Below are 461373 nucleotides of genomic sequence, written 5' to 3'. Positions count from 1 at the left end.
ACAGGGTCCGTCTGGCCAGCAAGCGCCAGCATCTCACGCTCACCGCCCAGGTCCGCCTGGTCGCGGTGCTCGCGCTGTTCGGGCTGGGCGTCGGCGCGATCCTCCTGCGGCTCACCTTTATCGGCGTGTTCGGCGAGCAGGCCCAGGCCGCGACGCGCGGCGCGCTGGTCGATCCGGGGCGGGGCGATATCGTCGATCGCAATGGGGTGCCGCTGGCGCGCACGATCGATGGCTATGCCATCCGGGTGGTGCCGTCGAAGCTGATCGGCGACCGCAAGGTGCTCGCTGCCAAGCTGGCGGAAATCTTCCCCGACACATCGGAACAGCGCTTCCTCAAGCTGCTCAGCCGGACCAAGCCCACCTATCTGCGCCACCGCGCGATTCCCGAAGAGGTCAATCGCGTCCATGCGCTGGGCGAGGTCGGCATCGAGTTTCCGCGCGAGAAGGAGCGCTTCTATCCGCAGCTGCAACTCGCGGCGCACGTGCTCGGCTATGTCCATCCCGATGGTCATGGCGTCTCGGGCATGGAGCGCGCGATGGACGAGGAGCTGCTCGATCCGCGCAAGCGTCTGACGCCGTCGGCATTGTCGATCGATATCCGTGTCCAGGCGGCGCTGGAGGATGAGCTGGGCAAGGGCATGAAGGCCTATGATGCCAAGGCCGCAGCCGGGATCGTGCTCGATGTCGAGACGGGCGAAGTGATGGCGATGACCTCGCTGCCCAGCTTCAACCCCAACCAGTTCAACGCCAACAGCGTGGCGTTCGAGGCCAACCAGGTCACCTATCGCTTCTTCGAGCTGGGTTCGACCTTCAAGCCGCTGACCGTCGCGGCGGCGATCGATGCAGGCACGGTGACCAGCATGGCCCGCCGCTATGATGCCAGCCGGCCGCTCCGGGTCGCAGGTTTCCAGATCCGCGATTCCCACTCGTCGGGCCGCTGGCTCAACGTGCCCGAAACCCTGGTGCACAGCTCCAATATCGTCACCGCCCAGATTGCCGACGAACTGGGTCCGGAACGGCTGCAAGCAGTGATGCGCAAGCTGCATTTCGATCGCCAGGCCGATATCAACCTGCGCGAGCGCGCCAAGCCGCTCTGGCCGTCGCAATGGGGACGGCTGACCAACATGACCGTCAGCTATGGCCATGGCATCGCGGTGACGCCGCTGCATCTTGCCTCGGCTTATGCGGCGATGGTCAATGGCGGGCTATACCGCCCGGCGACGCTGCTCAAGCTCAATCCCGCAGATGTGCCGCGCGGCGAGCGCGTGTTCAAGGCCTCGACCAGCGCGCGGATGAACCAGCTGCTCCGCATGATCGTGCGCGACGGTACGGGGCGCAAGGCCGAGGCTCCCGGCTTCCGCGTCGGCGGCAAGACCGGCTCGGCCGAAAAGCCGGGCGCAGGCGGCTACAAGCGCAGCTCGGTGGTCGCGACCTTCGCTGCCGCCTTCCCGATGGACAAGCCGCGTTATGTCGTGATCGTGATGATCGACGAGCCTTCGGGGAACTCGGCCTCGTCGTTCCAGCGCACCGCAGGCTGGACCGCCGCACCGGTGGTGGCCAAGCTGGTTCCGCGGATCGGCCCGATGCTGGGTGTCATCCCCGATGACCGGCGCGATGTCGACGTGTCCGAACTGATGCCGCTGCTGTGGAAGGCACCGGGCAAGAAATCGGACGATCCGGTATAGGCAATTATACACAGGCGCCGCGATGCAGGGGGTTGCATCTGATGCGGCGAAACATAGAGGAGGCGGGGATTTTCAGGGTCGGTAAAAGGGACGTGCAATGAAATTGGGTGAACTGGCTTCGGGTCTTTCCGGCGACGATGCGGCGCGGATTGTGACCGGATTTGCCATCGATCACCGCAAGGTCGCGCCCGGCACCGTGTTCGGTGCCTTTGCCGGTGCCCGTTTCAACGGCGAGGATTTCATCGCCGATGCCGTCGCCGCAGGCGCGATCGCCATCGTCGCAGCGCCCGGTGCGAAGGTCGAGGGCGCAGTGCATATCGCCGATGCCAACCCGCGCCGCGCCTTTGCCCAGATCGCCGCGCGCTTCTTCACCCCCGTGCCCGCGCATGTCGCCGCTGTCACCGGCACCAACGGCAAGACCTCGACCGCCGAGATGACCCGGCAGCTCTGGCGCATGGCCGGGCACAATGCCGCCTCGATCGGGACGCTCGGCGTCACCACCTCGGTCGATCAGGCGTCCACCGGGCTCACTACGCCCGACATCGTCACCTTTCTCGGCAACATGTCGGGCCTGGCGCGCGAGGGCGTGACCCATGCGATCTTCGAGGCCTCGAGCCACGGCCTGTCGCAGTTCCGCACCGAAGGACTGCCGGTCCAGGTGGGTGCCTTCACCAATCTCAGCCGCGATCATCTCGACTATCACGGCACGATGGAGGCCTATTTCGCGGCCAAGATGCGGTTGATCGACGAGGTCGTGTCCGAGGACGGCCATTTCGTCGTCTGGGCCGATGACGAATGGTCGGCACGCGTGATCGATCGCGTCAACGCGCGCGGGCTCAAGCTGATGACGGTGGGCGAGGGCGGCGAGGCGATCAAGCTCGTAAGCCGCACCCCGACCCAGCTCGGCCAGCAACTGGTGCTCGAGCATGATGGCAAGCAGGTGAAGGTCAACCTGCCGCTGATCGGTGCCTACCAGGCCGCCAATGCGCTGGTGTCCGCCGGGATCGTCATCGCATCGGGTGGCACGCCCGCGCAGGTGTTCGACCATATGGCGCGCCTGCAGCCGGTGCGCGGACGGCTCGAGCGTGCGGTCATCACACGCGAAGGCGCGCCGGTCTATGTCGACTATGCGCACACGCCCGACGGTCTGGTCGCCGCGATTGCGGCGCTGCGCCCGCATGTATCGGGCAGGCTGATCACACTGTTCGGCGCGGGCGGCGACCGCGATACGGGCAAGCGCCCCGAAATGGGCAAGGCGGCAGCCGAGCTGTCCGATGTCGTCATCGTCACCGACGACAATCCGCGCTCCGAGGACCCCGCCAGCATCCGCGCCGCGATCATGGCCGCAGCGCCCGGTGCGACCGAGATCGGCGGACGGCGTGAGGCGATTGCCGCTGCCATCGCCATGGCGGGCAAGGACGATATCGTGCTGCTCGCCGGGAAAGGCCATGAGCAAGGTCAGATCGTCGGGGACCGCGTGCTGCCGTTCGACGACGTCCAGGTTGCGCGGGAGTGCGCTGCGTGAGCCTCTGGACGTCCTCCGAGCTCGCGAAGGCAACTGGCGGCACCGCCTCGGCGGAGTTCGAGGTGACCGGCGTCGCGTTCGATTCCCGCGAAATCCAGCCGGGCGACCTCTTCATCGCGATGCGCGGCGAGGCGACCGACGGGCATCTGTTCATCGACCGCGCGATGGCGGCAGGCGCGGCGGGCGTGATCTGCGAGCAGCCGGTCGATCACCCGCATGTGCTGGTGGCGGATAGCGCCGTCGCGCTCACCGCGCTCGGCCATGCCGCGCGCGCGCGGACCGGCGCGACGGTCATCGGCGTGACCGGATCGGCGGGCAAGACCAGCACCAAGGAGGCGCTGTTCCACGCGCTCGACCGGATGGCACCGGGCGCAGTGCATCGCTCGGTCAAGAGCTACAACAACCATGTCGGCGTGCCCTTGAGCCTGGCACGCATGCCGCGCGACGCCCGGTTCGGCGTGTTCGAGATGGGCATGAACCATGCGGGCGAGCTGGCCGAACTGACCCGCATCGTCCGCCCGCATATCGCGATGATCACGACGATCGCGCCTGCCCATATCGGCAATTTCAGCAATGGCGAGGAAGGTATTGCCGATGCCAAGGCCGAGATCTTCCAGGGTCTTGAGCCCGCCGGTACCGCGATCGTGCCGCACAACAACCGCCATTATCCGCGCCTCTATGCCGCCGCGCAGACATGCGCGCATGTCATCCGCCGCTTCGGCAGCCAACCGGACAGCGAAACCCGGCTGATCGACGCGATCCGCGCGCCCGAGGGCGGTTCGCTGGTCACCGCCGAGATCGGCGAGGCGCGGCTGTGCTTCCGCGTCTCCGCGCCGGGCGAGCATTGGGTGATGAACGCGTTGGCGGTGATGACCGCAGTCGATGCAGCGGGCGGCGACCTGGCCGTGGCGGGACTTGCGCTGGCCGATCTGCCCGGCATGTCGGGCCGCGGTGAGCGGGTGCAGGTTGCGACGCCCGATGGCGGCAAGGCGCTGCTGATCGACGAGGCCTATAATGCCAACCCCGCCTCGATGGCGGCGACGCTGGCGCTGCTGGGGCAGGAACATGCCGCACGCCGCATCGCCGTGCTGGGCGCGATGAAGGAACTGGGCGAGAGCTCGGACAGCTATCATGCCGGGCTTGCCGCGCCGGTGATGGCCGCGAAGGTCGATCATGTCATTCTGGTCGGCGACGAAATGGCACCCTTGGCCGACGCGCTTGCCAATTCGCTTGAGTGGCAGGGCACAATCGCGCATGTGCCCGCCGCCGATGCGGCGCTGGCGGCGCTGCAGGCCATATTGGGCGATGGCGATGCCCTGCTCGTCAAGGGGTCCAATTCCGTGGGATTGTCCGCACTGGTGCGCGCGCTGGCAGCTACGCCGGCCGCATCCGCCGTGTCGCGGGAGGGGGTTTGATGCTATATCTGCTGGCACAATATCTGGATTTTGAAGGGCCGCTCAACCTCATCCGCTATCTGAGCTTCCGCTCGGGCGCGGCGATCGTCACCGCGCTGTTCATCGGTCTGATCATCGGCCCGCGCTTCATCCTGATGCTGCGCATGCGCCAGGGCAAGGGCCAGCCGATCCGCCTCGATGGCCCGCAGACGCACCTTGCTAAGCGCGGCACCCCGACCATGGGCGGTCTGATGATCCTGATCTCGCTCACCATCTCGGTGCTGCTGTGGATGGACCTGACCAATGTCTTCGTCTGGGCCTGTCTGTGCGTGACGCTGGGCTTCGGGCTGATCGGATTCCTCGACGATTTCGACAAGGTGCGCAAGGCGAGCCACAAGGGCGTGTCGGGCAAGGTGCGGCTGCTGGGCGAGTTCCTGATCGCCGGCGTCGCCAGCTGGGTGATCCTGGGGCAGACCGGCACATTGCTCTATGTGCCGTTCATAAACTATCCGCCGTTCGACCTGGGGCTGTTCTACATCCCGTTCGCTGCCTTCACCATCGTTGCGTTCGGCAATGCGGTTAACCTGACCGACGGGCTCGACGGCCTTGCCACCTTCCCGGTGGTGATCGCCAGCCTCGCCTTCCTGCTGATCGTCTACATGGTCGGCAATGCCAAGTTCGCGGCCTATCTCGGCATTCCGCACGTTCCGGGTGCGGGGGATCTGGCCATCTATTGCGGCTGCATTATCGGCGCGTGCCTCGCATTTTTGTGGTTCAACGCGCCGCCGGCGGCGGTGTTCATGGGCGATACCGGATCGCTGGCGCTCGGCGGCGCGCTCGGCGCCATCGCGGTCGCCGCGCATCACGAGATCGTGCTTGGCATTGTCGGCGGGCTGTTCGTGGTCGAGGCGATGTCGGTGATCATTCAGGTGTTCTTCTTCAAGCGGACCGGCAAGCGCGTGTTTCGCATGGCGCCGATCCATCACCATTTCGAACAGCTCGGCTGGGCGGAATCGACCGTGGTTATCCGCTTCTGGATCATCTCGCTGGTGCTTGCACTGGCCGGTCTTGCGACGTTGAAAATCCGGTGATCACCTCCCCCGCCTTTGCCGCGAAACGCTATTGCATCCTGGGCCTGGCACGCTCGGGCCTGGCGACGCTCGACGCGCTGATGGCCTCGGGCGCGGAGTGCACCGTGTGGGACAATCGCGACGAAGCGCGCGAGACGGCGGTGTCGAACCACCCGGAGGTCCGGATCGGCGACCCGATGGAGATCGATCTGGCCGGGTTCGACGGGCTGATCGTTTCGCCGGGCGTGCCGCTCAACCGTCACCCGGTTGCGGACCGCGCGCGCGCCGCCGGCGTCCCGATCATCGGCGATATCGAGCTGTTCGCGCTCGCCCGCGCCAGCCTGCCGCCGCACCGCGTCGTCGGCATCACCGGCACCAATGGCAAGTCGACCACCACCGCACTGATCCACCACATCATCCGCGAGGCGGGCGTGCCGACGATCATGGGCGGCAATATCGGCCTGCCCATATTGTCGCAGCCGCCGCTTCCCGAAGGCGGGGTCTATGTGCTCGAACTGTCGAGCTATCAGATCGACCTGACCTTCAGCCTCGATTGCGACGTCGCGGTGCTGCTCAACATCACGCCCGATCATCTCGATCGCTATGACGGCTTTGCCGGCTATTGCGCCGCCAAGGCGCGGCTGTTTGCGATGCAGCACGATCCCGCGCATGTCGCGGTGATCGCGACCGATGACGAGCCGACCCGGACGATCGCCGCGACGCTGACCGCCCCGCGCGAAGTCCACGCCGCCGATGTCTCGGCCGAAGATCAGCGCGCCTGGCCCGCATTGCAGGGCCCGCACAATGCGCAGAATGTCGCGGTCGCGCTCGCCACTGTCGATGCGCTGGGGCTCGACCAGGCGCGCAGCCGCGCCTCGCTCGCCACCTATTCCAGCCTGCCGCACCGCATGGAGCGCACCGCCGAGCACCGCGGCGTCCTCTATGTCAACGACAGCAAGGCGACCAATCCGGCCTCGACCGCGCCTGCGCTGGGGGCCTATCCGCGCATCCACTGGATCGTCGGCGGGCTGCCCAAGGGCGACAGCCTCGACGAATGTGCGCCGCATTTCGACCATGTCGTGCACGCCTATACCATCGGCGAGGCCGGGCCGGTGTTCGCGGATCAGCTCGAAAAGGTGATGCCCGTGACGCGCGCGGAACTGCTCGCCAACGCTGTGCGCAGCGCGATGGACAACGCAAAAGCGGGTGAGGTGGTGCTGCTCTCGCCTGCCTGTGCCTCTTTCGACCAGTTTCGCAATTTCGAGGCGCGCGGCGACTGCTTCCGCAAGATCGTCGACGCGCTGATCGCAGAGGATGCGAACCAGCAGGAGGATGCCGAGCGATGAGTGATCTGGCTGCCACCGCCCCCGCCACTGGCCTTTCGGGCAAGCGCGCGTACAAGCTGCCGCGCAATCTCGGGCGCAGGCTGGGCCGCAGCGACCGGTCGCAGCTGGCGATCTGGTTCTGGGAACTCGATCGCGTGCTGCTGGCGATGATCATGATGCTGATCGCGATCGGCCTGATCGCGGTGCAGGCGGCCTCGCCCGCGACGGCACGGCGCCTTTCGACCGCGACCGAGACGCTCAGCCCGCTCTACTTCTTCTATCGCCAGCTCGGTTGGGTCATCGTCAGCCTGGGCTTCATGTTCGTGGTCTCTATGCTGCCCAAGCGCGAGGCGCGCCGCCTGGCGATCATCATGGCCTGCATCTTCTTCGTTCTGCTCGCTCTGGTGCCGATCTTCGGCAACGCGGTGAACGGATCGAAGCGCTGGATCGGCTATGGCATCGGCATCCAGCCGTCCGAATTCCTGAAGCCCGCTTATGCCGTGACCATGGGCTGGATCATTTCGCTGCGCGTCAAGGATCCCAGCCTGCCGGTGCTGAAACTTACCGCCGCGATCACCGCATGCATCGCGGTGCTGCTGATGCGCCAGCCCGACTTGGGCCAGACGATCATGTTCATCGGCATCTGGTTCACGCTGATGCTGCTCGCAGGGCTGCCGATGCAGGTGGTCGGCCTCGGCGTCGGTGCGGGCGCGGTCGGCATGACGCTCGCCTATTTCTTCTACCCCGTGGCGACGCAGCGCATCAACGGCTGGCTGTTCGGCGCGGGCGAATATGACCATGTGATGTTCGCGCACAAGACGCTGACCGGCGGCGGGCTGATCGGCACCGGGCCGGGCCTGGGCGTGCACAAGTTCAACCTGCCCGAGGCGCATACCGATTATATCTTCTCGGTCATCGGCGAGGAATTCGGCCTGCTTGCCTGTGCGGCGATCGCTCTGGTCTATTTCGCGATCATCGTGCGCATCTGCATGCGGCTGCTCGACGAGCGCGACCTGTTCACCATCCTGGCGGTGACGGGCCTGACCGCGCAGCTCGGCGGGCAGGCGTTCATCAATATTGCCGTGAACCTGCAGCTCTTCCCGTCCAAGGGCATGACGCTGCCGTTCATCAGCTATGGCGGCTCGTCGATGATCGCGCTCGGCATCGGCGCGGGCTTGCTGCTGTCGCTCACCCGGCGTAACCCGTTCGAGGACCGCAGCCTGCTCGGATCGGACTGGAAGAACTGATGACCATCTCACGCCATTATGTGCTCGCCGCCGGCGGCACCGGCGGACACCTGATTCCGGCCTATGCGCTCGCGCGCGAACTGCAGCAGCGCGGCCACCATATCGCGCTCGTGACTGACGAGCGCGGCGCGAAGATTCCGGGTATTTTCGAAGGCGACCAGGTGCACATCCTGCCGCCCGGACGCATTGCGGGCGGGCCGATCGGCTGGCTCCGCGGCATGAAGGGCATCTGGGCAGGCCGGGCGATGGCGCTCAACCTGTTCGAGAATTTCCAGCCGAGCGCGGTGATCGGCTTTGGCGGCTACCCGGCGCTGCCGACGCTGCTCGCGGCGCAGAAGGCGCGCATCCCCACGATCATTCACGAACAGAATGCGGTGCTGGGGCGGGTCAACCGCTTCATGGCGGGCAGGGTCAATGCGATCGCCACCGCGTACAAGCAGGTCGATAGGCTCAATCCGAAGCTCAAGGACCGCGTCCATCTGGTCGGCAATCCGGTGCGCGATGAGGTGCTCAGCTTGCGCGGCGAGAACTATCCGCCGCTGCTGGAAGATGGCGTGTTCCGCGTGCTCGTCACCGGCGGCAGCCAGGGCGCGCGGGTACTGTCCGAAGTGGTGCCCGATGGCCTGGCGATGCTGCCAGTCAACCTGCGCCGCCGCCTGCAGGTGGTGCAGCAGTGCCGCGAGGAGGATATCGAGGGCGTGCGTGCCAAATATGCCGAGCACGGCATTCCGGCGGAACTCGCGACCTATATGAACGACCTGCCCGAGAAGCTCGGCTGGTCGCACCTGTTCATCGGCCGTGCGGGTGCCTCCACCATCGCCGAGCTGACCGTGGCGGGCCGCCCCGCCATCCTGGTGCCGCTACCCATCGCCACCGACGACCACCAGACCGCCAATGCGCGCGAGATGGTCAAGGCCGGCGGCGCGCGCTCGATCCGGCAGGACAATTTCACGCCCAAGGAACTCGCCAAGCAAATCCAGAAGATGGCGCTCGATCCGCATGCGCTCGAGAATGCGGCGCTCGCCGCGCACAAATGCGGTTACCCCAATGCGGTGCGCGATCTGGCCGATCTCGTCGAGAGCTTCGGCGCCGCGCCGCTGGCAGACATTATTCGCGTGGCCCCCGCCGCCAAGGGCCAGGCCCTGGGCGGCGAGGCCCTGGCCCGCGAAGCTGAAGGACATGAAGCATGAAGGGCGTCGGAATCGACATCGGTACCATCCATTTCATCGGCATCGGCGGCATCGGCATGTCGGGCATTGCCGAGGTGATGCACAATCTGGGCTACAAGGTGCAGGGTTCGGACATAGCCGAAAGCTATGTCGTCGAAGGCCTGCGCAAGCGCGGCATTCCGGTGATGATCGGCCACAAGGCGGAAAATCTGGGCGATGCCGCCGTGGTCGTCACCTCGACCGCGATCAAGCGCGGCAATCCGGAGGTCGATCTGGCGCTCGAGAACCGCGTCCCCGTCGTCCGCCGCGCCGAGATGCTGGCTGAGCTCATGCGCCTCAAATCCACTGTCGCGGTGGCCGGCACGCACGGCAAGACCACGACCACCTCGATGATCGCGGCGATGCTCGATGCAGGCGGCATCGATCCCACCGTCATCAACGGGGGCATCATCAACAATTACGGGTCGAACGCGCGACTCGGCGACAGCGAATGGATGGTGGTCGAGGCCGACGAAAGCGACGGCAGCTTCCTCAGGCTCGACGGCACGATCGCGGTTGTCACCAATATCGATCCCGAGCATCTCGACCATTATGGCAGCTTCGACCGGGTCAAGGACGCGTTCGTCGAGTTCGTGCAGAACGTGCCCTTCTATGGTGCGGCGATCCTGTGCCTCGACCATCCCGAGGTCCAGGCGATCCTGCCGCGCGTCAAGGACCGGCGCGTCGTGACCTACGGCTTTTCCGCCCAGGCCGATGTGCGCGGCGACAATGTCGTCTCGATCCCCGGCGGCAACCGCTTCGACGTGACGGTGCGCGAGCGCGACGGCTCCACCCGCCAGATCATGGGCATCGAGCTGCCGATGCCCGGCCGCCACAATGTGCAGAACGCCATCGCCGCGATCGCGGTCGGGCTGCAGATGGGCATGGCGGATGCCGACATCGTCACCGGCTTTGCCAAGTTCGGCGGGGTCAAGCGCCGCTTCACCAAGGTGGGTGAGGTTGATGGCGTGACGATCATCGACGATTACGGCCATCACCCGGTGGAAATCCGCGCGGTGCTGGCAGCGGCGCGCGAGGGCGTCAAGAACCGCATTATCGCGGTGGTCCAGCCGCACCGCTATTCCCGCCTCGGTGACCTGATGGACGAGTTCCAGCAGGCGTTCAACGACGCCGACATCGTCTATGTCGCGCCGGTCTATGCCGCGGGCGAGGAGCCGGTCGAGGGCGTCAATGCCGAGGCGTTGGCCAGCGGCCTCAAGCAGCGCGGCCACCGCCAGGCGCGCACGATCACCGGACCCGACGAGCTCGCCGAGCTGCTGGCGGCCGATGCGCAGGACGGCGACATGGTCATCTGCCTGGGTGCGGGTGACATCACCAAATGGGCGGCAGGGCTTGCCGATGCGATTACGCAGCGGAGGCAGTCTGCGTGAGCCCGTCCACGCCTCTCTCCTCTACCAGTCCACCGTTTGTCCCGAGCGAAGTCGAGGGACGTAATCCCGATGGGTTGCGTAAGGTCCCTCGACTGCGCTCGGGACAAACGGGTGGGGGTGTGCCTGGCGACCAAGCAACGGGGGTGGGCGTTAGAGGGAAGCTGACACCCGATGCTCCCCTAGCACCGCTCGTGTGGTTCAAGACCGGTGGCGCGGCAGAATGGCTGTTCGAGCCGAAGGACGCGGAGGATCTCGCGCAGTTCCTGAGCGATCTCGACCCCCAGGTCCCCGTCATGGCACTCGGCCTCGGTTCCAACCTCATCGTACGTGATGGCGGCGTTCCCGGCGTCGTCGTGCGGCTCGGCAAGGCCTTCGCCAAGGTCGAGCGGATCGATGACGTGACGCTGGCTTGCGGGGCAGGGGCATCGGGCATTCTCGTGTCCTCGACCGCGCGCGACACCGGTATCGGGGGCCTGGAATTCCTGCGCTCGATCCCCGGCACGGTCGGCGGCTTCGTGCGGATGAACGGCGGCGCCTATGGCCGCGAGGTCAAGGATATTCTCATCGACTGCGAGGTCGTGCTGCGCGATGGCACGCGCCAGATACTGCCGCTGGCCGACCTGCATTACACCTATCGCCATTCCGAGCTGCCCGAAGGCGCGATCGTCATCGCCGCGACCTTTCGAGGTCATCCCGATGCGCCCGAGGCGATCCAGGCCGAGATGGACCGCATCGCCGCTTCGCGCGAGGCGAGCCAGCCGCTGCGCAGCAAGACCGGCGGATCGACCTTCAAGAACCCCGAAGGCCACAAGGCCTGGGCGCTGGTCGATGCGGCAGGCTGTCGCGGCCTGATGCTCGGCGGCGCGCAGGTCAGCGAAAAGCACACCAATTTCCTGATCAACACCGGCGCAGCCACCAGCGCCGAGATCGAGGCGCTGGGCGAGGAAGTCCGCGCCCGCGTCCTCGCCCAGTCGGGCGTCGCGCTGGAATGGGAAATCCAGCGGATAGGCAATAGTGAGCCCTCTCCCCTTCAGGGGAGAGGGTTGGGAGAGGGGCATGGCGCAAATGGTTGATCAGTCCCCTCTCCCTTCACCGCTTCGCGGCTCTTCCCTCTCCCCTAAAGGGGAGAGGGCGAGATTGCATATCGCCGTGCTGATGGGCGGCTGGTCGGCCGAGCGCGAGGTCTCGCTGATGAGCGGCGAGGGCGTCGCCACAGCGCTGGAATCGCGCGGGCATCAGGTGACGCGGGTCGATATGGATCGGAATGTCGCTGCTGTGCTGGCGGGAATCCGTCCCGATATCGTGTTCAATGCGCTGCACGGTACGCCGGGCGAGGATGGCAGCGTGCAGGGCATGCTCGACCTGATGCAGATCCCCTACACGCATTCGGGTATGGCGACCTCGGTGATCGCGATCGACAAGGTGCTGACCAAACAGGCACTGGTGCCGCACGGCATCCCGATGCCCGGCGGGCATATCGTGCGCAGCGAAAGCCTGTATTCGGGCGACCCGCTGCCGCGTCCCTATGTGCTCAAGCCCGTCAACGAAGGCTCGTCGGTCGGCGTCGCCATCGTCAAGGCCGACAGCAATTATGGCGACCCGATTGCCCGCGACGCGATCGGACCCTGGCAGGAATTCGACGAGCTGCTCGCGGAGCCGTTCATCAAGGGCCGCGAGCTGACCACTGCCGTGCTGGGCGACCGCGCGCTCGGGGTCACCGAGCTGCAGACCAAGTCGGGCTTCTACGATTACGACGCCAAGTACACCGACGGGCTGACGCTGCACATCTGCCCCGCCGAAATTCCGGCGGAGATTGCCGAGCGCTGCCTGGAGCTGGCGCTCAAGGCGCACAACATCCTCGGCTGCAAGGGCGCGTCGCGTTCGGACTTCCGCTGGGATGACGAAAAGGGGCTCGATGGGTTGTACCTGCTGGAGGTCAACACCCAGCCGGGCATGACCCCGCTCAGCCTCGTGCCGGAACAGGCGGCGGCGATCGGCATCAGCTATGCCGATCTGGTCGAGATCATCGTTGAACAGGCATTGGGGGGCACCCGGCATGGCGACACGGATTAAGCGCGGCACATCGGCGAAAAGGGGCGCAACGCGCGCCAAGCCGCGCACGGCGCAGCGATCGCGGGCCAACGCGTTCCTCGCCCGGCTGCCCTTTACCGAAGAGCAGATGCAGAAGGCCGCGACCATCGGCATTCTGGGGATTCTCGCGCTGGGCGGCGTCATCACCGCGCAGTTCATGGGGCTGCCCGGCATGGTGCAGGAAGAAATGGCGCTCGCCGCCGGACGCGCCGGGTTCGAGGTCAAGAAGGTCGAGGTCCGCAACGTCGACAAGATGAACGAGCTCAAGGTCTACGAGATCGTGCTCGCGCAGAAGGACCGGTCGATGCCGCAGGTCGACCTCGAGGAACTGCGCCGCGAGCTGACGCGGTTCAGCTGGATCGCCGATGCGCGCATCTCCCGCCAGCTGCCCGATACGCTGATCGTCGACATCGTCGAGCGGGAGCCGCTTGCGGTGTGGGAAGATCGCGGGCGTGTGATGCTGGTCGATGCCGAGGGTGTCGCGCTCGAGCCGAGCCCCGGCCAGATCGATCCCAAGATGCTGCGCATCGTCGGCAAGCGCGCCAATACGCGGATCAAGGATCTCACCAAGCTGCTCGACGCCGCGCCCGCGCTAACCCCGCAGGTGAAGGAGGCTGAATGGGTCGGCAACCGGCGCTGGAATCTGACCTTCCATACCGGCGAGGTGCTCGCGCTGCCCGAGGGCGAGGACCTGTCGCAGGCCGCGCTGATCAACTTTGCGCGGATGGACGGGGTCAACCGGCTGCTCGGCAAGGGCGTGACCTATTTCGACCTGCGCGATCCCGAGCGCGCCTATCTGCGCCGTCCGCGCAGCCCCGCCAAGCCCGAAGGCGATGCGCTGGCATCGGCAGCGGACCAATGAGCGGCGGAAAGGGGCGTAAGGGCGGCGCGGCCGTCCCCCGGATCGAGAAGACCTATGGCGCGCTCGATATCGGCTCGTCCAAGGTCTGCGCGATGATCATCGGGCGCACCGACGCGGGCGAGCTGCTGGTGCTGGGCACCGGCCAGCGCGCGAGCGAGGGCGTCAAGCGCGGCTATATCACCGACATGGCGGCGACCGAACTGGCGGTGCGCGAGGCGGTCGAGCAGGCCGAGCGGATCGCGGGGCTCAATATCGACCATGTCCATGTCGGCTGCACCTCGGGCGGGCTGACCAGCACCATCGCGCGGGTCGAGATCGATCTGGGCGGCGGGCGCATCGACGAGGATGATGTCGACCATCTGCTGGCTGCGGGCCGCGAGACGATCCAGCCGGGCGGACGCATGGTGCTGCACGCGCAGCCCGCGCTCTACACGCTCGATGGCGCCACCGGGGTCAAGAAGCCCATCGGCCTCCATGCCGAGCGGCTGGGCGTCGACATCCACGTGATCTTCGCCGATGGCGCGCCGGTGCGCAATATCGACCAGACCGTGGCGGCCGCCTATCTCGGTGTCAGCGGCATCGTCGCTGCGCCGATCGCGGCAGGCACCGCTGTGCTTGGCGAGGAAGAGCGTGAGCTGGGCGTCGCGCTGGTCGAGATGGGTGCGGCGGTGACCAATATCTCGCTCTATGCCGGCGGCATGCTGGTCGGGCTGTTCACCATTCCGTTCGGTGGCGCGGACATTACCGATGCCATCGCCTCGGCCTTCGGACTGCGCCGCGCCGAGGCCGAGCGGATCAAGTGCTTCCATGGGGCCGCGACATCCTCGCCGCGCGACAATCATGACATGATCGACCTGCGCTTGCCCGAAGAGGACAGCAAGCTGGTCGGCGCAGGGGGACGCACCGACGACAAGCATTCGATCAGCCGCGCGCAGCTCGTCTCGGTGATCCGCCAGCCGCTCGACTATCTGATCGGCGAGATCACCAAGGGGCTGAAGGAGCTCGGCTTTACCGGTGCGCAGGGCCAGCGCATCGTGCTCACCGGCGGCTGTGCCGAACTGCGCGGCCTGGCCGATCACATGCAGGTGGCGCTGGGCCGCACCGTACGGATCGGTCGCCCGACCGGCATCGCGGGCCTTCCCGATGCGCATGCTGGCCCGGCCTTCTCGACCTTGGCGGGGCTGGCGCTGTTCGCAGCGGACGAACCGGTCGATATTCGCAGCGTTGCCTCGAGCTATCAGCAGGTTCACCGCCATTCGGGCGCGGCGGTTCTGCAGCGTTTGTGGCGCGCTCTGGTCGGAAATTTCTGACGATGCGGCGCGTTTCGTCGCTTGCCATGCAGGAAGTGGTGGAAAAACCCGATTTTTTGGGTGAATTCGCGAATCAATCTGTGCAATGTGGTTTTTGGTATTTGCTTCAGAATAATGAAGCAGGGGAGAATTAAGGCATGAGCATCACCATCGGACCGCCGACCGTCGACGAACTGCGCCCGCGCATTGCGGTGATCGGGATCGGCGGGGCTGGCGGCAACGCCATCGCCAACATGATCGCGGCCAGCGTCGAAGGCGTCGATTTCATCGTCGCCAATACCGACGCGCAAGCGCTGAACAGCTCGACCGCCGAGCAGCGCATCCAGCTCGGACCCGATGTCACCCAGGGTCTGGGCGCCGGATCGCGGCCCGAAGTCGGTCGTGCGGCAGCGGAAGAGACCGTCGGTGATATCGAGGCGATCCTGGAAGGCACGCACATGTGCTTCATCGCAGCAGGCATGGGCGGCGGCACCGGTACCGGTGCAGCGCCCGTGATCGCCAAGGCTGCGCGCGATCGCGGCATCCTGACCGTCGGCGTCGTCACCAAGCCGTTCACCTTCGAAGGCACGCGCCGCATGCGCGCCGCCGAAGCTGGCATTGCCGAGCTGCAGAAGAATGTCGACACGCTGATCGTCATTCCCAACCAGAACCTGTTCCTGGTTGCCAACCCGAACACCACGTTCAAGGAAGCGTTCCAGCTGGCGGACGAAGTGCTGCAGCAGGGCGTCCGCTCGATCACCGACCTGATCGTCAATCCGGGCCTGATCAACCTCGACTTTGCCGATATCCGTTCGGTGATGCGCGAGATGGGCAAGGCGATGATGGGCACCGGCGAGGCCGAGGGCGATGGCCGCGCACTGGAAGCGGCCGAGCGCGCGATCGCCAACCCGCTGCTCGATGGCGTGTCGATGAAGGGCGCCAAGGGCGTCATCGTCTCGATCACCGGCGGCGACGACATGCGCCTGATGGAAGTCGACGAGGCCGCCAACCATATCAAGGAACTGGTCGATCCCGATGCCAACATCATCTGGGGCAGCGCGTTCAACCCCGATCTGGAAGGCAAGATCCGCGTGTCGGTGGTCGCCACCGGCATCGATGGCGATGCGATGCAGCAGGGGCAGGAAGAAGCGCGTCCGTTCTCGCTGAACCAGGCGGCACCGCGCGCCTTCGCTGCGCCGACGCCCGCACCCAGCTTCGCCGCGGCCCCGCGCCCGGCACCCGCTCCGGCGCCCGCGCCGGTAGCAGCGGCCGAGCCCGAAGCGCTCGACCTGGGGGTTGCGGCGCAGTCGCTCGACGACGATGCGGGGGGCGACGAGCTGCTGCTCGATCCCGCCAGCGCCCAGATCCCGCAGGAGCCCGCGCCGTTCGTTGCGCCGCCCGCGCAGACTGCCGATCCGGTTGCGAAGGCCCCGCGCGTCGCCACCGGCGGTGGCACCCTGTTCGAACGGATGTCGAGCCTGTCGCGCGGCGGTGCGCGCAGCGAGGACGAGGGTGATGACGACGGTGCCGATGCACCGCCGCTCAACATCCCGCGCTTTCTCGGTCGCCAGAACAACCAGTAATCCCGCTGCCCGCCGCGTGCCTGTGCACCCGGCGGGCAGTTGGTTCCCGCAAGCCACCGAATACCGCACACGCCCTGCCGTGCTGCCGGGTGCGCTACGCTTGCAATCGCTTCTGCAAAGGGCGACTGACGGGGCGATATGGCTTTGACCCCGTTTTTGCGTCACCGCAAACTTCGCTTCGCTACCCTGCTTTGCGCGGTTGCCAGCGTTTCGCTCAGCCCTGCCCAGGCGCAGGAAGAGGGGCCCGATGCGCCCGAGACCGGCTATAGCTCGCTCGACGTCACGCAGCCGCGGGGCACGCGCGAGCTGCAGAATGCGTTGCAGCGGCTGGCGCTCTATCCCGGCGACATCGATGCGCTGATCGATGCGGGCAATGCCGCCCTGCTGCTGCAGGACCCGCAGGCGGCGATCGGCTTCTTCGCGCGTGCGGACGAGATGTCGCCTGGCAATGGCCGGGTGAAGGCCGGGCTGGGCTCGGCGCTGCTGCTCAACGAGAATCCGTACGAAGCGCTGCGTCTGTTTGACGAGGCGAAGAAGCTGGGCGTGCCCGAAACCGTCTATGCCGCAGACCGGGGGCTCGCCTATGATCTGGTCGGCAATTCCAACGCCGCGCAGGACGATTATGAGCTGGCGCTGCGCCGCGGTGCCGATGACGAGACGATCCGCCGCTACGCCCTGTCGTTGGGCATTTCCGGCGACCGGGCGGCTGCCGAAGCCCAGCTGGATCCGCTGCTGCGCAAGCGCGACGCCGCGGCCTGGCGCACGCGCGCCTTCGTGCTCGCCGTGTCCGGTGATGCGGAAGGGGCGATAGCGATTGCCGATGCCACCATGCCCAAGCGCATGGCCGCGTCGATCGAGCCCTTTTTCCGCTTCATGGGCAGGCTCACCCCGGCACAACAGGCCGCAGCGGCGCATTTCGGGCACTTCCCGGCGGCGGCGGCCGTCGGCAAGGACGATCCGCGCAACCGGCAATATGCATCGCTTGGGACGCCGCGCGTCCGTTCGGGGCGCGCCGATGCGGGACTGATCCCGGCAGGCGAGCCTCTCGGGCCGGCGCCCGAGACCAAGAGCCGGCGGGTCGCCAAGGTCGACAAGTCGCAGCGTCGTATCCCGGGCAAGCTTTCGAAGAAGGAGCGCGAGGCGATCGCGCTCGCCCAGGCGCAGGCCGCCGCGCAGCCGGTGCCCGTCCAGACCCGCGCCCCGGGTCCCGTGCCGCCGCCCGATCTGCTGATGCCCGGACGCGGTAGCTCAACAGCGCCGTCGCAGCAGACCGTCCAGACGATCCAGAATGTGCAGACCGCGCGCGCGACCGTCCAGCCGTTGCCCGGATCACGCGCGACCGTTCAGCCCCTGCCCGACAGCAGTGCAGCGTCACGCAATGCAGTGGCGGCCCCGGCCAACGCGGCACGTGGCGGCGGCGATCGTCCTGCCCTGGCGACCAACGTCCAATCCGGCGTGCAGCCCGGCGTACAGCCTGACCGACCGGCGGATAACCAGCTCGCGCTCGCGACCTCGGTCAGGGTCACCGACCTCAAGGAACTGCCCGCGCCATCATCCGCGCGCGATCGGGCAGCGCAGGGCCCCCTGATCGGCCCTGACGACAAGGTGGTCGTGCTCTCAGGCATGACCGAATTGCCCCGGCCCGGCTTCACTTCAGTCGCCAATCCGACTGCGGCAACGACGAGCGCGACGCCGCCCCCTCCGCCTGCGACCAGCGCGCCAGGCTCGGCAGCGCCGACGGGTCTTGCAGGCTCTGCGGTGACTTCGACCAATGCCGTTGCGCCGGGGCAGGCGCCTTTGACCTTGTCCAGTTCCAGTCCAGCGGCGGCCAGTGCCGCGACGGCCAGCGCTGCGGCTTCCCCGGCGACCGTGCAGCCGCTGCCATCTGAACCGGAGCCTGCCCGCGTCAGCCTGGCGTCGGTCATTGCCAGCATTCAGGTCCCGGCAGCCGAGCTCGCGCCAGCGGATTATGCGGTCGATGTTACCAAGCTGCCACCGGCACCCAAAAAGCCCGACGAGAAGGAACTTGCCGCCAAAAAGGCGGAAGAGGACAAGAAGCTCGCCGACAAGCAGGCTGCAGACAAGAAGGCCGCAGAAGACAAGAAGCTAGCGGACAAGAAGCTGGCGGACAAGAAGGCAGCGGACAAGCTGGCGGCCGAGAAAAAGGCTGCGGCTGCGAAGAAGGCCGAGCCCAAGCATCCCAAGCGCTATTGGGTGCAGGTGGCAGGCGGGGCCAACCGCGCCGATCTTTCCAAGGAATGGAAGCGGCTGACCACGACCTCGCCCGCCCTGTTCAAGGGCAAGCAGGGCTGGTGGACTCCGCTCAACGCCACCAACCGGCTGCTGACCGGGCCGTTCAAGAGCGCCGACGAGGCACAGGCGTTCGTCAACACGCTGGCCAAGAACAAGCTGTCGGGCTTCACCTTCACCAGCCCGGCGGGGCAGGAAGTGACCGCGCTGGGCAAATAGGCGCCAGGGTTACATCACCGCGTCGCTGATCAGCCGGTGGACGTTGGTGTTCGCCTTCAGCCGGGCGCCGAGCAGGAACACGCCGCCGATCTTGCGCTGGATGAACAGCGTTTCGACCGGGGGAACCTGCCAGAAGGTGCGCTCCTTGGCGAAGGCCATGCCCTCGTCGCGCAGTTCGCTCGTCATCTCGTTGGATGAGAAGTCGAACGGTCCGTCGATGCGTAGCGGCTCGAACGCCGTGTCGAACATGCCCAGCACCGCCACCTTGTGGCTTTCGGGCGCATCGGGATGCAGCATGCCCAGCGTCAGCCCGCCCTCGCGCATCAGGGCGGTATCGCGCTGCATCCCGCCACGCAGAAGCGTGCGATAGGCATTGGCGACCCGGTCGGTCACCACCCGCGTCGCGCCGAAATCGAGCAGCACCAACTTGCCGCTTGCCGGATCGAAGCGATAATTCGCGAAATTTGGATCGGTCTGCATCAGCCGGAAGTCGAACAGCTCGCGCAGCAGCAATCCGACCAGCCGGAGCACGATGCCGTCGCGCGTCGCCTGGTCCATGCTCGCGGTGTCCTCGATCGCGATGCTCTCGACATAATCCATCGCCAGGATGTCGGTGGTGGTGAGGTCGGCATGCAATGCGGGGACGCGGAAGTCCGCATGTCCTGCGAGCAGCTCGCCGAAGCGCGCCAGATGCGCCGCCTCGTGCGCATAGTCGGCCTCTTCGTGCAGCTGCGCCTTGGCATCGGCCAGCATCGGGTCGATGTCGAGCTCGGGCGGCAGCAGGCCGGTGAGCTTGATCAGCGCAGCGACATTGTCGACATCGCTGTCGATGCTCTGCCGCACGCCGGGATATTGCACCTTGATCGCCAGATCGCGCCCGTCGAGCGTCTTCGCGCGGTGCACCTGGCCGATCGAGGCGGCGGCGACGGGCCTGAAATCGAAGCTGGCAAAGCGCTTTTCCCAACCGCGGCCCCAGTTCTGGTTGAGCACGTTGCGCAGCTGGCCCTGCGGCATGTGCTGGGCATCGGCGCGCAGCCGGGCGAGAATGTCCGAAAGCTCGGGCGGCAGAAAGTCGCCGGTGTCCATCGACATCAGCTGGCCCAGCTTCATCGCCGCACCGCGCATCGTCGCCAGCCGATCGGCGATCTTGCGCGCATTGGCAGGGGTCAGCAGTAGGTCGCCGATCGAGGGGCGGCGGCCCTGCGCGAGCTGCTTGGTGCCGTCAACGAGCATCGATCCGGCGACCCCGCCGACCATGGTGCCGAAACTGGCAAAGCGGGAGAGGCGGCCGCTGGGGACGGCCTGGCCGGAAGATCGCGTTCTGGGGGGGAGCATCGGGGTGTGTCGGCCTGTCAGCTTGGCGCGACCGGGATAGGCACGCGCCTCGCCCGCTATGTAGGTGCGCCCCGGCCTAGCTGCAACTCGCCCCGCCGAGCACGCAGAAGCGTGCACAATGCGGATGGTTGAGCGATACAGCGCGCGATGCCTCGGCCAGCGTCGCGCCCATGTCGAAACCGGGATCATGGGGCAGCAGCGTGCAGGCCGCGACGGTCGGCGCATGTGCGCCCTTGTGCTTCACCACCATGCGGCTGGTCGCGCACATCATCATATCGGGGCTCTTGCCCAATATGTCCCAGCAGCCGGTGCTGATCTCGGCAATGTCGGCTGCCGCGTCCATTTCCGGAAACATCACGAACTGCTGCGGATTGCCGGTGTCGATGGCAAGGCCGAGGCGTTCGAACAGCGCCGCAAAGCCTGCGCGCGCCTCGGTTTCGCTTTCGTGCGCCAGATGCCGTCCGGCGATCGCGATCCTGAAGCCGTGCTGCGCCAGCCATTGCAGGCCGGACAAGGCCTTGTCCCAGCTGCTCACGCCGCGTTCGGCCTCGTGCACGGCCTGGCTGTGGTGGTCCAGGCTGACGCGGATGGTGAGCAGGTCGCCATGCCGCGCCTTGAGCTCGAGCAGCGCCGCCTCGTGCCGCCGCATCGGGCGCATCGCGTTCGACAGGACCAGCGTCTCGAACCCGCGTGCCAGGCAGAGCTCCAGGATCGCGATGATGTCCGGGTTCATGAACGGCTCGCCCCCGGTCAGCCCGATCTCACGCGTGGGCAAGGCGGACGAAGCGATCTCGTCGAGATAGGTCGTTACCTCGGCCAGCGAGAGATAGACCAGCGCATCGTTGCGTGGCGAGCTTTCGATATAGCAGCTGAGGCACGCGAGGTTGCACAGCGTGCCGGTGTTGAACCATAGCGTTTCGAGCGATGTCATCGCGACGCTTGCGCGCGGCTCGCCCTTGGCGGTGATCAGCGGATCGCGGAACTTGGCCGGGTTGAGCGGCGGGGCATTGTCGATCGCGAACGGGCTGGCGGCGGTGCTCATGCTGCTGACTATATCGCTGCGTCGCCGATCGCCGCCAAGCGAAAAGCGTCAGGCCTCGGCGTGTTTCGCCAGTCTGGATGCCAGCGGAGCCGATAGAACGAGCTGCAACTGGTGATAGATCAGCGCGGGCAGGATAACGATGCCCGCCTGGGGCCCTGCAAACAGGATCGCGGCGAGCGGCGCGCCGGTGGCGATGCTCTTGTGCGATCCGGCGAAAAGCAGGCTGATGCGGTCGGCGCGCGGCAGGCCGAGCAGCCCGCCCAGCCCCCAGGCGGCGAGCATCGAGAGCACCAGCATCAGCAGGATGATGGCGCACAGCACCGCCAATACGCTCCAGCCGAGCGTCTGCATCTTGCCGCCCGCGACCGCCGAGCTGAAGGCGACATAGACCGCGATCGCGATCGAACTGCGGTCGAGCAGGGTGAGCAGAGACTTGTTGCGCTGAGCCCAGGCCCCGAGCCAGGCCTGAACGATCTGACCCAGAGCAAAGGGCAGCAGCAGGATCGAGAGGATCTTTATCACGGTATCGCTGCTGATCGCAGCGCCCCCGTCCGCGCCGATCAGCAGCGCCACGAGCAGCGGGGTCATGACGATGCCGGCGAGATTGAGCAGTGCCGATGCCATGACCGACGCCGCAATATTGCCCCCCGCGAGTGACGAATAGCTGATTGCCGACTGGACGGTCGAGGGCAGGATGCCGAGGAATAGCAGCCCGATCACCAGCCCGTGCGGCAGCAACCCTCCCGGCGCCTGCGATGCCGCCAGACCCAGCAGCGGCATGAACGCAAAGGTGAACGCGAAGATCAGGCCCTGCAGCCGCCAGTTCTTCATCGCGACGATCACCTCGGCGCGTGGCAGGCGCAGGCCGTGGAGGAAGAACAGCAGGAAGATCGCGACCGAGACGCCATAGCCTGCATAGACCGCCGCCTGGCCGGTCACGGGTAGCACGGCGGCGACCGCGACGGTCAGCAGCAGCATCAGCACGAACCGGTCGGGAATGAGGCGCGTAAGAATCGACATGCCGTTTCCCCCTGCTATGTTTTGTTCGGTTGCGCAACGATCGGAACAATGCAGCGCCGAATTCTGGGGGAGGGGGCATGGACTGGCAGGCGATCACCGCGCGCATCGAGGCTGCGGTCACCCCGCATATCGGCACCGGCAAGGTCGCCGACTATATCCCTGCGCTCGCGCGGATCGATCCGACCAAGTTCGGCATGGCGATCGTGCTGGGGGACGGGACCATGGTCACGCTGGGCGACAGCCATGAGCCGTTCTCGATCCAGTCGATTTCCAAGGTGTTCACCCTCTCGCTTGCGCTCAAGCATTATGGCGAAAATGTCTGGGACCGGGTTGGGCGCGAGCCCTCGGGCAGCGCGTTCAATTCGATTGTGCAGCTGGAAAATGAAAAGGGCATCCCGCGCAATCCGCTGATCAATGCCGGCGCGATTGTCGTCACCGACATGCTGGTGGCGCGCAGCGGTGCGCAAGCGTTCGAGGCGGAGCTGCTCGGGCGCTTCCACCGGCTGTCGGGCGATGACAGCATCGCGGTGGACGAGGAGGTGGCGGAATCGGAATCCGCGACCGGATCGCGCAACCGCGCGCTCGCGCATTTCATGGCCGCGTTCGGCAACATGGCCAATCCGGTCGAGCAAAGCCTGGGCGCCTATTTCCGCCAGTGCGCGGTGCGGATGAGCTGCCGCCAGCTGGCGCGTGCCGCCCTGTTCCTGGCGTTCGACGGCTGCGACCCGATCAACCGCGAGCAGCTCGTCACCCGCGAGAATTGCCGCCGGATCAACGCGGTGATGATGAGCTGCGGCCATTACGACAATAGCGGCGACTTCGCCTATCGCATCGGCCTGCCCGGCAAGAGCGGTGTCGGCGGCGGCATCCTGTGCATCGCGCCGGGCCATGGCGCCATCGCGGTGTGGTCCCCCGGCCTCAACGCCTCGGGCACCTCGATGGTCGGCGCGATCGCGCTCGAGGAACTGGTCGAGGCGACCGGGTGGAGCGTGTTCGTTTGAAGGGTCAGTGAAGTTCTTGGCCCACTGGCTCTCCCCAATCAACTATGTCCGGAAACGTATCGGGGGTCATCTCCTTGATCATCTGATCGAGGTCATATTGGGGTGCTTTGTCCGCTGGATTGAGCTCAGAATTCTCGAGTTCCTTGCACATCATTTTTACTCCGGTCGATCTGGTCGGAAGGCATAAAATATGCACAGATTTGAAATAATTCATCCATATAGTTGGAGCATGAATGCTGTCACAACACATCCACGACAGATCGCAATTGCCTCATGGGATCAAAGCCGGAGCCAAATGATCGCGGCATTTGCACAATGCGAATTCGCGGTTACCGAAACATTGCGTTTGCTGTCGGAAGTTCACAATGGGGCTGCCACGATAAAGATCAAGCCGACCCTGAAGGGGCGGCTTGCTCAGTTGCATGAATTGCTGGGGTGCGACGGAAGCTACGCCAGGCAGGGGCGAGCAATACTTGAGCCGCTACAGGCCATCCAGGAGAAAATCGAGCTCAGGAACCTACTCTGCCATGGCTGTGTCAATCTCTACACAAATGATTCGGGGGCTTGGATCGCCCGAATCAAGATGATGGCCGTAGCAAGAGGAACTTCTCTTCTGAAGGAGGAGCTTCTGACGGAGGAGGGGACTTCCGACTTGCTCAAGCAATTGATGGTACAGTCCAAAACCCTGCTCCATCGGCTAGGTCAGTTCCAGAATAATCTGGCCTCCAAAGCATAGACTACCCCATCCGCACCGGAGGCGCAGGCGTCTGGCTGAACCTTGGCGCGGGGGCGGGCTGCAGGATGCCGTCCACCTCGATGAACGTGCCGCGCTCCTTGTTGTGCGGGTGTTCGGGCGCTTCCTTGAGGCTCAGCACCGGGGCGAAGCAAATGTCGGTATGCTCCATGATCGCGCACCATTCGTCGCGCGTCTTCGAAAGGAACAGCGCGGTGAGTTTTTCCTTGAGGGGGCCCCATTGGCGCGGGTCCATCTGCAGGTCGAAGGCGGGATCGGAAAGGCCTGCCTTCTCGCGCAGCAGCGCGTAGAATTGCGGTTCGATCGACCCGATCGAGATGAACTTGCCGTCGGCGCATTCATAGGTGTCATAGAAATGCGCGCCGGTGTCGAGCAGGTTGACCCCGCGCTCATCGCGCCACTGGCCGTTGGCGAGGAAGGTATAGGTCATGGCGGAAAGCACCGCCGCGCCATCGGTCATCGCGCAATCGATGACCTGGCCCTTGCCGGTGCTGCGCGCGGACAGGATGCCGGCGACCATGCCGAACGCCATGAACATGCCGCCGCCGCCGAAATCGCCCACGGCGTTGACCGGGGGAGTCGGCTTCTCGCCCGCGCGGCCATAGCTGTGCAGCGCGCCCGACAGCGCGATATAGTTGATGTCGTGCCCGGCAAGCGGCGCGTAGGGACCGGTCTGGCCCCATCCGGTCATGCGGCCATAAACCAGCTTCGGATTGTCGGCGAGCAGGACGTCGGGGCCGAGGCCCAACCGCTCCATCACACCGGGACGGAAGCCCTCGATCAGCCCGTCGGCTGCGCGGACGAGTTCGCGGACCCGGGCAATGCCATCGGCTGACTTGAGATCGACCCCGATCACCTCGCGGTTGCGGTTCAGAATATCGCGATTGCCGGAATCGCCGACGGGAGCGCGACCAGTCGCACGCTCGACACGAATGACCCGCGCACCATGATCGGCCAGCATCATCGCCGCAAACGGGCCAGGGCCGATTCCCGCCAGTTCGATGATCGTCACGCCTGCCAGTGCACCCGCCATATCTCTCCACCTTGTTTAACTGATCGATTAAGAGGCGCACGCTAGCGTCGACGGCGTCCAATGCAAGCCCGATTTCGAGGTCAGGCCGCGGGCTGGCACGCCTGTCGATCGCCGCGATGCAAAATGCAGGGTGAGGGTATTGCGGAACAGTGACCTTCCCGTGACGGAAGGTCGATGTTGCATTGCAACAAATAAAAAGGTCAGGATTTCCGCCATTCTTGCCGCACTGCAAAAGTTTAATCAGGGAATTAAAACGAATTGCATTCCGGCAGCCATTGTGACAGCTTTCACTTCGCACCCAACATCACCTGCAGAGTGAGGGGGGCAAAAGCACAACCAACAGGTTGCTTGTGGGAGAAGAGGATGCGCACTTTGTGGAAGCCCGTTCTGGGCTTGCTTTGCACTGTCTCAATGACATCGATGGCTCAGGCGCAGGATGCGCAGCAGGATGATCAGGCGCCCGAGCGCGATGTCATCATCGTGACTGCGACGCTGCGCGCGGCCGATGTGCAGGACATTCCGCTGGCGGTCACGGCGGTCAGTCCGGCCCAGCTCGACCGGCAGAACGTGCAGGACATCAAGTCGCTGACCTCGATCTCGCCCAGCTTCAACGTCCAGTCATCGCAGACCGAAAGCCAGGGCACCTCGATCCGCATCCGTGGCGTCGGCACCACCGGCAACAACACGGGCCTTGAAAGCTCGGTCGGCGTGTTCATCGATGGCGTCTACCAGTCGCGCCCCGGCATTGCGCTGGGCGATCTGCTCGATCTGGAGCGGCTCGAAATCCTGCGCGGCCCGCAAGGCACATTGTTCGGGCGCAATACCTCGGCCGGTGCGCTCAACATCACCACCCAGCGCCCCGACCTGACCGAGGTCAAGGCGTTCGGCAACTTCACCTATGGCAATTACGACTTCTTCAACGTGCAGGCCGGTGTCAGTGTGCCGCTGGTCACCGACCAGCTGGGTCTGCGCATCTCGGGCGCTTATCGTAAGCGTGACGGCTATCTGAAAAGTGCCACCGTGCCGGGTGCGGAGAGCGGCAATCGTGACCGCTATATCGTGCGCGCCCAGCTGCTCTGGGAGCCTTCGCCCGATGTCAGCGTCCGCCTTATCGGCGATTATGCCAAGGCCGACGAGAACTGTTGCGACGCGGTTATCGTGCGTGAGACCGAACTGGTTCCGTTCTTCGCCTTTCACGGCCTGCCCAATAGCGGTGTCGTTGCCTCGGGGCCGCAGGCGCTCAAGCAACTGCGTACCAACAGCCAGCAGTTCAACAACGATACCGAGCAATATGGCTTTTCGGGCGAGCTGAAATGGGACATCGGCCCCGTGCAGATGACCTATATTGGATCGTACCGCCATTTCGAGGCGTCTTCCGACCAGGAATCGGATTTCGTCGGTCTCAACGTCTTCACCTCTGGCAATGGTGCGGCATCAGCGCCGACCACGCCCAGCAATGGCGGCCCGATCAAGACGATGACCCACGAACTGCGCTTCCAGGGCAGCGCGTTCGACGATGCGCTCGATTTCCTGGTCGGTGCCTATTATTCGGACGAGAAGATCAACGAGATCCAGACGCTGACGCTGGGCCCGGATTACCAGCGGGCAGTGAGCGCCGGCAACTTCGCCAACCTTGCCGGGGTCAATCCGCTGTTCGCGCTGACCGCGCTGGGCAATGGCGGCGTGCCGGTCAATGCGGCGGGCAATTTCGCGATAAACCAGTTCCGACAGGACGCCGAGAGCTTCTCGATCTTCACGCATAACGTGATCAACTTCACCGACAATCTCAGCCTGACGCTCGGCGCACGCTATGTCGACGAAAAGAAGCGGGGCAGCTTCGATCAGTTGGCCGCCAATTCGCCTGCCTGCCAGGCGATCGTCAACGGCGTGATCACAGGAGCGATCCCCGCAGCGCTTCGCGCCGGTGCGTTGGGCCTGACCTGCTTCCCGTTCGCGACGTCGGTCGGCATCACCGTGCCGGGCACGGGCGGGACCGTGCTTGCCAGTTCGATCCCCGGCTTGCCGCTGCCGCGTGAATATAATCTCGTCTTCAAGGATGACGAGCTGACCTATACCGCGCAGCTCGCCTATAACAGCAACAACGGCTTCCTGGCCTATGCGGGATTCAGCCATGGCTTCAAGTCGGGCGGTTTCAACCTCGACCCGGCAGCGGCCGCCCTGGGTGCCGATCCGCGCTTCAATTCGGAAAAGGTCGATGCCTATGAAGCGGGTATCAAGACCGAGTTCGCCAATGGCCGCATCCGCGCGAACCTTGCCGTATTCCACATGGACATGAAGGACTTCCAGGTCCTCGAGTTCACCGGTGTCCAGTTCCAGACGTTCAACGTCGGCGCGGCCAAGTCGACCGGTGTCGAGCTGGAAATGTTCGGCCAGTTCGAATCGGGCATCTCGGTCAATGCTGCGGTTACCTATGCGGATGCCCGCTATCCGCGCAATTGCGCTGCGGGCGTGGTCGGCACGGCGCAGACGCTGGCGACGATCCGCAGCCTTTGCGGTGCGGACCTCACCAACGCGCCCAAGTTCACCGGCGTGTTCGGCATCACCTATGACAAGGAGATCACCGATTCCGGATGGAAGATGCTGGCCAATTTCAACATCAACTATTCGGACGACCGCCGCACCAGCACCTCGCCGCTGGACAGCAATGGCCTGCCGATCCCGCTCGACATCCAGGAAAGCTATTTCAAGATGAACGCGCGGCTTGGCTTCACCACGCCGGACGACCGCTTCTCGTTCGAACTGTGGGGCACCAACCTCAACAACGAGATCACGCGCGGCATCACCGCCAACACCCCGCTGCGCGGTGGTGCGGGCACGCGTTCGCGTATCGGTTTCGTCGAGGAACCGCGCATGTACGGCATCACCGTGCGCGCGAAATACTGACGCAAGGGATTGATGGGGGACACCGCCTGATCGGACACCATCGGGCGGTGAACATCAGTGACCTGGGGCGGCACCGGCTACGGTTGCCGCCCCTTTTTTCATGTCGATCGGGGGCCAGTGGCCGGCCCGGTCACTGCTTGGAAAAGGCATCGGCGATCGAGCATGCCGCCGGGCCGAGAATGACGACGAACAGCGTCGGCAGGATGAAAAGGATCAGCGGCACGGTCATGATCGCGGGCAGGCGTGCGGCCTTTTCCTCGGCGCGCATCATGCGCTCGTTGCGGAATTCGGCCGAGAGCACGCGCAGCGCGGAGGCAAGCGGCGTGCCGTATTTCTCGGTCTGGATCATCGTCGTCACCACCCCGCGCACCGATTCCAGCGCAACGCGATACGCCAGGTTTTCAAAGGCCTGGCGGCGTTCGGTCAGGAACGCGAGTTCGATCGCGGTCAGCGCGAATTCGTCGCCCAGCTCGGGATAGGCGCGGCCCAGTTCCTTGGCGACCCGGTTGAAGGCGGCATCGACGGTGAGACCCGCCTCGGCGCAGATCACCAGCAGGTCGAGCGCGTCGGGCAGGCCCTTGCGGATGGCATCGGTGCGCTTGGTGATCATGTTCTGCACGAACAGGTCCGGCGCCTTGTAGCTGCCGATCAGGATGGCAGCAAACAAGCCGAATTTCTTGATCGGCGACCAGTCGGGCACCAGCACGTCCAGGCCGTAGATCAGCAGCGCGGCGAGGCCGCCCAGCGCGATCGGCAGCACCATGCGACCGAAGATGATCGACACCGCCACGTCCTTGGAACGGATGCCGGCCTGGGCCAGCTTCTGCTGCGCGGCCTTGAGCTGTTCGTCCTGCAGCACCCGCAGGGATTGCAGTGTGCTGCGCATCTTGTCGGTGGTGTCGTTCTTGTGAACGATCTTGGCGCGCTTCTTGGCGGTGGAGGCGGTGATTCCCGCCTTGAGCTGCTCGCGCCGCTCGTTCAGCGCCTTGACCCGCTTGGCCATGGGATCGCGCACCGTGGTCGCGGCATAGATCGCGATCAGCACCGCGAGCGTCGCCACCGCAGCGAGCAAGGTCGCCACGAAGATCACGTCGATTCCCATCAGGGTAGGATTGGCTGCTTCCTGCATCGTTCCTTGCCCCCGATCAGATTTCGAAGCTGACCATCTTGGCCATGATGAACACGCCGATGCCCATCCACACCAGGCCGCCGATGCCGGCGATCATCAGCCGTTCCTCGACGAAGAAGCCGGCCAGATATTCGGGGTTCACCCACCAGATCATCATGAACACCAGGAAGGGCAGCGAACCCACGATATAGGCCGATGCCTTGGATTCCGAGGACAGCGCCCGGATCTTGAGCTTCATCTGCGCGCGCGAGCGAAGTACGGCGCCGAGGTTCGAGAGCGTTTCGGCAAGGTTGCCGCCGGTCTCGCGCTGGATCGCGAGGGTGATGCAGAAGAAGTTGAATTCAGGCGTCTGCAGCCGGTTGGCGCTTTCCTGCAACGCGTCTTCCATCGATCGGCCGATCTTGATCCGCTCGGTCACCAGCTTGAATTCCTCGCCCACCGGGCCGGGAATTTCCTTGGCCACCACGGTGAGCGTCTCGGTCACCGGTAGGCCCGAGCGCAGGCCGCGCACTAGCAGGTCGATCGCGTCGGGAAAGCGTGCGGTAAACTGGTTGAGGCGCCGCTTGATGAAATGGCCGACCACCATGTGCGGCAATCCGAAGCCCAGCGCCGAGCCGATGAACAGGCTCATCATCAGCTGCCCTGTGCGGAAATAGACCGCCATCGCGACAAGCAGGCCCAGGCCGGCCACGACCTGCCCGAACTGGACCACGGACCAGTTCTTGCCGGTCATCGCCAGGCGACGCGCGAGCATCTGCACCTTAGTAAGCTCTTCGCCGGTCTGGTTGAAGCGCGGTTTGCGGTTGGCGATGGCCTTGCGCATCTGCGCCTCGACCTTCGCGCTGGCATTTTCGCTGTAGCGCTCGCGCACCGTCAGGATGCGGCGCTGCAGCTCCTTGCGCTCCGACGGCCCGGAAAACGCCATGACGAGCAGACCGAAGACGCTCGCAATGCCCGCCGCCAACAGCAATGTCTGCACCATTTCCATGCGCTCTTCACCCGCGATTTCGGGCCGCCGCTGGCCAACATGGCGCGGCGGTACCGGTTACTTCTTGGCGGCCTTTGCAGCCTTGCCCGGCTTGGCCGGAAGCAGCGACTTGAAATCACCAAACTTGCCGAGCAGCGACTTCTTGGCGCCGCCGGTGTCTTTTTCCGCTGCGGCCTCTTCCTCGGCCAGGCCGAGGCAGCGGTCGGTCAGCGCCTTCATCACCGCGCCAGCCTTGGTCGACTTGCCCGCCTCGCAGAAAGGCTGACCGAGCTTCGCAGCCTGGGCGGCGGTCTTGGGATCGGCGGGGATGAGGAAATCGATCTTGCGCTCGATGGTGGTCTCGAAATCGGCCCGGCTGATCTCCAGCGCGGCCGGTTGCACCTTGTTCGCCACCACTATCACCCGCGCAGCGGGTGCGTTCGACTTGAGCCAGGCAAGCAGCCGGATCGCGTCGCGCGCCGAGGCGAGCGTCAGTTCGGTCACGAGCACCGCCATGTTGGTCTCGGCGACGAGATGCGGATAGTCGATCAGCATCTGGCGGGGAAGGTCGACAACGGTGTTCTCGAACGCGTGGCGGAACTCTTCCTGCAACTGGAAGAAGGCGGTGCCGTCCGTGATCAGTGGTGAGCTGATCGGCGCTTCGGCCGACAGGATCGACAGCTTGTCGTTAGCCTTGATCATCGCACGTTCGATGAACAGGCCGTCGATGCGGCTGGGATTGTCGATAGCATCGGTAAGACCGCGACCCGGCTCCAGGTCCATGGTTAGCGCGCCGGTGCCGAAATGCAGGTCGAGGTCGAGCAGCGCGGTCATGCGACCGGCATTCTTGCTGAGCTGCCATGCGAGCGACGTGGCCACGGTCGATGCGCCGACGCCGCCGCGCGTGCCGATGACCATGATGCCGACATGCGCGCGCTCGATCGCCGCTTCGCCCGCCTTGGGTGCGTTCAGCATCGCCTGCGCCTGCAGGATGGTATCGCGGATCTGATCCGGCCCCACGGGCTTGAGCAGATAGTCGTGCAGGCCGCTCGCGATCAGGTCGCGATACAGCCGCACGTCGTTGACCTGGCCCATGGCGATCACCACGGTGCCGGGCTCGCAGACCTCGGCCAGCGCGTTGATGTCATTGAGCGGATCGCCCGATTCCGAAAGATCGACCAGCAGGATGTTGGGGCTTGCGGTGATCGACAGCGACTGGACTGCATTGCGCAGGCCGCCCTTGCTGCACTTTTCCGGCGGCCAGCCCATGTTGATCGCCATCGCGCGCACGATGTCGAGCGTCGCCTCGTCGCAGACAAAGGCCGCGAACTGGTCGCGATTGGCCGTCATGCCCGGTTTCCAGGGTGCGTTCACTGCTGCGATCCTCCCTGCTGGGTCGCGCCCTGCTTCAGGCCCTGAGCGCCGGTGGGCGGGGTCTCGCGATATTGCTTGATGGCGGTGTCCGAACGCTGGGTCGAGGTGGTCAGAGCTCCCGGCTCGCCCCGCACCAGATCTTCCTTGTTCGCGACCATCGCCGCGACATTCGCGTTGAAGGCACAACCGAAATTGCTGCTGGTCGCGTTGCGATAGTTCATCTCGAGCTTGGTCTTCCAGTCGGGACAGCCCGGCACCTCGGCAGTGCTGCGCGTCACCACGACCCGAACCGCACCGGGCGCGATCTCGCCGGTGGTGACCGGTGCCACGTCGTTGACCAGCAAGCCATGGCGCGAAGCTGCGGCCTCGATCGCGGACTTGACCACGACATTGCGGCCGGCCGGATCGTCGATCGAAACGCGGTCGCCATAGCCCAGGTCCATTGCCTGGAACCATTCGGCCAGTCGGCGCTGTTCCTGCGCCGGCAGCGATCCACCCGCCGCATTCAGGTCGAGCGTGTAGTTGCTCCGCGATACGACGGCCTGGTGGACGCTATCCAGGCCGCGGTTGCTGGCCATGTTGCCGCAACCCGACAAGGTCAGGATGGCCGCTGCTGTGATAGCTGCATGATAAGCGCGCATTGCTAATCTCCTCAAAGCGGGTTCTGGCCTCAATCGAACGAAAAACCGGGGGCCGCAGCGAGACCGGCAGACTTGTCACCCTGTTTCGCCTTGCCCTGTCTGGCCTCGCGCTGCGGCTTGGACGCAGATTGGGGCAGTGCGCGCGGCTGATCGGGCAGCGCGCCGAAATCCGGCCCGCCCGTGCCTTCTGTCGGTGCAACGCTCGGCTTGGGACGCTCGGCGCCAGAGAGGCCATCCGCATTCTGATGGTTGATCAGGCGCTGCAGATCGTCGGGAGAGCGATAGCCGTCGGTGGGCAGCTTGATGTCGTTGGCGTTGACCGGCTTCACCAGATACGGCGTCACGACGATCACCAGTTCTGTCTCGCCCTTGCGGAAATTGGACGATTTGAACAGATTGCCCAACACGGGCACGTCGCCGAGACCCGGGGCCTTGTCGACCAGATTCTGCGAGTTGTTGCTGAGCAGGCCGGCGATCATGAAGCTTTCCCCCGATCCCAGTTCCACCGTGGTTTCGGCGCGGCGAACCGTCAGCGCGGGCACCTGGAAACCGTTCAGCGTCACCGATCCGGCGGACGACAGTTCGGACACTTCGGGCCGCACGCGGATCGAGATCCGGCCATTGGCCAGTACCGTTGGCGTATAGGCCAGGCTGACACCGAAATTCTTGTATTCGATCGTCGTGGTGCCGAGGCCCTGGTTGATCGGGATCGGAAATTCGCCGCCCGCCAGGAAGTCAGCGGTTTCGCCCGACAGCGCGGTCAGGTTGGGCTGCGACAGCGTGGTCACGAGCCCGACCTGCTCGGCAAGGTCGAACGCGCTGGCGATATCGACGCCGAACAGACGTCCTGCAGCCTGAATAGCGGTCTTGCCGTCGAGCACGTTGTTGAAGGTGGTGGTGGTCCCCCCGGTGACGAACTGGCCGGTCGACGGGTTGAACGGCAGGCTGAGCGAGCCCGCTGGCAGGCCAAACTGGGCCGAGGCATCGATGCGCGGCAATGTGCTGACGTCAATCGTGTTGCCGATCGCCGCAAAATTGCGCGATGCGCGGCTGACGCCGAACTGGAAGCCTCCGGTCAGGTCGCGCGTCAGCAGGTTCGCGCCGATTTCCTTGACCAGCGATCGGCTGACTTCGGCAATGCGCACCTGCAGGTTGACCTGCATCGGGGTGGCGGTGGAGAGGCGGCTTATGACCTTCACGTTGTCGCCGACAAAGGCTTGGACAAGGCGCGCGGCCTCGGCGCTGTCCTCGGGCGCACCCACCGTTCCAGTGAGCAGCACCACGCCGTTGAGCGTGCTGACGCGCACCTTGGCGTCGGGCATGGCCAGCATCAGCATCTGGTCGACCGAATCGATGTTCGACCCGACGCGCACGGTGGCCGAATAGACCACCTGGCCCGCCGCGTTGCTGGCGTAAAGCGTGGTCTCGCCGCCGGCCTTGCCGAAGACATAAAGCTGCCGCGCCGACTTGACCTGCACATCGGCGACGGTGTTATCGGCCACGAACAGATCGGCCATGGTGCCGGGCAGCTGGATGAGCTGGCCGCGACCGATGGAGAGCACCAGCGTTTCGGTGGGACGCTGCACGGCGGACTGCGCCAGGGCAGCACCCCCGATGGCCGGAACCAGTCCGGTCAGCGATGCGGTGGCAGCGACGGCGCTACCCAACAGGGCGCCCTTGATGAACTTGGAAAAACGCATGGTCATTTCCCTCCGACCGGAACTTCGGTCACTGTATTGCCGCGAGCTACGCGTACGACGGGGCCACGCGGGACAGGCGGTGCAGCGGGTTCTGCGACCTGCATGGGGCCTGCACTGGGTGCGCTGGGTCCGTTCTGGCGGTTGGCAGAACCCGAGACGGGGACCGACCGACGCTGGAAGCGCGATACATCGCCGCCGGTGACAAAGGTGACGTCGGTATCGACCGGACGCGTGGCCAAAGCCTTGAGCAGCTTGTCCTCGGTCTTGCGATCGGCACCGGCGGGCAGGTTGATGTCGCCTGCGGCCATCGAGCGTTCGAGTTCGGCCTCGTTATCGGCGATCGAACGCAGCGACAGGCTGAGCGTGCCGATCGTCTGCGCGACCGCGATCTTCTCGGCCAGCTTGGGCGTGGCCTCCACGGTCACGGTGGTGAAGGCGATGACCTCGCGCTTGCCCTCGGCGTCTTCTGCCGACACGCGCTGGTCGGTGGCGAGCACGCGCAGGTTGCGGATGATGGTTTCAGAGGCGTTGAGTGCGGGGCCGCTGTCGCCGCTGATCGACTGGGTCAGCACCAGATCGACCCGGTCGCCCGGAAAGACGAAGCCGGCAACGCCCGTGCGGGCGGAAACGGGGACGGTGACCGCGCGCATGCCGGGGCCGAGCGCTGCGGCGAGGAAGCCGCGATCGCCCGGCTTGACCAGCGAACCCTGGGTCACCGGCTGCCCTGCGGTCACGGCGTTGCGCACCACGGTGCCCAGCAGCGAATCGATCTTGGAATCGGCTTCGAGGAAATAGGCGTTGCTCACCAGTTCGCTTGGCCAGGGCTGAAAGGCCACGCTATCGGGGGTGATGATCGTGCCGACCGGCAGCGAACGCTTGGCGACCAGCACGCGCGGACCCGTGGGAACCGCCTGTTGCGGCGCCGCCGTAACGGAAGGCGCGGCCGATCCGGTGAACAGGCTTCTGGCCAGAAAGGCTGTGCAGAGCGCGATCACCAGCGCGCCCACAAGCAGGATTACTTTGCGTCTATCCATGGCGTTTGCTGCCCCCAAAACCCTTCAGAATGTTCATATTTTCAGGCAAAATGGTTAAAAAACCGTTCGCCAACGGGCCAAAGCGCCGCAACGGCTATGGCAACGCCATAGGGAACCTCCGGCTGACCCGGCTTTCGCTTCCATTTGTGGTCCGCCAGAACGATCAATGTGAGCGCCGCACCGATCAGCGACATGATGATCGTGATCCGCGCCATTTCGACCCAGGGAAACCACAAGGCGATGGCGCCGAGCAGCTTTACGTCGCCGCCGCCCATGGCGCCGATCGCGAACATCAGCGCGAAGAACACGAACACCCCCGCGCCCAGCGCCAGTTGCAGCGCCATGTCGGGCCAAAACGACAGCCCGCAGGCCCACCAGAAAACCGGCGCGGCGAGCGCAATCCCTGCGTTCAGCCAGTCCTCTATCTCGCGCCGCAGGATGTCGGTATACGCCGCGTGCAACAGCGCGATTGCCAAGCCTGCCAGCAGACCGTAGACGAGAGGACCGTTTTCCATGGGGTCTGGCGTATAGCGGGCATGACTTACCAAAAAGTAACCATTGACCGGCGCGCGATCCCGGCGGGCGCGGTGGAAAGCCGCTGGAACGCTGCCGATGGCTGGCCGCTGCGTCGCATCGACTGGATGGCCGATGGCCCGGTGCGCGGGTCGATCCTGTTCATGCCGGGGCGCGGCGACATTTACGAAAAATATCTCGAGACCCTCGCGCACTGGCAGGCGCAGGGCTGGAACGTCACCGCCGCGGACTGGCGCGGGCAGGGCGGCAGCGGCCGGATGAGCGATCATCAATATGTCGGCCATATCAATGACTTCAGCCAGTGGATCGACGATATTGCCGGCTTCTGGGCGGACTGGGTGGTCTCGCGCCCCGGCCCCTATGTCGTGGTTGGCCACTCGATGGGCGGACATCTGATCGCACGTGCGATCCAGGAAAAGCGGATTACCCCGGATGCGGCGGTGCTCAGTGCGCCGATGCTGGGCCTCAAGGGTCTCGGCCTGCCGCTCTCGGTCGGGCATATGGTGACGAAGCTGATGCGCGGCCTTGGCAAGCCCGAGCGCCCGGCCTGGAAGGTCAGCGAAAAGCCCGCATCGCCGCTCGCGATCCGCCAGACGCTGCTGACTCACGATGATGCGCGCTATCAGGACGAACTGTGGTGGTGGGCCGAGCGGCCCGAGCTGGTGATGGGCCCGGCGAGCTGGCACTGGGTCGAGCGCGCCTATGAGTCGATCATCCGGCTCAATGCGCCCGGCGCCTGGGAAAAGGTGAAGGTGCCCATGCTGCTGATCGGTACCAGCGCCGACCAGTTGGTCGACAACAAGGCGACGATTGCGGCGGCTGCGCGCATCCCCGGGGCCGAACTGCTCGCCTTCGGGCGCGAGGCGCGGCACGAGGTGCTGCGCGAGGTCGATCCGATCCGCGACCGCATTCTCGCGACCATCGACGATTTCCTCGCGCGCAAGGCCCCTGCCGCGCACAGCGAAAAGGCCGGGGCCGCCGCCTGATGGCCGATTACGACGTCGTCATCATCGGCGCCGGGATTGCCGGGGCGAGCCTTGCCGCCGAGGTCGCGCCGCATGCGCGCGTGCTGGTCGCAGAGGCCGAGGAGCGGCCCGGCTATCATTCGACCGGGCGGTCGGCGGCCTTCTGGGCGGAAAGCTATGGCGGACCCAAGGTCCAGCCGCTGACCACCGCTTCGGGCCCATGGCTGCATTCGCCGCCGGGAGGCTATGGCGACCGCAGCTTCCTCGCCCCGCGCGGCGCGCTGACGCTGGCGCGGGCGGGCGAGGAGCCGCTGCTCGACGCCTTCGAGGCCGAGTTTGCGGGCACCGGCGTGCGGATGGAGCGCTGGGGGCGTGACCGGATCGCGGCGCTGCTGCCGGGTCTGGCCGAGGACATCGTGGCCGCCGTGTACGAGCCAGATTGCCAGGATATCGATGTCGGCGGCCTGCACCAGGCGTTCCTCTCGGTCGCGCGGCGCGGCGGGGCGCAGATCGCGCTCAAGGCACCGCTTGAGCATGCCGAGTATCGCGGCGGGCAATGGCATCTGGTGCTGGGCGGGCAGGCGGTCACCGCGACCCGGCTCGCCAATGCGGCAGGGGCCTGGGCCGATCCGGTGGCGACCCGCTGCGGCGTGCGGCCGCTCGGCGTGCAGCCCTATCGCCGCACCGTCGTGCAGCTGCGCACCCGCCCCGCGCCGGTCGCGCACCTGCCGCTGACCTTGGGGGTCCGGGGCGACTATTATTTCAAGCCCGAAGCGGGGAAGCTGTGGCTCAGCCCGCATGACGAGACGCCCGAGGATCCCGGCGATACCGCGCCCGACGAGATGGACATGGCGATCGCGATCGATCGCTTCACCCAGGTGGTCGACTGGACGATCGAGGCGGTCGAGCATCGCTGGGCGGGGCAGCGCAGCTTCGCGCCCGACCGGCTGCCCGTGATCGGCTATGCGGCCGACAATCCGGCGTTTTTCTGGTTTGCAGGGCAGGGCGGGTTCGGCATCCAGACCGCGCCCGCCGCCGCGCGGCTCGCCGCCACGGTGCTGCTCGGCCTCACCCCCGATGCGATGCTCAGCGGCGTGGCTGGACAAATGTATAATCCCGCCCGTTTCGGCTGACTGTGCTGGCCGCGGCGCACGCGATTTTATATCCTCGGCCCCATCCATTCAAGAGGGAGTCGAGTCGATGGCGCACCATTTCGAGATCTACAAGGACAAGGCCGGCGAATTCCGCGTGCGGTTCAAGTACAATTCCGAAGTGATGTTCTCGACCGAAGGCTATGCCAGCAAGGCATCGGCCAAGAACGCGATCGAATCGATGAAGAAGAACGGCCCCGAGGCGCCGATCGTCGATACCACGACCGAGGGCTGATACGCGGGCGATAGGTCCTTCGCGGACATCGCGCAGGATTTATCGGCCTGTGTTTACTTTCGGATAATCCCGGCTGGTCTAGGCCCCGGCTATGGCGACTGTCCTTGCGGGCAGCGATCGCTGTGTTGAAGGGGGAGTTGGAAGATGACGGGATTGGCAGCCACGCGGGCGGGCCTGATGGTACTGCTGATGGGCATGGCGTGCACCAGCGGCGCGATGGCGCAATCGGCGATCGGCGACGATCCGATCTGCACCGACCGGCCGACCAAGGCGAACAACGCGTGCAGCGTGCCCAAGGGCATGGTGCAGATCGAGGCCGAGGCGATCAACTGGTCGCGGCTCAATGCCGGCGGCGCGCGCAGCGACGTGTTCGCCTATGCCAGCCCCACGATCAAGCTGGGCGTGAGCGACAGCAGCGACGTGCAGCTCACCCTGACCCCGCTGGTCGAGGTCCGCAACCGCTTTGCCGGGCGCACCGCCAGCCAGACCGGCTTCGGCGACATCTTCCTGCGCTACAAGCAGCGGATCACGCCCAAGGATGCGCGGTTCGAGCTCGCCCTCATCCCGTATGTCAAGGCGCCGACCGCGAAGACCGGTATCGGCAATGGCGAATGGGAGGCGGGCGTCAGCGTGCCGATCCAATATGCGCTGAGCGATCGCTGGTCGCTGACCGTGAACCCGCAGCTCAGCCTGCTCGCGGGTGCAGCGGACCCCGACGAGCGCCATCTGGAGCTGCAGACCGTGCTCAACCTGGGCTATCAGCTGTCCGAACGCACGAGCGTCGCCGCCGAAGTGTGGACCTCGCAGAACTGGGATCCCTCGGGCACCGTCCGCCAATATTCCGCCGACCTCGCGATTGCGCATCTGCTCGGCGATAACCTGCAACTCGACGGCGGAGTGAATTTCGGGCTCAACCAGGCGACGCCCGATGTGCAGGTCTATGCGGGAGTGTCGGCGCGGTTTTGAGGGGAGCCGTACTAAATATGTTGCCCCTTGAGTCTCGCGAAACTTCCATGACCTGCTTGCGGTCAAACTTGTGCTGGCATATTCTGAGCTAGAGGCTGCCTTGCGGTAAACTGCAGTCGACGGCTATATTAAACCTATGACGATCGAGGGCACTAATCTAAATTCCGACATCGCGCCCGGTTGGTATGTGCGCTTAACTGGTGATCATTCCGACTTGGAAGAGTGGCATTACACTCTGAAACCTCCATTTGATCCCTTCATATTGCGTGAACCGGACGGTACATATCTCCTCATGAGTGCAGAACTTAGTGACGCAAACGGGGCGTCAGAAGTTCACGAACGGGCAAAAGCGCTGATCGATCGTCTTAACGGTGCCCTTACACTGGCTCACGAAACTGAGCCGCTAAAAACCGGTGGCGTGGTTAGAGTGGATGAGCGTGGAAATAGGCATGTGAATGTTTTTGCAGAGGCCGTGGGAGAAATCGCTATCGTTTCCAAAGCGCTGGGGGTTGGCGTAACGATAGGGCCTGATGGGCAACCGCTCCCCCAACCGCCGGAGCAGGAATCAGACGTCCAGCAATGGAATAGGCTAGCTGCACAGTACGACCTCCTTGCTGATCTGCTTAAGCAGCGCGGTAAAGCTTCAGACTGGTACGAAATGTACAAAACAATCGAGCTTGCTGAGCGACTGGTAGGTGGAGAGCACAATCTTAGGGGTCTACTAGGAGATTCAGCCAAAAAATATAAAGATCTTAAGAGAACTGCCAATTATTATCGCCACGCGCCGGGTGATCGGCCAGAGAGGCTGATAAAAATTGGTGAAGGAAGGTCTTTGCTTAACTTTATTGTCCGGTGCTCTATTGTAAATTTTTCAAATAATATCAAAACCTGTAGTTAGATTCACTGCAAAGGGGCAAAATCTCTGATATTCCATTCATGAAAAGCTGTGTTCCTTGCAACGCTAATTCCGCGTAACGTGATCGGACCGGAAACGAAATTCGTCAATTACCCCCAACCCCCAATCCCCGCTCTCAACACCCCGCGCACCCGCTCCACGCACGCCTCCGGCACCGCGCCCTCCTTGCGCACCAGCAGCCCCAGCGTCCGCACATGCGCGAAATCCTCCATCGGCACGCGCGCAACGCCCGGCGCGGTGAAGCAGTCGGGCATCACGGTCACGCCCACGCCAGCCGCGACGAGCGCCAGGATGCGGTCGTCGCTTCTTGAGCGGGCGGCGAAGAAGGGGCGGACGCCGCGGGCGGTGAAGTGCTGGCTGGTCGCGGCGAGCAGCTCGCAATGGCGGCGGACGAGCATCACATTGTCGGCGAGTTCCTGCGCGGCGATGCTCTGCCGCTGGGCGAGCGGATGCGCGGCGGGCAGGGCGAGGGCATAGCCTTCGCTCGCCACCGGCTCGAACTGCTCGCGATGGCGGCCCTGCGGCTCCATCGTCACCGCCAGGTCGATCCGCGCCGCGTCCAATCGGTCGATCAGCTCGCTCGCGCGGCCCTCGACGAACTCGGTGCGGATGCCGTCCAGCTCGGCCAGTGCCTCGGCCATCGCCGCGACGATCGCGGTCGGCAGCGTCGAGAGCACGCCCAGCCGCACGATCGCGTCGGGCCGGTGCTGCTTCATCGCCTCTTCGGCCAGGTTGAACTGTGCCTCGATCCGCCGCGCATGCTCGGCAAATTGCGCGCCGGTGGGGGTGAGGTCGACCCGGCGGTTGGAGCGGTGGAACAGCCGCTGGCCCACGCTTTCCTCCAGCCGCGCGATGCCGACCGAAAGCGTCGGTTGGGTGACGTTGCAGCTTTCCGCCGCACGGGTGAAATTGCCATGTTCGACCACGGCGAGGAAATAGCGCAGCAGATAGCGTTCGATCATAGACAGCGTCTAGGATAAACCCCTTTCAATATCAATTTTCATTGGTTGACTTGTACGGCTAGAACCGGTGCGATCAGAGCTCCAGGAGAGGATGCCGCCATGTCCATGATGCCCGATTTCGACTTCGCGCTGGGCGAAGCCGCCGAGATGATCCGCGACACCACGCGGCGTTTCGCCGCCGACAGGATCGCGCCGATCGCCGCGAAGATCGATGCCGAGGACTGGTTCCCGCTCGATCTGTGGCCGCAAATGGGCGAGCTCGGCCTGCACGGCATCACCGTGGACGAGGCCGATGGCGGCCTGGGCCTCGGTTATCTCGAGCATGTCATCGCGATGGAAGAGGTGAGCCGCGCGAGCGCCTCGCTGGGCCTGTCCTACGGTGCGCATTCGAACCTCTGCGTCAACCAGCTGCGCCGCTGGGGCAATCCGGAGCAGAAGGCGAAATATCTGCCCGGGCTGATCTCGGGCGAGCATGTCGGGTCGCTGGCGATGTCCGAAGTCGGCGCAGGATCGGACGTCGTGTCGATGAAGCTCAAGGCCGATGCGGTCGCGGGCGGCTACCGGCTCAACGGCACCAAGTTCTGGATCACCAATTCGGCCTATGCCGAGACGCTGATCGTTTACGCGAAAACCGGAGAGGGATCGGGCGGGATCACCGCCTTCATCATCGAAAAGGGCATGCCGGGTTTCAGCATCGGCCAGAAGATCCAGAAGATGGGGATGCGCGGGAGTCCTACGGCGGAACTGGTGTTCAACGATTGCTTCGTTCCCCAAGAGAACGTCATGGGTCCGCTCAACGGGGGCGTCGGCGTGCTGATGAGCGGGCTGGATTACGAGCGCGCGGTTCTGGCCGCAGGTCCGCTTGGCATCATGCAGGCGTGCCTCGACGTGGTGCTTCCTTACGTGCGCGAGCGCAAGCAGTTCGGCCAGCCCATCGGCGCGTTCCAGATGGTGCAGGCCAAGGTCGCCGACATGTATGTCGCGCTCAACAGCGCGCGCGCCTATGTCTATGCGGTGGCGCGCGCCTGCGATGCGGGCAAGACGACGCGCTTCGATGCTGCGGGTGCGATTTTGCTCGCCAGCGAGAATGCGGTGAAATGCTCGCTCGAGGCGATCCAGGCGCTGGGCGGGGCGGGCTATACAACCGACTGGCCGGTCGAGCGTTTCCTGCGCGATGCCAAGCTGTACGATATCGGCGCGGGCACGAACGAAATCCGCCGCTTCCTGATCGCGCGCGAACTGATCGGAGCGCGGTGATGCAATATTGCGCGGCCATCTGCTCTGTCCGTCACCCTGAACTTGTTTCAGGGTCCATTTCTCCCCACGCGGCTTCGGCTCATCGGGCACGATGGATGCTGAAACAAGTTCAGCATGACGGAGGTTTGTGATGACCGCGCCCGTTCTGGACACGAAAATCGACACCAATTCGGAAAGCTACCGCGCCACCTTTGCGCACAACAGCGCGCTGCGCGACGAGCTCTGGGCGAAAGTCGCCGAGGCCGCGCTCGGCGGCAATGCCAAGTCGCGCGAGCGGCACACGGCGCGCGGCAAGCTGCTGCCCCGCGATCGCGTCGAGCGGCTGCTCGATCCGGGCTCGCCCTTTCTCGAGATCGGCCAGCTCGCCGCCTGCGATCAATATGACGGTGAAATCCCCGGCGCGGGCATGATCGCCGGGATCGGCCGCGTCTCGGGCCGCCAATGCATGATCGTGTGCAACGACGCCACGGTGAAGGGCGGCACCTATTATCCGATGACGGTGAAGAAGCACCTGCGCGCGCAGGAGATTGCCGAGGCGAACCGGCTGCCTTGCATCTATCTCGTCGATAGCGGCGGCGCGAACCTGCCGCACCAGGCCGAGGTCTTCCCCGATCGCGAGCATTTCGGCCGCATCTTCTTCAACCAGGCGAACATGTCCGCCAAGGGCATTCCGCAGATCGCCTGCGTGATGGGCAGCTGCACCGCGGGCGGCGCGTACGTCCCCGCGATGTCGGACGAGACAGTGATCGTGCGGAACCAGGGCACGATCTTCCTCGCAGGTCCCCCGCTGGTCAAGGCCGCGACGGGCGAGGAAATCAGCGCCGAGGACCTGGGCGGCGGCGACCTGCACGGCCGCAAGTCGGGTGTGGTCGATCATGTCGCCGAGAATGACGAGCACGCGCTGACCATCGTGCGCGACATCGTCTCGCATCTGGGGCCGATCCCGAAGCCGAACATTGATCTTCGCGATCCGCGCCCGCCGAAATTCGACGCGGAAGAGCTGTACGGCATCATCCCCTCGGATGTCCGCGCGCCCTATGATGTCCATGAGGTGATCGCACGGCTGGTCGATGGCAGCGAGTTCCACGAGTTCAAGGCGCTCTATGGCAGCTCGCTGGTCTGCGGTTTCGCGCATATCTGGGGCATGCCGGTGGCGATCCTGGCGAACAACGGCGTGCTGTTCAGCGAGAGCGCGGTCAAGGGCGCGCATTTCATCGAACTCGCCTGCCAGCGGCGCATTCCGCTGCTTTTCCTGCAGAATATCAGCGGCTTCATGGTCGGCGGCAAGTACGAGGCGGAAGGCATAGCCAAGCATGGCGCGAAGCTGGTGACCGCGGTCGCGACCGCGAGCGTGCCCAAGGTCACCGTGCTGATCGGCGGCAGCTTCGGCGCGGGCAATTACGGCATGTGCGGCCGCGCCTATTCGCCCCGCTTCCTGTTCACCTGGCCCAATGCGCGCATCAGCGTGATGGGCGGTGAGCAGGCCGCATCCGTGCTCGCGACCGTCCACCGCGACGCCGACAACTGGACGCCAGACCAGGCCGAGGCGTTCAAGGCCCCGATCCGCCAGAAATACGAGGACGAAGGCAATCCCTATTACGCGACCTCGCGGCTGTGGGACGACGGCATCATCGACCCCGCACAGACGAGGGACGTGCTGGGCCTCGCGTTCGCCGCGTGCCTCAACGCCCCGGTCGAGGAGGCCCCCCGGTTCGGGGTGTTCCGGATGTGAGGGGGGTGGGTCGATACCCAAAATCCTCCCCGAGCTTGCTCGGGGAAGGGGACCGCCCGCGCAGCGGGTGGTGGAGGGGACGCGCATACCCCCGTCACCCTGAACTTGTTTCAGGGTCCATTGCGCCTGCCGCGCGGCGGAAGGGGATCAAAGCCAAATCCCACCGCCAGGTCTGCCCAATGCGGGTTGTCGCTCTCGATCAGGTTGATCTTCCACTGGCGATGCCAGCGCTTGAGTTGTTTCTCCCGCTCGATTGCGCCTTCCATGGTGTCGAACAGTTCGAAACGGACAAGACGGTGGACATGGTAACGCGATGTGAAGCCCTTGAGCTCGCCTGTCCGGTGCTGGTGCAACCGACCGACCAGGTTCGACGTGACACCGATGTACAGCGTGCCATAGGCGTCGCTGGCCAGAATGTAGACGCACGGTTGCCGGTCCATCAGGCCCTTAAAAATGCCGCACCATGGACCCTGAAACAAGTTCAGGGTGACGGAAGAGGTCATGCCCCATGCTGAAATCCCTCCTTATCGCCAATCGGGGCGAAATCGCCTGTCGGATCATCCGCACCGCGCGCGCCATGGGCATTCGCACCGTCGCGGTCTATTCGGACGCCGACGCCAGGGCGCTGCATGTGCGCCAGGCGGACGAGGCGGTGCATATCGGGCCGTCGCCCGCGCGCGAGAGCTATCTCGTCGGCGAGAAGATCATCGCGGCGGCGAAGCAGACCGGGGCGGAGGCGATCCATCCGGGTTACGGTTTCCTGTCGGAAAATGCCGAGTTCGCTCAGGCCGTGATCGATGCCGGGCTGATCTGGGTCGGGCCGAAGCCGGATTCGATCCGCGCCATGGGCCTCAAGGACGCGGCGAAGAAGCTGATGGATGCAGCGGGCGTCCCCACCACGCCGGGCTATCTGGGCGAGGACCAGTCGCCGGAGCGGCTGGCGGCAGAGGCCGAGCGCATCGGCTATCCGGTGCTGATCAAGGCGGTCGCAGGCGGCGGCGGCAAGGGGATGCGCAAGGTCGATGACGCGTCCGGTTTCGCCGACGCGCTCCTTTCGTGCAAGCGCGAGGCGGCGGCGAGCTTCGGCAATGATGTCGTGCTGCTCGAGAAATGGATCGAAAGCCCGCGCCATATCGAGGTACAGGTGTTCGGCGACTCTCACGGCAATGTCGTCCATCTGTTCGAGCGCGATTGCTCGCTGCAGCGCCGCCACCAGAAGGTGATCGAGGAAGCCCCCGCGCCGGGCATGGACGCGGCAACGCGCGAGGCGGTGTGCGGCGCGGCGGTGCGCGCGGCCAAGGCGGTGGACTATCAGGGCGCCGGCACGATCGAGTTCATCGCCGATGGCTCCGAGGGCCTGCGCGCCGACCGCATCTGGTTCATGGAGATGAACACGCGGTTGCAGGTCGAGCATCCGGTGACCGAGGAGATTACCGGGGTCGACCTGGTCGAATGGCAGCTGCGCGTGGCCAGCGGCGAGCCGATTCCGCTCCAGCAGGAAGAGCTCAGCATCAACGGCTGGGCGATGGAAGCGCGGTTGTATGCGGAGGACCCGGCGAAGGGCTTCTTGCCGAGTATTGGGCGGCTTGAAAAGTTTGACCTGGCACCAGATCACGCGCGCCTTGAAACAGGCTATGATGCTGGCGATGTCGTTTCCCCGTTTTACGATCCCATGCTCGCAAAGATTGTGGTGCACGCCGATAATCGAGAAGAGGCAGCTGATATGCTGGCGAACTCCTGCGGTCTCGTGTTGGTTTGGCCAGTAAAGACGAACAGCACATTTCTTTCTCGGGCATCAAGCCATTCGCAGTTTGTGGATGCCAATATCGATACAGGATTCATCGAGCGCTACCTCGATTCATTGATTGCGGATAACGGACCAGACAGAAAGACACGGCAGATAGGTGCGCGGGAGCTGTTCAAGCGTCTCCTTTATCCCGGCCTCGACCGCTTGGCGATGCGGAATGTCAAAATCCGGAGTGATCTTGATGGCTTTCGGTTGAATGCTTCACCCGTTAAGGAACTGCGGGTCAAGGTTAATGGAACTGTAGAAACTATCGCACTAGGTACGTCCGGCCATACTGCCTGGAACATTTGCTACCTGGATGATGGTGCTGTCCTCGTTTCGGATGATGATGGCACTTTACATCACTTTGCGGCGGATCGCACGACCGTGGGTGCGGGCGGCGCTACCTCCTCGGGCTCCATCCTCTCCCCCATGCCGGGCAAGGTGATCGCGGTGGATGTGGCGGCGGGGCAGGCGGTGACCAAAGGGCAGAAGCTGCTGACGCTCGAGGCGATGAAGATGGAGCATTCGCTCGTCGCGCCGTTCGATGGCGTGGTGGCGGAACTCAACGCCAGCGAGGGCGCACAGGTGCAGGTCGAGGCGCTGCTGGTGCGGATCGAGGCGGCGGAGGCGTAAATGGCAGGCAAATATTTCGACGAATGGCAGATCGGCGACCGGATCGAGCATGAGATCCGGCGCACGGTGACCGAGACCGACAATCTGCTGTTCAGCACGATGACGCACAATCCGCAGCCGCTGCATCTCGATATCGAAGTAGCGAAGGCGAGCGAGTTCGGGCAGATCCTCGTCAACGGCACCTTCACCTTCGCGCTGATGGTCGGGCTGTCGGTGGGCGATACGACGCTCGGCACCTTGGTGGCGAACCTGGGCTATGACAAGCTTGTCATGCCCAAGCCCGTGTTCATCGGCGATACCATGCGCGCGACCAGTGAGGTGACCGAGCTCAAGGAATCGAAGTCGCGGCCCAATGCCGGGATCGTCACCTTCACGCACGAGCTGATCAACCAGCGCGACGAGGTGGTGTGCCGTTGCCTGAGGTCGGCTTTGATCAAGAAGAAGGACGCCTGATCCCGTCATTCCCGCGAACGCGGGAATCCCGCTTTTTCATCGACCGCTGCGCACGAGCGGGACCCCCGCCTGCGCGGGGGTGACAATAAGGGCTGGGAAATCAAGAACCTGCCGCGTTTCCTATGCTGATCGCTTGACCTGCCGCACGGCCCAAAGTCTAATGCTGCCCAGTCCAATCCGACAGTCCAGTCCGGCAGTCCAAGGGGTCACCATGCGCGCATCCGTCCTTCTCGCTTCCTTGCTGCTCGGAACTGCAAGCGTCCCCGCGATGGCGCAGGACGCCACGCAGACGCCTGCCGCCGCCAAGCCCGCGCCCGGCCCGATGGATGCGAAGCTGCGCGCGCTCTACGACGCCGAATGGGACTGGCGGCAGAAGGAACTGGCCCAGATCAAGGAAAATGGCCGCTGGGTCGATGGCGACCGGCTGACCAGCGAGACTGCCGCCGATCAGGCGCGCAGGCTGGCTTATTGGCAGGATGTGCTGAAGCAGCTCGATGCGATCCCGATGGATCAGCTGTCGCCCGAGGAGCAGGTCAATGCTGCCGTGTTCCGCCAGTCGGTCTGGGAAAATGCCAAGGGATTGGAATACAGGACCTATGAAGCGCCGTTCAACAGCGACACCTTCTTCTGGGGTGGGCTGAACCCGCGCCAGGGCTTCGGCAACGCGACGGGCTACAAGCGCTATCTCGGGCGGATGCGCGATGTTCCGCGCTACTTCGACGAGAATATCGTCAACATGCGCGCAGGACTGGCCCGGGGCTATACCGTGCCGCGTGTCGGCATCGAGGGGCGCGACACGACGATCGAAGCCTATACCGTGCCGGGCGAGGCCAACCCGTTCTACGATGCCTTCCGCGTGATGCCGCAGAACATCCCGCCCGCCGAGCAGGCCGCGCTGCGCGCCGAGGCGCTGAAGGCCATCGAGACGGCGGTGGTGCCCGCGTACACCAAGCTGCTCGGCTTCATGCGGACCGAGTACATGCCCAAGGCGCGCACCACCATCGCTGCCTATGCGCTGCCCGATGGCAAGGCCTTCTATCAGGACATGATCAAGGTCTTCACCACGCTCGACCTGACGCCCGAGGAGATTCACGAGATCGGGCTGAAGGAAGTCGCGCGGATCGACGCGGACATGCAGAAGACGATGCGCGAGACCGGTTTCAAGGGCACGTTCCCCGAATTCCTGCAGTTCTTGCGCACCGATCCCCAATTCTATGCCAGGACCCCGCGCGAGCTGCTGGGCGCGGCGGCCTATACGGTCAAGAAGATGGACGGCAAGCTGAAGGAAACCTTCAACTTCCTGCCGCGCTACCGCTTCACCGTGCTGCCGGTGCCCGATGTGATCGCGCCGATCTACACTTCGGGGCGCGGCGGGCTCGATGCCTGCCTGTTCAACACCTATGACCTGCCGCAGCGGCCCTTGTACAACATCCCCGCGCTGGCGCTGCACGAGTGCAATCCAGGGCACAGCTTCCAGGCGGCGGTAGCGCTCGAAGCGCCGAACCGGCCCGAATTCCGCCGCCAGACCTATTTCTCGGGCTATGGCGAGGGCTGGGGCCTGTACACCGAATGGCTGGGATCGAAGATCGGCATCTACGAAACACCCTATGAGGAGTTCGGCCGGCAGACCTTCGAGATGTGGCGCGCGGCGCGGCTGGTGATCGATACCGGGGTGCATACCAAGGGCTGGACCCGGCAGCAGGCCATCGACTATCTCGCCAGCCATACTGCGCTCGCGCCGCGCGATGTCGAGACCGAGGTCGATCGCTATATCTCCTGGCCCGCCCAGGCGCTGGCCTACAAGCTGGGCGAACTGGCGCTGCGCAAGATGCGCGCCAAGGCGGAAGCCGAGCTGGGCGCGGCCTTCGACCAGCGCCCGTTCCACGACACCTATCTGATGCTCGGCTCGGTGCCGCTGCCGGTGATGGAAGCCAAGATGGAGGAGTTCATCGCCACCGAAAAGGCGAAACTCGCCAAGGCGGGGAAGTGAGCCTCTTCATCCGTCATTATCCCGTCACCCCCGCGAAGGCGGGGGTCCCGCTTCCTGCTCAAAGCTTCGCGCAGAAGCGGGATTCCCGCGTTCGCGGGAATGACGGGGGAGGGCGATCTGGGCTGTTTGCTATTCTGGCCCTCTGCCTTGCTGTGGCGCCCGCGCAAGCTGAGGCGCCGCCGCCCGAAGCGGAGATCCGCATGGTCATTGCCGACATGGAAGCCGCATGGAATCGCGGTGATTTCCAGGGCTATATGCGCGGCTTTCTCAATCCCGGCGTGGTGTTCGTCTCGCGCGGGCAGTTCCAGCGCGACTGGCAGGGGACGCTCGACCATTATGTCCGCGATTATGGCGGATCGCCGGAAAAGCGCGGGACGCTGCATTTCTACGACATCAAGGTGGAGATGCTGGCCCCGGACGCCGCGCAGCTGATCAGCCGCTATCATCTCGATCGGGCGGAGAGCCCGCAATATGGCATCAACACCCGGCTGATGCGCAAGGTTGGGGCGCGCTGGGTGATCGCGCTCAACCATGTCTCGTCGAGCGAGACGCCCGATCCGAACGACCCGGTCGAAGCGCACCGCCCATAAAAATCCTCCCCGCGCCAGGCACGGGGAGGATTTCGTGGTCCTTGCGAAAGCTTACGCCTTGCGGGTGCCGCTCATCGCCATGGTGCCGAACGCACCAGCCTTGATCTGGCCGGTGATGGTGTCGCCGTCGACGGTGGCGGTGCCCTCGAGCTTCATCGGCATCGGCACCTTCATGTCCATCGTCCAGGTCAGCGTGTTGCCGTCGACCTTGCCGTCGGTGATGTCGAGCGAGCCCATCTGGCCGGCATTCGATCCGGTCCAGCTGTCGCCATCGACATTGACGGTCAGCACCGACTTCTGGTCGCCCATCGGCGACTTGGTCACGCAATCATATTGTCCAGCAACTGACATGGTAATCGTCCTCTCTAGTGTGGTGGGTTGAAGGTTGGCTTATTTGTCTCCGGCGGCAGGTGCCGCACGGCGAACCTCGACGGGCATGCCCAGTTCCTTGAGCTGCGGCTCGACCTTGGCGGCATCGCCCACGATCACCCAGGTCAGCGTCTTGGGGTTGAGCGCGGTGCGCATCGCCCCGTTGAGCTTCTCGGCGTCCATGCTGCGATACTGCGCGGCCAGGCTTTCGGCATAGTTGGTCGGGCGGCCATAGAGCGCGTCCGACTGCATCTGCGACAGCACCGCGGCCGAGCGCTCATAGGTGCCCGCCAGCTCCAGGCTGTTGCCCTTGACCGTGCGGTCGAGCTCTTCCGGCGTCACGCCCTTCGAGCCGATGAAATCGTTCATCTGCTGGATGATCGCCGCGACCGAGGGGCCGGTCTGGTTAGTCTGGACAGGTGCGAACGCGAGGAACGGCACGTCGTTCTTGGGCCGCTGGATCAGCGTGCGGGTGCCATAGGACCAGCCCTTGGTCTCGCGCAGGTCCATGTTGATGCGCGAGAGGAAATCGCCGCCGAGGATGTCGTTCGCGGTTTCCAGCGCCAGCAGGTTGTCGGTACCCTTGGCCTTCAGCACCTGGCCCGCCAGGATCAGCGACTGCGGCGAATTGGGACGGTCGATCAGGATAATGCGGCCCTGGCCCGCCGGGATCGCCGCGCTGAAATCCTTCTGCATCAGCGCCATGCGGTTCGACGGCCATTTGCCGAAGCGCGCCTCGAGCATCGGCATGATGTCCTTGAGGCTGGTATCGCCGACCACGAAGATCGACGCGCGCTCGGGCCGCATCCACTGCGAATGATAGGCGGCGAGCTGGTCGCGGGTCAGCTTGGCGACCACGGCCGGATCGCCGGTGCCGGTCAGCGGCACGCCATAGGGGTGCGCCGGTCCGTAGAGCAGCGGCGGCAGGTTGCGCAGCGCGATGCCCTGGGGCTGGGTGAATTCGGCCTGGATGCGGGTGAGCTGCTGCACGCGCACACGCTCAAGCTCCTTGGCGTCGAAGGCAGGTGTGCGAATGACATCGGCGAGCAGGTCGAGCGACGGGCCCAGGTTCGCCTTCATCGCGCTCATCGAGACGATGGTGCGATCGAGATCGGACGAGGCGCTTATATTGGTGCCCAGCCGCTCCTGCGCTTCGGCTAGCTGCACCGAATTGAGCTTCTGCGTGCCTTCCTGCAGCAGCGCGATCATCAGGCTGTTGGTGCCCAGCGCGTCCTTGGGATCGCTGGCATAGCCTGCATCGAAGCTCACCGCGACGCGCACGACGGGCACGGCGGTCCGCTTGGCGAAGCGCACCTTGATGCCGTTCGACAGCGTCGCTTCCTCGACATCGGGGAAATCGAGATCGGGCACCGCGCCGGCTTCGGGGAAGGTCGAGCGATCGACCGCGGCTAGCGGCTGCTTGCTCGCTGCGCCCGCCGCCATCGCGTCTTCGGCCATGCTCGAATAGAACGCTGGGGCATTGAGAACGCCCGTGCGCATCGCCGGGCCGCTGCCGGTCACCTGGCCCGTGCCGCCCGCGACCTCCTGATAGGCGTCGCGCTCACCGGGCAGCACGTGCAGCTTCGCGACCGGGCGCGTCAGCCATTTCTGCATCGCGGCAGTCACCTTGGCCGGAGTCATCGCGGCCAGCATGTCGAGCTGCTTCTTGTAGAAGGCCGGATCGTCCGAATAGAGCGCGCCCTCGGCCAGCGTCACCGCCTTGCCGGTAAAGCCGCCGACCTGTTCAAGGCCATTGATCCGCTGCGCCGCTTCGCGCGTCGCGACGCGCTGCACCTCGTCGGCGGTCGGGCCCTTGGCAATGAAATCGGCCATGATCGCGTCGAGCCGCTTCGACACTGCATCGACATCCGCGCCCGGCTTCACATCGACATAGACCTCGAACACGCTGCCGTGCACGAAGGGCTGGGCCGATGCGGTGACGGCGACCGCGGTCTGCTCGTCGCGCACCAGGATGTTGTCGAGCCGCGAGCTGGCAAGACCGCCGAGCACGGTCGCAGCAACGTCGAGCGCGGCATAATCGGGATCGTTCAGGCCCGGCACGGTCCAGAAACGATAGAGGCGCGCAGTCGGCACCTTGTCCTTCATCTCCGCGACCTTCTCCTTGTCGAGCGTCGGCAGCGGCGGGTTCAGCTTGGCAACTTCGGGGCCCTTGGCGATGTCGCCGAAATATTTCTCCACCAGCGGCTTGGCTTCGGAGACGTCGATGTCGCCGGCAAGCACCAGGATCGCGTTGTTCGGGCCGTAATGGTCGGTGAACCACTTCTTCATGTCGTCGAGCGAGGCGGCCTGCAGGTCCTCCATCGATCCGATGGTCGAGTGGCCATAGGGATGCTCAGGGGGCGTGAGCATCTCGATCTGCTTGTATTCGACCAGGCCGTAAGGCTGGTTGTCGCCCTGGCGCTTCTCGTTCTGCACCACGCCGATCTGGTTGGTCAGCTTTTCCTGGGTGATGCCGTTGAGCAGATGGCCCATGCGGTCGCTTTCCAGGAACAGCGCACCTTCCAGCCCGGCCTTGGGCACGGTCTGGAAATAATTGGTGCGATCGAACCAAGTGGTGCCGTTGAAATCGGTGGCGCCGAGTTTCTTCAGATATTCGAAATAGTCGCCCTGCGCGTTTTCCGATCCGTTGAACATGATGTGCTCGAACAGATGCGCATAGCCGGTCTTGCCCTTGGGCTCGTGCTTGGAGCCGACATCATACCAGATCGACACCGCAACGATCGGGGCCTTGCGGTCCTCGTGCACGATGACGGTCAGGCCATTGGCGAGCGTGAACTGCTGATAGGGGATGTTCACCGTCTTGACGAGATCGGCGACGGGGGCTGCCTGCTGCGCCTGGGCGGGGGAAAGCGCCACGGCGAGCGCCAGTGAGGATACGGCGATCAGCGAGCGGATGGGCTTGAGCATGGATATGGAGCCTCTCTTGGGAGCAAGTTTGTCTGTTCTGTCGGGTGTCACCGGCTGATGCAGGAGCGCCGGTGCCGCCTTCGGGTTGCTGATCGAAACCATAAGCCTTGGCGAACCGGTTTCAAGCGCAATCACGGGCGATAGCGCCGCTTGGCATGCGGCATCAGGGCTTGCCGGGTGAAATAGACGGGCTTCGTCTGGTGTTCGACGAACAGCTTGGCCTGGTCGGCATAATGCGGGCTGTCGGGCCGGGTTGTCGCCGCGCCGAAGGGCTGGATCGAGCGCGAGCTGACATTCCCGTCCTTGTCCCATTCGACGAACTGGATGAAGCTGTCGCCGTGGCGCACGGCAAAGCGGCCGTCCTCCTCGTCGACATCCCAGAGCGTCGCCGCGCGCAGCGTGTCCGATCCGCCGTCCATCGGCAGGTCGACCTTGCCCTGGCGCAGCCGCAGCACAGTGCCGAGCTTGGGGTCGAGCGTCCTGAAATATTTCTCGAGATGATCGATCGCCGCGACCAGCTCCTCGCGCGGATCGGGCAAAGGCAGGCGGCGATAGCTCTGTCGCATCGCCGGACGCATCAGCATCAGCGCCAGGGCATCGCCCTTGCCCTTGCCGTCCATCTGCCAGTCCCAGGCGCGCAGCAGCGCCTGCGCTTGCGGAATGCGCTTGTCGCCATCGGGCTTGACCGCCAGCAGCGCGTTGATCCAGCCGGTGGCATAATCCGACTTGTCATAGCCGACATCATATTTGATCCGCGCCAGCGTCGCCGCATCGATCTGCCCCGCCGCCTCGAACAGCTTGATCGCCTGGCGTGCGCGGTTGGTCATGTCGTCCTCGATGCCCATCAGCGCCGAGAAGCTGGCGCGATCGAGCTCGTCGCCCGGCCCTGCCGCGACGAACGGCGTGTTGTTGGCGTTCATGATGTACCCGGAGGCCGGATTGACCAGCAACGGCACCCGGTCCCAGGGCAGGTGCGTCTTCCAGATGAGGTCGCTGCGGTCGCCCGGCAGCACGCCGCGCCAGTTCGCCCCCGGCTTGCGCGCAGGGAACAGCGCGTTGTACGCCATGGCAATATTGCCCTTGGCATCGGCATATATGAAATTGGTCGCGGGCACGCCCTGGATCGCCATCGCCTTCTGCCATTCGGCAAAATCGCGCGCCTTGTTGATGCGGAAATATTGCTCGAGCATCTTCAACTCGTCGATCCCGGCATAGCGGATCGCGAACGCGCCCTTGTCGTTCAGGATCACCGGGCCGTGCACCGAGCGATAGACGGTCTGCGGCACGGGCAGCGTGAACGGCCCCATCTTCACCTTCAGCCAGACGCGCTGCGATTCGAGGTCACGCCACTGGCCGTCGAGCCGGTACTGCGTCCTGTCGTCGTTCAGCTCCAGCTTGTAGACGTCGATCAGGTCGGGCCGGTTGACCGTGTTGGTCCAGCCCAGATACTTATTATGGCCCAGAAACGGATAGGGCGATCCGGGGAAGGTCGCGCCGGCAAAGTCCCAGCCCTCTTCCGAATGCACCACCAGCTCGTACCAGGCGACGCCGCCGCGCCAGGGCTGGTGCGAGTTCGAGATCAGCCGCGTGACATTGTCGGTCGACCGCGCCGGGGCGACGGCAAAGGCGTTCGATCCGTTCATGTCGGGCTCGGGTCCGATCGGGGTGACGCGCGCGACTTCCTTGCCGGAGAGCTTCGGCCCGCCCTCGATCGGCAGGTCCTTGCCCTCGACCAGCGCGCCGAGCACCGAATCGAGCCCGAAGAAGAAGGGCGAGCGCAGCACGAAGCCGGCGGCGATGTCACGACCTTCGAGCGGGAACAGGCCGGACAGGCGCACCTCTTCGGGGTGCTTGTCGGCATAATGGTTGAGGCCCGCGGCATAGGCATCGAGCAGCGCGCGGATGTCGGCGGGCAGCGTATCGTACTTGCGATCGACGGTGCCGCGAATGTCGAGCAGATGCGCGGCGAAATCGACCTTGGCGCCGTCCTGACCGGTCATCGCGCCGGTGCGCGCGCGGGTCATCGCGGCGACTTCCTGGATGGTCGAGAAATCGTCCTCGCTATGCGCATAGGCGACGCCATAGGCGACATCGGCATCGGTCTTGCCGAAGATATGCGGCACGCCGAAATCGTCGCGGACGATCTCGACGTCATATTTGCGCGACGCCGGGGCCTTGCCCGATTCGGCGACCAGCGGTTCCCACACCGCAAGGGCGATGGCGGTTACGACGACTAGGACGAGAAGGCTGAGCGCCAGACGTTTGAAGACACGCATGGCGCGCACCTTATCAACCAATCAGCGCACGTCTACTGACAATGATGTAGATAGTGCGCGGGTTACCGCCTCAACCCGACTCCGCCGCAATCGCCTGCTCTATCAGGCGGCGCGAGCGGACGCCGCCCGCGTCGATATTGAGCAGCAGCAGGCGGCGGTCGGGATAGAGGTCGAGATTCTTCTGCTGGCGCTCGAGCATCTCCATGTCCTCGGCGAAGATCTTGCCCTGGCCGTCGCGGATGGTGGTGGTCAGCTCAGCATCGTCGACCGCGAAGCGGCGGGCCATGCCCCAGAAATACCAGTGCGAGCCTTCGGTCTCGGGCGTCATGAAATCGACCACCACCGAATAGGCCTTGCGCTCGAGCGGGGCCTCGTAGCCGCCTTCGCCGACCGGGGCGACGCCGACCTCGATCTCGACGCTGCTCGGCAGGTGGAAATGGCAGAGCTGCCAGCGATCGACCGGGCCGCTATCGGGCAGGCCCGCGCCGCGCAGTGCCATCGCCCAGAACGGCGGCGGGTCGATCGCGTCCATGAAGCGGCTGGTCACCACCTCGTCGCCGACCAGCCGGGTCTTGACCGGGGCCTCGTCGATCTCTTTCTGCCCGATGCTGGTCGAATGGACATAGGTCTCGTGCGTCAGGTCCATCAGGTTATCGATCATCAGCCGGTAATCGCACTGGATGTGGTACAGGCCGCCGCCATAGGCCCAGCCTTCGTCCTCGGCCCATTCGAGGTGCCTGAGCTTGGCGGGATCGGCCGCATCGGCATCGCCCGGCCAGACCCAGATGAAGCCATAGCGCTCGATCACCGGAAAGGTGCGGATCGGGGGGAAACCGCCGACGCGCTGGCCGGGCATGCCCTCGGTCTTGCCATGGCAGCCCATTGCCAGGCCATGATAGCCGCAGACCAGCGCGCCATCGCGGACGAAACCGAGAGAAAGCGGCGCGCCGCGATGCGGGCAGAAATCCTCGAGCGCCGCGACCTTGCCTTCGCGCCCGCGAAAGAACACCATCGGCTCGCCGCAGATCTTGCGGCCGAGCGGCTTGCCTTCGATCTCGTCGGGCGTGCAGGCGACATACCATGCGTTGCGCGGCCACGGCGCGGCGGTGTGCGCGGCGCTGCGCTCTTCCAGATCGGGGGCGGTGGCCATCGGTGCCTCTCCTGAGATAAATCGTTATTGGATCCAATAATGCAGTTTGAGGAGCGTTGCAAGGCGGATGCGGGGGCTTGTCGGTGCGGGCGCACAGGCTAAACAGGGCGGCATGACTGCCCCGATGAAGCCCGGCCAGCGCGTGCTCTTTGCCCTGCGCAAGATGATCGTTTCCGGCGAGATTCCCGACGGCGCGCGCATCGCCGAAATCGCGACGGCCGAGCGTTTCGGCGTCTCGCGCATGCCGGTTCGCACCGCGCTGCGCACGCTGGAGCAGGAAGGGCTGGTGGCGAAGCTCGGGCGGCGCGGTTATGCGGCGCGCGGGGTGACGCCTGGCCAGATCGACGATGCGATCGAGGTGCGCGGCGTGCTCGAAGGACTGGCGGTGCGGCTGATCGCATCACGCCCGATTCCCTCCGGCTTTGCGCGCAGGCTGAAGGCGGTGCTGGCCGAGGGCGATGCGCTGTTCGCGGGCGACAGCTTTGCCCCCGAGGATATCGACCGCTTCTACAGCTACAATCTGGCGTTTCACGACCTGCTGCTCGACGCGAGCGGCAACAGCGCGATCGGGGTGGCCTTGTCGCGCAACAACCACCTGCCGCTGGCCTCGGCTGCTGCGCTGGCGCTCGACTGGGACGATCTCGCCAATGCACACACGAACCTCAAGGCCGCGCACGAGGAGCATCTCGCAGTCGCCGACGCGATCCTCTCGGGCCGCGCCGACGAGGCCGAACAGCGCATGCGCCAGCACGCGCGGGCCGCGCTCAACCCCGGGCTGATGCCGTTGGTGGGGACGGTTTGAGGGGGTGGCAGCGTTGATGCGCGCACACGAAGCTCCCCTCCCTGGAAGGGAGGGGAACGCGTAAAAATCGGACGCTCGTTTCTCCCCCGACCTCGTAGCCCGTCATTCCCGCGAACGCGGGATTCCCGCTCCTGTCCTGACGATGACGATTGAAGCGGGACCCCCGCGTTCGCGGGGGTGACGACCATTCGGGCGCTGAAGATCAACTCGCGATTCGAAAGTCGCCCTCGCGCTGCTCCTGCGCGCCGACGCGCCGGTCGAGCAGGTCGCCGAAGCTCAGTGGCTGAGCGATCAGGCTGGGGTGCGGCGAATAGCCGTCGTGCCAGCGCTTCGCCGAGATGGCCTCGCGCGCCAGGCTCATGCTGAACAGCCGCCGGGGCTCGGCCGAGCGGTTGTCGGGCCCGGCGTGCAGCATGTCGCTCTGGTAGAGGATCACCGTGCCCTTGCGCGGCGCGGTGGAGACAAGCCGGAACTCGCGGTCACGTTCGGCGCGCTGGCGGACCAGCTTCAGCAAGCGGCCAGGTCCGAGCATGCGCAGGCTGAACTGCGAATTCTTGCCGAGCACGAACCGCAGCAGATTGGGCTGGTGCTCGTCCCAGATGCGCGAGAACACTCGGTCGCCAAACTCGCCCGGCGCGAGCGGCGCGTCATTGTCGCGGCGCATGGCCCACAGCTTGGCCAGATTGTGCTTCAGGATGCGCCAGTTGCAGCCGATGCGGAACAGCTCCATCCGCTCCAGCGCGCTATCGCCATGCTTCGGCGCGGCACCATCGAACAGCTGCGTGCCGGGGACGAAAACCGTCCCGCCCTGCTGCTCGGACACGTCCTCCACCGCCGCGAACAGGCTGATCACGCCGCTGGGATCGCGATGGATATACTGGTGCGAGGAGCCGCGATAGCTGGTCAGCGTGGTGGCCTCGAGCAGCGGATGCGCACGGTCGCAATAATGTGCGAGCACTGCTTCGAGCCGCTGCGCGAGCGTCGCGACGAAATCGGTCACCGGCGGCGTTGCGGGCAGCGAGCAGAAATCGCGGCGCACATAGCGATTGTCGGTCTCGCTGGCAAAGGCGCAGCGCTGGCGGTTCGGATCATCGATGGTCTGACGGATCAGCTCCAGCCCGGTTTCGGCTTCCGCGTCGGACAGCAGACCGGTGAGCATGACCAGCCCATGCGCCTCCATCCGCGCTAGCGCTGCGGCGGCGCAGGCCGCCGTGAGCCTGCCCTGCGCGTCGAGTTCCGCAGGCAGCTCGAAGGCGGATGTATCGTTGGAGGTCTCCAAATTCTTCATGTCCAACTGTCCTGCATTATCTCGACATCGCCGGTTCAACTGCCGCGTCTTTGCGGTCCTGCGCGGCTGTATTGCCGAGCCATTGCTTGTCTTTTCTCTTGCCGCAGAAATTTCTACACTGGGTTAACCAGAGCAAACCGACATTCCGCTGTTCGAGCAAATGGCGAGCACGCGCCACGGATTTGCCAGCAGTCAGAGGATCGCTTTTTGAAGCAGATCATGCAATTGATGGCGATAGCGTGCAGCCTTGTTGCGGCTGTCAGTATTGCAATCGGTGCTATGGCCCAGGACATTTTGCCAGCATTGGATCAGGCCGCACGCGAGGCAATGGCGCAAACGGGGGCCAAAGGCCTCGCCATTGCCGTGATCGATAACGGTCAAGTGAGCGCCGTTCGCGCTTACGGAGTGCGCAATGCCAGGGGCGAACCGCTAGTGCCGGACACCGTGATGTACGGAGCCTCGCTTACCAAGGCCGTGTTCGGCTATCTGGTGATCCAGCTCGCAGCAGAAGGCCGGATCGATCTGGACCGACCGATTGCGGAATTGTTGCCTGATCCCCTGCCTAGCTACGGAAATGTCGATGCCTATGGCCATTGGGGCGATCTGGCATCGGATGAACGCTGGCGCTCGATCACCCCGCGCATGGCGCTGAACCACTCCACCGGCTTTGCCAATTTCGCCTTTCTCGAACCGGACGGTCGCTTGCGCATCCATTTCGATCCCGGCACTCGTTATGCCTATTCGGGCGAGGGGATCATGCTCCTGCAGTTCGGCCTGGAGCGGGGGCTGGGGATCGACGTCGAGCAGGAGCTGCAGCGCCGCTTTTTCGGCCCGTTGGGTATGACCCGCACAAGCCTGAAATGGCAGACAGCATTTGCCGACAATCTTGCCGATGGCTGGGATGCTGACGGCAAGGTCGAGCCGCATGACGAACGCAGCCGCGTCCGTGCCGCAGGTTCGATGGACACGACAATAGCCGATATGGCGCGGATGGCGGCCCATATGGTGCGCGGGGATGGCCTGCCTCCAGAAAGGCAGGCAATCTATCCGGAGGCAACGCTACCGATCACCACCCGCCAGCAGTTCCCTACCCTGCTGCCCGACGCATCCGAAAACGATCGCCCGCAGGCCAGGGCCGGGTTGGGCGTGATCGGCTTTACGGGGCCTCAGGGGCCGGGCTGGTACAAGGGCGGGCATAACGACACGACCGCTAACACTCTGGTCTGCCTGCAGGCGAGCCGTCGGTGCGTGCTGATCCTCTCGAACGATGTCCGCGCCGAAAGGGCCTTTCCAAAGCTGGTGCGCAGCGTGCTCGGAGAAACAGGCGTGCCCTATCGCTGGGAATATCCTGACTTGATGAACGAATGATCGCCGGAGGCACCGAAGGCGTTGATACCGCGCCTTTGCCGGCGTCATTCATTCCAAAGCACCGCGTTCATTGCCTAGGCACCGCGGCTGCGCATCGAAAATCGCAGTCGTGAATCAAATGGGATCCGATGCCCGTTCGGGGCGATGGAAGGCAACACGCTGCCGATACGGGGACTTCTCGCAATATCCCGGCTCCCGGTGCAAAGTCATGCGAAAGGCCCGAATGTAAAAAAGTTTTAACATCCATGCGGCAATGTCAAAAGGTTCTTACATTTTTAGGGCGAACATCCATGCCAAGCACATATTCCGCGAAACAGGCGTCCCGATCGGTCAGGATGGTGGCCATCACCCTTGCGATTGTGCTTGCCGCGCTGGCGGCCAAGGCGGGCTTGCGCGCGTGGGGTATCGATGATGGCGGCTGGGTGGCGCTGGGCTTCATGCTGGTCGGCTTCGCTGCGGTCTTCGCGCTTGCCTTGCCGTTCTGGAAGGGGCTCGACGATTTCCAGCGTCAGGGGCATGCGGTCAGCGTCTATTGGGGCAATCTGGCGGGGCTTGCGGTGACCGCGTGCATCATTGCGGCGGTCGGACTGGCCAGAAGCGAATTCATGCTGGGTGTGGCGACCCTGGCCACCATCCAGCTCGGCTGTTCGCTTCTCCTCTATGCCAACTGGCGGCTGAAGGGTCGGGGCTTCGGTTTCCGCACCGACGAATGAAGAACGCGTTGCGCGACTATCGCAAGGCACGCGGCCTCAGCCAGCTCGAACTGGCGGATGCGGTCGAGGTGACTCGGCAATCGATCATTGCGATGGAGGCGGAGAAATATGATCCGTCGCTTCCGATGGCCTATCGCCTGGCTGCGTTTTTCGACGTGCCGGTCGAGCAATTGTTCTTCAATTCGTGGAAAGCGAGCTAGGACGCGCGGACCGAGACCGTCAGAGGCTGAAAACGTGTCTCGTTGACGCGAGCGCTAACTCCCATCACTCTCCCACAGGCCGGGCCATCCATTCCAGCAGCGCGGCATTCACCGCATCGGGCGCTTCCATCGGCGCCATATGGCCCGCGCCTTCGAACACCACCATCGCCGCGCCGGCAATCGCCTCGGCGATGGGAACGTGCTGCTCGGGCGGGCTCCACTGGTCGAGTTCGCCGACGCCGACCAGTGCCGGGCAGGTGATCTGCGATAGCAGCGGCGCGGCGTCCGGGCGGTTGATCAGCGCGGTGATCTGCTGGCGGTGGATCGCGGGTGTCATGCGCTCGACCATCGCATAGAGCGTCGTGCGCAGCGCCGGGTCGGTATCGAGCAGGCCGGGGCGCACCATCGGCGGGAGCCACGCATCGGCGAGCGCGGTCATGCCTTGCCCTGCGCTGATGTCGAGCATCGCCTGGCGCTTGGACAACTCCTCTGGCGGCGCAGGGTGCACGCCGGTGTCGAGCAGGCCGATCCGCGCAACGCGCTCCGGCGCGAGGCGGAAGACCTCGAGCGTCACGCGCCCGCCCATCGAATGGCCGATGATCGAGAAGCGCTCTGGCGCGCTGTCCAGGATGTGCGCGGCCATGCCCTGCAGCGAATCGTGCCGGGTGAGGTCGGGAACGATGACCTCGTGCAGCGGCGACAAGGCGGCGATCTGGTGCGTCCAGACATCGGCATCGCACAGCAGGCCGGGGACAAGGATGACGGTTTCGCGCGTGGTCATAAGCTCAGCCCATTATATCGGGCAGGGGCTTTCCGTCCACGATCCTGGGCGCCGCCTCGATCAGCACGAAGACGATGCGGCAATTCTCGCTCGCCGACGGGTTGCGCCAGAGATGGATGGTGCCGCGCTGGACGATGATGTCGCCCGCGCGCGCGGTCGTCACCGCACCGTCGTCCAGCTCCAGCTCGACCGCGCCCGACAGCACGATGCCATAGTCGATGCTGCTCGACCTGTGGAAGGGCGAGACCCCGCCGGGCAGCATGTCGACGATGCGGATCACCGATCCCTGGTGCAGCGTCAGCCCGGCATCGCGGCTGCGCCCGTCGGTATCGTCGTTATTGTCCGCAGGCACGCTGGCCGTCGTCCAGATCAGGCTGAACGCGGCATCGCCAGAGGGGATCGGGGTCACTGGCAGCAGGTCGTCGGCGGTGAACACCGCGCGCCCGGCTTCGTCATGGCCGGTGACGATGCGGCGGACGGGGGGAGAGCCGGTCATCCCTTCACCACTTTCTGATCGATCGCGCCGAACAGCAGCCCGCCGTCGCGCAGTCGCGCTTCCATGCGGACGGTATCGCCGAAATGCATGAAGCCGGTGCGCGGCTTGCCTTCGTCGAGCATCTCGATGCCCCGCCGTTCGGCGATGCAGGACGAACCGATCTCGCGGAAATTGCTGTTCGATACGGTGCCCGATCCGATGATCGTGCCCGCGCAGAGCGAGCGCGTGCTGGCGGCATGCGCGACGAGTTCGTGAAAGCCGAATTCCATCGCGCCGCCTTCGGCATTGCCGAAACGTTCCCCGTTCCAGTCGACGGCAAGCGGCAGATGGACGCGACCCTCGCGCCAGGCATCGCCAAGCACCTCGGGCGTGACGGCAAAGGGCGCGACCGAACAGGCGGGCTTGGCGTGGATCCATCCGAAGCCGGTCTTCATCTCCACCGGCGCCAATGCTCGCAGCGACCAGTCGTTGATCTGCACCAGCAGCTTGATATGGCCGAGCGCCTGTTCGGGCGTCACGCCCATCGGCACGAAATCGGTGATGACGCCGAATTCGCCCTCGAAATCTATGCCATCCTCCTCGCGCGGAAGCGGCACATCGGCGGTGGCGCTGAGGAACTGGTGCGACAGGCCCTGGTACATCAGCGGGCGGCCCGCCGGCGGCGGCTCGGTGCCGAACAGCGTCTCCATCAGCTCGCCATGGCTGCGATAGGCCGAGCCGTCGAGCCATTGCCAGGCGCGGGGCAGGGGCGCAGCGAAGGCGAGGCCATCGGTGCTTTCGCCTTCGCCCGAATCGAGCCTAGCGCCGAGCGCGCGCAGCGCCGGTTCGGACGTTTCCCAGCTTTCGATCGCGGCCTGAAGCGTCGCGATCGCGGCGGGCAGATGGCGGCTGCCATCGGCGCTGACGACGACCAGCGCGCCATCGGGCGTGCCGTTCTCGATGGTGGCGAGTTTCATATTGGCGTCCTTTCGTGGATTACAGATCGGCGAGCGCATGGGCGACCAGATTGGCCAGGGTGCCATCGTGTGTCAGGCCCAGCGCGTCGGCGGCGGGGGTGGAGAGGGGCGGCTGCGCGCCGAATGCAGCTTCGATCGCCGGATCGGGCGCATAAGCCGCGAGCGCGGCATCGGCCCCGGTCTGGCGCGCCACCTCGGCGACCAATTCGCCCATGCGGATGTGCAGCGCGGGCAGGTTCAGCCGAGCCGTCGCGGGGTCCTCGGTCAAATCGAGCGCGGTGACGAGCTGCGCCACCAGCGCCCGGCGCGAGAGCAGCCAGCAGGTCGCATCGGCGGAGACGGGCAGCGTGATAGGCTCGCGCGCTTTCAGCGCATGGAACAGGTTGCTCAGGAACGCCGATTTCATCCCCGAAGGTGCGAGCGGGCGCGCGATGATGCCGGGCAGGCGCAGCGAAAGGCCACGCACCGCACCGCGCCGGGTGAGCGTGGCGATCCACTCCTCGATCATCGCCTTGTGCGCGCCATAGCGGAGCATAGGGCGCGCCGGGGTCAGGTCATCGACATGCGGCGGCAACGGGTCGCCGAACACCGCGATGCTGCTGGCGAAGAGCAGGCGCGGGGTGTTGCCATGCGCGGTGGCGGCGTCGATCAGCGCCATCGGAGCTGCGACGTTGATGCGCGCGGCGAGCGCCGGATCGGCTTCCGCGGCGCCGCCGGGAATGGTGGCGAGGTGGATGATCGCCGCGAGCGGTTCGGCTGTGAGCGCGGCGACCAGCGCGGGGTCGTCGATCTCGCCCGGCAGCGCGGTCACGCTCGGCAGATCGGCGAAATCCAGCCCGGTGCGGTCGGTCGCGATGACCGGACGCGTGCCCGCCAGCGCGCGCACCAGTGCCTGGCCGACAAAGCCGCCCGCACCGGTGATCAGGATGCGCTCAGCTGCCATCAGTGATCGAGGTGCCGCCATCGACGGCGATCTGCTGGCCGGTAATGAAACGCCCGGCATCCGAGGCGAGGAACAGCGCGGTTGCGGCAATATCCTCGACCTCGCCGACACGGCGCAGCGGGGTCATCTGCAGCCGCCGCTCCATGAATTCGGCATTGGCGATCAGGGGTTCGGACAGCGGCGTGCGGATCAGCCCGGGCGCGATCGCGTTGACGCGCACGCCCTTGGGCCCCCATTGCACCGCGAGGTTGCGCGCGAGCTGCGCGACGCCGGCCTTGGCGAGCGCATAGGCGTTGATGCTGCCATTGCCGCGCAGCGCCGACAGGCTCGACATCAGGATGACGCTGCCTGTGCCGCCCCCGGCCATATGCGGCAGCGCCAGGCCGGTCAGCGCGACCATCGAGCGCAGGTTGATCGCCATCACCCGGTCGAAATCGTCGAGCGACCAGCTGCCTGCCTCGCCGGTGATCCCGGCATTGCACACGAGGATGTCGATGCCGCCGAAGACCGAGCGCGTCCCTTCGACCAGTCTGGCCAGCGCATCGCTGTCGGTCACGTCGCAGGCAATGCCGCGCACGCGATAGCCCTGGCCCGCCAGCACGGTCTGCGTCTCGGCGACATCGCGCGCATCCTCGCTCGACACGACCACATTCGCGCCCATCTCGGCGAAGAGCTGCGCGATGCCGAGGCCGATGCCGCGCGTCGATCCGGTGACGATGGCCGTGCGGCCCGCAAGATCGAACGCGCTGCCTTGCATTGGTCAGTCTTCGATGATCGCCACCGCGCGCGTCCATCCGGCAGAGGCGCCGCGGATCTTGTGCGGGAAGCAGCTCACCGTGAAGCCGTGCGAGGGCAGGGCTTCGAGATTGTGCAGCTTTTCGAGGTGGCAATAGCCGATGTCGCGTCCGGCCTTGTGGCCCTCCCAGATCAGCGAGGTGTCGCCGGTCTCCGCGACCTTCTTGGCGGTATGGCTGAACGGCGCGTCCCAGCTCCAGGCATCGGTGCCGGTGACGCGGATGCCGCGTTCGAGCAGGTACATCGTTGCCTCATAGCCCATGCCGCAGCCGATATTGACATATTCGGGATTGCCGACCGCGCCGCCGGCTGCGGTGTTGACCAGCACGATCTCGAACGGCTGCAGCTCATGGCCGATGCGCTTCAGTTCGGCCTCGACATCGGCGGCGGTGGCGACATAGCCGTCCGGGAAATGCCGGAAATCGAGCTTCACGCCGGGGTTGAAGCACCATTCGAGCGGCACCTCGTCGATGGTGATCGCGCGCTGGCCGCCGTCCATCGTCGGGTGAAAATGCCAGGGCGCGTCGAGATGCGTGCCGTTATGCGTGGTCAGCGTGACCCATTCGGCCGCAGCAAAGCCCGCGCCATCGGGGGTCTGTTCCTGCGTCACGCCGGGGAAGAAATGACCCAGTTCGGCCACGGTATCGGCATGCTGCTGATAGGTGATCTTGGGCCGCATGAACGGCGGATCGGTGATGACGTCGTTTTCCAGATAGATCGACAGATCGACGAAGGTGCGGGCCATGATTATCCTCTCGGCAATATTGCGCGTAATGCGATGGGCGTGATGATCAGGCCCAGAAGCCCACCATAGACGATTTTCAGGGCGAGAGCGCTGCCCCATGGCAAGGTCGCGATGCCGCCCAGCCATAGCAAGCCTGTGACTGCCGCCGCCAGCGCCAGCGATGCGACAGCCAGCAAGACCGCCCGCGCCACGATGGCTTTGGCAACGGGAGGTGCGCCTGCCAGAATGCCCGAGACAATTTTCGCGCGTGTCTGCAGGGCTGGCATCAACGCGGCCATGAAGCCCGCTGCAAGGGTCTGCGGGATGAAATCCAGCGCCAGATTGTCCGGCGCGAACACCGCGATCAGGGGCTTCTTCCCGAAGACGAGAAAGAAGAAAGCCGCGCTGATCGCCATCGAGATGACGACCGAAATCAGCGTGCTTGTCCTGATATGCGCGGTTGTGAGCGTCATCCATCGACCCAGTTATAGGCCAGCGGCACTTCGCGAAAGGCGAAGCGGTCGATATGGCGTTCGAGCGCGCCCTTCAGCCCGTCGCGCTGGCCCTCGGCGCTGGCGTTGATCGTGCAGACGAGCGTGCCTTCTTCGGCATCGAGCGTGACCAAGGCGTCGGCGGGCCAGTCCGCCCCGCGCGCATCCTTCGCGAAGGTGATCTCCCCGTGCGTCTTGTCGAAGCTCACAGGCAGATTGTGTTCCCAGTGCTTGCAGACCTGTTGCAGATATTTGCTGGCACTGGCCGTCGGGATGCGGGCGGTGGCGACGAAGCTCATGAAACGGCCTTTCCGGTAACGTCGCCGCCCAGCGTGTCGGCAAACCAGTCGGCGATATAGTCGCAGCCATAGGACATGTTGTCAGCCCCCACATGCTCGACCCCCCCTTCGCGCGGCGTGAAGATCTTGAGTTCGCGCTGCGGGCTGTTGGTCAGCTGCTCGTAGCTCTGGTGCGCATAGTCGACGCTGATCTGGCGATCCTGCGCGCCATGGGTGACCAGGAAAGGCACCTTGATCCGCTCCATCACGCCATCAAGCGTCATGTCCTTCGACTTCTCGTGGAAATCGTCCATGTCCTTCGCGCCGAACACCCAGAGCACGTGTGCCCAGTAATGCGGGACCGGGTTCTCGCCTTCTCGGCGCAGGCGCTTCTGCTGCACTTCGGCCCAGTTGTGGTTCGCACCCCAGACCGCGCCGCTGGCAAAGCGCGGCTCGAACGCGACCGCGCGCGGTGCGAAATGACCACCGAGCGAGATGCCGGTCATGCCGATGCGCTTGGGATCGACATCGGGCTGCTTCTCGAGCCAGTCGACCGCAGGCGAGGCCCATTTTTCCGAATGCGGCGTCGCGGGCAGATTGCTGATGCGCAGCGCCTCGCCAGTGCCCGGCTGGTCGACGCACAGGGTAGAAATGCCCCGTGCTGCCAGCGCCTGGGGCAGGTTCGACCAGTAGAGCAGTTCCTTCGAGCTATCGAGGCCGTTGCAATAAACCACAACCGGCTTGGGACCATCGCCCGGCGCGCGGACATAGAGCGCGGGATATTCGCTGCCCTCATAGGGGATCATCACGCGCTCGACCGGGTGGTTGCCCAGCTTCATCGCCCTGGCAAAGGTGTCCTGCGCCAGCGCGAAGGTCGCGACGCGCGCGGGGTTGCCATGGCCCTGCATGCGCTCACCGACCAGCAGGTAGAGCGCGGCGCGCTCCAGCTTCTTGGAGGCAGAGAGGGTGCGGCCGCGCGCCTCGTCCTCGGCGGCAAGCTCGATCAGCTTTTCGCCCATCGCCACCCATTGCTGCAGGAATTCGCCGGTGCCGGCATCCTCGCCATTGGCCGCCGCATCGCGGATCGGCTTGCACATGTCGATGATTTCGCCGATCTTGCCGCCGCTTTCCAGCGCGATCGAGACCGACAGGTTCCAGACATAATTGGGGAAATATTCGAACAGGGCCATGGGGATCAGACTCCGGCAGGCTGGAAAAGGCCTGCGTCGGGCGCAGGATGCGGCATGGTCTGCGGTCCGCCGACGCCGATGCCCCACTGGTCCATGACCATCGGGGCAGGGGTATGCACCTTGGCTTCCCAAGTGGCGTCGTCGACTTCCTCGAGATCGGCAGTATATTCGACCGCAAAGCCTGCGGGCGTGGTAAAATAGCTGAAGGTGTTGTTGCCTGCGGTATGACGGCCGGGGCCCCAGCGGATATCGGTGCCCTGCTGCTTCAGGCGGTGGATGCCGCGCATCATGTCGTCGACGCCCAGCATGTCATAGGCGACATGGTTGAGACAGGCGGGGCCAGGTAGCAGCGCGATGCGGTGGTGCCACTGGTTGCAGCGCAGGAAGCACATGAAATCGCCCAGCCAATCGCTGACCTTGAAGCCCAGCACGTCGGTGAAGAAGCGGACCATTTCCTTGTGGTCGGGCGAGTGCAGCACGATATGGCTGATCTTCTGCGGAATGCCTTCCCAGCGGGTCAGTTCGCGCGCGGTACCGCGCGCGACGTCGCTCGAGATCTCGAACGGCAGGCCGTCCTTGCTGAAGAAGCGGAAGCCATAGCCGCCGCCCAGCGTGTCGAGCTCCTTGGGCGCGAACACGATCTGGCAGCCATAATCGGCGACCTTGGCGTGCAGCGCATCGACATCGGCGCGGCTGTCTGCGGCGAGGGTGATGATGTCGATCCGCTGCGTGTCGGATGCGCGAAGGCGCACGACATAGAGCTCGTCATTGCCCTCAGCGGCAAAGTGCAGCATCCCGTCCTTCTCGCCTGCTTCCTTGAGGCCCCAGACGTCGCGATAGAAGGCGGCCTCGGCGGCCAGATCGGTCACGGCATAGCCGACATGGCGAATTTCGCTGACACGTGCCATAATTCTAACTCCTTGATTTGACTGAAAAGGGGCGAGCGTCAGATCGGCTCTGCCACCTTCATGAACATTTCCTGCGTGGCCTTGGCATTGTCCACGAGCGGCCCCTTGCCGATCTGGCCGAAGCAGATCGCGCGCGAGGATTCGACGATATAGCGGCAGCGCTCGAAGCGGCGGTCGCGATAGGCGGTAAGCGCTGCATCGAGGGTGTCGGCCTTGACCAGCTCGTCCGCCAGCACCAGTGCGTCCTCGATCGCCATGCCGGCGCCCTGGCCGAGATGCGGCGTGGTGGCATGCACCGCATCGCCGAGCAGCACGACCCGGCCCTTGTGCCAGGCGCCTTCCAGGAACATCCATTCGAGCGGCTTGTAGACCACCTCGTCATCCTCGGTGATCTGGCCGACCAGCGCCTGGATGGCGGGCGAAGGCACGCCGGCGATTTTGGAGCGCATCGTGCTCGCCAGATCTTCCTTGGCGTACCAGGGATTGCCCGGCTCGGGCGTGGTGACATACATGTACATCAGCTCGTCCGAGAGAGGGACGAGGCCGATGCCGGTCTGGCCTTCATAGGCCTGCAGGCCGATGACATCGGGGGTCCGCTTGAAGTTGTAGCGCCACACCGACTGGCCGGTGAATTCGGGCTTGGGCGCATCGGGGAAGATCATCCCGCGCGTCTGCGAATAGAGCCCGTCCGCCCCTACCACCAGATCGAAGATGCCGCTCGACCCGTCGCTGAAGGTGACCGCAACACCCTCGCCATCGTCGACCAGCGTGCTGATGGTGATGCCCAGCCGGATGTCCGCGCCCGCTTCCTTGGCGCGGTCGCCCAGCACCTTGTGCAGCGCCCGCCTGCCGATGCCGACATTGCCCGGATAGCCTTCGACCAGGCGCGGCGTCGGGATGTCCGCAACGCACACGCCGGTCGGGATATAGACCTGGACGCGATCGAAACCGAAACCTGCGTTGATATAATCGTCGATCAGGCCCAGCTCGGTCATCGCGCGGACGACATTGCCCTGCTGGATGATGCCGACGCCATAGACTGACCAGTCGGGATCGCGCTCGATCACCTCAACTTCAAAACCCTTGCGGCACAATGCGATGGCGGAGGTCAGTCCGCCGATCCCGCCGCCCACGATCAAGATTCGCATGTCCTTCATGCCGATATGCCTCTCCCCGCCCGGCATTGCGACGCCGGGCCTGTTCATCCCGGCCTAGATAAGGGGAGAGCTGTAAATCTGTAAATCTTATTGTATTTATGCCTAGGTATCAGTTCTGCAAATGGATTGTGTCAATCGAGCTTGCTGTCGCGGCGCAGCTCCCCGCGCAGCCAGGCCAGCCCTTCATCGGCGCTGCGGGCATGGTTGAACTGCATCATCTCGCGCATCGCCGGAAACTCGAAGGGAATGGGTGCGATCGCCAGCGGAAACATCCGTGCCATCACGCGCGCCAGCCGTTCGTGCATCAAAGCGAGCCGATTGGTCTCGATGATCAGCCAGGGCACGACCGTGAACGACGAGGCGGTCATCTCCATCCGGCGGAAATGCCCAAGCTTCTCCATGATGCTGTCGGCAAAGGCGCTGGTACGCTGGTTGCCCATCTGGATGCCGACATGGCCTGCGCGCAGCACATCCTCCAGCGTCACCTCGCCGGCAAAGACGGGATTGTTCTTCCATCCGACAATCACATGGCGCTCCTCGAACAGCAGTTCGGCGGGCTGGCCGGGGTTGATGAACTCCTCGGGCGTGATCAGCAGGTCGAATGCTCCCTGCGCGATCAGATCCGCGCTGCCGTCAGAGGGCAGCACCGCTTCCAGCCTTATGCCCGGTGCGACATGCGCCAGGCGACGCGACAGCGGCGCGATGACCGCAGCGGTGATATAGTCCGACGCGATCAGCCGGAACACGCGTTGCGACGTGGCAGGGTCGAAACTGGTCGAGGTGGTGATCAGCGCATCGATGCGGCGCAGCGTGTCCTGCACCATCGGTACCAGCGATTCGGCATAGGGGGTGGGGAACATGCGCTTGCCCTGCAGCACCAGCAGATCGTCGCCGAAATAGTCGCGCAGCCGCCCCAATGCCGCGCTCATCGCGGGCTGGCTGAGATTGAGCTGCTCGGCGGCGCGCGAGACGCTGCGCGTGTCCATCAGCACGCTGAAGGCGACGAGCAGGTTGAGATCGAGACCCTTGAAGCGCATGCGATTAACCTATCAGTGTGATTGTTGGATTATCATTAAAACAAAAGATTTCACCTATGGCTAGCATTTCTCGTAAACACGTTCCCGATACAGCGGGTGCCCGTGCAGGCATCACGCGCTTTTGGGGAGATTGATGATGAAGGCATTTCTGCTGGCCACCACCGTGCTCGCGGCTCTGAGCGTTCCCGCCACCGCCATCGCACAGGATGCCACCGCTTCCGAGCAAGCCGAAGCCACCGAAGACCAGGGTCTGGGCGAGATCGTCGTGACTGCGCAACGCCGCGAGGAAAGCCTGCAGCGCGCCGCCGTCGCCGTGACGGCCGTGGGCGGCGAGGATCTAGTCAATGCCGGGATCACCGAAACCGCCAATCTCGGCCGTCTGGTCCCCTCGCTGGTCGTCCAGCCGACCGGCGGCACCACCAGCTTCTTTCTGCGCGGCGTTGGCACCAATTCGCAGAACTCGTTCGCTGAAAACGCGGTCGCGTTCAACTTCAACGGCATCTATGTCGGCCGCCCGACCGCGCCGGCAGGCGTGTTCTACGATCTCGAGCGTGTCGAGGTGGTCAAGGGTCCGCAGGGCACGCTCTATGGGCGCAACGCCACCGGCGGCGCGATCAACGTCATTCCGAAAAAGCCCGTGCTGGGCACGTTCGGCGGCGAGGGATTCTTCGAATATGGCAATTACGACAGCAAGAAGTCGGTCGTCGCGCTGAACATTCCGATCGGCGACACGGTCGCGCTGCGCCTCGCGGGCCAGGTGGTCGATCGCGATGGCTATATCTCGGACGGCTATGACGATGACAAGGGCGAGGCCTTCCGCGCGTCGCTGCTGATCGAACCGTCGGATCGCTGGTCGATGCTGCTGGTCGCGGATTACTACAATCAGGGCGGCAAGGGCGCGGGCGCGGTGCTGCTGCCCGAGGCTCGCTACACGGTCCCCGCGCTGGAAGACCGCGTGAGCATCTCCGATCCGCGGGCACGGGCCGCCATCCGCCAGCTCGCATCGGGCATCTTCGCGCCACCGTTCTGCGGAGGCCCGGGCAATTTCGTCAACAGCGGCTGCGTCGCGCTGCCCGGCACCGACGGGTTCCTGGACAACGAGTTCATCGGCGTGAGCGCCACGATCACCGGCGATATGGGCTTCGGCACGCTGACCTTCATTCCGGCCTATCGCCGATCGGATGTGAACGTTCTGACCTATCTGCCGGGCTTTGCAGGAACGATTCGCGACGTTGCCGAGCAGAGCTCGCTTGAGGTCCGGCTCGCGTCTAACGAGGACCAGCGGCTGCGCTATGTCGTCGGCCTGTTCTATTTCGGCGAAAACCAGGAAACCGAGAATTTCTTCCGCCAGGGCAATATCTCGACCACGCGCTTCACCCCGCGTCTGAGCACCGAAAGCGTTGCCGCTTTCGGCCAGCTGACCTTCGACATCACCGATACGCTGCGTCTCGTCGCCGGTGGCCGTTATACGAAGGAAGACAAGAAGCAGCTGACCTCGGTCGCCTCGGGCGGTCTGCCCGGCCCGATCAATCCGCCGCTCAGCGCGCCGTTCACCGGCGACCTGTCGTTCGAGAAATTCACCTGGAAGGCGGGTCTCGAATGGGATGCCGGTCCGCAGTCGCTGGTCTATGCAAACGCTGCGACCGGCTTCAAGTCGGGCGGCTTCTTCGTCGCCCAGCCGCCGAACAACACCTTCGCGCCCGAAAACCTCACCGCGTTCACGGTGGGTGCCAAGAACCGCTTCTTCGACAACAAGCTGCAGCTGAACATCGAGGCCTTCTACTGGGACTACAAGGACCAGCAGATCACCTTTGTCGGCGGCGTGCGGACCGCTGGCGGCATCTTTGCGCAGGGTTCGACCACGGTGAACGCGGGCAAGTCGCGCATCTATGGTGCCGAGCTGGAGGCCCGGTTCGCGCCGAGCCGCAACGACCTGTTCAGCCTCAACGTGCAGTATCTTAACGGCAAATATGACCGCCTGACCACGGCGAACTTCTCACCCACCGGAGCGCCGGTGACCACGGGATGCACCACGCTGGGCAGCCGTCTTGCCAATCCGGGCGTCAACACCGCGCGCTTCTTCGACATCGACTGTTCGGGCCGCCCGACGGTCAACTCGCCGAAATGGGCGCTGAACCTGGGCTATGAGCGCACGTTCGAGCTGACCGGCGACCTTAATCTCATCCTCGGCGCGCGCGGCAATATCGAGAGCAGCCGCTTCATGAACTCGAATTTCCGTCCGGAAGAACGCCAGGGCAGCTTTGCCATGGCCGATGCCTATGCGACGCTGGAAGATCGCGGTGGCTGGAACATCACCGCGTTCATCAACAACATCACCGACGAGGAAGTGCTGGCGCGTGCGGGCACCCGCCCGATCCTCGACTTCCCGGTGGCGACGCTGCGTCCGCCGCGGACCTATGGCGTGCGCGTAGGGTTCAACTTCTGATGCGCGGCTGGGCGGTCGCACCGGTGCTAGCGGTTCTTCTGGCCGCAGCACCGGTCGCGGCCCAGCCCGTGCCGGGCGCGGACGGTTTCATCACCCTCGGCACGATGGGCGGCCCGGTGCCTTCGCCGGACCGGTCGCAGCCCGCCAACGCGCTGGTGCATCAGGGCAAGGTCTATCTGGTCGATGCGGGCGACGGCACGGTCCAGCAGCTGGCGCGTGCCGGCATCCTGTTGCCCAGGGTGCGCGCGGTGTTTCTCAGCCATCTGCATGCCGATCACACCGGCGGGCTTTCCGCCGTGCTCGCACTGCGCAACCAGACCAACCAGCGCGATCCCATCACCGTTTATGGTCCTCCGGGCACGCGCGAACTTGTCGCCGGCATGGTCGCCTCGATGCAGCCCGCCGCGCGCGTCGGCTATGGCATTCCCGGCCAGCCCTGGGCACCGCCTGCTGACACGGTGCGGGTGATCGAGCTGACCGATGGCGAGCGGATGGCGGTCGACGGATTCTCGGTCACCGCCGCGCAGAATTCGCATTACGATTTCGCGCCGGGAAGCCTTGAGGACCGCAACTACAAATCGTTCAGTTTCCGCTTCGATCTGGGATCGCGCTCGATCGTCTATACCGGCGATACCGGGCCCAGCGCGGCGGTGGAGAAACTCGCCAAAGGCGCCGACCTGCTGGTCAGCGAGATGATCGATATGGGCGGCACCATGGCCAATGTCGCGCGCAATTCGCCCGACATGCCACCCCAGGCGAAGCAGCAGCTCGAGCAGCACCTGTCCACGCACCATCTGACGCCCGATGCCGTGGGCCAGCTGGCATCGCGGGCAGGGGTGAAGGCGCTGGTGATCACGCATTTTGCCGCAGGCACGCCCGATCCGGAGCGGACCAAGGGCTATATTGCCGAGATCAGAAAGCGCTTCACCGGTCCGGTAACGCTCGCCAACGATCTCGACCGCTTCTGACCCGGCCTCAGTCGGCCCAGTAGAGCCGCATCGGATTGGCGACGAGCAGCTTGTGCTGCAGCTCTGCCGTGGGCGCGATTTCGGGGATGGTGTCGACCAGATGCCCGTCATCGGGCAGCACCTTTTCCATGTTCGGGTGTGGCCAGTCGGTGCCCCAGAGCACGCGGTCGGGATAGGCCTCGACCAGTGGGCGTACCGAACGGACGAAATCGGCATAAGGCGGACCTGCGGCGTCGAGCCGGTCGGCGCAGGTGACCTTGGTCCAGATGTCGTCGCGGCTGTCCAGCAGGCGGCGGAACGCGGTCATGTCCGCGCCGTCCGGCCCCTGGGTGACATCGGGACGGCCCATATGGTCGATCACGATCGGCACCGGGATCGCGGCGAGAAAGGGCTGCAATTCCTCGAGAATGTCCGCCTCGAAATAGACCACGACATGCCATCCGAGCCGCTCGATCCGCCGCGCGACATCGAGGAACTTGTCCTTGGGCGCATCGTCGACCAGCCGCTTGAGGAAGTTGAACCGCACCCCGCGAATCCCGCCTGCGTGGAGCGCATCGAGCTCCGCGTCCGAGATCGCCGGATCGACCACCGCGACCCCGCGCGCCAGACCGTTCGACCGGGCGATGCCGTTCAATGTCGCGCTGTTGTCCGTCCCGTGGCAGCTCGCCTGGACGATGACATTGCGGGCAAAGCCCAGATGACCGCGCAAGGCGAACAATGCGTCGGGTCCGGCATCCTGCGGCAGATACTTGGCCTTGGGGCTGAACGGGAACTCCGCCTGCGGCCCGAAGACATGGCAATGCGCATCGACCGCGCCCGGCGGCGGGGTGAAGCGCGGCTTGCTCGGCGCAAGGTTCCAGCTGCGGATGCGGCCATCGGCGTCGGTGGTGCTCATGCGAAAACCTCTCCATCCATCAGCTTGCGCGCGGTGCGCAGCATGCCCGCCTCGATCGGCTGGCCATTCTCGTCGACGGTGACGACGCATTCGGTGACGCCGGTCGGGTGCTCGACGCCCAGCGTCTTGGTCAGTCCATCGGGGACAGCAGCCACCTTGGCCGCGGGCGATCCCTCAATCAGGCAGGCGGTCGCCACACTGACCGCGCCGAGCACCCCGATCGAGGCATGGACACGGTGCGGGATCAGCGAGCGTACCGCGATCGCACCGCCTTCGCGCGGGGCAGCGACGAGCATCATCTTGGGCACCGATTTGGCCGATACATCGCCGAGATTCATCAGCGGCCCGGCCTTGAGGCGGATCGCCTCGACCTTTGTCTTCATCGCATCATCGGCATCGAGCGTGTCGCGGTCCTCATAGCCGGTGATGCCCATATCCTCGGCGGCGATGACGACGCAGGGCATGCCGTTGTCGATCATCGTCACCGCGACGCCATCGATCTCGTCGACGCCGTTTCCGGTGGGCAGCAGCGCGCCGCAGGACGAGCCAGCGGTATCGCGAAAGGCGAGCGGAATGGGCGCGGCGGTGCCGGGCACGCCGCTGATCACGGCATCGCCGTCATAGCGCACCGTGCCGCCGGGGGTGGCGACGCTGGCGACGGCGACCTGGCCGGTATTCTCCATGAAGATGGCGACGCGGGTGACATCGCCGCTCGGCTCGACCAGCCCGCGCTCGATCGCGAAGGGGCCGACACCGGCCAGGATATTGCCACAATTCTGCGCATCGGTGACGATCGCCTGGTCGACGAACACTTGCAGGAACAGATAATCGACATCGACGCCGGGGCGATCCGATCTGCGCACCACCGCGACCTTGCTGGTCAGCGGGTCCGCACCGCCCATGCCGTCGATCTGGCGGGGATCGGGCGATCCCATGACGCGCAGCAGAAACGCATCGCGCTCCGCCGTGTCGGCGGGCAGGTCGTCCTTGAGGAAATAGCCCCCCTTGGACGTGCCCCCGCGCATCCACATGCAGCGAATGCCGCTCATGAGCCCGTTCCTTTCAGGGGAGCGCGTTCGTTGCCGCCCATTCCGGGCGGAAAACCGGTTCCTACTTTTCCTGAATGGGCGGGCTCACACATATTTCAGGCCCATTTCGGCGAGGCGCGGCCGCATGTTGTAGATGTCGAGCCCCAGCTCGCCTGCTGCCAGCCGCTGGCGCTTGGCTTCCTCGGCGGCCTCGCGCTCCTGCGCCTTTTCCAGCACCGCCGCGGCATCGGCGCGCTTGACCACGCACACGCCGTCGTCATCGGCGACGATCACATCGCCCGGATCGATCGCGGCACCGGCGCAGACGATCGGCACGTTGACGCTGCCCAGCGTGTTCTTGACCGTGCCTTGCGCGAACACCGCCTTGGACCAGACCGGAAAGCCCATCTGCGTCAGGTCGCGCACGTCGCGCACGCCGGCATCGATCACCAGCCCGCGGCAGCCGCGCGCCATCGCACTCGTCGCCAGCAGGTCGCCGAAATAGCCGTCGACGCACGGGCTGGTTGGCGCGAGCACCAGGATGTCGCCGGGCTGCAACTGCTCGATCGCGACATGGATCATCCAGTTGTCGCCCGGCGGCGCCGAGATGGTCACCGCATTGCCCGCGATCCGTGCGCCGGAATAGATGGGCCGCATATGGTGCGCCAGCAGGCCGATCCGGCCCTGCGCCTCGTGCACGGTCGCGACGCCTGCGCTCCCAAGCCCATCCACCACCGCAAGATCGGTGCGTTCGATATTCTGGACAACAATTCCCATGGCGATGCTCCTTGTGCTGCTGCCGTGGCCCCGCGCGCCTGTCTCATGCCAATCCAGATTGTGGACGGGTAATAAGTTTTTGCTATGTGTTGCATTCATGATCCGGCCCTTCGACCTCAACCTCCGCCATCTGCGCGCGCTGGTCAGCGTCGTTGCGCTGCGCAGCCTCAACCGTGCGGCCGAGGCGGCGGGGCTGTCGCAACCGGCGCTGACCCAGGGCATGGCCAAGCTCGAGCGGCAACTGGGCGTGCTGCTGTTTGACCGCCATTCGGGCGGGGTCGAGCCGACATTGGCAGGCGAGGCGCTTTCCGAACGCGTCGAGCGGGCGTTCGTGCATCTGGCCGCTGCGGTCCGGCGGCAGGGCAGGGCGGGAACGCGCGGCTTTTCGCGCCCCGAGCAGCTGATGACTGCGACGCAGCTTCAGGCGTTCCTGCATTTTGCCGATGCGCAGGGCTTTGCCGGCGCCGCGCTGGCGAGCGGGCTTTCGCAACCCGGCATCCACCGTGCGGTGCGCGAGCTCGAGCAGATCAGCGGGCAGGTGCTGGCCGAGCGGCGCGGACGCGGCATGGCGCTGACCCCGGCAGGCCGGGCGATGGCGCGCGGCGTTCGCCTCGCCTCGGGCGAGCTTGCCGCGGGAATCGCTGAAGCGCTGGGCGAGGCGCATCCGGCCACCCGCATCGCCATCGGCGCGATGCCGCTCAGCCGCGCGCTCGTCGTGCCGCGCGCGATCGCGCGTTTTCTGGATGATTGCCCTGGCACGGTCGTCGATGTGATCGAGGGCTCTTGGCGCGAGCTGATCGATCCGCTGCTCGATGGCGTCATCGATGTGACCATCGGCGCGCTCCGCGACACGCCCCCGTCCGATGTCGAACAGGTGCCGCTGTTCACCGACCGGCTCGCAGTGTTCGCGCGCAAGGGCCATCCGCTCGCCGGGCGGCGGGTCGAGCTGGCAGAATTGCAGGCGCAGTCCTGGGTGGTCGGGCCGCAGGGCACGCCTTTGCGCGCGCACTGGCAGGCGCTGTTCGCGGGCGATCCGCCGCCGGTGCCGGTCGAATGCGGATCGGTGATGGTGATCCGCGGGCTCATCATGCAGAGCGACCTGCTGACGCTGCTCTCGCCCGACCAGATTTCGGTGGAGCTCGAGCTGCAGATGCTGGTGCGGATCGATGTCGATCTGCCCGGCAGCGTGCGCACCATCGGCCTCACCACGCGGCGCGGCTGGCGACCGACCCAGGCCCAGCAGCGGCTGGTGGACCTCATCCATCTCGCCTCAAGCGAAACCAGACTTCACTAAAATCAATAAGCCGGGGTGCAATTGGATTGGTGGTGCGGGCGCGCCATCGCCTAGGCCGCTGGCATGACGCTGGACGCAACCTTTATCGGCTTTGGCGAAGCGGGCAGGGCCTTTGCCTGGCCCGGCGCGCGCGCCTTCGATCGCAAGACCGACCTGCTGGCCGAACGCGGCGCGATGCTCGCCGCCTATGCCGAGGCGGGGGTGCATGGCGAGGAGGATGTCGCCACCGCGCTCGCCAAGGCAGAGATCGTGCTGTGCCTGGTCACGGCAGACCAGGCCGTGGTGGCGGCGCGCGATTATGCGCCGATGCTGCGCCCCGGCGCGCTCTGGCTCGACATGAATAGCGTCGCGCCCGCCAGCAAGGCCGAGGCCGCGACGACGATCGAGGCGGCGGGCGGCCGCTATGCGGATGTCGCGGTGATGGCTCCCGTGCTGCCGCAGCGCCGCAACGTGCCGCTGCTGGTTTCCGGCCCGCATGCCGCCGACGCTGCCGAGGCGCTGCAGGCGCTGGGTTTTGCGCATGTCTCCATCGCCGGAGACGCGACCGGCCAGGCGAGCGCGATCAAGATGGTCCGCTCGGTGATGGTCAAGGGGCTCGAGGCGCTCTCTGCGGAATGTGCGCTCGCGGCGGCGCAGGCGGGCGTGCTCGATGCCGTCACCGCCTCGCTCGACGCCAGCTGGAAGCCGCAAAGCTGGGCAGAGCGGTTCGATTACAATCTCGACCGGATGATGGCGCACGGGCTGCGCCGCGCCGCCGAGATGGAAGAGGTTGCCGCGACGCTGGCGGACCTCGGCGTCGACCCCGTCATGACGCGCGGCACGATCCAGCGCCAGCGCGACATCGGCACGCTGCGCATCGCTCCGCCCGATGGCCTGCAGGCCAAGCTCGCCGCCCTCGACATTCCTCAGCTCAAGAGAAGCGCATGACCCTGATCATCGATTGCCACGGCCATTACACGGTCCTGCCCAAGGCGCATGACGCCTGGCGCGAGGAGCAGAAGGCCGCGTTCAAGGCGGGGACGGTCTGTCCGCCCTATCCCGAGATTTCCGACGATGAGATCCGCGAGACGATCGAGGCGAACCAGCTGCGCCTGATCAGGGAGCGCGGTGCGGACCTGACGATCTTCTCGCCGCGCGCCTCGGCCATGGCGCCGCATGTCGGTGACGAGGCGGTGGCGCGCGAATGGGCGCGGCGCTGCAACGACCTGATCGCGCGCGTCGTCGGCCTGTTCCCCGAAACCTTTGTCGGCGTGTGCATGCTGCCGCAAAGCCCCAAGGCGGACATGGCAGGCTCGATCGAGGAGCTCGAACGCTGCGTCACCGAACTCGGCTTTATCGGTTGCAACCTCAATCCCGATCCCGGCGGCGGCCATTTCCAGCATCCGCCGCTGACCGACCGCTACTGGTACCCGTTTTACGAGAAGATGGTCGAGCTGGACGTTCCGGCGATGATCCACGTTTCGGGCAGCTGCAACCCTGCGATGCACGCCACCGGCGGCTATTACATTGCGGCGGACACCATCGCGTTCATGCAGCTGCTGGAGGGCGACCTGTTCGCCGATTTCCCGACCCTGCGCTTCATCATCCCGCATGGCGGCGGCGCGGTGCCCTATCACTGGGGGCGCTATCGGGGGCTGGCCGACATGCTCAAGAAGCCCGCGCTCGACACGCATCTGATGAACAACATCTTCTTCGATACCTGCGTCTACCACCAGCCGGGCATCGATCTGCTCGCCGATGTGATCGACAATAAGAACATCCTGTTCGGCAGCGAGATGGTCGGCGCGGTGCGCGGCATCGACCCCACCACGGGCCATTATTTCGACGATACCAAGCGCTATGTCGACGCGCTGGAGATCAGCGATGCCGAGCGGCACATGATCTTCGAGGGCAATGCCCGCCGCGTCTTCCCCCGGCTCGATGCCCTGCTCAAGGAGCGTGGACTGTGACCCATACCGACATCCACGCCTATCTCGCCGAGTTCGAGGACATTCCCGGCACCCGCGTGTTCACGGCCAAGCGCGCGCGGCAGGGCTATCACCTCAACCAGTTCGCGATGAGCCTGATGAAGCCCGAGAACCGCGAGCGCTTCAAGGCCGACGAGCGCGCCTATCTGGACGAATGGGCGATCAGCGAGGAGGCCAAGCTCGCGGTGCTGGCGCGCGATTACAATGCGCTGCTCGACATGGGCGGGAACATCTATTTCCTGTCCAAGCTGTTTTCCACCGACGGTATCGCCTTTGCCGAGGCGGTCAGCACCATGACCGACATGAGCTGGCCCGAATATCGCCAGATGATGCTCGACGGCGGCCGCTCACCCGAAGGCGTTCGTTCGATCAGGGAGGGACGATAGATGGCCCGGATAACCGCAGGTGTGGGCAGCAGCCATGTGCCGCTGCTCGGCGTGGCGCACGACCAGGGCAAGGAGCGCGACGATTATTTCGGCCCGATCTTCGCCGGGTACGACTGGACCCGCGAATGGGAGAAGCAGGAAAAGCCTGATGTTGTGATCCTGGTCTATAACGACCATGCATCCGCCTTCGACATGAAGTTCATCCCGACCTTCGCGATCGGCTGCGGCGAGCGCTATGCGCCGGCGGACGAAGGCTGGGGTCCGCGCAAGGTGCCCGATGTCATCGGCCATCCCGATCTCGCCTGGCATATTGCACAGAGCCTGATCCTCGACGAATTCGACATGACGATCATCAACGAGATGGATGTCGACCACGGCCTGACCGTGCCGTTGAGCATGATGTTCGGCACGTGTGAGCAATGGCCGACCACGGTCATTCCGCTCGCGGTCAATGTCGTCACCTATCCACCGCCATCGGGCAACCGCTGCTGGGCGCTGGGCGAGGCGATCGCGCGCGCGGTCGAAAGCTTTCCGCAAGACCTCAACGTGCAGATCTGGGGCACCGGCGGGATGAGCCACCAGCTTCAGGGTGCGCGCGCGGGCCTGATCAATCCCGAATGGGACAACCGCTTTCTCGACCTGCTGGAGGCGAACGATGATGCCGTCCGCCATATCCCGCATATCGAATATCTGCGCGAAACCGGATCGGAGGGCATCGAGATGGTGATGTGGCTGATCATGCGCGGTGCGCTGGGCCAGCGCGTGAAGACGCTGCACCGCCATTATCACGTGCCCTGCAGCAACACCGCCATCGGCCATATCGTATTGGCCCCAGATTAGGGATTTCTCAATGTCTGTAATTGACGCTTCTTCATGGGCAAGTCCCCATTGTGCCGAAAGGCGAGGAGAGCGTCATGTCACAGCATATCGTGTTGACAGCTGTACTAAAGGAACTGGACCGTCTGGCTCTTGAGCTCAGGTCTATTGTCGAAAACCAGCCGGAGGACTGGAAGAAGAGCTACGCATCATATCGTCGGCAGCTCGGTTTATGCATAACCGAGATGGTTAATTTGGCAAACCATGATCTTGGATTGAACAGGCGGGATGCCCGGGTGCTCAAGGCCACGGTCGAGGTTTGCCGGGCCAAGCTCGCCAGACATCAGGAACTGCACCCGATCGAAACTCTGGTGCTCGACGGTCCCGATTTCATGGCGTCCTTTGACCGGGTTCACGACTGTTTCATCGAATTCAAGACGGTGATGCAGGACCTGATCGAACGATATGAGGTGGATTGGAAAATTGCCGTTTGAGGTGCTCGATCAGGGCACCGCATTGATGAACAGGAGTGTCTCATGCGTATTGCCCTTGCCGGCGCCGGAGCGTTCGGCGAAAAGCATCTGGATGGTTTGAAGCTGATCGATGGGGTCGAGATCGTCTCGATCGTCAGCCGCCGCCTCGAACAGGCCGAGGCAGTGGCGCAGAAATATGGCGCAATCCACGCCACGACCGAGCTCGACGAGGCGCTGGCGCGCGACGATGTCGATGCGGTGATTCTCTGCACCCCGACGCAGATGCATGCCGCTCAGGCGATCGCGTGCATGAATGCAGGCAAGCACGTGCAGGTCGAGATCCCGCTGGCAGACAGCTGGGCGGACAGCCAGGCGGTGCTCGAAAAGCAGAAGGAAACCGGCCTGGTCTGCATGGTCGGCCATACCCGGCGGTTCAATCCCAGCCATCAATATGTCCACAACCGCATCAAGGCGGGCGAGTTCAACGTCCAGCAGATGGACGTGCAGACCTATTTCTTCCGCCGCAAGAACATGAATGCCAAGGGCGAGCCGCGCAGCTGGACCGACCATCTGCTGTGGCACCATGCCGCGCACACGGTCGATCTGTTCGCCTATCAGGCAGGCCGCATCGTCAAGGCGAATGTGCTCGAAGGCCCGCATCATCCCGAGCTCGGCATCGCGATGGACATGTCGATCCAGCTCAAGAGCGAGAGCGGCGCGATCTGCACCCTGTCGTTGAGCTTCAACAATGACGGCCCGCTCGGCACCTTCTTCCGTTATATCGGCGACAGCGCGACCTATATCGCGCGCTATGATGACCTCGTGAACGGCAAGGAAGAGCCGATCGACGTCAGCCAGGTGGATGTCTCGATGAACGGCATCGAACTGCAGGACCGTGAATTCATCGCCGCCATCCGCGAAGGCCGCGAGCCAAACAGCTCGGTCGCACAGGTGCTCGATTGCTACCGCGTGCTGGGCGAACTCGAACAGCAGTTGCTGGCATGACCGCGCGCCGCACCCAGGTCGCGATCATCGGATCGGGCCCCGCCGGGCTGCTGCTCGGCCATCTGCTCAAGGCGGAAGGCATCGATTGCGTGTTGCTCGAACGCGCGAGCCGCGATCATGTCCAGAGCCGCATCCGCGCAGGGGTGCTCGAGACGGTGACCACCGACCTCATGCACCGGCTGGGGCTGGACGAACGGATGAACCGCGAGGCCATGGTCGAGGACGGCTTCAACCTCGCCGATGGGGACCAGATGGTCCGCATCGACATCAAGGCGCTGACCGGAAAGACCGTCGTCGTCTACGGCCAGACCGAGCTGACCCGCGACCTGATCGCCGCCGCGCCGCAGCGCGAGCTCGAGATCGTGTTCGAGGCGGCCGATCTTGCGCTGCACGGGGTCGACAGCGCGCATCCCAAGGTGACCTACACCAAGGATGGCGTGCCGGCGACGCTCGAGTGCGATTTCATCGCGGGTTGCGACGGCTTTCACGGCCCGTCGCGCCGCGCGATCCCGCAGCATCTGGCGCGCGAATACATGCACGAATATCCGTTCGGCTGGCTGGGCATCCTCGCCGATGTGCCGCCCTGCCATGACGAGCTGATCTATGCCAACGGCCCGCGCGGATTTGCGCTCGCCTCGATGCGCTCGCCGACGCGCAGCCGCTATTACATCCAGGTGCCACTGACCGAGAAGATCGAGGACTGGCCCGAGGACCGGCTGTGGGACGAGCTGGAGCTGCGCTTCAACACTATCTCGCAGCATGGCGTGACGCGCGGCCCGGCGCTGGAAATGTCGATCGCGCCGCTGCGCTCTTATGTGTTCGAGACGATGCATTATGGCCGCCTGTTCCTCGCGGGCGACGCGGCGCATATCGTGCCGCCCACCGGCGCCAAGGGGCTGAACCTGGCCGCGTCCGACGTGCTCTATCTTTCCGATGCGCTGATCGCGCATTACCGGCGCAAGGACGAAAACGCGCTGCTGGGCTATTGCGACCGGGCGCTGGCGCGCATCTGGAAGTCGGAGCGATTCAGCTGGTCGCTGACCAAGCTGATGCACAGCTTTCCCGACCAGAACGCGTTCGAACGGCAGATGCAGGTGGCGGAGATGGATTACCTCTCCCGGTCACCCGCGATGCAGACCGCGATTGCCGAAAATTATGTCGGGCTGCCCGTCTGATGGGTTGATAGCCCCATTTTGCCTGTTCCCCGCGCCCGGTCAGCCCTGCTGGCCGGGCGTTTTGCCATGTTCCCGTAACGGCAACAGTAACTTGCATTGACGAACCTTTATCATAGGTCTAGTATTGCAAGTGACCGGCGACAAGCGCTGGCATTGAGGGGAGGAACTGATTGATGCTGAAGCACAATCTTGTTGCGCGTTGCCGATTCAACCGTTTTTCGATGACCGCGATCGGCCTGGCGCTGATGGCAGCGGTCGCCACGCCCGCCAGCGCGCAGGATGCAGGCGAGCAGGATTCCCAAGGGCCGCAGATTGCCGATATCGTCGTGACCGCGCAGCGGCGCGATTCGACGGTGCAGGATACCTCGGCGGCCATCTCGGCGTTCAGCGCGGAATCGATCGAGACCGCCCGCATCCTCAGCTTCGAGGATCTGGCCGGGCAGGCGACATCGCTCAGCTTCACCGCGCTGTCGCCGATCGACCAGGAATTCAACATCCGCGGCATCACCAACACCCGGCTCGACAGCCCTTCGGCGGACCAGTCGATCGGCATCTTCGTCGATGACGTCTATGTCGGCCGCTCGGGCCTGTTCAACTTCGACATGTACGATATCGAGCGGGTCGAGGTGGTGCGTGGGCCGCAGGGCGTGCTGCTCGGCCGCAACGTCGTCGGCGGCGCGATCAGCATCTACAGCGCGCGGCCCGAGGCGGATACTGGCGGATCGCTCGCCGTGTCCTATGGCAATTACAACGAGAAGCTGGCGCGCGGACACATTACCGGCACGATCAGCGGTCCGCTGACCGGACGCTTGAGCTTCCAGTATCGCAACCGCGATGGCTTCAACCAGGATCTGCTGCACGATGTCGACCTGGACGATGTCGACAGCATCCAGTTCCGCGGTCAGCTGATGGTCGAGCCCGACGACAGCGATTTCACCGCGCGGCTGGTGTTCGATTACACCAAGGACAATTCCAACGGCTTCCATTCGGTCGCGATCGATGGCCCTGCGGCAGGTTCGGGCCCGTGGAGCGCGGCGCGCGCTGCCATCGGCACCATCCGGGGCCGCCCGCTCAAGCTGCGCGAGGGCCTGCCCGAATGGCCGCGCTACAAGGGCGACACTGCCGATACGCCGCAGCAGCTCAACCGCGAGGCGTGGGGCTTGTCGCTGCGCATGGACCAGGGGCTGGGCGGCTTCGGCACATTGTCGTCGATCACCGGCTATCGCAAGGGCGAGGCGTTCAACGTCTATGATCAGACCGGCATCGGCCCCGATAACGGCTTCGGTGTCATCTCGCCGACGCTGTTCACCTTCCCGGTGAACGAGGACGAGGACATCCGCCAGTTCAGCCAGGAACTGCGCGTGGTCTCCGAAGAACAGTCCGATCGCGGCTTCGACTGGATTTTCGGTGCCTATTACCAGCATGACAAGGTGCGCAAGCTCGACCGCTTCTGGGCCGAGGTGCCGCTGACCGTGCTGACCACGCTGTCGGGCGAAAGCCGCTGGGACAACCGCGCGACGAACGAGAGCTACGCTTTCTTCGGGCAGCTTGGCTATCGCTTCTCGCCGAAGCTGCGCATCGTTGCGGGTATCCGCTACTCGCGCGACCGCAAGGGCGGCATCGTGACCGGCACGGCGACCGAAGGCGGCGACAAGTTCAACCCGAACGATCAGGTCGCGCTGACCCCGCTCGCCGGCACCTTCCGCGAGGGCCAGAGCTTCACCGCGCGCTATTCGGACAGCTGGAGCGAGATCACGCCGCAGGCGACCATCGAGTTCAAGCCCAATGACGACATGCTGTTCTACGGCACCTTCTCGACCGGCTACAAGGGCGGCGGCTTCGAGGACGATCCGGCCAATGCGGCAGCAGCGGTTTCCAGCTATGACCCCGAAACGGTGACCAGCTTCGAACTTGGCGGCAAGCTCGACCTGTTCGATCGCAGGCTGCGGCTCAACGTCGCGGTGTTCGACATGAAGTACAAGAACCTGCAGGTCACCCAGACCTCTGCAGCGTGCCTGTGCAACATCACCGACAATGCAGCGGACGCCAAGATCCAGGGTATCGAGGCCGAAGCAACCGTGGCGGTGGCGACGGGCCTGACACTGTCGGGCGGGCTGACGCTGCTCGATACCAAGTACATCGCCTTCATCGATTCGCTCGGCAACGACAATTCGGGCAACTTCCTGCAGCGCACGCCCAAGGCGCAGTGGAATGTCGCGGCGGATTTCGTGACCGATATCGGCGACTGGTCGGATTCGCTGCGCTTCAACGTCAATTACAGCCACCAGGCGCGGTTGTTCTGGGCACCCGACAATCTGCAGCGCGAAGGCGGCTATGGCCAGCTGGGCAGCCGCGTGTCGTTCACCCCGGGCAATGGCAACATCACCTTCTCGCTCTGGGGTCGCAACCTCACCAACACGCTCTATCGCACCAACATCATTGCGTTCTTCGGCGATGAAGTCAGCCGTCTGGGCGCCCCCCGCCAATACGGCGCAGAGGTCTCGGTCAAGTTCTGAAAGCCTGATCGAGGCAAAGAAAAGGGCAGCCGGTGCGGTCCGGCTGCCCTTTTTGTTGTGCTGGGATGAATCCGTTCAGAAGCGGCTGTAGCTCAGGTCGCCCTTGCCCTTCTCGCCGATATGCATGCGCGGGTCCTCGGGCTTGAACATGCCCAGACACCAGCCCTCCGCCATCGGCATGTCGCGGTTCCAGTCGAGCGTGATCTTGCGGTGCGCGATGCGCCATTCGCCGTCGCGCTTCTCGAACCGGTCGACGATGCGCCCGCCGGTCAGCGTGTCCCATTTCTCGCCCGCCTTGCTGAAGCGTGCGAAGGTGAGGACATAGCATTCGGCGTAAGCGAGGCTGTCGCTCTCGAATTCGACATGCAGGTTGCACAAGTAATGTCCCATCACGTCGCCGCCCTGCATCCGCTCGATCGCGCCGTCGATATAGGCGCGCGCCGGGCCCGAATAGGTGCTGCCATGCTCCTCGATGCTGTCGTCGAAATAGCAGCTGTGCAGCATGTCGGCATCGGCGCGATCGACCCCGCGCGCATAGCGGGCAAGGCAGTCGGCAATGTCCTGCTTGGCGAGCATCGTCTCCAGCGTGTTGGCATATTTCATGTCAGCGCCTCCCGTCGTGCAGCGCCTTGGCCATCGAGCGCTTCAATGTGTACGGATCGCGCGCCAGGAAGGCGCGGACGGATTCGGCATGCGGGTCGGTATCGAGCTCGTCGACCTTGCGCGCGGCGGCCATCAGGCCGGCCTTGCCGATGTCGCGCGGGCTCGACTTGGCCTGCCAGGTGACATGCTCGGCCATGCGGGTGTCGACCGAGCCTACGATCAGCGCGGCAACATGCGTGCCCTGCGGTTCCAGCTCGGCGCGCAGGCAGTCGCTTGCGGCGCGCGCGGCAAACTTGCTGGGGCTGTAGCCGCCCATGTTGGGCACCGCGCAGATGCCGCCCGCCGACAGTACGTTGACAATGGCACCGCCGCCATTGGCCTTGAGGATCGGCGCAAACGCGCGGACCATCGCCAGCATCCCGAAATAGTTGGTGTCCATCTCATTGCGCGCGAAGCTCATGTCCTCGGCCTCGAGCAGCGTCTGGCGGTGGAAGGCCCCGGCATTGTTGACGACCAGATCGACATCGGTGCAGCGCGCGGCCGCCGCTGCGACCTCGTCATGCTTGGTGACGTCGAGCTGGATCGGCAGGGCGCGGGTATCCCCGGTGCTGCGCGCGGCTTCCTCGGCATCGGCCAGCTGGCGCGAGGCGAGATAGACCCGCGCCGCGCCTTGGGCGAGCAGTTCCTCCACAAAGCCGAAGCCGATACCGCGATTGGCCCCGGTGACGATGGCGGTGCATCCCTCGATCTTCATGCTGCGATCTCCTCGCCGCTGCGCTGGCGCGCCCATGCGCCGTAGAGAATGTCGTCGGGCTTTTTCGCGCCGCGCACCGCCTTGCCCATATCCGGGATGATCATGCCGCGACCCCAGGTCTCGTTGATCGGCATTTCATGGTTCCATTCCCAGGCGAGGCGGCGATGCGCGATCTTCCATGCGCCGTCGCGTCGCTCGAACCGGTCGACGCAGCGCGCCATGGTCAGGCTGTCGAACGATCCGCTCTCCGCCTCGCGGCGCGAGAAGGTGAGGAAGTAGCATTCGGTGACCGCCAGATCGGCGTCGAGAAACTCGACCGAAATGTTGGTGCACAGGTGCGACATCAGCGGCGCGGTGGGCAGGATCTTCGCCATCAGCGCGACATAGTCGGAGGCGGGGCCGACATAGACCCCGCCATGATCCTCGATCGCATCGGGATGATAGGCGGCGCGGATCAGGTCGACATCGGCGCGGTCGGCCCCGCGCGCATAGCCGATCAATATGTCCTCTATCTCCTGCCGGTCGAGCAGTTGTTCCACGGTCAATCGCATCCTCATCCTCCGATATGGCTTGTGTCTATGGTTGCATAAAGATCGGCAAAGGCGCTTTCGGCGCCCGGAAATTCGCGTGCGCCGTCCATTGAGGCGATCGGGTCGAGATGCTCGGCGACCCAGGCGCTGCTGTCATCGGGGGCGGATGCGCCGCGCCCCTCGACCATCCGCGCGCGGCGATAGCGGCGGCCACCGGCGAGGAAGATCTGGCCGTTGACGCTGCACGCCTCGCTCGCGAGATAGGCGGCCATTCCTGCCGCATAAGCCGGGTCGAGCCGCGGATCGCCCGCGACGCCATCCTGCGCGGTCATCGGGGTGGACGCATAGGGGCACAGCACGTTCACCCTGACCGCCGTGCGCTTCAGTTCGTCGGCCAGCGTCAGCGCCATGGCGTTCAATGCGCCCTTGGATGCAGCATAGGGGATGCGCCCGCGCACGCCGTGCAGCCCGGCCGACGACGAGACGAACACCATCCGCCCGGCGGGGCTCTGCAGCAGATGCGGCAGCGCGGCCTGGGCGAGCGCGACCTGGGCGAGGAAATTGGTGTTCAGCACCTCGCCAAGCGCCGTCATGTCCATATCGGGCAGCTTGGCCGCCGGGCCGATAATCCCGGCATTGAACACGATGGCATCGATCCGCCCGAACGCCTCGAGCGCGGCCTTGACGAGCGCCTGGGCCGCGCCGGGGGCGGCAATGTCCTGATAGTTCGCGGTGGCCCTTCCGCCATTCGCCCGGATCGCGTCCGCGACCGCTCCGGCGCTGTCAGGCTGGCCCTTGCGCAGCCGGTTGTTGACCAGCACCGCCGTGCCTTCGGATGCCAATGCCTTGGCAAAGGCGGCGCCCAGGCCCTTGCCCGCACCCGTGACGATGACCGCGCGCTCGACGCTGGAATCCATGGCTTTCTCTCTCCCGCTGAGAAGAGGCTAACCAGTTTGGTATGATAATGAAAGTGATAATTGCGGGTGCGGCCAGGGTTGTCGTGGCTCACCCCATCGCGGCGCGCTTTCGTCATTCCCGCGAACGCGGGAATCCCGCTTCCTTCACCCTATCCGAAATAGCGGGACCCCCGCCTTCGCGGGGGTGACGGTGAATTGCGTCATGCCAGAGCAGCGGTGTCAGGCCGAAACCGGCTGCCTCTCGTCCTCCGCCCCGGCCACCTCGATGAGGCGGAAGTCGACATCATGCGCCTCGAGCGGCTGGCGGCAGTGTGAGCAGACCACCTGGGGTTCGAGCCTATGGCCGCAATTGCGGTGGGTGAGCAGCACCGGGGGGCCGTTGGGCGAGCAGAAATACTTGTCGCCCCACATCATCAGCATCAGCAGCGCGGGATAGTAATCGACGCCCTTGCGGCGGAGGCGATACTCGAAGCGTGGCGGGCTCTCGATATATTGCTCCTGCCGGATCACCCCGATCGAGGTCAGCCAGGCCAGCCGTTCGGCGAGGATGTTGGTGGCGATCGCGGTGTCGCGGCGGATGTCGTCGAACCGGTTGATGTTGGTGAAGATCGACCGCATGATCAGGCTCGCCCAGCGGTCGCCCATGATCCGCGCGGCCTCGTCGAACAGCGTGGCCGCGCTTTCGGTGGTCTCGCGCTGCTGGCGGCGGCGCGAATAGACCGGCTCCATCATGCCAACGCCGGGGCCGGGTTCCCATTCCATCTGCGTCGCATCGATCGTCTGGTTGCACGCCTTGCATGCAGGCTCGGGCTCGAACACATGGCCGCAGCTCTTGTGCGTCAGCTCGACCTTCAACTTCGTGCGGCCTGCGCCCCAGCGCTGTTCCCAGCGCAGCAGCATCAGCGAAGTCCAGTAGAGATCGCGGCCCTTTTGCGTCAGCACATATTCGTGCCGGTTGCCGCCGTCGCTGCTGGGGCATTTCTCGATCATGCCATTGGCGATCAGCCGCTTGAGCCGGTCGCTGAGCAGGGCTTTCAGCAGTCCGGTGCGCTTGCGCAGCGCATCGAAGCGCCGGGTGCCCAGCCAGATCGCCTCGATCACCAGCACCGTGGGCGCATCGCCCACCACTTCCAGCGCCCGCCAGATCGAGCAGGTACGAATGAGTTGTGGTTCAACAGTCACGCCCGCCACAATAAGCACGCCGGAGCGATACGTCGAGCCTTTCGCTCCGGCATGCCCTTGTTATTCAATGCGCCGCGGCAGGTTTGTGAAATTCTTCGCCGATGCCCATTTCGCGCAGCAGCTCGGCGCGGTCGTAATATTCGCGCCAGACCTTCACATGATCGCCCTCGACCTCGAGAATGCCGACCACGGGCACCTTGCCGTGATGGCCCTTGTACACGAACTCGTCGGTGCGCTCGATCACGACGACATCGCCGATGCGGCCGATATTGTGAATGTGCAGCGTGATGCTCTCGATGCCCGCACCCAGCGCGTTGATCCGCTCGGCGATCGCGGGGCGACCGTTGACCGGCTCGATCATCATCGAATGCAGCACGCCATCCTCGGCGAACAGATCGCCCACCAGCTTCCAGTCGCGGCGGTTCCAGGCGTCGATCATCTTTTCGACTACGGCAATCTTGGGGTCGGTCATTGAGCTCTCCTGTTTGGGGGCGGCGGGTGCCGGGGCGGTCTCGGCCAGCGCCGCGCCCGGCAGCATCAGGCCAGCGGCAACAGTCAGCGCCATCGCGGCGGAACGAAATCGATTCATGGCATCCTCCGGTTGATGCGGCCGGTGATCCCGGCCTGCACGCACGGTGTATCGCAAAGAGACTTGCGTAACCAGACCATTCTGCTATCCGAAGCAACAGGATCGAAAAAGCCAGGGAAGAGGCGAGGACATGGCCATGACAATCGAGCGGCTGCCCGCAATCCGCAGCACGCTTCAGCCGAGCAACCACCCCTATCTGACCGGTGCATGGACCCCGCAATATGAAGAGGTCAACGCTTATGACCTCGAGGTGATCGAGGGCGCGATCCCGGAGGATCTCGACGGCATTTATCTGCGCAATACCGAGAACCAGATTCACCAGCCGCTGGGCAGATATCACCCGTTCGATGGCGACGGCATGATCCACCAGATCGATTTCCGCCGCGGCAAGGCGCATTATCGCAACCGTTTCGTCCGCTCGCGCTGCTTCCAGGCGGAGCAGGAGGCGGGCGGATCGCTCTGGGGCGGCCTGCAGGACAAGCCCAGCCTGTCGCGCCGCCCCGGTTTCGGCGCGCATGGCAGCCTGAAGGACAGCGCCTCGACCGACATCATCGTCCATGCGGGCCAGGCGATCGCCACCTTCTACCAGTGCGGCGAAGGCTATGTGATGGACCCCGAAACGCTCGAGCAGCTGGGACCCGCGCCGTGGGTGCCGATCGACGGCATCTCGGCGCATCCCAAGGTCGACGACCGCACCGGCGAGCTCTTGTTCTTCAATTATTCCAAGCATGCGCCCTACATGCATTACGGCGTGGTCGATGCCGAAGGGCGGCTGAAGAATTACAGCCCGGTGCCGTTGCCAGGGCCGCGCCTGCCGCACGACATGGCGTTCAGCGAGAACTGGGCGATCCTCAACGATTTCCCGGTCTTCTGGGACGAGGGGCTGCTCGAGCACAACATTCATGCGGTGCGGCTGCACGATCTGCCCTCGCGCTTCGCGCTGGTGAACCGCAACGATCCATCAGACATCCGCTGGTTCGATGCCGCGCCGACCTATGTGCTGCACTGGCTGAACGCCTGGGAAGAGGGCGACGAGGTGGTGCTCGACGGCTATTTCCAGAACAATCCCACGCCCGATCCGCTGCCGCACGATGGCGGGCTGGGCGCGATGATGGCGCATATCGACGAGAACAGCTTCCGCCCCACGCTGCACCGCTGGCGCTTCAACCTTCGCACCGGCGAGACGCGCGAGCAGTCGCTGGGCGATCAGCTGGTCGAATTCGGCATGATCAACCAGCGCTATCTGGCGCAGCCCTATCGCTATGCCTATTCGACCACGACCAAGCCCGGCTGGTTCCTGTTCAACGGTTTCGTCAAGCACGACCTGGAAACGGGTGAATCGACCACGATAACGCTGCCCGAGGGGCGCTATGCTTCCGAAGCGCCCTTCGCCCCGCGCGTCGGCGCCGAGGACGAGGATGACGGCTATCTGGTGAGCTTCGTGATCGACGAGAACCAGGGCACGTCCGAGTGCATCATCATCGACTGCAAGCGCTTTGCCGATGGCCCCATCTGTCGCATCGCGCTGCCGCACAAGATCAGCAGCGGCACGCACTCGCACTGGGTCGAGCGCGAAGTGCTGGAACGCGACAAGGCCGCGCGGCGCGAACGGCTGATGGCGGCGGCGGCCTAACCCCCTAGCGCCGCCAGAACCGCCGCGCGCAGATCGGCGCGCACCACCTTGTTCATCGCATTGCGCGGCAGCGCGGGCAGCACCACCATCCGCTCGGGCCGCTTGAACACGGCAACCCCGGCCGCTGCCAGATGCGCGCCGAGCGCAGCGATATCGGGCGGGGTCACGCCCTCGTCGACGACCACCGCGACCGCAATCCTCTCGCCAAGGTCGTTGTCGGGAATACCCACGCTCGCCGCCTCGCGCACGTTCGGCAGGCTGACCAGCAGCTCGTCGATCTCCGCCGGCGAGATATTCACCCCGCCGCGCACGATGATCTCCTTCGATCGCCCGACAAAGCGGTAGAAGCGCGAGAGCGTACCGGTGCCCGCGATCTCGAACAGGTCGCCAGTGCGGAACCATTCGCCGTCGAAGCTCGCGGCATTGAGCTCGGGCGAGCGCCAATAGCCCGAGATGACCGTGCCCCCGGCGATATGCATCTCGCCGGGCTGGCCGGGTTCGGTGATGATCGTGCCCGTATCGGGATCGACCAGTCGGGTGCGAAGGACGGCGTGGACCGGGCTGTCCCATTCCACCCCCTCTGCGCCGAAGCGAGGGAAATAATGCGCGCGCTCGGCGCGGTCGGGCACGTCGCCGGGGGAGGACATCAAAGCCATGCCCTCGTTCGAGCCGAAGATGTTGCAGATCTCGATGCCATGGCTGTCGGCCCAGCCCTCGATCAGCCAAGGGGTGAGCGGGGCCGATCCGCTGCCGATCGCGCGCAGCGACGAAAGGTCCACCGAGGCGGTGATCTGCGGCTGCTTGAGCAAGGCGGTGAGCACCGCCGGCGGGGCGATGGTATAGGTCACGCGCTCCGCCGCAATCTGCTTCAGGAACACAGCCAGGTCGAACGGATGGTGAAGCACCATCGTGCCGCGCACCTCAATCCAGGGCAGCATCAGCCCGCCGATCGAGGCGATATTGACCAGCGGGAAGGGGTTGAGCAGCACATCGCCCGGCTGCATGCCGGTGCCCCAGACCACCACCTTGGCGTTGAGCAGCCAGTGGTTGTGATCGCGCGGCACGCCCTTGGGCCGCGCCTCGGTGCCCGAGGTCCAGCAGATGGTCAGCACTTCGCCCCCCGCGACCGGTTGCGTGGCGCACCAGTCGGCGACGCGGGCCGGATCTGCACTGGCGGCCAGGGCCTTGAGGTCGGTGCCGTGCGCCGCTGCGCCCATGGTCAGCAGCATCATCCCGGGGCGTTGGGCGATCAGCCCCGCCGCCATCGCCGCATAATCGTGACCATGGAATGCGGGCACGGTGACGAAGGCGCGGGCATCGGTGAGCGACAGGATATGGCCGAGCTCATGCTCGCGATACTGCATCACGATCGGGCTGATGATCAGCCCCAGCCGCGCGACCGCGAGGAACAGGATCACCGCATCGACGGTGTTTGGCAACTGCGCGCCAATCACGTCGTCGCGCTTCAGCCCGAGGGCGATCAGCGCGGCGGCCATGGCATCGACCCGGGCGTCGAGTTCGGTCCAGCTCAGCCGCTCGGGCGCGCATCCATCGAGCGTCTCGCGGTTGAGCGGATCGACCAGCGCGAGCGCATCGCCGCGTTCGGTCACCGCCTGGCGGAACAGCGCATCGACGCTTTTCCCCTCCCACCAGCCGCGTGCCTCAAAGTCCGCAATCCTCTCGGCCGGGGTCAGAAACATCGCTCTCTCCTGTCTGTGCTTTACAACTTTCATAAAGATACCTAAGCCCAAGGCAAGCCAGAGCTGCGGCGCGGAGTGCGATTATTCGGCTTCCAGAAGAGACGGCAGAAGGGGAGGGCGGGCATGACCTGCAGTGTCATTCAATGGGCCACCGGCGCGATGGGACGCACGGCGCTGCGCCGGATCATCGACGATCCCGCGCTCACGCTGGCAGGCGTGCATGTCTATTCCGAAGCCAAGGCGGGCAAGGACGCGGGCGAGATCGCGCGGCGACCGCTGACCGGGGTGCTGGCGACGCACGACCTGACACAGACGCTGGCGACCAAGGCCGATGTCGTGATCCACACCCCGCGCATCACCTTGCCCTATGACGCGCTGGTCCCCGATGTCGAGGCGCTGCTGCGATCGGGCAAGAATGTCATTTCGACCGCCGGTTTTCACTGGCCCGCCGCGCAGGGGCCGGACTATGCCGAGCGGCTGCATCGCGCCGCGATCGAGGGCGGGGCGACGCTGGCAGGCGTGGGGGTCAGCCCCGGCATGATCGTCGAGCGGATCGCGCTCGCGGCCACCGCGATGTCGGTCGAGATCGAGCATATCCGGGTCAGCGAGACCGTTGACGCCTCGGCCATGGCGAGCGCGGCCTTCGTCTTCGAGCTGATGGGGCTGGGCAGCGATCCTGCGGTGCGTGACATCCGCACCGGGCCGCTGGCAGAGCTGTATCGCGCGCTGTTCTCCGAAGTGCTGGTATTTGCCGGGTACCAGATGGGTACATCGGTTGAGCGAATCGAACCAGATCACCAGCTCACGCTCGCCCCGGCGGATATCGTCATTCCGGCGGGGACCATCCCCAAGGGCACGGTTGCCGCGACCGAATGGCGCTGGACCGCGCATTATGCGTGCGGCGCGCGCTTCACCCTGTCGATCCTGTGGACCGCCGATCCGGGCTTGCACGAAGGCGGGCGCGGGCATTGGGACGTGCGGATCGAGGGGCGGCCCAATATCCATCTGACCATGGACATTACCGAATCCGATCCCAACGCTCCGCCGTCGCGCGCGCTCACCGATGCGACGGTGGCGGTGGCGATCAACGCCATCCCCGCCGTGATCGCCGCGCCGCCCGGCCTGTTCGCCTTTCAGCCGCCCAGCGCGTGGAGGGCTTGCCCATGAGCGAGCCCTATCTCCACATTGCATTGCGCACCCCTCGCGGCAAGGCGCGGCCCGATGGCGGGCTCGCCGGGGAAACGCCGCACGGGCTCGTCGCGCATCTGGTCGATGCGATGGAGGCGCGGGGGCACGATCCGCGCGGGCGCGCCGAGCGGATGACGCTGGGCTGTGTCGGCCAGGTCGGCGCGCAGGGCGGGCATATCGCGCTGATAGCCAAGCTCAAGGCCGAGTTGCCTGATGGCGTCGCGGTGCACACGCTCAACAATTTCTGCGCCTCGGGCCTGTCGGCGGTGGGTGCGGCGGCGGCGGCGGTCGCCTCGGGCCAGGCGCAATGGGCGCTCGGCGGCGGGGTCGAGATGCTGTCGAAGGTCGCCTTCATGGCCGACAAGGCCGATTATTATACCGCGACCGACATGCCGCCCGACCGGCGCTATATCCAGGTCGCGCTCGCCGCCGATCTGCTCGCAGAGAAGGAGGGGATCACCCGCGATGAGCTCGATCAGGTCGCTTTGGTATCGCAGGCGCGTGCTGCTGCGGCCGAGGATAGGCCGGCCCTCATCGCCTCGCGCATCGCCGTGGCCGGGCTCGACCGCGAGGAGGCGGTGCGGCCGATGACGCTCGATCGGCTGCAATCCCTGCCGCCTGCCTTTCCGCCGCTGGCCGAGGCCTATCGCAGCCTGCTCCGCGACCGTCAGATCGACCATCGTCACACCGTCGCGCATGCGCCGCCGATGACCGACGGCGCGGCGCTGGCGCTGATTGGCCCGCGCGAGGGCGCGATCGCGCGGATCGTCGCGCATCAGGAGGTCGGCGGCGATCCCTGGGATTCGCTGACCGCCGGTTTTGCCGCGATGGACAAGGCGCTGGCCAAAGCGGGCCTAACGCTCGCGGACATGGACCGGATCGAGTTCATGGAGGCCTTCGCGGTCACCCACGCCAAGTTCCTGCGCGACCGCGCGCCCGATCCGGACCGGGTCAATGTCAGCGGCGGGCATGTCGCCAAGGGGCATCCCATGGGGGCGACCGGCGGCGTGCTGCTCTCGACCCTGATCGACGCGCTGACCGACTCGGGTGGCACGCTCGGCCTGGTCGTCGCGACCGGGGCGCAGGGCGTGGGCGTCGCAACCATAGTGGAGCGCATCTGAATGCTGATCGACAAACTGCGCCTGCCGGTGGTGGCCGCGCCGATGTTTCTGGTGTCCGGCCCCGAGATGGTGATCGCGGCGGCACGATCCGGCATTGTCGGGGCCTTTCCCACTCCCAATTGCCGCACGGCGGCGGACCTCGATGCCTGGATGACGCGCATCGCCGCAGAAACGGAAGGTTCGCCGGGTCTATGGGCGGCGAACCTCGTCACGCACAGCAGCAACCAGCGGCTCGCCGATGACCTCGCGCTGATCGCCAAGCACAAGCCGCCGATCGTGATTACGGCGCTCGGTAGTCCGGCCCCGGCGGTGGAAACGGTGCACGGCTATGGCGGCATCGTGCTGGCGGACGTGATTTCGGTGGCATTGGGGCGCAAGGCGGCGGCGGCGGGTGCGGACGGGCTGGTCTGCGTGTCGGCCGGGGCGGGCGGGCATACCGGCTTTCTCTCGCCCTTTGCCTTTATCACCGCTTTGCGCGCCGAGTTCGGCGGCATTATCTGCGTCGGCGGCGGGATAGCCGATGGCGCGGCGCTGGCGGGCGCGATCGCCGCTGGGGCGGACCTGGTCTATATGGGCACGCGCTTCCTCGCGGCGGAGGAGAGCATGGCGGTGCCCGGCTACAAGCAGATGGTGGTCGATAGCCATATCGAGGATCTGGTGGTCAGCCCGGCGATCACCGGCACGCCCGCGTCCTGGCTTATCCCCTCGCTGGTCGCCTGCGGCTATGATCCGAAGGACCTCGGCAAGCCCGCCACGCGCGATTATGGCGGTGACCCGCACGCCAAGTGGAAGGACCTGTGGGCGGCGGGTCAGGGGGTTGGCGCGGTGCGCAGCGTCGAGCCGGTGAGCGCGATTGTGAACGAGATCGAGGCAGGCTTTCGCGCCGCCGCCGAGCGGCTGGGCCAGCGCGCCGGAGCGCGCTGACCGAAACCCGGATCAGCCGCGCTTGGGCGGCATCGGGATGAAGCCCGAGGTGCGCGCGACATATTCGGCATAGCCCTCGCGCGTCTTGGCCAGGCGCTTTTCGACCGTTGGCGCGCCCGACCATTTCATCAGCGTCCAAGTGAGCAGCATCGGGCCGATAATCGCGGCCAGACCCGTCGCGGTCTCGGCCGCGATCAGCCACAGGCCCCACCAGGTGGTGGCATCGCCGAAATAATTGGGGTGGCGGGTATAGCGCCACAGGCCGCTGGTCATCAGCTTGCCCTGATTTTCGGGCTTTGCCTTGAACGCGACCAGTTGCGCATCGCCGATGGTCTCGAACGCGATGCCAAACAGCGCGATTCCCGCGCCGATATAACCCAGGGTGCCGACCGGCGGCGCGGCATCGATCTGGCCCAGCTGCACCGGCAGGCAGACGACGAACAGCAGCGGTGCTTGCGTCGCGAACACCAGCTGGCCCGAGGCGCGCGCGAAGCTCCAGCCCTTGTGCTGCTGCGCCTTGCCAAGCAGCGCCGAATAGCGCCGGTCCGGCCCATGGCTGCGCCAGCGCCAGAGCATGAATGTCCCCAGCCGCGCCGCCCACAGGCCGCAGATCGCCAGCAGCATCAGCATCCGCGTGGGATCGCCCTCGGCCTGTACATAGGTCGACGCTGCCATCACCAGCATCCCCCAGGCCCAGAAGCTGTCCACCGGGGTGACATCGCGCGTCCCCAGACAGATCAGCCAGAGCGCGACAAAGCATGCGCTGAGCACAGCCGCATTGATCGCTAGAATCGTCAGCATCCCGTTTTCTCCCGATTATGTATTGTATTCCAGCGCCCTAGCCGGTGATCGCGACACCTTCGTCCGGCGGATCGGCAAAGGCGCGCTCCACCCACTCGCGCCGTCCGTCGAGCACCGCGCGGCGGTTGATCGTGCCCTTGTCCGACAGCTCGTGTGCCGCCGGGTTGGGCGGGGTATCGTACAGCGCGACCCGGCGGATCACCGCGCCGCCGCGCGCCTCGCGATTATAGCCGCGCACCGCCTCGGCCACCGCTTCGAGCGTCGCACCGGGCTTCGGCCAGGCGAGCATCGCAAGATACGGCCTGCCGTCATCGGCCAGCACCAGATCGGCGATCAGCCCGTCACAGGCCTTGAGCAACTTCTCGCGCACGGCGCCGCCATAAACCCAGTTGCCATTGGCGAGCTTGAACTCCTCGGCCAGCCGCCCGGCAAAGGCGAGGCCCTGGCCGTAGTCACTCTCGTCATGGAACACCGCGACATCGCCGGTGCGGTAGAAGCCCTCGTCGTCGAACGCAGCGGCGGTCTTCTCGGGCTCGTCAAGATAGCCCTTCATCACATTGGGCCCGGCGAGCCGCACCTCGTAGCGCCCGTCGCACGGCACCAGCTTCAATGACAGGCCCGGCGCGGGCAGACCGATGCCGACGCGCGTTGCGGGGAAATGGATCGCCATGCAGCCTGAGACCGTCTCGGTCATGCCATAGCCGGTGGTCATGTGGATGCGGTGGCCGGTCTCGGCGATCGCCAGTTCCTGCAGTCGGTCGTACACCGGCTGGGGTAGGCCTGCGCCGCCATAGAGCATCAGCCGCATCTTGGCGAAGAAGCGCGCGCGCAGCTCGGCATCGTGCTCCATCGCCTCGACCAGCATCGCATAGCCGGTGGGGACGTTATTGAAATAGGCGACCGAAATCTCGCGCAGGTTGGCGATGGTCTGGTCGAACAGGCCGGGCAGCGGCTTGCCCGCGTCGATGTGCAGCGTGCCGCCCTCGAGCAGGCAGGTGCGCATCACCGAGGCACCGGCGGCATGGTGCCAGGGCAGCCAGTCGAGCATCACATCGTCCCAGCCTGCGGCCTTGCCGATCATGTCCAGCCCCTGCGCCCCGCACGCGGCGAGCGCGGTCAGGCTGTGCGGCACGATCTTGGGCAGGCCGGTCGAGCCCGAGGTCAGCATGTAGATCGCCGGGGCATCGGGATTGACGGCGGCGACGGCCGCATCGGCAACCGTGCCAGGATCGGTCGCGATGACATCGGCATAGGAAATGGCACCGGCGAAGGGCGCAGGATCGCTGCTGACGATGCGCGCGCCCGGCGCGACGGCAGCGAGCGCGGCGGCGATGGCGGCGTGCGGTTCGGCGAGGATCACCTCCGGCTGTGTCCGCGCGACGACATGGCGCAGCCGCGCATGATCGCCGCCCGCCAGCCCATAGGCGATGCTCACCGGCACGATGATCATGCCTGCCGCCCAGGCGGCAAAGGTCATCACCGCGACCGGAAGGCTGTTCTCGGCGATGATCAGCAGCCGCGTGCCGCGCGGGAAATTCTCGGCGAGCCAGCGCGTCGCGCCATCCATGTCGCGCTTGATCTGCGTGTAGCTGCGAAAGGCCCATGGCCCGTCCGCCCCGCGCCAGCCGATCGCCGGGGCATCGCCCTTGAGCGCCGCGCGCTCGGCAAAGGCGCGCGGGATGTTGGCGTCGAACGCGCGCAAGGGTACGCGGCTTTTCAGGATGATCGTGCCATCGGCGCGCCGTTCGACATCGAGGTCCACGGGCATGAACTCCGCCTCGCGAAAGGGCGCGTCGGCCAGCATCGTCATGGTCATGCCGCCGGCCGGTCAATCAGTTCCTTGACCTGGGCCGAATAAGGCTTGCCCGCCTTGATAGCATCGACCGTGGCGCGATCGAGATAATCGCGCCAGCCGATGATCTTGTCGCCCTGGTATTCGATGATCCCCGCATAGGGCGCGGCGACGCGGACGCCGTCGGTCGTCACATATTCGTCGACGCCCTCGACGAACAGCCGGTCGGCGGTCTCGGCATGCGCGAAGATGCGCCAGTTGACCTCGGCAATCGTCGATCCGAAGCGTTCGATGAAGGCGCGCGCCTCGGCCTTGCCGCGTGCGGGCGGGGCGATCGCGGCGGCATAATGCCAGACGACATCGTCGTGCAGCATGCCAAGCACGGCCTCGGCATCCTTGCGCGTCCAGGCGGCGATCAGTTTCTTGAACTGCTGGAAACGGGTGTCGCTCATGCTGCCTGCTCCACGATGAAGCTGACCGTGGTGGTCGTCGATCCGCCGATATTGAGCGTCTGCACGCGGCGCGCGCCCTCGACCTGATTGTCCGCCGCCTGGCCGGTGACTTGGCGGTGCGCATCGAGCAGCATGCGCACGCCCGTCGCGCCCACCGGATGGCCGAGCCCGATCAGCCCGCCCGAAGGATTGATCGGCAGCCTGCCGCCGATCTCGATATCGCCCGCTTCGACCGCCTTCCACGCCTCGCCCGGCGCGGTGAGGCCGAGATGGTCGATCGCCATATATTCGGTCATCGCGAAGCAATCGTGCGTCTCGACCGCATCGATCGCCTCCACTCCCGACACGCCTGCGCGGGCACGGGCATCGTCGATCGCGCGCTTGACCTGGGGGAAGACGTAAGCGCTGTCGCCCGCCATCCGGCGCTTGTCGCGATAGCCAAGCGCCGCCGACCGGTGCCCCCAGCCGGCGATGCGCGACAGCGACTCCATCGGGATGCCGCGCTTTGCCGCATATTCGCGGGCGCGCTTTTCGGAGGCGAGGAAGACGACGGCCGCGCCATCGGTCACCTGGCCGCAGTCGTTCTTGCGCGTGCGGCCCTCGACGACCGGATTGGCCTCGTCATCCTCGGTAAAGCTCTTGGGGCCGAACTGCCATTGCCGCGTCTGCGCGGCGGGGTTGCGACGGCCATTGGCGAAATTGATCTCGGCAATGCGGCCGAGATGATCATAGTTGAGGCCGTACAGCGCATCATATTCCTCGGCCAGGTCGGAAAAGGCGCGCGGCCAGAGGAACTGCGCATCGGCGAACTCGCGGCCCTGATAGGCGGCTGCGCCCAGATTTTCGGCCGCCTTCTGCCCGGGCACGTTGCGCATCATCTCGATGCCGACCACGCAGGCAAGGTCATAGCGCCCCGCCTCGATCTCGGCCGCGGCGGCGAGCACCGACACGCTGCCCGAGGCGCAGGCCGCTTCGTGGCGCGAGGTGGGCAGGCCGTCGAGCGCCGGGTCGACATAGGCGAAAAACCCGCCGAGCAGGCCTTGCCCGGCAAACAGGTCACCAACGAAATTGCCGACATGGCCGCTCTCGATCTCGTCGGCATCGAGCCGCGCCGCATCGAGTCCCTGGCGGACCGTCTCGACGAACCCGTCGCCTATCGAAAGCCCCTCGCGCGCCCAGTTGCGCGCAAAATCGCTCTGGTATCCGCCCAGCACATAAACCATCACGCCTCTCCTGCTTTGATGGTATGCTTATACAAGCTTAACCCATCGCGCAACTGGGGACGTGGTAATTCCCGCCACGCTGATCGGTGCTTGCCGCCGCCCTCCAGTCGATTATGCTTGCAGCTATGCTATCTGGCCTGTCCGCCATTGCCCTATTGCTCATGACGAGCGACGCTGGCGTGCAGCGGCGCTCCCTCGACGGCGAATGGCGCAAGATAACCGAAGCTGGCCGGGCCTGCGAGGTTAAGGTCATCCGCCAGCGCTTGCCCAAAGGCCTGGCAGCCTTGCAGGCAGAGCCAGCCTATCGCTTAGCCCGCAGGACGCCAGCAGAGAGGCGGCAGTGTTTCTACCGCCAACTCGGCATGAGCGACATCGAACAGTCGCTTCGAGAGGAACAGTTCCGGGGACGTTAGTCGCAGTGCGCGATTTGGCCGTTCCCTTCTCGCCAATCAGCTCTCGTCGTCATGCTCCTCGTCGCCCGGATAGGGCTTGGTCTTGAGCAGTCCGGCCAGATGCGCTGTGTTGGCGGCGAGCATGCGCGCGGTTTCGAACGTCGCTTCCGGGGTCTCGTCGAGGTCCTGGAAATCCGTGCTGCCCATCGCCTCGCCCACCCAGTAGCAGGCGGCCCCGGCGGGGATGGTGAAGCCGACATCGTTCAGCGCCTGGAACAGATCGGCAGAGATGCGGTGCGCGCCGTCCTCGTTGCCGACAATCGCCGCGACCGCGAGCTTGGAGAAGCTCGGCATCCGGCCCGTCTCGTCGGTCTCGTCCAGAAACGCGTCCATGCGTTCGAGCACGCGCTTGGCGATGCTCGACATCTGGCCCATCCAGATCGGCGTGCCGAAGATCAGGATGTCGGCGGCGAGGATCCGCTTGCGAAGATCGGGCCATTCGTCGCCTTCGCCCTCGTCCGAGCTGACGCCGGGCAGCACGTTGTAATCGGCGATGCGGATCGTCTCGGTCAGCTCGACCTCATGCTTGGAGAGCTGCGACGCGATCAGCTCGATCATCGCATCGGTCGACGAGCTCTCCTTGCCCGAGCGCTTGAGGGTACAGTTGATCGCGACGGCTTTGAGGGTCATGGGGGCTTCATCCTTATGCGGGGGTTCGAGGGGCTTACGAACCGGCCCGCATGAGGTTGCGCCCGTTCAAGTCAGAAGCGGTTGACCAGATTTTCGCAATATTCCTGTCGGCCCGATTTCGGCTCGGGCGCGCTGTTGGCGCTGACGGCACGGTCGGCAATGGCGGCCAGCGTGGTGCCCTCGGCATGGATCATCTGGCCCAGCTCGCCCTGCCATCCGGCATAGCGCTCGGCACGGAAGGCCTCGAGCCGCCCGTCCTCGATGATCGCGGCGGCGCGTAGCAGCGAGCGGGCGATGGTATCGACCCCGCCGATATGGCCGTGGAACAGGTCCGCCGCGTCGATCGACTGGCGGCGCACCTTGGCGTCGAAATTGAAGCCGCCATTGCCCAGGCCGCCGGCGCGTAGCACCTCGAGCATCGCCAGCGTCAGTTCCTCGACCGAATTGGGGAACTGGTCGGTATCCCAGCCATTTTGCGGGTCGCCGCGATTGGCGTCGATCGAGCCCAGGATGCCGAGCGCGCGCGCCATGGCGATTTCGTGCTCGAAGGTATGGCCGGACAGGGTGGCGTGGTTGGCCTCGATATTGACCTTGACCTCGTTCTCCAGCCCGAAGCGCTTGAGGAACGCATAGACGGTCTGCGTGTCGAAATCATATTGGTGCTTGGTCGGCTCGTGCGGCTTGGGTTCGATCAGGATCGTGCCGGTAAAGCCGATGCGGTGCTTGTGATCGACCACGAGGCTGAGGAACCGGCCGAAATTCTCCTGCTCGGTGCCGATCTCGGTGTTGAGGATCGAATCATAGCCCTCGCGCCCGCCCCAGAGCACGTAGTTCGCGCCGCCCAGCCGATGCGTCGCCTCGAGCGCATCGCGCACTTGGGATGCTGCCCAGGCATAGACTTCCGGGTCGGGGTTGGTCGCCGCGCCCGCCATGTAGCGCGGGTGGCTGAACAGGTTGGCGGTGCCCCAGAGCAGCTTGCGACCATGCTGCGCCTGCAACGCCTCGAGATGATCGACGGCCTCGGCAAAGCTGCTGCGGAAATCGCCGATATTCTCGGCATCGGCCATCACGTCGACATCGTGGAAGCAGTAGAAGGGCAGGTCGAGCTTCTCGACAAAGGCGAGCGCTGCCTCGCGCTTGGCGGCGGCGTTTGTCGCATCCATCGGCCCTTGCAGCCAGGGGCGGTTGAAGGTGCCCGCGCCGAACACGTCGCTGCCCGGCCAGCAGAAGGTGTGCCACATGCACACGGCGAAGCGCAGATGGTCCTCCATCCTTTTGCCCATCACCACCCGGTCCTTGTCGTACCAGCGATAGGCGAGGTCATTGGCGCTATCGGGTCCCTCGTAACGGACGGTATCGAAGGCGGCGAAATATTCGGCGGACATGGGGATTTCCTCTCAGATCGTTCTTATGGCGGAATAGGCGGCGCGGAACCGGGCCAGCTTGGGCGCCAGCCGCTCGGCAAGCTCGGGATCGGGCGCGATGCTCTCGCGCACCGGTGGGCGGGTGCAGATGCTGGCAGGATCGGCCCCGGTCGCGGCAATCTGCGCCAGCCGCGCCGCGCCCAGGGCCGGGCCGACCTCGCCGCCGTCGAGATAATCGAGACGGACATCGAGCGCAGATGCAATGATACGGCCCCACCAGGCTGATCGCGCGCCGCCGCCGATCACCGACAGGCTCTCGATCCGCGTTCCGGCGGCCTGAAGCGCGGCCAGGCCATCGGCATGCGCGAAGGCGACGCCCTCCAGCACCGCCGCCGCCATGCGCCCCGGGCTGCTGTCGTGACCAAGGCCCAGGAACGCGCCGCGCACATGCGGGTCGTTGTGCGGGGTGCGCTCGCCCGAAAGGTAGGGCAGGAACAGCTCGTTGCCCTGGTCTGCGCCTTCCGCTTCTGCTGCGGCGAGCAGATCGGGCACGGTGAGGTGCATCATCGCCGCCGCCCAGTCGAGGCAGACAGCGGCGGACAGGTGCACGCTCATCTGGTGCCACAGGCCCGGCAGGCAGTGGCAGAAGGCATGGACCGCGCCGCCGGGATTGGCGCGCAGGCGATCGGTGGCGACGAAGATCACGCCCGAGGTGCCGAGCGAGAGTAGCGCATCGCCATCGCGCACTACTCCGACGCCGACCGCGCCTGCGGCATTGTCGCCCGCGCCGCCTGCCACCGGCACGCTCGCCATGCCCCAGCGCGCGGCGACATCGGGCCGGAGCTTTCCGCCAATTTCGCTGCCCTCGACCAGGCTGGGCATGTGCGATCGGTCGAGCCCAGTCGCGCCAAGCAGCTCATCCGACCAGTCGCGTTTCGCCACATCGAGCCAGAGCGTGCCCGCGCTGTCGGACATGTCGCTGATTTTTTCGCCGGTCATCAGCAACCGGACATAGTCCTTGGGCAGCAGCACGCTGCGCGTCGCGGCGAAGATGTCCGGCTCGTGTGCGCGCACCCAGGCGAGCTTGGGTGCGGTGAAGCCGGGCATTGCGATATTGCCCGCAATGGCGCGCAGATCGGGAACGGCGGCTTCCAGCGCCGCACATTCGGCATGGCTGCGGCCATCGTTCCACAGGATCGCGGGGCGCAGCGGGCGATCGTCCGCGCCCAGCAGAGTCGCGCCGTGCATCTGGCCTGCAAGGCCCACCGCCTCCACCCGCGCGCGCAGGTCGGCGGGCAGCGCGAGCACTGCCGCCTGGGTGGCATTCCACCAGGCCGCCGGGTCTTGTTCGGACCAGAGCGGGTGCGGGCGCTGCACGGTGAGGGCAGAGCTGGCCTGGGCGATGACATGACCCTTCGCGCCCAGCAATACCGCCTTGACCCCTGAAGTGCCGATGTCGATGCCAAGAAACACGTTGTTTATCCTCTCCGATCTTCATGATAGCGCTACCACAAGATGAAAGACAAGCGGTCATTTCGCCTCACGTCCGGCAGGCCGGATGCACGCCGCTGCGCCTTGTCGCCACGCGCCAACCGCCCTAGGCATGCAGCATGAACAACGGCATCCAGGAAGAACCAAGGGGCAGGCGCGCAAGGCGGCGGGGCGGGCCAGGCCCCACGCTTGCCGATGTCGCGCGGCTGGCGGGCGTCTCGCCTATGACCGTATCGCGCGTCGTCAATGACAGTGCACGGATCACTCAAGCCAGCCGTGACAAGGTCGAACAAGCTATCCGCGATCTGGGCTATGTACCGAATCAGGCGGCGCGCTCGTTGGCCGGGGCGAGGCAGCATCGCCTTGCGCTGGTTTACGAAAATCCCAGCGCAGCCTTTCTCAGCGAATTGCTGCTTGGCTGTTTGGAGCAGGCGGGCGAGTGCGATGCGGTCCTGTTGCTCGAGTCGTTTCGTGCCGACGAAGAGGTGACCGATCTCGTCGCCCGGCTGCAGCGCCATCGGGTCGAGGGCGTCCTTCTGCCCGCGCCGCTTTGCGACGACTCGACGCTGGTCGACGGACTTGCAGCGGGTCATCTGGCCGTGGCTCGAATTGCCGCTACTCAGGCCATGGCTGGTGCGCTGAGTGTTGGCATGGATGACGAAGCAGCCGCAAGGGACATGACAAGCCATCTGCTGGCGCTCGGTCACCGCCGGATCGGGTTCATTGCCGGATCGGACCGCTTTCCGATGAGTGCACGGCGGCGGGCCGGGTTTTGCCGTGCCCTGCAGCAGGCCAACCTCGCAGCCGATCCGGCGATGATCGCGACGGGCGACTATACGTTCCGCTCGGGCATGGAGGCCGCTCAGGCGCTGCTGGCATCCGCAAATCCTCCCAGCGCTATCTTCGCCAGCAATGACGACATGGCGGCAGGCGCAATGGCTACCGCCCATCGCCTCGGGCTCGAAGTGCCGCGCGCATTGTCGATTTGCGGCTTCGATGATACCGCCATGGCCCGCGCCGTCTGGCCTGAACTCACCACCGTCCGGCAGCCGGTTTCGAACATGGCGCGCGAGGCCACGATCCTTCTCGTGCGTTATCTTGCAAGCCCTGCGGAATTCGCTTCCCACGACCTACCAGACCTGCGGCTGGGGCACGAGATCGTGGTGCGGGCATCGACCACCCGCCATGTGACTTGACTTCCCCCTCCCGGGCATCATGGTAGCGCTCACAAAGACAATGTGGGAAGGGGAAGCGGGGCATGGAAACCCATCAACGCGCACGATCATCGGTCCTCCTTATCGTGGCTGTGGCCACGATAGGCGGGTTCATGTTCGGCTATGATTCGGGCGCAATCAACGGCACGCAGGATGGCCTTCGCGCCGCTTTTGGTCTGAGCGATACGGAACTTGGCCTGACCGTCAGCGCCTTGCTTCCCGGCTGCGCACTGGGTGCTTTCCTGGCAGGCAGATTTGCCGACCTGTGGGGGCGGCGGCGGGTCATGATGATCGCCGCGATCCTCTTTGTCCTTACGGCCTTGCTGTCGGGAATGGCATGGTCCGCTCCGGTGCTTGCACTCGCGCGATTCCTTGCCGGGGGAGCGGTTGGCGCGGCCAGCGTCCTGTCGCCAGCCTATATCAGCGAAGTGACGCCTGCGCCGGTGCGCGGGCGATTGGCCAGCATCCAGCAAGTCATGATCATCTCCGGCCTGACCGGAGCGTTCCTGTGCAACTATGCACTGGCCGCGGCGGCCGGTTCGTCGCTCGATCTCATTGGCGGCCATGCTGCGTGGCGCTGGATGTTCTGGGTGCAGGCCGCACCGGGCCTGCTGTTCCTCGTCAGCCTGGCCTTCATCCCGGAAAGTCCCCGCTATCTGGTGGCACGACGCCGGCTGGAAGAAGCCGAAGCGGTGCTGACCAAGCTCTTCGGCGCAGCCGAGGCGCGGGCCAAGGTGGATGAAATCGCGGGCTCGCTCGACATGGATCATACCCCCAGCCTCGATGATCTCAAGCAGCCTGGTGGCGGATGGCGGCCGATCATCTGGGTCGGCATAGGTCTGGCCGTGTTCCAGCAGCTCGTCGGGATCAACGTGGTCTTCTATTACGGTGCCGTGCTGTGGCAGGCGGTCGGTTTCAGCGAAGCCGATGCGCTGAAGATCAATATCCTTACGGGCGCTGTGTCGATCTTGGCCTGCCTTGTCTCCATCGGACTTGTTGATAGGATTGGAAGGCGGCCGTTACTGCTCGTCGGATCGGGGGGAATGGCAGCCACGCTCGGTATTCTTGCCTGGTGCTTTGCCCAGGCGCACATGGAAGGCGGCAATGTCGTGCTGCCGGCGGGCGTGGGGCTGACCGCACTGGTTTCAGCCAATGTCTATGTTGCCTTTTTCAACCTCAGCTGGGGGCCGGTCATGTGGGTGATGCTGGGGGAAATGTTTCCCAATCAGATCCGCGGTTCGGCGCTGGCGGTCGCAGGTGCGGCCCAATGGCTTGCCAATTTCGCGGTAAGCTCCAGCTTTCCATGGCTGGCGCATAGCGTTGGCTTGCCAGCTACCTATGGTGCCTATGCCGCGTGCGCGCTGGTGTCGCTGGTCTTCGTTGCTGCAACGGTTCGCGAAACCAAGGGTCTCGAGCTGGAGCAGATGCCAGGATAGGGGGCAGCGGACGCTGCCCCATGGCACTTATCCGCGTGCGTCTTCCAGGATCAGTTCGGACGCGCGCTGGGCCAGTGCGATCGCCGGGCCATTGGTGTTGCCCGAGACCGGGGTCGGCATGATCGAGCAATCGACCACGCGCAGACCTTGCAGGCCGTGTACGCGGCAGCGCGCATCGACGACCGAATTGGCCGCGTCGGTGCCCATCGAGCAGGTGCCGGTGCCGTGCAGGCCGCATTCGGTCATCTTGCGCACCTCGGGGATCAGCGCGTCCTCGTCCTGGATCGCGGCGCCGGGCATGCGCTCATCGCCGATATAGGGCGCGAGTGCAGGCATGCTGGCAAGCCTGCGGAACAAGTGGAACAGCTCGAGCGCCTTGTGCTGGTCATAGGGATCGGACCACATGTTCGGGTCGACCACCGGCGCGTCGCGATGGCTGGGCGAGGTGAGCGTGACCGTGCCGCGGCTCTTCGGACGCAGGTGGTAGCCCGAGAAGGTGAGGCCGGGCCGGTCGGTGAGCGGGCTGCCCGGGCGCTCGGCCATCTCGTTGATCGTGCGCATCGCAAAGGGTGCGGCGGCGACCTGGAACTCGGGCCAGTCGTCGAGCCCTTCGGTCGAGATCAGCCCGGTGATCGGCATGCCGACGCGCGCCAGCGGGCCGGTGCGGGTGAGGAAATAGCGGATCGCGTTGCGATAAAGCCGCCAGCCGAGGAACTCGCGGTTGTTGCCGGGATTGTTGTGCAGGTCGAACGACACGCCCATCTTCTGGTGGTCGGCGAAATTCTGGCCCACCGCCGCCAGTTCGTGCGCGACCGCAATGCCCAGCCGCTGCAATTCCGCGCCGGGGCCGATCCCTGACAGCTGGAGCAGTTGCGGCGAGCCATAGACGCCCGCGCTGACGATGACCTCTCCCGCCTGGTGCGTCTCTTCCACGCCCTCGCGCTCGGTCACGACGCCGGTGACGCGCCCCTCGGCGATGGTCAGCCGCTTGACCGCGACCGGGTGGATCACGGTGAGGTTGGGGCGGTGGCGGATCGGTTCGACAAACGCCTCATAGGTCGACTGGCGCTGGCCGGCGCGGTCGACGGTATATTGCGATCGGCCCGCACCGGTGATGCAGGGCGTGGTGATGTCATCCACCCAGGGCATGCCGCCTTGCGCAAAGGCACCGGCCAGCGCGTCGAATACCGGACCCTTGTAGTCCGAAGGGGTGATCTGCTGCTCGCCGTCATGGCCGCGGCCCGGATGCGCGCCAGGAGCGCGATAATTCTCGACCGTGCGGATGCAGCGCGCCATCTCGTCCCAGCCCCAGCCGGTCAGGCCCATCGCCGCCCAGCCGTCATAATCGCCGGGCATGCCGGGCAGATACCAGGTGCCGTTGATCGCCGAGGAGCCACCCAGGCCCCGGCCATAGGCGTGCATTTCCTGCCGCCGCCCCGGCTGCTGCGCGACCGGATAGGCGCGGAAATAGGCGGGATTGCCCATGATCTTGACGAAGCCGCCCGCCATCAGGATGAACGGATGGTCGTTGCGCCCGCCATCCTCGATCAGGAGCACCTGATGACGCGGATCGGCGCTGAGCCGGTTGGCGAGCACGCAACCCGACGAGCCAGCGCCCACGATGATATAGTCGAACCGGGCCAAGCCCCTCTCCCCTGGCAGCGCTGCTGAAAACGAGCGCAAAATCTAGAACTGTTGTTCTGATTTTTTCAACACCAGCCTTGACCCGCTGTCAAGCGACAATTAGAAACATCATTCTAATTAAGCGAGGAGAGAGTGATGCTTCCGGTTGAACGTATCATCGGAGAAGAGGGGCTGAGTGCGACGCCCGAAGGGCTGCGCCTGGCCATGCGCCTGCCGTGGTACAGGTCGCTGCCGTTTTCCATTGTCGAGATCGATTCGGTGCACATCGACGGTGCGCCAGTGGACCTCTCCGATGCCAAGGTCGAGTTCGACGGTTCGGTATGGCCGCTCAAGGAACTGGGCGAGCAGACCAATGCCTTCTGGTTCGTGCGCGACAGCGCCTTCCTGCACATCCCCGATCAGGGCATCGCGCCCGGCACCGAGCATGAGGTGGCACTGAGCATGTTCATTAGCCCGCCCTACATCCCCGGAATGAAGCGCGCCAACACCCAGACGCAGACGCTGCGCGTCGCCTGAAGGACATCGTCATGACCACCACTGCCACCAGCACCGGCCCGCAGACCGGCGTCACGCTCTATTCGTTCACCAATGCCTGGCTCAACCGCAAGTTCGAGCTCGATGGCCTGCTCAAGGAAGTCGCCCGGCGCGGCATGGGGCCGAATATCGAGATCATCGGCTTTCAGAATTTCCGCGAATTCCCCGATGTGTCGGACGAGTTCGCCGAACAGTTCAAGCAGATGATGGCCGAAGCCGGGCTCAACGCCACCTCATGCGCGATCAATTCGGACCGTTTCCTGCGTCCGGGCGCGCAGCCGATCGACGATGCGACCCTGGTCGAATATCACAAGCGCCAGCTGCGCTCGGCCAAGAAGATGGGCTTTAGCCTGGTGCGCTATCAGTTCGCGCTGCCGGTCGAGCTGCTGCCTGAGATCGCGCCTTATGCCGAAGAGCTCGACATCCGCATGGGTGTGGAAGTGCACGCGCCGATGTGGGCAGGTCACCCCGCCGTCCAGGCCTATGGCGAGATGTACGACAAGCTGAACACGCCCTATCTCGGCTGGATTCCCGATTTTGGCGGGACGGCGAGCCGAATTCCCGAATCGATGCTCAATGCCGCTCGCGCAAAGGGCGCGAAGGAAAGCCTACTCGACAAGCTGAAAGAGGTCTGGGTCGAGCCGGGCATGAGCCATGAAAAGGCCGGTCGCCTGCGCGAATGGGCGCTGAAGGAAGGGCATGAGCCCGATCATATCCAGGCCGCCAGCCTCGCCTTCTTCATCCTGTCGAACCACGATCCCAAGAGCTGGGCGGCGCTGGTCGACCGCACCATCCATATCCATGGCAAGTTCTACGGCATGGGCGATGACGGCCGCGAGGAAGCGATCGACTATGAAACCATCCTGCCGCTGTTCCGCGACGGCGGCTTTACCGGCACGCTGGTGAGCGAATGGGAAGGCCATGCCTATCTGCCCGATGACGGCTTCGAGCAGGTCGAAAAGCACCAGGCGATGTGCCGCCGGATATTCGCCGGGCACTGATCGCGAAGGAATCACGAAAAAGGGGGCGCGGGCCATGCGGTCCGCGCCCCTTTTTTGTGCCATTCGCTCAGAACATCGGGTGCGGATTGGCGGACGTGGTGGGCATGGGTTGCAATATGTCCCAATGCTCGACGATCTTGCCGTCCTTCAGCCGGTAGATGTCGGCCACCGCCGCGCCCGGCGTGGCAGGATCGCCGCGGCCGAACAGATGGATCGCCGCCAGATCGCCATCGACCAGGATGCGCTTCACCTCGAAGCGCGCCTCGGGCCGGGAAAACATCGGCGTCAGCGCCCTGATCGCCGCCTCCCGGCCATCGGATATCCCCGGATTGTGCTGGATGTAATCCGGCGCGACATGCTTTTCGAACGCCTGGCGCACGTCGCGCTCGGTATAGAAGAGCCGCGCAAAATCCTCGACGATTGCGCGGTTCGCCTCGGTCGGGCTGGCCGGTGGCGCGGTCGTGCAGGCGGATGTCAGCGCGGCGGCCATGACGAGGATCAGGGCCTTGTTGCGCATCATGCCGCTCCTTCCGCCGGGGCCGTGCGCAGGGCATCCACCTTGTCGCGATTGATCCTGAACGTGCTGACCAGCCACGCCATCGCGCCGCCCGCCAGCGTCACCAGCGCCAGCACGAACCAGGCGAGCGCATCGACCTTGTCCTGCGGCATCGCCTCGACGGGCAGGCCGACCGGAAAGTCGATCACGCCCAGGAAAGATCCCGCCAGCAGCGCCACCGCGCCGCTGCCCAGCTGCAGGCCGATGAACATGAAGCTGGCGACCAGCCCCTGGGCCGGGCGGCCGGTATCATAGGTGTGTTCGTCGCCGATTTCATAGGTGATGACGTTGAACGGCACGACATACAGGCCATAGGCGAGGCCGCCCAGAAACCTCAGGGCGGCGATCAGCGCACCGATCGCCGCCGTCCCCGCTGCCGGGGCGAACCCGCCAAGCGGTAGCAGCACCGCGAGCGCCTGCACCGCGAAAAAGCCGCACAGCCCGATGACCATCGCCTGACGGGTCGAGAAGATCCTGAGGAACAGCGGTGCCAGCAGCATGGCCAGCATCGATCCGAAGGTGGCCGCCATCAGCAGGCGCGGGGTCCAGCTGGGGTCGAGCTGCCAGAAATAGGTGGCAAGGTGGAGCGTGAGCTGGTTGATCACCGAGTTCACGAACAGCACCAGGAATGCGACCAGCAGCAGCTTGCCGATATTGGGCGTGATGCGCACCGCGCGCACCAGGCGCAGCAGCACCGCGATCGGCCCGGTGCCTGCGTCGCTGTCGGGGGTGAAGCTCTCCTGCGCCTCGATCTGCCGGGCGCGGCGATAGGTGCCCAGCGCGCCGAGCAGCATCAGCGTGCCGCCCAGGATCGCGACGAACAGTCCGAATCCGGGATAGGGCGCAGGGTTGAGCTGCGCCTTGGGAAAGGCGGGGGAGGCGACGAAGAACACCTCGAACGCCACCGCCGGGACGGTGAGGATGACGAGCTGGTTGCCGATATTGCGCAGCACCGCGACCAGCCGCCGCTCCACCGTGTCGGTGGTCAGCTCTCCCCCCAGCGCATAGGCGGGCACCGTCCAGAACGAGATGCCGCAGCGCGCGAGAAGCCCCCAGCCGAGCAGCCAGGCGAGTATCTGCACCTGCGCCATGCCTGCAGGCGGTGCGAACACCATGGCGATGCCAATGCTGAACGGCAGGATCGCGGCGAACATCAGGCTGTGGCGGCGACCCAGCCGCGTTCCGGTTAAGCGGTCGGAAAACGCCCCGATCCAGGGATCGACCAATGTGTCAAAGACGATGATCACCGCGATCGCAATGCCGATCAGCCAGCCCGAAAGCCCCACGACCTGCGCATAGAAGAACAGCACGAACGCGTCCCAGGCGAAGGATTTCACCAGCTCCGGCATGGCGCAGACCATCCAGGCAAGGCGCTGTGGCCAGGTCAGCCGCTGCGCGATTGGGGGGGCGGATTCCATGGCCTCATCTCCTGATTCCGGCGCAGCTCTCCCGCCGCGTCATTATTAGAATCAGAACTCTAATTAAGCCTTGGCGATTGTCAATCCGCGCGCAGATAGGCCAGGCACATGCGTGCCAGCTCGCGCTTCATCAGGTTCCAGTCATAGGCATGGGCGGACTCGCCGGTCGATCCCAGGCTCAGCTGGCGGGCCAGCGTGGCGAAGATCACGTGATAACCCGACTGCGCCTTGACCTCATGGTCCCTGGCATCCTCGCCGCCGAACTCCGCAGCATGCGCCAGCATGGCCTGGGTCGCATCGGTTTCCGCGCGCAGCGCATATTGCTTGCCAGGGGCCGCGACCAGGGGATCATGTTCGGCGCGCATCATCGTGAGGCGCAGCAACGGGGCGTGCTTGCGCAGCACCTCGGCATAGCCTTCGACATATTCGAAGACAAAGCTGGCCAGATCCGCGCATTCGGCGCTCAGCCGCTGGACCATGGCTGCTTCCTCGGCGGACTGCTCCTCGAGCGCCTCGGCGATGACTCCGCGTACCAGATTGTCCTTGCTCTCGAAGCGCAGATAGATCGAGCCGATCGACACCTGGCCGCGCTCGCTGACTTCCTGCAGGGTGAATTCCTCGCTGCCACGCTCGAGCATCAGCTCGCGTGCGGCTTCCAGCATGCGCTTGAGCGATGCCAGCGAGCGGCCCTGTTGCGGCTTGCGGCTGACATCGGCGACCGCAAAGCCGTTCGCAGCCTCCTTCTTCTTCTTCTTCACGCTGCCGGGCATGGCGCGGCTCCTTGCGTGCAGAAAGGGGAGGGCAGGGGCAGGTTTGGCATCAAGTTTTCCGTCATCGCACCTTTACGTGGCAGCCGACATGCGGCGAAGATTAACTTTGTGCAACCGCGAAATGCGAGTCAAGGTTCCGAAGCCAGCATGCCGTTCACGTCAAGCCAGCGGTGAAAACCGTAAATCCAGTCGGTGCTGGTGGTTCCGGCGCGCCCGAGGCCGAAGCCGTGACCGCCATTTTGCAGGAAATGGAACTCCACCGGCGCGCCCGACTTGCGCCACGTGTCGATCAGCGCAAAGCCATCGCGGGCGAACAGCGGATCGTCCGCCGCGATCAGCGCGAACATCGGCGGTGCCTTGGCGGGCATCGGCACGGCCGCCTGCCGTCCATAGATCGGCGCGATAAAGGCAGGGCGTGCATCGGGCGCATCGGCGGACATGACCGACAGCGTCAGAAAGGCTCCGGCCGAAAAACCCATCATGCCGGTGCGCCTGGCGTCAATCCGATATTCGCTTGCATGCATCAGCACATGGCGCAGCGCCGCCTGTCCGTCGGCCAGCGCTTGTTGAGGGGTATCGGCGGGCGGGCGGAAACTGGCCTGGCCCCTGCCGGTTCGCACCGCCACCAGTTCGCGGCGGAAGGTCGCAGGGTCGGCCGGCGTTGGCAGCACGCGATATTTCAGCACGAATGCCGCGATGCCGTGATCGGCGAGCCAGCGGGCAACGCGAAAGCCTTCATCCTCGATCGCCAGACCCAGAAAACCGCCTCCGGGCGCCACGATCACCGCCGCACCGGTCGCGGATTGCGGATCGGGCAGGAAAGGGGTGAGCGTGGCCTGGCTGGTATTGCGCACCTGCAGCGCGCCATCCTGGCGGAACCATTCTTCCTGCGGCTGCCCGGGCCCAGTGCCGAGCACGATTTCACCCGGATAGTCGGCGCGCGCCGCTTCACTGAACTGGAAGGCAGGAACGTTCTGCGCCTGCACGGGCAGGGCGAGCGCCAGCGCCGTTGCGGAGACGAACGCGCGAATCATCATGCCCTGGCCACTTGCGGACGCGCAGCAAGGCTGGTGACAATCGCCAGCACCGCGCCGCCCAGCGCGACACAGCCGGCGATCAGGAAAGCGCCCTGCATCGATCCGGCGCTCGCATCGATCATGTGAACCATCCGTGGCGACTGCGACTGGCCCAGGAAAAAGGCGGCGGTCCAGATGCCCATTCCGGTGCCGCGATGGTGATAGTCGAACTTGGTCTGCGTCCAGTTGATCAGCGAAGGCACCGCCATGCCCGCGGCGGTCTGCTGCACGATCAGCGCAGCGGCCATGATCGCGGGCGTATGCGCAAGGCCCATGCCGGCCAGGCCCAGCCCCATCAGCGACAGGAACGTGCCCAGCTGCACTGCGTGGCTCCGATCCGACAGCAGCTTGAACAGGGCCGCGCCCGCCAGGATGAAGAATTGCGGGATGAAGATGATGGCCGCGTAATTCTGCGGCTCGGTCACGCCCACCTCGCGGAAGATCAGCGCGCCGTTGATGATGAACACGTAATAGAGCATCGAGCAGAACAGCGTCACCGTAGCGACCTGGACCAGGCTGATCAGCGGGAAGGGGGTTTTCGGCCCGTCGGGCGCAGCGGCGATGGTGACGCCCTTGTCCGCGGCCTTTTTGGGTTCGAACAGCCAGACGAACATCGCTGCCCAGATGGGGAAGGCGACGAGATAGACCAGGAACACGCCGTTCCACTGCACGGTCGTGGCGAAGCCGACGATCAGCGCGACGAACCCGGCGAGGAAGGGGCCGAGCAGCCCTTGCAGGAACAGCCAGTTCTTGCGGCCCTTGTCGTCCCAGTAATCGCCGATCAGCGTGTTCACCACGGTCAGGATGCCCGCTTCCGACACTCCGAGCAGCAGCCGCGAATAATAGATATGGTCAAGATCATTGAGGAACAGCGGGGCTGAGCCGAACACGCCGTAGAGCGCGGTGCACAAGAGCAGCAGCGAACGACGTCCGTAGCGGTCGACCAGCAGCCCCGCGAACGGCGCGATCAGCGCCATCGCCAGGCCCGGTGCGCCGATCATCGCGGGCACCTTGGCGCGCGCATCGGGATCATTGGCGAAATGCTGGATCATTGCAGGGACCGCAGGCCCCATGGCGACGATCGCGATGATCGGCAGGAAGGCCGCCAGCACCACGATGATGCCCTGCGGCTTGAGGGTGAGGTCCCGGTAAAAATTGGCCAATGCCTGCACTGCTCTCTCCTGCCGGCGATCCGGCTAGTTATTAGAATATGTATTCGAGTTTATGGCGCGTCGCTGCTCCGGTCAAGCCTCAGCTTTGCCCGCCACAGCCTTGCACACAACCTGCCTTGACGAGCGCGATCAGAGCAAACTAGAATATGTATTCGAAAATAAAAGGTAGGAGCGGATCGACGATGCGGCGTTTGCGAATGGGGCTTATCGGCGGCGGGCCGGGATCGTTCATTGGCCCAATTCACCGGATCGCAGCGGAAATGGACCGCGAGATCGAGCTGGTGGCAGGCTGCTTTTCCAGCGATCCAGGCAGCAGCCGCGAGGCGGGCGAGAGCTATCGCATCGACCCAGCACGCGCCTATCCCTCGCTCGACGCGATGTTCGCTGCCGAAAAGGCGCGCGACGACGGGATCGATTTCGTCAGCATCGTCAGCCCGAATCACCATCACCTGCCCGCGGCGCGCGCCGCGCTGGCGGCCGGCTTCCCCGTCATCAGCGACAAGCCTGCCACCTCGACTTTGTCAGAGGCGCAGGAATTGACCGCGCTAGTGGCATCTGCCGGGCTGCATTATGCGCTCACCCATACCTATACCGGCTATCCGCTGGTGCGCGAGGCACGGGCCAGGGTCGCGGCGGGGGCGCTTGGCACGATCCGCAAGCTGGTGGTCGAATATCCGCAAGGCTGGCTCGCGGGCGAGGCGGTGGGCAAGCAGGCCGAGTGGCGCACCGATCCCGCACGCTCGGGTCCCGGCGGCTGTATCGGCGATATCGGCACGCATGCCTTCCAGTTGGCCGAGTTCATCACCGGGCTCAAAGTGGTCGAACTTCTCGCTGATCTGGCGGCAGTCGTGCCGGGCCGACCGGTCGATGACGATTGCACCGTCCTGCTGCGCTACGACAACGGCGCGCGCGGCGTGCTGCTCGCCAGCCAGATCGAGGTGGGCGAGATGAACGGGCTTCGCATCCGCGTCTATGGCGACAAGGGCGGCCTCGTCTGGCGGCAGGAAGTGCCCAATACGCTGACCCTGCACAGCCTGGATGGCCGCACCGAGGTCGTCCATGCCGGTGGTCCGCAGCTCGGCCCCGATGCCGCCAGCCGCACGCGCACGCCGACCGGCCATCCCGAGGGCTATCTGGAGGCCTTTGCCAATATCTATCGCGATTTCGCCGCCGTGCTGCGCGGAGAATCCGCGCCGCTGCTGCCGGGCATCGAGGATGCGCTGCGCGGCATGACCTTTGTCGACACTGCCGTCCGCGCCAGCCGGGACGTTTCCGGCTGGGTGCCGCTCACCGTTTGAAAGGACATTCTCCATGAAGACCATCAAGGGCCCGGCGATCTTCCTCGCCCAGTTCGCGGGCGACGCCGCGCCGTTCAACAGCCTGGAAAGCGTCGCCGACTGGGTCGCGGGGCTGGGCTATGAGGGCATCCAGATCCCCAGTTGGGACGAGCGCCTGTTCGACCTGACGCTGGCTGCCGAAAGCCAGACCTATTGCGACGAGATCAGGGGCATGCTCGCCGACAAGGGGCTCGAGATTACCGAGCTGTCGACGCATCTGCAGGGCCAGCTGGTCGCGGTTCACCCGGCGTTCGACGCGCAGTTCGACGGCTTTGCCCCGGCATCGGTCCATGGCAACCCCAAGGCGCGGCAGGAATGGGCGGTGCAACAGGTGAAGAACGCCGCGATCGCCAGCCGCAAGCTGGGTCTGAACGCGCACGCGACCTTTTCCGGCGCGCTCGCCTGGCCCTATTTCTACCCCTGGCCTGCACGGCCTGCGGGCCTGGTCGAGGATGCTTTCGACGAGCTCGCCCGCCGCTGGAAGCCGATCCTCGACGTGTTCGACGAGAATGGTGTCGATGCGGCGTATGAAATCCATCCGGGCGAGGACCTGCACGACGGCGTGACCTTCGAGATGTTCCTGGAGCGCGTCGGCAACCATCCGCGCGCCAACATCCTCTACGATCCCAGCCATTTCGTGCTGCAGCAGCTCGATTACCTGGCCTATATCGACATCTATCACGAGCGCATCAAATGCTTCCACGTGAAGGATGCGGAGTTCCGTCCCAATGGCCGCAGCGGCGTCTATGGCGGCTATCAGTCCTGGGTCGACCGGCCCGGACGCTTCCGCAGCCTGGGCGACGGCCAGGTCGATTTCCCCGCGATCTTCAGCAAGATGGCGGCCAATGACTTTGCCGGCTGGGCGGTGCTCGAATGGGAATGCGCGCTCAAGCATCCCGAACAGGGTGCCGCCGAGGGCGCGCCGTTCATCGCAAAGCACATCATCCGCGTCACCGAACACGCGTTCGACGATTTCGCGGCAGGCGGCGCCGACCGCGCGCTCAACAAGCGGCTGATGGGGATCGACTGAGAGAGGCGCCCTCTGGACAGAAAAAGGCCTCCGGGATCGGACGATTCCGGAGGCCTTTGCGTGTCGTCAGCAGGCGATCAGGCGGCGAGCGCCAGGTCCTTGCTTGCCGTCATCGTCGGGACGAAGGGCAGGTACGAGATGCGCTTGCGCACCGCGACGGTCACCTTGTGGTCGCCGGGCGCTAGCTCTGCGCCCAGCACGCTGATCAGCGCCTTCTCGCCGAAATTCCAGCGATTGTCGTAGCAGGTTTCCATCTCGTCGAGCGTGTAGGTCGTGTCGCGCACGGTGAAGCGCACGGCCTCGCGCGGATAGGTGGTGCCGTCGACGGTGACGGCGATGTCCTCCACCATCGAGAGGCCGAGGCCCCGGTAATAGGGCAGGCGGGCTTCGAGAGCGAAGCCACCTTCGACAGCCTTGAGGCTGCCTGCGACGATCATCTTGTGGTCCATCATGGCTTTGGGTCTCCTCAGGCGGCCAGCGGGGTCTTCAGGGCGGGGGTTTCGGTCTCGCCCAGCAGGCGGGCCAGCATCACCTGCTGGCGGCGGACCTGTTCGACCGAATTGGGCTCTTCCACGTCCTCGATCCAGCGATTGCCTTCATATTCGGAGCAGATATAGCCCTTGTAGCCGCCCTGCTTGAGCACCTTGACGATCTCGTCATAGGGGATCGAGGGTTCGACATAATCCTCGGTCATCTCGTAGAACTTGCCATGGATGTTGTGGATGCGGTGCATGTAGTCGAGCATGCGCTTGGGCTCGAACGCGGCATTGTGGCGCAGCGTTTCGGCCATCGCGATCGCAGGACCCGTGCCGCCCATCTCGCGCACGTCGAGAATGACATATTCGGACAGCACGCGGTCCTCATAGGCCTTCTCGATATAGTCGGCGATGTTCTTGGGCACGCCCAGGCGCATGAACTTTTCCTTCCACACGTTCGGGAACTTGAACACGAACATGCCCATGTCGGGGAGGAAGCCCAGCGCGTCCGAACCCGACTTCTCGAAGGCCTCGGCATGGCGGATGATCCAGGGATGGTCGAAATGCAGCGGCGCGTGCACCTCGATCAGGATCTTGATGCCCTTTTCCTCGGCATAGGGTGCAGCGGCGACCAGCACCTCGGGCGTGATCGAGACCAGCGCGCGGATGAACTTGACGCCGAGCATGGCACCGAAGTCGATATCCTTCTTCACACTCGCCACCTGCTCGTCGAACGGCATCGGGCGGCCCTTGTAGCGCTTGTAGTCGAGCATGAAATCGTGGCTGACGCCGACGCCGCCGTAACGCTTCATGCTTTCGTGCCAGGCGGCGACATCGGCCTCGTTCACGCCGCATTCGGGCCAGCCCCAGAAGGACTGCTCGCCGATCACCTCGATGCCGTTGGCACCTAGTTCGCACGAGATGCGGATGCAGTCGTCGCGGGTCAGCGTGCCGTCAAAGGTGTCGTTCTGGTAGGAATAGAGGCTGACGCCTCTCTTGATGTCATAGGTCATTTCAAGTCCTCTCCACTGGGATCGCACGGGTCGAATCGGGAGAGTGCAGGGCCGCGCTGCGGCGGTTTGCCATGACCCTCTCCCTCGGGCCTGAGCCCTAATTAGAATTCATATTCGTATAAATCCGCGGCGAGGTCAACCCCCTTGATATGGCGGTTTTCCGGGCGATTCAGTGGATTGACAGAATTAGAATTATGATATCTATTTTAGCAAAAGAGACGATAACCGGGAGAGTCGAGTGCCTGTGCGGAGCCTGCTGACTGTGCTTGCGATTCTGATCGCAACGCTGCTCGCGGCGTTCTTCGCCTTTGTCGGCTATCACAAGGCTTTCGCTCCGCTGGCCGAACTGGCGCAGCACCGGGTGTGGACCCTGGCGCTGCCCGAATGGGCCGGTCGGGCGGTGGGATGGAGCGAGCTGCTGCTCGCTGCGGTCCTGCTCGGCTTTGCACTGCCCCGTTTGCGGCTCTGGGCCGCAGGCGCGGCGTTGCTGCTGATCATCAACCAGTGCGTGGCGGCCGCCGTTCACTGGTCGAGCGGCGAGGGCGATGCCCTGCCGCAAAACGCCGTTCTCGTCTTGCTGCTGGGTCTGGTCGGCCTGGTTGCGTGGCTTCAACAAAAACCAATGGGAGAGACATCATGACCATCCGCAAATTCCTGGCCGGCGCTGCAGCGGCCGCGCTCGCAACCGGTGCCCTTGCCGTTCCTACGGCCGCGGGCGCGCAGTCGGCCGATCAGCGCGTCGCCGCGCTCGAGAAGGAACTGGCCACGCTGCGCCAGACCACAACCGTGGCGCAGGATCGCGCCAAGGTGGAAAACCTGTTCTCGCGCTACATGTACCTGCACAACGCCTTTCGCGACACCGACATCATCCCGCTCTGGGCCAAGAAGGGCACGCCCGACGTACGTGCGCAATATTCGAACGTCGGCGTCTATACCGACTGGGACAAGATCATGTCCTATCACCAGGGTCGTCCTTCGCCGCGCGGCAAGCTGATCATGCACTTCGTCACCACCCCGGTGATCGAGGTCGCAGGCGACGGCCAGACCGCCAAGGGCCTGTGGATCGTCAACGGCATCGAATCGGGGCTGGTCGAGCCCGAGAATGCCAAGAACATGCCCGCCTGGATGTTCGAGAAGGAGCTGGTCAACGGCAAGAAGGTGTGGATGCACAATGTGTATCTGAAATACGGCGTCGATTTCATCAAGCAGGACGGCGAGTGGAAGATCTGGCACTTCCACTGCTTCGAGGTCGCCCGCGCGCCCTACAGCATGGGATGGATTCCCTTTGCCGCCGTCGCGCAGGATGACGCGTTCAACGTCGATCTGATGTATGTGGGCGAAGACGGCAAGCCGGTGTTCATGCCGCCGGTCGATGGCCCCGCCACGGTGATGAGCAACACCTATCGCACCGACAGCTCGCAGCGGCTCGAGGCACGTCCGCCCGAACCCTATCGCACCTTCAGCGAAACCTTCGCGTACTGATCCCCTGTCCAGGAAAGACCGAATTCATGGCCTTCGAACTCAGCGTAAACCTGGAATACATGTTCCACGAGGCCGGCGAGCGGCTGGAAGACCGCATGGCCGCCGCTGCCAAGGCGGGCTACCGCAAGGTGGAAATCTTCACCACCGGCAACCGCGACGTGCCCAGCCTCAAGGCCGCGCTGGCCGAGACGGGGTGCGAGTTGCTCGCCACCGTTACCGATCCGCGCATCGCGCTGGTGATGGCCGATCAGCACGACCGCTTCCGCGAGATGTTCGCGCAGGCGGCGGCCGAGGCGGCGGAACTGGGCGCGACCAATATCGTCGTCCCCTCCGGCATTGCCGTGCCCTACATGAAGCGCCCGCCGCAGCTCGACATCGTCGCCGGAGCAATCGGCAGCGTCGTCGAGACGGCGCAGGCGCATGGGCTGACCATCCTGCTCGAGCCGGTGAATACCCGGGTCGATCATCCCGGCGTGCTGTTCGGCATGACCGAGGATGCCGTGGCGGTGATCGAGAAGATCGGCAGCCCGCACATCAAGCTGCTCTACGACGTGTACCACTCGATCACCGAGCGCGAGGACCCGTTCGAGGTGCTGCCCAAGGTGGCGCATCTGGTCGGCCATATCCAGATCGCCGATGCGCCCGGACGCGGCGAGCCGGGTTCGGGCCAGATCGACTGGTCGGCGATCCTCAAGCTGATCGAGAGCGTCGGCTATACCGGTGCGCTGGGCCTCGAACTGACCCCCAGCACCAGCGATACCGCCGTAGCGCTGTCGCATATCCGCGCGCTCGCCGCCTGACGGCCAGCCGCTCCAACGAGCTTCCCACTTGGGGTGCCCCGGCCACGGGCACCCCTTTTTTTTAGTAGTCCTTCGCCTCGTCGAGCACCGGCAGCGTCACCTTGCCGGTCGCCGCCCATTCGGTGCCGCGCAGGATCAGCGTCTGCAGCGGATGGAAATGCAGGCTGACCTCGTCATGCCCGATCGTGATCGAGAAGACGCGGCCTTTGCCGTAATCCTGCACCCAGAGCTGCGGATGATCGGCATCGATACCCTTCATCGCCTTGAGTTTTTCCGGCGTATAGGCGGCGGCGGGATATTTGGGGCCAGTGATCTTGGGGTCATAGGCAGATGCCGCATCGTGCGCGGTGCCGAGCACGTGGATCTTCGCGTCCGGCGCGAACGACATGTTCGTGTACATGTCGTCGTTATAGGTCCAGATATACTCGCGAATGCCCTGGGTGATCGGGTGGCCGCGATCGATCAGCTTCACTGTGAACGCCCCCGGCGGCGCACGGCGGCTGGTGCCGGGTTCCATCACCGCGCCGATCAGCTTCTTGTATTCGGGAATCTCGCGTCCCCAGGTGAAGCTGGAATGATAGGCGACCAGCCCGCCACCCTCGCGGACATAGGCATAGAGCGCCTCGAAGGCTTCAGGCGACCAGATCTGCTGGACGGGATCGGCATAGTTCCAGCGGCTCGAATAGTTGAGCAGCACGACATCGTAGGCCTTGAGCATTGCGAGCGTGCCATGGTCGAAATCCTCGACCACGCGCACGTCGAACCGGCCGCTGTCGGTCATCAGCGCACGCAGCATGTTGTTCACGCCGGTCCAGTCATGCTCGTAGCTGTTGCGGCCCGAGATGATGAGCACCTTGAGCCGCTTTTCCGCCGGATTGACCGGGATTTTCACGCGCTGCACGGTTTCGGGCGGGCGATAGGGCACGGTGACGATCACCTGGGCTTCGGCGGCACCGGCGGTGACGATCAGAGCGGCGGCGAACAGGGACTTGCGCATCAGGCGGCTCCATCGAGGGCGAGCTGGGCACCTTGCGCCTTGCGCGGCTGCGCGCCCGGCCATGCCAGCACGATGCCGATCTGCACGAGCAGCAGGGTTATGATCCCGCCATAATAGCTCCAGCGGATCGCTGCGCGCGCACCATCGGTGACTGCGGCGGGATCATAATCGACCCCGGCCAGGATGAAGGCGATGCCCGCCGTGCCGAGCGCCATGCCGACCTTGGTGGCAAGGCTCACGCCCGCGGACAGCAAGCCCTCGCGACGCACGCCGAATTGTGCCTCGTGATAATCCACCGTCTCGGCGATCATCGCGAAGGCGGCGGTGGTGGTGACCGACGTGGCAAGGCATGCGGTGACGTAAATGGCAAGAAACACCGTCGGCTGGCCTTCGACCAGCGGCAGGATGGCGAACAGCAGGGCGGCGATGCCCAGCATCGCTACGCACCCGTTGCGGATGCCGGTGCGGGCGAGGATCGTGGGGGCGACGAACGCCGAGAGCAGCAGCATGCCCGCCACCGCGGGCAGCATCACGCCGATCATCCAGGGCGCCTGCATCACATCGATCGCGAAATAGGCGGTAATCGCCATCATCCCGCCAAAACGGACGAAATAGACCAGGCAGAACAGGAAGGAGACCAGCCAGGCCCGATTGCGCAGCATCTTGCCGATCTCCGGCAGGATGGGGAAGCGCGCCGAAGCATCGTCCACCACCCGCTCCTGGCAGTTGCGGAACAGGGCGAGGATGCAGATCATCGACAGCACGCTGAAGATCGCGGCGGCGGCGAGATAGCCGCCGGGCTGCTTTTCCCCGCCATAGGCCGCGAGGATCGGCTGCACCGCTGCTGTGCCGAGAACGACGCCCACCGAGGTGCCGATCGAACGCATGCCACCCAGCTTCAGACGGTCGCTGCGGTCGCTGCTCATCATCGGCAGCAACGCGCTATAGGGGATGGAGCCGAAGCTCATCACGATGCCGAGCAGCTTGAACGTGATGAAGGCATAGGCGAGTTGCGCGGTCTGGCTCCAGCCGGCGGGCACGGCGAAGGTCGCGACAAACAGCAGGGCATAGGGCAGCGCGGTGAACAGGAAATAGGGGCGGGTGCGTCCCCACCGGCTCCGCGTCCGGTCGACGGCAATGCCGACACCCATGTCGATCACCGCGTCCATCAATCGCGCCACGAGGAAGATCGTGCCGACGGCCGCAGCGGGCAGGCCCACGACATTGACATAATAGAGCAGCAGGAAGCCGCTCGCCATGTTGTAGGGCAGGCTGTAGCCCATATCGCCGAAGCCATAGCTCAGCTTTTCGGAAAACTGCAAACGTGTCCCGGACATGGTCTCTCTCCCATGTTGCGGCACCGATCAGCCTTGAGGCCTGGATCGCCTGGCAGCTCCGACTGGCTGCTATTTATTAGAATGGTGATTCGTATAAAGCTGCGCGACAGGGCTTGGCAACGCATTTTTTGCATAGGCTGTTGCGCGAATATCAAACGCGCCGACAGGTTTCGGCTGCAACCATGGGGCGCGAAATGGCGGTTTTCTGTTGGTTAGGGCACAGGGCATTCATGAAATGGATTGTCTGGGATAATTTCAATCGATTGGGCTAAAGCTTGACACAACGAAGCCGATATATAAAATCATCATTCTAGTTTTAGTCGTTCTAATCACGCCGTCATAAGCGGGCACATCCGCAGGCGGGCCTTTGAGGGGAGGATTGCCGAGATGCACTCACACGCCATTCGTGCTGCGCTGTTGCTGGGGGTCGGCGCAATTGCGCTTGCAGCGCCTGTTCATGCGCAGGACGCTACCGAAGTCGATGCCGACAAGGAAATCGTCGTTACCGCGCAGAACCGCGTCCAGAACGTCCAGGACGTGCCGATCGCCATTCAGGTGGTCAGCGGCGAAGATGTCGAAAAGGCCGGGATCAGCGATCTGACCGGCATCCAGCGCCTCGCTCCGGCGGTGCAGATCACCAACGACACCAATCTGACGCGCGTCACGCTGCGCGGTATCGGCACCAACGACAATGCCGAGACGCAGGACGCCTCGATCGTCGTCAATATCGACGGCGAATATATCAACCGTCCGACCGTGATGAACGCATCGCTGTTCGATCTGGAACGCGTCGAGGTGCTGCGCGGGCCGCAGGGCACGCTGCAGGGACGCAATGCCACCGGCGGCGCGGTCAACTTCATCACCCGCAAGCCCGGCGATGATTTCGGCTTCAACTTGGCCGCCTCCTACGGCAATTTCGATCACGTGCTGGTCCAGGGCGGCGTCGATCTGCCGATCGGCGATATCGGCGGCATCCGCTTCTCGGGCAGCTATTCCAAGCGCGACGGCTTTTTCAGCCATCCCAATGTCAATGTCCGCACCGGCAATGACAACAGCCGCGCGGGCCGTGTCAGCCTCCACCTGAACCCGATCGATCCGCTGACGCTCGATCTCGCGTTCGAGGTCAGCGCGGTCGACAACATCATCGCCGGCAACGCCTTCGTGAACTATAACAACGGCCTCGGCTCCAATCCCGCTCTGGTTCCCGGACCGGGCTGCAACCAGAATGGCTGGACGAGGATCGGTGCCGATCCGCGCTTCGTGGTCTGCATTCCGCAGAACACCAACGGTCTGGCGACGATCGACCGCAAGAACTATGTCACCTCTGCCCGCGCACCGAGCCGCAACGAGCAGGATTCCAAGGTGGTGCGCGGCAAGATCGCCTATGATTTCGAAGCGGCGACACTGACCTATACCGGCGGTTATCGTCGCACTGTCGAAGCGTTCGACGCGGCGCTGACCCCGGCCTTCCTGTTCAAGAACTTCGCCAACAACGTCGAAACCCAGAGCCACGAGCTTCGGCTGAACGGCGGCAGCCCGGGCAGCTTCGAATGGCAGTTCGGCGGTTTCTATTTCAAGGAAGACCTTTTCATCGAGCGCGGCCTGTTCAACGGCCCGCCGTTCCTGCCCACCTTCCTGACCGGCCCCAATGGCGCATTCATCAACTATTTCCGCCGCGACGTCAGCAGCCGCAGCTATTCGGCATTCGGCCAGGTCGATATTCCGATCACCGACGAACTGTCGGTGACTGCAGGCGCGCGCTATACCGACGACAGCCGCACTGGCATCTTCCCGTTCTATCCGGGTGGCCTGGGCAACCCCAGTTCGCCGCTGTTCAACACCGGCATCCGCCGCATCACCGCCGCGCCGCAGCGCACCGACATCCTGCGCGCCAAGGCAGACAAGCTGACCTGGCTTGTCGGCGTCAACTACAAGCCGGACAGCGATACGCTGGTCTATGCCAAGGTCTCGACCGGCTTCAAGGCGGGCGGTTTCGACACGATCGGTCAGTATGCGCCCGAAACCAACACCGCCTATGAGGCGGGCATCAAGCGCAGCTTCGGCCCCAGCACGATCAACTTCTCGGGCTTCTACTACGACTACAAGGACCTGCAGGCAGCGGTGCTGCTCGACAACACCATCGGTGGCCAGGTGTTCAACGCCGGTGGCGCGACCATCTGGGGTCTCGAACTCGATGCGTCGATCAAGGTGTTCGATTCTGGGCGCTTTACCGCGAGCATCAACTATCTGAGCTCGAAATATGACGACTTCCTGGCGTCCTATGCCGTGTTCTGCGCCTCGGAAACGCACCCGACGCTTGGCTGTCTGACCGGCCTTGGCGATCTCGACAGCGACATCACCTCGAACCCGGTGGTCCAGCCCAACCTGGCGGGCAATCGCACCCCGCTGGCGCCGAAATGGGTGGTCGCGGCAGGCTATGAACATGTGTTCGATCTGGGCAGTGCGGGCACGCTGACTCCCAGCGTCTTCACCCGCTTCAAGTCGGCCTATTTCATGGATGTGTTCAACTTCCGCGATTCGCGCCAGAGCGGCTTCTTCCAGACTGATGCCACCCTCGAATGGCGCGACGAGACCGGCAAGTTCGGCATCCAGCTGTTCGCCCGCAATCTCGAGGACAACCAGCCGCTGACCTATGCCGCGTTCACGGCCGCTGGCAATGACGACATCTACAACTGGCAGTTCAGCGCGCCGCGCACATATGGCGTGCGCATGCTGCTCGACTTCTGATCTGCACCAGGGGACCCGGGGGCGTATGTGGTCGCCCCCGGAAGGGTGCAGATGACGAGAGGGGGCGGGTCCGGTGAGGCGGGACCCGCCCCCTTTTGCATTCAGCCGGGCGCGGCGACGAAAGCGGCCCCTGCGCCATAGAAGCGCACCAGACCGTCGCGATCCTCGGGCGCGGATACCATCACGCACAGCTGCACGCCGAAGCGTAGCGGCAACGGCGCGGGCAGCACGAATTCGCTCAACTGCCGATTGTTCTCCGGGCAATAGGGGCGGAACTCCGGCGCAGGTTCGAACGGCACCGGCACGGAGGGCGGAACCGTGAGGCGCGGGACCAGCTCGATCCGGTCCATCCCGCCATGCTGCACCGTCGCCCAGTCGAGCAGGGCGCCATCGCCGGTTTCCCAGAGCAGGCTCAGCGAATGCAGTGCAACCCGATGGCCGCCCAGCTCGACCGGGGTCGGCAGCGGCCAGTGGAACCACACTGCCTTGCCCGCGCGGACGCGAAAGCTGGCAAAGAAGCCGCGATAGAAGCCATGCCCCTCGGACCAGTCCGCGCCATCGACCGGGCCGAGAAACTCGGGCCCGCGTTCCTGCGGCACCACGGCGGCAGATGGCACCCAGTGCCGCGCGAGGATCGTCATCGCCTCAACCCCAGGACGGGTTCTTGCCGGGCAGCCACTTGATCGAGCAGCCCGCGCTCGGCACCTGATGCTCGGGCGCAGGCCGGCCCGCCAGCAGCGCATCGACCGCCGCGCGCATGTCCTGCCCGGTGACCGGAACGTCGGTCCGCTGCGGCGGCGCCCCCGGTACCGGCGGGTGCGGCAATTTGGGTCGGCTTGCGCAGAACTGGCCGGTATAGAAGAGCGCTCGGTCGGGTCCGTAGAGGAAGAAATCGGGGGTGCAGATGGCGTTATAGGCCAGAGCCACGTCCTGGCTCTCGTCATGCAGATAGGGGAAGGGCAGATCGTGGTCCTTCGCGAAGCGCTGCATGTGCGGGTAACCGTCTTCGGGAAATTCCTCGGGCGAGTTCGACGAGATCGCCACCACCTGCAGCCCCCTGGATGCATATTCGCGCGCGAAATCGATCAGGCCGGGCAGCACGTGCAGCACCACCGGGCAATGGTTGCAGATGAAGGCGACGAGCAGCGCCGGGGCCTCGAACTCCTCCAGCGTGCGAATACGCCCATCGGTATCGGGCAGCGCAAATGGGGCGGCTTGCTGACCGTAATCGAGCTGGCGGGACCATCTCAGCATCGTCTCTCTCCTCTAGAAATAGAATTTGTATTCTGATACGTGATTTTCTAAAGTGGGACAAGACGCACAGGCGCACGGGAGAGGCGGGTTATCATGGATCAAGATCAGCCCAAGGGCTGGAGCCGCAGACGGTTTCTGGGCGGCGCGGCGATATTGGCGGCGGTGGTCGGCGTGCCGCTGGCAGCGATCCGGCTCGACCTGTTCAACACACAAGAAGCGCCGAGCGAACGCCAGCGCGACCTGATGCGCACCGTCAGCCAGATCGTGATCCCGAAGACCGATACGCCGGGCGCGGGCGATGTCGGCGCGGGCGATTTCGTTCTGCTCGGCCTCGCGCACGGGCTGGAAAAATCGCGCACGCCGCTGCCCGAGGATGCGCCCGAAGCGCTGACCCGCCATGCCCGCAAGGACGGCTCGGTCGACCAGGCCGCCTGGCTCGAGGCCGAGCTCGACGCGCGCGCCAAGGGCGATTTCCTCAAGGCCGCGCCCGATGCGCAGGCCAGGCTGCTCGCCGCGCTCGATGCCGAAGCCTATGCCGAAGGTGTCCGCGAACACCCGTGGCGCACGGTCAAGGCGCTGATCCTGATCGGTTACTATACCAGCGAGTCCGGCGGATCGCAGGAGCTGCAATTCAATCTGGTGCCCGGCACCTATGACCCCGACGTGCCTGTGACGCCGCAGACCCGCGCCTTTTCGAGCGACTGGACTGCGGTCGATTTCGGCTGAGCGGGGAGGGAAAGACCATGGATTTCGATGCAATCGTTGTGGGCTCCGGCATTACCGGGGGCCTTGCCGCCAAGGAGCTGACCGAAGCGGGCCTGAAGGTGCTGATGATCGAGCGCGGGCGCAATATCCGGCATCAGCAGGATTACACGACCGAGATGAAGACGCCTTGGGAGATGCCGTTCCGTGGGATCGGCGACCAGGAGATGTACGCGCGCGAGCATGCGGTGCAGATGCTCAACCGGCATTTCACCGAATATACCCAGAACCATTTCGTCAACGATGCGCAGAATCCCTACACCAAGACCGAAGGCACCGATTTCAACTGGTTCCGCTCGTACCAGCTGGGCGGTCGCTCGCTGACCTGGGGGCGCCAGTCCTATCGCTGGTCGGATTATGATTTCGAGGCGAACAAGCGCGACGGGCACGGCACCGACTGGCCGATCCGCTATGCCGATCTCGCGCCGTGGTACGACAAGGTCGAGGAATTCATCGGCGTTTCCGGCGCGAAGGAGGGGCTGAAGCAACTGCCCGATGGCCGCTTCCAGCCGCCAATGGCGCTCAACCCGGTCGAGCAGCATGTGCGCGAGGTGATGCAGGCCAACTGGCCCGAGCGCCGCCTGACCATCGGCCGCACCGCCAACCTGACCGAAGGCAAGGGCGAGCGTGGGCAGTGCCAGAACCGCTCGATCTGCGCGCGCGGCTGCTCCTATGGGGCCTATTTCTCGACCCAGTCGAGCACCTTGCCCGCTGCCATGGCGACCGGGCGGCTCACCGTCATCACCGATGCGGTGGTGGAAAAGCTCGATTACGATTCCGCGACCCGCCGGATCACCGGCGTGCGCTATCTCGACCGCAACACGAAGGAGCGCAAGACCGCGACCGCGCGGATGGTGTTCCTCAATGCCGGCGCGTTCAACTCCGTGCACGTTCTGCTCAATTCGGCGAGCGAGGCGATGCCCAATGGCCTTGCCAACAGCAGCGGCGTGCTGGGCACGCACATCATGGACCATGCCAACACCCTTTCGGCGATCGCGCTGATGCCGGGCTTCGAGAACCGCACCAGCACCGGCAACCGTCCCACCGGCGTGGTCGTCGCGCGCTATCGCAACATGGACACAATGGACGGCGAGGGGCACACGCGCGGCTATTCGTTCCAGGGCGGCGCGCTGCAGAGTACCTGGACCGCAGGCAAGCGCGATCCGGGCATCGGCACAGAGTACAAGCAGAAGCTGCAGAAGCCGGGCATGTGGCGGATGGTGCTGGTCGCCTTTGCCGATTGCGTACCGCGCGCGAGCAACCGACTGACGCTCGATCCCAAGGCGGTCGATGCCGATGGCATTCCGCAGCTCAACATCGCCTTTGCGTTCGGCAAGGAGGAGCGCGCCGCGCTCGCCCAGGCCAAGGCCGACGCAGGCGAAATGCTGACCAGGGCAGGCGGCCAAGTGATCATGGGCTTCGACCAGCCGGGCGCGGGCGGCACCGCGATCCACGAAATGGGCGGCGCGCGCATGGGCCATGATCCCGCGACATCGGTGCTCAACAAGTGGAGCCAGTCGCATGACATCGCGAACCTGTTCGTCACCGATGGCGCGCAGATGAGCTCGTCGGCCTGCCAGAACCCCTCGCTCACCTATATGGCGCTGACCGCACGTGCCGCAGATGCCGCCGCTTCGATGCTGCGCGAAGGCAAGATCTGACCGTGAACGAACCCGTTCCCCTGACGAAGCGCCAGCAGAACCTGGCGCTGGTGACATTGATCGTTGCGGTGGTGCTTGAGATTGTCGACCTGACGATCGTCAACACCGCGCTGCCCGCGATCACCTCGGGCCTGAATGCCTCGGCTGAGGCGATCCAGTGGACGATCGCCGGCTATGCGCTCAGCTTCGCGCTGCTGCTGATGGCGGGGGGCAGGTTGGGCGACAGCCTGGGTTACCGACGCGTCTTCCTCTGGGGCGTCGCCGGGTTCACGCTCGCCTCGGTCGCCTGCGGGCTCGCGCAGACGCCCGAGCAGCTGGTGCTGTCGCGGCTGGCGCAGGGCGCGTGCGGCGCGATCATGTCGCCCCAGGCGCTGGCGCTGATGCAGGTCCTGTTCACGCCGCTCGAGCGCGTGTCGAAACTGGCGCTGTTCGGGCTGGTCGGCGGGCTGGCCGCGATTGCCGGGCCGATCCTGGGCGGGCTGCTGATCCAGCTCGACCTGTTTGGCCTCGGCTGGCGGCTGATCTTCCTGATCAACCTTCCGATCGGGCTGTTCGCGCTGGCATCCGGCTGGTTCTTCCTTCCCGATCGCAAGTCCTCGCACCCCGCCGGTTTCGATCTGCTCGGCGTGCTGGTGTTCGGGATGGCCGTCTTCTGCCTGCTCTGGCCGCTGACGCGCGCGGAGAATGGCTGGGGCGTGGCAGAAATCGGCGCACTGCTGCTGGTGGCACCGCTGCTGTTCGTGGTGTGGCGGCATGTCTCGGCGCGGGTGCGGGCGCGGCAGCCTGCCCTGTTCGATCCCTCGCTGCTGTCGATCCTGCCCTTCCGGCTGGGCCTGGGCATTTCGGTCGCCTTTGCCGCCGCCAATGCGGGGTTCCTGCTGATCTTCGCCTTCGCGCTGCAGAGCGAGCGCGGCGAGAGCCCGCTAACCACCGGGCTGCTGCACATGCCCTATGGCCTGGGCGCGATGATCGGCATCGCGGTGCTGGGGCGCAACTTCCTGCCGCGCTATGGCAAATGGGTGCTGGTACTGGGCGGATTGACGCTGATGGTCGCGGGCGCAGGCGTGCTGCTGGGCATCGGCTGGCTGGGCCTGTCCAAGGCCGCGCTCGCGCCGCTGCTCATTGTCTCGGGCCTCGGCATGGGCTCGCTCTCGGGCAGCATCGCGCCGGTCTCGGTGGCGCAGGTCGATCGCGACCATGCGGGCGCGGCCAGCGGGATGATGAAGACCGCGCAGCAGGTCGGCGGGGCGCTGGGTATCGCGCTGGCGGGCAGCGTGTATTTCGTCTGGGGCCAGGGGGCGGGCGTGCCGCCCTCGACTGCGGCGATCGCGGTGATTGCCAGCCTGCTGGCGATCACCGTGGTGTTCGCGGCGAGGCTGCCGGGCAATCTCTTCGCGGCGAAACCTGCTTCCGCCGCGCACTGACGCGCCGTCAGGGCTGGAAGGTCAGCGACCCGCGCCGTTCGAGGAAGCGCCAGCCCCGTTCGGTGGCGACGAAACGGTCGTGGAACGACCCGACCAGTGGCGCACCGCTGCCGGTGAACAGCAGGATCGCGCTTTCCCCCCTAGCATGCTCCGCGTCCTCGACGTCGATCACCACATTGCTGCAGAAATGCCGCGTGGTGCGCGGCGGGCGCGCCCTGAACGCGGCGAGAATAGCCTCGTGCCCGCGAATCTCGGCCTCGGGCGCGGTGGGGCGCGTCATCATCCCGTCGGGATGATAGAGCGCGACCACATCCTCCCAGCGATGCGCATCGTTGAGATTGGCGTAGAGCGCGATCAGCCTTGCGCATTCCCATTCGATCGCCTGGCGTTCCACAGGGCTCATAGCCGCGCCGCCGCGATGTCAGCGCCCTCGCGCATGGCCTTCAGCTTCTTCGCCGTGACCAGCGGGTCGATCTTGCCATAGCCTGCGAAGGTGCCGAAGCCGCAATCGGTGCTGGCGATCACCCGGTCCGCGCCGACGATCCCGACGAAGCGCTCGAGCCGCTGCGCGATCAGCTCGGGATGCTCGACATAGTTCGAACAGGTATCGATGACGCCGGGGGCCAGCACCTTGTCCTGGGGGATGGCGGCATCGCGCCACACCGTCCATTCATGCTCGTGCCGGGGGTTGGCGCCTTCGAACAGCACTGTGCCGGGCCGCGCCGAGAGCACGATGTCGATCACCCGCTCGAGCGGGATGTCGTGGTCGTGCGGGCCTTCATAATTGCCCCAGCAGATGTGCATCCGCATCCGTTCGGGCGGGATGTTGGCAGTCGCGGCATTGAGCGCCTCGACATTGGCGGCTGCGACCTTGAGGAATTCCGCCTCGCTCAGGTCCTGATAGCCAGTATGGCGCGACATCGCCAGATCGGGGCAGTCGAGCTGAAGGTCGAACCCGGCAGCCACGATCGTCTCGTATTCCTCGCGCATCGCATCGGCCAGATCGGCAAGATAGGTCTCGTGGCTTGGATAGTGGCGGTTGACCTGGAACGCGGTGATCAGGCCGGGCGAGGCGGCATTCATGAACCCGCGCGCGCCCTGCCCATAGGCGTCCATTGCGGCGCGGAAGCGGCGGATGTCGTCGTGCAGGGGCTCGAGCGTCACCAGCTTCACCGGGCCGATGCACGAAGCGCGGACGAATTCCTGGCTGCCCATGATCGCCGACAGCTTCTTCGCCAGGCCTGGCACTTCGGCGAGGTCGGCGGCGGGCTTGCGGTCGATATGGCCGCCAAAGCCCGACAGCCGCTCGATCATGTAGGTGGAATAGCCGACCTTGCCCATCTCGCCGTCGCTGACGATGTCGACGCCGCAGTCGCGCTGGAAGGCGACCGAGCGGTTCACCGCATCGGACACTGCACGGTCGAATTCCACTGCATCATAGGGCTTTCCCGCATCGCGCGCGAGCAGCAGCTCGGTGAGCTCTGGTCCGCGCGGCATCGACCCCACATGCGTTGTTGCGATAACGGCCATGCATTTCCTCCCCTGAACATTCGCGCCCCTTGCCAGGGGCTGTGCGGAGAGATGCTTGGCACAGCTTCGAGAGGCTTCCAAGCATTAATGGATCCAATAATCGGGGTGCACGCGCATGGGGGTGCCGGCTTGCGACCTCAGGGCGAAGCGGGCCTGAGCCGTCAGCCGTCGCCGAGATTGTCGTAGAGCCGGTTCAGCAGCCCGATCAGCTGGCCGAAATCTTCGGCGGAAAGGTCGCGGATCACCTTGTGATAGATCGGCGAGGTCGCCTTGCGTGCCAGCGCGAGCTTTTCCTCGCCCTCGGTTGTCAGCGACACTTCGGTTACCCGCGCATCGCGCGCGCTCGGTGCGGAATGGACAAGCCCCGCAGCCGCCATGCGCTGGACGATCCGGGTCATGGTGGAAAGCGGAATGACCGCCGCCTCGGCGATGCTGCGCACGCCACGCGGCGTTTCCTCGCCCAGGATCATCAGGACCCGCCAACTCGGGATGTCGAGCTCGATCTCGCGCAGGATGGCCTCGATGGCGGCGTTGTAGCGGCTGGCAAGGCGGTTGATCAGATAGAAGGGATAGGACGTCACCTGAAAGGCCGGGGTCCCCGGATCGCCCAAGAGTCGTTTGTCCACCAGTCCGTTCCTCTGTTTTTGCCTGCCTTAACGCTGCTGGAAATGGGGCACAACGTGCATTTGCAACATTTTAGTTGCATGTGCACGCAAGTCTGGCACATTCTTTCAGCCATTGCCTGTTCGGGGAGAGAATCATGCCGGGAACCACGCTTGCCCAATTTGCTGCCGCCATTGCCAGCGGAGCGATCGAGACGATCGATCTGACGCAGCCGCTGTCGGAGGAAACCCCGGTGCTGGTGCTGCCGCCGCCCTTCGGCCAGACCGCCGCGTTCAGCCGCGAGGAGATTTCCTGCTATGACGAGCGCGGCGTCGCCTGGCACTGGAACAACTTCACCACCGGCGAGCATACCGGCACGCATTTCGACGCGCCGGTGCACTGGGTCACCGGCAAGGATCTGGCCGACAACACCGTCGACACCATCCCGCCGCAGCGCTTTGTCGGCCCGGCGGTGGTGATCGATGCCTCCGCCCAGGCGGCTGCCGACAGCGATTTTGTGCTCACCGCCGATTTCATCCGCGCCTGGGAAGCGGTGCATGGCGAGATCCCCGCCGGGTGCTGGGTGCTTTTCCGCACCGACTGGTCGAAGCGCACCGGAGATGCCTATACCAACCGGGGCGAGGATGGCGCGCACACGCCCGGTCCCGATCCCGATGCCATGCGCTATCTGATCGACGAGCGCCGCATCCTGGGCTTTGGCGTCGAGACCATCGGCACCGATGCCGGGCAGGCGCATCTGATGGATCCGGCCTATCCCGCGCACACGCTGCTGCACGGCGCGGGGCTCTATGGGCTGCAGTGCCTCGAAAATCTCGACAAGCTGCCGCCGACCGGTGCGTTCATCGTCGCCGCTCCGCTCAAGATCGCGCGGGGATCGGGCAGCCCGTTGCGCGTGCTGGCCTTTGTCGAGCGCTGAGCCATGGCGGAGCGGTCGTTCAAGAAGGAGGTCGAGAAGCTTCGCCTTGGCGCGGGCGAGCATTTCGAAGGCGAGGGGATACTCGCCGTCACCAAGGCGCTGCTCCAGGCCGGAGTTGCCTATGTCGGCGGCTATCAGGGATCGCCGATCAGCCATCTGATGGACGTGTTCGCTGATGCCGATCCGCTGCTCAAGGAGCTGGGCGTCCATTTCGAATCGAGCGCCAACGAGGCTGCGGCGGGCGCGATGCTCGCGGCGTCGGTCAACTATCCGCTGCGCGGCGCGGTGGCGTGGAAATCGGTGGTCGGCACCAATGTCGCCTCGGACGCGCTGTCCAACCTTGCCTCGGGCGGGGTCACCGGCGGCGCGCTCATCATCATCGGCGAGGATTATGGCGAGGGTTCCTCGATCATGCAGGAGCGCACCCATGCCTTTGCGATGAAATCACAGATGTGGCTGCTCGATCCGCGCCCCAATCTGGCGACCATGGTCGACATGGTCGAGAAAGGCTTCGAGCTGTCCGAAGCCTCGAACACCCCGGTGATGCTCGAGATGCGCGTGCGCAGCTGCCACATGACTGGCAGCTTCGTCGCCAAGGAGAACCGGCGCCCGGCGATGACCGTGGGCGATGCGGCCGAACGCCCCACGCGCGATCTTGACCGGATCGTGCTGCCGCCCGCAATCTTCCTGCACGAGATCGAGAAGGTGGAACGGCGCTGGCCCGCCGCACAGGCTTTCATCCGCGATAATCGGCTCAACGAGTGGTTCGGCCCCGAGCGCGACGAGATCGGCATCATCGTGCAGGGCGGTTTGTTCAACACGCTCAACCGCGCGCTCGAACTGGCCGGCCTGTCCGATACCTGGGGTGGCACGAAGCTGCCGGTCTATTGCCTCAACGCCGTCTATCCGCTGATCGTCGACGAGGTCACGCAATTCTGCGCTGGCAAGAAGGCCGTGCTGGTGCTCGAGGAAGGCCAGCCCGAATTCATCGAGCACGAGCTGAGCTCGATCCTGCGCCGCGCCGATCTCAACACGCGCATCGTCGGCAAGGAGGTGATGCCGCGCGCGGGCGAATATTCGGGTCAGGTGATCGGCGAGGGGCTGGCGCTTTTTCTGGAGCAGTGGGCGCCCGATCGCGCACCGACGCGCGCCCAGTCCATGCCTGCCGAGCCTGAGCTTGCCGCCAATGTTCCGGCGCGGCCCGCCGGCTTCTGCACCGGATGCCCCGAACGCCCGATCTTCTCGGCGATGAAGCTGGTGCAGCGCGAGCTGGGCCAGTTGCACGTTTCCGCCGATATCGGCTGCCACCTGTTCTCGATCCTGCCGCCCTTCCATATCGGCAACACCACCATGGGCTATGGTCTCGGCACCGCAGGGGCCTCGGCTTTCAAGCCCAATGGCAGCGGCAAGCGCGCTGTCGCCATGATGGGCGATGGTGGTTTCTGGCACAATGGCCTGACCTCGGGCATCGGCAATGCGGTGTTCAACCAGGACGATACCGTCACCATCGTCGTCGACAACGGCTATTCGGCCGCGACAGGCGGTCAGGACATCCTCTCCTCGCGCGCCGACAACGATATCCGCACGACCAAGCATCCGATCGAGAAGGCGGTGCGCGGCATGGGCGTGCGCTGGGCGCGGACGCTGACCCGCACCTATGACGTCGCCCGGATGCGCGACACGCTGCGCGAGGCGCTGACCACGCCGGAAAAGGGGCCCAAGGTCATCGTCGCCCAGTCCGAATGCATGCTCAACAAGCAGCGCCGCATCAAGCCGCAGCTCGCCAGGGCGGCGAGCGAGGGCAAGCGCGTGGTGCGCGAACGCTTCGGAGTCGATGCCGATACCTGTACCGGCGATCATGCCTGCATCCGGCTTTCGGGCTGCCCCTCGCTCAGCATCCGTCCCAACCCCGATCCGCTGCGCCAGCACCCGGTCACGCATATCGACAACAGCTGTGTCGGCTGCGGCAATTGCGGCGAGGTGGCGCATGCGGCCGTGCTCTGCCCCTCGTTCTGGAAGGCGACGGTGGTGACCAATCCGGGCTGGTGGGAGCGGAAGGCGGCCAAGCTGCGCGGCTGGATCATCGCGAAAATGCAGCGCCGTCACGAACGCGCGCTGGCAGCAAGGGCGTTCTGATGGACATTTTCAACCAGGGCCGCGACCGGATCACCATCGCCATTCTCGCGCTGGGGGGCGAGGGCGGCGGCGTGCTTGCCGAATGGGTGCAGGTGGTCGCGCGCGCGAACGGCTATGTCGCGCAGGGCACCTCGGTCCCCGGCGTGGCGCAGCGCACCGGATCGACCGTCTATTATATCGAGCTGGTCCGCACCGGATCGCAGGGCGACAACCGCCCCGATCCGGTGCTGGCGATGATGCCGGTGCCGGGCGATGTCGACATCGTCATCGCGTCCGAACTGATGGAGGCGGGGCGCGCCATCCTGCGCGGCTTCGTGAGCCAGGATCGCACGACGCTGATCGGATCGACCCACCGCGTCTATGCGATTTCGGAAAAGTCGGCGCTTGGCGACGGTACCGGTGCCAATGCCCGCATTCTCGATGCGGCAGAGCGGCGCGCGGCGCGGTTCATCGGCTTCGACATGGCGGCGGCGGCGCAGGGCGCGGGCAGCGTCATCAGCTCGGTCATGTTCGGCGCGCTCGCGGGAAGCGGCGCGCTGCCTTTCTCGCGCGAGGCATTCGAAGAGGCGGTGCGCCACGGCGGCAAGGCGGTTGCCGCCAATCTCAAGGGCTTTGCCTCGGGCTTCGAGGCGGCGGAAAAGGGTGTCGCAGCGTCGTCCGAGGTCCAGCAGGACCGGAAGCCCACCACCGCGGCGGGCCGCGCGCTGCACGAACGTCTGTGCCGCACGCTGCCGCAAGCGGCGCATGCGCTCGCCACCGAGGGCGTCGCGCGGCTGATGGACTATCAGGACGCGGCCTATGCCGAACTCTATCTCGACCGGGTCGAGCGGTTCGCTGCGCTGGACCCGGCGCTCGCGGCCCCCGCGGCACGCCACCTCGCGCTGTGGATGGCCTTCGAGGACCCGATCCGCGTCGCCGATCTCAAGATCCGCGCTGCGCGCAGCAGCCGCATTGCGCAGGAGGTGCGCGTCAGCGAGGGACAATTGCTGCGCGTCACCGAGTACATGCATCCGAGGTTGCAGGAGGTGTGCGAAACGCTGCCGCGCGGTCTGGGCGCGCGCATCCTGAACAGCCCCGGCCTGCGTCGCCGACTGGAGCCGTTCTTCGCACGCGGACGCCATGTCGAGACGACCGGTCTGCGCTGGTTCCTCACCTTGCGCGGCCTCGCCGCAATGCGTCCGATGCGCCGGAAAAGCCTGCGCTATGCGGTGGAGCAGGCGCGGATCGAACGCTGGCTCGCGCTGGCCGAACGTGCCGCTGCGACCGATATCGCTGCCGGTGCCGAAATCCTGGCCTGCCAGGCGCTGGTCAAGGGCTATTCGGATACGTTCGAGCGCGGAATCGCCAATCTGGAAGCGGTGCTCGCGACGGCGGAGCGGCATCTGCTAGGGCGGCCCGACGCTGCAATGCAGATCGCCGCGCTGCGCGAGGCTGCGCTCAAGGATGAAGAGGGCAAGGCGCTGGGCTGCGCGATTGCCGAGGTTGCGCCCGCGCGCCTTGCATCCTGAGGCGCGCGGCGGGGATCCTGGCTATTCGATGCCGAAACTGGTGTCGATGATCCGCGCCGCAAGCGGGTCGCCGCTGCTATCGGTTTCCTCCGCGATCACCGCCTCGACCGGCGCGGACAGGCAATAGACCATCTCGCTTCCCGCGAGCTTGCGTTCCGCCGCTCCCCCGACCATGCGCGGCACGATCTGCAGCAGCAGCTTGGTGCCGAACCCCTCGGGATTGGGCGGCGCGTCGCTGACCGCCACCGGCAGGCCGCGCTCGTGCCAGACAAAGGTGAAGCGTCCGCCTTCGACATTCCAGCGCACGGCGACCTCGGCCTGATCCGAGGCGCCCAGCCCGTATTTCTGCGTGTTCGTCGCCAGTTCGTAGAGCGCCAGGCTCAGCTGCTGCGCCGCGACGGGATCGATCGACAGCGCCGGACCCGATATCGCGATGCGCGAGCCATAAGTGCTCTTGAGAACCTCCATCCCGGTTTCGACCAGTTGCTCGAGCTCGGCCGATGACTTGTCGCTGCGCGCGATCGCACGGGTGGTATCGGCAAGCGCACGCACGCGCCCCAGAAACGCGTCGAGAAACTCCTGGGTCCGCTCGGTACCGCGCGCCGATTGCGTCGCCAGCGAATGCACCACCGCGAGCAGGTTGCCGCTGCGATGCACAGCCTCGCGCGCCTGCACCGCCAGCGCGGCGGTCGCCTTTTCGAGTTCGCGCGTCCGCTCCTGCACCTGCCGGTCGAGCGAGGCGAGCGTCGCCTTGTGCGCGGCGATCTCGTCACTCAGCGTCTGGTTCACTGCCGCCAGCGATGCGGGAGAGGGCAGGCGGATGATGTCCGGGATCAGCCGGAACAGCACCACCGCCGTGGTCATCGAGACGATGCCGGTGGCCAGCTTCACCCAGCCGGTCCACGGATAGATCGGAATCCACAGCGTGACGATGCCGAGCGCGTGGGTGAGTCCGCACAACAGGATGAAAGACGCGAACAGCGCCACCAGCCCGCCATGCGGTACCTCGGTGCGCTGGCGCAGCACGCGCAGCAGCGCGATCGGGATGGCGGTATAGGACAGGAAGATCAGCAGGTCCGATCCCGCCCAGAGCAGCACCAGCCATGGCTCCCACAACAGGCACATGCCGTGCGGCATATAGCCACCATAATCCATGGTGTGATCCATCCGGCCCGCTCCTTGGTACGTCCATTCAGGCGATAGGCAGCCGCTCACTGCCCGCACCATCCTGTGATGCATAGGAGAACATTTGGCCACGGGACAGAAAATCCGGGGGCAGAAAATCCGGTGCACATTTTCGCTGTCAAGGAGGGCGATAGCCGACCCGTTATGTGTGGCCTAGTCGGATCGAGATCAAATATAGTCGGTGTGCTATGTTGACGGTGCGACCGAATACATCTTCATTTTGAGGGCTTCTTCAAGTCCTCCTCAACGCTGGCTGTTCAAACAACAGACGAATGATGCAAAGCGGGCCCGGCAAGGTGTGTTACACCGCGAGATCGTCGGGACAAATCCGGCGAAATTGTAAAATCATGGACTAATGCCGCGCTTGGCGCAGCCAAAGCGCAAGACCAGCCTTTCATCATATTGCGATATACCGATATTTTGGTAACGATATCGCAACTCAGGTTAAATTCGGCTCGCGCGACTCGGCGTGTCCGGTGTGTCGGGGGGCATCATGGCAAAACGCCTCTTGGCGCGCGAATATGAGCAAGTAGCTGATTTTCTTGCCGATCGTCATCCGGGCAAGACATCTTCCCTCCATAGTTCGCGTCACCATTCCGATCCTGCCACCCATCACGGACTCGCGGGGCCCTGACCGCTGAATTCCTTCGCTCGATGATGAAAACCGGGTCGCAACTGGTTGCCAATCCGAACTTGGGGGGAATTTATGCAGTCGATCCGGAACCGCGGCGCAGACCGCGCGGAGCGTCGTGAGCGGGCTGTCCCGCAGCGGCTCGGGCTGTTCAGCACGACGGCACTGATCCCCGCGATCGCCGCGCTGGCGGGCGGCGCTCTGACGCTCGCCCCTGGGCAGGCGCAGGCACAGACTGTGGCGGCCTCCGGTGTGGTCACCAACGGCTTCGGCGAGAACTCGCTCTGCCTCGACGCTGCACTCGACCTTTGTCAAATCGATCTGGGCGAGGTCAACGACGCCCCGCCGCCGGTACTCGCCGATCTTGCCACGGGCTCGGCCGGCCGATCGCTGCTGATCGGTGGCGGCGACAATGGTTCGCAGTTCTTCACTGTCACTTCCGACGGTTATGAATTCAACAACGATTTCAACACCCAGAATCCGTTGGTTCTGAGCTTCCCGGTCACCATCGTCCGGGCGATTGGCAGTTCGTCTTTCCACCAGCAATCGATCAGTGAGACCGGCGGCTCACGCGTGTTGCGCAAGACCGGGTCGGAAACGCTTTTCCTTCTGGGCTTTGATAACACCTATTCCGGTGGGACCATCGTTTCCGAGGGCTTTCTCGGCTGGGACCGGGATCGCGCTTTCGGGATTGCCGGGACCGGCGTGACAATCGACAACGGCGCCGGCGTGAATTGGACTGGCAGCTTTGCTACCACGCGCGCGTTCACGCTCACCGGCGGCAGTGCAACCATCAGGGCCCAGAGCGGCGTGACGGGCACAGTGAACGGCACGATCTCGGGCCCGGGGGGCCTGACGGTCGGCGGTCCAGGCCTTGTCGCCCCCGGCACGATCGTGCTGGGGAGCAATAACACCTATCAAGGTGGCACTTCGATCGTCGGTGGTACGCTGATCGTAACCAACAACAACTCTCTGGGCACTTTGGCCAGCGGCACGACCGTTTCGGCCGGTGCCACCCTCGCGGTGCAGGGCGGGCTGACGGGGCTAAACGAAGGCATTGCCCTGAGCGGTACCGGGATGGGCGGCGCGGGCGCGCTGCGCAATCTGAGCGGCAACAACGTGCTGACCGGTGGTGTGACTGTAGCGGGCGCAGCGCTGATCACATCCGATGCCGGACTGCTCGATCTTGCAGGGCCCTTGCAGTCATCGGGGGCCTTCGGCCTGACTTTTGGCGGTGCCGGTTCGGTTTCGTTGCGGGGCCAGATCGTGGGCAGCATTTCCGGGCTGACCAAGACCGGCACCGGTACGCTGATCCTGGGCTCGGGCTTCAACCCCTCGGCCTATAACGCCGGCCTCGATCTGGCGCAGGGCACGGTTTCGGTGCGCACCAATCTGGGCGCTGGCTTCGGCACGATCCGCACCACCGGATCGGTCATCGATTATGCCCAGGACGTCAACATGGCGGCGCCGATCGAACTTAACAGCAATACCACCCAGTTGCAGGTGACGACCGGGACCGCCACCCAATCGGGCATCATTTCGGAAATCAATGGCGCGCGTCCGATCGAGAAGATCGGTGCTGGCACGCTGATCCTTACCAACACCAACACCTATGCCGGTGGAACGATCATCAACGGTGGGGCCTTGCAGATCGGCAATGGCGGCACGACCGGCACCCTGGGGTCGGGCACGGTCACGATCAACGGCGCGCAGCTGATATTCAACCGGTCAGACGACATCACGGTCGCCAATGACATCACCAGTTCGGGCACGCTGATCAAAAGGGGCGGCGGCACGGTCACTCTTACCGGCGCCAAGGGCTATTCGAACACCTTCGTGGAAGCGGGCACGCTCGCGCTGCGCGGCACCTCCCCCCTTTCCGGCGGCGGCGTGCTCCAGCTCACGGGCGGCACGCTGGACATGGGCGTGGATGGCGTGCTTTCGAATGCCACCCATTCCGGCGGAACGCTGGCCTTGAACGGCAGGACCCTGATCCTGACGACCGGCAACTACAACGCCTCGGGCGGTTCGCTGACCGGCGGCGGAACCATCCAGTTCGCAGGCAACAGCCGCGGCCTGCTCATCACCGGCGCGACCTCGATCGACGCCGGAACGACGATCCTGTCGAGCGGCTTCAACAACAGGCTCGAGATCGGCAGTCTGGGGGCCGATTATACGCTGGCCGCGGCCATCACCGGATCGGGTGCGGCCAACAATCTGGGCAGCATGTCGGTCATCCTGGGCAATACGGGTTTCCGCACGACGCTGTCCGGCAACAGCAGCTATGCGGCGGGCACTTCGCTCAACAGTGGTACGCTGGTCGTGGCCAGCGATACGGCGCTCGGCACCGGCGCGCTGACCATGGCGGCCAATACCGTGCTGGAATCCGGCGGTACCGGCAACCGGACGCTCGCCAATGCGATCACGCTGAATGGCGCGGGGATCAGCATCGCCAATCCCAGCACCACCAACACCTTCACGCTCGGCGGCGTGATCGGGGGGTCGAACGGGTTTGCCAAGACCGGCGCGGGCACGCTGATCCTCACCGGAAACAACAGCCTGTCGGGCAATATCGCGCTGAATGCTGGAACGCTGCAGCTCGGGTCCGGCGCCCTGGCCGGCTCGCTGGGCAGCACGGGCGTCGTGATGGCGAACGGCACCAGCCTGGTGTTCGACAGCAGCGCCAGCCAGAATGTCAGCAATGTCCTTTCGGGCACGGGTTCACTGACTAAGCGCGGCAGCGGCACCCTCACGCTCAGCGGCAGCAACAGCTTCAGCGGAGCGGTGTCGCTCGACGGCGGTGCGCTGCAGCTGACCGGCGGATCGTCGATCGGGGACACGGCCGCGCTGAGCATGGCCACGAGCACCCTTCTCGGCGTTGGCAGCAGCGAGACGATCGGGTCCCTGGCGGGCAATGGCACGGTTGTTCTGCAGGCCAGCTCGGTTCTGACCACGGGGGGCAACAACAATTCGACCACGTTCGCCGGCAGCCTGACCGGGCTCGGCGGACTGACCAAGACGGGGTCTGGTACGCTCACCCTGACCGGCACCAGCAACTTTGTGGGCACCACCACGATCAGCGGCGGCACGCTGCAGATCGGCAACGCCACGACCACCGGCACGATCATTGGCGGGCCGATCGTCAACAATGCCAGCCTGGTGTTCAATCGGTCCGACAATATCGACAGCAGCGTCGCTATCAGCGGCACGGGTTCGCTCACAAAGCAGGGTCTGGGCACGCTGACGCTGCTCAGCACCAACAGCTATGCAGGCGGCACCACGATTTCGGCAGGTATCCTGCAGCTGGGATCGGGTTCGACCACCGGATCGCTTGGCACGGGCGGGGTAACGATCAGCACCAACGGGACGCTGCGGTCGAACAGCAGTGTTACCCAGACGATTGCAGGCGCGCTGGCGGGCAGCGGTGCGCTGGTGCAGCAGGGCACGGGGACCACGATCCTCGGCGCTGCAGCCAATGGCTATTCGGGTACCGCCCAGATCTTCGCGGGCACGCTGCAACTGGGCAACCTCACGGCGCTCGGCACGGGCGCGGTGGAGTTGCGCGGTGGTTCGTTGCACCTCGCGAACGCGGGTGTCTATACCAACAATATCAACGCCTTCACGGCGGACGGCAATGTCCTTTCGACCGTCGCGGGCAGCCAGGTCACCCTGACAGGCCAGTTCGGCGGGGCGGGAACGCTGCGGCTGGCACCGGGCACGGGCAGCACGCTCGACATTGCCGCGGCGACGGGCACCGCAGGTGCTTCCACGCGCATCATCGTGCAGAGTGGCACGGTGCGCTCGCAAAGCGGCATCCTGGGCCAGATACTCGGCCTGGATGCTACGCAGACGCAAGTTGATGCCGGTGCGACCCTCAATTTCAACACCCGCTTGTCGACGATCAGCAACCTTTCGGGCGCGGGCACGATCCTCAATGACGGCAGCACGACCACGCTGCGCAACGGCACATTTTCCGGCGCTTTCGGCGGAACGCAGTCACTTGCGACGACGGGCAATATCAGCCTTTCGGGCAGCAGCAGCTATACCGGCACCACCACTGTCCAGTCGGGCACGCTCACCATCGGCAGCAACACGGCGCTGGGCAACAGCACGGGCGGCACGACGGTTGCCAGCGGCGCGACCTTGCAGTTCAGCGGAACGCCGCTGACCATAGGCGATGCCCTCACCATCAGCGGCAGCGGCAACGGGGGCATCGGCGCGATCCGCGTCGCGCCCTTGGGTGCCTCGGGCAACGAAGCCACCAGCATCACCGGCGGCGTCACGCTGGCAGCCGACTCGACCATCACGGTCGCCGACCGGATCTTGCTGAGCTTCAACACCGGCGGCATCGCGCTGGGCAGTTCCACGCTGACCTTCGCCAGCGAAGGGACCGGCAATTCCTCCATCTTTGTGAACAGCGCGATTTCCGGCACGGGCGCGTTGGTCAAGACCGGAAGCGGGCTGCTCAGGCTCAACGGCAATAACGGCTTCACAGGGCCGCTGACGATCAACGGCGGCGATGTGGTCCTGGCAAGCGGGACTGCGCTGGCAGACACGGTCGCGGTAAGCTTGGCGACGGGCGCGCGGCTGTTCGTCAGCAGTACCGAAACCATCGGCTCGCTGGCCGGGGCGGGCACGGTCAGTTTCGAGAACGCGTCGGTCCTGACGACCGGGGGCAACAACGCATCGACGACCTTTGCAGGCAGCGTCAACGGAACCGGCAATCTCACCAAGTCGGGAACCGGCACGTTCACCCTGTCCGGCACCAGCGGCTTTGCCGGAATCACCACGATCAGCGGCGGTACGCTGCAGATCGGCGATGGCGGCACGACGGGCGCGATTGGCAGCGGCCAGATCATCACCAACGCCAATCTGGCGTTCAACCGGTCGGATGCGCTTGCCATCGCCAATGCCATCAGCGGCTTCGGCACGCTGACCAAGCTGGGCGCGGGCACGCTGACGCTGTCGGGCGCGAACAGCTATAGCGGCGACACCACGATTTCCGCAGGGACGCTGGTCCTCGACCAGGTTGCGGGCGGCACGATCGGCGCGGCGGGCACCGGCACCATCACGCTGGAGAACAACAGCGCTTTGTTGTCCAACGTCACCGGCACGCTGGCCAACCGGATATCCATCGCGTCCTCGGCCACTGCCAGCATCGGCGCTGCGTCGGGCACAACGCTGACCCTGACCGGTGACCAGTTCGAGACATCCAGCCCTGTTACGCTGACCTTCGGCTCATCGACCGCCACCGGCCTCATCGAACTGGCCGCACCATCGGGCGTCTCGGTCGCCGCAGGAACGGCTTCGACGATCGCGGGCGGAACCGTTCGGACCGGCAATGCCTTTGCTGCCAGCGTTTTCAGTCTGGCAAGCGGCGGCACGACCATCGGTACCGGCACGACCGCTGCCACGCTGGACGTCAATGGCCTGAACTTCCAGCTGGTCAATCTGACCGGCAGTGCATCGGGCACGCTGACCAATCTGGGCAGCCAGGCGGCTACGACGACGCTGAACACGCAGATATTCTCGGCTTTTGACGGGGTGATCACCAATGGTGCGTCTGCGCTGAACCTCGTCAAGACCGGAAGCGGCACGCTCGCGCTGACGGGCACCAACACCTATAGCGGCACCACCACGGTGACGGCAGGCACGCTGAACGTCGGTCGCGCCGGTACGTCGGGCACGCTCGGCTCGGGAGCCGTCATCGTCGGCGCTGCAGGCAGGCTGCTGCTGAACCGTACGAACGACCTGCTCGTAACCAACGCGATTTCCGGCGCAGGCGAGGTCATCAAGGGTTCCGCCGGAACCACGACCTTGACGGGCGACAATAGCGGATACACCGGCACGCTCAGCGTCACCAACGGGACATTGCAGATCGGCAATGGCGGCACCAGCGGATCGCTTGGCACCGGCGCGGTGGCAAACGACGCGACGCTGGCGATCAACCTGGCCAGCGATATCACGCTGGCGCAGGCGATCACCGGCAACGGCGCGCTGCGCAAGCTGGGCAGCGGGGTAACCACGATCGGCGGCAACGTCACCCAGGGATCGGCGACGGTCGAGGCAGGCACGCTGGCGCTTTCGGGATCGAACAGCTTCACAAATGGCATCACGGTTGCAGGCGGCACGCTGTCGCTGCGCAGCAATAATGCGGCAGGCGGCGCGACCGGTGTCATCCGTACCACCGGATCGGTGGTCGATTATGCCGACGGCATCGACATGGCGACGCCGATCGAGCTCAACTCGAACACCACGCAGCTGCAGGTGCTTGCGGGATCGGCGACGCAATCGGGCGTAATCTCCGAAATCGGCGGTGCGCGGCCGCTGGAAAAGATCGGCGCGGGCACGCTGACACTGTCAGCCACCAACAGCTATTCGGGCGGCACGACGATCAGCGCGGGCCGCTTGAACATCACGTCGAACGCCAATCTCGGCGCGATCGCAGGCGGCGTCACCATCGGCAATGCTGTGCTGGGCACGACCGGACTGATCAGCAGCGCGCGCGCAGTGTCGCTGACCGGTGCTGCGGGGATCGATGTTTCCAGCAGCAGCCTGACCCTGACCGGCGCGGTAACCGGTGCAGGCAGCCTGACCAAGACGGGCACCGGCCAGCTGGTCCTGACCGCGGATAACAGCTATGCTGGCACCACCACCATCAGCGGCTCGGGCGGGCTGACCGTCGGCACGGGCGGCAACACGGGCACGCTGGGCAGCGGCAACATCACGGTCAATGCAGGCTCGTTCCTGGCCTTCAGCCGGTCCGATGCGTTCACGGTCGCGAATGCCATTTCCGGCCAGGGCAACGTCGGCAAGCAGAGCAGCGGCACGCTGACCCTTTCGGGTGCCAACACATTTTCTGGCGGACTTGCGATTGGCGCAGGGACCGTCGTGCTGGCCAGCGCCAACGCTGGCGTCATCACCGCCGCTGGGACAGGGAACATCACCTTCTCCAGCAATACCACGCTGCGGACCGATGTCTCCGGCACGCTCGGCAACAATCTCTTTTTCGGCAGCGGGAGTTCGACGGTGGCGGCGGCGACCGGGACGACGCTGCGTCTCGCCTCGAACGTGCTGTCGTTCGAGGCCGGAGCCGGCTCGCCGCTCGATTTCGGCACGGCAAGCGCGACGGGCACGATCGAGCTGGCACCGGTGACGGTGTCGGTGGGCGCGCAGGTCAACCCGATCGCCATCAACGGCGGCACGCTGCGGCTGGCCAATGCCGGCGCTTACACGCTGCTGAACGGCGCCAATGGCGTGTTCCTGAACGGCGCGACGCTGGGCGCGGATGTGGCGGGGACGCTGACCAAGGTGCTGACCATTGGCGCGACCGGCGGCACGATCGACGTCGCGGCGGCATCGCTGACCCTGCAAGGCGCGAACAGCCATATCGGCGTGCTGACCAAGACGGGCACAGGCGAATTGCGTCTGACCGGCGCGGGCACCGGCAGCGGCACGGTGCAGCTCAACGCGGGCAGCCTGGCACTGCTGGCGACGAATGCTGGCTGGGGCACCGGTACGCTGCAGATGGCGACGGGCACCACCTTGCGGCTTGGTCTGCCGAGCCCTGCGACCTTGGCGAACAACATCGTTCTGGGCGCAGGCGCAGGATCGACGATCATCGCATCATCGACGACCTTTTCCGGAGCCTTGTCCGGCGGAGATCTCACCATCGCGGCGGGCCTCGGCGCGGACGGCCCCAGCGTCGTGCGGCTGACCGGCACCAACAGCTATGGTGCCACGACGATCAGCGCGGGCAATACGCTGCAGATCGGAACGACGGGCACCGGCGGTACCTTGGGCACGGGCAATGTCACGGTCAATGCAGGCGCAACATTGCGCTTTTCTGGTAACGACCTGACCGTTGCCAATGTCGTTTCCGGCGCAGGTCAGCTGGTCCGCGACGGGCTGGGCACGACGACGCTGACGGGGGCGAACAGCTATGCCGGCGGCACGGTGATTTCCGGCGGCGGGATCGTGATTGGCAACACCTCGGCCTTGGGAACCGGCGGGGTAACGATGTCGGGCTCATCCTCGCTTGATACGGCCGCCGGCGTTTCTGCCAGCATCAACGGCTTGTCGGTGGTGAATTTCGGATCCTCTCCGATCATAACAGCGTCCGCAGGCCAGACCCTGTCGTTGGGCGGCACATTTTCTGTTGGCCCATTTGTCAGTGCCCTGTCCTTTGGATCGAGCACTGGAACTGGAACCATTGCGCTCGACTTTGCTGCCGTCCCGACGGTGTCCAGTGATATCCAGATCCGCGTGAATGGCGGCACCTTGAAGCTGGGATCGACCTCGGAAGCGCTGCTTCTGAATGCTGCCGGCGGCCTGGCTATCGGTGCGCTGGGTACCATCGATCTGAACGGGTTTGCAGGTGGCGGCGTCAGCATCTTCGGCTCGGGAACCATCTCGAATTCGTCGACGACAGCAGCGCAGTTCACGGCCTTGCAGAACGCGGCAACCACCTTCAGCGGCATCGTCGGCGGCGGCACGGGCGCGATCTCGTTGGTCAAGAGCGGCACCGGCGCGCTGACGCTGGCCGGCGCGAACAGCTATACCGGCATCACCAGCATCACCGGCGGCAGCCTGCAGATCGGCGATGGCGGCACCACGGGCAGCCTTGGCACGGGCAATGTCGCGATTGCGAGCGGCGCGCAGCTGCTGCTCAATCGCAGCGATGCGCTCAGCCTCGCCAATGTGTTCACCGGCGCGGGCACGGTGCAGAAGAACCTCGCCAGCACGCTGACGCTGACCGGCAGCAACACCGCTGCGGATGGCTTTACCGGCACGTTCAACATCAATGCCGGCACGTTGCTGGTCAACGGCGTTCTGGGCGATCTCACCAACCGGGCAGCCACGATCAATGTCGCTTCGGGGGCCACGCTCAGCGGATCGGGTACGATCCAGGGCAATGTCGTGGTCGCCAATGGCGGCATCCTCTCGCCCGGCACGAGCCCGGCGACGCAGACCATCGCGGGCAATCTGACGCTGAACGACAGCTCGGTGCTGAATTTCGAGCTCGCGCAGCCCGGCGTCGTCGGCGGCGGCATCAACGACCTGATCACGGTCGGCGGCAATCTGGTGCTCGATGGCACGCTCAACGTCACCGCGCTCGATGGCTTCAGCGCAGGCTTCTATCGCCTGTTCAACTATGGCGGCACGCTGACCAACAATGGGCTGAACATGGGCACGCTGCCGCTAGGATTCATCTCCGAGTTGCGCGCCGACATTGCGGGACAGATCAACATCCTGTTCAACGCAGGCGGCCAGACCGTGCAATATTGGGATGGCGCGGACCTGACCGGCGCGGTCGCGACGGTGAACGGCGACGGCGGGGCAGGGACCTGGACCAGCACCTCCACCAACTGGACCAACCCCACCGGCTTTGCGGTCAACACCCCCTGGGCGGGCCAGGCGGGCGTGTTCGCAGGTGCTGCCGGTGGTGCCGTCGGAATAATCGGCAGCCAGGCCTTCCAGGAGCTGCGGTTCCTGACCGACGGCTATGTGCTCAATGCCGCTGACTCGACAGGTGGCCTGGCGACGACGGGCGGCTTCTCGATCGTCAACGTCAATTCGGGCCTTGCGACCCGGATCAACGCGCCGATTTCGGGGACGGCGGGCCTGACCAAGAGCGGCGGCGGCACGCTGACCCTGGGTGGCGCCAACAGCTATGCCGGGCTGACCACCGTCAGCGGCGGCACGCTGTCGCTGGTCAGCGGCGGCACGATCGCAGGCGCGGTGCAGAACAATGCGACGCTGACCAATGCGGGCACGATCATCGGCCTTGTGACCAACGCGGGCACGCTGACCAGCACCGGGACGCTGGCGGGAGGGCTGACCAATAATGCGGGCGCGACGGCCTCGATCAGCGGTACGCTGGATGGTCCGGTGTCGAACGCGGCAACGATCACGCTCACCGGTGCGACCACCGGCGCTGCGGCGGTGACGCAGACCACGACGGGCTCGCTCAATCTGGCCGGGTTCAACGGCACCATCGGCAGCCTTGCGGGCGCCGGCGCGGTGCAGCTGGGCAATGGCACCCTGACCACCGGCGGCAACAACAGCACAACGACCTTCGCCGGTGTGATTTCGGGCAGTGGCGGCCTGACCAAGATCGGGTCTGGCACCTTGAGCCTTACGGGAGCCAACGCCTATGCCGGCCAGACCTCCATCAATGGCGGTACTCTGGAGCTTGGGTTTGGCGGCTCGCTCACCGGGGCCGTCGTCAACAACGGCACCTTTAATAATGCGGGTGTGGTCAACGGGCTCGTCACCAACGGCGATTTCGGCATCCTCACGTCCCTCGGCGCGCTGAACGGCGGGTTGGTCAACAACGGCCGATTCACCCCGATCAGCATCTCAGGCCAGCTGAACGGAAATGTCAGCAATTCCGGGGTGATCAATTTTATCAACCAGACCGTCGGCAACGCTGCCATTACGCAAGCGGCCAATAGCAATCTGTTTCTTGTCAGCCAGACCAATGTGAATATCGGCAGCCTGGCGGGAGCCGGGTCCGTCGTTCTGAGTCAGGGCAGCACGCTGACCATCGGCAGCAACAATGCCAGCACCAGCTTCTCGGGCGTGGTTTCGGGCACCGGAACGCTGGCCAAAACCGGTACCGGCACACTGACGCTCAGCGGTGCCAACAACCTGACCGGCCTCACGACAGTCAGCCAGGGCAGCCTTTCGATTGCCATGACCGGCAGTCTGGCAGGCGCGGTGCAGAACAATGCGACGCTGGCCAACGCGGGCAGCATTGCCGGGCTTGTCACCAATGCGGGCACCCTGACCAGCACCGGCACGCTTGGTGGCGGTCTCAGCAACAATGCAGGTGCCACCGCTGCAATCCGCGGTACACTGAACGGCCCTGTGTCCAACGCGGGCACGATCACCCTGACAGGAACCACGACAGGTAACGCCGCTCTGGCTCAAACCGGCAACGGCACGTTCAACCTGGCCGGGTTCGATGCCACGATCGGCAGCCTTTCAGGCACCCTCGTGGGCAGTGGCTCGGTGCAGCTGGGCAGCGGCACGCTGACGCTGGGTGGAAACAACAGCAGCACCAGCTTCAATGGTGTGATCTCGGGTACTGGGCAAGTTATCAAGACTGGCACGGGGTCGTTCGCGGTGACCGCTGCCAACACCTATACCGGTCTGACGACCGTAAACGGTGGCACGTTTACCATTGGTTTTGGCGGATCGCTGGCGGGGTCGGTGCAGAACAACGCCACACTGGTGAATTTGAGCCGGGTAAGTGGTCAGGTCACCAATGCCGGCATTCTGAATTCAACCGGTTCGATCCGGGGCGGGCTGGTCAACAACGCTGGCGCTACTGCAAATCTGGCAGGTCTGCTCAATGGCGCGGTCAGCAACTCGGGCAACATCACTCTGGTCGAATCCCTGACCAGCACCGGATCATTCACCCAGAGCTCCGGCGCATCGTTGAACCTGGCTGGTTTCGAAGCCGGAATGGGCAGCATCGCAGGCAATGGCGCGATCCAGCTCGGCTCGGGCACGCTCACCGCAGGCGCAAGCAACGCCTCGACCAGCTTCGACGGCATCATCTCGGGCTCGGGCACGTTCAACAAGGCGGGCACGGGCACGCTGACGCTGGGTGGCAGCAACACTGCGGCGGCCAATTTCACCGGCACCGTCAACGTGAATGCGGGGTCGCTGGTGCTCAACGGCCAGTTCGGCGATGTGGCGGCCAACAGTGCCAACCTCAGCCTCGCCAATGGCGCGACGCTGGCCGGATCGGGCAGCTTCCTCGGCAATATTTCGCTGGGCGCCGGGGCCATACTCGCCCCGGGCAACAGCCCTGCGACGATCGCTATCGGTGGCAACCTGCTGCTCGATTCAGCCTCGATCCTCAATTTCGAGCTCGCCCAGGCGGGTGTCGTCGGCGGCGGCATCAACGATCTCATCACTGTCAGCGGCAACCTGACGCTCGACGGCACGCTCAATGTCGCCGCGCTGACCGGATTTGGCGAGGGCATCTATCGCCTGATCAACTATGGCGGCACATTGACCGACAACGGCCTGCTGGTCGGCACGCGCCCCGATGGCTTCACGGCGTCGGTGATCACCAATATCGGAGGACAGATCAGCGTCCAGTTCACGCTCGGCATCCCGACCGTGCTCTACTGGGACGGCACCGACACCACCGCTGCGTCCAGCGCAATCACCGGCAATGGCGGATCGGGCACCTGGAACAGCACCAGCACCAACTGGACCTCGGCGCCCGGATTCTCGACCGCGTTCGGATGGAACAGCCAGACCGGCGTGTTCGCTGGCGCGGCAGGCGGGACGGTACAGGTCAGTGGAACCCAGGCGTTCCAGCAGCTTCGTTTCGAAACAGGCGGCTATGTGCTGAACACCGCACCTGGTGGCGGGGCGCTGGCGACCACCGGCGGCACCTCGGTCATCGACGTGTCGGCAGGCTTGGGTGCCACCATCAATGCGCCGATCCAGGGGACCGCAGGTATCACCAAGGCGGGCGCGGGCACGCTGACGCTCGGCGGTTTCAACAGCTATGCGGGGCTTACCAGCATTGCAGCCGGCACGCTGGCGCTGAGCAGCGGCGGCACGATCGTCGGCGCTGTGGATAACGGTGCGAGCTTCGCCAGTGCGGGCAACGTGAGGGGGCAGGTCACCAACCGGGCGAGCCTCACCTCGACCGGCAGGCTCGACGGCGGTCTGGTCAATGCCGCCACGGGCATAGCCAACCTGTCGGGCGTGTGGAACGGGGCGATTTCCAACGCGGGAACGGTGAGGCTGTCAGGCCTGACCAGCGGCAACGTGGCGTTCAACCAGCAGGGCAGCGGTTTGTTCGACCTGGCCGGATCGTTCGCTTCCATCGGTTCGCTCGCGGGCAGCGGGTCGGTGCAACTGGGCAGCGGCTTGCTTCAGCTGGGCCGCAGCAACGCCAGCACCAGTTTCGCAGGCGTTATCTCGGGCAGCGGCGGCCTGGAGAAGGAAGGCACGGGCACCTTCACGCTCACCGGTGCCAACAGCTTCACGGGCCGGACGCTGGTCAGCGGCGGAACGCTCGTCCTGGCTTCGGGAGCATCGCTGGCAGGCTCGGTGACCAACAATGCCGTGTTCACCAATGCCGGGACGGTCGCAAACGGAGTGATCAACAACGGTGCGCTGGTGTCCACGGGGTCGTTGAACGGCAGTCTGGTCAACAATGCTGGCGCAACGGCGAGCCTGTCGGGGGCATTTTCCGGCAATCTGATCAATCGCGGTACGGTAAACCTGACCGGAACCACTATCGGTATCGGCGAACTGTCGCTGGCGACGGGCGCGGTCTTCAACCTGGGCGGCTTTGCCACCACCATCGGCAATCTGACCGGCGGCGGCGGCACGGTGGCTCTGGGCAGCGGGACGCTGACCCTGGGCAGCGGCACCGGCTCGCAGACCTTCGACGGCATGATCACCGGTTCCGGTGGCCTGACCAAGGTCAGCGCCAGCACCTTCTCGCTGTCGGGCGCGCAGGGCTATACGGGGCTGACCACGGTCAACGGAGGCACCTTGATCCTGGGCAGCAATGCCTCGCTGGCAGGGGGCGTGCTCAACAATGCGAGGTTCACGAACGCTGGTCGCGTTTCGGGCCTCGTTACCAACATTGCGACACTCGAATCAACGGGCGCGCTGAACGCAGGGCTGGTCAATGCAACCGGAGCCAGTGCGCGAATCCGGGGTATCCTGGCAGGATCCGTCACCAATGCGGGCACGATCACGCTGACCGGGGCAATCAGCGGCATCGGCGCGGTGACACAGGAGGCGACGGGCACGTTCGATCTGGGCGGCTTCGGCACCAGCATCGGCAGCCTGGCGGGCAGCGGAGCCGTGATTCTGGGTGCGGCCCCGCTGACCACGGGCGGCGATAACGGCTCAAGCACCTTCGCAGGCACGGTCTCGGGCGACGGCGGCATCGTCAAGACCGGCACCGGCACGTTCGTTCTTTCCGGCGCGAACAGCTATGCAGGCCTGACCACGGTCAGCCAGGGCGTGCTTTCGGTCCGCAACAATGCGGGCCTGGGCGGCAATGCTGCGGGCACCGTGGTCGATGCGGGGGCTGCGCTCGAACTGCAGGGCGGCATCACCCTCACCGGTGAGGCGCTGACGATCAACGGCACCGGCGTGAACGGCGCGGGCGCGCTGCGCAACGTGGCGGACAACAATATCTGGGCGGGCACCGTCACCCTGGGATCGGACAGCCTGATCACCGCCGATGCCGGACGGCTCGACATCGACCTGCTCGCAGGCAGCACTCAGGCGCTTACCACCGGAGGCGCTGGCCTGATCGGCCTGGCCAATGCCAATACCGCCGGCGCGCTGACCGTGACCGGCGGCAATCTGGCGCTGTTCGGCACCGGCAATTTCGCCAGCGGCGTGAATGTCAACGCGGGCAACCTGTTCCTGCAAGGCGGCAGCAGCGTCAATGACGCGGCGGCGGTCACGCTGGGCACCGGCAACGTGATCGTTGCGGTGTCGGAAACCATCGGTTCGCTGGCTGGCACGGGCGGCACGGTGCAGATCGATGCTGGCCAGACGCTGACGCTGGGCGGAAGCGATGCGTCGACCAGCTTCGGCGGCGTCATCTTCAACACCGGCAATCTCGCCAAGCAGGGCAGCGGAACGTTCACCGTCACCGGCACGCTGGCGCATAGCGGCACCACGACGATCACCGGCGGCACCTTGCTGTCGGGCGCGGCCAATATCTGGCAGGGCAATGGCCTGGTCACGATCGGCAACGGCGGGACGCTCGATCTTGGCGGTTTCGACCAGTCGATCGCGGCGATCAGCCTGGCGGGCGGCACGCTCGCCAATGGCGCGCTGACCGGCAGCATCAGCACGAGCGGCGGCACGATCCGCGACATTACCGGCGCTGCCAATTCGCTGCGGGCCATCGGGGGCACCACCACGCTCACCGGCGCGGGCAGCTTCGCGCAGGGCGTGACGCTGGCCGGCGGCGATGTCGTGCTGCAGGGGGCAGGGGCCTCGATTGCCGACACGGCGCTGGTCGCCGTCAACACCGGCACCTTGTTAGTCAATGTCGGCGAAACCATCGGCGCGCTGGCGGGCAGCGGCGGCCGCGTGCAGATCGCGCAGGGTCAGGCGCTCGTCACCGGTGGCAGCAATGCGAGCACCGCCTATGCGGGCGTGCTCGCGGGCAATGGCGCAGTGATCAAGACCGGCACCGGCACGTTCACGCTCTCGGGCGCGAACACGCTCACCGGTACGGTTACCGTCAATGCAGGCGTGCTGGCGCTGGCTAGCGGCGGATCGCTGGCGGGCGCGGTGCAGAACGCCGCCGGGTTCAGCAATGCGGGCACGGTGGCGGGCCTCGTCACCAACACCGGCACGCTGATCTCCACCGGCGTGCTCAATGGCGGACTGGTGAATTCGGGCTCGGCGGGGCTTTCAGGCCAGCTGGGTGGCGCGGTGACCAATAGCAGCCTCGTCCAGCTCCAGGGCGCGCTGACCGGCATTACCGGCTTCAGCCAGAGCGGCACCGGCGCGTTCGATCTCGCGGGCTTCAGTACCTCGATCGGCAGCCTGTCGGGCGCAGGCAACGTGCTGCTGGGCAGTGCGACGCTGACGCTGGGCGGCAGCAACGCCTCGACCAGCTTTTCTGGCACGATCGGTGGCACCGGCGGCCTCATCAAGACCGGCACCGGCAGTTTCACGCTGACCACGGGGCAGGTCTATACCGGCCTTACCACGGTCAATGGCGGCCTGCTGACGGTGGCGGCGGGTGCGGGCCTCAGCGGATCGGTGCTGAACAACGCGAGTTTCGCCAGCTCGGGCCTGATCCTGGGATCGCTGACCAACAACGGCACCGCCACGCTTTCGGGCCAGGTCAACGGCACGGTGGCCAACAATGCAGTAATCGCGCTGGACGGCCAGTTGGTCGTGCTCGGCCGCCTCACCCAGAATGCTGGTGGCAGCCTGAACCTTGCTGGCTTCAATGCCGGGCTGGGCAGCCTTGCGGGCACGGGCCCGATCGCGCTGGGCAGCGGCACGCTGGTGGTCGGTTCGGACAACAGTTCGTCGCTGTTCTCGGGCGTCATCTCGGGCAGCGGCGGCCTGCAGAAGATCGGCACCGGCACATTCACGCTCACCGGCATCAACAGCTACACCGGCTTGACCCTGGTCAACGCAGGCACGCTGGTGATCGGCGAAGGCGTGAGCGTCGGTGGCACGACGAGCGGCATTGCGGCGACGGTGGCAGCACCTTCCGTGCTTGCCGCGCCGGTCGCAAATGCCGCTTCGGGCCCGATCGCAGCCGAGCAGACCAGCATGCCTGCGGCGGTCACGTCGCTGGCGGTCGAGCAGACCAGCATGCCGGCTACGGTCACCTCGCTTGCAGCCGAAACCGCCTCCACCGTCAGTGCCTCGCTCGCATCGCGTGCGGGCATGATGGTCGACAATATTTCGATCTCCGGCGGCCCGACCCCGGCGAGCCTGGCCCCCAGCGCAGAGCGTCTGCCGCTGGCGGGCGGCGTGTCGTCCGGACCCGAGCGGGTCGATCTGTTCGGCGATTCCACATCGGGTGCGGTCTCGGCCAACCTCCCGGTCGTGACGCTCGGCGAAGCGTCGCAGACGGTCGCTCCGGCGGCGGCTTCGACCGCATCTGCTGCGGGCCGCATTGGCCTGGTGTCCGATCTCAGCAACAGCATGGGCACCGCGCGGCTCGATGGTGCGCTGATGGGCGGCGCAGAAATGGCGAGCCCGGTGGCGGCCGCGCTGGTCGATGCAAACGCACCGGCGGCGTCGGCGGGCGAGACGGCCTTTGCCGGTCCGCTCACCCCCGCGGTGATCGCAGGCAGCGTGCTCAACAACGCCAATCTGATCAACAACGGCTCGATCCTGGGCCAGCTGGTCAATTCGGCGGGCGCGACCGCCGTGAACAATGGCGTGATCCGGGGCCTGGTGATCAATGCGGGCACCTTCACCTCAACCGGAACGCTCTCGGGCGGCCTGTCGAACAGCGGCACCGCGCGGATCAGCGGCACGCTGACCGGCGACGTGCTCAACAGCGGCAGCATCACGCTCACCGGCATCACCAGCGGCATCGCGGTGTTCCAGCAGGCGGCGACCGGCAGCCTCAACCTTGCCGGGTTCGACACCACGCTGGGCGTGCTGTCGGGTGCGGGCACGATCACGCTGGGCAGCGCGCGGCTCACCACCGGCACCAACGGCGTGAACTCGCTGTTCAGCGGGGTCATTTCGGGCACCGGCGCGCTGACCAAGACGGGCACCGGCGGGCTGATCCTCGATGGTGAGAACAGCTATTCGGGCGGCACCACCATCGCTGGCGGCGTCTTGCAGCTGGGCAATGGCGGCGCCACCGGATCGATCATCGGGCCGGTGCTGAACAACGGGACGCTGATCATCAACCGCAGCAACGCCTATACCTTCGCGGGCGTCATCAGCGGCACCGGCATGTTCGTCCAGGCGGGCAGCGGTACCACGACGCTGACCGGGGCAAACAGCTATACCGGCGGCACGCTGATCTCCGCCGGCCGTCTGATCGGCTCGACGGTCTCGCTCCAGGGCCTGATCCAGAACGATGCCGCGCTCGAGTTCGCGCAAGGAACGACCGGCGTGTTCGCGGGCCGGATCGGTGGCACCGGGCTGCTCGACAAGAGCGGCGTAGGGCTGCTCGAGCTGACCGGCGACAACAGTGCGCTGCGCGGGGCGACGACAGTGCGCGCGGGCGAACTGCGCGTCACCGGATCGCTTGCGGGATCGGCAACGACGGTGCTTTCGGGCGCGACGCTGTCGGGCAATGGCACGGTGGGCGGGCTGATCGCGCGCAGCGGCTCGGTCGTCTCGCCCGGGGCGGGCGGCCTCGGCATGCTGGGCCTCAACGGCGCGATCCAGCTGCAATCAGGCAGCACGCTGCGTCTGCAGGTCCAGGCACCCAGCGGGTCGGACATGCTGATCGGCAATGGCACGATGCAGCTGGGCGGCACGGCGGCGATCACCAATCTGGGCGGCACCTATGCCTTCAACAGCAACTATCTGCTGCTCCAGGCGAGCGGTGGTCGCACCGGCACGTTCGATGCGGTGACCGGCTTTGGCGAGTTCGGCATCCTCTACCGGCCCGAACTGGTCTATACCGCCAACCAGGTGCTGCTCCGCATGGCTCCCAATCTGCTCACCAACATCCTGGGCAACACGCCGCTGACCGCCAACCAGCGCTCGGTGGTGTCGCGGATCGATGCGGCCGTGACCGCGGGCTACAACCCGCAGCCGCTGTTCAACGTCTATGCGCTGCCCAATGCGCAGCAGCCGAACGCGTTCGACCAGCTTTCGGGCGAGGTCTATGCGACCATGGCGGGCGTGGGCATCGAGCAAGAGCGGCTGGTGCGCGAAGCGGTACTGGGCCGGATCAACGCGGTCGCCGCGACCGCGCGCCAGACGCCCGAATGGGGCAATGGCGCAGGCGCCTGGGGCCAGGTGTTCGGCAGCTGGGGCGCTGGCGAACGCGACGGCAATGCCGCGCGCTACGAGAGCGATCGCCAGGGCTTCATCACCGGTATCGACTATGGCAATGCCAATAGCGAGGGCAGCTGGCGCATCGGGGCGTTCGGCGTGCACATGACCAGCAAGGTGAGCGTCGATGCGCGCGGATCGCGCGCCGAGGTCGAACAGACCGGCGGCGGCCTTTATGCTGGCGTCAATACCGGCGGCGTCAGCGTCGGCATGGGTGCGAGCGTCACCGGGGTCGATCTCACCGCCGTGCGCAACATCGCGCTGCCGGGCTTTGCCGAGACCAACCGGGGCCGGGGCGATGGCCGCGCGGTCCAGGGCTTTGCCGAATTGAGCTACGCGATCGAGGCAGGCAATGCCACCTATCGTCCGTTCGCCAGCGTCGCCGTGGGCGAGTTCAAGCTGGATGCGCTGACCGAAACCGGCGGCGCGGCGGCGCTGTCGGTGCGTCGCCAGAGCTATCGCAGCGGTTCGGTCACCGTCGGTGCCGATGGCACGGTGCGCATGGGCAGGGTCAACCTCTCGGGCACGCTGGCAGGCCGGTTCCAGGTCGGCGATCGCGATCCGGCAGCGCAGATCGCGCTCGCCGCCGCGCCCGCCCAGGCCTTCACCATCCGCGGCGTCCAGCTCGACAGCTTCGCGCTGGCGGCACGGCTCGATGCGACGGTGAAGCTGACCGACGGCGCAGACCTGTCGCTGGGCTATACCGGCCTGATCGGCAAGGACACCGCCGATCACGGTGCCCGCGCGACGCTGTCGGTCCGCTTCTGATCCGAACGAGACGCGGCGGACCGCCCGAGCCTGGGGAAATACCCTCAGGCTTCGGCGGTCCGTACGCGGGGCAGGCTGGTCTGCACGGAAAGTCCGGCGGTCAGTTGCAGGCCTTGCGCTCGGTTGCGGCCCAGCCGATCGCGGCCTCGAGCATCGCGACATTCTGCGGCTGCGCATAGGTTTCGGGCGCATGGCCGATCGCGGAATAGAAGATGCGTCCCCTGCCGATGCAGTGCGTCCAGGCGATGGGGTGGTCGCCCATGCGCAGATCCTCGCCCTTGATGCCGACCGGACTGTAGGTGCTCTCGTCTAGTGTCAGCAGCACCCTGGCGCCGATCCGCCGGGGGTTGGTGCCGAAGCTGTACCATTCATCGGTCATCCGCCATTCCGCCGGCAGCGCCTTGGCGAGCGGGTGATCGGGATCGACCGCGATCCGCGCTTCCTGAAGCTGCGGCTTCATCGGATGACCGATGAAGCGCGCGCCGAGCAGATCATCGGCATACCAGTCCCAGAACCAGGCCGGATCGCCCGCCGATCCGTGGATGCCGACGAAACCGCCGCCGCGCTGCAGGAAGGACTTGAACGCCTTGCGCTGCGCCAAGGTCAGCACATCGCCCGAGATATTGTTCCAGATGACGGCATCGAACTGGCCCAGCGTCTTCGCGTTGAAGGCCCCGGCCTTGTCGGTTGCGACGATATGCCAGCCCTTGCGCTCGGCCATGGCAAGGAACGCGGCATGCGCGGCATTGACCGAGGGCGTGTCCTTGAAGCCGATGATCTTTTCGAACAGCAGCAGCCGCGGCTTGCCGTCGCGGGGCAGGGCGATCGCGAGGCGGTCATTGTCATAGCGCTGGCAGCGCTTTTGCCTGTCCTCGGCAGTGACCGGCAGCGCGCGCAATTGCGCATCGAGCGGGGCGATGGCGGACTCTGGTACGCCGACAAAGCTGGCGAACTTGGCCACCGTCAGTATCGCCGCGAAGGTCGGCGGGGTGGTGCCGGTAAAGGCAGGTGGGGTCTTGTCGAAATCCTGACCCGTAGCCGCCTGGGTCAGCCTGCGCGCCTCGGGATTGAGCAGCACGTCGATCAGCGGGCTCTCGACCGAAAAGGGCTTGTCGCGCAGCGGGCAGTCTGTGACGGCTTGTGCGTTCAGCTGGCCGGGTACGCCGAGCGCGAGCGCGGCCATTGCGAGCGGACGGAGCATCGACAATCGCTTCACAGCACGTTTTCCTTCATCAGCTTGACCGCATGGTCCGCCGCGCGCGCGGACAGCGCCATATAGGTGAGCGAGGGGTTCTGGCATCCCGACGAGGCCATCGCCGCGCCGTCGGTAATGAACAGGTTGGGCACCTCGTGCGCCTGATTGAAGGCGTTGAGTACCGAGGTGGAAGGATCGCGCCCCATGCGCGCGGTACCCATTTCATGGATGCCCAGGCCCGGCTTGCCCGGTTCGGGCGATTGCATCACCACCTTGGCGCCGGCGGCTTCGAGCATTGCCCTGGCATCGGCCTGGATATGCTGGATCATCGCCTTCTCGTTGGGGCCGTGCGCACAATCGATATGCGGGATCGGCAGGCCCCATTTGTCTTTGCGCGTGGCGTGCAGCGTCACCCGGTTCTCCGGATTGGGCAGCATCTCGCCAAAGCCGCCGAGAAACGCGGTCCATGGCCCTATGGTATGCGCGCGCTGCTTGATCTCCGCGCCGAGAACGCCCGGCTGCAGCGCCGCCCCGCGCCACCCTGCACGCGAAACGCCGCCCTGATAGCCATAGCCGCGCACGAAGCCTTCGCCCGGCTCGGTGACGTTGCGGAAGCGCGGGATGTACAGCCCTGTCGGGCGACGGCCGCGATAATAGCGGTCCTCCGGTCCCGGGAACATCGCGATGGTGATCAGCGCGTACAGATGGTCCATCAGGTTGCGCCCGACCTGGTCCGATCCGTTCGCGAGCCCGCGCGGGAATTTCTCGGATACCGAATTGAGCAGGATCTGCGCGGTGCCGATGGTCGAGGCGTTGAGGAAGATGATCCGCGCCTGATAGGTGCGGCCTTCCTTCGTCTTTGCATCGATCACGCGCACCCCGGTCGCCTTGCCGGTCTTCGGGTCGTGCTCGATCAAATGGACGATCGCATCGGTGACGATGGTCAGGTTGCCGGTGCGCTTCGCTGCGGGCAGCGAAGAGGTGAGGCTGGAATGCATCGCGCCGAAGCTGCAACCGCGCTCGCAGATCGAACGGTTCTGGCAGCTGGCACGGCCCAGTTCCTCGTGGTGCGGCTGCGCGACCGAAAGGTTGGCGGTGCGCCCCGAGATCACCTTGCGCCCGGCAAAGCGCTGCTCGACCATCGCCTTGAACTGCTTTTCTGCATCGTTCAGCTCGAATGCGGGCAGAAACTCGCCATCGGGCAGCTGCGGCAGGCTTTCCTTCGATCCGGCAACGCCGATGAACCGCTCGACATGATCGTACCAAGGGGCAAGATCGGCATAGCGGATCGGCCAGTCGGTACCGTGCCCATCCTTGGCATTGGCCTCGAAATCCATTTCGGACAGGCGATAGCTCTGCCGCCCCCACATCACCGAACGCCCGCCGAGATGATCGCCGCGGATCCAGGTGAACGGCTTGTCTTCGGGCGTCGAATAGGGCTGTTCGCTGTCCTTCGGCCAGAATTTCTTCGTCGCCTCGCTGAAGGCATAGCATTGGCTCTGCACCGGATAGTCGCGCGCGACCTCGTCTTCGGGCACCTGCATGTTGTTGACAAATTCCCAGGGCATCTGGTGGTCCATATAGTCCCTGGCCGGATCGATATTTTTGCCCCGCTCCAGCACCAGAACCTTCAGCCCGCGTTCGCACAGCTCCTTGGCAGCTATCCCGCCGCTCATGCCCGAACCGATGACGATGGCATCAAAAGACATCTGCATGATCTCCGATCAGAAAGGGCCGAGCGTGGCGAACGGGCGCATGCCCGGGGTGATCGGGATCGATGGCTGCCATGGGCCCGGCACATGCTCGTAGATCAGTTCCTGGGTCAGGCCGATCTCGCTGCTGAAATAGAGGCCCACTATCAGTTGCTTGAGCGTGTGGTATCCGACATCGGCAACCGAAACCACCGGCGCGATGAACGTGCCTTTTGGCGCACCGGGCTTGGGCGGGACGGGCTTGAGCGCAGCGGCCTCGTGGTCGCGCAGAAAGGCAAGGCGCTCGTCCGGCGACAGCGCCGCGAAATCCTTGCCGGTGGCCGCCCTTGCGGCTTTGCCGATGCGGTCGAGCGCACCGGACAGCGCCTTGCGCGTCTCATCAGATGCCCAGTCGGTGTACATCGCCGCAAGCCGCTTTGGCACGCCAGCCTCGGCCGCGCTGGGCGTGTCGGTCTGGGGAATGATCGTGTCAGCCACCAGATCGAGCAGTTTCAGCTGACCTTCGTCCAGAGTGGCGCGCGCGTCCGATCCGGGCACATAGCCGCATCCCGCTGCCGCCGTCGCGCCGAGCAGCGCCATGATGCCGTGCAACGCCGTGCGCCTGTCGATTTCAATCGCTATGTGCATCGTCCTGCTTTCCCCTTTCAAGCGCGCGCCGATCCTGCGGCGTGCACGCGACGCTCCCAAAGCCAGAGCAGCGCGAATATGCCGAGCAGCACCGCCGGGATGACCGCCACCGTCTGGAACGATATCTCTGCCGCATCCCGCAGCACTGCCTGCATCCGCGCCGATCCGGGGGCCAGCGCAGCAAAGGCTTCCGCTCCGCCTGCGCTGGCGATCTTGGCTTCGTCATAGATCCGGCCCAGTTGCGGCAGCACGAAATAGATGGCGATCGCCCCCGCAAAGCCGATCAGCCCGATCCCCCAGGAACCGCTCTGCGGATAGCGGCGCGCCACTGCGGCGAGCATCGTCGGCCACATGAAGCACACGCCGATCGCCCAGAGCGTTGCAGCTATCAGCGCGCTTGTCGGCGTGTCGGCGCGAGACAGCAGAAACAGCCCCGCGCACGCCGGCAGGGTACAGATCAGCAGCAGCCCCATGTCCGACAGGCGGTGCGCAAGCGATCCGGCAAAATGCCGCATCACGAACATGACCGCAGCGACATAGACCAGCACGACGATACCCGGCATGCCGACGGTCTGGGTCAGCGCGACATCGACCCATGCCGCAGGCGCGAGCTCTGCCGACGCGGTCAGCAGCATGATGCCGAAGAAGATCCAGAACCCGGGACGGCGGAATGGCTCGGACAGCATCGTCCGGAAGCTGGTGCCCGTTTCGACGCTGGCGATGGCAGGGAAAGGGCGCCGCAGCACGAGAATGACAAGCGCAGCGCCGGGCAGCAGGGGCATGGCCACCAGCCAGCGCCAGTCCATCGCAAGCTGCTGCTGCACGACAATCGCCAGCAGGCCGCCGAGCACGATCCCCATCGGCCACCAGGCGTGCAGGCTGTTGAGCTTGCCGGTCTTGTCGTCCGGAAACAGGCGGGCGGTCACAGGGTTGATCGAGGCCTCGGTCGCCCCCCAGCCGCAGCCCCAGATCACCATCGCGACATTCAGCAGCAGCATGACATTCGGCCCGGCATGCGCCGATATCAGCACCAGAAGCGGACCGACGATAAAGCAGGCACCGGCGAACAGCAGCACGCGCCGCGCGCCGAACCTATCGAGCAGCGGGCTGATCACCAGAAGGCTGAGCGCAAAGCCGAGAAACGCGTTGCCCAGCACCGCTCCGACCATCTCGCCCGAATGCCGCGCGTCGATCGGGTCGAGCAAGGCGGACTTGATGGCTCCTGCTGCCCCGACCCGGATGGCGTTGGCAAAGGCGGCGTTGAACAGCGCCAGCACGCATAGCCAATATATGGTTCTTCGCGTGGCATGCGATGCTGCCATGACACGTTCCTCCCCCTTGCGGCCATTGCCGGCAACCGTGATCACGGTTGCCCGTGGGATTTTGCCACGACAATTGTGCCATCACCTAGCATGGGTTTGTTGATATTAGAACCGCAATTTTATAATTGATCCGGGCGCGCGGATGCTGCGGCGCCCGCGCCGAGGGTAGCGCGAAGCGCCCGTTGGCGTCGGCAGGAGCTAGTCCGCGATGGTCAGCGTCTGGCTGGCCTTGCCCCAATCGGCACCAACGCTGCTGGCATGGTCCAGGATCGCTCCGGGATCGCGCAGAGTGAAGCGGTTGGCGCCAGCGAGCGACGGGAGATCATCCCATGCGACTGGCACTGCGACCGGAGCACCATCGCGCGCACGCACGCTATACGGCAGGACCGCCGTCGATCCGCGCCGATTGCGCATCCAATCGATGAAGATACGGCCCTTGCGGCGCGCCTTGGACATGGATGCGGTGTAGCGCCGGGGCTCGGCCTGTTCGAGCGCCTGGGCAAAGCTCTTGGCGAACCCCTCGGTTGCTGCCCAGTCCGCGCCCGGGTCGAGCGGGGCGATCACATGAACGCCCTTGCCGCCGGTCACCATGGGAAAGGTGACGAGCCCCATATCGGCGAGATGATCGCGCATCTGCCGGGCGGCAGCGGCGATATCGGCAAAGCCGATGCCTTCATCGGGGTCGAGATCGAAGACCAGCCGGTCGGGATGCTCGATATCGTCAGCGCGCGATCCCCAGCCGTGAAACTCGATGGCTCCCATTTGCACGCAGCGCAGGATCGCGGCCTTGTCGCCCAGCACAAAGACGGGATCGGTCGAGCCATCGGCCTCCTCGATCATCAGCGAGCCGATTTCCTTGCCCCAGCCTTTCTGGACATGTTTCTGGAAGAAACATTGTTCGCTGATCCCCTGCGGGCAGCGGAGCAACGCCACCGGACGGTTGGCGATGAAGGGCAGCATCAGCGGGGCGGCCGCCTCGTACCAACTCGCGAGATCGCCCTTGGTCGGGCCATCAGCCCCGAACAGCGGCCGGTCGGCATGGGTGATGCGGATCGAAGGCTGGGGCGCGATCCAGCCTGCAGGTTGGTTCATCTCGATCTCCCCGGTCACCTCGGCTGCTGGCTTGTCACCGCGCAGGCCGATGAAGCTTGCATGGCGCAGCACCCCGTCATGCGTATACTCGGCATAGCGCACCTCAGCGACCAGTACGGGTTCGATCCAGTGCGCCTTGCCGGCCACAGCCTTGGCATCGACAATGGCAGGCTCGGCCCGGGCAAGGTCGGCCAGCTGCGCCTGCAGCTCTGCTGCCGTGTCGGTATCGAAGCCGGTGCCGACGCGGCCTTTATAGACCAGCTGGCCACCTTCATGCTGGCCCAGCAGCAGTGAGGCAAAGGGCCGTCCGCGCTTGGCGCTGGCGATCCAGCCGATGATTACGAACTCCTCGCGGCGCTCGACCTTGATCTTCAGCCAGGCATCGCTGCGCTCGCCGACGTAGCGGCTCGAGGCGCGCTTGGCGATCACGCCCTCATAGCCCTTGTCGACCATCGCCTGGAACAGCGCGCGTCCGTCGCGCTCGATATGGTCGGAATAGAAGATCGGCGGGTCCACCCGCTCGAGCAGTGCAGCGAGCCGCTGCTTGCGCTCGGCCAAGGGCCGCTCCGTCAGGTCCTCGCCATCGAGCGCGAGCAGGTCGAACGCGAAATAGCTGAGCGGCCCGTCCGATTTCAGCGCGCGCTGCAAGGCGGAGAAGCTGGGGCGGCCGTCTTCGCCCAGCGCCACGATCTCGCCGTCGAACAGCGCCGACGCTGCGGGCACTTGCGCCATGGCATCGAGCACCGGATGGAACTTGTCGCTCCAGTCGAGCCCGGTGCGCGTCCAGCCGATCGCGCCATCCTTGCCCAGGCCGACCAGGCAGCGATAGCCGTCGTACTTGACCTCGAACAGCCAGTCCTGGCCTCCAGGCAGCTGATGCACCAGCGTCGCCAGCATCGGCGGATGGAAGGCGGGCACGGGGCTTTTGGCACGTGATCCTGCTGCGCTTGCGCGCTTGCGCCGGGGTGCAACTGGGGCAGTGCCAGAGGCGATCTGGTCCATCGTGCGCCCGGTCTTGACGCTGGTCAGCGCGCGCTCGACCAGCCCGTCGCCCTGGCCGGCCTCGCCATCCTCGACCTTGCGCAGCAGCCAGTTCTCGCGCTTCTCACCGGCGCGCGGCTTCATCCGCACGAGAATCCACTCGCCGCGCATTCGCTGGCCGTGGGCGATGAAATGCAGATGGCCCTTGTCGATGTCGCTCGCGCTCTTGCCGGGCACGGGCTCCCAATGCCCGCTATCCCACAGCATGACCGTGCCGCCGCCATAGGCACGCGCCGGGATCACCCCCTCGAAATCCGCATAGGACAGGGGATGATCCTCGGTCCGGACCGCGAGCCGCTTGTCCTGCGGATCGATGCTCGGACCGCGCGTTACCGCCCAGCTCTTGAGCACGCCGTCCGCCTCGAGCCTTAGGTCCCAGTGCAGCCGCGTCGCATCGTGCTTCTGCACAACCAGCATCGGCGGCTGCTTGCCCTTGCGGCGGGCGGGCGTAGCGTCGGGCTCGGGCGTGCGGGCAAAGTCGCGCTTGGCGGCATATTCGGCAAGCGGATCGGGCGTGCGATCCGCCACGGTCAGCCTGCCTTGCGCCTGGCCGCGGATTTGGCGGGCGGCTTTTTCGCGGAAGCGCGCTTTGCCGCCGGCTTGGCGTCTCCCGTGCTCGCTGCCTTGGCGTTGACCGATTTCTTGAGCGCGGCCATCAGGTCGATGACATTGCCGCCCGCAGGCGCTGCCGGTTCGTCATCGGGCGTGACGCGCTTGCCCTTGTTCTTCATCTTGGTGTCGATCAGGTCGCGCAAGGCATCGACATAGCGGTCGTGAAACTCGCCTGCATCGAACGGCGCGGTCTTCTTGTCGATCAGCGCCGTCGCCAGTTCGAGCAGCTCGTCATCGGGCTTCTCATCCCCGATCTCGCGGAAATAGGACGCTGCCTTGTTGACCTCGTCGGCATAGCGCAGCGTTTCCATGATGATGCCGCGACCGCAGGGGCGAAGCGCGACGATATATTCGCGCCCGCGCATCGCCAGCTGGCCCAGACCGACCTTCTTCGCCTGATCGAGCGCCTCGCGCAGCACGATGAACGCTTCTTCGGCGAGATCGTCGGCGGGGACCACGAAATAGGGCTTTTCGTAATAGAGCACGGGGATGTCGTGCAGCGACACGAACTGGGTGAGCTCGAGCGTCTTGCGGCTTTCGAGCCGGACGGCCTCGATCTCCTTCTCGTCGAGCAGCACATAGCTGCCCTTTTCATACTCGAAGCCCTTAAGGATATCCGCCGGTTTGACCGGGCCGATGCCGGGTACGGTCTTTTCATACTTGATCGTCTGGCCGCTCGGCTCGTGGATCTGGCGGAAGCGGATGCCTGCGCCGCTTTTCGTCGCAGGGTAGATTTCCACCGGAATCGATACCAGCGCCAGCCGTATCTGGCCTTTCCACGATGGGCGGGCGGGCATGACGGTCCTCCTTGCAGGGACACGACGCGGCAATGGCGGGGTCCGATGGGCTGTATCTACATGGCCGCAACGGTTTGCCGCGCGCCATGGTTCCCCCTGGCTGCCATCTTCGCCCGGTGCTCTGACGCGGCCTGGGCCCCGAAGGGCGTCAACCGCTTGCCATCATGGCTGGGGAGCAGGCGCGCAGCGCGTCGTGTCGCCAGCCTGGCAGGCTGCGACATCGGCCTCCCATTTCCTGCGCGCTTCGGCGGCGGCCTTGACCTCGGCCTGGTATTTCGCCTCGGCAGCGGCAAAGGCGCGCTGGCGCTCCTCGTAGACGCGCTGCTTTTCCTCGAAGATCCGCTGCTCCTCGGCATTCTTGCGCAGCTGGGCTTCGGCCATCTGCGCCTGCTGGGCGTTGACGGCGCGCAGCTCCTCATCGGCCTTGGCGATGGCCAGCCGCCGCTCGGCTTCGGCCTGTGCGGCTGCCGCAGCCCGCTCGGCCTGTTCGCGCTGGCGCAGTTCCACGGCCACCCGGTCTGCCTCTGCCGATCGTGCCGCAGCCGCAGCGCTCGATGCCGGAGGCGCGGCGGGAGCAGGGGTGGCGCGAGGCGATGGGCCGCCGCCCGGCTGAAGATCGGCCAGGTTCGTCGTCAGCGGATAGGCGCCCGTCGGCAGCCAGGTCACGTCGACCAGCTTCCAGTTGCCCCCGTTCGAGGCGCGGGTGGTGGCGATGAAGGCCTCCAGCTCTTGGCGGTCGGCGCGGGTATAGCAGGTCTGCCCCAGCACGGTTTCGCCGGTCTGCGCCTTGACCGCCTTGGCAAATTCAGCCGTCAGCGTCGCATCGGTGATCAGATAGCCTTCTGGCGGGGTGCTGAGCGCCTGGTAGAAGCCGGACGACAGGAACATGCTGTTGCCGCCCGATCCCACGGCGATGCCCTGGCAGAAGACGGGATAATAGCCCGATTGGGCCTCGGCCGGCGACAAGGCGGCCGATGCGAGGGCAAGAGCGGCGGCGGACAGGATAGCGGCTATTTTCAACGTCCAGGCTCCGACCGATGGCCTCATGCGCCAGGCGGCTGAGGCAAGACAATTCAATCGCTTGGCTCGGTACACCCGTTGCCATGGCGGTGCGATTTCATTATCCATGGCAAAAAGGGTCGTCAACATAACCGCAAGATCGCAAAGGGGTGTGCGATGGACGATCGACACGGCACGCAGTGCCCGTGCTGCCATGAAGACCGGGGCTCCATTGATCGTCGTGCCGTCGTGGCCGGCTTGGTCGCGCTCCCGGCCATGGGGGCGAACCTGGCCTCAGCGCAGGATCTGCTCGACCCGACCCGCCTGCGCAGCAGCCGCGTCGGCACCGAGGCGCTGGCCACCCGCTCGAACCGTCCGCCCGACTGGAAGGGCCCCGAATATGCCCGCGACATGGCGAGCAGCGTAACCAGCGCCATCCTGTCGCTGGTGCGGGCCTATGGGGCTACGGCCGATCAGATCGGCAAGCTGCAGACCGAAGAGAAGCAGCTGACCGACAAGCTCAACGAAGCCATCCGCAACAAGGAGGCGATCCTCGACGAATATCGCCAGGGCCTGTTCTGCTCGGGCTGCGGGCGCACCAAGTCCGACATCATCTCCAAGGGTGAGCAGTTCCCGCATTCGGGCCAGTCGATCATCAAGCCTACGCCCGAGCAGATCGCCGCCAAGGAGCGCGAACTGCAACAGGGTATCGACCGGCTGGCGCAGCAGCTGCGCGATGCCAAGGCCAAGCTCGCCAAGCTGTCGCCCGATATCGATGCGATCCGCAGCCAGCTGTTCGAGGGCATGGGGCTGTGGCGTACGGCCACCAGCATGGAACGCGGCATCATCCGCCAGGAGTTTGCCTTCGATGCGCAGGATTACGTCCAGCAGCGCACCGTGATCAGCCGCCAGATCGATGCGGTCATCAGGGATGCCGGTACCGCCCAGACCATCCCGGCCTTGCAGGCCTGTATCGCCGATGCCCGCACCTGGAGCGATGCGCTGGCCAAATGCGAGGACCGCCATGCCGACGATCGCGCGCGGATGGCGACGGGCCTGACCAACAACGACAACACCGCGCAGCGACAGACCGCGAGCGTGCAGTCCACCGCGAACGAGGTCGCATCCAGGATCACGGCATTCGGCCTCGCGGGCTATCTCAACATCCTTACCACCCTGATGGGACGCGGCAGCGACGGCCCGAGCATTGCCGGGGCAGGCTATACCTTCCGCATGGGCAAATATGATGCCGCCGGTTTCGGCGAGATCCTGCCACGCGTCGCGGAATTCATCGCGCGGGCGAGCAGCCTCATCATCGGGACCGCTCCCGGATACAACAGCTCGGCCAGCCAGGAACTCGCGAAGCTCGACCGCGCCCTGGCACAGGTCGAACCCAGGCTGGCTGCAGCGCTGGAGCTGAAGCGCCAGCAGGAGGCCGCGGCGGCGCTCGAGCGCCAGCAGGAAGAGGCGCGTCGCCAGGCCGAGGCTCAGGCGCGCGAGCAGCAACTCGCCAATACGCCCGGATCTGGCAGCTGACCGGATGAAGGGACTTTGCATGATGCGCAGGCGCCTCGCCGCCAGCACGGCTCCGGTGCTGCTGCTCGCCGTCGCCGGATGGGGCTTGGCTGCGCCTGCGCTGGCGCTGCAGGGGGCGAACGACGTCCAGATCGAGGCATCTAAACAGCTCCTGTCCGAAGATCGCTATATCGAAGCGCTCGCGGTCGCCAAGGACGCGCTGCGCGTCGACCCGGCCGATTATCGCGCCAGCTATTATGTCGCCATGGCCTATATGGGGCTGCAGCAATATGACGCGGCGGAAACGCAGGCCAATCAGGCGCTGGCGCAGGCGCCCGCCAGCGCGCGAGCGGCGGTCGAGAAGCTGGTCTTCACCATCCGCTCGCTGAAAACGGGCAACCAGAATGTCGGCGCAGCCGATGCGGCATTGGCCGAAGGGCTGATCGGCAAGGCTGCGAGGCTGTACGAGGAGGGCTGGGCGGCCGGGCGCAACGCACCGGATTATGCGCTCAAGGCTGCCGAGCTTTATGCCGGGCGCCTGAACCAGCCGGTCGATGCAGCGCGCGTGCTGCGACAGGTGCGCGAATCGCTGCCCGGCAGTCCCGCAGCCGACAGCGCGGAGGCAGAGCTTGGGAAACTGCAGCCTGTGCTGCGCCAGATCGCGACAGCCAAGGTCAAGGAAGCGGCCGGCTTGCCCCTGGCGGAAGCGCGCCCGGCGCTCAGCGCCGCCGCCGCTGCCGATCCCGCCTATCCCGAAATCTACCGCACCCAGGCGCAGCTTGCGGCGGCCTCGGGATCGGCAGAGGAACTGGAAGCCTCGCTCAAGGAGCTTGCGCGCCGCAATCTCGTCGATCTCGATTTCCTCGCTGCGCTATCGGGCATGGCCGCGTTGCTGGAGGACCCGCAATTCCTGCTGCGCCTGTCCGACATCATCGGTGCGAACCAGGCCGATATGCTGAAAACTGCAGCATCGCCCGTCGGCAGGGTCGCCTATCTCTCGCGGCTAGCGCGCGAGGGCAAGCTTGGTTTCTTCATGGGCGCTCGGCAGGTCAAGGGGACCAGCAACTATCGCTTCTGGTCGCGGCGCAAGGTATCGGCCGTGCAATATGCCGCATCGGGCTGCGAGCTGGTGGTGTCGCTGTCGGACCAGCTCGGCGCCAGCGACGATGCCTATGGCTATATGCCCGCCAGCCGCATCATCGATCTCCGTCCGCCGACCGCGCTGGCGGTCCGCAACAGCAGCGCGCTGGAGCTCGGCCCCACGAACGATGGCTGGCAGATCACTGCGCTGACCGTGGACGATGCGGCGCAGCTTTCGCTGCCGGTCTGGTCGGCGCTGCGACAGCTGCATGCGGCCTGTCCGCCTCCGGTGCGGAAGCCGCGCTAGCGGCTGGTGTTCCGATGTCGGCTGACGCGGTATCGATGCCGCCCAGGTCTGCGTGCGAGGGGGCTGGCGGCGGGTAATGCCACACCAGCGCGGACAGGCCCAACCAGGCTGAAAACATCAGCGCATAGGGCCAGCGCCGGGGCAGCAGCCGCGCGACCAGCAACGTCACTGCTGCCGTGCCTGCCAGCGCGACCAGCGCGGAGCCCGCTGCAATCGTTCCGGCACCTGTCAGCGCCGTCTGGATCGCCATGCTGGCCCATTGCGCCGGCAGCAGCACCAGCAGCCAGTCCGGCAGAGCCCCCGGCATGGCCGCCGCCGTGCCAAGCATCGCAGCTTCGCCAGCGACCACGAAGATCGCGATCCACCAGCCCTTGTCGCCTGCGCTACGGGCGAACAGCTTGCCCCGCGCCGCAAAACTGACGCTCGCGGCGACAAAGGCAAGGCTCATGGCAACCGGATGGGGCAGCGATGGCATTCCCTGCATGTGCTCTGCAAGCACAAGGCAGATCGCAGCCAGCAAGGCCATCAGCACGCCGATCCGGAAACGCCCGGCTGCAGCGGAGGTAATCATCCCAGCCCCCATCAGCCCCAGCGCGAGCATCGGTCCTGCCGCCAGCACCCATGGCGTCCGCGATGGCGATCCGAGCAGCGCCTGCATCGCCAGCAGCGGAGCCACAAGCGAAGCGAGCGCCGCGATCAGCCAGGGCATGAAGGAGATGGACGGTCTTGGGGCGTGCACCATGCGGGTCATGCGATCGACACTGATCCAACCAGGGCGGAATGTCGAGGCGTGCGCAGACGGCCGCGCGATCCTGTCTGACGCCGCTCAGGCCAAACACCATCGGACCTCGAGCCTTTGGCCCATGCCGATAGGGGGCGGCACGATGTCCAGTGATTGCCCCAAACGCGACCCAGGGCCCTCTCGCTGGATTGCGGGTGCCCGAAGGATCTGAATGGCTTGAACTGGGACAAACCCGTCGTTCCGATGCCACAGGCTCAGCGTCAGCTCTTGCCGGAAGCCGACGTTCAGCGCCTGTTCGTGTGGCGTGGCGTTATGACTTGAAGTGGGTCGGGAGCAGACTGGGCGCTGCCCCCAACCCATCATGTGCATCAGATCAGAAGTCCATCGGCGGCGTGGCCGCAGCCCGGTCTTCCTTCGGCGCTTCGGTCACGATCGCTTCGGTCGTGATCAGCAGGCCCGCTACGGACGCCGCATCCTGCAGCGCGGTGCGCACGACCTTGGCCGGATCGATCACGCCCGCTGCCACCATATCCTCATAGGTGCCGGTGGCTGCGTTAAAGCCGCGCGAATATTCGTTGGCCTCGAGCAGCTTGCCGACGATGAACGCGCCGTCCTCGCCCGCGTTCTCCGCAATCTGGCGGGCAGGCGCGCGCAAAGCCCGGCGGACGATGTCGATGCCCGACTGCTGGTCGTCATTGGCAGCCTTCAGCCCTTCGAGCGACTTGATGGCGCGCAGCAGCGCGATGCCGCCGCCGGGCAGGATGCCTTCCTCGACCGCAGCACGCGTCGCGTGGAGCGCGTCGTCCACCCGGTCCTTCTTCTCCTTGACCTCGACCTCAGTCGCGCCGCCAACGCGGATCACCGCCACGCCGCCAGCGAGCTTGGCGACGCGCTCCTGCAGCTTCTCGCGATCATAGTCGCTGGTCGTGGTCTCGATCTGCGCGCGGATCTGCGCCACGCGGCCGTCGATGTCGCTGCGCTGTCCGGCGCCGTCGACGATCGTCGTGTTGTCCTTGTCGATGATGACCTTCTTGGCGCGGCCGAGCATCGGGATGGTGACATTCTCCAGCTTGGTGCCGAGCTCTTCGCTGACCACATTGCCGCCGGTGAGGATGGCGATATCCTCGAGCATCGCCTTGCGACGATCGCCGAAGCCGGGCGCCTTCACGGCCGCGACCTTGAGGCCACCGCGCAGCCGGTTGACCACCAGCGTCGCCAGCGCCTCACCTTCGACATCCTCGGCGACGATCAGCAGCGGACGGCCCGACTGCACCACCTGTTCGAGCAGCGGGATCATCGGTGCGAGGTTGGACAGCTTCTTCTCGTGGATGAGGATATAGGGCTCTTCCAGCTCGACCCGCAGCTTTTCGGCATTGGTCACGAAATAGGGCGAGAGATAGCCGCGATCGAACTGCATGCCCTCGACGGTCTCGAGTTCGGTCTCGAGGCTCTTGGCTTCCTCGACCGTGATCACGCCTTCATTGCCGACCTTGTCCATGGCTTCGGCGAGGATACGGCCGACCTCCTGATCGCCATTGGCCGAGATGGTCGCGACCTGCGCGATCTCGCTGTTCGATACAACCTTCTTGGCATGCGATTCGAGATCGGCGACCACGGTCCTGACCGCCAGGTCGATGCCGCGCTTGAGGTCCATCGGGTTCATGCCCGCACCGACGGCCTTGGCGCCCTCGCGCACGATGGCCTGGGCCAGCACGGTGGCGGTGGTGGTGCCGTCGCCGGCCTTGTCATTCTGCTTGCTGGCGACCTCGCGCAGCATCTGCGCGCCCATGTTCTCGAACTTGTCCTTGAGCTCGATTTCCTTGGCGACGGTCACGCCGTCCTTGGTGATGCGCGGCGCGCCGAAGCTCTTTTCGATCACCACATTGCGGCCCTTGGGACCCAGGGTTACCTTGACCGCATTGGCCAGGATATCGACGCCGCGCAGCATCCGGGCGCGTGCGTCTTCTGCGAACACTACTTCCTTGGCAGCCATGATGGCCTACCTCCTTTTTCCAGATTTCGGTTGAACAAATGGAAATGACGACGGGAAAGGTCAGGCCGCCTGTTTCAGCTCGGCCACGGTCTCGACCACGCCCAGGATGTCGCTCTCCTTCATGATGAGCAGATCCTCGCCGTCGATCTTGACCTCGGTGCCCGACCATTTGCCGAACAGGATGCGATCGCCCGGCTTGACCGCCAGCGCGATCAGCTCGCCCTTGTCGGTACGGCTGCCCGGGCCGGTGGCGACCACTTCGCCTTCCTGCGGCTTTTCCTTGGCAGTGTCGGGAATGATGATGCCGCCGGCCGTCTTCTCATCGGCCTCGATACGGCGAACCAGCACGCGATCGTGCAAGGGACGGAAATGCATGCATAACCTCCAATTGCAAAAACGTTGATGGAAAGCCTCCCCCGGAGACTCCAGCAGGAGGCGAGCGGCAAAATTGTAAGCCTGTCCGGGCAGTTCAAGAGGGCCGCTCAAAATTTCAGCACTCGCCGCGAGCGAGTGCCAGCAAATTACATCATATCAATGGGATAGAAGGGATTTGCGCTGCAAGCGTCCTTGACACGGCCCGCTGTTCGAAAGAAATATGCCCACGATTTTCGTCCCTATTCGCAAAGGCCATCTGATCAGCATCGGGAGAACGCATCATGGCAGGAGATCAGGATTTTCGGTTGCAGCTTCTGGGCTACAGCCTGACGACCGTGGAGATCGCCTATTATCTGCCCGATCATCCCTCGCTGCTGCAGCTGTTCGTCTGGCAGCAATATGACGAAGCACCCGAATATCCCGGGCTGCGCCGCTTTCTCGATACGTGGCGGCGCGATATCGAGGCGGTCCTGCATTCGGTGACCATCGCCAACGACCGCAATATGGGGCCGCGCACCTGGAGACCAACCGACGCTGTCCGCTGCATTCAATAACGGCAGCGAACCGATGCGGTGCAGGGCCAGCATCGGACGCCCAGCCGACGACTTCTCGCCAATCGAGAAGGCGATGCTGCAGGCTTTGGTCACGTAACCAGCATTAGATGACAAATTGGTCCGTCCGCTTTCACGGAAGTGGCTTCCAGACGGGGGACGAACTGCTGCCCACTCGGCGACGGTCACGAGCGGGGTCGACGCGCGACCGAGAAACCTCAACGACTACTTCTGGCGAAACCAGACATTGACCGCAGCGGCCGGGAGTGACCGAGGTTGGGTCGGTACGGGCCCGACTGGGTCTACACCCTCCCGCCTATGGACCGTTCTTCAAATGGCCAACCCGGCCATAGGAGAATGACCATGGAAATGACTGAATCTCAGACCGTTGCGACCAAACGTCAGGTCTGGAATGCCGGACGAACCGTCGGTGCGAAGCGTGCACTAAAGCCAAAGCAAATATGGCAGATCCGGTTCTACCTCAATCAGAACCGTCGCCTGCGAGATCGTGCACTGCTTGACCTCGCGATCGATAGCAAGCTTCGCGGCTGCGACTTGGTAAGGATGAAAATTGGAGACATCGTGAGCGGCGGACAGATCCGGACGCGCGCAATCGTAATGCAGCAGAAAACAAGTCGCCCGGTTCAGTTCGAATTGCTTGCGGACGCACGAGCGAGTTTGCTGACATGGCTCGAACGCCGAGGCGGTACGGTCGAAGACTATGTGTTTCCGAGCCGCGTCGATCGTGATCGTCATCTCAGCACGCGCCAGTATGAGCGGCTTGTAGATGATTGGGTTACGGCGGTCGGCCTGATGCGAAGCGAGTACGGTACTCATTCGCTTCGGCGCACAAAGGCGTCGATAATCTACAGGGCGACCGGCAACCTGCGCGCTGTCCAGATCCTTCTCGGTCACTGCAAGATCGAGAATACCGTACGCTATCTCGGGATCGACGTGGAAGACGCACTAGCCCTTGCCGAAAACACAGAAATTTGAATGATCAGCTCCTCGTCGCCGGCGGGGAGCTGGCCATACGGCCTTGGGACAAACCCGCCTGTCCAAAGCACACCCTCGCATGACCCGTGACGCCAAAAGCGGGCGTCGCTGCCAACATCAGCAAATCACCCAGCCAGAATAGATCGAACGTCAGAATAGAGACCTGCAGCAGAAGCACATCAGGGCAATGTGCCGGGAGGGCATGGTCTGCCCACCCGGCCATCGGTTTCGTCAGAACAGCGTTTCGGTGAAGAAGGGCAGCTTCTCCTGGCTCACATTCACAGCGTTGAAATCGCTCACGCCCAGCAGTGTCACCGACCCGCCGAACGACAATGTCAGTTCGAGATCGTTCACGCCATCGCGGTTCACGTCGCGCACGCGGGTGCGCACAATGTCGACACCGCTGTCGAGCAGGATCGAATCTTCCGCCGTGTTGAAGTCCATGATGGTATCGTTGCCCGCGAGGAAGCTGAACGAGAAGCTGTCACGTCCTGCGCCGCCGGTCAGCGTGTCGTTGCCGCCATCGCCCGACAGCCGGTCATCTCCCGTGCCGCCGTCGAGCAGGTCGTTGCCCAGACCGCCCGAGAGCTGGTCATTGCCTTCGCCGCCGAACAGCCTGTCGTTGCCGATGCCGCCCCACAGTTCGTCATGCCCGCCAAGACCGTTGAGCGTGTCATTGCCGGTCAGGCCGTAGAGCGTGTCTTCGCCTGCCGTGCCGTTGAGCATGTCGGAGAAGATCGAGCCATAGCGGGTCACGCCATCGGCGATGCCGGTGACCCGAACCTCGACCGTTGCGGTGCTGGTGAGGCCGCCAGCATCGCGCACGGTATAGGTGAAGCGGTCGGTGACGACCTCGCCGGGAGCCAGCGCGTCGAAGCTGTCATCGTCGGCGACATAGCGCAGGCTCTTCGATACGGGGTCGAAGACGAGGGTGCCCAAGGTTTGGCTGTCATTGACCGCCGAGATGGTCAGCGTGCTGCCAGCATCGTGATCGGTGTCATTGCCCAGCAGCAGCGACCACAGATTGTCGGTGGTTCCATCCTCGTTGACCGAGACCGTATCGTTGGCCGCCACCGGCGCTTCGTTGACGTCGGTGACACCGATGGTGAACGCCTTTTCGGTGCTGAGGCCGCCCTGATCGGTGACCTTGGCAGTGATCGCGAGGGAAGGGGTTGCCTCAAAATCGAAGGCGGCGGTGGTGGTGATGACGCCTGTCACCGCGTCGACGACGAAGCGGCCGCCGGCATTGTCGACCAGCTCATAGAGCAGCGTATCGCTGGCGCGGTCGGTGGCGCTGAGCGTGCCGACGACCGTTCCGGCGGCGCTGTTCTCTGCCACGCTGGCATTGCCGAGCACCAGATTGGTCGGTGCTGCATTAGGCAGCGGCAGAAGGAAGGAGGCGAGCAGCGGATCGTGATCGGACACGCGGTTCGGGCCTGCGGCCTGTTCGGAATTGATGTGCACGGCATCGACGATGATGTTTTCCAGCAGTCCCGGCGTCACCAGAAAATTGTCGAGCGCCTGGGCGTTGCCGCCGAAATAATAGGTGTAGCGCTCTGCCTCGGGCAGCTCGCGCAGGATATTGGACAGGATGCCGCCTTGCTCGAGCAGTTCGAGCGACTCTTCGAAATAGAAGCCGTTGAAATCGCCCAGCACGGCGATGTTCGCGCCGGGATTGTTGCTGAGGATATTGGTCACATAGGCGCGAATTGCCTCGGACTGGGCAATCCGCGCGCCTTCCCCGGCATTCACTGGCGGCTGCTGGGCGCCGAACAGCGGGCTGCTGCCGCCGCGCGAGGTCGAATGGACGTTGATCGCGGTGATCGTCTGTTCATTGAAGGTGAAGGTCGCGGCCAGCGGTGAGCGGCTGTTGTTGAATGCCGCACCGGGCACCAGCGTGGCGCTGCCCTCGACATAATCGACGCGGTTGACCTGATAGAGATAGCCGTTGCGGATGTTGCCATTGGGCTCGCCCCCTGTGGTGTTGGGCGCGCTCGGGGCGACTTCGACATAGGCATATTGCGGACCACCGGCGGCGTTGATCGCCTCGATGATCAGATTGGCGGTGACGGTGCCCGAAAGGTTCGATCCGCTGCCCGCGCCATCGGCATCCTGGATTTCCTGCAGCGCGATGATGTCCGGCGCACGCAGGTTGAACACGATGTCACTGGCGAGCAGGTTGAACTTTACCGCCCCATCGCTGGGGTCGAGATTTTCGACATTGTAGGTGGCAATGGTCAGCCGGTCGGGCGTGCTGAACAGAGTAGTCGTCTCGCGTGTGAGCGGACCGGCATCGGTGGTCACGGTCACCGCCTCGGTGACCTGCAGTTCGTAGGTCTGGAAATTGTAGCTGATGATGCCCGTGACGTTCGAAAGCACGTCGCCCTGCGTGTAATCGGGGCGGAAGCCGGCAAAAAGGTTGGCATTGTCGTCGATCTGGATCCGTTCCGGATTATAGTCGTCGACATTGTTGGCATCGCCCGAGATGGTGATGCCGCCACGGCTGTTGACGCCGGTTGCCCCGGTACCGCCCGAGGCAACGACGAAGGTCTCGCCGAACTCGTTGGTGTTGCCCGTCACCAGCGGCGCTTCGATGGTCACGCGCATGCCTTCGAGCGATTCGTAGAAATCGGCGGCGTCGTTCTGCGGGTCATAGGTCTGGAAATTGTCGTCATCGAAAACCGCGCTCGGGGGCAGCACGCCGCCGGCGCCCGTGCCGATCAGCGTCGCGGCGGGCAGCGCGTTGCCGGTCGAAATGAGCGTCGCCGCCGACTGGTTGATCTGGGTGATGGTGAGGTTGGTGGTGTTGTTGCCGGGCAGGAATTCGGCGACCGTGCCGCGCACCTCGACCGAATCGCCGACGCTGCGGCCCGGCGCGCCGTTGGTGGACACGAACACCGCATCCGAGGTGCGGGCATCGCCGTCGCCAGCTGCGTCCTGCAGATAATAGCCATTGGCATCGACTGCGGTAACGATACCGCGCGTGATGACCGTCTGGCCGACATATTCGGAACGATGGCCGAGGCCCTGGATGGTGTAGATCGCGAGGTCCACCGGATCGTCGTTGGTGATCGTGCCGGTGGCGCTGCCATCGATGATCGTCGCGTTGCTGGCATTGGCCAGCGTCACGCTCAGCGTTTCGTTCAGTTCAGCCAGTGTGTCGCCCTGGATGGGGACGACGATCTGCTGGCTGCTGACGCCGGGCGCGAAGGTCAGCGTGCCCGAGAGCACGGCACCGCTGCCGAGGTCCGCAGCATTCGCGGTGCCGTCGAGGTTGATCGTGTAATCGACCGTCGTGGTGAGGCCGCTGGCCCCGGCGCGGCGCACGGTGAAGACGAGGTTCCGGGTGCCCGCATCGCCCTCGACCACCGACGTGTCGAGGATGCGCAATTCACCGGGGGCATTGGGCGAGAGGAAGCTCTGGCCGGTGTTGGCAGCCGCATTGGTGCTCGTCTGCGCAGGCGCCCAGACGAAGTCCTCGTAGCTCGACCCCGTTCCGGTCAGCTGAAGCGACGTGCCGATAGCATCGCCATCCTGTGCCACGCCGATATCGGTGCTGGTGAGCCCGGCAGCTGGGCCGTTGGTTGCGGTGAACGTGCCCTCGTAGGACAGGAACTGAACGACACGGCCCAGATTGTCGACCAGGGCAAACCCGTCCGGAGCGCCGTTCTGGATTCCCGGTGCGGGGAAGGACAGCGTGCCAAAGCCGTTGCTCTGGTCCGGAATAATGCCGCTCAGTGCGATGCCGTTCGCTGATCCGCCCGTCGCCGCATAGGCGACACCGCCATTGCCATTGTACAGCACGATGCGCCAGCCAGCGAGGTTGGTGCCGGCGACGCCCGCAACCTCGATGGCCTCGTTTACATCGCCACCGGCGTTGTCATAGTGAAGCTCGTTCACGAACACATTGGCGATCGGCGCGGGCGCGATATCGTCGTTAGCGATGGTGCCGGTCGCGGTCGCGGTGCCGATCTGGGTGCCCATATTGGCGTTCGACAGGGTGATGGTGAAGGTCTCGTCGGGCTCGACCACGGTGTCGCCCAGAACATCGAGCGTGATCACGTCGACCCACTCGCCATCAACCAGCGTGACGCGGCCGACAAAGGCGCTGCCCGATACGAAGTCGGCGGCATCGGCATTGCCGAAATTGACCGTGTAATTCGCCGATGCCTCGCCGCTGCCGCTGCCGGTGCGGGTCACTTCGAAACGGATCTGGGTGGTGCCGCTATTGCCTTCGGTGACACTTGCATTGGCGATCGAGAGCGTGGCCGGCTGCGGCGAGGCATCGTCATTGATGATCGTGCCGGTAGCCGTGGCAGTTCCGATAGATCCAGCGGTGGTTCTGGTCAGCGTGACCTCGAAGGTCTCGTCGCCTTCGAACAGCGAATCATTGGTGACCGCCACGCGGATTGCGCGCTGGGTTTCGCCATCGGCGAAGCTGATGGTGCCGGCCGTGGCGTTGAAATCGGCCCCGGCAGTCGCAGTGACACCAGCAAGCGTATAGCTCACCGTCGCCGCGCCGCTGCTGCCACCGGTGCGGGTGACCAGCAGGTCGACAAAGCCTTGCTCTTCGCTGGCCGATGCCGATGCGACGGAGAATGTGCCCGGATTGGCTGCCTGGCCGATCGGGGTGATCGAGAAATCGTCGATGCCAAGACCGTCATCGGCACCGGTGGCGTCCGAATCCACCCAGCGGATCCAGAAGGTGGCACCGGCGGGAATGCCGGCCAGAATGTCGTAGGTGGCAGAAACGGCGGTGCGATTGGCCGCCGCGTTGCCGTCGAGCGCGCCAAGCGCTCCTGCCGTGACCGGCGAGCTGAAGTCGAGCGCATTGACGTCGATCCAGGTCCCGGTGGTCAGGCTGGTTGCGTCGAAGCTGATCTGGAAATCGAGCCGGTCGGCCCGGCCTGCGGTGCCCAGACGCCACTGTTCGCCGGTATAGGCGAACTGCAGCGAGGAAATGACGGCGCCGGTGTCGTTGGTGAACTGCGCGCCGATGGTGGGGGCGTTGGTGCCGCTGCGCAGCGAACCCAGCGCGCGGTCCGTGCTGCCGGCGGCTCCAAAGCTATAGGTATCCCCGGCATTGCCCGAGCCATTCCCGGCCGCATATTGGCCGTTCACCGTCGCGCTGGTGCCCGATTCGCTGATGAACCAGCCGCTGGGCAGCGCGCTGCTGGTGCCGGAATTCGCCAGCGTGTCAAAATTCTGGTTCAAGGCGGTGCCAAGGGTGGTCAGGCTGGGCATGGATGTTTCCTCTTCTGGCGGGCAGGCGCGCCCTTTTGCGGGGGTGAGCCCCCGAGGCCGCGCTGGCCTAGAGAACCTGCATGACGCTTCCGTGAAAATCTAATGAGATAGGCGAAATTTCTGTGGACGAACGCTGTCGCCTGTCCCTTTTTAGGACATTTCCTGGTTGTCATGAAATCGCCATCGAATTGCGCCAACGCGCCCCACTAGTCGGCGGCACCCTGGCTCCGTACGACCTCAAGCTGCGAGGGTTTGCATTGCGCGTGTTTCTGGCATCAGGGCTGATCGGGCTGGTTCTGACCGGACAGCCAGCCTGTGCCCAGCCGACAGCGCTGCCTATCCCCGAATCGGATCCGCTCGCGATCGACATGGATTCGGATCCGCTGCTCGCGCTCGAGCGGCAGGATGGCGGGCTGGCTGCGTTCAAGCAGCGCCTGCAGGAGGCCGCCACGGAAAGCCCGGCGATTGCCGAGGCCGAGGCCCGCAATCTGGAAGCCGTGGCCGGGCGCAGGCTGGCCAAGACCGGTCAATTGCCCGCAGGCGAACTCTCCATCTCCAGCTTCCGCACGCTCAGCCGCGAATTCTCCAACGATCCGCAGAACATCATCGAACGCTCGCGCGCGCGCCAGCGAACCGACGCGCTGATCTCGCTCACCCAGCCGCTGATCGATTTCGGCGCCAGCGGCGACCGAATTGCCGCAGCCGAGGAGCGCGTGACGAGCAGCGAGGCGCGCTTTACCGGCGTGGCCGAGGATGTCGGCCTGCGCGCGATTTCCGCCTGGTACGATCTGTTCGCCGCGCGCACGCTGGTGGCTTTGGGCGAGGCGCTCGACGCCAGCCACGTCTCGCTCGGCGAGGCGATCGATCAGCGCATCGCGCAAGGGGTGTCGGCCCGCGCCGACCGTATCCGCATCGACGGGACGATCGCGGCGGCGCGCGCACGGCTCGCTGGTTTCCGCAGGGCCGAGGCCGGGGCGATCGCGCGCTTTGCCGAACTGCTCGGCCCTCCCCCCGAGCGGATCGAACGCGCGCCATTGCCGCTGCCGATCCGCGTTCCCGATGCCGAAAGCATCGCCCAGGCAATCGAAACGACGCCCGCCGTGCGCGCGGTCGAGGCCGAAGCCAAGGCCTCTCGCCGCGATGCCGAGGCGCTGCGCGCCGACCTGCTCCCCACCATCTCGGCCAGCGTCGATGCGGGGCGCTATGGCGTGTTCGAGACCGATATCGACTATGACGTGCGCGCGCGGCTCAACGTGCGGCTGCGGCTGTTCGGCGGCGGCGATGCCCGCGCCGACCAGGCCGCCGCGCGCGCAATGGCGGATGGTGCCCGAGCCGACCGGGTGCGCGACGAGGCGCTGCGCGAGGCGAGCATCGCTGCCTCGGACGTCCGCGCGCTCGAGGAGCAACTGGTCGCGCTGCGCAACAATTACGTTGCCGCGCGCATATCGCGCGATGTGCTGACCGAGCGGTTCCGCGTCGCGCGCGGATCGCTGTTCGACGTGCTGAGCGCCGAGGATGCGTTCTTCACCACCGCGACCGCCTATATCCAGGGGATTGTCGATCTCGACCTTGCGCGCTACGTGCTGCTCGCGCGCACCGGCGGGTTGCTCCCGGCCCTGGGGCTGGACCGGCTCTCGCCGACCACCTGGGAGGCCGTCCGGTGACTATCGTCGAACGCCCGCCGCGCTTTGCCCGCTGGCTGACCGAGCCGATGCAGCGCAACCGCGCGATCTATGCCAAGGTTGCGCTCGCCGCGACGGTGATCAACCTGTTCGGCATCGTCACCTCCTTGTTCACGATGACGGTCTATGACCGCGTGCTGCCGAACAATGCGACGTCCTCGCTGATCGCGCTGACCATCGGCCTTGCGATCGTGGTGATCTTCGATTTCGTGCTGCGGAACCTGCGCGCCTATTTCGCCGATATCGCCGGCGCGAGAATCGACGAGGAGATCGGCGATACTGTGTTCCGGCGGCTGCTCGCGATCCGCATGGACGTACGCTCAGGCTCGACCGGATCGCTCGCCGCGATGATGCGCGAGCTCGAAAGCCTGCGCGACTTCTTTGCCTCGATGACGCTGACCGCGCTGGTGGACCTGCCGTTCATCCTGGTGACGCTTGCTGTCATCGCGATCATCGGAGGACCGCTGGTCTTCGTGCCACTTCTGATGGTGCCGCTGGTGATCATCGTCTCGCTGCTCGCCCAACCCGCGCTCGACCGGCTCTCGGCGCGCGCCATGCAGCAGGCGCAGCTCAAGCAGGCTGTACTGGTCGAGGCGATCGGCGGTCTGGAGACGGTCAAGGCGAATAACGCCGCGCCGCTGCTGAACGCGCGCTGGCAGGCGGCGATGGAAAAGCACTCGCAGATATCGCTTAATCAGCGGCTGGTCTCGACCTTCGCGGTCAATATCGCAGTGATCGCCAACACCATTTCCTATGCCGGTGTGGTCGTCGCGGGGGTGGGTATGATCGCCAGCCAGAACCTGACCATGGGCGGACTGATCGCCTGTTCGATCCTCGCGGGCCGCGCGGTCGCGCCGCTAGGCCAGATCGCGCAGCTGATGACGCGGCTGACCCAGGCGCGAACCGCCTATGCCCAAATTAACGGCTTGCTCGAGCATCCGCCCGAGGGTCCGGCACAGACGGCGATCGTGCCCAGGGTGACCGGACAGATAGAGCTGCGCAAGGTCAGCTTCCGCTATCCCGGCCAGGCCGAGGCGGCGCTGAGCGATGTGTCGTTGCGCATCCGCCCGGGGGAGAAGGTCGCGATCCTGGGCCGCATGGGATCGGGCAAGTCGACCATCGCGCGAATGATCATGGGGCTTTACGCGCCTGCCGACGGGCTGGTGCTGATCGATGGCACCGACATGAAGCAGATCGACCCCGCCGCCTATCGCGCGCGGATCGGCGTGGCGCTGCAGGAGAGCGTGCTGCTGAGCGGCAGCATCCGCGACAATATCGTGCTGGGCCGCGAGACCATCGACGATGCCGAGATGCTGCGCGCGGCACAGGTCTCTGGCGCGCACGATTTCATCGGGGTGATGGCAAATGGCTATGACCTTGTGCTCGCCGACCGAGGCGAGAGCCTGTCAGGCGGTCAGCGTCAGGCGATTGCGATGGCGCGCGCGCTCACCGGATCGCCGCCGCTGCTGGTGTTCGACGAGCCGACCAGCGCCATGGACGTGCAGACCGAGGCGCGGCTCATCAAGCGGCTTGCGGTCGAACTGGCCGATCGTACGTTGCTGCTCATCACCCATCGCCCGCCGATGCTGCGGCTGGTGGATCGCGTCATCATCATGGACGGCGGCCGGATCGTCGCCGATGGCCCGCGCGACGAGGTGCTGAACAAGGCGGGGGCGGTTGCCGGGGCGTCGGGCACCGTCCAACCGGTACGCGCGGTGTAAGCATGGACGATACGAGAATCGAACACCGGCTCGACCGGCTGCGCCCGGCCAGCGCCTCCAACCTGCTGCTCTGGGCGATCCTGGCGTTCATCGCGGTGTTCGTCCTATGGGCGGCGTTCACTGAGATCGACCGCACCGTTCGTGGCGAAGGCCGGGTGGTGCCGAGCTCGCGGCTGCAGGTGATCTCGAATCTCGAAGGCGGGCTGATCGCGCAGATCCTGGTGCGCGGCGGCATGGAGGTGAAGGCAGGCCAGGCGCTGCTCAAGCTCGACCCGACCCAGACCCGCGCCGAATTGGGCAGCAACAGCGCCGCCACCGCTGCACTCTCGGCGAAGATCGCGCGGCTGGAGGCTGAGCTGGACGGCCGGGAGCCGGTCTATCCCGCCGGAGCTGATGCGGCGCAAGTGCGGATCGAGCGCGCGCTGCATGACGCGCGCATGGCAGAGCTGGCCAGCCTGCTCGCCGGGGCCGGGGCGCGCCAGGCGCAGGCGAGCCGCGCCGTCTTGGAATCGCAGTCGATGCTCGCTGCCCGCCAGTCGGCGCGCGAGGCAGCTGCGAGCCAGCTCGAGATGATCCGCCCGCTGGTCGAGCGCGGCATCGAACCGCGCTTGGCGCTGGTTCAGGCGCAGAATGCCGCGCGCATTTCTGCAAGCGAAGCGCTGGCGCAGACCGAGGCACTGGGCCGTGCGCGCGCTGCCGCATCGGAGGCGGCGGCCGAGGCTAACCGCGTCCGCCAGGAATGGCGCGCCCGGGCCGCAACCGAATTGGCGGGCGTCCAGGCCGAGCTTGCGGCGCGGACTCCTTCCACTCCGGCGCTGGCGGATCGGGTGCTGCGCACGACCGTGCGCGCACCGGTTGCCGGTCGCATCAACCGCGTTCTGGTGACCACCATTGGCGGCAGCGTCGCGCCGGGCCAGCCACTGGTCGAGCTCGTGCCGCTACGAGACCAGCTGCAGATCGAGGCGCGCATCCGCCCGCAGGATATCGGCAGCGTCCACATCAACCAGCGCGCGAAGGTAGACGTTACCGCCTATGATTCCGCGATCTACGGCTCGCTCGAGGGTAAGGTCGCCAGCATATCGCCCGATGCGGTGATCGACGAACGTACCGGCGAATCCTTCTATCTCGTCCGTGTCGTGACCAGCGCCGCCGCGCTGACCGACAAGAGCGGCAGGAAGCTCCCGATCGGTTCGGGCATGGTCGCCTCGGTCAGCCTGCTCGGCGACAAGCGCAGCGTGCTGAGCTACATCCTGACCCCCATCACGAGGCTAACCGATGAGGCGTTTCGCGAATAAGCTGTTGCAAGCTCGGCAGAATGGAGGCTGATCGGCGTCAAGCATTGCCAGATGCGCTCGTTCACAGTGCAATCAGGTGACCGCTCTGGGGCAGCATTTGACGAGTGCGGGCAGTGTGACAGCCGCCTTGAATCATAGACTATGGGTCGCATGTCCCCGGGAGCGGAGTGCTGGTTCCGGATCGGTTGCTGCCGCAAGGCAGACGTCGCATTTTGGGACAAACATGCCTATCCAACGCGCTGCGTTAGATGACCGGTTACGCCAAAAAGCAGCCATCCTTCGGAGGGCGCCAGTTGCTGCCTGACCATTGTCTTCGTTCGATACCTATCGCTGCAGATATCACGATCAGCGCAACTGGCTGTCCTTGCTGCCTCGCCGGTTGATCCCTGCGATGCGCCTCTGACGGTCGCGTTTCGACTGGCAATTTATGCAGGTGCGGGTGCCAGGCAGCGCTTCGCGCCGCGCCTCCGGGATGTCCTCGCCGCAGACCTCGCAATATTCCGAGCCTTCGCCAACCGGCAACCGGGCCCGTGCGTTGAGCACGGCGTCCTTGACCGTATCGTCGATCTGATCCTGGATTGCGCCGTCCCGCGCCCAGCCATTGGCCATCGTAACATCTCCTGATCAACGGTCTACGCACCGACCGCCGACCGGCTCCAGCTGGCATTTCGCGGCAAGGCTCGGGCCATGTTCCGAACGGCGCCGTTATCCCGATACTCCGGGTTCGGCCGCGCTGACCGAGAGCGAATGCGAAAGGAAAAAGGCTACCATTGCGCGCGATGCATCAGGGCCGCTGGCATCGGTGTAGCTTCCGGCAGCGTTGCCGCCCGACCAGGCATGGCCGGCGCCATGGACGGTCCATTGCTCGATCTGGACATCGCCATCGGCGGTGCTGTGCCTCGCGCGGGTGTAGGTCCGCCCCGCCAGCTTGTCGCCACGGTCCTGCGTTATAGTGAGCGGCCTATCGGCCTGGCCGGCCGCATGGGCAACGATGTGCGTGCTGTTGATCGCATGGACGGTGGAATCGCTGTCTCCGTGAAAGGTGATCACCGGAACGAAACGGCCGGTCCGATTTCCGTGTTTCGTCTGCCGGGACCCGTCCCGCATCGCCGAAAAAGCCGACATCATGTCCGTGGCCGCACCGCATGCCAGTCCGGAGTGGATGCCGACGGCGGCATAGACGTCCGGATAGGCCGATGCCAGAATCGCAGCCGCTGCGCCGCCCGCCGACAATCCGGCGACATAGACCCGGCTCGCGTCTGCGTCGTGCTCTGCAACGATCTGGCGGGTGAGCGCCGCAATCTGGGCGGGCTCTCCCGTATCGCGCTGCTGGTCGCCAGGTTTGAACCAGTTCCAGCACCGCGCGATGTTCGCCGAGCTGGGCTGGCCCGGATAGGCGACGATGAAGCCCAGTTCCTCGGCCAGCAGGTTCATTCCCGTTCCGCGGGCGAAGTCGGCGGGCGTCTGGCTGCAGCCGTGCAGCATGACCACCAGCGGCAGCCCGCGTGAAGGCCGCGCCGGCAGGTACAACGCATAGCCGAGCGCACCGGCCTGGCCGGCAGGTTCGTGTTCGACAAAGCTGCCGATGCCCGGCGCGACGGGGGACCGCGCGGCTTTGCCGGGCTTTGGCTGCGCTTTCGGTCGGGTGTCCGGCTGTCGCTTCGTGCCGGGCGCCGGGAGCGCGAGCGGAGCGGCGGACAAACCGCGCAGCATGGTTTCAGCGCTAGCGGCACTGGCATCGCTCCGCGCCATCCCGTGCCTCTGCGGCGATGCCGACAGCGTGGACTGGATCAGCCGTGTGGCAGCACCGAGCTTGCCCGCGCGGGTAAGCCGCAAGGCTTCGGCCATGGCAGGCCTCATCTTTGTCATGACGTTCGCAATCATTAATGGTGGGATGGGGCGCCTGTCTGATTCTCGGTCAGATCAGGCAGCAAGATGACGGTCGATATCGCAAAAGGTTGCTGGCTGTGCCGCCATTCCAGGTCTTGAATCTATCCCGGTCGCCTGCCGTTAACCCGCCAACCCCATCGCCGGGCGTGCGAAGACGTTGGCACCGACCCGATAGCCATGCCCGTTTTCACCGACTCCGCGTTCCAGCGATGCGCCCAGCTCAGCGCTCAACCTGTTCAAAAGCGCGCTTCCTTCATGGGCGACAACCTCGGGGAGAAAGTCGGTTCCGTCGTTCTCGACGATGAGCGACAGTCCTGTCTCCCGGTTCTTGAGCGCCACGCGAATTGTACCTCCCTGTCCATGGGGGTAGCCATATTTGAGTGCGTTGATGATCAGCTCGCTGCAGATCAGGATCAGGGCGCGGCGCATATCGGGCACCATCGCCACCGTGTCGGCATCGACAGAAACCGCGATATCCCGCGCCGTGCCGAAAATCTCGGCCAGGCCTACCGCGATCGTTGCCAGAAGCGGTACGCAAGGCACCGGGTCAGACTTGCCGCAATCCGTTCCCAGCGCCTCATAGGCTCGCGCCAGGTTGCGCGTCTTGACGAGCAGTTCGTCAGGGAGCCAGCGGCGTGATGGATGCTCGGCAACGTTGGCAAGCGATCCGGCCAACTGCGCCATGTTCCGGGCACGATGAACCGCATCGGCACGCCATAGCGAAGCATGTTCAATTGGCGTGGAACTGGCCTGGCTGTGCGACAATCGGTCAGAGGCGAACAGCCGCAAGATCATCTCTTCCATTGCGACCTTGCCAGCCTTCTCACCAACCGCTGGGGATATGCTCATGTGAGTCAAATTCATCAGAATGCTCCAGCCTGGAGGTTTGCTTGCCTGCATTGCACAAGCCGTCATTTGGAAGGGCGATCGAGATCAGTCCGGAGGTGATTTCTCCCTGAACTCCGCATCGACCGCAAAGCTGGCGGAAATCGCCTGCAGCAGCTTCAGCGATTCCTGCATCCGGCCACGCGACTCGCCAGCCTGCTCGGCAACTTCGATCTTCACCTCGCAAGTCGTCTCGATCACCGAAAGTGCGCCAGCGACGGACAGGGTTTCTGTCTCGACCAGAGCGTGGAGGATGCTCTCTGCAAGCAACAGGGCCGCCTGGCCGTGCGCATCCGGTTCGGAACGCGGTTCGTGGGGGACGAGCGGCACGGCGTCAGTTGGAACATTGGTCATGATTGGGCCGATGCAAAGCCAGGCGGGAGCGATCGTTGATGCTCTCTGCTACCGGCGCCTGGGATAGCGTACCGACAGTAGGTGGCGTATACGCCCGTTGTCCGAGGGCAAACACAATCGAGGTTAAGGTCGCCAAAGATCAATTCTGCTACCTCAAGGCCGGGAGCACAGTCATGGCCAATGCCTTTACCAATCGCCTCAGTGGTTATGCGCCGCTGAACGACGCGGATGTCGGCCTTCTTGCTGATGCTTGCCGCAACGTTCGCGATCTGCCCGCCGGTCATCACCTGATCATGGAAGGGGATAACCCGGATCCGGTGTTTGTGATGCTCGATGGCTGGGCATGCGGGTACAAGATGCTGCCTGATGGCGGCAGACAGATTCTCGCGTTCATGTTGCCAGGCGATTTCTGTGACATCCATATCGCTGTGCTCAGGGCAATCGACCACAGCTTCGTGACGATCACGCCAGCCCGCGTGGCGCTGCTGCCTCGCGCCCAGATGGAAGCCTTGGTCGAGATAGGGCCAACGATAACGAGGGCATTCTGGTGGTCCCAGCTGGTCGACCAGAGCGTGTTGCGGGCCTGGATTGTCAGCATGGGGCGTCGCACGGCGAGGGAACGGATAGCCCATCTGATGTGCGAACTCTACATCCGGATGCGCAACATCGGCCTGGCGAATGACGCAAATTGCAACATGCCGCTGACCCAGCTGGTCATCGCCGATGCGGTCGGCCTGACCCCCGTGCATGTCAATCGCGTCCTCAAGTCGCTGCGGGTGGAAAAGGTCATGGAGCTGAGTGCAGGCTCGCTCACCATCCTTGATCCCGTCCAGCTCGCAGAGATTGCAGGCTTTGACGGCAACTATCTGCACAGGCGCCTGAGAAAAGCTGACTGAAGCGATCAGCTCTGATGCAACGCGCATCCTTTCACTTCGGACGTTGAAGCAAAGATCATCGGTTTTCCGCCGGGCGCTCTACAACTGTCATTTTCATGGAGAACGGCGAATTCTGGGAGAATGCGCTGGAGCGGACCGGTGTGGCATGCGAGGACATTCTCGCAAAAATCCGCGAAAGCAATTTGCGGCGGCTCAGCGCGGTGAGAATCGTGGTTATGAAGAACACCGCGATTTTCCGGTCCTAAATGATGCAGAGGCAGATTACAGAATCCTGACGGGCGTCCGCCATGTGTAGCGCAAGATTTGGGTGAAACCTGGCGTTGGACGACTGAGCCATTCTGGGATATACATTGCCTCTCATGAATGGCCGGGCCGGATGCCGCTTTTTCAAATTTTCCACGAAGGCGTTCGGGGTCGGCAGGTTAAGCCAAAGTGTTTGGCTGCTTTCAGCTGGGCCTGACATTGGCTGGCTTTAAAGGCAACGTCTACTTGTGGGTCGCTATCGGACGACCTTTTATGCCGCCGCCAATGGACACTGTCCGAAGGGGAATTGGAAGACAACCCAGCGCAGCGACGACACATCATTCGTCCGCAAACAAGGGGCTATGTGCTTCAGGACACGATCCGATTTTGTGGTGAGTTCCGCTCAGATCGAGCCATTTCGACTCATTTGGCACATCGTGGCGATGGTGTCCGGAGATGCGCCTTCAACAGGATTTATGTCGGGCATAACCTGTGGATGACTTGCAAACCCCATTGCACTTTAAGGCGGTACGAATCCACGCTCCTGACGTGGCCACCTGAGGATACCACGACGATGGCCAAGTTGTTTTCGATTCGCAGACTTACGTAAATAATTTCAAATAGTTAGGCTGGCTTCAAGAGCTGGCTGGGGTGGCAGGATTCGAACCTGCGAATGCCGGTACCAAAAACCGGTGCCTTACCACTTGGCGACACCCCAGTGCGTTGCTGGCCAATGCGTTGCTGGCCAATGCCGTGCTGTCCGTGGCTGCCGGGCGAGGGGCCGGGGCAGCGCGGGAGCGGCCTATATACGGAAAAGCGCGGTCCCGCCAAGCGCCTTTTTGGAGCGCGCGGCGGCGCGTGCGGGCTTAGCCGATGCGGTGGACCCAGCCGTGCGGATCGGCCGCATCGCCGCGCTGGATCGATACCAGCGCCGAGCGCAGGCTGGCCGTTACCGGGCCAGACTGGTTGCCGCCGATGGTGAAGCTGCCGTCCGGCCATTTGACCGTGCCGACCGGCGTCACCACCGCCGCGGTGCCGCAGGCAAAGGTCTCGCGCAGCTTGCCGCTCTGAGCATCGGCCTGCCATTGGTCGATCGAATAGGGCTCCTCGCGCACCGTAAGCCCCTGTGCACGCGCGAGGTCGATGATCGAGTTGCGCGTGATGCCGGGCAGGATCGTGCCGGTCAGCGGCGGGGTGATGATGCTGCCATCGTCGAACACGAAGAACAGGTTCATCCCGCCCAGTTCCTCGACCCATCTGTGCTCGGCCGCATCGAGGAACACCACCTGGTCGCAGCCTTGCGCGGTCGCTTCGGCCTGGGCGACGAGGCTGGCCGCATAATTGCCGCCGCACTTGGCCGCACCCGTACCGCCGGGGGCGGCGCGGGTATAATGCTGCGACACCCAGATTGTCACCGGCGCGATGCCGCCCTTGAAATAGGCCCCCACAGGCGAGGCGATGGTGATGAACAGATACTGCTTGGCCGGGCGCACGCCGAGGAACACCTCGCTCGCGAACATGAACGGACGCAGGTACAGCGCGCCGCCCTCGACCTTGGGGAACCATTCGGAATCGATCCGCACCAGCTGCTCGACCGATTCGACGAACAGATCCTCGGGGACATGCGGCATCGCCATGCGCGTGGCGGATTCGTTGAAGCGGCGCGCATTGGCATCGGGGCGGAACAGCGCGGTGCTGCCGTCGGACAGCTTATAGGCCTTCATCCCCTCGAAGATTTCCTGCGCATAATGCAGCACCGACGAGGCCGGGTCCATCGGGATCGGCGCACGCGCGGTCACCTTCGCCTCGTACCAGCCACCCTTTTCCTCGTCATAGCGCACCACGACCATGTGATCGGTGAACAGCTTGCCGAAGCCGGGATCGACCAGAGCCGCATCGCGCGCATCGGCGGGGGTCGGGTTGGTTGTCGGCTCGATCGCGAAAGGCAGCATGGCATCCCCTCAAAGGCGCAAGGATTGAAAATGGTGGTCTGCGTCCCGACGGCTGGCCTTGCTGCAACGCGGGCTTGCCAAGACCTAATCGGGCTGGCAATCAAGGTCAACATGCCTGTCCCATCTTCCCCCTCGGCTTCCGCGCTTTTCCTGCGCGAGGATGAAATCCGCCATGGCGTGGAGCTGCTGTTCTTCGGCTATACGCGGCTGACCAAGTCGATCGACGACCATCTCGCCAAGCAGGGCCTGGGCCGCGCGCATCACCGCGCGCTCTATTTCATCGCGCGCAACCCGGACCTGACGGTGAGCCAGCTGTTGCGCGCACTCGCGATCACCAAGCAGTCGCTTGGCCGGGTGCTGACCGAGCTGCAACGCCGCGACCTGATCGAGACGCGCAGCGGCGAGACCGACCGGCGGCAGAAGCTGCTGAGGCTCACCCCGGCGGGTGCGACGCTCGAGGCGGAGCTGTTCGATGCCCTGCGCAGCCGCCTGTCCCAGGCCTATCGCCGCGCGGGCCAGGATTCGGTCACCGGCTTCTGGCGGGTGCTCGAAGGGCTGGTGCCCGATGCCGACCGCGTGCTGCTGGCAGAACTGGGGAACGATCGCCGCCCCGGCTGATTGTTCGCACTGACAGCAATGTCAGCATTTCTGCTTTGCTAATGGTATCGGTTATGCAATCAAGTGGGCAACGATAAGCAGGCAGGAGCGGGAAGAGGTCATGGCGACGATGCGCAGCGTGGTGCTCAAGGCGCCGATCGACGGGCTGCCACAGCCGGATGACTTCGCGATCGTCGAACGCACCATTCCCACGCTCGAGGACCAGCAATTCCTGATCGAACATCGCATCGCCTCGGTCGATCCGGGCGTGCGATCGCGGCTGCACGCCACCGGGGCGAGCTATGCCCCGCCGATCCCGCCGGGCGGCACGATGGACGGTTTCATGGTCGGCATGGTGACCGAAAGCCGCAACGATCGCTTCCCGGTCGGCACCTGGGTGACCGGCAGCGGCGGCTGGACGACGCATTCGATTTCCAACGGGCGCGGCTATGTGATGCCCATCGCCGACAATGGCCTGCCGCGCACGCTGTGGCTGGGCGTGCTGGGCATTCCCGGCATGACGAGCTGGTTCGGCATGAAACGCGTGGGCGAATTTCGCGAAGGCGCGCATGTGCTGATCAGCTCGGCGGCCGGCGTGGTCGGCGCGACCGCGGGGCAGCTCGCGCGCGCCTGGGGCGCGGCGAGCGTTACGGGCATCGCGGGCGGACGCGAGAAATGCGACTGGCTGGTCGAGACCTGCGGGTTCGATGCGGCGATCGACTACAAGGCCGTGGACGATCTTGGCGCGTCGATCGCGGCGGCCTGTCCCAAGGGTGTCGACATTTTCTTCGACAATGTCGGCAATGCGATGATCGACACGGTGCTGCCCTTGATGCGGCTGCATGGCCGGATCGTGATGTCGGGCCAGGTCGCGGATTACAACGTGCCGCAGGGCGAGCGCGTTGGCATCACCAATACCGGCGAGATGATCGCCAAGCGGCTGACGATGCGCGGCATCCTGGTGTTCGACGACATTCCGCAATTTGCCGAGGCTCAGTCCACGATGGGGCAGATGATCCGCGATGGGCAGCTCATCTATCGCGAGGAGCTGTATGACGGGCTCGAGGCAATGCCAGAGGCGTTTTGCGGGCTGTTTACCGGCGCGAGCTTCGGGCGGCGGCTGGTGCGTTTGGGAGATATCGGATGAGCCACGAATTCCGCATCGAGGACCAGGTTTACACGCGCTTCACCTTCGAGCGCGAGGGCAGGGTGCTGAGAGCGTTCATCACCTCGGACCATCCCGTGAACGGTGTCGACGGCCCGATGCACGACGAACTGGCGCGGGTGTTCACCGATCTGCAGCGCGATAGCGAGAGCGACATCATCGTGCTGGCCGCCAAGGGCAGGGCGTTCTGCGCGGGCGGCGATTTCCAGTGGTTCCAGCAGCAGATCGACGATCCGGCGAGCTTCCGCGCCATCGCCTGGGATGCCAAGCGCATCGTCTCGAGCCTGCTGGAGATGGAAAAGCCGATCTTGTGCCGCCTCAACGGCGCGGCGGCGGGGCTGGGCGCGACGATCGCGCTGCTGTGCGATATAATCGTCGCCGACGAAAAGGCGGTGATCGGCGACCCGCATGTCAAGGTCGGCCTGGTCGCGGGCGATGGCGGTGCGTTGATCTGGCCGCAGCTGATCGGCTATGCCAGGGCCAAGGAACTGCTGATGACCGGCGACATGCTGAGCGCGGCGGAAGCGAAGGACCTGGGCCTGATCAACCATGCGGTGCCGGGCGATCAGCTCGATGCGAAGCTGGGCGAGATCATCGCCAAGCTGCAGGGCAATCCCAAATGGGCGGTGCGCTGGACCAAGAGCGTGACCAACATCCCGCTGCGCGCGCTCGCCGCGCAGATGATGGATGCGGCGATCGGCTGGGAGAGCGTGAGCAATTATCTGGGCGATCGGCGCGAGGCGGTGGCGGCGATGGCCGAGAAGCGCGCGCCAAAGCTGACGGGGGAGTGAGATGAAAATTCAAGCGCCCATATCCTGTCACCCTGAACTTGTTTCAGGGTCCATTTATCCCCACGCACCTTCGGCCTTCCGGGCACGATGGATCCTGAAACAAGTTCAGGATGACGGAAGGGCAGAGAGGCAAGCATGACCCTCCAGAGCTTCACCGACGAGCCAGAACACGTCTCAGCGCTGCGCGCGACGATCCAGCGGTTCATCGCCGATCACGCGCCGCGCGAGGCGCGGCAGGCCTGGGACAAGGCGGCGCAGTGGCCGCGCGATGTTTATGCGAAACTCAACGAGCTGGGCCTCACCGCGCTCACCGTTCCGGAAGAACATGGCGGGGCAGGGCAGGATCTGGTCGCGGCCATCGCGATCATCGAGGAGCTGGCGACGGCGGGGCCTTGCCTCGCGGGTCCCTTCATCCATACCAGCTTCTATGGCGGCATGAACCTCAGCGAGAACGGATCGCCCGCGCAGAAGGCCGAGTTCCTGCCGCGCCTGGCCAAGGGAGAGCTGTTCTTCGCCTATGGCCTGTCCGAACCCAATGTCGGCGGCGACCTGGCGAGCGTCGAGACGCGCGCGGTGCGCGAGGGCGACGAGATCGTCATCAACGGTGCCAAGCGCTGGTGCACCGGCGCGGACTGGGCCGATTACATCTACTGCCTCGTGCGTTCGGGCCCGGCGGAGGAGCGTTATCGCAACCTCTCGTTCGTGCTGGTGCCGACGAAAGCGCCGGGCGTGACGATGCAGGACATCGAGCATGTCAATCTGCGCTACACGCACAGCCAGGACGTGTTTTTCGACAATGTGCGGCTCCCCTCAAGCGCGATCGTCGGGGGCGAGGCGATGTGGAACCAGGGCTGGAAGCTGCTCGCGGGCCGCGCGCTCGATGTCGAGAAGCTGGAGATTTCCGCCGTCGCGCTCGGCATCGCGCGCGCCGCGATCGACGAGGCCTGGGCCTATGCGCAGGAGCGGGTGCAGTTCGGCAAGCCGATCAGCCAGCATCAGGCGATCCGGAACAAGCTGGTCACCGCGCGCACCAAGTGGCAGGCGGCGCGGCATCTGCTCTATCATGCCGCCTGGCTGGCCAATGAGGGGCGGCCGTGTTCCGTCGAGACCAGCATGGCCAAGCTGTTCGTCGCCGATACCGGCGTGGAAATCGCGCTGACCTGTCAGCAGGTGATGGGCTCCTATGCGCTCAGCGATGCGTACGAAATGGAACGCCATGTCCGCGATCTGCTGGGCATGCCGATCGTCGGCGGATCGAGCGACATGCAGCGCAACAATCTGGCGAGCCTGATGCGGTTGTGAAGGGGAGGGAAGGTCATGATGCAACCGCTTGAAAGCATTGAGCCGCTGGGCCATGCCATTGCCATGTTGCTGCCCGGCATTGCCGCGCGCGCGGACGAGATAGAGCAGACGCGGCATCTTCCTGCCGATATTGCGCAGTCGATGGCACAGGCCGGTGCGTTCAACATCCTGCGGCCCAAGAGCCTGCAGGGGCTGGAACTGACGCCGATGGAGATGGTCGCGGTGCTGCACGCCATCGCACGGGCCGAGGCAAGCGCAGGCTGGTGCGCGATGATCGGGTCGACCACCGCGCTCAACGCGGCGTATCTCGCGCATGACGTGGCGAAAGAAATCTATGCCGACCCGCATTCGATCACCGGCGGGGTGTTCGCGCCGATGGGCCGCGCAGACGACATGGGGGACCATTATGTCGTCTCGGGCCGCTGGCAATGGGGATCGGGCAGCGCCAATTGCGACTGGCTGTCGGGCGGCGCGATGATCTTCAAGGATGGCGAGCTTCAGCGCTTCGACAATGGCGCGCCCTATCACCGGATGATGATCTTTCCGGCGGATCAGGCCGAACTGCTCGATACCTGGCATGTCATGGGAATGAAGGGCACCGGCTCGGGCGACTTTACGGTCAAGCAGATCATCGTCCCCAAGGAGCGCAGCGTCTCGCTGATCGCGGACAAGCCGGTCGAGCCCGGCGCGCTCTACCAGTTCCCGGTCTTCGGGCTGCTGGCGCTGGGCGTCGCCTCGGTGGCGCTGGGCAATGCGGCGGGCGCGCTCGACGAGATCGAGGCGCTGGCCAAGGCGAAAAAGCCGCAAGGGGGGCAGCGCAGCCTCGCCGAACGCGGCGTCGTGCAGACCGAGCTGATGCGCGCGCAGGCCAAGCTCGGCGGGGCCGAGGCCTATTTGCGCGAATGCGTCGAAGCGTGCTGGCACGGCGCAACCACGCGCGGAGAGCTATCGCCCGAGGAGCGCGCGCTGCTGCGCCTCGCTGCCACTTATGCCACCGAGACCTCGGCCGAGGTCGCCAAGACCGCGTTCACCATCGGCGGCGGCAGCGCGGTCTACATGACCAGCAACCTGCAGCGCCGCTTCCGCGACGCGCATGTCGCGACCCAGCATATCGCCACGGCCAGCAGCGTGTACGAGCTGGTCGGCCGGGTGGCACTGGGCCTGCCGACCGACCTGGCGATGCTCTAGCGCCGGTTTCGGTCAGGCCAGCAGCGAGACATTCCCTCCCGCCGCGGTCGTGTCGATGCAGACATGGCGCTCGTGCACGCAGCGCGCAGCGAAACTCGCTTCGGTGAGCAGCGGCAGCAGTGCCCCGTCGCGCGCGGCCAAAGCCTTGCGGATCGCGCGCTGGTCGTCGCCCTGGCTCCATGCGGCCACCGCATCGAAGCCCTGGATCCGCTGCAGATCGGCGCGCTCGATAAAGCCGTCGATGGCATGCGGACCCTTGGCGCCCGGCACCACGATCAGCGCCGCACAACCCTCGCCGCGCGCGATTTCCGCCTGCTGCGTCGCCGCTTCGACGGTCGGCCCCAGGCACAGCACGCGCCCGCGCGCGAAGGTCGAGAGTATGTTCGATTCGCCCGTCGGCCCCGGCATGGTCTGCGTGTCGAGCGGCAGCTCGGTGACGCGCGGCAGCGCAGCGAGCGCAGCCTCCACCTCGGCCTGGCCGGCGATCCGGGTCAGCGGCGGCAGGTCGAGCTGCGGTCCCTCGGCGGCCGCGAAGCGCGGCAGATAGCGCGGCCCGCCCGCCTTGGGGCCGGTGCCCGACAGGCCCTCGCCACCAAAGGGCTGCGCGCCGACCACGGCACCGATCTGGTTGCGGTTGACGTACATGTTGCCCGCATGGATGCGCGCGGTGATCGCGTCGACACGGGCATCGATGCGCGTCTGCAGCCCGAAGGTCAGGCCATAGCCGCGCGCGTTGATGCGGGTCACCAGATCGTCGATCTCGCCCGCCTCGAAGGTCGCGATGTGCAGCACCGGGCCGAAGATTTCCTCGGCCAGATCCTCGATACCGTTCACAGCGATCGCGGCGGGGCCGACGAACCAGCCGGTCTCGGGCGAATCGAGCTGCTTGAGCAATCGCCCGTCGCGACGCGCCGCCTCGATATGCGCGGCGATCTTCTCGCGCGCCGACTGGTCGATCACCGGGCCGACATCATTGGCCAGCCACCACGGATCGCCCAGCGTCAGCGCATCCATCGCGCCGAACAGCATCTCCTTCAGCGATTCCGCGATATCGCGCTGGACATAGAGCATGCGCAGCGCCGAGCAGCGCTGGCCCGCCGACTGGAAGGCCGAGGCGACGATATCGCGAACCGCCTGTTCGGGCAGCGCGGTCGAATCGACGATCATCGCGTTGAGCCCGCCGGTCTCGGCAATCAGCATCGCATCGGGGGCGCATCCTTCGGCCATTGCGCGGTTGATCGCCTGCGCGGTGGCGGTCGATCCGGTGAAGCAGGTGCCGGCGATCGCCGGATCGCTGGTCAGCACCGCGCCGATCACCCGGCCCGGCCCCGGCAGCAGTTGCAGCGCGGTGACGGGGACACCCGCCTCGTGCAGCAACCGCGTGGCGAGATGCGCGATCAGCGGGGATTGTTCGGCCGGCTTGGCGAGCACCGCATTGCCCATGGCAAGCGCGGCGGCAATCTGGCCGGTGAAGATCGCCAGCGGGAAGTTCCACGGCGAGATGCAGGTGATGATGCCGCGCGGGCTCGACGCGGGTGCGGCCAGCGCCTCGGCCGCGTAATAGCGCAGGAAATCGACCGCCTCGCGCAATTCGGCGATGGCGTCGGGCGCGCATTTGCCCGCCTCTCGCGCGAGCAGCGCGAAGATCTCGCCATGATGCGCCTCGAACAGATCGGCAGCGCGGGTGAGCGCGGCGGCGCGCTCGGCCACCGGCGCGTCCCAGATGCGCGCGGCGGCGATGGCGGCCCTGGCCTCGGCCTCGCCCGCATCGGTGACGGTGCCCACCTGGCGGTCGGTCTGGGCGGGGCTGAACACCTCGCGCGGTGCTGCGCCCGAGCCCGCCTCGACTGCGAGGATCGGAGCAGCAGTCCATTGATGCTCGGCAAACGCACCGCGCGATTCAAGGAATTCGTTGAGATCGGCGCGGTTGGCGAGGTCCCAGCCGCGCGAATTGACGCGCGACGGGGCATAGATCGCCGCGGGGCGGATGATCTTCGCATCGGCCTCGGCGCGCGCCGCCTCGAGCTGCTCGAACGGATCGGCAGCGATCGCCTCGGCGGGCACGGCATGGTTGGCGAGCTGGTTGACGAACGACGAGTTCGCCCCGTTCTCGAGCAGGCGGCGCACCAGATAGGCGAGCAGTTCGCGGTGGCGGCCCACCGGCGCATAGATGCGCGAGCGCACTTTCTCGTTGCGCAGCAAGGCGTTGTGCAGCGGTTCTCCCATGCCGTGGAGGCGCTGGAACTCGAAATCGTCGCGGTTGCCCGCCATTTCCAGGATCGCCGCGACGCTGTGCGCATTGTGCGTGGCGAATTGCGGATAGATGCGATCGGTGAGCCTGAGCAGCTGCGCGGCGCAGCAGATATAGGAGATGTCGGTCGCCGCCTTGCTGGTGAAGACCGGGAAATCGGGCACGCCATCGACCTGCGCGCGCTTGATCTCGCTGTCCCAATAGGCGCCCTTGACCAGCCGCACCATGATCTTGCGGTCGAGCGATTGAGCCAGGCCATAAAGCCAGTCGATGACGAAGCTGGCGCGGCGGCCGAAGGCCTGCACGACCACGCCAAGGCCATCCCAGCCGGCCAGTGTCGGATCGTTCATCACCAGCTTGATGATGTCGAGCGACATGCCGAGCCGATAGGCTTCCTCGGCATCGATATTGAGCCCGATCTTGGCATCGCGCGCGGCGCGGGCGAGTTCGAGCACCCGGTCGGCGAGCGCGGGGACGCATTCGTCCGCCTTGCTCATCTCGTAGCGCGGATAGAGCGCCGAGAGCTTGATCGACAGGCCCGGATTGGTGCGCATGTCGTCGGTCTTGGCAGCGTCGGCGATCGCGCGGATCGCGTGCATGTACGATGCGAAATAGCGGTCGGCATCGGGGAAGGTGAGAGCGGCCTCGCCGAGCATGTCATAGCTGAAGGTCGCCCCTTCCGCCGCCCATTTGCGCGAGCGCTTGAGCGCCTCGTCCATGTCCTCGCCGAGCACGAACTGGTTGCCCAGCTCCTTCATCGCGCGGCGCACGGCGGCGCGGATGACGGGCTCGCCCAGCCGCTTGATCGCGCCGCGCAGCGCATCGAGCGGCCCCTTGCTCGACGGGCCTTCGAGCACCGACTGGGTCATGCTGAGCGCGAAGGTGCTGGCATTGACCAGCGTGTTTTCCGACTTGCCGAAATGCTCGCGCCAGTTGGCGGGGCTGATCTTGTCCTCGATGAGGTCGTCGATCGTCTCGGCATCGGGCACGCGCAGCAGCGCCTCGGCCAGCGTCATCAGCGCGAGGCCCTCGTCGCTCGACAGGCCATAGGTGCCGAGGAAGCTCTCCATCAGCGTCGGGCCCGAGGCGGCGCGGACATCCTCGACGACGCGTACCGCACGCGCACGGATGCGCGCACGCAGCTCGGGCGAGGGGGCGTAATTCGCCATCAGATAATCGAGCACCGTGCCTTCATCGGCACGATGGTGAGCGCGCACGGCATCGCGCAGCGCAAGCAATTCGGTCATGGGTGTCGGCCTTTTCCGGGGAGGACCATGGCGCTGCCCCTTACAGATATTTGCGGGCAATTGAAGCCTTGCAAGGCCTCATGCGTCACAAAGCGGTGGGTAGCCGCATGGAACGCCGCCAAAACGGGCAGAAATCGCTTTGCACCGGCAATTGTTACAGATATGCGGCGGTTTTGTGACAGGGGACACGCCATTCGCCAGATAGCTGCATTGCCGTATCGCACGGCGCGTGACGATGTGAACGCGCCGGTGGCGATCCTGCTCGTCACCTCGCGCGAGACGCGGCGCTGGGTGCTGCCCAAGGGCAACATGATCGAAGGGCTGCAGCCGCATGCCGCCGCCGCGCACGAGGCGGAGGAAGAGGCGGGGGTTCGCGGTGCGGCCTGCCCGACGCCGCTCGGCAGCTATCGCTATCGCAAGAAGCGCAAGAACGGCGCGATGCTCAACGTGACTGTCGAGGTGTTCCCCTTCTCGGTCACCGACGTGATGGACGAATGGGAAGAGCAGGACCAGCGCGACCGGCAATGGTTCTCGCTGGAAGAGGCTGCGCAGATGGTCGACGAGCCCGAGCTCGCCGAACTGATCCGCCGCTTCCGCGCCAGCGATGCCGATCGTCGCATCGCCAAGGGCGGTTTTCTTCCGGATACGCAAAAGGCTTCACCGAAAATGGCGGTTTTCTCCTGGGTTCAGGCCCTTCTGCCCAAGCAGGGCAATTTCTTCGAGCTGTTCGAGGCGCATGCACTGACGCTGCTGTCGGGCTCAAACGCGCTGGCCCGGCTGCTGAACGGTGGGCCGGGCATGGCCGACCATGTCCAGGAACTGGTCGAGCGCGAGCATGAGGCCGACCAGATCACCCGCGAGGTGCTGCAGACCGTGCGCCGCACCTTCCTGACCCCGTTCGACCGCAGCGCGATCACCAGCCTGATCGGCGCGATGGACGATGCCATCGACGAGATGCAGAAGACCGCGGGCGCGATCGACCTCTACGAGGTGACCGAGTTCAAGCAGGAGATGAAGGACATCGCCGCGATCATCGTCGATTGCGCGCGGATCACGGTCGAGGCGCTGCCGCTGCTGCGCAACGTCAACAAGAACGCCCATCGCCTGCACGAGCTGACCGAACGCCTCGTCATCATGGAAGGCCATGCCGACGAGATTCATGCGCGCGGGCTGAAGGCCTTGTTCAAGGAACATGGCGCGGCGAGCCCCATCCAGTTCACCGTCGGGCGCGAGCTGTTCATGCATCTCGAGCGCGTGGTCGACCGGTTCGAGGATGTCGCCAACGAGATCGACGGTCTCGTCATCGACCACGCCTGACCCGCGCCGCACCCCATGGAAACCACCATCATTGCCATGCCGCTGCTGATCGCGCTGATCGCGCTCGCACTGGCGTTCGACTTCCTGAATGGTCTGCACGATGCCGCCAATTCGATCGCGACCGTGGTCTCGACCCGGCTGCTCAAGCCCGTGCACGCGGTGCTGTTCGCAGCGTTCTTCAATTTCGCGGCTTACTGGATCTTCGGGCTCAAGGTCGCCGAGACGATCGGCAAGGGCATCATCGATGCCGATATCGTTAACCCGCAGGTGATCTTCGGCGCGCTGGTCGGAGCGATGTTCTGGAACGTCGTCACCTGGTGGAAAGGCATTCCGTCCTCGTCGAGCCATGCGCTGGTCGGCGGGCTGATCGGGGCGGGGGTGATGCGCGCCGGGCTCGACGGCATCGTCTGGTCGGGCGTGCTCAAGACCGCCTCGGCGATCGTGCTGTCGCCGACGATCGGCATGATCCTGTCGATCCTGCTGGTGGTGATGACCTCGTGGATCTTCCTGCGCGCCACCGCCAAGCGGGCCGAGGGCGTGTTCAAGAAGCTGCACCTGGTCTCGTCTGCGGCCTATTCGCTCGGCCATGGCGCCAATGACGCGCAGAAGACGATGGGGATCATCACCGTGCTGCTCTATTCGCAGGGTATGCTCGAGGGCGAGTTCGCGGTCCCCGAATGGGTGGTGCTGAGCTGCTATGTCGCGATCGCGCTCGGCACGCTTTCGGGCGGGTGGAAGATCATCGAGACCATGGGTACGCGCATCACCAAGCTGTCGCACCAGCAGGGCTTCTGCGCCTCTTCGGGCGGATCGGTGATGCTGTTCGCGGCGACCGCGTTCGGCATTCCGGTCTCGACCACGCACACGATCACCGGCTGCGTCGTCGGCGTGGGCGCGGCGCGGCGCGCGTCTGCAGTGCGCTGGGGCGTCGCCGGGCGCGTCGTCATCGCCTGGCTGATCACCATCCCCGCTTCGGCCGCGGTCGGCGCGCTGTTCTACTGGCTGACGACGATCTGGGGCTGACCGGTACTGCCGGGATCAGATGATCCCGACATCCTTGCCTGCTGCCTCGAAAATGCCGAGGATCTGCGTGACCTGTTCGCTCGAATGCTCGGCGCAGAGCGAGCAGCGCAGCAGCGTCATGCCGGCAGGGGTTGCGGGCGGGCGGGCCAGGTTGACATAAAGGCCACGATCGAGCAGCGCCTCCCACATCTGCGCGCCCTTCAGCATATCGGGCATGATCACCGCGATGATGCCGCTCTGTGCCTCGGGCGTGCCGAGCGAAAAGCCGAGATCGCGCAGGCCCTGGTGCAGGCGCTTGGAATTCTCCCACAGATGCGCGCGCTTGTTGCCCGCGTGCATCAGCTTGCGGATGCTGGTCGCAGCAGTGGCGACGACCGAGGGCGGCAGGCTGGCGGTGAACACATAAGGGCGGCACACCAGGCGCAGCACCTCGAACTTCGGGTGGTTCGACACGCAGAAGCCGCCGACGGTGCCGACTGACTTGCTGAACGTTCCGATGATGAAATCGACATCGTCGATCACGCCCGCCGCTTCGGCAACGCCGCGGCCGTGCTCGCCGATAAAGCCCATCGAATGCGCCTCGTCGACCAGCACCATCGCGCCGGCGGCCTTGGACACCGCGACCATTTCCTTGAGCGGGGCGATGTCGCCGAGCATCGAATAGACGCCTTCGAGCACCACCAGCTTGCCCGCTTCGGGGGGCAGGCGCTTGAGCCGCTTTTCCAGCGCCTCGACATCATTGTGGCGGAAGGCGACGATCTGCGCATTGCCGAGCGCGCAGCCGTCATAGATCGAGGCATGGCTGTCGATATCGAGGATGATGTAATCGTCCTTGCCCGCCATGGTCGAGATGATGCCCAGATTCGCCTGGTATCCCGTGGAAAAGACCATCGCATGGTCCATCCCATAGAATTCCTTCAGCGCTTCCTCGCATTCGCGGTGTCCGGCATAGGTGCCGTTGAGCACGCGGCTGCCGGTGGTGCCCGATCCGAAATTGTCGAGCGCGGTCTTGCCGGCGTCCAGAACGTCGGGATCGAAGGTCATGCCCATATAGTTGTAGGTGCCCAGCAGGATCGTCTCCTTGCCGTTGCACATCGCCACTGTCGGCGATTTGACCGATTCCATGACCAGCGAGAAGGGATCGCGCACGCCGGTGGACAGCAGGGCCTCGCGCTCGCCGATCAGGGCGTCGAACTTGGAAAACAGGTCGGTCATTCTGGGGTCTCTGCAAGATTGGGGAAGGTGCGCACGATAGCGCGGGTCAGGCGGTGAGCTTCTCGACCGCGGCGACCAGCTGGCCGACGGTCTCGATCTCGGCCTGCATGTTCATGGTGATGATGATGTCGAACTCGTCCTCGATCGCGGCGACAAAATCCATGACGGTGAGGCTGTCCCATTCCAGATCGGAGGCGAAGGTGGTGCTCTCGGTCAGCGCGACGCCCTTCTTGTTGAAGGGTTCGATCTGCGCAGCGATCCGGTCATAAATGGCGGTGTCGGTCATGTCTTGCTTTCATCCGTAACGGTTGTCTCTGCCCATGCCCCGCGAATGCGGCACAATCGCGGCAGCTTGTTGCAGCCAGAAGGGCAGTGCGGTGCCGCTTGTCAAGCGCAGTGCGGCTGTGTCATCAATCTGTAATGGAAGAGGGTGCCACGAAAATGCGAGTCGATGCGAGCCGTCCGGCGATCCCGAGCCCCTGGCCGCAGACGCCGCACACCTTCTCCCCGCACGCCATTCACCTGATCCGCACCTCGGTGCAGACCAACCTGTCCTTGAGCCAGATGGCCGATCAGAAGGCGAGCATCCTGATGGGCGCGACGTTCGTGGTGTTCACCATCGCGGTCGGCCAGGCGCGCGGCGGCAATGTCAGCCTCCCGCTGATGGTGCTGGCGCTGTTCGCGTTCCTGTCGGCCATGTGCGCGGTGTTCGCGATCCTGCCCTCGGTGCGCGGCACGCCCAAGCCGAAGGCCGACGTGCCGCCCGGGGCGACCAATTTCATGTTCTTCGGCAATTTCTCGCAGATGACCGAGGATGATTTTGCCGATCTGGTGATCGACCAGCTTCACATGGACGAGACGATCTTCCGTACCATGCTGCGCGACGTGCACCAGAACGGCATGGTGCTGCAGCACAAGAAATACCGTTATCTGGGCCTGGCCTATCGGCTGTTCCTGATCGGCCTGAGCATCACCTTTGCGCTGTTCGTCGTCGAAATGGCGCTCGGCCACCCGCTCATCAGCGTTTGAGCCAGCCTTCGGCGCGATACCAGCGCGCGGTTTCGGCCAGTCCTTTCGGCGTCGCTATTTCCGGTTGCCACAGATCGCGCGGCGGGCGGCGCAGCGGATCGGATGTCCAGTCGCTATGCGCGATATAGCGCGCGCGATCGGGCGTGAGCTTCGCCTTGGGACCGCGCAGCAGGCGGTCGGCGCGCGCGGCCATGAACAGGCCGAGCTTCGGCGCGCGCGCGGTGCGCACCTTGCGCCCCACCGCGCGGCCCAGCGCATCGGCAAAGCCCTCATGGCTCCAGCCCTGCGGGGTTCCGTCATCGGCCTCGTAGATCGCGTGCACATCGCCCGCACCGCCCGCGAGCCGCACCAGCAAGGCGGCCAGATCGGCGACATGGATCACCGACATGCGCCCGCTCGGCGGCAGCATGACCAGGCCCTTTGCTGCCATGCGGAACAGGTCCAGCATCTCGGTATCGCCGGGGCCATAGACGGCGGGTGGGCGCACCATGATCCAGTCTAGGCCAGAGGCGGTGACCCGGTCCTCGGCCTCGGCCTTGGACCAGCAATAGTTGGACAGGGCGCGTTCGCGCGCGGCGAGCGACGAGACATGGATGAAGCGCGCGATGCCCGCCGCCTTCGTTGCCGCCAGCATGTTCTCGGTGCCGGTGATATTGCCCGCGACAAAGCCCGCGCGGTCGGGCGCGTTGACCACGCCAGCAATGTGCAGCACGACATCGGCGCCATCGCACAGGCGGTTGAGGCTCTCGGCATCGGCGAGCGATCCCTGGACCCAGGTGACGCGCTCACGCGCGCGCTGTGGCTTGCGGGCGAGCGCGCGGACCTGGTGCCCCGCCGCCAGAGCCTGGTCGATCGCAGCGCCTCCGACGAAACCGGTGCCGCCGGTCATCGCGATCACGCTCATAGCAGCACCATCTGGTCACGATGGACGAGCGCGCTGCGCGGCGCATAACCCAGCACCTCGGCGATGCCATCGCTGCGCAGGCCGATGATCCGCGCGGCATCGGCGGCATCATATTCGCTGAGGCCCCGCGCGATCACCTCGCCGCCGGGGCCAGCAATCTCGATCACGTCGCCGCGCGCGAACCTGCCCTCGATTGCGGTGGCGCCGGCGGGGAGCAGACTCGAGCCCTTGGCGAGCGCGGAGACCGCGCCCGCATCGACGCTGATCCGCCCGCGCGCTGTCATGCGCCCTGCGAGCCAAAGCTTGCGGCCCTTGCCCTGCTTGCCGGCGGTGAACACGGTGCAGCGCCCGGTTTCGTCGAGCCGCTGCAAGGGGTGCTCGTGCGTGCCGTTGGCGATGGCGAGATGCGCGCCTGCGCTGGTCGCGATCCGCGCCGCCTCCAGCTTGGAGAGCATGCCGCCCGATCCCATGCCCGAAGCAGAGCCGCCATCGGCCATCGCCCTGATGCGCGCATCGATCCGTCCGACGCTTTCGACCAGCCGCGCATCGGGCTCGTTCTTCGGATTGGCGGTGTAGAGCCCGTCGACGTCGGAGAGCAGCACCACGCCGCCCGCACCCGCCGCCTGCGCGATGCGCGCGGCGAGCCGGTCGTTGTCGCCGAAGCGGATTTCCTCGGTCGCGACCGAATCGTTCTCGTTGATCACCGGCACGACATCGAGCGCAATCAGCCGGCGCAGCGTCGCCGAGGCGTTGAGGAAGCGGCGGCGATCCTCGAGATCGTCGAGCGTCACCAGCATCTGCGCGGCGGTGATGCCGTGCTCGCCGAGCAGTTCGGCCCAGCACTGGCTGAGCGCGATCTGGCCGGTCGCGGCCGAGGCCTGCGCATCCTCCAGGCTGGCGCGCCCCCCCTTGGGCAAGCCGAGCCGCCGCGCACCGAGCGCGATGGCGCCCGAGGAAACGATGACGATCCGCTGGCCTGCCCGAATGCGCCCGGCAATGTCCGCGACCAGCGAGGCGAGCCATTCGCGCCGCACCTTGCCCTCGGGCGCGACCAGCAGCGCCGAGCCGACCTTGACGACCAGCACGGGGCAGTGCGCGGGGGCGAGGGGGGAGGGGGTCATTTACTCTTCCCCTTGAAAGCTCCGACCCAAGTGATGACCTCGATCAGCACGGTGTGACCACCTCTTCCGAGTTCCCGAGCGAAGTCGAGGGACGTGTGCTCGAACGGTTGCGAATACGTCCCTCGACCTTGGTTTACCCTGAGCGGCTGGTTTTGCCAGCCAGCCGAAGGGCTCGGGACAAACGGAAATGGGAGCGAATTAAACCAATTCTGCCGCTCACTCAAACCGGCGACCATGTGCCCGGCTCGTCGTCGCGGTCGGGATCAACGCCCTCGGGCTGTTCGGTCGCGGTCACATGCGGCAGATAATCGAGCAGCGCGTCGAACAGCTTGTCGATCCCCTTGCCGGTCGCGCCCGAGATCGGGAACACGCGGTCCGCGCCCGCCGCGATCAGTTCGCTCGCGAAATGCTGCATCAGTTCCTCGTCGAGCAGGTCGCCCTTGTTGAGCGCGACCAGACGGGGCTTCTCGTCCAGCCCCGCGCCGTAATTTTCCAGCTCGCCATCTACGATGCGCATCGCCTCGACCGGATCGTCGCCATTGGCATCGATCAGATGGATCAGCACCTGGCAGCGCTCGATATGGCCGAGGAACCGGTCGCCGATGCCTGCGCCTTCTGCCGCGCCCTCGATCAGCCCGGGAATATCGGCGAGCACGAATTCGCGGTTGCGGTGCCGCACGACGCCCAGCTGCGGGCGCAGCGTCGTGAACGGATAATCGCCCACCTTGGCATGCGCGTTGGTGACCTGGTTGATGAAGGTGGACTTGCCCGCATTGGGCAGCCCTACCAGCCCCGCATCGGCCATCAGCTTCAGCCGCAGCCAAACCCACATTTCCTCGCCCGGCCAGCCCGGCCCGTGCTGACGCGGCGCGCGGTTGGTGCTGGTGGCATAGCTCAAATTCCCGCGCCCTCCATCGCCGCCGCGCAGCAGGGTGATGCGCTGCCCGGCATGGGTGAAATCGGCGAGCACATCCTCCTTGTCCTCGGACAGGATCTGCGTGCCCACCGGCACCTTGATGACCAGATCGTCACCGCCCGCGCCGGTGCGGTTGCGGCCCATGCCGCCGGTGCCCCGCTTCGCCTTGAAATGCTGGGTATAGCGAAAGTCGATCAGCGTGTTGAGACCGCTGACCGCTTCGAAGATGATGTCGCCGCCCTTGCCGCCATTGCCGCCATCGGGGCCGCCATATTCGACATATTTTTCGCGGCGGAAGGACACCGCGCCCTGTCCGCCCGCGCCGGAACGAATGAAAATCTTGGCTTGATCGAGAAAATGCATGGCCGCGCCCCTAACGGAAAGCGCCGCGAAACGCCAGAGTAACCGAATCGGCGCTAGATGGCCGTGTCAGGATGACGGGGCAGCGTGTCGCATTTTGCGCGCAGCCCCTTGCCTGACGGCTGAGAAATACGATATTCGAGACGACCTATGCACAGCACGACAATCCGTTCAGCGTCTCCCCGACGCCTCGCTGCCATCGTGGCAGGCGACGCAGGCCTGGTCGTGCGCGCCGGGCCCGATCGCGAGGACGATGACGGACCGCCGGATATCGGCATCGCGGTCAAGACCCGCGCCAAGTCGAAAAAGCCCAGCCAGTACAAGGTGCTGATGCTCAACGACGATTACACCCCGATGGAATTCGTGGTGCTCGTCCTCAAGCGCTTCTTCAGCATGAACATGGACGAGGCGACCCGCGTGATGCTCCACGTCCACCAGAAGGGCGTCGGCGTTTGCGGCATCTTCACTTACGAGGTCGCCGAGACCAAGGTGAATCAGGTGATGGATTTCGCCCGGCAGAACCAGCACCCGCTGCAATGCACGCTGGAGAAGGTTTGACCTTCCGGGCCTTGCCCCCCTCTTGCACCAGCCCGCGCAGCCGCTAAACAGCGGCGATGGACAAGATCATCATTCGCGGCGGCAAGCCGCTCTCGGGCCGTATTCCCATTTCCGGAGCCAAGAACAGCGCGCTGACGCTGCTGCCGTGCGCGCTGCTGACCGACGAGCCGCTGACGCTGCGCAACCTGCCGCGGCTGGCCGATGTCGACAGCTTCGGCCATCTGCTCAACCAGCTTGGCGTGTCGACGATGATCGAAGGCGCGCGGCCCGAGGATTTCGGCCGGGTGATGACGCTGCGCGCGGGCCGGGTGACCTCCACGGTCGCGCCCTATGACATCGTGCGCAAGATGCGCGCGTCGATCCTGGTGCTGGGCCCGCTGCTCGCGCGTGCGGGCGAGGCGACCGTCTCGCTGCCCGGCGGCTGCGCGATCGGCAACCGCCCGATCGACCTGCACCTGAAGGCGCTCGAGGCTTTGGGCGCGGAGATCGAGATCACCGCAGGCTATGTCACCGCGCGCGCGCCGAAGGGAGGCCTTCCCGGCGGCGATTTCGGCTTCCCCGTGGTCTCGGTCGGCGCGACCGAGAACGCGCTGATGACGGCGGTTTTGTGCAAGGGCACATCGACGCTGCGCAATGCGGCGCGCGAGCCCGAGATCGTCGACCTGTGCAACCTGCTCGTCGCGATGGGCGCAAAGATCGAGGGGATCGGCGGATCGACGCTGGTCATCCATGGCAAGGACCGGCTGCACGGTGCGACCTATCGCGTGATGGCCGACCGCATCGAGGCGGGCAGCTATGCCTGCGCCGCCGCGATCACCGGCAGCGCGCTCGACCTGATCGGCGCGAAGCTCGACGAGATGGAGGCGACTGTCGCGGCGCTGCGCCAGGCGGGCGTGCATGTCGAGGAAATCGCCGATGGCATCGCGGTGCGCCCCAATGGCAAGCTGCAGGCGCTCACGCTTTCGACCGCGCCGTTCCCCGGCTTTGCCACCGACATGCAGGCGCAGTTCATGGCGATGCTGTGTCTGGCCGAAGGCGCAAGCGTGTTGACCGAGACGATTTTCGAAAACCGCTACATGCACGTGCCCGAATTGAACCGCATGGGTGCGCATATCGAGGTCAAGGGCCGCACCGCGGTGGTGCATGGCGTCGAACGCATGGTCGGCGCGCCCGTGATGGCGACCGACCTGCGCGCCTCGATGAGCCTGATCATCGCGGGGCTTGCGGCCGAGGGCGAGACCGAGGTCAATCGGGTGTACCATCTCGACCGCGGCTATGAGCGGCTGGAAGAAAAGCTCCAGGCGGTCGGTGCGGACATCGAGCGCGTCGGCGGGGATTGATTGCTCTTGTCTTCCCTCCCGCCTGCGGGAGGGGAGGGGGCGCTTAACCCTGCGCTCGAGGCCTTTCCATTCGGTCTCGCCGAAATGCGTTCCCCTCCCTGGCCAGGGAGGGGCTAGGGGTGGGGCGCGACGGGGTCGAGCAAGCGGTGGTTCTGTAGAGGCTTTACCCACCGCCTACCCCTCCCTTTCAGGGAGGGGAGCCTTGTTGTGCGGCTTCGCCATCGCTGGTTGCACCGCGCGCCTCGATCACATCCCTGACCAGCCATAGCCGGATCGCGCTCGCTAGGTTGGGCGGCTGCTCTACCGCGATCCGCTCGACATCGATCCGCGCGACAAGCGCGTTGAGCGGCAGACCGCGCGACTCGGCGGCGGCTTTCAGCAGATCCCAGAACAGCGGCTCCAGGCTGATCGAGGTCATGTGCCCGGCAATCTGGATGCTGCGCTTGACCGGGCCGTGGAACAGGTCTTCGGGCGGAATGCTCATGCGGGCGGGTAGAGCCGGTTCATCTCGGCGACATTGTTGGCGATGATCAGTTCGAGAACGCCCATGTCCACCTGATCGAGCCGGTTGATGTACAGGCACGATTTTTCCATCTTGTGCTTGCCGAGCCGGGCCAGCAGCGTTTCCTGCTGCTGCGCGGCGGCATCGTCGCAAGCGCCGCACATCAGGTAGATGCTGTGCTTTCCCTTGCGTGGCGCAAAGCCCGAGCGCATCGCGGTGCCGCTACGGCCGCTATCATAGGTGTAATCATAGGAGCCGAAGCCGATCATGCTCGGCCCCCACATCTTCGCGGGCTCGCCGGTGACCCGCTCGTACAGCGCAAGCAGCGTCTCGGCCTCCTCGCGCCGCCGCTCGGGCTCGAGCGCCGCGATATAGGCGGCAACATCCGCATCGGTCGCCACCGTCTTGTTCTGCGCCTGCGCCATCTTGCATCCCTCTTGCCGATGCCCTAGAGGCTAGCACGTCTGATGGGGAGTAGCCAACCGGCGGTAAGCCGGTCCGTGCGTCAACACACTTGGCCGAGAGGCCATGGCGCAAGGGTTTCCGGGTCCAGGTGATCCGGCTTCCGGCAAGACCGATGACACCTGAACCCATTGTCCGGCCGGGCAGGGGCGACGGTGCCATTGTGTCCTGAACTGCCCGGCCCTGAAAGTCTCGTCGGATGGAAGCCTTTCTTGCCTCGCTGTCGCTGGTCGCGCTCGCCGAAATGGGCGACAAGACCCAGTTGCTCGCGATCCTGCTCGCCGCGCGCCTGCGCAAGCCGGTGCCGATCATCGCCGGCATCTTCGCCGCGACGCTCGCCAACCATTTCCTCGCCGCGCTGGTCGGTCAGCAGGTCGCCGGCCTGCTCGATAGCCCCGCTTTCCGCTTTGCCATCGCGGGCGGGTTCATCGTCATGGGTCTCTGGGCGCTGATCCCCGACAAGTTCGACGAGAATGACGAGCCCAAAAGGCGTGGCGCGGGCGTGTTCCTGACCACGCTGATTGCGTTCTTCCTGGTCGAGATGGGCGACAAGACCCAGATCGCCACCGTGGCCATGGGCGCGCATTACCAGAATGTCGTCGCGGTGACCGCCGGGACCACGCTGGGCATGATGGTCGCCAATGTGCCCGCCGTGCTGCTGGGTCACCGGATCGAGCGCATCCTGCCGATCCGCGCGCTGCAGATCGGCGCAGCGCTGATGTTTGCCGGGCTGGGCATCTGGATCGGCGCGCAGACCGCAGGCTGGGTGTGATCGCCCTTGCCCCCATGCCCCCGCGCTGTTAGGCGGCGCGCGATCCCTGTTTTCCTGTAAGAAAGTCCGCTTGCATGACCCAATCGGTAAACCGCGTTGTTCTGGCCTTTTCGGGCGGTCTGGATACCAGCGTCATCCTCAAATGGCTGCAGCAGACCTACAACTGCGAAGTGGTGACCTTCACCGCCGATCTCGGCCAGGGCGAAGAGCTGGAGCCCGCGCGCGCCAAGGCGCAGATGATGGGCGTGAAGCCGGAGCACATCTTCATCGACGATCTGCGCGAGGAATTCGTGCGCGATTACGTCTTCCCGATGATGCGTGCCAATGCACTATACGAAGGCACCTATCTGCTCGGCACCTCGATCGCGCGGCCGCTGATCGCCAAGCGTCAGATCGAGATCGCGAAAATGGTCGGCGCCGATGCGGTCAGCCATGGCGCGACCGGCAAGGGCAATGACCAGGTGCGGTTCGAGCTCGGCTATTATGCGCTCGATCCGGATGTGAAGGTGATCGCTCCCTGGCGCGAATGGGACCTGACCAGCCGCACCCGGCTGATCGAGTTCGCCGAGGCGCACCAGATTCCGGTCGCCAAGGACAAGCGCGGCGAAGCGCCGTTCTCGACCGACGCGAACCTGCTGCACACCTCGTCCGAGGGCAAGGTGCTCGAAGATCCGTGGGATGAAGTCCCCGATTATGTCTATTCGCGCACCAACCATCCCGAAGAGGGGCCGGACACGCCGGAATATATCACCATCGATTTCGAACGCGGCGATGGCGTCGCGCTGAACGGTGAGGGGATGAGCCCGGCGACGCTGCTCGCGAAGCTAAACGATCTTGGCAAGACGCATGGCATCGGGCGGCTCGATCTGGTCGAGAACCGCTTTGTCGGCATGAAGTCGCGCGGGATGTACGAAACGCCCGGCGGCACCATCTACCACATCGCGCATCGCGGCATCGAGCAGCTGACGCTCGATCGCGGCGCGGCGCATCTCAAGGACGAGCTCGCCCCGCGCTATGCCGAGCTGATCTATAACGGCCTGTGGTTCAGCCCCGAGCGCGAGATGCTGCAGGCGGCGATCGATCACAGCCAGAGCCATGTCACCGGCACGGTGCGGCTGAAGCTGTACAAGGGCAATGCCTGGGTCGTCGGCCGCAAGTCGCCCTATTCGCTGTACAGCGAGAAGGTCGTGACGTTCGAGGACGATGCCGGCGCCTATGACCAGAAGGATGCAGAGGGCTTCATCAAGCTTAACGCGCTGCGGCTGCGGCTGCTGGGCCGCCGTCAGGGCTGAGGGCGGCGCATGGCGGGGCAGGGCCAAGGCAACAACCGCCTGCTGATGCAGGGCCTGACCTATGCGGGCGCGCTGCCGTTCATCGCGGGCGCGCTCAGCCATGTCATCGGCTTCGGCGACGTCAACGCCGCGAACCTGACCTGCTACTGGGCGTTCACCATCCTGATGTTCATGGCGGGCACGCTCTGGGGCATCCAGGTGGTGGCGCCGCAGCGGGTTGCACCGAACCTGTTCATCGCCAGCAATGCGGTGGTGCTGGGCACCTGCGCGGCGCTGTGGTTCGTGCCGTTCAACGAGGCGGCCTTGCTGTTCGCTTTGGGCTTCGGGGTTTTGTGGTGGCTCGACAAGCAGGCGGTGCGCGCAGGGGCGACCGATGCGACTTATGGCACGATGCGCAGCCGGGTGACGGGGATCGTGGTCGCGTGCCTGGTCGTGCTGGCCGTGGTGCCGATGGGGGCTCTTGGCTGATACGTTTGCGCAAGCGTCCCTCGACTACGCTCGGGAACGCGGTAGGGGTCGAGGCGCGACTCAGTCAAATCCGTTCGTCCCGAGCGAAGTCGTGGGACGGATGCACGAGTCAGGCGAACTCTTACCCAGCCGAGAAACGCCTTTGTTACGCCCCGATGAAACAAACGAACCGGCGCACTTTAATCCATTGCTATCCACCAACTTATCCACAGCGAAGCCGCGCTGGCTGTGGATAACTCATGCAATTTTGCTGGCTGCGACTCGGGTCTCATGACACCTTCAAGAGGTCGGAAGGACAGACGGAAAGCGGACTGAAGGCCAGAAAAACCAAGCGAATACAGTGATGTAGGGCGCAGGTTTGAGGGCTGGAGAGATCGCCCGGACCAGGAGCTGGCAACAGCGAACGGTGCGGCAGGAAGGCCGGTGTTATGCACAGGCTGGAAGAGATGGTCCCAAGGGATCCGGAGCAGCGATGCGAGGGAGCGCAAGGGGCGGTCTGAAAAGGTTCGGATGGACGGACGATGATCGGCAGGCAGGCATGATGCGGGTTGCAAGACCTGGATGGAGCGGTCCGCCGGTGCGATGCCCCAGGGCAGGGCCTTAAGGGTCAGGACAACCGGTTAACGCGCACGGCTTTTCGGAGCGGTGTTGCTGGGGCCGGATGATCGGAACCGGATGGCACAAGCCGGGGGTGTCAGGCAGAGCGCGGACTTGGGGCGAAGGTCTTCGGACCAAGGGCCTTCGGGCCAATCGACCCAAGCCTCGCGCGAAGCCGGACGCCTGAAAGGGTGATCGGGATCGAAGGCGGAGCCGAAGCAGAAATGCGGACGCAACACCATCGACAGCCTGGAACGGACATGTCGGCCCCACCGCTTACGGCGCGGCAGACAGACCATCTTGAGGCGGGAAACCGCTTTCACGGGCATCGGATCAACGATCCGGAAAGCCAGATCAGGCGCAGTGGGGGCCGACAGCAATGTCGGCCCCCGTTTTGCGTATGCGCCGTGCAGGCGGCCGGCCGAGCTTGAGGCCGCGTAGCGATCTCGATAGGCTCGGCGCGCACAAAGGTGCGGTGGACAGAACATCGCGAGGCGCCAAAGGGATTTGCGGGGGATCAATGAGAGGAAAGACATCTGGCAGGGTCGCAACGGCTCTCATGCTGCTGGCAATTGCCATGCCAAGCGCCGCCAGCGCGGCGACACCGGCCGAGCTCGCGGCCGCCAAGCGCTATGTCGAGGGAATCTACGCCAAGCTTCCGGGGGATTTCGATTATCGTTCGGCGCGCTATGCGCCCGCGCTCAAGGCGCTGATCGCCAAGGATGACGCCTGTGCCGAGGCCGGCGGCGGCATTTGCGTCATCGACGCGGTTCCGTTCTGCGACTGCCAGGATACCGGCAGCGATTACAAGCTCGTCAGCAGCACGGTGGTGGCGAAGGGCGACACCGGCGCGCGCGTCACCGTTCAGATGCGCAACGGCGGCCCGAAGCGCTATTCGGTCGATCTGGTGCTGATCAAGGGCAGCTGGTTTGTCAGCGACATCGCCACGCCAACCACGCCCAGCTTCGCCGCCAAGTTGCGGAAGGGATTGAAGTCAGGGGGCTGAACCGGTCGCGCTGCGTCAGCTGCCTACCGCCGGGGTCCAAACACCCGCCGCAAACAGCGCGCTGGCGGCGCGCGCCATGTTCCACAGTGCATAGACGAGCAGCACCAGCAGTGCGGCAATGACCACGCCGCGCTGGCGGGCAAAGGCTCCGGCGAGCGTGCACGCGGCGAACAGCGCCACGCCGAGCATCAGGCGCGGCGTCCAGACCGCCGCCCAGGCCTCGCTGATGCCGGCCAGCGCGCCGAGCAGCAGCCAGACCATCGCGTTCGCAGCGAACACGCAGCCGAAGACGACTCCGCGATGCGCCCAGAAATGCGCGTCGAGATCGATTGCCGTCTCCACCCCTTCTGCAGTGACACGGGGGAAGGTGATGCTGGCGGCGATATAGAAGGTTGCCGCAATGATCAGGCCGACCAGCAGCAGCGCCGGATTGAAGGGAGCGTCACGAAAGAACACCCAGGCCTGGTTCCAGAAGGTCACCAGATCGACTGCGACGAACAGCGCGAGCAGCGGCGTGAGCCAGCCGAATCGCACCCGTTGGCGTTCGTGCAGCACGCGCGCGAAACCGCCGACCAGCTCTGCGACCGACAGACCGAGCAGCAGACCATAGAAGCTGAAGAAGAATTCGAAGGCGCTCATCGGAACCTTTGGCCGGGTGCAGGCTGCGGCGGGCAGCGGTTATCGCGCGACGCTAGGCACCGCCCCGGCGTTCGTCCAGCCCGATCCCGCTGACGCTGCTGCACGGGGGTTGCGCATTTCGGGTAGCCCGGTAGGACACGCTCAAGGGACAAAAGGGCAGGACCATGGATCGCAAGCTTACCTGGTATATTTTCGCCGGCATGGTGCTCGGCGTGGCGGTCGGTTATGCCGTCCATGTCGGCGTCGCGGCGGACAGCCCGATGTTCGAGTACATCACCAAGACGTTCAAGCTGCTCTCGGACATCTTCCTCAACCTCATCAAGCTGCTCGTCGCGCCGCTGGTGCTCTCGACCATCGTCGTCGGCATCGCGCATATGGGGGACAGCAGCGCGTTGGGACGTATCGGCGTGCGCGCGCTTACCTGGTTCATCACCGCGAGCTTCATCTCGATCGGGCTCGGCCTGTTGATGGTCAACCTTTTCCAGCCGGGCATCGGTGCGCCGATCCCCGAAGCGGCGGAAGCAGCCAAGATGGTCGGCGAGGTGAAGAAGCTCGATGCGTGGGAGTTCACGCTGTCGATCTTCCCCAAAAACGCGCTAGAGGCGCTGGCGACCAACAACATCCTGCAGATACTGGTCTTCTCGGTGTTCGCGGGCGTCGCGCTGTCGGCGATCGGCGAGAAGGGCGCGGCACTGGTTCGTGGCTCGGAAGCGCTGGCCGAGATGATGCTGCAGATCACCGGCTATGTGATGCGCTTTGCGCCCATCGCGGTGTTCGGCGCGATCGCCAAGGTGGTGGCGGGCAGCGGGCTGGCGATCCTGGGCACCTATTTCGAGCTGCTGGTGGAGTTCTACGCCTCGCTGGTGCTGCTGTGGATCATCCTGCTGACGATGGGCTGGGTGTTCCTGCGCGGCAAGATCTGGCAGCTCATCCGCTATATCCGCGAGCCGCTGCTGATCGCCTTCTCGACCGCCTCGTCGGAAGCCGCGCTGCCCAAGATGTTCGAACAGCTCGACCGGTTCGGCGTGCCGCGCCGCATCTCGGGCTTCATGCTGCCGCTGGGCTACAGCTTCAACCTTGATGGCTCGATGATGTACATGAGCTTCGCGACGCTGTTCATCGCGCAGGCTTATGGCATCGAGCTTTCGATCACCACGCAGATCCTGATCCTGCTGACGCTGATGGTCTCGTCCAAGGGCATTGCTGCGGTGCCGCGCGCCAGCCTGGTGGTCATCACCGGCACGCTCGCGCAATTCGGCCTGCCGGTCGAGGGCGTCGCGATCATCCTCGCCATCGACCAGTTCCTCGACATGGGCCGCACCGCGACCAACGTCGTTGGCAACGCGGTCGCGACCAGCGTCATCACCAAATGGGAAGGCATGCTCGAGGTCGAGGAACCCGCGGAAATGGACCTGCCCGAAGCCCCGCACGACACACCCGAGCATGGCAAGCGCGGGCTGGACCTTCCCGCCAGCGAATAAGAAAAGGGCCAGCCGTTCCGCACGGCTGGCCCTTGTTCATTTCGGCATTTGGCCGGACGATCAGTCGATCGTCACGGTCACCGCGCGGCGGTTCTGGGCCCAGCTGGCCTCGTCCGAACCCATGGCAGCGGGGCGTTCCTTGCCGTAGCTGACGACGCGCAGGCGCGATTCGCTGACGCCGAGCGAAACGAGATAGTTCTTGGCCGCATTGGCGCGGCGTTCGCCGAGCGCGAGGTTGTAGTCGCGCGTGCCGCGCTCGTCGGCATGGCCTTCGATGATCGCCTGCTTGTTGGGGTACTGCGCCAGCCACTGCGCCTGGCTCTGCAGCGTGATCTGGTCGTCGGCATCGACATTATAGCGGTCGAGGTCGAAGAGGATGCGGTCTGAACGGACCTTGGCGAGGAAATCGGCCTGGCTGCCGGGAACCACGGCATTGCCGACGCCCGAATTGCCCTGTCCGGCCGAATTGTCGACAGCCGGACCCGGCGCGGGCGGCAGCTCGGGCGGGGCCTTCTTGGCGCAGGCGCCCAATGCGATGACGGCGGTGGCCAGGACAAGCGTGTTACGGACAGTTCTCATCGAGCGTCTCCTTCTTGTGTGTGGGGCCATACAGACGACACAGACTAGGCCCCGTGGGGAAAGTGCGGGGCTAAAGGACACCGTGCCGAAGCGACCCCGTAGTGAAACATAACCAATGTTAAGATGAAGGAAGTCTGACTCCATTCATCGACAGGGTAAACCCGCAGAACCCATAAAAGGCTCCGTCACGGCAGGATCGGGCCCCAGGCGGGGTCGGAGCCATCGACCGGGGTGGGCAGGCGGCGTTCGTTCGCACCGGTCAGGTCCACCTGCCATACGGTCGAGCTGACTGCGCCGCGTCCGGTGCGGAAGAACTGGATCACGCGGCCATTGGGCGCCCAGGTCGGCGCCTCGTCCTGCCAGCTGTTGGTGAGCAACCGCTCGCCGCCGCCCGAGGGGCTCATCACGCCGATGCGGAAATTGCCCTGCATCTTGGTGAAGGCAATGAGGTCGCCGCGCGGGCTCCATTCGGGCGTCGCATAGCGGCCACCGCCAAAGCTGATCCGGCGCTGGTTCGATCCGTCGGCGTTCATCACGTAAAGTTGCTGGCCGCCGCTGCGGTCGCTCTCGAACACGATCTGGCTGCCATCGGGCGAGAAGCTGCCGCCAACATCGATGCCGGGACCGTCGGTGAGCCGCACAGGGGTGCCGCCCTCAGCCGAGATCTTGTAGATGTCGGTATTGCCGCCGATTGCCATCGAATAGAGCAGATACTTGCCATCGGGCGACCAGCGCGGCGCGAAAGTGGGATTGCGGCTCTGCGTCACCAGCCGCTGGCGACCGGTGCCGAGGTCATAGACGTAGATGCGCGGGTTGCCGTCGACATAGCTGAGATACGCGATCTGCTTGTAGTCGGGCGAGAAGCGCGGGGTCAGTGCGGTCGACTGGCCGTTGGTGATGAAGCGGTGGTTCGCGCCATCCGAATCCATGATCGCGAGGCGCTTGGTGCGGTTCCCCTTCGGCCCGGTCTCGGCAATATAGGCGATGCGGCTGTCGAAGAACGGGCTTTCGCCCGACAGGCGCGAATAGATGCTGTCGGCGCATTTGTGCGCGGCGCGGCGCCAGTCCGCCGGTTCGACGACAAAGCCCTGGCGGGTGAGCTCGCTGCCCAGCGCCACGTCATAGAGATAGCAGCCCACGGTGATCTTGCCGTCGCCGTTCGACTTGACGAAACCCTGGATCAGTGCGGCGGCGCTGCGGCCCTGCCAATAGGGGAAGGTCGGCGCGGTGACCTCGTCGACCGTGATGCGCTTCACCGCATTGCGCCCGATCGGTTTGAACAGGCCCGAGCGGTCGAGGTCGGAGGCGATGACATCGCTGATGCGGTTGCCAAGGTCCTCGGTGGTGCCGGCAAGCGTGTTTTCGCTCTGCGGGGTGGGCAGCGCCGGGACCGCGATGACGAGGTCCGCGTTGCCGGCATTGTCGACGTCCACCGCGAGCTGGGCATAAGCGGGGGTGGTGGTGAGCAGGGCAGCAATCGCCGCAGACAGTCCCAGCGCCCACTTCCGTCTGTCCCGAGCGAAGTCGAGGGACGTGTGCTCAGGTCCCTCGACTTCGCTCGGGACAAACGGGGAAGGGGTGCGGGAGGGGTTAGGAATTCGCATAGCTTACAATCCCAGATAGAAGGTTGGCTCGATGGTCTGCCATTCTGCATAATATTGCGCGGGGAACTTGAACGGCGCGGCGCGGCGGACAGCAGCGATCGCGCGCTCCTTGTGCAGCGCCTCCTGCGCGCGGTTGCTCGCATTCACGCCGGTGGTGGTGGCCTGCGGCGTGCCGACGATATTGCCGCTCTCGTCCAGCTTCACGACGACTCGCGTGCGCAGAAGTTCCGCGTCCGCGCCGGTCGGGGGCACCCAGTGCGGCTTGACCTGGCGCAGCAGTTCGCGCTGCAGCGAGGCGACCACCGCCGGGCCGATGGTAGCAGCAGGCGGGGTCTGCGCGCGGCTGGTCGAGGGCTTGTCGGTCACGCCTTCGAGAAAATCCTTGCCGATGCGCGGCGCGCGCGCGGTGGTGTTGGGGCTGGCCTTGGCGGGCGAAGAGGCCGACGGCTTGGCTGCTGGCGTCGATTTCGGCTTGTCGGGGCGGCGGCGCTCGGACGTGTCGGCGGGGGCCTTGGGCCTGGGCTTCTCTGCCGCTTTGGGCTGCGGCTTGGCGGGCGGCGGCGGGGTGCTGCGTGCGGGCTTGGGCACCGGCGCGGGGCGCGGCTTCTCGGCAGCCTTGGGCTTGGGCGGGGCAGGGCGTTCGATAGCCTTGGGCGCGGGCGGCTCGGGCCGCTTGACCGGAGGCGGCGGCGCAGGTTCGGGCTCGCTCTCTGCAGCAGGCGCGGCTTTCTCGACCTGGGGCGCGATTTCAGGGGCGGTCGCGGTTGCGGCCTCGACATTGGGCGTGGGCGATTGGGATTCGAGCCCCACCTCGTCGGTCAGCTGCACCTCGATCGGCTTGACCGGCATCTTCAGTTCGCTGCGGCTGGCAATGCCCAGCGACAGCGCAGCAAACAGCGCGACATGGCCGACCACTGCCACCGAAAGCCCAAGACGCTCGCTTTTCTCCATTCCTGTGCTCGTAAGCCTTTCTGCCTGGCCGGTTATGGGCGGTCGGATGAACCGGTGGTGACCAGCGATACGCGGTTGAGGCCTGCGCGGTTCAGCTCGCCCATCACCAGCATCACCTTGCCGTAATCGAGCGAGCGATCGGCACGCAGCATCACCTGCGGGGCATCGCCATTGTCCTCGCCGCGCTGCTTGCGCAGCGCCTCCAGCGCATCGGGCAGGTCGTCCATGCTGACCTGCGCATCGTCTATGAACGCCTGGCCCTCGGCATCGAGCGAGATCTGCACCGGTTCCTTTTCCTGCTCCAGCGCATTGGCGCGGCTGTCGGGCAGGTCGATCGGCACGCCCGCGACCAGCAGCGGCGCGGTGACCATGAAGATGATCAGCAGCACCAGCATCACGTCGACGAACGGGGTGACGTTGATCTCCGCCATTGGCGCGCGCGAACCGCCGCGCCGCCGACCGCTTCCGCCCGAAGGTCCCACAGACATGCCCATCAGAAGCTGTCCTTTTCGAGCTCGCGGCTGAGTTCGCCGTGGAACGCGTCGGAGAAGCGGAAGAGCTTGCCCTCCAGCTTGTTCAGCCGGTGCGAGAAGCGGTTATAGGCGATGACCGCCGGGATCGCGGCAAACAGCCCGATCGCGGTGGCGAACAGCGCTTCGGCAATGCCCGGTGCTACGACCGCGAGCGAGCTGTTCTGCTCGGCGGCGATCGCGGTGAAGCTGCGCATGATCCCCCATACTGTGCCGAACAGGCCGACGAACGGTGCGACCGAGCCGACCGTGGCGAGGAAATTCAGCCGATCGGACAGGGTGTCGATCTCGTGCCCCACGCTCGACGACATCGCGGTGGCGAGCCGCTGGCGCGCGCCGTCGCGATCGGTGACGCGGCCCTTGGTGGTGCGCCGCCACTCGGCGACACCGGCGGCGAGCACGCGCGCACTCGGCAGCTTCTCGTGCCCGCGCGCCTTGTAGAACGCGTCGATATCGCCCGCCTTCCAGAAATCCTGCTCGAAGGCGGTGTTGTCCTTGCCGATCTTGGCGATCTTCAGCCCGAAGCTGATGATGATCGTCCACGTCCAGATGCTGGCCAGCGCGAGTCCGATCATCACCAGTTTGACGACGAGATCGGCCTGCATGAACAGCTTGAGCGGCGACAGGGTGACGGCATCGGGGGTCAGGCCCATGGTATCGATCATAGCGGGGACGGATCTTTCTGGTCGGTAGCAAGGATGGTGTTGAACGCCTCCACCCAGGCGCGCGGCTGGCGGATGGGGCGCCCCTCGGGGTTGATGAAGGCAGCGGTAACCTCTGCCTCCAGCAGTGTCTCAAACGATTCGACGACAAATTGGCTGCGCCGGATGACTCGTTGATGAATGATGCACGCCGCAGCGCGCAGCCTTGTGACCTGGCTCATCACGATCAGCGCATCGTCCATCTTGGCCGGGCGCACGAACTTGAGCGCCATGTCGGCGACCGCATAGACGCCATTGCCGGTTTCGAACGTGCCGCGCTGGTCGATGCCGAGGCCGCTCAGCATGTCCGAACGGGCGCGCTCCAGATAGCGCAGGTAATTGGCGTGATAGACAATGCCTGAAAAATCAGTGTCCTCGAAATAGACGCGCAGCGCGAAATAATGCGTGCGCCCCTCGAACCGGCCAGCGAACGGGATGATGTCGGGAGGAACCATGGCCATCCGCTTAGAGTCTTTGCGACATCAAAGGCAAGGCTTGGCGGCCCGCATTGGAACATTAGTGCCAATTGCCTGCTGCATTTTGCGCCCGACATTGCTATGGGGCGCGGCCCGGCGTACCTTGCCGGAGATATTTTGGAGTGAATGACGTGGCAGGCAAGTGGACCCCCGATAGCTGGCGAACCCATGAGGCGCGGCATATCCCGGCGTATCGCGATGCCGCTGCGCTGGCCGATGCCGAGGCCACGCTCAAGACCTATCCGCCGCTGGTCTTTGCGGGCGAAGCGCGCAGCCTGGAGAAGGAACTCGCGCGCGTCGCCGCTGGCGAGGCGTTCCTGCTGCAGGGCGGCGATTGCGCCGAGAGCTTTGCCGAATTCCACCCCAACAACATTCGCGACACCTTCCGCGTGCTGCTGATGATGGCGGTGGTGATGACCTTTGCCTCGAAGCGCCCGGTGGTGAAGCTCGGCCGCATGGCGGGCCAGTTCGCCAAGCCGCGCTCCGCCCCGACCGAAAAGCAGGGCGAACTCGAGCTGCCCAGCTATTTCGGCGACAATATCAACGGCATCGAGTTCGAGGCGGCAACGCGCGAGCCCGATCCCGCGCGCATGGTCCGCGCCTATTCGCAGAGCGCGGCGACGCTCAACCTGCTGCGCGCCTTTGCCAGCGGCGGCTATGCCAGCCTGCAGCAGGTGCAGCAGTGGATGCACGATTTCATGGGCCGCAGCCCCTGGGCCGAGCGCTATGCCGAGACGGCGGACCGGATCAGCGAGGCGATGGACTTCATGCGCGCCTGCGGCATCAGCACCGATACCGTGCCGCAGCTTCAGGGCACCAGCTTCTACACCAGCCACGAGGCGCTGCTGCTGCCGTTCGAGGAAGCGATGACCCGGCGCGATTCGCTGACCGGCGACTGGTACGATACCTCGGCGCATTTCCTGTGGATCGGCGACCGTACCCGGTTCGAGGGATCGGCGCATGTCGAGTTCCTGCGCGGCATCGGCAACCCGATCGGCATCAAGTGCGGGCCGAGCCTGAGCACCGATGCGCTGCTGAACATGCTCGACACGCTCAACCCCGCGCGCATTCCGGGCCGGATGACGCTGATCAGCCGTTTCGGGCACGACAAGGTCGAAGCAGGGCTCGCCCCGCTGGTGCGTGCGGTGAAGAAGGAGGGCCATCCGGTCATCTGGTCGTGCGACCCGATGCACGGCAATGTCGTCAAGTCCGAAAGCGGCTTCAAGACGCGGCCGTTCGAGCGGATCATGGCCGAGTTGCGCGGCTTCTTCGCCGTTCACCGCGCTGAGGGCACGCATGCCGGCGGCATCCATATCGAGATGACCGGTCAGAATGTCACCGAATGCACCGGCGGCGCGATCGCGATCACCGACGAGGCGCTGGGCGACCGCTATCACACGCATTGCGACCCGCGGCTCAACGCTGCCCAGTCGCTCGAAGTCGCCTTCGAGGTGGCCGAGATGCTGAATGCCGAGGTCGCAGCCTCCACCCGGAAGGCGGCATGAGCGAACGCCGGGTCATCGTCCAGAAGGAGGTCGTTCGCAACGGCGTCGGCTTTGGCAGCGCGCTCGCCATCGCAATCAGCTATACCGCGCACAAATCGGTGCTCTGGGCGATCATCCACGGCTTCTTTTCGTGGTTCTATGTGATCTATTTCCTGCTGACGCGGGATTGATAAAAAAGGTGGTCCCTTCCCTGGCCAGGGAGGGGCAGGGGTGGGTCGTCTGCGCCACGTTTGCGCCTGGACGCATTACCCACCCCCAACCCCTCCCTTGCAGGGAGGGGAGTCAGGATTGAGCAAGGGGAACACATGACCATCCGCCGTTTCATCGCCACGCTCGCGCTCAGCGCCAGCCTTGTCGCCCCCGCACTCGCGCAGGATGCTGGTGCCGCCAAGACCGCGCTGGCGGGCGATTATGACCGGATCGTCAAGGAACTGATCACCATCACCGAAATCCCCGCGCCGCCGTTCGGCGAACAGGCGCGTGCGGCCTATTTCGAGCAGCAGTTCAAGGCGCTGGGGCTCGCCGAGGTCGCGATCGATGCCGAGGGCAATGTCACCGGCATCCGGCGCGGGACGGCCCCGGCGGGCGGGCCGCTGGTCGCGATCACCGCGCATCTCGACACCGTTTTCCCCAAGGGCACCGATGTGAAGGTGCGGCGCGAGGGCAATACGCTGAACGCGCCGGGCGTCGGCGACGATACGGTCGGTCTCACTGGCCTGCTCGCCTGGATCCGCGCGATGAATGCCGCCAAGGTGGAAACGAAGCACGACATCCTGTTCGTCGCGACCGTGGGCGAGGAGGGACCGGGCGATCTGCGCGGTGTACGCTTCCTGTTCACCAAGAACGCCTACAAGGACCGGATCGCCGCGTTCGTCTCGGTCGACGGGTCCGATCCGTCGCGCATCGTCAACCAGGCGGTGGGTTCCAAGCGCTACAATGTCGCGTTCACCGGCCCCGGCGGGCACAGCTATGGCGCGTTCGGCATCGTCAACCCCATGGTCGCGATGGCCGATACCGTGCGCCGCCTGTACGAGACCGATGTGCCCGCGAACCCGCGCACCAGCTATGCCGCCAGTGTCGTCTCGGGCGGCACCTCGGTCAACTCGATCCCCGACCGCATCGAGCTTCAGGTCGACATGCGCTCGCCCGATCCCAAGGCGCTAGACCGGCTCGAGCAGCGCTTCCTGGCGATCGTCGATGAGGCAGTGACGGCGGAAAACTACGCCCGCTCGACCAATGTCGGGACGATCGCGGCCGAGAAGAAGCGGATCGGCGACCGGCCTGCGGGCAGCACGGCGGATACCCATCCGCTGGTCGTCACCAGCCGCAAGGTGCTCGCCGATCACGGCTTCGAAACCCAGCTCCAGGCCTCCTCGACCGATGCCAATATTCCGATGAGCCTGGGCATCCCGGCGATCACCATCGGTTCGGGCGGCGGCGGTGGCCGCGCGCATTCGGTCGATGAATATGTCAACATCGAGCGCAACGCCTTCATCAACGGGCTCTCGTCCGGCCTGGCGCTGGTGGTCGCGGTGGCCAATCTCGACTGGACGAAGAAATGATCCGCGCGTCGGCGCTTGTCGCGGCATTGTTGCTGGTGGGGTGCGCCGCGCCGGTGGTGACGCGGGTCGATGCCACCGCGCCGCGGCCGCTGCCGCCGCGCGCCAGCTTCGAACTGGTCGCCATGTCCGATGACGGTGACATCTTTCCCGGCCAGGCGCGCGACATGGTCACAGCCGCACTGCGCCAGCGCGGCTGGAACCAGCAGGCAGGGGGGGACTATCTGCTCGCGGTGACGCTGGCCGAACGTCCGGCGAGCATCGCGGTCAAGGCTGGCGATGATCTGGGCAAGGTTGCAGGCACCATCGCCCCGGCAGCGGATCGCAGCAACAACAGCGGCTGCGCCAGAAGCGACCATCGGCTGACGATCACGCTGACCGAGCGCGTGACGGGCGATGTCGCCTTTGCGAGCGACGCTTCCGAATTTCACTGCAGGGCGCGGCTCACCGACAGCCTGCCGCATCTGGTCAGCGCTGCCGTCGACCGGCTGGATGTCGGCCCGGGCAGCGTCCAGATCGCTCGCAAGGGCACGCGCTAGTCGGGATCGTCCAGCGGCAGCGTCAGCTCGAATGCCGCGCCGCCGTCTGCAGCATTGTGCGCAGCAATCGCGCCGCCATGGCGCTGCACCACGGCCGCGACATAGTTGAGACCCAGCCCGATGCCCTTGACGGCGTGACCGGCATTCTCGCTGGCAAAGCGTTCGAACAGGTGCGGCATGATCTCCGGGTTGATGCCCTTGCCCTGATCGCGAATGCTCAGCCGCACCTGCCCCGACACGCGTTCTATCTGCACCGTGACCGTGCCGGAATCGGGGCTGTACTTCACCGCATTGTCGATCAGATTGACGATGGCGCGGAACAGGCTTTCGCGTTCGGCAGCGACAAAGGCGCAGTCGCTTTCGTCGATGACGCGGATCTGCACACCCCGCTGCTGGGCGATCGGCCACAGGCTGTCGGCGGCCTCGCTGGCAAGGTCCGCCGCGATCACCGGCTCGGGATCGAAACCCCGCTCCTGCATGCGGGCGAGATCGACGAAGCTGTCGGCGAGGGTTAGCGTCTGGCGCGCATGCCGTGCGATGCGCGCTCGGTCGACCGTGTCACCATCTGTCGCCAGCAGGGCCAGGATCGCAGCCTGGGGCGCGCGCATGTCATGCGACAGCAGTTGTAGCACCCGCTCGCGCTCGCGCCGCGCATGGGCGATGACAGTGATGTCGGTAAGATAATCGATCCGCCCGCGCGGCTGTCCATCGGCGCCGACAATCGCAGCGCGGCGCAGCACGAACGCGCGGCCGTCGCTTGCCTCGAACTCGATATGGCCGCTGTCCGGGTTGGCGAGATAGGCCGCGACCGGCTTGCGTGCTGCCGCCTCGGCAATATCGGCAAGCAGACCATCGACCTCCGCCCCGAGCAGCCCGTCGCCGAAAGCGGACGTTGCTGCAGCATTGGTGAGCACGATACGACCCGCCAGATCGCTGACCAGGGCCGGATCGGGCAAGCCCGCCAGCGCATCGCCGACCAGCCGCTTGAGATCGCGCAACTGGGCGATCGCGCCGGCCAGCTGTTCGGCCTGACGGGTCACATGGTCGCTATCGCCTGCCATGGAGCGGGTGAGGGGAAGCGACTCTTCGTTCTCGAGCCGGGCGAGCTCGCTGCGCATATAATCGCTGGTCGCCTGCAGCCTGCGCCAACCCCATAGCGGATAGACAAGCGCTATCCCCAGCAGTGCGGGGCCGGGCGCGATCCACCAGTTCGCCGCCAGTGCCGCAGTACTGAGCATCAGTGTCGCCAGCATCAGTCCGATCGCGAGCAGGCTCGCGGCGCGCGGGCGGATGCGCCAGAAGCCGAGCATCAGCAGCCAGGCCGGAGCAAGGGCGAGGGCGATCTGCAGCGGGCGCGGGAGCGAATGCACCCAGCCATCCTGCAACTGGGCATTGGCGATGTTCGCGTTGATCTCCACCCCCGGCATGTTGCCGCCATCGGATACAGGCACGGGATAGCGATCGCCCAGGCCCTGCGCTGTCATGCCGATCAGCACCCTGCGGCCGGCGAGGAGAGCTTGCGGCACCTCGCCGCGCAGCACGCTGACATAGGAAATGGTCGCAAAGCTTTCGGGTGGAGCAAAGCGCAGCCGCCGTGCCGCATCGCAATCGGCGGCCTGTCCGCTCAGTGCCATCAGGTGCGGCAGCGGTGCGCTATCTTCCGTGGCGCAAAAGCACAGCGCCGCAGCGCGCACGGTGCCGTCGGCGTCGATTTGCGTGTTCGCATGGCCGATGGCAGCGGCCCTCCTGGCAAGTGCGTCCACCGGATCGATCCGCTCGAAGGCCTGGCCGTTGCGACCGGGGACGAGGAATTGCACCGGGAGACGCACGCCGAGGCGCTGCATGGCTTCGGCCAGCGCAGGGTCATCGGCGGAAGGCTCGGTCAGCAGCAGGTCCATCGCTACCGATTGCGGACCCGCATCGGCGAGCCGCTGGAGCAATTCCGCATGCAGGCGGCGCGGCCAGGGCCAGCGGCCCAGCGCGGCCAGGCTCGGCTCGTCGATCGCGACGATCAGGATATCCGGATCGGCCTCGGCCGGGGCGGCGCGCATCGCGGCATCGTAGAGCAGATCGTCGGCGGGGCGCGTCCAGCCACCGAGCAAAGCGGCGATCACGAGCACCGACGAGAGCGCCGTGACCCAGACCCACTCGATATGGAAGCGACGGCGCAATCCTGCCGATCCGCCAGCTGCGCCCTTCCTCGGCTCATTCACCAAGGACGAAGCTCTCCATCGCGGTCCAGTCGGTATCGGTCTCGTCTTCGCTGTGCGTCGTCGTGCCGACCCGCCAGAGGTAACGGCCTGGCGACAGGTCGCTCAAGATGATCGAAGATCCGGCCAGCCCCGCTTCATCGACCAGCCAACTCGGGCTGTCCTCGCGGCGCAACTGGAAGCGGTAGCGCCGCATGCCCTCGCCGGAACCAATCCATCGGAAGACATAGCCATCCTGACCGGGCACCGCCGGCTGGGTGGCGGTGGCCAGCCTCCGCCGGAAGGCGATGGTGCCGGGCAGGCCTTCCAGTCCCGATGCGGCAATCGCCGTGAACCGGGCAAAATAGCGGCCATTCCCGAGCGAGGGCACAGTAAAATCCGGGCTGTTGCCGGACACATCCTCGACAATGTCCACAAAACCGCTGTCGCGGCCTATCTGCAACCGATAGGCTTGCGCACCGGCCACGGGCTGCACCGTAAAGGCAACCATCGGAGCGCGCTGGACACCTGCTCCGCCGATCAGTTGCGGCGCGGGCAGCAAGGGCTCGACGGCAATGGCGCCGCTGCTGCCGATCACCGCGCCGAACTCGGGCGCGAGCTGTGTCTCCTCGGCCGATCTCGCCTTCAGCGCAATGCCGCCCTCGATGAGCTCGGATCGAGAGGTTTCGGTGCCGGCATCGAAATGCGTGCGGAAATCGGTTCCGCGGACGGCGGACACCGCAATCGGGTTGCGCAGGCGGAAGCGGTCGTCGCGGTTGCGGAACGGCGTAACACGGCTACGGGCCGATCCGGTCTCCAGCGTCAGGTCGTAATCGATGCTGTCGGTGATCAGCAGCTTGCGCAGCCGCCCGATTCTCAGCGCGCTGTTGGACGGCAGGGTGATGACCGAACCATCGGTCAGCGACAGCGAGAGCGAGGAGGCAGGCCCGGTGGTCACGCGCGCGCCTTCGCCCAGTGCCTGACCCATGGCAACGCTGCGCAGTGGAGCATTGGCTACCGATGCGAGCGCCTGGCCGCGAAACGCGGCGATCGTCGCGCTGGCCGGGCGCGATCGCAGCAGATGGATCGGCAGTGACAGCTGGCTGGCGATCGGCAGCTTGTAGGGATCGGCCACGCGGTTGATCCGCTGGACTTCCTTCCAGTCGGTCTCGCGCAGCATGTAATCGCGGGCCAGCTGGATCAGCGTGTCGCCCTTGCGCACGGTATAGGTGACCGTGTCGTCATCGCGCACCTGTGCCACCGCTGGCCTGGCCACGGCCAGGCCGCCGGCGAGCAGCATCAGCAACATCAGCCAGAACGTCGGCGCGGCACGCAGGGTCATCCGGTTGCTTCAGGGTCCTTGGATGGATCAGTCGTCTCGAGCCGATAGCCATAGCCGAAAACGGTGAAGATGCGAAAACCGTTTTCCGGCTTGAGACTGAGCTTCGATCGGACCCGCGAGATGTGCATGTCCAGCGTGCGCGTGGCGAGATCGGCGCTCGTGCGCCAGATCGTTTCCATGATGTACGCGCGCGACAGCGTGCGGTCGCGGTTGCGGAACAGCAGGTCGGCCAGCTCGAATTCCTTGGCGGTGAGCACGATATCGGCGCCATCATGGCGGATCGTCTGGGCCATGCGGTCGAGGCGATAGCCGCCGAACTCGGCGATCTTTTCCATCGTCGCGCCGCCATGCGTGCGCCGCAGCACCGCTGCGATGCGCGCGGCAATCACGCTTTCCTCCTCGGGCTTGCAGATATAGTCGTCGGCCCCGGCATTGAGCGCATCGGTGACGTCGCGCTTGGCGGTGCGCGCGGTCAGCATGATCACCGGCGGGGGGCTCTCGACCGTCGTCTGCATCCATTCGACGATCTGCAGACCGGACTTGCCAGGCATGTTCCAGTCCAGCATGACAAGATCGAACGTATCCCTCAACAGGGCAGCCGCCAGCCTTTCTCCGTCGCCGAATTTGGCGCAGATATGACCCATGCCAATGACAACGTTTTCAAGAAAGGCGAGACTGCCTGCGTCATCATCCGCGATTGCGATGCGCATCAAATTCCCCCGACATGCGCCCGGATTGGTCTTAACTCTTGTTAAGCATGCAAATGCCTGTTTTTGCGGTAATTGGCGAGTCCCCTCGTATACGTTTTTACATAGCTTTACACGCGGATGGTCTCAGGGCGGCGGAATTCCGGGACTTTGCGCATCCAAACCGATCAAGAATTGACATCAGAGGATAAGATGAACCCGAGCAAAGTTGATATTGGATATATTTACTCCACTTTTGGTGTGGCCATTCCGGAAGGTAATCGGGAGATATTCAGCCCGGTAGACGGCCTGACAATCGGCGGTTTTACGCCCGCCTCGGCGGATCAGGTCAACCTTGTCGCGGATCGCGCCCTGGCGGCTTTTTCCCATTGGCGTTCGGTACCTGCGCCTCGCCGGGGAGAACTTGTCCGGCGTTTCGGCGACGCGTTGCGGGCCCGCAAGACCGAACTCGGCCTGCTGGTCACGCTCGATTGCGGCAAACCGCTGTCCGAGGGGCTGGGCGAGGTGCAGGAGATGATCGATATCTGCGATTTCGCTGTGGGCCTGTCACGCCAGCTGCATGGGCTGACCATCGCCAGCGAGCGCCCCGGCCATCGCATGAGCGAGACCTGGCATCCGCTGGGTCCGGTCGCGATCATCACCGCGTTCAACTTTCCCGTGGCCGTCTGGGCCTGGAATGCCGCACTGGCCCTGGTCTGCGGTGACAGCATCGTGTGGAAGCCGTCCGAAAAGACGCCGCTGACCGCAATCGCGGTGCAGGCGCTGTTCGACAAGGTGGCGGGCGAATTTGGTCCCGATGCACCCGAAGGTCTGTCGCAGCTGGTGCTGGGCGATAGCGCGACCGGTGCTGCCCTGGTCGATCATCCCGCCATGGCCCTGATCTCCGCCACGGGCAGCACGGCGATGGGACGCACGGTCGGCCAGGCTGCGGCGAAGCGCTTTGCACGCAGCCTGCTGGAGCTGGGCGGCAACAACGCGACGATCGTCGCACCGAGCGCGGACATGGAGCTGGCGCTGACCGGCTGCGCCTTCGGCTTCATGGGAACCACCGGACAGCGCTGCACCTCGCTGCGGCGGCTGCTCGTGCATCGCTCGGTCTATGAAAGCTTCGTGCCGCGCATCATCTCTGCCGCAGCCCGCCTGCCCATCGGGGATCCGCGCGATCCGGCCAATCTGGCAGGGCCGCTGATCGATGGCGCCGCCTATGCCGCCATGCGCGACGCGCTGGCCGACGCGCGCGCGGCGGGTGCCACGGTACACGGCGGTGAACGCATCGCGGGGCCGGGCCAGGGGGTGTATGTCCGCCCCGCAGTGGTCGAAATGTCGGCGCAGACCGGGCCGATGCTGCGCGAGACCTTCGCGCCGATCCTCTATTGCCTGCGCTATGACGATCTCGACGAGGCGATCGCGCTCAACAATGCCGCCACGCAGGGCCTGTCGTCCTCGATCTTCACCAACGATCTGCGCGAGGCGGAGAGCTTCGTTGCGGCAGCGGGCAGCGATTGCGGTATCGCCAACGTCAATATCGGAACGTCAGGCGCGGAAATCGGCGGCGCGTTCGGCGGCGAGAAGGAAACCGGCGGCGGCCGCGAATCCGGATCGGACAGCTGGAAGGCGTATATGCGTCGTCAGACCAGCACGGTGAACTATTCGCGCGCGCTGCCGCTGGCGCAAGGCGTGCGGTTCGAATTGTAACGGGCGGTCAGTTGATCGAGGGGCCCAGCGCGTCGATGATCTTCCTGGCGAGATCGTCGACGCTATAGGGTTTGACCAGCAGCACGACATCGCTGTCGATCACGCCGTTGTGCAATATGGCATTGCGGGTATAGCCGGTGGTGTAGAGCACCTTGAGATCGGGCCGGGACTCGCGCAGCCGGTCAGCCAGCTGGCGTCCGTTCATGTGCGGCATCACCACATCGGTGAACAGCAGATCGATTGCCAGGCCATTCTCGATCAGCTGCACCGCCTCGATCGGGCTGTCGACATCGTGCACGATGAAGCCCAGTTCGATAAGGCTGGCGCGCGCCATCGCGCGGACCCCGTCATCGTCCTCGACCACCAGCACGGTGAGGTTCTGGGGCGGCGTGAAGCGCATGGCGGTCTGGCTGCCGGGCTCTTCCTCTCCGGACAGCTCGGGCGCGCGCGGCAGGTAGAGCTTCACCGTCGTGCCCTTGCCCTGTTCGGAATACAGGTTGAGGTGCCCGCCCGACTGCTTGAGGAAACCATAGACCTGGCTGAGGCCGAGGCCGGTGCCCTTGCCGACATCCTTGGTGGTGAAGAAGGGATCGAGCGCACGCGCCTGTACCTCGGGCGACATGCCGAGCCCGGTGTCGCTGATCGCGATGCGGACATAATCGCCTGGCGCAAGGTCTTCCTGCTGGCCGGCATAGGCCGCGTCGAGCGTGACATTGGTCGTCTCGATCATCAGCTTGCCGCCATCGGGCATGGCGTCGCGCGCGTTGACCGCCAGATTGATGATCGCGGTTTCCAGCTGGGTCTGATCGACCGTGCAAGGCCAGACATCGCCATCGAGCTGCAGTTCGACGACGACCTGTTCGCCCAGCGTCCGTTCGAGCAGCGCGTGGACCGATCCGACAAGCGCGTTGATATCCAGCCGTCGCGGATCGAGCGGCTGCTTGCGCGCATAGGCAAGCAACCGGTGCGTCAGCGCTGCGGCGCGGTCGGCGGCATTGGCGGCATTGTCGATATGGCTGACGATGCGGGCATCGCCCTGGCCGCCTAACCGCCGCTTGGCCAGATCGAGCGAGCCGGTAATGATTGCCAGCATGTTGTTGAAATCATGCGCGATGCCGCCGGTAAGATGCCCGATCGCGTCGAGCTTTTCTGCCTGGTGCAGCCGCGCCTCGGCAATCTGGCGCTCTGCAACCTGCTGTTCCAGCTGCGCGGTGCGTTCTGCCACCAGATCGTCCAGCCCGGCATTCAGCCGAGCCAGTTCCTCGGCCACCGCCAGCCGATCGTCATGCGCGCGGAACACGCTTTCGATGATTAGCGAGATCATCAGGCTGGTGAGCAGGAAAAAGGTCATCGGCAGCCAGTCGAGATCATGCGATCGTGCCAGTGCCATGCTTGGCATGATCAGCACTTCCAGCGCGATGGCCCCGAGCACCGTTGTCAGCATCGCCGGCCAGAAGCCCGCAAAAAATGCGGCGATGACGATTGCGCCGAACAGCGTGATGAAGGGCACGCCGGTCAGATAGGCATCGAGCGCCAACCGCCCGCCCACGCCGATGGCGAAGGCCGCGATCGCGATCCCGATGCGCAGGGCCGGGGAGCGCCGCGTTCTGCGCGCCCAACCGGTTGCGATGGCCAGTCGTTTCAGCATGGATGATGTTCCGTTCGGAAAGCATCCCTTGATAGACCGGTTCGCGTCGCCGACGCAAACTTATGTTGGTTTTGCAAAGCTTTGCGACATTACTGATCGCTTCACAGCGATGCGGTCGCGAGGTCCTCTGCGCCCGATCGCGCACCATGCCCCAAAGCCAGATAGCTGTCGGACTGCATTTCCATCAGCCGCGAGATCGTCCGGTCGAATTCGAACCGGCCATCGCCGCTGGCATACAGGTCGGCAGGTTCGGCATCGGCCGAGGCGATCAGCTTGACCTTCATCTCGTACAGTGCGTCGATCAGCGTGACGAAGCGTGCTGCCTCGTTGCGGTTTTCCGGGCCCAGGCGCGGGATGCCGACCAGAAACACCGTGTGATAGCGTCTTGCAATGGCGAGATAATCCGGCGCGCCGCGCGCCTCTCCGCACAACTTCTTGAACGAGAAGACGGCAACACCCTTGAGCGACTTGGGCACGTGAATCGTGCGCCCGCCGCTGATCGGCACAACGGCGCTCGGCACATGCGCGGCATCGTCGGGCGAATAATCGGTCATGCGGAAGAACGCGGCACGCAGCGCAGCGGTCGCCTCGGGACCGTTGGGCACATGCCAGGTGTCGGTCCCCGACAACCGCTCGAGCCGGTAATCGACGGGGCCATTCAGCGAGAGCACGTCGAGCCGGTTCTTGATCAGAGCGATAAAGGGGAGGAAATGCTCGCGGTTCAGCCCGTCCTTGTACAGGTCGTCGGGCGGGCGATTCGATGTGGTGACGATGGTGACCCCGGCCTCGATGATCGCGGTGAACAGCCGCGACATGATCATCGCGTCGGCGCTGTTGTTGACGACCATTTCGTCGAATGCGATCAGCCGGTAGTTATCGCTGAACTGACGCGCGACCGGCGGAATGGGGTCGCCCTGCATCTTGTCGCGCTCGACGCGCAGCCGCGCGTGAATGTCCTGCATGAACTCGTGGAAATGGACGCGGACCTTGCGGTTGATCGCGACCGATTCGTAGAACAGGTCCATCAGCATCGATTTGCCGCGTCCCACCCCGCCGAACATGTAGAGGCCGCGCACGGGGTCGGGCTTGGCCTCGCGCGCCATCAGACGCCACAGCAGCGATCCGCGCGGCGGCACCGCCTCCAGCGCATCCTGCATCGCCTGCAGCCGCACGGCAGCGGCGCGCTGATCGGCATCGGGTCGCAATTCGCCCGCGCTGACCATCCTGTCGTAGCGGGCGAGCGTTCCGGTCATTGCGATTTCGCGCGCGGTGCAGGGGTCTTGCGGATGGTGCCGGTGAATGCGCAGACGGTTTCTCCCGCCTGCACCACCAGCCCGCGCAGGAACATCAACCGACCGGTTTCGCGGATGATCTCCACCTCGGCATCGAGCGGTTGGCCGACCTTGCCGGCGCCGACGAAATGGCTGTTGAGATCGAGCGTCACCGCAGGCCCATGCCGCAGAGCACCATGCAGCCGCGCGCAGACGAACAGCGATATATCGACCTGAGTCAGGATAGCGCCGCCATGGACGTTGTTGGCGAGATTGCCCTGCAGATGCTCAGGCTCCGTGCGCACGACGACGATGCCGTCGTCACGCTTCATCACCCACATCGGCCCAAGCGTGCTGTTATAGCGGTTCTGCTCGCGCAGTGCCCAGCGCATCCAGCCCGGACGATCGGGGTCCGGGCCGAACGCGAAATCGTCGGGCATATCGAGAGTGGTTGCGTCCACCTGTGCGGGGGTATCGAACGGGTCTGTCGGCGGATGGACCGATCAGACGTGCCGTTCGACCTCCATCTTCTTGATCTCGGCAATCGCACGCGCCGGGTTCAGGCCCTTGGGGCAGACATTCGCGCAGTTCATGATGGTGTGGCAGCGATAGAGGCGGAAGGGGTCTTCCAGCTCGTCGAGCCGCTCGCCGGTCATCTCGTCGCGGCTGTCGGCCAGCCAGCGATAGGCCTGGAGCAGGATCGCCGGACCCAGGAACTTGTCCGAATTCCACCAATAGCTCGGGCAGCTGGTCGAGCAGCACGCGCACAGGATGCACTCGTATAGGCCATCGAGCTTGGCGCGATCCTCGGGCGACTGCAGCCGCTCCTTGCCCGAGGGCACCGGCGTCACGGTCTGCAGCCAGGGCCGGATCGAGGCATATTGCGCGTAGAAATGGCTGAAATCGGGAACCAGGTCCTTGATGACGTCCATATGCGGCAGCGGGGTGATGCGGATCTCGCCCTTGCAGTCCTCGATCGCGGTGGTGCAGGCCAGGCCATTTCGGCCGTTGATGTTCATCGAGCACGATCCGCAAATGCCCTCGCGGCACGAGCGGCGGAAGGTGAGCGTCGAATCCTGTTCCGACTTCATCTTGATCAGCGCGTCGAGCACCATCGGCCCGCAATCGTCCAGATCGATGTCGAACGTGTCGTAGCGCGGGTTCTCACCGCTGTCGGGATCGTAGCGATAGACCTTGAAACGTTTCAGCCGCCCGCCGGTCTTCGCGCTGAACGCCTGGCCCTTGCCAGTGATCTTGCTGTTCGCCGGGAGCGTAAACGTAGCCATGGAAAATCCCTCGTCCTTCAATGCGTCCGGGAGCCTAGATAGTCATTTTGGTGCCAAGGCTCAATTGCATATGGCACCTTGAACCGAAAAGGATTTTCAATCCATCAACCCGTGGCTGCGCAGGCTTTCCGCGACGATCGTCTCGATCAGCTGTTCCTGCGTCCAGCCGGCGCGCACGGCGGAGCGGCCGAAGACCTTCTGGCTCCACAGGTTGCAGTTGAGATTGACCTCGAGGAAATGCAGCTCGCCCTTTTCGGCATCGAGCCGGAATTCGTAGCGGCCATAATCGAAGGGCACGAATTCCTGCGCCAGATTGGCGGTGTGCGCGGCGATCTCTGCCTCGAACGGCGAGCCTTCGAAATCGACCAACTCGTACTTGCTCGCGCGCTCGACCAGGTCGCGCTTTTCCCAATAGGTGCGCAGGTGAGTCGGATCGGCCTGTTCGAACAGCATCATCGGCAGGATCAGCGGGCGGCCATGCATCGTCACCACCGGCACCTCGACATCGCTACCGGTCAGGAACGGCTCGACGATCGCGTCATGGCCTTCCTCGTGAATCGCGGCGATCGCGTCCTTCACGCCTGCCCAGTCGCCTGCGTCGCGCACGCCCCAGCTTGCCGAGGAGGCGTTGGGCTTGATCACCATGCGCTCGGCCATCGGGCAGAGCTTCTCGTCGACCGGGCCGCCCTTGCGATAGATCGCCCAGTCGGCCGTCGGGATACCGCGCGCGCGGGCCACGAGCTTGGACAGGTGCTTGTCGTCCGAAAGGCCGCGCAGGATCGGGCTGCCGCCGAGATAGGGCAGGCCCTTGCGGTTGCACAGCAGCGGTACCAGCATTTCCGAATTCACGAAGCCGCCGCGGTTGAGCAGCGAGAAGACGAAATCGACCTCGGGCGGATCGAACAGCATCGCGTACTGGTTGCCCACCAGCAGATTGTCGAACAGACCTTCCAGGATGGTGCGCACCTCATTGTGGTACACGGCATGGTTGCCGTCCTCCGGATGCAGCGAGCCATCGCCCAGCGCGTGCTTGGCGAGGAACAGCACCTTGAGCGTCTCGCGGGTCTTCGCATCGATGGTCAGCGGGGCAGGATATTGGTTCACGGCAAAACGCACTTTCTTTGGGTTTGCGGACGGGCGTCGGGCCAAAGCGGCTTGCCTTAATGGCCAGCGCCCCTATAGCCGCGCCCTTATCCGCTTCGGGGGCGCAGCGAAAGATAAGTTTGATGCAACAGGAATTGCACAAGACGGTCAGCCATCTGCTCACGATCGGTGGAGACGAACGAATCGTCCCGGCGCATGCCGATGGCACCAACAAGTATTTCAGCTCTCCCTTCCCGCGTCAGACGGTGACCTATGCGTCATCGACCGCGAACGATATCTCGCAGCCCGCCTTCGACCATCTGTGCGATTTCGTGGCTGATCATGGGCTGAACGCGGACATGGTGGGCACCGATTATGCCGGACACCTCTCGGTCCTGCGCGATCGCATCGCGGTCGCCTATGGTCTGCCCAAGGGGACGGATGTCGCGTTCTCCGCCTCGGGCACGGACCTGGAATATATCGCGCTCCAGGCGTTTGCCGGCCGCGCGCCACAGGGCATCCACAACGTCTTGCTCGGCGCCGACGAAGTGGGCAGCGGCTGCATCCTGAGCGCGGCGGGGCAGTATTTCGCTGGCCAGACGGCGCTGGGTGTCCCGACGAGCAAGGGACAGCCGGTGGCTGGTCTCGCGCCCGTGTCGCTTTCCGAAGTGTCGGTGCGCAACGGTTTCGGCGAGGCGTTCGACAGCGCGGTGATTGTGGCTGCGATGCGCAGCGAGATCGAACGTGCGCTGATCGCGGGCAAGTTTCCGCTGCTGCATGTGGTGCATGGATCGAAAACCGGGCTCATCCTGCCGCATCTCGACGATATCGATGCGCTTATCACGCAATTTGGCGACTCGATCGGCTTTGTCGTCGATGCCTGTCAGGCGCGGATCACGAGTCCCGCGATCAGCGCCTATCTGATGCGCGGCGCGGTGGTGCTGCTCACCGGTTCCAAGTTCATGGGTGGTCCGCCCTTTGCCGGCTTTGCGCTGGTGCCGCGCGCGACGGCGCAGCGGATCGCGCCGCTGGGCGAGGGCATGGCCACGATCTTCCGCCGCGCGGAGCTTCCCGAAAGCTGGGCAGGGGCGGAAAACCTTCCGACAAGCGGCAATGCCGGGCTGACGGTTCGGCTGGCGGCAGCCTTGTTCGAGCTGGAGCGATTCCAGGCGCTCGATTTCCACACGATCGCGCGGGTGGTCGAACAGTTCCGCTGTGCCTCGCTGGCGCTGGTCGATCGGATCGGCGGTACGCGTGTGACGCCATATCCCTTTGCCGATCGCGAATCCGCGGGGGCACATCCCATCGAGATGCGCACGCTGACGACCGTGGATCTGAGCGGGGAGGGGCGTGCGATCGATTTCGACGGTGCGACGGCGATCCAGCTGAGGATGATGCAGTCGGGCGTGCGGCTGGGCCAGCCGGTCAAGTGCGCGCGCTTCCAGGGGCCGGACATGATGGGCAAGGTGCGCGGCACATTGCGCATCGGGATTTCGATGCCGCAAATGGTGGCGCTGGCGGCGCTGGGAGACGCGGCCGAAGCGCAGCTCGATTCCGATATGGCGGCGATTGGCGACGCGTTCGAGGCGGCGCTCGCGGCCGTCTGAGCCCCGCCCGACCGACCAGCACGAAAAAGGGGCGCCCTGCCGGTCTGGCGGGGCACCCCTTTTTGTTGCGACTTAAAACCCTTTAATTGCCGAAAGTGCGCTGCCACCAGCCGCGACGCGGCGGTTCGGTGCTTTCGGCGGGTGCTTCGGCGGCCTTGGCCGTATCGGCTGCGGCAGGTTCTGCCTCGGCCACCGGCTCGGGCGCAGGTTCGGCTGCAACCGTTTCGGCGGCTTCGGCCTTCGGCGCTGCCTTCTTGCGCGGCGCGCGCTTGGCCTTGGGCTTTGCGACAGATTCGGCTTCCGCAGCAGGCTCAGCCTCGGCAGCGGGCGCTTCGGCAGGAGCCTCTGCCTCTGCCTCGACGGCCGGCTTCTTCGCCCGCGAAGCGCGCTTGCGCTTGGGCTTTTCGGCCACCGGCTCGGACTCAGGCTCTGCGGGGGCTTCGGCAGGCGCTGCTGCTTCCTCGCTCACCGGCTCGGCAGGGGCTTCTGCCGCAGCGTCGTCGCCAGCGGTTTCGACGCTGTCTTCGCCAGCCTCGCCATTCTTGCGGTTGCGACCGCCACGGCGACCACGGCGGGCGCGCTTCGGCTTGGCCTCGCCGCCATCTTCGGTGGTCTCGACGGCTTCGGTTGCTTCGGCTTCGGCCGGGGCTTCGGCGTCAGCCGATGCGACCGGTTCAGCGACCTGTTCGCCGTTATCGATCTGCGCCTCGCTACCGATTTCGCCCTGGGGCTGATCGCCATCGCGCCGCCCGCGCTTGCCGCGACGCCGACGGCGACGCTTGGAACGGCCGCCTCCTTCGCCTTCCTCGCTGCTGCGCTGCTCGGCGGGGCGCTCGCCGCGCTCGCCGCGATCTGCACGATCACCACGGTTTCCGCGACCGCCGCGCTTCTCGCTGACCTCTTCCTCTTCTTCGATCTCGTCGATTTCGTCTTCGATATCGTCGTCGTCATCGTCGATGATCGGCTGGAAGGTGACGACCTTTTCCGGACGCGGGCCGCTGGCGGTCACTTCCATCTTCGCGCCTTCATTCTCCCCATTCGGCAGAATTTCGATGCGCACGCCGAACCGCTCCTCGATCTCGGCAATGTCGCGGCGCTTGTTGTTGAGGACGTAGATCGACGCTTCCTGGCTGGTGCGCAGCGTAATGATGCTGCCATGACCCCGCGCTGCCTCTTCCTCGAGCAGGCGCAGCGCCGACAGGCCCGCCGACGATGCGGTGCGGACCAGGCCCGTGCCGTCGCAATGTGGGCAGGTGCGGGTCGATGCCTCGAGCACGCCGGTGCGCAGGCGCTGGCGGCTCATTTCCATCAGGCCGAAGCCCGAGATGCGGCCGACCTGGATGCGGGCACGGTCGCTCTTCAGCGCATCGCGCATGGCCTTCTCGACCTTGCGGATGTTCGAGCCATATTCCATGTCGATGAAATCGATGACGACCAGGCCCGCCATGTCGCGCAGGCGCAGCTGCCGGGCGATCTCGCGCGCGGCTTCCAGGTTGGTGTTGAGCGCGGTCGCCTCGATCCCGTGCTCCTTGGTGGAGCGGCCCGAGTTGATGTCGATCGATACCAGAGCCTCGGTCGGGTTGATGACCAGATAGCCCCCCGACTTGAGCTGCACCACCGGTTCGTACATCGCCGAAAGCTGGTCTTCGGTGCCATAACGCTGGAACAGCGGCACCGGGTCCGAATAGCTCTTCACCCGGCGCGCATGGCTGGGCATCAGCAGCTTCATGAAGTCCTTGGCGGCGCGGTATCCTGCCTCGCCCTCGACCAGCACTTCCTCGATGTCGCGATTGTAGATGTCGCGGATCGCCCGCTTGATGAGGTCGCTGTCCGAATGGATGATCGCAGGGGCAGAGGCCTTGAGCGTCTTCTCGCGGATCTCGTCCCACAGCCGGGCGAGATAGTCGAAGTCGCGCTTGATCTCGGGCTTGGTGCGCGAAAGGCCGGCAGTGCGCACGATGCAGCCCATGGTCGCGGGCAGCTTCATCTCGGCGATGATCGACTTCAGCCGCTTGCGGTCCGAAGCGTTGCTGATCTTGCGGCTGATGCCGCCGCCATGCGCGCTGTTGGGCATGAGCACGCAATAACGGCCCGCGAGCGAGAGATAGGTGGTCAGCGCGGCACCCTTGTTGCCGCGCTCTTCCTTGACGACCTGCACCAGCATGACCTGGCGGCGCTGGATGACGTCCTGGATCTTGTAGCGGCGGCGCAGCGCCATGCGGCTGGTGCGCGCCTCGTCGCTGGCCTTGGCCTTACCGCCACGGCCATCGCGACGACGGCGACGACCGCCATTGCGGCCATTGCCGTTATTCTCGCGCGATTCTTCGGCTTCGCTTTCGCTTTCGCTCTCGCCTTCGTCGCTGTCGGAATCGCCGTCATTGTCGCCCGAAAGCGTCTCGGCGCGGATCGGTTCTTCGTCGGTCTCGATCAGGCCCTCGTCCGACAATCCGTCGTCATAGCTGCCTTCTTCGCCACCGCGGCCGGCGGCATCATCTTCTTCTTCCTCGGCGGCGAGTGCTTCAGCCTCTTCGCGCGCGTGGCGAGCCTCTTCGGCAAGCAGCGCGATCTTGTCCTCGCGCGGGATCTGGTAATAGTCGGGATGGATTTCCGAGAAGGCGAGGAAGCCATGCCGGTTGCCGCCATAATCGACGAAAGCCGCCTGCAGCGAGGGTTCTACGCGAGTAACCTTGGCGAGATAGATATTGCCCTTGATCTGCTTGTGTTCGGCAGATTCAAAGTCGAATTCCTCAATCCGGTTTCCCTTGAGCACCGCCACCCGGGTTTCTTCCTGGTGGCGCGCATCGATCAACATGCGCGTTGTCATTCAATATTCTCCGTGCGCGCGCACCGGGCGGAACCGGCCGGGTCGCTGCGCTTCTGTCTGTTATGGCGCTGGCGCTCCCGATCAGGGGGGCGGTGCGCAAACGGGTTTGTTCGATAAGGATTGTGTCTGCTGAACGGGTTTGCAGGGCGTCAAGCGCACTGGCCGCGTCGCTTTTCCGCAGCCAACCGCCCGGAAGCGGGGTGGCGGAAAAGGCGGTATTCAAACCCATAAAGCGTCAACCTGGTGATACGGCATCTGCGGCAATCGGGGCCGCAATGCTGTCAGTGAGTGCGGGCGATGACCGTCAAGCCAATGAGCCGCAAGGCTTTGCTAGCATCGCCCGCGCAATACAGCAACAAAAAGCTCAACCGCACGACCACCCGGCCGTTATTGAACAGGGACACGGCGCAATAGCGTATGTTGCCCATGCCCGGTCTTGCCGATTCATGCTGAAATTCCTGTTAACCAGGTCGTTTCACAGGGTTTTTCCCGCTTAACCCTAATCCTGCCTTCATCAAGCGATCAGGCAGGAATCCGGGAATCATGAAATTGCACTGGACCGGACATTCGCGCCGGAGGCATAACAGGGCCATGCTGTGGCTGACCTCCATCTGCGCGTCGATGGCATGCACCATGCCCGTTCAGGCGGGCGAGGTCTCCAATGTCGAAATCCGCGCCAACCAGGTGGTGCTGCACTTCGACGATCCGATAGAAAGCGCCAGCAGCTTCGTCCTGAGCGGCCCCGACCGCATCGCGATCGACATCAAGGGCGCAACCGCGCGCGCCAATGCGCTGACCCAGCAGGGCCTGTTCCGCAACGTCCGCATGGCCCAGTTCGACAGCGATACCGCGCGGATCGTGCTCGATCTCGATCGGCCGGCGATGGTGAGCGCAGGCACCTTCTCCGAAGATGGCCGGAGCCTGACCCTGTCGGTCAAGGAGCTGGGATCGTCCGAGCTTGTTGGCGTTCTCAATGCCCCGCGCCAGTCGTTCGTGCCGCCCGCCAATTTCCGCGCGGAACCGCCGCAGCGCCGCTACAGCGTGCGCATTCCGCTGCCCAAGCCGAGCAAGGCGCCGCCGCTGCCCAGGATCGAAGGGCCCAAGGATGACAGCCGCCCGCTGGTGGTGATCGATGCGGGGCATGGCGGCCACGATCCGGGCGCGATCAGCCCGCATGACGGAACGCGCGAAAGCAAGGTCACATTGCAGGTCGCCCGCGCCATCCGCGACGAGCTGCTCAAGACGGGACGCGTGCGCGTTGCGCTGACCCGCGACAGCGACACCTTCCTGGTGCTGCAGGAGCGCTATGGCATCGCTCGCCGCCTCGGCGCGGACCTGTTCATCTCGGTCCATGCCGATGCCGCCGCCTCGCAGACCGCGCGCGGCGCGACCATCTACACGCTGTCCGAGGTCGCCTCGGATCGCGAGGCAGCCCGGCTCGCCGCGCGCGAGAACAAGGCCGACATCCTGAACGGCGTGAATCTCGCCGATGCGCCGTCGGACGTATCGTCGATCCTGATCGACCTGACCCAGCGCGAGACGATGAACCTCTCTGCCGATTTCGCGCGGCTGCTGCGGCGCGAAGGCGAGGCGAAGATGAACTTTCGCACCGATTCCCACCGTTTCGCCTCGCTGATGGTGCTGAAAGCCCCCGATGTGCCGTCGGTCCTGCTCGAGACAGGCTATGTCAGCAACGAGGAGGACATCGCGCTGCTCAATTCCCCCAGCTATCGCAAGCGTATCGCGGAATCGGTGAGTCAGGCGGTCACCGTGTTCTTCGCACGCAAGCTCGCTTCGTGGTAAATCCTCGCCGCAGCTATATCGTCATTCCCGCGAAAGCGGGAATCCCGCTTCGTCTTCAACCCTCTGCGTCAGTAGCGGGACCCCCGCCTGCACGGGCGTGACGGGAAGGGCGGGTTAGGCGCAAGCGGTCCATGTCAACTGTCGCAACCCTCGCCAATCCGCTCTGGCCTTGTTCAGGAATCCTGTGCTAGTCGCGCGGGCATGAGCGAGGGTGAAAGCGGCGGTTCCGCCTATAGCATGCGGCGTGACGGCGAGGGCGCGATGGTGGCCCTGCGCGATGCGTGGCAGAAGCGCTGGGTGCGCTGGGCGGCGTATCTGCTGGGTCTGGCACTGCTGGGCGTTTTCCTGATCTGGGTTATCTTCGCGCGCGATCTGCCTTCGGCGGATACCCTGGTCGATTACGAACCGGACCTTCCCACCATGGTGCGCGGCGTCGATGGCGAGATCGTCAACAGCTATGCGCGCGAGCGCCGCGTGCAGTTGCAGTACAAGGATTATCCGCTGCCGCTGATCCGCGCGTTCCTGTCTGCCGAAGACAAGAATTTCTTCTCGCACAACGGCCTTGATTATCCGGGGCTCGCCTCGGCAGTGTTCGATTATGTCACCAAGCTGGGTTCGGGACAGCGCGCGCGTGGCGGCTCCACCATCACCCAGCAGGTTGCCAAGAACCTGCTGCTGGGCGACGAATATTCGATCACCCGCAAGATCCGCGAGGCGATCCTCGCCTATCGCATCGAGGACGTGCTGACCAAGCAGGAAATCCTCGAACTTTATCTCAACGAGATCTATCTCGGCCGTAACGCCTATGGCGTGCAGGCGGCGGCGCGGGCCTATTTTGGCAAGGATGTCGCCGATCTGAAGCTGCACGAAGCGGCGTATCTCGCCATCCTGCCCAAGGCACCGTCCAATTACCGGCCCGAAGTGCACATGGAACGCGCGCTCGAACGCCGCAACTGGGCGCTGGGCGCGATGCAGTCCAACGGCTGGATCACGCGAGCGCAGATGCTCGCCGCGCAGGCCGAACCGCTTGGCACCATCCCGCGCACCGGCGACAATTTCGACAAGGTCGGCGGCTATTTCGTCGAGGAAGTGCGCCGCCAGCTCGTCGAGAAATTCGGCGAGAAGCGCGAGGACGGCCCCAACAGCGTCTATGCCGGCGGCCTGTGGGTGCGCACCTCGCTCGACCCCGCGATGCAGCGCGCGACCACCGAGGCGCTGCGCGACGCCTTGCTGCGCTATGATCGCGGCAGCGGCTGGAGCGGTCCGCTCAACAAGATCGAGATGGACGATCAATGGGCCTCGCGCCTGGCATCGACCTATATCGACATCGATTACGAGAACTGGCGCGTCGCGGTGGTGATCGACAAGTCGGCCAGCGCCGCCGAAATCGGATTTGCCAATGGCGACAAGGGCGTGCTTCCGCGCTCGACCGCCACCATGCCGCGCAAGCGCGTCGGCGGCACCGCGTTCGATTCGATGAAGCCGGGTGACATCATTGCGGTCGCGCCGATGTCGGGCGACACCTATGCGCTGCGCAACGTACCCGAGATTTCGGGCGGCATGGTAGTGCAGAACCCCCGCTCGGGCCGGGTCTATGCGATGCAGGGCGGGTTCGATTCGCAGATCAGCCCGTTCAATCGCGCCACCCAGGCCGATCGCCAGCCGGGCTCCACGATCAAGCCCTTCGTCTACGCGACCGCGCTCGACAACGGGATGACGCCCGCGACGCAGATCGTCGACGGCACCTTCTGCGTCTATCAGTCGGCGAGTCTCGGCAACAAGTGCTTCCGCAATTTCGGCGGATCGCGCGGGGCCGGGCCGCAGACGATGCGCTGGGGTCTCGAACAGTCGCGCAACCTGATGACGGTGCGCGCCGCGAGCGATGCGGGCATGGCCAATGTGGTCAAGACGATCAAGGCTGTCGGCATCGGCGATTACAAGCCCTATCTTTCGATCGCGCTCGGCGCGGGCGATACCACCGTCATGAAGATCACCAACGCCTATTCGATGCTGGTCAACCATGGCCGCGAGCTCAAGCCGACGCTTATCGACTATGTCCAGGACCGGCGCGGCAAGGTGATCTTCCGTTCCGATCCGCGCGTCTGCGAACGCTGCAACATGGCGAAGTGGGATGGCAAGCCGATGCCGCGCTTTGCGCAGCGCGGGCGGCAGATCCTCGATCCGATCACCAGCTATCAGGTCGTGCACATGCTCGAAGGCGTGATCACGCGCGGAACCGCGGTGACGCTGGCAGACCTCAAGCGACCGATGTTCGGCAAGACCGGCACCACCAGCGGCCCCACCAATGTCTGGTTCGTCGGTGGCACGCCCGATGTCGTGGCCGGCGTCTATCTTGGCTTCGACCAGCCGCGCAGCATGGGCGGCTATGCCCAGGGCGGTAGGCTCGCCGCGCCGGTGTTCAAGCAGTTCGCCAAGGAAATCTTCCCCAGCCTTCCGGTCAGCGAGTTTCTCGCCCCGCCGGGCACGCGCATGGTGCGCATCGATCGCCGTTCGGGCCGCCGTGTCTATGGCGCCTGGCCGGGCAACGAGGCCAAGGCAGCAGTGATCTGGGAGGCGTTCAAGCCCGAAACCGAACCGCGCCGTTCGATCCGCCCGGAAGAAATGGCCGCAGCGGTCAAGGCGGTGCAGAAGCGCACGGGTCCTGCAGCACGGGCGCGCAGCGACAGCGAATTCCTGCAGCAACAGGGCGGCATCTACTGACGCGCCGAGGGCAACGCATCGCGCAGGGCGTTTCACTCTACCGTTCGGGTTGAAAAATCGGGCTGGGAGGCGTAACGGGCATTGGACCATGCTCAGCCAGAAAGTCCGCTACACCATCCGTGCCTTGCAGCACCTTGCCGATCATTACGGCAAGGGGCTGGTGCATCTGGACGAGATCGCCTCTGCGCAGAACATTCCGCCGAAATTCCTGACCGTGATCCTGTCGGAAATGGCGCGGGCAGGGCTGGTGCATTCGCAACGCGGCAAGGATGGCGGCTATGCGCTGGGCCTGGCGCCGGTCGATATCCGCTATGGTGATATCGTCCGCATCACCAGCGGATCGCTGGCCCTGGTGCCATGTGCCAGCCGCTATGCCTATGAAAAGTGCAAGAACTGCCTGGCCGAGGACGAGTGCCGACTGCGCGCGCTGATGCTCAAGGTGCGCGACGAGACGGCGGTGATCCTCGATGAGATCACGCTTGCCGATCCGATCGCGCCGGTGGCTGCATTCGAAGGGGCCATGGTCGATTGAGACCACGCCCTGGCCGGTTCAGGCGGCGAACACCACCTGCCAGGCCGCGCCCTTGCGCAGTCCGGTCAGCGCCTTGACCTCTCCGCCCAGCTGCGCGGCGAGCGATTGCACGATCCGGGTACCCAGACCCTTGCTCGCCGTCACGTCGACGCCCTGCGGCACACCGCGGCCATTGTCGCTGACGGTCAGTGCCAGCCGCTGCGGATCGAGCTGTTCCAGCTTCAGCGTGATCGTGCCGCCATCGTCGGCAAAGGCGTGCTTGAGGCTGTTGGTGACGAGCTCGGTAACGAGCAGCGACAGCGTCGTCAGCCGGGCGATATCCAGTTTCACCGCCGGCATGTCGACCAGGCACACGATGTTGCGCGCGCCCGTCGCCTGCAGCAGGTCGGTGCAGATTTCCTGGAAATATTCTGCCACCGGCAGATCGACCGATGCCGGATCATACAGGCGCCGGTGGATGCGCGACATCGTCTCGATCCGGCTCTGCGCCTCGTCGAGCGCCGAGCTGGCCGAGGCCGGATCGGTCGCCACCTTGCGCTTCTGCAGCTGCAGCAGCGCCGAGACGAAGGTCATGTTGTTGGCGACACGGTGCTGCAGTTCCTGAAACATCGTGCGCTGCTGATCGTACAGCTCTTCGGTCACGCGCTTCTTCGCCTCCAGCCGATCGGCGGCGCGATGCATGAAATGGATCAGCGCAATGTCGACCGTCACGATGAAGATGTAGAAGCCGATCGCAATCAAGCTCGCCCCGTCCATCGCGAAGCTGTTGACCGGGGGGATGAAGAAATAGAGCGCCGCAAGACCGCACAGCACGGCACACAGCATCCCTGGCCACAATCCGGCCAGAAAGGTCGTGACGATCACGGCGGGGAAAAAGGTAAGATAGGGGAATCCTGGCGGGAGCGTGCCCTGCAGGTGGAAGCGGCTGATCAGCGCCAGAGCGAATGTGCCGATCGAGAGGCCATAGCCCAATCGCCAGTCACGACGAAACAGCGTGCCTGCCTTTACGAACCGGTTCATCGTCACTCTCGTCAGCAGGAAAGCGGATGCAAACGTCCGCAAACCGCTTTGTAAAAGCCAATATTTGGCGGTGCAAGCCGATGGCACGGGCGATTTCGCCCAAAAATGGCGCAATTTTTCGCTCTGACGCTTGCCCGAGGCGGTTGGTCGTCCGTCCAGGGGAAGCAAGAAAATCTATCTTGCCAACTGGAATGGTAGAGAATAGCCTTTCTCTTGCGGGCCATGCTGCATGCAGCCGGTCCGCACCAGATCTCTTCGAGGAGTAAACCGATGCCTCCCGCCAAGCCCGAGAACGCGGCACTGCGCACGCCGCTGCCGATCTCGACCATTTCCGATGCCATTTCCCGACTGCGCTTCGGTGCCATCGTGCTGACCGTGCATGATGGCAAGCTGGTGCAGATGGACGTGACCGAGCGCCAGCGCTTCAGCTGAGCTTCCACGCCAAACTATCCCTCTGACTGCCGGGACCGGGCTGACCGGACCGGCATTTTTCGAGCGTTTCTCCATGTTGCCCAACACGCTGCGTGCCGACCGGACATCCGGAAGCACTTCCACATTCGGGGGTCTTTCCAAATGTCCAAATTCGTTCCTGCGCGCGCATCGCTTGCGGCGCTGGCCTTCGCGCTCGCCATCCCTTTCCAGGCGCAGGCAGCCGAAACCGAGAACGAGGCCGCGCAGGCCGATTCTGCCATCCAGGCCGATGCTGCCGATGATCAGGGCGACAACGTGATCATCGTGACCGCCCGCCGCCGCGACGAGGATATCCAGGACGTGCCGATCGCGCTGTCCGTCATCGATGCGGCGCAGGTGGATTCGCAGGGCCTGTTCAACATCAACCGGCTCACCCAGATCCAGCCGACGTTGCAATTCTATTCGACCAACCCGCGCAACACGTTCGTCAACATCCGCGGTATCGGCGCGCCGTTCGGCCTCACCAACGACGGGTTCGAACAGGGCGTCGGCATCTATATCGACCAAGTCTATTACAATCGCATCGCCTCGGCGACGCTCGATTTTGTCGATGTCGAACAGGTCGAGGTGCTGCGCGGACCACAGGGCACGCTTTACGGCAAGAACACCACCGCCGGCGCGATCAACATCCGCACCCGCGCGCCCAGCTTCACCTTCGAGGGGCGCGCCGAACTGAGCGTCGGAAATTACGATTTCAAGCAGGCCAAGGCGACGATCTCCGGCCCGATCTCGAATACCATTGCGGCGCGGATCAGCCTGTCCTCGACCGACCGGCGCGGCACGATCCTCAACGTTAAGACCGGCCAGAACGTCAACAGCCTCGACAATCTCGGCATTCGCGGCGCGCTGCTTTGGCAGCCCAGCGACAGCTTCAAGGTCACCCTGTCGGGCGATTACAACATCCAGGACCCGATCTGCTGCGTGCAGATCTATGCCCGCGTCGGCACCACGCAGCGTGCGGCCAACCGGCAATATGCCGCGCTGATTGCGCGCTTCCCCGGCTATGCTGTGCCCAGCACCGATCCGTTCGATCGCGTCACGGACCTCGATGCCAATATCCGCGCGCGCAACGAACATGGCGGGGTGTCGGCGCTGGTGGAATGGGAGCTCGGCAAGTTCGCGCTGACCTCGGTCAGTGCCTATCGCTACTGGGACTGGACCCCAGCGAACGACCGCGACTTTACCGGCCTGCCGATCTTCCTCAAGGTCAACAACCCCACCCAGCAGAAGCAGTACACGCAGGAATTCCGCCTGAACTATGAGGCGGAGCGGCTGAACTTCGTCGTCGGCGCGTTTGCCTTCTACCAGGAAATCCGCACCCAGGGCATCCAGGAACAGGGCCCGGCGGCGAGCGCATGGCTGCTCAACCCGACCAGCGCGTTGTCTAACAACCCTGCGGTGCTCAACGGCGTGGTGGCGAACAACGACATCCGGCTCGACAATGTGAGCCTCGCCGCGTTCGGCAAACTGAACTGGAAGGTCACCGATGCCTTCACGGTCTCTCCGGGCATCCGCATCAACTATGACAAGAAGGACGGCCAGTATGATTCGGTCGTGACGGGCAATGCCTCGAACGGCACCCGCCAGATCGTCAGCAACGTGCCGACCAGCCCGTTCTTCAACGATCCCTGGATCGCCGCGCAGCGCGGGGTTCAGGCCTCGCAATTCTTCGAGGTCGATTTCAGCGACTGGAACCTCTCGTACGACCTCAATCTGGGCTACGAGATCAGCGATGCTGTGAACGCCTATGCGACCTATGCGCGCTCGTTCAAGACCGGCGGGGTCAACCTCAACGGCGTGCCCAGCCGCGCTGATGGGTCGGCCGCACTCGAAGTGGCCGTGATCAAGCCGGAAAAGGTCGATCATTTCGAGATCGGGCTGAAGACGAAATTCTGGGACAACAAGGCGACGCTCAACCTGGCGGCCTTCTGGACCGACATCCAGGACTTCCAGGCCAGCGTCATCAGCAATATCAGCGGCAGCAACGTGCTGCGCGGTTATCTCGCCAATGCCGACAAGGTACGCAGCCGCGGGGTCGAGGCGGATTTCCGCGTCCAGCCTTCGGATCGCTTCACCGCCTATGTCAGCGGCGCTTTCACCGACGCCAAGTTTGTGCGCTTCGTCGATGCGCCGTGCCCGCCCGAGCTCGCGGGCGGCACCACGGTGAGCGGGACGCAGGTCCCCGGGCCCGCCGCGACGCCCGGCGCGCTCAGCCCCGCCAATTGCGATGTGTCGGGCCAGTGGCTGCCGGGCGTGTCCAAATGGGCCTTTTCCTGGGGTGCGGAATATAACGTTCCGGCCACGGTGTTCGGGCTCGAGGGCAATGCCTATGCAGGCTATGATGCGAACTTCCGCTCAAAATTCTCGTCAAATGCATCGCGGTCGATCTACACCGATATCGATGCTTATTCGCTGCAAAATTTCCGCGCGGGCTTCCGCACTGACCGCTATGATTTCTTCGTGTGGATCCGCAATGCCTTTGACGAGGAATATTTTGAATCGCTCGCCGTTACCCCCGGCAACACCGGCCTCATTTCCGCTCAGATGCCCGATCCCCGCACCGCTGGCCTCACGGTCTCGGCGCGGTTTTGAGGGTGGTTGAAGCTTCCTCCAGCAGAAGGGACCGCACGTGCCGGACCTTGGAATACTGAACCCTGCCGATATCTGGCCCTATATCCTGGTCGGCGTTGCCGCGCAGATGGTCGATGGCGCCTTGGGCATGGCCTTTGGCGTGATCTCCAGCACGCTGCTGGTCTCGGTGCTCGGCGTGCCCCCGGCGCAAGCCTCGGCAGGCGTGCATTTTGCCGAGGTTTTCACGACCGGGGCGTCGGGCCTCAGCCATGCCTGGCACCGCAATATCGATTGGGGGCTGTTTGCCAAGCTCGTGCTTCCGGGCGTGGGGGGCGGGATATTGGGGGCCTATGTGCTCGCCAATGTCGATGCAGGTGTCGCCCGACCGCTGGTCATGGCCTATCTGACCGGCATCGGGCTCGTCCTGCTCTATCGGGCCTGGCGCTTTCCCACGCCAAAGTTCCAGGACCCGCGCATCGTCGCGCCGCTGGGTGCGGCGGGCGGCTTTCTCGACGCTGCGGGTGGCGGCGGATGGGGACCTGTGGTGACCTCCAACCTTCTCATTCAGGGCGGAGAGCCGCGCAAGACGATCGGGACGGTCAGCGCGTCCGAATTCTTCCTGACCGTGTCGATCTCGGTCACCTTCATCCTCACCATGGGGTTCGAGGCCTTTACCACGGCCACCATCGGTCTGCTCATCGGCGGCGTGGTGGCCGCGCCATTTGGGGCGATCCTCGCCAAGAATGTGCGTCCGCGCCTTTTGCTGTTCATGGTGGGCACGGTGCTCACCATCACCAGCGTCTACAGCATCTGGAAGGCGCTCAGCTGATGCGTTGCGGTCAGATCTCTTCGCGGACCTGTGCATAGGCCAGGGCCGCGAAGATCACCGTACCGCCGATCACATTGCCGACCAGCGCCGGGAGGATGCCGCCGAACACGGCCTCGATCGGACTGAGCTCCCCCATCAGCATCACGATGAAAAGTTCGGTCGAACCCGCGACGACATGCGAGAAGCCTCCCAGGCCGATCATGTAGGTGACGATGGTGATCATCAGCACTTCGCCCGCGCTTTCGATCCGCGGCAGCATCCACACGAGCGAAGCGATCATGAACCCGGCGGGCATGCCCCACAGCAGATGATCGAGCGGCGCGACCTCGGCATAATGGCGCGAGACGCTCAGCACGCCGGACATCTGGAGCGGCGGAATGATGCCAGCATGCACCATCAGGATGGCGGCGATCAGGCATCCGGTCATGTTGGCGGCGAACACGATGGCCCAGAGCCGCGCCGTCTGGTTCAGCCGCGAAATCGACGGATAGGCGAGCAGCGGCAGGATGGGGGTCACCGTATTCTCGGTGAACAGCTGCATCCGCCCCATGATCACGACGAGGAAGCCAACCGAATAACCCAGGTTAGTGACCGCCGGTGCCCATGCGGTATCCGGGAGCAGGGCGGTCAAGATGCCCTTGCACAGGATCGACAGACTGATGGCCAGCCCGGCCCCGACGCCCGACCACCAGAGGGCGGAAAACGGACGGGCAAGTTCGTGGCGGCCCGAGCGGCTGATCGCGCGATAGATCAGCGCGGTGGTAACGTCCGCCAATTCGTCGAGCGCGGGCTCCGCCGCCTTGCGCCTGCTGTTTCGTGCCATGTGCCCCCCGTGTGAACGCGCGTATCGTCGTTCAACGCGCCAGGGGGAGGGATCGTTGCCTTCGGCCTAGAAGCTGACCTTGGGCGCTGCGCCGACCGTGGCTCGCTCGTCGCTGCCCAGTTCCCAGAAACCCTGCGGTTTGAAGCCGAGCGCGCCCGCGAATAGCACGGCGGGAAAGGATTCGATTCCCGCATTATAGTCGGCGCTCGCGGCATTATATGCGCGGCGGGCGGCGGCGAGCTTGTCCTCGACATCGGCCAACTCGTGCTGCAGCGTCTGGAAATTGGTATTGGCCTTGAGGTCGGGATAGGCCTCTGCCAGCGCGAACAGGTTCTTGAGTGCGCTGCCCAGCGCCATTTCCGCGCCCTGCGCCTCGGCCGGGCCATGGGCGGCCAGCGCACGGCCGCGGGCCGCGATCACCGCTTCGAGCGCGCTTTTCTCGTGCGCGGCATAGCCCTGGACGGTGCTCACCAGATTGGGGATCAGGTCGTGCCGTTGGCGCAGCCCCGCATCGATATCGGCCCAGCCCTGGCGGCAATTGGCGCGCAGCGACACCAGTCGGTTGTAGATCAGGATCACCGCCAGCAGGACGATGACGACGATGCCGAGTATGATCCATTCCATAGACAGTCCCCCGATATACGGCCTAGCATTACCATGGCGCTAGAGGCGGGGGAATGCCGGTGATCACAATAGCCGATGTCGATACGCTGCTGGCGGGCGAACTTGGCCAGTGGCTGCAGGCCCAGGCGAGCGCACGCGAGGAGGCCAAGCGCAAGGCAGCAAAGCGCATGGTCGGCGGCCTTGTCCTGGGTGCACCATTCCTGCTCGGTTTCTTATGGGACGGTTTCTGGGGACAAGCCGTCGGTTTCGTCGGCCTTGCCATCATCGCCATAGGCTTCACCATGGGGGGCATCATCCGCCAGAACATGGTGAGCAGTCTGAAGCGCGAGATCAACAGCGCGCTCGCGCGCAGCCTTGGCGTCGAATACAGCCCCGAAGCCGCGTTCGGAGACGAGTTCAACCTCGCTTATGCCTATGATCTGCTCCCGGGCTATACCCGCAAGACCTGCGAGGATTGCTGGCAGGGCGAGATCGGCGGCACTCCTTTTCAGCTGTACGAGGCGCATCTCATCGAGCGGCGCGGGTCAGGAAAGAATCGGCGCGACGTCACGGTGTTCCGCGGTGTCATTCTCAAGATACGCTTCGCACGCGAATTCCATGGCGTGACGCTGGTCGAGCGCCAGCGCATGCGGCTGACCTGGTTCGGCGACAGCCAGACCAAGAACGGCATGAAGCTCGACCGGGTGAAGATGGTCGACCCCCGGTTCGAGGACACATTCGACGTCTATGGCAGCGACCCGGTGGAGGCGCGGTATCTTGTTCACCCCGCCTATTGCGAGCGGCTGGTCGCGTTGGAGGACAAGTTCGAGGGCAAGGGCCTGAAGGCGCTGTTCCACAAGGGCGATGTCGTGGTGACCGTGAAAAGCGAGGATCTGTTCGAGAGCGCTTCGCTCAATCCTGATCGTGATCGCGAATTGCTCGGACGGACGATCGAACAGTTCCGGGCGCTGGCGGAGATGATCATCAGTCTGAATGAACGGCGCAGGGAAGGCGCTTCAACCTGAGGCAATCGTCGCCCCCGCGAAGGCGGGGTCCCACTTTTTCAATGAGATTAGAAGAACAGCGGGATTCCCGCTTTCGCGAGAATGACGAGGAAGTAACAGAAGTCTAAAGCCGCATGATCGCCGCGGCGATCCAGCGCTCCTCAGAGCGCAATATGCCCCAGGCGCGAGCGGCGGCGCGGCTGTCCATCACCTCGACACCGATGCCGCGCTCTTCCATGGCGCGGATGAAGGCGCGGGGAGGGTGGGTCATGGCGCCGCCAGTGCCGAGCAGCATGAACTCGGGCGCCGGGTCGAGCGCCAGCACCTGGCCCATCGCGTCGATATCCAGCGCCTCGACCGCCGGTGCGTCCCAGGGCATGGCCGAAACCGGCGTCAGCACCAGCGCGCCGTCGACGCGACGCTGGCCCAGATTGTCGCCGTCGAGCTTGAAGCCGCGCGCGGTAAAGCCGGTAATCACCGGGCCGGACGCGCGCGGATCCTGAGTGAACTCAGCCATGGATCAGCCGACCAGCGAATCCGGCGATCACAGGCCTTCCTTGAGCTTGGCCTCGGCCTTGTCCGCCTCTGTCTGCTGCGGTACGAAGCTGTGCGGGCCGACACCCAGCCAGACGAGGATCGGGTTGGCCATGTAGATCGACGAATAGCAGCCGACGAACAGACCCAGCGTCATCGCGGCGGTAAAGCCGAAGATCACGCCCGGACCGATGAGCAGCAGCGCCATCAGCGCCATCAGCATGGTCAGTGAGGTCATCACCGTGCGCGACAGCGTCTCGTTGGTCGACAGGTCGAGCAGCGAGATCATGTCCATCTTGCGGTATTTGCGCAGGTTCTCGCGCACGCGGTCGAACACCACGATCGTGTCGTTGAGCGAATAGCCGATAATGGTGAGCAGCGCGGCGATGATGTTCAGGTTGAACTCGAGCTGGGTGAGCGCGAAGAAACCGAAGGTGATCGCGACGTCGTGGAACAGCGCGAACAGCGCCGCGACGCCGAACTGCCATTCGAACCGGAACCAGATGTACACCGCGATTGCGATCATCGCGAAGACCAGCGAATAGACGCCGGTGGTCAGCAGCTCTTCGGACACCTTGCCCGAGACCGAATCCACGCCGTCGATCCGCGCGCCTTGCGCCGCATATTCCTTGGTGATCATCGTGGTCACGCGCTTGGTGACGGCGTTGACCTCATCCGGATTATCGCCGTCCAGCCGCATGCGGACCGAGACCTGGTTGGGCTGGCCGAAGCGCTGGATGGTCGATTCGCCGAGGTTCAGCGCCTCGATATCCTCGCGCAACTCGGCCACCGGGGCCTCGGCCACCTTGTCGAACGTCACCTGGATCATCTGGCCGCCGACGAAATCGACGCCGAGGTTGAGGCCGCGCACCCCGACCAGCACCAGCGAGGCGATGATCGAGAAGATGCTGATGCCCATGGCGATGTGCCGCCAGCGCAGGAAGCGGAAATTGGTGTTGTCGGGGACAAGCTTGAGGAGCTTCATGGTTTCAAGCCTTCCTTAAATGTTCAGTTCGCGCGGACGTTCGCGCTTGAGCCACAGGGCGACGAACATCCGCGTCACGTACACAGCGGTCCAGACCGAGGTGACGATGCCGATCATCAGCACGACCGCAAAGCCGCGCACCGGGCCCGAGCCGAACAGGAATAGCAGCACCGCCGCGATGACATTGGTGATATTCGCGTCGAAAATCGCGCGCGAGGCTTCGGTATAGCCCACCTCGATCGCCTGGATGATCCGCCGCCCGTTCTTGCGTTCCTCGCGGATGCGTTCGTTGATCAGCACGTTGGCGTCCACCGCTGCGCCAATCGTCAGCACGAAACCGGCGATGCCGGGCAGCGTCAGCGTGGCGTTCATCAGCGCCATGATCCCCAGGATCAGCAGGATGTTGAGCACCAGCGCAATATCGGCATAGACGCCGAACCGGCCATAGGTGATGATCATGAACGCGAGCACCGCGAGGGTGCCGATGCCGCCGGCGATCAGGCCGAGCTGGATCGATTCCGTACCCAGATCGGGGCCGACCGAGCGTTCCTCCACGACCTTGAGCTCCACCGGCAGGGCGCCGGAGCGCAGCGCGATCGCGAGCTGGTTCGCGCTTTCGGTGGTGAAGCTGCCCGAGATCTGCGCCGATCCGCCCAGGATGGGCTCGTTGATATTGGGTGCGGAGAGCACCTCGCCATCGAGGATGATCGCGAACGGCTTGTTGACATTCTCCTGGGTCAACCGCGCGAAACGCGCGCCGCCATCACGGTCGAAGGTGATCGACACGACAGGCTCGTTGGTCTGCGGGTCGAAGCTCGCCTGCGCATTGGTCAGCTTGTCGCCGCGAATGCCGCCCAGCCGGCGCACCGCGATCGGGGTGCCGCCCGCGGGATTGGTCGGATAGGGCACGATCTCGCTGCCCACCGGCGCGCGGCCCGCGGCAATATCCTCGGGGCTGGCAGCCTGGTCGACCAGCTTGAATTCCAGCTCGGCGGTCTGGCCGAGAAGGTCCTTGAGCGCCTGGGGATCGTCAAGGCCGGGCACCTGCACCACGATACGGTTGTCGCCCTGGCGGATGATGGTCGGCTCGCGCGTGCCCATTTCGTCGATGCGCTTGCGCACGACTTCGGTCGCGGTTTCCATCGCTTGGTCGAGCGCTTGGGTCAGACCTGCCTCGGTTGGGGTCAACACGATGCGGCTCGTATCGCGCACCTCGATGTCCCAGTCGCGCTGGCCGGTCAGGCCCGCGCCGCTGGTCAGCGGAAGGATCAGCTCGCGCGCGGCATCGACTTGGGAAACGTCGCGTACCAGGAAGGAGAGCTTGCCGCCCTCGCGCGAGATGTCGCCGATGCCGATGCGCGGCTTGGCGCTGCGCATCGCGGCGCGAACGGTCTCTTCCATGTTCTGCAGGCGTTGCGCGGCGACATCCTTGGGGTCGCCCTCCAGCAGGATATGGCTGCCTCCCTGAAGGTCGAGCCCCAGGTTGATCTTTTCCTGCGGCAGGAACGAGGGATAATATTTGGCTGCGCCCGCAGGCAGCAGGCTGGGGATCGCCATCAGCACGCCCAGGGCGAGGATCAGGCTGATCGAGATCGTTTTCCAGCGCGGAAAATCTAGCATTCGTGTTGCTTCCTTGGCAGTGCTGGCTCGGACGCGGCGGTGAGCCTGGTCCGCTCAGCGCGGGCCGGATGTGCGCGCCATATATTCATGCGCGCAACAGGCGGCAAGGCGGCAGGTCGTTCCCGCTCGCCGCTCAGTCGTTGGCAGGCGCGCCGCCCGGCTGGATGACGTCGCTCAAGGTCGCCTTGACCGCGCGGACCTTGGCGCCACCCAGATCGATCTCGACATAGGCGTCGTCGACCTTGGTCACCTTGCCGACCAGACCGCCGCCGGTGATGACTTGGTCGCCGCGCTTGACTGCATCGATCTTGGCCTTGTGCGCCTTCATCTGGCGCTGCTGCGGGCGGATGATCAGAAAATAGAAGATCGCCAGCAACGGTACGAACATCAAAAGCTGGGTCCAGGCCGGTGCAGCGCCGGGGGCTGCGGCGGCCAGTGCGAGCAGGAGTGTCGAGTCCATGGGCTGTGATATCCGAATGTCTGAAAGGAAAAGGGGAGCGATTGGCCGATAAAAAGCCGGTCGCAGCGATGCGCGCGCCTATCATCATCGGCCGCGCAAGGCAATTGGCGATCACCTTGCGCCAACTTGTGCATCACGGGGTTGCCAAGCGCGCCGCATCGCCATATAGGCGCGCTTCGCTTTTGCCGCAGGCGCGGCCGAAGCCCAAGGTCGGGACGTAGCGCAGCCTGGTAGCGCATCACACTGGGGGTGTGGGGGTCGGAGGTTCGAATCCTCTCGTCCCGACCAATTCTTCGCCGCAACGCTGGTGCGGAAGACTTATCCGAACATTTCCGTTTCGATCGTGCGCTGCATCGCGTCGCTGTAGCGCGGGCCGCTGACGGTGCGTTCGTTGATCAGTTCGTCGATGCGCGCCGCGGCCTCGGCCGGGATGGTCCAGTCCTTGCGCGCGAAGTTTTCTTCCATGTGCGCGATCGATGCGGTGCCGGGGATGGCGACGATATGGTCGCCGCGCGAGAGCACCCAGGCGAGGGACAATTGCGCCGGTGTCACCTCCAGCTCGGCGGCGATCGCGTTGAACGCTTCCGCCAGTGCCCGGTTCTTCGGCCAGTTCTCGGCATTGAAGCGCGGCATTCCGCGGCGCAGGTCCTTGTCGGTCAGCGCGTCCGCGTTCTGCACGCCATTGGCCAGCACGCCGCGCGCTACCGGCGAGAAGGCGACGAACGTCGTGCCGAGCTCGGCGCATGCATCCAGCACGGCAATCTCGGGCTCGCGCGTCCAGGGCGAATATTCGGTCTGCATCGCCGCGATCGGGTGCTCCTTCGCCGCGCGGCGCAGCGTTTCGGCCGACATTTCGGACAGGCCGATGCTGCCGATCTTGCCCGCCCTGACCAGGTCGGCCATCGCGCCGACCGATTCCTCGATCGGCACGTCGCGATCGCGGCGGTGCATGTAATAAAGGTCGACATGATCGGTCTGCAGGCGGGTGAGCGACTCATCGATGCAGCGGCGGATCGTTTCGGGTCGGCAGTTGATGCCGCGCTTCTCGCCTTCGATGACGATGCCCATCTTGGTCGCCAGGAAGAATTCCCGCCGCCGCCCTTTCAGCGCCTCGCCGATCAGTGTCTCGTTATGCCCCAGGCCATAGATATTGGCAGTGTCGAGATGGTCATAGCCCAGGTCCAGCGCGCGATGAAGCAGCGCGGTGGCGGTCTCGCGCGGAGGCAGATTGCCATAGCCCCAGCTCAGCGACATGCAGCCCAGGCCGATCGCCTGGACGGGGCGGTTGTTGATCGTGCGTGTGGTCACTGGTGGTTCCTGTAAAGGGAAGGAAGAGCGTTCGTGCCGACTGCGCTCGCACACCCGGCAAGCTCAGGTCAAGACGCTGATTCGGGCGTCGGGGCATCGGTGAGCGACGCTGATGCCTGTCTGTCCGAACCGGGTGCTGCTCACGCGCTTCAACGCCCCGCACGGCGTGCTGATGTCAGTTCGATTGGAAGGCCATGGGGCTGATTAAGTAACAGAAAAATAGGGGTATTCGTTCATCGTCTTGGCCCCTGGGGCCATGGCTGCAGCGCGCATGCAAAGCCGGCACTGGACATTCGTCTGCCCGGCTTTTTCGGGACAAAGGACACCTTGGCTGTCAGTATTTTATCCTCTTTTCGCCCCCTCACAAACCGGCTATATGCACGGTTCCCAAGGGTGCGGGGGAAAGGGGTCGGGCCGATGCGGCGTGTCCTTCCTGCGCCAGTGCAAGAAATAAATCTTGCCAGAGTCCCTAGGGTGTCGATACAACGCGGGCTCTTGTTTCCGCAACGAAGGGGAAAAGTACCATGAAGTCCATTCTCAAGCTGAGCCCGGTCTTCGCCGTCGCTGGCGTTCTGGCTCTCGCCGCTTGCTCGCCGGAAAAGGCTGAAGAAGCCCCCGCCGAAGAAGCCACCACCGAAGCTCCGGCTGAAGAAGCCGCTCCGGCTGCTGACGCCGGCATGGAAGCTGGCATGGAAGCCGGTGCTGAAGCTGGCGCCGAAGCCGGTGCCGCTGCTGGTGCCGAAGCTGGTGCAGAAGCTGCTGCTCCGGCCGCTGACGCTGCTGCTCCGGCCGCTCCGGCTGAAGAAAAGAAGTAAGCTTTACGCTCACTTCGCCTGAAAAGGCCAAGCCATAAAGACGCCCGGCAGCCTCGCGCTGCCGGGCGTTTTTGCGTTTTTGGCAATGGCGCGCTTCGGGCCGGGTCCGGCTGTCGTCATGTTTTCTTCACCTATGTTTACGGTCGATTAGGCTCTGTGCGCTATATCGCGTGGCGGTTGCACTCCTGCCGTTTTCCCCCCGGACGGCACCGAGCCAAGAACTAGGGTTGCTGGAGGCCGTTATGGCAGCGTTGACAGGCAGGCAGGGCCCGCATGGCGAGCAGGCAGCGGAACGTCGCTTCGCCATCCGCATCAACGTCAATATCGAGGCCGATCTGGTCGATCAGGGCCGTCGACACTGCACCGTTGCGCTGACCAATCTCTCGATCACCGGATGTCGCTTCGAAAGCGACCTCCCGCTGCGCATGCATGCACCGGTGACGCTCACCATCGATGGCGTGGCCCCGATCGAGGGCGAGATCGTATGGGCGGAAGGCAAGCTGATGGGGTGTCATTTTGCCGAGGCGCTGAGCCCGACGATCTGCAATCGCATCATCCGCACCCTGCGCGAGCGTCAGGAGCGCCGCTGAGACGACAGCAGCCGTGAAAAATGCCGGTGCAGCTCATCGGCATTGCGGTCCCACGTAAAATTGGCGACCGCGCCGCGCACCTGCTCGCGGTCGGGTGTCAGCGCCAGCAGTTCCCCGATCGCGGCCGCGAGCGCCTCAGGCGTCGGCTGCACGATCCGGCCTGCGACAGGGTCGGTCAGCAGCTCACCCGCGCCGCCTGCATCGCTGATGACGATCGGCGTGCCGCAGGCCAGCGCCTCGACCCAGGCATTGGCCAGCCCCTCGGACCTTGACGGCAGGACCATGATGTCGGCTGCGGCGAGCCAGCGGGGCAAGTCGTCATGCGGCAGCGCGCCTGCAAAGATCACGCGCGCTTCCACACCCAGCTTCTGCGCCAGGGCGCGATAGTTGCTCTCCTGTTCGCCGGCACCCGCCAGCACCAGCGTCGCGCCGGGTAAGGCGGGCAGGGCCTCGATCACCAGATCCTGTCGCTTGCGCGCGATCAGTGCGCCAACGGTGATCAGCATCGGGCCTGATATTCCGAGCTCGGCCCGCAGCCCGTCATCGGGGCGGGGCGCAAAGCGCCGCTGATCGCAGCCGGTATAATGGACGGTGATCTTCTCCTCGGCCATGCCGAGCGCGACCATGTCGCTCTTCATCGCCGCCGAGACCGCGAGCAACCCGGCCGCGTCCAGCCCGGCATGCAGCACCTGCTCGCGCGTCTTCGGGTCGTTGCCCCAATGGTGGATATCCGCCCCGCGCGCCTTGACCGAATAGGGGATGGCCAGCCGCCGCGCGAGTTCGCGCGCTGCGGGGCCGTCGGGATAGAAGAATTCCGCATCGATCAGGTCGAACGGCTGCGCGAGGTGCAGTCGCTCGATTAGCGGCCAGATCGCGCGGACCATCAGCTTTGGCTGAAGATGGTTGCCAAGCCCGGGAAGGTGCAGGAAGTGCGGGCGATACACGTCCAACCCGCGCCAGGTTTCGCGAAAGGGCAGCTTTGCCAGGGCGCGATAGCGCGGATGGCGGGAGAGCGGCCAGGGGGGGAGAGCTTGCGGGCTGATCACGGTGATTTCGACATCGTCGCGGCCTGCGAGCGTTGCGGTCTGGCGCTCGACGAAGATGCCGAAATTGGGGCGCGCTGCATTGGGAAACAGCGTGGCAAGGGTCAGGATGCGCATCACCGCGCCACCCTTACAGTGCGCGGATTAACGTTTCTGCCACTGCCAGCCAGGGTGGATCGCTGACCACTTGCTGGCGCGAGCCTGGGCCGGGGGGGAGGATCTGCATCCGCCCGCCTTCGCGTGCGATCAGCCGGCCAAAGACGAAGCGCCCCGCCGGTCGCGGCACCAGCACATCGCGGTTGAGCGCGCTGGCAAGCTCGGCCTGTTCGACCCGGCGCAGCCAGACCATGTCGCCGCTGCGATAATCGCCGATGCTGCCGATGACACGCACCGCGACGAGATTTTCCGCCGGCACGGGCGGCAGCGCCCGCTCGCTGCGCGTCGGTGCGCGTGCGCCGTCCGGAGAGAGCAGGGCCGCCAGCGGCAGATCGGCAGCCGCCGTGCTGCTGACCAATGCGCTCGATTCCACTTCGAGAGCCGCGGCGATGCGGTTCAGCCAGTCGAGCGACAACGTGCGCGTGCCCGTTTCGAGCCGCCCGATGGTCTGCGCCGTGGTCGGCGGGTCACAGCGCTGCGCCACCTCTTCGAGAGTCAGGTTGCGGGCGCGGCGTACATCGCGAATGCGGTTGATCATGACAGCAAGTCCTAACCTATATGGATAAATCTCTTTCCTACAATCCAGCCTCTGTGGCAAGTCCTTCATCCATCACGAACCATCAGGGGTGTTGATCATGGCGCAGGATCAGGGACCGCATGGCATGCGGGCAGAAGCTGGCAGGCTGCTTGCGGAAAAGGTGATCGAGGGCGAGACCGTCGGGCGCAGGGTCGATGGCGCGCGGCGGCCGGCGCGCTCGGTCACGGTGAACCTCGCCGAATCGCCGCTCGGCTGGCTGCTCGCGCGCGGGCTTATCGGCGAGCGGCAATTCGATGCGGGCGAGAAGCTGCGCAGCGACTGGGAGCGCGCGAACCTGTCGCCCTCGCTCACCATGCGCTGGGATGCCGCTCCGCGTTCAAGCGCACGCCGGGGCAGCGACGATCATCTCGAGCCGACCGAGCGCCAGACGGCCGCACGCCAGCGCTTCGATGCGGCGATGGCGGCGCTGGGGCGGGACCTCAACGATATTGCCTGGCGGGTGATCTGCTCGGGCGAGGCGATGCCGGTCGCGGAAAAGGCATTGGGCTGGCCGGTACGCTCGGGCCGCCTGGTGCTGAGGCTGGCGCTGGATCGGCTGGCGGATTTCTACCGGCTGCCGGGCTGAAGCGGGCGCAGTATATCGCCTGATTTCAGCCGCATGTTGTTCAGAATCGTCATTCCCGCGAACACGGGAATCCCGCCTCTGGCTCTACCGTGCTGAAGAAGCGGGACCCCCGCCTTCGCGGGGGTGACGGCGTTTCAGCACTGAGTTCAGCTCACCGGCTTGCGCGGGGCCTTGGCCAGTGTGGTCAACACCCCGCGAAAGGTGCGCACCTCGTTGCTGTTCCATTGCGGCTTGGTCATCAGGTTGCGCAGTGTCCGGCGGCTGGTGGCGGCGCGGCTTTCGGGGAAGAAATAGTTCTTCTCCTCCAGCATGCCGCACAGCTGATCGAACATGCCGTCAAGCTCTTCCATCGGGGCGGGCGGATCGAGATCGACCTGGGGCGGCGAGGCGAGGCCCTGTCCGCCGGTCTTCGACCATTCATAGGCCACCAGGATCACCGCCTGGGCGAGGTTCAATGACCCGAATTCCGGATTGATCGGCACGGTCAGGATGTCGTGCGCGATCGCGACATCATCGGTTTCCAGTCCCGATCGCTCGGGGCCGAACAGGATCGCGCTGCGCCCTGGCGCGGCGACCATCGCGCGCGCGGCGGTCTCGGGCGTGACGACCGACTTGGTCACGCCGCGCTTGCGCACCGTGGTTGCATAGACGTGATGGCAGTCCGCAACCGCTTGCGCGACGGTCTCGAACACCTGGGCGCGTTCCAGCACCACATCTGCGCCCGAAGCTGCGGGGCCGGCGGACGGATTGGGCCAGCCATCGCGCGGCGCGACCAGGCGCATGTCGGTCAGCCCGAAATTGAGCATCGCCCGCGCCGCCTTGCCGATATTCTCGCCAAGCTGCGGACGGACCAGAATGAAGACGGGAGGAGGAACCAGCGTCTCAGGCACCGCCAACATCCTTTACCGTGCTCGCAAATTCCTCGAAATCCTTCGCCTCGCTGAAATCGCGATAGACCGATGCGAAGCGGATATAGGCGACCGAATCGAGCATGCGCAGGCCGTCCATCACCATCCCGCCAATCTCGCGCGAATGGACCTCGTTTTCGCCCGAGGTCTCGATCTGACGCTGGATGCCCGAGACGAGCTGGTCGATCCGCTCCTGGTCGATCCCGCGCTTGCGGCAGGCGACCGCGACCGATTTCTCGATCTTGGCGCGGTTGAATGGTTCGCGGCGGTTCTCGCTCTTCACCACCATGATGTCGCGCAGCTGGATCCGCTCGAACGTGGTGAAGCGTGCGCCGCAGCTTTCGCACTGGCGGCGACGGCGGATGGCCGCCCCGTCTTCGGTGGGGCGGCTATCCTTGACCTGGCTGTTTTCGTGCGCGCAAAACGGGCATCTCATCGGTGAGCGTCAGCCTTCACGGACGCAGGCGCTTGTAGAGCATGAAGCCTGCACCCGCGAGCAGGCCGACCGGCCAGCTGACGACCGGCAGCACCGCGCCTGCAACGGCACCGATTGCGCCTGCGGTCAGCACGGGCTTGGTTGAAGGGTGCGCCATGCCCTGCTTGGCCATGCCCACGATTTCCTCGCGGGCATCGGCGATCAGATCGCCCGAATTGTGCGGATCGTCAGGATTCTGCATGGCTCAAAGCTCCGGATAGATCGGGAAGCGGTCGCACAGCGCCTCGACGCGCAGGCGGACGGCGGCCTCGACTTCGGGGTCGCCATGCTCACCCTTGGCGCGCAGACCGTCGAGCACGTCGGCGATCATGTCGCCGATCTCGCGGAATTCGGCGACGCCGAAGCCGCGCGTGGTACCGGCCGGCGAACCGACGCGGATGCCGCTGGTCTTGGTCGGCGGCAGCGGGTCGAAGGGGATGCCGTTCTTGTTGCAGGTTATGCCGGCGCGCTCGAGCGCCTCGTCGGCATCCTTGCCGGTGACGCCCAGCGGACGCAGATCGATCAACGCCAGGTGCGTGTCGGTACCGCCCGCGACCAGATCCGCGCCGCGCTCCTTGAGGCGGCTGGCCAGGGCCTTGGCATTATCGATCACCGCGCGCGAATAGCTCTTGAATTCCGGCGTCAGCGCCTCACCGAACGCTACCGCCTTCGCGGCGATCACGTGCATCAGCGGGCCACCCTGCATGCCGGGGAACACGGCGGAGTTGAACTTCTTCGCCAGCGCCTCGTCATCGGTCAGGATCATGCCGCCGCGCGGGCCACGCAGCGTCTTGTGCGTGGTCGTGGTCGCGACGTGCGCATGCGGGAAGGGCGAGGGGTGGACGCCCGCTGCGACGAGACCTGCGAAATGCGCCATGTCGACATGCAGATAGGCGCCGACCTCATCGGCGATCTCGCGGAACTTGGCGAAATCGATATGGCGCGGATAGGCCGAACCGCCCGCGAAGATCAGCTTGGGCTTGTGTTCGAGCGCCAGGCGGCGGACCTCGTCATAATCGATCAGGTGCGTATCGGGGGTAACGCCATACTGGATCGCGTTGAACCACTTGCCCGACATCGCGGCGCGTGCGCCGTGCGTGAGGTGACCGCCCGCATCGAGCGACATGCCAAGGATCGTTTCGCCCGGCTTGATCAGCGCGAGCAGCACCGCGCCATTCGCCTGCGCGCCCGAATGCGGCTGCACATTGGCGAAACCGACGCCGAACAGCTTGCATGCGCGCTCGATCGCCAGCGCTTCGACCTCGTCCGAGGGGGCGCAGCCCTGATAATAGCGCTTGCCGGGATAGCCTTCGGCATATTTGTTGGTGAAGACCGAACCCTGCGCCTCGAGCACCGCTTTCGACACGATGTTTTCCGAAGCGATCAGCTCGATCTGCTTCTTTTCGCGGCGGACTTCCTTGGCAATCGCGGCCGCGACGGCGGGATCAGTCACGGCCAGACCTTCGCTGAAAAAGCCGGAAGAGCGGATTTCATTGATCGCGGTATTGGTCGACATGTCAGGCTCCATCGGGGAGGGTGAACGGGGTTGTATCAGGCGGGGGTCAGCTTGGCCACGCGGCGTTCGTGCCGTCCGCCCTCGAACGGAGTCGAAAGGAAGGCCACGAGGCAATCCTTGGCGGCATCGATGCCGATCAGCCGTGCGCCCATGGCGATGACATTGGCGTTATTGTGCTGACGCGAAAGCCGCGCCGACAGGTTGTCCGAGACGAGCGCGCAGCGGCAGGCCGGGTTGCGGTTGACCGCGATCGAAATGCCGATGCCCGATCCGCACAGCGCGACGCCGAATTCTGCCGCGCCGCTGGCGACATGCGCGGCGAGCTTGAAGCCATAATCGGGATAATCGACGCTATCGGTGCTGTCCGGGCCCAGATCGGTCACATCGTGTCCCTGCTCGCGCAACCATTGCGCAAGCTCGGCCTTGAGCGCGACGGCGGCATGGTCCGATGCCAGGGCGATGGTGACGGGCGTAGCGGTCATCGGGCGGTGCGATCCAGTAAAGCCAGGGTGCGGGCCGAATCCCGCCTCGCGCGCTATCTAGGCGAGCGAGGCCCATGATGCCACCAGTGATTGTGGGTGGGTGGCAGTTTTGTGACTCGAGACGTTGCGATCACGAGACGCCTCCCCCTCGATGGGAGAGGCAGCGAGACTTGGCGACGAAGGAGCCTAGTCGCAGCGGTGAGGGTGATCGGGCGGCTGGGCGCACCAGGGCCATCGCTGCGCAACCCGGCAGCAACACCCCCGCCCAACCCTCCCCCATCGAGGGGGAGGGCTTTCGAGCACTGTCCTCAAAACAGCCCCGGCACCTCGCGCTGTGCCGGGCTGGGCGCATCCGGCACCAGCAGCTCGCGGTCGCTGGCGATCAGGCCGCGCTGCGACTGGCCGGCGATATTGCCCGATGGGCCGCTGAGCGAGATCGCGGTGCAGCTGCGTCCGGCGAGGAAATCGAGCGCGCCACGGATCGAGGCTTCCTGCGGATCGCCCAGCGGCCGAGTGAGGTCATCCGCCGCCTGGCAGGTCACGTCGAGCGTGCTCGCGAGGCCGTTGAAATACTCGCCCTGGTTGCGACTATTGACCGAACTGAACGCGACGACGCGCACCCGGTCGTCGCAGGCGCTGCGGTCGAGCGCGATCTGGCCCACCGGCTTGCCGAAGGTGTTCGCGCCAATCAGCGCCAGGTTGCGGCCGAGATAGGGGGCCATCGAGTTGATCACCAGTTCGCTCGCCGATGCGGTGGCGCCGGTGCCGATGAACGCGATCTTCACCGGGCTCACCGACTCCGCGCGCGGGGCAAAGAGGCGATTCTCGTTGCGCGCAGATTTCGACGCGCGGAAGCGCACGCCCGAAAAGAGATCGTTGCTGCTGCGGTTGCCGCCGAGCAGATCGCCCATCAATTCTGCGGTCGAAACCAGCCCGCCGCCATTATAGCGGAAATCGATGATGAACTCGGTGATCCCCGCTGCACGAAAGCTGGCAAAGGCTTCGCGGAGCGGCGTATCGGCGGACGAGATGAAGGTGCGCAGGTTGATATAGCCGATCTGGCGACTGCCATCCTGGATGATCCGCGAACCATAGCGGCTGGAAACGGCGGGGAGATCGAACACCGCCTTGGTCACGCTGACCTCGCGCGATGTGCTGCCGCGCGTAACCCTGAGCACGCGGGAGAGCCCCGCCGTGTTCGGCCCCAGCGCATTGGTGATTCCGGCAGAACCTTCTGCCGCGATGATGTCGCTGACGCTGCGCAGGCTCGCGCTGCTGGTGCCGATGGCGGTGATCTCGTCGCCGCGGTCGATCCCGGCGGCGAGGCCCGGCGCGCCTTCGAAGGCCTCGCTGACGAACACCCGGCGCGCCGGTGAATCGATCGACAGCCGTATGCCGATTCCGGCGCTCTCGCCGCTCGCGAAGAACGCATTTTCCTCGGCAATCGAGGTGATGAAGGTGAAGAACCGGTCCTTGCCCTGCGACCGCGCGGTCGCGGTGAGCGCATCGATATAGCCCTGGACGGTGGTGAAGCTCGCCGGATTGGCGCTGGTCACCAGCAGTTCGGGGAAGAGATACCATTCGTCGAGCACGTCGCGGGCAAAGGCCTGGCGGTTGGCGAGCGAGCAGGTGGGGCTGGGCGTCGGGCCGGGCGTTGGCGCTGGTGCGCTCGCGATCGGGGTCGGCGTGGGGGTGGACGATCCTCCGCCTCCGCCACAGCCGGTCAGGAGCAGAGCAGAACTGGCCAGCAGGCCGACAAGATGACGCATGAAGCCTTGAAATCCGGAGCTGTCTAACGGACCCGCACCATAAGCTGGGCGGTGGTTTCAAGCGACAGATTTTTGCGAGCTTCGCGCCCGAAGCGCGACGTTCTCGCTCCGGATGCGCACGAACAGGATTCCGGCGTTGAGGATCGTCCACAGCATGGCAATGCGATAATGACCGAAGATCAGAGGGATGGTGAGGATTTCCAGCGTCACCACCCAGTAATTGGGATGGCGAACCAGCCGGTAGGGACCACCGCTGATCCGCGGAAAATCCGGCGAGGAGATGATCCGCGTCGTCCAGTACGGCCCTAGCGTCGCCAGCACCCATAGCCTTGCGGCCTGCAGCAGCGCGAAGACGATCAGCAGCGGCCAGAGCATCGCCGCATCTGACGCGGTGCTGAACCAGAGCGCAGCCAGAAACCCGGCATGGATTGCCACCATAAGCGGATAATGATCGCGGCCATGTTCTACCGCGCCGCGTGCGAGCAGTGCTCTGGTGTTCTTCTGCGCATAGACCAGTTCAAGCAGCCGCTGCGCCGTGAGGAACGCCAGCACCGCCCAGGCGGCGGGCCAGCCGGGCGACCAGACGAACGGCGCAAGGGCAGGGCTTGCCATCATCGGTGCACGATGCCCATCGCGCCGGTAAAGCCGGGGCCAAGCGCGGTCATCAGCAGCGGGCCGGATTGCCCACGTGCCAGGATGCGCTTCAGCACGAAATGCACGGTGGGCGACGACATGTTGCCATGATGGGCCAGCACCGCGCGGGTTTCGGCCAGGCCAGCGGGCAGGTGCGCAAAGCACTGTTCGAGCGCATCGATGACCTTGCGCCCGCCGGGATGGCACGCGGGTTCGGTGAGCGCCGCCTTGTCCAACCCCTCGCGCGCCAGAAAGCCGTCGACCACCGGCGCGAAATGGCTGTGCACAAAGCTCGGCAGGTCGCGCGAGAGGATGAGGCCCAGGCCGAGCTCGTCGACGTCCCAGCCCATCATCGCCCGGCTATCCGGCCAGGTATGCTGCGCGAACCGCCCGAGCGCCGGGCCATCCCCCTCAGCCGAGAGTACTACCGCGCTCGCCCCGTCGGCGAACAGCGTGGAGGCGATGATCGCCTTCTTGGTGAGATCGCCGAAGCGGAAGGCGAGCGAGCACAGCTCGACCGTCAGCAGCAGCACGCGGCGCGCAGGATCGGCGCGGACCAGATCGCCCGCCACCTGCAGACCCAGCACCCCGCCCGCACAGCCATAGCCGAACAGCGGCACGGTCAGCGCATCGGCGCGAAAGCCCATGGGCGCAAGCATCTGGCTGGCAATCGAGGGCGTCGCGATGCCGGTGGAAGAGACGCAGACGATGACGTCGATATGTCCCGGCTCCAGCCCCGCCTCGGCCAGCGCTTCCTTCGCGGCCTGCTCGAGCAGGCGCTGTCCCTCGGCGAGATACACCATGTTGCGCTCGGGGAAATCGGCGCGGCCCAGATAGAATTCGGGCGGCTGCGCGATCGCGCGGCTTTCCACCCCGGTGCTGTCATATATGGCGGCGATTCGCGGGCTCAGCCCCTTGTCGGTCGCCTGGGCGACGAAATCGCGCACTTCTGGCTGGCTGATCCGAGTTTGCGGAAGAGCGGTGGCAATGGACTGGATGCGCGCGAGCATTGGCACAGAGTGGTCATAGCGCGCGGCGCTTGGCAAGCGATTCCCACGAGCCGGTGAATCGCGCTTGGCAGGGCGGGCCCAAATCTGCTTAAGCGGCCCACAAGTTAATGTTGCGCGGGACTCACCGCCTGCTGCCCTTGCGGCCAGGCCCGGCCCTGTCCACATCCGCCGCATCCGTTCGAGAAAGCCAGACCATGACCGAAACGATCAAGACCCGCATGCTGATCCTGGGCTCCGGCCCTGCCGGCCTCTCCGCCGCCATTTATGGCGCACGTGCCGGGCTCAAGCCCATCGTGGTGCAGGGGCTGCAGCCGGGCGGTCAGCTCACCATCACCACCGATGTCGAGAACTATCCCGGCTTTCGCGACGTGATCCAGGGCCCCTGGCTGATGCAGGAAATGCAGGCCCAGGCCGAGCATGTCGGCACGCAGATGATCTATGACACCATCGTCTCCGTCGACCTGTCGCGCCGCCCATTCCGCCTGACCGGCGATGGCGGCCAGGTGTACGAGGCGGAAACGCTGGTGATCGCCACCGGCGCGCAGGCCAAGTGGCTTGGTGTTCCCGGCGAGCAGGAACTGGGCGGCAAGGGCGTGTCCGCCTGCGCGACCTGCGACGGCTTCTTCTATCGCGGCAAGAAGGTTGCGGTGATCGGCGGGGGCAACACCGCGGTCGAAGAGGCGCTCTATCTCACCAACCATTCGGACAATGTCACGCTGATCCACCGCCGCGATTCGCTGCGCGCGGAGAAGATCCTGCAGGAGCGGTTGTTCGCCAATCCCAAGATCACGGTGCTGTGGAACAAGGGCGTCGAGCGCTTCGTCGGAGGCGGCGAGCCGCATGGCCTGGTCGGCATTGACCTCAAGGACACGGTGACCGGCGAGCGTTCTCATCTGGCAGTGGACGGCGGCTTTGTCGCCATCGGCCACGCGCCCGCGACAGAATTGTTCAAGGGCCATCTGCCGCTCGACCGTGATGGCTATATCGAGGTCAAGCCTGGCACGCCCTATACCAGCATTCCCGGCGTGTTCGCGTGTGGCGACGTGATGGACAAGGTCTATCGCCAGGCGGTGACGGCAGCGGGCACCGGCTGCATGGCCGCGCTCGACGTCGAACGGTTCCTGGCCGAGGCGGATTTCGAGGCGATCGCGGCGGAGTGATCGCGATTTTGACTGGGGATTGCACTGTCCGTCGGCCTGGCCAGGCTGTCCGGTACCGGAAAAGGCCGAAGCGTAAGCCTCTACTCGGCGTCTTGACGGCGCTTTGACAGAAGACGGACCGAACGGCCATGCGCAGATCTCTTCTTTCGGTCGCGCTGTTGGCTGCGATCGGCATGCTTCTCCTCGTCTTGTGGCGAAACGCCGGGAGTGATGTCGACAGCCTCGAGGACATTATGCATCGGCATGGCCTGACGGCAGCCGAAATTGCCTATGGCCATTCCGGGGAGCAGCCCAGGGTCCGCACTGTTAATGCCAAGGTTGATATGGTCAGGCCATTGTACAGCCTTGCGAAGCCCATCACCGCCGCTGCTGCGCTGCGCGTTCTCGATCTCGACCAGAAGATCGAAGGCGCGACGGTTCGGCAGTTGCTTCAGCATCGTGGCGGTTGGGACAGAGCCGTGGCAGGCGATCCGGTGACACGCCTGACGAGCGGCAACGATTGTACCATGCTTGCCGTTCCGGAAAAGCAGTTCAGACCCGGCGCGCGCTATGCCTATTCGAACCTTGGCTATTGCCTGGTTGGCCGGGCCATCGCCGAGAAAACCGGCAAGAGTTTTCGCGACAGCGTAGCGGACCTCTTTCCCGAAACGAAAGACATGGATTTCGATCCCGCATTGGGGCCGGCTGGAGACTGGTCCGGCACCGCCCGGCAATATTACCGCTTTGCCTCCCGACCATTGCCGCAAGGGACGGGGCGTCATGCGCTGAGCCGCCCGAACGACATACCTTATGGATTGGGATGGGCGATTGGACCGGATTTCGCGACTCATTTCGGCGCCTTACGGTCAGGTTTCTCGATCGTGGTCAAGCAGGGCGATTTTGTCGCGGTGGGCGTGTTCGATGGTCGGCCGAAAAATGATATCGCCGCGTCGCGAGAGATTAGGGCGGCGCTGCTCCGCTGGAATGCCGAAAAATGACCTGAGGTTTGCGGCACAGCGCTCACTGCGCTGTGCTGGCAATAATCTATTGTAACGCCGCCAAAATCCGCTCCCTGAGCCACGCCTTGTCACTCGCACTCGCGAAGCTGTGCGAGCCGCTGTCGAGGCGGTGGAGCGACAATTGCGGGTTGGCGCGGGCGGGAGCGAAGGCGTCGCTCGTCCAGTGTTCGAGAAACCACATAGCTGTGCGGTCGTGTTCGGCGACGAGCAGGGTGGCGGGGCGGTCGAGCGTGGCAAGGGCCTCGCCGAGGCGCGCGACGAGGCCAGTGACTTCGGTCTTCGCCGCCGCTTGCCTGAGCCCACGCAAAAGCTTGCCGATATTCACTCCGCCGCTCGCCAGCCGCCACAGTTCGCGCGGGTCCTTGAGCTTGGCGAGATAGCGGCTGCGGATCGCACTCGCGGTCATCGTGCTCGCGGATTGTGCCTCGTCGGCGCCGTCGTCTTCGGTCTCGATCGTCCACATATTGGCGAGGATCAGCGCATCCACGCCCGCCGCCGGGCCGAACAGCGCGAGCGCACTCGCCGCGTCGCAATTGCCGAATGCCACCAGCCGGGTGAGCTGCGGGGCGTGCGCCCGGGAGGCAGCAGCGGCGGCGGCGATGTCGTCGGCGCTCGATTCGAAACCGGCGTTGTCGCCCGTGCTGTCGCCGATGCCGCGCCGGTCATAGCGCAGCACCGGATGCCCGGCCGCGGCGATCTCGGCAGCGAGCGCGGCCATGCCGGCATGCGCGCCCGAGCGGATCTCGTTGCCGCCGCTGACGATCAGCAGCCCGGTGGTGCCGGTGGCGCTGTCGAGCGTCGCGGCCAGCGTCTCGTCTGCGCATGCGAAGGTGAAATGCTGCCTCATCCGCGCATCCAGGCGGCAAGGTCGGCGGCGATCGATGCAGCCATCGCGGGATCGTGCGCGGGCTCGGCGCGCAGCCAGAGCGGCGCGCCTGCAATCCGCGCCTCGGCCTCGAGCGGATCGTCGGCAAAGCGCGCGAGCCGCACAGCGCTGCCCTCGGACGGCGCGGCGGCGTCGAGTTCACGGATCATGCAGGGGGAAAGGCTGTTGCCCGCCAGCTCGATCCCCTGCGTGCGGGCCAGCTCCATCAGCGCATCGCTGCTGCTGGCGATCCCCGCCTCGCGATCGGAGGCGATCTTCGTCCGCAGCATCGTGCGGAGCAGCTGCCCGCCCTTGGCCGGAGCGAGCCGCCAGCGCGGCAAATCGCCGAGCGCGCCGTCGAGAAGCGTACCGCCGCGGATCGCCGCGACATGGCTCACCGGCCCCAGCTGCTCGGTGCAGGCGATCAGCGACGCCTGCCACAGGCTGATGCCGGCACGGTCGAGCGGGACGAGGCTTTCGTTGCAGCCGGGCAGATCGGGCATCAGGCTGGCAATGCCGTGTCCGGAGAGCGCGCGCGCGGTCTCCACCATCAGGTGGCGCACCCGGTTCGCCTCATCGAACAGCGGCGGCAGGATCAGCAGCGCCGGGCCGTCATCCGGCCCATGGCGAAGGCACAGTTCGTCGTTGCCGTCGAACCGATAGGCGCGGATCACGCGGCGGCCTTGGCCCGCGCGAAATCGACGAGATTGCCGAAATTCTCGAATAGCTCGCCATCGACCTCGTCATCCTCGATCAGGATGCCCAGGCGATCCTCCATCTCGGTGAGCAGGCCAGCCACCGCCATCGAATCGAGCTCGGGCAGCGCGCCGAACAGCTCGGTATCGCGGTCGAAGCCGGCGACCTGCGCTTCGGACAGGCCCAGAATGTCGCGCAGCACCTGGCGCACCACGGTTTCGATCGCGTCGCTCGCTCCGCTGGTCTCGATCTCGCTCACATATCCCTCGCTGGCTTGTCGCCCTGTGCAGTCCTCCCCCCGGACTGCGTGCTGGCGGCCTTAGTCCTTACCAAAACGGGCGGCAAGCCCTGCGACGCGGCTCCGGGCCATATAGGGCCAGGCCTTGGGCGACCTGGGCCAGATCAGCTCCAGCCGATAGCGCGGGCGCATTTCCTCCATCCAGTCGCGCTTGTAGGCGTCGCGGCCCGTGCCGAAATCGACCAGATCGACCTGATCGGTATCGATGACATGCGCGAACAAGGCGTGCGTCAGCAGCGTGCCGGGCGAAGCCTGGATGTGGCGCTCGTCATGTGCCAGCTTGTGGATATAGGCGGTGCCGTTCTCCACCGTCCAGAATTGTGCGGCGACCGCCTGGCCGTCGATGCTCGCCATGCCCATGCGCAGCCGCCCGGCTTCGGATTCGCGCTCGGCCAGCCAGCGCAGGAATTCGGGATTGCCCTCTTCGGGCTTCCAGCTGCGCGCATAGATGGTTTCGTAATCGGCCCAGTCCTGCGCGTCGAAGCGATGCTCGACACGGAGCGAAACCACGCCCTTGCTGCCCTTGCGCTTGACGGTGGAGCGCAGCTGGCCGGGGCGGTCCTGCCAGTATTCGGCAAAGCTGCGGCCCTTCAGGTGCAGCACATGGTTCTCGTCGCACGGTTCGCGGCGGACGACCCAGCCGGTCGCAGCAAAGGTCTCCTCGATCAGCGTTGCAGAGCCGCATTCGTCGGGCACGGGCGAAAGGATCAGCCGATGCGTCGTCTTGCTCAGCTTCTGCGCGACGGACAGCATCAGTGCGCGCCGACGCTGCGCATCGGGCGTGCCCCCGAAAACCGGGCGCCAGATGAAGCTGTACCAGTTGGCCATCGAGCCAAGGCCCGATCGGCCGTTGTCGATCAGGTGCAGTTTGACCGCATCGCCACGGTCGGCGGCATAGGCGATGTGCGGCGCGTGATCGGCGAGGCAGTGGCGGTGCAGCCCGTCGAACCAGAGCGCGCGATCGAACAGCCCGACCCGGCCGGGATTGTCGAGCGCAGAAAGCCGGTGCGCGCCCGCAGCCTTCCGGTTATCATGATATTCATCATTCAACGTCATGAACCCCATGATGCCGCGTCTTCCTTATGAGCCAAACCGTTCGTGATGTCTCTCGATCCCACTCCGCAGCCGCTCGATCATCTGGTGTTGAGGGGCGAGGGCCCCGCAAGCGCGCTGATATTGCGTGAAGGCTCTCTTAGCTACGACACGTTAAACTTGCGTATCGGTTTGCTTGCGGCCTGGTTAACCACGATGGGGCTGGAACATGGCGACCGGGTGGCGACCTGGCTTCCGAAGAACGAGACCACCTGCCTGATGCCGCTCGCTGCCGCAAGGGCAGGGCTGGTGCATGTGCCGATCAACCCGGTGCTCAAGCGCGCGCAGGTGGCGCATATCCTGGCCGATAGCGGCGCGAAGCTGCTCATCGCCAACCGCACCCGGCTGACGACGCTGCTGGCCGAGGATGTTCCCTCCGCGTGCCGCTCGCTCGAAGATGACGAGACGATGGCCGCGTGGAAGGCAGGCGAGGCGAGCCTTGGCGCTTCCTCGCATGATCCCGATGATCTGGCGGCGATACTTTACACGTCGGGTTCGACCGGCAAGCCCAAGGGGGTGATGCTGAGCCATGCCAATATGTGGCTCGGCGCGATCAGCGTGGCGGACTATCTGGGGCTGGAGAGCGACGACAGGACGCTGTGCGTGCTCCCCTTGAGCTTCGATTATGGGCAGAACCAGCTGCTTTCGACCTGGGCCGCCGGGGGCTGTGCCATACCGCTCGATTATCTGATGCCGCGCGATGTGGTGAAATCCTGCATGCGGCACGGCATCACCACGCTGGCTGCGGTCCCGCCGCTGTGGACGCAGCTGGTCGAGATCGAGTGGCCCGCAGAGGCGACCGCGAGCATGCGGCGGCTGACCAACAGCGGGGGCGCGCTCAGCCCCGCCCTGGTCAAGCAGCTGCGCGGCATCTTCCCCGAGACGCGCATCTTCGCGATGTATGGCCTGACCGAAGCGTTCCGCTCGACCTATCTCGACCCCGATCTGATCGACGGCAACCCGACCAGCATCGGCAAGGCGATCCCCTTTGCCGAGATCCTCGTCGTCAACGACGCCGGCGAGGATGCAGCAGCAGGCGAGGAGGGCGAGCTGGTCCATGCAGGTCCCTTGGTCGCGCAAGGCTATTGGCAGGATGCCGAGCGCACGGCAGAGCGCTACAAGCCGGCCCCTGCCTTCTCGACCTATGGCGGCATGGCGGTCTGGTCGGGCGACCGGGTGCGGCGTGACGCGCAGGGGCTGCTCTATTTCGTCGGGCGGCGCGATGCGATGATCAAGTCCTCGGGCAACCGCATCAGCCCGGCCGAGATCGAGGACGCGGCGACCTCGACGGGCCTCGCAGCAGAAGCGGTGGCGCTCGGTATTCCCGACTCGCAGCTGGGCCAGGCTATCCTGCTGCTCGTACGCCCCGCGGCCGTGCCGCAGCCCGATCAGCTGATCGACGATCTGCAGATCGCGATGAAGCGAGATCTGCCCGCGTTCATGCTGCCGAAGGTAGTCGAATTGCGCGACGAATTTCCCAAGAATCCCAATGGCAAGATCGACCGCGCGCTGCTGGTCGCCGAGATCGAGGAACATTACAAATGAAGCCTTTGGGGCCGATACCCGCCGGATTTTCGAGCATCGGTGGCGAGCTGGCGGTGCAGGGGATCAAGGCGAGCGCCTTGGTGGACATGGCCGGGGACAGCCCTTGCTTCGTCTATTCGTCGGACATGCTGCGCGCCCGTGTCGCGTCGCTGCGCGCCGCCATGCCCGATCGGCTGGCGATCCATTATGCGATGAAGGCCAATCCCTTCGCGCCGGTGCTGCAACTGATGGCTTCGCTGGTCGACGGCATCGACATCGCCTCGGCGGGTGAACTGGCGCTGGCCCAGGCGGCGGGCATGGATGCCGCGCGCATCAGCTTTGCCGGACCGGGCAAGCGCGACCGCGATCTCGAAGCCGCGATTGCCGCAGGCGTCACACTCAATCTCGAATCTGAAGGTGAATGCGAGCGCGCGCTGGCGATCGGCCAGCGCATCGGCGTGCAGCCGCGTCTGGCCGTCAGGGTCAATCCCGATTTCGACCTGCGCGGATCGGGCATGCGCATGGGCGGCGGAGCTAAGCCTTTCGGCATCGACCAGGCACGCGTGCCCGCGCTGGTGCGCCATATCCTGGCAGAGGGCGCGCACTGGCGCGGTTTCCACATCTTCGCCGGATCGCAGGCGCTCGATGCCGATGCGATCATCGAGACGCAGGGCAAGACGCTCGACCTTGCCGCGCAGCTCGCCGACGAGGCAGGCGCGATCCCCGAACATGTCAATCTGGGCGGCGGCATGGGCATTCCCTATTTCCCGGGCGACACGCCGGTGGATATTGCCAAGGTGGGCGCGGCGCTCGGCGAGCGGTTCGCGGCGCTGCCCGATGCTCTCCAGCACACGCATTTCGCGATGGAACTGGGCCGTTGGCTGGTGGGCGAGGCGGGCGTGTATCTGACCCGCATCGTTGACCGCAAGACCAGCCATGGCGAGCTGTACCTGGTCACCGATGGCGGGCTGCACCACCAACTCGCCGCGAGCGGCAATTTCGGCACCGTCGTGCGGCGCAACTATCCGGTCGCGATTGCCAGCCGCTTCGATGCGCAGCCGGCGGAAGAGGCCAATGTCGTCGGCTGCCTGTGCACCCCGCTCGACCGGCTGGCTGACAAGGCGCATCTGCCCGCGGCTGAGGTCGGCGATCTGGTAGCGGTCTTCTGCGCCGGGGCCTATGGCGCCACCGCCAGCCCGGCCGATTTCCTCGGCCATGGCAAGGCGGCGGAAATCCTAGTCTAGTTCAGGCAAGCGCGCGCGCGGCGGCGGCGTTGCGCTGGATCGCGGCGGTGTCGATCGGACCTGCCGGGATCATCCAGCTGCCGCCGACGCACAGCACCGGATCGATCGCCAGCCAGTTGCCCGCGGTCTCCAGCGTCACCCCGCCGGTGGGGCAGAACCTGCACTGGCCGAACGGCGCGGCGAGCGACTTGAGCGCCGGAATGCCGCCTGCCGCCATCGCCGGGAAGAACTTGAAATGCGTGAGCCCCATGTCGAGCCCGCGCATGATGTCGCCGGCATTGGCGATGCCGGGCAGGAAGGGAATGCCGCTTTCGATCGCCGCCTTGCCCAGGTTCTCGGTAAGGCCAGGCGAAACGATGAATTCCGAACCTGCGTTGAGCGCCGCGTCGAGCGTCTTCGGATCGATCACGGTACCCGCGCCGACGATCGCGCCTTCGACCTGCTTCATCGCGGCGATCGCTTCGAGCGCGGCGGGGGTGCGCAGTGTGACTTCGAGCACCTTCAGACCGCCCGCGACCAGTGCCTCGGCCATCGGCACCGCATCGGCGACATCGTTGATGACGATCACCGGGATGACCGGTGCGGTCAGCATGATGGTTTCGATCGCGGGTGCAGTCATGCGGCATTCTCCTGGGCAAAGGCGGCGGCGGCCCCGAACAGGCCGGGCTGGGGATGATCGATCAGCTTGACGGGGATCGTCTCCATCAGCTGCTGGAACCGGCCCTTGGCGACGAAGCGCTCCTCGAACCCGGACTGCGGCAGACGGTCGGCGATCCGCTGACCAAGGCCGCCCGCGATTACCACCGCGCCCGCGCCCTGTGCCAGCGCAAAATCGCCTGCGGCTGCACCCAGGCTGAGGCAGAACCGATCGAACGCGGCGGCGGCCAAGCTGTCCTCGCCCGACAGCGCAAGCTGCCACAGTGCCTTGTCCTCCATGCTGACGACCGCGCGGCCTTCGATGCTGGCCAGCGTCTCGTAGATCGCGGCGAGACCGGGGCCCGAGCAGACGCGCTCGACCGAGACGCGGCGGTGCTGGCGGCGCAGCCGGGCGAGAATGGCGTCCTCGATCGAATCGAGCGGCGAATAGTCGACATGGCCGCCCTCGGTCTCGACCGCGCGATAGCCATCGGGACTGCGCACGACATAGGCGACGCCGAGGCCGGTGCCGGGGCCGATCACGGTGATCACGCCCTTTTCGGGCAGATCGCCCCCGGGGCCGCACAGGTGCGAATAATGGTCCGCCCCGCAATGCTGCACCGCATGCGCGACCGCGCCGAAATCGTTGATCAGGATATAGTCGTCGACATTCAGCTTCTCGCGCACCAGCGCGGGGCGGATGACCCAGGGGTTGTTGGTCATCTTGAGCACTTCGCCGCGGATCGGCGTGGCGAGCGCGATGGCGGCGGCGCGGGGCAGGGGCTCGCCGATCGTCTGGCCGAAGGCCTCCCAGGCGGTCTGGAGGCTCGCATATTCGGCGCATTTGAGCGTGACCGGCTCGCCCAGATGGGTGACGCGGCCCTGCTCGATGGTCGCGAGCGCAAAGCGCGCATGGGTGCCGCCAATGTCTGCGGTTACGATCTGCATGTTCAACCCTTTGATTGCGTTTCGCTCAGCACTTTCGTCACCCCCGCGAAGGCGGGGGTCCCGCTTCTGCACCGGCGGTTCGAAACAAGCGGGATTCCCGCGTTCGCGGGAATGACGGGGAGGGGATGGAGATCACAACCCCGCCATTGCCAGCATCGCGCTCGCGCCCGCTTCCGCATTGTCGCTTGATGCGCGCATCAGGGCGAACAGCTCGCGGCCGGTGCCCATCGGCTGGGCGGGCTGGCTCGCGGTCGGGCGGGCTTCCCAGTCCGCGCCGTCCACCGCGACGCTGATCGTGCCTGCGACCGCATCGAGCCGCACGATATCGCCATCGCGGATGCGCGCCAGCGGGCCGCCGTCGCACGCCTCGGGCCACAGATGGATCGCCGCGGGCACCTTGCCCGATGCGCCGGACATGCGGCCATCGGTGACCAGAGACACCTTGAACCCGCGATCCTGCAGCACGCCGAGCGACGGCGTCAGCTTGTGCAATTCGGGCATGCCATTGGCGCGCGGTCCCTGGAAGCGAACCACCACGACGACATCGCGATCGAGCTCGCCCGCCTTGAACGCGGCGATCACCGCATCCTGATCGTCGAACACGCGCGCGGGCGCCTCGATGATCCAGCGCGCCGGATCGACCGCGCTGGTCTTGACGATGCCGCGCCCCAGATTGCCCTCGACCAGCCGCATCCCGCCGTCGGGCTGGAAGGCCTGGGCGACCGGACGCAGCATGGCCTCGTCGCGCGTCACCTCGGGCGAGGGGACGAAGCTCAGCGCGCCCGCCTCGTCGAGCACCGGTTCCACCGCATAATCGAGCAGCGACTGGCCCGACACGGTCAGGATATCGGTGTGCAGCAGGCCCGCGCCCGCGAGTTCGCGGATGACGAAACCGATGCCACCGGCGGCATGGAAATGGTTCACGTCGCCCGATCCGTTGGGATAGACGCGCGCGAGCAGCGGGATGATCGCGGACAGCTCGCTCAGGTCCTGCCAGTCGATATGGATCCCCGCCGCGCGCGCCATAGCGGGCAGGTGGATCGCGTGGTTGGTCGATCCGCCGGTGGCGAGCAGGCCGATGCAGGCGTTGATGATCGCCTTTTCGTCGACGCAATGGCCGAACGGGCGGTAATCCTCGCCATCCCAGCCGATCTGGGTCACGCGGTGCGTCGCCGCGCGCGTGAGTTCCTGGCGCAGCTTGGTGCCGGGGTTGATGAAGGCGGAGGCGGGAACGTGCAGCCCCATCATCTCCATCATCATCTGGTTCGAATTGGCGGTCCCATAGAAGGTGCAGGTGCCCGCGCCGTGATAGCTCGCGGCTTCGGCCTCGAGCAGCTCCTCGCGGCCGACCTTGCCCTCGGCATAGAGCTGGCGGACGCGCTGCTTCTCCTTGTTGGCCAGGCCCGACGGCATCGGGCCTGCGGGCACGAAGATGGTCGGGATATGGCCGAAGCGCGCGGCGGCGATGAACTGGCCGGGGACGATCTTGTCGCAGATGCCCAGCACCAGCGCGCCTTCGAACATGCCATGGCTCATCGCGACGGCGCTGGAAAGCGCGATGGTATCGCGGCTGAACAGCGAGAGTTCCATGCCGAGCTGGCCCTGCGTCACGCCGTCGCACATCGCGGGCACGCCGCCTGCGACCTGCGCGGTCGCGCCGACCTCGCGCGCGAAGATCTTGATCTGCTCGGGGTAGCGGCCATAGGGCTGATGCGCCGAGAGCATGTCGTTATACGCAGTGACGATGCCGATGTTCATCGCCTTGCCCGAGCGGATCACGGCCTTGTCCTCGCCCGATGCGGCAAAGCCATGCGCCAGGTTCCCGCAGGACAGGGTGGGGCGATGCACGCCCTTGTCGCGTTCGCGCGCAATGAAATCGAGATAGGCCTGGCGGCCGGGACGCGAGCGTTCGATGATCCGCTCGGTGATCCGTTCGAGCTCGGGGTGAAGGCTGGTCATGTTTCGCTCCAGAAGATGGTGACCGGTGCCTGCGCGGCCTTGAGCAGCCGCGCGATCGGCAGGTCGTTGGCCCCCCCAAGGGCGTCGTCGAGAACCTTGCGCTTGTCCGCGCCCTTCAGCACCAACATGATATGGCGCGCGCGCACCAGCGCCGACAGGGTCAGCGACAGCCGGTCGAACGGCGCTTCGGGCGGCAGCGGATCGGGGGTCAGCCGCACCACCTCCAGCGCGCCATCGGCATGCGGATCGGTATTGGGGAAGAGCGAGGCGATATGCCCGTCCGCGCCCATGCCCAGCCAGACGAGATCGAAGGGCGGCGGGGTCACGCCTGCCTCCAGCGGCACCAAGGCCGCGCCGGTCGCGGCGAGCGAGCGTTCGAGCAGGCCGAAATTGCTCGCTGCGTGATCGGTTGGCACGCAGCGGTCGTCGGTCAGCCAGACCGCGACATCGACCCAGCCGATATCCTCGCGCTCGGCCAAAGCGGCGAGGATTGGCCCCGGCGTGCTGCCGCCGGGCACCGCGATCGCGCGTGGCTTGCCGCCGGCGAGCATTCCGGCGATGAAATCGGCGATCGCCTCGATCGAGGCATCGGGCGCGAAATGCGCGCTGGCGGCGGCGGCCAGGTCAGTCATTCCAGCTCACCCCGTCGCGTTCGGTCAGCGCGATCGCGGCGCTCGGCCCCCAGCTGCCCGATCCATAGGATTTGGGCTCGATCGCATTGTCGGCCCAGGTCTTGCGGATCGCATCGATCCAGCGCCACTGCGCCTCGACCTCGTCGCGGCGGACGAACAGCGTGGGCTCGCCATCGATGAGGTCGAGCAGCAGCCGCTCGTACGCAATGCGACGCTGCGCCTTGGAGAATGCTGCGGTGAGCGACAGGTCGAGCGGCACCTCGCGCAGGATCAGCCCGCCGCGGTCGAGGCCCGGCTCCTTGGCCATCACCAGCAGGCGGACATATTCCTCGGGCTGCAGGCGGATGACGAGGCGATTGGCCGAAAGCCGGCCGCCGCGCTGCGCGAAGATATTGTGCGGCACCTGCTTGAACTGGATGACGATCTCGCTGCGGCGTTCAGCGAGGCGCTTGCCGGTGCGGAGGTAAAAGGGCACGCCCTGCCAGCGCCAGTTGTCGACATGCGCCTTGATTGCGACAAAGGTCTCGGTGTCCGATGCCTTACCGAGATCGTCGGCGTAGCTGTTCACCGAATTTCCGCCGACCGCACCTGCGCCGTACTGGCCGCGCACCACCTCATTGGGCGAGACCGGGCGCAGCGAGCGCAGCACCTTGACCTTCTCGTCGCGGATCGAGGTCGCGTCGAACTCGGCCGGGGGCTCCATTGCGGTTAGCGCGACCAGCTGCAGGATATGGTTCTGCACCATGTCACGCAGCGCGCCGGTATCGTCGTAAAAGCCATGGCGGCCTTCGAGGCCCACGGTCTCGGACACGGTGATCTGGATATGCTCGATGCCGTTGGCGTTCCACAACGGCTCGAACATCATGTTGGCAAAGCGCAGCGCCATCAGGTTCTGCACGGTTTCCTTGCCGAGATAATGGTCAATGCGGAAGGTGCGGTCCTCGGGGAAGGCGTGCGCCACGGCATCGTTGATCGCGCAGGACGAGGCGAGGTCGTTGCCCAGCGGCTTTTCGAGCCCGATGCGCACCATCTCGCCCGCGAGGCCAGCGGACTTGAGGCCCTGGATGGTCGGGGTGAACAGGAAGGGCGCGGTCGACAGGAAGATCGACATGCCGCCCGAGATGTCACCGAGCCGTTCGGCCAGCGCGGCAAAGCCCTCGATCTTCGACGCGTCGAGAGGTTGATAGCTCAACTGCTTGAGGAAGCTCGCGATTTTCTCATCGTCCTTGCGCGCTTCGGGCAGGAACTGCGCCAGTGCCTCGCCCGCCATCGCGCGGAAGGCCTCGTCGTCGAGCTCGCTGCGCGCGGTGCCCATAATGCGCAGATCGGCGGCGATCAGCCCATCGCAATGCAGCGCGTAGAGCGAGGGCAGCAGCATGCGCTTGGACAGATCCCCCGTCGCGCCAAAGAGAAGGAGCGTCCGGGATTGCGCATTCGCCATGTTTGAATCCTATCCTTTTTCGTGACCGCAGCCGCAGCGGGTCATCTGTTAGGGTCGGGTCGCGCCGGTGTCCACCGGTCAAACCCGATGTATAGCTATGCATTGTTTTGCAATCGATTGCAATCACCCTCGCCGTGTCATGAAACGGTCATTTGCCGCTAGGGAACACGACTTTTGTTGCGTGTCAGCCGAGCGCGCGCTCGAGCGCGGCGGCAAGCCGCAAGCCGGCGCGCATCACCTGGGTACGCACCACCGGGATCAGTGCCTCGATATCGGCATCGCTGTGCCGCGCCCGCTCGTCCTTGCCCAATGCAGGGCCGCAAGCGGGGCCATGCTGAGCGGTGGGATAGGCGACATCGCGCGACAGCTCCCAGGCCTGTTGCGCCCAGGCTTCGACGGTGCCGCCGGTGACCGCGGCGCGCTCTTCGGCCGAATAGGCGCGCACCAGCGGCAGGCCTTGCGTGATGGCGCGCTCGGCGATCGGGCCGTCCCACAGCCGGTGCAAGTTCATGCGCCCCTCGACAATGCCATAGGCTGCGCTCACACGGTTGCCGCCCAGGTCGCCGCGATCGCCCGCGTGCATCGGCTGGTGCATGTCGCCGACCGTGTGGAGCAGGAAGGCGAGCGCCTCGAGCCGGACATGCGTCGGCAGCTTGCGGTCTGCCAGCAGCGCCTCGTTGCGCGTGACCTGCGCCGGCACGCAGCTGCCGTTAGGACAATTGGCCCTGATGTCGAACGGCTTGCAGATGTCGATATTCACATAGTGCCAGGGGGCCGTATAGCCCCAGCGCAGGTCATCGCGGCGGATGCAATCGGCCCATACGCTGGCGTCCTCGATCGTCCTCAGCGGACATTCGGGGGTCGCCAACTGCTTTTCCTGCGCGAGCAGCGCGCGGATCCGCGCGCGCACCTTCGGCGAGACATTGGCCTCGGCAATCTGCGCAATCACCCGGTGCCCGTAATCGCCCCAGGCCAGCGCGGGGCGCGCAGCGAATGCCGTCACCGCGAGCGCGGCGACCATCGCCAATCGAACCAAAAGTGTCATCTCAATTCCTTGCGGATCACCAGCTTGAGCCCCGACCAGGTCGCATCGACCGCGCAGACCTTCACGTCGACCAGCCCCATCGGCAGGGCCACACTGCGGATAACGTCCTCGGTAATGTCGGTATCCAGTTTTGCTGCCTTTTTCGGCCAGCTGACCCAGATCATGCCGTCGCGGTCCATGCTGGCCATCAGCCGGGCGAGTTCGCGCTCGAGCACCGCGCGTTCGGTGGTAAACAGATGCGCCGCGCCAAAGCCTTTTGCGGGGTCACCCACGATTTCGAGCGCTTCTACCTCGGCAGCGATCTCGGCCCGGACGGTATCGGGAATGCCATCGAACCAAACGCGCATTCCGGGTTTGAAGCCCAGCTTGCGGGCGAGGGGGGTACCGGAATAGCCTGTGGTCATTGGCACTACCCCCTTGCTCAGGTTGCGTTTGACTTGATCCATAGCGCGTACGTCCCTCGACTTCGCTCGGGACAAACGGAATTGGAGGGCATCGCCTTGATTTCTCACGGCAACCAAGAAACGAAATTGCTCAACGCAGGGAAGTCGCTTTCCATTCCCCGTTTGTCCCGAGCGAAGTCGAGGGACGTTGAACGACCTCAGCCTTCCATCCACTCCCGGAAGAAGGCGAGATTGCGCTCACGGAGTTCGGTCACCGTAACGCTGGCCCCAGACGCAAACGCCACGGCATCCCCACCCGTCGTACCGATGACCTGCGCGCGCACGCCGCCAGCCTCGGCCGCCGCGATCACCGCAGGGCTATCGCTCGTCGTCACGACATAGCGTGCCTGGCCTTCGCCGAACCAGAAGCCCGCATCGCCCTCGGCAGAGAGTTCCGCGCCGATGCCCGATGCGAGCGCCATCTCGGCGACCGCGACCGCCAGGCCGCCGTCGGAAATGTCGTGCACCGCGCTCACCTTGCCCCCGGCGATCAGCGACGCGATGACGCCGCCCGATTCCAGCTCGCCCTTGAGGTCCACCTGCGGCGGTGCGCCCTCGCGGCGGCCGTGCAGCACGTCGAGCCAGAGCGACTGGCCGAGTTCGCAGGTCCCGTTGCCGCCAATCACGACGATGGTCTCGCCCGCCGCCTTGAACGCCAGCGTCATCATCCGGCCCAGATCCTCGATCAGGCCGATCGCGCCGATGGCGGGCGTTGGCAGGATCGCGCGGGCGACGCCATCGGGGCCGGTGGTCTCGTTGTACAGGCTCACATTGCCGCTGACGATCGGCATGTCGAGCGCCTTGCACGCCTTGCCCATGCCCTCGATACAGCCGACGAACTGGCCCATGATCTCGGGCCGCTCCGGATTGCCGAAGTTCATGCAATCGGTGGTCGCCAGCGGGCGCGCGCCGGTGCTGACCAGATTGCGATAGCACTCGGCGATCGCCTGCTTGCCGCCTTCGAACGGGTCGGCAAAGCAATAGCGCGGGGTGCAATCGGTGGTGACGGCAAGGCCGCGATTGGTGCCATGGATGCGGATGACACCCGCATCGCCGCCGGGAATCTGCACCGTGTCGGCCATCACCATGTGATCATATTGCTGCCAGATCCAGCTGCGGCTGGCGAGCGCGGGCGAGGCCATCAGTGCGGTCAGGTCTGCGGCCAGATCGCTGCTGTCCGGAACGGCGTTCAGCGGCGCAGGCGGCGGGGTGGTGACATAGGGCCGGTTATAGCTCGGCGCATCGTCGGCCAGCGGCGCGAGCGGAATGTCGCACACCGTCTCGCCCTTGTGCTTGAGCACCATATGGCCGGTCTCGGTGACATGGCCGATGACCGCGAAATCGAGCTCCCACTTGCGAAAAATCGCCTCGGCGAAATCCTCGCGGCCGGGCTTCAGCACCATCAGCATGCGCTCCTGGCTTTCCGACAGCATCATTTCGTAGGCAGTCATGCCCATTTCGCGCTGCGGTACATTGTCGAGGATGAGCTCGATGCCGACACCGCCCTTGCTCGCCATCTCCACGCTGGAGGAGGTGAGGCCGGCGGCGCCCATGTCCTGGATCGCGACGATCGCATCCGATGCCATCAGCTCGAGGCAGGCCTCGATCAGCAGCTTTTCGGTGAACGGATCGCCGACCTGCACGGTCGGGCGCTTTTCCTCGCTGTCCTCGCCGAATTCGGCCGAGGCCATGGTCGCGCCGTGGATGCCGTCGCGTCCGGTCTTCGAACCGACATAGACGATCGAGTTGCCGGGGCCCGAGGCGGCGGAATAGAAGATCTTGTCCTGTTCGGCGATGCCCACCGCCATCGCGTTGACCAGAATGTTGCCGTCATAGGCCGGGTCGAAATTGGTCTCGCCGCCCACCGTCGGCACGCCGACGCAATTGCCGTAGCCGCCGATGCCGGCGACCACGCCCTGCACCAGGTGCTTCATCTTGGGATGATCGGGGCGGCCGAAGCGCAGCGCGTTCATCAGCGCGACGGGGCGAGCCCCCATGGTGAACACGTCGCGCAGAATGCCGCCGACCCCGGTCGCCGCGCCCTGATAGGGCTCGATATAGCTCGGGTGGTTGTGGCTCTCCATCTTGAAGATGGCGGCGAGCGGCTTGCCGTCGGGGCCGGGGCCGATATCGACCACGCCCGCATTCTCGCCGGGGCCGCAGATGACCTGCGGGCCGGTGGTGGGCAGGGTCTTCAAGTGCACGCGCGAGCTCTTGTAGCTGCAATGCTCGGACCACATGACCGAGAAGATGCCCAGCTCCACCAGATTGGGCTCGCGCCCCAGCGCGGCCAGGATGCGCTGATATTCGTCCGGCTTCAGGCCATGTTCGGCCACGATTTCCGGGGTGATGGTGCCTGCGGGCGGTGCAAGAGTGTCGCTCATGGCCCCGCGCTTTACGCGCTGGTGCGCGCATTAGGAAGGGGGAGAATGCGCGGAAAATTCATGCCTCTCCCTAGCGGAAACGGCGGGCCCGCAATGTCCTGCGGACCCGCGGGTCAAGTATCAGCGATCGCTGACGATTTCGGTCTGGGCGATCGGCGTGACATCGCTGCGCCGGAAGCTGACCGGGCTGTTGCCCACGGTGCCGGTGATGCGCTTGTCCGACACGCGCAGATTGAAGCGCTTGCCCGAGCGGGTCTCGGTGCCGTCGATGATCTTGGTGTCGCCCACCATCTTGACCGTGTAGACATAACGCGAGCCGTCATGTTCGAACGTGACCTGTTCGGGCTGAGCGGTCTGGGCAGCTGCGGGCATCGCCAGCAGGGTGAGCGGAAGAGCGGCAAGGCTGAGCTTATTCATGATGGGGGTCCCTGTTCTGTTGAATTGAACTGCCGTCATCATCCTCTGTTATTGTGCGATGCAGCATGTCGAAGCGGCTTGAATCTGGCAAATGCAATTAATGTCTTCGCAGTTGCAGCACAGGCAACCGCGCTGGTTCGGCACAGGCTGCGCTGCGCAACCGCCTTGACCGAGCGAAGGCCAGCGGTCAAAGCTGTGCGCATGAGTGAAGCCCAAGCCATAGCTGCCGATCTGTCGTTCGAAGATGCCCTGAAGGAGCTGGAGGTCATCGTCCGCCAGCTGGAATCGGGAGACGTGCCGCTCGATGCCTCGATCAGCCTGTACGAGCGCGGCGATCTTTTGCGCGGCCATTGCCAGAAGCGGCTCGATGCGGCGCAGGCGCGAATCGAGAAGATTCGGGTCGGTGCCGATGGCCAGGCGGCGGGCACCACGCCGTTCGATGCAGGCTGACGGCTGCACGATGCGCGCATTCAATCAAACCGGCGGGCAGACCGGGGCAGGGGAGCAACAGACATGACCACCGCCATCAGCGAAACCGCGCTGGCCGAGGCCTTTCGCCAGATTTCCGCCGATGTGGATGGCTGTTTCGATGCGCTGCTGGCGGTGCCGGACGATCCGCGCGCGGTACTCTATCAGGCCATGCGCCATGCCGCGATCGGCGGCGGCAAGCGGGTGCGTCCGCTGCTGCTCACCGCGACGGCCGCGATGTTCAACGTCGATCGGGGGCTGGCTGTGCGCGTGGCCTGCGCGGTCGAGGCGATCCATGTCTATTCGCTGATCCATGACGACATGCCCTGCATGGACAATGACGACATGCGCCGCGGCAAGCCCACGGTGCACAAGGCGTTCAACGATGCGGTCGCGGTGCTGGCAGGCGATTCGCTGCATGCGCTGGCGTTCGAGATCCTCGCCGGGCCGCAATCGCATCCCGATCCGTTCATCCGCTCCGAGCTGATCTACACATTGGCAGAGGCGAGCGGCCCCAATGGCATGGCGGGCGGCCAGATGATGGACCTGGAAGCGGAAAAGGCGAAGTTCGACCTGCCGACGGTCACCAAGCTGCAGCGGCTCAAGACCGGCGCGCTGATCGCCGCCTCGGTGGAAATGGGCGCGATCCTGGGCAATGTGCCCGTCGAGGGGCGCAATCCCTTGCGCGCCTATGCCCGCGATATCGGCCTTGCCTTCCAGATTGCCGACGACATCATGGACGAGACGGGCGACGAGGCCAAGGCTGGCAAGGCGCTGCACAAGGACGCGGCGGCGGGCAAGGAGACCTTCCTGTCGCTGCTGGGGCTGGAGCGCGCGCGCGAGCAGGCGTTCTTCCTCGTCGATCAGGCGGTCGGTCACCTCGCCAGTTACGGGCGCGAGGCGGACACGCTGCGCGCGCTGGCGCGCTACATTGTCGAACGCGACAACTGACCGCAAAAGCGGCATCGCAAAGGGGAAGAAGATCATGCGGATTGGCGTTTACCCGGGGACGTTCGATCCCATCACGCTGGGTCATATGGACATCATCCAGCGCGGGGCGCAGCTGGTCGACCACCTGATCGTCGGCGTCACCACCAATATCGCCAAGAGCCCGATGTTCTCCGACGAGGAGCGCATGGAGATGGTGCGGCGCGAGGTCGCGCAGATTCCGGGCGCGAATATCAGCGTGGTCGGGTTCAGCTCGCTGCTGATGGACTTTGCCGAGGCGCAGGGCGCATCGGTGGTCATCCGCGGCATTCGCGGGGTCACCGATTTCGAATATGAGTATCAGCTCACGGGCATGAACCGCCAGCTCAACGACCGGATCGAGACCGTCTTCCTGATGGCGGACGTCGCGCTGCAGCCGATCGCATCGCGGCTGGTCAAGGAAATTGCGCTCTATGGCGGCGCCATCCACCGTTTCGTGACCGATGCGGTGCGGATCGATGTCGAGAAACGGGTGCGCGAAACCGGCCTCAAGGGGTGATCCTGCGCACACCACGCGCTGCCCAAGTTCATTCATGACAGGCTCAGATGCTTTGGCTATAGCCGTGCCCGAAATGGGGCAGGCTTTACCACGCCGCCCCGGATGAATGGAACAGGAATGCCCGGTTATATGCCCAATATCTTGAAATCGCTTGCTGCCCTGTCGTTCATCCCGATGCTGCTCGCCCCCATCGCTGCCCAGGCGCAGGATTCCGCGCCGACCGAACAGTCGCAGATCGAGGTGGACAGGGCCGCCGCACGCGCTGCCCGCGAGGCCGAGAAGGAAGCGGCCAGAGTCCGCAAGCAGCAGCAGGAGGAAGCCGAAAAAGCGGCCAAGCAGGCGCAGAAGGAAGAGGACAAGAAGGCCAAGGCGGCCGAGAAGGAGGCGCGCAAGGCTGCCAAGGAGCAGGAAGAGGCGTCCGAAGACAAGGACAAGGAAGCCCGCAAGGCTGCGCGCGATGCCGAAAAGGAATCGCTGGAAAAGCGTGACAGCAACGCTGCCGATGCCTCTGCTGTCGGCGCATCGCTGGTGCCGACGCCCGACAAGGCCGATCCCGACAATATCCTGTATCTCGACCTGTCGACCGGTGGCCGGGTGACGATCCAGCTCTACCCGGAAATTGCCCCCAACCATGTCGAGCGGGTCAAGACGCTGACCCGCCAGGGCTTTTACGACGGCATCATCTTCCACCGCGTGATCGAAGGCTTCATGGCGCAGACCGGCGACCCGACGGGCACCGGCACCGGCGGTTCGGACCTTCCCGATGTCGCGGCGGAGTTCAACAAGTTCCCGCATCTGCGCGGCAGCGTGTCGATGGCCCGCGCGCAGGACCCGAACAGCGCCAACAGCCAGTTCTTCATCGTCTTCTATCCGCGCTTCTCGCTCGACAACAGCTATACGAATTTCGGCCGCGTGATCTCGGGCATGCAATATGTCGACGCCGTGCCGCGCGGCGAGCCGCCGAGCACCCCGGCGCGCATCCTGCAGGCTTCGCTCAAGTCGCAGAACAAGCCCGAGCCCAATTACGCGGCCCAGGCCCAGCCTGCCGAGCGCGCGATCTCGGTCGACGAGCTGAACGCGCCGATCAGCAACTGATCGCTTTTCAGGCAATCTTGCAATCCATCGTCATTCCCGCGAAAGCGGGAATCCCGCCTGGCACCTGACGCTGAACCGGAAAGCGGGACCCCCGCCTGCGCGGGGATGAAGAACCTTGCTGGATGGATTGCACCCGACGATGCGCGTTGACGAATTCGACTTCGACCTTCCCCAGGAACGGATCGCCCTGCGCCCTGTGCGCCCGCGCGATGCGGCGAAAATGCTGCACGTGCAGGGCAGCAGCATGACCGATGCGACGGTGCGCGATCTGCCACGCCTGCTGAACCCGGGCGACTGCCTGGTGTTCAACGATACCCGCGTCATCCCTGCGCAGCTCGAGGGGGTGAAGCTGGGCAGCCAGGCGCGCATCGGCGCGACGCTGCACAAGCGGATCGATCTGCGCCGCTGGCAGGCGTTCGTGCGCAACGCCAAACGACTGCGCGAGGGCGATGTCGTGCATTTCGGCGCGGGCGTGATGGCCGGGGTCGAGAGCAAGGCGGATGACGGCTCGATCGTGTTCGACTTTCAGGGCGACGAGCCCGTCGAGATACTGCTCGATCGGGCAGGCACAATGCCACTGCCGCCCTATATCGCGAGCAAGCGCGAGATCGACGAGGCCGATCGCGAGGACTACCAGACCCGCTTTGCGCAAAAGGACGGTGCGGTCGCTGCGCCCACGGCCTCGCTGCACTTCACGGACCGGCTGATGGCCGAACTTGGCGAGGCCGGGATCGAGCATGCCATGCTGACGCTGCATGTCGGGGCGGGGACCTTCCTTCCGGTCAAGGCGGACGACACCAACGACCACCAGATGCACGCCGAATGGGGGCGCATCGATGCCGAGACGGCGGACCGCCTCAATGCCATCCGCGCGCGCGGCAACCGCGTGATCGCGGTGGGGACCACCGTGCTGCGCCTGATCGAAAGCGCCGCGGGCGACGATGATATCATCCGCCCCTTCGAGGGCGACACCTCGATCTTCATCACGCCGGGCTATCGCTTCAAGGGCATCGACGGGCTGATGACCAACTTCCACCTGCCGCGCTCGACCCTGTTCATGCTAGTCTCGGCGCTGATGGGGCTCGATGTTATGAAAGCGGTTTACGCCCACGCGATCGCGAACGAGTATCGCTTCTATTCCTATGGCGACTCCTCGCTGCTGCTGCCCGGAGAGCGCGATCAGCTGATCTAGTCCGTCACTAACATAGATCAGTATTTTCGGTTTTCCCGATCAACTCGTCCCGGATTAATCTCCAGTGAACGGCGAATGCGCCGTCCCATTGCAGGAGATCAACCCGATGAGTCGCACCTCCGTTTCCGTGATTGCCTTGCTCGCTTTCACGCTTTCGGCGCCTGCCGCCTTTGCGCAGCCCGCCACCCAGCCGCAGGTCAATCCCGCTGCGGCCAATTCGAACCAGGACTGGTGGCCCGAGCGGCTCGACCTGTCGCCGCTCCGCCAGCATGCGCGCGAATCGAACCCGATGGGTGACGATTTCGACTATGCGAAGGAGTTCCAGACGCTCGATATCGCGGCGGTCAAGGCCGACATCAAGACGCTGATGACCACGTCGCAGGACTGGTGGCCGGCGGATTACGGCCATTACGGTCCGTTCTTCATCCGCATGGCCTGGCACAGCGCGGGCACCTATCGCACCGCCGATGGTCGTGGCGGCGCTGGCGGCGGCCAGCAGCGGTTCGAGCCGCTCAACAGCTGGCCCGACAACGCCAATCTTGATCGCGCGCGCCGTCTGCTGTGGCCGATCAAGCAGAAGTACGGCCGCAAGCTCAGCTGGGCCGACCTGATGGTGCTGACCGGTAACGTCGCGCTCGAATCGATGGGCTTCAAGACCTTCGGCTTCGCCGGTGGCCGCACCGACGACTGGGAGGCCGACAAGGTCTATTGGGGCCGCGAGAAGAAGTTCCTCGCCGCCGATCGCTATCATGGCGATCGCAAGCTCGAAAAGCCGCTGGCTGCGGTGCAGATGGGCCTGATCTACGTCAATCCCGAGGGCCCGAACGGCAATCCCGATCCGCTGGCTGCCGCCAAGGACATTCGCGAAACCTTCGGCCGCATGGCGATGAACGACGAGGAAACCGTCGCGCTGATCGCAGGCGGGCACACCTTCGGCAAGGCGCATGGCGCGCACAAGGCCGAAGAGTGCATCGGTGCCGATCCGGCGGGTTCGCCGACCGAACAGCAGGGTATCGGCTGGGTCAACAAGTGCGGCACGGGCAAGGGTGTCGATGCGGTGACCAGCGGGCTGGAAGGCGCGTGGTCGGTCAACCCGATCGCTTGGACCACCCAGTATCTCGACAATCTGTTCGGCTTCGACTGGGTGCAGACGCGCAGCCCCGGCGGTGCGATCCAGTGGATCCCCAGCGACAAGAGCGCTGCGAACCTGGTCCCCGACGCGCATGACAAGACCAAGCGTCACGCACCGATCATGTTCACCACCGACCTCGCGCTGAAGATGGACCCCGAATATCGCAAGGTGTCCGAGCGCTTCCACAAGGACCCGGACGCGTTTGCCGATGCCTTTGCCCGCGCTTGGTTCAAGCTGACCCATCGCGACATGGGTCCGCGCTGGCGCTATCTGGGCGCCGATGCTCCCAAGGTCGATCTGATCTGGCAGGACCCGGTTCCGGCAGTCGATCACCCGCTGGTCGATGCGCAGGATGTCGCCTCGCTCAAAGCGCAGATCCTGGGCTCGGGACTGACCACGCAGGAACTGGTGCGCACCGCCTGGGCGGCAGCGGCAAGCTATCGCGACACCGACATGCGCGGCGGCACCAATGGCGGACGCCTGCGGCTCGCCCCGCAAAAGGACTGGGCGGTCAACAACCCGGCGGAAATCACCAAGGTTGTCGCCAAGCTGGAAGCGATCCAGACCAGCTTCAACAAGGCGCAGAAGGGCGGAAAGAAGATCTCGCTCGCTGACACCATCGTGCTTGCAGGCAATGCTGGTATCGAGGAAGCCGCGCGGAAGGCTGGTCACAGCCTGACCGTGCCGTTCAAGCCGGGTCGCGGCGATGCCAGCCAGGCGCAGACCGACGTGGCAGCCTTCGAACCGCTCGAGCCGACCGCAGACGGCTTCCGCAACTATTATGGTGCGGGCAGCGTGATGTCGCCGGTCGACATGCTGGTCGATCGTGCGAACATGCTGAGCCTGACGGTGCCCGAAATGACCGTGCTGGTCGGCGGCCTGCGTGCGCTCGACGCCAATACCGGCGGCGCGAAGCATGGCGTGTTCACCAGCACGCCGGGTCAGCTGAACAACGCATTCTTCGTCAACCTGCTCGACATGGGCAACAAGTGGACGAAGTCGCCGAGCGAAGCGGGTCTGTATGAAGGACGCGACATCAAGTCGGGCCAGCTCAAGTGGACCGCTACCCCGGTCGATCTGATCTTCGGATCGAATTCGGAGCTGCGCGCGGTGGCCGAAGTCTATGCCGCCAGCGATGGCGAAAAGAAGTTCGCTGAGGACTTTGTCGCCGCCTGGACCAAGGTGATGAACCTCGGCCTGCAATAAGCTTCCCCGCCCCGGTGGCGGCGGCCCACATGCCGCCACCGGATGCAGGCCTATTTGTCCTTCATCACCCAGACCCCGTCCCACTCCCCATGGGGCGGGGTCGCTTGCAAGATGCGGCAGCGTTCGACATAGGTGCGCGACAGCCCGTCGCCGGGATTGAGCGACAGGCATTTCTCGAAGCGGGTGATCGCCTCTTCCCAGCGCGCGCCACGATAGGCGATGATCCCGTCGTCGAAATGGCCGAGGACATCGCGCATGGCGGGGAAGGTCTGCGCGTCGTGATAGTCGAGCAGTTCGAACACGCGCACCGGCGCAGTCTTGCCCTTGACCACGACCAGATCGATGTCGCGCATGCGATAGGTGCCGTTAAAGCGTGAAACGGTGTTCTCGCTCGCCAGGATCCGCGCCGAATAGGCCTTGCACGCGCTTTCGAGCCGGCTGGCGAGGTTCACGCCATCGCCGATCACGGTGTAATCCATCCGCTTGGGACTGCCGATATTGCCCGACACGATATGGTCGGTATGGATGCCAACGCCCATGTCCACGGTCTTCAGGCCCCGGTCGCGGCGCTGGGCATTCCATTCCCACAAGGTGCGGATCATGTTGATCGCGGCGCGCGCGGCGCGGTCCGGATCGTCGTCGTGGCGGACGGGCAGGCCGAAACAGGCCATGATCGCATCGCCGATGAACTTGTCGAGCATGCCGCCCTGCGCGGTGATGCAATCGACCATCAGGCTGAAATATTCGTTGAGGAAGGAGACGGTGCCCTGTGCGCCATATTCCTCCGTTATGGTTGTAAAACCGCGCACGTCGGTGAACATGATCGTCGCCTCGGCGCTGACCCCGCCCAAGAGGTCTAACGTGTCATTGTCCATCATCTGCGCGGCGATGACCGGGTCCATATAGCGCGACATGGTCGATTTCATGCGCTTCTCGCTGCTGATGTCCTCGACCATCAGCATCGATCCCAGCTTGCTGTCATCGCTTTCGGAGACGAGCGGCATGATCGTGAGGTTCACCGACTTGGTGACGCCGGACAGCGCCACCTCGGCATCGGGGAAGATGTCGCTGCTGCGCTCTTCCTTCACCTTCTCGATCCGGTCGAGGATCCAGCTGCCGCGCTCGTCGAGCAGGTCCGACAGCAGCCGCCCCTGAAGTTCGGAGGCCTTGCAAGACCAGATGCGCTCGATCGCCTGGTTGCAGGTGATGATCTTGCCCAGCGGATCGAGCGTCAGCACGCCGTTCGACATGCTCTGCAGCACCGATTCATTGTACAGCTTCATCCGCTGCACATCGTCGAACAGTTTGGAATTCTCGAGCGCGATGGCGATCTGACCGGTAAAGGTCTTGAGCTGCTGCTCGTCCTTGTCGGTGAACGCGCCGGTCTTCTTGTTGAGCACCTGGGTGACGCCGATGACCTCGCCCTGCTTGTTGATGATCGGCACGCAAAGGATGCAGCGGGTGAAGAAGCCCGTTTGCCGGTCGAAGCTGGGGTTGAAGCGCAGGTCCGCATAGGCGTGCGGGATGTTGAGGCTCTGACCTGTCGTGAACACCGTGCCCGCGATGCCGACGTTCGACGGGAAGCGGATCTCGTTGACCTTGCCGCCTGCCGAAAAGAGCGAGAACAGCGTGTCGGTCGCCTTGTCGTGGATGAAGATCGTCGCGCGCTCGGCCTCGAACATCCGCACTGTCTCTGCCACCACGCGCTGGAGCAGCCGGGTCAGGTCGACTTCCGAGCTGATCTCCGAGATCATCGACAGGAATGCGAGTTCCTTGGCGCGGACCTGCTCGATCTCCTCGATCGATTGAAGGCTTTGCAGGAAAACGGTTGCCTGGCTGGTCATCTCCTCGAGCAGGGCAACGTCATCGGTGGTGAAGTTGCCGTCATGCTTGTTGATGTTCTGCATCACGCCGATGATCTGGCCCAGCGGCGTGCGTACGGGCACGCAGACGATGTTGCGCGTCTTGTAGCCGGTGCGTTGGTCGACCGTGCTGTTGAAACGCGGATCGGAATAGGCATCGTCGACAAGCAGGGACTCGCCGGTCTGGAAGACATGCCCCGCGATTCCCGAATTGGCGAGGATGCGGATTTCCAGGCTCTGGCTGCCCTGGGCGAAGCGCGAATAAAGCTCGCCGGTCTTGGGATCGTTGAGAAACAGGGTCCCACGATCGCAATTGAGCTCGCGCGAGGTCAGCTCGACGAGCATCGCCAGCACGCCATCGATCTGCGTCATCGTCGCGCATTTGCGGGTGACCTCCAGCAGCACCTCGGTGCGGCGCAGCGCTGCGGCGCGCTGGCTCTCGGTCATCGGCCGCGCCAGAGTATCGGTGCCCACGCTCATCAGGCCTTTTCCCTCGTCATCTCTTCCATCCGCTTGCGCAGCGCCTGGATCTGTTGCTGCAGCGCCTGTCGTTCGAGCGCATGATCCGATTCCTGGCGCGCCCGTGCCTGGTCGGCGGCGGCGCGCTCGGCATCCAGCGTCTGGCGCAGCGCATCGATGCTGCCCTTGAGCTGCACGATCTCGGCCTGTGCGGCTGCGCGCTCGGCCTGCAGAGCGTGGTCGGACGTACGCTGCTGCGCTTCCATCTGGTCACGCATCTGCTGGATTGTCGTGGTAAGATCGGCGATGCGCGCCGCCTCTTCGGACCGGGCGCGCGTGATCTGCCGATCGGCATCGTTGGCGGCGGCTTCCAGTGCCTGGCGCAGACCGTCGATCGTCGCCTGAAGGTGCAGGTTGGCGGCGCGCATTTCCGAAAGCGCGTCCGGACTGGAATCTGATGTCATGTCGATCGTCCCCGCCAAACTGGTCCTATTGGTAACGGCGCATGTCAAGCACGGTTAACCGCTGATTTGCCATAAGGAGGACAATAATCTGTGACAGCGCGCACGCGCCCAGTCGTTTGTTGCAATCAGCCGATTGCGCGAAGTTAATCCTTGAGCTTCAGGGCTTTGCGCAACTCGGCATTGATCCGGCTCTGCCAGCCGGGGCCGGTTGCACGAAACCCTTCAAGCACCGCGCGGTCCAGCCTGAGCGTCACCTGCTGTTTGGGATTGTCCGACTTGGGCCGACCGGGGCGGGTGAGGGTGCCATCGGCGGGGCGGATGAGCTTGTCGCCATGCCAGACAGCGGCGCGGCGGAACTGGTCATCTGTCCATTCGGGTGTGTCGTCTGGATCAGTCCAGGGCTCATGCGGTGAAGCCATGATGGTCTGTTTCCCAACCTGGTTCAGGTATCAATATTGCAACTACAATAACCCGCCGCGTCAACTTATTCCATCGCCAGCAGCCGCTCGGCACCGCCCAGGTCGACCGAGACCAGGCGGCTCACCCCACGCTCGACCATGGTCACGCCGAACAGGCGGTGCATGCGGCTCATCGTCACGGCATTGTGGGTGACGATCAGGTATCGGGTGTCGGTAACGACTGCCATGTGATCGAGCAGGTCGCAGAACCGGTCGATATTGGCATCGTCGAGCGGTGCGTCGACCTCGTCGAGCACGCAGATCGGCGCCGGGTTGGTGAGGAAGAGGCCGAAGATCAGCGCCACCGCCGTCAGCGCCTGTTCGCCGCCGGAGAGCAACGTCAGCGAGGAAAGGCGCTTGCCCGGGGGTTGCGCCATGATTTCGAGCCCGGCTTCGAGCGGATCGTCGCTGTCGATGAGTTCGAGATGCGCCTTGCCGCCGTTGAACAGCCGCGCGAACAGCGTGCGGAAATGGCCGTCCACTGTCTCGAATGCGGCGAGCAGCCGCTGGCGGCCCTCGCGATTGAGCGCGCCGATCGAACCACGCAACCTTGCGATCGCCTCGACCAGTTCGTCATGCTCGGCCCGGATCGTCGCCATTTCGGTTTCGAGTGATGCGAGCTCGTCCGCTGCGATGAGATTGACCGCACCCAGCCGCTCGCGTGCCTGGTGCATCCGCTCGTGCTCGGCGGCTTCGGTCTCGGCCGCCGCGATCTGAGCCGGATCGAACGCGAAGCGTTCGGGCAGCAGCGGGGGCGGGCACTGGAAGCGCTCGCCGCAGCCTTGCGCGAGCTCGATGCGTCGCTGGTCCTGATGCTCGGCGCGTGCGGATGCGCCAGCGCGCTGCTCGCGGGCAAGGGCGAGCGCTTCGGATGTCGCCGCTGCCAGTCGCTCGGCCTCGGCCAGCGCCTTTTCTGCCGCATGCGACGCCGCCTCCGCCAGGGACTGCGCCTGGCGTGCCTCGGCGAGCGATGCCTGGAGCGCTGTGATCGTCTCGCCCAGCTTCTCGGGCTTGCCCGCCATGCCAGCGCGTTCCTGCTCCAGCTCGGCCGCACGCACCTGCATCTCGCGCAGCCGCTGTGCGGCCTCGCCCGATCGACCCTGCCAGCCCTTGATCTCGGCGCGCACGGTGGCACGCCGCTCGCGCAGGGCGGACAAGGTCTGGGCATGCGTCGCGAGCGCTGCCATCGCGGAGCGCAGGCCTGTTTGCGCTGCGCCGGTGCGTTCGGTGAGAAGAGCCACCTGCTCGCGCTGCGCTGCGCCATCGGGCAAGCCAGCGCGCGCTGCTTCGGCAGATTCCAGGTCTTGCGCGGCGGCTTCGGCATCGGCGGCCAGGCGCTCGATACGCTCGGCGAGATCGTCGCGGCGCTCGGCATCGCGCTGCAGCGCGTGCTCGGTCTGGTCGCGATCGCGCAGCGCCTGGCGTTCGGCAGCTTCGGCTGTGCCCAGCGCGCGACTATGCTCGGCGATCCGCGCCTGCAGATCGGCGAGTTGCTGTTGCGCCAGCGCCAGAGCCGTCTCTGCACTGTCCAGCCTTTCGGCCAGCGCAGGCCGAGCCGCCTCGAGCTCGGTCAGCCGGGTGCGTCGCTCCAGCCGTTCTGCCGCCGCCGCACCGTCGCCGCTCGACACAAATCCGTCCCAGCGGCGCACCCGCCCATCGCGCGTTACCAGCCGAACGCCGGGACCGAGCGCCTGTCCGGCATCGATATGTGCAACCATGACGAGCGACAGCCGCGCGGCGAGAGCCTCGGGCGCCCGGACATGGTCGGCGAGCCAGACGCAGCCATCGGGCAGGGCAGGGCGATCGGCGGGCACAGCGGCCCCTGTCCAGCACCGCCCTTCTCCGGCAGGCTCTGCGATCGGAGCGCTCAGGTCATCGCCCAGCGCGGCGGCGAGCGCCTTTTCAAATCCCCTTTCGGCCTGAACCTGGTCGAGCGCGCGCTCGCCTCCGCCGGGTTTCTTGGCCAGGTCGCGCGTCAAGGCGTCGATCTCGCGCGTCATCGCGTTCAGCTCAGCGCGCAGCGTCGCTAGCTCGCTCTGCGCCGCATCGCGCGCTGGAACGACAGCATCGCGATCCGATTGTGCCTTGGCCAGCGCGGCCCCTGCCGCCGCCTTGGCCTGCGCCGCCTGCGCGCATTCGGTCAGCGCCTCGTCGCGCAGCCGTGCCAGTTCGGCCGCATCGCCTAGCCCGGAAAGTTGCGCCCGCGTCCGCTGCAATTCCTCATCGGCACGGCGGTGGCGCGCCAATGCGGTCGCTAGCGCGGCATCGGCGACCTTGATATCGGCGTCGGTGCGGGCGAGCTCGGCGCGGGCCTCTGCCAGCGCCACCTCGGCCTCGCGCACGGCGCGTTCGGCATTGTCCTGCGCGTGCGCAAGCACCGGCCCGCGTGCATCCTCTGCCGCGATATCTGCCTGGACGCGGGCATTTTCGGCCTCCAGCCGTTCGAGCGCGGCGGTGGCATCATGAGTCAGCCGGTCCTCGCGCGCGCTGTCTTCGGCAATCCGCTTCTGCTGCCGGTCGAGATCGGAAAGGCGCTGCACAGCGGCATCGCGCTCTGCCGTCAGCGACGAGAGCCGGAATGCCAGATCCTGGGCGGCATCGCGCGCCGATTGCAGCGCGGCGCGGGTTTCGGCCAGCGTCTCGATCGCGCTGCGCTGCGCGGTCTGCGCCTCATTCTGCGCCGTCTGGGCCGCAACTACGGCTGCCTCTGCCGCCGCAGCCTCGGCGCGCGCCTGCTTGGCCGTCTCGGCCGCGGTGCGCCAGCGCGCGAAAAGCGCGCGCGCCTCAGCCACCGCAATCTGGTGGCTGAGCGCGCGGTAGCGTTCCGCCGCCTTGGCCTGACGCGCCAGATTGGCCGAGCGCGCCTCCATGTCGGTGAGTACCTGCTGCAGCCGCTCGAGATTGGCCTCGGTCGCGCGCAGCTTCTGCTCGGCATCCTTGCGGCGGACATGGAGGCCCGCGATCCCGGCGGCCTCCTCGAGCATCTGGCGCCGCTCGACCGGGCGGGCGGAGATGACCGCGGCGATCCGTCCCTGGCTGACCAGCGCCGGGCTGTGCGCGCCTGTGGCGGCATCGGCAAAGAGCAGCGCGACATCCTTGGCGCGCACGTCGCGGCCATTGGCGCGATAGGCGCTGCCCGCACCGCGCTCGATCCGGCGGACGACCTCGAGCTCGCCATCCTCCACCGTTACCGCCGCGAGCACCGGCTGGCTGACCTCGGTGAGCAGCGCGACTTCGGCGAAATTGCGCGCGGGGCGGGTGGCGGTCCCGGCGAAGATCACGTCTTCCATGCCGCCGCCGCGCATCGACTTGGCCGAGCTTTCGCCCATCACCCAGCGGATCGCCTCGAGCAGGTTGGACTTGCCGCAGCCATTGGGGCCGACAATGCCGGTCAGGCCGGGTTCGATGCGCAGTTCTGCGGGCTCGACGAAGCTCTTGAACCCGCTGAGCTTAAGCCGCTTGAAACGCATCGGGGCAGTGAAGGCAGGGGGCGCGTGACTTGTCTGGCCCGGCACCGCAGCCTGGCCAGCCTCATCCGCCATCAATCCCCCATGGTCCATCGAACCCCCTTCAATGGCTCCGGGTCAGCGCGCCCCCATCGCCTGGATTTCGGTTTCCAGCGCCGGCCAGCCGGTGAATTCGACCTTGCGACCATTGATATAGAAGGTCGGCGTGCCCTGGATATCGTCTTCCTTGGTCGCGGTCTGGGTATTTTCGGCCAGCGCCTGCGCGGTCTCGACATTGGTCAGGCACTGCAGCGCCTGATCGCGCGAAATGCCGCGCTGAGCGAAGAAGTCGATCAGACCGGTGCCTTCGGCCAGTGCGACGAAGCGCTGATTGTCGGGCAGGGCGAGCGCCGCCTCGAAGCGCTGCTGGCCCATGGCCTGCGCCTTGGTGAAGATGTCCGCCTGATTGGCCAGCACCTGCTCGCTGAGCGCGAAGAAGCTCTCGTTCGGCCCGCAACGCGTCAGCATCGATGCGGTGAGATCGAGCGGTTCGCGCACGAAGTTGCGGAATTCATAGCTGACCCGGCCGCTGGCGACGTATTTGTCGCGGATGGTCGCAAAGGCCTGTTCGGCGAATTCGGCGCAATGGCTGCAAGTGAGCGAGGCATATTCGACCAGCTTGATCGGTGCATCGGGATTGCCCATCACATAATAGCCCTTGTCGGTCTTGGTGACGGTTTCGGTCCAGTTCTTGCCGGCAGGCGCGGGGATGGCGGCGATCGGCTCGCCGGAGGGAGCGCCTTCCGCGGCCTTGTCGGCTTCACCGCTGCACGCGGCGACGGAGAGCATCAGGGGCAGGGCGATCAGGCTGGCAAAACGCTTCATACAGATTTGGTCCTTGTCATCGGAAACAGGGGGAAGTTCGACCCCGCGGGTCGGAAAATGCGTGGATTCTGCTCTAGCGGCTGGCCAGCAGCGGTTCCAGACTTTTCCAGTCATAGACATTGGCCTGCAGCTTGCCGTTGATGGTGAAGCTGGGCGTTCCTTCGATCTTGACGGTCTCGCTGGCGAACTTGGTCATCGCCAGCACCTTGGCCTGTTCGGCCTTGTTGGCAAGGCACGCATCAATCTGGGCATTGGTGGCCAGCGGCGAATGCCGCCGCAGCTCGTCATACAGGCCAAGATCGCTGGCAATGCGCTTCAGCCGGGCGTTGATGTCGCCCTGATACCAGGCGGCCTGGCCTTCGCGGCCCAGGCTCCCGGCCTTGGTCATCCAGGTGCGCTGACTGGCGAGCAGGCCGTGATGGCGGCGGAAGAAGCTGCGCGGTTCGCCGCAGCGTGCAAGCAGTGCGACGGTCATGTCGAGCGGATCGCGGATGAAGTTGCGCACCTCCAGGCTGGTCTTGCCTTTAGAGATGAAGCCATCGGCCAGCGCGGGATCCGATTCCTGATCGAACGCAGCGCAGTGCGGACAGGTATAGCTCATGTACTCGACGATTTTCTGCGTCGCGGCCGGGTTGCCCAGAACATGCCCGCCGACCTGGCTCTGGCTCACGCGGTTGGACCAGTCGGCCGGGGCTGCGGCCTTTTGTGCGGTACCGGGCGATACGGCAAACAGGCTCGCGGCGGCAGCAAGCGCGATGGCGGAAACGGCAAGAAGCGGGCGCAACGGCGCAATCATCGATCAACCTCATCAGGCAGGGGCGGCGCGAACAGGCGCACGGGTTTCAGATTGTCGCTCCTTAGCTGAACCGGGGCTGGCCGGGGAGCCTTTGAAGCGGCCTCGCGCGCTTCCTTTTCCTCCAGGCTGCGCGCCAGCGATTCGAGCACGGACTGCAGTTCGGGGTCGGCAATGGGCTTGAGGCCATCGGCTGGCGCGATGCTGATGGTCCGCAGCGATGGCGGCGGGGCAGGGCGCGGCTCGGGGCGTTTGGGCGCGGTCAGCGTGCCGTGGCGATATCGAACCCGCGCCACCGCCGCATATCCGAAAAAGCGGTTCACCCGCGCGATGATCTCCGGCTCGGCATGCTGCATGAAGATCGCCGTGGCGCTGGTCACGACGAGGTGCAGCGTGCCATCGGCCTTCTTGCCGCGGGCAAAGGCGATCGATTCCGGGCTGGCCATCGCGGCATAGCGCGGCCCGGCGATCTCGGCCCAGCGGCTGACCAGCGAGCTCTGGATGAAACCGAACTTGCGGAAGCTGGTCTCGCCGATCGACGGAATCAGGTCGGCAATACCGCGCGCATCGCCGCCCCGCCTGCGCCGGGGTGCCGGGGCAGGCTGCGCTGTCTTGCGCGGCTTGGTGGTAACGGGCTTATCGCTTTCCATTTCGCGTGCGACCATGGCATAGCGCCCCCATGTCCGTCGAGTGTCGCGATGATATTGTGGAAACCGGCACCGGCACCGGCGCTGTCGCTGAAGCGCTGCTCGGTCATTACGACATGCACGCGCGCGACCTCCCGTGGCGCGTTTCGCCCGCCGCGCGCAGGGCAGGGCTGAAGCCCGATCCGTACCGCGTCTGGCTGTCGGAGGTGATGCTGCAGCAGACCACGGTCGCGGCGGTCACCGGCTATTTCGAACGCTTCACCACCCGCTGGCCGACGGTCGAGGCGCTCGCCACCGCGCCGCAGGAGGACGTGCTCGCCGCCTGGGCGGGGCTCGGCTATTATGCCCGCGCGCGCAACCTTATCGCCTGCGCGCGGGCCGTCACCGTGGATCATGGCGGGCGCTTTCCCGGCACGGAGGCGGGTCTTCGTGTCTTGCCCGGCATTGGCGATTACACCGCAGCGGCGGTGGCAGCGATCGCGTTTGACGAACCGGCAGCGGTCGTTGATGCCAATGTCGAGCGGGTGGTCGCGCGGCTGTTTGCGATCACCACATCACTGCCCGCAGCCCGGCCCGAAATCCGCAAGCACACCGCCGAGATCACCCCGCGCGAGCGTCCCGGCGATTTCGCACAGGCGATGATGGACCTTGGCGCGACCATCTGCACGGTGCGCAATCCCTCCTGCCTGCTCTGCCCGCTCGCGCCGCACTGTGCAGCGCACGCGCAGGGCATCGCCGAATCGCTGCCGGTCAAGCCGCCCAAAAAGGCCAAGCCGCAGAGCACCGGCACAGCCTTCTGGATCGAGCAGGACGGCCAGGTGCTGCTCGTGCAGCGGCCCGGCAAGGGGATGCTCGGCGGGATGCGCGCGCTGCCCGACGATGGCTGGGCCGCGGGCCGCAACGGAACCGCCCAGCCGCCCGTTCCGGGCCAGTGGCAGGTCATCGATGGTGCGGTCGCGCATGTCTTCACGCATTTTTCGCTCGAGCTTGCATTGGCGCTTTATCGCGGCCCTCAAATCGATAAGGTTGCCATTGAAAACCTGAATGGCATCTGGTGGCCGGTGGAACATATTGCGGAGGCAGGGCTTCCGACGCTGTTCGCCAAGGCCGCCGCGCTCGCCATTCAGTATCGATAAAGCCGGACTGGCCAAAGGCGCAGATCCGATCAACGGGAGAAACACATGTCGAAGCTTTTGAGCCAGATGCCGCAGATGAGCCGCCGCCACATCCTGGGATCGGCGGGCCTGCTGGGCCTGTTCGCGGCGATGCCCGGCTATGCCCGCGCGATGGCGAGCGGGGATTTCAGCCTGATCCGCAAGCAGGTGGAAAATTATGTCGCGACCAAGAAAGTGGCCGGCATGCTGGTCTCGCTCGGCTTTGGCGCCCAGCCGGCGGCGCTGATCGGCGCGGGCAATCTGGCGCTCGACATCCCGACCCCGGTCGATGCGAATTCGCTGTGGCGCGTCTATTCGATGACCAAGCCGATCACCGGCATGGCCGCGATGATGCTGATCGAACAGGGCAAGCTCAAGCTCGACCAGCCGATCGCCGATTTCATCCCCGAATTCGCGAACATGAAGGTGCTGACCGATCCGGCCAAGAGCCTCGACGCGGTCCCGGCGAAGACGCTGATCACGCCGCGCCACCTGATGACGCACACGGCGGGCCTGGGCTATAACATCATCACCAAGGGGCCCTTGCTCGAGGAATATAACAAGCTTGGCATCAATCCCGCAGCGGTGAGCAAGACGCCGATCCCCGGCTTCCCGATGCCCGCGCCGACCCCATCTATCGACGAATTCGCGCGCCGTGTCGCCTCGCTGCCGCTGATCGCGGAACCCGGCACGGTGTGGAGCTATTCGATCGGACTCGACCTGCTCGGCTATGTCATCCAGGTCGCATCGGGCATGGAATTCGGCGCGTTCCTCAAGAAGAGCATGTTCGATCCGCTGGGCATGACGAGCAGCTATTTCACCGTGCCGCAGAGCGAAGTCGCGCGGCTCAGCACCAATTACGCGCCTTTTGCCGGCGCGCTGATCCCGATCGATCCAGCGCAGGACAGCATCTTCACCGTGCCGCCCGCCTTTCCGTTCGGCGGGGCAGGGCTGGTCACCAGCGCGGCGGATTATGACCGGTTCCTCGCCATGCTGGTCGGCAAGGGGCAGCTGAACGGCACCCGCATCATGTCCGAAGCGACCGCGCTGATGGGCATGTCCAACCTGTTGCCGCCCGGCGTGGAAACCAAGGGCACCATGGCCGACGGATCGGGCTTCGGCGCGGGTGGCCGCGTGGGGATCGGTACCGATACGAGCCCGATCGGCACCTATGGCTGGGGCGGTGCGGCCGGAACCGTGGCCTTTGTCGACCATGTCCGCGGCATTCGCGCGTCGGGCTATACCCAGTACATGCCGTCCGACACCTATCCCTTCCAGCGCGAGTTCCCCAAGATGGTGTACGAGCAGCTCAAGGCGATGGGCTGAGCGCGGGCCGGGGGCATCGTCATGAGTCTGTCGCTGATCGCCCCGGCACTGACCGGCAACCGCATCGACCGCGCCGACCAGGTGCGCGTCGATCCGGACCGGCTCGCCGGATACATGAACTGGAAGGCGAAGGTCCTCAGCCTCAATGGGCTCGAGCCAGAGGTGGATTTCGAAGGCCGTCTGGTCTGGCGGAGCCTCGCCGATGCCGCGCCCGACAGCGAGCTCATCTTCCTGGGCCTGATCGATGAGAAGGCGCATTTTGCCGAGCTGAAACGCGGCGAGCGTGGTTCGGGCCTCCACTATAATCCGCGCGTCTGGCAGATGCTCTCTGCGCTGCCCGCCGACGAACTGGCGCTCTATGGCGGTGCACGCACTCTGGTGGACTGGCATGCGCGGCACCGCTTCTGTTCGCTGTGCGGCGCGGCCAGCGCGATGAGCAAGGGCGGCTGGTCACGCACCTGCACCGGCTGCGGCGCGGAGCATTTTCCGCGCGTCGACCCGGTGACGATCATGCTCGCCGAATATCAGGGCAAGGTGCTGCTCGGCCGCCAGCCGCGCTTTCCGCCGCGCCGCTTTTCCGCGCTGGCCGGTTTCGTCGAGCCGGGCGAGGGCATCGAGGAAGCGGTCGCGCGCGAGCTCTGGGAAGAGGCGGGCGTCCGCGTGAGGAACGTGCGTTATGTCGCCAGCCAGCCCTGGCCGTTCCCGTCATCTCTGATGATCGCCTGCACCAGCGAAGCGCTGAGCGACGAACTGACGCTCGACACAACCGAGATCGAGGAAGCGGGCTGGTTCAGCGCCGCTGAGGTCCGCGCCGCGATGGCAGGCGACGAAAGCGCCCCCTTCATCGCACCACCGCCCTTCGCGATCGCGCATGATCTGCTGAAATACTATCTGTCGCAGCAATAGGGGCGGGGTTAGTGCTGGGGTCAGGGGCTCATCCGGTCGCGGCGCATCACGCCAGATATTGACGCGCCCTGCATCCGGTGGCATGTGCGCCCGACCACGCCACACGGCGCCAGGCGCGCGGGTATAGCTTAGTGGTAAAGCTCCAGCCTTCCAAGCTGGCTAGGCGGGTTCGATTCCCGCTACCCGCTCCAGCCCTTGTCGAAGTCGCTGAACCACCGCACCCCAGGGATTGCTGCGCACGCGGCCTGGTGGCAAGCAGGCGATACAGGATCGCGCCCGCCACGGCACGGCCATTTCGGACAGTGCGTGGATAACTATATTCAGGTGATGCACCGTTTTCGCCGCAGCCCGCGTCATGGGCCATGAGCCGACTGGGGCAGCAGTGCGTTGTGGAGCAGGTGCGGCCTTTGTCATTAGTTTTCTTAGAACCCGCTTGCTGGGCAGCGCCCGAGCAGTAAATCGTTGGCCCTGAATATCTGCAGATACGTGGATACTCAATTGCACAATAACTGTGGGCTTGCAGTCACCCAATAGGTTTTTCCTATGCGGATCATAGAATGATTTCTAATTTCGTTTTGCCAGTTATCGTGGAATATGGTCCAGTTCCTGCGTGCCGGGAGGGATTTCGTGCGGCTTGATATGGCGGCACAGGTTCCCGGTGTGCGCATTGGAGCAGATCCATGGTGATGCCCCGGTTTTGCCGGGTCGCAGCTGGAGCAATCCGGGGCATTATCCATCCCTCAGATGCACCTGTCTGCGCCGCATGATTTGTGTCTTCACTGCGGCTCACGCTGCCAGGTCGGGGCGAGCGAGGCCGGACACCAGACGTGCCAGGAAAAAGCAAAGGCTGACATGCACATCGAACCAGGCCTGTTCCCCGCCCTTGCCCGCACACGCCAGATTGCCATCCTGGCCGCCGATTGCTGAGCGGACGCGACATCATGCAGCATCGGATTCTGCTCGTTGCGGGCTTCTTTCCGCCTTATTCTCCGCTGGGTGCGGTGCGTGCCCCCATGCTGGCACGTTGGTGGTCGCAGCAAGGCCATGACGTCAGGGTCATTGCGCTCGAGAATCCGGCGGTTGCGGGACAGCTCGAGCACTGTCTGGCGCCCGAGGCCGTCCGCTACATTCCGTTCAGTCCCCCCGCGCCGGTGCTCCGCCAGGCTGCAGACAGCGCCAAGGTGCTGCTCGCTAAACCAGACAGCCGCATCAAGCCCCATATCGAGAGCTGCAAGACGCTGTATCGCCAGGTGGTCCACTTCCCCGACCGGTACCGCAAATGGATCAAGCCTGCCGTCGAGCATGCGGTGGCGATGGCAGGGCAATGGCAGCCGGACCTGATCTATTCCACTGCTCCGCCCCATTCCGGCCATGTCGTTGCCTGCCAGATTGCTCGGCGCTTGCGGTGCCCATGGGTGGCCGAGCTTCGCGACCTCTGGGCGGACAACCCCTATAATGACGGCCATCCCCTGTTCGAGCCGATCGCGCGTCGCTATGCCTGGACCACGCTGGCGAAGGCGGCGGGGCATGTGGCGCTCACCCGCGGCTCGGCCAAGCGTGTAGGCCGCGCGCTCGGTCGACCGGTGACGCTGAGCTATAACGGCTTCGGTGCAGACGATTTCGCCTCGCTCGACAATGTATCTGCGCATGATCCGCACCGGCTGACGCTGGTCCATGCCGGGATCATCTATGCCGGGCAGCGCGAACCGACCATGTTGCTGGCCGCACTTGCAAAGCTCGACGCTTCTGCACGGGCGCGAATTCGGGTGATCTTCTTTCACGATGAGGAATCGGCCGTGCTGTCGGGCGCTGCACATCACGGCGTTTCGGACTGTATCGAAATGCGCGACCCCGTTCCGCGCCCCGAAATCCTGAAGCTGGAGCGCGAGGCCGATGCGCTGCTGCTGTGTCGCTGGAACGATCCCGCCGAGGATGCGATCATCCCGGGAAAGCTGTTCGAATATATCGGTGCCCGCCGGCCGATCCTGTCGATCGGTTCGCTCACCGGCGAGGCCGCGGACATCGTGCGTGCAGGTCCGTTTGGCGTGGTGATGACCGATCCGGACGACATCGCGCGCCAACTTCTCGCCTGGCTGGCGCAGAAGGACGCCCATGGCGGCCGACTTCCGGACCTGCCGGAGGAGCCGACCCGCGCCTATCTTCGCGAAACCCAGTTCCAGCAGGTCGATGCGGCGATGGCCGACGTCCTGCGTTAGCCTGGATTTAAGTCGCCCGCCTTATGGACAAGACCATGCTTGCTTCGGTGAAGACCGCTGCCCGTCACGCTCTGGATTGCCGGCCCTGGGTAGCCGGGCATGGCGCCTATCTGCTGCATCAGGTGAGCGGCAGGGGTCCGATCGACGAGACCGGGGCACTGGACGATGCGGCGATGCGCGCTGCCGCCGGCTGGCTCGCCGCCGCGCAGGACAGCCAGAGCGATGGCGGCTTTTCCGGGCGGTACAAGCTGGCGAGCGGATGGTCGTCCAGCTATCCCGAAACCACGGGCTATATCATCCCCACGCTGCTGAAGCTGGCGGACCATTGGGGCGAGCCGCAATGGCGCGATCGTGCCGCGCGCGCCATCGACTTTCTGCTCGGCCTGCAACTGGCCGATGGAGCCTTTCCCGGAGGCGAGGTGCTCGAGAACCGCACCAGGCCATCGCCCTTCAACAGCGCGCAGATCCTGCATGGGCTGACCCATTGGGCGCGCAGCACCGGCGATGGCCGGACTGCCGCCGCCGCTGCCCGCTGCGCGGCGTGGCTGATGTCGGTGCAGGATGCGGATGGTGCCTATCGCCGCCATTTCTATCTCGATGTCGCTGCAACCTATGCCGCGCACCTGAGCTGCTGGCTCGCCGAATATGGCGATGCCTTTGGCGACAGCGCGGCGCTCGCCAGTGCGGAGCGGCACCTGGACTGGGTGCTCGCACGGCAGGACAAGGCGACAGGCTGGTTCGATCTGGCGGGCTTTACCGAGGACCAGCATCGCGACCGCAACGCCTATACCCACACCATCGCCTATACGGTGGCTGGCGTGCTGACGACCAGCCTGATCCTGAAGCGCGAGGACGGTATCGCCGCGGCGCGACAGGCCGCTGAAGGGATCATGCGCCGGCTGGAACTGTCGCGGCGGCTGCCTGGCGTGCTCGACTGGCGCTGGCGCGAGGTCGAACATCCGCAATGCCTGACCGGCAACGCCCAGATGGCATTGATCTGGTTTGCGCTGACGCGGCATGACGGTGACTGGCGCTTCGCCAATGCCGGGTTCAAGGCGCTCGATCTGGTCAAGCATGCGCAGCTTCGCGACAATGCGAACCCTGGCCTTGCGGGCGGAATCGGCGGATCTGACCCGGTCTGGGGCAGCTATATTCCCAAGGCCCTGCCCAATTGGGCCGCGAAATATTTCATCGACGGGCTGCTGGAGAAGCGCGGCCTTTTGCAGGAGGCCGCTTCGAACCCGTGAGGATTGCGCTGCTCACCCACCGGCACTCGCGCAAGGGCGCGGTGGTCGCCTCGGCGCTGGCGGCGCGCGGAATCCGGCCAGGCCTGATCGTCTGCGAGCAGCCCCAGATTGCGCCAGCCACAGCGCGGCTCCGCGCGCTGATCCTCGAGCGCGGGGCCCGGGCGCTCACTGACAAGCTGCTCTCCAGGCTGGGCGCCAGCTCCCGGGCGGAGCCGCCACAGTCGAGCGCATCGGGCCTTATGCTCGATGCGGCGGGCTGGGCGGAGCAGCACGCGATCGCACTTCTCGACCTGCCCGATCTCATTTCCGCCGCCTCGCTCGACCGGTTGCGTTCCGAAGCGATCGACCTGATGATCCATGCCGGCGCTGGCATCTTGCGCGCGCCGCTGCTCGGCATCCCGCGCCTGGGCGTGCTCAATGCGCATATGGGGGTGCTGCCGCGCTATCGCGGAATGAATGTCGCCGAATGGGCGGCCTGGGAGAAGGGGCCGCTGGGGGCCACGCTGCACTGGATCGATCCGGGTATAGATACGGGGCGGATCATCCGCATCGTCCCGGTGGCGCGCCAGGGCATCAGCAATATTGCTGCCCTGCGCAAGGCGGTGGACGAGGCGCAGACAGCCGCACTCGCCGACCTGGTCGCGCAGATGGTGGCGAGCGATCAGGCGCCTTCAGCCGAACCGCAGCGGCGCGAGGACGGCCGCCAGTATTTCACCATGCACCCGCAGATCGCCCGACTGCTCGAGCAGCGGCTGGCTCAATCGGCATAGACCGCGCACCAGCGGTCGAACATCGCGATGCCCCAGAGCTGTTCCAGCGCGCGCCGGTCGTTCCGGCAGGCGCGGGCGACGATCGGCTGCAGGCCCTCCAGCGATATCCAGTTGTGGAACTCGCGGCTGACCGGAACATAGCCGCGCGCATCGCGCAGCCGCTCGGCAAACCAGGGGAAGATCGGCAGCGGGAAGCCCCGCTTGGGCGCGTTCAGCACCGCATCGGGCAGGCGGGTGGCGACAAAATCGCGCAGCACCGCCTTGGTGCGAAACTGCCCGGGCGAACCGATCCGGGCCTCGATCGGGGTCGACTGGCACCATTCGACCAGCGGCAGGTGGAGAAAGGGCACGCGCGTTTCCAGCGAGGCTGCCATCGCCATCTTGTCGGCCTTCATCAGCAGGTCCTCGACCAGCCAGGTGCCGAAATCGGCCTGCTGGCTCTGCGCCAGCGGGTTCACGCAATCGGGCAGGCTGTACCAGCCCTGCACCAGATCGAAGCTGGGCACCATGTTCGGCCCACGCCAGAACGCGGCCTTTTCCGCATCGCTGATCGTCCAGCCGATATGCGCGGCCATGCCCCGGCGATAGGCCCCGGGCCCGCCTTCGGCCATGGCGCGGAAGATCGATGCCCGATCGGACGAAACCAGCCGCGCGGCCAGCCCCAGCAGCGGACGGGGCACATGACCATAGCGGCGCTCGACCTTGGCCAGGGTCGCAAGATCGGCTTGCCGGGTATAGCCCAGCAGCAGTTCGTCCGACCCTTCGCCCGACATTGCGACCTTTACATGGTCGCTGGCCTTGCGCGACAGCAGATACAGCGCGGCGCCGGTCGCATCGCCATAAGGCTCGTCAAAGGCGCGTACCACATCGTCCAGCGCGTCGAAATAATCGGCCTGCGCCATGCGGATCTCGTGGTGCCGGGTGCCGAAGCGCTCGGCCACGGCGCGGGCCAGCGGCAGTTCGTCATCGGCGCCAGCGCCATCGCCGCTGATCGAGAAGCTGTGCAGATCGCGATGGCCAAGCTCGCTGGCCGCAGCCACGATCGCCCCGGAATCGAGCCCGCCCGAAAGAAACGCGCCCACCGGCACGTCGGCGGCCACGATATGGCTGTCGACCGCAGCGAGGAACTGGTCGGCAAACTCGCGGGCATAATCGCGCCCCGGGTCAAAAGCTCCGGGGGTGAGATCGGCACGCCAATAGGTCTCTATGGTCTGACGGCCATCGGCAAGCTTGCGCCGAAGCAGCTGGCCGGGCCCCAGCTTGCCGATGCCGGCCCAGATGGTGCGGTCGGGCGCCATGAAGCGCAGCGAGAGATAATCCCACAGCGCCTGCGGATCGATCGCGGGGCGGCCGGGCAGGGCGGCCAGAATCGCCTTGATCTCGCTGGCGAACAGGAACTCGTCCTGATGCTCCGCGATATAGAGCGGCTTGATGCCGATCTGATCGCGCGCGAGGATGAGCTCGTCGCTGCGCGCATCGTGGATGGCCACCGCGAACATGCCGTTGAGGCGCGCAAAAGCCGCCGTCCCTTCGGCATGATAGAGATTCAGGATCACCTCGGTGTCCGAGCGCGTGTGGAAGGCATAGCCTTTCGCTTCGAGCTCGGCGCGCAATGCCTGGAAATTGTAGATCTCGCCGTTGAACACGATGGTGACGCCATCGGGGGTCTGCATCGGCTGGTGGCCGGTGCTCAGATCGATGATCGCCAGTCGCCGCATCGCCAGGGCCAGCCCGGGAGCGAGATGAACCCCCGCATCGTCGGGACCGCGATGCAGGATGGCGGCGTTCATGGCCCCAACCCGGCGGGCGAGCCTGTCAGGAGGGTCAGCGCAAATCAGTCCAACGATGCCGCACATGGCTTCGCGAATAGCGAACAATGGTTAGCAAAGCGCTATCCATTTGTCTGGGCGCGCGGGCTAGAGCAGTTTCCGCAGGCTGAAGCTGAACACGCGGCCCAGCGGATCGAGATAGGCCGACTGGTAGCTGAGGGGCACTGTGCCGGCAGCATCGCGCACTTGCGGACGGGTGTTGAACAGGTTGGTTATCCCGATCGATGCGCGCATGCCCTTGAGCCAGCGCGGTGCGGTTTCGCCTCCGAAGCGCTCGGCAAGGTTGGCGAACAGGGCGAGATTGACCACCGCCAGATCGTTGAAGCGCAGATCGCCTGCGACCGTGCCTGTCTCGGCAATGCGGGTGCCGCTTCGCCAGCTTGCGCTAAGCCGTGCGCCGAGCCCGCGCTTGAAGACACCGGCCTGAAGATCGATCTCATGACGGCGGCGGCCCCCCAGAAAATCGACCGCGCCATCCTCGAGCAGGTTGAGGACCGGCACGCCCGGGCGCAGCACGATTTCGTCCTCGAGATACCAGTTGTGGTAGAGGCTCACGAAGAAGCGGCTGGTGAGATTGGACGCGCCCTGAAAAGTGGCGCTTCCCGGCTGCGCGCGCACCATTTCCGCATTGGGGAACAGGCGCCGCGCCTCGGCCTCGCTGGTGACGACGCGGACTTGCGCATTACGCATGAATTCGGGCACCTCGCCGAGCGGACGGGTGAAGTTCACTCCCCAGCGCAGCTGCTGCTGGTGCGCGGCGGCAAAGTTGATGGGCCGTGAGTCGATCCGCAGCAATTGTCCGGTCGCGCTGCGTGCAAAGCGTTCGGGAAACGCGGCCTCGACCTGCGGGGTGACGATGGGAAAGGCGGCGATCGGATCGTCGATCCGGGTGCGGACATAATCGATGCTGAAGGTCAGGTCGGTGCTGGCGAGCGGACGCAGATTGAGGCCGAACCGGACAAGCTGCCGGTCATCGTTGCGCAGGGCCGCATTTCCGCCGGATATCCGGGTGAGATCGACAACCTCGCGCCGGGCGAAATCGAAGGTGCGCACATTCGGCGTCACCAGAACCGGGCCGCCCAGCTGTTCGAGGCTGGGTGCGCCCTCTTCGCGTGTCACCGATGCCACCAGGTCGATCCCCTTGGCGGGTGACCAGTTCAGACCGAAGCCATAGGTCCATAGCGATCCGGCGTCGGACAGGCGCTCGAACGCGGCATTGCCGTTCAGGGCGAGATGGCCGAGCGGCGAGGCCTTGCCACCGGCATCGCCCAGCAAGGGCAGGCCAAGATTGATCTGCGCAGCGCCGCGATCGCGCGCAAGGTCGGATCGGACGTCGTTTCCGGCAAATTCTGCCCGGCTCGAAAAGTCCCTGAACTCGGCCCCCAGACGCAGACTGGCGGTGAACGGCCCGGCCGGCAGCGTTGCAAGCGGGCCGGAGGCAAGCAGATCGACATTGGTCAGCGTGTCGGTGGATCGTGCGGCATCGCGGCGATTGCCGATGCCGGCCCGGTCGGTCTGGATCTCGGTCTTGCTGCGGTCGAAATTGCCGAGCGCCGACCATTGCCAGCGGCCGCTCCTGCCGCTGAACGTGGTGCCGACATGCACGAGCGAGCGGTCGCTTTCGCGCTGCAGCAGCCGCGCACCGTCCGTTCCGAGCAGACTGTCGTTGCGGCTGACATCGATCCGGCCATTGAGAGTCGCCGCCACATCGGACAGCACATGCCCGCTGACGACGCCGTTCACGCCGAAGCTCTCGGTCTCGGGCAGCAGGGTGCGCGCTGTCCCCAGGTCCGGCGCGGCGGCAAACTGGCGGATATCGCGCTGGCTTTCGAGCAGCTGGTCAGCGCGGCTGTAGCTTGCGCCCAGAGCGATCCGCGTGTCGCCTGCAAGCTTCAGGTAATCGGCATTCGCGATCCAGCTATCCGGTCCGCCTTCGCCCGGGACCAGCGCGCTGGCCTGGCCGACGCGCGACCGGAAGTTCGGGAAGGTAACGATGTTGACGACCTTCTGATCGGCCCGAAAGCCATATTGCAGTGCCACTTCCTCCGGAAAGATTTCCATGCGCTCGATGGCTTCGGCTGGGATACGCGCGATTTCCGCAAAGTCGGCAACCCTGCGCCCGTTCAGCAAGGTCACCGGCGCGCTGTCGCCGCGCCCCCGGTTGCTCGCCGTCTGCGATCCGATCGTGTCGAGCACGGCAGCGATGTTCTCCGCGCCGAGCGCCCGGATATCCAGCTGGTTGAAGGTCCGCTCGGGCGGGATATCGCTGTCAATGGCTCCGCGAGGGCGCTGCGAGGAGACGACAATCGGCTGCTTGTCGACCGGTTCTTTCGGAGAAGTCTGATCCGGCCCGCTGTCCTTGTCGGCCGCCGGCGGGACTAGGTCCTTCAACTGTTCCTGCAAGCGACGGGCAACCTCGGGAGGGACCGGTTTGCCATCGGCGCCCAGAATCCTGATCTGAGGCGTCGATGGCTCTGCGCCGTCCGGCCTCTTTTCTGCCTCCGCTTTCAATTGCTCCTCGATCTGGCGCAGCAACTCGGGTGGAAGCGACTTGCCGTCGCCACCCATGATGACAGGTTTGGATGGAGCCCCATCGCTGGGCGGTGCGCTCAGTGCGTCGCTCGCGCGGATCGGTTGCGCAGCGAGCGCGCCTGCCAGGGTGCAGACCCATAGGCCGAGAAGGGGTGTTGCAGGTGCTTTCATGTTGGTTCTCCGGCTTGCCAAAGCAGGAGCGAGGAAAAGCACTTCCGGTTAGCGCGATGATGGCCCGCGCGTAACCGGACCTGATACGCGAATGCTACAAAGCCGTGCTAGGAGCGCGGACATGGAGCCAATGACCGATTCCATGAGCAGCATCCTGGTCGTCGACGACGACGCAAGCATTCGCGACGCGATTGCCGATTTTCTCGGTGCGCATGGCTATGCGGTGCGTGCCGCTGCCAATGCCGCTGGCTGCGACCGGGCGCTGGGCGAGGCAGCGGCCGATCTCATAATCCTGGATGTGATGATGCCGGGCGAGGACGGGCTTTCGCTGTGCCGCCGCCTGGGCGGCGGGGACATCCCGATCCTGATGCTGAGCGCGCTGGACGCGGTGACCGATCGGATCGTCGGGCTGGAAGTCGGCGCGTGGGATTACATGACCAAGCCCTTCGAGCCGCGCGAACTGCTGGCGCGGGTGCGGGCATTGTTGCGCCGGCCGTCTGCCGATCGGTCGGACCAGGCCCAAACGGCCCAGGGGCTGACCTTTGCCGGCTGGTGGCTCGATATAGAGGAGCGGCGTCTGCGCGACCCGGCAGGTCGGGCCCTGGTGCTGACCGAAGGCGAGCACGCGCTGCTCGCGGCCTTTGTGCGTCGCCCGGGGCGCATCCTCAGCCGCGATACGCTGCTCGATCTGACCCGGGGGATCGATTCGGCGCCTTATGACCGCGCGATCGATATTGCGGTCAGCCGCTTGCGGCGCAAGCTGGCCGAGGCCGATCAGACCGCGCTGATCGAAACCGTGCGCGGCGTCGGGTACCGTTTCGTCCCGGCGGTACGCCCGGCATGAAGCGGGCACCCAGCGCGCTGGTGGCCATCGGGGGCTTCGGGGTCGCGGTAGCCGCGCTCAGCGTCGCCACCACGGCCGCGATCGTGCTCGCGGCTCCGCCACCACCTTCGATCCGCATGACGGCGATCGATGCGATCTCGGCCCTACGCCAGCCGGTCGACGGCTTCGAACGCAGGGTGGATCGCGATCCACCGGCAGGCACCCGCATCTCCATGGTCGAGGTGCTGATCGCGTCGCGCTTGGGCAAGCCCGCCCGCGATGTGCGCGTGACGCGTCTCGAAAGCGCAGAGCCGGTATCGATCCGGTTCCAGATGGTGCCTCGACCCTCCCAGGCACCGAACACGACAACTCGTCTGCCGTCCCCGTTCCTGCTGCGTCAGAGCCGGATGGGAACGATCGAGATCGTGGAGCCTGCTGCGATCGATGGCGCATTGAGCGCTGCCCTGCTCGCGATGCCGCTGCCGGCCTATACCGCCAGCGTGCGCCAGGCCGACGGGCGCTGGCTGGTGATCGAGCCGGTTCAGCCTTTTCTGGGCGGTTGGCAGCGCAGCATTCTGATCGCGCTTGCGGTCAGCCTGTTGCTGCTTGCGCCGCTGGCCTGGATCTTTGCGCGGCGGCTGACCCGTCCGTTTCGTGCGCTGGCGGGCGCGCTCGAGGATGATGCGGCGCAGATCCCCAGAGAAGGGCCTCGCGAATTGCGCGAAGCGGCGACGGCCATCGCCGCGATGCAGAGCCGCCTTGCCATGGAAGCTGCGGAGCGCGCCAGGATGCTGACCGCGATAGCGCATGACCTGCGCACGCCGCTTACCGGTCTGCGCCTTCGCATCGAGTCCGCGCCAGAGCCGCAGCGCGCGCGCATGGTGGCGGATGTCGAGCGCATGCAGGCCATGATCGACGAAGTCCTCGCCTTTGCCCGCGATGCCGCTGCGCCCGCAGAGATCGTGGATGTCCGCGCGCTGCTCGCAGGCATCGTGGAGGAAATGTCGCAACCTGCCGCGCCGGTACGGCTGCTGGCGGGCGACAATCCCACAGTCCGGGTGCCTGAACCCGCCTTCCGACGCGCGATCGAGAACCTGATCCGCAATGCCATCGATTATGCAGGCGGCGGCGCCATCGCATTGGAACAGGACGAGCGCCAGGTGCGGATATCGGTCCGCGACCATGGTCCGGGCATCCCGGCAAGCGATCGGGAGCGGCTCATGCGCCCGTTCGAGCGCGGCGATGCATCGCGCAACCGGGGAACAGGCGGGGCAGGCCTCGGCCTCAGCATCGTGCGCGACTTCGTGGCGCAGAATCGCGGCGATTTCAGCCTGTCCGATGCGCCGGGCGGCGGTGCGATCGCGACCCTGAGCCTACCGCGTGCCTGAAAGGGTTGGGGCCCATCGAAAGCCGACGATGTGCCCCATATTGGGAATTGCCTTTGCAAACAGCCGAGCTAACCTCGAGCAAGTTTTTTGGGGGAGTCGCGGGATGACGAAGCTTCGATCCGCAGCAGCAATGCTGGGCATGCTATTCCTGGCGGGGGCACCAGCGATGGCGCAGACGGCCGAAGAGCTGGTGGCGAAGAATCTCGCGGCACGGGGCGGTGCCGCCGCTCTCGATGCCATCGAGTCAGTGAAGTTCGACGGCACCGTCATCTTTCCCGGCGACTTCCAGCTGACCTATGAGGAGGTCCGTACCAGAGGCGGGGACGTCCGCGTCGATATGGCCCTGCAGGGGCTGACCCTGGTGCAGGGCTGGGACGGCAGGACCGGCTGGCGGATCAACCCGTTCGAAGGGCGCAAGGACGCCGAGCGGATGAGCGATGACGAGGCCCGATCGCTTGCCGATACTGGATCGATCCGCGGGCCCCTGCAAAGGGCGGCCTCGCTGGGATCGACCGTCACCTATCTGGGCCGCGAGGATTTCGACGGCACCAACGCCTACAAGCTCAAGGTGACCGAAAAGGATGGCGACGAGTTCGTCTATCTGCTCGATCCCGACACCATGCTCGAAGTGAAGATGATCGAAACGCGCAGGATCCGTGGCGCGCAACAGGTCTTCGAATATGAATTCGGCGACTATGAAAAGGTGGCCGGGGTCTATTTCCCGATGTCGGTCGAAAGCTGGGCGGCGGGGCAGGGCAACAACCGCCAGCGCACGATCATTGCCTCGCGCACGGCCAACGTGCCTGCGCCTGCCAGCCTTTTCGCTCTGCCCGCCAGCCCGGCCGCCGCGCCGAAGGGGAACTGATCCGATGCGCCGCACCCTCCTTCTTGCCGGCACCATGCTGGCACTTGCTGCTCCTGCCTTCGCCCAGGACGCCGCCACACCTCCCGCCGCTTCGGGGATTTCGGGCCTTGGCATCCGCAATATCGGATCTGCCGAAATGTCGGGCCGCATTGCCGCGATCGATGCCGTGCAAGGCAAGGATGGCAAGGTTACCATGTATATCGGCGCTGCATCCGGCGGCGTCTGGAAGTCCGAGGACGGCGGCACCACGTTCCGCCCGGTCTTCGACAAGCAACCGGTCCAGTCGATCGGTGCGGTGGCGATCGACCCCTCGAACCCCAGCACCATTTGGGTCGGCACCGGCGAGAGCTGGACGCGCAATTCGGTGTCGATCGGCGACGGCGTCTACAAGTCGACCGATGGTGGCGACAACTGGACCCGGATGGGCCTGCCCAAGACCGAGCGGATCACCAAGATCGTCGTCCATCCGACCAATAGCGACATCGTCTATGTCTGCGCGCCCGGCGCGCTCTGGTCGGACAGCCCGGACCGCGGCCTTTACAAGACCACCGATGGCGGCGTCACCTGGACGCAGATCCTGAAGGGCAGCAACCTTTCCACCGGTTGTTCTTCGGTCGCGCTCGATCCGGCCAATCCCGATCGGGTGATGGCCGGCCTGTGGGATTTCCGCCGCAAGGGCTGGACCTTCCGCTCGGGCGGAGAGGGGCCGGATGCGGCCTCGGGCAGCGCCATGAAGATATCGAACGATGGCGGTCGGACCTGGGCAGCGATGGACGCCAGCACCACAAAGGGTCTGCCCAAGGGGCCTTGGGGGCGGATCGAGGCGGTGTTCTCGCCGGCGGACCCCAACCGGGTCTACGCCTTTATCGAAAGCGAGCGTTCCGCGCTGTACGTGTCCGAAGACGGCGGCAAGAGTTTCGAGGAGCGCGATCGCAGCCGCAACATGGTCTGGCGGCCGTTCTATTTCAGCAAGATCGTGCCCGATCCCAAGGACGCCAACCGGCTGTTCAAGATGAACCTCAACATGATCGTGTCCGATGACGGCGGCAAGAGCTTCGCCAATGCATCGGGCGGTAGCCATGGCGACTGGCACGACATCTGGATCAACCCGGCCAATACCAAGCATATCGTCGGCGGCGACGATGGCGGTCTGTGGATCAGCCACGATGGCGGCAGCAAATGGGTGAAGAGCTTCAACCTGCCGATCAGCCAGTTCTATCATGTCAGCATCGACGACAAGGACCCCTATCAAGTCTATGGCGGATTGCAGGACAATTCGAGCTGGGTGGGCGACAGCGAATATCCCGGCGGCATCACCAACAGCCGCTGGGAGAATCTGTATGGCGGCGATGGCTTCTGGGTGTTCCCCGATCCGGCGGACCCGGATTATGTCTATGCCGAATATCAGGGCGGCAATATCGCGCGGATCAACCGCAAGACGCTCGAATCGCGCGATATCCAGCCCAAGGGCGGCTACAAGGAAAAGCTGCGGTTCAACTGGAACACCCCGATCGCGCTCTCGCCGCACGAAAAGGGGACGATCTATATCGGCAGCCAGTTCCTGTTCCGCACGCGCGATCACGGCACGACCTGGGACCGGATCTCGCCTGACCTGACCACCAACAATCCCGCGCGCCAGCAGCAGGAAAAGTCGGGCGGCATCACCGTCGACAACTCGTCGGCGGAAATGCACACGACCATCTATTCGATCTCGGAAAGCCCAATCACGGCCGGGCAGATCTGGGTCGGCACCGATGACGGCAATGTCCAGCTGACGCGCGACGGCGGCCAGAACTGGACCAATGTTGGCAAGGCGATGAAGCTCGGCCCCGATGTCAGCATCGCCTGGGTCGAGGCGAGCCGGCATGATCCGGCGGTGGCCTATGTCGCGGTCGACCGGCACAGCTTCGGCGACATGGCGCCCTATATCCTGAAGACCGCCGATTACGGCAAGAGCTGGACCCGGCTGGTCGGTCCGGCCACCCCGGGCGTGCGCGGCTATGCGCATGTCGTCAAGGAAGACCGGCTGAGCCCCGACATCCTGTTCGTCGGCACTGAATTCGGCCTGTTCATCTCGCGCGACAAGGGAGCGAACTGGGAGGAATTCCGGCCCGGCAACTTCCCCGCAGTGGCGGTGCGCGACATCGCCGTGGCGTCGCAGGGCGATGACCTGGTGCTGGCCACGCACGGCCGCGGCATCTGGATCATCGACGACATCAGCCCGGTCCGGGCTCTGAGCCCCGAAGTCGTGGCCAGCGATGTGACGCTGATCCGCTCGGAACCCGTGCAGCAGCGGATCCGCGGCAGTGGCGGCTGGCCCGAAGGGGATGCGACCTATGTCGGGCAGAACCCGGTCGATGGGGCGGTCATCACCTATTATCAGAAGGCCCGGCACGTGCTGGGGCGGATGAAGCTGGAAATCATCGATCCCAATGGAAAGGTGATCGACGAGCTGCCGACATCGAAGCGCAAAGGGCTGAACCGCGTGGTCTGGTCGATGCGGACCAAGCCGCCGCAAGTGCCGCCCGCAGCATCGCTGGCCTTCGCCTCGACCCAGGGGCAGCGGGTGATGCCGGGCACCTATACGGTGCGGCTGACCAAGGCCGGCAAGGTCACTGAAATGCCGCTGGTGGTCGGTCTGGACAAGCGTGCCAAGTTCACGACGGCCGATCGCCAGGCGCAATATGATGCGGCTGAACGCGTGAAGGGCCTGTTCGTGCGGATGAGCGCGCTGACCGCAGGCCTGAACGCCGTGAAATCGCAGGCCCAGGCGGTGGCCAACAATGAATCGACCTCGGCTGCCAACAAGGCCAAGGCGCTGGCGCTGGTCGGCAAGGCCGATGCGCTGCGCAAGCAGGTCGTCGCCACCACCGAAGGCGGCGCGATCACCGGCGAGGAACGCCTGCGCGAGAATATGGACATGGCTTATGGCGCGATCACCGCGACCGAGGCGCGGCCGACCAGCTATGCGCTGGCGCGGGTCGATGCGCTGGAAAAGGAGCTGGCCGAGGTCGAATCCGGCTTTGCCGCGCTCAAGGCAGGCGATGCTGCGGCGCTGAACCTGGCACTGCAGGCAGACGGCGTGCCCGCGATCGACCTGGCCGCTGTCCTGCCGCGCGCCGATGATGCACGCGGTGGTCCGGCGGCGGCGGTGGGCAGCTTCATGCTCGGCACCCGCTATACGGGCTCGATGAGCGCCTTGCGCACCAGCCGCAAGCGTAACTGAGCCCAGCCTGTTCCGACCGTCGCGCTTCTGGCGCAGCGGTCGGCAGGCTTAGGATAATCCTGCTTGCCGCGTGGAAACGGACCGGCGCGGCCGAGCGCCGGGCGGTGCCATTGCGCGCACCGAAAGGCGCCAATTGACCCGCTGCGTGCGTGGCTGTGGCAACCAAAACCGCAGCTGCGATTAATCCATGTTATAATTTTTCTGCGTGCTCGGAACCCGACCTCATCGGCGACGTATTCAACAGACGTTGAATTAGCTCGGCCGTGTCGCGCCGAACGCTTGGAAGGCACATGGCAGATCGCAAGAATCCCGGACGCCCCAGAGATAATGGGCGAGATGTCGGCGCCGCCCTGCTCGAGGCGGCAAGGACGCACTTTGCCGCCAAGGGCTATGAGGCCACGCCGCTGCGCCTGATCGCGGCCGATGCCGGGGCGGATGTCGCGCTGATATCCTATCATTTCGGCGGAAAGCTGGGGCTGTGGAAGGCGCTTGTTGCAAGCGCGGCGGCCCAATTGTTCGATGCGCTGAGCGCGGCCGAAAGCGGGGAGGGCGGCTCCTCACCTGCCGCGCGGCTGCGCAGGATCATGGCCGCGTATATCGCGCATCTGTTGGCCCATCCGGAAGTCCCGCGTCTCATTCTGCGCGATATCACGGTCGACTCGGATCGATCGGACTGGCTGCTGCGCGAACTGTCCGCTCCGCTCCATCAGCGCTTCTACGATCTGGCGCGCGCTGCTGCGCAGTCGCTGGCAAGGCCGACGCTCCATCTCGAGTTCAGGGTCGCCAACTTCATCTATGCGGCAGCCAGCAGCGTCGCCCGGCGCGAGCGGCTGACGAGACTGGTCGAGGGCATGAAGGACGACCAAAGGTTCGGCGACGCGCTCGAGCTGGTGCTGATCGACGAGGTGCTCGACTGTGGCTGAGCCCCCGCGTCCCCTGATCGACAAGGCCGACGGCTATGCGTTCAAGCCGCACGAGATGCCGATCCTGCCCGGATCGCCTGCCAATCCCGATCATCCGCCCCGAAGAAAGGCCGCCTATCTGGCCATCGGCGTGTTCATCGGCCTGGTCGGCGGCGCGCAGAACGGCTTTCTGCTGGCGAACACGCCCGCGCTGCAGGCCGAGTTCGCGCTGACCCCGGTCGAGGCGGGCTGGATGACGGTGGCGTTCTACGCGACCTATGCCACGATGAGCATGCTGCTGTTCCGCGTCCGGCAGGAATTCGGCATCCAGCTCTTCGTCCGCTGGGCGATGGCGGGGCTGGTGCTCGCCAATTTCGTGCAACTGATCGGTCCGGGCTATCATGCCGAGCTGGCCGCGCGCGCGGTGGCGGGAATCGCCGCGAGCGGGCTGTCGGCGCTCACCATCTATTATCTGATGCAGGGGCTTCCGGCGGCGATGCGCACCGTCGGCCTCGTGCTCTCGCTCGGCCTGACCCAGATCGCCTTTCCGCTCACCCGGGCGCTCTCGCCCGCGCTGCTGGTCGATGGCGACATGGCGCATGTCTTCCAGTTCCAGTTCGCGCTGTCGCTGCTCGGGCTCGCCTTTGTCTATCTGCTGCGCCTGCCACCGGGGGTCCGCAAGCTAACATTCGAGAAGCTCGACATTCCCAGCATGGCGTTGTTCGTGCTGGGCGTCGCCTCGCTATGCGCATTCCTGATCCTTGGTCGCATCGTGTGGTGGGACGCGCCCTGGCTCGGCTATGCGGTGGCACTGGCGGTCATCGGCCTGGGCGGTTGTCTGCTGATCGAGGCCAATCGCAAGAGCCCGATGCTCGATCTGAGCTGGCTGTCGAGCCGCGCGATCCTGAGCATCGCGGCGATCGGCGCGACCGTACGCATCCTGGTGGCCGAGCAGGGCTTCGGCGCGAGCGGCATGTTCACCGCGCTCGGCTATGGCAACGAGCAGCTGACCGGCTATTTCTGGGTGCTCACCGGTGCGACGGTCGCGGGCATGCTGCTGTCGGTGATCCGGCTCGACCCCAAGGACCTCACCCGTCCGGTGCTGTTTGCCGTGCTGGTCATCGGCGTCGCCGCCTTTGCCGATACCCGCACCGGCGTCATGAGCCGCCCGCAGGACCTGTATCTGTCGCAAGCGGCAATCGCCTTTGCCGCGGTGTTCGCCATGGGGCCGGTGCTGATGCAGGGCATGCTGCGCGCGCTGGCGGCGGGTCAGAACATGATCATCAGCTTCATCGCCATCTTCTCGCTGTCGCAATCGGTCGGCGGCCTGGCGGGGATCGCGCTGCTGTCGGCCTTCCACACAGTTCGGCTGAAGACGCATCTGATCGATGCCGGAACGACGCTGGCGATGAGCAACGCCCAGCTCTCGCAGGCCTTTTCGAACGCTGCGCAGCGCACGGTCCCGCTTCAGCAGGATCCGGCGCTGGTGCAGCAGGCGACCTCGGCCAGCATCTCCGCGCAGATCGGGCGCGAGGCCGCGGTGCTCGCATTCAACGACGTCTTCTTCCTCATCGGCACGCTCTCGGCGATCACCTTCGTCGCGCTGTTCGTGCCTTGGGTGATCAACAAGATTCGCGGGCGCAATCCGCTCGCCAAGGAACTCGCCTTTATCGAGGCCATGCGCGCAAGGAACGAGCCATGACATCCACCAACCCGCAAGCCGCCACCACCGAAGCATCGAGCAGCACGGCCGCACCTGCACCGCCTGAAAAGGGCTGGTCGCCGCAACTGTCGCGCCAGCGCGTGCTGGTTGCCAGCGTGCTGATCGTGATCGGCGTGCTCGTCGCGCTATTCTCCTGGGGATTGCCGCCCTTTGCCGGGGGCGACCAGACCACCAACAACGCCTATGTGCGCGGGCGCACGACCATCGTCAGCCCGCAGGTCGCAGGTTATCTGGTCGAGGTCCGCGTCGCCGATTTCCAGAAGGTGGAACAGGGCCAGCTGCTCGCGCGCATCGATGCAACGCCCTTCCGCGAAAAGGTGCAGCAGGGCGCGGCAAACATAGCCGCGCAAAAGGCCAACCTCGCCAATAGCGAGCAGAGCCTGCGCTCGGCCCAGGCCCAGCTGCAGCTTCAGGACGCCGCCGTGGCGAGCGCGCAGGCCGGCTATCAGAAGGCCCAGGCCGACATGAACCGGATCAACGAGCTGGTCGACGAAGGGTCGGTCTCCCTGCGCGAGCGCGATCAGGCGCTGGCAGCACTGCGGCAGTCGCAGGCTGGCGTGCGCCAGGCCCAGGCGCAGCGCGCGATCGCGGCCGAGAATGTGCGTTCGGTCCGCGTGGGCCGGGGTGCGCTCGAGGCGCAGGTACTGGGCGCCGAAGCCTCGCGCGATCTGGCCGCGTTCGAGCTCTCGCGCACCGAAATCCGCGCGCCGCGGTCGGGTCGGCTGAGCGAGATCACCGCGCGCGAAGGCCAGCTGGTCAGTGCGGGCACGCAGCTGATGTACATCGTGCCCGACGAACTGTGGGTCGTCGCCAATTTCAAGGAAGCGCAGACCGAGAACATGGCGGTCGGCCAGCGCGCGACGCTCGAGGTCGATGCGCTGGGCGGGGCAAAGCTTACCGGACGGGTCCAGAGCATCGCGCCCGCAGCCAGCAGCGAGTTCAGCATCGTCAAGCCCGACACTGGCGCAGGCAATTTCGTCAAGGTGCCGCAGCGGATAGCCGTGCGCATCGTGCTTGATCGCGGTCAGAAGATCGCCCGACGGCTTGGTCCCGGCATGTCCGTGGTCGCCACCGTACACACCGGGGAGTGAGGCCGATGCGCAGCCCTCTCATCGCCGCGCTTACTGGTGCGCTGCTGCTCTCCGCCTGCGCCCCCGCGCTGCAAGACGCGCCGCAGGGTGCGTCGGTCGTCGCGCCGGTCGCCTGGCGCACCGATCTTGGCGTCTCCGCTCCGGTCGAGGCGCAATGGTGGCAGGCCTTTGGCGATCCGCAGCTGGCCGCGCTGGTCGAAAAGGCCCGCGCCAACAATCCTGATGTCCAGATCGCCGCAGCGCGGGTCGAGGAAGCCCGCGCCACCGAGCGCGGCTCGCGCGGGCTGCTGCTCCCCTCGCTGGGCCTGGGCGTTGATGGTGCGGCGCGGCGCGAAGTCTCGCCCTTCGGGCAGGGATTGAACTCGGTCGCCGCGCAACCGGCGTTCCGGGCGAGCTACGAGCTCGATCTTTTCGGGAAGAATGCCGCTAGGGTCGATGCGGCGCGTGCCAATGTCGCTGCGAGCGAGGCCAGCGAGGAGGCAGCACGGCTTGCGGTCGCCGCAGCCACCGCAACGGGCTATGTCACGCTGCTCGCGCTCGATGCGCGCCTGGTGGTGCTCGACGAGACGGTGGCAGCGCGGCAGCAGGCGCTCAAGTTCGCACGCGACCGCGCCGAGGTCGGCTATACCTCGCAGCTCGAACTGCGCCAGGCCGAGGCTGAATATCAGGCTGCGGTCCAGCTGGTGCCGCAGCTCAAGGCGCAGATCGCACGGCAGGAAAATGCGCTCGCGGTGCTGACGGGCGAGCTGCCCGGGGCGATCGCGCGCGGCGGGACGCTCGATGCCCTGCGCCAGCCGGCGGCGCCCGCGACCCTGCCTGCCGAGCTTCTTCGCCGCCGCCCCGATATTGCGGCCGCCGAATATCGCATCGCCGCAGCGGACGCGCAGATGCGAACCGCCCGTGCGCAGTTCATGCCCTCGATCAATCTGGGCGCGAGCGCAGGCCTCGCGATTTCGGACCTGCTCGCCGACCCGATCAGCCTGTGGTCGCTCGGCGGCAGCATCCTCGCGCCGATCTTCCAGGGCGGCCGGCTCACCGCGCAGCTCGACGGCGCGACCGCGCAGCGCGATCAGGCCGCCTGGGCCTATCGCTCGGCGGCGCTCAACGCGTTTCGCGAGGTCGAGGATCGGATGGCGGTGCTCGCCAATCTGACCGAACAGGAAACGTCCCTGCGCGCCCAGCGGGTCGCCGTGGCAGATGCGCTGCGCCACGCTTCCAACCGATACCGGGCCGGCTATACCGCCTATATCGAGCAGGTGGATGCGCAGCGCGCGCTGCTGGGAGTCGATCTGTCGCTGATCCAGACCAAGGCTGACGAACTGACGACACTGGTCGGCCTGTATCAGGCAGTAGGGGGCGCACCGGGCTGACCATTTCGCATCCATCTTCCCCTGTCCCAGAGCTTGAAGCCGATGACAGGAGCATGGGCATGGCGTAGGGCAGGGGCGAGCCTCTTGCGAAGGCAAGGGCGATCGGTCAACGCTGGACGTCAGACAGCGACAAATGGGATGGAGCAGAACGATGCAGGCACGCCAGGCGATAATCCGGTCCAATGGTGGCCCCGAGGTGATCGAGTGGCAGACGGTCGAGCTTTCCGCTCCAGGACCCGGCGAGGTGACGCTGCGCCAGACCGCGGTCGGGCTCAATTATATCGATACCTATCACCGGCGCGGGATCTACCCCGTCGATCTTCCTGGCGGCCTGGGCCTTGAAGCTGCCGGCATCGTCGAGGCGGTCGGCGAGGGGGTCGAGGGGCTGAGCGTCGGTGATCGCGTGGCGACCTTCGGTCCGGCGCGCGGGGCCTATGCCGATATCCGCAACCTTCCTGCCGCCAGCCTGTTCAGGTTGCCCGAGGATATTTCGGATGATGTCGCCGCCGCCGCGCTTCTCAAGGGGTGCACCACCGAATTCCTGGTCGAACGCTGCGCGCGGGTCGAGCCGGGCCAGGCGGTGCTGGTCCATGCCGCGGCGGGCGGGGTCGGGCTGCTGCTGGTGCAATGGCTCAAGGCCGTCGGCGCGACCGTGATCGGTACCGTCAGCAACGATGAAAAGGCAGCACTCGCGCGCGGGGCAGGCGCCGACCATATCGTCATCTACACCCGCGAGGATACGGCGCGCCGCGTGCGCGAGCTGACCGGCGGTGGGGGCGTGCGCGTGGTCTTTGACGGCGTGGGGCTCGATACCTGGGAAGCCTCGCTGGACAGCACGGGACGGCGCGGACTGATCGTTTCCTACGGCAATGCAAGTGCGCCGGTAACCGGCGTCAATCTCGGCATTCTGGCGAGCAAGGGATCGCTCTACAGCACCCGGCCGACGCTGTTCGATTATTATGCCGATCCGGCCGAGCGCGAGGCGGGCGCGGCGCGGCTGTGGCAGATGATCCGTGCGGGCAAGGTCAAGGTGACCATCGGCCAAACCTATCCGCTCGATCAGGCCGAACAGGCGCATCGCGACCTGGAAAACCGCGCGACCACTGGCTCGACGCTGCTGCTCCCGTAAATTGCCGGTCGGGCGCCGTTGGATAGGCCACTGCCGGAACCGGCAGGCTCAATCCACCGGCGGAACGCCTTCGGGATACCAGGAAACCTCGACGCGCAGACCGTCAGGATCGGGCATGAACAGCGCGACGATGCCGTCGCCGAACTGCTGCAGCCGCGCCTCATGGCCCAGATTGGTCATGTGCGCGGCCAGGGCTTCGACGAAACCGGGATCGGGCGCGGTGAAGCCCAGATGGTTCAGCCCCGCTCCATAGCGTTCATAGGGGCGCGTTTGGGCCTTGGCCGTGCGAAACTGCAGGTACAAGCCATTGGCATTGTGCCAGATGCCTGGCTTGGCGCGCTCGAAACCGAGCCAGGGCAGCAGCGCGCCATACCAGGCCGCGCTTGCTTCGGCATCGCGGCTCAAGATGGTGAGGTGGTCCAGCGGCAGCGGGGACATCGGCATCATGCTTCCTTCGCTGGCAACCAGAGCGGGCCGACCAGGATCAGCAATACGGCCACGTTGAAGAGCGCGTTGATCGGCTGACCCGACGCAATCGAGCCTGTGCTGTCGAGCAGGAACCAGCCGAGCAGTCCCGCCAGCACCGCCTGGCGGACCGGCTCCGGAGCGTGCCGGTGGACGCGCGTGGCGAGGAACCAGATCATCACGCCCCAGCCGAGGAGAAATCCGCCGGTGAGCGCGGAGAGAAAGCGCGTGGTCGGCGCGGCAAAATCCTGCGCGCCGTCGATTGGCCAGGCGAGAATGTCGAGCGACCAGCGCGCTGGCGCCGCGATGCTCTCCATGGTGCCGGTCGCGAAGATCGGGCCGAATATGGCCACGGCGAAGGCGGTGAATTTCAACCAGCTGCGGTGCTGGGTCTCGTTCATGAACAAATGCTCTCGAATGCCTGCCAACGGATTTTGTAATAGTCGCTACATCGAATTCGATGCGGAGGGAAGGCGGGTTACACCGCCGTGCATCATGGTAGTAGAATATCGGTCAGCGCCTGTTCGACGGCGTCGGCTTCGGCCTCGCCGCCGGTCATGTCGAAAATCGCGATGCCATCGATCAGGGCGAGCAGGAATGCGGCGCGCTGGCGTCTGGCCGGTCCCGGTGGACCTTCCAGCCTGGCTTCGATCCAGGCCATCAGCTGATGCAGGATCGCCGTGGCGATGGCGGGGAATGGCTGCTCTTGCCGTGCTGCTGCCGCTACCATGTCCAGCCACAATCGCATGGTCGGGCGCATGGCGGGCGTGCGCACCAGCGCACTCGCCTGTTGCAGCAGCACATGCGGCGGTAGCCGCTCGGGCGGCAGCGCCTGGTCTAGCGCGCTCGAAAACTGCTCGGCGACTCGCCCAAGCACCAGGGTCATGATTTCTGCCTTGTCGGCGAAATAATAGAGCAGCATCCGGTCGCTGGTGCCGCACGCAGCCGCCAGCTGCCTGAGGCTGGTTTGCGCCAGGCCGGCTGTCAGCAGATGATCCGCCAGCATCTGGATCACTTTCTCGCGCTGGTCCTGACGATTGGCCATGGCGATCCTTGTAATAACTGCTACAATCCCGTAAACTTATGGGATTGCGGCCGATGACGTGCCGCTGACCGCTATCGTGACGATTTGGAGGGCGATATGCAAATGCGCCGTGCTGCCGAAGACGTGATCGGTGTCATCCGGCCCAAGGCTCCCGGCCTCTCGCTGCAAAGGGCGCGTTGAACATGCGGGCGTCAGGCACGACCAACGGAATCGCCTGGATTGCTGCGGGGCGGATGCGAGCCGACAGGCCCAGCCTGTTGTTCATCCACGGGGCGGGCGGCAACAGCGCAGGCTGGTGGCAGCAGTTCGATCATTTTGCGCCGCACCGTCATGTGGTTGCGATCGATTTGCCGGGCTTCGGCCGATCCGATCTGCCATCGCCCGACAGCGATCCGGTCGCGGCGATGGTACAAGGCGCCGCCGGCGTGTGCGAAGCGCTCGGGCTTACGCGCATAGATCTGGTGTGCCAGTCGCTCGGCGGCTGGGCCGGCCTGCGCCTGGCCCTGTCGCGGCCCGATCTGGTGAACGCGCTGGTATTGTGCTGCACCCTGGCGGGGATTGCCCATCCGCCCGGGCTTGCGGCCTTTCGCGAGGCGACAGCGCACATGGACGAACGGGGCCCAGCAGCGCTGGGGTTGCAGCCGCAGTTCGAAATCGACGAACCGGCCAAGGCCTTGCTCTATCGTCATATCGCGGCGGCCAATGCGCCGCTGGATCCGGCCTGGGGGCAGCGCCTGTTCGCGCCCGAGGTGCTGATCGCGCCTGGCCGGCTTGCCGAACTCGCTGCGCCGGCAACGCTGATCATGGGTGCCTGCGATCCGATCTGGCCACCCGACAGCCTCACCGGCATGCTGGCAACGGCGGGGGCGCGTGAAGTCGTCATGCCCGGGGCGGGACATTCGCCCTATTTCGAGCAGCCGGGTGCCTTCAATGCCGTGCTGGCGGACGCGCTGGGTGTTCCGGCATGAAGGCCGGTGTTCGCCTGGTCCCGGGCGGGCCGGGCGATGCCTCAGGCCGCAGGCTAGGCTGGAGAATCGGGGGCAAGCAAGGGGTCCGCTGCAAAGGCGCGGCTCAGGAAATCGATCAGGCTGCGCGTGCGCGCCGGGACATAGCGGCCCGGGGGCAGCACGATATGGATCGGCATGCGCACCGGTTCATGCTCGACCAGGATATGTTCGAGCTGGCCTGCCGCAATCGCATCCTCGAACAGCCAGCGTGCATTCACCGCGACACCCAGTCCGGCGACAGCGGCAGCGCGCACGAGATGCGGGCTGTCGGCGCGGAAGCTGCCATGGATCTCGACCGACGACCCATCCTCGAACGCCCAGCGCGATCCGGTGCCCAGCAGCGAGTAGACGATGCACTGGTGCTGCGCGAGATCGGCCGGGCATTGCGGGCGGCCGGCCCGCGCGAGATAGCCGGGCGCGGCGACCGCGATGCGCCGCGCCACGCCGATCCTGCGGGCGATGAGACGACTATCGGCGAGCTGGCCGACGCGCACCGCCAGGTCGAGATTGTCCGCAACCAGATTGAGCGCATGGTCCGAGGCGGTGAAATCGATCTCGATCCTGGGATTTTCCGCCATGAACCGCGTCAGCATCGCGATAAGGCGGCTCTCGGCCAGTGTCAGCGGTGCGGTCACGCGGACGATGCCCTCTGCTTCCCCCTCGAGCCCGACCGAGGCCTCGGCCGCTTCGATCGTATCCAGCGCGCTCATCGCCTTTTCGTAAAAGCGCGCGCCATCGGTGGTCAGCGTCAGCGATCGCGTGGTCCGGTTGAACAGCCGTGTCTTGAGATGCGCCTCGAGCGCGGCGACGTGTTTCGACAGGGTCGACTGGCTGCTGCCTATCCGCGCCGCAGCGGTGGAAAAGCTGCCTGCATCGGTCACGGCGGCGAAGCTTTTCATCCAGATTGCGATATCGGCCATCGGGTCTCGCCATGCAGAAAGCGCGGATAAGGGCTTGAGGGCAAATTAATTCGATTACGGACTAAATGATAGTCAGATCGTCACAATTGACGCCTGTTTATCGTTAGATCACTGTGCCACTTGCTGCGAAAGTCAGGGGTTGTCCGGCGGAAAACGGGGATTTTCTGGCTGTACCGCCCGGAGCGCCTTTGATGGAAATGCATCAGGTCCGATATTTTCTGGCGGCGGCGCGGACGCTCAATTTCACGCGCGCGGCGGAGGAGTGCAATGTCACTCAGCCTTCGCTCACGCGTGCCATCCAGAAGCTGGAAGAGGAATTCGGCGGGCAGCTGTTCCGGCGCGAACGGTCGCTGACGCATCTGACCGAACTGGGGCGGCAGATGGTGCCGCATCTGCAGCGCACCTATGACGCGGCGCAGGCGGCCAAGCTGCTCGCGCGGGGCATCGGCAGGCAGGTACATGCCCCGGTGACGCTCGGGGTGTCCGGGGCGGTTTCCGAACAGCTGGGCAAGGCGCTGGCACAGGTGATGGAGGGGCTGCCCGGCTTTCAGCTGTCGCTGCTCAAGGCGGATGCCGCCAGCCTGTTGCAGAGCCTGTTGAAGGGCGAGGTCGATGCTGCCGTGTTGCCCGAGCCCGGCGATCCGCCCGAGCGCCTGGACACCATCGTGCTGTCCCGCCAGGAGCTCACCGCTGTTGCCCCGATCGATTGCCCGGTGGCGCAGCAGCCCGCGGTCGAGCTGCCCGAACTGGCGGCGCTCGCCTGGATCGACGGCGACGCGCATGTCGCGGCTGAGTTTACCGCCTTGTGCGCGGAGGCCGGATTGCGTCCGGAATTCCGCCATAGCGCCAATCTCGAGGGCGATGTGGTGGATCTGGTCGCCAACGGGCTGGGCTGCGCCTGGGTGCCGGCAGGCCTGGCCTTGCCGGATCGTGTCAGGCCGGTCGCAGTCCAGGGCGTTGTCATGACGCGCACGACCGTTTTTGCGACCGTATCTGGCCGCAAGCGATCGGTGGCGACCGATGCGCTGGTGCGGGCGATCCGCGCCCGGGCCTGGGGCTGAGCGCGCTTACCCGCCCGATCGGCTCAGGGCCTCGACGACCGCAATCACGGCATTGGGGTCGGCGCGCCGACGGAAATCGGGATCGATATTGGCGAAGCGAACGATGCCGCTGCGATCGATGACATAGGTCGCGGTGATCGGCAGCAGCTGGCCGGAATTACCATAGATCGCGCCGAGATCGAGTCCGGCATCGGCATAGCGCCGGTTCAGATCCGCCCCGATCGGAAAGGCCAGCCCCAGCAGCAGGGCGAGGCCGTGATCGACATCGCACAACATTGTCGCTCCGGGCGCGATCTCCCGCCGGAACTCCTCTGCCCGGCCGCCGGTCTCGGCGCTGATCGCTACGAACCTGCCCCCTGCGGCCTCGAGTCGGGGCATCGCGTCGTGCCAGGTGCTGAGCTCGCGCGCGCAGAACGGGCACCAGCGCCCTCTCAGGAAGCTGAGCACCAGGGGCCCCCGATCGAGTAGCTGGGGCAGCGTGACATGATGCCCGTGGGAATCGGGCAGCGCGAAATCGGCGAAGCGATCGCCGATGCGGGGAGCCCGCGAACCGGCGCCCGACTGGCACAGCCGCGCGACAAGATCATTGGTCGGCTGTTCCCATGGGTCATGTGCGGCAGGGCAGGGATCGCGGTCGGGCTGAGGGGTGAGGGTCATCCGCAGGATCATGCACCCTGCCGCCGCGTTTGCAAATGGTGGCAGCGTGCATGGGTTTCATGCCCTGCGGTCATGGCAAGCGCGCTGGTCACGTCAGCGCGACGAGTACTGCCTCGGAAATCCAGCGTTGCAGCATCGCACCTGCCTGCGCCGCTGCCGCTTCGCTTCCTGCGGAGCTCTTGGCGAGCATGGCACAGATCGCGCCGAAGCTCTCGCCCCGCATCGCCAGCCCCAGCGCATCGAGCTCGACAAATTCGATCGTCTGAAAGCGCGGCACCAGGCCCTGCCGCCAGACGGTCAGCACCGCTTCGCTCGGCAGCCGATCGGCCGGTGGCGGGTCGGCCTCGCCATCGTCGAGCGCTTGCCAGATCAGCGCGACATTGGTGACGATCGGGCGGCTTGCCAGCGTCGGGTTGATCACCAGCCGCGCGCGGTCCCAATCGACCTCGGCCAGCCCGGCAAGGTCCAGTTCCGGGCTGTCGGGGCCGTTGAAGGCCGCGCGCAACGTCCAATCGAGCCAGGCGAGTTCGGCGACTTCGGGATGGTCGGGATAAAGCGCGGACAGCGTCTCGTCGAAGCCCGCGCCATAATCGGCCAGCGTCCAGCTCGACGGCGGATGAAGCGCGATATGGCGGTCGGCCGCCTGTTCGAAGCGCGCATCGCCCAGCCATGCGTGCGTTCGCTCGAACACGTCGCGCAGCGCGGCGCCCAGCGTCGCGCGATGCGCGAAATGATAGACGCCGAGACCCCGTTGGGCGGCCGGAGCGACGCTCGCGAGCGGGGTCGCCCTGTCGCTGCGCAGGAACGAGCAGAACTCGCTTTGAAGATCGTGCAGGGTCATGCTGCCAGGCTTTCGCCGGGTTTGGCCAGCCGCCGCGCCAGGGCCAGTTCGTCCAGCAGCGTCTCCAGCGGCGGAACATCGTCGTCGCGCTCGATCATCACGGCCACCTTGCCGAGCATGGGCATCGCCTGAGCGTAAAGCGCCCAGACCGGATCGGGAACGGGATGGTCGTGCGTATCGATCAGCAGGCCGTCCTGCCCGGCGCTGTGCCCGGCGAGATGGACCTGGCGTACGCGTTCGAGCGGGATGCCGGCCAGATAGGCGAGCGGATCGAAGCCGTGATTGGTGGCGCTGACATAGATGTTGTTGATGTCGAGCAGCAGATAGCAGCCGGTTCGGCGTGTAAGCTCGGCAAGGAACTCCCATTCTGCCATCGCGTCATCGGCAAAATGGATATAGCTCGACGGGTTCTCGATCAGCAGCGGCCGATCGAGCAGGTCCTGTGCCAGCGCGATATTGCGCGCGGCGATTTCGAGCGCCTCGCGGGTATAGGGCAGGGGCAGCAGGTCGTGCGAATTGAAGCCATCGACGCCGGTCCAGCACAGGTGATCCGACACCCAGAGCGGCTCGATGCGGTCGGCCAATCGCTTCAGCCGGGCGAGATAATCGGCCCTGAGGCCGTCGGCAGACCCGATCGACATCGAGACGCCATGCATCGCGACGGGATAGTTCTGGCGCACCCGTTCGAGCAGGTGCAGCGGGCGGCCGCCTTCGCCCATGAAATTTTCCGAGATGATCTCGACGAAATCGACCGGCGCGGTGCCGCTCAGATAGGCGTCGTAATGCTCGGTGCGCATGCCCAGGCCAAAGCCTGCAAATCGGGGAAGCGAGGGCTGGGGCATGGACGGGGCTTTCCGTTAGGCAACCTGGCCTGCAGCGCACGGCTGGGCAGACAATGCCCGGCCTCGCCTTTGCGGAGCCGGGCCTGTCTCAGTCGAGCGGCGCGATTACTTGGGTTCGGTCAGGCTGCCACCCTTGGCGGCGCATTCCTTGGCCGTGGTCGAGATGAACCCGCTGCCCTTGCACGAGTTCTGGCCCTTGCACGAGGTCTTGGCGGTGGCGCAGTCCGATGTGCCCTTGCAAGTGTTGATGCCATAGCAGTGCACCAGATCCTTGGGCTTGGCCTTTTCGGCGGCATGGGCGCTGATGCTGAGGCCGGTCACGGCCAGCATCGCGGCGGTGGCAGCAAGGCTGATGGTCTTTTGAGCGCTATTCATGATCGTGTCTCCGGGAATGGGTCGTTGCGGTGCCTGTCTGGCACTCTTCCGTTCGCGGAGACGCGCTGATCGGTTACAGTCCAGGCCCGGTCACCATCGCAAAAGTCGCGGAGCGCTCACCGCGCCGAGCAGTGTCGCCAGACCGATGCCGAGGCCATACCAGCACAGCACGAAAGCGGCCGATTGTTCGGTGCACGCCAGCGCATAGACCGCGGCGGCGATCGACCCCGAAAGCAGCCCGGCGATCGCGCCGGCCCGCCGCAGATGCACCGGTGCCTGCTGGCGCAGCGACCGGAATATGCCGCCGAGCAGCGGCAGCGAGAGGCCGACTATCCGCCAGGGGCAGGCTTGCCAGCTCTCGCCGAACATCAGTTGTTCTGCGCCCGATTCATGCGCTACGAGCATCTGGCCCAGCGCGACGAACCCCAGCACGGCGGTGATGACCGCCAGCCCGGGCCACAGCGCGACAGGCACGGCAGCCGGTCGCGCGAGTGCCGCCAGGCTGCGCAATGCGATGGCCGCGAGCGCCATCATCGCGCCAGCCTTCAGCAGGAATGCGCAGAGCGTCCAGCCATGATCGATGCCGGGCTGCACGCCCCAGATCGCGAGCACGGCAAGCACCGCCGCGCTGCCGCCGATCAGCGCCCCCCTGACGATTGTCTCGCTCGGGCTTGCGGGGGTCACCGGAGTCAGGTCGTCGCAAAGCGCCTGGATGAGTGCGGCCTGGTTCATGAGATTATGCTGGGTCCAAAAGGCATCGCTGAAATGCGGATGCGCGCCACGGCAGTTGCCATGCAGTCTGTTTCGCAATTGGGGCCGAAGCGGTTACAATTTTGATGAGCCGATTTGCTGTATTGGTCCGCTAATCGCGTAACCTTGTTCGTGACATCAACGAAAACAGCGGCATGGCCCGTTGGCAAGTTACGGACCATCATGCGGCAGCTTCGGCCACACCGTTCCCCCCGAAACCCCGATGGCCAGGCTGCCGCATGCGTGTTCTTGCCCAAGGGATAGTCGGATGAAGCGATCTGGTTACTGGAAATTCGCGCTCCTGGGCGTAGCCTGGCTGCTGGCCGTGCCGCCCGCCAAGGCTGCGTGCAACAGCCCGGTCGCCATGCAGATCCTCGGGTCTGGCGGCCCGATTGCCGAAGGCTCGCGCGCCGGATCGTCCGCGCTGCTCTGGCTCGATGGCAAGGCGGTGCTGCTGATCGATGCGGGCAGCGGCGCCTTTGTGCGCTATGGAGAGGCAGGGGCGCGCTTCGAGGACCATCTAGCCATTGCGATCACGCATTTTCATGCCGATCATGCCGCCGATCTCGACGCGATCCTCAACAGCGGGGGCTTTTCCGACCGGACGGCCGATCTGCCGGTCATCGGTCCGGTGGGCAGCGACTATTTTCCGGGCATGCGCGATCACTTGCGCGCGCTGTTCGATCCGCAGGCGGGGGCCTATCGCTATCTGTCGGGCTATCTCGACGGGAGCGAGGGCAAGGTGAGGCTGCTGCCGGTCGAGGCGTCACCCGATGGCGCGACGCTTGTGTTCGAGGATGTAGCGCGGCAGGTGAAGGTCACCGCCGTTCCGGTCGAGCACGGCGTGGTCCCGGCGCTCGCCTATCTGGTCGAGATACGCGGGCGGACCATCGTCTTTGCGGGCGATCAGAATGCGATGAGCCAAGGCTTTGTCGACGCGCTCGCGGGGCGCAGACCCGACATTCTGGTTGCACACAATGTCATTCCCGAAGGCGAGGGACAGCCGCGCGGGCTGCACCGTCCGCCTGGATCAATTGGCGAGATGGCCGCGGCGATCGATCCGAAACTGCTGGTCCTGTCGCACAACATGCAGCGCGCGCTGGTGCGCCAGCAGGAGGGCGAGGCGGCGATCCGTCAGCATTATAAGGGGCCGATGGTGGTCGCGGACGACCTCGCCTGTTTCGCGCTGTGAGCGGATGATCGTCACGACCCGTCACTCTGCAGGCGCGGCGGCATAACCCGCCAGCCTGGCAAGACCGCGATGGATGTTGACCTTGACCAGCGATTCCGACTGGCCGGTCATCGCGGCGGCTTCCTCGATGCTGTAGCCCTTGAGCTTGACCAGGCGGATGACTGCGGTCTGGGCCGGACGCAGGCGGGAGAGTAATTCCTCCAGCACGATCGCGCTGGTGACGCTGAACTCGTGATCGTCGACCTGCGGCTCGACCAGCTCGTCCTCGATCGACACCGTGGGCCTGCGTCCCATGGCGCGCAGCCGGTCGATCCACTTGTAGCGCGCGATCGTCGCCAGCCAGGGACGGAAGGGGCGACCGGGCTCGTAGGTGTGGCGCTTCTGGTGCACCGCGATCAGGCATTCCTGGGCCAGGTCCTCGGCGATGCTCATCGGCAGGCGCCGCATGAAATAGCGCTCGAGCCAGGGCTGGATCTCGCCAAGCAGCCGGTTGTACGCGCCCTTGTGGCCCGCCAGCGCCGCCGCCATCAATCGACCCCATTCGTCCGGAGCGCAAGCGAGGGAGCGTTCGGCAACGGTGAGGCTTTCAGGGGCCATGATCGGTCTCCGGCCCGACGCGGAGGATGCCGCGTTCGGATGACCGTTTATCGCCGGAGGCCTTGTCGCCGTGAACGTATCAGGCGGGTATGGATTCGATACGCGTTGTGCATGAAGCGGCGGAAAGCCGCCACAAACGGCGCATCACAGCTGAGTCAGCGCCACCACCATCGCTGCCGGATCGGCGCGGACGCGGAAGTCCGGATCGACGCATGCCTGTCGCACCAGACCGCGGGAATCGATCAGGAAGGTGGCGGGTATGGGGAGAATGCCGCTGGCCGTGCCATAGACATCGGTAAGGTCGAGCCCGGCGTCGTGGTAGCGCTGCAGCAGATCGGCCCCAGCATGATATGCCAGGCCCAGGTCGAGCGCGGCGCCATGGTCGATATCGCACAGCACGACCGCTTCGCCGCCGAGCATCGCGTGGATGCGGTCCGCGCCACCTGCAATTTCGCCGACCACGACGACCAGCCTGCCGCCCGCCGCCGCCAGTGCCGGCATCTGCTCGCGCCATTGTTCGAGCTCGCCCCGGCAATAGGGGCACCAGCCGCCGCGCACGAAGCTGACGATCATCGGGCGGTTGCCCTGCAGGGCCTGCAGGCTCTGATACTGCCCGTGATGGTCGGGAAGCTGCAGATCGGGAAAGCGTGCGCCTGCGCTCGGCGCGGAGCGGCCCGCCTCGAGTGCAGTCAGCCGGGCAACGAACCGGTCGTAGATTTCGCTCCAGCCGCTATCGCCGTTGGGGCGGCGCTGCAGATCAGCATAAAGTCGGGTGGTCTGTTCCATCGCCAGCCTATGGACCCTGATCGGGCGCAAGAGAAGAGAGAGGGGTGTATCAAGTCGATACGCGCTGCGCATGGCGAAGGATGCGCAGCGGGCACCGCATGGCCTGCCTCCTTGACGCCGCGCGAGCACATGGCAAGCTGTCCGCTTCCCTGGGGTGCAGGCGATGATCGCATATTTCGAACGGCAGCCGGATCGGGCGCTCAGCTGGGCGGTCAAGGCGTTCTGGCATCTGGAGGGGCATTTGCTGGGCGAGGCCGCCGCCATTCCCAAGCCCTATGTCGAACTGGTGATTAGCCTGGGCGACGGCCACGATTGGAGCGCTGGCGAGCGCGCGACGGGCTTTGCGGGCGGATGGATCACGCCGATCCAGACCGGCCCGCGCTTTTCTCGCTCGCTGGGGGTAACGCGGTTCGTTGCTGCGCGCCTGCACCCTGACGCCGCCATACTGCTATTCGGGCCGCTGCCGCTGGGCGATGGCGCGCCGCCGGTTCTGGCCGAGGATGTGATTGGTCCGGACTTCCGGGCCCTGCGCGACCGGCTTGGCGAGCAGAGCCACCCTGCTGCGCGGATCGATCTGTTGCAGGCCTGGCTGGCCCGGCGCTTGCCGCCGCCGCCTGCCGGGCTGCGCGTCGCGCCTTCCGAACCCTGGCGCGCCGAGCAGCTCAGCCAGCTGCTCGGCTGGACCGACCGCGACATGCGCCGCCATTTCGCCCGGATCATCGGCTGCTCGCCCAAATACTGGTTGCGGTTGCACCGGATCTCGGCGGTGCTTGGCGATCCCAGCTTCCAGCAGGGCCGCGAAACGCTCGCCGATACCGCTGCTGCCTTCGGCTTTGCCGATCAGGCGCATTTGGCGCGCGAGTTCCGCCTGCTCGCCGGCATGCCGCCCTCGGCCTATCAGAAGCGGCGCGAGGCCGAAGGGCTCGACACCGCGCCGACCATGGCGCCGCGCGCGCCGGTTTTTTCAAGCCAGGCCGGGCGGGCCGTGGCAGACCCCAGCCACCAGGAGGTGATGGCATGATCGTTTCTCGTTTTCCGTTCCGCTTCGTACTCGCGAGTGCGCTCGCCGCTGCCCTGCTTCCTGCCAATGCCGCAGCACAGGAGGCACCCAGGCGTATGCCCGCTCCCATCGTCTATTTCGATATCGCCGGTCCCGCCGATGCCGGACAGGCCGCTTTTTACGAAAAGGTGTTCGGCTGGACCGCCGGCCCGGGCGGCGTCGTCGCGGTGCCGGTGAGCGGCCCCGTGCTCCCCGGAACGCTGCGCACCGACCCCGCGCAGAAGGTGATCTATATCGGCGTGACCGATGTCGCCGCAACGCTGGCAGAGATCGAGGCGCATGGCGGCAAGACCGTCGCGCCGCGATTCGTGGTGCCCGGCGTGGTCGTGCTTGGCCTGTTCACCGACCCTGCCGGAAACGCGATGGGTCTGGTCGAGCTGACCGCAGACGGGAAGACCAGGATCCCCTGATTTTTTCGCTGCCCAGGCCCGATTTTTCCGCGCGTTTCGTTTGCCGTTTCTCGGGCCTTGCTGCTATGCAACATCGCAGCAATAATCGGGGGAGCACGCGCGTGGCGATCGACTTCAAGGTGAACGGCAAACCGGTCAGCGTCGAGGCGGAGGCCGACACGCCTCTGCTCTGGGTGCTGCGCGAGGAGCTCGCGCTGACCGGCACCAAATTCGGCTGCGGCATCGCCGCCTGCGGCGCGTGCTCGGTGCATGTCGATGGTGAACTGACGCGCTCGTGCAGCGTGCCGCTCGCGGACATGGCGGGCAAGTCGGTCACCACCATCGAGGGGCTGAAAGGGGCCGATGGCACGCTGCATGCGGTGCAGCAGGCCTGGATCGAGGCGCAGGTGCCGCAATGCGGCTATTGCCAGTCGGGCCAGATCATGGCGGCGGTGGCGCTGATCGAGCGCACCGGCAGCCCGAGCGACGAACAGATCGACGAGGCAATGACCAATATCTGCCGCTGCGGCACCTATCCGCGCATCCGCAAGGCAATCCTCGCCGCGACCGGCAAGGCTGCCGCTGCCACGAGCGCGCCTGCGACTGCACCGGCGATGGGAGAGGCATGATGGCGGACAATCCCAATCCCGATATGGACGTGATGGAGCCGGCAGCACCGGTGAAGAAGAAGCGCGGCATCGTGCGCCGCGCGTTTCTGGTCGGCGGCGCGCTGCTGGTCGGCGGCGGCGTGTTTGGCGTCTACTGGTCGGATCGTTCGGCCAATGCCCGCGCCAAGGCGCTGACCGAGACGGGCAACGACTACAATTTCCTCAGCTGGATGAAGATCGCCGAGGACGACACGGTCACCGTCTATTCGCCGCATATCGATTTTGGCCAGGGCACGCACACCGCGATGGGGCAGATGCTCGCCGACGAGCTCGATGCCGACTGGTCCAAGGTGAAGGTCGAGCAGGCCCCGGCGGACCTGTCCTTTGCCAATGCCGCGCTGGGCCGCGGTTTCCTGCTCAGCGATTCGTCGATGCCGGGCGTGATCAACGCGCTGCCCAATGCGGTCATGACGATGCTCGCGCGCTCGATGCCGCTGCAGATCACCGGCGGCTCGTCGGCGGTACGCTTTACCGGCCAGGTCGGCATGCGCGTGGTGGGGGCTTCGGTGCGGCTGGCGCTGATCGAGGAAGCCGCCGATCGGCTCGGCGTTCCGGCGAGCGAGCTGACCACGGCAGACAGCAAGGTCATCCACGCCAAGTCGGGCAAGTCGCTGCGCTATGGTGAACTGGCTGCCGGTGCGGCGCAGCGCTCGCTGACCGGCTCGCCCGAGCTCAAGTCGGCCAAGGACTACAAGCTGATCGGCAAGCCCGTTCCGCGCATCGACATTCCTGCCAAAGTGGATGGCAGCGCCAAATACGGCATCGATCTGGTGCTCCCTGACATGCGCGTCGCCACCATTGCTGCAGCGCCGGTGCGCGGTGGCAAGCTGGTCTCTGTCGATGAAAAGCCTGCGCTGGCCGTGGCCGGCGTCGAGAAGGTGATCAAGCTGGACGACGCCGTGGTGGTCGTCGCCAAGCGCTATTGGCAGGCGCTCAAGGGCCTGCAGGCGCTGACCCCCAAATTCTCCGATGGCGGGCATGGCAATCTGACCAGCGAGACGATCCATGCCGCGCAGGTCAAGCTGCGCCAGACCGGCGAGCCCGAGGGCGAGGCGGGCGATGGCGATGTCGACGCAGCGTTCAAGGCGCCGGGGGCAAAGCTCGTCACCGCCGATTACCGCGTGCCCTTCCTGCACCATGCGATGATGGAGCCGTTCGCGCTGACCGGCCATTACAAGAACGGAAAGCTGACGCTCTGGGGCGGCCTGCAGGACCCGCTGACCACACGCGATCGCGCTGCCAAGGCCGCCGGGCTGGGCATCGACGATGTCGCGTTCAACCCGATGATCATGGGTGGCGGCTTCGGTCGGCGCTTCCCCAATGTCACCGAGATCATCGACCAGGTGGCGGTCATCGCCAAGCAGGTGCCCTATCCGGTCAAGCTGGTCTGGAGCCGCGAGGAGGAGGTGCGCCACGGCACCTATCGCCCGCAATCGTCGAGCCAGTTCAAGGCATCGCTGGGCCAGGACGGCAAGATCACGGCATGGCAGGCCGATTATGTCCAGAGCGACACCGCCGAGGGCGAGGTGACGTTCATCTACGACATTCCCGCCGTTTCGCGCCGCCATTTCAAATATCAGTCGAACCAGAATGACGGGCCCTGGCGCTCGGTCAATTCGACCCAGTTCGGCTTCTACAACGAAAGCTTCATCGACGAGCTCGCCAAGGCGGCGGGCGAGGACCCGTACCAGTTCCGCCGCAAGCACCTGGCCGAAGGATCGCGCCACCGCGCGGTGCTCGACATGGTCGCCAAGCGTTCGGGCTGGGGCACGCCGCTGCCCGAAGGCACTGGGCGCGGCATCGCGATCGTCGAGAGCTTCGGCACCATCGTCGCCGAGGTGGTCGAGGCGACGGTCAAGGAAGATGGCCGTCCCAAGTTGCTCAAGGCCTGGGCGGTGGTCGATTGCGGCACGACGGTGAACCCGCTCAACGCCGAGGCGCAGATTGCGGGCGGGCTGATCATGGGTCTTTCCTCTGCGATCGGAGAAGAGATCACGCTCGACAAGGGCGCGGTGGTGCAGAGCAACTTCAACGATTACGAGCTGATCAGGCTGGCCGATGCGCCGCCGCAGATCGATGTGCATTTCATCGAAAGCGGCGCGAAGATCGGCGGCATCGGCGAGCCCGGGCTGCCGCCCGCGACGCCCGCGCTCGCCAATGCGCTGTTCGCCGCGACCGGCAAGCGCATTCGCACCCTGCCACTGCGCGATCAGGCCAAAGCCTGATCGCCGCGCGCGCGATGGCGCTGTTCGGCTGGCGCGCGGTCATCCTGGCCGCAGGTGCAGGCCGTCGCTTTGGTGGGGCCAAGCTGCTTGCGCCGCTCGATGGCGTGCCGATGATCCGCCGCACTGCCCAGGCGGTGACAGCCGGGGGTTTCGATGAGGTGCGGATTGTGGTCGGCGAGCACGTTCGTGCCATCGGCGATGCGCTCGCTGGGCTGAACTGCCATCTGGTGGAGGCCGCCGACTGGCAGCAGGGCATGTCCGCTTCGATCCGAGCCGGCATCGCCGGCCTACCGGACGAGGGCGAGGGGGCGTTCCTTTTCCTCGGCGACATGCCGCTGGTGCCGGTGGCCTTGTGCGGCGAGCTGGTGCGGCTAGCGCAGCGCTCGGGCTATGCCGCGCGGCCTAGGGTCGATGGCAAGCCGGGCCATCCGGTCTGCTTCGTGCGTTCAGCGTTGCCCGATCTGATTCGGCTTTCGGGTGATCGCGGGGCAGGGGATGCGCTCAAGGACAGGTCGCTCGCCTATCTGGATACCGACGATAGCGGCGCGCTGCTCGATATCGACGATGCCGCTTCGCTGGCGCTGGCCGAGCGGGCGTGGAACTCGCGCGCGACATCGGCGACCACCGACAGCGCGATATCGCGTGGGGCCTTGCCGAGGCCCTGAAGACCGATCGGCGCGTGCAACCGCGCAATGTCTGCCTCGCGCACGCCATGGCCGCGCAACAGCGCGACCCGTCCGTCGAGCCTTACGCGCGCGCCGATCGCGCCGACATAGAAGGCAGGAGAGGCGAGCGCGGCGGCCAGCCCAGCCTCGTCATCCTCGCGATCGTGCGACAGCACCGCTACCGCTGTCCAGCGATCAAGCCCGATCGCGTCCAGCGCGTCAGCGGGCGAGGTGCGATGATAGGACAGGCCGGTAAGCGGCGCGGCTTCGGGGCCGTTGGGGGTGACCAGCGCCACCTCCATCCCCATCGCCTGGCCGAGCGTGGCGCAGGCGAGCACGGTCGCATCCTCGCCGATCAGCACGAGCCGCAGGACGGGGTCGTAACGCTTCGTGTAGCGGCAAGCATCCCAGGCGAAGCGGGGCACATCGTCGGAAGGAAGCGCCTCGCGCGCTGTTCCGTCGCTGGACCACAGGACCGGGTGTCGCGACTGAAAGCCATCCAGCAGGGCAGACAATGCCGGGTCATCGCCGCGCAGCGGCTCGACCAGCACCGAGATGCCGGTGCCGCAGGCGAGGCGGATGTCGATCCACGGGCTGCCCTCGCCATAGCGAAGCAGCCTCGGCTTTCCTGTCGCCATCGCTTCGCGGGCGTGCCGCGCGACATCGGCCTCGATGCAGCCGCCGGAAAGATAGCCCCAGTGCTGTTCGCCGGTGATCAGCATCTGCGCGCCCAGTTCGCGCGGGGCGGGGCCGGAGGTCTCGACCAGCGTGGCGATTGCGAACGGTGTGCCAGACGCCTGCGCCGCCATCAGCAGCGGGCGGATGTCATCGGTCTGCGCGTCGAATTGCCATGTGCTCATGCGGGACGACTTAGGGTGCGCCGGCTCGATCGGCAATCGCAACCCGATCGGTAAGGTTCAGCCGCCTGAAAGACTGCGCAGAAAGCGCCTGCTGATCAGCCGGTCCTCGAGGATGCGTCCGATGACGTAGAGCAGCGCGAACAGCCCGGCGAACACATAGGCCGAGGTCGGCGAGAAGCGGTCCTTGCCGCCTTCGTCCTTCTTCTTGTCCTTCTCGTCCTTCTTGGGCTTTTCGGGCGCGGGCGCGCCGAGCATCTGGTCGATCCAGTGCAGCTCGCGGACCTTGTCCTTCTCTTCCTTCTTCTTCTTGTCCGCCTGTTCGGCATCGGGCTTGGCCAATATGCCGACCCCGACGATGATCTGCCCGAAGGCGACGAACAGCAACGGCGCGAGGAAGCAGAACAGCAGCGACTTGCTGGTCATCCAGTAGCGCAGCACGCCGCCACCGGGCTGGCTCTCGACGCGCAGCTCGCCCCGATCGTAGATCGACATCTTGTCCTGAGCGAGCGGGTCCTTCTTGGTGAAGGTGAGCCGGCCCTCGGCCTGATCGAAGCTGGTGCCAGGCTCGCGGAAAAAGGGTTCGAGCTTGGCAAAGGCCTTGTCAGCATCCTGTCCGGCGGGCAGCGGCAGTTCGCCGCGCACCGTCCAGATCCAGTCGATCAGGCGCATCCACGATCGGCCATCGGCGTGCGGGGCCATGCCGGGGAGGTCGCCGCCGGGCATGCTCTGCGTCATGCCGGTCATTCTGCGGGCACCGCGTGGGTGTCGTCTGCCTTGCCGAACTTTTCCTTCATCGTCTTCCAGCCTTCGGTGAACGGATAGGTCATCTGTTCGCGGATCGACATGCGGCGGCCGCCCTCCATGCCGAGCAGCTCGGCCTCGCCATCGACACAGGTGCCGAACATGCGGTCGATGAAGATGAAGTTGCTGGCATAGTTGCTGCGCGTCGCCTCGAAATCGAGCGAATGGTGCAGGCTGTGATGCTCGGTGGTGTTGAACAGGAAGCGCCACCAGGCGGGGGTGTTGAAGCGCACGTTGATGTGCTGATACACGCCGATCGACATGCCGATGGCCCCGGCGAGCAGCGCGGCGCGCGGCAGGAAGTCGAACAGCCCGCCGATGCCCAGCCCGATCAGGAACAGCTCGACCGGGTTGCCGACCGCGCCTTTGTTGATGTTGAGCTGGGTGATGTAGTGGTGCACCGAATGGGTTAGCCAGAGCGGGTACCAGTTGTGCATCCCGCGGTGCATCCAGTACTGGCCGAAATCGAAGATGAACAGGATCAGGAACGCCTGGACCAGCAACGGCAGGCCGGTGAACCAGGCGAACTTGTCCCAGTCGAAGCTGCTCAGCAGGTTCTCGATCAGCACGTCGCTGCCGATGAAATTGTCGACCAGATTGAGGATGGTATAGCCCAGCCCCACATAGAACAGGTCGGTGACGCATTCCTTCCAGGTCAGCTCCCAGCTCTTGAAGCGCGGGTTGACCCATTCGAGCGCGAGCAGCAGCGCGCGAAACGCGATGCCGATGCCGATCGCGGTCGAGGCCTTGGCGATGGAATTGGGCGCATAATACCAGAACAGGATCATCGAAAAGAGCACGGCGGGCTGGAACCAGGTGAAGAACAGCCGCTTGAACGGGCCGCCTTCCACCTTGGGCACGTTCTCCCAACCGATGGTGACGGGTGAATCTGCCCCGATGATGCGGTTGCCGACGCGGACTCCGTTCATGTGCCTGTACTCACGTTGCGGTCCCGGGCTGCCGGCATAGGGCAGCACTGACGGCGGGACGGTTGAGGTTCGCAGTGGAAAGAGCGTTGTAAAATCCGGGCCATCACGCCAGACGGCATTGGCCAATAGTTCCCATAGACCTGATCTATGCGGTCATTCGTCACGGGGCGGCACCGGTACGATGATGAAGCGGTCATGGACCTGCGACTGGCCCGGCGTGTCGAGCCTTGCCCTGAGCCCCTGGCGCAGCTTGGCGATCTCGCTTGCTGGCAGCTCGAGCGGATGCTCGTTCGGATGCTCCAGCGCCTCGTGCGCATAATCGCGTCCCGGCTCGCGAGTCATCTCGATATGCGCGCCGAGCACGGCGCGGACCGGGTGGGTGCGCACGAAAGCGCTCAATCGATCGATGCTGGCGCGGTTGTCGCCGAGGAAATTGACCGGCACGTAGAGCCGCCCGGGATAGAGCGTATCGCCTGAGAGCAGGATCTTGAGCTGCGGGTCATAGACCATCATGGCGGCCGCCTGATGCCCCGGCGTCGGGATGATCGACAGCGCCCGGCCGCCCAGATCGAAGGTCGCGATATCGCCGGGCCAGGGTTTAATGCCGAAAAAGGCCGCGACATCCGCCGGTTTCAGCCCGACCAATGTGGTATCGGGCCGGTCGCGAAACGCGGCATCGCCGGCGATATGGTCGCCATGCGCATGGCTGTGCGCGACGACCAGCGGGATGGCCTGGCGGCCATGCGCGGCGAGCCATTCTGCGATCACCCGATCCACCACCGGGCGGATGACTCCGCCTTCGGCCCCGGTATCGATCAGCAGTGCCTTGTCGCGCCCGAACAGCAGATAGAGGAAGGGCGCTTCGAAATTGGTCTTGACCGACTGGCGGATCACGAACGTCTCGGCGTCGAGCGCCTGCACCTGCGCGACGGGCTCCGCTCCATGGGTGCCGTCGATCCAGCGTTCGGCAAACAGCCGGGGCAGGGGGGCACCGGGTGCGGCGACAAGCAAGCCCGAGGTCGCCAGCCCCATCATGAGCCCCGCAGCTCCGAGAATTCGGCCTTTTGCTGTCATCATTTGGCACCCTTGATGGCGGGTCGCATGGGGCGGGACCGGCCTTGCCCAACCGGCCCCGCGCCCAAGCCTGCGATCAGAACCTGAACCGGGCCTCCAGGCCCAGGGTCATCGGGTTGATGACGCTGTTGCGCAGATAGCGCAGCCGGACGCCGTCGTTCAGGCCGACGCGAGAGCGATCGTTCGACACCGCGTTGACCGCATATTTGTCGAAGATGTTGTTGGCCCAGACGCCAAAGCTGTAGCGGTCGGTCTCGTAGAAGACCGAGGCGCGGTGCGTGGTGAAGCCGGGCAGCTTGTCGCCGAACGCGCGATCCCAGCCCAGCCGGGTGACGACATTGCCGCGATAGGTAGCGGTCCAGTCAGCGACGATGTTCCCGTCCATGAACGGCGCGGTATAGGTCGCGCCCAATGCGCCGCTGGTCCTGGCCGAGCCCGGCAGCCGGTCGCCCGACAGCGCGTCGAGCTGGATCGGACGGCTGGGATAGATTCCCGCCGGGCTGTTGACCGCGATGATCCCCGGCACGTCCTGGGTCAGCCGCGCGTCGAGATAGGAGAAATTGCCCTGGATCGTGAAGCGGGGCAGCGGGCGCAGCTGGAACGAGGTTTCGAAGCCTTCGGACTTGCCGGTCCCGCCATTGACGGTGATACCGACCACGCCGTTGACCGTCGCCGAGGCGACCTGAATGCCGTTCCACTTGATCTGGTAGACGTTGAAGTTGAACGTCAGCATGTTGTCGAACAGCTCGGTACGGATGCCGAGTTCCAGGTTCTTGGTGGTATCGGGGCCGAATTGCTGCTCGTTGGGCAGCGCGCAGACATTCTGCTGGTTCGGATTGAGCGGCAGCACGCATGGTGCCACGGTGTTCGGTCCGCCCAGGCGATAGCCCTTCGAATAGGTCGCATAGACCATGATATCGTCGGTGATGTTGTATGAGCTGTTGAACTTCCACACCCAGCCGCTTTTCTTGGCGACGCCGCCTGCCGAGGGCAGATCATAGGGGCTCAGCGGCTCGCCGAGCAGCGGCAACACCGCGCGGCCCGCGACTTCGGAGCGATAGCCGAAATAGCGCGCACCGGCCGTGACCTGCCATTCGGGCGTGATGCGGAAGGTGCCTTCGCCGAAGATCGCGCGCTCGGTCACGCGCGAGCGGTTGAACGAGACATATTCGAGCTCGAGAGGGTTGGGCAGGGTGCCGAAGGCGACGAACGGATGGCCCGGCAGCCGCTCGCGATAGTCGTTCTGCAGCGTGCGGCGGTTGTAGAAGGCACCCAGGACCCAGTTGAACGGTCCGCCATGGCGCGACACGAAGCGCACTTCCTGGTTGAACTGCTTGCGCCGGTTGGTGCTCTCGTTGAAGCTCGAAAAGGCGGGAAAGGACTCATAGCCATAATCGAGGTCGAGCAGCAGGTCGGTATTGTCGCCCGTCTGCTCGTTCTTGACGTCGGTATGCGCCGTGGTCGCCACCAGATCGGCAATGTTGCCGATATTGGCGTTGATTTCCGCGCTGATCAGATGCGCGCGGCGATTGACCGGCTCGAGAAAGCGCGCCGCGCTTTCATACCGCCCGGTGCCGAACACGAAATCGCTGTTCGACTGGCGGCCATCGGTCTTGGTACGCTGAAACGCATAGGTGATGTTGAGCTTGAAGTCCTCGCTCGCCTGATAGAGCAGCTGGTTGCGCGTGCTGATCGTCTTCTCGAAATTGACGTCGTTCTCGCGGCGCAGGTTGGCGGCATAGCCCGCCGCACTGATGAAATTGGGGCCGTTGGGCTGGGGCAGCGAAACGCCCGGCCGCTGCAGCAGCAGCGTATAGTCGATAAAGCCGGGATCGTAGAAATAGCCGGTCGAACTGCGGAAGGCGAGGTGATCCTTGATGATCGGGATGTTGATGACGCCATCGGCCTGATAGCCGAGCTTGCTGCTGTGCTGCTTGGCGTAGAAGCGGCCGTGCACCTCGCCTTCGAAGCTTTCGAGATTGGGGCGGTTGGGTATGTTGCGGATCGCGCCGGCCAGTGTTCCCAGCCCGTAGAGCGTGCCTTGCGGGCCGAGCAGAACCTCGACACGCGCGATATCGAGCAGCTTGAAATCGTAATAGAGCGGCACTTCGCCCAGATACAGGCCGAGCGCATCGTCGAACGAGGCGCCGTTCGCGCTGGTGTCCGAAGCGTTGAGGCCGCGCAGCACGATGGCGCCGGTCGATCCAGGGCCGGTGTCGGAGATGGTCAGGCCCGGGGTGAAATCGGCAATGTCGCGGACGTCGTCGATGCGCTGGCGCGCGAGCTGCTCGTCGCCGATTGCGCTGATGTTGATCGGCACGTCCTGGATCGAGGTCGCGCGGCGGGTCGCGGTCACGACGATGACGTTGCTGCCGCCTTCCTGTTCGGTATCCTGCGCGGCATCACCCGCAGTGTCCTGCGCAAAGGCAGGCGCGGTGCCCATGCCCATCAACATGGTAGCGCCCAGCAAGGTGGCGCGGAACAGCTTGTTCGTCATCTTCAGACCCCCAATTCTTGGTGAGCCTTTTCAAATGACACCCGTCTCCCCTGGGGTTCTGGCGATGCCGACCCCTTGATCGCCGGTTTTCCGGCCTGTTCTCCCTGAACCTCCCCACACGCGCCGCCTTGTCTGCGCGCGCGCCATTGCACGTCGCGCGGCGGTCTTGCCTGCGGGGGTAGATATCGCTTCGCGTAGGGTGATCGTGCCGTCTGCGCGGTGCGCAGCGCCTTGTCTGATATCCGAACAGGCCGGCTTTCGATCCACGGACCCTCGCTTGCGAACAGTCGATAGTGCCGCTGGCGAACTGCCAGCGACATCCAATACGGTATGGATATTACGGAATGCGTCAAGCGTAATAATTTTGCACTTGCTCAGTATGAACGGAATTTCGTGTTGCACTGCAAAAAATGACGGGATTGACGCGGTTTGGTGGCCGATCGGACAACCCGCCTCTTACGCAAAAACGCTTCGCGGACGAGGGGCGGATCATACCGGCGAATCACGGGCCGCAAAAGGATAACGCTTGGCCGAGCGAATCACTGTCTGCTGAGCAGGCTCGGTTTTTCGGGCTTTATAGGGTTATCTGTTGCGCAAAGCGTACCTTGGCAGCTCGGCGTTGCGGACCACCGGAGAACGCGTGTTCTCTCCAACGGTTATTACGTTTTTCACTCATGGTAATATTTTCTGCTGGACAAGCCTGCCCGCGCTCGTGATGCTGCACTGCGAAAGGGGACCGAATCATGACGAGGCTGTTGCGCAGGCTTTCCACCCTTCTGGCGATGCTGGGGGCTTTCGCGCTCGCCGCCTGTTCCGGTTCCCCCGAGCCCGCCAAGCCCAAGACCGAATTCAATATCGGCTGGTCAATCTATGCGGGGTGGATGCCCTGGCCCTATGCGCAGCAGGCGGGCATCGTGAAGAAATGGGCCGACAAATACGGCATCAAGATCAACTTCGTGCAGGTCAACGACTATGTCGAGTCGGTCAACCAGTACACGGCCGGCAAGTTTGACGGCGTCACCGTCGCCAACATGGACGCGCTGACCATCCCGGCGGCTGGCGGCAAGGATACGACTGCCATCATCATCGGCGATTATTCTAACGGCAATGATGGTGTGCTGCTCAAGGGTGCGAACGGTCTGGCTGCGATCAAGGGGCGGCAGGTCTATCTAGTCGAGCTTTCGGTGTCGCACTATCTGCTCACCCGCGCGCTCGAAAAGGCAGGTCTCAAGTCCACCGACGTCAAGACCGTGAACACCTCGGATGCGGACATCGTCGCAGCCTTTGGCGCGGCGGATGTCAACGCCGCGGTCGCCTGGAATCCGCAGCTTTCGGTGATGAAGGGCGAACCCGGCGTCACCCAAGTGTTCAGCTCGGCCGACATTCCGGGTGAAATTCTCGACCTGATGGTCGTTGATACCGCGACGCTCAAGGCCAATCCAAACCTGGGCAAGGCGCTGGCAGGCATCTGGTATGAGACGGTGGCGCTGATGCAGCGCGACGATGCGGAAGGAAAGGCCGCGCGCGCCGCGATGGCCAAGCTTTCGGGCGCGACGCCCGAAATGTTCGACAGCCAGCTCAAGACCACTTTCCTCTATGCCGATCCCAAGGCGGCGGTTGCGGCGGCGACCTCTCCGGCGCTCGTCACCACGATGACCCAGGTGCGCGATTTCAGCTTCTCCAAGGGTCTGTTCAAGGGCGCGGCCAGCGCCGATGCGGTGGGTATTGCGTTTCCCGGCGGCAAGGTGCTGGGCGATCCGGCGCGGGTCACGCTGCGCTTCGACGATGCGTTCATGAAGCTCGCCGCGGACGGCAAGCTGTAAGCGCGGATCGGGGCAGGGGAACGGCGATGCGCTGGGTCAACCGACATCCCAAAAAGGGCGAGCGCATCCTGCTCGGTGCGCTTCCGGTCGCGGTACTGCTGATCGCCTATCTGATCGTCGCGGCGCAGCGCCATGCTGACAACCCGATGGACAAGATCCTGCCGCTGCCCGGGCAGATGATGCAGGCCATGTCGGCGCTGATGTTCCAGGCGGACCAGCTGACCGGGCAGATCATCTTCTGGGCAGATACGGTCGCCAGCCTCTACCGATTGGGGCTGGGTCTGGGCATTGCGACACTGACCGCGCTGGTCGTCAGTCTGGTGCTGGGCGTGCTGCCGCCGGTGCGCGCCACTTTCGGCCCGCTGGTCACCGGCATTGCGGTCATCCCGCCGATCGCGCTGCTGCCGATCCTGTTCATCGCGCTGGGTCTAGGCGAGACCGCCAAGATCGCATTGATCGCCATCGGTGTCGCGCCGGTGATGATCCGCGACATCGCCGCCTATATCGCCGCGCTGCCCGCCGAACAGGTGATCAAGGCGCAGACCCTCGGCGCAAGTTCCTGGCAGATCATGATCCGCGTCGCGCTGCCCCAGGCGATGCCGCGGCTGATCCATGCCGTCCGGTTGGCGCTCGGCCCCGCCTGGGTGTTCCTGATCTCGGCAGAGGCGATCGCGGCGGATGTGGGGCTGGGCTATCGCATCTTCCTCGTCCGCCGTTACCTCTCGATGGACGTGATCTTGCCCTATGTCGCGTGGATCGCGCTGCTCGCGATCGTGATGGACTGGGCGCTCGCGCTGACCAGCCGCAAGGCCTTTCCCTGGGCGGAAGGGCAGGGCCGATGAGCGCCGCGCCGATCCTCAGCCTCCAGAACGTCTGGGTCGAATATGGCGACAAGATCGTGCTGGAAAAGGTCGATCTGGACATCCAGCCCGGCTCGTTCGTGTCGATCGTCGGTCCCTCGGGCGCTGGCAAGTCGAGCCTGCTGCGCGTCATCCTGGGCCAGGAGCGCCCGACGCGCGGTGTGATCGAACTCGACGGCCAGCCGCTTGCGCCCGAATGCGGGCCCGATCGCGGGGTAGTGTTCCAGCGCTATTCGGTCTTCCCGCATTTGAGCGCGCTCGGCAATGTGGTGTTCGGGCTCGAATGCGAGCAGGCGCCGCTCACCGCGAGGCTGTTCGGCTCTGCACGCAAGGCGGCGCGCGAGCAGGCCGAGGCGATGCTGGTCGCGGTGGGGCTGGCCGACAGCATGCACCAATATCCCGCGCAGCTTTCCGGCGGCATGCAGCAGCGGCTGGCCATCGCGCAGGCGTTGATCAAGCGGCCGCGCATCCTGCTGCTCGACGAGCCATTCGGTGCGCTCGACCCCGGCATCCGCGCCGATATGCACGCGCTGATCCAGCAGCTGTGGAGCGATTACGCGCTGACCATCATCATGGTGACGCACGACATTCGCGAGGCGTTCACGCTCGGCACCCGCGTGCTCGCGCTCGACAAGCGCCGGCACGATCCGCACGCGCCGCACCGCTTCGGCGCGACCGCCGTCTACGACCTCACCCTCAACAAGAAGAGCAACCCGGAAGAGCCTGAAAAACCGGCGGTTCTGGAGATTGCCAAGACCCAGGAGAACGCATGATGGGAACCGAGCCGACCAGTGTCGCACGGTTATCGATGAGCCTGCCAAGTGAGCTGTTCCGCCAGCTCGACATGATGGTCGAGGAACGCGGCCTGCCATCGCGATCGCAGCTGATCGCCGAGCTGATCCGCCATGCGCTGGCCGCGCATGAGGCGACGACGCGCCCCGACGAGATGCTCGCGGGTACGCTGACCATTGTCTATCGCGGCGACCGGGGCCGGGTGCGCCATCAGCTCGCGCAGACCCAGGCCGAATATCTGAAAGAGGTCATCTCCTCGCAGCACGTGTTCCTCGAGGATGACCAGTCGCTCGAGGTGCTGCTGGTCCAGGGCCCCGCCGTGCGCCTCAACGAGCTGTGCGATGCGCTGCGCCGGGTGCGCGGCGTGCACCAGCTGCAACTCGTCACCACCACCGCCCTGCTGCCGCCGCTCTACGAGCCGGACGCGGGCGAACATGCCAAGGGAGCCGCTGCATGACCGCCGTTCTGAGCGATCCGTCTGCCGCCCGCGCCCATGCCCGCAGCATGGCCGGAACCAAGGTCGAATCGATGCCGGTGCTGCCGCCGGTAGCAGGCGACCTGCCCGAGGGCGTCGCGGGTGCAGACCTGCTCTGGGAAGAGACGATCGCGCCCGGCGGCTATGCCACGCGCAGGCTGGCGCGCGGCACCCGGCTGCGGCTGATCGACCTGAAGGGCGATGCCTGTGCCGGCCTGCAGCTGTTCAACGCCGAAATGCCGACCGAGCGGCTCAACGTCGCCGATACGGTCAAGGTGCAGTGGAACGGCTATCTGGGCGCAGGCAAGCTTCTGCTGTCGGACATGGGCCGCGTGCTGATGAGCATCGTCGAGGACGGAGCCGGCACGCACGACGCGTTCTGCGGCACGTCCAACGCTGCGACCAATGCCGCGAAATATGGTGAGGGTGCCAATTACAGCCCCTATCCCAATGGCCGCGAACGGTTTCTGCTCGGCGCGGCCAAGCATGGGCTAGGGCGGCGCGACGTGCATCCGTGCATCAACCTGTTCAAGGGCGCGACCATAGCCGAGGATGGCAGCATCCTGCCCGATGTCGGCCCGTTCGAGGGCGGGCGCAGCGTGCTGCTGCGCGCCGAGATGGACGTGATCGTGGTCATCGCCAACGTGCCGCATGTGCTCGATCCGCGACCCGAATATAGCGTCACGCCGCTGCGCGTCACCGCCTGGCGCGGGGAGGTGACGCCGGAAACCGACCCCATCCGCAACGCGACGCCCGAGGGCCAGCGCGCCTTTCTCAACGTCGAAGACTATTTCCGTCGCTGATCGCAGGAGTTTCACCCGAATGAGCGCCGACCCGCATATCGCTGGCCTGACTGGCCCCATCGTCCACGATGAGATCGTGCCCGCACGCGCGCCCTGGCTGCACCATATCGCCGCCGGGCAGACACTGCGCATCGTCGATCTCGAGGGCAACCAGGCCGTCGATTTCCTGCTCTATGCGACCGCCGACGATGCCGAACGCTATAGCGCGCAGGATACCGTCGCGGCGCAGGGCAACCTGTTCCTGCGTGAAGGCACCGTGCTGCGATCGAACGAGGGGCGCGCGATGATGACGATCACCGCCAGCGCGGTCGATTATCACGACACGATCGGCGGCGCGTGCTCGTGCGAATCCAATACCTTGCGATACGGTCATCATACCAAGTCCGAACATGCCTGTGTCGAGAATTTCCTCGAGGCGAACCTGCTCGAAGGGCGCGGCAAGCGCGATATCGTGTCGAACATCAACTTCTTCATGAACGTGCCGGTCGAGGCCGACGGCTCGCTGGGCATTGTCGACGGGATCAGCGCGCCGGGCCTGACGGTCGATCTGCGCGCCGAGATGGACGTGACCGTGGTCGTCTCCAACTGCCCGCAGATCAACAATCCCTGCAACGGCTTCAACCCCACGCCCGTGCGCATGATCGTCACCGCATGAGCTACGATACCGTTCTCATCGCCAATCGCGGCGCCATCGCCACGCGCATCATCCGCACGCTGCGCAAGATGGGGCTGCGCTCGGTCGCGGTCTATTCGGAGGCCGACGAGGATTCGCTGCATGTCGCGCTCGCCGACGAGGCGGTGTGCATCGGCCCGGCGCGCGCGAGCGAGAGCTATCTGAACGTCCCCGCGATCCTCGAGGCCGCGCGCGCCACCCGGGCAGGGGCGATCCACCCGGGCTATGGTTTCCTCGCCGAGAATGCCGAATTTGCCGAAGCCTGCGCGGCGGCAGGCATCGTGTTCATCGGCCCCGATCCCGACAATATCCGCACATTCGGCCTGAAGCACAGCGCGCGCGCGCTCGCCGCCGCGCATGACGTGCCGCTGGCTCCCGGTACCGATCTCCTCACCGACGAGGCCGAGGCGGTCGAGGCAGCGGAGCGCATCGGCTTTCCGGTCATGCTCAAGGCGACGGCGGGCGGCGGCGGCATAGGCATGCGCGTGTGCGAGACTGCCGAGGACGTTCGCGAGGGCTTCGCCACCGTGGCGCGGCTCGGCCAGGGCAATTTCGGCGACTCGGGCGTCTTCCTCGAACGCTTCATCCGCCGCGCCCGGCATATCGAGGTGCAGATCTTCGGCGATGGCCAGGGCCGCGTCGTGGCGCTGGGCGAACGCGACTGCTCGCTGCAGCGCCGCAACCAGAAGGTGGTCGAGGAAGCGCCCGCGCCGCTGTTACCTGATGCGATCCGCGCCGATCTCTATGCCGCCGCGATCCGGCTGGGCGAGGCAGCGCGCTATCGCTCTGCCGGGACCGTGGAATTTCTCTATGATGCCGAGCGCAAGGAGTTCTTTTTTCTCGAAATGAACACCCGACTCCAGGTCGAACATGGCGTCACCGAAGAGGTGTTCCGCATCGATCTGGTCGAATGGATGGTGCGCGGCGGGCAGGGCGATTTCGCGTTTCTGGGCAGCGCACCGACCGCCCCCACGGGCCATTCGGTGCAGGTACGCCTCTATGCCGAGGACCCCGCGCAGGACTATCGTCCGACTTCGGGCACGCTGACCTCGGTGCGCTTTCCCGAAGACATCCGCACCGAGACCTGGGTGATGGCGGGCAGCACAGTAAGCAGCTGGTACGATCCCATGCTCGCCAAGCTGATCGTGCATGCCGAGACGCGCGAGCTCGCGGTCGCCGCGATGCAGACCACGCTCGATCAGGCGCGCGTCGACGGTATCGAGAGCAATCTGCGCTGGCTGCGCGAGGTGGTACGCGCGCCGGCGTTCGTCACCGGCGAGGTCTCGACCCGCGCGCTCGAAAGCGTGGTCTACCATCCGCAGAGCATTCAGGTGGTGAGCGGCGGCACCGCGACCACGGTGCAGGACTGGCCGGGTCGGCAGAAGCTCTGGGCGGTCGGCGTGCCGCCCTCGGGGCCGATGGACGACCAGTCGTTCCGGCTGGGCAACCGGCTGCTCGGCAATCCCGAAGGCACGTCCGGGCTGGAACTGACGCTGACCGGGCCGACGCTGCTGTTCAACGCGCCCGCGCGCATCTGCCTGATGGGCGCGGATTTCGGCGCGACGCTCGATGGCGCTCCGGTGGCGCGCGGCATGCCGGTCGAGGTCGCGGCAGGTCAGACGCTGAGCCTCGCCCGTGCGACCGGCGGCGGCCTGCGCGGTTATATCCTGTTCGCGGGCGGGCTCGACATCGCGCCCTATCTCGGCAGCACCAGCACCTTCGAGCTCGGCCAGTTCGGCGGCCATGCCGCGCGGCGGCTGCTCGCGGGCGATACGCTGCATCTCGCGCATGGCGAGACGACCACGCCGCTATCGCAGGTCGCCTTGCCCGAGATCGGCAGCGAATGGACGCTGCGGGTTCTCTATGGTCCGCATGGCGCACCGGATTTCTTCACGCCGGGCGATATCGACACGCTGATCACAGCCGACTGGCAGGTGCATTACAATTCGAACCGCACCGGCGTGCGTCTGGTCGGCCCCAAGCCGCAATGGGCGCGCAAGGATGGTGGCGAGGCGGGGCTGCACCCGTCGAACATCCACGACAACCCCTATGCGATCGGCGCGGTCGATTTTACCGGCGACATGCCGATCATCCTGGGGCCGGACGGGCCCTCGCTCGGCGGGTTCGTCTGCCCGTTCGTGGTGATCGCGGCGGACCGGTGGAAGATTGGCCAGCTCGCGCCCGGCGACAAATTGCGCTTCGTCCCCGTCAACGCCCATGATGCCTTCGCGGCGGACAGCCTGCAGCGGCGGCTGGTCGCGACCGGCGAGGGGCATATGCAGAGCCCCGCGCGCCCGATCGAGACGCTTTCGCCGATCCTGGGCATCATCCCCGAAGGATCGAACAGGCCGCGCACGGTCTATCGCCAGCAGGGCGATCGCAACATCCTGGTCGAATATGGCCCGATCGTGCTCGATATCGAGTTGCGCATCCGCGTGCAGGCGCTGCTCACCGAGCTCGAGCGGATGGCGCTGCCCGGGGTGATCGACATCGTCCCCGGCATCCGCTCGCTGCAATTCCATTTCGACGGCAGCACGATGACGCAGGGCGCTGCGCTCGCGGCGCTGATGGCGGCGGAGGAGCGGCTGGGCGATCTGGAGGATTTCACCATCCCTTCGCGTATCGTCCATTTGCCCTTGAGCTGGCGCGACCCGGCGACGATCGAGACGATCGAGAAATACATGGGCACGGTGCGCGACGATGCGCCCTGGTGCCCCGACAATATTGAGTTCATCCGCCGCATCAACGGCCTGCCCGATGCCGCGGCGGTCGAGAATCTGATCTTCGAGACCAACTATCTCGTGCTCGGCCTGGGCGATGTCTATCTCGGCGCGCCGGTCGCGACCCCGGTCGATCCGCGCCACCGGCTGGTGACCACCAAGTACAATCCGGCGCGCACCTGGACCCCGCCCAATGTCGTCGGCATCGGCGGCGCGTATATGTGCATCTACGGCATGGAGGGGCCGGGCGGGTATCAGTTGTTCGGGCGGACGATCCAGGTGTGGAACACCTATCGCCAGACCGGGGCGTTTGCCGAGGGCAGGCCCTGGCTGCTCCGCTTCTTTGACCAGATCCGCTTCTATCCGGTGAGCGCCGAGGAATTGGCCGAATGGCGGCGCGATTTCCCCAGCGGCAGGCGATCGATCCGCATCGAGCCCTCCGAATTCCGCCTCGCCGATTATCGCGCGTTCCTCGCCGACAATGCCGAGTCCATCGCCGCCTATGAGGCCAATCGCCAGGCCGCGTTCGATGCCGAGCGCGCTGAATGGCAGCGGCGGGGCGAGTTCGACCGGGTCGATCCGGCGGACATTCCGGTTGCCGAGAGCGCGGCGGTCGAGGTGCCCGAGGGGGCGGACCTGATCGAGACGCCGTTTGGCGGCAGCGTCTGGAAGATGCTGGTCAATGTCGGCGACGAGGTCGCGGCGGGCGATGCCATCGCGATCATCGAGGCGATGAAGATGGAATGCCGCGTCGACAGCCCCGGCGCGGGCACGGTGGCGGCGCTCTATGCGAAGGAGCGGCAATCGGTGCAGCCTGGCGAGCCGATCCTGGCGCTGACGAGGCACGGATGAGCGCGCCGTTTCGCCTGAGCGCTGCGGGCATCGCGGCGGCGGTCCAGAGCGGGCAGAGTAGTGCGGTGGCTCAGGCCGAGGCTGCGCTCGAACGGATCGCGGCGTACGACGCGGTGCAGCCGCAGATCTGGATCAGCCGCGCCTCGCCCGAAGCGCTGCTGGAGACTGCGCGCGCGATCGACGCGCGTGTTGCAGCGGGCGAGCATCTGCCGCTGGCGGGGGTGCCGTTCGCGGTGAAGGACAATATCGATGTTGCGGGTTTCCAGACCACCGCGGCATGCCCCGCCTTTGCCTATGCGCCCGAAGCCTCGGCCAGCGTGGTCGAGAAGCTGCTCGCGGCGGGAGCGCTGTGCGTCGGCAAGACCAATCTCGACCAGTTCGCTACCGGCCTCAACGGCACGCGCAGCCCCTATGGCGCGCCGCGCAATGCGCACAATCTCGCCTATGTCAGCGGCGGGTCGAGCTCGGGATCGGCGAGTGCGGTGGCGGCGGGGCTGGTCGCCTTTGCGCTCGGCACCGATACCGCCGGCTCGGGCCGCGTGCCCGCCGCGTTCCAGCATCTGATCGGGTTCAAGCCGAGCAAGGGCCGCTGGAGCAACCGCGGGCTGGTGCCGGCGTGCCGCTCGATCGACTGTATCACCGTGTTCACCGACAATACCGCCGATGCGCGGCTGATCGATACCATCGTCGCGGGTTTTGACGCGGCCGATGCCTGGTCGCGGCCGCTCTCCGATCTGCCGCGTGGCCATCGCACCATCGGGGTGCCGCGCCGCGACCAGCGGATGTTCTTCGGCGATGGCGAGGCGGAATATCTCTACGACAAGGCGCTGGCGGCGCTGGCGGATCTGGGCACGATCGTCGAGATCGACTACGCGCCGCTGCAGGAGGCCGCACAGCTGCTCTATGGCGGGCCGTGGGTGGCCGAACGTACCGCCGCTTTGGGCGATCTGCTCGTCAGCAACCCCGACGCCATCGATCCCACCGTGCGCGAGATCGTCTCCGCCGGGCTCGAGACAAAAGCGGTCGATCTGTTCAACGGCATCTACCGGCTCGCCGAGCTGAAACGCCATGCCGACCAGCTCTGGGACGGCATCGACGTGATGGCCTTCCCGACCGCCGGAACGACCTATCGCGTGACCGAAATGCTTGCCGCACCGATCGCGCTCAACAGCGCGCTCGGTTTCTACACCAATTTCGTCAACCTGCTCGACATGGCCGCGCTCGCCGCGCCCGCCGGTGCGCGGCACAACGGCACCGGCTTCGGCATCACGCTGATCGGTCCGGCGCACACCGACCGGGCGCTGCTCGACATCGCGGACGCCTATCTTGCGGCCGCCGCGCTTCCTTCTCCACCCCCGCTCGATCTGGAGGGCAAAATGCAGACCGTGAAACTTGCCGTTGTCGGCGCGCACCTGAAGGACATGCCGCTGCACTGGCAGCTCACATCGCGCGACGCGAAATTCGTCGGCGCGTTCGAGACCGCACCCGAATACCGGCTCTATGCCATCGCCAATTCGGTGCCGCCCAAGCCGGCTTTGGTGCACACGGGCGAGGGAGCATCGATCGCGGTCGAGGTGTACGAGCTGGGCGTCGCCGAGTTCGGCAGCTTCACCGTCGAGGTGCCGCCGCCGCTGGCGATTGGCACGGTGACCTTGTCGGACGGGACCAGCGTCAAGGGCTTCGTCGCCGAGCCGCGCGCGCTCGATGGCGCGGAGGACATCACGCATCTCGGCGGCTGGCGCGCCTATATCGCGCAAATGGCCTGAGCCGATTTCAACAGCAAGGGGACGATCATGACCAGGTTCCGCAAGACTGCCGCCGCGATGGCCACAGGATTATCCGCATTGATCGTCACCCCGGCCTCGGCCGAGCAGGTGATCGACGTGCCGGGCTTTGCCGATTTCCTCGCGGTCGAAGGCGACAGCGTCTGGGCGACCAATGCGGGCCGGGTCGAACGCTGGTCGCGTAGCGGCAAGCTGGCAGCGGTCGAGATGGCGCGTCCCTGTGGCGCGATGGCGATCCATGCGGGCAGCCTCTGGGTCGCCGATTGCAAGGAGAACGCGGTCGTCCGCATCGACACCGCCAAGGCCGAAAAGGTCGCCACCATCGCTACCGGCATTGCCAATCCCAAGGGCGAGCTGAACGTGGTCGCGGGCGCGGGATCGGTCTGGGTGGCGAGCGACAACAAGGGTGTGGTGTCGCGTATCGACCCTGCCACCAATGCGGTCATTGCGACGATCACGGTGACGCCGGGCACGCATTATCTGGTGTTCGGCTTCGATGCCCTCTGGGCGATCAGCAGCGACGGCAAGACCATCCAGCGGATCGACCCCGCCATCAACGCGGTGACCAAGACGACGGCTTTGGGCAACTCGCCGGCCTTTTCGGCGGCGGGCGAGGGTGCGGTCTGGGTACAGGAACAAGGCGACGGCACGGTGGCGCGCATCGATCCTGCTACCGGCGAGGTGACCGGGCGGGTCAAGGTTGGCAAGGAGCTGAAATGGGGCGATATCGATACTGGCGCGGGGATGGTGTGGCTGCGCACCACCGAGGACCAGACCTTTGTCGCGATCGATCCCAAGGGGCTGACCGTGGTCGCGCGGCTCGGCAAGGCGGAGGGCAGCGGTGCGCTTCGCTATGCCACCGACGGGCTGTGGACCTCGGCGCATGACGTGCACACGCTGACCTGGTGGCCGCAGCCGATCCTGACGTCAGCAAAATGACTTGCCCGCGACCGGGCGTCCCTGCAGCAGGGTTGGCCGGTCGCGGTTCAGGGCAAGACGATCAGCGCAGCGAGGCGAGCTTTGCGCCCGATGCGGTACTGGCGCGCGCGAGGCGCTGTTCGATCTGCGCGCGAACATCGGCAGCGACCGATGCGCGGCATTCCTGCGTCTTGGCTTCGGCGGCGAGATGCACGCCCGACAGGCGATCGCCGCAGACCGTGCGGGCTGCCTGATCGACGCGGATGGCGAGACGCTGCTGGCCGTCGGCGGTCGACAGGTCGAGATCCGCGAGGTTGAGGATCGCCTGATCCTTGGCAAAGGGATTGGTGGCGGTTTCGTTCGCGGCGGCTCCGGTGGCCGTCAGGGCGAACGCGACGGTGGCGAGCGCCACGAGCCGGGTCTTCATGGGTTTTTTCTCCTGCGTCAGACAATTGCAGCTCTGCGGCCGCTGGCGACCGCTATAGCCGCGCGGGAGAAAACTTTCAATATATAACCCGGTTTTGTATTTTTATTACTCTACCTTGACCCCGTTATTACTTGACCGAGACGACCAGCATGGCGAGATCGCCGCGCGTCCCGAGCAATCCGACGGGCAGCCGGGTGCTATGCCGTTCATTTCCCACCGAAACCTCGATGCTGCGCGCATAGGGTTCCGACCAGTGGCGCACAGTCTTGACCGGGATGCGCGCCTGCCAATGGTGACGACCCGTGGTCGTGACATCATGGCCGTTGATGCTGACTGGAGCGCTCATATCGGCTCGTCTGCCCGAGACAATCAGGCAACTTTCGACTCCGCATTCGACGACCCGGGTGCGGGGAGCAGCCTCGCCCTGAGCAAGGGCAGGAGAGGCGGCCATCGCTGCGGCGGCGATCATCGTCAGGCGCATCATCGGGGGAGCACTCCTTTTCATGCGGCGTCGATGCCGTGCTGCTGGAAGAACTGCGATACCGGCGCCAGCACATCGGCATGGCGCTTCCAGCGCGCGACGGAATCGCTGTAGATCGGACGGCGCACCTGCGCGGCGCTGGGGGTGGAAACCGGCGCGGCATTGGTGTGGAAGGATAGGCAATCGTCCGACCAGTCGAGCCCGGCATGGTCAAGCAGGCGGCGCGTCTGGCCGACCTGGTCGGCGATCAGATCCTCATACTGCACTTCCAGCACGCGGCCCGGAAGCTGCTCGGCCCAGAAGCGCATCAGCCGGTCGAACCGGGCATAATAGGCTGCGATGTCGAGCAGGTCGTAGCTGTAATCGTAATAGCGTGAGCTCACCGCGAACAGGTTCCGGAAGTTGCTCAGCACCGTGTCCATCGGGTGGCGGCGCAGGCAGATGATCCGTGCATTGGGCAGCGCGCGCGCGATGAAGCCGACATATTGAAAGTTGCCGGGGAACTTGTCGATGAAGTGCTTCGCCGGATCGCGCCGGTGGTGCTGCGCGCGCCCGAGATAGTCGCGGCCGATCACGGCCATGTCCGCGCGGGCCGCGAGCGCCACGGTTTCTGGATCGAGCACGTTACGGCTGCGCGTGCCCGCACCGCGCTTGACCGCCAGCGGCATCGCCTGCAACTCGCCCGCGCTCTCGACCTCAGGGTGCGAGGACAGGATGCGGTCGACCAGCGTGGTGCCGGTGCGCGGCATGCCGATGATGAAGATCGGCGCATCGCCATCGTCGCGGGCGGGCGGAGCGGCCTTCAGATCGGCCCAGCTCGCCTCGATCGCATCGAAATTGGCCGCATCGCGCGAAAAGTCGTAATCGAGCGCGCGGCGGTGCTCGCCATTGGCCTCGCATAATATGTCGAGCGCGCGTTCGGGCTCGCCGATATCCTCGAGCTCCTTGGCCAGCGCATAGCCGAGCAGCAGCCGGTCGCGCCCTTCGCGTGCCCGCGAATAGGTCTGGCCGAGCCGGGCGACATGGTTGGCTTGTGCACTCTGCTTGCCCAGGCTGGCGAGCAGATGGTGCGCGCGGGCATGGTCACCCGCCATGCCGATCAGCGCCTCGAGCGCAGCCTCGGCCTCGTCGACGCGGCCGAGGAAATTGAGTGTGACGGCGAGGTTGTAGCGATATTCGCTGTTATACGGCTGTAGCCGCACCGCCTCGCGGAAATGTCCGAGCGCGGCGGAATGATTGCCCAGGCGCGCATAGACGCAGCCCATGGTGTCACGGCTCAGCGCGTCGGCGGGAAGCGCGGTTTCGGCCTGTTCGAGCACGAACGCCGCATCGCCCTCGCGCCGGACCATCGCATAGAGCTTGGCGAGCTGCGCGCGATATTCGCCCTGCGGGTCAAGCGCGACCGCGCGCTCGAGGCTCGCGATGCCTGGAGCGATCTGCCCTGCATCGGCGAGCGTCACGCCGAGCAGAAAATGTCCCTCGGCATCGCGCGGATCGTCATGGATAAGCGAGGCCGCCAGCCTGTGCGTCGCCTGCAGGTCGCCCTGGCCCAGCGCCTCGCGCGCCGCGTCGATCCGCCGGGCGCGCAGGTCGATCATGCCGCCGCTTCGCTCCCGCCGCTATCGCTTCGCCGGGCCTTCCAGCGGTCGATCAGCGGCACGAAGGGGAAGATCGTCTGTTCCCAGATGGTGAGCCGCTTGCGGTCGTCCTGGCCGACCAGCACGCCTTCGCCCTCCTTGTAGGTGCCGAAGATGCGGTCGAGCAGGATGAGCGAGTTGCCATAGTTGCAGCGAGTCGCCTCGTAATCGGTCGAATGATGCAGGCTGTGGTGGCGGATGGTGGTGAAGACGAACGAATACCAGATCGGCGGGTCGGCCTTCACATTGGCATGCGCGAAGGTCGAGACGACGTTGAGCACGTTGAGCCCGGCGAACAGCGCGGTCAGATCGAAATCGAAAAATGCGAGGACGCTCAGGCTGATCAGGAACAGCTCGATCGGATTGCCGACATAGCCCTTGGCTGCATTGAGCTGGGTGATGTGATGATGCGGCGCATGCGTCAGCCAGAAGGGCGTCACATTGTGCATCAGCCGGTGCATCCAGTACTGGCCGAATTCGAGGATCACGACGACCATGATCACCTGCACGAGCCACGGCACCTGGGCCATCCAGGTGGTGCTGATGCCCAGCCAGTCCTTGAGCGCGAGCAGCGGGTCTTCGGCCAGCGTCTTGCTCAGCCAGGCGATGACGGTCGAGCTGAGCACGACATAGAAAAGGTCGGTGCGGAATTCCTGCCAGTTCATCCGCCAGCCCGCATGCCGCTCGTGCACGAATTCGAGCAGCAGCACGGTGAGCGTGATCAGCGACGAGGTGACGATCAGCATCCACGGAATACTCGTCACCGCCTTGGGCGCATAGGCCCAGAACAGCACGACCAGCGCCACCATTGCAGGCGGAACAAGGTTGAACAGTCTGTCCTTCAAGGAAATCGTCATTGCGCAGCTCCGAAACCGGCCGGAAGTCTGCGCTGCACCGCATCATGTCGGGAGAGGCAAAAATGCGATGAAAGTCATAGGCTGTGTCTATGCCTCGCGCATCGCGCGCACGCGGCGGAACACCTCGTCCCAGAAAAGCTGCGTCGCGGTATCGCGCGCCGGATCGGTGCGCGCGAGCAAATAGATGTCATAGGCAGGCTCGATGTCCGCATAGAGCATCGGCCAGAGCCGTCCCTTTGCCACATCCTCTTCCGCTGCGGGCACAGGGAGAAAGCCGACGCCGACGCCCAGCCGAACCAGCCGCTGTGCCTCGTTGATGTCCTCGGCCAGGCCGCTGACCTTGGTGCCTAGGCCATTGCGGCGGCGCAGATTGGTGATGAGCTCGATCTCGTCGTCGCCGGTCAGCACGAAATGCTCGTCGCGCAGATCGGTGAGCCGGCTGTAGCGATGGCCGTAATGCGGGCTGGAGCGCGCGCAATAGAGCTGCTGGCGCTCGACCAGCAGCGGCTCGTACATCAGTCCGCCGCGCACCGCGCTGTCATAGCTCACCCCGATCTCTACTTCGCCCTGTTCAAGCGCGTCGAGCACCTGCCGCCAGGGCGACACCCGAATTTCGATATGGATATCGGGGTTGCGGCGGTGGAAGCTGGCGATCGCCTCGTCGAATTCGGGCGAGATCAGGCCCGATACGATCTGGATGCGTACAAAGCCCTCGACCCGCTTGGTCGCCTGCGCGATCTGGTGGGGCATCATCCGCGCCGATTCGAGCATGTCCTCGCACAGCGCCATCATCGCCTTGCCTGCGGGCGTCATCTCCACCCCGGTTGCGGTGCGGATCAGCAGCACGGTGCCGACATGGTCCTCCAGCCGCTTCAATGCCGCGCTGATGCTGGGCTGCTGGCGGTTGAGCTTGCGCGCCGCCGCACCGATGCCGCCCGCGCGCACGATATCGACAAAGGTGCGCAGCAGGTTCCAGTCCACCCGGCTGGCGAACTTGCGGTCAATCAGCGGTTCCCGATCGGGCATGTGGCAATCCCCTTGTGAGCCCAGATCATAGACCAGATTGATGCCGTCTGCGCAATATGCTCGTCCAAGGCTATGGCCCGGTTCGGCGAGAAGTGTCAGAAAATACAGACAGTTTGTCGCAGACACGAGGTCTGCAAGCGTCTAGCATTGTCGGCAGGGCTGGTGGGCCAGCGATCCGGGGCAGGGCATGACGGCATTTTCGATCTACAAGTTTGCGCATGTGCTGGGCGTCATCCTGCTGCTGGGCAACATCACGGTGACCGCAGTGTGGAAGGTGTTTGCCGACCGTACGCGCAACGCCTCGATCATCGGCTTCGGCCAGCGCATGGTCACCGGCACCGATTTCGGGCTGACGGTGCCAGGCATCGTGCTGACGATCATCGGCGGTTATGGCGCGATGTACGAGGCGCGTTACGATTTCCCGGGGCCCGCCTGGCTGTTGTGGAGCCAGATCAGCTTCGTTGCGGCCGGGGTGATCTGGCTCGGCATTCTCATCCCCATCCAGGTGCGTCAGGCGCGCATGGCGCGGGCATTCGAACATGCGGGCGATGTGCCCGAAGCCTATCGCACGCTGGCACGGCGCTGGCTGTTCTGGGGGCTGGTCGCCACCGTGCCGCTGGTCGCTGCGCTCTATTTCATGCTCGACAAACCTGGCTAATATGCCTCCGGGGCACAGGGCCCGGGGAGATTTGCCGATGCCTTTGAAGCAGGGCCAGGATCTGCGGCAATTGGTTGGGTACCAGTTGCAGCGGGCAAGCCTGATCGCCGAGCGGGATGCGCGCCGGGCGCTGGAGCCCTTCGGCCTGTCTCCGGCCAAGATGACGGCATTGCTGCTGATCCGCGACAATCCCGGTTGCGATCAGACCGCGCTCGGCCACGCGCTCGGCATCAACCGGTCGAGCGCCATGCGGCAGGTGAACATCCTTGAGGAGCGCGGCCTGATCGAGCGCCGCCCAGGGCGCGATGCGCGCACCAATGCCCTCCATCTGACGGCCAGCGGCGAAGAGCAGATGGCTACGATGCTGGCCGCGATCAACGCGGCGGACAGGGCGCTGGTCGAGACGCTGACCGGCGAAGAGGCGGTGCTTCTGGGCGCGATGCTCGAAAGGATCGCGAGGCAAAGCCCACGCCCGCGGCCGCGCAGGGCCCTTCCGGACGCCTGACCTGTTGCGACGCGCGAGCTTGCGTTTTCGATTGCGCAGATTGTACGCTTGGCATACAATTTATGCCGATGTCGAGCGTGGGAAAATGAGAAGGGGTGATAGCATGTCCGAAGATCAGGTCGTTTCGGTCCGCGTCGAGGATCGCATCGCCTGGGTGAAATTCGCCCGGCCCGAAAAGCGCAATGCGATGAATCCCGCGCTCAACCGGCAAATGATGGAGGTGCTCGACGATCTCGAATATCGCGACGATGTCGGCGTGCTGGTGCTGGGCGGCGAGGGCAACAGCTGGTCCGCCGGCATGGACCTGAAGGAATATTTCCGCGAGACCGAGGCGCAGGGGCTGCGCGGCGTGCGCAAGTCGCAGCGCGAGAGCTATGGCTGGTTCCGCCGCCTGCGCTGGTTCCACAAGCCGACCATCGCGATGGTCAACGGCTGGTGCTTCGGTGGCGGCTTCGGCCCGTTGTTCGCGTGCGATCTGGCGATCTGCGCGGACGAGGCGCAATTCGGCCTGTCGGAGATCAACTGGGGCATTTTGCCGGGCGGCGGGGTGACCAAGGTGGTGGTCGATCTCCTGCCGATGCGCGACGCGATGTGGCTGACGCTCACCGGCGAGCTGATCGACGGAAAGCAGGCGAGCGCGATGCGGCTGGTCAACGAGAGCGTGCCGCTCGACCGGCTCGAGGCGCGCACCACCGAGGTGGCGAAGCTGCTGCTCAAGAAGAACTCGGTCGCGCTGAAGTTCGCAAAAGATGCGGTCCGGCGGGTCGGCGTGATGACCTATGACGAGGCAGAGGACTATCTGGTCCGCATGCAGGAAGCGGCCAATTTCCACGACAAGACCGACGGGCGCAAGGAAGGCATCCGCCAGTTCATCGACGAAAAGAGCTACAAGCCGGGGCTTGGGGCCTATGACCTCGACAAGGCGGCGGGCAAGCCCGGGCAGGGCTGAGCCCGGCATGTGAGGCGCCGCCAAGTCGCGGCGGCCCGTTGTCGCCCTGCGCCTTCGTGCAAGGGTTCGTCTGGCACCGCGTGGGTGGCAGCCGCTCCTGCGAGAGCCTGAGCCGCTAAGCGTCGGATGGCGTCAAACAGACTTAGAATTTTCTTATGGGCAAGCAGCAAATCTGATTAGAGCCGCCAGGGTCTATCTGCAATGTTCTCTCACATAGCATTTCCGGACGAGAAATGTACCATGGGGAGAATGCCATGAGCCTGATTCGCAAGATCCGCATCCGCGCCACGACCAGCACTGCATTCGGGTTGCTCGCGCTTTTCGCTCCGCCGCAAGCGGCATGGGCTCAAGCCACCAGCCCGGACAGCCAGGCAGGGGCGGACAGTTCGCAACCGCAGGAAATCATCGTCAGCGCCCGCCGCCGCGAGGAATCGCTGCAGGAAACGCCGGTGGCCGTCACCGTGTTCAGCGGAGAGGCGCTCGAGGATCGGCAGATCACCCAGACACAGGATCTGGAGCGCTTCACCCCCAGCCTGCAGTTCAAGCCCGCCGGACAGCTTTCGGGCAACAGCGCGGCAGCGGTGGTGTTCATCCGCGGCATTGGCCAGCTCGATCCGACCGCGGCGGTCGATCCGGGCGTCGGCGTCTATATCGACGATGTCTATGTCGGCCGCTCGGTCGGCGGCACGATCGAGCTCGGTGATATTGCAAGCGTGCAGGTGTTGCGCGGTCCGCAGGGCACATTGTTCGGTCGCAACACCATTGGCGGCGCGATCCTGGTCAACACGCGCGAGCCCGATTTCGACGGTTTCTCGGGGCGCAGCCGCCTTCGCACCGGCGAAGACAATCTCATTGAAGGCTCGACCGCGCTCAACCTGCCGATCGCCAGCAACCTCGCCGCGCGTGTTTCGGGCGGGTTCCGCAGCCGCGACGGCTATGTCCGGCGCGAATTCGATGGATTGAGGTTGGGCAACGACAATGTCTATACGCTCAACGCATCGCTCAAATGGGAGGCATCGCCGAGCTTCACCCTGTTGCTGCGCGGCGACTATACCGAGCGCAACGAGAATGGCGCGCCCTTTGTCTTTGCCGGGATCAACGAGCAGGCCCCCGTTCCGGCCATCGCCAGTGTCGGTGCCGGTTGTCCCGGCGCGACCATTCCCTTCGCGCCGCTGACGCCCGGAAACCCGCGCTTCGGCGCACCCAATGTGCCGCTGATCAACGACCCGCGTTGCGCAAATGACTTCTACAACCGCGGTCCCTTCACCAATGGCGGCACCGCGCCGGTGCAAAGCACGTCCAAGGTCTGGGGTCTTTCTGCCACGGCGAGCCTGGAGCTGTCCGAAGCGCTCACGGTCAAGAGCATCACGGCCTATCGCGATACCGATTCGCGCGGTATTCGCGACGCCGACAACACCCCGTTCGTGATCCTGACCACCGATGTCGGCGCGCAGTCGAAGCAGTTCAGTCAGGAGGTCCAGCTCCAGCTCGATGCCGGCCCGGTCAACGGCATTCTCGGCGCCTATTATTTCGACGAGGACACCAACGAGCGCGCCTCGGTGCCGATTTCGTTCCCGCCTTCGCCGCCGGTGATCGCTTCGATCCTCGCCGGCGGACCGGGAAGCCGCGATCTGCAGCTGTCCGATCTCGAGACCAAGTCCTTCGCGGTGTTCGGCGAGCTCAGCTGGGAGGTGGCAAGCGGCCTCGAGCTGACCGGGGGGCTGCGCTATACCGAGGATCGCAAGACCTATCAGGGCACGGTGCTCAACCTGTTCCCCTCGACCCGGCCCGATCCCAACCCGCTGCCGACACTGGCCATACCGCAGGGCGGTCCGCTGTTCATCTTCCCGACCCCCAATCGCGAGACCTTCTCGGCGCTGACCGGGTCGGCGAGCGTGCGCTACCAGGTTTCCGACTGGCTGAGCACCTATGTCTCCTATGCGCGCAGCTTCAAGTCGGGCGGCTTCAATACCCGGTACAACGCCGCACCGGCGGGCAATGTGCCGATCCCGTTCGATGAGGAAACGGTCGACAGCTACGAGCTCGGCGCGAAGATGGACTTCGGCGCGCTTCGCCTGAACCTCGCGGCCTTCCAGGCGGATTACCAGGATATCCAGCTGATATTCCGCGCCGGGCCCGTGCCGCTGCTGTTCAACGCCGGCAAGGCGCGCATTCGCGGGTTCGAGGCCGAAGCCTCGTATCGCGCCGGCGGCTTCGTGTTCGATGCGTCGGTGAGCCTGCTCGACGACGACATCCTGTCGATCACCGCCATCCCGGGTGCGACCGCCACCGTGCTGCCCGGCGACGACCTGCCGCTGACGCCCTCGTTCCAGGGCAGTTTCGGGATCGCTTATGATTTCCAGCTGACCGATGCGATGAAGCTGACGCCGCGCTTCGACGGATCGTACACCTCGTCGCTGGTGTTCATCACCGGCAGCGTGCCGGAGATCGAGCAGGACGGCTATTTCGTTGGCAATGCGTCGCTGACGCTGTCGCACGAGGATGGGTGGAAGCTGCAGGGCGGCCTTACCAACCTGTTCGACGAGCGATACCTGATCCAGGGCAACGCATCGCTGGCGACGCTTGGCTATGCCGAGCGCATCTTCGCCCGGCCGCGGCAATGGTTCCTGCAGGCGAGCTTCGAATTCTGATGCCGGACGGCTGTTCGGGCACAACAAGCTACGGCCAGATTTAGATTTTTCTTATGTGATGCGGCTGGGTGGCGTGTCAGCGCGATACCAGCCGTAGCTGCGCCAGAAAGGCGGCCTGCACCCTGGTCGGGCGCCAGCCGCTGCGGGTGGTAATGCCGATCGTTCGGCTCAATTCGGCGGGGACTTCACCAATGATCGCGAGCAATCCGGTGGAAAGCTCCAGCCCGACCTGGTCGGGGGAAAGCATGGCGAGAAAGTCGCTGCTGGCCAGGATATGGCGGATGGCGATCACCGATCCGCACTCGATCGGGACGCGGGGCAATTCCAGCCCCGCATTCTCGAACATCGCGCGCCAGCGGGCATGCAGCGGGGTGCCCTGGGGCGAGGCGATCCACGGATATTCGGCAAACCGCGCCAGGCTGGCCTCGCCGCCGGCCAGCGGATGATCGCGGCGCCCGATGATCGCCGGTCGGTCAAGAAACAGCGGTTGCTGCTCCAGATCCTCTCCGGGGGACGGATCGCGCAAGGCGCCAACGATGACATCCAGATCGCCGTCGCGCAACGGCTCGATCAGATCGGCGAACGCGCCTTCGGTCACCAGGATGCGCGCTTCGGGATGCTGGGCATGAAAGGCCGCCACCGCTTCGGGCAGAATCCGCGCGCGAGAAAGCGGCATCGCACCGACCGCAATCCTGCCGACCTCGCGTCCCTTCAGCGTCTCGACCTCGGCCAGACCCGCGCGCAACTCGGCGCGGGCGAGCCGGAAGGCACGCACCGTCCGGCGACCGCTTTCGGTGAACGCGATGCCCTTGCCGCGACGTTCCACCATCGATCGCTTGAGCACGATGGAAAGATCGGCCAGCGCGCGGTGCAGCGCGGGCTGCGACAGGCCGGTGATCGCGCTGGCGCGGGCATAGCTGCCGCCCTCGGCCAGGGTCAGCAGCGCGCGCATCTGCGCCATCGTCACCAGCGGGCTGCCGATATGGTCGAGCGCACGCTCGATGCGCGGGGCCAGCAAAGCCGCAGCTTCGGTCGGCTGCATGCCCTCGGGCAGCCGGTGGAACAGCGCGATGCCGAGCTGCGCTTCCAGCTTCGACAGGCCCTGGGTGACCGCGGGCTGCGAGATGTTCACCTGGCTCGCGGCGGCAGACAGGCTGCCGAGCCGTGCGATCGCCGCCACCGATCGCAGATGGCGCAGGTTGAGGCTCTCCATCATGCAGCTTGGCCCCTATCGCGACGACGGGTGGATGGCGTGCCGCACGGCCTGCCGCGCCTAGCCGTGCTTGCGGATCAGCCGCAGCCCGTCGAGCAGGGCTGCAACCTGGCGATCCTCGAACAGCACCTGGAACCGCTGCTCGTGGGTGTCGATCGCCTTGCGCGCGTCCCGGGCCATGGTCTCGCCAGCAGGCGAGAGGAACAACGCCTGCGAGCGGCCATCGACCGGCGCGCGATAGATCAGGTCGCGTTTGAACAGCCCTGCGATCAGCGGCACCATGTTGGCGCGCTTGATCGCGAGCAACCGCCCCACGTCGCTCTGCGTGCAGCCGGGGGACGATTCGATCACCAGCAGGATCGACGCCTCGACCGGGCGCAGCCCCGTCTCGCGCAGCGCCGCGGCCAGGTCCGCCATCATGACGCTCGAGGCTCGGCGCAGCTGGTAGCCCAGCAGGGCATCGAGCGGATCATGCAATGCGGCGGGCGGATCATTCTTGGCCATAAGCGGCTTTACCCCGATTGCATCGCTTGGCCAATATTGATATGCGACATATCAATCAACGAGAGGATGGTTCCGATGTTCAAGACGGATTTGCTGATCGGTGGAAAGGCAATCGAGGCCGCTGACCGGTTCGACCGGATCAACCCGTTGACGGGCGATGTGGCCACGCGCGCCGCAGCCGCAACGGTGGACGATGCGGCTGCGGCGGCCGATGCGGCCGCAGCGGCGCTGCCGGGCTGGGCGGCGCTCGGGCCGGGTGCTCGTCGCGCGGCGCTGACCCGCGCAGCCGACGCGATGGTCGCGCGCCAGGCCGATTTCATCGCCGCGATGCAGGCCGAGACCGGCGCGACGGCCGCCTGGGCCGGGTTTAACCATATGCTTGCGGTCAATATGGTGCGCGAGGCGGCGGCGATGACGACGCAGATCGGCGGCGAGGTGATCCCGTCCGACAAGCCCGGTTGCATCGCGATGGCGGTGCGCGAGCCGGTGGGCGTAGTGCTGGGCATCGCGCCGTGGAACGCGCCGATCATCCTGGGCGTGCGCGCCATCGCCATGCCGCTCGCCTGTGGCAATACGGTCGTGCTCAAGGCATCGGAGCAATGCCCGGAGACACACGCGCTGATCGTGCGCTGCTTTGTCGATGCCGGGCTGGGCGATGGCGTCGTCAACCTGGTCACCAATGCGCCGCAGGATGCGGGCGAGGTGGTCGGTGCGCTGATCGACCATCCGGCAGTGCGCCGGATCAATTTCACCGGATCGACGGCGGTCGGACGCATCATCGCCAAGCGTGCTGCCGAGCATCTCAAGCTCTGTCTGCTCGAGCTGGGCGGCAAGGCACCGCTGCTGGTGCTCGACGATGCCGATCTTGACGAGGCGGTGAAGGCCGCGGCGTTCGGCGCGTTCATGAACCAGGGGCAGATCTGCATGTCGACCGAGCGGATCATCGTGGTCGACGCAGTGGCCGACGCCTTTGTCGAGAAGTTCGCCGCCAAGGTGGCGACGCTTGGTGTCGGCGATCCGCGCGAGGGCAAGGCGGCGCTGGGCGCGGTGATCGATCGCAAGACCGTGGACCATGTCGATACGCTGGTGAACGATGCGCTGAATGCCGGCGGCGTGCTGGTGAGCGGCGGTGCGTCCGAAGGCGTGCTGATGCCTGCGCATGTGGTCGATCGGGTTACTCCGGACATGCGCCTGTTCCGCGAGGAAAGTTTTGGCCCGGTCGTCGCTGTCATCCGTGCGCGTGACGAGGCCGATGCGATCGCACTTGCCAATGATACCGAATACGGCCTGTCCGCCTCGGTGTTCACCCGCGACATCGCGCGGGGGCTCAAGGTTGCGAAGGCGATCAAGTCGGGCATCTGCCATGTCAACGGCCCCACGGTGCACGACGAGGCGCAGATGCCCTTCGGCGGGGTCAAGGCCTCGGGCTATGGCCGCTTCGGCGGCAAGGCCGGTATCGATGCCTTTACCGAGCTTCGCTGGATCACGGTCGAGACCGAGCCCGGTCATTACCCCATCTGAGCGATAACCACGAATTTCAGGACGACATTTCCAGGAAAGGCTGCGAACCGATGACCGAACGTACCGAAGCAGAAACCGTCGCCTACACGGTGACCGACCGCATCGCATGGGTGAAGTTCAATCGCCCCGAAAAGCGCAATTGCATGAGCCCCAGGCTCAACCGCCAGATGGGCCGGGTGCTGGACGAGCTGGAATTTCGCGAGGATGTCGGCGTCGTCGTGCTGACCGGCGAAGGCACCAGCTGGTCGGCGGGCATGGATCTCAAGGAATATTTCCGCGAAACCGAGGCGCAGGGACTGGGCGCGACGCGGCAGGCGCAACGCGAAGCCTATGGCTGGTGGCGGCGGCTGCGCTGGTACCAGAAGCCGACGATCGCGATGGTCAACGGCTGGTGCTTCGGCGGCGGCTATGGCCCGCTCTTCGGCTGCGACCTGGCCTTTGCAGCGGACGAGGCAACATTCGGCCTGTCCGAGATCAACTGGGGCATCCTTCCCGGCGGCGGGGCCTCGAAGGTCGCGACCGAGCTGATGCCGTTCCGCAAGGCGATGTACCACGCGATGATGGGCGAGAATATCGACGGCAAGACCGCAGCCGAATGGGGCCTGGTCAACGAATCGCTGCCGCTCGCCCAACTGAAGGAGCGCGTGGAGCAGGTGGCCAAGGTGCTGCTGGCCAAGAACCCGGTCGCGCTCAAGGCGACCAAGGATGCCATCCGCCGCGTGCGCGAGATGACCTATGACAATGCCGAGGATTTCCTGATCCGCGCGCAGGAGGCCGCGAACAGCTTCGACAATGATGGCCGCAAGGAAGGCATCAAGCAGTTCATCGACGACAAGACCTACAAGCCGGGTCTTGGCGCCTATGACGTGAAAAAGCAGCCCGCCTGAAACCCGGAGCGCCGAGCCGATGATCGATCTGGAAACCTCGCCTGTGGCCGTATCGTCGCAGCGTGACCTTCGCCGCCTGCTGTCGCCCCGGTCGGTGGTGGTGGTTGGCGCGTCGGACAAGCCCGGCGCGCTCGGCGCGTCGGTCGTGTCCAATCTCGACCGCAACGGGTTTGCGGGGCCGGTTTACCTGATCAATCCCAGACGCAGCGAGATCGCAGGCCGGGCGTGCCTGGCCTCGATCGACGACCTGCCGCTGGATGTCGATGTCGCGGTGCTCGCGATCCCGCGTGCGGGCGTGCTCGATGCGGTCCGCGCGCTGGCGGCGCGGCGGTGCGGGGCTGCGATCATCTTTTCCGCCGGGTTTGCGGAAGGGGGCGAGCAGGGGCTGGCCGACCAGCGCGAGCTGGCGCGGATCGCGGACGAAGCCGGCATGGTGATCGAAGGCCCCAATTGCCTTGGCCTGGTCAACTATGCCGAGCGCATTCCGCTGACCTTTGTCGAGACGCTGGTGCCGTCCCCTGGCCCGGGGGGCGGCATCGGCATCGTGTCGCAATCGGGCGCGATGGCGGCGGTGCTGGCGACGACCTTCCTGTCGCGCGCGATGAACGTGACCTTGTCGGTGTCGACCGGCAACGAGGCAGGCTCGGGCGTCGAGGATTATGTCGAGCATCTCGTTGCCGATCCCGACACGCGGGTAATCGCGATGATCGTTGAGCAGTTCCGCCAGCCGCAGCGCTTCATTGCGGCGGCGCGGGCGGCGCGCGCGGCGGGCAAGCCGATCGTGCTGCTGCATCCGGGCAAGTCGAGCGCGGCGCGCGAAAGCGCGGCGACGCATACCGGCGCGATGGCGGGCGACTATGCGCTGATGCGCGCGATGGTCGAGCGCGCGGGCGTGGTCTTTGCCGAGACGCTGGAAGAGCTGGGCGACATTGCCGAGATCGCCTCGCGCTGCCCGGCGCTGCCAAGCGGCGGCCTTGCGGTCGTCGGAGAATCGGGTGCGTTCAAGGCGCTGACGCTCGACCTGTGCGAGGAGCTGGGGCTCGATCTGCCGGTGCTGACCGATGCGAACGCGCCGACGGTGCGTGCGGCGATGCCCGATTTCGTCGCGGTCAGCAATCCGCTCGACATCACTGCGCAGGGGCTGGTCGAACCGGCCATCTATGCGCGGCTGGTCACCGCGCTGCAAGAAGACGATCGCTTCGGCTGCATCGTCACGGGCATCATCCAAACCGACGCGACGACGATCGGCATCAAGCTGCCGCCGCTGCTGGGCGCGGTGGAAGGCGGGGATCGCGCCAAGCCGGTAATCTATGCCAGTCTCGACGAGGGCACCGTGCTGCCGCCGGACATTCTGGACCGCCTGCGCGTTGCCGGCGTGCCGGTCTTCCCCAGCACCGAGCGCGCCTTTCGGGCGATCGCACGCTTGGCAGCGCTGGGCCAGCGCGACCTGACCGGGCGCACGCCCGATCCGTTGCCGCTCGACCTGCCGACCTGGCGCGGGGCCATCCCCGAATATCAGGCCAAGATCCTGCTCGAACCTGCCGGTATTTCGTTCCCGCAGGGCGGCTTTGCCGCGACGCCCGAAGAGGCGGTTCAGGTCGCCGCGCGCATCGGCTATCCGGTGGTCATCAAGGCACAGGCGGCGGCGCTCGGGCACAAGAGCGATGCCGGAGGCGTGATCCTCAACCTGGCCGACGAGGCCGCTCTGCTGTCTGCCTGGGACAGGCTCTACGCGAATGTCGCAGCTTATGATGCCAGCCTGGCGCTCGATGGCGTGCTGGTCGAGGCGATGGGCAAGCGCGGGCTGGAGCTGATCGTCGGGGCGAAGCGCGATCCGCAATGGGGGCCGGTGGTGCTGGTCGGCTTTGGCGGGGTGACGGCGGAATTGCAGCACGATGCCCGGCTGATCACGCCCGACATGACCGAGGCGGCGATCATCGCCGAACTGGGCAGGCTGAAAAGCGCTGCGCTGCTCCACGGTTATCGCGGTTCGCCAGCGCTCGATGTCGCGGCAGTCGCCCGGCTGGCGATGCGGATGATCGACGTGATGGTCGGCACGCCCGAACTCGCCGAGGTCGATCTCAATCCGGTGATCGTCTATCCGCAAGGCGAGGGCCTCGTCGCACTCGATGCATTGATCTACACGCATTGAGCGGTCCACCGGCCGTCAGAACCGGGGGCAGGCGATGACGCAAGGGAGAGGAATATGGCTGCATCGCAGCAGGGCATGACGGCAGGCGATCCGGCAGCGATCATCGATTCCGGGCCGATGTCGGGCTATCAATGGTCGATCGTCGCGACGATGGTCGCGCTGAACGCGCTCGATGGCTTCGACGTCATGTCGATCAGCTTCGCCTCGCCCGGCATTTCTGCCGCCTGGGGCATCGATCGCGGCGTGCTGGGGCTGGTGCTGTCGATGGAACTGGTCGGCATGGCGCTGGGATCGCTGACCCTGGGGCGGCTCGCCGATACCGCGGGGCGGCGCAACACCATTTTGCTGTGCCTGGCGCTGATGACCGTCGGGATGCTCGGCGCGGCGAGCGCGGGCGGCGTGGTCACGCTTTCGGCCTGGCGCGTGCTCACCGGCCTGGGCATCGGCGGCATGCTCGCGGCGATCAACGCGGCGGCGGCCGAGGCAGCGAATGCGCGCTATAGGCCGCTGGCGGTGGTCATCATGGCGGGCGGCTATCCCGTCGGTACGGTGCTGGGCGGGCTGGCGGCAACCCAGTTGCTCCAGCATTTCGATTGGCCATCGGTCTTCCTGTTCGGTGCGGCCTGGTCCGCGCTGATGATCGCGGTCACCTGGTGGCGGGTGCCCGAATCGATTGCCTATCTCGCCAGCCGTCAGCCCGAGGGCGCGCTGGAGCGGATCAACCGGACCCTGCAGACGATGGGGCACCGGACCGTCGAAAGCTTGCCGGCAGGCGGCGCCCAGACGGGCAGGGTGCCCTTGTCGCGGCTGTTCGCGCCCGAATGGATCAAGGTGACGGCCGCGATGACGCTCGCCTATCTCGGCCATATCATGACCTTCTATTTCGTCATGAAATGGATTCCCAAGATCGTTGCCGATCTGGGCTATCCCCCGGCCGAGGCCGCGGGCGTGCTGGTCTGGGCGAGCATCGGCGGTGCGAGCGGATCGCTGGTGCTGGGCCTGCTGACGCTGCGCCTGCCGGTGCGCGGCCTGACCATCGCGGCGATGCTGGTATCGTGCGTGCTGGTCGTGATCTTCGGCATGGGCCAGCCGGATCTGGCGCGGCTGTCGATGGTTGCGGCCGCTGCCGGTTTCGTGACCAATGCCGGTGTCGTCGGGCTCTATGCGCTGGTGGCGACCGGCTTCCCGGTCGCGCTACGCGCCTCGGCGACCGGTTTCGTCATCGGCGTAGGGCGCGGCGGATCGGCACTCGCCCCCGCGCTCGCGGGCCTGCTGTTCGCGCTGGGCTATGGCCTGCCGGTGGTCGCGCTGCTGATGAGCCTCGGCTCCGTCCTCGCCGCCGGTGCACTGCTGATCGGAAAGAATCAGGCGGCCTGATACCGGCTGGTCCGTCCCCGGCCTAGAAATCGTAGGTCAGGGACGCCTTGAAGGTACGCGGGGCGCCCAGTTGCAGGTCGGGCCGGAAGCTGTCGAAGGCCGAGGCCCAATAGTCGGCATCGGCAATGTTATCCACATTGAAGCGGAAGGTCAGCGGCTTGCCGGCAAGCACCGTCACATAGCGCGCGCCCAGATCGACACGGGTCCAATCCTGCAGGAACAGGGTATTGCCGATATTGGCTGCCTGTTCGCCAGTATGCACCACACGCCCGGTCAGGGTCAGTGCGGGGATGAAGGGCACATCCCATTCGACATTGGCGTTGAGCGTATATTCGGGCACGCCCACCGCCTGTGCGCCATCGCTGACGCCATTCTGGGTCCGGCGCAGCTTGGCGTCGATCACCGATCCGCCGCCGATCAGACGCAGCCCCTCGGTCAGTTCGCCCGCGACGGTGAATTCGATGCCGCGATGACGCTGGATGCCGAACGGGCCGAATTCCAGAGCACCGGCATTGTCCGGGTCGGGCCGCAGGATCGCGGTTTCGCGGTCGATCTGGAACAGCGCCAGTGACAGATCGATCGCGCCAAGCCTGAGCTTTCCGCCGACTTCATATTGTTCGGAGACGAACGGCGGGAGGATATCGCCCGCATTGCTGACCGGCAGAGCCGCGCCGCCCGAGGGATTCGCACCGGTCAGCGGTGCCGCAGCGCCCTGGACCAGTCCCTCGATGCGGTTGGCGTAGAGCGACAGGTTTTCGGTCGGCTTGATCACCAGCCCGAAGACGGGCGTTACCTTGTCCTCGTCATATTCGCTGACCAGCGCGCCGGTGGCGTTGGAATAGGATTTGGCGTTGATCACCTGCAGCCGGAGACCCGCGGTGAAGAGAATGCGGTCATCCCAGAAACCGATCGTATCCGAGAAGAAGGCGCTGGCCAGCCGGGTGCGCGAGATCGGGAAGGGATCGTCCAGATCGCCGCCGACAAAGGTCACCCGGGTCGAGGGGGTGACTTCCACCGGAGCGTAGAGATTGTTGCGCTGCGCAGATATGTCGAAGAACCGGAAAGCGTTGCGGTTGACCAGCCAGTTCATCGATCCGCCGAAATTGAACTCGTGGCTAATGCCGCCGCCGCTCAGCTTCGCGCGCGCGCCGATGGTCGCGGCCTCGTTATTGTCGGTGCGCGGGATGAACGAGCTGCTGACCGTGATGTCGCCGTTCAGGTTGACCAGGGTCGGGGTGCTGTAAACGCCCTCTTCCGATCCATCGCGCGCGCCGAATGCGGCATAGACCATGACATCCTTGGCGACGTCATATTCCATGCGGAACTGCCCGAAAATGTCCCGCAGCGTCGTGTACTGCCAGGGCTGGCCGAAATTGGTGCCCGCATCGGGCGCATCGGGGATGGCCGTCAGCGTGTTGACGCGCAGCTTGGGGCGGAAATGCGACACCTTGACCCGCTGATAGGCAAGGTCGAGCATCGCGCGGAACGGACCCGAATTGTAATCGATGGCCGCTCCGAGCAGATAGCTGCTGCGAAATTCGTCGTCGATCGAGGCATCGCCCGCGCGCGCGGTGCCATTGATGCGGATGCCCCACTCGCCGTTCCTGCCGAAGCGCCGTCCGACATCGAACCCACCGCCGACATGCTCAGGCCCGGTAATGCCGATCGTCGCGCGGGTGATCGGGTCGGCGGTGGCGCGCTTGGGGATCAGGTTGACGCTGCCGCCGATGCCGGTGCCTCCGGGCGCTGCGCCATTGAGGAACGCGCTGGCACCGTTCAGGACCTGCACCGATTCATATAATTCCGGCGCGACAAGCTGCCGCGGGGTGATGCCGTACAGTCCGTCAAAGCCGATATCGTCACCCGCCAGCGCGAAGCCACGGATGACGAACAGTTCGCCCGCGATGCCGAAACCGGTGGTGGTGCGGATGGTGGGGTCGTTCTCCAGCACCTGGCCCAGGGTCTGCGGTTGCTGGTTGAGGATCAGCGCGGCGTTGTAGCTGCGGATCGCGAACGGGATGTCCGCTGCATCCTTGTCGCCGAGCACCCCGGCACTGCCTTTCAGTTCGACGCCCGACTGGTTCTGGCGCTGGGCGGTGACGATGATCGTTTCCCTGTCCTCTGCCTCCTGCTGCTGCGCCAGGGCGGGGCTGGCGAGGCCAATCGCTCCGAGCGCGGTGGCGGCAAGCAGGGCAGGGCGGAACGAGAAACTCTTCACGGCTTGAATTCCTTGGATTGAGAAGTGCAAAGATCAGGTGCGGCGCGTGCGCATCGCCCAGAAGACGGCGGCAACCGGCGCGCTGAGCGCGGCCCAGGAAGCGGCATCGCGCCAGCCATCCCCGGTGAGCGCGACGACAAGCCCCGCAAGGCCGATGCCGAAAATGGCGAGCGGCCAGGCGAAGATGGCGCGGAGCGATCGCGGGCGGGTCATTCGGCGGGCTCGGCAATGGCGGCTGGCGACCGGGCTTGCGCGGGGCTGCTCGTCCGGCCCCTGGCCAACCAGAGATAAAGGCCCGTACCCAGCACATGCATGGTGAACAGCGTCAGCGCGGCCCAGAGCAGCTTGAGCGGCAGGCCGCCATAGTCGCCGAAATGCAGCGGCCGTGACAGCGATAGCGCCTGATAATACCAGGGCATCTGCCGGGCGTCGGTAAAGCGGCCGGTCTCCGCGTCGATCAGCGCCGGGGTCAGCAAACGCTCGGTCAGCGGACTGTCGCCTTGAAAGAACACGGCATAATGGTGGTTGGAGCTGAACGTGCCGCCGGGAAAGGCAATGAATTGCGGGTTGTTGTCCGGCAGCTTGGCACGCGCCGCCGCCATCGCCGTGTCGAGCGAGCCATAGCGCGCAGGATCGAGCGGCTCGCGCCCGGCATATTCGCGCGTCATCGCGGCGAGTTCGTTGGCCTTCCACAGTTTCTCGATCGGCACCGCGAAGGCGTTGATCACTCCCGTCAGTCCGACCACCAGCATCCAGGCCAGCCCGACAATCCCCAGCAGATTATGGTAGTCGAGCCATTTGGTGCGGGCGCTGCGGCTGCTGCGCAGCGCGCCGAAGTCCAGCTTGCGCATGAACGGCGCATAGAGAACCACGCCCGAGACCAGGGCCGCGACAAAGGCGATGCCCATCACGCCCAGAAACAGCATGCCGGGCAGGCCAAGGAACATGTCGGTGTGCAATTTCAGCAGGAAGTGCATCACGCCGCCGTCGCTTTCCGCCACCTTGCCGATCAGCTTGCCGGTCGAGCGGTCGAACGACTGGATCGTCATGTCCGCCGCTGGGGAATCGGGGCGCGGCCCAGTGGTGATCGTCATCGACGGCTGGTCGTTGTCGAATGCCATGTAGAGCGGCACTTCGCCCGGCCGATTGGCGAGCGCCCGCGCCAGCATGTCGTCCAGCGACAGCAGGCCCTTGCTCGTGCCCGACGAGCCGATGCCGGGCATCCCGAACACCGGCTGCTCCTCGGTCAGATAATCGATCTCGTCATGGAAGATCAGCGGCAGTCCCGTGATGCACAGCATCAGCAGGAATGCGGTGCACGCCAGGCTCGTCCATTTGTGCACGATGGCCCAGGTCCTGATCGAGGAGCGGGTCATGGTCTGTCCGCGAAGCCTGTTACGACGTCCGCATCATGTTCGTCACAGTGCACAAGCATCGCCAATCCCGATTCCATCGGGCTCGGGAGCTATCGCAACGGGCATATTTCGTCAATGATAATCATTCGCATTTATTAAGCAAAAATCGATTGCGAATATCACGCAGAAGCGGCGAGCTATGGTCCGGCCCAAGGAGTCAGGCGTCGCAGGCTTTTCCGAGCAGTGCTAGCGCACCGGTTCTTCAAACCCCACGAACACGGCGGCCTCATCGACCGACTTGCGCGTTGAAACCACCGCGTTCGCCGGGAAGCTCTCGTCCGGCCACCCCAGGGCGATGCTCTTCATGATCACCTGATCGTCCGCGATCCCCGCATGTTCGCGCACGACGGGGGACTGCATGATGCCCTGGCTGTTGATGACCGTGCCGAGCCCGCGCGACCATGCCGCGTTGACCAGGGCCGTCGCGACAGCGCCGCAATCGAACGGAGTATCGTCGCTGCCGTCCAGTTCGCGATCATAGGTGATGATGATGCACACCGGTGCATCGAACTGACGGAAGCCGCGCAGGACCCAGTCCTGGCGGGCATCTGCGTCGTCGCGCGCGATGCCCATCGCGGAAAACAGCTGCTTGGCGACCCCGATCTGCCGGTCGCGATGCGGTCCGGCAAAGGGCTTGCCGGTGCGGAATTCGCGCGACTGCGGCACGCCGGCGATCATCCTCTCGGTATTGCCCTGCCGGATCCGGTCGAGCGGTTCGCCGGTAATCACGTAGAAATTCCACGGCTGGGTGTTCATCGAAGATGGGGCGCGCATCGCGATCCGCAGGATCTCCTCGATCAGAGCGCGCGGCACCGGATCCGGTTTGTATCCACGGATGCTGCGGCGACCCAGAACGACCTCGTCAAAATGCATGCAGGCTCCTTTGAATGCAAAGCCTGTTCATGAACCAAGCTGGGCGGCGTGGAAAGCCCGGTTTCGGGACCTCGAGCCGAGGAATTCACTCCCGATACGGTCATCTGCTCGGAAGCCCTCGAACCTGGCTTCGGACCTGTCTGCAAAGATTATGCAGGGCTTTGTGCGAGAACCGGCTATGGCTGGTACGGTCGTCCTCCTGAAGCGATAGGTCTGTTCGTGCGATCCGATACCGGCAAGCGTGTCCTGCTGCTCCACAATGCCAAATCGCGTCAGGGCGAGGCTGCACTCGGGCCGGTGCGCGCGCGGCTGGAAGCGGCGGGCCTCTCGGTCATTGTCGAGCCCTTCGCCAACCTGGCCGAAATCGCGCGGGACATCTCCCGGCTGCATCAATCGGCCGATATCATCGTGGTGTGCGGCGGAGATGGATCGATCTCGTCGGCAGCCCCGGCGGTGATAGAGAGCGGGCTGCCGCTGGGCATCATTCCGGCCGGAACCGCCAACGACCTTGCCCGGACGCTGTCCATCCCGCTCGATTTTGCTGCCGCCGCAGACGTGATCGTCGCCGGGCACACACGGCAGATCGATGTCGGGATGGTCAACGGCCATGCCTTTTTCAACGTCGCCAGCATCGGCCTCAGCAGCGATCTGGCGCAGAAGCTCGATCCTGCGATCAAGAAGCGCTTCGGGCGGCTGGGCTATGCGGTCGCCGCGCTGCGGATCCTGGCCGGGGCACGGCGCTTTCGCGCGAGGATCATCGAGAAAGGCAGCGGGATCAGGGTTAAGACCTATCAGATCGCGATCGGCAACGGGCGTCTTTACGGGGGTGGCAATGTCGTCGAACAGACCGCCGCGATCGATGATGGGTCGCTGGACCTGTACAGTCTGGAGATGCGCAACCTTTGGAAGCTCGCCTTGATGGTGCGCGCCTTCCGCACGGGTACGCATGGCGCCTGGAAAGAGGTGAGGACCGCCCGCTGCGTCGAGTTCGATATCGAGACGCGGCGCCCCATGCCGATCAACACCGACGGGGAAATCGTCACCGCGACGCCAGCGCATTTCAAGGTTCTGCCCGGCGCGATTACTGTCCTCGCTCCTGCAGCGGTCGCCAGGCAAGGCGTGGCTTTACGCCTGTTTCATCGCTGAACCCCAGTCAGGGGCTGTCTGATCGCGGCGATGAGTGGCGGAGGGAAAGGACTCATCCTCTAACTCTCTGATAAGCCATGGCGAATCGCCCATAACACCCGCCCACTTCCAAGCATTTCCTCGTATGCGCAGCTTTACGCAGTTCGCAAACGCGAGTGGCCAGCCGCGCTCATGCGGACATTTCACGTAGCCCTGCTCACCATTGCGCAACAATCTGACTGGTTTGTGCAAAGAATAGCGCTCACGAGTGAATCCAGGAGAATCGTGGCGAATTGCTTCGTAAATCTTGGAGGGAAAGGACTCTTCGACAAACTCGCTCGGAGTATGCCCCACATCGCGCCAGCATGCCCTCGTATTCGTAGGTGAATCTTCGCTTTCGAGGAACTTCTCTGTTCAAGACGAGACGCGGCAAAGCCCCGGTTTTGTGGTTCCCGCCAGTATTACCTTGATAGTGTTTTCCGCCCACGCCTTCGTCGTGTCGCATTCCAACTTGCCAGGACGAAAGGACACGAAAATGAAGGCAACATGCATTAACCAACTTGAACTGGCGGTGCGCTGGGGGATCAGCCATCGCACACTTGAGCGGTGGCGTTGGACTGGTGAAGGGCCGAAGTTCCTCAAAGTGGGCGGCCGGGTGGTCTATCGCCTGTCCGACGTCGAGGAATACGAGCAGTCGATTATCCGTTCCAGCACCTCCGACCCTGGCCAGGCTCAGCAAGCCGACGCTTGACCGAGCTGGATGATGGCGGCCTCACCTGCGCCTGGGGGCCGTCATCATCAGCCGAAACACTCCATCAGCCATCCGACCAAATACAAGAAAACTGGGTCAAATCAGACTTCTTTTGGTTTACTCCTGCTTGTGTCGGTGAGATATTGGATGCTTGAATCATGCTGGCTGAAAGGGCCGCACCATGTCCGATCGCTGGGTCTCCGTGGAGGAGATCGCTGAATATCTCGGTGTCAGCAAAGACACGGTCTACGGCTGGATCGCGAAGAAGGACATGCCGGCCCACAAAGTCGGGAGGCTTTGGAAGTTCAAAACCGACGAAGTTGATGACTGGGTGAGGCACGGGAAAGCATCGGACGATCAAAAGGAAGGCGAGGCGGCCGAGGCCGATTCACAGAAGGGGGCAAATGCGGGGGGAGAGAAAGCTGATGGCTGATGTCGCGTGCGTCGACTTGTTCTGTGGAGCCGGCGGGCTTACGCATGGCCTGATCTCGGAGGGCGTTCGGGTCGTCGCGGGCATTGACGTCGATGAAGCCTGCCGCCACCCATTTGAAGCCAATAACGCAGCGCGCTTCATCAAGGAGGACGTGGGTCGCCTTGCTCCCAAGCGCCTCAACGAGTTGTTCGGCGACGCCGAAATCCGGGTGCTGGCCGGGTGCGCCCCCTGCCAGCCATTTTCCACCTACGCCCAGCGCTACGATGTCGTTGGAAGCCCTCGATGGGGTCTTCTCTATCAGTTCGGGCGGCTGATCAAAGCTACGCGTCCCGACCTGGTCACTATGGAGAATGTGCCTTCGGTGGCCAAACACACTGTGTTCGATGACTTCGTCGAGACTCTCCAGAAATCGGGGTACCACGTCCACCAAGCGATAGTCGATTGCTCCCTTTACGGATTGCCGCAGAACCGGCGGCGCATGGTGCTATTGGCCTCTAGACTCGGGCCAATTGAGCTGTTCGCCCCGACACACAGTTGCCCGAAGACCGTGCGCGAGGCGATCGGCATCCTCGCGCCGATCGCTCAGGGAGAAGCCCATCCCAAGGATGTGCTGCATGCCGCATCAAAGCTCTCAGACCTAAATCTTCAAAGAATTCGCGCCTCTCGACCGGGTGGAACATGGCGAGACTGGCCAAAACATCTCATTGCCGACTGCCACCGGCGTGAGACGGGGCGTACCTATCCGGGCGTCTATGGCCGGATGGTATGGGATGAACCCGCACCGACCTTGACCACCCAGTTCTACGGATTCGGGAACGGTCGGTTTGGACACCCCGAGCAGGACCGAGCCATCTCTCTGCGAGAAGGCGCAATTCTTCAAGGCTTCCCCAAGTCCTATTCCTTCATACCCGACGGGGCCCCCGTTCATTTCAAGGCCTTGGGTCGGATGATTGGAAACGCCGTTCCGGTCACTCTGGGCGAGGTGATCGGCCGGAGCATCGCTGACCATCTGGGGATCGAGGTCCAGAAGGCGAAGAGAAAGAAGAAGGGAGCCGTGGCGGATGACGCGCGTAAGTCCCTCGTCGCATGACGCCAGTCGTCGCATGGCTCGCGTGCGACAGAAGGGCACGCGTGCGGAGATCGACCTCCGCAGGGCTCTGCATGCCAAGGGGCTGCGTTATCGCCTCCACGTTCCGCTCCTGACTAAGCCCAGGCGCGTCGCCGATATCGTTTTCCCCAGCGCGAGATTGGCCGTGTTCGTCGACGGATGCTTTTGGCACGGCTGCCCCGAGCACGCATCCTGGCCGAAGAGCAACGCCGATTTCTGGCGGGAGAAGATCGAAACCAATCGATCCAGGGATGCCGATACCGATCGGCGGCTGACTGCTCTCGGTTGGGAGACGGTTCGGATCTGGGAACACGAAGACGCCACCCAAGCCGCGAACCGTATCGCCGCACTCGTCGACGCGCGCAGAAAGAACAGGGCCCATCTATGTCGATGATCGCAGATGAATTAGTGGCCGAGGTCGCCCACGCCACTGCTCCTGAGCCGGGCCAGCTAGTCGAGGCTCGCCGCCGCCAATGGATCGTCTCCGAGGTCGAAGGCGGTTCGGTTGCCCCTGGACTTCCTAAGCGGCATCTCGTTCGGCTGGCCTCGATCGATGAGGATGCGCTGGGTGAAGAGATCGAAGTACTCTGGGAGCTGGAGCCCGGAGCGCATGTGATCGAGCGAGCCGGACTACCGCGCATGACCGGGCTGGATGACCCCTCCACGCTTCAAGCCTTCTTGGATGCGGTGGTTTGGGGGGCTGCGACGAACGCGGATCGCGGCTATCTGCAGGCGCCATTCCGCAGCGGTGTCAGCATCGAGGACTATCAGCTGGATCCGCTCGTGCGCGCGATCGACATGGCGCGCACAAATCTTCTGATCGCCGACGACGTCGGCCTCGGGAAAACCATTGAGGCCGGGCTCGTCGTTCAAGAGATGCTCCTGCGTCACCGCGCCCGCACGGTCCTGGTGCTCTGCCCTGCCTCGTTGCAGGAAAAGTGGCGCGTCGAGATGCAGGAGAAGTTCGGACTCGAGTTCCGGATCGTCGATACGGACTACGTCAAGCGTCTGCGCCGTGAGCGAGGTCTCCACGCCAATCCGTGGAAGTCTTTTCCTCGTCTCATCACGTCGATGGACTGGGCCAAGCAGGGTGAAGGCTTGCGTCTTCTGCGTGACGCATTGCCCCCGCACGTCAGCCATCCCAGGAAGTTCGACCTGCTGATCATCGACGAGGCTCACAACGTCGCGCCGACCGTCGGCCGCTACGCTGTCGAAAGCCTCAGGACCCGTCTGGTTCGTCTGGCCGCGCCACACTTCCAGCACAAACTGTTTCTCACAGCCACGCCGCACGACGGTTACACCGAGTCCTTCACCGCGCTCCTTGAACTTCTCGATGATCAGCGGTTTGCGAGAAACGTCCTCCCCAGCGACCCTCAGCTCGCCCGAGTGATGGTCCGTCGGCTGAAGAGCGATCTGGTCGATGCGAACGGCGAGCGCATTTACCCCGAACGGCGGCTCGAGGCGCTGCCGGTGGAGTATGGCGAGGACGAGAGGGACGCCAGGCGGGAGCTGGAGGCATACATCAAGAGCCGCGAAGGCGGAGCTGATGGAGGGCGAGCCGTCGATCACTTCGTGCACCAGTTGCTGCGCAAGCGCCTGTCATCGTCACCTGCAGCCTTCGCAGCGACACTGGAGCGGCATATCGCGACGATCGAAGGTCGGGCGGCTAGCGATCGCAGCCAGAAGAAATTCGATGACCGCATCCTTCGGCGGGCGATAGCGAAGACCGAGGAAGACTACGCAGACGACGCACAGCGGGATGCCGCCGAGGCTGAAGCGATCGAGGAAGCGGGCAAGCATGTCCGGCCACCGACCGACGAAGAACGCCGGATGCTCGACCGATTGCGATCCTGGGCCCAACAGGCGGCTCGTCGGGCCGATGCCAAGGCCACTGCCGTGCTGGGTTGGCTGGCCAGTCACCTGAAGGACGGTGACAGGTGGACGAACGAGCGGGTGATCCTGTTCACCGAGTATCGCGCCACTCAGCAATGGATGCAGGAGATCCTCGCATCTCACGGCTTCGGGGGCGAGCGATTGGCTCTCATCTATGGCGGCATGGACCCGAAAGAACGCGAGGGCGTGAAAGCCGCGTTCCAGGCCAACCCCTCGGAATCCCCGGTGAGGATACTGCTGGCGACCGATGCCGCCTCCGAGGGCATCGATCTCCAGAACCACTGCCACCTGATGATCCACCTCGAAATTCCGTACAACCCGAATGTGATGGAGCAGCGGAACGGCCGCATCGACCGCCATGGGCAACGCGCCAGCGAGGTCGTCATCTGGCACCCGGTGGATGCCGAGGGTGGCCACGGCGACGATATCCTGCGCGCGCTTCGCAAACTGGATGCGATGCGCGCCGACATGGGGAGCGTGAACCCGGTCATCGCGCCTCAACTGCCAGACCTCCTCGAGGGGCGCCGCCGCGATCTCGACACGAGACAAGCCGAAGCCCGGATGGAGAAATCTCGCCGCTTCGTGAAGGCGGAGCGCGACCTACGTGAACGTGTGGCCAAACTCCATGAGCGGCTGAACGAGACCCGGAACGAACAAAGCCTCGTGCCCGACCACATCGAGCGGGCGGTACGCACGGCGTTGCGCCTTGCGGACAAACCCGACTTGGAGCCCGTTTCTCTGGCCGGTGCACCAGACGGCACGGTTTTTCGAATGCCGCCGCTCTCGGGTTCCTGGTCCCGATGCCTTGAGGGTCTAGAACACCCCTACACGCAGAAGGTCCGCCCGATCACCTTCGACCACGGGGTCGCCAAGGGCCGTGACGACGTCGTCCTCGTCCACCTGAACCACCGGCTCGTCCAGATGAGTCTGCGGCTCCTGCGCGCAGAGATCTGGGCCCGTGACGACGTAAAGAAGCTTCACCGCGTGACCGTCCGGTCGCTTCCGGATGGGCGCATCGAGGGACCGGCCGTGGTGGTGATGTCGCGGCTCGTCGTGACCGGCGGGAACCATCATCGTCTGCACGAGGAGCTCACGGAGGCTGGCGGCTATCTGCGGGATGCCGGTTTCCGGCGGGAGGAACGGGTCACGGAGGTCCGACGATGGCTGGAGGAGTCGCAACCCGCGGCCCTGCCGGATGCGACGTTCGACGCATTGAGGACGCGCTTCGACAAACAGCGTGATTCCGTTCTGGCAGCCGTCGAGGCACGCTCGAAAGACCGGCTACGCTTCCTCGTGAACACGATCGAGACCCGGAAGCGCAAGGAGGCCGAGGACATCCGCCAAGTCCTGGACGATCTCGAACGAGCGCTGAAGACCGAGATCGCGACGGAACAGCAACCCGTGCAGCTCTCTCTTTTCTCCGAGGACGAACGCACTCAGCTCAAGCGTGACCGAGCGGCCCTCGAAGCACGCCTGGCCCGGATCCCGATGGAGCGCGAGCAAGAGCTACGCGCGATCGAAGAACGGCACTCCAATGCCGTCGAGCATACCTTCCCCGTAGCCGTGGTGCTGCTGGTTCCGAACTCCCTCGCGACGGAGAAGCGCGGATGAGCAACGATCACGAGTGGCTAAACCTCGTCGAAGTCTCCGGGCCCTTCCTGGCGGTGCCCGTGCTGCGGGATGTCTTCCCGCAAGGCCTCGAAGCTTTGCCTTCCGGGCGGCCTCAGCGGCTTCGTCGGACCTATGAGGAATGGCGCGATGCCGTCGACATGGACGACCTCGACCTTCCAGCGCTGCACGCGGCCTGGATCGACGACGTGCTGGTCACCGCGCTGGAAATGGATGAGACGGTGCTGCGCAGGGGCGCGAGACTGCCTGAGAAGCTGACTGTCTCAATGCCCGAACACGGGGTCACGGTCGCGCCCGATCTGGCGGTCGTGAATCCAACGAACTCCGACGAACCGCTTCTGCTCATCCACGTCTACGAGCCCGACACCGATCTCGACGCGACGCGCCGTTTCGATGGCCTCGCGATCACCCCGGGCGACCGGATGGTCGCTCTGCTCCGGGCTACAGGATGCCCCACTGGCATCGTCACCAATGGCGAGCGCTGGATGCTCGTCCACGCGCCCTTCGGCGCCGTTGCAGGCTTCGCGAGCTGGTATGCGCGCCTCTGGGGCCAGGAACCGGAAACGCTGCGCGCCTTCGTCAGCCTTCTGGGCATCCGCCGCTTCTTCGGACCCGACGAGGGCAAGCTGCCTGCGCTCTATGAGCGTTCTCTGAAGCACCAGGACGACGTGACGGAGGCGCTCGGAGAACAGGTCCGGCGCGCCGTTGAAGTGCTCGTCCAGGCGCTCGACCGCGCCGATCAGGATCGCAATCGCGAACTCCTGCGCGACGTCGATCCGCGAGAGCTCTACGAGGCTGGTTTGACGGTCATGATGCGGCTCGTCTTCCTGCTATCGGCCGAGGAACGCGCCCTGCTGTTGCTCGGCGATCCCCGCTACGACTCCTTCTACGCCATCTCCAGCCTGCGAATGCAGCTGCGGGCAGATTCCGAAGAGATCCTCGAGCGTCGCCGGTCCGCTTGGTCGCGTCTGCTCGCCCTGTTTCGCGGCGTCTACGGCGGGATCGATCATCCGACGCTGCGCCTTCCAGCACTCGGTGGTTCACTGTTCGATCCCGATCGCTACCCCTTCCTCGAAGGGCGAAAGAAGGGCACGAGCTGGCGCAGTGATCCGGCCGAACCGCTGCCGATCGACGACCGCACCGTTCTGCTGCTGTTGGAAGCGATCCAGACCTTCGAAGGCCGCACATTGTCCTACCGCGCACTCGACGTGGAGCAGATCGGGCACGTCTATGAGGGTCTCCTCGAACGCACGGTGAAGCGCGTCGACGACGTCACGCTGGAACTCGACAGCGGCGCGAAGGCCAAGAGCCCGCGCGTGACGCTCGGCGAGATCGAGTCGGCGCGCCTGGATGGTCCGGCGAGGGTTGCTGAACTGCTGAAGGAACGGAGCGAACGCTCGGAGTCCGCCATCCGCAACGCCCACGAGCGGGCAGCCGACGATCGTCTCGCCGCGCGCCTACTCACCGTTTGCCGCGGCGACATCGGTCTGCGCGACCGCATCCTGCCCTACGCGCCCCTCCTGCGGACCGACCCCTGGGGCTATCCTCTCGTGCACCACAAGGGCGCTTTCGTCGTCGTGCTCGGCGCCGACCGGCGCGACAGCGGCACACACTACACGCCCAAGAGCCTGACGGAAAAAATCGTCGAAGAGACGCTGACGCCCGTCGCCTATCGCGGTCCGGCCGAGGGCAAGGTGCCCGAGGACTGGGAGCTGAAGAGCGCCGAGGAGCTGCTCGACCTGAAGATCTGCGATCCTGCCATGGGATCCGGAGCGTTCCTGGTACAGGCGTGCCGCTGGCTCTCCGACCGGCTGGTCGAGGCTTGGTCGGTGACGGAGGCTCGCGGCAAGCAAATCGACAGCGAAGGGCGCATCGTCGAAGATGCCACCGCCGAGGGCTTCGATCCTCTGTCGCAGGACGCAGAGGAGCGCGTCATTGTCGCCCGCCGCCTCGTCGCTGAGCGGTGCCTCTACGGTGTGGACAAGAACCCGCTAGCCGTGGAGCTGGCCAAGCTCTCGCTCTGGCTTACCACCATGTCGAAAGGGCGGCCGTTCGGCTTCCTCGACCACAATCTCCGTAGCGGTGACAGCCTTCTCGGCATTCACGATATCGGTCAGCTGGTCGAGCTCGACATGAGCCCGAAGGGAAAGACTCAGCTTCGACTATTCGGTCGGACGATCCGGTTAGCGATCGACAAGGCACTCGAACTTCGCGCGCGTCTGCGGGATATCCCCATTCGCGACATAAAGGATGTCGAAGCGATGGCGGCACTCGACACGCAATCGCGCGGCGAGCTGGCACTGCCGACGCTCATTGCCGATGCGTTCGTCGGCATTATTCTGGCTGAAGATCGGGCTGGAGAACGGACAGCCAGGATCGAGACGCTGGCTGCATTCGCCGACGCCATGGTAAGTGGCGAAAACTCAAAGAAAGATAGGCTCCGGCGCGATGCATCAACTGACTTGGCAAAAGACTCCCTAGACAGCACCGCGCGGCACCCATTCCATTGGCCGCTTGAATTTCCAGAGGTCTTTGACCGAGAAAATGGAGGTTTTGACGCCATCGTCGGGAACCCACCGTTCTTGGGCAATCGCTTGTGGAAGGGAGCTTTGGGCGAACGGTTCCAATGGCAGTGCCAACTGGTTCTCGGAGTCTCTCCCGCAAAAATCGACCTTTGTGTCGTCTTTCACCGACGCGCTGCCGATCTCATGAGGCGAGGAGGCAGCTACGGCCTGCTTGCTACGAGCAACATCGCAGAAGGCAGTGCGATCGTCCTTGGGCTCGGAGAGATAGTCAAGCGAGGTAGTATCTACTTCGCAAGAAAGGGAATGCCATGGCCGGGCACAGCTGCCGTCGTCGTTGCAGTTGTCGGGTTCTTCAAGGGCGAGTGGAACGGACGGAACGATGCAGACGGCCATGATTGTGATCGCATCGGACCTCGCCTTGAGCCAGAAGAAGCAAATAGCTGGGCACCCGTCGCGCTGTCGGACGGGATATTCAGCTTCGAGGGTGTGAATAACAGCAAGGGACTGGCGTTCGTTATCACCCCGGACCATCCTTGGTTCGAACGCCTGAAGGATGAACCAAACAGTCTGTTAAGGCCCTACGTCACCGGCGATGACATCACCAGTTCGGCCTTGAATGACGTAGCGCGGTGGGCGCTTGATATTGCCGATCGTGAACTCGACGACATCCAACGCGATTGGCCTGAGGCTTATCAATTCATTACTGAGGTCGTGCAACCGACCCGGACGCCAGAAGCCTTGAAAAGCTACAAAGGTCTTATCGATCGTTGGTGGCAGTTCTGGAATCACCGCGCTGACTTGATGCGCAGGATTCGCCAGAGAGAAAGGTTCATCGCATATTCCAAGGTGACCAAACATCCCATCTGCATGCTGGCTCCCTCAGATTGGATCTACACCAACAAGGTGGTTTTGATCGGCATCGAAAGGGATGATTTATTTCCTATATGCCTGAGCACCCCATTCCGATCATGGCTTGAAGACTACAGCGGCGCAGGCTTAGGAGTAACCCTTCAGCTATCCATCAGCGAATCGATAGCAAAGTTTCCGCTGCCGAGCGGGGCGGTGTCGCAAGAGGGAGTCGATGCGGCCCTTCGCTTCAACGACATCGCCGTCGCTTGGAGCGCGGACCATCAATGCGGCCTCACCGATCTCATGAACGCGGTTCATTCGCCCGACAACGATGATCCTCGAATTGCAGAACTCAGGGTGCTTTTCGAGACCCTAGATAGGCATGTGGCAGCAGCTTTTGGCTGGGCCGATCTGGACGTCAGTTATGACTTCCATGAAGTGAATGCATCTTCTGGTAGCGCACAGTGGCGCTATTCGCTCAGCGAAGAAATCCGAGAAGAGCTGCTTCGAAGACTCGTCGCCCTCAACAAAGCTCAACATGAGGAAGAAATCGCCAAGCGAGCCGACGCTGGAAAGTCCGGGTCGGGCAAGGCGCGCGGGCGCCGCAGAAGAAATAGTGAAACGCCGGATTTTACGCTCGACCTCGACGATGTTCTCTTAAAAATTGATGATAGGGGTGCTTGACGATGGCCGATCTGACCACGACTACCGAACCATCTGTCAGCGCCTGGATCGTCAAGCGGACGTCCAACGCGCCCCGCTATTCCGTCCGTATCGACGTGGGGTCGACCACTCACGGCGCAATCGAAGAGAGCCACTGGGTCGTCGCACTGGACGATGGTGGCAGCGTCTCCGAGGTGGGCCGTATCCTTCGCATCCGCTCGGACCTCGACGGCGCCACGATCCATTTCGACCATTGGCAGACCGTCGAACCGTCCGTGCCGCTCGCCGTCCTCGGCTTGACCGCGCCGACCGGCCCTGTTGTGCGGCTCCCATGGGACGAGTTCCTCCGCATCCTACCGCTGCTCGGCGTTCCTGACCCCGGCACAGTGCCGCTGATCGACGATGTCGTCTACACCCGCGACCTCCTGGAACTCGCCGTGCGTGACGATCTGCTCGGCCCCGCCGGTGGCCCCCATGAGCTGATCAAGGACATGAGCGTCCGCGACCGCTATCTGGTCGGCAAGCTGGCGCCGCGCCGGCCGGATGACGACCAGGCGGCACGAGTCGAACCAGCCTCGGCAGCCGAGGAGGCTGGCGACCTCGAGGATGAACGGACGGCGCCACTCCACGAGCCCGGCGCCGAGTTCGCCAGTGCCTCGGGCCGGGTGGAGCCCGAAGACGACGCGCTCGACGAGATCGACACGACGAACAACCAGTCGCTGGTTCCCTCCAGCATGGGCCTTACCTTCTGCGTGGCGCCCGATGTCGGGAAGCTGGCCGTCGATGCACGGTGGGGACGCTACGAGCGGGTCCCGAACGATGAACACGACATCGTCAAGACGCGAAAGAATCGCCAGACCGGTCACCAGGAGGAGGTGAAGGTCAGGGTCTGGCAGCGCATCCCGTGTGGTGGCGTCGTCACGGTTCCGCTCGTCGACGGGCCGATCAAGCCGTCCACTCCAGACCCCGATCAACCGGACGTCCGCCTGCAGGGGACGGTTCGGACGAACAACAAAGGGGAGCGCCTGGTCACTTTGTTCCTCGTCAACGGGCAGTTGGAACCCGAAGACAACAAGGACCGCGCCTGGCTGTTCCAGCCGGAGATCACCGTAGAGGCCCCCGAAGATCACGGGGACAGGTCGGTTTTTCTGCGTCGCCCCTCCAACGAAGTAGTCGTCGAAGACCCGGAACGCGACCGTCTCGCGCTCATCTATCGCAACAGGCTGGAGTTCGCGGTCGGACACGGGGTGTCCGTTCACGCCGATACGACGCCCAAGGACCCTACGAAGGCCCATCGCGTCAGAACCGAGATCATCCCGCGCTACGAAGTCGCCGTCACCGAAACGCCCGGCCTCGATCCCAGGGACCGCCCTGCCATGCGGCGCATGGTCGACGAGGGCTGGCTCGACATGACGCGGCTGGCGGAGATGGCGCCGGACGCGCTGCGCGACGCTCTCTCGTGCCTCGTCGACGATTACGCCGTTTGGATCGGTGAGCAAAAGGCCCGGCTGGGGTCCGAGATCACCGGCTTCGACGATCCGGGCAAGGACGTCATTCAGCGCTGCGAGGAGATCCTGCGCCGCCTCCGAGAGGGCATGGACACTCTCTTCGCCGACCCGAAAGCGATGGAGGCGTTCCGCTTTGCCAACCGGTCCATGGCGATGCAGCGTGTCCGAAGCATCTACGCTCTGAAGCGCAGACGGAACGAAGCCGTCGACGTGAGCACTTTGGACGTGCCGAAGAACAGATCGTGGCGCCCGTTCCAGCTTGCGTTCCTGCTCCTGTCGATCCCGTCTCTCGCCGATCCGACACACCCGGACCGGACGAAGCCGGTCGAGGCGTTCGCCGATCTCCTCTGGTTCCCGACGGGTGGTGGCAAGACCGAGGCCTACCTCGGTGTGGCGGCCTTCGCCATGGCCATGCGCCGACTGAAGAATGATCTCGGCGGCCTCGACGCATCACGCGGTCTCGCCGTCATCATGCGCTACACGCTGCGACTGCTTACTCTTCAGCAGTTCCAGAGGGCGACGACACTGCTCTGCGCGATGGAGGTCATCCGTCGTGCAGACGACAAGACCTGGGGCAAGGAACCTTTCACGCTCGGTCTCTGGGTCGGCAATCGCGTGACACCGGGGACGACCGAAGCGTCTCACCAGGCTGTCGAGGCCATTCGAAACAACGATCGCAACAAGGCGGGCATTGCATCGCCTGCCCAGCTGACCAGCTGCCCTTGGTGCGGTTCGGAGATCTCCGGTGGCCGCGACATCGAGGTCGACAGGATCGCCGGCCGAACGCTGATCCACTGCGGCGACAAGCTGGGCGGCTGCGATTTCTCGAAGGCGAAATCCACCGGGCAGCCTCACCCGGGGCTTCCCGTGAAAGTCGTCGATGAGGAAATCTATCACCGCCCACCAACGATGATGATCGCGACCGTCGACAAGTTCGCGATGATGGCATGGCGTCCCGAGGTGCGGAACCTTTTCGGCCGCGTCGAGCAGGAGTGCGCACGCCATGGTTTGCTCTGGCCGAGCCACGACTGCGGCACGGGGCACCGAGCGAGGGGGGCATATCCGGCCGCCAGCGTGAAGCCGGTCCGCGCAATTCGGCCACCCGACCTGATCATCCAGGACGAGTTCCATCTCATCAGCGGTCCGTTGGGCACCATGGTGGGACTTTACGAAACGGCCGTCGACGAACTGAGCAGCTGGGTTCTGGGCGATACGAAGGTTCGTCCCAAGGTCGTGGCTTCCACCGCGACCGTGCGGCGAGCCGACGACCAAGTGCGCAACGTTTTCATGCGCCGCATTTCCGTGTTTCCGCCTTCCGGCCTGGACGTCGAAGACAATTTCTTCTCGGTCCAGAGACCCATCCGCGAGAAACCCGGCCGACGGTACATGGGAATCTGCGCTCCCGGCAGCTCTCGCCCTGCAGTGTTGATCAGAACCTATACGGCGTTCCTCACCGCCGCGCAGGCGCTGTTCGATCGGTTCGGCCCGGTGGCTGACCCCTATATGACCCTCGTCGGCTACTTCAACTCGCTGCGAGAGCTCGGAGGGATGAAGCGTCTGGCCGAAGACGACGTGCAAACGCGTTCCTTCCGTGTCGGTATGAGCCTGGTGGACCGACCGGGGCTCGGGCAGCGACGGGTCGAGGAAATCAGCGAACTGACATCGCGGGTCTCCAGTCAGGACATCCCGAGATACCTCGATCAGCTCGAGGTTCCTTTCGATGGCACCTTCGACCCGGCACTAGGCAAATGGGTGACCAATAGGAAGCCAGGGGAGGCCCGGCCGATCGATGCCGTTCTCGCGACGAACATGCTGTCGGTCGGTGTCGACGTGAATCGTCTCGGAGTGATGGTCGTAAACGGACAACCCAAGGGAACGGCCGAGTACATCCAGGCGACCAGCCGTGTGGGCCGAACGCCGCCAGGACTGGTGGCCACTGTGCTGACGTGGGCGCGGCCTCGGGACTTGTCGCATTACGAGACCTTCGAGCATTACCACGCGACCTTCTATCAGCACGTCGAAGCTCAATCCGTCACCCCGTTCTCGCCACGGGCGTTGGACCGTGGGCTTACCGGCGCGATGCTCTCCATCATGCGTCACACCTACGATCCCTTCGCCGCAAACGACGGCGCTGGCGCCATGAACAGTCCGAGCCGCAAAGAGATGTTGGATACGATCGGCGCCGTCGCCGCTCGCACCTGGGAAGTCACCGAAGACTCGGGGAAGAAAACCCTGACCGAAGCCGAGATGAAGAGCCGCGCTGACGATTGGGCCAATGAAGCGGGCGTCGGCGGCCGCACGCTCGTCTACCAGAAGCACGGCGCAGGCCCCACCGCCTATCCGCTGCTTTCGGCGCCGGGCATCAAACCTTGGACCGATTGGACGGTCCCGATGTCCATGCGCGAAGTCGAGCCTGGTGTCAGGCTCGTGATGGAGGACGACCGTTCGACGAGTGATCCGACTTGGAGACCGCGGGTGACGCAGCCCCAGGAGGATCAGCAATGAGCAGGACACCCGTAGGAGAAATTCGACCGAGCCAGTTGCTTTGGACCTACGGCCCCGGAGCCTTGATCGACCTCCCGAACATGTCGGTGGTCACGATGGGGATCGACCGCTGGGAGAAAGACAGGTGTCAGCCGATCCAAGAGGCACGGTTGCTCGCCAACGTCCGAGGCGTGCTCGGACCCCAAGTCGAATCATTACGTATGCCGCCCGTGGGCGAAAGGGATATCACAGACCCATTTTCAGCCGCCGCGCTGATCGGCGTGCCCGTCAAACCCTTCCCGCGGTGGCTGCGCTGCGTCAAATGCGGCCTGCTATCGCCGTATGACGCCGGCTTGTTCAAGCTGAAGGAAAACAGGTATCGCCCCGAGCTGACGCGTTTCGTCCATGAGGGCTGTCGCGGATCGAATAACGATCAAAGGGCCAGGGATGCCGATGCCGTCCCGGCGCGCTTTCTCATGGCATGTCGGGCTGGCCACCTCGACGACTTTGCCTGGCACTGGTTCGTTCACGGTGGACCTAGCACCTGTCGTGCGACGCTGAGGTTCTTCGAGAGCGGCGCATCACTTCAAACCGAGAACCTGTGGGTCAAATGCGATGGCTGCGGCGCATCGAAGAACATGGCGCAGGCTTTTGGTCAGGCAGGTCGAGACAACCTTCCAGCCTGCCGAGGGCGACATCCGCACGTGGATCGCTTTGAGGACGATTGCACCGAGGAACCTCGCGCAATTCTCCTTGGCGCAACCAATAGCTGGTTCCCGGTCACACTCTCGGTTCTCGCGATCCCACAGGTGGGAAGCCCTCTGGCGCAACTGGTCGCGGATGGCTGGACGTTCTTTGAAGACGTCACTTCGGCAGCCGAAGTGGCGTTCGTCGTCAAGACCCTGAAGAAGACGGCGCAGCTGCCTGGCATCGAGCAGTTCACTGACGAGCAGATTTGGTCCGCAATCGAAACCCATCGCAATGGCGGACCGGGCGTCGAACAGAGCGACCTCAAAGGGCCGGAATGGGATGTCCTCACGGCCGAGAACCCACCCACCGACTATCCGCATTTCATGAGCAAGAAGGTGGGCGTGCCCTCGGGCTTCGGTGCAGCGATCACACGCGTTCTGCTGCTGGAGCGGCTTCGTGAGGTGAACGCCCTCCTTGGATTCACACGCGTCGAGTCTCCCGACGAAGGAACGGGAGATGAGGCAGCCCCACGGGCCCCGCTCGCACGCGCAGCACCGAACTGGGTCCCGGCCACTCAAGTTCACGGTGAAGGAATCTTCGTTCGCTTCGATGCAGATGCATTAAAGGCTTGGGCGGATAAGGATCCTGTGAAGGCTCTCGACTCTCGGCTAAGGCAAGGCCATCGCGGATGGCGGCAAAAGAGGAATCTGGACCCAAACCAAGGTTACCCGGGCGTTCGTTATGTCATGCTACACACACTCGCGCACATGCTGATACGGGAACTGGCTTTGGAGTGCGGCTACAACGCCGCGAGTATTCGTGAGCGTATATATGCAGACGTCGAGGACGGGAGGGACCAAGCCGGATTTCTCATCTACACGGCTGCAGCAGATTCCGATGGGACCCTGGGGGGACTCGTAGAGCTAGGAAAGCCTGAAAATCTCGGGCGACTTCTGCGCCAAGCGCTGGATCGCGCCCATATTTGCGCCTCCGATCCACTCTGTTCAGAACACGATCCGAGCAAGGACCAGTCACTTCACGGCGCAGCATGTCACGCCTGTTCATTCGTCTCGGAAACGTCCTGTGAGAGGGGAAATCGTCATCTCGATCGTTCCCTCGTGGTACCCACGCTTGAAAATCCCGACGCGGCATTCTTCGAGACCGTCTGATGGAAGCGATATTGGTCGCGGCCACAGACCTCGTGGCCATGTTATCTCCGTCGAGGATCGAAGCACTCGCTGATCGTGTCCGCGGCTCGATGCCGGTCGAACGAGACGGGAGCCTGCATCAGCTCGTGAGCACGCCGGCTGCTCGCGCAGCGCTTGATCGCTTGATCACCGCTTGGAAACAGACGGAAATATCAGGCGATGTGCTGGCCGGGATCTTGGTCGGCGCAGCCTTCGCCCGCCAACAGGCGCAGCGTGAGAACAGTGTCGAGCTTGTTTGGACGGGCCCGACGACACCATTCGTCGCCACCCGCCGCACGGAGCAGGTGCTCTTGGATCTCATCGGTCACGCGCAAAGTGACCTCTTTCTCGTGAGCTTCGTTGCATACGACGTCTCCTCGGTGGTCGATGCATTGAATGCTGCAAGCAGTCGCGGCATCGACATCCGAATTCTGTTGGAGACCTCCACGAGCCATGGCGGGAGCCTGTCCGTCGATCCTATTGCTACGATGCGGCGCTGTGTTCCCTCGGCAGCGCTGTATGTCTGGACCGACCGGCCGGCACCGTTCGCCGAAGGACGGGTTCACGCGAAAGTGGCCGTTGCCGACGGCAATTCAGCCTTCTTGACCAGCGCTAACCTGACTGGACACGCGTTGGAGAAGAATATGGAGGCCGGCGTTGTGATCAGCGGTGGACACGTCCCCGCAGGACTGCGTGCCCATCTTCATGCTCTAATCGAGACTAAGGTCATTCGGAAAATCTAGAATCAGACTCGGCAACTGCGCGCCTGGTCCCGCATAACGCTATAGTCGGCGAGCATTTCGGCGAGAGCCGATCCCTCCGGCAGCAGATCGAGCTCGTCGGCTGCGCGTGCCTGGAACTCGCGGCTATACTCGACAACCGGTGGGCAGACGGTGGCCATGCGAGGTTCAGAAGTGGCCGTTGCGCAGGCGGTCAGCGAGATCGTCGCGATCGCGAGGACGGCGAGCCGCAGCGTCGAGCATCTGGCGTTGGACGTCATTGGCCTTCTCCGAGGTTTCGAGGCGTTCTGCCAGCCGACCGGCGCGCTCACCGGAGCGCCGGAGTGCCAGCAAGAACAGGAGAACGGTGACCACGATCGCGCCGTAGCGCAGGGCCGCCCGCATCCACGGGGCGGCGGCGATCCCGGTGAACAGAGCAGCAATCATCGACGCCCCCGCTTCCAGTCGTCGATGCGGGCGTAGATCGTCACGGCAAGGCCCGCGAGCGCCACGGCGATGAACACCCAGCGCAAGGTGTCGAGATAGGGGACGAGCGGCAGGATCGCGGTCTGGGTTTCCGCCAGGACGTTCTGCGCCACCTCGACACCCGCTGCGCCCAGCGTGGCCACGCCTGCTGCGCCGCTGCCCTTCATCGTGCGACTGTCGGCCAAAACCTCCCGCACGGGCGCCGTTTCCAGGGCGAACGCGGTTGCCCGCACCGGGAAACGCTCGCCCCATTGCCGAGCCGGGCCGAGATCGATGTGCATGAAGCCCGAGCGCGGATAGTAGCCGAAGCCGAGGAAGCCGACGGCTCGGGCAGCGGCCTCGAAGGCGACCGGATCGTGGTTCGCCATGGCAATGTCGAAGGCTGTACCGTCCATGTGCTTCGAGCGCGGCGCGCCGCCGACGGCCCGGTTGTGCGCCGGACTGCGGTAGGCCGAACGGACGATGAGCGGCTTGCCAAGCCGATCGCGCAACGCCTGGAGCTTGTCGAGCGCTTCCTCGTTTATCCGCAGGGAGCCGCTGCCCCGGCAGGCGATCTCAGCGGGGGAAAAATCCTTCCAGCGCCACGAGCGATCGGGCACGTCGCGCCAGTGTTTGTAGGTCATTGTCGTCATGGCAGGTCTCCAGGCACAAAAAAGCCCGCTCCTCGGCGAGGGCGGGCGGTGGTCTGATAAGTCGGGCGGATGGCTTAAGGCGTCGGCCCGAAGAGCTTCAGCTTGATGGCGATGCCGGCCATCAGGGCGAGCAGGACGCCGGTGGTGATCAGCCGCACCGCAGTCTGTACGGCCGTCCGTTTCGCGAGGCGGAAACCCGCGAGCAACGAGCGAAGATCGCGGATGTCCTCGGCCGCATCCTGGCCATCAAGGCCGACCTCATGCAGGGCGCGCCGCGCGCCCGTCTCGGCAGCCCGCTCCAGCAGGGCTTCAAACTCTGCGGCCGGCAGCGCGATGAGCGCACCGCTGTCTGGTTCCTTGTACATGACGCAATCCGGGAGTGATCAGAGGACCAGCGAGCCGGCCAGCGTGAACCCAATCCCGGCGAGGGTGGCGTCGGGCGTTGATGGCGCGACCACGCTGAGCACCTGGCCGGGCTCCAGCACGGCTTCGCTGGCAGCGATGAAGGTGGCGCTCGTGGCGGCGGCGGCAAAGCGCATGGTGGCGCTGCTCACGCCATCGACCTGGATGTCGAAATCCGCACTCGCGGTTGCGGCGGACTCGGCGCTGGCATGGCTGCCGGCAAGATTGACTTTCAGCCGGGTGCGTCGCGCTACCGGGACCCGTGCGATCACCTCGTCCGCTGCCGGCTGCCCGGCCTTGTAGCTGCTGATGTCGGCCGGAGGTTCGGCCGCATCCGCGGTCTCGACGACCTCGATCGCAAGCCACGTGCGCTCGAGGCCACGCAGCTCCCCGGCAGTGCCGACATAGACCGCCAGCTCGAACCAGTCGCCCGCCGATACCGGCAGGACCGCGCTCGCCAGATTGCGCATCTGGTTGGAGTAGCCGCTGTCGCCCCGCACGATGAATGCCCCGCCGCCCAGCACGCTATTGCCGTTCTTGCGCACCTCGACCAGCTGACTGGTCGGCGAGGTCTGCCATTCGATGTTTCCGACGATCCGGACCTTCGTCACCCCGGCTGGAATGGTCAGGCGGGAGGGCTGGCCCGCATCCCAGAATGCGTCGCTGTCATACTCGGCGCTTTGCCATGGCACGGCGACGTAGATACCGGTCGTCGCGACGCTGAAATTGGTCGAGCGTCGCAGCAGCGCACCACGGAAGGGCAGCAGAGCGCGGTTGTAGACGCCGACACCTGTGGCGCCCCACGCGGCTCCGTCGAACTGGAGCACGTCGCCATTGGCGGCGCCGGCGATGGAGACGTCGATGAGATCGCCCAATGCACCAGCGCCACCGCCGACCCCGTAGAGATCGCTGCCATTGCCCTGAACCAGCACCGTCGCGCCCGGAACGATGACGACCTCTGCGCCAGAGCCCGCATATTTGGCGCGGACGTCCTGGCCGCCACTCGTCGCGTTTCGGATCGCCAGCCGCCGGTGATTGGCGGGCAGCGTCAGGGTCCGGGATGCCGTCAGCGTACCGGTGAGGATGATCAGGCCGTTCCGGTTGGCCTGGGTGCCAGTCAGCGTCAGGTTGGCGTCGGCCATCGCCAATGACAGTGCCTGGTTCATGGCGTTGTCGAGGGCATCGACCGCGTCGTTGATCGTGACCTCTTTCTGGTTCTGGGCGGCCGCGACATGGGTCACGGCCAGATTGGGGCTGGGCATCAGTTGATCTCCAAAGTGACGGTGCGCGGGAAGCCGCGGGCTGCGACGGCGCTGATCTGGAAGACGGCGACGGTCAGGGACGACGGGACCACACCGAAGTCGGCGAGGATGTCGGCATTGGCGTAGACGACGTTCGGGCTCGTCGCGGTGAGCGTCCGCTTCACCGCGCCGCCAGGGGCGGAGAGGATGTCGACCTCGTAGGCCTCGGAGGTCTCGCCGAGCGGCACGAGGCCGGTGCCGTCCTTCAGCTCGCCGCCGATCCGCGTCCGTCGCACCCATGAAAGGCTGATGTTGGCCGGACTGCCGGTCAGAGCCGCCTGCACGTTCCAGGGCGCGTAGGGCTTGAGGTCTCGGCCGGTGTGGCTGGCGACCAACGTTTCCGCATCCTCGAAGATCGTGCCGAAGCCGACCGCTCTCCAGGACCGGGGGAGACCGAGATCGCCGAGCGAGGTGACCACGGTCTCGACATCGTCGGGGTCGAGGAGGACAAACAACTCACCGGCCTCGTGCCCCTCCACGAAGACATCGGTGCCACGTCGGCCACGCAAAAGCCCGGACAGGGTGTATGAGCCGTCAGGGTTGAGCGTCACGTTGCGGAACTGGATGATCTCGGGCTCGCCGTTGGCCTTGAGGACGAGGGCCGCGTTGGCGCCGCTAAGCATCGAGTCCTGGGTGACACTCTCCAGCCGTTCGCCGCCGGTGGTCATGAACACCGTGAGGCTGTTCGTCTCATCGGTCGCGAACGGGGATGTCGGCGTGCCAAGGGCATTCGCCGTCGCACCCCAGGCCGCCTCGCTCAGGGATCGCCCGACCTGCGCCCACGCCGTGCCGTCGGCGCTCCGGTAGAGAGAGGCGCCGGGCCAGCCCGGGCCTCCAAAGCCGCCCATGAGGTAGTAGACCCGCGACCCCGACCCGCCGGTGTCATCGGTGTCGCGCAGCAGCGGAACGTCCGGCAGGATCAGCCGCGTCGCGGCCTGACTGCCGACGATTTGGACCGGTTTGCCGGAGCCGCCATCGGCAGCCACGTTGGAGACGTAGGTGGCGGCAGCCTCCGAAACCCCTTTCACCGCGAGCGAGAAATCGGCCCCGACATCGAGACGGGTGATGCGGGTTCGGAAGGTCGAACCCGAGGCAAAGACCACGTCCACGACATCGGTGGGATCGAGGCGCAGCCAGTCGGCCGGTAGTTCTGCTTCGTAAGTGCTGCGCTCGATCCAGGCGCTGTAGAGCGTCTTGGCGGCGATCTGCTTGGCCGTCGTCGCGTCCAGCGCAAGGGCCAGCTCTACGCTGGACTGGTTGCGCGAATGCATGGTCGGCAGCGGCAGGGATGTGCGCTTTTCGCTCTGCGTGCCCTGCTGGTAGTCGGCTTGCGCGTCCATGTAGACGACGCTGACCCGTTCCGGCAGCTCGACCTCTTGCGTGCGACGCTCACGCCAGCTTTCGCCGGTCCGCTCATCCAGCGGCAGCAGAAGAACCGCGTCGATGGTCGCGGCGGGCGGTCGTCCCCGCGTCCGGAACCGCAGGGCATCGTCGCTCTCTGCCGCGTCGAAGAAATACGCCTGTGCCAGCGGCTCGATCGCGCCTCGCACGGTGGTCTGCCGCCCGATGACATAGCCGGGAACCGTCGCCCCGAGATCGGCGACGTCTATGTCGGAAAGACCAAGGCCGGCACGGGCGCAAAGGTCGGAGACGATGCCGGAGAGCGTCTCTCCACCACCGCCGCCGCGATTGAGGAAGAGCTTCACCCAGCCTTGGCTGCCGCGGACCAGATGCGTGTCGGTGACGGCATCGTAAACCTGAGCACCGCCTTCGCTGACCGCACCCGGCCAGATCTCATTGAGAACAAGAGCGCCCGTGGCGGTGTCCAGCTGGATGACGCGCGTGCCCCGCATCAGCGTCCAACGCTGCCCGCGCAGGCGGCACTGACCGTAGTAGGGCCCTTCGTAGTTGATCTGGATCGGAACGACCGTCTTCCAGACGATGCCAGTGTCGCTGCGCCATTTCAGCGTATAGATCGCGCCGGGCGATCCCCCGTTCGAGATGCGCGCCTGAAAGATGACGCTGTCGTCGGTCGTGTCGTAGGTGAGCCCGCCCGCGCTGCCGTAGAAGCCGGTGGCGCCGCTCTCGACATCCGAGGCTGCGAAGGTGGCAACCTTCTCGAAGGTGACGCCGAGGGATTGGCCGGTGAGGCCGTCGTACCCTGCCAGCGCGGAGACCCGCAGGCGATAGAGGCCGAGGCTTCCATGGTTCGTGCTCGTCCCGCTGCCGAGGATCCAGCCATCCCCGAAGCCTTCGCCGACCGCACCACCAATGACGCCCCGAACGCGAGGCTCGGTGACGCTCTGCCCGGCGCCCCAGACATAGCCCATGATGTCGGCACGGATGAGTCCGACATCGTCGAAGAGCGATCCGGTGAGAACGAAGTCAACGCGGCCAGAGGGGCCGTAGGCTGAAACCATCCCCATCCACGTCGTGGCGACGAACCGCAGGGTCGAATTGGTCAGGCCGTTGCTGGTGGAGCCGAAGCGACCGACCTCCTTGAGAGCGTTCGGTTCGATGCGCAGGATCGGGCGTGAGTTGCTCGATCCGGTCACGACATAGAGGTGGCCGTCTTCACCGCAGAACAACGTGCTCGGGAAGTTGTTCGGCGCGACGGCCGTGATGTCCGTCATCCGCGCCTGGCGGTCCTCCTTCATGGTCCGGAGGCTGAAGCGGCGGATCCCGGCCTCGGCGGCGTTGACGTCGCTGTCCAGGAAGTAGCCGTATCCGCGCCGCCAATCGACGGCCAGGTCGTCGATCTGGTAGGTTCCGAAATATCCGCCTTCGCCCGTCGTGATGAAATCGAGCAGCTGGTAGGGCTGCTGAGCCGCCCGCTGGTAGGTGATCTCGGCCGTGATGTTCGGGATGCGGTTGCCAAAGTCCGCAAGCGCCAGGTCTTCGAAGACGATGGTGGCAAGACCCCGATGGGCGGGCGCACGGCCCGCGCCGACGTGCGTTTCGATCAGCGGATCGGCCAGCTGATCCTCTGTCCCCGAATGGAAACGGAACTTGAGATCGGGTTTGGCGACGTCGGGGCTCGCGCCGGTCTTGTCGTAGATGAGTTTTCCGTCCGCCCAGATCCGAAGCACGTCCTCGGCCGGCCCCTCGCCGAAGCTGAGCGCGAAGGACGCGAAGTAGGAATACGTGACCGAGGTCTGGGTGGCGCCGCCGCCGCCCTTGCCGCCCGACCGGGTCCTGGTGACGTTCTGCTGCTCGCGGATACCGGAGGACCAGATCATGTTGCCGGCCATGCGCAAGGTGCCGTAGCCGATGGCGATCGATGCGCCATAGGCGGACGAGGAAACGGTCAGGTCTCCGAGGCGGGGACCCTCGGTGGTGACGTTCTGCCCCTTGGCGGGAAACAAGAGGCTGCCGACCACCGAGCCGACGAGCCAGCCGGCTTGCCAGCCGAGGCCGACTGCGGAGCCGAGCGCGGCTCCGCCCACTGCAACGAGAATGGCCATGGGAGGTCAGGATCCGGGAGAGCGAAAGCGAAACGCGAACTTGATCTTGGCCGGCCATTCGCCGGCATAGGGTTCCTCGATCACCCGCCTGCGCGTCGCGTGCGCGTGCAGGAGATGCGGCCGTTCGAGCCTCTCCGTCAGGAAGCCGCAGTGGCAGGGATAAGCCTGATCGGCGAAGACGAGGACGTCGCCGGGCCGCGCTTGCGTGACGGCGATACCGTCCATGTGCCCTCGAAAATGTTCAACGAAGCCCTGTCCCTGCGCGCGACGCCCGTAGGCCGTGCTGTCGTGGTCGGCGAGTTCGAGCGCCCGCGCCACCAGGACGACGAGCCCCGCGCAATCGACACCGGCGCGGCTGCGCCCCTGGTGGCGCCAGGGAACACCCAGCCAGGTCCGGGCCTCGGCGATGATCACATCGGCCAGATCCCCGACCGCGCTGGCGGATGCTGATGGTGGGCAGTCAGCGTGCATCGGGATAGCTCATCATGGCGTCTTGGCCCGGCACGTAGGGTTCGCCGCGAAAGTTCAGGACGTTGGCGAACCGGTCGATACAGGTGTCGAGCCGCTTGTCGCAGCCGGGATGAACGCGGAAGGCGTCGCCGGGCTCGATCCCGTATCCCATCGGCAGGAACAGCTCGATCCGCCCGCTGCCCTGGGTCCAGCCCTTGACCTCAATGGAGCGACCGGCATTGGCGCCGGTCTCCCAGGTCAGCACACCGCCAGCAAACCAGCCATCAACCGCTCGCGGTTCATCGAGCGTGGCATTGAAGACGGCCCGGTCGGTGACTGCCGTCACGATGCCCGACCGGCTCCAGGCTTCCTCGGCCTCGAAAACCGCGCCACCATCGGCGGTTTGCTCGCCGACATTGGTGTCGAAACTCGGTGGCTCGGACGCGGTCGTTCCGGCGGTCACGCACCGATAGACGCGGTTCTCGTAAGCGGCAGAGGTTAGGGTCTGGGTCTCCTGATCCACCAGCAAATCACAGCTGATGTCGTCGAAATAGCCGTCGTTGTTCGATCCAGCCGTCCGCTCAGAACGCAGACGCAGGCGGATGAATCGGGTATTTGCTGGCACAACGGCAATATGGCTCCGAAGGGTCCAGGAGGTGGGAGCCGCGAGTGGCCCCGCAGATGTCGAAAGAACCGCGCCCATGTCATCAAGGAAGATGAAATCCACCGCTCCGGGATCGTTGTTGCTGGCATAAGTCCTCTGGCGCCATTTGGCCTCCACTCTGATCCCGGCCGCATCAACGCTCTCATGCAGCGCAATCGGAATGACGAGATCCTGGTGCATGCGGGCAAGCGCATTGCTCGGACCACCGTAGAAATAGTAGCTGCCCGTGTAGGGAATCGGATCGCTGGAACGAACCGTGAAGCCACCGTCGGTTATCGTCCAGCCGTTGGTGTTGCCTGCCTCCGCGCCAGGATTGACGACAGAAAGCGCTATCGTCTCCGTCTCGGAAACATAGCCGGAGGCGGTTCTCACCCGCACCACGTCACCGACGATGTACGCCGTCGACCGGGCGATTTCTGGCGGATTGACCGGCACCTTACAACGATGATCTCCGAGATCGGCGCGGCATTCGGGGCTGTAGAGCTCGCCGATGCGCTGCTGCAGCGCTTGCGTCATGCCGCGCAGTTCGGTCCGGAAAATGCCCTGCTCGGTCAGCACGACCTCGCCGAACCAGCCGCGGCGCATCCGGAGAGCGCCCATGGCGGGATCCGCCCAGTTGACGAGGAAAATCCGCACCTCGGCCTGATCGAAGAGCCCCGCGCGCAGCTCTTCCTCGGCGATCGCCTCGCTGTCGAAGACGCCCTCGACGTCGAGATTGTCGACGCTCAGGCCCGCATCGTTGGCGATGGCCGTGCGCGAATAGCCGGAACTCGCCTTGTAGACGTTGCCCTCGAACGGCAGATCCCGGTCGTGATCCGTGAAGAAGAACTCCTTGCCGTCGATGCGCGAGATGCGCCAGCAGGTGGCGAGCGTCGTTACCGGCCCGGCGAGGTGCGCCGCGAGGGCTGCCGAAGTCGATTTCATGGTCTGATCTCCAGCACCGGGATCTGGCCCCAACTGCCGAGCTGATAGGTTTCGATGGTGAGGTCCATCTGATCGCTGTCGAAGCGGACGGGCACGTCGAACTCGAAGTCCGCCGTCACCTGGACGCCGGATGCGGGGGCAACAGTGAAGGTCACGAGCCCGGTCGCCGTGTCGACGCTCCAGCCAGAGACCGCCTCGACGCCGTCAAGGGTGATCTTCACCGTTCCGGGAACGGGCTTAGTGATGACCCGGGTCTCGACCTCACCGCCGCTCGCATAGGTCTTCACGAGCTGGAACGTCTTGCGCGCGCCGTCGCCTTGACCGAGCAGCTGGGCCAGCGCCTGGTAGTCGGTCCAGTCCTTGAAGCGGAAACCGTAGGCCCGCCCGCGCCGCGCGCGAAAGAAGGCGATGAGGGCGGCCACCTGCTCGCGCTTCTTCAGGCCGTGCGCCACGTTCCATTTGCCCCGCGCGGCGGCCCAGTTGGCGTTGCGCCGCTCGTGTCCCGAAACCGTCGTCACCACGGTGGTCGAGTAGCCAGGGCCGCCGCAGGCCCCGTAGGAAATGTCCGGCGGGAACTGAACTTCGTGAAAGGACATGGGTGGCTCATATTTGTCTTTATCGTCGCAATTATGGCGACAAACTTGACTTTCATGGCGACAGAGGCCAGACTTGCCAGGTCAGTCAGGAGGAAAGCCATGACCACCCGCATCAACGCCCGCCTGTCCGGCCCGCTCGCCGACTACGTCGACCGGATGGTCGGTGCGCAAGGTCTCTATGAGACCCCCAGCGAATATATCCGCGACCTCATCCGCCGCGACATGGAGCGCCGCGCCTTTCATGCCGAACAGGACGCCATTCTCGAAGGCTATACCGACCTCGCTGCGGGCCGCGTCTTCGCCTCAAGCGGCGATTTCGAGACCGACATGAAAACCCTGGCCGAGCGCGAAGCGAACGGCTGGTCGTGACAAACGCCCGTTTTCACCTCACGCGCCGAGCGGCCGGCGACCTTCGCGCCATCCATCGCCATTCTCTCGAAGAGTGGGGAGAGGAGACCGCGCGCGCCTATATGGCGAAGCTCTATGCCGCGATGACGGCGGTTGCGGAAAGGCCGGAGAAAGGACTCCTGCGGCGGCATCGCTCGGCGCCCTTTCGCATGGTTCCTGCGGGGCGGCATTTCGTGGTCTATGACGCAACCGATATCGGCACCGTCATTCTGACCATCCTTCATCAGCGCCGCGACATTGAACGCATCATCGCTGGTTTCACTCCGGATTTTATGGAACAGGTCGCCGCCTTGCGGCGTGACGTAAAAACGAAGCTATAGATTACGGCGCGCCCGCTCCATGGCTCGGGCGACGTCGGCGGCGATCTGCCCTTGGGCGTAGCGAAAGCTGCCCGCATCCGGGGTGGAAATGTTCATCACCACGTTGACCGGCGGACGGGTTTCGCGTGCGGCGCCGATGGCGTTGAGCTGAGACCGCGACAGCACCATCTCGCCGCGTTGCAGGATCGCGGGCACCTCGTCGGCACGAAGCCCTGCCAGGCCGCCCCCAGGATGAAGGCCCGCAAAACCACCACCATGGAAGCGCGGCGCGCCTGAAAAGGCGAGTGCCGGGACGAGCCTCTGCTGGGCGGGATCACCGGCGACGCCGCCTTGGTGGAATATGCCGGCGAACAGCCCACCTGCACCGCCGAACAAGCCGCCGAGCAGTCCTCCATTTCCTCCGCCGAGCGCATTGGCCAGCGGCCCGAGGATCGCGGAACGAACAGCGATGCGGGTGATGTCAGCGAGGATGCTGTCGGCGAGCGCCTTGAAGTCGATCTTGCCCCCGGTCACGAAGCTGGCGATGGCATCCTCTGCGCTGCGAAAGGCGCTGCTTAGAGCGCTTCCCAGCCCCTTGCCCCAATCCATCGCCTCGCTGGCGTAGCGGGACAGCTCTTCGCGAACCGCCGCCCAGCCGGTTGCCGCCTGTGTGGCCGCCGAAGCCGCTGCCTCCCCGACGGTCCGGCTCGCTTCCGCGGCGCGTGCGGCGGAGCCGGCCGAGGCTTTTCCATCTCCTGCGGCATCGCCTCCGGTACCAGCAATGGCTGCGAAGGCTTCATCGAGCCGCTCCGTCGCCCCTGCCGCATTGTCGATTTCGGTATTCGCGCCCGCCATGGCCTCCCGGAGCGCCGTGACGGATACAAGGGGTGCGCCTGCCACCTCTCCCAGCGCCGTCGCCGTCTCTCGGGCACTGTCGGCGGCAGCGCGCGCATCCTCGGCGAAAGCCGAGAGCCCGAAATCCGGCGTCGCGAAAGTATCGGTCTCGAACGCGGCGGCGAAGGCATCACGCGCTGCATTGCCAGCCCGGCTTGCGGCGCCCGCAAACTCGTTCTCGATCCGGCCGAGATCGACATCCGGCACCAGCTCTATGGTCCGCTCGATGCCGATCGCCGCCAGACCGGCATTGACGCCATCGAGGAGCCCGTTGATGCCCTCGACCGCGCCGTTCAGCATCGACTCCAGCCCGGCGATCAACGCGTTCGCCGCCTGGATCGTCAGATCGCCGATCGCCCGGGGCAGGTTGCTCCAGATGACGACCATCGCATCGAAAGCACCCTGAAACGTCCCGATGGTACGATTGCCGAAGGTGACGACGGCCTCGAGCGACGCCTGCAGCGCGTCGGCGATGCTCGCTTGAATGCCGCTCCAGGCGGCGTCGATGCGCGCTTTCAGGACGCCGGCCAGCAATCCGATCCTGTCCCAGACCTCGGCTGCCACGTCGCCAAGAAGGCCGAGCGCGGCGCCGAAGCCGCCGGTCGCCTGCACCAGCCGACCGAACTGGTAGATCAGCTCACCCGCCGCCACGATGAGCGCGCCGATGCCGGTTCGGATCAACGCGCCGCGCAGGAAGACCAGTGCTGTGGCAAGACCGCGAACCGAGGCGGCGGCCACAACCATACCGGCGACCCATCGTCCGGCGATGAAGGCGGCGAAGGCAGCAGCGATCGAGGCGAGCCGACCGATGTTGTCGAACAGGAGCCTAATGCCCTGACCAAGCGGACCGGTCGTGCGCGAGATTGCCGCCAGCGCGTCGGCGACGGCTTCGAGGGCCGGGGCGGCGGCAACGGCGAGTTGGTTCGACAGCCCGCGCCAGATCAGACCAAGGCGAGAGATCGCATCGTTCGTCCGCTCGATCTGATCGGCGTCCTGCTCGGACACGACCACGCCGAAATCGCGAACGTCCTGTGTCGCCTGCCGGAGGGTCGCCGTGTCGATCCGGGAGATGGCGATGCTGCCTTCCTCCCCGAACAGCTGCCCGGCGACCGCTGCACGCTCAGCCGCGGGCACGAAGTCCTCGATCGCCTGATTGATACGACCGACACGCTCATCCAGCGGCAGGGCCAGCAAGGCCGAGGCCGAAAGCCCGAGCCGTTCGAGCGCCGCGACGGCAGGACCGGTCCCGGCGGCCGCCTGGCTGAGGCGGCGGGTGAGGTCCTTGGTCGCCTGCTCGATGCCGGACATCGACACGCCGGCCAATTCGCCGGCTCGTTCGAGAACCTGAATGCTCTCGACGGTCGTCCCGAGCGATTGGGCGAGCTTGGCCTGCGCATCGACGACCTGAAGGCCGGAGCGGATCATGGCCGCTGCGCCCGCGGCGAAGGCGGTCGCCGCAGCGGCGGCCGCGATCTGCACGCGCCGATAAAAGGCCGCGACACGGCTGTTCGCAGCGTCCATCTCCCGCGATAGCCGACGGAAGCCTTGCTCCCCCGCATCGCCGATGCCCTGCAGTTCGGCGCGGACCTCGCGCCCTCCGACCACGGCAAGGCGAACGGAGACGCGTTTCTCAGCCATTGTCTTTCCCTGTCGCGCTTACGCGCTCCCCGCCTCTTGTTGATCAGTCCTGATTTGTGCATTCAGTCCGCGCACCATCATGCCCTCCACCTCGGGCAGCAGTTCCGCGCAGACGAGGGTGTCCACTCCAAGCGCATGCGCGCAGGCGAGCGCGGCCGTCATGTCGAGGCCGAGGACCGCACCGGGGACGGCGCGCAGTTGCCCCGTGAGCCGTTTGGCGAGATCCCAGACCTGCCAGCCTTCGATCGTCTGCGGACGGTTCAGGACGGCGGGACATTCACCGCAAATGCCGCGGCAGGATCGGCAATACTGGTCGCCCCCGCTGAAATGCCATTCGGCGAGGGCGCGGAGCCGTTTTTTTCCGCTTCCAGCAACAGGCCCTTGGACACGTAGCGGAGCTGGAAGGCCTCGAAGATCGGCAGGATGTCCAGCAGCGCGTCGATGCCTTCCGGTGTGACCGGAACCGGATTGCCTTCGGCGTCGCCCACCCCCTCCCATTCCAGCACGACCAGCCGTGCCAGGGCCTTGGCCATGGTGACCGCGATGGTCTCGTTCGACGCGCCTTCGGGCAAGGCAGCCACCGCCGGATCACTGCGGGCGGCGGCCATGAGCGAGGTGGTCAGGGGAGCGACGCGCACGCGCACGTCATGTCCGAGGTCGAGCCAGCTCGGCTCGCGCGACAGGTTCAGGCGGATCATGAATGACTCCTCATGCGTAGCTTGTGACGTCGTTCAGGAGGTGAGCGCGCAGCATCGTGCCTTCGCTGTCATCGTAGGCGGCGCGCCAGTCGAAGCTTGCCTCGACCCCGCCGGGGCCGGAAACGGCGTATTTGGGTTTGGGCAGAAAGACCCGCGGCAGTTCGAAGCGAAGCGCGTAGCCCTCCGGGAAGGTGAAGCCGTATTCCAGAGCGACGGGATTGCCATCAGCGGCTTCGGCCACAAGCGTCGCGCCATCGAAGCGTACCGACATCGATCCTTCCGCCGAGGCGAATGTGGGATCGGCCGCCTCGATCTTGCCGTCCTCGCGGATGACCCGGACGCGTTCGAGATTGTTGGAGAAAGTCAGGCTGCCGCCCGTGACGCCGGCGAGCGCCGCACCGCCGCGTCGGATGAAGCCGCGCCCTTGGCTGAAGCGGCGGAGCGCGTAGGCCGTCGGATTGGCGTCGACCGTCGCCGAGAAGCGTTCCTCGCCTTGGGCCACGAGCTGGAGACGGGCATTTGCCGGTCCCTCCTGGCCCATCTCGAAGTTCATGCTCTCCATCACCGTGCCGAGGTGACGGAAGAACACCGGCGTCGTGAGCTTCGGATGGCCGACTTCGATCGTGTAGCTCGGGATGTCGTCGGCACCGCTCTCCCAGACATGGGCGTAGCCACCGCCGGTCAGCGTGGGACCCGAGACGGCGCCAGCGGATGCAGCAAGGGTGAAGCTGTTGCCGGTCGGGCCTGCCGCGTCGAACACGATCACGAGCGTCTGCGTGCTCGTCGGCCGCGAATACGTGCATTTGGCGATTTCGGGATCGCCCGAAGCGTTGAGGTCGCTGACCAGCTGATCGACGGTCTGCGTGACCGTTCCCTGGATCTGCGTCTCCCCTGTTCCCGCCGTACCGGAGACGAACGTCCAGACCGTACCGTTCAAGGTGATCGTGTCGCCCGCCGTGGGATTGACGGCGAAGACGATCGAGCCGCTGGCGTTCGTGGGCGTGGTCACCGCGTCTCCGAACAGGCCCGTCAGCCAGAAGCCCGTTCCACGCAAGTCGAGCGGGATGTCGAGCTGGCCCTCGTCGGTAATGAGGCCGCGATAGGGATCCTGCGCGTTGCGTCCGCGTCCGAGTAGCGGGTCGTCCCCGAGCGGCTGGGCAGAGGAGAGATCGGTCGATTTGAAATCGAGGCTCTGATAGCCGGTGAGCGGCGCGACCCCGTAGCTTGCCTCCCGGCACGCCTTGAGGGTGGCGTCCGCGCCATATGCGCGCGCCTTGGGCATGGATGACTCCCGTCTTGTCCGTGATTGGGTCGTGGTTGGGTCAGGCGGTGAGCGGATCGCTCACCAGGTATTCGATCGTGACGATGATCCGGGCGGTCAGCATCGGCGGCGCTCCTTCGAGAGCGAGCGCACCCGTTTCCGGGGCTGACGGCGTCAGGTTCTCTGCGAGGCCGCCGAGCGTCTCATCGACACGCAGGGCGGCCCCGATCGCACCAAGCAGCTGATCGAGTGCCGCTTCGCCGCCGCCGCTGGGATCCCGCGGCACATAGACTTCGAGCTCGACCCTGTGCGCATAGAACTCGGCGCGTGGATTGAGGGTGATGTCGGGTTCGCCGGGTTCGCCATCGCGCAGGATGACGAGACCGGCGGCGGGCACCTTCTCGGGCAGCACCTCGTTGCGCCGCACCGGCGCCGCCAACTGCCCCGCGAGAACAGCCGCGAGTGCGGCGAGGATCTGTTCACGTCGAGACATCAGCGGCTCCCGTCCCCATCAGAAATCCAGTTGCGCACGACCAGGCTGGGTAGCCGGCTCACCCAGCGCTCGGCGGCGCCGGCCACCTCGAGGCGCTTGGCGTGGGTGACCTGCGGAACCAGGATGAACATCGGCACGGTCACCAGTCCTCGGCCCGTCCGGAGTGCGGAAGCGCTCGCGCGAGAGAAGCCACCACGCTTGCCTGTCCGGGCACGCATCCCGTCGGCCACGAGGAGAGAGGGACCGCGGCGTCGATAGACGAAGCGCAGCCGTTGCCCGGTCCGTCGCTCCCATCCACCCGGCGTGATCTTCCGACCGCCATCCCCGTACCGGCCAGCGGCCGCCGTCGGAATCGCGAGGAAGAAGCCGCTCTTAGAGCGAATGGTCGCGCCGTCCTCGTAGATGCGGATGATGCCCGGCGCCTTGGACCAGACGAGACCCGCCGCCCGGATGCTGTCTTCGCCCTTGGGGTAGACTTGTCCGCGCCAGGTGCGCGCTAGTCTCGGACCCAGTCCCGCCGAGGTGACCTGCGTCCGGAGCTCGGTCTTCAGGCCTTCGGTGGCCTGTGAGATCCCAGCAGTGACGGCCTTCTCGGCGGCCTTGATCTCGTCGGCCATCATCTTGCCGATGTCGCCGATCGTGCTGACCGAGAACTTCATGCCTCGCGCAACTCCGCCGTCCAGATCAGTCGCTCCGCGTCGCGGCTCGGCTCTCCCTGGACGACATAGGAAACGCCGTCGAACTGGAACCCGTCGCCTTCGGCAAGGCTGGGCGCATCGGCGACGCGAATGTCGAGCAGCGTCGTGGCGGCATGCAACCGTGTCTCTCCGAATTCGAAGACACGGTCGGGCCGGCGCAAGACGACCCGGACGGAGACGGCACTGCCGCCCTTTGGCGTGTAGGTCGCGTCCCGCGCCATGTTCGGGTCGGCGAACAGCGACTGGAACGCAGCGGCGATGGCCGACATCAGAAGCTGCCATTGAGGCGAACCCGCCCGATGACGTCACCGGCACCACCGGCGACCGCTTCGGTCGCGATGCCGATCAGCGTATTGGCGGTGGCGGTCTTCGTCGCCTCCTTGTTGGTGTTGTCCCAGTAGACCTTGTCGCCCGCGGCCCACGCCTGCGAGGCGACCTTCTTCAGGTCGAAGACGCCGACGAGCGACGCCTCGACGGTCTCGCCGAGGGCAGCGCTGCCCGCGGCCACGCCAAAGATGGAGCCGACGAGCAGGCCGTCGCCGGAAACGACGGCATAGGGCGCGGTCAGGGTGATGGTGTTGCCGGGCTGGACGTAGTTCTTCATGGGCTTGATCCTCTTGGAAAGACGAAGGGCGGCCCGTCAGGACCGCCCGCATGTCAGGATTCAGGATGGGTGCGTTACGCGCCCGGGTTCTTGTAGAGGCCGCGCCAGTCGATGGCCTTGGCGCCGAAGTCGAGGCGGCACTTGATCTCGACCCCGTCGACATCGAAGCCATTGCGCGTCTCGATGTAGGCGCCCTGTTGGCCTTCGAGATAGGCGTACTCGATGGTGTCGATCTGGTTGGGGCTGGCGGCCAGATACCAGGCGGTCTCGCTGGCGGCGTCGAGGCGCGGCTCGCTGATCGGCGCGAGCGTGCGGATCGACTGCGGCACCACGTTGCCGCTCGACGCGGGCACGAGGTTCTGCGCGACCAGCTGCTCGGCCTTCAGCTCCAGCGAGGCCGGCACGATCAGGAAGGCGGGTCGGATGTTGAGCACCGTCTTCTTGTCGAGACCCGTCTGCTTGGCCATGGCGGCGCGGGCTGCACCCACGCTGGTGACGTCGAGCGCCGCGCCGGTGCCCGCGAGGTTCTTATGGGTGGTGTGGAACAGCGCATTGCCATCGGCCATGGCCGGGTTGGCGGTGATGATGCCCCAGACCACGTCCGACTCCAGCTGGGCGATGGAGTTGCCGTACATCGCCGGGATCCGGGTGAAGGCGTCCAGATCGTCGTTGATCAGCACCTGCCGGGTGATGGCGACGACCCGGCCGTAAGTCTTCACGCGGTAGCTCTCTTTGCTCTCCCCGAGCGTTCCGCGCTTGAACTCGCCGCTCTCGCCAACCTCCAGCAGCTGCGGGGCTTCGCCGAGCTGGACGCGGTGCATCGCCTTGAAGTCGGTCGCCAGCACTTGGCGGCAGAAGAGCGCGAAGGTCCGCGGGTAGGCCTCGTAGGCCTGGCGCAGGGTCTTGTTGGTGACGGCCGCGAGGATCTCGGGGAAGTCGGAGGTCGAGTGCAGCGCGCGCGTCGCGACCTCGTCACGCGAGAGGCCGCGCGTGTTCACCCCGGCATTGCCGAGGCTTTCGCGGGCGAGTTCCAGCAGCGTCATACCGCGATACTGACGCGCAGCGTCCTCAAGCGGGAACAGCGTCGGACTGTACCGGTGCAGCAGCGCATTGGCCACGGCATCGCGGCGGGTGATGCGCTCATCCCGGCCACCGAGCGGGACGGAGACTTGGCCGAAGGTCCGCGTCTCCTCCGACTTCGCTGCGACCTGATCGAGGATCAGGCGACGCGCCTCGTCGACGCTGACGCCGCGCTTGACCAGATCCTCGGCGAAGCCGCGCTCGAGGTTCAGGCGACCAGCCAGATCGTAGATGGTCGAGACACGCTCACGTTCGGCTTCGCGGGCGCGGTTCGCTGCAGCCTCGGGATCCGGGGTATCGGGCTTGGCGGTCTTCGGACGCGCGCGGGTCTGCGTGTCGGCCGCGCTCGGGGGCGTGTCGGTCATGGTGATCTCCTCGGTCGCTGCCGTTTCGCTCGTCGGTTCGGCCACGACCTCTTCAGTCGGGGCCGGGGTCTGGGTCTTCTCCGTCATCGGGGATGCTCCTTGCGGGTTAGGGGGCGCGTCCCGGCGGTGAAGGACGCAGGTTTCAAGCGGGCTCTGGCTGCGGAAGCCCGCGGCGGGGTCGGCCCCGACCGGGACCGCTGAAATCTCGAACGGGGTCCAGTCCACCGCCCGCCAGAGCTCCCGCCCGCCGTCTGGCTTCGAGATGTCGAAGCGATGGACCTGGTAGCCGATGGAGACCGCGCGGATGTGCCCGGCCTGGATGTCGCGCCAGATCGGCTCGACATCGGCGCGCTCGCTGATGCGGACCTGCGCGATGCCGCAGCCGTTCTCGATCCGCGCCGAGCCGGGCACCACCGAGCCGATGACGGCGTCGAGCGTGTCGATCTCATGCACCTTCAGGAACGGCGCGCCCGCGTTCAGCCGGTCGAGCCGGACATGGGCGGGGTCGAGGCTCAGCTCCTCGTCATAGGGCTCGCCAAAGAAACTCGCCCTCCGGACGCGTGCGCCCGCCGACCAGATCACCTCGACGGTGCGTGCGTCGGCATCGACGGTGTTCGGCGCAAGCTCCGCCGACCGGCGAAGCGCCGGCAGTTCGATCATCGTGTCCATGAAGTCAGTCCTGTTGGGCGGTGTCCGGCTGCCCCGGGTCGGGTTCCGGATCGGTTGCCGGGTCGCTCGCTTGCGCGCTGCCGGTCTTGGTTACGCGGCGGGGGTCGCTGTCGAGCACGAGCCCGAGGGCGTCGAGCTTGGCGTTCGTCACGGCGATCTCCGCCAGCACGGCGTCGGGATTGCGGCCCTGCCGGGCGATCACCTCGGCCAGTGTCATCGTTCCCGAGCGGATCGCCAGAAGGTTCGCCATCGCGTCCTTCTGCGGGTCGACCGCCTCGAACTTGGGCGGCGACCATTCGGCCGGCACGTCCGGTGTCGGGATCTGTCCTGCGGCCCACGCGGCCTCGGTGAACCAGCGCCAGACCGGGGTGCAGAGCATCGGAATGAAGAGCTGCCACTGGACAGCGTCGATCATTCGGCGGAACTCGACGAGCCCCGCCCGAATGGAGGAGTAGTTCACCTGGCTGAGATCGCCGGTGAGTAGCTCGTAGGGCACCCGGAACCCGGCCGAAATGGTATGCAGGCTCGCGCGCTTGTACTCGCCATAGCCGCCGGTGGCGGCCGGCTGGTTGAAGCGGATGTCCTTTCCGCCGCGGGCATAGGCGATCAGTCCTGGTTCGAACTGCTCGACCCGGTTGCCGTCGGCGTCGACCACCGCCGGGGCGATGCCCTGCTGCGCCTCGTCGTCGCCGAAGACGATGGCGGTGACGCAAGCCTCGGTCTTCTTGCGAACGATCTCGGCCACCTCGTAATCGTCGAGATCACGAAGGGCGCGGATGACCGGCGCGCCCCAGGGAACGCCGCGCGCCTGCGTGCGCTGCTTCTCATAGACATGCGCGATCTCGCTCGCCGGGACCGGCCGGCTCTGCAGGCCGTTTTGCAGGGCGCCATAGGCGTCGCCAGGATGCTCGGCGTGGAGCCAGTAGGCCTTGCGCTTGCCGAGCGGATCGAACTCGATTCCCTGCACCAGCCGTCCGGCGCCAAGCGCACCGGATTTGGTGGCGTCGAGGAAGTCGGCCTCCAGCACCTGCAATTGCAGCGGGACGGCAAGGCCGTCCGCCGCGCGCCGCAGGCGACGGCGCACCAGCACTTCGCCGGCCTCGACCATCTCACGGCAGATCAGCGTCTGAAGCCCGTAGAAGTCGAGCTGGCCATCGGCGTCGCATTCCGCTGTCCAGTGCTCGAACAGGGCGTCGACGCGGCGGTCCAGCGCCTCGTCCCCACTGGCGGCACGCGGCATTAGCCCTGAGCCAATGATGTTGTTCACCAGCACCGCCACCGCCTTGGCTGCATGCGGGTTGTTGCGGACGAGATCGCGCATCCGATCACGCAAGAGTGCCCCGGCCACGCCGATCTCGGTGTCAGCCGAGGATCCCGGGGCACGCCAGCCCTCCGTGCGGCGTCCTCGCGCGGCGCCTTCGTAGCCGCGCGCGAGCGTCTCGAACGCCTGTCGCGCCAGGACACGCCGCGCGGCGGCCCGAGGGGCGACCGAAGCGATGGCGCGGTCGAACCAGTTCGCCGCCATCAGCGATCCCCGCGCGAGAAGCCCGCGAGCCCGGCGACCGGAAGCGGCCGGCCCACACTGGCAATCGCACGCTCGATGGTGCGGATGCGGGCGAGCAGATCCTCCGCCGAGCCGTAGTCGACGGACTTGCCGTCATAGCTGACGCGGGTCGTGCCGCTGGCATAGGCCCGGCGCAGTGCCGAGAGCTCGGTTTCGGTCCAGTCGGTCATCTCAGAACCATCCTTCCCGCCGCCCGATCCAGTCGGAACGGCGCTTGCCTTGGGGCACCTGTCCCGGCCTGTGGATCTGCCCGGCGGGATCGCTGTCGGTAGGGGCCGCCCCGAGCTGGTCTTCGAGGTCACGCCATTTCTCTTGCGTCCAGCGGTCGGCGCCCGCGATCCAGGCGGCCGCGCGGGCGTAGACCCGGCAATCGAGTGCCTCGTTGCGCTCGCGCAGCTTCTGCCATTCGAGCTTCGCGAAGCCGCGCTTCGTGCGCACCGTCACAAGCTGTTCAGCCACGACCTGCTTCAGCCACTCGCTCTCGACCCATGTCGGCAGGTGGATCGTGCCGGGCGGGAACGCCGCGCCCTCGGCACGCTCCTCGGCCGTCGGACGCTCCAGCCGCAGGAAGCGGTAGGTTTCGGCCTTGAAGGTCGAGACGGCCACCGTCCAGAGTCGGGCGCCGCGACGCAGGCGCTTCCCGCCCTCGGTCGCATCCACGAAAGTGGGGCCGGAGACCGGACTGGAGCGATTGAAGCCTTCGAGCCCCTTGACTGGCGCGACCTGTGCAAAGCCGACTTTGCGCGACCAGGCGTAGATGGCCGGGGCTTCGTAGCCCGTGTCGATGGCGAGCCGCGCGATCCGAAGGTGCGCACCGTTTTCATGCGGCCACGACCGGTCGAGGAGTGCCGTCAATTGGTCCCAAGCATCATGCCGGTCCGGCCCGCCCTCTACACGCACGTGATCGACGAGCCAGCTTTCAAGCCCTCGGCCCCAGGCCCAGACATCGACCTCGATCCGGTCCTTCTGGACATCCGCGCCCGCCGTCAAGAACAGCCCCCCCGCTGGCACCGTGCCTGGCTGCCACGCCTCGCGGCGATCGTAGAGCCGCTGCCAGTCCGGCGCCTCTCCGGTTTCGATCCATGTCTCGCCGAGGATAGTGTTGCGGAACGCCTTGATCGCCTCGTCGGAGCCTTGGGCCGCCTCCCAGCTGCGCGCGATCCGGGACCAGCTGAGCCAGCCCACCGGCGAATAGAGCGCCGAGAGGTGGTAGCCGACCGTCGTGGGATCAGCGGCCGTGGCGGTCGCCCGCCATTCGCCGCCGTCCAGCATCGCCGTCTTGTGGTGCTCCGCGATGGGCTGATCGCAGCTCTCGCAGAGATACTCCGCCGTCTCCGGCTTGCCCTTCTGCCAGCGCAGCCGATCGAACTTCAGCCACTGCATCGCCCCGCAATGCGGGCACGGCACGAAGTAGCGCCGCTGGTCGGACGCCTCGAACTCGCGCTCGATGCGGCTGAGCCCCCGGATCGTCGGCGTCGAGACCAGAAACACCTTGCGCCGATGGGCAAAGGTCAGCGACCGCGCCTCGGCCAGGGTCACCGGGTCGCCTTCCTCGTCGGCCGAAGCCGGATAGGCATCGACCTCATCGAGGAAGATGTAGCGCGCCGGGGTCGAGCGCAGCCCGACCGCCGAGTTCGCGCCGGTCATGATCAGTATGCCGCCCGCGAATTCCTTGGACAGCATCGTGTTCCCAGCATCGCGGGATCGGGCCGGTTTGACCCGCTCCCGCAGCTCCGGGCTCTCGTCGATCAGCGGATCGATGCGCTGGCGCGAGTTGCGCTTGGCCAGTTCCACGGTTGGCTGGACCGCGAGCATGGGGCCCGGCGCCTGGTGGATCGCGAAGCCGATCCAGTTGTTGCCGGCTTCCGTCGCCCCGACCTGCGCGGCTTTCATGAACACGATCCGTTGCGCCGCGTCGCCGGGCGACAGCCGGTCCATGATCTCGCGCATGTAGGGCGTTCGCATCGTGCGGTAGCGCCCCGGTTCGGCCGAGGCGCGGGACGCCAACATCCGGTGCCGGTCCGCCCATTCCGAGACGGTGAGGTCGGGATCCGGTCGGATCCCGTTGCCCCAGGCGCGCAGGATCTCAGCAGCGCCTTCGAAATCCCTCAGGTCATATTCGTCACCGGAATTCGGGCCGGACCTCGGCGAGTTCGTCGAGGTGGGCGCGTACATGTTTCTCCAAGGCCTTCTGCATGGCGGCCGCCTCGACGCCGAGTTCGGCCGCCATCAGCGCCGCCGCGCGCGCCGGCCAGTTCACCCAGGCATCGCGCTCCTCGCGTGCCAGCCGGAACACGACCGCAACCGCCCGGGCGCGGTCGACGAGTTCTCCCTTGAGCTTCTGAAGCCGGATGCGCCGCTCCTGGGCCTTCAGCACCTCATTCGCGGTCTTGGCCTGCAGGAAGGTCGTGCCGCTGCCGATGGGCGGCGCGGCAAGCCCTTGTTCCCGCAGAGTGTCGCCAACGGCGGACACGGCCGCGTCGGGGACCGGCTTGAGCTTGGATGCCGTGGTGCGCCGGGACTTCGACGGGTCCGTCATCGCCGCCCGGCGTGCATCGCTCGCCTCTGCGTCGATGCTGCCATCCTCATGGAGGACCAGCCGTCCCGCCGCCTTCGCCTTCTGGATCGCGCCCCGCGATAGACCGACGCGCGCGGCGTACTGGCGCTCGCTCAGCCCCTGCATGGCGTTCTCCGATTATTGTTGCGATCCAGGTGCTTATCGAGTTGATAAGCGGTTCGGACAGAGCGAACGTGGCTTTCAAGACCACGCTGCAACTCGCCACGAGGAGCCACAGAGATGACCCGACGCGCCACCGACAACTCGAAGGCACTCGACGCCTTCATCGCCGCCAAGCTGGAGGTCGACAGCATGCTGGAACGCCTCAAGGCGCTCAGCGACGACCATTTCGAGACCAATCCCGACGAGATCAACTGGGGCCATGTCGGCTCCCTGAGCCACTACCGCGACAAGCTGCGCGAGATCACCGACATGGCGTTCCGCAAGGGCGAGCACGCCGGGTGAAATCCTGCGCCTGCCTGAACTCCGGCCGCGCCGTGCCGCGCGGCTTGGGGTCGTAGAAGGGCCGCGACGGTCGCGGTTCAATCCAAGGAGACGACCCCATGACCAAGCTCACCGACACGCAAGCCGTAATTCTCAGCGCCGCCGCTCAACGCGACAGTCACAATGTCCTGCCGCTTCCCGGTTCCCTGCGCGGAGGCGCCGCCACCAAGGTGGTGGAGACGATGATCGCCAAAGGCTTCATCGAGGAAGTCGATGCCAACATCCGCAAGGGCGAACTTGTCTGGCGCGAGACCGGGGACGGTCACGGCACCACGCTGGTGGCGACCGACGCAGGCCTCGCCGCCATCGGCGTCGAGCCCAAGGATGCGAACACCGCGCCTGAGGGTGCGCCGGGCACCCCCAGTCAGCCGAGGGCTGCGCCCACGACGCGCACGCCGCGCGAGGGCACCAAGCAGGCCGCGCTGATCGCCATGCTCCGCGCGCCGGATGGCGCCACCATCGCTGAGATTGTCGCGGCCACCGGCTGGCAGCCACACACGGTGCGCGGCGCGATGGCGGGCCCTCTCAAGAAAAAGCTTGGTCTCGAAGTGACCTCCGAGAAGATTGAGGGCCGCGGGCGGGTGTACAGCCTCCCGCCGGCGTGAAGACACGACGTTTTCCAGACCCGATGCCGCCGCCCGACCCGGGCGGCGGTTTTCATCTGGCATGGCGCAACCGGATTTCCTCGAACAGCCGACGCAGCGCGTAGGAACGTCCGATGCTGACCACCGTGAAGATGGCTCCCATCATGAGATTCTGCCCCAGTGTGGTGTGCAGTCCGAAGATTGGGAAGATCAGGATCTGAGTCGCCACCGCCACACCGTAGCCGACGGCGACATTGGCAAGGGACTCGACGAGAGACATGGCGCGGCTCTGTTTCACGGTCTGGCACCTCGCGAGATGACCTCGGAGGGAAGTTTCGCGAGAGCCGAGTGATATACGGCAGCTACATCCACGACAATCACCGTCTCGGGATGGGACCTGAGCAGCCGGCAGAGTTCCGTTTCGGACATTAGCCCGATTGTCTGACCGGGTTGGCGCTCGTCCCAACTCGCGCATAAGAGGAGCCCCGAGGAGTCAGGGATCTTGTCCATCTCAGCGAGATATTCGCGCAGGTCGCCAGCAATCAAACTCATCGCGTTGATCGACAGAGAGTGCTTCCGAAGCGCGTTGATGACCGCGAGGCATGCGAGGTCGCGCCAATCGAACCACCGTCGCTGGCCGGGTCGAACCCCCTCGGAGGGCCGGTAGTGACCGCGCGAAATCCACTGGCTCAGTTCGCCAGTCGTCATGGCGCAGGCTTCGGCAACCGCATGAATCGACCACATCTTCACACCGTTCTCTGGGGCGCAGACGCCGTCTCGCCCAACCACTCGGCCTTCACCTCGGCGAAGGTCCGGCCGTCGCCATCAAGGATCGCATTGCGCCCAGTATCCGCCTGCCAGCGCTCCACAGCGACATCGACATAGGCCGGGCTGATCTCCATAGCGAAGACGCGGCGCCCGTTGGCCTCGCCCGCCATGATCTGCGAGCCGGAGCCAGAGAATGGCTCGTAGCAGAGCCCGCCCCGCGCCACATGCTGGCGCATCGGTATCCCGAAGGCATCGAGCGGTTTCGGCGTCGGGTGGTCGGGGCGCTCATCCTTGGCGAAGGACGGCATTTCCCACGTCGAGGGCAGCGTCTCCTCGGCGACCTTCGGCGGACGGTTCGGGCGGCGCCAGCCCATGAGGCAGGGCTCGTGCTTCCAAAGGTAATGGGACCGGGTCAGGACGCCGCGGTCCTTTACCCAGATGATCTGCTGATGGACGAAGGCGCCGGCCTTCTCCCAGCAAGCCTCCAGCATCGCTTGGCGGCGGGACGCGTGCCAGCAATACCAGGCGGCGTCCTCGGTGATCGCCTCGGCCACGGCCGCGGCGATGAAGCCGTCGTAAAGCTCCTCGCCCTGCGAACTGTCGTCCCAGGTGACGCCGTAGGATTGGCTCCAATCCTTGTTCCGCGTCGGGTGGTTCGAGCCGTCGTAGTCCACGAGATACGGCGGGTCGGTGGCGAACAGGACCGCACGCTCGCCGTTCATCAGACGGCGTACATCCTCGTGGTTGGTGGCGTCACCGCAGAGCAGCCGGTGATCGCCGAGGAGCCAGAGATCGCCCGTGCGGGAGGCCGGATTGCGCGGCGGCTCGGGGATGGTCACGGGCGGAACCGAGCCGCCAGCCCTGCCGTCTTCATCGTCTGCGTCCGGGTCGAGCGCGAGGAGCTTGTCGAGTTCGCCGTCGGAGAATCCGACCAGCGACAGATCGAAGTCCTCGGCCAGCAGTCCCTGCAGCTCGGCGGACAGCAACGCCTCGTCCCAGCTTCCGAGTTCTGTCAGCTTGTTGTCCGCGATGCGGTAGGCCCGGCGCTGCGCCTCGGTCAGATGACCGAGCACGATCACCGGTGCCTCGGTCAGCCCAAGCTGCGTGGCAGCCAGAACGCGACCGTGGCCCGCGATCAGCTCCCCGTCCTCGCCGACGAGGCAGGGCACGGTCCAGCCGAACTCGGCCATGCTGGCGGCAATCTTGGCGACCTGGTCCGCGCCGTGCACCTTCGCGTTCTTGGCGTAGGGCTGGAGGCGCGAAAGCGGCCAGGTCTCGATCCGCTCAGGGGCGAAGCTCAGCGTCATGGGTCGGATGGGTCCGTGGATCGAAGTGGACACCTGTGGTCCTGGACTCCGGAAGCCGCGCTGGACTCCGTGCTGGGTCCAGCGGGCGCAACGGGCGTCCGACCATCAGGCGCGTGTTCGTTGGTGGTTTCTCGGGATCTGCGTGGATCCGGATGCCGGGTGGCTTCCCAAAAATCCGGCCCTGTCGCTGGCGATCCATCGCGCCTCGCCCGCCAGCATAGGATTTCCGCCAGGAAGGACCCGCGAACTCGTCTGGAAGCGGGACCAAGGCCGCGACGCGCGCGCCTCTCCCGAGGATAGCCAGAATCTACCCAAGAACCGGGGTTTTCGTCTCTTCGAAAAGTGTCCCGCGGACACTTTCCGCTTCGCTTCGCGAGCTTGCGATCATTCGCCGAGGAGCGCTCGCAGATCTTTCATCAGCAGGAAGAGGTGATAGGGATCGGTCGGACTGGATTCGAAGTCGAACTGCTCGTACCAGGCGCGCGCTTCATCATCCTTGGCATGAACGAGCAGCGCTCGGATACCCGCAATGTCCGCCGCTTGGCCTGTGCGCAGCAGTGCATCCTTGAGCAACGCCTTGCCCAGCCCCTTTCCCTGCTCGGATCGGTCGATGGCAAGACGCGCGAGGAGCATTACCGGGATCGGATGGCGGGCAAGCCCTTTGCCGACACGACTGGGCGCGTCGGCATGTTCGACGGCGCCGACCGCGAGGCTGTAATAGCCCACGACACGCTGCTCCTCGCGGCAGACGACATAGGTCTGAGCGCTGCCCGCTTTCTGGTTGACCAGAGCGTGGCGTTGGAGGAATCGATCCAGAGGTTCCTTGCCGCAATCAAACGCGTCGACGTCGTGGGAGGCATCGAGCTTTCGGACGGCAGAGAACGATTGGTTCTCCGCCGTCACTCAAGCACGCTCTTCTCGGCGAGCAGTCTGGCGAGGCGCGGCTTGCTCTGGACGGGGCGGTCGAGAACATCCTGGAAGGCTTGCCACTGGGCGTCATCCAGCCGGAACATGCGCCGATCGACGAGCGCTTCCTCGGCGGCATGGATGCCCGCTTCGAGCAGGAATTCCGTCACGTTCTTGTGCGAAAACGTGGCTGCACGCTGCAGCAGCGCCTTCATATTCGGCGTGGTACGCACTTCGATACGCTCGGACTTTTGCGCCATAGAATCGGAAGCTCTCGCATCACGACCGACAACAACAGTCTCGCGAATCCGACCATCCCGGGCGTGGATTTTCAGCTCAAAGCCTGAGCTTTTACTGACCTCTCTTGCGCGCGATATAGCTTCAGCTTTCGTAGCAAATTGTGCCGTTGCGCGGTTAGAGCCTTCCTTGCGCACTTCCCAGCCGCCCTTCTTAGCGGGCAGAACGTGGTAGGCACCGGACGTCACGAGCCCTTTAACCCCGGTTACGGATCGCGCTTTTCCCTCGGTTTTTTGATTTCGCTTGTTCATGATCGTCGCCATCCTTCACCTCGTGACACTCATATAGCATCCGTACACCGTCCGGACAATACCTCTGCCGCGGCAGAGAACTCGGCTCACTCTGCTCCTTTAACCATTTCAATCACATAGCGCCGCGATCGGAGCCGGGGGACTTTACGGCGGTTCAGCCGCCACGCGATCACGCAGAGCGCGTAGAGCCAGTGCTCGTGGGCGGCCGAGCGCTGCAGGCCGACCTTCCAGCAGATGGTCTTCCAGCGCTCGCCGTAGGCGCGCAACCAGACGATCTTGCCGTCGATCGGATCGAGCCCCACCGTCCAGCTGAGCGTCTCCTCCATCCGGCTGATCGCGGCGGGCGATGGCACGACGCGCATCGGCCTCGGCTCCTGTCCGACCTTGTCGGCGAAGCTGTGGATGATCTCCGGCCAGACGTTGAAGTAGCCCTGCCGGCGGGGCTCCGGTAGTCGTTTCAGAACCGATGCGGCTTCAGCCAGCCGCTCCTCGACCAGGCTCGGCGTCCACTTCACAGCACACCTCCTCGGGTCGCAATCGCCCAGAGCAGGATGGCGATGGCGTCGGCCTCGTTGTCATCAGCGGGCTGGAAGCCCCGTTGGCGAACGGCAGCCACGACAGCTTCCTTGCCGGCATTGCCCTTGCCCGTGGCGAAGCGTTTGATGGTGCCGACAGGCACGCCCTGATAGGCGACGCCCTCACGCTCACACCAAGTGGTCAACGTCGCCAGGAAGCCGCCGTAGAGGTGGGCGGCGTCAGTGCCGATATGGCGCCGGACCTCCTCGAAATAGATCGCGGTCAACCCGCCGCTGTCGTCGGCCAGTTGTTCGAGCCAGTGCTGGAAGCGCAGGTACCGCATGCCACCGCCGTCGAAGCGGCCGGAGCGGAAGCTGGCGGTTCCGCTGTGCACGATCCCACCCGCCAGGCTCGCCCAGCCCGTCGTGGTGCCGAGATCCAGGGCGAGAATGGCGCCGCGCGCAGATGTCGAGATGACCGGGGCCGGATGGGGCGCGCTCTTGGGGAGGGGGGACGGGCACTGGCTCATGGTGGTGGGTCCTTCTCGTCTGATGTCGGTGAGGGGATGGACGGCACGGTGCCTGCGCGCGCGAAGCCCCTGGGGGTGGGAGTGGGAGAACCCGCTCGGCGCGGTTCTCCCCCACCCCCGAAGGGGGTGGCTTTCACCCCCACAACTTCGAGAGCGCATCAACACGTTGAATATTCTGGAGAAATCGAAGTTGGGACGGCCCATGGCGTGGGTCGCGTTCCCAACTTGAATCTGCAAAAGGCCGCGCAGCGGAGCGCGCGGGAGCCAAGGTAGTTGGGACGAGCTTTCCCAACTTGAATGTGCGCGGGATGGCTGGGCGGTGCGCGGCGGCGCGAAAAGCAACGAAAGTAGTTGGGAAGCTGGCCGCCCAGCTCGCCGCAACTTGCCACAACTTGATCCTGCGTAAGTCCGCGTAATCAGGATGAGCTGGCGCATCACGAGGTCTCCTCCGTCTGATAGACCCAGACCAGGGGGTTCTCGACCGGCAGCGCCGCGCCGCTCTGCGGGCATTTGTAGGTGCTGGGAAGGACCGGGATCCGGACGGGCACGACCTCGCCGGTATCGGGGTCTGCCGTCTCTTCTCCGATCGGGAACGTCATGCCCTCGACGCAGAGATAGCCGAACTTCGAACGCGAGGTTGGCAGACCGAACGGCGCGCCATCGCGAACGAACTTGATGAAACCCTTCGTCGCCAGCACGCTGATCCGTTCACGGATCGTGTCCTTGCCGCCGAGCCCGGCCTGGTTCTCGAAGCTCTCGGCGAATTGCAGCGCGGTGTAGAGCCGGCCGGCCTCGGCCTCATCGAAGAGCAGTTGAAGGATCACGTCGTGTTTGCGCGCGCGCTCGGCGTCGAGCTTCTCGCCGAACTCGCGACGCACGAGCCTTGTCTCGGAGCGGTCGATCGCAATCCAGCGTCCGTCCACCTTGTCGACCATCATCGGCTCGATGCCGGGACCGTTGCGCAGCTCGAAATGCAGCATCCGCTCCGGCCGGTCCTCGTCGGGCCGGTGCATGATCACGCCGGAGGTGTAGAAGCTGCGCAAGGCTCCCGCGCCCGAGAGCGCCATGAACGGGTCCTCGACGAGCTGCTTCTTCGTGATCTTGCGGGTGTGATGGCAGAGGATCAGGCCGGCATCCGGGGCTACGGCGTCCCGCAGCGCTTCGACCCGCTCCTGCAGGAAGAAGAGCATCGCGGTGTTGTCGTTCTCCCCGCCGCCGTCCGGACCGCCATCGAAGAGATTGCGGATCGGGTCGATGCAGAGGATGTCGGGCGCGCCATGCCCATAGTGGGCGCGAACCGCGGCGATGGTCAGGCCCACGCCGCGGGCGTCGAGCAGCATGCGGACCTTCGGCGTGGCAACGAGATTGTCGCGCGCTGCGGCCAGGAGCGCCGGCTCGATCCGGATGGCCTGAAGCCGCTCCCGCAGATAATGGTACTGGATCTCCGCCTGCAGATAGAAGATCCGCAAGGGCCGGCTCGGCGCAAAGCCGAGGAAGGGCACGCCCGCCGCCATGTGGACGAGCAGACTGATCAGGAAGTCGCTCTTGCCGACCTTGGGGGCACCGCCGAGCACCAGCATCCCACCGGGCGTCAGCAAGCGCGGCGCGATGATGTCGTCGGGCATCGGGCTCACGTCGTCGAGCAGTGCGCCGAGCGTGAAGAGCGGAAGCGCGGACATCGGCGGCACGGAGATCCGTTCGAGGGCCGGTCCGTGGCGCTCTTCATGCAGCCGCCAGAGCCGCTGTGCTTCCGAGGCGAGGCGTTCGAGCGGCCAGCTCGGACGGAGCTGGGCGGCGTTGTACTGGCAGATCGCCTCCCACGCGTCGTCGCGGCTCATGCGGCCCTCATGCGCCATGCGGACGTAGTGGCCGATCGCGGCGCTCGCCCCCTGGAAGCGGGTCCAGTCGTCTTCGCCGCCTTCACGGACCGGGGTGGTCAGGATCTCCGTGATCGAGGGTTTGTCGCTCGATGGTCCTGGCTCTGATCCCACGCCGGCAAGCGGCGGCATGTCGGCGACGAGCTCGGCGAAGTCGCGCAGATGGACCTCGACCCGCGGGCTGTGGCGGCGGATGTTGACCAAGCGCTTGAACCCGCCCTTGTGATAGACCGAACCAGCCAGGCGGATCGGCTGGTGGGCCGAGCGGAAATGCGTATCGCCGCCGACCTTGACCGCAATGTCGCCGCGCAACCGACAGAGCAGCGAGATGTCCTCGCCCTCGGCCGGTTCACTCAAGCGCCACCAGACATGCAGCTTGTCGAGACCGTCCGGTGTACGGCCGCCGCTTTCGACGAGCAGTGTCGGCTCGCCGAGATGCCGGATGAGGTGGTCGAGCTTGGCCGCAATATCTCCGGCGTCGAGGTCGACGAGGACCGTCTGCATCTGCTGGACATCGGCGGCCTTGGCCTTGCCGGTCTCGGCGACCGTTCCCGGCACCACATAGAAGGCCGCCCCTTCGCGTGCTGCCCAACCGGCGAAGGAAACCGCCTTCTCCAGCAAACTGTCGTCGATCTCGATCCAGGCGTTGTGGGGTCGGCCGTCGATGCCTTGGCCCTTGTCCACGAACCCGCGCAGGGGCACCCAGCCCTCGCAGTAACCGAAGACGACGTCGAGAAAGACGGCGATCTGCTCTGGATCCGGCTCGATGTCGAACGGATCGGCCTGCGGCGCGGCGTCGTTGAAGTCGCGCCACGCATCGAGGGAGACGACCTTGTTCCCGCTCATGCCGGCAGCCCCCAGCAGCGTTCCGCCCACGGACACATTCGGCACTCGTGGAAATCACGGGTCGTGGCGATGCGCGGCAGCAGATCCCCTGCATCCGTCGCCTCAAGGATCCGCACGGCGCGATCGCTCATGCGTTGGGCGAGCCCCGCGTCGAACGGCACCAGTTCGTGGTGCAGTTCGGCGGTGTCCTTGTTGATGGCGGTGAAGAGCGCTGGATTGTCGGAGATGCCGGGGACCTGCGCTTCCATATAGGCCTGGTAGAGGGCGATCTGGGCTGCGTAGACGGGCTTCGCCATCACCACGCCCTTGGCCACGGTCTCGCGCCAGTTCCTGGCATTCATCGTCTTGCATTCCCAGAGCGCGGGAACGCCGATGCCCAGTAGCTGGGGTGCGGCGGCGATGATCCCATCGACATGACCGCGAATACGCCCGCCAGCAACCGAGAAGCCGAACTGCTCCCCATCCGGACGGTTGCCCTTGCGGGTATAGAGATCGAACCCGGCGCCGCGCAGCCAGACGATGGCAAGATCTTCGAGCGCGTGTCCGATCTCGAAGATCCGCAGCGTCTGGCCGGAGAACTCCTGGCCCTCATCCTTCGGCGCGCCCGCGAACTCGAATTGCAGCGCGCGCTCACAGCTGTGTCCGAGGCGGGAGCCGCCGAGATAGGTTCTGGGCGCAATCGCCGCGCGTTTAACGGCGATCGCTTCGTCGATGACGGCGTTGATGCGTTCGGCGCAAGTGGGGCGATGGTTGTAGTCGAGCATCAGAACGGCACCTCCGCTTGCGTATCGGTAGCCATGGCATGCATGGCGTCCTGGAAGCCGCCGACGGCGACCTCGATGAGCGTGAGCACCTGCGCCTCCGTGAGGTCGGAGAAGCGCGCCTGCCAGCCGATCTCCTCCATGATCTCGGCGACCGGCTTCATGGCGGCGCGGATCGCCGCCTTCTCCTGTTCGGTGAGATCAACCATGGCCCAGCGCTCCCGCGCCAAACGCGTCCAGAAGCCTTGGCAGGCCATCGAGCAGAACCAGACCGAGGGGCGCGGTTGCTTCGACCGCACCGGGTCGAACCAGCCAAAGCCACGGGTGGGTCGCCGGCAGACAGCACAGAGCGTTCCACGCGGATGCCAGAGCCGCCGCCGGTCCTCGGCCGTGATGGGGGTAAGACAGGCCATGGCTCATGCCGCCCTCCCGATGGCTGCTTCGGGCGCGGCATCGGCCGCCCCGAAGACGAGGGAGCGGATGGCGTCGCGGTTGAAGCGAAAAGCCAGCAGCGCCGAGGCCTGGTAGCGGGTGAGCCCGAAATCCTGCCGGTACTCCGGCGGCAGGAAGGCAAGCTGCCGGTCGGTGGGCGGCTGGTTCAGCCAGCGGCGCGTCTTGTGGGCGCTCTCGTCGCTCTCATGCTCGTTGAGCCAATCGTCGGCCGCCGCGAGGCAAACGGTGCGTTCGCCCACGGCCAACAGATGAGGGCGCTGCTTCTGGAGGCCTCCGATGCCGTACCACCGGCCGTTCAGGAAGAAGACACCGCCCCAGGCATTGAAGCCGTTGGCGATGAGCGCGGCATCGTCGCCGAAGAGCGCTACCCACCGGAAACTCGACCGCTTCAGCAGGTCGATCTCGGACATCACGAAGTCGCCGAGCGGCGCTGCTTCGCCGCCTTCGGGACGCTCCCAGACATGACCGCACAGCGGGCATTCGATAGTGGCGAGCGGCACGATGGCGCCGCAGTCCGGGCAATCCTTAGTGGGCGCTTCGCCGGAGGGCTCACGACCGTCCAGGTCGACGTCCTGCTCCAGCGAACCGTGCAGCAGGGTCGAGGTGCCGAAATCCAGCACGATGCAGTCGGTCTTGATGACGCCGGGATGCTCCTCGGGCGAGACCGTGCGCAGGCCCCGGCCGACCATCTGAATCATGGTCGACTTGTAGGAGCTCGGCCGCAGCAGCACGACGCAGCCCGTCGGCGGATGATCCCACCCCTCGGTCAGCACCGCGACATTGACGACGACCCGCAGCTCTCCAGCGGCGTAGGCGTCGAGGGTCGTCTTGCGGTTGGTATCGGCCATGTCGCCGTGGATCAGCCCGGCGGCGACACCGGCCGCGTTGAAAGCGGCGGTCACGTTGCGCGCGTGGTCCACGGTCGAGCAGACCACCACCGTCTGGCGCTCGCCCGCCTTTTCCCGCCAGTGGCGGATGACGGCGTCCGTGACCGGCGAACGGTTCATGATCGCGTCGACCTCGGCCATGTCGAAATCGTCGGCCGTGCGGCGCACCTTTGTGAGCTGGTCCTGGACGCCGACATCGATCACGAAGGTGCGCGGCGGCACGAGATGGCCGGAGGCGATCAGTTCGCCGATCCGGATCTGATCGGCGACGTTGGAGAACACCGGACGCAGACCGCGCTTGTCGCCCCGATTGGGCGTCGCCGTGACGCCGTAGATCCGGCACATGGCATTGCGCTGGAGCGCGGTGTCGATGATGCGGCGATAGCTGTCGGCGGCCGCGTGGTGTGCCTCGTCGATCACCAGGAGGTCGAGCGCGGGCAGCTGGCCGAGATTACCGGCGCGCGACAGCGTCGGCACCATCGCGAAGGTGACCTGGCCAGCCCAGGATTTCTCCTTCGCGTCGACGACCGAGGTCGTGATCTTCGGGTTCACCCGGCCGAACTTGCTGCGGTTCTGCGCGGTCAGCTCGTCGCGGTGGGCGAGCACGCATGCCTTGGCGCCCGTGCTCTTCGGCGTCTCGCCGACCATGCGACCGACGACCCCCGAAAGCATGATCGTCTTGCCGGCTCCGGTCGGGGCGACGCCGAGGGTGTTTCCGTGCAGCCCAAGCGCGCGGACGCTGCGCTCGACGAACTGCTTCTGGCGGGGACGCAGCAGCATGGCCGCCTCACTGCGCCCAGGACGGGCGTGTGCCCGCCGCCGGTGCTGAAGAGTGGGGCATGGAGGGCTGGGACGGCTGAGCCTGCGGCTGCGGCACCGCGCCGGGCGCGCCCATGAGGGCGGCATACTCCTTGTGATCCGGCGTCACGGCCGCGCGGATCTCGTTCTTCTCCTCGCCGTTGGTGTCGGTGCCAATGTCGATCCGCGCCACGAACTCGAGCCCGTCGAGATCGGCAAAGCCGCTGATGCGACGCGCGGCCTGGGCCTGGGCGGACGTGTCCTTGTCCGAAATGCCACGCGCGGAGTTGAGCATGCCGCGGATCAGGCTGCGGCCCATGTTCGCCCAGTCCGGCCCCTTGGGGCTGTAGAGCCCGATCAGGGTGAAGATCTTGCGCCGGGCGTAGGGCCCTTCGAGAACCGTGAACTCGCCCGAGAGATAGACCGAGCCGGTGGTTCCCCGCGTGGCGTATCCGCCGGTCCAGCCCTGCGCCGGATCGTCGAATCCGCCCGGACGGATCGTCAGGCGCACCTTGGCCAGCGTGCCCTTGGGGATGATGTTGCTGTTCTGCTTGGCGTCGTTGAAATCGTTCCAGGATCCAGTCATGGCTGGGGTCTCCTCGTTCAGGCGTTTTCGGAATGGGTGGGTGCGTCGGAGGTCGGCTCGGTCGCGGCCGTGGTCGGGCTGCGATAGGCCAGCCGCTCGGAGGCGGGCTTCACGGGGCCGCGGATCTTCGCCATCAGGCGCCCGAGATGCGGCTCCTCGATCAGGTCGAGGCGACCGGAGCGGTCCTTCGCCGGGAAGTTCCAGGGGTTGATCGTCTGGCAGACGAAGGCACGGTACGGCGCGCCGGACTCGTCCTTGATCTCCGCCATCGTCAGGACTTCATCGACGATGCCCGGCAGCTCGAGACCGGTCTTCGAGCCGTCGATTTGCGGCTGGAAGATGCGTCGATTGAAGTCGTCGAGCTTCTCGTCGAGGATCCCGACGAACCAGACGTTCTTCGCCCGCGTGTGCTGGAGATGCGTGAGCCACGCGACCATCTCGCGGCCGTGCAGGCCGTAGGCGCCGCGGACATCGGGCTTGCCGGTCTTCTCGGAGAATGCCTCGGGCTGCCCTTTGCACCATTGGAAGCAGAGCCGCCCGGCGACGGTGATCGAGTCGATAAAGACCGTGTGGTACCGGTCGAGCGCCGCCGGATCGCCGAAGCGCTCGCACACCGCCGCGAAGTGGGCCTCGCTGTAGACCTGGTCGTCCCGCAGCGCCGGGTTGGGGCCGCCGATGAAGACCGCGAAGTCGCGGCACTCGGCCCATGTGCGCGGCCGGACGCTGTCGCCGGACCATCCCTCGATGGCGAGGTCGCCCGCCTCCAGGTCGATGAACAATGTAGTGGCGGGGTCGAGCGTCCAGAGAAGCGAGGTCTTGCCGATCCCGGACTTGCCGAAGATCGTGCCCTTGATGCCGCGCGGCTCGGCGAGCCGCTGATCGGCGGAGATTATTGGCAAGAGGCGAGGAAGGCCGGAGGCCTGACAGGGAGAGGCAGGAATCGCCATCACTTGCCTCCCTTCGCCGCGATCAGGGCGTCGATCGCGACGTCCGCTCCCAGCGCGCCGGCCTTGCGGGCCTCGTCGTGGAGGGTGCGCACCGCGTCGATCTCGCGGTAGAGGGCCGATGCCCGCTCGTTCAGCCCGATGAGGGCGAAGGCCAGGTCGTCGATCGAGGCCGCCCCGACCGGCTTGACGGTCTCGTCGCGACACTCGCCAAGGGCCGGCACCCGGATGGTCTCGGGCAGCTTGTCCAGCCCGTAATGGTGCTCGCGGAGCACCGCGAGCTTCTTCGTGATGCTCATGACGTCACCTCGGTGTTCAGGGAAAGACGGAAGCTGGGCTTGCCGGTGCGGACGGTGCGCGCGTCCTCGAAGGCGGAGCGGATGTGGCTCGGCCAGGCCGCGAACTTGCGCTCGGGCACCTTGATCGCGACATCGACGTATTCGGTGGGGTCGTCGCCCTCGGCCCGGATGCGTTCGACGAGAGCGGCGAGCTTGTCCTGGTCCCAGTCGACGCGTTTCGGCAGGTCGGCGATCACGGTGACCGCGCCGTCATCGAAGCGGACCGTGCCTGTGTCCTTGCCGGCGGCTTGGCGCGCTGCATGGGCACGATCGCCGTACCTGAGGGCGACAGCGCCATCGAGCCAGTCGCATATGGTCTTGGCGCGGCGCAGGGCGTCGGCGGCCTCGTCCTGCAGGAGGGCGAGCTGTTCGGCGGGCAGAGCGGCGATGTCGCCGACGGCCATGCGCCGGAGCTCATCGAGGGAGATGCGGTTGGAGATCGTCATCACCACCCCCTCATGCCGCAGGCTTGTTGGGGTGGTCGGCGGTGCTCGCCCGGATCTGCTCGCGCTCGTACTCCTCGACGTCTTCGAGGCGATACACGACGCGACCGCCGAGCTTGACGAAGCGCGGGCCTTCGCCCGTCCAGCGCCAGCGCTCAAGCGTGCGGTGGCTGATGTTCCAGCGCGCAGCCAAGTCGATCTGGTTGAGGTGTTTCGTAGCCATCTGTTTCTCCTTGGGTTTTGGTCGAAAACCTGCGGAGAGGATGGACGAGGCCGGGGGAGGAGCCGGGGAGGAGCCAGGGAGGAGATACGGGAGGAATGCAGTCCGAGTGGCCAAAAACCAAAAAGGCCGCCCCGAAGGACGGCCTAGTTTCGAGAGGCGTTCAGTGTCACACCTCGAGCCAGCAGTTGGATCCGCTCTCTCTGATCACCTCTTGCCAGGTGGGGTGGCCACCGAAGAGATCCTTCAATCGCTTCACCGATGGCCCGCACTCGGCTTCCTCCAGGATGCGCGCGACGGGCAGCACGGGGTCGCCGCCCTGCCAGGCTTCGGCGAGCATGGCCACGGCGATCTTCTGTTTACCGCCAGTGAACTCATGCCACGTGCCATGCACGATCAGCACGCCGCCATCGCCGGAGACCCAGACGGGCCCTTTGTGCGAAGGCCCCTTCAGCAGGCGTGCGGCCAGGACTTCCGGGGCGACAGCGAGGCCATCCTCGTGATCGACGACATCCTCCAGCGCGACGAACTCATGGCCCCTCATGAAGCTGAGGCGATGCCGATCCGGAGGATCGAGGAAAAGGACAACGCGCAGGCCTTCGGGGGGACGGCGCGTGACGAGTTGACGGAACTCCTCGAAAACCGCCGGCGCCGTCAGACCTCGGGCGACCCAGATCCCAGCGCGCGCCCTGCGCTTCGGCAGCCGCGCCGTCCCAAAGTCCAGCACCGCACCATCAAGGGATGGCACGGGGGCATCACCGAGTGAGCAGTCGAGCCGGGCGATCACTCGCCGGGCTGTGGCCGACATGTCCAGCGCATAGACCCGGCGACGGGCGGTGAAATGCTCATCCTGCCACGCCTCATTGCCGAGATGCCCATGACGCCCGGTAATTGGGTGCGCGATGACGGATGTCGGGGTGTCGTCCAGATCGTCCTCGGCGACGACGGCCATGGTGCTGCCGCGCGGCACGAGCAGTCCCGCTTCGATCAGCTGCTTTCCGGCGCCGCGCTTGTGGGCGAGGGCCATGGCCGAGACCCGCGCGTCGCGGGTCCCGGCGATGGACGAGAGCAGCCGGCGGGCGGCGAGATCAATCCTCGAAGAGCTGCAGGTCATCAACCAGGATCCCCCAGCGCCGAAGGTACTTCTCGCCGATCATCTGCTCGGCCGCGGTGCGATCCTTCAGATCGCAGCCATGCGGCCAGGTGATCGTCAGGGTCAGCGTGCGCCGCCTGTCACCTCCCGGGCGCCGGGCAAGCTTCACGGCGATCTTGGCCCGCGTGACGACGTACCCTTCGCTCAGGGGCGTGCGATCTCCGAACTTCTCTTCCGCCTTAGCCCAGATCGTTTCATCTGCGCGCGCGGGCTTCTCCAGCGTCACCCTGAAATCACTGTCGTCGATCGGCATCAGGCGCAGCTCGCGCACCTCGACACCCTCGATCCCGTCCTCGGGGTCGACCGGGAAGTCGTACGGCGTCAGCAGCACGGAAAGGTCGTAGCACCGCAGCGGCAGGCGGTTCTCCCTGAACTCGATGCCAAGGAGGTGCGTGACCGTCGCCTTCACGATCTCGCCCCGCGTCACCTTGTCGTTGGCGATTACTTCGATGCCACCTGTTGCGGGCTCATAGGTCACCGCGGCCTCGAACACGGGACGATAAGCCTGCCGCACGAGGGATCCCTTATCGTCGAAGCGCAGCAGATCGTCGGGCCGTCCCTCGCGGTAGATCGTCACCTGCACGAGGTCGCATTCCTCACCCTCATGGGTCGTCCTCACCCGGTCGAATATATCGACATGGGCATGGGCGGCGCCCGAGAACTCCTTGATCGCGGAGACAAAGGCATGGCGGGCCGACGCGTCGCGTTGCACGACGCATCCGGCGTCGGTCATGTAGCCGGCCCACATCCGGCCGCGCCGGCGGTCCTCCGTGAAGCGAACCTCTTCGGCATGGCGGAACCGGTCCTGCGCGTTCAGGAACATCCAGAGCGACCGCGCATGCGGGTTCGCGAGCCCGTCGAGGAAGGCGGGGTCCTCCGCGACGCTGTAGATCGCGGCCTGCCCCGGCTCGTCGGACAGGGCATGGACACGCTCGGCGTCGTTCGAGATGCGGTCACGCTGGACGCGCGACATCTTCTCGATGGCGCCGAGCAGCGGCCTCGACAGCTCGGCCTCCGGCACGCTCCAGTCGAACTCGGTGGGCAGGCCGATCTCCGGCCGGTCGAAGTATTCGCGCAGCGCCTCGCCGGGCGTCTTGCGAAGGAAGGCGGAAAGAGCGGTCACGCTGGTCTCCTTTCGTGGTGCATCCGCGGAGTGGCTAATCCGCTAATTAGCGTATTCAGCACCCACGCGGAGTCAATCGAAAAAATACGCTTTTCCGCGAATTGACGGATTCTCTGCTAGAAAAGAGAGGGTTGGCTGCTGGAGGAGACCAGTAGGCTCAGCTTCAAAAGGCGGACTCGCGCGGCATCCTCTGAGACCGCGAATCGGTCCATGACTGCACGGATAAGTGCGCAGCCATCCTCCGATGCCTGGTGTATCGAGCCGTGCAGTCCTCGCGGCTCGCAATAATCCGAGACAAGGCGGCGCAGCTGAGTCGCGGGCATAAGGATCGCCCCGCTGACGTATCCAGCCTGCCATTCCATCCAGTCGTACTGGGACGCGCTTATGATGCTGTCGCGCTTGCAGATGGCCTTGTTCTCGATGCTCTTGCGATCGAACAGATGCCGGGCGATGAACTTTTCCGCCCAGAGATGGCGGTGGAAATACACATGCCCAAACTCGTGGGCGAGGGTCGTCCGCAGCCTATTCTCCCGTCGCGGGTCGTTGGCCAGTTTCTCCGAGATGGAGACCTTCGTTCTTCCTTCCGGAAAGAACTCGGTCATGCCTTCAACGTCGTCCCCGAAGTCCGATAGGTCGGCGTAAGCATCAAGTTCCGATTCGTGCTGCTCAATCAGCACTTCGAGATCATCCGTCCGTACAGGAAAATCGACGGAGCCACGACGGCCGCGCAAGAGGGCGGAGACAATCCGCTCACACTCGCGGTCAAGCTCTTGGGCGGAGTAGTGTGGCCTCTCCGCGAACCGTCCAGTCTTGTCGGGCACCATCCTAACCAAGGCGACTACCTCAATTCGTGATGTTCTTTCTGAAATTCGCGAAGCTCTTCACAATCTTATCTCGATCCTTCGCCTTTTGTCGCACGTCATCAGGAATCTTTCCGGCCAGCACGAAAAGGTAACCCTCGTCCTCATCGAGGATCGTTGCAAACTGCTTGATCAAGTGATCGGACGTGGGGCTCCGGCGGTCATGCTCGATGTCATTGAGGTACTGCGGCGAAATCGGGCCGCCACCTTCCTCCTTCTTCACGAGCGCTGCGAGCTCCTTCTGGCTGAGGCCCTTGGCCTTGCGGGCCTTCGCAATTGCCTGACCGAATGTCACGGACTGAGCCGACATTGCTGTCCTACCTTATCTGTCCCTGATGCCGCGGATACGCCTCTTCGCGGATGAGCGGATTGATACGCTACTTAGCGTATGGGATCAACGGCGAGGACGGAGGAGACGGCACACCGACCCCTGCGGCGCGCTTCGAATGATTGCGCGAAAACTCGATAACTAGTTGAATATACTTGCGTTTCGTCGTTTTGTGACTACCGTTTCGCCAGTCATCTTCTGTTGCGAACGGTCTCATGCAAGACGCCCGATCTGGCCCGAACCCGCTGCAGCCCGTCCGTCTGTCGACGGGCGAACGCCTCTATGAACTCGCGTTCATTCTTGCCGCGGGGCTGAGGCGTATACTGCCGGAACAGTCCAGTTCTTTATCTGCACCTGGCGAAGACAGTTCATTCGACATTCTCGCCCTCAAACGCCGTGTTGGTCGTCGCAAACCGAGCAACCGAGTTGGAGGGCAGTGATGCCAGGAACAAAGAGAAAGACTGACGCCGCGCCATGGCGGGCGGGCGAACGCGATGCGGCGGACGCGAGCGTGGTCACGCAGCTTGCCGGGCTGAAGCGAATGACGGTGGTCGAGCTGAAGGCGAAGTGGGAAAGCCTCTTCGGCACGCCCGCTCCGAACAACAGCCGCAGTTACCTCGAGCTGAGGCTCAGCTACCGGGTCCAGGAACTGACCCTCGGCGGCCTGTCCCGCGAGACGCGGCGGACGCTGGACTTGCTGGCCGACGAAATCGATGGCCGGGTCGGTCGCAAGACGATCATCGCGGATCCCCGCAACCCGGTGGTCGGCACCCGCCTCGTGCGCGAATGGGACGGGGTGGAGCACACCGTCACGGTGATGAAGGACGGTTTCGACTGGCAGGGGCGCAAGTTCAAATCGCTGTCAGCGGTGGCGAAGGCGATCACTGGCACGCAGTGGAACGGCTATCGCTTCTTCGGCCTACGTGAGGCACGGAGGGGTGAGGAGCGGTGGCCGGAGGCCAGCCATCGATCCGGGGGATCGATGGCAGCGACGAACGCCCGGAGCGCGAGCGGAGGGCCAAGATGAGCCGTCATCAGGAAGCCGTCGCGGTCGTTCCGCGCCGCCAGCGCTGCGCCATCTATACCCGCAAGTCGAGCGAGGAAGGGCTCGACATGGAGTTCAACAGCCTCGACGCCCAGCGCGAGGCTTGCGAGGCCTTCGTGACGAGCCAGAAGGCGGAAGGCTGGGCCACCATTCGCGAACGCTACGATGACGGCGGCTTCTCCGGTGGCACGCTGGAGCGCCCCGGCTTGAAGCGTCTCATTCAGGACGTCGAAGCCGGTCTGATCGATGTGATCGTGGTCTACAAGATCGACCGGCTGTCGCGCTCGCTGATGGACTTCGCCAAGCTGGTCGAGATCTTCGACCGCAATCAGGTGACCTTCGTTTCGGTCACGCAGTCGTTCAACACCACGACCTCGATGGGCCGCCTGACCCTGAACATCCTCCTCAGCTTCGCGCAGTTCGAGCGTGAGGTGATCGGCGAGCGCATCCGCGACAAGTTCGCGGCATCCCGCAAGCGCGGCATGTGGATGGGCGGTCACGTCCCGCTGGGCTACGACGTGCGCGACCGCAAGCTGGTGGTCAACGAGGCCGAGGCCGCGACGGTCAGGATGATCTTCGAGAGGTTCGTCACTATCGGCTCTGCCACAACGCTGGCGAAAGCGCTCGCGGCCGAAGGCGTGCTGAACAAGCGCGGCAAGCCGATCGACAAGGGATTCCTCTACAAGCTGATCAACAACCGGGTCTACCTCGGCGAGGCCGTGCACAAGGGCACGGCCTATCCAGGCGAGCACGAGGCCATCATCGATCAGGTCCTGTGGGACAAGGTTCACAGCATCTTGGCAGAAAGCCCGCGCCTGCGGGCGAAGAATACCCGTCGCCAGACGCCGGCCCTGCTGAAAGGGATCATCTTCACCGAGACGGGCACAGCAATGACGCCGACGGCGACGAAGAAGGGCACGCGCCTCTACCGCTACTACGCGTCGATGGACCTGATCCGAAACCGCCCGACCGGCGACGGCTCGGGCCCGCTGCGCTTGCCCGCCGGCATGGTCGAGGACGCCGTCGTCGGCGAAATCCGCCGCATGATCCGCGCACCCGAAGTCGCGGCGCGAACCATAAAGGCTCTTCGCGACAAGAGCTCGACCGTCGATGAGAAGGCGGTCGTCCAGGCGCTCGGCGAGTTCGACCAGCTCTGGGCGGCGCTCTACCCGGCGGAGCAGACCCGCATCGTCCAGCTTCTGGTCGAGCGGGTGACCGTCGGCGAAGACGGCATCGCCGTCGATCTGCGCCATGAGGGGCTGGGCTCGGTCCTTCGGGACATGATGGCGCCCCGTCAGATGGAGGCCCACGCATGACCGACTCGACGAACACCATCCGGGTCGTCATCCCCCTGACGATCCGAAAACGCAATGGGCGGCCGAGGATCCTCCCGCCCGACGAGGTGATCTTGCGGGATGGGCGGACGCAAGACCCTCATGTGCTGCGCGCCATCGCCCGCGCCTGGAGCTGGCGGCGGCAGCTGGAAACGGGCGCCGCTTCCACCATTCAGGATATCGCCGCGGCCGAGAAGGTCTCCGACCGGTTCGTAAGCCGGATGATGCGGCTCGCCTATCTGTCGCCAGAGGTGATCGAGCACCTCGTCATCAGGCGCGTGCCACCGGCGCTTTCGCTGAACGACCTCGTCACAGTTGCCGATCGGCCGTGGGCGGAGCAGATGGGAGCAGTGTTTGGTTTAGCGGACTTACAAGGGAAATCAGTATAGTGTTGTCCTTTGATGTTCGATTCCAACGCTATAGCATGAACTTTGTGGCACTCGCGAAGCCATCAGGCCTGATGCCCTTGACTGATGACACATATATGTGTGGCGGGCGAGTTCTGGAGGCAGTCATATGAATTTCGAGATCTACTGTGATGAAGCTCTTCCAGATCTCTTTACCTCCCTGCGTCCACGTGCCCGCTATTTGATGATCGGCAGCCTTTGGCTGCCGAGCGAGATGCGTGACGAGGCGAAGGCCAGGATCTCTGAAGTGCGTGAGCGTCATGCTGTATGGGGCGAGTTGAAGTGGACGAAGATCTCCCCGTCAAAGCAGGCCTTCTACGAGGAGCTGGTCGACGTTTTCATGTCTTTCGGCATGGACATGCGCTTCCGCTGCATTGCTGTGGACCGCGAACAGGTGAACCTCGCGCTACATCAGAACGACGGAGAGCTGGGCTTTTACAAGTTTTACTACCAGCTCCTGCATCATTGGATCCTGGACTTTAACGAGTACCGCATTTTTTGCGACCTCAAGACCAACCGGGACCGAAAGCGCCTGCACGACCTCAAGCGCTGCCTACGCTATTCGAACCTATCCGCCACAATCGCCGAAATTCAGTCGTTACCGTCGCCGGAAGTCACCCTCCTTCAGCTGTGTGACGTTCTGCTAGGCGCTGCGTCTAGCCGCATCAACGAAACCCTCGGTGTAGGAACCGCCAAGGAGGCCGTTGTGCGTAGACTGGAGGAGCGCCTCAACCGAAGGCAGATTGGGCCGACTTCAAGGACGGAAGAGAAGTTCAACGTCTTCAAGATCCGTCTGAGTGGAGGCTGGTAATGCCGCTGCCACCACTACTGCATCTCCCCGATGAGGCTGCATATCGACAGCATTTTGTTGGCACCTATTGCCGCGGAGCGATTGAGACACACGATGGCATCAGGGTCTTCTTCCGCCAGCACCAATTCGACCATGCCTTCTATGAGAGCACCAACCGGGATGGCATCAAGGATGCATTCTCTTGGGTGCGGGCAGAACGAATGAACTGGATCGACGCCACGCTGACCGACCCAGCGGCCATCCGCTACCAGGGCTGGGTAGCTAAAACACGCAGCTACGACCCTGCGCGACGGGTTGATCTCCTATATGAAGATTTCGTCGTCGTTTTGGCTTTGGGCTTCAATCGAGACAGAACGCTGAGGGCGAACTTCATCACCTGCTACCAAGCGGACAACAGCGTGGCCAAAATCCGCACCTCGCCCCTCTGGACGAGAGCGGACTGCATTCAGGCACTGCGCTGAAAAAATTTGGGCGCTGATTTGCCATGCTGGCTCAGCGCCCGAAGCCTCGATTGGTTCAAAGCCGATAGGCAGTGAACTCGATACGATATTTGCGAGGTTAGCGCCCAAATGTCAAGGACCTCGTGAACCCTTCACGCCGAGACGAGTGTTGCTGCACGCCCACATCGACAACCCGCCCATAAAGTAAGCTTGTCGCAGCGCTACGAACGCGCGCGCCTGGCTATGCCTACCGCGCGTTCTCTGGCTGGCGACGCCAGCCGGGAGAACGGCCGCAGAAGGTGCGCCGATCCGATGGACGGAACTGGCTGAAAACGCTGGCTTTCGCGAAGCCGAACCGGGCTGGACGAGGTTCGCTCGGTTAGAGACGAAAGCCGTTCAGAGACCGAAATTCAACGCTTCGCCAGTCTCCGAGGTTCGGTCGGCTTCAGCAAACCCCTTTGAAACTTGGTAGAAATCCGGCGCCCAAGGCGCGTCGCTCAGAGTTCGCGACAGGATAATGGCGGAGCGGGAGGGATTCGAACCCTCGATACGCTTTTGACGTATACTCACTTTCCAGGCGAGCGCCTTCGACCACTCGGCCACCGCTCCGCATGTCCTGGAAGGCGACCCCCTATATCCAAGCGGTGCACCGCGCAAGCGGTGTTTGCACGGGAGAGGCGCGCTCAGGAGACGACGTGATAGCCCAGCACGAGGCCCGAAATGCTGACCTGTTCGGGCCGGGTCTCGACATGCTTGAGCGTCAGCGTCGCGCGGGCGCCCTCGGTCAGGAGGATCTCGCTGCGTTGCGCGACATCCTCGCCCAGCTTGCACGTCAGGTTCATCTCGTCGCCGAAAACATCCTCGTCGTCGATGTTGAGCACCTGCCCATAGCCGATGCCGATCGACGCATAGAGCTTGCGTTCCTCGGGCAGCACCATGTTGGCGGCGTTCAGCTGACGCATGATGCCGCGCGCGGCGCGCACCGCGTCGTCGGTATCATCGAACAGGCAATAGAGGTTGTCGGCCTCGGCCTTGATCAGCAGCCCGCCATGATCCTCGATCTCGGGCAGCGCGAGGCGCTTCATCTGGTGCACCATCAGCAGGAAGGCGGCGACGCCATGGCGCTGGGTGGTGCGCGAAAAGCCGCTCATGTCGAGCACCATGACCGCGCGGGTTTCCCCGAACACCTGGTGGATGCGTTCGGCGATCGATGGCAGGTTTTCGGGCTGTTCAATCATCTCGTCGAGCAACCGGTCGAGCGTGGTGCGGCTATTGCGCAGTGCCAGCGGCGTGTCGTCGTATTCCTCGTCTGCCCCAGTCATGCCCATCCCCCTCGATACGCGCCTGCAGCTTGCACGGCGGACGGCGGTTTCGCAAGCCGGTGCGCCATGTTAGCGTCCGCGCCATGACAGCCACCCGACTCCGCTCCACCGCCCTGCGTTTCGCCGCATCGCTCTTGCCCCTGACCCTGCTGGCCGCCAGCGAGCCGCCGCCGGCCAATCCGGGGCCGGGAGACATTATCGCCGCCGCGCCGCAAGGCGACTGGGCGCGTATCCCGGCGGACGATCTGCTGGTGATGGACCTTGCGCCCGATGCGAAGGGCAGGCCGCGCCGCGTGGTCATCCAGCTGATGCCCGCGCCCTTCAGCAGCGGCTGGGTTAGCAATATCCGCAAACTGGCAGCCGTGCACTGGTGGGACGACGCCGCGATCGTGCGCGTGCAGGACAATTATGTCGTGCAATGGGGCGATCCCGATGCGGAGGACGAGGCCAAGGCCAAGCCGCTGCCTGCGGGAATCGCCAAGGTGCCGGAAGGCGAATATGTGTTCGATCGAAAGGGCGTGAACATCGCTGCCGGTAACAGCGGTTCCGAGCCTTGGACGGGTCCTGACGCCTATGCCAAGGCGCTGGGTTTCTCCGGTGGCTGGCCGCTCGCCGGCAACGACGATCATGTCTGGCCCGTCCATTGCTACGGCATGGTTGGCGTCGGTCGCAACCTGTCTCCCGACACTGGATCTGGCGCAGAACTCTACACCGTGATCGGTCATGCGCCGCGGCATCTGGACCGCAATATCGCTTTGGTCGGGCGCGTGGTCGAGGGGATCGAGCACATGTCGAGCCTGCCGCGCGGTACCGGTGCGCTAGGTTTCTATGAAAGCCCCGAAGAGCGGACCGTCATCCGATCGGTGCGGTTGGCCACCGAGTTGCCCGAAGCCGAGCGGCCGAGGCTCGAATATCTGAACAGCAGCAGCGAGTCGTTTGTCGCCTATGCGCGTGCGCGGGCGAACCGGAAGGACGCCTTTTTCAATATCCCTGCTGGCGGCGCGGATATCTGCAATATTCCGGTTCCGATTCGGAAAATTACGCAATAAAGTAATAAAATAACAAAACTGGTCGCGGAGGATCGCAGGCAGGAGTAAAGGGCGGGACAAACACAACCAGCAGGAGAAGACTGTCATGCGCGTTGGCACCGTCAAGGAAATCAAGAACCACGAATATCGCGTCGGCATGACGCCCGAAAGCGCCCGCGAACTGGTGCAGCACGGGCACGAGGTATGGGTGCAGTCGGGCGCGGGCCTGGGCATCGGTGCCAAGGACAGCGATTATCAGCGCGCTGGCGCGAAGCTGATCGAGACTGCCGCCGAAATCTTTGCCGAATGCGAGATGGTGGTGAAGGTCAAGGAGCCGCAGTCCATCGAGCGCGCGATGCTGCGCGAAGGACAGATCCTGTTCACCTATCTGCACCTCGCGCCCGATCCGGAGCAGACGAAGGATCTGGTCGATTCCAAGGCGGTGTGCATCGCCTATGAGACGGTGACCGATGCCAGCGGCGGTCTTCCGCTGCTCAAGCCAATGAGCCAGGTTGCCGGGCGCATGTCGATCCAGGCGGGCGCGACGGCGCTCGAAAAGGCGCATGGCGGGCGCGGCATCCTGCTCGGCGGGGTTCCGGGCGTGCTGCCGGGTAATGTGTGCGTGATCGGCGGCGGCGTGGTCGGCTTCAATGCGGCGCAGATGGCGGCAGGGCTGGGCGCGGACGTGACGATCCTCGACCGCAACCCCGAGGTGCTCGAGAAACTCGGCTATTATTTCGAGGCGCGCGCCAAGACGCGCTTTGCCAATGTGTCCAACGTCGCCGATAGCGTCGCCAATGCCGATCTCGTGATCGGCGCGGTGCTGATCCCCGGCGCCGCCGCGCCCAAGCTGGTAACGCGCGAGATGCTGGGCACGATGAAGCCTGGCGCGGTGCTGGTCGATGTCGCGATCGACCAAGGCGGGTGCTTCGAGACCAGCCATGCCACCACCCATGCCGATCCTACCTATGTGGTCGACGGCATCGTGCATTATGCGGTGGCCAACATGCCGGGCGCGGTGGCGCGCACCAGCACCTATGCGCTCAACAACGTCACCCTGCCGCACATGCTGCGCATGGCCGACAAGGGCTGGAAGGACGCGCTGCGCAGCGATCCGCACCTGGCGGCAGGCCTCAACGTCTGGAACGGGCGGGTGACCTACAAGGCAGTGGCGGATGACCTGGGTTATGCCTATTGTCCGCTCGAAGAGGCGCTCGCCTGAAGCGCTGCAAAGCGCGCAAGGAGAGCCGCCGATGATCGCCGACCACCAGAAGCCCGTCGATTCCCCCTTCGGTCGCCACAGCGAACCGCATGAGGTGCTGGCGGGCATCGATCTCAAGGGCAAGGTGGCCATCGTCACCGGCGGCTATTCGGGGATCGGGCTGGAAACGGTGCGCGCGCTGGCGGCAGCGGGCGCAGCGGTCACGGTCCCTGCGCGCGATACCGAAAAGGCCAATGCGGCGCTGGCAGGCATGCCCGGCGATATCCGCATCGCGCTGATGGACCTGGCCGATATCGCATCGGTCAAGCGGTTCGCACTCGGCTTTGCCTCCGACAACACGGCGCTCGATCTGCTGATCAATAATGCTGGCGTCATGGCCTGTCCGGAAATGCGGGTGGGGCCGGGCTGGGAGCTGCAGTTCGGCACCAACCATATGGGCCATTTTGCGCTGGCGACGACCTTGCTGCCGCTGATCCAGCGAACGGAGAATGCGCGGGTGGTGGCGCTGTCTTCCACCGGGCACAAGCTTTCGGATATCCGCTGGGACGATCCCAACTGGACCGATGGCAGCTATGACAAGTGGAAGGCCTATGGCCAGTCCAAGACCGCCAACAGCCTGTTCGCACTGGGCATGAATGCGCGGTTGAAGGAGAGCGGCGGCGAGGCTTTCGCGGTGCATCCGGGCGGTATCTTCACCCCGCTGCAGCGCCATCTGCCGACCGAGGAAATGATCGTGCTCGGCTGGCTCAACGAACAGGGCGAGATTTCCGACGGCGCCCGCGCCATGTTCAAGACGCCGAGCCAGGGCTGCACGACCACGCTCTGGGCGGCGACTAGCCCGCTGCTCGAAGGCAAGGGCGGGGTTTATTGCGAGGATTGCAACATCGCTGGGCTCTCTGGCGAGCAGCCGGTGCGCTATCGCGATGTCGAGCCGCACGCGGTCGACCAGGACAGCGCCGAACGGCTGTGGGAAATGAGCGAGAAGCTGCTGGCGCAGGCCTGACCGGTAGGCGGTCCTAGTCGCGCCGGTCGCTGCGTCGCCTGTGTGCATGCGGCAATTCGGCCGGCAGCGCCAGCGACCCCGTTTGTGTCTTCGCACGCTTGATTCCCGAAACGCAGCATTCGCTTTCCGACGGCTCGGGCACGGCCTCTTTCAGGAAGCATTCGCCATGTTCGGTTCGGCCGGGGACGACATAGGTCCAGGCCCGGCATTGCCGCTCATCGTCGCACGCCGCCTTGCAGCTTTTCCAGTCCATTCCCGGCCGGTCGTAGATGATTTCGCGCAGGTCACTGCCGAACAGGTCCGTGTTGAACATCGGCGCGGCGTCAGCGGATGGTTGCATGACGCTTTGGCCGGGGGTGCCGGGGGGCCTGCCGCGGCCCGGCATCTGAGCAGAAGGGCCCAGATAGCGCACCGAGCTGATCGAACCGCCATCCTCTCCGAGCGTCTGCACCTCGCCCGACACCTCGCGGCAGCGCGTGCGGAAGCCCGCATCCATGCATACCAGCCAAAGTCCTTCGGCCCTGAGCGAGAAGGCATAATCGTTTGCCGTTCCATCAAAGCCTTCGCCGGCCGGCACGTCCTGCAGGTTGGCGACATCGCTGCGCACCGTGACGGCGGCCCCGTCAAGACCTTCGCCGTTGAACAGCGTCAGGCTCGGTGTCCCCTGGGCAGCGAGGCTCGACCCGATTAGGCAGACGGCGAGGGCAACAGGCGCAAGCGCGCGGGGTGCAAAGGTGGGCAGCATCATCGTCTCCTGGCAGCAGGTTGAGCGAGGCGCCAACTCTGCCAGAATCCCATGACGCTGCAATGCCAGTCGTCACACCAGCACGGCTCTAGCGAAATTCCGCAAAGGCGATAACGCGGCGGAAGCCGGCGCGGCATTGCGGCTGGCCTTCGATCACCTGCGCCTCGTGCCAGATCTCACCCGAATGATAGCCCCAGCGCGCCAGCCGCTGCATGGGGCGATCGGTCATCCGGCGGCCGAGCCATTGCGCGAGCGCGGGCTTGAGCGCGGCGCGGGCTCGGGCCGGCGAACCGCAATCGCGCGCGCCGTGCCAGCTATCGACATTGCGGGCGAGATCGGCCTGTACGCGGTGTACACTGCCCTTGAGGGCTGTATCGCTGGGCGAGGCAAATTCCAGCCGCTGCGCGCGCGCCGTTCCACGCGGCACCATGAGCGCGAGCGCTGCCACCGCCAGAATCAGCAGCAGGACCAGCCAGGTTCGCGCCATGGATCGCTCCACAAGGGATCATCGGTGGCCTGATCGCCGATGCGCGGGCACGAAGGTTGGCCAGCAGCCGTTTTGGGTCGACGAATTACCCCGCACACCGTCGATCAGACCGCTACCAGTCTAGGCGCGATGATGCCTATCGCGGCTGTGGCATATTGTCGCAAATGACGGGAAATCGCAGATATATCGCCCGGCGTGGCGTTACATCAGGACAGATCGACCCTGGGTGTCGCGATGACCACCTTGCGCAGCAGCCGCTGCACCTCGGCATCGCCGCGCCACTTTTCCGCGATGCGCTTGTTCAGCGTTGCCGAATACCAGCGCTCGCCCAGCGTCGCTGCCTGCTTGAGCAGGGTCACCAGGGTCGCGCGGTCACCCATGCACGAGGCGTGGAAGGCGGGCGTCATGCGGGTCTTGCGCTCGCCCTCGGCAAATTCGCGTCGCGCCTCGGCGACTAGGACCAGATGCGCCGTGGACGGATTGCGCTCGATGGCAGCATCGAGCTGGGTAGACAGGCGCTTCATCTCGGGTACCCCGCGCAGCGCCGCCAGCGCGCGATATTCACGCGCATAGGCCTTGATGTCGCCGCGCGAGATATGCGCCCAGGCCAGGCAGTTGCGGATGGTGGCGTCCGAAGGATATTGCGACTGCAGTTGCTCCAGCTCCATCACCGCGCGCCGGTCGCGCCCCGCCTGCCAGTGCGCACAGGCGCGCTCGACAGCGATGGCGGGGGTTCCGGGCAGCAGCAGCTGCGCGGTATCATATTCGCGCTGCGCGGCGGCATCCTGGCCGAGATCGGACAGGACATTGGCGTACCAGAAATGGGTCAGCCCGTCGCGCGGGTCGAGCGCGAGCGCACGGCGGAAGGAATCGACCGATCGCTGCGCATCGTAGCTCCACCAATACTGGATGAAGCCGTTGGCGCGATGCGCCGCCGCGAGCTGGTTGTCGAGCGCGAGCGCCTGTTCGACCGCCGACTTGGCGGCGCTGTACGCCCGGCTTTCGGTCGCCGCGCCATATTCGCGATAGATCAGCCATGCCTCGGCCAGGCCCGCATAGGCCGGGGCGAAATCCTTGTCCGCGGCGATCACCTTTTCGTACAGCGCGATGGCACGGCGCAGGTCCTCGGGGGTGCGCCGTGCCCACAGGTCGCGCGCGGCGACATAATCGTCGGTAACGGTCTTGTTGTGCGGCAGGGCTGCGGCCCGCTCGATCGGCGACGGGCCAGGCGCGAGCATGTCAGTCAGCATGACGGTCGCAACGACCAGCGCGCCGATGGCGATGACCACGCTTGCACCGACGAAAAGGCGTTTGCCCCCGCGCGCTGCCGGGGAAGGGGCGACGCTCGAAGACACGGCATTCGGCGGCGGCGGGTCGCTTGCAGCCGGAACCTGCGGCGGTGGCTGATCGGCCGGACTGTCCAGGTCGCGCTGCTCCGCACGCCCGGCCCAGGATGCAAGCTCATGCTCATAGGCGAAGACCGAACCCTGCTTGCCGCCGGGCAAACGGTGCACGGGCAGGTCGCGCTCGCGCGCCCATCGCATCACGGTGGTGCGGTCGCGGCGAAAATAGCCCGCAATGGCCTTCCAGCCATCGAGCCTGCGCTCAGTTTGATCCGGCTGGCTCAAGAAAATTGCCCGTCAATGACCGCATCACCCGCATGACGGCACGGTTCGACCGATCAGCCCCGCGCCCTGTCGCTTTGCCTATCGGCAGGCTGAGCCGCCTGTCCAGACATTATGTTATAATTCAGGCATATCGCTGCGCTATTTTGTATCTTGGGGGGCGCTCCCGCGATGCGGATGGCAGGAATGCTGGCTGATCACGAGGTTCGTCGAAAAACACCGCACGCGCAGTGGGCACTCTGGCCAAGCTTCCGGGGGAGCGGCGCGCAGCGGCAGCTGGCCAGCCGTCATGTGGCCGAATCGATCATGACCCTCTCCGGCTCGAGAGCTGCGACGCTAGGGTCGGTGCACCGAATGTCTTGAAGGAATGGTAGCGGAGGAGCGACTTGGTCACAAACGTAGCTTGCGCCGGATACGTCTCTGATGGGCTGACTCAACGCTGATCGGAAGCGGACATGACCCGGAATTTCGGCTTTTGGAGTGCTTCAATCGGTTCGCGTATGGCGGAATATGGGTGGAAAGCGGACTAGGCCCATTGTATAGCATTGTGATGAGCAACGATTGTATCACTCTCTGGCGCCCAGTCGGCCCAGCCGAATTGCGTCTCATTGAAGAGGCACACATGAGTGCATTCCCGCCTCGCCTGCCAGAACAGCCGATCTTTTATCCCGTCACCACAGAAGAGTATGCGGTAAAGATCGCTCGCGATTGGAATGTGCCCCAAAGCGGTTCAGGGTTTGTAACTCAATTTCAGGTGCGACGTGATTTTCTTAGTCGCTATGATGTTCAAGATGCGGGCGGAAAGGCGCACCGAGAATATTGGATCCCCGCCGAGGAACTGGAGGCGTTCAATGCCGCCATCGTGGGCAAGATCGAGGTTGTGCGCGAGTTTCGCTGAACGTCCGCAACGGGGTCGTTTGCTGAAAGGCAGGAATTTTTCGCGACCGGGGTGAAGCCGCCGTGCCGCTTTCGGGATCGCGTTCAGGCCCGGCGCATGACCGGGAATGGGTGGAATTCGGTCATCATTCTTGATTGAGATGGATCTGCAAATCCCCTTCTGCCCATCCGACTGAGTGTGGGAAAACCGGAGCCGAAAGTCGTGTCAGCTTGTATCCTTTCGGCATTGCCTGTTGCAAACATTTGGCTTGAATGGAATCGAGCGCGCCTAGAAATAGGCGGTCGGGCATCTGCGGCGGGCCGTCGAACTGACTACTAAAAACGTATTCGCGAACCCTACAGCTGTGTGCAATCTTTGGAAGTAACGGATATGGAACCCCGTCTTCTATTACCGGAGAGGGATAAGCAGGATCCCAATGATGCGATGAATATAGCAGCTGAGACTCGTCGTCGCGCTGTCTTTTCTCCAAGGCAGGCATATATGCCACCCATTCCGCTAACATATACATCGTGTCGTCCCTTGATCGGCTAGCAAAATACCAAAGATCAAATGCAGCGAAGGCGACGACCGCAAGCACTAGCAATCTCTGTCTGATCGTGATCCGCATTACAAACGCTTGCCATAAGCACTTGCCAAAGTCGAATGTCCGAATTGGGGTCGATAGCTGAATGTCAGAAATTTTTTAGAAGCGAGGCAAAGCCGCCATGCCGCTTTTGGGATCGCGCATATGCCTGCTCAACGCTTCTCGTCGGGGGGCTTCGGCCGACCTGGCCAGCGTCCCCACCCGCATAGAACTGCATAACGATCCCCGCGATCGATGATCTTGGCGCGGCACTGGCACGCTGGCGAAAATTTCGCAGTTTCCCGTCAAGCTGCCAAGGTTGCCGCCTATGCGTGGGAAACACCCTACATTCCCTACATCCAAGGATTTCTGCGGGTTTGCGACCCTACATTTTCCCTACATCTTCCCTACCAGATAGGATTGATAGAACCCTATATATTGAATGAAAAAAACATATATTCATCAATGACATAGGATTGTCGGGTCTAAAATGTAGGACGATGTAGGGTTTGGAACCCTACATTTTTTCCAAGCAATTCCAGTGCTTTAGGCCCTGTTTTCGATCGATGTAGGGAATGTAGGGTTTTTCCCAGGGGGGGGGCCCTCCCAAGGATTTACGGCCACCGCCTGATTTGCACAAAAACCCGGCCAAGAAGCCGAAAGTGGAGCGTGGGGGCGAGCGCGGCGCGCGGGGTGGGGGCGATGGCCTTCGCCGCGAGGGGTGTCAGGGGCAGGGAGGAGGGCCACCAGGCGTCGATCGCGGGCAAAGGAAAGGGCCGAGGCGCGGAGTGGGGGGTGCGCATCGGCCCTTAGTTTGGCCTTTCAGCCTGGGTCGCAGCTTTGGGGCCTAGCCCAAGATTGGGAGACCCCATGCTCTAGACGGCGATACCTAACGACTGGTTAACCGGCTTGGCGTCACGATCAGCTCGCCGAATTTGGCCTGCTTGTTGCCGCCGCCGATGCTGTAACCCACCTGCACCGGCTCGAGGTGAAAGCGCGCGAAGGTTGCGCGGATCTCCGGGTGGTCGTTGATCGAGAGGATGAACCGACCCTTCACCTGTGCCAGCAGCTCTGCCATCTCCGCGAACTCGGTTCGAGCGAACATCCCTTCGCCATAGTCGCCTTCGCAGCGATAATAGGGCGGGTAGGCTATCGTGCGTTTGAGGTGGATGCAGCCTGTCCACACGAGGCATGGGCTCGTGCAGATCAGGTGGATGGCTGGGATGTAAGGTGAAGGTCTAAGCTGGGCTTAGGGCTTCAGATGATCGACCGCTCAAAGATCAGACAGTCACGGACCTTGCCGTCCTTGCAGTTCACACTGGCGGACTTGATGTAACGGGGGTCAGTGGATTGCTTCACTGCCTCGCGGAAGTCCCTGTCAAAGTTGAAGCTGATGTCCCGATCAATGAATAACTGCCTGATTTGCGGGACATTTATCGCCACCATGTTTTTGATGCGATGCAGGTTCACAGCAACACCATCGCCCTCCAGGTCATCGAACAGAGACCAGAAGCGGGTCAGAATATCAGGCACACCAGGCTGATCTCGACCCAGGGTTTCTATGGCGGGCGTAGCGATGCCAAGGTCCGAGCACATGCCATTGAGCATGTCCCAGAGCACCCGGCGAACGGCTACATCCCTTGTATTCCTGAGCTTTTCCATCACCCGCATGACTTGATTTTGCATGGCATTGCGAGACTGGACAGCCTTGATGGTGTTGCGCTCGCCGTAGAAACCCTTCTTCCGCAGCGTTGGCAGGAGGTCGCCAGTGACGAATTTTCGGAAGCGGAAGGCAACTGTTCCTGGCCGGGTCGCCCCTTGCGATCGAAGGATCAGCGAATACAGGCCTGGCTCGTTGATAATGATCACCTCCTGACGACCGCCAGGGGTATCTGAAAAGTATATACCCTTTTCATCGGCATCCAACCTCTCGGCTGCTTGGGAGGCGTTTTTGATGTCCAGCGTGCGGCAGACATCAGCCAAAATGAACCAGGGCTCTCCCTGTCGCTCGACTGTGCGAAGGGGAGATTGCTCAAAATCGAACGCGATTATTGGGTTGCTCATGACCGCTCCTGGTCTGATCTGAGGGGTATGAGCTAAACTCACACCCTTTCCGTTGACAGCAGGGGTGTAAGCTCAACTTACACCCTTTGGTTGGTGCTCAAGGGTGTCCAAAGTTTGGACACCCTTTGCATGTCGACCCGACATCACCGCTCACGCCCTATGTTCAACATAGCCCGTGCATCGTCGAGCGAGATAAGGAGATGGCATCCATTGAACTGATGTCGTCTTTCTCAATGGACGTTGCGGGGACGGGCCTGGGCACGATTCGCGAAAACAGCCTGAGCATGGATCATTTCAGCCTGCCGGCCAAATACTCGCAAGATCGATGCGATGTCGGCGCCGGAGATCTCGGCCATGGCATCGCCCAGGTGTGCTTCGTCGCAAATGAAGGCGATGGCGTTCAGACCGACGCCGATGTCCTTCAGAGCCGCATCGGCATCCTCATCGATCACAAAGCCGCGGGCCTCGATCTCATCGCCATGCTGGATGGTCTTAACGTTCATAGCTGGCGCTCCCGTCCTGGTTGTGCTCGGCCCAGAGGCGACGAAGCAGGCGGGCACGATTGTCCCGCAGAACACGGGTTTGCTCGCTAACGGATTTCGCTCTATTGGTGATGACAGCTTGCGCCATGGGTATGATCCTTGGTTCGAGTTAGGGCGTCTCGGGAGGTGCGAACTCTCTTGACGCCCGTTGTTTATGTGCTCATAAAGAGGTCATGTCAACACTTAATGAGCACAAAAAGAGGATGGGGCGGCCCCCGGTGGACAGTGAACCTGTCCGATTGCGCATGGAGCGGGCCGACTTGGACGCTCTAGATCAATGGCGTGAGGCACAGCCAGATTTGCCAGCAAGACCTGAGGCCGCACGCCGATTGATCCGGAAAGCATTGGACCAAAATTCAGAATGAACTGGCTGCGGCTCGACCATCTCGAAGCCGCTGATCCTATCGTCATCAAAGACAGCGACGGGCGTGTCGTGGAGGTGCAGGTTCCGTGCGAACCGACCCAGCGGCGCATCCCGATGTGCTGTTTCAAGGCGCGGATGGATCGGCATGGCAAACGACAGCTGCGTGTTCGTGACCGCAGGCTTGATCCCGCACCAACGTGGCTGCTGGTCAATGTCCAACGGTGGAAATGCGGCAATTGCGGGCGGGTGCACAACGAAGAACTGCCCGATCTGCACGACACGCACAGGGTCACCAATCGGCTGTATGACGACATCGCCCTGTCAGCGATCAAGCGGACGTTCGAGGATGCTGCGACCTTCCATGCGGTAGAATCCACCCTGGTGAAGCGGATATTCAAATCCGTGGCGGCCGAGAAGCTCCAGGACTATCGCTTCCAATGCCCCCGCGTGCTTGGCGTTGATGAGAAGTTCCTGAAAAAGCGGGCTCGGTGGGTGGCATATGACGTCGAAAACGCGACGGCACTTGAGCTGCTGCCAGGGCGTGACGAAACGGACATCCGAGCTCTGCTGTGCCAGGCGGAAGACCCCGAGCGGGTCGAGGTGTTCTGCCAGGACATGTATTTCCCCTATCGCAATCTGGCGGGCGAGTTTTTCCCCAAGGCGCTCATCGTCATCGACAAGTTCCATGTGGTTCGGATGGCCAATGAGGCGATGGATGAAGCCCGGCGGGCTGTGCAGGCCCAGCTGGAGCCTGAGGCCCGTGTTCGCATGGCCAACATGCGCCGGCTGTTCCTGAAACGCTGGGATGACCTTGATAGGAACGCCCAGGACCGATTGGCCGAGGTGGTCGAGCTGCACGAGGTGCTCAAGCTCAGCTACACCTGGAAGGAGAAGTTCTTCGACATTTTCGAGATGGAGGGGCGGACTAAGGCAGAGCAGGCGCTCATGGCCTGGCAGGGCGATATGCCATCATCGATCCGCAAGTTTTACGGACCAATCAAACGTAACCTGAAGGTCTGGGGCACGCTGATCTTCAACTATTTCGATGCCAGCTATACCAGTGCCGGGGTCGAGAATTTCAACGGTCTGCTCGATCGGATGAACGCTGATGGCTATGGCTACAGCTTCGATCAGTTGAGGGCGAAGGCCCTGCTCAAATACGGCAACCTGGTGCCCAAGGCTGATCTGCGGATGTATTTCGATGAGTTCGATCTTGAACCCCGCCCACTGACTTACAGCCTGGGCATTGGCATACCGCTATCCACCATTATCGATGATTTGGAAGCCCACACCTTCTGACCCCCTTTCCACCTCAAACGCACGATAGCCGGCGGGTCGAGGTAGAACAGGGTGCCTGGCCGATCATATCTGCGGATGAAGTCGGCCCAGCGCATCCGCTCGATCACAACTGCCGACAGGCGCTCATGTACTGCCTCGAGGAGCGGCTGCAGCTTGGTCACATCGAAATGGCCCCCTCGACCAAGTGAGACGCCAAAGTTCCGCCCCACCACCTTGCCGCCGAAACTGGTGCGCTGCAGATAGAGGAACCTGGCGGCGCGCTGCATATCTGTGAGCGTCTCGGGCTTCTCTAGCACAAGCCTCTCGAATTCGGCCCGCGATGTGATCTGGAAGCGCATCATCTCAAGGAATGCCAGGTAATGCACCTGCAGCACCCGGAAGAAATTGTGCACCTCGCGTGACCAGTCGTTGATGGCCTCGCATGGTGGACGATGCGAGCGCCGGAAGAAAACGCCGCCCATCCCGACAAATGGCTCCGCATAGGTCTGGTGGTCGACCTGGTCGATCATGGCGCACAGGCGCTTTGCGAGCTTGCGCTTGCCGCCGATATAGGGGGCAACCGGTGACACCGGCTGCACGGAAGAGAGACTCGACTCCATCACGTTTGTTCCATATTTGTTCCCGTGCCGAGTCGGCAGGCGGGATGATCCGGTCCCCTGTTCCATGGGCAGGATCGGTTGGATTGTGGCGGGTCAGGTCCGTCGGTTCGAGGCGTTGGCGCGCCTCTGCCCCCGCCGCTTTCGCGGCAGGGTTAGCAGGTCATCCAGCGCGCGTGCCCGGCGCCGGCGAGGGTCGAGGCGCGAAGATAAGGGCCTCGACGCCCAGCCATTCGTTGAGCTGGCGCATGCGCTGCTGGATCGGCTCGATCTCGTTCTCGAAGAAGGTGTCGCTGGCCTTGCCGACATCCCCAAAGCCCCCATTGTTCTGGGGGATTATTCCGATGAGCTGTGGCGGCACGCGGTGCGCGGCCAGCAGATCATCGCGGGTCACGTTCTTGATGTTGAGGAACTCGTCCTTCGCCGCGACATCGGCGATCGGGATCACCTGGATGCCGTCCTTTTTTCCGTTCGGGACGTGCAGGAACATGTTCTTGAAATTGCCGATGCCCTTAGCCGACTCGAGCCGTTCCTCAATTGCATCTACTGTCTCTGTGTCGGCGAGCGGATCGGAGAGGTACAGGATGAAACCGGCATGCGCCCCGTTGAGATAGTACCGGCGGCGGAACAAGGTGGCATTCTCGTTGAGCAGCCCCGCTTGCAGCGCCGACAGCCATTCGGGCACCCCATAGACCTCCTGCAGCACATCGGGCTGCAGCAGATGGAAGACGCTATTCGGCCGAAATTCGTGATCATGGCCCAGCGGCCCCTTGACGAAGAACATTGTGCCCGGCTCGCTGCCGACGCGCGTGAAGATCGCCGGGCTGTGCCGGAGCGTCATCACCCGTCCGCCCATATTATCGATCCGCTCCAGATAGGCATTGCCCATCTGCAGGAAGTCGATGGCCCAGCGCTCGAAATTGGCGCGATCGAGCCAGCGGGTCGGGGTGAAATACTTGAGCAGCAGATTGACCTTGAGCGCGATCGCGCTGCGGTGGTGCGGCGACATGTTGAACGATTTCGCCAGCTTGGTCATCGGCATCGGCGGCTCATACCAGCGCCCGTTCTTCCACATCTCGAAGTACGACCAGAGCTCGCGCCCATCCATCACGCTTTCCGGATCCCCGAAGGTGAAAACGCGTCCGCCGCCGCCGCTGCCAGGCGCATGCACCTGGGCGGGCGCGGCGGGTATGATGTCAGTGCTCTCGCTCATGGCCTGTCCTCTTGTGATCAGTCGAAAAACTTGACCTTGGCCCCGCGCGAGACCGGCTCGCTGGCGTCCATCGGTTCATTGGAAAGCGCATGCAGGATCGCCCAGGCGATGTCGGCATGGCCCACCTCGCCATTGCGCTTGGCGGTATAGGTGACCTGCCTGCCCGAGCCGGTCAGGGTGGGGCGGATGGCCATGAAAGCGGCCTGCACGTCGCTCCACCCGGCATCGAACTCGATGCGGCGGTTCCGGAAGACGTTCTGGCCCTTCATGACCAGCGCGCCCTTGACCGCGACCGAATAATTGATCCGGCGCGTGGTGGGGAACCACTTGAGCACCAGCTGCAGCACCGCCTCGCCACTGCCGGTGGTGTCGATCGCGATGTCTTCGACGTTGTACCGCTGGGCGACCTTGCGGATTTCGTCGGCCTGGCCCTGGAAGTCGATGCCGTTGAACCGCAGCTTTTCAAGCACGCGGAACTTGCCACCCGGCTTTTCCGGCGGCGCGATCACGGCGAGCGCTGCATCGTCGCGACCTTGCTTGTTCGGGTCATAACCCAGCCACACACGCTTTTCGCCAAAGGGGCGCATGCCAGGCATACCGATCAGCTCAGGCTTGAAATCCCGCCACTGGTAGAAGCTGTCGACCCGCGCCGGGCCGATCAGAGCGAACGGGAAGCTCGACTGTGCGTCGTCGATTTCCTCGCATTCGAACAGGTTGCGGAACGAGTCTTCCGAATATTCTTTCCGCAGCTGCTCGATATCGACCAGGTCGCCCAGGCCCCGCTTTACTGCGTCATGGATGGTGAGGATCTGCTGCCAGCTGCCATCGGGCATGATGGCGCCATCGCGCAGGTTCTTCAGCGACAGGTCGAATGGGCGCTGATCGCCCTTGGTGCGGCCCCGGTTCCAATCCTCGCCTGACCAGAAGGCATAGCTCTCATGGGTCTTGGTCGAGGCCGATGAGAAATAGGTCTTGGTGTAGATGCTGTGCGTCGCCATGGCGCTGGCGACCTTGTTGAGCTCGGCAAATCCGCCGACCCACGAGAACTCATCGAAATAGAAATCGCCGCTTTCGCCCTGGGCGGTCGCGCTGTTGGTCGAGAGCGGATAGAGGCCGACCGAATCCAGCGATGGCCCGTCATCACCGTGCAAGCCGGTGAAGTCGAGCATGATGATCTTGCCCTTGAGCTCGATGCCGGTGACGCGGCGAACCCAGTTAGTGATCTCGCGCCGGAACTTGAGCGCCTGGCGCTCCGAAGCCGACAGGAAAATCTGGTTGCGGGGCTGTTTGCCCTCGATCGCCATCTCGGCGATCTTGGCGAAGGCTTCGCGCGCAAAATACCAGGTCGCGCCGACCTGGCGGCTTTTGCGGATCTTGCGGGTCCGCTGGTGGCGCTGATCCCACCAGGCCTCCTGATATTCGAAATTGCGATCGTGGAAGTCGTCGAGAAGCGACTGATATTGCTCGATCGTCAGGCAGTTCTTGCGTTTCTCGGCGCGCTTGGCCTTCGCCTTTTCATCGTTCCGGCGTTCGATATTGGGGTTGAGGTCGGTCTCGCGACCGTCATCGCCGCCGAACTTGCGCACCCGCGCCATGCGTTCGATCTGCCGCCCCAGCAGGTCGATTTCCTTGAAATCCTTGCCCGATTTGTTCTCCTTTGCGATCAGGGTGAGGTAGCGTTCCTGGAGCCCGTCCTCCATCCGCACCACCACCGGCGCATCGTCCCATTTGTCGCGGGTTTTCCAGCTTGCGATGGTGGCGTATTTGACCGCCAGCTCATCGGAAATCTGCTGCATCGACCAGCCACGCCAATAGAGCGAGCGCGCGGCGCGCC

The 461373-nt window shown here is 65.1% G+C and carries 400 protein-coding genes, 4 tRNA genes, 1 pseudogene and 1 riboswitch (1 of these 406 running past the window's edge); of the genes and pseudogenes, 179 read left to right on the top strand and 226 right to left on the bottom strand.

Annotated features, from left to right (window positions below; genetic code table 11):
* The 14 genes from FG486_RS04635 to FG486_RS04570 form a co-directional block, all read left to right on the top strand.
* Window positions 1-1685, top strand: the 3' portion of a protein-coding gene (locus tag FG486_RS04635; RefSeq protein WP_066277626.1) for a peptidoglycan D,D-transpeptidase FtsI family protein. 25 nt of this gene lie to the left of the window's left edge; the window shows 1685 of its 1710 coding nt (coding positions 26-1710); its start codon lies beyond the left edge, outside the window; the stop codon is at window positions 1683-1685.
* A 97-nt stretch (window positions 1686-1782) separates the two neighbouring features.
* On the top strand, window positions 1783-3210 hold the full coding sequence (locus tag FG486_RS04630; protein ID WP_181266609.1) for a UDP-N-acetylmuramoyl-L-alanyl-D-glutamate--2,6-diaminopimelate ligase: 1428 nt from the start codon (window positions 1783-1785) through the stop codon (window positions 3208-3210).
* Window positions 3207-4625 carry a UDP-N-acetylmuramoyl-tripeptide--D-alanyl-D-alanine ligase gene (locus tag FG486_RS04625; protein ID WP_181266608.1) on the top strand — a complete coding sequence of 473 codons (1419 nt, stop codon included), beginning with the start codon at window positions 3207-3209 and terminating at the stop codon, window positions 4623-4625. The genes FG486_RS04630 and FG486_RS04625 overlap by 4 nt, the downstream gene beginning before the upstream one ends.
* A complete protein-coding gene (gene mraY, locus FG486_RS04620) occupies window positions 4625-5695 on the top strand; it encodes a phospho-N-acetylmuramoyl-pentapeptide-transferase (RefSeq protein WP_066276932.1) in 1071 nt (356 codons plus the stop codon). Before FG486_RS04625 ends, mraY begins: the two co-directional genes overlap by 1 nt.
* Window positions 5692-7020: a UDP-N-acetylmuramoyl-L-alanine--D-glutamate ligase gene (gene murD / locus FG486_RS04615; protein ID WP_181266607.1), complete on the top strand. Its 1329-nt coding sequence runs from the start codon at window positions 5692-5694 to the stop codon at window positions 7018-7020. The genes mraY and murD overlap by 4 nt, the downstream gene beginning before the upstream one ends.
* The gene (locus FG486_RS04610) at window positions 7017-8246 is read left to right on the top strand and encodes an FtsW/RodA/SpoVE family cell cycle protein (RefSeq protein WP_231750030.1); all 1230 of its coding nucleotides are present in this window, start codon (window positions 7017-7019) and stop codon (window positions 8244-8246) included. Before murD ends, FG486_RS04610 begins: the two co-directional genes overlap by 4 nt.
* Window positions 8246-9436: an undecaprenyldiphospho-muramoylpentapeptide beta-N-acetylglucosaminyltransferase gene (gene murG, locus FG486_RS04605; protein ID WP_181266606.1), complete on the top strand. Its 1191-nt coding sequence runs from the start codon at window positions 8246-8248 to the stop codon at window positions 9434-9436. Before FG486_RS04610 ends, murG begins: the two co-directional genes overlap by 1 nt.
* Window positions 9433-10845: a UDP-N-acetylmuramate--L-alanine ligase gene (gene murC / locus FG486_RS04600; protein WP_181266605.1), complete on the top strand. Its 1413-nt coding sequence runs from the start codon at window positions 9433-9435 to the stop codon at window positions 10843-10845. Before murG ends, murC begins: the two co-directional genes overlap by 4 nt.
* A gap of 143 nt (window positions 10846-10988) precedes the next feature.
* Entirely contained in the window at window positions 10989-11918 is a 930-nt protein-coding gene (gene murB / locus FG486_RS04595) for a UDP-N-acetylmuramate dehydrogenase (RefSeq protein ID WP_181266604.1), read from the top strand.
* 64 nt (window positions 11919-11982) lie between these two features.
* Entirely contained in the window at window positions 11983-12918 is a 936-nt protein-coding gene (locus FG486_RS04590) for a D-alanine--D-alanine ligase (protein WP_277816956.1), read from the top strand.
* Entirely contained in the window at window positions 12902-13798 is an 897-nt protein-coding gene (locus FG486_RS04585; protein WP_066276907.1) for a cell division protein FtsQ/DivIB, read from the top strand. Before FG486_RS04590 ends, FG486_RS04585 begins: the two co-directional genes overlap by 17 nt.
* A complete protein-coding gene (gene ftsA, locus FG486_RS04580) occupies window positions 13795-15108 on the top strand; it encodes a cell division protein FtsA (RefSeq protein WP_171007796.1) in 1314 nt (437 codons plus the stop codon). The genes FG486_RS04585 and ftsA overlap by 4 nt, the downstream gene beginning before the upstream one ends.
* A 137-nt stretch (window positions 15109-15245) precedes the next feature.
* Complete coding sequence (ftsZ, locus tag FG486_RS04575) at window positions 15246-16670, top strand: cell division protein FtsZ (RefSeq protein WP_181266603.1); 1425 nt, start codon at window positions 15246-15248, stop codon at window positions 16668-16670.
* A 144-nt stretch (window positions 16671-16814) separates the two neighbouring features.
* Window positions 16815-19139 (top strand): SPOR domain-containing protein, encoded by a 2325-nt coding sequence (locus FG486_RS04570; protein WP_181266602.1) that lies wholly within the window; start codon window positions 16815-16817, stop codon window positions 19137-19139.
* A gap of 9 nt (window positions 19140-19148) precedes the next feature.
* Here FG486_RS04570 and FG486_RS04565 read toward each other — a convergent pair whose 3' ends face one another.
* The 3 genes from FG486_RS04565 to FG486_RS04555 all read right to left on the bottom strand — a co-directional run bounded on the left by FG486_RS04565 (window position 19149) and on the right by FG486_RS04555 (window position 22536).
* Window positions 19149-20474, bottom strand: a complete 1326-nt coding sequence (locus FG486_RS04565; protein WP_181266601.1) for an ABC1 kinase family protein — start codon at window positions 20472-20474, stop codon at window positions 19149-19151.
* A gap of 76 nt (window positions 20475-20550) precedes the next feature.
* A complete protein-coding gene (locus FG486_RS04560; RefSeq protein WP_181266600.1) occupies window positions 20551-21516 on the bottom strand; it encodes a radical SAM protein in 966 nt (321 codons plus the stop codon).
* A 48-nt stretch (window positions 21517-21564) separates the two neighbouring features.
* The gene (locus FG486_RS04555) at window positions 21565-22536 is read right to left on the bottom strand and encodes a bile acid:sodium symporter family protein (protein WP_181266599.1); all 972 of its coding nucleotides are present in this window, start codon (window positions 22534-22536) and stop codon (window positions 21565-21567) included.
* Between the two features lie 77 nt (window positions 22537-22613).
* Here FG486_RS04555 and FG486_RS04550 point away from each other — a divergent pair, with 77 nt between their 5' ends.
* On the top strand, window positions 22614-23537 hold the full coding sequence (locus FG486_RS04550; protein ID WP_181266598.1) for a glutaminase: 924 nt from the start codon (window positions 22614-22616) through the stop codon (window positions 23535-23537).
* A gap of 295 nt (window positions 23538-23832) precedes the next feature.
* Window positions 23833-24273: a hypothetical protein gene (locus FG486_RS04545; protein ID WP_181266597.1), complete on the top strand. Its 441-nt coding sequence runs from the start codon at window positions 23833-23835 to the stop codon at window positions 24271-24273.
* 1 nt (window position 24274) lies between these two features.
* Here FG486_RS04545 and FG486_RS04540 read toward each other — a convergent pair whose 3' ends face one another.
* The gene (locus FG486_RS04540) at window positions 24275-25324 is read right to left on the bottom strand and encodes a CaiB/BaiF CoA transferase family protein (protein ID WP_066276884.1); all 1050 of its coding nucleotides are present in this window, start codon (window positions 25322-25324) and stop codon (window positions 24275-24277) included.
* Window positions 25325-25735: 411 nt separating this feature from the next.
* On the opposite strand from FG486_RS04540, the gene FG486_RS04535 reads away from it, so the two are divergent.
* Window positions 25736-28228, top strand: a complete 2493-nt coding sequence (locus FG486_RS04535; RefSeq protein WP_181266596.1) for a TonB-dependent receptor — start codon at window positions 25736-25738, stop codon at window positions 28226-28228.
* Between the two features lie 130 nt (window positions 28229-28358).
* Here FG486_RS04535 and FG486_RS04530 read toward each other — a convergent pair whose 3' ends face one another.
* From FG486_RS04530 to FG486_RS04500, 7 genes are read right to left on the bottom strand one after another with little or no spacing between them, the layout of a single operon-like run.
* Window positions 28359-29357, bottom strand: coding sequence for a type II secretion system F family protein (locus FG486_RS04530; protein ID WP_171007799.1), 999 nt, complete (start codon window positions 29355-29357; stop codon window positions 28359-28361).
* 16 nt (window positions 29358-29373) lie between these two features.
* Window positions 29374-30345 (bottom strand): type II secretion system F family protein, encoded by a 972-nt coding sequence (locus tag FG486_RS04525; RefSeq protein WP_181266595.1) that lies wholly within the window; start codon window positions 30343-30345, stop codon window positions 29374-29376.
* A 57-nt stretch (window positions 30346-30402) separates the two neighbouring features.
* The gene (locus FG486_RS04520; protein ID WP_066276872.1) at window positions 30403-31698 is read right to left on the bottom strand and encodes a CpaE/TadZ family protein; all 1296 of its coding nucleotides are present in this window, start codon (window positions 31696-31698) and stop codon (window positions 30403-30405) included.
* On the bottom strand, window positions 31695-32339 hold the full coding sequence (locus tag FG486_RS04515; RefSeq protein WP_181266594.1) for a CpaD family pilus assembly protein: 645 nt from the start codon (window positions 32337-32339) through the stop codon (window positions 31695-31697). Before FG486_RS04515 ends, FG486_RS04520 begins: the two co-directional genes overlap by 4 nt.
* Window positions 32340-32368: 29 nt before the next feature.
* Window positions 32369-34045, bottom strand: a complete 1677-nt coding sequence (locus tag FG486_RS04510; RefSeq protein ID WP_181266593.1) for a type II and III secretion system protein family protein — start codon at window positions 34043-34045, stop codon at window positions 32369-32371.
* The gene (cpaB, locus tag FG486_RS04505) at window positions 34042-35073 is read right to left on the bottom strand and encodes a Flp pilus assembly protein CpaB (RefSeq protein ID WP_181266592.1); all 1032 of its coding nucleotides are present in this window, start codon (window positions 35071-35073) and stop codon (window positions 34042-34044) included. Before cpaB ends, FG486_RS04510 begins: the two co-directional genes overlap by 4 nt.
* Window positions 35074-35114: 41 nt before the next feature.
* Window positions 35115-35588: an A24 family peptidase gene (locus FG486_RS04500; protein WP_181266591.1), complete on the bottom strand. Its 474-nt coding sequence runs from the start codon at window positions 35586-35588 to the stop codon at window positions 35115-35117.
* A gap of 21 nt (window positions 35589-35609) precedes the next feature.
* Here FG486_RS04500 and FG486_RS04495 point away from each other — a divergent pair, with 21 nt between their 5' ends.
* The 5 genes from FG486_RS04495 to FG486_RS04475 all read left to right on the top strand — a co-directional run bounded on the left by FG486_RS04495 (window position 35610) and on the right by FG486_RS04475 (window position 39822).
* Window positions 35610-36593: an alpha/beta hydrolase gene (locus FG486_RS04495; protein ID WP_181266590.1), complete on the top strand. Its 984-nt coding sequence runs from the start codon at window positions 35610-35612 to the stop codon at window positions 36591-36593.
* On the top strand, window positions 36593-37705 hold the full coding sequence (locus tag FG486_RS04490; protein WP_181266589.1) for an NAD(P)/FAD-dependent oxidoreductase: 1113 nt from the start codon (window positions 36593-36595) through the stop codon (window positions 37703-37705). Before FG486_RS04495 ends, FG486_RS04490 begins: the two co-directional genes overlap by 1 nt.
* Window positions 37706-37772: 67 nt before the next feature.
* Window positions 37773-37958 (top strand): YegP family protein, encoded by a 186-nt coding sequence (locus FG486_RS04485; RefSeq protein ID WP_023838955.1) that lies wholly within the window; start codon window positions 37773-37775, stop codon window positions 37956-37958.
* Window positions 37959-38102: 144 nt separating this feature from the next.
* Window positions 38103-38924, top strand: a complete 822-nt coding sequence (locus FG486_RS04480; RefSeq protein ID WP_181266588.1) for a transporter — start codon at window positions 38103-38105, stop codon at window positions 38922-38924.
* Between the two features lie 136 nt (window positions 38925-39060).
* Window positions 39061-39822, top strand: a complete 762-nt coding sequence (locus FG486_RS04475) for a hypothetical protein (RefSeq protein ID WP_181266587.1) — start codon at window positions 39061-39063, stop codon at window positions 39820-39822.
* A gap of 107 nt (window positions 39823-39929) precedes the next feature.
* Here the strand turns inward: FG486_RS04475 and FG486_RS04470 are convergent, their stop codons facing one another.
* Window positions 39930-40802: a LysR family transcriptional regulator gene (locus tag FG486_RS04470; protein ID WP_181266586.1), complete on the bottom strand. Its 873-nt coding sequence runs from the start codon at window positions 40800-40802 to the stop codon at window positions 39930-39932.
* A gap of 108 nt (window positions 40803-40910) precedes the next feature.
* Between FG486_RS04470 and FG486_RS04465 the strand changes: the two genes are divergently transcribed.
* Together FG486_RS04465 and FG486_RS04460 are read left to right on the top strand one after the other, a co-directional pair.
* Window positions 40911-42059, top strand: coding sequence for an isovaleryl-CoA dehydrogenase (locus tag FG486_RS04465; RefSeq protein WP_181266877.1), 1149 nt, complete (start codon window positions 40911-40913; stop codon window positions 42057-42059).
* A gap of 130 nt (window positions 42060-42189) precedes the next feature.
* Window positions 42190-43791: a carboxyl transferase domain-containing protein gene (locus FG486_RS04460; protein WP_181266585.1), complete on the top strand. Its 1602-nt coding sequence runs from the start codon at window positions 42190-42192 to the stop codon at window positions 43789-43791.
* 110 nt (window positions 43792-43901) lie between these two features.
* Here FG486_RS04460 and FG486_RS04455 read toward each other — a convergent pair whose 3' ends face one another.
* Window positions 43902-44231 carry a GIY-YIG nuclease family protein gene (locus FG486_RS04455; RefSeq protein ID WP_181266876.1) on the bottom strand — a complete coding sequence of 110 codons (330 nt, stop codon included), beginning with the start codon at window positions 44229-44231 and terminating at the stop codon, window positions 43902-43904.
* A gap of 68 nt (window positions 44232-44299) precedes the next feature.
* Here FG486_RS04455 and FG486_RS04450 point away from each other — a divergent pair, with 68 nt between their 5' ends.
* From FG486_RS04450 to FG486_RS04435, 4 genes are all read left to right on the top strand, one after another.
* Window positions 44300-46213 (top strand): acetyl/propionyl/methylcrotonyl-CoA carboxylase subunit alpha, encoded by a 1914-nt coding sequence (locus FG486_RS04450; RefSeq protein ID WP_181266584.1) that lies wholly within the window; start codon window positions 44300-44302, stop codon window positions 46211-46213.
* Window positions 46214-46666 (top strand): MaoC family dehydratase, encoded by a 453-nt coding sequence (locus FG486_RS04445; RefSeq protein ID WP_181266583.1) that lies wholly within the window; start codon window positions 46214-46216, stop codon window positions 46664-46666.
* Window positions 46667-46877: 211 nt separating this feature from the next.
* Window positions 46878-48656, top strand: coding sequence for a DUF885 domain-containing protein (locus FG486_RS04440; RefSeq protein ID WP_181266582.1), 1779 nt, complete (start codon window positions 46878-46880; stop codon window positions 48654-48656).
* A gap of 200 nt (window positions 48657-48856) precedes the next feature.
* Window positions 48857-49246 carry a nuclear transport factor 2 family protein gene (locus tag FG486_RS04435; protein WP_181266581.1) on the top strand — a complete coding sequence of 130 codons (390 nt, stop codon included), beginning with the start codon at window positions 48857-48859 and terminating at the stop codon, window positions 49244-49246.
* Between the two features lie 51 nt (window positions 49247-49297).
* On the opposite strand, the gene FG486_RS04430 is transcribed toward FG486_RS04435, so the two are convergent.
* The 4 genes from FG486_RS04430 to FG486_RS04415 all read right to left on the bottom strand — a co-directional run bounded on the left by FG486_RS04430 (window position 49298) and on the right by FG486_RS04415 (window position 55969).
* Entirely contained in the window at window positions 49298-49597 is a 300-nt protein-coding gene (locus FG486_RS04430; RefSeq protein ID WP_023838966.1) for a hypothetical protein, read from the bottom strand.
* Between the two features lie 39 nt (window positions 49598-49636).
* Complete coding sequence (locus tag FG486_RS04425; protein WP_181266580.1) at window positions 49637-52543, bottom strand: M16 family metallopeptidase; 2907 nt, start codon at window positions 52541-52543, stop codon at window positions 49637-49639.
* A 131-nt stretch (window positions 52544-52674) separates the two neighbouring features.
* Window positions 52675-54819: an acylase gene (locus FG486_RS04420; protein WP_181266579.1), complete on the bottom strand. Its 2145-nt coding sequence runs from the start codon at window positions 54817-54819 to the stop codon at window positions 52675-52677.
* A 70-nt stretch (window positions 54820-54889) separates the two neighbouring features.
* Complete coding sequence (locus FG486_RS04415; protein ID WP_066283353.1) at window positions 54890-55969, bottom strand: aromatic ring-hydroxylating oxygenase subunit alpha; 1080 nt, start codon at window positions 55967-55969, stop codon at window positions 54890-54892.
* 112 nt (window positions 55970-56081) lie between these two features.
* On the opposite strand from FG486_RS04415, the gene FG486_RS04410 reads away from it, so the two are divergent.
* Window positions 56082-56771, top strand: coding sequence for a GntR family transcriptional regulator (locus FG486_RS04410; RefSeq protein WP_181266578.1), 690 nt, complete (start codon window positions 56082-56084; stop codon window positions 56769-56771).
* Between the two features lie 202 nt (window positions 56772-56973).
* Here the strand turns inward: FG486_RS04410 and FG486_RS04405 are convergent, their stop codons facing one another.
* Both FG486_RS04405 and FG486_RS18110 read right to left on the bottom strand, forming a co-directional pair.
* Window positions 56974-58059 (bottom strand): phytanoyl-CoA dioxygenase family protein, encoded by a 1086-nt coding sequence (locus tag FG486_RS04405; RefSeq protein ID WP_181266577.1) that lies wholly within the window; start codon window positions 58057-58059, stop codon window positions 56974-56976.
* Window positions 58060-58251: 192 nt separating this feature from the next.
* On the bottom strand, window positions 58252-58440 hold the full coding sequence (locus FG486_RS18110) for a hypothetical protein (protein ID WP_241695638.1): 189 nt from the start codon (window positions 58438-58440) through the stop codon (window positions 58252-58254).
* On the opposite strand from FG486_RS18110, the gene FG486_RS04400 reads away from it, so the two are divergent.
* The 3 genes from FG486_RS04400 (at window position 58387) to FG486_RS04390 (ending at window position 60340) form a co-directional block, all read left to right on the top strand.
* Window positions 58387-59427: a serine hydrolase domain-containing protein gene (locus tag FG486_RS04400; protein WP_241695623.1), complete on the top strand. Its 1041-nt coding sequence runs from the start codon at window positions 58387-58389 to the stop codon at window positions 59425-59427. The genes FG486_RS18110 and FG486_RS04400 overlap by 54 nt on opposite strands.
* Before the next feature lie 290 nt (window positions 59428-59717).
* Window positions 59718-60140: a hypothetical protein gene (locus FG486_RS04395; protein WP_181266576.1), complete on the top strand. Its 423-nt coding sequence runs from the start codon at window positions 59718-59720 to the stop codon at window positions 60138-60140.
* Entirely contained in the window at window positions 60137-60340 is a 204-nt protein-coding gene (locus FG486_RS04390) for a helix-turn-helix transcriptional regulator (protein WP_181266575.1), read from the top strand. The genes FG486_RS04395 and FG486_RS04390 overlap by 4 nt, the downstream gene beginning before the upstream one ends.
* Before the next feature lie 64 nt (window positions 60341-60404).
* Here the strand turns inward: FG486_RS04390 and FG486_RS04385 are convergent, their stop codons facing one another.
* The 12 genes from FG486_RS04385 to FG486_RS04330 form a co-directional block, all read right to left on the bottom strand.
* Window positions 60405-61121, bottom strand: coding sequence for an alpha/beta fold hydrolase (locus tag FG486_RS04385; protein WP_181266574.1), 717 nt, complete (start codon window positions 61119-61121; stop codon window positions 60405-60407).
* 4 nt (window positions 61122-61125) lie between these two features.
* A complete protein-coding gene (locus FG486_RS04380; RefSeq protein WP_181266573.1) occupies window positions 61126-61617 on the bottom strand; it encodes a cupin domain-containing protein in 492 nt (163 codons plus the stop codon).
* Window positions 61614-62573 carry a fumarylacetoacetate hydrolase family protein gene (locus FG486_RS04375; protein WP_181266572.1) on the bottom strand — a complete coding sequence of 320 codons (960 nt, stop codon included), beginning with the start codon at window positions 62571-62573 and terminating at the stop codon, window positions 61614-61616. Before FG486_RS04375 ends, FG486_RS04380 begins: the two co-directional genes overlap by 4 nt.
* Window positions 62574-62592: 19 nt before the next feature.
* Window positions 62593-63516: an NAD-dependent epimerase/dehydratase family protein gene (locus tag FG486_RS04370; RefSeq protein WP_181266571.1), complete on the bottom strand. Its 924-nt coding sequence runs from the start codon at window positions 63514-63516 to the stop codon at window positions 62593-62595.
* Entirely contained in the window at window positions 63506-64273 is a 768-nt protein-coding gene (locus tag FG486_RS04365; protein WP_181266570.1) for an SDR family NAD(P)-dependent oxidoreductase, read from the bottom strand. The genes FG486_RS04370 and FG486_RS04365 overlap by 11 nt, the downstream gene beginning before the upstream one ends.
* A 3-nt stretch (window positions 64274-64276) precedes the next feature.
* The gene (locus FG486_RS04360) at window positions 64277-65056 is read right to left on the bottom strand and encodes a cyclase family protein (RefSeq protein WP_181266569.1); all 780 of its coding nucleotides are present in this window, start codon (window positions 65054-65056) and stop codon (window positions 64277-64279) included.
* 2 nt (window positions 65057-65058) lie between these two features.
* A complete protein-coding gene (locus FG486_RS04355) occupies window positions 65059-65508 on the bottom strand; it encodes a hypothetical protein (RefSeq protein ID WP_181266568.1) in 450 nt (149 codons plus the stop codon).
* On the bottom strand, window positions 65505-65825 hold the full coding sequence (locus FG486_RS04350; protein WP_066283389.1) for a DUF2218 domain-containing protein: 321 nt from the start codon (window positions 65823-65825) through the stop codon (window positions 65505-65507). Before FG486_RS04350 ends, FG486_RS04355 begins: the two co-directional genes overlap by 4 nt.
* Window positions 65822-66994, bottom strand: a complete 1173-nt coding sequence (locus FG486_RS04345; RefSeq protein ID WP_181266567.1) for an alpha/beta hydrolase family protein — start codon at window positions 66992-66994, stop codon at window positions 65822-65824. The genes FG486_RS04350 and FG486_RS04345 overlap by 4 nt, the downstream gene beginning before the upstream one ends.
* Window positions 66995-66999: 5 nt before the next feature.
* A complete protein-coding gene (locus tag FG486_RS04340; protein ID WP_066283396.1) occupies window positions 67000-67902 on the bottom strand; it encodes a VOC family protein in 903 nt (300 codons plus the stop codon).
* 38 nt (window positions 67903-67940) lie between these two features.
* Window positions 67941-69059, bottom strand: coding sequence for an FAD-dependent oxidoreductase (locus FG486_RS04335; protein ID WP_066283402.1), 1119 nt, complete (start codon window positions 69057-69059; stop codon window positions 67941-67943).
* Between the two features lie 131 nt (window positions 69060-69190).
* Window positions 69191-70096, bottom strand: coding sequence for a LysR family transcriptional regulator (locus FG486_RS04330; protein ID WP_066283398.1), 906 nt, complete (start codon window positions 70094-70096; stop codon window positions 69191-69193).
* 133 nt (window positions 70097-70229) lie between these two features.
* Between FG486_RS04330 and FG486_RS04325 the strand changes: the two genes are divergently transcribed.
* Together FG486_RS04325 and FG486_RS04320 are read left to right on the top strand one after the other, a co-directional pair.
* The gene (locus FG486_RS04325) at window positions 70230-72542 is read left to right on the top strand and encodes a TonB-dependent receptor (protein ID WP_231750175.1); all 2313 of its coding nucleotides are present in this window, start codon (window positions 70230-70232) and stop codon (window positions 72540-72542) included.
* Complete coding sequence (locus FG486_RS04320; RefSeq protein WP_181266566.1) at window positions 72542-73510, top strand: MBL fold metallo-hydrolase; 969 nt, start codon at window positions 72542-72544, stop codon at window positions 73508-73510. The genes FG486_RS04325 and FG486_RS04320 overlap by 1 nt, the downstream gene beginning before the upstream one ends.
* A 7-nt stretch (window positions 73511-73517) precedes the next feature.
* Here FG486_RS04320 and FG486_RS04315 read toward each other — a convergent pair whose 3' ends face one another.
* From FG486_RS04315 to ligK, 3 genes are all read right to left on the bottom strand, one after another.
* Window positions 73518-74405, bottom strand: a complete 888-nt coding sequence (locus FG486_RS04315) for an amidohydrolase family protein (RefSeq protein WP_181266565.1) — start codon at window positions 74403-74405, stop codon at window positions 73518-73520.
* The gene (locus tag FG486_RS04310; RefSeq protein ID WP_241695577.1) at window positions 74402-75454 is read right to left on the bottom strand and encodes a 4-oxalomesaconate tautomerase; all 1053 of its coding nucleotides are present in this window, start codon (window positions 75452-75454) and stop codon (window positions 74402-74404) included. Before FG486_RS04310 ends, FG486_RS04315 begins: the two co-directional genes overlap by 4 nt.
* A gap of 84 nt (window positions 75455-75538) precedes the next feature.
* On the bottom strand, window positions 75539-76210 hold the full coding sequence (ligK, locus tag FG486_RS04305; protein WP_181266564.1) for a 4-carboxy-4-hydroxy-2-oxoadipate aldolase/oxaloacetate decarboxylase: 672 nt from the start codon (window positions 76208-76210) through the stop codon (window positions 75539-75541).
* Between the two features lie 97 nt (window positions 76211-76307).
* On the opposite strand from ligK, the gene FG486_RS04300 reads away from it, so the two are divergent.
* From FG486_RS04300 to FG486_RS04260, 9 genes are all read left to right on the top strand, one after another.
* Entirely contained in the window at window positions 76308-77504 is a 1197-nt protein-coding gene (locus FG486_RS04300; protein WP_181266563.1) for a LysR family transcriptional regulator, read from the top strand.
* A 63-nt stretch (window positions 77505-77567) separates the two neighbouring features.
* The gene (locus tag FG486_RS04295; protein ID WP_181266562.1) at window positions 77568-78431 is read left to right on the top strand and encodes an NAD(P)-dependent oxidoreductase; all 864 of its coding nucleotides are present in this window, start codon (window positions 77568-77570) and stop codon (window positions 78429-78431) included.
* On the top strand, window positions 78428-79453 hold the full coding sequence (locus tag FG486_RS04290) for an amidohydrolase family protein (RefSeq protein ID WP_181266561.1): 1026 nt from the start codon (window positions 78428-78430) through the stop codon (window positions 79451-79453). The genes FG486_RS04295 and FG486_RS04290 overlap by 4 nt, the downstream gene beginning before the upstream one ends.
* A complete protein-coding gene (ligA, locus tag FG486_RS04285; protein ID WP_181266560.1) occupies window positions 79450-79857 on the top strand; it encodes a protocatechuate 4,5-dioxygenase subunit alpha in 408 nt (135 codons plus the stop codon). The genes FG486_RS04290 and ligA overlap by 4 nt, the downstream gene beginning before the upstream one ends.
* Complete coding sequence (locus tag FG486_RS04280; protein ID WP_181266559.1) at window positions 79858-80697, top strand: class III extradiol dioxygenase subunit beta; 840 nt, start codon at window positions 79858-79860, stop codon at window positions 80695-80697.
* Between the two features lie 74 nt (window positions 80698-80771).
* Entirely contained in the window at window positions 80772-81167 is a 396-nt protein-coding gene (locus tag FG486_RS04275) for a hypothetical protein (protein ID WP_031318647.1), read from the top strand.
* Between the two features lie 42 nt (window positions 81168-81209).
* Window positions 81210-82151, top strand: a complete 942-nt coding sequence (locus FG486_RS04270; RefSeq protein ID WP_181266558.1) for a Gfo/Idh/MocA family oxidoreductase — start codon at window positions 81210-81212, stop codon at window positions 82149-82151.
* Complete coding sequence (pobA, locus tag FG486_RS04265; RefSeq protein ID WP_181266557.1) at window positions 82148-83326, top strand: 4-hydroxybenzoate 3-monooxygenase; 1179 nt, start codon at window positions 82148-82150, stop codon at window positions 83324-83326. Before FG486_RS04270 ends, pobA begins: the two co-directional genes overlap by 4 nt.
* 173 nt (window positions 83327-83499) lie before the next feature.
* Window positions 83500-85842 (top strand): TonB-dependent receptor, encoded by a 2343-nt coding sequence (locus FG486_RS04260; protein WP_181266556.1) that lies wholly within the window; start codon window positions 83500-83502, stop codon window positions 85840-85842.
* A gap of 75 nt (window positions 85843-85917) precedes the next feature.
* Here FG486_RS04260 and FG486_RS04255 read toward each other — a convergent pair whose 3' ends face one another.
* From FG486_RS04255 to FG486_RS04230, 6 genes are all read right to left on the bottom strand, one after another.
* Window positions 85918-86445: a nuclear transport factor 2 family protein gene (locus FG486_RS04255; protein WP_181266555.1), complete on the bottom strand. Its 528-nt coding sequence runs from the start codon at window positions 86443-86445 to the stop codon at window positions 85918-85920.
* A 1-nt stretch (window position 86446) separates the two neighbouring features.
* Entirely contained in the window at window positions 86447-87199 is a 753-nt protein-coding gene (locus tag FG486_RS04250) for an SDR family oxidoreductase (RefSeq protein WP_181266554.1), read from the bottom strand.
* Entirely contained in the window at window positions 87196-87750 is a 555-nt protein-coding gene (locus FG486_RS04245) for a nuclear transport factor 2 family protein (RefSeq protein ID WP_181266553.1), read from the bottom strand. Before FG486_RS04245 ends, FG486_RS04250 begins: the two co-directional genes overlap by 4 nt.
* A gap of 2 nt (window positions 87751-87752) precedes the next feature.
* On the bottom strand, window positions 87753-88646 hold the full coding sequence (locus tag FG486_RS04240) for an SDR family NAD(P)-dependent oxidoreductase (protein WP_181266552.1): 894 nt from the start codon (window positions 88644-88646) through the stop codon (window positions 87753-87755).
* 219 nt (window positions 88647-88865) lie between these two features.
* Window positions 88866-89828, bottom strand: a complete 963-nt coding sequence (locus FG486_RS04235) for a winged helix-turn-helix transcriptional regulator (protein WP_231750226.1) — start codon at window positions 89826-89828, stop codon at window positions 88866-88868.
* Window positions 89829-89892: 64 nt separating this feature from the next.
* A complete protein-coding gene (locus tag FG486_RS04230; RefSeq protein WP_181266551.1) occupies window positions 89893-90417 on the bottom strand; it encodes a nuclear transport factor 2 family protein in 525 nt (174 codons plus the stop codon).
* A 130-nt stretch (window positions 90418-90547) separates the two neighbouring features.
* Here FG486_RS04230 and FG486_RS04225 point away from each other — a divergent pair, with 130 nt between their 5' ends.
* Entirely contained in the window at window positions 90548-92050 is a 1503-nt protein-coding gene (locus FG486_RS04225) for a carotenoid oxygenase family protein (RefSeq protein WP_241695576.1), read from the top strand.
* Here FG486_RS04225 and FG486_RS04220 read toward each other — a convergent pair.
* A complete protein-coding gene (locus tag FG486_RS04220; protein WP_181266550.1) occupies window positions 92047-93750 on the bottom strand; it encodes a class I adenylate-forming enzyme family protein in 1704 nt (567 codons plus the stop codon). The two genes, FG486_RS04225 and FG486_RS04220, sit on opposite strands and share 4 nt — an antisense overlap.
* Before the next feature lie 123 nt (window positions 93751-93873).
* Between FG486_RS04220 and FG486_RS04215 the strand changes: the two genes are divergently transcribed.
* Genes FG486_RS04215 through FG486_RS04205 form a run of 3 tightly spaced genes read left to right on the top strand, consistent with a single transcriptional unit; the run spans window position 93874 to window position 96983 of the window.
* Window positions 93874-94917 carry an NAD(P)H-dependent amine dehydrogenase family protein gene (locus FG486_RS04215; RefSeq protein ID WP_181266549.1) on the top strand — a complete coding sequence of 348 codons (1044 nt, stop codon included), beginning with the start codon at window positions 93874-93876 and terminating at the stop codon, window positions 94915-94917.
* Complete coding sequence (locus FG486_RS04210) at window positions 94914-96059, top strand: thiolase family protein (protein WP_181266548.1); 1146 nt, start codon at window positions 94914-94916, stop codon at window positions 96057-96059. The genes FG486_RS04215 and FG486_RS04210 overlap by 4 nt, the downstream gene beginning before the upstream one ends.
* Window positions 96060-96983: an NAD(P)H-dependent flavin oxidoreductase gene (locus FG486_RS04205; RefSeq protein WP_181266547.1), complete on the top strand. Its 924-nt coding sequence runs from the start codon at window positions 96060-96062 to the stop codon at window positions 96981-96983.
* Window positions 96984-96995: 12 nt separating this feature from the next.
* Here FG486_RS04205 and FG486_RS04200 read toward each other — a convergent pair whose 3' ends face one another.
* The 7 genes from FG486_RS04200 to xylB form a co-directional block, all read right to left on the bottom strand.
* Complete coding sequence (locus FG486_RS04200) at window positions 96996-97784, bottom strand: DUF1295 domain-containing protein (protein WP_181266546.1); 789 nt, start codon at window positions 97782-97784, stop codon at window positions 96996-96998.
* Between the two features lie 37 nt (window positions 97785-97821).
* Window positions 97822-99600 carry an AMP-binding protein gene (locus FG486_RS04195; protein ID WP_241695575.1) on the bottom strand — a complete coding sequence of 593 codons (1779 nt, stop codon included), beginning with the start codon at window positions 99598-99600 and terminating at the stop codon, window positions 97822-97824.
* Entirely contained in the window at window positions 99597-100028 is a 432-nt protein-coding gene (locus FG486_RS04190; protein WP_181266545.1) for a nuclear transport factor 2 family protein, read from the bottom strand. The genes FG486_RS04195 and FG486_RS04190 overlap by 4 nt, the downstream gene beginning before the upstream one ends.
* Complete coding sequence (locus tag FG486_RS04185; RefSeq protein WP_181266544.1) at window positions 100025-101251, bottom strand: acetyl-CoA acetyltransferase; 1227 nt, start codon at window positions 101249-101251, stop codon at window positions 100025-100027. The genes FG486_RS04190 and FG486_RS04185 overlap by 4 nt, the downstream gene beginning before the upstream one ends.
* A gap of 449 nt (window positions 101252-101700) precedes the next feature.
* Window positions 101701-102333: a flavodoxin family protein gene (locus FG486_RS04180; RefSeq protein WP_181266543.1), complete on the bottom strand. Its 633-nt coding sequence runs from the start codon at window positions 102331-102333 to the stop codon at window positions 101701-101703.
* A gap of 71 nt (window positions 102334-102404) precedes the next feature.
* A complete protein-coding gene (gene xylA / locus FG486_RS04175; RefSeq protein WP_181266542.1) occupies window positions 102405-103718 on the bottom strand; it encodes a xylose isomerase in 1314 nt (437 codons plus the stop codon).
* 12 nt (window positions 103719-103730) lie between these two features.
* Window positions 103731-105170 (bottom strand): xylulokinase, encoded by a 1440-nt coding sequence (xylB, locus tag FG486_RS04170; protein ID WP_181266541.1) that lies wholly within the window; start codon window positions 105168-105170, stop codon window positions 103731-103733.
* Between the two features lie 137 nt (window positions 105171-105307).
* On the opposite strand from xylB, the gene FG486_RS04165 reads away from it, so the two are divergent.
* Together FG486_RS04165 and FG486_RS04160 are read left to right on the top strand one after the other, a co-directional pair.
* Window positions 105308-106384 (top strand): LacI family DNA-binding transcriptional regulator, encoded by a 1077-nt coding sequence (locus FG486_RS04165; protein ID WP_181266540.1) that lies wholly within the window; start codon window positions 105308-105310, stop codon window positions 106382-106384.
* Between the two features lie 62 nt (window positions 106385-106446).
* The gene (locus FG486_RS04160) at window positions 106447-107838 is read left to right on the top strand and encodes a sugar porter family MFS transporter (protein WP_181266539.1); all 1392 of its coding nucleotides are present in this window, start codon (window positions 106447-106449) and stop codon (window positions 107836-107838) included.
* 27 nt (window positions 107839-107865) lie between these two features.
* Here the strand turns inward: FG486_RS04160 and FG486_RS04155 are convergent, their stop codons facing one another.
* Complete coding sequence (locus FG486_RS04155; RefSeq protein WP_181266538.1) at window positions 107866-109482, bottom strand: GMC family oxidoreductase; 1617 nt, start codon at window positions 109480-109482, stop codon at window positions 107866-107868.
* A 135-nt stretch (window positions 109483-109617) separates the two neighbouring features.
* On the opposite strand from FG486_RS04155, the gene FG486_RS04150 reads away from it, so the two are divergent.
* Together FG486_RS04150 and FG486_RS04145 are read left to right on the top strand one after the other, a co-directional pair.
* Window positions 109618-109998, top strand: a complete 381-nt coding sequence (locus FG486_RS04150) for a C-glycoside deglycosidase beta subunit domain-containing protein (protein ID WP_181266537.1) — start codon at window positions 109618-109620, stop codon at window positions 109996-109998.
* An 11-nt stretch (window positions 109999-110009) separates the two neighbouring features.
* Window positions 110010-111017, top strand: a complete 1008-nt coding sequence (locus tag FG486_RS04145) for a sugar phosphate isomerase/epimerase family protein (protein ID WP_181266536.1) — start codon at window positions 110010-110012, stop codon at window positions 111015-111017.
* A 67-nt stretch (window positions 111018-111084) separates the two neighbouring features.
* On the opposite strand, the gene FG486_RS04140 is transcribed toward FG486_RS04145, so the two are convergent.
* The 5 genes from FG486_RS04140 to FG486_RS04120 form a co-directional block, all read right to left on the bottom strand.
* Complete coding sequence (locus FG486_RS04140; protein ID WP_181266535.1) at window positions 111085-111534, bottom strand: nuclear transport factor 2 family protein; 450 nt, start codon at window positions 111532-111534, stop codon at window positions 111085-111087.
* A complete protein-coding gene (locus tag FG486_RS04135; protein WP_241695574.1) occupies window positions 111534-112991 on the bottom strand; it encodes an MFS transporter in 1458 nt (485 codons plus the stop codon). Before FG486_RS04135 ends, FG486_RS04140 begins: the two co-directional genes overlap by 1 nt.
* An 80-nt stretch (window positions 112992-113071) precedes the next feature.
* Window positions 113072-113761: a TetR/AcrR family transcriptional regulator gene (locus FG486_RS04130; protein ID WP_181266534.1), complete on the bottom strand. Its 690-nt coding sequence runs from the start codon at window positions 113759-113761 to the stop codon at window positions 113072-113074.
* Window positions 113762-113889: 128 nt separating this feature from the next.
* The gene (locus tag FG486_RS04125; protein ID WP_206678367.1) at window positions 113890-114798 is read right to left on the bottom strand and encodes an alpha/beta hydrolase; all 909 of its coding nucleotides are present in this window, start codon (window positions 114796-114798) and stop codon (window positions 113890-113892) included.
* On the bottom strand, window positions 114795-116009 hold the full coding sequence (locus FG486_RS04120) for an MFS transporter (RefSeq protein ID WP_181266533.1): 1215 nt from the start codon (window positions 116007-116009) through the stop codon (window positions 114795-114797). Before FG486_RS04120 ends, FG486_RS04125 begins: the two co-directional genes overlap by 4 nt.
* A gap of 182 nt (window positions 116010-116191) precedes the next feature.
* Between FG486_RS04120 and FG486_RS04115 the strand changes: the two genes are divergently transcribed.
* Both FG486_RS04115 and FG486_RS04110 read left to right on the top strand, forming a co-directional pair.
* Entirely contained in the window at window positions 116192-117307 is a 1116-nt protein-coding gene (locus FG486_RS04115; RefSeq protein WP_241695573.1) for a Gfo/Idh/MocA family protein, read from the top strand.
* Between the two features lie 13 nt (window positions 117308-117320).
* Window positions 117321-118376 carry a sugar phosphate isomerase/epimerase family protein gene (locus tag FG486_RS04110; RefSeq protein WP_181266532.1) on the top strand — a complete coding sequence of 352 codons (1056 nt, stop codon included), beginning with the start codon at window positions 117321-117323 and terminating at the stop codon, window positions 118374-118376.
* 77 nt (window positions 118377-118453) lie between these two features.
* Here the strand turns inward: FG486_RS04110 and FG486_RS04105 are convergent, their stop codons facing one another.
* Both FG486_RS04105 and FG486_RS04100 read right to left on the bottom strand, forming a co-directional pair.
* Window positions 118454-118828, bottom strand: coding sequence for a C-glycoside deglycosidase beta subunit domain-containing protein (locus FG486_RS04105; protein WP_066281885.1), 375 nt, complete (start codon window positions 118826-118828; stop codon window positions 118454-118456).
* Window positions 118829-118842: 14 nt separating this feature from the next.
* Complete coding sequence (locus tag FG486_RS04100) at window positions 118843-119865, bottom strand: sugar phosphate isomerase/epimerase family protein (protein WP_181266531.1); 1023 nt, start codon at window positions 119863-119865, stop codon at window positions 118843-118845.
* Between the two features lie 244 nt (window positions 119866-120109).
* On the opposite strand from FG486_RS04100, the gene FG486_RS04095 reads away from it, so the two are divergent.
* Genes FG486_RS04095 through FG486_RS04085 form a run of 3 tightly spaced genes read left to right on the top strand, consistent with a single transcriptional unit; the run spans window position 120110 to window position 122147 of the window.
* Window positions 120110-120505, top strand: coding sequence for a DoxX family protein (locus FG486_RS04095; RefSeq protein WP_338401577.1), 396 nt, complete (start codon window positions 120110-120112; stop codon window positions 120503-120505).
* Entirely contained in the window at window positions 120502-121347 is an 846-nt protein-coding gene (locus FG486_RS04090; RefSeq protein WP_082751129.1) for a nuclear transport factor 2 family protein, read from the top strand. Before FG486_RS04095 ends, FG486_RS04090 begins: the two co-directional genes overlap by 4 nt.
* Before the next feature lie 26 nt (window positions 121348-121373).
* Window positions 121374-122147, top strand: a complete 774-nt coding sequence (locus tag FG486_RS04085) for a TIM barrel protein (protein WP_181266530.1) — start codon at window positions 121374-121376, stop codon at window positions 122145-122147.
* 61 nt (window positions 122148-122208) lie between these two features.
* Here the strand turns inward: FG486_RS04085 and FG486_RS04080 are convergent, their stop codons facing one another.
* On the bottom strand, window positions 122209-123144 hold the full coding sequence (locus FG486_RS04080) for a ThuA domain-containing protein (protein WP_241695572.1): 936 nt from the start codon (window positions 123142-123144) through the stop codon (window positions 122209-122211).
* Entirely contained in the window at window positions 123144-124481 is a 1338-nt protein-coding gene (locus tag FG486_RS04075; protein WP_181266529.1) for an MFS transporter, read from the bottom strand. The genes FG486_RS04080 and FG486_RS04075 overlap by 1 nt, the downstream gene beginning before the upstream one ends.
* Window positions 124482-124868: 387 nt before the next feature.
* Between FG486_RS04075 and FG486_RS04070 the strand changes: the two genes are divergently transcribed.
* Window positions 124869-127229 carry a TonB-dependent receptor gene (locus FG486_RS04070; RefSeq protein WP_181266528.1) on the top strand — a complete coding sequence of 787 codons (2361 nt, stop codon included), beginning with the start codon at window positions 124869-124871 and terminating at the stop codon, window positions 127227-127229.
* A gap of 101 nt (window positions 127230-127330) precedes the next feature.
* Here FG486_RS04070 and FG486_RS04065 read toward each other — a convergent pair whose 3' ends face one another.
* Window positions 127331-127870: a hypothetical protein gene (locus FG486_RS04065; protein ID WP_181266527.1), complete on the bottom strand. Its 540-nt coding sequence runs from the start codon at window positions 127868-127870 to the stop codon at window positions 127331-127333.
* 4 nt (window positions 127871-127874) lie between these two features.
* The gene (locus tag FG486_RS04060) at window positions 127875-128483 is read right to left on the bottom strand and encodes a thioredoxin family protein (protein ID WP_181266526.1); all 609 of its coding nucleotides are present in this window, start codon (window positions 128481-128483) and stop codon (window positions 127875-127877) included.
* A gap of 93 nt (window positions 128484-128576) precedes the next feature.
* On the opposite strand from FG486_RS04060, the gene FG486_RS04055 reads away from it, so the two are divergent.
* From FG486_RS04055 to FG486_RS04045, 3 genes are read left to right on the top strand one after another with little or no spacing between them, the layout of a single operon-like run.
* Complete coding sequence (locus FG486_RS04055) at window positions 128577-129209, top strand: gluconate 2-dehydrogenase subunit 3 family protein (RefSeq protein ID WP_181266525.1); 633 nt, start codon at window positions 128577-128579, stop codon at window positions 129207-129209.
* Between the two features lie 17 nt (window positions 129210-129226).
* Complete coding sequence (locus FG486_RS04050; protein ID WP_181266524.1) at window positions 129227-130906, top strand: GMC oxidoreductase; 1680 nt, start codon at window positions 129227-129229, stop codon at window positions 130904-130906.
* Between the two features lie 2 nt (window positions 130907-130908).
* Complete coding sequence (locus FG486_RS04045) at window positions 130909-132330, top strand: MFS transporter (RefSeq protein ID WP_181266523.1); 1422 nt, start codon at window positions 130909-130911, stop codon at window positions 132328-132330.
* Between the two features lie 7 nt (window positions 132331-132337).
* Here FG486_RS04045 and FG486_RS04040 read toward each other — a convergent pair whose 3' ends face one another.
* From FG486_RS04040 to FG486_RS04030, 3 genes are all read right to left on the bottom strand, one after another.
* Window positions 132338-132733 (bottom strand): nuclear transport factor 2 family protein, encoded by a 396-nt coding sequence (locus FG486_RS04040; RefSeq protein ID WP_137775464.1) that lies wholly within the window; start codon window positions 132731-132733, stop codon window positions 132338-132340.
* Window positions 132730-133860: a cobalamin-independent methionine synthase II family protein gene (locus FG486_RS04035; RefSeq protein WP_181266522.1), complete on the bottom strand. Its 1131-nt coding sequence runs from the start codon at window positions 133858-133860 to the stop codon at window positions 132730-132732. Before FG486_RS04035 ends, FG486_RS04040 begins: the two co-directional genes overlap by 4 nt.
* Before the next feature lie 161 nt (window positions 133861-134021).
* Window positions 134022-134486: a MarR family winged helix-turn-helix transcriptional regulator gene (locus FG486_RS04030; protein ID WP_338401576.1), complete on the bottom strand. Its 465-nt coding sequence runs from the start codon at window positions 134484-134486 to the stop codon at window positions 134022-134024.
* Window positions 134487-134620: 134 nt separating this feature from the next.
* Between FG486_RS04030 and FG486_RS04025 the strand changes: the two genes are divergently transcribed.
* Genes FG486_RS04025 through FG486_RS04015 form a run of 3 tightly spaced genes read left to right on the top strand, consistent with a single transcriptional unit; the run spans window position 134621 to window position 139044 of the window.
* The gene (locus FG486_RS04025) at window positions 134621-135400 is read left to right on the top strand and encodes a cyclase family protein (protein WP_181266521.1); all 780 of its coding nucleotides are present in this window, start codon (window positions 134621-134623) and stop codon (window positions 135398-135400) included.
* A 3-nt stretch (window positions 135401-135403) separates the two neighbouring features.
* Window positions 135404-137536 (top strand): indolepyruvate ferredoxin oxidoreductase subunit alpha, encoded by a 2133-nt coding sequence (locus FG486_RS04020; RefSeq protein ID WP_181266520.1) that lies wholly within the window; start codon window positions 135404-135406, stop codon window positions 137534-137536.
* Entirely contained in the window at window positions 137536-139044 is a 1509-nt protein-coding gene (locus tag FG486_RS04015) for an indolepyruvate oxidoreductase subunit beta family protein (RefSeq protein ID WP_181266519.1), read from the top strand. The genes FG486_RS04020 and FG486_RS04015 overlap by 1 nt, the downstream gene beginning before the upstream one ends.
* Before the next feature lie 21 nt (window positions 139045-139065).
* On the opposite strand, the gene FG486_RS04010 is transcribed toward FG486_RS04015, so the two are convergent.
* Window positions 139066-140211, bottom strand: coding sequence for a sensor histidine kinase (locus tag FG486_RS04010; protein ID WP_181266518.1), 1146 nt, complete (start codon window positions 140209-140211; stop codon window positions 139066-139068).
* Between the two features lie 724 nt (window positions 140212-140935).
* Between FG486_RS04010 and FG486_RS04005 the strand changes: the two genes are divergently transcribed.
* Window positions 140936-160141 carry an autotransporter-associated beta strand repeat-containing protein gene (locus FG486_RS04005; protein WP_181266517.1) on the top strand — a complete coding sequence of 6402 codons (19206 nt, stop codon included), beginning with the start codon at window positions 140936-140938 and terminating at the stop codon, window positions 160139-160141.
* A gap of 100 nt (window positions 160142-160241) precedes the next feature.
* On the opposite strand, the gene FG486_RS04000 is transcribed toward FG486_RS04005, so the two are convergent.
* The 7 genes from FG486_RS04000 to FG486_RS03970 all read right to left on the bottom strand — a co-directional run bounded on the left by FG486_RS04000 (window position 160242) and on the right by FG486_RS03970 (window position 169559).
* On the bottom strand, window positions 160242-161342 hold the full coding sequence (locus FG486_RS04000; protein ID WP_181266516.1) for a ThuA domain-containing protein: 1101 nt from the start codon (window positions 161340-161342) through the stop codon (window positions 160242-160244).
* Window positions 161343-161353: 11 nt separating this feature from the next.
* A complete protein-coding gene (locus FG486_RS03995) occupies window positions 161354-163051 on the bottom strand; it encodes a GMC family oxidoreductase (protein ID WP_206678366.1) in 1698 nt (565 codons plus the stop codon).
* A 9-nt stretch (window positions 163052-163060) separates the two neighbouring features.
* Window positions 163061-163675 (bottom strand): gluconate 2-dehydrogenase subunit 3 family protein, encoded by a 615-nt coding sequence (locus FG486_RS03990; protein WP_181266514.1) that lies wholly within the window; start codon window positions 163673-163675, stop codon window positions 163061-163063.
* Between the two features lie 17 nt (window positions 163676-163692).
* Window positions 163693-164997: an MFS transporter gene (locus FG486_RS03985; RefSeq protein ID WP_181266513.1), complete on the bottom strand. Its 1305-nt coding sequence runs from the start codon at window positions 164995-164997 to the stop codon at window positions 163693-163695.
* Window positions 164998-165195: 198 nt separating this feature from the next.
* Window positions 165196-167658: a DNA ligase D gene (gene ligD / locus FG486_RS03980; protein ID WP_181266512.1), complete on the bottom strand. Its 2463-nt coding sequence runs from the start codon at window positions 167656-167658 to the stop codon at window positions 165196-165198.
* A 2-nt stretch (window positions 167659-167660) separates the two neighbouring features.
* Window positions 167661-168539, bottom strand: coding sequence for a non-homologous end joining protein Ku (gene ku, locus FG486_RS03975; protein ID WP_181266511.1), 879 nt, complete (start codon window positions 168537-168539; stop codon window positions 167661-167663).
* Between the two features lie 162 nt (window positions 168540-168701).
* Window positions 168702-169559: a hypothetical protein gene (locus tag FG486_RS03970; protein WP_137775472.1), complete on the bottom strand. Its 858-nt coding sequence runs from the start codon at window positions 169557-169559 to the stop codon at window positions 168702-168704.
* 156 nt (window positions 169560-169715) lie between these two features.
* Between FG486_RS03970 and FG486_RS03965 the strand changes: the two genes are divergently transcribed.
* Both FG486_RS03965 and FG486_RS03960 read left to right on the top strand, forming a co-directional pair.
* Window positions 169716-171074, top strand: a complete 1359-nt coding sequence (locus FG486_RS03965) for a hypothetical protein (protein ID WP_181266510.1) — start codon at window positions 169716-169718, stop codon at window positions 171072-171074.
* Window positions 171075-171093: 19 nt separating this feature from the next.
* A complete protein-coding gene (locus FG486_RS03960) occupies window positions 171094-172440 on the top strand; it encodes a tetratricopeptide repeat protein (protein ID WP_181266509.1) in 1347 nt (448 codons plus the stop codon).
* On the opposite strand, the gene FG486_RS03955 is transcribed toward FG486_RS03960, so the two are convergent.
* From FG486_RS03955 to groES, 3 genes are all read right to left on the bottom strand, one after another.
* Complete coding sequence (locus tag FG486_RS03955; RefSeq protein WP_206678365.1) at window positions 172334-173191, bottom strand: hypothetical protein; 858 nt, start codon at window positions 173189-173191, stop codon at window positions 172334-172336. The genes FG486_RS03960 and FG486_RS03955 overlap by 107 nt on opposite strands.
* Before the next feature lie 364 nt (window positions 173192-173555).
* On the bottom strand, window positions 173556-175175 hold the full coding sequence (groL, locus tag FG486_RS03950) for a chaperonin GroEL (RefSeq protein ID WP_181266507.1): 1620 nt from the start codon (window positions 175173-175175) through the stop codon (window positions 173556-173558).
* Between the two features lie 60 nt (window positions 175176-175235).
* Window positions 175236-175550 carry a co-chaperone GroES gene (groES, locus tag FG486_RS03945; protein WP_066282806.1) on the bottom strand — a complete coding sequence of 105 codons (315 nt, stop codon included), beginning with the start codon at window positions 175548-175550 and terminating at the stop codon, window positions 175236-175238.
* A gap of 281 nt (window positions 175551-175831) precedes the next feature.
* Between groES and FG486_RS03940 the strand changes: the two genes are divergently transcribed.
* Both FG486_RS03940 and FG486_RS03935 read left to right on the top strand, forming a co-directional pair.
* Entirely contained in the window at window positions 175832-176104 is a 273-nt protein-coding gene (locus tag FG486_RS03940) for a protein usg (protein WP_066114524.1), read from the top strand.
* A 360-nt stretch (window positions 176105-176464) separates the two neighbouring features.
* On the top strand, window positions 176465-177097 hold the full coding sequence (locus FG486_RS03935; RefSeq protein ID WP_181266506.1) for a tyrosine-type recombinase/integrase: 633 nt from the start codon (window positions 176465-176467) through the stop codon (window positions 177095-177097).
* Window positions 177098-177328: 231 nt separating this feature from the next.
* Here the strand turns inward: FG486_RS03935 and FG486_RS03930 are convergent, their stop codons facing one another.
* A complete protein-coding gene (locus tag FG486_RS03930) occupies window positions 177329-182341 on the bottom strand; it encodes a Calx-beta domain-containing protein (RefSeq protein ID WP_181266505.1) in 5013 nt (1670 codons plus the stop codon).
* A gap of 263 nt (window positions 182342-182604) precedes the next feature.
* On the opposite strand from FG486_RS03930, the gene FG486_RS03925 reads away from it, so the two are divergent.
* The 3 genes from FG486_RS03925 to FG486_RS03915 are packed head-to-tail and all read left to right on the top strand — an operon-like array spanning window position 182605 to window position 187039.
* Complete coding sequence (locus FG486_RS03925) at window positions 182605-184005, top strand: TolC family protein (protein ID WP_181266504.1); 1401 nt, start codon at window positions 182605-182607, stop codon at window positions 184003-184005.
* 47 nt (window positions 184006-184052) lie between these two features.
* Entirely contained in the window at window positions 184053-185744 is a 1692-nt protein-coding gene (locus FG486_RS03920) for a type I secretion system permease/ATPase (protein ID WP_194249852.1), read from the top strand.
* Window positions 185745-185746: 2 nt separating this feature from the next.
* Window positions 185747-187039, top strand: coding sequence for an HlyD family type I secretion periplasmic adaptor subunit (locus FG486_RS03915; RefSeq protein ID WP_181266502.1), 1293 nt, complete (start codon window positions 185747-185749; stop codon window positions 187037-187039).
* A gap of 345 nt (window positions 187040-187384) precedes the next feature.
* Here the strand turns inward: FG486_RS03915 and FG486_RS03910 are convergent, their stop codons facing one another.
* The 4 genes from FG486_RS03910 to FG486_RS03895 all read right to left on the bottom strand — a co-directional run bounded on the left by FG486_RS03910 (window position 187385) and on the right by FG486_RS03895 (window position 190168).
* Complete coding sequence (locus FG486_RS03910; protein ID WP_181266501.1) at window positions 187385-187648, bottom strand: DksA/TraR family C4-type zinc finger protein; 264 nt, start codon at window positions 187646-187648, stop codon at window positions 187385-187387.
* A 96-nt stretch (window positions 187649-187744) separates the two neighbouring features.
* Entirely contained in the window at window positions 187745-188908 is a 1164-nt protein-coding gene (locus tag FG486_RS03905) for an extracellular catalytic domain type 1 short-chain-length polyhydroxyalkanoate depolymerase (RefSeq protein ID WP_181266500.1), read from the bottom strand.
* Window positions 188909-189049: 141 nt separating this feature from the next.
* On the bottom strand, window positions 189050-189793 hold the full coding sequence (locus tag FG486_RS03900; RefSeq protein ID WP_171007740.1) for an ATP-binding protein: 744 nt from the start codon (window positions 189791-189793) through the stop codon (window positions 189050-189052).
* Between the two features lie 69 nt (window positions 189794-189862).
* Complete coding sequence (locus FG486_RS03895; RefSeq protein WP_181266499.1) at window positions 189863-190168, bottom strand: hypothetical protein; 306 nt, start codon at window positions 190166-190168, stop codon at window positions 189863-189865.
* A 173-nt stretch (window positions 190169-190341) separates the two neighbouring features.
* Between FG486_RS03895 and FG486_RS03890 the strand changes: the two genes are divergently transcribed.
* Complete coding sequence (locus tag FG486_RS03890; RefSeq protein WP_231750212.1) at window positions 190342-191064, top strand: Crp/Fnr family transcriptional regulator; 723 nt, start codon at window positions 190342-190344, stop codon at window positions 191062-191064.
* Between the two features lie 886 nt (window positions 191065-191950).
* Here FG486_RS03890 and FG486_RS03885 read toward each other — a convergent pair.
* Window positions 191951-192025 (bottom strand) — tRNA-Gln (locus tag FG486_RS03885).
* A gap of 148 nt (window positions 192026-192173) precedes the next feature.
* Window positions 192174-193259 (bottom strand): branched-chain amino acid aminotransferase, encoded by a 1086-nt coding sequence (locus FG486_RS03880; RefSeq protein ID WP_181266498.1) that lies wholly within the window; start codon window positions 193257-193259, stop codon window positions 192174-192176.
* Between the two features lie 111 nt (window positions 193260-193370).
* Here FG486_RS03880 and FG486_RS03875 point away from each other — a divergent pair, with 111 nt between their 5' ends.
* From FG486_RS03875 to FG486_RS03855, 5 genes are all read left to right on the top strand, one after another.
* Entirely contained in the window at window positions 193371-193877 is a 507-nt protein-coding gene (locus FG486_RS03875; RefSeq protein ID WP_066285164.1) for a MarR family winged helix-turn-helix transcriptional regulator, read from the top strand.
* A 100-nt stretch (window positions 193878-193977) separates the two neighbouring features.
* Window positions 193978-195003: an NADP-dependent oxidoreductase gene (locus tag FG486_RS03870; RefSeq protein WP_241695571.1), complete on the top strand. Its 1026-nt coding sequence runs from the start codon at window positions 193978-193980 to the stop codon at window positions 195001-195003.
* Complete coding sequence (locus FG486_RS03865) at window positions 195000-195812, top strand: enoyl-CoA hydratase/isomerase family protein (RefSeq protein WP_181266497.1); 813 nt, start codon at window positions 195000-195002, stop codon at window positions 195810-195812. Before FG486_RS03870 ends, FG486_RS03865 begins: the two co-directional genes overlap by 4 nt.
* 135 nt (window positions 195813-195947) lie before the next feature.
* Window positions 195948-197114 (top strand): acyl-CoA dehydrogenase family protein, encoded by a 1167-nt coding sequence (locus FG486_RS03860; RefSeq protein ID WP_181266496.1) that lies wholly within the window; start codon window positions 195948-195950, stop codon window positions 197112-197114.
* A 15-nt stretch (window positions 197115-197129) separates the two neighbouring features.
* A complete protein-coding gene (locus FG486_RS03855; RefSeq protein WP_241695570.1) occupies window positions 197130-198302 on the top strand; it encodes an acyl-CoA dehydrogenase family protein in 1173 nt (390 codons plus the stop codon).
* Window positions 198303-198314: 12 nt separating this feature from the next.
* On the opposite strand, the gene putA is transcribed toward FG486_RS03855, so the two are convergent.
* Window positions 198315-201800 (bottom strand): bifunctional proline dehydrogenase/L-glutamate gamma-semialdehyde dehydrogenase PutA, encoded by a 3486-nt coding sequence (gene putA / locus FG486_RS03850; protein ID WP_181266495.1) that lies wholly within the window; start codon window positions 201798-201800, stop codon window positions 198315-198317.
* 162 nt (window positions 201801-201962) lie between these two features.
* On the opposite strand from putA, the gene FG486_RS03845 reads away from it, so the two are divergent.
* Window positions 201963-203117 (top strand): DUF47 family protein, encoded by a 1155-nt coding sequence (locus FG486_RS03845; protein ID WP_194249823.1) that lies wholly within the window; start codon window positions 201963-201965, stop codon window positions 203115-203117.
* Between the two features lie 15 nt (window positions 203118-203132).
* Window positions 203133-204140: an inorganic phosphate transporter gene (locus FG486_RS03840; protein ID WP_066277390.1), complete on the top strand. Its 1008-nt coding sequence runs from the start codon at window positions 203133-203135 to the stop codon at window positions 204138-204140.
* A gap of 15 nt (window positions 204141-204155) precedes the next feature.
* On the opposite strand, the gene spt is transcribed toward FG486_RS03840, so the two are convergent.
* Together spt and FG486_RS03830 are read right to left on the bottom strand one after the other, a co-directional pair.
* A complete protein-coding gene (gene spt, locus FG486_RS03835; RefSeq protein WP_181266494.1) occupies window positions 204156-205355 on the bottom strand; it encodes a serine palmitoyltransferase in 1200 nt (399 codons plus the stop codon).
* A gap of 46 nt (window positions 205356-205401) precedes the next feature.
* On the bottom strand, window positions 205402-205641 hold the full coding sequence (locus FG486_RS03830; protein ID WP_023836291.1) for an acyl carrier protein: 240 nt from the start codon (window positions 205639-205641) through the stop codon (window positions 205402-205404).
* Window positions 205642-205796: 155 nt separating this feature from the next.
* Between FG486_RS03830 and FG486_RS03825 the strand changes: the two genes are divergently transcribed.
* Window positions 205797-206384 (top strand): Pycsar system effector family protein, encoded by a 588-nt coding sequence (locus FG486_RS03825; protein ID WP_060978837.1) that lies wholly within the window; start codon window positions 205797-205799, stop codon window positions 206382-206384.
* Here the strand turns inward: FG486_RS03825 and FG486_RS03820 are convergent.
* The 3 genes from FG486_RS03820 to obgE all read right to left on the bottom strand — a co-directional run bounded on the left by FG486_RS03820 (window position 206374) and on the right by obgE (window position 209688).
* On the bottom strand, window positions 206374-207288 hold the full coding sequence (locus FG486_RS03820; RefSeq protein WP_181266493.1) for an NAD-dependent epimerase/dehydratase family protein: 915 nt from the start codon (window positions 207286-207288) through the stop codon (window positions 206374-206376). The genes FG486_RS03825 and FG486_RS03820 overlap by 11 nt on opposite strands.
* Entirely contained in the window at window positions 207285-208409 is a 1125-nt protein-coding gene (gene proB / locus FG486_RS03815) for a glutamate 5-kinase (RefSeq protein ID WP_181266492.1), read from the bottom strand. The genes FG486_RS03820 and proB overlap by 4 nt, the downstream gene beginning before the upstream one ends.
* A gap of 220 nt (window positions 208410-208629) precedes the next feature.
* Window positions 208630-209688 (bottom strand): GTPase ObgE, encoded by a 1059-nt coding sequence (obgE, locus tag FG486_RS03810; protein WP_181266491.1) that lies wholly within the window; start codon window positions 209686-209688, stop codon window positions 208630-208632.
* 147 nt (window positions 209689-209835) lie between these two features.
* Between obgE and clpS the strand changes: the two genes are divergently transcribed.
* Both clpS and murA read left to right on the top strand, forming a co-directional pair.
* Entirely contained in the window at window positions 209836-210243 is a 408-nt protein-coding gene (gene clpS, locus FG486_RS03805; RefSeq protein ID WP_081096850.1) for an ATP-dependent Clp protease adapter ClpS, read from the top strand.
* Between the two features lie 56 nt (window positions 210244-210299).
* Complete coding sequence (gene murA / locus FG486_RS03800; RefSeq protein ID WP_066277368.1) at window positions 210300-211583, top strand: UDP-N-acetylglucosamine 1-carboxyvinyltransferase; 1284 nt, start codon at window positions 210300-210302, stop codon at window positions 211581-211583.
* Window positions 211584-211770: 187 nt separating this feature from the next.
* On the opposite strand, the gene FG486_RS03795 is transcribed toward murA, so the two are convergent.
* Both FG486_RS03795 and FG486_RS03790 read right to left on the bottom strand, forming a co-directional pair.
* Complete coding sequence (locus tag FG486_RS03795; RefSeq protein ID WP_181266490.1) at window positions 211771-212067, bottom strand: ribbon-helix-helix domain-containing protein; 297 nt, start codon at window positions 212065-212067, stop codon at window positions 211771-211773.
* The gene (locus tag FG486_RS03790; RefSeq protein WP_066277361.1) at window positions 212064-212510 is read right to left on the bottom strand and encodes a DUF1801 domain-containing protein; all 447 of its coding nucleotides are present in this window, start codon (window positions 212508-212510) and stop codon (window positions 212064-212066) included. Before FG486_RS03790 ends, FG486_RS03795 begins: the two co-directional genes overlap by 4 nt.
* A gap of 38 nt (window positions 212511-212548) precedes the next feature.
* Window positions 212549-212729, top strand: a riboswitch (yybP-ykoY riboswitch).
* A 17-nt stretch (window positions 212730-212746) separates the two neighbouring features.
* Here FG486_RS03790 and FG486_RS03785 point away from each other — a divergent pair.
* From FG486_RS03785 to FG486_RS03770, 4 genes are all read left to right on the top strand, one after another.
* Complete coding sequence (locus tag FG486_RS03785) at window positions 212747-213319, top strand: TMEM165/GDT1 family protein (RefSeq protein WP_066277358.1); 573 nt, start codon at window positions 212747-212749, stop codon at window positions 213317-213319.
* Window positions 213320-213393: 74 nt separating this feature from the next.
* Entirely contained in the window at window positions 213394-214611 is a 1218-nt protein-coding gene (locus tag FG486_RS03780; protein WP_066277356.1) for an argininosuccinate synthase, read from the top strand.
* A 9-nt stretch (window positions 214612-214620) separates the two neighbouring features.
* Complete coding sequence (locus FG486_RS03775; RefSeq protein ID WP_181266489.1) at window positions 214621-215079, top strand: DUF3429 domain-containing protein; 459 nt, start codon at window positions 214621-214623, stop codon at window positions 215077-215079.
* A 1174-nt stretch (window positions 215080-216253) separates the two neighbouring features.
* Window positions 216254-216682, top strand: a complete 429-nt coding sequence (locus FG486_RS03770) for a YqhG/Tai3 family protein (protein ID WP_181266488.1) — start codon at window positions 216254-216256, stop codon at window positions 216680-216682.
* 15 nt (window positions 216683-216697) lie between these two features.
* Here FG486_RS03770 and FG486_RS03765 read toward each other — a convergent pair whose 3' ends face one another.
* Complete coding sequence (locus FG486_RS03765) at window positions 216698-217321, bottom strand: hypothetical protein (RefSeq protein WP_181266487.1); 624 nt, start codon at window positions 217319-217321, stop codon at window positions 216698-216700.
* Window positions 217322-217485: 164 nt separating this feature from the next.
* Between FG486_RS03765 and FG486_RS03760 the strand changes: the two genes are divergently transcribed.
* Window positions 217486-218802 (top strand): dicarboxylate/amino acid:cation symporter, encoded by a 1317-nt coding sequence (locus tag FG486_RS03760; protein ID WP_181266486.1) that lies wholly within the window; start codon window positions 217486-217488, stop codon window positions 218800-218802.
* Between the two features lie 60 nt (window positions 218803-218862).
* On the opposite strand, the gene pal is transcribed toward FG486_RS03760, so the two are convergent.
* The 6 genes from pal to FG486_RS03730 all read right to left on the bottom strand — a co-directional run bounded on the left by pal (window position 218863) and on the right by FG486_RS03730 (window position 223628).
* Entirely contained in the window at window positions 218863-219381 is a 519-nt protein-coding gene (gene pal / locus FG486_RS03755) for a peptidoglycan-associated lipoprotein Pal (protein WP_181266485.1), read from the bottom strand.
* 185 nt (window positions 219382-219566) lie between these two features.
* Window positions 219567-220871 carry a Tol-Pal system beta propeller repeat protein TolB gene (gene tolB / locus FG486_RS03750; protein ID WP_181266863.1) on the bottom strand — a complete coding sequence of 435 codons (1305 nt, stop codon included), beginning with the start codon at window positions 220869-220871 and terminating at the stop codon, window positions 219567-219569.
* 117 nt (window positions 220872-220988) lie between these two features.
* A complete protein-coding gene (locus FG486_RS03745) occupies window positions 220989-221936 on the bottom strand; it encodes a flagellar biosynthesis protein FlhF (protein ID WP_181266484.1) in 948 nt (315 codons plus the stop codon).
* Between the two features lie 32 nt (window positions 221937-221968).
* Window positions 221969-222430: a protein TolR gene (gene tolR / locus FG486_RS03740; RefSeq protein ID WP_066282508.1), complete on the bottom strand. Its 462-nt coding sequence runs from the start codon at window positions 222428-222430 to the stop codon at window positions 221969-221971.
* Entirely contained in the window at window positions 222430-223131 is a 702-nt protein-coding gene (gene tolQ, locus FG486_RS03735; protein ID WP_181266483.1) for a protein TolQ, read from the bottom strand. Before tolQ ends, tolR begins: the two co-directional genes overlap by 1 nt.
* The gene (locus tag FG486_RS03730; RefSeq protein WP_422125043.1) at window positions 223128-223628 is read right to left on the bottom strand and encodes a YbgC/FadM family acyl-CoA thioesterase; all 501 of its coding nucleotides are present in this window, start codon (window positions 223626-223628) and stop codon (window positions 223128-223130) included. The genes tolQ and FG486_RS03730 overlap by 4 nt, the downstream gene beginning before the upstream one ends.
* 146 nt (window positions 223629-223774) lie before the next feature.
* Here FG486_RS03730 and FG486_RS03725 point away from each other — a divergent pair, with 146 nt between their 5' ends.
* From FG486_RS03725 to FG486_RS03710, 4 genes are all read left to right on the top strand, one after another.
* The gene (locus FG486_RS03725; RefSeq protein ID WP_181266482.1) at window positions 223775-225148 is read left to right on the top strand and encodes a class II 3-deoxy-7-phosphoheptulonate synthase; all 1374 of its coding nucleotides are present in this window, start codon (window positions 223775-223777) and stop codon (window positions 225146-225148) included.
* Window positions 225145-225318 (top strand): hypothetical protein, encoded by a 174-nt coding sequence (locus FG486_RS03720; RefSeq protein WP_181266481.1) that lies wholly within the window; start codon window positions 225145-225147, stop codon window positions 225316-225318. Before FG486_RS03725 ends, FG486_RS03720 begins: the two co-directional genes overlap by 4 nt.
* 135 nt (window positions 225319-225453) lie before the next feature.
* Window positions 225454-226710, top strand: a complete 1257-nt coding sequence (locus tag FG486_RS03715; protein WP_181266480.1) for a M20/M25/M40 family metallo-hydrolase — start codon at window positions 225454-225456, stop codon at window positions 226708-226710.
* Complete coding sequence (locus FG486_RS03710) at window positions 226707-227246, top strand: hypothetical protein (protein ID WP_181266479.1); 540 nt, start codon at window positions 226707-226709, stop codon at window positions 227244-227246. Before FG486_RS03715 ends, FG486_RS03710 begins: the two co-directional genes overlap by 4 nt.
* Here the strand turns inward: FG486_RS03710 and FG486_RS03705 are convergent.
* Genes FG486_RS03705 through FG486_RS03695 form a run of 3 tightly spaced genes read right to left on the bottom strand, consistent with a single transcriptional unit; the run spans window position 227243 to window position 231487 of the window.
* Window positions 227243-229459: a CHASE2 domain-containing protein gene (locus FG486_RS03705; RefSeq protein WP_181266478.1), complete on the bottom strand. Its 2217-nt coding sequence runs from the start codon at window positions 229457-229459 to the stop codon at window positions 227243-227245. The genes FG486_RS03710 and FG486_RS03705 overlap by 4 nt on opposite strands.
* Complete coding sequence (locus FG486_RS03700) at window positions 229452-230777, bottom strand: FecR domain-containing protein (protein ID WP_181266477.1); 1326 nt, start codon at window positions 230775-230777, stop codon at window positions 229452-229454. Before FG486_RS03700 ends, FG486_RS03705 begins: the two co-directional genes overlap by 8 nt.
* Complete coding sequence (locus tag FG486_RS03695; RefSeq protein ID WP_066282540.1) at window positions 230774-231487, bottom strand: response regulator transcription factor; 714 nt, start codon at window positions 231485-231487, stop codon at window positions 230774-230776. Before FG486_RS03695 ends, FG486_RS03700 begins: the two co-directional genes overlap by 4 nt.
* A 189-nt stretch (window positions 231488-231676) precedes the next feature.
* Between FG486_RS03695 and amaB the strand changes: the two genes are divergently transcribed.
* Window positions 231677-233179 (top strand): L-piperidine-6-carboxylate dehydrogenase, encoded by a 1503-nt coding sequence (amaB, locus tag FG486_RS03690; RefSeq protein ID WP_181266476.1) that lies wholly within the window; start codon window positions 231677-231679, stop codon window positions 233177-233179.
* A gap of 7 nt (window positions 233180-233186) precedes the next feature.
* Here the strand turns inward: amaB and FG486_RS03685 are convergent, their stop codons facing one another.
* From FG486_RS03685 to FG486_RS03665, 5 genes are all read right to left on the bottom strand, one after another.
* The gene (locus tag FG486_RS03685) at window positions 233187-234827 is read right to left on the bottom strand and encodes an ATP-binding protein (protein WP_181266475.1); all 1641 of its coding nucleotides are present in this window, start codon (window positions 234825-234827) and stop codon (window positions 233187-233189) included.
* A 101-nt stretch (window positions 234828-234928) separates the two neighbouring features.
* Entirely contained in the window at window positions 234929-236080 is a 1152-nt protein-coding gene (gene zapE / locus FG486_RS03680; RefSeq protein WP_181266474.1) for a cell division protein ZapE, read from the bottom strand.
* Window positions 236077-236559 carry a PaaI family thioesterase gene (locus FG486_RS03675; RefSeq protein WP_338401575.1) on the bottom strand — a complete coding sequence of 161 codons (483 nt, stop codon included), beginning with the start codon at window positions 236557-236559 and terminating at the stop codon, window positions 236077-236079. The genes zapE and FG486_RS03675 overlap by 4 nt, the downstream gene beginning before the upstream one ends.
* 42 nt (window positions 236560-236601) lie before the next feature.
* The gene (locus FG486_RS03670) at window positions 236602-237384 is read right to left on the bottom strand and encodes a succinate dehydrogenase iron-sulfur subunit (RefSeq protein ID WP_181266473.1); all 783 of its coding nucleotides are present in this window, start codon (window positions 237382-237384) and stop codon (window positions 236602-236604) included.
* Between the two features lie 96 nt (window positions 237385-237480).
* On the bottom strand, window positions 237481-238488 hold the full coding sequence (locus FG486_RS03665) for a D-alanine--D-alanine ligase family protein (RefSeq protein ID WP_066278127.1): 1008 nt from the start codon (window positions 238486-238488) through the stop codon (window positions 237481-237483).
* A gap of 122 nt (window positions 238489-238610) precedes the next feature.
* On the opposite strand from FG486_RS03665, the gene FG486_RS03660 reads away from it, so the two are divergent.
* Window positions 238611-240074, top strand: a complete 1464-nt coding sequence (locus FG486_RS03660; RefSeq protein ID WP_181266472.1) for a hypothetical protein — start codon at window positions 238611-238613, stop codon at window positions 240072-240074.
* 82 nt (window positions 240075-240156) lie between these two features.
* Here the strand turns inward: FG486_RS03660 and FG486_RS03655 are convergent, their stop codons facing one another.
* Window positions 240157-242898, bottom strand: coding sequence for an Rne/Rng family ribonuclease (locus tag FG486_RS03655; RefSeq protein WP_181266471.1), 2742 nt, complete (start codon window positions 242896-242898; stop codon window positions 240157-240159).
* 591 nt (window positions 242899-243489) lie between these two features.
* On the opposite strand from FG486_RS03655, the gene FG486_RS03650 reads away from it, so the two are divergent.
* From FG486_RS03650 to FG486_RS03640, 3 genes are all read left to right on the top strand, one after another.
* On the top strand, window positions 243490-244701 hold the full coding sequence (locus tag FG486_RS03650; RefSeq protein ID WP_181266470.1) for an N-acetylmuramoyl-L-alanine amidase: 1212 nt from the start codon (window positions 243490-243492) through the stop codon (window positions 244699-244701).
* Window positions 244702-244902: 201 nt separating this feature from the next.
* Complete coding sequence (locus FG486_RS03645; protein WP_066285054.1) at window positions 244903-247422, top strand: penicillin-binding protein 1A; 2520 nt, start codon at window positions 244903-244905, stop codon at window positions 247420-247422.
* Between the two features lie 88 nt (window positions 247423-247510).
* Complete coding sequence (locus tag FG486_RS03640; RefSeq protein WP_066285059.1) at window positions 247511-247954, top strand: RrF2 family transcriptional regulator; 444 nt, start codon at window positions 247511-247513, stop codon at window positions 247952-247954.
* An 18-nt stretch (window positions 247955-247972) separates the two neighbouring features.
* Here the strand turns inward: FG486_RS03640 and FG486_RS03635 are convergent, their stop codons facing one another.
* Window positions 247973-248974 (bottom strand): sensor histidine kinase, encoded by a 1002-nt coding sequence (locus FG486_RS03635; RefSeq protein ID WP_181266469.1) that lies wholly within the window; start codon window positions 248972-248974, stop codon window positions 247973-247975.
* A gap of 270 nt (window positions 248975-249244) precedes the next feature.
* On the opposite strand from FG486_RS03635, the gene FG486_RS03630 reads away from it, so the two are divergent.
* The 3 genes from FG486_RS03630 (at window position 249245) to FG486_RS03620 (ending at window position 252845) form a co-directional block, all read left to right on the top strand.
* Entirely contained in the window at window positions 249245-249406 is a 162-nt protein-coding gene (locus tag FG486_RS03630; RefSeq protein WP_082751288.1) for a YezD family protein, read from the top strand.
* A 141-nt stretch (window positions 249407-249547) separates the two neighbouring features.
* A complete protein-coding gene (locus FG486_RS03625) occupies window positions 249548-252037 on the top strand; it encodes a TonB-dependent receptor (protein WP_181266468.1) in 2490 nt (829 codons plus the stop codon).
* 37 nt (window positions 252038-252074) lie between these two features.
* Window positions 252075-252845, top strand: a complete 771-nt coding sequence (locus FG486_RS03620; protein ID WP_060977519.1) for a sulfite exporter TauE/SafE family protein — start codon at window positions 252075-252077, stop codon at window positions 252843-252845.
* Between the two features lie 10 nt (window positions 252846-252855).
* On the opposite strand, the gene FG486_RS03615 is transcribed toward FG486_RS03620, so the two are convergent.
* Together FG486_RS03615 and FG486_RS03610 are read right to left on the bottom strand one after the other, a co-directional pair.
* Complete coding sequence (locus tag FG486_RS03615) at window positions 252856-253668, bottom strand: formate/nitrite transporter family protein (protein WP_066285071.1); 813 nt, start codon at window positions 253666-253668, stop codon at window positions 252856-252858.
* A 66-nt stretch (window positions 253669-253734) separates the two neighbouring features.
* Window positions 253735-254292 carry a LemA family protein gene (locus FG486_RS03610; protein ID WP_181266467.1) on the bottom strand — a complete coding sequence of 186 codons (558 nt, stop codon included), beginning with the start codon at window positions 254290-254292 and terminating at the stop codon, window positions 253735-253737.
* 53 nt (window positions 254293-254345) lie between these two features.
* Here FG486_RS03610 and FG486_RS03605 point away from each other — a divergent pair, with 53 nt between their 5' ends.
* Window positions 254346-255296: a DUF3137 domain-containing protein gene (locus tag FG486_RS03605; protein WP_181266466.1), complete on the top strand. Its 951-nt coding sequence runs from the start codon at window positions 254346-254348 to the stop codon at window positions 255294-255296.
* Between the two features lie 103 nt (window positions 255297-255399).
* Here the strand turns inward: FG486_RS03605 and FG486_RS03600 are convergent, their stop codons facing one another.
* The 4 genes from FG486_RS03600 to yajC form a co-directional block, all read right to left on the bottom strand.
* Window positions 255400-255792 (bottom strand): Mth938-like domain-containing protein, encoded by a 393-nt coding sequence (locus FG486_RS03600; RefSeq protein WP_181266465.1) that lies wholly within the window; start codon window positions 255790-255792, stop codon window positions 255400-255402.
* 27 nt (window positions 255793-255819) lie between these two features.
* The gene (gene secF / locus FG486_RS03595) at window positions 255820-256794 is read right to left on the bottom strand and encodes a protein translocase subunit SecF (protein ID WP_066285083.1); all 975 of its coding nucleotides are present in this window, start codon (window positions 256792-256794) and stop codon (window positions 255820-255822) included.
* Window positions 256795-256809: 15 nt separating this feature from the next.
* Window positions 256810-258414, bottom strand: coding sequence for a protein translocase subunit SecD (secD, locus tag FG486_RS03590; RefSeq protein WP_066285084.1), 1605 nt, complete (start codon window positions 258412-258414; stop codon window positions 256810-256812).
* Window positions 258415-258547: 133 nt separating this feature from the next.
* Window positions 258548-258874 (bottom strand): preprotein translocase subunit YajC, encoded by a 327-nt coding sequence (gene yajC, locus FG486_RS03585; protein ID WP_060977526.1) that lies wholly within the window; start codon window positions 258872-258874, stop codon window positions 258548-258550.
* A 211-nt stretch (window positions 258875-259085) separates the two neighbouring features.
* Between yajC and FG486_RS03580 the strand changes: the two genes are divergently transcribed.
* Window positions 259086-259162, top strand: a tRNA-Pro gene (locus tag FG486_RS03580).
* A 30-nt stretch (window positions 259163-259192) separates the two neighbouring features.
* On the opposite strand, the gene FG486_RS03575 is transcribed toward FG486_RS03580, so the two are convergent.
* Window positions 259193-260182: an aldo/keto reductase gene (locus tag FG486_RS03575; protein WP_273301234.1), complete on the bottom strand. Its 990-nt coding sequence runs from the start codon at window positions 260180-260182 to the stop codon at window positions 259193-259195.
* Window positions 260183-260706: 524 nt separating this feature from the next.
* Here FG486_RS03575 and FG486_RS03570 point away from each other — a divergent pair.
* Together FG486_RS03570 and FG486_RS03565 are read left to right on the top strand one after the other, a co-directional pair.
* Window positions 260707-260997 (top strand): hypothetical protein, encoded by a 291-nt coding sequence (locus FG486_RS03570; protein ID WP_082751290.1) that lies wholly within the window; start codon window positions 260707-260709, stop codon window positions 260995-260997.
* 242 nt (window positions 260998-261239) lie between these two features.
* Window positions 261240-261587 carry a PilZ domain-containing protein gene (locus tag FG486_RS03565; RefSeq protein WP_066285086.1) on the top strand — a complete coding sequence of 116 codons (348 nt, stop codon included), beginning with the start codon at window positions 261240-261242 and terminating at the stop codon, window positions 261585-261587.
* Here FG486_RS03565 and FG486_RS03560 read toward each other — a convergent pair.
* Window positions 261572-262747: a glycosyltransferase gene (locus tag FG486_RS03560; protein WP_181266464.1), complete on the bottom strand. Its 1176-nt coding sequence runs from the start codon at window positions 262745-262747 to the stop codon at window positions 261572-261574. The genes FG486_RS03565 and FG486_RS03560 overlap by 16 nt on opposite strands.
* A gap of 13 nt (window positions 262748-262760) precedes the next feature.
* The gene (locus FG486_RS03555; RefSeq protein WP_066285090.1) at window positions 262761-263324 is read right to left on the bottom strand and encodes a helix-turn-helix domain-containing protein; all 564 of its coding nucleotides are present in this window, start codon (window positions 263322-263324) and stop codon (window positions 262761-262763) included.
* Between the two features lie 97 nt (window positions 263325-263421).
* Here FG486_RS03555 and FG486_RS03550 point away from each other — a divergent pair, with 97 nt between their 5' ends.
* Window positions 263422-263949 carry a DUF6456 domain-containing protein gene (locus FG486_RS03550; protein ID WP_171007839.1) on the top strand — a complete coding sequence of 176 codons (528 nt, stop codon included), beginning with the start codon at window positions 263422-263424 and terminating at the stop codon, window positions 263947-263949.
* Between the two features lie 146 nt (window positions 263950-264095).
* Here FG486_RS03550 and FG486_RS03545 read toward each other — a convergent pair whose 3' ends face one another.
* The 8 genes from FG486_RS03545 to FG486_RS03510 all read right to left on the bottom strand — a co-directional run bounded on the left by FG486_RS03545 (window position 264096) and on the right by FG486_RS03510 (window position 270742).
* Entirely contained in the window at window positions 264096-264839 is a 744-nt protein-coding gene (locus tag FG486_RS03545) for an RNA methyltransferase (protein WP_422125042.1), read from the bottom strand.
* Window positions 264832-265293, bottom strand: coding sequence for a transcriptional regulator NrdR (gene nrdR, locus FG486_RS03540; RefSeq protein WP_060977532.1), 462 nt, complete (start codon window positions 265291-265293; stop codon window positions 264832-264834). Before nrdR ends, FG486_RS03545 begins: the two co-directional genes overlap by 8 nt.
* 16 nt (window positions 265294-265309) lie before the next feature.
* Window positions 265310-265534, bottom strand: coding sequence for a hypothetical protein (locus FG486_RS03535; protein WP_023837946.1), 225 nt, complete (start codon window positions 265532-265534; stop codon window positions 265310-265312).
* Window positions 265535-265537: 3 nt separating this feature from the next.
* Window positions 265538-266848 (bottom strand): serine hydroxymethyltransferase, encoded by a 1311-nt coding sequence (gene glyA, locus FG486_RS03530; protein WP_066285099.1) that lies wholly within the window; start codon window positions 266846-266848, stop codon window positions 265538-265540.
* Between the two features lie 35 nt (window positions 266849-266883).
* A complete protein-coding gene (gene rpiB, locus FG486_RS03525) occupies window positions 266884-267330 on the bottom strand; it encodes a ribose 5-phosphate isomerase B (RefSeq protein ID WP_181266462.1) in 447 nt (148 codons plus the stop codon).
* A 308-nt stretch (window positions 267331-267638) separates the two neighbouring features.
* A complete protein-coding gene (locus tag FG486_RS03520; RefSeq protein WP_181266461.1) occupies window positions 267639-269099 on the bottom strand; it encodes a S41 family peptidase in 1461 nt (486 codons plus the stop codon).
* A gap of 57 nt (window positions 269100-269156) precedes the next feature.
* Complete coding sequence (locus FG486_RS03515) at window positions 269157-269714, bottom strand: isoprenylcysteine carboxyl methyltransferase family protein (RefSeq protein ID WP_181266460.1); 558 nt, start codon at window positions 269712-269714, stop codon at window positions 269157-269159.
* On the bottom strand, window positions 269711-270742 hold the full coding sequence (locus tag FG486_RS03510; RefSeq protein ID WP_181266859.1) for a type III polyketide synthase: 1032 nt from the start codon (window positions 270740-270742) through the stop codon (window positions 269711-269713). Before FG486_RS03510 ends, FG486_RS03515 begins: the two co-directional genes overlap by 4 nt.
* Before the next feature lie 194 nt (window positions 270743-270936).
* On the opposite strand from FG486_RS03510, the gene trxB reads away from it, so the two are divergent.
* Window positions 270937-271902, top strand: coding sequence for a thioredoxin-disulfide reductase (trxB, locus tag FG486_RS03505; protein WP_066274110.1), 966 nt, complete (start codon window positions 270937-270939; stop codon window positions 271900-271902).
* Window positions 271903-272030: 128 nt separating this feature from the next.
* On the top strand, window positions 272031-272879 hold the full coding sequence (locus FG486_RS03500; protein ID WP_181266459.1) for a serine hydrolase domain-containing protein: 849 nt from the start codon (window positions 272031-272033) through the stop codon (window positions 272877-272879).
* A gap of 46 nt (window positions 272880-272925) precedes the next feature.
* On the opposite strand, the gene FG486_RS03495 is transcribed toward FG486_RS03500, so the two are convergent.
* Genes FG486_RS03495 through FG486_RS03480 form a run of 4 tightly spaced genes read right to left on the bottom strand, consistent with a single transcriptional unit; the run spans window position 272926 to window position 275815 of the window.
* Complete coding sequence (locus FG486_RS03495) at window positions 272926-273747, bottom strand: hydrolase 1, exosortase A system-associated (RefSeq protein ID WP_181266458.1); 822 nt, start codon at window positions 273745-273747, stop codon at window positions 272926-272928.
* Window positions 273744-274439 carry an alpha/beta hydrolase family protein gene (locus FG486_RS03490; RefSeq protein ID WP_181266457.1) on the bottom strand — a complete coding sequence of 232 codons (696 nt, stop codon included), beginning with the start codon at window positions 274437-274439 and terminating at the stop codon, window positions 273744-273746. The genes FG486_RS03495 and FG486_RS03490 overlap by 4 nt, the downstream gene beginning before the upstream one ends.
* Window positions 274436-274720 (bottom strand): acyl carrier protein, encoded by a 285-nt coding sequence (locus FG486_RS03485; RefSeq protein ID WP_023837935.1) that lies wholly within the window; start codon window positions 274718-274720, stop codon window positions 274436-274438. Before FG486_RS03485 ends, FG486_RS03490 begins: the two co-directional genes overlap by 4 nt.
* 60 nt (window positions 274721-274780) lie before the next feature.
* A complete protein-coding gene (locus tag FG486_RS03480) occupies window positions 274781-275815 on the bottom strand; it encodes a GNAT family N-acetyltransferase (RefSeq protein WP_181266456.1) in 1035 nt (344 codons plus the stop codon).
* A 45-nt stretch (window positions 275816-275860) separates the two neighbouring features.
* Here FG486_RS03480 and FG486_RS03475 point away from each other — a divergent pair, with 45 nt between their 5' ends.
* Together FG486_RS03475 and FG486_RS03470 are read left to right on the top strand one after the other, a co-directional pair.
* On the top strand, window positions 275861-277396 hold the full coding sequence (locus FG486_RS03475) for an acyl-CoA ligase (AMP-forming), exosortase A system-associated (RefSeq protein ID WP_181266455.1): 1536 nt from the start codon (window positions 275861-275863) through the stop codon (window positions 277394-277396).
* Window positions 277393-278619, top strand: coding sequence for a pyridoxal-dependent decarboxylase, exosortase A system-associated (locus FG486_RS03470; protein WP_181266454.1), 1227 nt, complete (start codon window positions 277393-277395; stop codon window positions 278617-278619). The genes FG486_RS03475 and FG486_RS03470 overlap by 4 nt, the downstream gene beginning before the upstream one ends.
* A 1-nt stretch (window position 278620) precedes the next feature.
* On the opposite strand, the gene eda is transcribed toward FG486_RS03470, so the two are convergent.
* The 9 genes from eda to FG486_RS03425 all read right to left on the bottom strand — a co-directional run bounded on the left by eda (window position 278621) and on the right by FG486_RS03425 (window position 288524).
* A complete protein-coding gene (gene eda / locus FG486_RS03465; protein ID WP_181266453.1) occupies window positions 278621-279238 on the bottom strand; it encodes a bifunctional 4-hydroxy-2-oxoglutarate aldolase/2-dehydro-3-deoxy-phosphogluconate aldolase in 618 nt (205 codons plus the stop codon).
* The gene (gene glk, locus FG486_RS03460) at window positions 279235-280203 is read right to left on the bottom strand and encodes a glucokinase (protein WP_066281956.1); all 969 of its coding nucleotides are present in this window, start codon (window positions 280201-280203) and stop codon (window positions 279235-279237) included. Before glk ends, eda begins: the two co-directional genes overlap by 4 nt.
* A gap of 132 nt (window positions 280204-280335) precedes the next feature.
* Window positions 280336-282162 carry a phosphogluconate dehydratase gene (edd, locus tag FG486_RS03455; RefSeq protein ID WP_181266452.1) on the bottom strand — a complete coding sequence of 609 codons (1827 nt, stop codon included), beginning with the start codon at window positions 282160-282162 and terminating at the stop codon, window positions 280336-280338.
* Window positions 282159-282794: a 6-phosphogluconolactonase gene (locus tag FG486_RS03450; protein WP_181266451.1), complete on the bottom strand. Its 636-nt coding sequence runs from the start codon at window positions 282792-282794 to the stop codon at window positions 282159-282161. Before FG486_RS03450 ends, edd begins: the two co-directional genes overlap by 4 nt.
* The gene (zwf, locus tag FG486_RS03445) at window positions 282787-284235 is read right to left on the bottom strand and encodes a glucose-6-phosphate dehydrogenase (RefSeq protein WP_066281962.1); all 1449 of its coding nucleotides are present in this window, start codon (window positions 284233-284235) and stop codon (window positions 282787-282789) included. Before zwf ends, FG486_RS03450 begins: the two co-directional genes overlap by 8 nt.
* A gap of 184 nt (window positions 284236-284419) precedes the next feature.
* On the bottom strand, window positions 284420-285280 hold the full coding sequence (locus tag FG486_RS03440; RefSeq protein ID WP_181266450.1) for a S1/P1 nuclease: 861 nt from the start codon (window positions 285278-285280) through the stop codon (window positions 284420-284422).
* On the bottom strand, window positions 285277-285684 hold the full coding sequence (locus FG486_RS03435) for a DUF3052 family protein (protein ID WP_181266449.1): 408 nt from the start codon (window positions 285682-285684) through the stop codon (window positions 285277-285279). The genes FG486_RS03440 and FG486_RS03435 overlap by 4 nt, the downstream gene beginning before the upstream one ends.
* Window positions 285685-285881: 197 nt before the next feature.
* Window positions 285882-288107: a phosphoribosylformylglycinamidine synthase subunit PurL gene (purL, locus tag FG486_RS03430; protein ID WP_181266448.1), complete on the bottom strand. Its 2226-nt coding sequence runs from the start codon at window positions 288105-288107 to the stop codon at window positions 285882-285884.
* Window positions 288108-288227: 120 nt separating this feature from the next.
* Window positions 288228-288524 (bottom strand): hypothetical protein, encoded by a 297-nt coding sequence (locus FG486_RS03425; RefSeq protein ID WP_181266447.1) that lies wholly within the window; start codon window positions 288522-288524, stop codon window positions 288228-288230.
* A 201-nt stretch (window positions 288525-288725) separates the two neighbouring features.
* Between FG486_RS03425 and FG486_RS03420 the strand changes: the two genes are divergently transcribed.
* The 6 genes from FG486_RS03420 (at window position 288726) to katG (ending at window position 295103) form a co-directional block, all read left to right on the top strand.
* On the top strand, window positions 288726-288974 hold the full coding sequence (locus tag FG486_RS03420; protein WP_066281972.1) for an exodeoxyribonuclease VII small subunit: 249 nt from the start codon (window positions 288726-288728) through the stop codon (window positions 288972-288974).
* Window positions 288975-289037: 63 nt separating this feature from the next.
* A complete protein-coding gene (locus FG486_RS03415; protein ID WP_181266446.1) occupies window positions 289038-289943 on the top strand; it encodes a polyprenyl synthetase family protein in 906 nt (301 codons plus the stop codon).
* Window positions 289944-289977: 34 nt separating this feature from the next.
* Entirely contained in the window at window positions 289978-290478 is a 501-nt protein-coding gene (gene coaD, locus FG486_RS03410; RefSeq protein WP_060979926.1) for a pantetheine-phosphate adenylyltransferase, read from the top strand.
* A gap of 474 nt (window positions 290479-290952) precedes the next feature.
* Complete coding sequence (locus FG486_RS03405) at window positions 290953-291573, top strand: peptidylprolyl isomerase (protein ID WP_241695615.1); 621 nt, start codon at window positions 290953-290955, stop codon at window positions 291571-291573.
* A gap of 139 nt (window positions 291574-291712) precedes the next feature.
* Entirely contained in the window at window positions 291713-292765 is a 1053-nt protein-coding gene (queA, locus tag FG486_RS03400; protein ID WP_181266445.1) for a tRNA preQ1(34) S-adenosylmethionine ribosyltransferase-isomerase QueA, read from the top strand.
* A gap of 106 nt (window positions 292766-292871) precedes the next feature.
* A complete protein-coding gene (gene katG, locus FG486_RS03395) occupies window positions 292872-295103 on the top strand; it encodes a catalase/peroxidase HPI (RefSeq protein ID WP_066276418.1) in 2232 nt (743 codons plus the stop codon).
* 50 nt (window positions 295104-295153) lie between these two features.
* On the opposite strand, the gene FG486_RS03390 is transcribed toward katG, so the two are convergent.
* The 7 genes from FG486_RS03390 to FG486_RS03360 all read right to left on the bottom strand — a co-directional run bounded on the left by FG486_RS03390 (window position 295154) and on the right by FG486_RS03360 (window position 304135).
* Window positions 295154-297445 (bottom strand): adenylate/guanylate cyclase domain-containing protein, encoded by a 2292-nt coding sequence (locus tag FG486_RS03390; RefSeq protein WP_241695569.1) that lies wholly within the window; start codon window positions 297443-297445, stop codon window positions 295154-295156.
* Window positions 297445-297888, bottom strand: a complete 444-nt coding sequence (locus FG486_RS03385) for a hypothetical protein (protein ID WP_181266444.1) — start codon at window positions 297886-297888, stop codon at window positions 297445-297447. Before FG486_RS03385 ends, FG486_RS03390 begins: the two co-directional genes overlap by 1 nt.
* Window positions 297889-298031: 143 nt before the next feature.
* A complete protein-coding gene (locus FG486_RS03380) occupies window positions 298032-298307 on the bottom strand; it encodes a BrnA antitoxin family protein (protein ID WP_066276404.1) in 276 nt (91 codons plus the stop codon).
* Between the two features lie 65 nt (window positions 298308-298372).
* Window positions 298373-301816: a chromosome segregation protein SMC gene (gene smc / locus FG486_RS03375; protein WP_181266856.1), complete on the bottom strand. Its 3444-nt coding sequence runs from the start codon at window positions 301814-301816 to the stop codon at window positions 298373-298375.
* Between the two features lie 114 nt (window positions 301817-301930).
* Window positions 301931-302677 carry a thioredoxin domain-containing protein gene (locus FG486_RS03370; RefSeq protein WP_066276405.1) on the bottom strand — a complete coding sequence of 249 codons (747 nt, stop codon included), beginning with the start codon at window positions 302675-302677 and terminating at the stop codon, window positions 301931-301933.
* Between the two features lie 73 nt (window positions 302678-302750).
* Window positions 302751-303473 carry a thioredoxin domain-containing protein gene (locus tag FG486_RS03365; protein WP_181266443.1) on the bottom strand — a complete coding sequence of 241 codons (723 nt, stop codon included), beginning with the start codon at window positions 303471-303473 and terminating at the stop codon, window positions 302751-302753.
* The gene (locus FG486_RS03360; protein WP_171007866.1) at window positions 303470-304135 is read right to left on the bottom strand and encodes a DUF721 domain-containing protein; all 666 of its coding nucleotides are present in this window, start codon (window positions 304133-304135) and stop codon (window positions 303470-303472) included. Before FG486_RS03360 ends, FG486_RS03365 begins: the two co-directional genes overlap by 4 nt.
* A 14-nt stretch (window positions 304136-304149) precedes the next feature.
* On the opposite strand from FG486_RS03360, the gene mutY reads away from it, so the two are divergent.
* The 7 genes from mutY to FG486_RS18105 all read left to right on the top strand — a co-directional run bounded on the left by mutY (window position 304150) and on the right by FG486_RS18105 (window position 311736).
* Window positions 304150-305253, top strand: coding sequence for an A/G-specific adenine glycosylase (gene mutY, locus FG486_RS03355; protein WP_181266442.1), 1104 nt, complete (start codon window positions 304150-304152; stop codon window positions 305251-305253).
* A gap of 45 nt (window positions 305254-305298) precedes the next feature.
* Window positions 305299-306597 carry a serine hydrolase domain-containing protein gene (locus FG486_RS03350; RefSeq protein ID WP_181266441.1) on the top strand — a complete coding sequence of 433 codons (1299 nt, stop codon included), beginning with the start codon at window positions 305299-305301 and terminating at the stop codon, window positions 306595-306597.
* Between the two features lie 21 nt (window positions 306598-306618).
* Window positions 306619-307503 (top strand): NAD(+) diphosphatase, encoded by an 885-nt coding sequence (gene nudC / locus FG486_RS03345; RefSeq protein ID WP_181266440.1) that lies wholly within the window; start codon window positions 306619-306621, stop codon window positions 307501-307503.
* Window positions 307504-307620: 117 nt separating this feature from the next.
* Window positions 307621-307694 (top strand) — tRNA-Gly (locus FG486_RS03340).
* A 750-nt stretch (window positions 307695-308444) separates the two neighbouring features.
* Window positions 308445-309719, top strand: a complete 1275-nt coding sequence (locus tag FG486_RS03335; protein WP_181266439.1) for a glycosyltransferase — start codon at window positions 308445-308447, stop codon at window positions 309717-309719.
* A gap of 35 nt (window positions 309720-309754) precedes the next feature.
* Window positions 309755-310966 (top strand): prenyltransferase/squalene oxidase repeat-containing protein, encoded by a 1212-nt coding sequence (locus FG486_RS03330; protein WP_181266438.1) that lies wholly within the window; start codon window positions 309755-309757, stop codon window positions 310964-310966.
* Window positions 310963-311736: a formyltransferase family protein gene (locus FG486_RS18105; protein ID WP_206678363.1), complete on the top strand. Its 774-nt coding sequence runs from the start codon at window positions 310963-310965 to the stop codon at window positions 311734-311736. Before FG486_RS03330 ends, FG486_RS18105 begins: the two co-directional genes overlap by 4 nt.
* Here the strand turns inward: FG486_RS18105 and asnB are convergent.
* Window positions 311724-313592 (bottom strand): asparagine synthase (glutamine-hydrolyzing), encoded by a 1869-nt coding sequence (gene asnB / locus FG486_RS03320; protein WP_181266437.1) that lies wholly within the window; start codon window positions 313590-313592, stop codon window positions 311724-311726. The two genes, FG486_RS18105 and asnB, sit on opposite strands and share 13 nt — an antisense overlap.
* Window positions 313593-313652: 60 nt before the next feature.
* The gene (locus FG486_RS03315; protein ID WP_181266436.1) at window positions 313653-316268 is read right to left on the bottom strand and encodes a TonB-dependent receptor domain-containing protein; all 2616 of its coding nucleotides are present in this window, start codon (window positions 316266-316268) and stop codon (window positions 313653-313655) included.
* Window positions 316269-316410: 142 nt separating this feature from the next.
* Between FG486_RS03315 and FG486_RS03310 the strand changes: the two genes are divergently transcribed.
* The 9 genes from FG486_RS03310 to FG486_RS03270 all read left to right on the top strand — a co-directional run bounded on the left by FG486_RS03310 (window position 316411) and on the right by FG486_RS03270 (window position 328785).
* Complete coding sequence (locus FG486_RS03310; RefSeq protein ID WP_241695568.1) at window positions 316411-317112, top strand: response regulator; 702 nt, start codon at window positions 316411-316413, stop codon at window positions 317110-317112.
* Window positions 317109-318479: a sensor histidine kinase gene (locus FG486_RS03305; protein WP_181266434.1), complete on the top strand. Its 1371-nt coding sequence runs from the start codon at window positions 317109-317111 to the stop codon at window positions 318477-318479. The genes FG486_RS03310 and FG486_RS03305 overlap by 4 nt, the downstream gene beginning before the upstream one ends.
* A gap of 166 nt (window positions 318480-318645) precedes the next feature.
* The gene (locus tag FG486_RS03300; protein WP_181266433.1) at window positions 318646-319344 is read left to right on the top strand and encodes a LolA-like protein; all 699 of its coding nucleotides are present in this window, start codon (window positions 318646-318648) and stop codon (window positions 319342-319344) included.
* 4 nt (window positions 319345-319348) lie between these two features.
* On the top strand, window positions 319349-322570 hold the full coding sequence (locus tag FG486_RS03295) for a WD40/YVTN/BNR-like repeat-containing protein (protein ID WP_181266432.1): 3222 nt from the start codon (window positions 319349-319351) through the stop codon (window positions 322568-322570).
* A 290-nt stretch (window positions 322571-322860) separates the two neighbouring features.
* The gene (locus tag FG486_RS03290) at window positions 322861-323493 is read left to right on the top strand and encodes a TetR family transcriptional regulator (protein WP_181266431.1); all 633 of its coding nucleotides are present in this window, start codon (window positions 322861-322863) and stop codon (window positions 323491-323493) included.
* Window positions 323486-325174 (top strand): MFS transporter, encoded by a 1689-nt coding sequence (locus FG486_RS03285; RefSeq protein WP_338401574.1) that lies wholly within the window; start codon window positions 323486-323488, stop codon window positions 325172-325174. The genes FG486_RS03290 and FG486_RS03285 overlap by 8 nt, the downstream gene beginning before the upstream one ends.
* Window positions 325171-326286 (top strand): HlyD family secretion protein, encoded by a 1116-nt coding sequence (locus FG486_RS03280; RefSeq protein ID WP_181266430.1) that lies wholly within the window; start codon window positions 325171-325173, stop codon window positions 326284-326286. The genes FG486_RS03285 and FG486_RS03280 overlap by 4 nt, the downstream gene beginning before the upstream one ends.
* A gap of 5 nt (window positions 326287-326291) precedes the next feature.
* The gene (locus FG486_RS03275) at window positions 326292-327656 is read left to right on the top strand and encodes an efflux transporter outer membrane subunit (RefSeq protein ID WP_181266429.1); all 1365 of its coding nucleotides are present in this window, start codon (window positions 326292-326294) and stop codon (window positions 327654-327656) included.
* 151 nt (window positions 327657-327807) lie between these two features.
* Window positions 327808-328785 (top strand): quinone oxidoreductase family protein, encoded by a 978-nt coding sequence (locus tag FG486_RS03270; protein ID WP_181266428.1) that lies wholly within the window; start codon window positions 327808-327810, stop codon window positions 328783-328785.
* Between the two features lie 48 nt (window positions 328786-328833).
* Here the strand turns inward: FG486_RS03270 and FG486_RS03265 are convergent, their stop codons facing one another.
* The 3 genes from FG486_RS03265 to FG486_RS03255 form a co-directional block, all read right to left on the bottom strand.
* Complete coding sequence (locus FG486_RS03265) at window positions 328834-329223, bottom strand: VOC family protein (RefSeq protein WP_181266427.1); 390 nt, start codon at window positions 329221-329223, stop codon at window positions 328834-328836.
* A 5-nt stretch (window positions 329224-329228) separates the two neighbouring features.
* On the bottom strand, window positions 329229-329651 hold the full coding sequence (locus tag FG486_RS03260; RefSeq protein WP_181266426.1) for a hypothetical protein: 423 nt from the start codon (window positions 329649-329651) through the stop codon (window positions 329229-329231).
* Between the two features lie 92 nt (window positions 329652-329743).
* The gene (locus FG486_RS03255) at window positions 329744-330295 is read right to left on the bottom strand and encodes a TetR family transcriptional regulator (RefSeq protein ID WP_181266425.1); all 552 of its coding nucleotides are present in this window, start codon (window positions 330293-330295) and stop codon (window positions 329744-329746) included.
* Between the two features lie 182 nt (window positions 330296-330477).
* Here FG486_RS03255 and FG486_RS03250 point away from each other — a divergent pair, with 182 nt between their 5' ends.
* The gene (locus tag FG486_RS03250; protein ID WP_181266424.1) at window positions 330478-331263 is read left to right on the top strand and encodes an alpha/beta fold hydrolase; all 786 of its coding nucleotides are present in this window, start codon (window positions 330478-330480) and stop codon (window positions 331261-331263) included.
* A 53-nt stretch (window positions 331264-331316) separates the two neighbouring features.
* Here the strand turns inward: FG486_RS03250 and FG486_RS03245 are convergent, their stop codons facing one another.
* On the bottom strand, window positions 331317-332222 hold the full coding sequence (locus tag FG486_RS03245) for a LysR family transcriptional regulator (protein ID WP_181266423.1): 906 nt from the start codon (window positions 332220-332222) through the stop codon (window positions 331317-331319).
* Between the two features lie 191 nt (window positions 332223-332413).
* On the opposite strand from FG486_RS03245, the gene FG486_RS03240 reads away from it, so the two are divergent.
* Window positions 332414-333283, top strand: a complete 870-nt coding sequence (locus FG486_RS03240) for a LysR family transcriptional regulator (RefSeq protein WP_066275672.1) — start codon at window positions 332414-332416, stop codon at window positions 333281-333283.
* 6 nt (window positions 333284-333289) lie between these two features.
* On the opposite strand, the gene FG486_RS03235 is transcribed toward FG486_RS03240, so the two are convergent.
* From FG486_RS03235 to FG486_RS03215, 5 genes are all read right to left on the bottom strand, one after another.
* On the bottom strand, window positions 333290-333940 hold the full coding sequence (locus FG486_RS03235; RefSeq protein ID WP_171007755.1) for a peroxiredoxin-like family protein: 651 nt from the start codon (window positions 333938-333940) through the stop codon (window positions 333290-333292).
* A gap of 88 nt (window positions 333941-334028) precedes the next feature.
* Window positions 334029-334781, bottom strand: a complete 753-nt coding sequence (locus FG486_RS03230; RefSeq protein ID WP_066275681.1) for an HvfC/BufC N-terminal domain-containing protein — start codon at window positions 334779-334781, stop codon at window positions 334029-334031.
* Complete coding sequence (gene bufB, locus FG486_RS03225; protein ID WP_181266422.1) at window positions 334778-335623, bottom strand: MNIO family bufferin maturase; 846 nt, start codon at window positions 335621-335623, stop codon at window positions 334778-334780. The genes FG486_RS03230 and bufB overlap by 4 nt, the downstream gene beginning before the upstream one ends.
* Window positions 335624-335728: 105 nt before the next feature.
* Window positions 335729-335998 carry a BufA2 family periplasmic bufferin-type metallophore gene (bufA2, locus tag FG486_RS03220; protein ID WP_060980069.1) on the bottom strand — a complete coding sequence of 90 codons (270 nt, stop codon included), beginning with the start codon at window positions 335996-335998 and terminating at the stop codon, window positions 335729-335731.
* Window positions 335999-336088: 90 nt separating this feature from the next.
* Window positions 336089-336730, bottom strand: a complete 642-nt coding sequence (locus tag FG486_RS03215; protein WP_181266421.1) for a DUF1109 domain-containing protein — start codon at window positions 336728-336730, stop codon at window positions 336089-336091.
* 286 nt (window positions 336731-337016) lie between these two features.
* On the opposite strand from FG486_RS03215, the gene FG486_RS03210 reads away from it, so the two are divergent.
* On the top strand, window positions 337017-337940 hold the full coding sequence (locus tag FG486_RS03210) for an MBL fold metallo-hydrolase (protein WP_181266420.1): 924 nt from the start codon (window positions 337017-337019) through the stop codon (window positions 337938-337940).
* Window positions 337941-337961: 21 nt separating this feature from the next.
* Here FG486_RS03210 and FG486_RS03205 read toward each other — a convergent pair whose 3' ends face one another.
* Window positions 337962-338537, bottom strand: a complete 576-nt coding sequence (locus FG486_RS03205) for a sigma-70 family RNA polymerase sigma factor (RefSeq protein ID WP_066275697.1) — start codon at window positions 338535-338537, stop codon at window positions 337962-337964.
* Window positions 338538-338681: 144 nt separating this feature from the next.
* Window positions 338682-339323: a peroxiredoxin-like family protein gene (locus FG486_RS03200; protein WP_181266419.1), complete on the bottom strand. Its 642-nt coding sequence runs from the start codon at window positions 339321-339323 to the stop codon at window positions 338682-338684.
* Between the two features lie 163 nt (window positions 339324-339486).
* Here FG486_RS03200 and FG486_RS03195 point away from each other — a divergent pair, with 163 nt between their 5' ends.
* The 5 genes and pseudogenes from FG486_RS03195 to FG486_RS18100 all read left to right on the top strand — a co-directional run.
* On the top strand, window positions 339487-340344 hold the full coding sequence (locus FG486_RS03195) for a helix-turn-helix domain-containing protein (RefSeq protein ID WP_181266418.1): 858 nt from the start codon (window positions 339487-339489) through the stop codon (window positions 340342-340344).
* Window positions 340341-340793: a VOC family protein gene (locus FG486_RS03190; protein ID WP_181266417.1), complete on the top strand. Its 453-nt coding sequence runs from the start codon at window positions 340341-340343 to the stop codon at window positions 340791-340793. The genes FG486_RS03195 and FG486_RS03190 overlap by 4 nt, the downstream gene beginning before the upstream one ends.
* 65 nt (window positions 340794-340858) lie before the next feature.
* Entirely contained in the window at window positions 340859-341401 is a 543-nt protein-coding gene (locus tag FG486_RS03185) for a (2Fe-2S)-binding protein (protein ID WP_171007754.1), read from the top strand.
* Window positions 341398-343665: a xanthine dehydrogenase family protein molybdopterin-binding subunit gene (locus FG486_RS03180; protein WP_181266416.1), complete on the top strand. Its 2268-nt coding sequence runs from the start codon at window positions 341398-341400 to the stop codon at window positions 343663-343665. Before FG486_RS03185 ends, FG486_RS03180 begins: the two co-directional genes overlap by 4 nt.
* 14 nt (window positions 343666-343679) lie before the next feature.
* A pseudogene (locus FG486_RS18100) lies at window positions 343680-344162 on the top strand (nucleotidyltransferase family protein); the annotation flags it as partial.
* A 23-nt stretch (window positions 344163-344185) separates the two neighbouring features.
* On the opposite strand, the gene FG486_RS03175 reads toward FG486_RS18100, so the two are convergent.
* The 5 genes from FG486_RS03175 to FG486_RS03155 form a co-directional block, all read right to left on the bottom strand.
* Window positions 344186-345190, bottom strand: coding sequence for an XdhC family protein (locus tag FG486_RS03175; RefSeq protein ID WP_181266415.1), 1005 nt, complete (start codon window positions 345188-345190; stop codon window positions 344186-344188).
* 57 nt (window positions 345191-345247) lie between these two features.
* Window positions 345248-345925, bottom strand: coding sequence for a hypothetical protein (locus FG486_RS03170; RefSeq protein WP_338401573.1), 678 nt, complete (start codon window positions 345923-345925; stop codon window positions 345248-345250).
* A gap of 5 nt (window positions 345926-345930) precedes the next feature.
* A complete protein-coding gene (locus FG486_RS03165) occupies window positions 345931-346920 on the bottom strand; it encodes a sterol desaturase family protein (RefSeq protein WP_181266414.1) in 990 nt (329 codons plus the stop codon).
* Between the two features lie 153 nt (window positions 346921-347073).
* Window positions 347074-347994 (bottom strand): MBL fold metallo-hydrolase, encoded by a 921-nt coding sequence (locus FG486_RS03160; RefSeq protein ID WP_422125046.1) that lies wholly within the window; start codon window positions 347992-347994, stop codon window positions 347074-347076.
* 76 nt (window positions 347995-348070) lie between these two features.
* Window positions 348071-350491, bottom strand: coding sequence for a TonB-dependent receptor (locus FG486_RS03155; RefSeq protein WP_181266412.1), 2421 nt, complete (start codon window positions 350489-350491; stop codon window positions 348071-348073).
* A 743-nt stretch (window positions 350492-351234) separates the two neighbouring features.
* Here FG486_RS03155 and FG486_RS03150 point away from each other — a divergent pair.
* From FG486_RS03150 to FG486_RS03110, 9 genes are read left to right on the top strand one after another with little or no spacing between them, the layout of a single operon-like run.
* Window positions 351235-352314 carry a putative urea ABC transporter substrate-binding protein gene (locus FG486_RS03150; protein WP_181266411.1) on the top strand — a complete coding sequence of 360 codons (1080 nt, stop codon included), beginning with the start codon at window positions 351235-351237 and terminating at the stop codon, window positions 352312-352314.
* Between the two features lie 26 nt (window positions 352315-352340).
* Window positions 352341-353156 carry an ABC transporter permease gene (locus FG486_RS03145; protein ID WP_181266410.1) on the top strand — a complete coding sequence of 272 codons (816 nt, stop codon included), beginning with the start codon at window positions 352341-352343 and terminating at the stop codon, window positions 353154-353156.
* Window positions 353153-353947: an ABC transporter ATP-binding protein gene (locus FG486_RS03140; RefSeq protein ID WP_066274464.1), complete on the top strand. Its 795-nt coding sequence runs from the start codon at window positions 353153-353155 to the stop codon at window positions 353945-353947. The genes FG486_RS03145 and FG486_RS03140 overlap by 4 nt, the downstream gene beginning before the upstream one ends.
* Window positions 353947-354423, top strand: a complete 477-nt coding sequence (locus FG486_RS03135; protein WP_060980054.1) for a CopG family ribbon-helix-helix protein — start codon at window positions 353947-353949, stop codon at window positions 354421-354423. The genes FG486_RS03140 and FG486_RS03135 overlap by 1 nt, the downstream gene beginning before the upstream one ends.
* Complete coding sequence (locus tag FG486_RS03130; RefSeq protein WP_181266409.1) at window positions 354420-355244, top strand: urea amidolyase associated protein UAAP1; 825 nt, start codon at window positions 354420-354422, stop codon at window positions 355242-355244. The genes FG486_RS03135 and FG486_RS03130 overlap by 4 nt, the downstream gene beginning before the upstream one ends.
* Window positions 355245-355263: 19 nt before the next feature.
* Window positions 355264-355899 carry an urea amidolyase associated protein UAAP2 gene (locus FG486_RS03125; protein WP_066274461.1) on the top strand — a complete coding sequence of 212 codons (636 nt, stop codon included), beginning with the start codon at window positions 355264-355266 and terminating at the stop codon, window positions 355897-355899.
* Window positions 355896-359489, top strand: a complete 3594-nt coding sequence (uca, locus tag FG486_RS03120; protein ID WP_181266408.1) for an urea carboxylase — start codon at window positions 355896-355898, stop codon at window positions 359487-359489. The genes FG486_RS03125 and uca overlap by 4 nt, the downstream gene beginning before the upstream one ends.
* The gene (gene atzF / locus FG486_RS03115; protein ID WP_181266407.1) at window positions 359486-361255 is read left to right on the top strand and encodes an allophanate hydrolase; all 1770 of its coding nucleotides are present in this window, start codon (window positions 359486-359488) and stop codon (window positions 361253-361255) included. Before uca ends, atzF begins: the two co-directional genes overlap by 4 nt.
* Before the next feature lie 27 nt (window positions 361256-361282).
* A complete protein-coding gene (locus tag FG486_RS03110; RefSeq protein WP_181266406.1) occupies window positions 361283-362212 on the top strand; it encodes a Vgb family protein in 930 nt (309 codons plus the stop codon).
* 61 nt (window positions 362213-362273) lie between these two features.
* On the opposite strand, the gene FG486_RS03105 is transcribed toward FG486_RS03110, so the two are convergent.
* The 5 genes from FG486_RS03105 to FG486_RS03085 all read right to left on the bottom strand — a co-directional run bounded on the left by FG486_RS03105 (window position 362274) and on the right by FG486_RS03085 (window position 366619).
* Window positions 362274-362618 (bottom strand): UrcA family protein, encoded by a 345-nt coding sequence (locus FG486_RS03105; RefSeq protein WP_181266405.1) that lies wholly within the window; start codon window positions 362616-362618, stop codon window positions 362274-362276.
* A 127-nt stretch (window positions 362619-362745) separates the two neighbouring features.
* Window positions 362746-363102, bottom strand: a complete 357-nt coding sequence (locus FG486_RS03100) for a hypothetical protein (protein WP_181266404.1) — start codon at window positions 363100-363102, stop codon at window positions 362746-362748.
* A gap of 17 nt (window positions 363103-363119) precedes the next feature.
* Window positions 363120-364697, bottom strand: a complete 1578-nt coding sequence (locus FG486_RS03095; RefSeq protein ID WP_181266403.1) for a tetratricopeptide repeat-containing sulfotransferase family protein — start codon at window positions 364695-364697, stop codon at window positions 363120-363122.
* Window positions 364694-365593, bottom strand: a complete 900-nt coding sequence (locus FG486_RS03090; protein ID WP_181266402.1) for a sterol desaturase family protein — start codon at window positions 365591-365593, stop codon at window positions 364694-364696. Before FG486_RS03090 ends, FG486_RS03095 begins: the two co-directional genes overlap by 4 nt.
* 87 nt (window positions 365594-365680) lie before the next feature.
* A complete protein-coding gene (locus FG486_RS03085) occupies window positions 365681-366619 on the bottom strand; it encodes a LysR family transcriptional regulator (RefSeq protein WP_181266401.1) in 939 nt (312 codons plus the stop codon).
* A gap of 187 nt (window positions 366620-366806) precedes the next feature.
* On the opposite strand from FG486_RS03085, the gene FG486_RS03080 reads away from it, so the two are divergent.
* The 4 genes from FG486_RS03080 to FG486_RS03065 all read left to right on the top strand — a co-directional run bounded on the left by FG486_RS03080 (window position 366807) and on the right by FG486_RS03065 (window position 371382).
* Complete coding sequence (locus FG486_RS03080) at window positions 366807-367277, top strand: DUF2269 family protein (protein WP_066274447.1); 471 nt, start codon at window positions 366807-366809, stop codon at window positions 367275-367277.
* 43 nt (window positions 367278-367320) lie between these two features.
* Entirely contained in the window at window positions 367321-367782 is a 462-nt protein-coding gene (locus FG486_RS03075) for a MarR family winged helix-turn-helix transcriptional regulator (RefSeq protein WP_181266400.1), read from the top strand.
* Between the two features lie 103 nt (window positions 367783-367885).
* Complete coding sequence (locus FG486_RS03070) at window positions 367886-368731, top strand: p-hydroxycinnamoyl CoA hydratase/lyase (protein WP_181266399.1); 846 nt, start codon at window positions 367886-367888, stop codon at window positions 368729-368731.
* Between the two features lie 254 nt (window positions 368732-368985).
* Complete coding sequence (locus FG486_RS03065; protein ID WP_181266398.1) at window positions 368986-371382, top strand: TonB-dependent receptor; 2397 nt, start codon at window positions 368986-368988, stop codon at window positions 371380-371382.
* 76 nt (window positions 371383-371458) lie between these two features.
* On the opposite strand, the gene FG486_RS03060 is transcribed toward FG486_RS03065, so the two are convergent.
* Together FG486_RS03060 and FG486_RS03055 are read right to left on the bottom strand one after the other, a co-directional pair.
* Entirely contained in the window at window positions 371459-372598 is a 1140-nt protein-coding gene (locus FG486_RS03060; protein ID WP_422125041.1) for a LysR family transcriptional regulator, read from the bottom strand.
* Between the two features lie 57 nt (window positions 372599-372655).
* On the bottom strand, window positions 372656-373099 hold the full coding sequence (locus FG486_RS03055) for a MarR family winged helix-turn-helix transcriptional regulator (protein ID WP_066274434.1): 444 nt from the start codon (window positions 373097-373099) through the stop codon (window positions 372656-372658).
* A gap of 75 nt (window positions 373100-373174) precedes the next feature.
* Here FG486_RS03055 and FG486_RS03050 point away from each other — a divergent pair, with 75 nt between their 5' ends.
* From FG486_RS03050 to FG486_RS03035, 4 genes are read left to right on the top strand one after another with little or no spacing between them, the layout of a single operon-like run.
* Window positions 373175-374620: an aldehyde dehydrogenase gene (locus tag FG486_RS03050; RefSeq protein WP_181266397.1), complete on the top strand. Its 1446-nt coding sequence runs from the start codon at window positions 373175-373177 to the stop codon at window positions 374618-374620.
* A gap of 50 nt (window positions 374621-374670) precedes the next feature.
* The gene (locus FG486_RS03045; RefSeq protein WP_181266396.1) at window positions 374671-375507 is read left to right on the top strand and encodes a p-hydroxycinnamoyl CoA hydratase/lyase; all 837 of its coding nucleotides are present in this window, start codon (window positions 374671-374673) and stop codon (window positions 375505-375507) included.
* A 19-nt stretch (window positions 375508-375526) separates the two neighbouring features.
* The gene (locus FG486_RS03040; protein WP_181266395.1) at window positions 375527-377659 is read left to right on the top strand and encodes an acetate--CoA ligase family protein; all 2133 of its coding nucleotides are present in this window, start codon (window positions 375527-375529) and stop codon (window positions 377657-377659) included.
* A 54-nt stretch (window positions 377660-377713) separates the two neighbouring features.
* Window positions 377714-379036, top strand: coding sequence for an MFS transporter (locus FG486_RS03035; protein WP_241695567.1), 1323 nt, complete (start codon window positions 377714-377716; stop codon window positions 379034-379036).
* A gap of 22 nt (window positions 379037-379058) precedes the next feature.
* Here the strand turns inward: FG486_RS03035 and FG486_RS03030 are convergent, their stop codons facing one another.
* The 4 genes from FG486_RS03030 to FG486_RS03015 form a co-directional block, all read right to left on the bottom strand.
* Entirely contained in the window at window positions 379059-381254 is a 2196-nt protein-coding gene (locus FG486_RS03030; protein WP_338401572.1) for a TonB-dependent receptor, read from the bottom strand.
* 33 nt (window positions 381255-381287) lie between these two features.
* Window positions 381288-381467 (bottom strand): hypothetical protein, encoded by a 180-nt coding sequence (locus FG486_RS03025; RefSeq protein WP_066274424.1) that lies wholly within the window; start codon window positions 381465-381467, stop codon window positions 381288-381290.
* Entirely contained in the window at window positions 381464-382630 is a 1167-nt protein-coding gene (locus FG486_RS03020) for a PepSY-associated TM helix domain-containing protein (RefSeq protein WP_181266394.1), read from the bottom strand. The genes FG486_RS03025 and FG486_RS03020 overlap by 4 nt, the downstream gene beginning before the upstream one ends.
* A gap of 225 nt (window positions 382631-382855) precedes the next feature.
* The gene (locus FG486_RS03015; RefSeq protein ID WP_066274418.1) at window positions 382856-383542 is read right to left on the bottom strand and encodes a nitroreductase; all 687 of its coding nucleotides are present in this window, start codon (window positions 383540-383542) and stop codon (window positions 382856-382858) included.
* Window positions 383543-383761: 219 nt separating this feature from the next.
* On the opposite strand from FG486_RS03015, the gene FG486_RS03010 reads away from it, so the two are divergent.
* The 10 genes from FG486_RS03010 (at window position 383762) to drmC (ending at window position 401130) form a co-directional block, all read left to right on the top strand.
* Entirely contained in the window at window positions 383762-384688 is a 927-nt protein-coding gene (locus tag FG486_RS03010) for a lipid kinase (protein ID WP_181266393.1), read from the top strand.
* 514 nt (window positions 384689-385202) lie between these two features.
* Entirely contained in the window at window positions 385203-385418 is a 216-nt protein-coding gene (locus FG486_RS03005; protein ID WP_181266392.1) for a helix-turn-helix transcriptional regulator, read from the top strand.
* Window positions 385419-385599: 181 nt separating this feature from the next.
* Window positions 385600-385851, top strand: a complete 252-nt coding sequence (mads1, locus tag FG486_RS03000; protein ID WP_089412781.1) for a methylation-associated defense system helix-turn-helix domain-containing protein MAD1 — start codon at window positions 385600-385602, stop codon at window positions 385849-385851.
* Window positions 385844-386941, top strand: coding sequence for a DNA cytosine methyltransferase (locus FG486_RS02995; protein WP_181266391.1), 1098 nt, complete (start codon window positions 385844-385846; stop codon window positions 386939-386941). The genes mads1 and FG486_RS02995 overlap by 8 nt, the downstream gene beginning before the upstream one ends.
* Window positions 386913-387353 carry a very short patch repair endonuclease gene (locus tag FG486_RS02990; protein ID WP_206678361.1) on the top strand — a complete coding sequence of 147 codons (441 nt, stop codon included), beginning with the start codon at window positions 386913-386915 and terminating at the stop codon, window positions 387351-387353. The genes FG486_RS02995 and FG486_RS02990 overlap by 29 nt, the downstream gene beginning before the upstream one ends.
* Complete coding sequence (gene drmD, locus FG486_RS02985; protein ID WP_241695566.1) at window positions 387344-390463, top strand: DISARM system SNF2-like helicase DrmD; 3120 nt, start codon at window positions 387344-387346, stop codon at window positions 390461-390463. Before FG486_RS02990 ends, drmD begins: the two co-directional genes overlap by 10 nt.
* Window positions 390460-394539 (top strand): Eco57I restriction-modification methylase domain-containing protein, encoded by a 4080-nt coding sequence (locus tag FG486_RS02980; RefSeq protein ID WP_181266390.1) that lies wholly within the window; start codon window positions 390460-390462, stop codon window positions 394537-394539. The genes drmD and FG486_RS02980 overlap by 4 nt, the downstream gene beginning before the upstream one ends.
* 2 nt (window positions 394540-394541) lie before the next feature.
* On the top strand, window positions 394542-398531 hold the full coding sequence (gene drmA, locus FG486_RS02975; protein WP_206678360.1) for a DISARM system helicase DrmA: 3990 nt from the start codon (window positions 394542-394544) through the stop codon (window positions 398529-398531).
* Complete coding sequence (drmB, locus tag FG486_RS02970; protein WP_181266389.1) at window positions 398528-400369, top strand: DUF1998 domain-containing protein; 1842 nt, start codon at window positions 398528-398530, stop codon at window positions 400367-400369. Before drmA ends, drmB begins: the two co-directional genes overlap by 4 nt.
* Window positions 400369-401130 (top strand): DISARM system phospholipase D-like protein DrmC, encoded by a 762-nt coding sequence (drmC, locus tag FG486_RS02965; protein WP_181266388.1) that lies wholly within the window; start codon window positions 400369-400371, stop codon window positions 401128-401130. Before drmB ends, drmC begins: the two co-directional genes overlap by 1 nt.
* Window positions 401131-401132: 2 nt before the next feature.
* Here drmC and FG486_RS18055 read toward each other — a convergent pair whose 3' ends face one another.
* The 9 genes from FG486_RS18055 to FG486_RS02920 form a co-directional block, all read right to left on the bottom strand.
* Entirely contained in the window at window positions 401133-401288 is a 156-nt protein-coding gene (locus FG486_RS18055; protein WP_206678359.1) for a hypothetical protein, read from the bottom strand.
* Between the two features lie 7 nt (window positions 401289-401295).
* Window positions 401296-401553 carry a hypothetical protein gene (locus FG486_RS02955; RefSeq protein WP_181266386.1) on the bottom strand — a complete coding sequence of 86 codons (258 nt, stop codon included), beginning with the start codon at window positions 401551-401553 and terminating at the stop codon, window positions 401296-401298.
* A complete protein-coding gene (locus FG486_RS02950; RefSeq protein WP_181266385.1) occupies window positions 401550-402224 on the bottom strand; it encodes a YcbK family protein in 675 nt (224 codons plus the stop codon). The genes FG486_RS02955 and FG486_RS02950 overlap by 4 nt, the downstream gene beginning before the upstream one ends.
* Before the next feature lie 74 nt (window positions 402225-402298).
* Window positions 402299-402589, bottom strand: coding sequence for a DUF6127 family protein (locus tag FG486_RS02945; RefSeq protein WP_181266384.1), 291 nt, complete (start codon window positions 402587-402589; stop codon window positions 402299-402301).
* An 18-nt stretch (window positions 402590-402607) separates the two neighbouring features.
* A complete protein-coding gene (locus FG486_RS02940; RefSeq protein ID WP_181266383.1) occupies window positions 402608-403888 on the bottom strand; it encodes a hypothetical protein in 1281 nt (426 codons plus the stop codon).
* Complete coding sequence (locus tag FG486_RS02935) at window positions 403888-407391, bottom strand: phage tail protein (protein WP_181266382.1); 3504 nt, start codon at window positions 407389-407391, stop codon at window positions 403888-403890. Before FG486_RS02935 ends, FG486_RS02940 begins: the two co-directional genes overlap by 1 nt.
* 6 nt (window positions 407392-407397) lie before the next feature.
* Window positions 407398-407805: an NlpC/P60 family protein gene (locus FG486_RS02930; RefSeq protein ID WP_181266381.1), complete on the bottom strand. Its 408-nt coding sequence runs from the start codon at window positions 407803-407805 to the stop codon at window positions 407398-407400.
* Window positions 407806-407851: 46 nt separating this feature from the next.
* Window positions 407852-409429 (bottom strand): DUF2163 domain-containing protein, encoded by a 1578-nt coding sequence (locus FG486_RS02925; protein WP_181266380.1) that lies wholly within the window; start codon window positions 409427-409429, stop codon window positions 407852-407854.
* Entirely contained in the window at window positions 409426-410025 is a 600-nt protein-coding gene (locus FG486_RS02920) for a DUF2460 domain-containing protein (protein WP_181266379.1), read from the bottom strand. The genes FG486_RS02925 and FG486_RS02920 overlap by 4 nt, the downstream gene beginning before the upstream one ends.
* A 99-nt stretch (window positions 410026-410124) precedes the next feature.
* Here FG486_RS02920 and FG486_RS02915 point away from each other — a divergent pair, with 99 nt between their 5' ends.
* Window positions 410125-410394, top strand: a complete 270-nt coding sequence (locus FG486_RS02915; RefSeq protein WP_181266378.1) for a ribbon-helix-helix domain-containing protein — start codon at window positions 410125-410127, stop codon at window positions 410392-410394.
* Window positions 410391-410753 (top strand): type II toxin-antitoxin system RelE/ParE family toxin, encoded by a 363-nt coding sequence (locus tag FG486_RS02910; RefSeq protein WP_181266377.1) that lies wholly within the window; start codon window positions 410391-410393, stop codon window positions 410751-410753. The genes FG486_RS02915 and FG486_RS02910 overlap by 4 nt, the downstream gene beginning before the upstream one ends.
* Here the strand turns inward: FG486_RS02910 and FG486_RS02905 are convergent.
* From FG486_RS02905 to FG486_RS02845, 13 genes are all read right to left on the bottom strand, one after another.
* A complete protein-coding gene (locus tag FG486_RS02905) occupies window positions 410748-413264 on the bottom strand; it encodes a phage tail tape measure C-terminal domain-containing protein (RefSeq protein WP_181266376.1) in 2517 nt (838 codons plus the stop codon). The genes FG486_RS02910 and FG486_RS02905 overlap by 6 nt on opposite strands.
* A gap of 18 nt (window positions 413265-413282) precedes the next feature.
* On the bottom strand, window positions 413283-413462 hold the full coding sequence (locus FG486_RS18050; protein WP_422125045.1) for a DUF7697 family protein: 180 nt from the start codon (window positions 413460-413462) through the stop codon (window positions 413283-413285).
* Window positions 413463-413524: 62 nt separating this feature from the next.
* The gene (locus FG486_RS02895; RefSeq protein WP_181266374.1) at window positions 413525-413962 is read right to left on the bottom strand and encodes a hypothetical protein; all 438 of its coding nucleotides are present in this window, start codon (window positions 413960-413962) and stop codon (window positions 413525-413527) included.
* 10 nt (window positions 413963-413972) lie between these two features.
* Window positions 413973-415244: a phage tail tube protein gene (locus FG486_RS02890; RefSeq protein ID WP_181266373.1), complete on the bottom strand. Its 1272-nt coding sequence runs from the start codon at window positions 415242-415244 to the stop codon at window positions 413973-413975.
* Window positions 415245-415284: 40 nt separating this feature from the next.
* Window positions 415285-415716, bottom strand: a complete 432-nt coding sequence (locus FG486_RS02885) for a hypothetical protein (protein ID WP_206678358.1) — start codon at window positions 415714-415716, stop codon at window positions 415285-415287.
* Window positions 415716-416375 carry a DUF6441 family protein gene (locus FG486_RS02880; RefSeq protein ID WP_181266372.1) on the bottom strand — a complete coding sequence of 220 codons (660 nt, stop codon included), beginning with the start codon at window positions 416373-416375 and terminating at the stop codon, window positions 415716-415718. Before FG486_RS02880 ends, FG486_RS02885 begins: the two co-directional genes overlap by 1 nt.
* A complete protein-coding gene (locus FG486_RS02875) occupies window positions 416372-416683 on the bottom strand; it encodes a head-tail joining protein (protein WP_181266371.1) in 312 nt (103 codons plus the stop codon). Before FG486_RS02875 ends, FG486_RS02880 begins: the two co-directional genes overlap by 4 nt.
* Complete coding sequence (locus FG486_RS02870) at window positions 416683-417018, bottom strand: DUF2190 family protein (protein WP_181266370.1); 336 nt, start codon at window positions 417016-417018, stop codon at window positions 416683-416685. Before FG486_RS02870 ends, FG486_RS02875 begins: the two co-directional genes overlap by 1 nt.
* 74 nt (window positions 417019-417092) lie before the next feature.
* Entirely contained in the window at window positions 417093-419132 is a 2040-nt protein-coding gene (locus FG486_RS02865; protein ID WP_181266369.1) for a prohead protease/major capsid protein fusion protein, read from the bottom strand.
* Between the two features lie 4 nt (window positions 419133-419136).
* Window positions 419137-420657, bottom strand: a complete 1521-nt coding sequence (locus FG486_RS02860; RefSeq protein ID WP_181266368.1) for a phage portal protein — start codon at window positions 420655-420657, stop codon at window positions 419137-419139.
* Window positions 420657-420866, bottom strand: a complete 210-nt coding sequence (locus FG486_RS02855) for a phage head-tail joining protein (protein ID WP_045449882.1) — start codon at window positions 420864-420866, stop codon at window positions 420657-420659. Before FG486_RS02855 ends, FG486_RS02860 begins: the two co-directional genes overlap by 1 nt.
* Window position 420867: 1 nt before the next feature.
* Entirely contained in the window at window positions 420868-422871 is a 2004-nt protein-coding gene (locus FG486_RS02850; RefSeq protein WP_181266367.1) for a phage terminase large subunit family protein, read from the bottom strand.
* Window positions 422819-423379 carry a hypothetical protein gene (locus FG486_RS02845; protein ID WP_181266366.1) on the bottom strand — a complete coding sequence of 187 codons (561 nt, stop codon included), beginning with the start codon at window positions 423377-423379 and terminating at the stop codon, window positions 422819-422821. The genes FG486_RS02850 and FG486_RS02845 overlap by 53 nt, the downstream gene beginning before the upstream one ends.
* A gap of 114 nt (window positions 423380-423493) precedes the next feature.
* Here FG486_RS02845 and FG486_RS02840 point away from each other — a divergent pair, with 114 nt between their 5' ends.
* On the top strand, window positions 423494-423718 hold the full coding sequence (locus tag FG486_RS02840) for a hypothetical protein (protein ID WP_181266365.1): 225 nt from the start codon (window positions 423494-423496) through the stop codon (window positions 423716-423718).
* A gap of 98 nt (window positions 423719-423816) precedes the next feature.
* The gene (locus FG486_RS02835) at window positions 423817-424362 is read left to right on the top strand and encodes a DUF3489 domain-containing protein (protein WP_181266364.1); all 546 of its coding nucleotides are present in this window, start codon (window positions 423817-423819) and stop codon (window positions 424360-424362) included.
* Between the two features lie 52 nt (window positions 424363-424414).
* Here FG486_RS02835 and FG486_RS02830 read toward each other — a convergent pair whose 3' ends face one another.
* The 20 genes from FG486_RS02830 to FG486_RS02730 form a co-directional block, all read right to left on the bottom strand.
* A complete protein-coding gene (locus FG486_RS02830; protein ID WP_181266363.1) occupies window positions 424415-424639 on the bottom strand; it encodes a DUF7220 family protein in 225 nt (74 codons plus the stop codon).
* Window positions 424636-425085, bottom strand: coding sequence for a MerR family transcriptional regulator (locus FG486_RS02825; RefSeq protein ID WP_241695608.1), 450 nt, complete (start codon window positions 425083-425085; stop codon window positions 424636-424638). Before FG486_RS02825 ends, FG486_RS02830 begins: the two co-directional genes overlap by 4 nt.
* Before the next feature lie 2 nt (window positions 425086-425087).
* The gene (locus tag FG486_RS02820) at window positions 425088-426416 is read right to left on the bottom strand and encodes a site-specific DNA-methyltransferase (RefSeq protein WP_181266361.1); all 1329 of its coding nucleotides are present in this window, start codon (window positions 426414-426416) and stop codon (window positions 425088-425090) included.
* Between the two features lie 384 nt (window positions 426417-426800).
* Window positions 426801-427319, bottom strand: a complete 519-nt coding sequence (locus FG486_RS02815) for a GNAT family N-acetyltransferase (RefSeq protein ID WP_181266360.1) — start codon at window positions 427317-427319, stop codon at window positions 426801-426803.
* A complete protein-coding gene (locus FG486_RS18095) occupies window positions 427316-427882 on the bottom strand; it encodes a type II toxin -antitoxin system TacA 1-like antitoxin (RefSeq protein WP_241695564.1) in 567 nt (188 codons plus the stop codon). The genes FG486_RS02815 and FG486_RS18095 overlap by 4 nt, the downstream gene beginning before the upstream one ends.
* A gap of 74 nt (window positions 427883-427956) precedes the next feature.
* Window positions 427957-428385 carry a DUF6362 family protein gene (locus tag FG486_RS02800; RefSeq protein WP_181266359.1) on the bottom strand — a complete coding sequence of 143 codons (429 nt, stop codon included), beginning with the start codon at window positions 428383-428385 and terminating at the stop codon, window positions 427957-427959.
* Entirely contained in the window at window positions 428382-428915 is a 534-nt protein-coding gene (locus FG486_RS02795; RefSeq protein ID WP_194249821.1) for a crossover junction endodeoxyribonuclease RuvC, read from the bottom strand. Before FG486_RS02795 ends, FG486_RS02800 begins: the two co-directional genes overlap by 4 nt.
* A 434-nt stretch (window positions 428916-429349) precedes the next feature.
* Window positions 429350-431638, bottom strand: coding sequence for an AAA family ATPase (locus FG486_RS02790; RefSeq protein WP_194249820.1), 2289 nt, complete (start codon window positions 431636-431638; stop codon window positions 429350-429352).
* Complete coding sequence (locus FG486_RS02785) at window positions 431635-432402, bottom strand: hypothetical protein (protein ID WP_181266357.1); 768 nt, start codon at window positions 432400-432402, stop codon at window positions 431635-431637. The genes FG486_RS02790 and FG486_RS02785 overlap by 4 nt, the downstream gene beginning before the upstream one ends.
* On the bottom strand, window positions 432402-432812 hold the full coding sequence (locus FG486_RS18045) for a DUF6511 domain-containing protein (protein WP_206678357.1): 411 nt from the start codon (window positions 432810-432812) through the stop codon (window positions 432402-432404). The genes FG486_RS02785 and FG486_RS18045 overlap by 1 nt, the downstream gene beginning before the upstream one ends.
* 3 nt (window positions 432813-432815) lie before the next feature.
* Complete coding sequence (locus FG486_RS02775) at window positions 432816-434519, bottom strand: DEAD/DEAH box helicase (RefSeq protein ID WP_181266356.1); 1704 nt, start codon at window positions 434517-434519, stop codon at window positions 432816-432818.
* Between the two features lie 7 nt (window positions 434520-434526).
* A complete protein-coding gene (locus FG486_RS02770) occupies window positions 434527-435123 on the bottom strand; it encodes a hypothetical protein (protein WP_181266355.1) in 597 nt (198 codons plus the stop codon).
* Window positions 435124-435140: 17 nt separating this feature from the next.
* Window positions 435141-436070, bottom strand: a complete 930-nt coding sequence (locus FG486_RS02765; RefSeq protein WP_181266354.1) for an ATP-binding protein — start codon at window positions 436068-436070, stop codon at window positions 435141-435143.
* Window positions 436070-436366 (bottom strand): hypothetical protein, encoded by a 297-nt coding sequence (locus tag FG486_RS02760; RefSeq protein WP_181266353.1) that lies wholly within the window; start codon window positions 436364-436366, stop codon window positions 436070-436072. Before FG486_RS02760 ends, FG486_RS02765 begins: the two co-directional genes overlap by 1 nt.
* Window positions 436363-436851: a hypothetical protein gene (locus FG486_RS02755; RefSeq protein ID WP_181266352.1), complete on the bottom strand. Its 489-nt coding sequence runs from the start codon at window positions 436849-436851 to the stop codon at window positions 436363-436365. Before FG486_RS02755 ends, FG486_RS02760 begins: the two co-directional genes overlap by 4 nt.
* 10 nt (window positions 436852-436861) lie before the next feature.
* Complete coding sequence (locus FG486_RS02750; protein WP_181266351.1) at window positions 436862-437071, bottom strand: helix-turn-helix transcriptional regulator; 210 nt, start codon at window positions 437069-437071, stop codon at window positions 436862-436864.
* Between the two features lie 166 nt (window positions 437072-437237).
* Window positions 437238-438182, bottom strand: coding sequence for a hypothetical protein (locus FG486_RS02745; RefSeq protein WP_181266350.1), 945 nt, complete (start codon window positions 438180-438182; stop codon window positions 437238-437240).
* Window positions 438157-439344 (bottom strand): hypothetical protein, encoded by a 1188-nt coding sequence (locus FG486_RS02740; RefSeq protein WP_181266349.1) that lies wholly within the window; start codon window positions 439342-439344, stop codon window positions 438157-438159. The genes FG486_RS02745 and FG486_RS02740 overlap by 26 nt, the downstream gene beginning before the upstream one ends.
* A 116-nt stretch (window positions 439345-439460) precedes the next feature.
* The gene (locus FG486_RS02735; protein WP_206678356.1) at window positions 439461-440168 is read right to left on the bottom strand and encodes an ImmA/IrrE family metallo-endopeptidase; all 708 of its coding nucleotides are present in this window, start codon (window positions 440166-440168) and stop codon (window positions 439461-439463) included.
* Window positions 440169-440187: 19 nt separating this feature from the next.
* The gene (locus FG486_RS02730) at window positions 440188-440514 is read right to left on the bottom strand and encodes a helix-turn-helix domain-containing protein (protein WP_144865744.1); all 327 of its coding nucleotides are present in this window, start codon (window positions 440512-440514) and stop codon (window positions 440188-440190) included.
* Window positions 440515-440971: 457 nt separating this feature from the next.
* On the opposite strand from FG486_RS02730, the gene FG486_RS02725 reads away from it, so the two are divergent.
* From FG486_RS02725 to FG486_RS02705, 5 genes are all read left to right on the top strand, one after another.
* Window positions 440972-441559, top strand: coding sequence for a DUF2924 domain-containing protein (locus FG486_RS02725; RefSeq protein ID WP_241695563.1), 588 nt, complete (start codon window positions 440972-440974; stop codon window positions 441557-441559).
* Window positions 441556-442893 carry a recombinase family protein gene (locus FG486_RS02720; protein ID WP_181266347.1) on the top strand — a complete coding sequence of 446 codons (1338 nt, stop codon included), beginning with the start codon at window positions 441556-441558 and terminating at the stop codon, window positions 442891-442893. The genes FG486_RS02725 and FG486_RS02720 overlap by 4 nt, the downstream gene beginning before the upstream one ends.
* Complete coding sequence (locus FG486_RS02715) at window positions 442890-443300, top strand: hypothetical protein (RefSeq protein ID WP_181266346.1); 411 nt, start codon at window positions 442890-442892, stop codon at window positions 443298-443300. The genes FG486_RS02720 and FG486_RS02715 overlap by 4 nt, the downstream gene beginning before the upstream one ends.
* Before the next feature lie 127 nt (window positions 443301-443427).
* A complete protein-coding gene (locus FG486_RS02710; RefSeq protein ID WP_181266345.1) occupies window positions 443428-444129 on the top strand; it encodes a DUF3800 domain-containing protein in 702 nt (233 codons plus the stop codon).
* A complete protein-coding gene (locus FG486_RS02705) occupies window positions 444129-444590 on the top strand; it encodes a hypothetical protein (protein ID WP_181266344.1) in 462 nt (153 codons plus the stop codon). The genes FG486_RS02710 and FG486_RS02705 overlap by 1 nt, the downstream gene beginning before the upstream one ends.
* A gap of 497 nt (window positions 444591-445087) precedes the next feature.
* Here FG486_RS02705 and FG486_RS02700 read toward each other — a convergent pair.
* Together FG486_RS02700 and FG486_RS02695 are read right to left on the bottom strand one after the other, a co-directional pair.
* Window positions 445088-445178: transfer RNA gene (locus FG486_RS02700), tRNA-Ser, on the bottom strand.
* Window positions 445179-445252: 74 nt separating this feature from the next.
* Window positions 445253-445891, bottom strand: coding sequence for an adenylate/guanylate cyclase domain-containing protein (locus FG486_RS02695; RefSeq protein ID WP_181266343.1), 639 nt, complete (start codon window positions 445889-445891; stop codon window positions 445253-445255).
* A gap of 83 nt (window positions 445892-445974) precedes the next feature.
* On the opposite strand from FG486_RS02695, the gene FG486_RS02690 reads away from it, so the two are divergent.
* From FG486_RS02690 to FG486_RS02680, 3 genes are all read left to right on the top strand, one after another.
* Window positions 445975-446940 carry a peptidylprolyl isomerase gene (locus FG486_RS02690; protein ID WP_181266342.1) on the top strand — a complete coding sequence of 322 codons (966 nt, stop codon included), beginning with the start codon at window positions 445975-445977 and terminating at the stop codon, window positions 446938-446940.
* 85 nt (window positions 446941-447025) lie between these two features.
* Window positions 447026-448141 (top strand): alanine dehydrogenase, encoded by a 1116-nt coding sequence (gene ald / locus FG486_RS02685; protein WP_066274413.1) that lies wholly within the window; start codon window positions 447026-447028, stop codon window positions 448139-448141.
* Window positions 448142-448172: 31 nt separating this feature from the next.
* Window positions 448173-449144 carry an oxidoreductase gene (locus FG486_RS02680; RefSeq protein ID WP_181266341.1) on the top strand — a complete coding sequence of 324 codons (972 nt, stop codon included), beginning with the start codon at window positions 448173-448175 and terminating at the stop codon, window positions 449142-449144.
* Between the two features lie 13 nt (window positions 449145-449157).
* On the opposite strand, the gene FG486_RS02675 is transcribed toward FG486_RS02680, so the two are convergent.
* The 3 genes from FG486_RS02675 to FG486_RS02665 all read right to left on the bottom strand — a co-directional run bounded on the left by FG486_RS02675 (window position 449158) and on the right by FG486_RS02665 (window position 452004).
* Entirely contained in the window at window positions 449158-449892 is a 735-nt protein-coding gene (locus tag FG486_RS02675; RefSeq protein ID WP_181266340.1) for a PAN domain-containing protein, read from the bottom strand.
* Between the two features lie 85 nt (window positions 449893-449977).
* Entirely contained in the window at window positions 449978-450376 is a 399-nt protein-coding gene (locus tag FG486_RS02670) for a hypothetical protein (RefSeq protein WP_181266339.1), read from the bottom strand.
* Between the two features lie 206 nt (window positions 450377-450582).
* Complete coding sequence (locus FG486_RS02665) at window positions 450583-452004, bottom strand: tetratricopeptide repeat protein (RefSeq protein WP_181266338.1); 1422 nt, start codon at window positions 452002-452004, stop codon at window positions 450583-450585.
* Window positions 452005-452623: 619 nt separating this feature from the next.
* Here FG486_RS02665 and FG486_RS02660 point away from each other — a divergent pair.
* The gene (locus tag FG486_RS02660) at window positions 452624-452899 is read left to right on the top strand and encodes a hypothetical protein (RefSeq protein WP_206678355.1); all 276 of its coding nucleotides are present in this window, start codon (window positions 452624-452626) and stop codon (window positions 452897-452899) included.
* A gap of 124 nt (window positions 452900-453023) precedes the next feature.
* Here the strand turns inward: FG486_RS02660 and FG486_RS02655 are convergent, their stop codons facing one another.
* The 4 genes from FG486_RS02655 to FG486_RS02640 form a co-directional block, all read right to left on the bottom strand.
* On the bottom strand, window positions 453024-453506 hold the full coding sequence (locus FG486_RS02655) for a hypothetical protein (RefSeq protein ID WP_181266336.1): 483 nt from the start codon (window positions 453504-453506) through the stop codon (window positions 453024-453026).
* 844 nt (window positions 453507-454350) lie between these two features.
* Complete coding sequence (locus FG486_RS02650; RefSeq protein ID WP_181266335.1) at window positions 454351-454566, bottom strand: DNA adenine methylase; 216 nt, start codon at window positions 454564-454566, stop codon at window positions 454351-454353.
* A gap of 152 nt (window positions 454567-454718) precedes the next feature.
* Window positions 454719-455525, bottom strand: a complete 807-nt coding sequence (locus FG486_RS02645) for a BRO-N domain-containing protein (protein ID WP_181266334.1) — start codon at window positions 455523-455525, stop codon at window positions 454719-454721.
* Window positions 455526-455755: 230 nt separating this feature from the next.
* Entirely contained in the window at window positions 455756-456028 is a 273-nt protein-coding gene (locus FG486_RS02640) for a hypothetical protein (RefSeq protein ID WP_181266333.1), read from the bottom strand.
* 400 nt (window positions 456029-456428) lie between these two features.
* Here FG486_RS02640 and FG486_RS02635 point away from each other — a divergent pair, with 400 nt between their 5' ends.
* Complete coding sequence (locus FG486_RS02635) at window positions 456429-457730, top strand: ISL3 family transposase (protein ID WP_181266332.1); 1302 nt, start codon at window positions 456429-456431, stop codon at window positions 457728-457730.
* On the opposite strand, the gene FG486_RS02630 is transcribed toward FG486_RS02635, so the two are convergent.
* From FG486_RS02630 to FG486_RS02620, 3 genes are all read right to left on the bottom strand, one after another.
* Entirely contained in the window at window positions 457664-458329 is a 666-nt protein-coding gene (locus FG486_RS02630; RefSeq protein WP_181266331.1) for a DNA adenine methylase, read from the bottom strand. The two genes, FG486_RS02635 and FG486_RS02630, sit on opposite strands and share 67 nt — an antisense overlap.
* A gap of 160 nt (window positions 458330-458489) precedes the next feature.
* On the bottom strand, window positions 458490-459539 hold the full coding sequence (locus FG486_RS02625) for a phage portal protein (protein WP_181266330.1): 1050 nt from the start codon (window positions 459537-459539) through the stop codon (window positions 458490-458492).
* 17 nt (window positions 459540-459556) lie between these two features.
* On the bottom strand, window positions 459557-461373 hold a 1817-nt coding region (locus FG486_RS02620; RefSeq protein WP_181266842.1), incomplete at its 5' end, for a terminase large subunit domain-containing protein.

Origin of the sequence: Blastomonas ursincola (assembly GCF_013607875.1) — a bacterium.
Lineage (GTDB): Bacteria > Pseudomonadota > Alphaproteobacteria > Sphingomonadales > Sphingomonadaceae > Blastomonas > Blastomonas ursincola.
The sequence above is the reverse complement of the archived record's forward strand: the minus strand, read 5'-3'. Positions and strand labels throughout refer to the sequence as shown.

Excerpts from the sequence above, each read along its gene's own strand:
- FG486_RS04065 (WP_181266527.1), bottom strand. The coding sequence starts at position 127,870 with ATGACGATCCTCGCGCGGCACTGGGTGCCATCTGCCGCCGTGGTGCCG.
- FG486_RS03055 (WP_066274434.1), bottom strand. The coding sequence starts at position 373,099 with ATGGCCAAGAATGATCCGCCCGCCGCATTGCATGATCCGCTCGATGCC.
- FG486_RS03685 (WP_181266475.1), bottom strand. The coding sequence starts at position 234,827 with ATGCTGAAACGACTGGCCATCGCAACCGGTTGGGCGCGCAGAACGCGG.
- FG486_RS03110 (WP_181266406.1), top strand. The coding sequence starts at position 361,283 with ATGACCAGGTTCCGCAAGACTGCCGCCGCGATGGCCACAGGATTATCC.
- drmD (WP_241695566.1), top strand. The coding sequence starts at position 387,344 with ATGTCGATGATCGCAGATGAATTAGTGGCCGAGGTCGCCCACGCCACT.
- ku (WP_181266511.1), bottom strand. The coding sequence starts at position 168,539 with ATGCCCGCCCGCCCATCGTGGAAAGGCCAGATACGGCTGGCGCTGGTA.
- FG486_RS04410 (WP_181266578.1), top strand. The coding sequence starts at position 56,082 with ATGACTGCCCCGATGAAGCCCGGCCAGCGCGTGCTCTTTGCCCTGCGC.
- FG486_RS03060 (WP_422125041.1), bottom strand. The coding sequence starts at position 372,598 with ATGATGGAGAGCCTCAACCTGCGCCATCTGCGATCGGTGGCGGCGATC.
- FG486_RS03890 (WP_231750212.1), top strand. The coding sequence starts at position 190,342 with ATGGCCAATGCCTTTACCAATCGCCTCAGTGGTTATGCGCCGCTGAAC.
- FG486_RS02690 (WP_181266342.1), top strand. The coding sequence starts at position 445,975 with ATGACAGCCACCCGACTCCGCTCCACCGCCCTGCGTTTCGCCGCATCG.
- FG486_RS03095 (WP_181266403.1), bottom strand. The coding sequence starts at position 364,697 with ATGATCGACCTGCGCGCCCGGCGGATCGACGCGGCGCGCGAGGCGCTG.
- FG486_RS02635 (WP_181266332.1), top strand. The coding sequence starts at position 456,429 with ATGAACTGGCTGCGGCTCGACCATCTCGAAGCCGCTGATCCTATCGTC.
- FG486_RS03915 (WP_181266502.1), top strand. The coding sequence starts at position 185,747 with ATGGACGATACGAGAATCGAACACCGGCTCGACCGGCTGCGCCCGGCC.
- FG486_RS03470 (WP_181266454.1), top strand. The coding sequence starts at position 277,393 with ATGAAGCCTTTGGGGCCGATACCCGCCGGATTTTCGAGCATCGGTGGC.
- FG486_RS02725 (WP_241695563.1), top strand. The coding sequence starts at position 440,972 with ATGCCAGGAACAAAGAGAAAGACTGACGCCGCGCCATGGCGGGCGGGC.
- FG486_RS03820 (WP_181266493.1), bottom strand. The coding sequence starts at position 207,288 with ATGAGCGTGATCGCGATGACCGGCGGCACCGGTTTCGTCGGAGGCGCT.
- mads1 (WP_089412781.1), top strand. The coding sequence starts at position 385,600 with ATGTCCGATCGCTGGGTCTCCGTGGAGGAGATCGCTGAATATCTCGGT.
- tolR (WP_066282508.1), bottom strand. The coding sequence starts at position 222,430 with ATGGGCATGTCTGTGGGACCTTCGGGCGGAAGCGGTCGGCGGCGCGGC.
- FG486_RS04230 (WP_181266551.1), bottom strand. The coding sequence starts at position 90,417 with ATGAATCGATTTCGTTCCGCCGCGATGGCGCTGACTGTTGCCGCTGGC.
- FG486_RS02630 (WP_181266331.1), bottom strand. The coding sequence starts at position 458,329 with ATGGAGTCGAGTCTCTCTTCCGTGCAGCCGGTGTCACCGGTTGCCCCC.
- FG486_RS04140 (WP_181266535.1), bottom strand. The coding sequence starts at position 111,534 with ATGCGCAACAAGGCCCTGATCCTCGTCATGGCCGCCGCGCTGACATCC.
- FG486_RS03605 (WP_181266466.1), top strand. The coding sequence starts at position 254,346 with ATGCCGGTGATCACAATAGCCGATGTCGATACGCTGCTGGCGGGCGAA.
- FG486_RS03090 (WP_181266402.1), bottom strand. The coding sequence starts at position 365,593 with ATGACGATTTCCTTGAAGGACAGACTGTTCAACCTTGTTCCGCCTGCA.
- FG486_RS03720 (WP_181266481.1), top strand. The coding sequence starts at position 225,145 with ATGAGCGAACGCCGGGTCATCGTCCAGAAGGAGGTCGTTCGCAACGGC.
- FG486_RS04630 (WP_181266609.1), top strand. The coding sequence starts at position 1,783 with ATGAAATTGGGTGAACTGGCTTCGGGTCTTTCCGGCGACGATGCGGCG.
- FG486_RS03650 (WP_181266470.1), top strand. The coding sequence starts at position 243,490 with ATGCTGTGGCTGACCTCCATCTGCGCGTCGATGGCATGCACCATGCCC.
- drmC (WP_181266388.1), top strand. The coding sequence starts at position 400,369 with ATGGAAGCGATATTGGTCGCGGCCACAGACCTCGTGGCCATGTTATCT.
- FG486_RS04455 (WP_181266876.1), bottom strand. The coding sequence starts at position 44,231 with ATGGACCGGCAACCGTGCGTCTACATTCTGGCCAGCGACGCCTATGGC.
- FG486_RS04270 (WP_181266558.1), top strand. The coding sequence starts at position 81,210 with ATGCGTATTGCCCTTGCCGGCGCCGGAGCGTTCGGCGAAAAGCATCTG.
- FG486_RS04080 (WP_241695572.1), bottom strand. The coding sequence starts at position 123,144 with ATGCGCAAGTCCCTGTTCGCCGCCGCTCTGATCGTCACCGCCGGTGCC.
- FG486_RS04245 (WP_181266553.1), bottom strand. The coding sequence starts at position 87,750 with ATGCGATTGACCGTGGAACAACTGCTCGACCGGCAGGAGATAGAGGAC.
- FG486_RS03425 (WP_181266447.1), bottom strand. The coding sequence starts at position 288,524 with ATGAATAAGCTCAGCCTTGCCGCTCTTCCGCTCACCCTGCTGGCGATG.
- FG486_RS04025 (WP_181266521.1), top strand. The coding sequence starts at position 134,621 with ATGCCGGGAACCACGCTTGCCCAATTTGCTGCCGCCATTGCCAGCGGA.
- FG486_RS18095 (WP_241695564.1), bottom strand. The coding sequence starts at position 427,882 with ATGGCGACGATCATGAACAAGCGAAATCAAAAAACCGAGGGAAAAGCG.
- FG486_RS03780 (WP_066277356.1), top strand. The coding sequence starts at position 213,394 with ATGACCCAATCGGTAAACCGCGTTGTTCTGGCCTTTTCGGGCGGTCTG.
- FG486_RS03730 (WP_422125043.1), bottom strand. The coding sequence starts at position 223,628 with ATGGCCATGGTTCCTCCCGACATCATCCCGTTCGCTGGCCGGTTCGAG.
- FG486_RS04485 (WP_023838955.1), top strand. The coding sequence starts at position 37,773 with ATGGCGCACCATTTCGAGATCTACAAGGACAAGGCCGGCGAATTCCGC.
- FG486_RS02990 (WP_206678361.1), top strand. The coding sequence starts at position 386,913 with ATGACGCGCGTAAGTCCCTCGTCGCATGACGCCAGTCGTCGCATGGCT.
- zwf (WP_066281962.1), bottom strand. The coding sequence starts at position 284,235 with ATGGCGAATGCGCAATCCCGGACGCTCCTTCTCTTTGGCGCGACGGGG.
- FG486_RS03935 (WP_181266506.1), top strand. The coding sequence starts at position 176,465 with ATGGAAATGACTGAATCTCAGACCGTTGCGACCAAACGTCAGGTCTGG.
- FG486_RS03635 (WP_181266469.1), bottom strand. The coding sequence starts at position 248,974 with ATGAACCGGTTCGTAAAGGCAGGCACGCTGTTTCGTCGTGACTGGCGA.
- FG486_RS03860 (WP_181266496.1), top strand. The coding sequence starts at position 195,948 with ATGACCCTCCAGAGCTTCACCGACGAGCCAGAACACGTCTCAGCGCTG.
- FG486_RS02765 (WP_181266354.1), bottom strand. The coding sequence starts at position 436,070 with ATGGCGATTCCTGCCTCTCCCTGTCAGGCCTCCGGCCTTCCTCGCCTC.
- yajC (WP_060977526.1), bottom strand. The coding sequence starts at position 258,874 with ATGGACTCGACACTCCTGCTCGCACTGGCCGCCGCAGCCCCCGGCGCT.
- FG486_RS03600 (WP_181266465.1), bottom strand. The coding sequence starts at position 255,792 with ATGGCTGAGTTCACTCAGGATCCGCGCGCGTCCGGCCCGGTGATTACC.
- FG486_RS02925 (WP_181266380.1), bottom strand. The coding sequence starts at position 409,429 with ATGAAATCGACTTCGGCAGCCCTCGCGGCGCACCTCGCCGGGCCGGTA.
- pobA (WP_181266557.1), top strand. The coding sequence starts at position 82,148 with ATGACCGCGCGCCGCACCCAGGTCGCGATCATCGGATCGGGCCCCGCC.
- FG486_RS03440 (WP_181266450.1), bottom strand. The coding sequence starts at position 285,280 with ATGACACTTTTGGTTCGATTGGCGATGGTCGCCGCGCTCGCGGTGACG.
- FG486_RS04445 (WP_181266583.1), top strand. The coding sequence starts at position 46,214 with ATGGCAGGCAAATATTTCGACGAATGGCAGATCGGCGACCGGATCGAG.
- ftsA (WP_171007796.1), top strand. The coding sequence starts at position 13,795 with ATGAGCGGCGGAAAGGGGCGTAAGGGCGGCGCGGCCGTCCCCCGGATC.
- FG486_RS04050 (WP_181266524.1), top strand. The coding sequence starts at position 129,227 with ATGGATTTCGATGCAATCGTTGTGGGCTCCGGCATTACCGGGGGCCTT.
- FG486_RS03300 (WP_181266433.1), top strand. The coding sequence starts at position 318,646 with ATGGCGCAGACGGCCGAAGAGCTGGTGGCGAAGAATCTCGCGGCACGG.
- FG486_RS03640 (WP_066285059.1), top strand. The coding sequence starts at position 247,511 with ATGCTCAGCCAGAAAGTCCGCTACACCATCCGTGCCTTGCAGCACCTT.
- FG486_RS04500 (WP_181266591.1), bottom strand. The coding sequence starts at position 35,588 with ATGGAAAACGGTCCTCTCGTCTACGGTCTGCTGGCAGGCTTGGCAATC.
- FG486_RS03135 (WP_060980054.1), top strand. The coding sequence starts at position 353,947 with ATGGGAACCGAGCCGACCAGTGTCGCACGGTTATCGATGAGCCTGCCA.
- FG486_RS03995 (WP_206678366.1), bottom strand. The coding sequence starts at position 163,051 with ATGCAGATGTCTTTTGATGCCATCGTCATCGGTTCGGGCATGAGCGGC.
- FG486_RS03275 (WP_181266429.1), top strand. The coding sequence starts at position 326,292 with ATGCGCAGCCCTCTCATCGCCGCGCTTACTGGTGCGCTGCTGCTCTCC.
- FG486_RS04325 (WP_231750175.1), top strand. The coding sequence starts at position 70,230 with ATGATGAAGGCATTTCTGCTGGCCACCACCGTGCTCGCGGCTCTGAGC.
- FG486_RS03040 (WP_181266395.1), top strand. The coding sequence starts at position 375,527 with ATGATCGATCTGGAAACCTCGCCTGTGGCCGTATCGTCGCAGCGTGAC.
- cpaB (WP_181266592.1), bottom strand. The coding sequence starts at position 35,073 with ATGGATAGACGCAAAGTAATCCTGCTTGTGGGCGCGCTGGTGATCGCG.
- FG486_RS03645 (WP_066285054.1), top strand. The coding sequence starts at position 244,903 with ATGAGCGAGGGTGAAAGCGGCGGTTCCGCCTATAGCATGCGGCGTGAC.
- FG486_RS03905 (WP_181266500.1), bottom strand. The coding sequence starts at position 188,908 with ATGACAAAGATGAGGCCTGCCATGGCCGAAGCCTTGCGGCTTACCCGC.
- FG486_RS04365 (WP_181266570.1), bottom strand. The coding sequence starts at position 64,273 with ATGCAAGGCAGCGCGTTCGATCTTGCGGGCCGCACGGCCATCGTCACC.
- FG486_RS03930 (WP_181266505.1), bottom strand. The coding sequence starts at position 182,341 with ATGCCCAGCCTGACCACCCTTGGCACCGCCTTGAACCAGAATTTTGAC.
- eda (WP_181266453.1), bottom strand. The coding sequence starts at position 279,238 with ATGACTGCACCCGCGATCGAAACCATCATGCTGACCGCACCGGTCATC.
- FG486_RS03710 (WP_181266479.1), top strand. The coding sequence starts at position 226,707 with ATGATCCGCGCGTCGGCGCTTGTCGCGGCATTGTTGCTGGTGGGGTGC.
- FG486_RS04515 (WP_181266594.1), bottom strand. The coding sequence starts at position 32,339 with ATGCGCGCTTATCATGCAGCTATCACAGCAGCGGCCATCCTGACCTTG.
- FG486_RS03280 (WP_181266430.1), top strand. The coding sequence starts at position 325,171 with ATGACATCCACCAACCCGCAAGCCGCCACCACCGAAGCATCGAGCAGC.
- FG486_RS04210 (WP_181266548.1), top strand. The coding sequence starts at position 94,914 with ATGAGCGAGCCCTATCTCCACATTGCATTGCGCACCCCTCGCGGCAAG.
- FG486_RS03420 (WP_066281972.1), top strand. The coding sequence starts at position 288,726 with ATGAGTGAAGCCCAAGCCATAGCTGCCGATCTGTCGTTCGAAGATGCC.
- FG486_RS03105 (WP_181266405.1), bottom strand. The coding sequence starts at position 362,618 with ATGAAGACCCGGCTCGTGGCGCTCGCCACCGTCGCGTTCGCCCTGACG.
- FG486_RS04015 (WP_181266519.1), top strand. The coding sequence starts at position 137,536 with ATGGACATTTTCAACCAGGGCCGCGACCGGATCACCATCGCCATTCTC.
- FG486_RS04075 (WP_181266529.1), bottom strand. The coding sequence starts at position 124,481 with ATGTCCGGGACACGTTTGCAGTTTTCCGAAAAGCTGAGCTATGGCTTC.
- FG486_RS02660 (WP_206678355.1), top strand. The coding sequence starts at position 452,624 with ATGAGTGCATTCCCGCCTCGCCTGCCAGAACAGCCGATCTTTTATCCC.
- FG486_RS03125 (WP_066274461.1), top strand. The coding sequence starts at position 355,264 with ATGAGCGCCGACCCGCATATCGCTGGCCTGACTGGCCCCATCGTCCAC.
- drmA (WP_206678360.1), top strand. The coding sequence starts at position 394,542 with ATGGCCGATCTGACCACGACTACCGAACCATCTGTCAGCGCCTGGATC.
- proB (WP_181266492.1), bottom strand. The coding sequence starts at position 208,409 with ATGACCCCCTCCCCCCTCGCCCCCGCGCACTGCCCCGTGCTGGTCGTC.
- FG486_RS03070 (WP_181266399.1), top strand. The coding sequence starts at position 367,886 with ATGTCCGAAGATCAGGTCGTTTCGGTCCGCGTCGAGGATCGCATCGCC.
- FG486_RS04000 (WP_181266516.1), bottom strand. The coding sequence starts at position 161,342 with ATGCTCCGTCCGCTCGCAATGGCCGCGCTCGCGCTCGGCGTACCCGGC.
- FG486_RS02865 (WP_181266369.1), bottom strand. The coding sequence starts at position 419,132 with ATGGACACGATGATCGAACTGCCGGCGCTTCGCCGGTCGGCGGAGCTT.
- FG486_RS03900 (WP_171007740.1), bottom strand. The coding sequence starts at position 189,793 with ATGAATTTGACTCACATGAGCATATCCCCAGCGGTTGGTGAGAAGGCT.
- FG486_RS03875 (WP_066285164.1), top strand. The coding sequence starts at position 193,371 with ATGCCTGTCCCATCTTCCCCCTCGGCTTCCGCGCTTTTCCTGCGCGAG.
- FG486_RS02835 (WP_181266364.1), top strand. The coding sequence starts at position 423,817 with ATGACCAAGCTCACCGACACGCAAGCCGTAATTCTCAGCGCCGCCGCT.
- FG486_RS04260 (WP_181266556.1), top strand. The coding sequence starts at position 83,500 with ATGCTGAAGCACAATCTTGTTGCGCGTTGCCGATTCAACCGTTTTTCG.
- FG486_RS04055 (WP_181266525.1), top strand. The coding sequence starts at position 128,577 with ATGGATCAAGATCAGCCCAAGGGCTGGAGCCGCAGACGGTTTCTGGGC.
- FG486_RS02850 (WP_181266367.1), bottom strand. The coding sequence starts at position 422,871 with ATGTACGCGCCCACCTCGACGAACTCGCCGAGGTCCGGCCCGAATTCC.
- FG486_RS02680 (WP_181266341.1), top strand. The coding sequence starts at position 448,173 with ATGATCGCCGACCACCAGAAGCCCGTCGATTCCCCCTTCGGTCGCCAC.
- FG486_RS02735 (WP_206678356.1), bottom strand. The coding sequence starts at position 440,168 with ATGGTGCCCGACAAGACTGGACGGTTCGCGGAGAGGCCACACTACTCC.
- FG486_RS03290 (WP_181266431.1), top strand. The coding sequence starts at position 322,861 with ATGGCAGATCGCAAGAATCCCGGACGCCCCAGAGATAATGGGCGAGAT.
- FG486_RS03140 (WP_066274464.1), top strand. The coding sequence starts at position 353,153 with ATGAGCGCCGCGCCGATCCTCAGCCTCCAGAACGTCTGGGTCGAATAT.
- FG486_RS03570 (WP_082751290.1), top strand. The coding sequence starts at position 260,707 with ATGAAGTCCATTCTCAAGCTGAGCCCGGTCTTCGCCGTCGCTGGCGTT.
- FG486_RS03200 (WP_181266419.1), bottom strand. The coding sequence starts at position 339,323 with ATGGAACAGACCACCCGACTTTATGCTGATCTGCAGCGCCGCCCCAAC.
- FG486_RS03865 (WP_181266497.1), top strand. The coding sequence starts at position 195,000 with ATGAGCCACGAATTCCGCATCGAGGACCAGGTTTACACGCGCTTCACC.
- FG486_RS03255 (WP_181266425.1), bottom strand. The coding sequence starts at position 330,295 with ATGGCCAATCGTCAGGACCAGCGCGAGAAAGTGATCCAGATGCTGGCG.
- FG486_RS04150 (WP_181266537.1), top strand. The coding sequence starts at position 109,618 with ATGCTTCCGGTTGAACGTATCATCGGAGAAGAGGGGCTGAGTGCGACG.
- FG486_RS03390 (WP_241695569.1), bottom strand. The coding sequence starts at position 297,445 with ATGAGCGTGGGCACCGATACTCTGGCGCGGCCGATGACCGAGAGCCAG.
- ligK (WP_181266564.1), bottom strand. The coding sequence starts at position 76,210 with ATGGGAATTGTTGTCCAGAATATCGAACGCACCGATCTTGCGGTGGTG.
- FG486_RS04105 (WP_066281885.1), bottom strand. The coding sequence starts at position 118,828 with ATGATGGACCACAAGATGATCGTCGCAGGCAGCCTCAAGGCTGTCGAA.
- FG486_RS03365 (WP_181266443.1), bottom strand. The coding sequence starts at position 303,473 with ATGATTGCGCCGTTGCGCCCGCTTCTTGCCGTTTCCGCCATCGCGCTT.
- FG486_RS03210 (WP_181266420.1), top strand. The coding sequence starts at position 337,017 with ATGAAGCGATCTGGTTACTGGAAATTCGCGCTCCTGGGCGTAGCCTGG.
- FG486_RS04480 (WP_181266588.1), top strand. The coding sequence starts at position 38,103 with ATGACGGGATTGGCAGCCACGCGGGCGGGCCTGATGGTACTGCTGATG.
- FG486_RS04475 (WP_181266587.1), top strand. The coding sequence starts at position 39,061 with ATGACGATCGAGGGCACTAATCTAAATTCCGACATCGCGCCCGGTTGG.
- FG486_RS03260 (WP_181266426.1), bottom strand. The coding sequence starts at position 329,651 with ATGAACGAGACCCAGCACCGCAGCTGGTTGAAATTCACCGCCTTCGCC.
- FG486_RS03965 (WP_181266510.1), top strand. The coding sequence starts at position 169,716 with ATGGACGATCGACACGGCACGCAGTGCCCGTGCTGCCATGAAGACCGG.
- FG486_RS03175 (WP_181266415.1), bottom strand. The coding sequence starts at position 345,190 with ATGAGCACATGGCAATTCGACGCGCAGACCGATGACATCCGCCCGCTG.
- FG486_RS02825 (WP_241695608.1), bottom strand. The coding sequence starts at position 425,085 with ATGTGGTCGATTCATGCGGTTGCCGAAGCCTGCGCCATGACGACTGGC.
- FG486_RS03715 (WP_181266480.1), top strand. The coding sequence starts at position 225,454 with ATGACCATCCGCCGTTTCATCGCCACGCTCGCGCTCAGCGCCAGCCTT.
- FG486_RS02855 (WP_045449882.1), bottom strand. The coding sequence starts at position 420,866 with ATGACCGACTGGACCGAAACCGAGCTCTCGGCACTGCGCCGGGCCTAT.
- FG486_RS02670 (WP_181266339.1), bottom strand. The coding sequence starts at position 450,376 with ATGGCGCGAACCTGGCTGGTCCTGCTGCTGATTCTGGCGGTGGCAGCG.
- FG486_RS03005 (WP_181266392.1), top strand. The coding sequence starts at position 385,203 with ATGAAGGCAACATGCATTAACCAACTTGAACTGGCGGTGCGCTGGGGG.
- FG486_RS03370 (WP_066276405.1), bottom strand. The coding sequence starts at position 302,677 with ATGAAGCGTTTTGCCAGCCTGATCGCCCTGCCCCTGATGCTCTCCGTC.
- FG486_RS03415 (WP_181266446.1), top strand. The coding sequence starts at position 289,038 with ATGACCACCGCCATCAGCGAAACCGCGCTGGCCGAGGCCTTTCGCCAG.
- FG486_RS04550 (WP_181266598.1), top strand. The coding sequence starts at position 22,614 with ATGGACTGGCAGGCGATCACCGCGCGCATCGAGGCTGCGGTCACCCCG.
- zapE (WP_181266474.1), bottom strand. The coding sequence starts at position 236,080 with ATGACCGGAACGCTCGCCCGCTACGACAGGATGGTCAGCGCGGGCGAA.
- FG486_RS03985 (WP_181266513.1), bottom strand. The coding sequence starts at position 164,997 with ATGGCAGCATCGCATGCCACGCGAAGAACCATATATTGGCTATGCGTG.
- FG486_RS04340 (WP_066283396.1), bottom strand. The coding sequence starts at position 67,902 with ATGGCACGTGTCAGCGAAATTCGCCATGTCGGCTATGCCGTGACCGAT.
- FG486_RS04400 (WP_241695623.1), top strand. The coding sequence starts at position 58,387 with ATGGCGCAAACGGGGGCCAAAGGCCTCGCCATTGCCGTGATCGATAAC.
- FG486_RS03270 (WP_181266428.1), top strand. The coding sequence starts at position 327,808 with ATGCAGGCACGCCAGGCGATAATCCGGTCCAATGGTGGCCCCGAGGTG.
- FG486_RS04565 (WP_181266601.1), bottom strand. The coding sequence starts at position 20,474 with ATGCTCCCCCCCAGAACGCGATCTTCCGGCCAGGCCGTCCCCAGCGGC.
- FG486_RS04310 (WP_241695577.1), bottom strand. The coding sequence starts at position 75,454 with ATGAGCGGCATTCGCTGCATGTGGATGCGCGGGGGCACGTCCAAGGGG.
- FG486_RS03450 (WP_181266451.1), bottom strand. The coding sequence starts at position 282,794 with ATGACTGACCTGGCCGCCGCCGCCAGCGCGCATTTCGCGCCCGATGCC.
- FG486_RS03155 (WP_181266412.1), bottom strand. The coding sequence starts at position 350,491 with ATGACGAACAAGCTGTTCCGCGCCACCTTGCTGGGCGCTACCATGTTG.
- groES (WP_066282806.1), bottom strand. The coding sequence starts at position 175,550 with ATGCATTTCCGTCCCTTGCACGATCGCGTGCTGGTTCGCCGTATCGAG.
- FG486_RS04530 (WP_171007799.1), bottom strand. The coding sequence starts at position 29,357 with ATGCAGGAAGCAGCCAATCCTACCCTGATGGGAATCGACGTGATCTTC.
- spt (WP_181266494.1), bottom strand. The coding sequence starts at position 205,355 with ATGACCGACCTGTTTTCCAAGTTCGACGCCCTGATCGGCGAGCGCGAG.
- FG486_RS04280 (WP_181266559.1), top strand. The coding sequence starts at position 79,858 with ATGGCCCGGATAACCGCAGGTGTGGGCAGCAGCCATGTGCCGCTGCTC.
- FG486_RS03160 (WP_422125046.1), bottom strand. The coding sequence starts at position 347,994 with ATGACAGCAAAAGGCCGAATTCTCGGAGCTGCGGGGCTCATGATGGGG.
- amaB (WP_181266476.1), top strand. The coding sequence starts at position 231,677 with ATGAACCCGAGCAAAGTTGATATTGGATATATTTACTCCACTTTTGGT.
- tolQ (WP_181266483.1), bottom strand. The coding sequence starts at position 223,131 with ATGATCGATACCATGGGCCTGACCCCCGATGCCGTCACCCTGTCGCCG.
- FG486_RS04470 (WP_181266586.1), bottom strand. The coding sequence starts at position 40,802 with ATGATCGAACGCTATCTGCTGCGCTATTTCCTCGCCGTGGTCGAACAT.
- rpiB (WP_181266462.1), bottom strand. The coding sequence starts at position 267,330 with ATGACCGCTACGCCCGTCACCATCGCCCTGGCATCGGACCATGCCGCC.
- FG486_RS04355 (WP_181266568.1), bottom strand. The coding sequence starts at position 65,508 with ATGACGCTCACAACCGCGCATATCAGGACAAGCACGCTGATTTCGGTC.
- FG486_RS03035 (WP_241695567.1), top strand. The coding sequence starts at position 377,714 with ATGGCTGCATCGCAGCAGGGCATGACGGCAGGCGATCCGGCAGCGATC.
- FG486_RS02760 (WP_181266353.1), bottom strand. The coding sequence starts at position 436,366 with ATGAGCATCACGAAGAAGCTCGCGGTGCTCCGCGAGCACCATTACGGG.
- FG486_RS04205 (WP_181266547.1), top strand. The coding sequence starts at position 96,060 with ATGCTGATCGACAAACTGCGCCTGCCGGTGGTGGCCGCGCCGATGTTT.
- FG486_RS02860 (WP_181266368.1), bottom strand. The coding sequence starts at position 420,657 with ATGGCGGCGAACTGGTTCGACCGCGCCATCGCTTCGGTCGCCCCTCGG.
- FG486_RS03840 (WP_066277390.1), top strand. The coding sequence starts at position 203,133 with ATGGAAACCACCATCATTGCCATGCCGCTGCTGATCGCGCTGATCGCG.
- FG486_RS03100 (WP_181266404.1), bottom strand. The coding sequence starts at position 363,102 with ATGATGCGCCTGACGATGATCGCCGCCGCAGCGATGGCCGCCTCTCCT.
- FG486_RS04585 (WP_066276907.1), top strand. The coding sequence starts at position 12,902 with ATGGCGACACGGATTAAGCGCGGCACATCGGCGAAAAGGGGCGCAACG.
- FG486_RS02895 (WP_181266374.1), bottom strand. The coding sequence starts at position 413,962 with ATGATCCGCCTGAACCTGTCGCGCGAGCCGAGCTGGCTCGACCTCGGA.
- FG486_RS03065 (WP_181266398.1), top strand. The coding sequence starts at position 368,986 with ATGAGCCTGATTCGCAAGATCCGCATCCGCGCCACGACCAGCACTGCA.
- FG486_RS02870 (WP_181266370.1), bottom strand. The coding sequence starts at position 417,018 with ATGAAGAACTACGTCCAGCCCGGCAACACCATCACCCTGACCGCGCCC.
- trxB (WP_066274110.1), top strand. The coding sequence starts at position 270,937 with ATGACCGAAACGATCAAGACCCGCATGCTGATCCTGGGCTCCGGCCCT.
- FG486_RS03500 (WP_181266459.1), top strand. The coding sequence starts at position 272,031 with ATGCGCAGATCTCTTCTTTCGGTCGCGCTGTTGGCTGCGATCGGCATG.
- FG486_RS04255 (WP_181266555.1), bottom strand. The coding sequence starts at position 86,445 with ATGAAATATGCCAACACGCTGGAGACGATGCTCGCCAAGCAGGACATT.
- FG486_RS04300 (WP_181266563.1), top strand. The coding sequence starts at position 76,308 with ATGATCCGGCCCTTCGACCTCAACCTCCGCCATCTGCGCGCGCTGGTC.
- FG486_RS02715 (WP_181266346.1), top strand. The coding sequence starts at position 442,890 with ATGACCGACTCGACGAACACCATCCGGGTCGTCATCCCCCTGACGATC.
- secD (WP_066285084.1), bottom strand. The coding sequence starts at position 258,414 with ATGCTAGATTTTCCGCGCTGGAAAACGATCTCGATCAGCCTGATCCTC.
- FG486_RS03495 (WP_181266458.1), bottom strand. The coding sequence starts at position 273,747 with ATGAGGCAGCATTTCACCTTCGCATGCGCAGACGAGACGCTGGCCGCG.
- FG486_RS03315 (WP_181266436.1), bottom strand. The coding sequence starts at position 316,268 with ATGAAAGCACCTGCAACACCCCTTCTCGGCCTATGGGTCTGCACCCTG.
- FG486_RS04060 (WP_181266526.1), bottom strand. The coding sequence starts at position 128,483 with ATGCTGAGATGGTCCCGCCAGCTCGATTACGGTCAGCAAGCCGCCCCA.
- FG486_RS03190 (WP_181266417.1), top strand. The coding sequence starts at position 340,341 with ATGATCGTTTCTCGTTTTCCGTTCCGCTTCGTACTCGCGAGTGCGCTC.
- glk (WP_066281956.1), bottom strand. The coding sequence starts at position 280,203 with ATGCAGATCGTAACCGCAGACATTGGCGGCACCCATGCGCGCTTTGCG.
- murC (WP_181266605.1), top strand. The coding sequence starts at position 9,433 with ATGAAGGGCGTCGGAATCGACATCGGTACCATCCATTTCATCGGCATC.
- FG486_RS04290 (WP_181266561.1), top strand. The coding sequence starts at position 78,428 with ATGACCCTGATCATCGATTGCCACGGCCATTACACGGTCCTGCCCAAG.
- FG486_RS04375 (WP_181266572.1), bottom strand. The coding sequence starts at position 62,573 with ATGAAACTCGCCACCATCGAGAACGGCACGCCCGATGGCGCGCTGGTC.
- FG486_RS04610 (WP_231750030.1), top strand. The coding sequence starts at position 7,017 with ATGAGTGATCTGGCTGCCACCGCCCCCGCCACTGGCCTTTCGGGCAAG.
- mutY (WP_181266442.1), top strand. The coding sequence starts at position 304,150 with ATGTCCGTCGAGTGTCGCGATGATATTGTGGAAACCGGCACCGGCACC.
- FG486_RS03265 (WP_181266427.1), bottom strand. The coding sequence starts at position 329,223 with ATGTCCCCGCTGCCGCTGGACCACCTCACCATCTTGAGCCGCGATGCC.
- FG486_RS03515 (WP_181266460.1), bottom strand. The coding sequence starts at position 269,714 with ATGATGGCAAGCCCTGCCCTTGCGCCGTTCGTCTGGTCGCCCGGCTGG.
- FG486_RS03695 (WP_066282540.1), bottom strand. The coding sequence starts at position 231,487 with ATGCGCATCGCAATCGCGGATGATGACGCAGGCAGTCTCGCCTTTCTT.
- FG486_RS03015 (WP_066274418.1), bottom strand. The coding sequence starts at position 383,542 with ATGCATTTTGACGAGGTCGTTCTGGGTCGCCGCAGCATCCGTGGATAC.
- FG486_RS04345 (WP_181266567.1), bottom strand. The coding sequence starts at position 66,994 with ATGGCCCTGTTCGAATATTTCCCCAATTATGTCTGGAACCTGTCGGTC.
- FG486_RS03745 (WP_181266484.1), bottom strand. The coding sequence starts at position 221,936 with ATGGAGAAAAGCGAGCGTCTTGGGCTTTCGGTGGCAGTGGTCGGCCAT.
- FG486_RS04215 (WP_181266549.1), top strand. The coding sequence starts at position 93,874 with ATGACCTGCAGTGTCATTCAATGGGCCACCGGCGCGATGGGACGCACG.
- FG486_RS04525 (WP_181266595.1), bottom strand. The coding sequence starts at position 30,345 with ATGGAAATGGTGCAGACATTGCTGTTGGCGGCGGGCATTGCGAGCGTC.
- FG486_RS03960 (WP_181266509.1), top strand. The coding sequence starts at position 171,094 with ATGATGCGCAGGCGCCTCGCCGCCAGCACGGCTCCGGTGCTGCTGCTC.
- FG486_RS02650 (WP_181266335.1), bottom strand. The coding sequence starts at position 454,566 with ATGTTCGCTCGAACCGAGTTCGCGGAGATGGCAGAGCTGCTGGCACAG.
- FG486_RS02770 (WP_181266355.1), bottom strand. The coding sequence starts at position 435,123 with ATGACTGGATCCTGGAACGATTTCAACGACGCCAAGCAGAACAGCAAC.
- FG486_RS04005 (WP_181266517.1), top strand. The coding sequence starts at position 140,936 with ATGCAGTCGATCCGGAACCGCGGCGCAGACCGCGCGGAGCGTCGTGAG.
- FG486_RS02980 (WP_181266390.1), top strand. The coding sequence starts at position 390,460 with ATGAGCAACGATCACGAGTGGCTAAACCTCGTCGAAGTCTCCGGGCCC.
- FG486_RS04070 (WP_181266528.1), top strand. The coding sequence starts at position 124,869 with ATGCACTCACACGCCATTCGTGCTGCGCTGTTGCTGGGGGTCGGCGCA.
- FG486_RS03765 (WP_181266487.1), bottom strand. The coding sequence starts at position 217,321 with ATGAGCGCCTTCGAATTCTTCTTCAGCTTCTATGGTCTGCTGCTCGGT.
- FG486_RS04145 (WP_181266536.1), top strand. The coding sequence starts at position 110,010 with ATGACCACCACTGCCACCAGCACCGGCCCGCAGACCGGCGTCACGCTC.
- FG486_RS03790 (WP_066277361.1), bottom strand. The coding sequence starts at position 212,510 with ATGGCGCAGGCGCAGAACAAGACGGTGGCGACCGATGCGGATGTTGCC.
- FG486_RS02995 (WP_181266391.1), top strand. The coding sequence starts at position 385,844 with ATGGCTGATGTCGCGTGCGTCGACTTGTTCTGTGGAGCCGGCGGGCTT.
- FG486_RS03350 (WP_181266441.1), top strand. The coding sequence starts at position 305,299 with ATGTCGAAGCTTTTGAGCCAGATGCCGCAGATGAGCCGCCGCCACATC.
- FG486_RS03870 (WP_241695571.1), top strand. The coding sequence starts at position 193,978 with ATGGCGACGATGCGCAGCGTGGTGCTCAAGGCGCCGATCGACGGGCTG.
- FG486_RS02785 (WP_181266357.1), bottom strand. The coding sequence starts at position 432,402 with ATGCTCGACTACAACCATCGCCCCACTTGCGCCGAACGCATCAACGCC.
- FG486_RS04385 (WP_181266574.1), bottom strand. The coding sequence starts at position 61,121 with ATGACCACGCGCGAAACCGTCATCCTTGTCCCCGGCCTGCTGTGCGAT.
- FG486_RS02645 (WP_181266334.1), bottom strand. The coding sequence starts at position 455,525 with ATGAGCAACCCAATAATCGCGTTCGATTTTGAGCAATCTCCCCTTCGC.
- FG486_RS04510 (WP_181266593.1), bottom strand. The coding sequence starts at position 34,045 with ATGACCATGCGTTTTTCCAAGTTCATCAAGGGCGCCCTGTTGGGTAGC.
- FG486_RS04380 (WP_181266573.1), bottom strand. The coding sequence starts at position 61,617 with ATGACCGGCTCTCCCCCCGTCCGCCGCATCGTCACCGGCCATGACGAA.
- FG486_RS04240 (WP_181266552.1), bottom strand. The coding sequence starts at position 88,646 with ATGGATTCCAGCGTCGAGCGCGCGGTCATCGTCACGGGTGCGGGCAAG.
- smc (WP_181266856.1), bottom strand. The coding sequence starts at position 301,816 with ATGCGTTTCAAGCGGCTTAAGCTCAGCGGGTTCAAGAGCTTCGTCGAG.
- FG486_RS04125 (WP_206678367.1), bottom strand. The coding sequence starts at position 114,798 with ATGATGATTCGCGCGTTCGTCTCCGCAACGGCGCTGGCGCTCGCCCTG.
- FG486_RS04370 (WP_181266571.1), bottom strand. The coding sequence starts at position 63,516 with ATGGCAGCTGAGCGCATCCTGATCACCGGTGCGGGCGGCTTTGTCGGC.
- FG486_RS04035 (WP_181266522.1), bottom strand. The coding sequence starts at position 133,860 with ATGGCCGTTATCGCAACAACGCATGTGGGGTCGATGCCGCGCGGACCA.
- FG486_RS03825 (WP_060978837.1), top strand. The coding sequence starts at position 205,797 with ATGCGAGTCGATGCGAGCCGTCCGGCGATCCCGAGCCCCTGGCCGCAG.
- glyA (WP_066285099.1), bottom strand. The coding sequence starts at position 266,848 with ATGTCGACCAATACCGCGATCAATGAAATCCGCTCTTCCGGCTTTTTC.
- FG486_RS03360 (WP_171007866.1), bottom strand. The coding sequence starts at position 304,135 with ATGGTCGCACGCGAAATGGAAAGCGATAAGCCCGTTACCACCAAGCCG.
- FG486_RS03775 (WP_181266489.1), top strand. The coding sequence starts at position 214,621 with ATGGCGGGGCAGGGCCAAGGCAACAACCGCCTGCTGATGCAGGGCCTG.
- FG486_RS04360 (WP_181266569.1), bottom strand. The coding sequence starts at position 65,056 with ATGGCCCGCACCTTCGTCGATCTGTCGATCTATCTGGAAAACGACGTC.
- FG486_RS03235 (WP_171007755.1), bottom strand. The coding sequence starts at position 333,940 with ATGACCCTCACCCCTCAGCCCGACCGCGATCCCTGCCCTGCCGCACAT.
- FG486_RS03020 (WP_181266394.1), bottom strand. The coding sequence starts at position 382,630 with ATGACCCGCTCCTCGATCAGGACCTGGGCCATCGTGCACAAATGGACG.
- FG486_RS03185 (WP_171007754.1), top strand. The coding sequence starts at position 340,859 with ATGCAACATCGCAGCAATAATCGGGGGAGCACGCGCGTGGCGATCGAC.
- clpS (WP_081096850.1), top strand. The coding sequence starts at position 209,836 with ATGCACAGCACGACAATCCGTTCAGCGTCTCCCCGACGCCTCGCTGCC.
- FG486_RS02705 (WP_181266344.1), top strand. The coding sequence starts at position 444,129 with ATGCCGCTGCCACCACTACTGCATCTCCCCGATGAGGCTGCATATCGA.
- bufA2 (WP_060980069.1), bottom strand. The coding sequence starts at position 335,998 with ATGAATAGCGCTCAAAAGACCATCAGCCTTGCTGCCACCGCCGCGATG.
- FG486_RS02950 (WP_181266385.1), bottom strand. The coding sequence starts at position 402,224 with ATGACGACAATGACCTACAAACACTGGCGCGACGTGCCCGATCGCTCG.
- FG486_RS03150 (WP_181266411.1), top strand. The coding sequence starts at position 351,235 with ATGACGAGGCTGTTGCGCAGGCTTTCCACCCTTCTGGCGATGCTGGGG.
- FG486_RS03310 (WP_241695568.1), top strand. The coding sequence starts at position 316,411 with ATGAGCAGCATCCTGGTCGTCGACGACGACGCAAGCATTCGCGACGCG.
- FG486_RS04335 (WP_066283402.1), bottom strand. The coding sequence starts at position 69,059 with ATGAAGGACATGCGAATCTTGATCGTGGGCGGCGGGATCGGCGGACTG.
- FG486_RS03295 (WP_181266432.1), top strand. The coding sequence starts at position 319,349 with ATGCGCCGCACCCTCCTTCTTGCCGGCACCATGCTGGCACTTGCTGCT.
- FG486_RS04425 (WP_181266580.1), bottom strand. The coding sequence starts at position 52,543 with ATGCTCAAGCCCATCCGCTCGCTGATCGCCGTATCCTCACTGGCGCTC.
- FG486_RS03610 (WP_181266467.1), bottom strand. The coding sequence starts at position 254,292 with ATGGAATGGATCATACTCGGCATCGTCGTCATCGTCCTGCTGGCGGTG.
- FG486_RS02845 (WP_181266366.1), bottom strand. The coding sequence starts at position 423,379 with ATGCAGGGGCTGAGCGAGCGCCAGTACGCCGCGCGCGTCGGTCTATCG.
- FG486_RS04540 (WP_066276884.1), bottom strand. The coding sequence starts at position 25,324 with ATGGCGGGTGCACTGGCAGGCGTGACGATCATCGAACTGGCGGGAATC.
- FG486_RS02945 (WP_181266384.1), bottom strand. The coding sequence starts at position 402,589 with ATGTACAAGGAACCAGACAGCGGTGCGCTCATCGCGCTGCCGGCCGCA.
- FG486_RS04545 (WP_181266597.1), top strand. The coding sequence starts at position 23,833 with ATGATCGCGGCATTTGCACAATGCGAATTCGCGGTTACCGAAACATTG.
- FG486_RS18045 (WP_206678357.1), bottom strand. The coding sequence starts at position 432,812 with ATGGCCTGTCTTACCCCCATCACGGCCGAGGACCGGCGGCGGCTCTGG.
- FG486_RS03215 (WP_181266421.1), bottom strand. The coding sequence starts at position 336,730 with ATGAACCAGGCCGCACTCATCCAGGCGCTTTGCGACGACCTGACTCCG.
- FG486_RS04180 (WP_181266543.1), bottom strand. The coding sequence starts at position 102,333 with ATGACCCTCAAAGCCGTCGCGATCAACTGTACCCTCAAGCGCTCGGGC.
- FG486_RS02955 (WP_181266386.1), bottom strand. The coding sequence starts at position 401,553 with ATGATTGCTGCTCTGTTCACCGGGATCGCCGCCGCCCCGTGGATGCGG.
- FG486_RS03475 (WP_181266455.1), top strand. The coding sequence starts at position 275,861 with ATGTCTCTCGATCCCACTCCGCAGCCGCTCGATCATCTGGTGTTGAGG.
- katG (WP_066276418.1), top strand. The coding sequence starts at position 292,872 with ATGAGTCGCACCTCCGTTTCCGTGATTGCCTTGCTCGCTTTCACGCTT.
- FG486_RS03880 (WP_181266498.1), bottom strand. The coding sequence starts at position 193,259 with ATGCTGCCTTTCGCGATCGAGCCGACAACCAACCCGACCCCCGCCGAT.
- FG486_RS03535 (WP_023837946.1), bottom strand. The coding sequence starts at position 265,534 with ATGCAGAATCCTGACGATCCGCACAATTCGGGCGATCTGATCGCCGAT.
- FG486_RS03385 (WP_181266444.1), bottom strand. The coding sequence starts at position 297,888 with ATGACATCAGATTCCAGTCCGGACGCGCTTTCGGAAATGCGCGCCGCC.
- FG486_RS03330 (WP_181266438.1), top strand. The coding sequence starts at position 309,755 with ATGCTTGCTTCGGTGAAGACCGCTGCCCGTCACGCTCTGGATTGCCGG.
- FG486_RS02755 (WP_181266352.1), bottom strand. The coding sequence starts at position 436,851 with ATGACGATCTCCAACCGCATCTCCCTCGATGAGCTCCGGCGCATGGCC.
- FG486_RS03855 (WP_241695570.1), top strand. The coding sequence starts at position 197,130 with ATGATGCAACCGCTTGAAAGCATTGAGCCGCTGGGCCATGCCATTGCC.
- FG486_RS02790 (WP_194249820.1), bottom strand. The coding sequence starts at position 431,638 with ATGAGCGGGAACAAGGTCGTCTCCCTCGATGCGTGGCGCGACTTCAAC.
- FG486_RS03660 (WP_181266472.1), top strand. The coding sequence starts at position 238,611 with ATGCAACAGGAATTGCACAAGACGGTCAGCCATCTGCTCACGATCGGT.
- putA (WP_181266495.1), bottom strand. The coding sequence starts at position 201,800 with ATGACCGAATTGCTTGCGCTGCGCGATGCCGTGCGCGCTCACCATCGT.
- FG486_RS03480 (WP_181266456.1), bottom strand. The coding sequence starts at position 275,815 with ATGACGTTGAATGATGAATATCATGATAACCGGAAGGCTGCGGGCGCG.
- FG486_RS04135 (WP_241695574.1), bottom strand. The coding sequence starts at position 112,991 with ATGGAATCCGCCCCCCCAATCGCGCAGCGGCTGACCTGGCCACAGCGC.
- FG486_RS03335 (WP_181266439.1), top strand. The coding sequence starts at position 308,445 with ATGCAGCATCGGATTCTGCTCGTTGCGGGCTTCTTTCCGCCTTATTCT.
- FG486_RS03510 (WP_181266859.1), bottom strand. The coding sequence starts at position 270,742 with ATGCTCGCGCGCATCCAGTCCATTGCCACCGCTCTTCCGCAAACTCGG.
- murG (WP_181266606.1), top strand. The coding sequence starts at position 8,246 with ATGACCATCTCACGCCATTATGTGCTCGCCGCCGGCGGCACCGGCGGA.
- FG486_RS03305 (WP_181266434.1), top strand. The coding sequence starts at position 317,109 with ATGAAGCGGGCACCCAGCGCGCTGGTGGCCATCGGGGGCTTCGGGGTC.
- FG486_RS02920 (WP_181266379.1), bottom strand. The coding sequence starts at position 410,025 with ATGTCCTTTCACGAAGTTCAGTTCCCGCCGGACATTTCCTACGGGGCC.
- FG486_RS03550 (WP_171007839.1), top strand. The coding sequence starts at position 263,422 with ATGGCGCAGGATCAGGGACCGCATGGCATGCGGGCAGAAGCTGGCAGG.
- FG486_RS03895 (WP_181266499.1), bottom strand. The coding sequence starts at position 190,168 with ATGACCAATGTTCCAACTGACGCCGTGCCGCTCGTCCCCCACGAACCG.
- FG486_RS04190 (WP_181266545.1), bottom strand. The coding sequence starts at position 100,028 with ATGAGCGACACCCGTTTCCAGCAGTTCAAGAAACTGATCGCCGCCTGG.
- FG486_RS04560 (WP_181266600.1), bottom strand. The coding sequence starts at position 21,516 with ATGAGCACCGCCGCCAGCCCGTTCGCGATCGACAATGCCCCGCCGCTC.
- FG486_RS03080 (WP_066274447.1), top strand. The coding sequence starts at position 366,807 with ATGACGGCATTTTCGATCTACAAGTTTGCGCATGTGCTGGGCGTCATC.
- FG486_RS04085 (WP_181266530.1), top strand. The coding sequence starts at position 121,374 with ATGGCCTTCGAACTCAGCGTAAACCTGGAATACATGTTCCACGAGGCC.
- nrdR (WP_060977532.1), bottom strand. The coding sequence starts at position 265,293 with ATGAGATGCCCGTTTTGCGCGCACGAAAACAGCCAGGTCAAGGATAGC.
- FG486_RS03085 (WP_181266401.1), bottom strand. The coding sequence starts at position 366,619 with ATGCCCGATCGGGAACCGCTGATTGACCGCAAGTTCGCCAGCCGGGTG.
- FG486_RS04160 (WP_181266539.1), top strand. The coding sequence starts at position 106,447 with ATGGAAACCCATCAACGCGCACGATCATCGGTCCTCCTTATCGTGGCT.
- FG486_RS04220 (WP_181266550.1), bottom strand. The coding sequence starts at position 93,750 with ATGTTTCTGACCCCGGCCGAGAGGATTGCGGACTTTGAGGCACGCGGC.
- FG486_RS03250 (WP_181266424.1), top strand. The coding sequence starts at position 330,478 with ATGCGGGCGTCAGGCACGACCAACGGAATCGCCTGGATTGCTGCGGGG.
- FG486_RS02880 (WP_181266372.1), bottom strand. The coding sequence starts at position 416,375 with ATGAAGTTCTCGGTCAGCACGATCGGCGACATCGGCAAGATGATGGCC.
- FG486_RS02675 (WP_181266340.1), bottom strand. The coding sequence starts at position 449,892 with ATGATGCTGCCCACCTTTGCACCCCGCGCGCTTGCGCCTGTTGCCCTC.
- bufB (WP_181266422.1), bottom strand. The coding sequence starts at position 335,623 with ATGCCCCAGCCCTCGCTTCCCCGATTTGCAGGCTTTGGCCTGGGCATG.
- FG486_RS03630 (WP_082751288.1), top strand. The coding sequence starts at position 249,245 with ATGCCTCCCGCCAAGCCCGAGAACGCGGCACTGCGCACGCCGCTGCCG.
- FG486_RS04090 (WP_082751129.1), top strand. The coding sequence starts at position 120,502 with ATGACCATCCGCAAATTCCTGGCCGGCGCTGCAGCGGCCGCGCTCGCA.
- nudC (WP_181266440.1), top strand. The coding sequence starts at position 306,619 with ATGAGTCTGTCGCTGATCGCCCCGGCACTGACCGGCAACCGCATCGAC.
- FG486_RS04415 (WP_066283353.1), bottom strand. The coding sequence starts at position 55,969 with ATGGCCACCGCCCCCGATCTGGAAGAGCGCAGCGCCGCGCACACCGCC.
- FG486_RS02720 (WP_181266347.1), top strand. The coding sequence starts at position 441,556 with ATGAGCCGTCATCAGGAAGCCGTCGCGGTCGTTCCGCGCCGCCAGCGC.
- FG486_RS04185 (WP_181266544.1), bottom strand. The coding sequence starts at position 101,251 with ATGGTTTATGTGCTGGGCGGATACCAGAGCGATTTTGCGCGCAACTGG.
- FG486_RS04315 (WP_181266565.1), bottom strand. The coding sequence starts at position 74,405 with ATGAGCACCACCGACGCCGATGGCCGCATCCGCAGCTGGAACCTTGCG.
- FG486_RS03165 (WP_181266414.1), bottom strand. The coding sequence starts at position 346,920 with ATGAACGGAGTCCGCGTCGGCAACCGCATCATCGGGGCAGATTCACCC.
- FG486_RS04040 (WP_137775464.1), bottom strand. The coding sequence starts at position 132,733 with ATGAGCCCTGTGGAACGCCAGGCGATCGAATGGGAATGCGCAAGGCTG.
- FG486_RS04535 (WP_181266596.1), top strand. The coding sequence starts at position 25,736 with ATGACATCGATGGCTCAGGCGCAGGATGCGCAGCAGGATGATCAGGCG.
- FG486_RS03955 (WP_206678365.1), bottom strand. The coding sequence starts at position 173,191 with ATGACCCGCATGGTGCACGCCCCAAGACCGTCCATCTCCTTCATGCCC.
- FG486_RS03845 (WP_194249823.1), top strand. The coding sequence starts at position 201,963 with ATGCGGCGGTTTTGTGACAGGGGACACGCCATTCGCCAGATAGCTGCA.
- FG486_RS04390 (WP_181266575.1), top strand. The coding sequence starts at position 60,137 with ATGAAGAACGCGTTGCGCGACTATCGCAAGGCACGCGGCCTCAGCCAG.
- FG486_RS03670 (WP_181266473.1), bottom strand. The coding sequence starts at position 237,384 with ATGGCTACGTTTACGCTCCCGGCGAACAGCAAGATCACTGGCAAGGGC.
- purL (WP_181266448.1), bottom strand. The coding sequence starts at position 288,107 with ATGAGCGACACTCTTGCACCGCCCGCAGGCACCATCACCCCGGAAATC.
- atzF (WP_181266407.1), top strand. The coding sequence starts at position 359,486 with ATGAGCGCGCCGTTTCGCCTGAGCGCTGCGGGCATCGCGGCGGCGGTC.
- FG486_RS03195 (WP_181266418.1), top strand. The coding sequence starts at position 339,487 with ATGATCGCATATTTCGAACGGCAGCCGGATCGGGCGCTCAGCTGGGCG.
- queA (WP_181266445.1), top strand. The coding sequence starts at position 291,713 with ATGCGCGTTGACGAATTCGACTTCGACCTTCCCCAGGAACGGATCGCC.
- FG486_RS03795 (WP_181266490.1), bottom strand. The coding sequence starts at position 212,067 with ATGAGCATTCCGCCCGAAGACCTGTTCCACGGCCCGGTCAAGCGCAGC.
- FG486_RS02745 (WP_181266350.1), bottom strand. The coding sequence starts at position 438,182 with ATGACCTGCAGCTCTTCGAGGATTGATCTCGCCGCCCGCCGGCTGCTC.
- FG486_RS04490 (WP_181266589.1), top strand. The coding sequence starts at position 36,593 with ATGGCCGATTACGACGTCGTCATCATCGGCGCCGGGATTGCCGGGGCG.
- FG486_RS03180 (WP_181266416.1), top strand. The coding sequence starts at position 341,398 with ATGATGGCGGACAATCCCAATCCCGATATGGACGTGATGGAGCCGGCA.
- FG486_RS03770 (WP_181266488.1), top strand. The coding sequence starts at position 216,254 with ATGCCAAGCGCCGCCAGCGCGGCGACACCGGCCGAGCTCGCGGCCGCC.
- FG486_RS04350 (WP_066283389.1), bottom strand. The coding sequence starts at position 65,825 with ATGAGCTTCGTCGCCACCGCCCGCATCCCGACGGCCAGTGCCAGCAAA.
- FG486_RS03230 (WP_066275681.1), bottom strand. The coding sequence starts at position 334,781 with ATGACCCTGCACGATCTTCAAAGCGAGTTCTGCTCGTTCCTGCGCAGC.
- FG486_RS03045 (WP_181266396.1), top strand. The coding sequence starts at position 374,671 with ATGACCGAACGTACCGAAGCAGAAACCGTCGCCTACACGGTGACCGAC.
- FG486_RS04465 (WP_181266877.1), top strand. The coding sequence starts at position 40,911 with ATGCCCGATTTCGACTTCGCGCTGGGCGAAGCCGCCGAGATGATCCGC.
- secF (WP_066285083.1), bottom strand. The coding sequence starts at position 256,794 with ATGAAGCTCCTCAAGCTTGTCCCCGACAACACCAATTTCCGCTTCCTG.
- FG486_RS02710 (WP_181266345.1), top strand. The coding sequence starts at position 443,428 with ATGAATTTCGAGATCTACTGTGATGAAGCTCTTCCAGATCTCTTTACC.
- FG486_RS02875 (WP_181266371.1), bottom strand. The coding sequence starts at position 416,683 with ATGTCGGCCATCGCCGCTGCGTTCCAGTCGCTGTTCGCCGACCCGAAC.
- xylA (WP_181266542.1), bottom strand. The coding sequence starts at position 103,718 with ATGTCCGCCGAATATTTCGCCGCCTTCGATACCGTCCGTTACGAGGGA.
- FG486_RS04460 (WP_181266585.1), top strand. The coding sequence starts at position 42,190 with ATGACCGCGCCCGTTCTGGACACGAAAATCGACACCAATTCGGAAAGC.
- FG486_RS03655 (WP_181266471.1), bottom strand. The coding sequence starts at position 242,898 with ATGACAACGCGCATGTTGATCGATGCGCGCCACCAGGAAGAAACCCGG.
- uca (WP_181266408.1), top strand. The coding sequence starts at position 355,896 with ATGAGCTACGATACCGTTCTCATCGCCAATCGCGGCGCCATCGCCACG.
- FG486_RS02890 (WP_181266373.1), bottom strand. The coding sequence starts at position 415,244 with ATGCCCAAGGCGCGCGCATATGGCGCGGACGCCACCCTCAAGGCGTGC.
- FG486_RS03615 (WP_066285071.1), bottom strand. The coding sequence starts at position 253,668 with ATGGCACGAAACAGCAGGCGCAAGGCGGCGGAGCCCGCGCTCGACGAA.
- FG486_RS03625 (WP_181266468.1), top strand. The coding sequence starts at position 249,548 with ATGTCCAAATTCGTTCCTGCGCGCGCATCGCTTGCGGCGCTGGCCTTC.
- FG486_RS04100 (WP_181266531.1), bottom strand. The coding sequence starts at position 119,865 with ATGACCTATGACATCAAGAGAGGCGTCAGCCTCTATTCCTACCAGAAC.
- FG486_RS03520 (WP_181266461.1), bottom strand. The coding sequence starts at position 269,099 with ATGCGTCATCTTGTCGGCCTGCTGGCCAGTTCTGCTCTGCTCCTGACC.
- FG486_RS03830 (WP_023836291.1), bottom strand. The coding sequence starts at position 205,641 with ATGACCGACACCGCCATTTATGACCGGATCGCTGCGCAGATCGAACCC.
- FG486_RS02840 (WP_181266365.1), top strand. The coding sequence starts at position 423,494 with ATGACCCGACGCGCCACCGACAACTCGAAGGCACTCGACGCCTTCATC.
- FG486_RS03560 (WP_181266464.1), bottom strand. The coding sequence starts at position 262,747 with ATGCGCATCCTGACCCTTGCCACGCTGTTTCCCAATGCAGCGCGCCCC.
- FG486_RS02655 (WP_181266336.1), bottom strand. The coding sequence starts at position 453,506 with ATGCGGATCACGATCAGACAGAGATTGCTAGTGCTTGCGGTCGTCGCC.
- FG486_RS04435 (WP_181266581.1), top strand. The coding sequence starts at position 48,857 with ATGGTCATTGCCGACATGGAAGCCGCATGGAATCGCGGTGATTTCCAG.
- FG486_RS04020 (WP_181266520.1), top strand. The coding sequence starts at position 135,404 with ATGGCGGAGCGGTCGTTCAAGAAGGAGGTCGAGAAGCTTCGCCTTGGC.
- coaD (WP_060979926.1), top strand. The coding sequence starts at position 289,978 with ATGCGGATTGGCGTTTACCCGGGGACGTTCGATCCCATCACGCTGGGT.
- FG486_RS03130 (WP_181266409.1), top strand. The coding sequence starts at position 354,420 with ATGACCGCCGTTCTGAGCGATCCGTCTGCCGCCCGCGCCCATGCCCGC.
- FG486_RS03145 (WP_181266410.1), top strand. The coding sequence starts at position 352,341 with ATGCGCTGGGTCAACCGACATCCCAAAAAGGGCGAGCGCATCCTGCTC.
- FG486_RS03910 (WP_181266501.1), bottom strand. The coding sequence starts at position 187,648 with ATGGCCAATGGCTGGGCGCGGGACGGCGCAATCCAGGATCAGATCGAC.
- FG486_RS04320 (WP_181266566.1), top strand. The coding sequence starts at position 72,542 with ATGCGCGGCTGGGCGGTCGCACCGGTGCTAGCGGTTCTTCTGGCCGCA.
- FG486_RS04440 (WP_181266582.1), top strand. The coding sequence starts at position 46,878 with ATGCGCGCATCCGTCCTTCTCGCTTCCTTGCTGCTCGGAACTGCAAGC.
- FG486_RS04495 (WP_181266590.1), top strand. The coding sequence starts at position 35,610 with ATGACTTACCAAAAAGTAACCATTGACCGGCGCGCGATCCCGGCGGGC.
- FG486_RS04200 (WP_181266546.1), bottom strand. The coding sequence starts at position 97,784 with ATGCTGACGATTCTAGCGATCAATGCGGCTGTGCTCAGCGCATGCTTT.
- FG486_RS02935 (WP_181266382.1), bottom strand. The coding sequence starts at position 407,391 with ATGGCCATTCTCGTTGCAGTGGGCGGAGCCGCGCTCGGCTCCGCAGTC.
- FG486_RS04195 (WP_241695575.1), bottom strand. The coding sequence starts at position 99,600 with ATGACCATGACGATGCTGGCCGACGCGCCCTTTCGCGAGGCGGAGTTC.
- FG486_RS04395 (WP_181266576.1), top strand. The coding sequence starts at position 59,718 with ATGCCAAGCACATATTCCGCGAAACAGGCGTCCCGATCGGTCAGGATG.
- edd (WP_181266452.1), bottom strand. The coding sequence starts at position 282,162 with ATGACCAGCCTTCACCCCGAGCTCGAACGGATCACCGAGCGGATCATC.
- FG486_RS02695 (WP_181266343.1), bottom strand. The coding sequence starts at position 445,891 with ATGACTGGGGCAGACGAGGAATACGACGACACGCCGCTGGCACTGCGC.
- FG486_RS03700 (WP_181266477.1), bottom strand. The coding sequence starts at position 230,777 with ATGACCCTGCGTGCCGCGCCGACGTTCTGGCTGATGTTGCTGATGCTG.
- FG486_RS04450 (WP_181266584.1), top strand. The coding sequence starts at position 44,300 with ATGCTGAAATCCCTCCTTATCGCCAATCGGGGCGAAATCGCCTGTCGG.
- FG486_RS04430 (WP_023838966.1), bottom strand. The coding sequence starts at position 49,597 with ATGTCAGTTGCTGGACAATATGATTGCGTGACCAAGTCGCCGATGGGC.
- drmB (WP_181266389.1), top strand. The coding sequence starts at position 398,528 with ATGAGCAGGACACCCGTAGGAGAAATTCGACCGAGCCAGTTGCTTTGG.
- obgE (WP_181266491.1), bottom strand. The coding sequence starts at position 209,688 with ATGCATTTTCTCGATCAAGCCAAGATTTTCATTCGTTCCGGCGCGGGC.
- FG486_RS02640 (WP_181266333.1), bottom strand. The coding sequence starts at position 456,028 with ATGAACGTTAAGACCATCCAGCATGGCGATGAGATCGAGGCCCGCGGC.
- FG486_RS04115 (WP_241695573.1), top strand. The coding sequence starts at position 116,192 with ATGCGGCGTTTGCGAATGGGGCTTATCGGCGGCGGGCCGGGATCGTTC.
- ald (WP_066274413.1), top strand. The coding sequence starts at position 447,026 with ATGCGCGTTGGCACCGTCAAGGAAATCAAGAACCACGAATATCGCGTC.
- asnB (WP_181266437.1), bottom strand. The coding sequence starts at position 313,592 with ATGTGCGGCATCGTTGGACTGATTTGCGCTGACCCTCCTGACAGGCTC.
- pal (WP_181266485.1), bottom strand. The coding sequence starts at position 219,381 with ATGAGAACTGTCCGTAACACGCTTGTCCTGGCCACCGCCGTCATCGCA.
- FG486_RS02795 (WP_194249821.1), bottom strand. The coding sequence starts at position 428,915 with ATGAGCCAGTGCCCGTCCCCCCTCCCCAAGAGCGCGCCCCATCCGGCC.
- groL (WP_181266507.1), bottom strand. The coding sequence starts at position 175,175 with ATGGCTGCCAAGGAAGTAGTGTTCGCAGAAGACGCACGCGCCCGGATG.
- FG486_RS02625 (WP_181266330.1), bottom strand. The coding sequence starts at position 459,539 with ATGAGCGAGAGCACTGACATCATACCCGCCGCGCCCGCCCAGGTGCAT.
- FG486_RS03920 (WP_194249852.1), top strand. The coding sequence starts at position 184,053 with ATGCAGCGCAACCGCGCGATCTATGCCAAGGTTGCGCTCGCCGCGACG.
- ftsZ (WP_181266603.1), top strand. The coding sequence starts at position 15,246 with ATGAGCATCACCATCGGACCGCCGACCGTCGACGAACTGCGCCCGCGC.
- FG486_RS04275 (WP_031318647.1), top strand. The coding sequence starts at position 80,772 with ATGTCACAGCATATCGTGTTGACAGCTGTACTAAAGGAACTGGACCGT.
- FG486_RS03205 (WP_066275697.1), bottom strand. The coding sequence starts at position 338,537 with ATGGCCCCTGAAAGCCTCACCGTTGCCGAACGCTCCCTCGCTTGCGCT.
- FG486_RS03760 (WP_181266486.1), top strand. The coding sequence starts at position 217,486 with ATGGATCGCAAGCTTACCTGGTATATTTTCGCCGGCATGGTGCTCGGC.
- FG486_RS03785 (WP_066277358.1), top strand. The coding sequence starts at position 212,747 with ATGGAAGCCTTTCTTGCCTCGCTGTCGCTGGTCGCGCTCGCCGAAATG.
- FG486_RS04225 (WP_241695576.1), top strand. The coding sequence starts at position 90,548 with ATGGCCATGACAATCGAGCGGCTGCCCGCAATCCGCAGCACGCTTCAG.
- FG486_RS18055 (WP_206678359.1), bottom strand. The coding sequence starts at position 401,288 with ATGGCCACCGTCTGCCCACCGGTTGTCGAGTATAGCCGCGAGTTCCAG.
- FG486_RS04405 (WP_181266577.1), bottom strand. The coding sequence starts at position 58,059 with ATGAAGAATTTGGAGACCTCCAACGATACATCCGCCTTCGAGCTGCCT.
- FG486_RS03565 (WP_066285086.1), top strand. The coding sequence starts at position 261,240 with ATGGCAGCGTTGACAGGCAGGCAGGGCCCGCATGGCGAGCAGGCAGCG.
- FG486_RS03990 (WP_181266514.1), bottom strand. The coding sequence starts at position 163,675 with ATGCACATAGCGATTGAAATCGACAGGCGCACGGCGTTGCACGGCATC.
- FG486_RS03555 (WP_066285090.1), bottom strand. The coding sequence starts at position 263,324 with ATGATCAACCGCATTCGCGATGTACGCCGCGCCCGCAACCTGACTCTC.
- FG486_RS04130 (WP_181266534.1), bottom strand. The coding sequence starts at position 113,761 with ATGCCCGGCAGCGTGAAGAAGAAGAAGAAGGAGGCTGCGAACGGCTTT.
- FG486_RS04555 (WP_181266599.1), bottom strand. The coding sequence starts at position 22,536 with ATGTCGATTCTTACGCGCCTCATTCCCGACCGGTTCGTGCTGATGCTG.
- FG486_RS04330 (WP_066283398.1), bottom strand. The coding sequence starts at position 70,096 with ATGCGCTTCAAGGGTCTCGATCTCAACCTGCTCGTCGCCTTCAGCGTG.
- FG486_RS02940 (WP_181266383.1), bottom strand. The coding sequence starts at position 403,888 with ATGCCCAGCCCCAATCTGGCCGTGACCCATGTCGCGGCCGCCCAGAAC.
- FG486_RS03025 (WP_066274424.1), bottom strand. The coding sequence starts at position 381,467 with ATGACCCGCCCGCGATCGCTCCGCGCCATCTTCGCCTGGCCGCTCGCC.
- FG486_RS03245 (WP_181266423.1), bottom strand. The coding sequence starts at position 332,222 with ATGGCCGATATCGCAATCTGGATGAAAAGCTTCGCCGCCGTGACCGAT.
- FG486_RS03380 (WP_066276404.1), bottom strand. The coding sequence starts at position 298,307 with ATGGCTTCACCGCATGAGCCCTGGACTGATCCAGACGACACACCCGAA.
- FG486_RS04295 (WP_181266562.1), top strand. The coding sequence starts at position 77,568 with ATGACGCTGGACGCAACCTTTATCGGCTTTGGCGAAGCGGGCAGGGCC.
- FG486_RS03435 (WP_181266449.1), bottom strand. The coding sequence starts at position 285,684 with ATGACCACAGGCTATTCCGGTACCCCCCTCGCCCGCAAGCTGGGCTTC.
- FG486_RS04250 (WP_181266554.1), bottom strand. The coding sequence starts at position 87,199 with ATGAAGATCGAGGGATGCACCGCCATCGTCACCGGGGCCAATCGCGGT.
- FG486_RS02730 (WP_144865744.1), bottom strand. The coding sequence starts at position 440,514 with ATGTCGGCTCAGTCCGTGACATTCGGTCAGGCAATTGCGAAGGCCCGC.
- FG486_RS02775 (WP_181266356.1), bottom strand. The coding sequence starts at position 434,519 with ATGCTGCTGCGTCCCCGCCAGAAGCAGTTCGTCGAGCGCAGCGTCCGC.
- FG486_RS03940 (WP_066114524.1), top strand. The coding sequence starts at position 175,832 with ATGGCAGGAGATCAGGATTTTCGGTTGCAGCTTCTGGGCTACAGCCTG.
- FG486_RS03240 (WP_066275672.1), top strand. The coding sequence starts at position 332,414 with ATGGAAATGCATCAGGTCCGATATTTTCTGGCGGCGGCGCGGACGCTC.
- mraY (WP_066276932.1), top strand. The coding sequence starts at position 4,625 with ATGCTATATCTGCTGGCACAATATCTGGATTTTGAAGGGCCGCTCAAC.
- FG486_RS04010 (WP_181266518.1), bottom strand. The coding sequence starts at position 140,211 with ATGGATCACACCATGGATTATGGTGGCTATATGCCGCACGGCATGTGC.
- FG486_RS02885 (WP_206678358.1), bottom strand. The coding sequence starts at position 415,716 with ATGTCTCGACGTGAACAGATCCTCGCCGCACTCGCGGCTGTTCTCGCG.
- FG486_RS04420 (WP_181266579.1), bottom strand. The coding sequence starts at position 54,819 with ATGCGTGTCTTCAAACGTCTGGCGCTCAGCCTTCTCGTCCTAGTCGTC.
- FG486_RS04165 (WP_181266540.1), top strand. The coding sequence starts at position 105,308 with ATGAACAACGGCATCCAGGAAGAACCAAGGGGCAGGCGCGCAAGGCGG.
- FG486_RS02820 (WP_181266361.1), bottom strand. The coding sequence starts at position 426,416 with ATGACGCTGAGCTTCGCCCCTGAGCGGATCGAGACCTGGCCGCTTTCG.
- FG486_RS02905 (WP_181266376.1), bottom strand. The coding sequence starts at position 413,264 with ATGGCTGAGAAACGCGTCTCCGTTCGCCTTGCCGTGGTCGGAGGGCGC.
- murA (WP_066277368.1), top strand. The coding sequence starts at position 210,300 with ATGGACAAGATCATCATTCGCGGCGGCAAGCCGCTCTCGGGCCGTATT.
- FG486_RS03050 (WP_181266397.1), top strand. The coding sequence starts at position 373,175 with ATGTTCAAGACGGATTTGCTGATCGGTGGAAAGGCAATCGAGGCCGCT.
- FG486_RS02750 (WP_181266351.1), bottom strand. The coding sequence starts at position 437,071 with ATGGCTACGAAACACCTCAACCAGATCGACTTGGCTGCGCGCTGGAAC.
- FG486_RS03170 (WP_338401573.1), bottom strand. The coding sequence starts at position 345,925 with ATGACGCAGAGCATGCCCGGCGGCGACCTCCCCGGCATGGCCCCGCAC.
- FG486_RS04110 (WP_181266532.1), top strand. The coding sequence starts at position 117,321 with ATGAAGACCATCAAGGGCCCGGCGATCTTCCTCGCCCAGTTCGCGGGC.
- FG486_RS02915 (WP_181266378.1), top strand. The coding sequence starts at position 410,125 with ATGACCACCCGCATCAACGCCCGCCTGTCCGGCCCGCTCGCCGACTAC.